The sequence below is a fragment of the Agrobacterium sp. rho-13.3 genome, from assembly GCF_033957765.2.
Lineage (GTDB): Bacteria > Pseudomonadota > Alphaproteobacteria > Rhizobiales > Rhizobiaceae > Agrobacterium.
On sequence record NZ_CP192774.1, the window covers coordinates 1,870,425 to 2,328,910 of the forward strand.

433 protein-coding genes, 3 tRNA genes, 1 other RNA gene, 3 pseudogenes and 1 riboswitch (2 of these 441 cut by a window edge) are annotated in these 458,486 nt (G+C 56.1%); of the genes and pseudogenes, 208 read left to right on the plus strand and 232 right to left on the minus strand.

Features of this window, described 5'->3' with window-relative positions:
• Both RMR16_RS09325 and RMR16_RS09330 read right to left on the minus strand, forming a co-directional pair.
• On the minus strand, positions 1 to 182 hold the 5' end (the start) of the coding sequence (locus RMR16_RS09325) for a helix-turn-helix domain-containing protein (RefSeq protein ID WP_320198498.1). 778 nt of this gene lie to the left of the window's left edge; the window shows 182 of its 960 coding nt (coding positions 1-182); its start codon is at positions 180 to 182; the stop codon falls past the left edge of the window.
• Positions 183 to 248: 66 nt separating this feature from the next.
• Positions 249 to 2,363: a putative bifunctional diguanylate cyclase/phosphodiesterase gene (locus tag RMR16_RS09330; RefSeq protein WP_320198497.1), complete on the minus strand. Its 2,115-nt coding sequence runs from the start codon at positions 2,361 to 2,363 to the stop codon at positions 249 to 251.
• Positions 2,364 to 2,668: 305 nt separating this feature from the next.
• Between RMR16_RS09330 and RMR16_RS09335 the strand changes: the two genes are divergently transcribed.
• The 8 genes from RMR16_RS09335 (at position 2,669) to RMR16_RS09370 (ending at position 10,629) form a co-directional block, all read left to right on the plus strand.
• Complete coding sequence (locus tag RMR16_RS09335; RefSeq protein WP_320198496.1) at positions 2,669 to 3,280, plus strand: 50S ribosomal protein L25/general stress protein Ctc; 612 nt, start codon at positions 2,669 to 2,671, stop codon at positions 3,278 to 3,280.
• A gap of 323 nt (positions 3,281 to 3,603) precedes the next feature.
• On the plus strand, positions 3,604 to 5,994 hold the full coding sequence (locus tag RMR16_RS09340) for an EAL domain-containing protein (RefSeq protein WP_320198495.1): 2,391 nt from the start codon (positions 3,604 to 3,606) through the stop codon (positions 5,992 to 5,994).
• A gap of 44 nt (positions 5,995 to 6,038) precedes the next feature.
• Positions 6,039 to 6,734: a substrate-binding periplasmic protein gene (locus RMR16_RS09345; RefSeq protein WP_320198494.1), complete on the plus strand. Its 696-nt coding sequence runs from the start codon at positions 6,039 to 6,041 to the stop codon at positions 6,732 to 6,734.
• 96 nt (positions 6,735 to 6,830) lie between these two features.
• Positions 6,831 to 7,538, plus strand: coding sequence for an aminoacyl-tRNA hydrolase (gene pth, locus RMR16_RS09350; RefSeq protein ID WP_320198493.1), 708 nt, complete (start codon positions 6,831 to 6,833; stop codon positions 7,536 to 7,538).
• Positions 7,539 to 7,657: 119 nt separating this feature from the next.
• Positions 7,658 to 8,284 carry an exopolysaccharide biosynthesis protein gene (locus RMR16_RS09355; RefSeq protein WP_320198492.1) on the plus strand — a complete coding sequence of 209 codons (627 nt, stop codon included), beginning with the start codon at positions 7,658 to 7,660 and terminating at the stop codon, positions 8,282 to 8,284.
• A 114-nt stretch (positions 8,285 to 8,398) separates the two neighbouring features.
• Complete coding sequence (gene ychF, locus RMR16_RS09360) at positions 8,399 to 9,502, plus strand: redox-regulated ATPase YchF (RefSeq protein WP_320198491.1); 1,104 nt, start codon at positions 8,399 to 8,401, stop codon at positions 9,500 to 9,502.
• 204 nt (positions 9,503 to 9,706) lie between these two features.
• Positions 9,707 to 10,165 carry a MaoC family dehydratase gene (locus RMR16_RS09365; protein ID WP_320198490.1) on the plus strand — a complete coding sequence of 153 codons (459 nt, stop codon included), beginning with the start codon at positions 9,707 to 9,709 and terminating at the stop codon, positions 10,163 to 10,165.
• The gene (locus RMR16_RS09370; RefSeq protein ID WP_320198489.1) at positions 10,162 to 10,629 is read left to right on the plus strand and encodes a MaoC family dehydratase; all 468 of its coding nucleotides are present in this window, start codon (positions 10,162 to 10,164) and stop codon (positions 10,627 to 10,629) included. Before RMR16_RS09365 ends, RMR16_RS09370 begins: the two co-directional genes overlap by 4 nt.
• Positions 10,630 to 10,654: 25 nt before the next feature.
• Here RMR16_RS09370 and RMR16_RS09375 read toward each other — a convergent pair whose 3' ends face one another.
• The 4 genes from RMR16_RS09375 to petA all read right to left on the minus strand — a co-directional run bounded on the left by RMR16_RS09375 (position 10,655) and on the right by petA (position 14,083).
• Entirely contained in the window at positions 10,655 to 11,197 is a 543-nt protein-coding gene (locus RMR16_RS09375) for an adenine phosphoribosyltransferase (protein WP_320198488.1), read from the minus strand.
• Between the two features lie 171 nt (positions 11,198 to 11,368).
• The gene (locus RMR16_RS09380) at positions 11,369 to 12,259 is read right to left on the minus strand and encodes a cytochrome c1 (RefSeq protein WP_320198487.1); all 891 of its coding nucleotides are present in this window, start codon (positions 12,257 to 12,259) and stop codon (positions 11,369 to 11,371) included.
• Positions 12,260 to 12,279: 20 nt separating this feature from the next.
• Positions 12,280 to 13,566, minus strand: a complete 1,287-nt coding sequence (locus RMR16_RS09385) for a cytochrome b (protein WP_320198486.1) — start codon at positions 13,564 to 13,566, stop codon at positions 12,280 to 12,282.
• A gap of 13 nt (positions 13,567 to 13,579) precedes the next feature.
• Positions 13,580 to 14,083 carry a ubiquinol-cytochrome c reductase iron-sulfur subunit gene (gene petA / locus RMR16_RS09390; protein WP_432354638.1) on the minus strand — a complete coding sequence of 168 codons (504 nt, stop codon included), beginning with the start codon at positions 14,081 to 14,083 and terminating at the stop codon, positions 13,580 to 13,582.
• Positions 14,084 to 14,466: 383 nt separating this feature from the next.
• On the opposite strand from petA, the gene RMR16_RS09395 reads away from it, so the two are divergent.
• Positions 14,467 to 15,402: an endonuclease/exonuclease/phosphatase family protein gene (locus tag RMR16_RS09395; RefSeq protein ID WP_320198484.1), complete on the plus strand. Its 936-nt coding sequence runs from the start codon at positions 14,467 to 14,469 to the stop codon at positions 15,400 to 15,402.
• Between the two features lie 3 nt (positions 15,403 to 15,405).
• Here the strand turns inward: RMR16_RS09395 and RMR16_RS09400 are convergent, their stop codons facing one another.
• Together RMR16_RS09400 and RMR16_RS09405 are read right to left on the minus strand one after the other, a co-directional pair.
• The gene (locus RMR16_RS09400) at positions 15,406 to 17,265 is read right to left on the minus strand and encodes an ABC transporter ATP-binding protein (protein ID WP_320198483.1); all 1,860 of its coding nucleotides are present in this window, start codon (positions 17,263 to 17,265) and stop codon (positions 15,406 to 15,408) included.
• An 87-nt stretch (positions 17,266 to 17,352) separates the two neighbouring features.
• Positions 17,353 to 19,209 carry an ABC transporter ATP-binding protein gene (locus RMR16_RS09405; protein ID WP_320198482.1) on the minus strand — a complete coding sequence of 619 codons (1,857 nt, stop codon included), beginning with the start codon at positions 19,207 to 19,209 and terminating at the stop codon, positions 17,353 to 17,355.
• 415 nt (positions 19,210 to 19,624) lie between these two features.
• On the opposite strand from RMR16_RS09405, the gene RMR16_RS09410 reads away from it, so the two are divergent.
• The gene (locus RMR16_RS09410; RefSeq protein WP_320198481.1) at positions 19,625 to 20,086 is read left to right on the plus strand and encodes a tRNA (cytidine(34)-2'-O)-methyltransferase; all 462 of its coding nucleotides are present in this window, start codon (positions 19,625 to 19,627) and stop codon (positions 20,084 to 20,086) included.
• Between the two features lie 272 nt (positions 20,087 to 20,358).
• Complete coding sequence (locus RMR16_RS09415; protein ID WP_320198480.1) at positions 20,359 to 22,011, plus strand: Na/Pi cotransporter family protein; 1,653 nt, start codon at positions 20,359 to 20,361, stop codon at positions 22,009 to 22,011.
• Between the two features lie 3 nt (positions 22,012 to 22,014).
• Here the strand turns inward: RMR16_RS09415 and RMR16_RS09420 are convergent, their stop codons facing one another.
• Positions 22,015 to 22,290 (minus strand): hypothetical protein, encoded by a 276-nt coding sequence (locus RMR16_RS09420; RefSeq protein ID WP_320198479.1) that lies wholly within the window; start codon positions 22,288 to 22,290, stop codon positions 22,015 to 22,017.
• A gap of 121 nt (positions 22,291 to 22,411) precedes the next feature.
• Between RMR16_RS09420 and hemF the strand changes: the two genes are divergently transcribed.
• From hemF to RMR16_RS09435, 3 genes are all read left to right on the plus strand, one after another.
• Entirely contained in the window at positions 22,412 to 23,323 is a 912-nt protein-coding gene (gene hemF, locus RMR16_RS09425; protein WP_320198478.1) for an oxygen-dependent coproporphyrinogen oxidase, read from the plus strand.
• Between the two features lie 121 nt (positions 23,324 to 23,444).
• Positions 23,445 to 23,702, plus strand: coding sequence for a hypothetical protein (locus RMR16_RS09430; protein ID WP_320198477.1), 258 nt, complete (start codon positions 23,445 to 23,447; stop codon positions 23,700 to 23,702).
• A gap of 102 nt (positions 23,703 to 23,804) precedes the next feature.
• Positions 23,805 to 23,993: a DUF1059 domain-containing protein gene (locus RMR16_RS09435; protein WP_320198476.1), complete on the plus strand. Its 189-nt coding sequence runs from the start codon at positions 23,805 to 23,807 to the stop codon at positions 23,991 to 23,993.
• Here the strand turns inward: RMR16_RS09435 and RMR16_RS09440 are convergent.
• The 3 genes from RMR16_RS09440 to RMR16_RS09450 form a co-directional block, all read right to left on the minus strand.
• Entirely contained in the window at positions 23,984 to 25,243 is a 1,260-nt protein-coding gene (locus tag RMR16_RS09440) for a CCA tRNA nucleotidyltransferase (RefSeq protein WP_320198475.1), read from the minus strand. The genes RMR16_RS09435 and RMR16_RS09440 overlap by 10 nt on opposite strands.
• Entirely contained in the window at positions 25,240 to 25,875 is a 636-nt protein-coding gene (locus RMR16_RS09445; RefSeq protein WP_320198552.1) for an NUDIX hydrolase, read from the minus strand. The genes RMR16_RS09440 and RMR16_RS09445 overlap by 4 nt, the downstream gene beginning before the upstream one ends.
• A gap of 168 nt (positions 25,876 to 26,043) precedes the next feature.
• Positions 26,044 to 26,667, minus strand: a complete 624-nt coding sequence (locus tag RMR16_RS09450) for a DUF1285 domain-containing protein (RefSeq protein WP_320198474.1) — start codon at positions 26,665 to 26,667, stop codon at positions 26,044 to 26,046.
• Between the two features lie 169 nt (positions 26,668 to 26,836).
• Between RMR16_RS09450 and RMR16_RS09455 the strand changes: the two genes are divergently transcribed.
• Genes RMR16_RS09455 through RMR16_RS09480 form a run of 6 tightly spaced genes read left to right on the plus strand, consistent with a single transcriptional unit; the run spans position 26,837 to position 35,008 of the window.
• A complete protein-coding gene (locus RMR16_RS09455; protein WP_320198473.1) occupies positions 26,837 to 27,847 on the plus strand; it encodes an AAA family ATPase in 1,011 nt (336 codons plus the stop codon).
• 40 nt (positions 27,848 to 27,887) lie between these two features.
• Positions 27,888 to 28,805: a DUF58 domain-containing protein gene (locus RMR16_RS09460; protein WP_320198472.1), complete on the plus strand. Its 918-nt coding sequence runs from the start codon at positions 27,888 to 27,890 to the stop codon at positions 28,803 to 28,805.
• On the plus strand, positions 28,802 to 31,618 hold the full coding sequence (locus RMR16_RS09465; protein WP_320198471.1) for a DUF4159 domain-containing protein: 2,817 nt from the start codon (positions 28,802 to 28,804) through the stop codon (positions 31,616 to 31,618). Before RMR16_RS09460 ends, RMR16_RS09465 begins: the two co-directional genes overlap by 4 nt.
• Before the next feature lie 3 nt (positions 31,619 to 31,621).
• Positions 31,622 to 33,703: a hypothetical protein gene (locus RMR16_RS09470; RefSeq protein WP_320198470.1), complete on the plus strand. Its 2,082-nt coding sequence runs from the start codon at positions 31,622 to 31,624 to the stop codon at positions 33,701 to 33,703.
• The gene (locus tag RMR16_RS09475; protein WP_320198469.1) at positions 33,703 to 34,125 is read left to right on the plus strand and encodes a GNAT family N-acetyltransferase; all 423 of its coding nucleotides are present in this window, start codon (positions 33,703 to 33,705) and stop codon (positions 34,123 to 34,125) included. The genes RMR16_RS09470 and RMR16_RS09475 overlap by 1 nt, the downstream gene beginning before the upstream one ends.
• Before the next feature lie 25 nt (positions 34,126 to 34,150).
• Positions 34,151 to 35,008, plus strand: a complete 858-nt coding sequence (locus tag RMR16_RS09480) for an MBL fold metallo-hydrolase (protein WP_320198468.1) — start codon at positions 34,151 to 34,153, stop codon at positions 35,006 to 35,008.
• Positions 35,009 to 35,011: 3 nt separating this feature from the next.
• Here RMR16_RS09480 and RMR16_RS09485 read toward each other — a convergent pair whose 3' ends face one another.
• Positions 35,012 to 36,001, minus strand: coding sequence for a LysR family transcriptional regulator (locus tag RMR16_RS09485; RefSeq protein WP_320198467.1), 990 nt, complete (start codon positions 35,999 to 36,001; stop codon positions 35,012 to 35,014).
• A gap of 93 nt (positions 36,002 to 36,094) precedes the next feature.
• Between RMR16_RS09485 and RMR16_RS09490 the strand changes: the two genes are divergently transcribed.
• Complete coding sequence (locus RMR16_RS09490; RefSeq protein ID WP_320198466.1) at positions 36,095 to 37,054, plus strand: MBL fold metallo-hydrolase; 960 nt, start codon at positions 36,095 to 36,097, stop codon at positions 37,052 to 37,054.
• 26 nt (positions 37,055 to 37,080) lie between these two features.
• On the opposite strand, the gene RMR16_RS09495 is transcribed toward RMR16_RS09490, so the two are convergent.
• Entirely contained in the window at positions 37,081 to 37,644 is a 564-nt protein-coding gene (locus RMR16_RS09495; protein WP_320198465.1) for a GNAT family N-acetyltransferase, read from the minus strand.
• Positions 37,645 to 37,937: 293 nt separating this feature from the next.
• Between RMR16_RS09495 and RMR16_RS09500 the strand changes: the two genes are divergently transcribed.
• Positions 37,938 to 38,930, plus strand: a complete 993-nt coding sequence (locus RMR16_RS09500; protein ID WP_320198464.1) for a glutathione S-transferase family protein — start codon at positions 37,938 to 37,940, stop codon at positions 38,928 to 38,930.
• A gap of 3 nt (positions 38,931 to 38,933) precedes the next feature.
• Here RMR16_RS09500 and RMR16_RS09505 read toward each other — a convergent pair whose 3' ends face one another.
• Positions 38,934 to 39,362 (minus strand): NUDIX domain-containing protein, encoded by a 429-nt coding sequence (locus RMR16_RS09505; RefSeq protein WP_320198551.1) that lies wholly within the window; start codon positions 39,360 to 39,362, stop codon positions 38,934 to 38,936.
• Between the two features lie 197 nt (positions 39,363 to 39,559).
• Between RMR16_RS09505 and RMR16_RS09510 the strand changes: the two genes are divergently transcribed.
• Positions 39,560 to 40,525, plus strand: coding sequence for a metallophosphoesterase family protein (locus RMR16_RS09510; RefSeq protein WP_320198463.1), 966 nt, complete (start codon positions 39,560 to 39,562; stop codon positions 40,523 to 40,525).
• Between the two features lie 22 nt (positions 40,526 to 40,547).
• On the opposite strand, the gene RMR16_RS09515 is transcribed toward RMR16_RS09510, so the two are convergent.
• From RMR16_RS09515 to RMR16_RS09530, 4 genes are all read right to left on the minus strand, one after another.
• Positions 40,548 to 40,919 carry a cupin domain-containing protein gene (locus RMR16_RS09515; RefSeq protein WP_320198462.1) on the minus strand — a complete coding sequence of 124 codons (372 nt, stop codon included), beginning with the start codon at positions 40,917 to 40,919 and terminating at the stop codon, positions 40,548 to 40,550.
• Between the two features lie 74 nt (positions 40,920 to 40,993).
• Positions 40,994 to 41,833, minus strand: a complete 840-nt coding sequence (locus tag RMR16_RS09520) for a helix-turn-helix domain-containing protein (RefSeq protein ID WP_320198461.1) — start codon at positions 41,831 to 41,833, stop codon at positions 40,994 to 40,996.
• A gap of 112 nt (positions 41,834 to 41,945) precedes the next feature.
• Entirely contained in the window at positions 41,946 to 43,658 is a 1,713-nt protein-coding gene (leuA, locus tag RMR16_RS09525) for a 2-isopropylmalate synthase (protein ID WP_320198460.1), read from the minus strand.
• Positions 43,659 to 43,959: 301 nt separating this feature from the next.
• A complete protein-coding gene (locus tag RMR16_RS09530) occupies positions 43,960 to 45,144 on the minus strand; it encodes a benzoate/H(+) symporter BenE family transporter (RefSeq protein ID WP_320198459.1) in 1,185 nt (394 codons plus the stop codon).
• Positions 45,145 to 45,342: 198 nt separating this feature from the next.
• Between RMR16_RS09530 and RMR16_RS09535 the strand changes: the two genes are divergently transcribed.
• Positions 45,343 to 46,017: an MnmC family methyltransferase gene (locus tag RMR16_RS09535; RefSeq protein ID WP_320198458.1), complete on the plus strand. Its 675-nt coding sequence runs from the start codon at positions 45,343 to 45,345 to the stop codon at positions 46,015 to 46,017.
• Between the two features lie 73 nt (positions 46,018 to 46,090).
• On the opposite strand, the gene RMR16_RS09540 is transcribed toward RMR16_RS09535, so the two are convergent.
• Entirely contained in the window at positions 46,091 to 46,672 is a 582-nt protein-coding gene (locus tag RMR16_RS09540; protein ID WP_320198457.1) for an ATP-dependent Clp protease proteolytic subunit, read from the minus strand.
• 217 nt (positions 46,673 to 46,889) lie between these two features.
• Here RMR16_RS09540 and RMR16_RS09545 point away from each other — a divergent pair, with 217 nt between their 5' ends.
• Both RMR16_RS09545 and RMR16_RS09550 read left to right on the plus strand, forming a co-directional pair.
• Positions 46,890 to 47,480, plus strand: coding sequence for a HupE/UreJ family protein (locus tag RMR16_RS09545; protein WP_320198456.1), 591 nt, complete (start codon positions 46,890 to 46,892; stop codon positions 47,478 to 47,480).
• A gap of 109 nt (positions 47,481 to 47,589) precedes the next feature.
• On the plus strand, positions 47,590 to 48,333 hold the full coding sequence (locus RMR16_RS09550) for a DUF2076 domain-containing protein (RefSeq protein ID WP_320198455.1): 744 nt from the start codon (positions 47,590 to 47,592) through the stop codon (positions 48,331 to 48,333).
• 75 nt (positions 48,334 to 48,408) lie between these two features.
• On the opposite strand, the gene queF is transcribed toward RMR16_RS09550, so the two are convergent.
• From queF to RMR16_RS09580, 6 genes are all read right to left on the minus strand, one after another.
• Positions 48,409 to 48,873, minus strand: coding sequence for a preQ(1) synthase (queF, locus tag RMR16_RS09555; protein WP_320198454.1), 465 nt, complete (start codon positions 48,871 to 48,873; stop codon positions 48,409 to 48,411).
• Between the two features lie 3 nt (positions 48,874 to 48,876).
• On the minus strand, positions 48,877 to 49,794 hold the full coding sequence (locus tag RMR16_RS09560; protein WP_320198453.1) for a cation diffusion facilitator family transporter: 918 nt from the start codon (positions 49,792 to 49,794) through the stop codon (positions 48,877 to 48,879).
• A gap of 146 nt (positions 49,795 to 49,940) precedes the next feature.
• On the minus strand, positions 49,941 to 50,330 hold the full coding sequence (locus tag RMR16_RS09565; RefSeq protein WP_320198452.1) for a glyoxalase superfamily protein: 390 nt from the start codon (positions 50,328 to 50,330) through the stop codon (positions 49,941 to 49,943).
• Positions 50,331 to 50,337: 7 nt separating this feature from the next.
• Positions 50,338 to 50,973 (minus strand): LysE family translocator, encoded by a 636-nt coding sequence (locus RMR16_RS09570; protein WP_320198451.1) that lies wholly within the window; start codon positions 50,971 to 50,973, stop codon positions 50,338 to 50,340.
• A 79-nt stretch (positions 50,974 to 51,052) separates the two neighbouring features.
• Positions 51,053 to 51,754: a TIGR02117 family protein gene (locus RMR16_RS09575; protein ID WP_320198450.1), complete on the minus strand. Its 702-nt coding sequence runs from the start codon at positions 51,752 to 51,754 to the stop codon at positions 51,053 to 51,055.
• Positions 51,755 to 51,824: 70 nt separating this feature from the next.
• Positions 51,825 to 54,014, minus strand: a complete 2,190-nt coding sequence (locus tag RMR16_RS09580) for an anthranilate synthase (RefSeq protein ID WP_320198449.1) — start codon at positions 54,012 to 54,014, stop codon at positions 51,825 to 51,827.
• Between the two features lie 284 nt (positions 54,015 to 54,298).
• On the opposite strand from RMR16_RS09580, the gene RMR16_RS09585 reads away from it, so the two are divergent.
• Positions 54,299 to 55,132, plus strand: a complete 834-nt coding sequence (locus RMR16_RS09585) for an extensin-like domain-containing protein (protein ID WP_320198448.1) — start codon at positions 54,299 to 54,301, stop codon at positions 55,130 to 55,132.
• A 55-nt stretch (positions 55,133 to 55,187) separates the two neighbouring features.
• On the opposite strand, the gene RMR16_RS09590 is transcribed toward RMR16_RS09585, so the two are convergent.
• Positions 55,188 to 57,443, minus strand: a complete 2,256-nt coding sequence (locus RMR16_RS09590; protein ID WP_320198447.1) for a TonB-dependent hemoglobin/transferrin/lactoferrin family receptor — start codon at positions 57,441 to 57,443, stop codon at positions 55,188 to 55,190.
• A 345-nt stretch (positions 57,444 to 57,788) separates the two neighbouring features.
• On the opposite strand from RMR16_RS09590, the gene RMR16_RS09595 reads away from it, so the two are divergent.
• Positions 57,789 to 58,310: a TIGR00645 family protein gene (locus tag RMR16_RS09595; RefSeq protein ID WP_320198446.1), complete on the plus strand. Its 522-nt coding sequence runs from the start codon at positions 57,789 to 57,791 to the stop codon at positions 58,308 to 58,310.
• 295 nt (positions 58,311 to 58,605) lie between these two features.
• Positions 58,606 to 59,322, plus strand: coding sequence for a helix-turn-helix transcriptional regulator (locus RMR16_RS09600; RefSeq protein WP_320198445.1), 717 nt, complete (start codon positions 58,606 to 58,608; stop codon positions 59,320 to 59,322).
• 30 nt (positions 59,323 to 59,352) lie between these two features.
• On the opposite strand, the gene RMR16_RS09605 is transcribed toward RMR16_RS09600, so the two are convergent.
• The 4 genes from RMR16_RS09605 to RMR16_RS09620 all read right to left on the minus strand — a co-directional run bounded on the left by RMR16_RS09605 (position 59,353) and on the right by RMR16_RS09620 (position 62,869).
• The gene (locus tag RMR16_RS09605) at positions 59,353 to 60,507 is read right to left on the minus strand and encodes a DUF2333 family protein (RefSeq protein WP_320198444.1); all 1,155 of its coding nucleotides are present in this window, start codon (positions 60,505 to 60,507) and stop codon (positions 59,353 to 59,355) included.
• 121 nt (positions 60,508 to 60,628) lie between these two features.
• The gene (locus RMR16_RS09610) at positions 60,629 to 61,621 is read right to left on the minus strand and encodes a hypothetical protein (RefSeq protein WP_320198443.1); all 993 of its coding nucleotides are present in this window, start codon (positions 61,619 to 61,621) and stop codon (positions 60,629 to 60,631) included.
• A 93-nt stretch (positions 61,622 to 61,714) separates the two neighbouring features.
• Positions 61,715 to 62,164 (minus strand): pseudoazurin, encoded by a 450-nt coding sequence (locus RMR16_RS09615; RefSeq protein WP_320198442.1) that lies wholly within the window; start codon positions 62,162 to 62,164, stop codon positions 61,715 to 61,717.
• Between the two features lie 123 nt (positions 62,165 to 62,287).
• A complete protein-coding gene (locus tag RMR16_RS09620) occupies positions 62,288 to 62,869 on the minus strand; it encodes a thymidine kinase (protein WP_320198441.1) in 582 nt (193 codons plus the stop codon).
• A 222-nt stretch (positions 62,870 to 63,091) separates the two neighbouring features.
• Here RMR16_RS09620 and RMR16_RS09625 point away from each other — a divergent pair, with 222 nt between their 5' ends.
• The 4 genes from RMR16_RS09625 (at position 63,092) to RMR16_RS09640 (ending at position 66,858) form a co-directional block, all read left to right on the plus strand.
• Complete coding sequence (locus RMR16_RS09625; protein WP_413785957.1) at positions 63,092 to 64,051, plus strand: choline ABC transporter substrate-binding protein; 960 nt, start codon at positions 63,092 to 63,094, stop codon at positions 64,049 to 64,051.
• Positions 64,052 to 64,143: 92 nt separating this feature from the next.
• A complete protein-coding gene (choW, locus tag RMR16_RS09630) occupies positions 64,144 to 64,995 on the plus strand; it encodes a choline ABC transporter permease subunit (RefSeq protein WP_320198440.1) in 852 nt (283 codons plus the stop codon).
• Positions 64,992 to 66,038 carry a choline ABC transporter ATP-binding protein gene (gene choV / locus RMR16_RS09635; RefSeq protein ID WP_320198439.1) on the plus strand — a complete coding sequence of 349 codons (1,047 nt, stop codon included), beginning with the start codon at positions 64,992 to 64,994 and terminating at the stop codon, positions 66,036 to 66,038. Before choW ends, choV begins: the two co-directional genes overlap by 4 nt.
• A gap of 499 nt (positions 66,039 to 66,537) precedes the next feature.
• Positions 66,538 to 66,858 carry an ArsR/SmtB family transcription factor gene (locus tag RMR16_RS09640; RefSeq protein WP_320198438.1) on the plus strand — a complete coding sequence of 107 codons (321 nt, stop codon included), beginning with the start codon at positions 66,538 to 66,540 and terminating at the stop codon, positions 66,856 to 66,858.
• 145 nt (positions 66,859 to 67,003) lie between these two features.
• Here the strand turns inward: RMR16_RS09640 and RMR16_RS09645 are convergent, their stop codons facing one another.
• Positions 67,004 to 68,173 (minus strand): DUF3095 domain-containing protein, encoded by a 1,170-nt coding sequence (locus RMR16_RS09645; protein ID WP_320198437.1) that lies wholly within the window; start codon positions 68,171 to 68,173, stop codon positions 67,004 to 67,006.
• A 285-nt stretch (positions 68,174 to 68,458) separates the two neighbouring features.
• Between RMR16_RS09645 and RMR16_RS09650 the strand changes: the two genes are divergently transcribed.
• The 3 genes from RMR16_RS09650 (at position 68,459) to RMR16_RS09660 (ending at position 72,450) form a co-directional block, all read left to right on the plus strand.
• On the plus strand, positions 68,459 to 69,565 hold the full coding sequence (locus RMR16_RS09650; RefSeq protein ID WP_320198436.1) for a branched-chain amino acid ABC transporter substrate-binding protein: 1,107 nt from the start codon (positions 68,459 to 68,461) through the stop codon (positions 69,563 to 69,565).
• A 125-nt stretch (positions 69,566 to 69,690) separates the two neighbouring features.
• Positions 69,691 to 71,400 carry an adenine deaminase gene (ade, locus tag RMR16_RS09655; protein ID WP_320198435.1) on the plus strand — a complete coding sequence of 570 codons (1,710 nt, stop codon included), beginning with the start codon at positions 69,691 to 69,693 and terminating at the stop codon, positions 71,398 to 71,400.
• Positions 71,401 to 71,541: 141 nt separating this feature from the next.
• A complete protein-coding gene (locus tag RMR16_RS09660; protein ID WP_432353493.1) occupies positions 71,542 to 72,450 on the plus strand; it encodes an HD-GYP domain-containing protein in 909 nt (302 codons plus the stop codon).
• Positions 72,451 to 72,460: 10 nt separating this feature from the next.
• Here RMR16_RS09660 and RMR16_RS09665 read toward each other — a convergent pair whose 3' ends face one another.
• On the minus strand, positions 72,461 to 74,128 hold the full coding sequence (locus RMR16_RS09665; protein WP_320198433.1) for an alpha-glucosidase: 1,668 nt from the start codon (positions 74,126 to 74,128) through the stop codon (positions 72,461 to 72,463).
• 165 nt (positions 74,129 to 74,293) lie between these two features.
• On the opposite strand from RMR16_RS09665, the gene RMR16_RS09670 reads away from it, so the two are divergent.
• Together RMR16_RS09670 and RMR16_RS09675 are read left to right on the plus strand one after the other, a co-directional pair.
• Positions 74,294 to 75,211: a sugar kinase gene (locus RMR16_RS09670; protein ID WP_320198432.1), complete on the plus strand. Its 918-nt coding sequence runs from the start codon at positions 74,294 to 74,296 to the stop codon at positions 75,209 to 75,211.
• A gap of 88 nt (positions 75,212 to 75,299) precedes the next feature.
• Positions 75,300 to 76,349: a bifunctional monoglucosyl/glucuronosyl diacylglycerol synthase gene (locus RMR16_RS09675; protein WP_320198431.1), complete on the plus strand. Its 1,050-nt coding sequence runs from the start codon at positions 75,300 to 75,302 to the stop codon at positions 76,347 to 76,349.
• A 179-nt stretch (positions 76,350 to 76,528) separates the two neighbouring features.
• Here RMR16_RS09675 and RMR16_RS09680 read toward each other — a convergent pair whose 3' ends face one another.
• From RMR16_RS09680 to RMR16_RS09695, 4 genes are all read right to left on the minus strand, one after another.
• A complete protein-coding gene (locus RMR16_RS09680) occupies positions 76,529 to 77,137 on the minus strand; it encodes a DUF2026 family protein (RefSeq protein ID WP_320198430.1) in 609 nt (202 codons plus the stop codon).
• A 207-nt stretch (positions 77,138 to 77,344) separates the two neighbouring features.
• Positions 77,345 to 78,772: a ribosome biogenesis GTPase Der gene (der, locus tag RMR16_RS09685; protein WP_320198429.1), complete on the minus strand. Its 1,428-nt coding sequence runs from the start codon at positions 78,770 to 78,772 to the stop codon at positions 77,345 to 77,347.
• Between the two features lie 32 nt (positions 78,773 to 78,804).
• Positions 78,805 to 79,476 (minus strand): tetratricopeptide repeat protein, encoded by a 672-nt coding sequence (locus RMR16_RS09690; RefSeq protein ID WP_320198428.1) that lies wholly within the window; start codon positions 79,474 to 79,476, stop codon positions 78,805 to 78,807.
• 151 nt (positions 79,477 to 79,627) lie between these two features.
• Complete coding sequence (locus tag RMR16_RS09695) at positions 79,628 to 80,212, minus strand: NnrU family protein (protein ID WP_320198427.1); 585 nt, start codon at positions 80,210 to 80,212, stop codon at positions 79,628 to 79,630.
• Between the two features lie 136 nt (positions 80,213 to 80,348).
• Between RMR16_RS09695 and RMR16_RS09700 the strand changes: the two genes are divergently transcribed.
• Positions 80,349 to 81,332 (plus strand): polysaccharide deacetylase family protein, encoded by a 984-nt coding sequence (locus tag RMR16_RS09700; RefSeq protein WP_320198426.1) that lies wholly within the window; start codon positions 80,349 to 80,351, stop codon positions 81,330 to 81,332.
• A gap of 166 nt (positions 81,333 to 81,498) precedes the next feature.
• On the opposite strand, the gene sbmA is transcribed toward RMR16_RS09700, so the two are convergent.
• From sbmA to glpK, 5 genes are all read right to left on the minus strand, one after another.
• On the minus strand, positions 81,499 to 82,779 hold the full coding sequence (gene sbmA, locus RMR16_RS09705; protein WP_320198425.1) for a peptide antibiotic transporter SbmA: 1,281 nt from the start codon (positions 82,777 to 82,779) through the stop codon (positions 81,499 to 81,501).
• Between the two features lie 165 nt (positions 82,780 to 82,944).
• Complete coding sequence (gene map, locus RMR16_RS09710) at positions 82,945 to 83,697, minus strand: type I methionyl aminopeptidase (protein ID WP_320198424.1); 753 nt, start codon at positions 83,695 to 83,697, stop codon at positions 82,945 to 82,947.
• A 19-nt stretch (positions 83,698 to 83,716) separates the two neighbouring features.
• Positions 83,717 to 84,778 carry an LLM class flavin-dependent oxidoreductase gene (locus tag RMR16_RS09715; protein WP_320198423.1) on the minus strand — a complete coding sequence of 354 codons (1,062 nt, stop codon included), beginning with the start codon at positions 84,776 to 84,778 and terminating at the stop codon, positions 83,717 to 83,719.
• A 176-nt stretch (positions 84,779 to 84,954) separates the two neighbouring features.
• Positions 84,955 to 85,422 carry an SRPBCC family protein gene (locus tag RMR16_RS09720; RefSeq protein ID WP_320198422.1) on the minus strand — a complete coding sequence of 156 codons (468 nt, stop codon included), beginning with the start codon at positions 85,420 to 85,422 and terminating at the stop codon, positions 84,955 to 84,957.
• Between the two features lie 70 nt (positions 85,423 to 85,492).
• On the minus strand, positions 85,493 to 86,986 hold the full coding sequence (gene glpK / locus RMR16_RS09725) for a glycerol kinase GlpK (RefSeq protein ID WP_320198421.1): 1,494 nt from the start codon (positions 86,984 to 86,986) through the stop codon (positions 85,493 to 85,495).
• A gap of 215 nt (positions 86,987 to 87,201) precedes the next feature.
• Between glpK and RMR16_RS09730 the strand changes: the two genes are divergently transcribed.
• The 5 genes from RMR16_RS09730 to RMR16_RS09750 all read left to right on the plus strand — a co-directional run bounded on the left by RMR16_RS09730 (position 87,202) and on the right by RMR16_RS09750 (position 93,862).
• Complete coding sequence (locus tag RMR16_RS09730; protein WP_320198420.1) at positions 87,202 to 87,978, plus strand: 3-hydroxybutyrate dehydrogenase; 777 nt, start codon at positions 87,202 to 87,204, stop codon at positions 87,976 to 87,978.
• A gap of 72 nt (positions 87,979 to 88,050) precedes the next feature.
• Entirely contained in the window at positions 88,051 to 89,532 is a 1,482-nt protein-coding gene (xdhA, locus tag RMR16_RS09735) for a xanthine dehydrogenase small subunit (RefSeq protein WP_320198419.1), read from the plus strand.
• A 3-nt stretch (positions 89,533 to 89,535) separates the two neighbouring features.
• Entirely contained in the window at positions 89,536 to 91,875 is a 2,340-nt protein-coding gene (gene xdhB / locus RMR16_RS09740) for a xanthine dehydrogenase molybdopterin binding subunit (protein WP_320198418.1), read from the plus strand.
• 10 nt (positions 91,876 to 91,885) lie between these two features.
• On the plus strand, positions 91,886 to 92,743 hold the full coding sequence (xdhC, locus tag RMR16_RS09745) for a xanthine dehydrogenase accessory protein XdhC (RefSeq protein WP_320198417.1): 858 nt from the start codon (positions 91,886 to 91,888) through the stop codon (positions 92,741 to 92,743).
• Between the two features lie 219 nt (positions 92,744 to 92,962).
• A complete protein-coding gene (locus tag RMR16_RS09750; RefSeq protein WP_320198416.1) occupies positions 92,963 to 93,862 on the plus strand; it encodes a LysR substrate-binding domain-containing protein in 900 nt (299 codons plus the stop codon).
• Here the strand turns inward: RMR16_RS09750 and RMR16_RS09755 are convergent.
• Complete coding sequence (locus RMR16_RS09755) at positions 93,859 to 94,191, minus strand: hypothetical protein (protein WP_320198415.1); 333 nt, start codon at positions 94,189 to 94,191, stop codon at positions 93,859 to 93,861. The genes RMR16_RS09750 and RMR16_RS09755 overlap by 4 nt on opposite strands.
• Positions 94,192 to 94,673: 482 nt before the next feature.
• On the opposite strand from RMR16_RS09755, the gene puuD reads away from it, so the two are divergent.
• The 5 genes from puuD to RMR16_RS09780 all read left to right on the plus strand — a co-directional run bounded on the left by puuD (position 94,674) and on the right by RMR16_RS09780 (position 101,610).
• Positions 94,674 to 95,921, plus strand: coding sequence for a urate hydroxylase PuuD (gene puuD / locus RMR16_RS09760; RefSeq protein ID WP_320198414.1), 1,248 nt, complete (start codon positions 94,674 to 94,676; stop codon positions 95,919 to 95,921).
• Positions 95,918 to 97,225 (plus strand): guanine deaminase, encoded by a 1,308-nt coding sequence (gene guaD, locus RMR16_RS09765; RefSeq protein WP_320198413.1) that lies wholly within the window; start codon positions 95,918 to 95,920, stop codon positions 97,223 to 97,225. Before puuD ends, guaD begins: the two co-directional genes overlap by 4 nt.
• Before the next feature lie 232 nt (positions 97,226 to 97,457).
• Complete coding sequence (locus RMR16_RS09770; protein ID WP_320198549.1) at positions 97,458 to 99,413, plus strand: methyl-accepting chemotaxis protein; 1,956 nt, start codon at positions 97,458 to 97,460, stop codon at positions 99,411 to 99,413.
• Between the two features lie 231 nt (positions 99,414 to 99,644).
• Positions 99,645 to 100,397, plus strand: coding sequence for a sulfite exporter TauE/SafE family protein (locus tag RMR16_RS09775; protein WP_320198412.1), 753 nt, complete (start codon positions 99,645 to 99,647; stop codon positions 100,395 to 100,397).
• Positions 100,398 to 100,473: 76 nt separating this feature from the next.
• A complete protein-coding gene (locus tag RMR16_RS09780; RefSeq protein WP_320198411.1) occupies positions 100,474 to 101,610 on the plus strand; it encodes an alpha-hydroxy acid oxidase in 1,137 nt (378 codons plus the stop codon).
• 16 nt (positions 101,611 to 101,626) lie between these two features.
• Here RMR16_RS09780 and RMR16_RS09785 read toward each other — a convergent pair whose 3' ends face one another.
• Together RMR16_RS09785 and RMR16_RS09790 are read right to left on the minus strand one after the other, a co-directional pair.
• On the minus strand, positions 101,627 to 101,971 hold the full coding sequence (locus RMR16_RS09785) for a DMT family transporter (RefSeq protein ID WP_320198410.1): 345 nt from the start codon (positions 101,969 to 101,971) through the stop codon (positions 101,627 to 101,629).
• Positions 101,968 to 102,540: a TetR/AcrR family transcriptional regulator gene (locus RMR16_RS09790; protein WP_320198409.1), complete on the minus strand. Its 573-nt coding sequence runs from the start codon at positions 102,538 to 102,540 to the stop codon at positions 101,968 to 101,970. The genes RMR16_RS09785 and RMR16_RS09790 overlap by 4 nt, the downstream gene beginning before the upstream one ends.
• A gap of 198 nt (positions 102,541 to 102,738) precedes the next feature.
• On the opposite strand from RMR16_RS09790, the gene RMR16_RS09795 reads away from it, so the two are divergent.
• Complete coding sequence (locus tag RMR16_RS09795; RefSeq protein WP_320198548.1) at positions 102,739 to 103,980, plus strand: D-alanyl-D-alanine carboxypeptidase; 1,242 nt, start codon at positions 102,739 to 102,741, stop codon at positions 103,978 to 103,980.
• Here RMR16_RS09795 and RMR16_RS09800 read toward each other — a convergent pair.
• From RMR16_RS09800 to RMR16_RS09840, 9 genes are all read right to left on the minus strand, one after another.
• Positions 103,961 to 104,713, minus strand: coding sequence for a metallophosphoesterase family protein (locus RMR16_RS09800; protein ID WP_320198408.1), 753 nt, complete (start codon positions 104,711 to 104,713; stop codon positions 103,961 to 103,963). The genes RMR16_RS09795 and RMR16_RS09800 overlap by 20 nt on opposite strands.
• Positions 104,714 to 104,718: 5 nt before the next feature.
• On the minus strand, positions 104,719 to 105,075 hold the full coding sequence (gene uraH / locus RMR16_RS09805; RefSeq protein ID WP_320198407.1) for a hydroxyisourate hydrolase: 357 nt from the start codon (positions 105,073 to 105,075) through the stop codon (positions 104,719 to 104,721).
• Positions 105,072 to 105,572 (minus strand): ureidoglycolate lyase, encoded by a 501-nt coding sequence (locus RMR16_RS09810; RefSeq protein ID WP_320198406.1) that lies wholly within the window; start codon positions 105,570 to 105,572, stop codon positions 105,072 to 105,074. Before RMR16_RS09810 ends, uraH begins: the two co-directional genes overlap by 4 nt.
• Positions 105,573 to 105,575: 3 nt before the next feature.
• A complete protein-coding gene (locus tag RMR16_RS09815) occupies positions 105,576 to 105,938 on the minus strand; it encodes a HepT-like ribonuclease domain-containing protein (RefSeq protein WP_320198405.1) in 363 nt (120 codons plus the stop codon).
• Positions 105,935 to 106,228: a nucleotidyltransferase family protein gene (locus RMR16_RS09820; RefSeq protein ID WP_320198547.1), complete on the minus strand. Its 294-nt coding sequence runs from the start codon at positions 106,226 to 106,228 to the stop codon at positions 105,935 to 105,937. Before RMR16_RS09820 ends, RMR16_RS09815 begins: the two co-directional genes overlap by 4 nt.
• A gap of 65 nt (positions 106,229 to 106,293) precedes the next feature.
• On the minus strand, positions 106,294 to 106,791 hold the full coding sequence (gene uraD, locus RMR16_RS09825; protein ID WP_320198404.1) for a 2-oxo-4-hydroxy-4-carboxy-5-ureidoimidazoline decarboxylase: 498 nt from the start codon (positions 106,789 to 106,791) through the stop codon (positions 106,294 to 106,296).
• Complete coding sequence (gene puuE, locus RMR16_RS09830; RefSeq protein WP_320198403.1) at positions 106,791 to 107,714, minus strand: allantoinase PuuE; 924 nt, start codon at positions 107,712 to 107,714, stop codon at positions 106,791 to 106,793. Before puuE ends, uraD begins: the two co-directional genes overlap by 1 nt.
• A gap of 67 nt (positions 107,715 to 107,781) precedes the next feature.
• Positions 107,782 to 108,489, minus strand: a complete 708-nt coding sequence (locus tag RMR16_RS09835) for a DUF1045 domain-containing protein (RefSeq protein ID WP_320198402.1) — start codon at positions 108,487 to 108,489, stop codon at positions 107,782 to 107,784.
• A gap of 105 nt (positions 108,490 to 108,594) precedes the next feature.
• Entirely contained in the window at positions 108,595 to 109,788 is a 1,194-nt protein-coding gene (locus tag RMR16_RS09840) for an NAD(P)/FAD-dependent oxidoreductase (protein WP_320198401.1), read from the minus strand.
• Here RMR16_RS09840 and mnmD point away from each other — a divergent pair.
• Positions 109,787 to 110,515: a tRNA (5-methylaminomethyl-2-thiouridine)(34)-methyltransferase MnmD gene (gene mnmD, locus RMR16_RS09845; protein WP_320198400.1), complete on the plus strand. Its 729-nt coding sequence runs from the start codon at positions 109,787 to 109,789 to the stop codon at positions 110,513 to 110,515. The genes RMR16_RS09840 and mnmD overlap by 2 nt on opposite strands.
• A gap of 54 nt (positions 110,516 to 110,569) precedes the next feature.
• On the opposite strand, the gene RMR16_RS09850 is transcribed toward mnmD, so the two are convergent.
• Positions 110,570 to 112,120: a DEAD/DEAH box helicase gene (locus tag RMR16_RS09850; protein WP_320198399.1), complete on the minus strand. Its 1,551-nt coding sequence runs from the start codon at positions 112,118 to 112,120 to the stop codon at positions 110,570 to 110,572.
• 494 nt (positions 112,121 to 112,614) lie between these two features.
• Between RMR16_RS09850 and RMR16_RS09855 the strand changes: the two genes are divergently transcribed.
• Positions 112,615 to 116,304: a PAS domain-containing hybrid sensor histidine kinase/response regulator gene (locus tag RMR16_RS09855; protein ID WP_320198398.1), complete on the plus strand. Its 3,690-nt coding sequence runs from the start codon at positions 112,615 to 112,617 to the stop codon at positions 116,302 to 116,304.
• A 58-nt stretch (positions 116,305 to 116,362) separates the two neighbouring features.
• Here the strand turns inward: RMR16_RS09855 and RMR16_RS09860 are convergent, their stop codons facing one another.
• From RMR16_RS09860 to RMR16_RS09870, 3 genes are all read right to left on the minus strand, one after another.
• Positions 116,363 to 116,752 carry a DoxX family protein gene (locus RMR16_RS09860; RefSeq protein WP_320198397.1) on the minus strand — a complete coding sequence of 130 codons (390 nt, stop codon included), beginning with the start codon at positions 116,750 to 116,752 and terminating at the stop codon, positions 116,363 to 116,365.
• Between the two features lie 296 nt (positions 116,753 to 117,048).
• On the minus strand, positions 117,049 to 117,846 hold the full coding sequence (locus RMR16_RS09865; protein ID WP_320198396.1) for a class II glutamine amidotransferase: 798 nt from the start codon (positions 117,844 to 117,846) through the stop codon (positions 117,049 to 117,051).
• Between the two features lie 69 nt (positions 117,847 to 117,915).
• Complete coding sequence (locus RMR16_RS09870) at positions 117,916 to 118,536, minus strand: L,D-transpeptidase (protein ID WP_320198395.1); 621 nt, start codon at positions 118,534 to 118,536, stop codon at positions 117,916 to 117,918.
• Between the two features lie 376 nt (positions 118,537 to 118,912).
• Between RMR16_RS09870 and RMR16_RS09875 the strand changes: the two genes are divergently transcribed.
• The 5 genes from RMR16_RS09875 to RMR16_RS09895 all read left to right on the plus strand — a co-directional run bounded on the left by RMR16_RS09875 (position 118,913) and on the right by RMR16_RS09895 (position 127,435).
• The gene (locus tag RMR16_RS09875; RefSeq protein WP_320198394.1) at positions 118,913 to 120,322 is read left to right on the plus strand and encodes a circularly permuted type 2 ATP-grasp protein; all 1,410 of its coding nucleotides are present in this window, start codon (positions 118,913 to 118,915) and stop codon (positions 120,320 to 120,322) included.
• A gap of 3 nt (positions 120,323 to 120,325) precedes the next feature.
• Positions 120,326 to 121,267, plus strand: coding sequence for an alpha-E domain-containing protein (locus tag RMR16_RS09880; protein WP_320198393.1), 942 nt, complete (start codon positions 120,326 to 120,328; stop codon positions 121,265 to 121,267).
• 24 nt (positions 121,268 to 121,291) lie between these two features.
• Entirely contained in the window at positions 121,292 to 122,113 is an 822-nt protein-coding gene (locus RMR16_RS09885) for a transglutaminase family protein (protein WP_320198392.1), read from the plus strand.
• Between the two features lie 848 nt (positions 122,114 to 122,961).
• Positions 122,962 to 126,801 (plus strand): beta strand repeat-containing protein, encoded by a 3,840-nt coding sequence (locus RMR16_RS09890; RefSeq protein WP_320198391.1) that lies wholly within the window; start codon positions 122,962 to 122,964, stop codon positions 126,799 to 126,801.
• Positions 126,802 to 127,027: 226 nt separating this feature from the next.
• Positions 127,028 to 127,435: a VOC family protein gene (locus RMR16_RS09895; RefSeq protein ID WP_320198390.1), complete on the plus strand. Its 408-nt coding sequence runs from the start codon at positions 127,028 to 127,030 to the stop codon at positions 127,433 to 127,435.
• A 73-nt stretch (positions 127,436 to 127,508) separates the two neighbouring features.
• Here RMR16_RS09895 and araD1 read toward each other — a convergent pair whose 3' ends face one another.
• The 4 genes from araD1 to chvE all read right to left on the minus strand — a co-directional run bounded on the left by araD1 (position 127,509) and on the right by chvE (position 132,476).
• Positions 127,509 to 128,504 carry an AraD1 family protein gene (gene araD1 / locus RMR16_RS09900; protein ID WP_320198389.1) on the minus strand — a complete coding sequence of 332 codons (996 nt, stop codon included), beginning with the start codon at positions 128,502 to 128,504 and terminating at the stop codon, positions 127,509 to 127,511.
• Positions 128,505 to 128,594: 90 nt separating this feature from the next.
• Positions 128,595 to 129,791, minus strand: coding sequence for a multiple monosaccharide ABC transporter permease (gene mmsB, locus RMR16_RS09905; RefSeq protein ID WP_320198388.1), 1,197 nt, complete (start codon positions 129,789 to 129,791; stop codon positions 128,595 to 128,597).
• Positions 129,788 to 131,326 carry a sugar ABC transporter ATP-binding protein GguA gene (gguA, locus tag RMR16_RS09910; RefSeq protein WP_320198387.1) on the minus strand — a complete coding sequence of 513 codons (1,539 nt, stop codon included), beginning with the start codon at positions 131,324 to 131,326 and terminating at the stop codon, positions 129,788 to 129,790. The genes mmsB and gguA overlap by 4 nt, the downstream gene beginning before the upstream one ends.
• 85 nt (positions 131,327 to 131,411) lie before the next feature.
• Positions 131,412 to 132,476: a sugar ABC transporter substrate-binding protein ChvE gene (chvE, locus tag RMR16_RS09915; protein ID WP_320198386.1), complete on the minus strand. Its 1,065-nt coding sequence runs from the start codon at positions 132,474 to 132,476 to the stop codon at positions 131,412 to 131,414.
• A gap of 266 nt (positions 132,477 to 132,742) precedes the next feature.
• Here chvE and RMR16_RS09920 point away from each other — a divergent pair, with 266 nt between their 5' ends.
• On the plus strand, positions 132,743 to 133,735 hold the full coding sequence (locus RMR16_RS09920; RefSeq protein WP_320198385.1) for a LysR family transcriptional regulator: 993 nt from the start codon (positions 132,743 to 132,745) through the stop codon (positions 133,733 to 133,735).
• A gap of 81 nt (positions 133,736 to 133,816) precedes the next feature.
• Positions 133,817 to 134,266 carry a hypothetical protein gene (locus RMR16_RS09925; protein ID WP_320198384.1) on the plus strand — a complete coding sequence of 150 codons (450 nt, stop codon included), beginning with the start codon at positions 133,817 to 133,819 and terminating at the stop codon, positions 134,264 to 134,266.
• Here RMR16_RS09925 and RMR16_RS09930 read toward each other — a convergent pair whose 3' ends face one another.
• Positions 134,267 to 134,497 carry a hypothetical protein gene (locus tag RMR16_RS09930; protein WP_320198383.1) on the minus strand — a complete coding sequence of 77 codons (231 nt, stop codon included), beginning with the start codon at positions 134,495 to 134,497 and terminating at the stop codon, positions 134,267 to 134,269. It abuts the gene before it with no gap.
• 27 nt (positions 134,498 to 134,524) lie between these two features.
• Entirely contained in the window at positions 134,525 to 135,745 is a 1,221-nt protein-coding gene (locus RMR16_RS09935; RefSeq protein WP_320198382.1) for an ROK family transcriptional regulator, read from the minus strand.
• Positions 135,746 to 135,974: 229 nt separating this feature from the next.
• On the opposite strand from RMR16_RS09935, the gene xylF reads away from it, so the two are divergent.
• The 3 genes from xylF (at position 135,975) to RMR16_RS09950 (ending at position 139,268) form a co-directional block, all read left to right on the plus strand.
• A complete protein-coding gene (xylF, locus tag RMR16_RS09940) occupies positions 135,975 to 137,015 on the plus strand; it encodes a D-xylose ABC transporter substrate-binding protein (protein WP_320198381.1) in 1,041 nt (346 codons plus the stop codon).
• A 136-nt stretch (positions 137,016 to 137,151) separates the two neighbouring features.
• Entirely contained in the window at positions 137,152 to 138,465 is a 1,314-nt protein-coding gene (locus tag RMR16_RS09945; RefSeq protein WP_320198380.1) for a sugar ABC transporter permease, read from the plus strand.
• Positions 138,466 to 138,485: 20 nt separating this feature from the next.
• Positions 138,486 to 139,268, plus strand: a complete 783-nt coding sequence (locus RMR16_RS09950; RefSeq protein WP_320198379.1) for an ATP-binding cassette domain-containing protein — start codon at positions 138,486 to 138,488, stop codon at positions 139,266 to 139,268.
• A gap of 209 nt (positions 139,269 to 139,477) precedes the next feature.
• Here RMR16_RS09950 and RMR16_RS09955 read toward each other — a convergent pair whose 3' ends face one another.
• The gene (locus RMR16_RS09955) at positions 139,478 to 139,987 is read right to left on the minus strand and encodes a MarR family winged helix-turn-helix transcriptional regulator (protein WP_320198378.1); all 510 of its coding nucleotides are present in this window, start codon (positions 139,985 to 139,987) and stop codon (positions 139,478 to 139,480) included.
• A 460-nt stretch (positions 139,988 to 140,447) separates the two neighbouring features.
• Here RMR16_RS09955 and RMR16_RS09960 point away from each other — a divergent pair.
• A tRNA-Arg gene (locus RMR16_RS09960) sits at positions 140,448 to 140,524 on the plus strand.
• Between the two features lie 110 nt (positions 140,525 to 140,634).
• Here RMR16_RS09960 and RMR16_RS09965 read toward each other — a convergent pair.
• Positions 140,635 to 141,342: an anti-sigma factor gene (locus tag RMR16_RS09965; protein ID WP_320198377.1), complete on the minus strand. Its 708-nt coding sequence runs from the start codon at positions 141,340 to 141,342 to the stop codon at positions 140,635 to 140,637.
• Positions 141,339 to 141,920, minus strand: coding sequence for a sigma-70 family RNA polymerase sigma factor (locus RMR16_RS09970; RefSeq protein WP_413785956.1), 582 nt, complete (start codon positions 141,918 to 141,920; stop codon positions 141,339 to 141,341). Before RMR16_RS09970 ends, RMR16_RS09965 begins: the two co-directional genes overlap by 4 nt.
• Positions 141,921 to 142,086: 166 nt before the next feature.
• Here RMR16_RS09970 and RMR16_RS09975 point away from each other — a divergent pair, with 166 nt between their 5' ends.
• The gene (locus RMR16_RS09975) at positions 142,087 to 142,875 is read left to right on the plus strand and encodes a DUF4394 domain-containing protein (protein WP_320198376.1); all 789 of its coding nucleotides are present in this window, start codon (positions 142,087 to 142,089) and stop codon (positions 142,873 to 142,875) included.
• Positions 142,876 to 142,925: 50 nt separating this feature from the next.
• Here the strand turns inward: RMR16_RS09975 and RMR16_RS09980 are convergent, their stop codons facing one another.
• The 3 genes from RMR16_RS09980 to RMR16_RS09990 form a co-directional block, all read right to left on the minus strand.
• Positions 142,926 to 143,930: an alpha/beta fold hydrolase gene (locus RMR16_RS09980; RefSeq protein WP_320198375.1), complete on the minus strand. Its 1,005-nt coding sequence runs from the start codon at positions 143,928 to 143,930 to the stop codon at positions 142,926 to 142,928.
• 126 nt (positions 143,931 to 144,056) lie between these two features.
• Positions 144,057 to 144,473: a DUF2177 family protein gene (locus tag RMR16_RS09985; protein WP_320198374.1), complete on the minus strand. Its 417-nt coding sequence runs from the start codon at positions 144,471 to 144,473 to the stop codon at positions 144,057 to 144,059.
• 34 nt (positions 144,474 to 144,507) lie between these two features.
• On the minus strand, positions 144,508 to 144,879 hold the full coding sequence (locus RMR16_RS09990) for a DUF2147 domain-containing protein (RefSeq protein WP_320198373.1): 372 nt from the start codon (positions 144,877 to 144,879) through the stop codon (positions 144,508 to 144,510).
• Between the two features lie 194 nt (positions 144,880 to 145,073).
• Here RMR16_RS09990 and RMR16_RS09995 point away from each other — a divergent pair, with 194 nt between their 5' ends.
• Genes RMR16_RS09995 through RMR16_RS10005 form a run of 3 tightly spaced genes read left to right on the plus strand, consistent with a single transcriptional unit; the run spans position 145,074 to position 147,451 of the window.
• Complete coding sequence (locus tag RMR16_RS09995) at positions 145,074 to 145,862, plus strand: DUF1295 domain-containing protein (protein ID WP_320198372.1); 789 nt, start codon at positions 145,074 to 145,076, stop codon at positions 145,860 to 145,862.
• A gap of 1 nt (position 145,863) precedes the next feature.
• Positions 145,864 to 146,895 (plus strand): SAM-dependent methyltransferase, encoded by a 1,032-nt coding sequence (locus RMR16_RS10000; protein ID WP_320198371.1) that lies wholly within the window; start codon positions 145,864 to 145,866, stop codon positions 146,893 to 146,895.
• A 1-nt stretch (position 146,896) separates the two neighbouring features.
• A complete protein-coding gene (locus RMR16_RS10005; RefSeq protein WP_320198370.1) occupies positions 146,897 to 147,451 on the plus strand; it encodes a hypothetical protein in 555 nt (184 codons plus the stop codon).
• Here the strand turns inward: RMR16_RS10005 and RMR16_RS10010 are convergent.
• Complete coding sequence (locus RMR16_RS10010; RefSeq protein WP_320198369.1) at positions 147,421 to 147,633, minus strand: hypothetical protein; 213 nt, start codon at positions 147,631 to 147,633, stop codon at positions 147,421 to 147,423. The genes RMR16_RS10005 and RMR16_RS10010 overlap by 31 nt on opposite strands.
• A gap of 213 nt (positions 147,634 to 147,846) precedes the next feature.
• Here RMR16_RS10010 and RMR16_RS10015 point away from each other — a divergent pair, with 213 nt between their 5' ends.
• The 3 genes from RMR16_RS10015 to RMR16_RS10025 all read left to right on the plus strand — a co-directional run bounded on the left by RMR16_RS10015 (position 147,847) and on the right by RMR16_RS10025 (position 150,133).
• Complete coding sequence (locus RMR16_RS10015; RefSeq protein ID WP_320198368.1) at positions 147,847 to 149,262, plus strand: phosphomannomutase; 1,416 nt, start codon at positions 147,847 to 147,849, stop codon at positions 149,260 to 149,262.
• A 104-nt stretch (positions 149,263 to 149,366) separates the two neighbouring features.
• Complete coding sequence (locus RMR16_RS10020; protein WP_320198367.1) at positions 149,367 to 149,768, plus strand: group II truncated hemoglobin; 402 nt, start codon at positions 149,367 to 149,369, stop codon at positions 149,766 to 149,768.
• Positions 149,765 to 150,133 (plus strand): DUF423 domain-containing protein, encoded by a 369-nt coding sequence (locus tag RMR16_RS10025; RefSeq protein WP_320198366.1) that lies wholly within the window; start codon positions 149,765 to 149,767, stop codon positions 150,131 to 150,133. The genes RMR16_RS10020 and RMR16_RS10025 overlap by 4 nt, the downstream gene beginning before the upstream one ends.
• A gap of 4 nt (positions 150,134 to 150,137) precedes the next feature.
• Here the strand turns inward: RMR16_RS10025 and RMR16_RS10030 are convergent, their stop codons facing one another.
• Both RMR16_RS10030 and RMR16_RS10035 read right to left on the minus strand, forming a co-directional pair.
• The gene (locus RMR16_RS10030; protein WP_320198365.1) at positions 150,138 to 150,548 is read right to left on the minus strand and encodes a DUF2325 domain-containing protein; all 411 of its coding nucleotides are present in this window, start codon (positions 150,546 to 150,548) and stop codon (positions 150,138 to 150,140) included.
• Between the two features lie 99 nt (positions 150,549 to 150,647).
• Entirely contained in the window at positions 150,648 to 151,304 is a 657-nt protein-coding gene (locus tag RMR16_RS10035) for a TetR family transcriptional regulator C-terminal domain-containing protein (RefSeq protein WP_320198364.1), read from the minus strand.
• A 259-nt stretch (positions 151,305 to 151,563) separates the two neighbouring features.
• Here RMR16_RS10035 and RMR16_RS10040 point away from each other — a divergent pair, with 259 nt between their 5' ends.
• The 11 genes from RMR16_RS10040 to RMR16_RS10090 all read left to right on the plus strand — a co-directional run bounded on the left by RMR16_RS10040 (position 151,564) and on the right by RMR16_RS10090 (position 164,537).
• Positions 151,564 to 152,835, plus strand: a complete 1,272-nt coding sequence (locus tag RMR16_RS10040) for a Zn-dependent hydrolase (RefSeq protein WP_320198363.1) — start codon at positions 151,564 to 151,566, stop codon at positions 152,833 to 152,835.
• Positions 152,832 to 154,286: a dihydropyrimidinase gene (gene hydA / locus RMR16_RS10045; RefSeq protein WP_320198362.1), complete on the plus strand. Its 1,455-nt coding sequence runs from the start codon at positions 152,832 to 152,834 to the stop codon at positions 154,284 to 154,286. Before RMR16_RS10040 ends, hydA begins: the two co-directional genes overlap by 4 nt.
• Before the next feature lie 2 nt (positions 154,287 to 154,288).
• The gene (locus RMR16_RS10050) at positions 154,289 to 154,651 is read left to right on the plus strand and encodes a hypothetical protein (protein ID WP_320198361.1); all 363 of its coding nucleotides are present in this window, start codon (positions 154,289 to 154,291) and stop codon (positions 154,649 to 154,651) included.
• A complete protein-coding gene (locus RMR16_RS10055; RefSeq protein ID WP_320198360.1) occupies positions 154,648 to 155,442 on the plus strand; it encodes an ABC transporter ATP-binding protein in 795 nt (264 codons plus the stop codon). Before RMR16_RS10050 ends, RMR16_RS10055 begins: the two co-directional genes overlap by 4 nt.
• Positions 155,443 to 155,635: 193 nt before the next feature.
• Positions 155,636 to 156,016: an endonuclease domain-containing protein gene (locus RMR16_RS10060; protein ID WP_320198359.1), complete on the plus strand. Its 381-nt coding sequence runs from the start codon at positions 155,636 to 155,638 to the stop codon at positions 156,014 to 156,016.
• Positions 156,013 to 156,888, plus strand: a complete 876-nt coding sequence (locus RMR16_RS10065; protein ID WP_320198358.1) for an ABC transporter permease — start codon at positions 156,013 to 156,015, stop codon at positions 156,886 to 156,888. The genes RMR16_RS10060 and RMR16_RS10065 overlap by 4 nt, the downstream gene beginning before the upstream one ends.
• Positions 156,885 to 157,757, plus strand: a complete 873-nt coding sequence (locus tag RMR16_RS10070) for an ABC transporter permease (protein ID WP_320198357.1) — start codon at positions 156,885 to 156,887, stop codon at positions 157,755 to 157,757. Before RMR16_RS10065 ends, RMR16_RS10070 begins: the two co-directional genes overlap by 4 nt.
• A gap of 22 nt (positions 157,758 to 157,779) precedes the next feature.
• Positions 157,780 to 158,772 carry an ABC transporter substrate-binding protein gene (locus RMR16_RS10075; protein WP_320198356.1) on the plus strand — a complete coding sequence of 331 codons (993 nt, stop codon included), beginning with the start codon at positions 157,780 to 157,782 and terminating at the stop codon, positions 158,770 to 158,772.
• A gap of 399 nt (positions 158,773 to 159,171) precedes the next feature.
• On the plus strand, positions 159,172 to 160,299 hold the full coding sequence (locus RMR16_RS10080; protein WP_413785961.1) for an efflux RND transporter periplasmic adaptor subunit: 1,128 nt from the start codon (positions 159,172 to 159,174) through the stop codon (positions 160,297 to 160,299).
• 13 nt (positions 160,300 to 160,312) lie between these two features.
• Entirely contained in the window at positions 160,313 to 163,639 is a 3,327-nt protein-coding gene (locus RMR16_RS10085; RefSeq protein WP_320198354.1) for an efflux RND transporter permease subunit, read from the plus strand.
• 226 nt (positions 163,640 to 163,865) lie between these two features.
• Positions 163,866 to 164,537 (plus strand): Crp/Fnr family transcriptional regulator, encoded by a 672-nt coding sequence (locus tag RMR16_RS10090; RefSeq protein WP_320198545.1) that lies wholly within the window; start codon positions 163,866 to 163,868, stop codon positions 164,535 to 164,537.
• 8 nt (positions 164,538 to 164,545) lie between these two features.
• Here the strand turns inward: RMR16_RS10090 and ureG are convergent, their stop codons facing one another.
• From ureG to RMR16_RS10190, 20 genes are all read right to left on the minus strand, one after another.
• On the minus strand, positions 164,546 to 165,157 hold the full coding sequence (gene ureG / locus RMR16_RS10095) for an urease accessory protein UreG (protein WP_320198353.1): 612 nt from the start codon (positions 165,155 to 165,157) through the stop codon (positions 164,546 to 164,548).
• Positions 165,158 to 165,245: 88 nt separating this feature from the next.
• Positions 165,246 to 165,917 (minus strand): urease accessory protein UreF, encoded by a 672-nt coding sequence (locus tag RMR16_RS10100; protein ID WP_320198352.1) that lies wholly within the window; start codon positions 165,915 to 165,917, stop codon positions 165,246 to 165,248.
• A 3-nt stretch (positions 165,918 to 165,920) separates the two neighbouring features.
• Complete coding sequence (gene ureE, locus RMR16_RS10105) at positions 165,921 to 166,400, minus strand: urease accessory protein UreE (protein ID WP_320198351.1); 480 nt, start codon at positions 166,398 to 166,400, stop codon at positions 165,921 to 165,923.
• A gap of 121 nt (positions 166,401 to 166,521) precedes the next feature.
• Complete coding sequence (locus RMR16_RS10110) at positions 166,522 to 167,313, minus strand: GGDEF domain-containing protein (protein ID WP_320198350.1); 792 nt, start codon at positions 167,311 to 167,313, stop codon at positions 166,522 to 166,524.
• A 424-nt stretch (positions 167,314 to 167,737) separates the two neighbouring features.
• The gene (locus RMR16_RS10115; protein WP_320198349.1) at positions 167,738 to 168,274 is read right to left on the minus strand and encodes a peroxiredoxin; all 537 of its coding nucleotides are present in this window, start codon (positions 168,272 to 168,274) and stop codon (positions 167,738 to 167,740) included.
• A 150-nt stretch (positions 168,275 to 168,424) separates the two neighbouring features.
• Entirely contained in the window at positions 168,425 to 170,134 is a 1,710-nt protein-coding gene (gene ureC, locus RMR16_RS10120) for an urease subunit alpha (protein ID WP_320198348.1), read from the minus strand.
• A 5-nt stretch (positions 170,135 to 170,139) separates the two neighbouring features.
• Positions 170,140 to 170,784: a Urease operon accessory protein gene (locus RMR16_RS10125; RefSeq protein ID WP_320198347.1), complete on the minus strand. Its 645-nt coding sequence runs from the start codon at positions 170,782 to 170,784 to the stop codon at positions 170,140 to 170,142.
• Positions 170,785 to 170,789: 5 nt separating this feature from the next.
• Entirely contained in the window at positions 170,790 to 171,227 is a 438-nt protein-coding gene (locus RMR16_RS10130) for a lysozyme inhibitor LprI family protein (protein ID WP_432353527.1), read from the minus strand.
• Positions 171,224 to 171,580: a GFA family protein gene (locus RMR16_RS10135; RefSeq protein ID WP_320198345.1), complete on the minus strand. Its 357-nt coding sequence runs from the start codon at positions 171,578 to 171,580 to the stop codon at positions 171,224 to 171,226. The genes RMR16_RS10130 and RMR16_RS10135 overlap by 4 nt, the downstream gene beginning before the upstream one ends.
• A 2-nt stretch (positions 171,581 to 171,582) precedes the next feature.
• Positions 171,583 to 171,888: an urease subunit beta gene (locus RMR16_RS10140; RefSeq protein WP_320198344.1), complete on the minus strand. Its 306-nt coding sequence runs from the start codon at positions 171,886 to 171,888 to the stop codon at positions 171,583 to 171,585.
• 17 nt (positions 171,889 to 171,905) lie between these two features.
• The gene (locus RMR16_RS10145) at positions 171,906 to 172,163 is read right to left on the minus strand and encodes a DUF1272 domain-containing protein (protein ID WP_320198343.1); all 258 of its coding nucleotides are present in this window, start codon (positions 172,161 to 172,163) and stop codon (positions 171,906 to 171,908) included.
• Positions 172,164 to 172,276: 113 nt separating this feature from the next.
• Positions 172,277 to 172,579, minus strand: coding sequence for an urease subunit gamma (locus tag RMR16_RS10150; protein WP_320198342.1), 303 nt, complete (start codon positions 172,577 to 172,579; stop codon positions 172,277 to 172,279).
• A gap of 19 nt (positions 172,580 to 172,598) precedes the next feature.
• Positions 172,599 to 173,426, minus strand: a complete 828-nt coding sequence (locus tag RMR16_RS10155; RefSeq protein WP_320198341.1) for an urease accessory protein UreD — start codon at positions 173,424 to 173,426, stop codon at positions 172,599 to 172,601.
• On the minus strand, positions 173,357 to 174,574 hold the full coding sequence (locus RMR16_RS10160) for an alpha/beta hydrolase family esterase (protein ID WP_413785955.1): 1,218 nt from the start codon (positions 174,572 to 174,574) through the stop codon (positions 173,357 to 173,359). The genes RMR16_RS10155 and RMR16_RS10160 overlap by 70 nt, the downstream gene beginning before the upstream one ends.
• Before the next feature lie 244 nt (positions 174,575 to 174,818).
• On the minus strand, positions 174,819 to 175,514 hold the full coding sequence (gene urtE, locus RMR16_RS10165) for an urea ABC transporter ATP-binding subunit UrtE (RefSeq protein WP_320198340.1): 696 nt from the start codon (positions 175,512 to 175,514) through the stop codon (positions 174,819 to 174,821).
• A 1-nt stretch (position 175,515) separates the two neighbouring features.
• Entirely contained in the window at positions 175,516 to 176,277 is a 762-nt protein-coding gene (gene urtD / locus RMR16_RS10170; protein ID WP_320198339.1) for an urea ABC transporter ATP-binding protein UrtD, read from the minus strand.
• Positions 176,278 to 176,284: 7 nt separating this feature from the next.
• Positions 176,285 to 177,463 carry an urea ABC transporter permease subunit UrtC gene (gene urtC, locus RMR16_RS10175; RefSeq protein ID WP_320198338.1) on the minus strand — a complete coding sequence of 393 codons (1,179 nt, stop codon included), beginning with the start codon at positions 177,461 to 177,463 and terminating at the stop codon, positions 176,285 to 176,287.
• Positions 177,460 to 179,064: an urea ABC transporter permease subunit UrtB gene (gene urtB, locus RMR16_RS10180; RefSeq protein ID WP_320198337.1), complete on the minus strand. Its 1,605-nt coding sequence runs from the start codon at positions 179,062 to 179,064 to the stop codon at positions 177,460 to 177,462. The genes urtC and urtB overlap by 4 nt, the downstream gene beginning before the upstream one ends.
• 233 nt (positions 179,065 to 179,297) lie before the next feature.
• Complete coding sequence (gene urtA / locus RMR16_RS10185) at positions 179,298 to 180,584, minus strand: urea ABC transporter substrate-binding protein (RefSeq protein ID WP_320198336.1); 1,287 nt, start codon at positions 180,582 to 180,584, stop codon at positions 179,298 to 179,300.
• 183 nt (positions 180,585 to 180,767) lie between these two features.
• Entirely contained in the window at positions 180,768 to 180,959 is a 192-nt protein-coding gene (locus RMR16_RS10190; protein WP_320198335.1) for a DUF2735 domain-containing protein, read from the minus strand.
• A 486-nt stretch (positions 180,960 to 181,445) separates the two neighbouring features.
• Here RMR16_RS10190 and RMR16_RS10195 point away from each other — a divergent pair, with 486 nt between their 5' ends.
• From RMR16_RS10195 to RMR16_RS10205, 3 genes are all read left to right on the plus strand, one after another.
• A complete protein-coding gene (locus RMR16_RS10195; RefSeq protein WP_320198334.1) occupies positions 181,446 to 182,480 on the plus strand; it encodes a glutamine synthetase beta-grasp domain-containing protein in 1,035 nt (344 codons plus the stop codon).
• 96 nt (positions 182,481 to 182,576) lie between these two features.
• Complete coding sequence (locus RMR16_RS10200; RefSeq protein WP_320198333.1) at positions 182,577 to 185,975, plus strand: hybrid sensor histidine kinase/response regulator; 3,399 nt, start codon at positions 182,577 to 182,579, stop codon at positions 185,973 to 185,975.
• The gene (locus RMR16_RS10205) at positions 185,972 to 186,898 is read left to right on the plus strand and encodes a response regulator (RefSeq protein WP_320198332.1); all 927 of its coding nucleotides are present in this window, start codon (positions 185,972 to 185,974) and stop codon (positions 186,896 to 186,898) included. The genes RMR16_RS10200 and RMR16_RS10205 overlap by 4 nt, the downstream gene beginning before the upstream one ends.
• A gap of 51 nt (positions 186,899 to 186,949) precedes the next feature.
• Here the strand turns inward: RMR16_RS10205 and RMR16_RS10210 are convergent, their stop codons facing one another.
• From RMR16_RS10210 to RMR16_RS10240, 7 genes are all read right to left on the minus strand, one after another.
• Positions 186,950 to 187,186, minus strand: a complete 237-nt coding sequence (locus RMR16_RS10210; RefSeq protein ID WP_320198331.1) for a hypothetical protein — start codon at positions 187,184 to 187,186, stop codon at positions 186,950 to 186,952.
• 410 nt (positions 187,187 to 187,596) lie between these two features.
• Positions 187,597 to 188,715 carry a branched-chain amino acid ABC transporter substrate-binding protein gene (locus RMR16_RS10215; protein ID WP_320198330.1) on the minus strand — a complete coding sequence of 373 codons (1,119 nt, stop codon included), beginning with the start codon at positions 188,713 to 188,715 and terminating at the stop codon, positions 187,597 to 187,599.
• 114 nt (positions 188,716 to 188,829) lie between these two features.
• The gene (locus tag RMR16_RS10220) at positions 188,830 to 189,183 is read right to left on the minus strand and encodes a DUF6867 family protein (protein ID WP_320198329.1); all 354 of its coding nucleotides are present in this window, start codon (positions 189,181 to 189,183) and stop codon (positions 188,830 to 188,832) included.
• A 162-nt stretch (positions 189,184 to 189,345) separates the two neighbouring features.
• Complete coding sequence (locus tag RMR16_RS10225) at positions 189,346 to 190,074, minus strand: ABC transporter ATP-binding protein (protein ID WP_320198328.1); 729 nt, start codon at positions 190,072 to 190,074, stop codon at positions 189,346 to 189,348.
• A complete protein-coding gene (locus RMR16_RS10230; protein WP_320198327.1) occupies positions 190,074 to 190,952 on the minus strand; it encodes an ABC transporter ATP-binding protein in 879 nt (292 codons plus the stop codon). The genes RMR16_RS10225 and RMR16_RS10230 overlap by 1 nt, the downstream gene beginning before the upstream one ends.
• Positions 190,952 to 192,349, minus strand: a complete 1,398-nt coding sequence (gene livM / locus RMR16_RS10235) for a high-affinity branched-chain amino acid ABC transporter permease LivM (RefSeq protein ID WP_320198326.1) — start codon at positions 192,347 to 192,349, stop codon at positions 190,952 to 190,954. Before livM ends, RMR16_RS10230 begins: the two co-directional genes overlap by 1 nt.
• 4 nt (positions 192,350 to 192,353) lie before the next feature.
• Positions 192,354 to 193,256 (minus strand): branched-chain amino acid ABC transporter permease, encoded by a 903-nt coding sequence (locus RMR16_RS10240; protein WP_320198325.1) that lies wholly within the window; start codon positions 193,254 to 193,256, stop codon positions 192,354 to 192,356.
• A 361-nt stretch (positions 193,257 to 193,617) separates the two neighbouring features.
• Here RMR16_RS10240 and cysQ point away from each other — a divergent pair, with 361 nt between their 5' ends.
• Both cysQ and RMR16_RS10250 read left to right on the plus strand, forming a co-directional pair.
• Positions 193,618 to 194,391: a 3'(2'),5'-bisphosphate nucleotidase CysQ gene (gene cysQ / locus RMR16_RS10245; protein ID WP_320198324.1), complete on the plus strand. Its 774-nt coding sequence runs from the start codon at positions 193,618 to 193,620 to the stop codon at positions 194,389 to 194,391.
• Positions 194,392 to 194,507: 116 nt separating this feature from the next.
• Positions 194,508 to 195,548: a DUF2793 domain-containing protein gene (locus RMR16_RS10250; RefSeq protein WP_320198323.1), complete on the plus strand. Its 1,041-nt coding sequence runs from the start codon at positions 194,508 to 194,510 to the stop codon at positions 195,546 to 195,548.
• A gap of 113 nt (positions 195,549 to 195,661) precedes the next feature.
• On the opposite strand, the gene RMR16_RS10255 is transcribed toward RMR16_RS10250, so the two are convergent.
• The gene (locus tag RMR16_RS10255) at positions 195,662 to 196,405 is read right to left on the minus strand and encodes a helix-turn-helix transcriptional regulator (RefSeq protein ID WP_320198322.1); all 744 of its coding nucleotides are present in this window, start codon (positions 196,403 to 196,405) and stop codon (positions 195,662 to 195,664) included.
• Between the two features lie 327 nt (positions 196,406 to 196,732).
• Between RMR16_RS10255 and RMR16_RS10260 the strand changes: the two genes are divergently transcribed.
• Together RMR16_RS10260 and RMR16_RS10265 are read left to right on the plus strand one after the other, a co-directional pair.
• On the plus strand, positions 196,733 to 197,008 hold the full coding sequence (locus tag RMR16_RS10260) for a DUF1153 domain-containing protein (RefSeq protein WP_027675777.1): 276 nt from the start codon (positions 196,733 to 196,735) through the stop codon (positions 197,006 to 197,008).
• A 202-nt stretch (positions 197,009 to 197,210) separates the two neighbouring features.
• Positions 197,211 to 197,492, plus strand: a complete 282-nt coding sequence (locus RMR16_RS10265) for a GNAT family N-acetyltransferase (protein ID WP_320198321.1) — start codon at positions 197,211 to 197,213, stop codon at positions 197,490 to 197,492.
• Here RMR16_RS10265 and RMR16_RS10270 read toward each other — a convergent pair whose 3' ends face one another.
• Together RMR16_RS10270 and RMR16_RS10275 are read right to left on the minus strand one after the other, a co-directional pair.
• A complete protein-coding gene (locus RMR16_RS10270) occupies positions 197,493 to 197,930 on the minus strand; it encodes a GFA family protein (protein WP_320198320.1) in 438 nt (145 codons plus the stop codon).
• A 204-nt stretch (positions 197,931 to 198,134) separates the two neighbouring features.
• On the minus strand, positions 198,135 to 198,485 hold the full coding sequence (locus RMR16_RS10275) for a flagellar export protein FliJ (protein WP_320198543.1): 351 nt from the start codon (positions 198,483 to 198,485) through the stop codon (positions 198,135 to 198,137).
• Positions 198,486 to 198,930: 445 nt separating this feature from the next.
• Here RMR16_RS10275 and ctrA point away from each other — a divergent pair, with 445 nt between their 5' ends.
• Positions 198,931 to 199,635: a response regulator transcription factor CtrA gene (ctrA, locus tag RMR16_RS10280; protein WP_320198319.1), complete on the plus strand. Its 705-nt coding sequence runs from the start codon at positions 198,931 to 198,933 to the stop codon at positions 199,633 to 199,635.
• A gap of 112 nt (positions 199,636 to 199,747) precedes the next feature.
• Entirely contained in the window at positions 199,748 to 200,257 is a 510-nt protein-coding gene (locus RMR16_RS10285; RefSeq protein ID WP_320198318.1) for a GNAT family N-acetyltransferase, read from the plus strand.
• 70 nt (positions 200,258 to 200,327) lie between these two features.
• On the opposite strand, the gene chpT is transcribed toward RMR16_RS10285, so the two are convergent.
• Entirely contained in the window at positions 200,328 to 200,978 is a 651-nt protein-coding gene (gene chpT / locus RMR16_RS10290; RefSeq protein WP_320198317.1) for a histidine phosphotransferase ChpT, read from the minus strand.
• Between the two features lie 259 nt (positions 200,979 to 201,237).
• On the opposite strand from chpT, the gene RMR16_RS10295 reads away from it, so the two are divergent.
• The 3 genes from RMR16_RS10295 to RMR16_RS10305 all read left to right on the plus strand — a co-directional run bounded on the left by RMR16_RS10295 (position 201,238) and on the right by RMR16_RS10305 (position 203,554).
• The gene (locus tag RMR16_RS10295) at positions 201,238 to 201,834 is read left to right on the plus strand and encodes a DUF1134 domain-containing protein (protein ID WP_320198316.1); all 597 of its coding nucleotides are present in this window, start codon (positions 201,238 to 201,240) and stop codon (positions 201,832 to 201,834) included.
• Positions 201,835 to 202,001: 167 nt separating this feature from the next.
• Positions 202,002 to 203,108: a hypothetical protein gene (locus RMR16_RS10300; protein WP_320198315.1), complete on the plus strand. Its 1,107-nt coding sequence runs from the start codon at positions 202,002 to 202,004 to the stop codon at positions 203,106 to 203,108.
• 206 nt (positions 203,109 to 203,314) lie between these two features.
• Positions 203,315 to 203,554 (plus strand): hypothetical protein, encoded by a 240-nt coding sequence (locus RMR16_RS10305; RefSeq protein WP_320198314.1) that lies wholly within the window; start codon positions 203,315 to 203,317, stop codon positions 203,552 to 203,554.
• 40 nt (positions 203,555 to 203,594) lie between these two features.
• Here the strand turns inward: RMR16_RS10305 and RMR16_RS10310 are convergent, their stop codons facing one another.
• Positions 203,595 to 204,482: a DMT family transporter gene (locus RMR16_RS10310; protein ID WP_320198313.1), complete on the minus strand. Its 888-nt coding sequence runs from the start codon at positions 204,480 to 204,482 to the stop codon at positions 203,595 to 203,597.
• A gap of 220 nt (positions 204,483 to 204,702) precedes the next feature.
• Between RMR16_RS10310 and RMR16_RS10315 the strand changes: the two genes are divergently transcribed.
• Positions 204,703 to 206,001 carry an adenylosuccinate synthase gene (locus RMR16_RS10315; RefSeq protein WP_320198312.1) on the plus strand — a complete coding sequence of 433 codons (1,299 nt, stop codon included), beginning with the start codon at positions 204,703 to 204,705 and terminating at the stop codon, positions 205,999 to 206,001.
• A gap of 70 nt (positions 206,002 to 206,071) precedes the next feature.
• Positions 206,072 to 208,336: a hypothetical protein gene (locus RMR16_RS10320; protein ID WP_320198311.1), complete on the plus strand. Its 2,265-nt coding sequence runs from the start codon at positions 206,072 to 206,074 to the stop codon at positions 208,334 to 208,336.
• 72 nt (positions 208,337 to 208,408) lie between these two features.
• Here RMR16_RS10320 and rpoH read toward each other — a convergent pair whose 3' ends face one another.
• The 3 genes from rpoH to RMR16_RS10335 form a co-directional block, all read right to left on the minus strand.
• Positions 208,409 to 209,308, minus strand: a complete 900-nt coding sequence (gene rpoH, locus RMR16_RS10325) for an RNA polymerase sigma factor RpoH (RefSeq protein WP_320198310.1) — start codon at positions 209,306 to 209,308, stop codon at positions 208,409 to 208,411.
• 187 nt (positions 209,309 to 209,495) lie between these two features.
• Positions 209,496 to 210,281 (minus strand): class I SAM-dependent methyltransferase, encoded by a 786-nt coding sequence (locus RMR16_RS10330; protein WP_320198309.1) that lies wholly within the window; start codon positions 210,279 to 210,281, stop codon positions 209,496 to 209,498.
• Between the two features lie 290 nt (positions 210,282 to 210,571).
• Positions 210,572 to 211,594: an RluA family pseudouridine synthase gene (locus tag RMR16_RS10335; protein ID WP_320198308.1), complete on the minus strand. Its 1,023-nt coding sequence runs from the start codon at positions 211,592 to 211,594 to the stop codon at positions 210,572 to 210,574.
• Positions 211,595 to 211,633: 39 nt separating this feature from the next.
• Here RMR16_RS10335 and RMR16_RS10340 point away from each other — a divergent pair, with 39 nt between their 5' ends.
• The 3 genes from RMR16_RS10340 (at position 211,634) to RMR16_RS10350 (ending at position 213,565) form a co-directional block, all read left to right on the plus strand.
• Positions 211,634 to 212,023 carry a hypothetical protein gene (locus tag RMR16_RS10340; RefSeq protein WP_320198307.1) on the plus strand — a complete coding sequence of 130 codons (390 nt, stop codon included), beginning with the start codon at positions 211,634 to 211,636 and terminating at the stop codon, positions 212,021 to 212,023.
• Positions 212,013 to 212,867, plus strand: coding sequence for a TrmH family RNA methyltransferase (locus RMR16_RS10345; RefSeq protein ID WP_320198306.1), 855 nt, complete (start codon positions 212,013 to 212,015; stop codon positions 212,865 to 212,867). The genes RMR16_RS10340 and RMR16_RS10345 overlap by 11 nt, the downstream gene beginning before the upstream one ends.
• Before the next feature lie 113 nt (positions 212,868 to 212,980).
• Positions 212,981 to 213,565, plus strand: coding sequence for a transglycosylase SLT domain-containing protein (locus RMR16_RS10350; RefSeq protein ID WP_320198305.1), 585 nt, complete (start codon positions 212,981 to 212,983; stop codon positions 213,563 to 213,565).
• 51 nt (positions 213,566 to 213,616) lie between these two features.
• Here the strand turns inward: RMR16_RS10350 and RMR16_RS10355 are convergent, their stop codons facing one another.
• The 5 genes from RMR16_RS10355 to RMR16_RS10375 all read right to left on the minus strand — a co-directional run bounded on the left by RMR16_RS10355 (position 213,617) and on the right by RMR16_RS10375 (position 217,652).
• Positions 213,617 to 214,228 (minus strand): alpha/beta hydrolase, encoded by a 612-nt coding sequence (locus RMR16_RS10355; protein ID WP_320198304.1) that lies wholly within the window; start codon positions 214,226 to 214,228, stop codon positions 213,617 to 213,619.
• Positions 214,229 to 214,281: 53 nt separating this feature from the next.
• On the minus strand, positions 214,282 to 215,223 hold the full coding sequence (locus RMR16_RS10360; protein WP_320198303.1) for a VOC family protein: 942 nt from the start codon (positions 215,221 to 215,223) through the stop codon (positions 214,282 to 214,284).
• Between the two features lie 156 nt (positions 215,224 to 215,379).
• Positions 215,380 to 216,447: a DUF2218 domain-containing protein gene (locus tag RMR16_RS10365; RefSeq protein ID WP_320198302.1), complete on the minus strand. Its 1,068-nt coding sequence runs from the start codon at positions 216,445 to 216,447 to the stop codon at positions 215,380 to 215,382.
• Between the two features lie 88 nt (positions 216,448 to 216,535).
• Positions 216,536 to 217,228, minus strand: coding sequence for a uracil-DNA glycosylase (ung, locus tag RMR16_RS10370; RefSeq protein ID WP_320198301.1), 693 nt, complete (start codon positions 217,226 to 217,228; stop codon positions 216,536 to 216,538).
• A gap of 28 nt (positions 217,229 to 217,256) precedes the next feature.
• Entirely contained in the window at positions 217,257 to 217,652 is a 396-nt protein-coding gene (locus tag RMR16_RS10375; RefSeq protein WP_320198300.1) for a VOC family protein, read from the minus strand.
• Positions 217,653 to 217,839: 187 nt separating this feature from the next.
• On the opposite strand from RMR16_RS10375, the gene RMR16_RS10380 reads away from it, so the two are divergent.
• Entirely contained in the window at positions 217,840 to 218,202 is a 363-nt protein-coding gene (locus RMR16_RS10380; RefSeq protein WP_320198299.1) for a YbaN family protein, read from the plus strand.
• 13 nt (positions 218,203 to 218,215) lie between these two features.
• Here RMR16_RS10380 and RMR16_RS10385 read toward each other — a convergent pair whose 3' ends face one another.
• From RMR16_RS10385 to RMR16_RS10395, 3 genes are read right to left on the minus strand one after another with little or no spacing between them, the layout of a single operon-like run.
• A complete protein-coding gene (locus RMR16_RS10385; RefSeq protein ID WP_320198298.1) occupies positions 218,216 to 218,998 on the minus strand; it encodes a heme ABC transporter ATP-binding protein in 783 nt (260 codons plus the stop codon).
• Complete coding sequence (locus RMR16_RS10390) at positions 218,995 to 220,101, minus strand: FecCD family ABC transporter permease (RefSeq protein WP_320198297.1); 1,107 nt, start codon at positions 220,099 to 220,101, stop codon at positions 218,995 to 218,997. The genes RMR16_RS10385 and RMR16_RS10390 overlap by 4 nt, the downstream gene beginning before the upstream one ends.
• Positions 220,098 to 220,985, minus strand: coding sequence for a heme/hemin ABC transporter substrate-binding protein (locus RMR16_RS10395; RefSeq protein WP_320198296.1), 888 nt, complete (start codon positions 220,983 to 220,985; stop codon positions 220,098 to 220,100). Before RMR16_RS10395 ends, RMR16_RS10390 begins: the two co-directional genes overlap by 4 nt.
• A gap of 187 nt (positions 220,986 to 221,172) precedes the next feature.
• Between RMR16_RS10395 and RMR16_RS10400 the strand changes: the two genes are divergently transcribed.
• From RMR16_RS10400 to RMR16_RS10415, 4 genes are all read left to right on the plus strand, one after another.
• A complete protein-coding gene (locus RMR16_RS10400) occupies positions 221,173 to 221,520 on the plus strand; it encodes an antibiotic biosynthesis monooxygenase family protein (protein ID WP_320198295.1) in 348 nt (115 codons plus the stop codon).
• A complete protein-coding gene (hutX, locus tag RMR16_RS10405) occupies positions 221,520 to 222,041 on the plus strand; it encodes a heme utilization cystosolic carrier protein HutX (RefSeq protein WP_320198294.1) in 522 nt (173 codons plus the stop codon). The genes RMR16_RS10400 and hutX overlap by 1 nt, the downstream gene beginning before the upstream one ends.
• A 214-nt stretch (positions 222,042 to 222,255) precedes the next feature.
• The gene (purU, locus tag RMR16_RS10410) at positions 222,256 to 223,140 is read left to right on the plus strand and encodes a formyltetrahydrofolate deformylase (RefSeq protein ID WP_320198293.1); all 885 of its coding nucleotides are present in this window, start codon (positions 222,256 to 222,258) and stop codon (positions 223,138 to 223,140) included.
• A 112-nt stretch (positions 223,141 to 223,252) separates the two neighbouring features.
• Positions 223,253 to 223,606: a hypothetical protein gene (locus RMR16_RS10415; RefSeq protein WP_320198292.1), complete on the plus strand. Its 354-nt coding sequence runs from the start codon at positions 223,253 to 223,255 to the stop codon at positions 223,604 to 223,606.
• A gap of 40 nt (positions 223,607 to 223,646) precedes the next feature.
• Here RMR16_RS10415 and RMR16_RS10420 read toward each other — a convergent pair whose 3' ends face one another.
• Positions 223,647 to 225,023: a sensor histidine kinase gene (locus RMR16_RS10420; RefSeq protein ID WP_320198291.1), complete on the minus strand. Its 1,377-nt coding sequence runs from the start codon at positions 225,021 to 225,023 to the stop codon at positions 223,647 to 223,649.
• The gene (locus RMR16_RS10425) at positions 225,020 to 225,700 is read right to left on the minus strand and encodes a response regulator transcription factor (protein WP_320198542.1); all 681 of its coding nucleotides are present in this window, start codon (positions 225,698 to 225,700) and stop codon (positions 225,020 to 225,022) included. Before RMR16_RS10425 ends, RMR16_RS10420 begins: the two co-directional genes overlap by 4 nt.
• 51 nt (positions 225,701 to 225,751) lie before the next feature.
• On the opposite strand from RMR16_RS10425, the gene RMR16_RS10430 reads away from it, so the two are divergent.
• The 16 genes from RMR16_RS10430 (at position 225,752) to RMR16_RS10505 (ending at position 243,131) form a co-directional block, all read left to right on the plus strand.
• Entirely contained in the window at positions 225,752 to 226,849 is a 1,098-nt protein-coding gene (locus RMR16_RS10430; protein ID WP_320198290.1) for an ABC transporter substrate-binding protein, read from the plus strand.
• A 247-nt stretch (positions 226,850 to 227,096) separates the two neighbouring features.
• Complete coding sequence (locus RMR16_RS10435; protein WP_320198289.1) at positions 227,097 to 228,041, plus strand: Bug family tripartite tricarboxylate transporter substrate binding protein; 945 nt, start codon at positions 227,097 to 227,099, stop codon at positions 228,039 to 228,041.
• Positions 228,038 to 228,532, plus strand: coding sequence for a tripartite tricarboxylate transporter TctB family protein (locus RMR16_RS10440; RefSeq protein ID WP_320198288.1), 495 nt, complete (start codon positions 228,038 to 228,040; stop codon positions 228,530 to 228,532). Before RMR16_RS10435 ends, RMR16_RS10440 begins: the two co-directional genes overlap by 4 nt.
• A gap of 94 nt (positions 228,533 to 228,626) precedes the next feature.
• Positions 228,627 to 230,144: a tripartite tricarboxylate transporter permease gene (locus RMR16_RS10445; RefSeq protein ID WP_320198287.1), complete on the plus strand. Its 1,518-nt coding sequence runs from the start codon at positions 228,627 to 228,629 to the stop codon at positions 230,142 to 230,144.
• Between the two features lie 127 nt (positions 230,145 to 230,271).
• Positions 230,272 to 230,535: a hypothetical protein gene (locus RMR16_RS10450; RefSeq protein WP_320198286.1), complete on the plus strand. Its 264-nt coding sequence runs from the start codon at positions 230,272 to 230,274 to the stop codon at positions 230,533 to 230,535.
• A 115-nt stretch (positions 230,536 to 230,650) separates the two neighbouring features.
• Positions 230,651 to 231,139, plus strand: coding sequence for a DNA starvation/stationary phase protection protein Dps (dps, locus tag RMR16_RS10455; RefSeq protein ID WP_320198285.1), 489 nt, complete (start codon positions 230,651 to 230,653; stop codon positions 231,137 to 231,139).
• A 567-nt stretch (positions 231,140 to 231,706) separates the two neighbouring features.
• On the plus strand, positions 231,707 to 232,561 hold the full coding sequence (locus RMR16_RS10460) for an alpha/beta fold hydrolase (RefSeq protein ID WP_320198284.1): 855 nt from the start codon (positions 231,707 to 231,709) through the stop codon (positions 232,559 to 232,561).
• A 340-nt stretch (positions 232,562 to 232,901) separates the two neighbouring features.
• On the plus strand, positions 232,902 to 233,912 hold the full coding sequence (locus tag RMR16_RS10465) for a hypothetical protein (RefSeq protein ID WP_320198283.1): 1,011 nt from the start codon (positions 232,902 to 232,904) through the stop codon (positions 233,910 to 233,912).
• Between the two features lie 285 nt (positions 233,913 to 234,197).
• Positions 234,198 to 234,584, plus strand: a complete 387-nt coding sequence (locus RMR16_RS10470) for a type II toxin-antitoxin system RelE/ParE family toxin (RefSeq protein WP_320198282.1) — start codon at positions 234,198 to 234,200, stop codon at positions 234,582 to 234,584.
• A complete protein-coding gene (locus RMR16_RS10475; protein WP_320198281.1) occupies positions 234,565 to 234,915 on the plus strand; it encodes a helix-turn-helix domain-containing protein in 351 nt (116 codons plus the stop codon). Before RMR16_RS10470 ends, RMR16_RS10475 begins: the two co-directional genes overlap by 20 nt.
• A gap of 493 nt (positions 234,916 to 235,408) precedes the next feature.
• The gene (locus tag RMR16_RS10480; protein WP_320198280.1) at positions 235,409 to 236,473 is read left to right on the plus strand and encodes a hypothetical protein; all 1,065 of its coding nucleotides are present in this window, start codon (positions 235,409 to 235,411) and stop codon (positions 236,471 to 236,473) included.
• A gap of 43 nt (positions 236,474 to 236,516) precedes the next feature.
• A complete protein-coding gene (locus tag RMR16_RS10485) occupies positions 236,517 to 237,470 on the plus strand; it encodes a tyrosine-type recombinase/integrase (RefSeq protein ID WP_320198279.1) in 954 nt (317 codons plus the stop codon).
• A 228-nt stretch (positions 237,471 to 237,698) separates the two neighbouring features.
• On the plus strand, positions 237,699 to 240,245 hold the full coding sequence (locus tag RMR16_RS10490; protein ID WP_320198278.1) for an ATP-binding protein: 2,547 nt from the start codon (positions 237,699 to 237,701) through the stop codon (positions 240,243 to 240,245).
• Between the two features lie 13 nt (positions 240,246 to 240,258).
• Positions 240,259 to 240,918, plus strand: a complete 660-nt coding sequence (locus RMR16_RS10495) for a hypothetical protein (protein ID WP_320198277.1) — start codon at positions 240,259 to 240,261, stop codon at positions 240,916 to 240,918.
• 1 nt (position 240,919) lies between these two features.
• Positions 240,920 to 241,519, plus strand: coding sequence for an HNH endonuclease (locus RMR16_RS10500; protein WP_320198276.1), 600 nt, complete (start codon positions 240,920 to 240,922; stop codon positions 241,517 to 241,519).
• Positions 241,512 to 243,131, plus strand: a complete 1,620-nt coding sequence (locus RMR16_RS10505; protein ID WP_320198275.1) for an Eco57I restriction-modification methylase domain-containing protein — start codon at positions 241,512 to 241,514, stop codon at positions 243,129 to 243,131. The genes RMR16_RS10500 and RMR16_RS10505 overlap by 8 nt, the downstream gene beginning before the upstream one ends.
• A gap of 20 nt (positions 243,132 to 243,151) precedes the next feature.
• Here RMR16_RS10505 and RMR16_RS10510 read toward each other — a convergent pair whose 3' ends face one another.
• Positions 243,152 to 243,496 carry a helix-turn-helix domain-containing protein gene (locus RMR16_RS10510; RefSeq protein ID WP_320198274.1) on the minus strand — a complete coding sequence of 115 codons (345 nt, stop codon included), beginning with the start codon at positions 243,494 to 243,496 and terminating at the stop codon, positions 243,152 to 243,154.
• Positions 243,497 to 243,632: 136 nt separating this feature from the next.
• Between RMR16_RS10510 and RMR16_RS10515 the strand changes: the two genes are divergently transcribed.
• Complete coding sequence (locus RMR16_RS10515; protein WP_320198273.1) at positions 243,633 to 244,409, plus strand: hypothetical protein; 777 nt, start codon at positions 243,633 to 243,635, stop codon at positions 244,407 to 244,409.
• 8 nt (positions 244,410 to 244,417) lie between these two features.
• On the opposite strand, the gene RMR16_RS10520 is transcribed toward RMR16_RS10515, so the two are convergent.
• Positions 244,418 to 244,741 carry an Arc family DNA-binding protein gene (locus tag RMR16_RS10520; RefSeq protein ID WP_320198272.1) on the minus strand — a complete coding sequence of 108 codons (324 nt, stop codon included), beginning with the start codon at positions 244,739 to 244,741 and terminating at the stop codon, positions 244,418 to 244,420.
• A gap of 64 nt (positions 244,742 to 244,805) precedes the next feature.
• Here RMR16_RS10520 and RMR16_RS10525 point away from each other — a divergent pair, with 64 nt between their 5' ends.
• Positions 244,806 to 244,949: an Arc family DNA-binding protein gene (locus RMR16_RS10525; RefSeq protein WP_413785954.1), complete on the plus strand. Its 144-nt coding sequence runs from the start codon at positions 244,806 to 244,808 to the stop codon at positions 244,947 to 244,949.
• Positions 244,949 to 246,604: a recombinase family protein gene (locus RMR16_RS10530; protein WP_320198541.1), complete on the plus strand. Its 1,656-nt coding sequence runs from the start codon at positions 244,949 to 244,951 to the stop codon at positions 246,602 to 246,604. Before RMR16_RS10525 ends, RMR16_RS10530 begins: the two co-directional genes overlap by 1 nt.
• Here RMR16_RS10530 and RMR16_RS10535 read toward each other — a convergent pair.
• The 7 genes from RMR16_RS10535 to RMR16_RS10565 all read right to left on the minus strand — a co-directional run bounded on the left by RMR16_RS10535 (position 246,561) and on the right by RMR16_RS10565 (position 254,830).
• Positions 246,561 to 246,637 (minus strand) — tRNA-Met (locus RMR16_RS10535). The genes RMR16_RS10530 and RMR16_RS10535 overlap by 44 nt on opposite strands.
• A 134-nt stretch (positions 246,638 to 246,771) precedes the next feature.
• Positions 246,772 to 247,968 carry a tRNA 2-thiouridine(34) synthase MnmA gene (mnmA, locus tag RMR16_RS10540; protein ID WP_320198271.1) on the minus strand — a complete coding sequence of 399 codons (1,197 nt, stop codon included), beginning with the start codon at positions 247,966 to 247,968 and terminating at the stop codon, positions 246,772 to 246,774.
• A 142-nt stretch (positions 247,969 to 248,110) separates the two neighbouring features.
• The gene (locus tag RMR16_RS10545) at positions 248,111 to 249,298 is read right to left on the minus strand and encodes an OpgC family protein (protein ID WP_320198270.1); all 1,188 of its coding nucleotides are present in this window, start codon (positions 249,296 to 249,298) and stop codon (positions 248,111 to 248,113) included.
• Positions 249,299 to 249,668: 370 nt separating this feature from the next.
• Positions 249,669 to 250,754, minus strand: a complete 1,086-nt coding sequence (locus RMR16_RS10550; protein WP_320198269.1) for a Tim44 domain-containing protein — start codon at positions 250,752 to 250,754, stop codon at positions 249,669 to 249,671.
• A 206-nt stretch (positions 250,755 to 250,960) separates the two neighbouring features.
• Positions 250,961 to 252,556 carry a phosphoglycerate dehydrogenase gene (gene serA, locus RMR16_RS10555; RefSeq protein WP_320198268.1) on the minus strand — a complete coding sequence of 532 codons (1,596 nt, stop codon included), beginning with the start codon at positions 252,554 to 252,556 and terminating at the stop codon, positions 250,961 to 250,963.
• Positions 252,557 to 252,638: 82 nt separating this feature from the next.
• Positions 252,639 to 253,817 (minus strand): phosphoserine transaminase, encoded by a 1,179-nt coding sequence (locus tag RMR16_RS10560; RefSeq protein WP_320198267.1) that lies wholly within the window; start codon positions 253,815 to 253,817, stop codon positions 252,639 to 252,641.
• 206 nt (positions 253,818 to 254,023) lie between these two features.
• On the minus strand, positions 254,024 to 254,830 hold the full coding sequence (locus RMR16_RS10565) for an outer membrane protein (protein ID WP_320198266.1): 807 nt from the start codon (positions 254,828 to 254,830) through the stop codon (positions 254,024 to 254,026).
• Between the two features lie 554 nt (positions 254,831 to 255,384).
• Here RMR16_RS10565 and RMR16_RS10570 point away from each other — a divergent pair.
• Positions 255,385 to 257,337 (plus strand): putative bifunctional diguanylate cyclase/phosphodiesterase, encoded by a 1,953-nt coding sequence (locus tag RMR16_RS10570; protein WP_320198265.1) that lies wholly within the window; start codon positions 255,385 to 255,387, stop codon positions 257,335 to 257,337.
• A gap of 37 nt (positions 257,338 to 257,374) precedes the next feature.
• On the opposite strand, the gene glmM is transcribed toward RMR16_RS10570, so the two are convergent.
• From glmM to ruvC, 20 genes are all read right to left on the minus strand, one after another.
• Complete coding sequence (gene glmM / locus RMR16_RS10575) at positions 257,375 to 258,727, minus strand: phosphoglucosamine mutase (protein WP_320198264.1); 1,353 nt, start codon at positions 258,725 to 258,727, stop codon at positions 257,375 to 257,377.
• 213 nt (positions 258,728 to 258,940) lie between these two features.
• Positions 258,941 to 260,884 carry an ATP-dependent zinc metalloprotease FtsH gene (gene ftsH, locus RMR16_RS10580; protein WP_320198263.1) on the minus strand — a complete coding sequence of 648 codons (1,944 nt, stop codon included), beginning with the start codon at positions 260,882 to 260,884 and terminating at the stop codon, positions 258,941 to 258,943.
• A gap of 154 nt (positions 260,885 to 261,038) precedes the next feature.
• On the minus strand, positions 261,039 to 262,340 hold the full coding sequence (gene tilS, locus RMR16_RS10585) for a tRNA lysidine(34) synthetase TilS (RefSeq protein ID WP_320198262.1): 1,302 nt from the start codon (positions 262,338 to 262,340) through the stop codon (positions 261,039 to 261,041).
• Between the two features lie 26 nt (positions 262,341 to 262,366).
• On the minus strand, positions 262,367 to 263,386 hold the full coding sequence (gene ybgF, locus RMR16_RS10590) for a tol-pal system protein YbgF (protein WP_320198261.1): 1,020 nt from the start codon (positions 263,384 to 263,386) through the stop codon (positions 262,367 to 262,369).
• Positions 263,387 to 263,611: 225 nt separating this feature from the next.
• Positions 263,612 to 264,145: a peptidoglycan-associated lipoprotein Pal gene (gene pal, locus RMR16_RS10595; RefSeq protein ID WP_320198260.1), complete on the minus strand. Its 534-nt coding sequence runs from the start codon at positions 264,143 to 264,145 to the stop codon at positions 263,612 to 263,614.
• Positions 264,146 to 264,358: 213 nt separating this feature from the next.
• The gene (gene tolB, locus RMR16_RS10600; RefSeq protein ID WP_320198259.1) at positions 264,359 to 265,672 is read right to left on the minus strand and encodes a Tol-Pal system beta propeller repeat protein TolB; all 1,314 of its coding nucleotides are present in this window, start codon (positions 265,670 to 265,672) and stop codon (positions 264,359 to 264,361) included.
• Between the two features lie 78 nt (positions 265,673 to 265,750).
• The gene (locus RMR16_RS10605) at positions 265,751 to 266,935 is read right to left on the minus strand and encodes a hypothetical protein (RefSeq protein ID WP_320198258.1); all 1,185 of its coding nucleotides are present in this window, start codon (positions 266,933 to 266,935) and stop codon (positions 265,751 to 265,753) included.
• Between the two features lie 9 nt (positions 266,936 to 266,944).
• Positions 266,945 to 267,400 carry a protein TolR gene (tolR, locus tag RMR16_RS10610; protein ID WP_320198257.1) on the minus strand — a complete coding sequence of 152 codons (456 nt, stop codon included), beginning with the start codon at positions 267,398 to 267,400 and terminating at the stop codon, positions 266,945 to 266,947.
• A 30-nt stretch (positions 267,401 to 267,430) separates the two neighbouring features.
• Entirely contained in the window at positions 267,431 to 268,150 is a 720-nt protein-coding gene (gene tolQ, locus RMR16_RS10615; RefSeq protein ID WP_320198256.1) for a protein TolQ, read from the minus strand.
• A gap of 428 nt (positions 268,151 to 268,578) precedes the next feature.
• Entirely contained in the window at positions 268,579 to 269,019 is a 441-nt protein-coding gene (gene ybgC, locus RMR16_RS10620; RefSeq protein WP_320198255.1) for a tol-pal system-associated acyl-CoA thioesterase, read from the minus strand.
• A complete protein-coding gene (locus tag RMR16_RS10625) occupies positions 269,012 to 269,548 on the minus strand; it encodes an NUDIX hydrolase (RefSeq protein WP_320198254.1) in 537 nt (178 codons plus the stop codon). The genes ybgC and RMR16_RS10625 overlap by 8 nt, the downstream gene beginning before the upstream one ends.
• Positions 269,545 to 270,057, minus strand: coding sequence for an NUDIX hydrolase (locus RMR16_RS10630; protein WP_320198253.1), 513 nt, complete (start codon positions 270,055 to 270,057; stop codon positions 269,545 to 269,547). The genes RMR16_RS10625 and RMR16_RS10630 overlap by 4 nt, the downstream gene beginning before the upstream one ends.
• Positions 270,054 to 270,629, minus strand: a complete 576-nt coding sequence (locus RMR16_RS10635; RefSeq protein ID WP_320198252.1) for a DinB family protein — start codon at positions 270,627 to 270,629, stop codon at positions 270,054 to 270,056. Before RMR16_RS10635 ends, RMR16_RS10630 begins: the two co-directional genes overlap by 4 nt.
• 17 nt (positions 270,630 to 270,646) lie before the next feature.
• Positions 270,647 to 270,829: a DUF2945 domain-containing protein gene (locus RMR16_RS10640; protein WP_432354647.1), complete on the minus strand. Its 183-nt coding sequence runs from the start codon at positions 270,827 to 270,829 to the stop codon at positions 270,647 to 270,649.
• A complete protein-coding gene (locus RMR16_RS10645; protein WP_413785953.1) occupies positions 270,813 to 271,706 on the minus strand; it encodes a metallophosphoesterase in 894 nt (297 codons plus the stop codon). The genes RMR16_RS10640 and RMR16_RS10645 overlap by 17 nt, the downstream gene beginning before the upstream one ends.
• A gap of 2 nt (positions 271,707 to 271,708) precedes the next feature.
• Entirely contained in the window at positions 271,709 to 272,749 is a 1,041-nt protein-coding gene (gene ruvB, locus RMR16_RS10650; protein WP_320198251.1) for a Holliday junction branch migration DNA helicase RuvB, read from the minus strand.
• Entirely contained in the window at positions 272,746 to 273,144 is a 399-nt protein-coding gene (locus tag RMR16_RS10655; RefSeq protein WP_320198250.1) for a PIN domain-containing protein, read from the minus strand. Before RMR16_RS10655 ends, ruvB begins: the two co-directional genes overlap by 4 nt.
• Positions 273,141 to 273,401 carry an AbrB/MazE/SpoVT family DNA-binding domain-containing protein gene (locus tag RMR16_RS10660; RefSeq protein ID WP_320198249.1) on the minus strand — a complete coding sequence of 87 codons (261 nt, stop codon included), beginning with the start codon at positions 273,399 to 273,401 and terminating at the stop codon, positions 273,141 to 273,143. The genes RMR16_RS10655 and RMR16_RS10660 overlap by 4 nt, the downstream gene beginning before the upstream one ends.
• 54 nt (positions 273,402 to 273,455) lie before the next feature.
• Entirely contained in the window at positions 273,456 to 274,073 is a 618-nt protein-coding gene (gene ruvA, locus RMR16_RS10665) for a Holliday junction branch migration protein RuvA (RefSeq protein ID WP_320198538.1), read from the minus strand.
• Positions 274,074 to 274,097: 24 nt separating this feature from the next.
• The gene (gene ruvC / locus RMR16_RS10670; protein WP_320198248.1) at positions 274,098 to 274,610 is read right to left on the minus strand and encodes a crossover junction endodeoxyribonuclease RuvC; all 513 of its coding nucleotides are present in this window, start codon (positions 274,608 to 274,610) and stop codon (positions 274,098 to 274,100) included.
• A gap of 242 nt (positions 274,611 to 274,852) precedes the next feature.
• On the opposite strand from ruvC, the gene RMR16_RS10675 reads away from it, so the two are divergent.
• Positions 274,853 to 275,854 (plus strand): LLM class flavin-dependent oxidoreductase, encoded by a 1,002-nt coding sequence (locus RMR16_RS10675; protein WP_320198247.1) that lies wholly within the window; start codon positions 274,853 to 274,855, stop codon positions 275,852 to 275,854.
• A 71-nt stretch (positions 275,855 to 275,925) separates the two neighbouring features.
• Here RMR16_RS10675 and RMR16_RS10680 read toward each other — a convergent pair whose 3' ends face one another.
• Positions 275,926 to 276,672: a YebC/PmpR family DNA-binding transcriptional regulator gene (locus tag RMR16_RS10680; protein WP_320198246.1), complete on the minus strand. Its 747-nt coding sequence runs from the start codon at positions 276,670 to 276,672 to the stop codon at positions 275,926 to 275,928.
• 172 nt (positions 276,673 to 276,844) lie between these two features.
• Between RMR16_RS10680 and RMR16_RS10685 the strand changes: the two genes are divergently transcribed.
• The gene (locus tag RMR16_RS10685) at positions 276,845 to 277,348 is read left to right on the plus strand and encodes a pyridoxamine 5'-phosphate oxidase family protein (RefSeq protein ID WP_320198245.1); all 504 of its coding nucleotides are present in this window, start codon (positions 276,845 to 276,847) and stop codon (positions 277,346 to 277,348) included.
• A gap of 26 nt (positions 277,349 to 277,374) precedes the next feature.
• On the opposite strand, the gene RMR16_RS10690 is transcribed toward RMR16_RS10685, so the two are convergent.
• The 7 genes from RMR16_RS10690 to RMR16_RS10720 all read right to left on the minus strand — a co-directional run bounded on the left by RMR16_RS10690 (position 277,375) and on the right by RMR16_RS10720 (position 282,233).
• Positions 277,375 to 278,217, minus strand: a complete 843-nt coding sequence (locus RMR16_RS10690) for an MBL fold metallo-hydrolase (protein ID WP_320198244.1) — start codon at positions 278,215 to 278,217, stop codon at positions 277,375 to 277,377.
• A 241-nt stretch (positions 278,218 to 278,458) separates the two neighbouring features.
• On the minus strand, positions 278,459 to 279,283 hold the full coding sequence (locus RMR16_RS10695) for a TIGR00282 family metallophosphoesterase (RefSeq protein ID WP_320198243.1): 825 nt from the start codon (positions 279,281 to 279,283) through the stop codon (positions 278,459 to 278,461).
• A complete protein-coding gene (locus tag RMR16_RS10700) occupies positions 279,280 to 279,873 on the minus strand; it encodes a 5-formyltetrahydrofolate cyclo-ligase (protein ID WP_320198242.1) in 594 nt (197 codons plus the stop codon). Before RMR16_RS10700 ends, RMR16_RS10695 begins: the two co-directional genes overlap by 4 nt.
• Positions 279,873 to 281,135: a hemolysin family protein gene (locus RMR16_RS10705; RefSeq protein WP_320198537.1), complete on the minus strand. Its 1,263-nt coding sequence runs from the start codon at positions 281,133 to 281,135 to the stop codon at positions 279,873 to 279,875. The genes RMR16_RS10700 and RMR16_RS10705 overlap by 1 nt, the downstream gene beginning before the upstream one ends.
• A gap of 210 nt (positions 281,136 to 281,345) precedes the next feature.
• A non-coding RNA gene (ssrS, locus tag RMR16_RS10710) (6S RNA) lies at positions 281,346 to 281,504 on the minus strand.
• A gap of 66 nt (positions 281,505 to 281,570) precedes the next feature.
• Positions 281,571 to 281,948 carry a cell division protein ZapA gene (locus RMR16_RS10715; RefSeq protein ID WP_320198241.1) on the minus strand — a complete coding sequence of 126 codons (378 nt, stop codon included), beginning with the start codon at positions 281,946 to 281,948 and terminating at the stop codon, positions 281,571 to 281,573.
• A 12-nt stretch (positions 281,949 to 281,960) separates the two neighbouring features.
• The gene (locus RMR16_RS10720; protein ID WP_320198240.1) at positions 281,961 to 282,233 is read right to left on the minus strand and encodes a DUF4164 domain-containing protein; all 273 of its coding nucleotides are present in this window, start codon (positions 282,231 to 282,233) and stop codon (positions 281,961 to 281,963) included.
• Positions 282,234 to 282,391: 158 nt separating this feature from the next.
• Here RMR16_RS10720 and RMR16_RS10725 point away from each other — a divergent pair, with 158 nt between their 5' ends.
• Genes RMR16_RS10725 through gap form a run of 3 tightly spaced genes read left to right on the plus strand, consistent with a single transcriptional unit; the run spans position 282,392 to position 285,609 of the window.
• Complete coding sequence (locus RMR16_RS10725) at positions 282,392 to 282,562, plus strand: hypothetical protein (protein ID WP_320198239.1); 171 nt, start codon at positions 282,392 to 282,394, stop codon at positions 282,560 to 282,562.
• The gene (gene tkt, locus RMR16_RS10730) at positions 282,559 to 284,541 is read left to right on the plus strand and encodes a transketolase (RefSeq protein WP_320198238.1); all 1,983 of its coding nucleotides are present in this window, start codon (positions 282,559 to 282,561) and stop codon (positions 284,539 to 284,541) included. The genes RMR16_RS10725 and tkt overlap by 4 nt, the downstream gene beginning before the upstream one ends.
• A 57-nt stretch (positions 284,542 to 284,598) precedes the next feature.
• Positions 284,599 to 285,609, plus strand: a complete 1,011-nt coding sequence (gap, locus tag RMR16_RS10735) for a type I glyceraldehyde-3-phosphate dehydrogenase (RefSeq protein WP_320198237.1) — start codon at positions 284,599 to 284,601, stop codon at positions 285,607 to 285,609.
• 117 nt (positions 285,610 to 285,726) lie between these two features.
• Here the strand turns inward: gap and RMR16_RS10740 are convergent, their stop codons facing one another.
• Complete coding sequence (locus RMR16_RS10740; RefSeq protein WP_320198236.1) at positions 285,727 to 286,059, minus strand: HigA family addiction module antitoxin; 333 nt, start codon at positions 286,057 to 286,059, stop codon at positions 285,727 to 285,729.
• Between the two features lie 9 nt (positions 286,060 to 286,068).
• A complete protein-coding gene (locus RMR16_RS10745) occupies positions 286,069 to 286,320 on the minus strand; it encodes a type II toxin-antitoxin system RelE/ParE family toxin (protein ID WP_432353574.1) in 252 nt (83 codons plus the stop codon).
• Positions 286,321 to 286,646: 326 nt separating this feature from the next.
• On the opposite strand from RMR16_RS10745, the gene RMR16_RS10750 reads away from it, so the two are divergent.
• The 5 genes from RMR16_RS10750 (at position 286,647) to RMR16_RS10770 (ending at position 293,513) form a co-directional block, all read left to right on the plus strand.
• The gene (locus tag RMR16_RS10750; protein ID WP_320198536.1) at positions 286,647 to 288,512 is read left to right on the plus strand and encodes a potassium/proton antiporter; all 1,866 of its coding nucleotides are present in this window, start codon (positions 286,647 to 286,649) and stop codon (positions 288,510 to 288,512) included.
• A 78-nt stretch (positions 288,513 to 288,590) separates the two neighbouring features.
• The gene (locus tag RMR16_RS10755; protein ID WP_320198234.1) at positions 288,591 to 289,793 is read left to right on the plus strand and encodes a phosphoglycerate kinase; all 1,203 of its coding nucleotides are present in this window, start codon (positions 288,591 to 288,593) and stop codon (positions 289,791 to 289,793) included.
• Positions 289,794 to 289,987: 194 nt separating this feature from the next.
• A complete protein-coding gene (locus RMR16_RS10760) occupies positions 289,988 to 291,013 on the plus strand; it encodes a class I fructose-bisphosphate aldolase (protein ID WP_320198233.1) in 1,026 nt (341 codons plus the stop codon).
• Positions 291,014 to 291,138: 125 nt separating this feature from the next.
• Positions 291,139 to 291,732 carry a helix-turn-helix domain-containing protein gene (locus RMR16_RS10765; RefSeq protein ID WP_320198232.1) on the plus strand — a complete coding sequence of 198 codons (594 nt, stop codon included), beginning with the start codon at positions 291,139 to 291,141 and terminating at the stop codon, positions 291,730 to 291,732.
• 134 nt (positions 291,733 to 291,866) lie between these two features.
• Positions 291,867 to 293,513, plus strand: a complete 1,647-nt coding sequence (locus tag RMR16_RS10770) for an FAD-binding dehydrogenase (protein WP_320198231.1) — start codon at positions 291,867 to 291,869, stop codon at positions 293,511 to 293,513.
• A gap of 180 nt (positions 293,514 to 293,693) precedes the next feature.
• Here RMR16_RS10770 and RMR16_RS10775 read toward each other — a convergent pair whose 3' ends face one another.
• On the minus strand, positions 293,694 to 295,502 hold the full coding sequence (locus RMR16_RS10775) for an ABC transporter transmembrane domain-containing protein (protein ID WP_320198230.1): 1,809 nt from the start codon (positions 295,500 to 295,502) through the stop codon (positions 293,694 to 293,696).
• A gap of 246 nt (positions 295,503 to 295,748) precedes the next feature.
• Here RMR16_RS10775 and rpmE point away from each other — a divergent pair, with 246 nt between their 5' ends.
• Positions 295,749 to 295,970, plus strand: coding sequence for a 50S ribosomal protein L31 (gene rpmE / locus RMR16_RS10780; RefSeq protein ID WP_320198229.1), 222 nt, complete (start codon positions 295,749 to 295,751; stop codon positions 295,968 to 295,970).
• 284 nt (positions 295,971 to 296,254) lie between these two features.
• Here rpmE and RMR16_RS10785 read toward each other — a convergent pair whose 3' ends face one another.
• From RMR16_RS10785 to RMR16_RS10795, 3 genes are all read right to left on the minus strand, one after another.
• Positions 296,255 to 296,770, minus strand: a complete 516-nt coding sequence (locus RMR16_RS10785; protein ID WP_320198228.1) for a DUF1465 family protein — start codon at positions 296,768 to 296,770, stop codon at positions 296,255 to 296,257.
• A 356-nt stretch (positions 296,771 to 297,126) separates the two neighbouring features.
• Entirely contained in the window at positions 297,127 to 297,321 is a 195-nt protein-coding gene (locus RMR16_RS10790; protein WP_320198227.1) for a DUF1192 domain-containing protein, read from the minus strand.
• Positions 297,318 to 298,595, minus strand: coding sequence for an MFS transporter (locus tag RMR16_RS10795; RefSeq protein ID WP_320198226.1), 1,278 nt, complete (start codon positions 298,593 to 298,595; stop codon positions 297,318 to 297,320). The genes RMR16_RS10790 and RMR16_RS10795 overlap by 4 nt, the downstream gene beginning before the upstream one ends.
• 133 nt (positions 298,596 to 298,728) lie before the next feature.
• Between RMR16_RS10795 and RMR16_RS10800 the strand changes: the two genes are divergently transcribed.
• Positions 298,729 to 298,884 carry a hypothetical protein gene (locus RMR16_RS10800; RefSeq protein ID WP_320198225.1) on the plus strand — a complete coding sequence of 52 codons (156 nt, stop codon included), beginning with the start codon at positions 298,729 to 298,731 and terminating at the stop codon, positions 298,882 to 298,884.
• Positions 298,885 to 298,906: 22 nt separating this feature from the next.
• Here the strand turns inward: RMR16_RS10800 and RMR16_RS10805 are convergent, their stop codons facing one another.
• From RMR16_RS10805 to RMR16_RS10825, 5 genes are all read right to left on the minus strand, one after another.
• The gene (locus tag RMR16_RS10805) at positions 298,907 to 299,938 is read right to left on the minus strand and encodes a peptidoglycan -binding protein (protein WP_320198224.1); all 1,032 of its coding nucleotides are present in this window, start codon (positions 299,936 to 299,938) and stop codon (positions 298,907 to 298,909) included.
• A 2-nt stretch (positions 299,939 to 299,940) separates the two neighbouring features.
• The gene (locus tag RMR16_RS10810; RefSeq protein ID WP_320198223.1) at positions 299,941 to 300,963 is read right to left on the minus strand and encodes a flagellar motor protein MotA; all 1,023 of its coding nucleotides are present in this window, start codon (positions 300,961 to 300,963) and stop codon (positions 299,941 to 299,943) included.
• A gap of 345 nt (positions 300,964 to 301,308) precedes the next feature.
• Positions 301,309 to 302,109, minus strand: a complete 801-nt coding sequence (locus RMR16_RS10815; protein WP_320198222.1) for an inositol monophosphatase family protein — start codon at positions 302,107 to 302,109, stop codon at positions 301,309 to 301,311.
• Positions 302,110 to 302,250: 141 nt separating this feature from the next.
• Positions 302,251 to 303,444: a tetratricopeptide repeat protein gene (locus RMR16_RS10820; protein WP_320198221.1), complete on the minus strand. Its 1,194-nt coding sequence runs from the start codon at positions 303,442 to 303,444 to the stop codon at positions 302,251 to 302,253.
• Positions 303,445 to 303,452: 8 nt separating this feature from the next.
• Positions 303,453 to 304,106, minus strand: a complete 654-nt coding sequence (locus RMR16_RS10825; RefSeq protein ID WP_320198220.1) for a thiamine phosphate synthase — start codon at positions 304,104 to 304,106, stop codon at positions 303,453 to 303,455.
• Between the two features lie 106 nt (positions 304,107 to 304,212).
• Between RMR16_RS10825 and RMR16_RS10830 the strand changes: the two genes are divergently transcribed.
• A complete protein-coding gene (locus RMR16_RS10830; RefSeq protein WP_320198219.1) occupies positions 304,213 to 304,974 on the plus strand; it encodes a sulfite exporter TauE/SafE family protein in 762 nt (253 codons plus the stop codon).
• Positions 304,975 to 305,083: 109 nt separating this feature from the next.
• On the opposite strand, the gene RMR16_RS10835 is transcribed toward RMR16_RS10830, so the two are convergent.
• The gene (locus tag RMR16_RS10835) at positions 305,084 to 305,260 is read right to left on the minus strand and encodes a YdcH family protein (RefSeq protein WP_320198218.1); all 177 of its coding nucleotides are present in this window, start codon (positions 305,258 to 305,260) and stop codon (positions 305,084 to 305,086) included.
• Between the two features lie 235 nt (positions 305,261 to 305,495).
• Between RMR16_RS10835 and RMR16_RS10840 the strand changes: the two genes are divergently transcribed.
• The 6 genes from RMR16_RS10840 to metE all read left to right on the plus strand — a co-directional run bounded on the left by RMR16_RS10840 (position 305,496) and on the right by metE (position 311,136).
• Positions 305,496 to 305,699, plus strand: coding sequence for a YdcH family protein (locus RMR16_RS10840; protein ID WP_067650819.1), 204 nt, complete (start codon positions 305,496 to 305,498; stop codon positions 305,697 to 305,699).
• Positions 305,700 to 305,745: 46 nt separating this feature from the next.
• Entirely contained in the window at positions 305,746 to 306,213 is a 468-nt protein-coding gene (gene purE / locus RMR16_RS10845) for a 5-(carboxyamino)imidazole ribonucleotide mutase (RefSeq protein ID WP_413785960.1), read from the plus strand.
• Entirely contained in the window at positions 306,210 to 307,319 is a 1,110-nt protein-coding gene (locus RMR16_RS10850) for a 5-(carboxyamino)imidazole ribonucleotide synthase (protein WP_320198216.1), read from the plus strand. The genes purE and RMR16_RS10850 overlap by 4 nt, the downstream gene beginning before the upstream one ends.
• Positions 307,320 to 307,446: 127 nt before the next feature.
• Positions 307,447 to 307,572 (plus strand): type B 50S ribosomal protein L36, encoded by a 126-nt coding sequence (ykgO, locus tag RMR16_RS10855; RefSeq protein ID WP_007607121.1) that lies wholly within the window; start codon positions 307,447 to 307,449, stop codon positions 307,570 to 307,572.
• Between the two features lie 98 nt (positions 307,573 to 307,670).
• On the plus strand, positions 307,671 to 308,288 hold the full coding sequence (locus RMR16_RS10860; RefSeq protein ID WP_320198215.1) for a hypothetical protein: 618 nt from the start codon (positions 307,671 to 307,673) through the stop codon (positions 308,286 to 308,288).
• 210 nt (positions 308,289 to 308,498) lie between these two features.
• A riboswitch (cobalamin riboswitch) is annotated at positions 308,499 to 308,707 on the plus strand.
• Positions 308,708 to 308,808: 101 nt separating this feature from the next.
• Positions 308,809 to 311,136, plus strand: a complete 2,328-nt coding sequence (metE, locus tag RMR16_RS10865) for a 5-methyltetrahydropteroyltriglutamate--homocysteine S-methyltransferase (RefSeq protein ID WP_320198214.1) — start codon at positions 308,809 to 308,811, stop codon at positions 311,134 to 311,136.
• 66 nt (positions 311,137 to 311,202) lie between these two features.
• Here metE and RMR16_RS10870 read toward each other — a convergent pair whose 3' ends face one another.
• From RMR16_RS10870 to RMR16_RS10880, 3 genes are all read right to left on the minus strand, one after another.
• Complete coding sequence (locus tag RMR16_RS10870) at positions 311,203 to 311,457, minus strand: DUF2312 domain-containing protein (protein WP_042617583.1); 255 nt, start codon at positions 311,455 to 311,457, stop codon at positions 311,203 to 311,205.
• A gap of 160 nt (positions 311,458 to 311,617) precedes the next feature.
• Complete coding sequence (locus tag RMR16_RS10875; protein ID WP_320198213.1) at positions 311,618 to 311,923, minus strand: DUF1244 domain-containing protein; 306 nt, start codon at positions 311,921 to 311,923, stop codon at positions 311,618 to 311,620.
• A 12-nt stretch (positions 311,924 to 311,935) separates the two neighbouring features.
• Entirely contained in the window at positions 311,936 to 312,724 is a 789-nt protein-coding gene (locus tag RMR16_RS10880; RefSeq protein ID WP_320198212.1) for an N-formylglutamate amidohydrolase, read from the minus strand.
• Positions 312,725 to 312,918: 194 nt separating this feature from the next.
• Between RMR16_RS10880 and RMR16_RS10885 the strand changes: the two genes are divergently transcribed.
• Both RMR16_RS10885 and pyk read left to right on the plus strand, forming a co-directional pair.
• Positions 312,919 to 313,401, plus strand: a complete 483-nt coding sequence (locus RMR16_RS10885; RefSeq protein ID WP_413785952.1) for a DUF1036 domain-containing protein — start codon at positions 312,919 to 312,921, stop codon at positions 313,399 to 313,401.
• Positions 313,401 to 314,840 (plus strand): pyruvate kinase, encoded by a 1,440-nt coding sequence (pyk, locus tag RMR16_RS10890; RefSeq protein ID WP_320198211.1) that lies wholly within the window; start codon positions 313,401 to 313,403, stop codon positions 314,838 to 314,840. The genes RMR16_RS10885 and pyk overlap by 1 nt, the downstream gene beginning before the upstream one ends.
• Positions 314,841 to 314,949: 109 nt before the next feature.
• Here the strand turns inward: pyk and RMR16_RS10895 are convergent, their stop codons facing one another.
• The 4 genes and pseudogenes from RMR16_RS10895 to RMR16_RS10910 all read right to left on the minus strand — a co-directional run.
• Positions 314,950 to 317,160, minus strand: a complete 2,211-nt coding sequence (locus RMR16_RS10895) for an ice nucleation-like protein (protein ID WP_320198210.1) — start codon at positions 317,158 to 317,160, stop codon at positions 314,950 to 314,952.
• A gap of 489 nt (positions 317,161 to 317,649) precedes the next feature.
• Positions 317,650 to 319,524 (minus strand): DUF882 domain-containing protein, encoded by a 1,875-nt coding sequence (locus RMR16_RS10900; protein ID WP_320198209.1) that lies wholly within the window; start codon positions 319,522 to 319,524, stop codon positions 317,650 to 317,652.
• Between the two features lie 270 nt (positions 319,525 to 319,794).
• Positions 319,795 to 319,995, minus strand: a pseudogene (locus tag RMR16_RS10905) (helix-turn-helix domain-containing protein); the annotation flags it as partial.
• A gap of 176 nt (positions 319,996 to 320,171) precedes the next feature.
• Positions 320,172 to 321,360: pseudogene (locus tag RMR16_RS10910) on the minus strand (sigma-54-dependent transcriptional regulator); the annotation flags it as partial.
• A gap of 169 nt (positions 321,361 to 321,529) precedes the next feature.
• Between RMR16_RS10910 and RMR16_RS10915 the strand changes: the two are divergent.
• Positions 321,530 to 323,371 carry a M3 family oligoendopeptidase gene (locus RMR16_RS10915; protein ID WP_320198207.1) on the plus strand — a complete coding sequence of 614 codons (1,842 nt, stop codon included), beginning with the start codon at positions 321,530 to 321,532 and terminating at the stop codon, positions 323,369 to 323,371.
• Positions 323,372 to 323,452: 81 nt separating this feature from the next.
• A complete protein-coding gene (locus RMR16_RS10920) occupies positions 323,453 to 324,088 on the plus strand; it encodes an aminotransferase class IV family protein (protein ID WP_320198206.1) in 636 nt (211 codons plus the stop codon).
• Positions 324,089 to 324,325: 237 nt separating this feature from the next.
• Here RMR16_RS10920 and RMR16_RS10925 read toward each other — a convergent pair whose 3' ends face one another.
• Positions 324,326 to 325,234, minus strand: coding sequence for a sensor domain-containing diguanylate cyclase (locus tag RMR16_RS10925; protein ID WP_320198205.1), 909 nt, complete (start codon positions 325,232 to 325,234; stop codon positions 324,326 to 324,328).
• Positions 325,235 to 325,478: 244 nt separating this feature from the next.
• Between RMR16_RS10925 and RMR16_RS10930 the strand changes: the two genes are divergently transcribed.
• From RMR16_RS10930 to RMR16_RS10955, 6 genes and pseudogenes are all read left to right on the plus strand, one after another.
• Positions 325,479 to 326,927, plus strand: a complete 1,449-nt coding sequence (locus RMR16_RS10930) for a homospermidine synthase (protein WP_320198204.1) — start codon at positions 325,479 to 325,481, stop codon at positions 326,925 to 326,927.
• A 153-nt stretch (positions 326,928 to 327,080) separates the two neighbouring features.
• Positions 327,081 to 327,452 (plus strand): outer membrane lipoprotein Omp10, encoded by a 372-nt coding sequence (omp10, locus tag RMR16_RS10935; protein ID WP_320198203.1) that lies wholly within the window; start codon positions 327,081 to 327,083, stop codon positions 327,450 to 327,452.
• A gap of 210 nt (positions 327,453 to 327,662) precedes the next feature.
• Positions 327,663 to 329,585 carry a 5'-nucleotidase C-terminal domain-containing protein gene (locus RMR16_RS10940; protein ID WP_320198202.1) on the plus strand — a complete coding sequence of 641 codons (1,923 nt, stop codon included), beginning with the start codon at positions 327,663 to 327,665 and terminating at the stop codon, positions 329,583 to 329,585.
• Between the two features lie 437 nt (positions 329,586 to 330,022).
• Positions 330,023 to 331,057 carry a ferrochelatase gene (hemH, locus tag RMR16_RS10945; RefSeq protein WP_320198201.1) on the plus strand — a complete coding sequence of 345 codons (1,035 nt, stop codon included), beginning with the start codon at positions 330,023 to 330,025 and terminating at the stop codon, positions 331,055 to 331,057.
• A gap of 33 nt (positions 331,058 to 331,090) precedes the next feature.
• Positions 331,091 to 332,155 carry an SPFH domain-containing protein gene (locus RMR16_RS10950; protein WP_320198200.1) on the plus strand — a complete coding sequence of 355 codons (1,065 nt, stop codon included), beginning with the start codon at positions 331,091 to 331,093 and terminating at the stop codon, positions 332,153 to 332,155.
• A 1-nt stretch (position 332,156) separates the two neighbouring features.
• A pseudogene (locus RMR16_RS10955) lies at positions 332,157 to 332,621 on the plus strand (NfeD family protein).
• A gap of 18 nt (positions 332,622 to 332,639) precedes the next feature.
• Here the strand turns inward: RMR16_RS10955 and RMR16_RS10960 are convergent.
• Both RMR16_RS10960 and RMR16_RS10965 read right to left on the minus strand, forming a co-directional pair.
• On the minus strand, positions 332,640 to 333,635 hold the full coding sequence (locus tag RMR16_RS10960) for a KpsF/GutQ family sugar-phosphate isomerase (protein ID WP_320198199.1): 996 nt from the start codon (positions 333,633 to 333,635) through the stop codon (positions 332,640 to 332,642).
• A 78-nt stretch (positions 333,636 to 333,713) separates the two neighbouring features.
• Positions 333,714 to 334,178: a DUF3617 family protein gene (locus tag RMR16_RS10965; RefSeq protein WP_320198198.1), complete on the minus strand. Its 465-nt coding sequence runs from the start codon at positions 334,176 to 334,178 to the stop codon at positions 333,714 to 333,716.
• Positions 334,179 to 334,444: 266 nt separating this feature from the next.
• Here RMR16_RS10965 and RMR16_RS10970 point away from each other — a divergent pair, with 266 nt between their 5' ends.
• Positions 334,445 to 335,962 carry an outer membrane beta-barrel protein gene (locus tag RMR16_RS10970; RefSeq protein ID WP_320198197.1) on the plus strand — a complete coding sequence of 506 codons (1,518 nt, stop codon included), beginning with the start codon at positions 334,445 to 334,447 and terminating at the stop codon, positions 335,960 to 335,962.
• Between the two features lie 400 nt (positions 335,963 to 336,362).
• Here RMR16_RS10970 and galU read toward each other — a convergent pair whose 3' ends face one another.
• The gene (galU, locus tag RMR16_RS10975) at positions 336,363 to 337,250 is read right to left on the minus strand and encodes a UTP--glucose-1-phosphate uridylyltransferase GalU (RefSeq protein WP_320198196.1); all 888 of its coding nucleotides are present in this window, start codon (positions 337,248 to 337,250) and stop codon (positions 336,363 to 336,365) included.
• Between the two features lie 241 nt (positions 337,251 to 337,491).
• On the opposite strand from galU, the gene RMR16_RS10980 reads away from it, so the two are divergent.
• The 5 genes from RMR16_RS10980 (at position 337,492) to RMR16_RS11000 (ending at position 341,012) form a co-directional block, all read left to right on the plus strand.
• Positions 337,492 to 338,673 carry a lytic murein transglycosylase gene (locus RMR16_RS10980; protein ID WP_320198534.1) on the plus strand — a complete coding sequence of 394 codons (1,182 nt, stop codon included), beginning with the start codon at positions 337,492 to 337,494 and terminating at the stop codon, positions 338,671 to 338,673.
• 71 nt (positions 338,674 to 338,744) lie between these two features.
• Complete coding sequence (locus RMR16_RS10985; protein ID WP_413785959.1) at positions 338,745 to 339,977, plus strand: DUF459 domain-containing protein; 1,233 nt, start codon at positions 338,745 to 338,747, stop codon at positions 339,975 to 339,977.
• Positions 339,978 to 340,047: 70 nt separating this feature from the next.
• Complete coding sequence (locus RMR16_RS10990) at positions 340,048 to 340,332, plus strand: toxin-antitoxin system TumE family protein (RefSeq protein ID WP_320198194.1); 285 nt, start codon at positions 340,048 to 340,050, stop codon at positions 340,330 to 340,332.
• Positions 340,329 to 340,709, plus strand: a complete 381-nt coding sequence (locus RMR16_RS10995) for a transcriptional regulator (protein WP_320198193.1) — start codon at positions 340,329 to 340,331, stop codon at positions 340,707 to 340,709. The genes RMR16_RS10990 and RMR16_RS10995 overlap by 4 nt, the downstream gene beginning before the upstream one ends.
• 126 nt (positions 340,710 to 340,835) lie before the next feature.
• On the plus strand, positions 340,836 to 341,012 hold the full coding sequence (locus RMR16_RS11000; RefSeq protein WP_320198192.1) for a hypothetical protein: 177 nt from the start codon (positions 340,836 to 340,838) through the stop codon (positions 341,010 to 341,012).
• Positions 341,013 to 341,092: 80 nt separating this feature from the next.
• Here RMR16_RS11000 and RMR16_RS11005 read toward each other — a convergent pair whose 3' ends face one another.
• From RMR16_RS11005 to gltB, 3 genes are read right to left on the minus strand one after another with little or no spacing between them, the layout of a single operon-like run.
• Positions 341,093 to 342,550, minus strand: a complete 1,458-nt coding sequence (locus RMR16_RS11005; protein WP_320198191.1) for a glutamate synthase subunit beta — start codon at positions 342,548 to 342,550, stop codon at positions 341,093 to 341,095.
• Between the two features lie 14 nt (positions 342,551 to 342,564).
• Positions 342,565 to 342,723 carry a hypothetical protein gene (locus tag RMR16_RS11010; protein ID WP_320198190.1) on the minus strand — a complete coding sequence of 53 codons (159 nt, stop codon included), beginning with the start codon at positions 342,721 to 342,723 and terminating at the stop codon, positions 342,565 to 342,567.
• An 8-nt stretch (positions 342,724 to 342,731) separates the two neighbouring features.
• Positions 342,732 to 347,474: a glutamate synthase large subunit gene (gene gltB / locus RMR16_RS11015; protein ID WP_320198189.1), complete on the minus strand. Its 4,743-nt coding sequence runs from the start codon at positions 347,472 to 347,474 to the stop codon at positions 342,732 to 342,734.
• A gap of 368 nt (positions 347,475 to 347,842) precedes the next feature.
• Here gltB and RMR16_RS11020 point away from each other — a divergent pair, with 368 nt between their 5' ends.
• Entirely contained in the window at positions 347,843 to 348,898 is a 1,056-nt protein-coding gene (locus RMR16_RS11020) for a threonine aldolase family protein (RefSeq protein WP_320198188.1), read from the plus strand.
• Here the strand turns inward: RMR16_RS11020 and RMR16_RS11025 are convergent.
• Positions 348,895 to 349,755, minus strand: a complete 861-nt coding sequence (locus tag RMR16_RS11025) for a LysR substrate-binding domain-containing protein (protein ID WP_320198187.1) — start codon at positions 349,753 to 349,755, stop codon at positions 348,895 to 348,897. The two genes, RMR16_RS11020 and RMR16_RS11025, sit on opposite strands and share 4 nt — an antisense overlap.
• A gap of 106 nt (positions 349,756 to 349,861) precedes the next feature.
• Between RMR16_RS11025 and RMR16_RS11030 the strand changes: the two genes are divergently transcribed.
• Positions 349,862 to 350,887 (plus strand): bile acid:sodium symporter family protein, encoded by a 1,026-nt coding sequence (locus RMR16_RS11030; protein ID WP_320198186.1) that lies wholly within the window; start codon positions 349,862 to 349,864, stop codon positions 350,885 to 350,887.
• A gap of 30 nt (positions 350,888 to 350,917) precedes the next feature.
• Here RMR16_RS11030 and RMR16_RS11035 read toward each other — a convergent pair whose 3' ends face one another.
• The 3 genes from RMR16_RS11035 to RMR16_RS11045 all read right to left on the minus strand — a co-directional run bounded on the left by RMR16_RS11035 (position 350,918) and on the right by RMR16_RS11045 (position 352,720).
• Positions 350,918 to 351,400: an Hsp20 family protein gene (locus RMR16_RS11035; protein WP_320198185.1), complete on the minus strand. Its 483-nt coding sequence runs from the start codon at positions 351,398 to 351,400 to the stop codon at positions 350,918 to 350,920.
• A gap of 160 nt (positions 351,401 to 351,560) precedes the next feature.
• The gene (locus tag RMR16_RS11040; RefSeq protein ID WP_320198184.1) at positions 351,561 to 352,142 is read right to left on the minus strand and encodes a YceI family protein; all 582 of its coding nucleotides are present in this window, start codon (positions 352,140 to 352,142) and stop codon (positions 351,561 to 351,563) included.
• Positions 352,139 to 352,720 (minus strand): cytochrome b, encoded by a 582-nt coding sequence (locus RMR16_RS11045; protein WP_320198183.1) that lies wholly within the window; start codon positions 352,718 to 352,720, stop codon positions 352,139 to 352,141. Before RMR16_RS11045 ends, RMR16_RS11040 begins: the two co-directional genes overlap by 4 nt.
• A gap of 368 nt (positions 352,721 to 353,088) precedes the next feature.
• Between RMR16_RS11045 and RMR16_RS11050 the strand changes: the two genes are divergently transcribed.
• On the plus strand, positions 353,089 to 354,030 hold the full coding sequence (locus tag RMR16_RS11050) for an alpha/beta hydrolase (RefSeq protein WP_320198182.1): 942 nt from the start codon (positions 353,089 to 353,091) through the stop codon (positions 354,028 to 354,030).
• On the opposite strand, the gene hisN is transcribed toward RMR16_RS11050, so the two are convergent.
• Positions 354,027 to 354,803 carry a histidinol-phosphatase gene (gene hisN / locus RMR16_RS11055; protein ID WP_320198181.1) on the minus strand — a complete coding sequence of 259 codons (777 nt, stop codon included), beginning with the start codon at positions 354,801 to 354,803 and terminating at the stop codon, positions 354,027 to 354,029. The two genes, RMR16_RS11050 and hisN, sit on opposite strands and share 4 nt — an antisense overlap.
• A gap of 396 nt (positions 354,804 to 355,199) precedes the next feature.
• A complete protein-coding gene (locus RMR16_RS11060) occupies positions 355,200 to 356,084 on the minus strand; it encodes an N-formylglutamate amidohydrolase (protein WP_320198180.1) in 885 nt (294 codons plus the stop codon).
• Between the two features lie 181 nt (positions 356,085 to 356,265).
• Between RMR16_RS11060 and cpdR the strand changes: the two genes are divergently transcribed.
• From cpdR to RMR16_RS11075, 3 genes are all read left to right on the plus strand, one after another.
• Positions 356,266 to 356,628, plus strand: coding sequence for a cell cycle two-component system response regulator CpdR (gene cpdR, locus RMR16_RS11065; protein WP_027675545.1), 363 nt, complete (start codon positions 356,266 to 356,268; stop codon positions 356,626 to 356,628).
• Between the two features lie 81 nt (positions 356,629 to 356,709).
• Positions 356,710 to 356,784: transfer RNA gene (locus RMR16_RS11070), tRNA-Val, on the plus strand.
• A gap of 227 nt (positions 356,785 to 357,011) precedes the next feature.
• A complete protein-coding gene (locus RMR16_RS11075; RefSeq protein WP_320198179.1) occupies positions 357,012 to 357,680 on the plus strand; it encodes an outer membrane protein in 669 nt (222 codons plus the stop codon).
• A 90-nt stretch (positions 357,681 to 357,770) separates the two neighbouring features.
• On the opposite strand, the gene RMR16_RS11080 is transcribed toward RMR16_RS11075, so the two are convergent.
• On the minus strand, positions 357,771 to 358,154 hold the full coding sequence (locus RMR16_RS11080) for an acyl-CoA thioesterase (protein WP_320198178.1): 384 nt from the start codon (positions 358,152 to 358,154) through the stop codon (positions 357,771 to 357,773).
• A gap of 199 nt (positions 358,155 to 358,353) precedes the next feature.
• Between RMR16_RS11080 and RMR16_RS11085 the strand changes: the two genes are divergently transcribed.
• Entirely contained in the window at positions 358,354 to 358,539 is a 186-nt protein-coding gene (locus tag RMR16_RS11085) for a hypothetical protein (protein WP_320198177.1), read from the plus strand.
• A gap of 3 nt (positions 358,540 to 358,542) precedes the next feature.
• On the opposite strand, the gene RMR16_RS11090 is transcribed toward RMR16_RS11085, so the two are convergent.
• A complete protein-coding gene (locus RMR16_RS11090) occupies positions 358,543 to 360,303 on the minus strand; it encodes an ABC transporter ATP-binding protein/permease (RefSeq protein WP_320198176.1) in 1,761 nt (586 codons plus the stop codon).
• 255 nt (positions 360,304 to 360,558) lie between these two features.
• Between RMR16_RS11090 and RMR16_RS11095 the strand changes: the two genes are divergently transcribed.
• The 12 genes from RMR16_RS11095 to RMR16_RS11150 all read left to right on the plus strand — a co-directional run bounded on the left by RMR16_RS11095 (position 360,559) and on the right by RMR16_RS11150 (position 382,173).
• Positions 360,559 to 363,888, plus strand: a complete 3,330-nt coding sequence (locus RMR16_RS11095; RefSeq protein WP_320198175.1) for a DUF2126 domain-containing protein — start codon at positions 360,559 to 360,561, stop codon at positions 363,886 to 363,888.
• Between the two features lies 1 nt (position 363,889).
• Positions 363,890 to 366,298, plus strand: a complete 2,409-nt coding sequence (locus RMR16_RS11100) for a circularly permuted type 2 ATP-grasp protein (protein ID WP_413785951.1) — start codon at positions 363,890 to 363,892, stop codon at positions 366,296 to 366,298.
• A 3-nt stretch (positions 366,299 to 366,301) separates the two neighbouring features.
• The gene (locus RMR16_RS11105; RefSeq protein ID WP_320198174.1) at positions 366,302 to 367,183 is read left to right on the plus strand and encodes a transglutaminase family protein; all 882 of its coding nucleotides are present in this window, start codon (positions 366,302 to 366,304) and stop codon (positions 367,181 to 367,183) included.
• Between the two features lie 243 nt (positions 367,184 to 367,426).
• Positions 367,427 to 368,602, plus strand: a complete 1,176-nt coding sequence (locus RMR16_RS11110; RefSeq protein ID WP_432353597.1) for a vWA domain-containing protein — start codon at positions 367,427 to 367,429, stop codon at positions 368,600 to 368,602.
• 222 nt (positions 368,603 to 368,824) lie between these two features.
• A complete protein-coding gene (locus RMR16_RS11115; protein ID WP_320198172.1) occupies positions 368,825 to 371,287 on the plus strand; it encodes a glycogen/starch/alpha-glucan phosphorylase in 2,463 nt (820 codons plus the stop codon).
• Complete coding sequence (gene glgB / locus RMR16_RS11120; protein ID WP_320198171.1) at positions 371,287 to 373,494, plus strand: 1,4-alpha-glucan branching protein GlgB; 2,208 nt, start codon at positions 371,287 to 371,289, stop codon at positions 373,492 to 373,494. Before RMR16_RS11115 ends, glgB begins: the two co-directional genes overlap by 1 nt.
• A gap of 45 nt (positions 373,495 to 373,539) precedes the next feature.
• Complete coding sequence (glgC, locus tag RMR16_RS11125) at positions 373,540 to 374,802, plus strand: glucose-1-phosphate adenylyltransferase (RefSeq protein ID WP_320198170.1); 1,263 nt, start codon at positions 373,540 to 373,542, stop codon at positions 374,800 to 374,802.
• A 5-nt stretch (positions 374,803 to 374,807) separates the two neighbouring features.
• Positions 374,808 to 376,250, plus strand: a complete 1,443-nt coding sequence (gene glgA / locus RMR16_RS11130; protein ID WP_320198169.1) for a glycogen synthase GlgA — start codon at positions 374,808 to 374,810, stop codon at positions 376,248 to 376,250.
• On the plus strand, positions 376,251 to 377,882 hold the full coding sequence (locus RMR16_RS11135) for an alpha-D-glucose phosphate-specific phosphoglucomutase (protein ID WP_320198168.1): 1,632 nt from the start codon (positions 376,251 to 376,253) through the stop codon (positions 377,880 to 377,882). It abuts the gene before it with no gap.
• A gap of 217 nt (positions 377,883 to 378,099) precedes the next feature.
• Positions 378,100 to 380,046, plus strand: a complete 1,947-nt coding sequence (gene glgX / locus RMR16_RS11140; RefSeq protein WP_320198167.1) for a glycogen debranching protein GlgX — start codon at positions 378,100 to 378,102, stop codon at positions 380,044 to 380,046.
• A gap of 93 nt (positions 380,047 to 380,139) precedes the next feature.
• Positions 380,140 to 380,628, plus strand: coding sequence for a MaoC family dehydratase (locus RMR16_RS11145; protein WP_320198166.1), 489 nt, complete (start codon positions 380,140 to 380,142; stop codon positions 380,626 to 380,628).
• A 174-nt stretch (positions 380,629 to 380,802) separates the two neighbouring features.
• A complete protein-coding gene (locus tag RMR16_RS11150; RefSeq protein ID WP_320198165.1) occupies positions 380,803 to 382,173 on the plus strand; it encodes an APC family permease in 1,371 nt (456 codons plus the stop codon).
• A gap of 79 nt (positions 382,174 to 382,252) precedes the next feature.
• Here the strand turns inward: RMR16_RS11150 and RMR16_RS11155 are convergent, their stop codons facing one another.
• Genes RMR16_RS11155 through RMR16_RS11175 form a run of 5 tightly spaced genes read right to left on the minus strand, consistent with a single transcriptional unit; the run spans position 382,253 to position 387,739 of the window.
• Positions 382,253 to 382,807: a sarcosine oxidase subunit gamma gene (locus RMR16_RS11155; protein ID WP_320198164.1), complete on the minus strand. Its 555-nt coding sequence runs from the start codon at positions 382,805 to 382,807 to the stop codon at positions 382,253 to 382,255.
• A complete protein-coding gene (locus RMR16_RS11160; RefSeq protein WP_320198163.1) occupies positions 382,800 to 385,760 on the minus strand; it encodes a sarcosine oxidase subunit alpha in 2,961 nt (986 codons plus the stop codon). The genes RMR16_RS11155 and RMR16_RS11160 overlap by 8 nt, the downstream gene beginning before the upstream one ends.
• Positions 385,757 to 386,071 carry a sarcosine oxidase subunit delta gene (locus RMR16_RS11165; RefSeq protein ID WP_320198162.1) on the minus strand — a complete coding sequence of 105 codons (315 nt, stop codon included), beginning with the start codon at positions 386,069 to 386,071 and terminating at the stop codon, positions 385,757 to 385,759. Before RMR16_RS11165 ends, RMR16_RS11160 begins: the two co-directional genes overlap by 4 nt.
• Positions 386,072 to 386,081: 10 nt before the next feature.
• A complete protein-coding gene (locus tag RMR16_RS11170; RefSeq protein ID WP_320198161.1) occupies positions 386,082 to 386,486 on the minus strand; it encodes a hypothetical protein in 405 nt (134 codons plus the stop codon).
• Positions 386,486 to 387,739 (minus strand): sarcosine oxidase subunit beta family protein, encoded by a 1,254-nt coding sequence (locus RMR16_RS11175; RefSeq protein WP_320198160.1) that lies wholly within the window; start codon positions 387,737 to 387,739, stop codon positions 386,486 to 386,488. The genes RMR16_RS11170 and RMR16_RS11175 overlap by 1 nt, the downstream gene beginning before the upstream one ends.
• Before the next feature lie 306 nt (positions 387,740 to 388,045).
• Between RMR16_RS11175 and rpsU the strand changes: the two genes are divergently transcribed.
• Both rpsU and RMR16_RS11185 read left to right on the plus strand, forming a co-directional pair.
• A complete protein-coding gene (rpsU, locus tag RMR16_RS11180; protein WP_320198159.1) occupies positions 388,046 to 388,279 on the plus strand; it encodes a 30S ribosomal protein S21 in 234 nt (77 codons plus the stop codon).
• Positions 388,280 to 388,464: 185 nt separating this feature from the next.
• Complete coding sequence (locus RMR16_RS11185) at positions 388,465 to 389,289, plus strand: tetratricopeptide repeat protein (protein ID WP_320198158.1); 825 nt, start codon at positions 388,465 to 388,467, stop codon at positions 389,287 to 389,289.
• Between the two features lie 132 nt (positions 389,290 to 389,421).
• Here RMR16_RS11185 and RMR16_RS11190 read toward each other — a convergent pair whose 3' ends face one another.
• Complete coding sequence (locus tag RMR16_RS11190) at positions 389,422 to 389,751, minus strand: hypothetical protein (RefSeq protein ID WP_320198157.1); 330 nt, start codon at positions 389,749 to 389,751, stop codon at positions 389,422 to 389,424.
• Positions 389,752 to 390,024: 273 nt separating this feature from the next.
• Positions 390,025 to 390,249 carry an aa3-type cytochrome c oxidase subunit IV gene (locus RMR16_RS11195; RefSeq protein WP_320198156.1) on the minus strand — a complete coding sequence of 75 codons (225 nt, stop codon included), beginning with the start codon at positions 390,247 to 390,249 and terminating at the stop codon, positions 390,025 to 390,027.
• A gap of 419 nt (positions 390,250 to 390,668) precedes the next feature.
• Here RMR16_RS11195 and RMR16_RS11200 point away from each other — a divergent pair, with 419 nt between their 5' ends.
• Both RMR16_RS11200 and RMR16_RS11205 read left to right on the plus strand, forming a co-directional pair.
• Positions 390,669 to 391,208, plus strand: a complete 540-nt coding sequence (locus tag RMR16_RS11200; protein ID WP_320198155.1) for a TRAP transporter small permease subunit — start codon at positions 390,669 to 390,671, stop codon at positions 391,206 to 391,208.
• Between the two features lie 27 nt (positions 391,209 to 391,235).
• Positions 391,236 to 392,738, plus strand: a complete 1,503-nt coding sequence (locus RMR16_RS11205; protein ID WP_320198154.1) for a TRAP transporter large permease — start codon at positions 391,236 to 391,238, stop codon at positions 392,736 to 392,738.
• A gap of 387 nt (positions 392,739 to 393,125) precedes the next feature.
• Here RMR16_RS11205 and RMR16_RS11210 read toward each other — a convergent pair whose 3' ends face one another.
• Positions 393,126 to 394,232, minus strand: coding sequence for a TRAP transporter substrate-binding protein (locus RMR16_RS11210; protein ID WP_320198153.1), 1,107 nt, complete (start codon positions 394,230 to 394,232; stop codon positions 393,126 to 393,128).
• 298 nt (positions 394,233 to 394,530) lie between these two features.
• Here RMR16_RS11210 and RMR16_RS11215 point away from each other — a divergent pair, with 298 nt between their 5' ends.
• Entirely contained in the window at positions 394,531 to 395,286 is a 756-nt protein-coding gene (locus tag RMR16_RS11215) for a gamma-glutamyl-gamma-aminobutyrate hydrolase family protein (RefSeq protein ID WP_320198152.1), read from the plus strand.
• 226 nt (positions 395,287 to 395,512) lie between these two features.
• Here the strand turns inward: RMR16_RS11215 and RMR16_RS11220 are convergent, their stop codons facing one another.
• From RMR16_RS11220 to RMR16_RS11230, 3 genes are all read right to left on the minus strand, one after another.
• On the minus strand, positions 395,513 to 396,475 hold the full coding sequence (locus RMR16_RS11220) for a 2-hydroxyacid dehydrogenase (RefSeq protein WP_320198151.1): 963 nt from the start codon (positions 396,473 to 396,475) through the stop codon (positions 395,513 to 395,515).
• Between the two features lie 92 nt (positions 396,476 to 396,567).
• Positions 396,568 to 397,590: a LacI family DNA-binding transcriptional regulator gene (locus tag RMR16_RS11225; protein WP_320198150.1), complete on the minus strand. Its 1,023-nt coding sequence runs from the start codon at positions 397,588 to 397,590 to the stop codon at positions 396,568 to 396,570.
• 119 nt (positions 397,591 to 397,709) lie between these two features.
• Positions 397,710 to 398,219: a MarR family winged helix-turn-helix transcriptional regulator gene (locus RMR16_RS11230; RefSeq protein WP_320198149.1), complete on the minus strand. Its 510-nt coding sequence runs from the start codon at positions 398,217 to 398,219 to the stop codon at positions 397,710 to 397,712.
• A gap of 181 nt (positions 398,220 to 398,400) precedes the next feature.
• Between RMR16_RS11230 and RMR16_RS11235 the strand changes: the two genes are divergently transcribed.
• The 3 genes from RMR16_RS11235 (at position 398,401) to RMR16_RS11245 (ending at position 401,599) form a co-directional block, all read left to right on the plus strand.
• On the plus strand, positions 398,401 to 399,219 hold the full coding sequence (locus RMR16_RS11235; protein WP_320198148.1) for a creatininase family protein: 819 nt from the start codon (positions 398,401 to 398,403) through the stop codon (positions 399,217 to 399,219).
• 78 nt (positions 399,220 to 399,297) lie between these two features.
• Positions 399,298 to 400,434 (plus strand): CobW family GTP-binding protein, encoded by a 1,137-nt coding sequence (locus tag RMR16_RS11240; RefSeq protein ID WP_320198147.1) that lies wholly within the window; start codon positions 399,298 to 399,300, stop codon positions 400,432 to 400,434.
• Between the two features lie 172 nt (positions 400,435 to 400,606).
• Positions 400,607 to 401,599: a WD40 repeat domain-containing protein gene (locus tag RMR16_RS11245; RefSeq protein ID WP_320198532.1), complete on the plus strand. Its 993-nt coding sequence runs from the start codon at positions 400,607 to 400,609 to the stop codon at positions 401,597 to 401,599.
• A gap of 76 nt (positions 401,600 to 401,675) precedes the next feature.
• Here RMR16_RS11245 and RMR16_RS11250 read toward each other — a convergent pair whose 3' ends face one another.
• Positions 401,676 to 401,969, minus strand: a complete 294-nt coding sequence (locus tag RMR16_RS11250) for a hypothetical protein (protein ID WP_320198146.1) — start codon at positions 401,967 to 401,969, stop codon at positions 401,676 to 401,678.
• A gap of 262 nt (positions 401,970 to 402,231) precedes the next feature.
• On the opposite strand from RMR16_RS11250, the gene RMR16_RS11255 reads away from it, so the two are divergent.
• Positions 402,232 to 403,395 carry a hypothetical protein gene (locus RMR16_RS11255; RefSeq protein ID WP_320198145.1) on the plus strand — a complete coding sequence of 388 codons (1,164 nt, stop codon included), beginning with the start codon at positions 402,232 to 402,234 and terminating at the stop codon, positions 403,393 to 403,395.
• Positions 403,396 to 403,503: 108 nt separating this feature from the next.
• On the opposite strand, the gene RMR16_RS11260 is transcribed toward RMR16_RS11255, so the two are convergent.
• Entirely contained in the window at positions 403,504 to 404,073 is a 570-nt protein-coding gene (locus RMR16_RS11260; protein WP_320198144.1) for a GNAT family N-acetyltransferase, read from the minus strand.
• A gap of 217 nt (positions 404,074 to 404,290) precedes the next feature.
• A complete protein-coding gene (gene odc2, locus RMR16_RS11265) occupies positions 404,291 to 405,424 on the minus strand; it encodes an ornithine/lysine decarboxylase (protein WP_320198143.1) in 1,134 nt (377 codons plus the stop codon).
• Between the two features lie 541 nt (positions 405,425 to 405,965).
• Between odc2 and RMR16_RS11270 the strand changes: the two genes are divergently transcribed.
• The 3 genes from RMR16_RS11270 (at position 405,966) to RMR16_RS11280 (ending at position 408,786) form a co-directional block, all read left to right on the plus strand.
• Positions 405,966 to 406,859, plus strand: coding sequence for a LysR family transcriptional regulator (locus RMR16_RS11270; protein WP_320198142.1), 894 nt, complete (start codon positions 405,966 to 405,968; stop codon positions 406,857 to 406,859).
• A 95-nt stretch (positions 406,860 to 406,954) separates the two neighbouring features.
• Entirely contained in the window at positions 406,955 to 407,602 is a 648-nt protein-coding gene (locus RMR16_RS11275) for a DUF1007 family protein (protein WP_320198141.1), read from the plus strand.
• Between the two features lie 131 nt (positions 407,603 to 407,733).
• Positions 407,734 to 408,786, plus strand: coding sequence for a nickel/cobalt transporter (locus tag RMR16_RS11280; protein WP_320198140.1), 1,053 nt, complete (start codon positions 407,734 to 407,736; stop codon positions 408,784 to 408,786).
• Between the two features lie 6 nt (positions 408,787 to 408,792).
• Here RMR16_RS11280 and RMR16_RS11285 read toward each other — a convergent pair whose 3' ends face one another.
• The 4 genes from RMR16_RS11285 to RMR16_RS11300 form a co-directional block, all read right to left on the minus strand.
• On the minus strand, positions 408,793 to 408,999 hold the full coding sequence (locus tag RMR16_RS11285; protein ID WP_320198139.1) for a hypothetical protein: 207 nt from the start codon (positions 408,997 to 408,999) through the stop codon (positions 408,793 to 408,795).
• Positions 408,996 to 409,679: a GNAT family N-acetyltransferase gene (locus tag RMR16_RS11290; RefSeq protein WP_320198138.1), complete on the minus strand. Its 684-nt coding sequence runs from the start codon at positions 409,677 to 409,679 to the stop codon at positions 408,996 to 408,998. Before RMR16_RS11290 ends, RMR16_RS11285 begins: the two co-directional genes overlap by 4 nt.
• Positions 409,680 to 409,958: 279 nt before the next feature.
• A complete protein-coding gene (locus tag RMR16_RS11295) occupies positions 409,959 to 410,660 on the minus strand; it encodes a tellurite resistance TerB family protein (RefSeq protein ID WP_320198137.1) in 702 nt (233 codons plus the stop codon).
• A gap of 97 nt (positions 410,661 to 410,757) precedes the next feature.
• Entirely contained in the window at positions 410,758 to 411,396 is a 639-nt protein-coding gene (locus RMR16_RS11300; protein WP_320198136.1) for a 2-dehydro-3-deoxy-phosphogluconate aldolase, read from the minus strand.
• A gap of 256 nt (positions 411,397 to 411,652) precedes the next feature.
• On the opposite strand from RMR16_RS11300, the gene RMR16_RS11305 reads away from it, so the two are divergent.
• The 3 genes from RMR16_RS11305 to RMR16_RS11315 all read left to right on the plus strand — a co-directional run bounded on the left by RMR16_RS11305 (position 411,653) and on the right by RMR16_RS11315 (position 414,091).
• The gene (locus RMR16_RS11305; protein WP_320198135.1) at positions 411,653 to 412,141 is read left to right on the plus strand and encodes a CYTH domain-containing protein; all 489 of its coding nucleotides are present in this window, start codon (positions 411,653 to 411,655) and stop codon (positions 412,139 to 412,141) included.
• A complete protein-coding gene (locus RMR16_RS11310; RefSeq protein ID WP_320198134.1) occupies positions 412,125 to 413,033 on the plus strand; it encodes a CHAD domain-containing protein in 909 nt (302 codons plus the stop codon). Before RMR16_RS11305 ends, RMR16_RS11310 begins: the two co-directional genes overlap by 17 nt.
• A 101-nt stretch (positions 413,034 to 413,134) precedes the next feature.
• The gene (locus tag RMR16_RS11315; RefSeq protein ID WP_320198133.1) at positions 413,135 to 414,091 is read left to right on the plus strand and encodes a rhodanese-related sulfurtransferase; all 957 of its coding nucleotides are present in this window, start codon (positions 413,135 to 413,137) and stop codon (positions 414,089 to 414,091) included.
• 674 nt (positions 414,092 to 414,765) lie between these two features.
• Here RMR16_RS11315 and RMR16_RS11320 read toward each other — a convergent pair.
• The 10 genes from RMR16_RS11320 to RMR16_RS11365 form a co-directional block, all read right to left on the minus strand.
• Positions 414,766 to 416,958, minus strand: a complete 2,193-nt coding sequence (locus RMR16_RS11320) for a bifunctional diguanylate cyclase/phosphodiesterase (RefSeq protein ID WP_320198132.1) — start codon at positions 416,956 to 416,958, stop codon at positions 414,766 to 414,768.
• 199 nt (positions 416,959 to 417,157) lie between these two features.
• Positions 417,158 to 417,934, minus strand: coding sequence for a MetQ/NlpA family ABC transporter substrate-binding protein (locus tag RMR16_RS11325; RefSeq protein ID WP_320198131.1), 777 nt, complete (start codon positions 417,932 to 417,934; stop codon positions 417,158 to 417,160).
• Positions 417,935 to 417,969: 35 nt separating this feature from the next.
• Positions 417,970 to 418,638: a methionine ABC transporter permease gene (locus tag RMR16_RS11330; protein WP_320198130.1), complete on the minus strand. Its 669-nt coding sequence runs from the start codon at positions 418,636 to 418,638 to the stop codon at positions 417,970 to 417,972.
• Positions 418,628 to 419,668: a methionine ABC transporter ATP-binding protein gene (locus tag RMR16_RS11335; protein WP_320198531.1), complete on the minus strand. Its 1,041-nt coding sequence runs from the start codon at positions 419,666 to 419,668 to the stop codon at positions 418,628 to 418,630. Before RMR16_RS11335 ends, RMR16_RS11330 begins: the two co-directional genes overlap by 11 nt.
• Positions 419,669 to 419,993: 325 nt before the next feature.
• Positions 419,994 to 420,626 carry an NAD(P)H-dependent oxidoreductase gene (locus RMR16_RS11340; RefSeq protein ID WP_320198129.1) on the minus strand — a complete coding sequence of 211 codons (633 nt, stop codon included), beginning with the start codon at positions 420,624 to 420,626 and terminating at the stop codon, positions 419,994 to 419,996.
• A gap of 676 nt (positions 420,627 to 421,302) precedes the next feature.
• The gene (xylA, locus tag RMR16_RS11345; RefSeq protein ID WP_320198128.1) at positions 421,303 to 422,613 is read right to left on the minus strand and encodes a xylose isomerase; all 1,311 of its coding nucleotides are present in this window, start codon (positions 422,611 to 422,613) and stop codon (positions 421,303 to 421,305) included.
• Between the two features lie 184 nt (positions 422,614 to 422,797).
• Complete coding sequence (gene xylB / locus RMR16_RS11350) at positions 422,798 to 424,246, minus strand: xylulokinase (protein ID WP_320198127.1); 1,449 nt, start codon at positions 424,244 to 424,246, stop codon at positions 422,798 to 422,800.
• 127 nt (positions 424,247 to 424,373) lie between these two features.
• Positions 424,374 to 425,393, minus strand: a complete 1,020-nt coding sequence (locus tag RMR16_RS11355) for a LacI family DNA-binding transcriptional regulator (RefSeq protein WP_320198126.1) — start codon at positions 425,391 to 425,393, stop codon at positions 424,374 to 424,376.
• An 807-nt stretch (positions 425,394 to 426,200) separates the two neighbouring features.
• A complete protein-coding gene (locus RMR16_RS11360) occupies positions 426,201 to 427,784 on the minus strand; it encodes a DHA2 family efflux MFS transporter permease subunit (RefSeq protein ID WP_320198125.1) in 1,584 nt (527 codons plus the stop codon).
• A gap of 72 nt (positions 427,785 to 427,856) precedes the next feature.
• Positions 427,857 to 429,056, minus strand: a complete 1,200-nt coding sequence (locus tag RMR16_RS11365) for an HlyD family secretion protein (RefSeq protein ID WP_320198124.1) — start codon at positions 429,054 to 429,056, stop codon at positions 427,857 to 427,859.
• 154 nt (positions 429,057 to 429,210) lie between these two features.
• On the opposite strand from RMR16_RS11365, the gene RMR16_RS11370 reads away from it, so the two are divergent.
• The 5 genes from RMR16_RS11370 (at position 429,211) to lysS (ending at position 434,717) form a co-directional block, all read left to right on the plus strand.
• Positions 429,211 to 429,882 (plus strand): TetR/AcrR family transcriptional regulator, encoded by a 672-nt coding sequence (locus RMR16_RS11370; RefSeq protein WP_320198123.1) that lies wholly within the window; start codon positions 429,211 to 429,213, stop codon positions 429,880 to 429,882.
• A gap of 150 nt (positions 429,883 to 430,032) precedes the next feature.
• Complete coding sequence (locus RMR16_RS11375) at positions 430,033 to 430,782, plus strand: TerC family protein (RefSeq protein ID WP_320198122.1); 750 nt, start codon at positions 430,033 to 430,035, stop codon at positions 430,780 to 430,782.
• A 116-nt stretch (positions 430,783 to 430,898) separates the two neighbouring features.
• Positions 430,899 to 431,312, plus strand: a complete 414-nt coding sequence (locus RMR16_RS11380) for a hypothetical protein (RefSeq protein WP_320198121.1) — start codon at positions 430,899 to 430,901, stop codon at positions 431,310 to 431,312.
• A gap of 228 nt (positions 431,313 to 431,540) precedes the next feature.
• Positions 431,541 to 432,998 (plus strand): glutamate--tRNA ligase, encoded by a 1,458-nt coding sequence (gene gltX, locus RMR16_RS11385; RefSeq protein WP_320198120.1) that lies wholly within the window; start codon positions 431,541 to 431,543, stop codon positions 432,996 to 432,998.
• A gap of 219 nt (positions 432,999 to 433,217) precedes the next feature.
• Positions 433,218 to 434,717 (plus strand): lysine--tRNA ligase, encoded by a 1,500-nt coding sequence (lysS, locus tag RMR16_RS11390; RefSeq protein WP_320198119.1) that lies wholly within the window; start codon positions 433,218 to 433,220, stop codon positions 434,715 to 434,717.
• A gap of 248 nt (positions 434,718 to 434,965) precedes the next feature.
• Here the strand turns inward: lysS and RMR16_RS11395 are convergent, their stop codons facing one another.
• Positions 434,966 to 435,907 (minus strand): hypothetical protein, encoded by a 942-nt coding sequence (locus RMR16_RS11395; protein ID WP_320198118.1) that lies wholly within the window; start codon positions 435,905 to 435,907, stop codon positions 434,966 to 434,968.
• A 332-nt stretch (positions 435,908 to 436,239) separates the two neighbouring features.
• On the opposite strand from RMR16_RS11395, the gene RMR16_RS11400 reads away from it, so the two are divergent.
• The 7 genes from RMR16_RS11400 to RMR16_RS11430 all read left to right on the plus strand — a co-directional run bounded on the left by RMR16_RS11400 (position 436,240) and on the right by RMR16_RS11430 (position 441,885).
• Entirely contained in the window at positions 436,240 to 437,130 is an 891-nt protein-coding gene (locus RMR16_RS11400) for a metal ABC transporter substrate-binding protein (RefSeq protein ID WP_320198117.1), read from the plus strand.
• Positions 437,130 to 438,014 carry a manganese/iron ABC transporter ATP-binding protein gene (locus RMR16_RS11405; RefSeq protein ID WP_432353625.1) on the plus strand — a complete coding sequence of 295 codons (885 nt, stop codon included), beginning with the start codon at positions 437,130 to 437,132 and terminating at the stop codon, positions 438,012 to 438,014. The genes RMR16_RS11400 and RMR16_RS11405 overlap by 1 nt, the downstream gene beginning before the upstream one ends.
• Positions 438,011 to 438,871 carry a metal ABC transporter permease gene (locus RMR16_RS11410; protein WP_320198116.1) on the plus strand — a complete coding sequence of 287 codons (861 nt, stop codon included), beginning with the start codon at positions 438,011 to 438,013 and terminating at the stop codon, positions 438,869 to 438,871. Before RMR16_RS11405 ends, RMR16_RS11410 begins: the two co-directional genes overlap by 4 nt.
• Entirely contained in the window at positions 438,868 to 439,719 is an 852-nt protein-coding gene (locus tag RMR16_RS11415) for a metal ABC transporter permease (RefSeq protein WP_320198115.1), read from the plus strand. The genes RMR16_RS11410 and RMR16_RS11415 overlap by 4 nt, the downstream gene beginning before the upstream one ends.
• Positions 439,720 to 439,847: 128 nt before the next feature.
• Positions 439,848 to 440,021, plus strand: a complete 174-nt coding sequence (locus tag RMR16_RS11420) for a DUF1328 domain-containing protein (RefSeq protein WP_045228307.1) — start codon at positions 439,848 to 439,850, stop codon at positions 440,019 to 440,021.
• A 118-nt stretch (positions 440,022 to 440,139) separates the two neighbouring features.
• Positions 440,140 to 440,538, plus strand: a complete 399-nt coding sequence (locus RMR16_RS11425; RefSeq protein WP_320198114.1) for a MarR family winged helix-turn-helix transcriptional regulator — start codon at positions 440,140 to 440,142, stop codon at positions 440,536 to 440,538.
• A gap of 51 nt (positions 440,539 to 440,589) precedes the next feature.
• Entirely contained in the window at positions 440,590 to 441,885 is a 1,296-nt protein-coding gene (locus RMR16_RS11430) for an MFS transporter (protein ID WP_320198113.1), read from the plus strand.
• Between the two features lie 7 nt (positions 441,886 to 441,892).
• Here the strand turns inward: RMR16_RS11430 and RMR16_RS11435 are convergent, their stop codons facing one another.
• Entirely contained in the window at positions 441,893 to 442,624 is a 732-nt protein-coding gene (locus RMR16_RS11435) for an SDR family oxidoreductase (protein ID WP_320198112.1), read from the minus strand.
• 113 nt (positions 442,625 to 442,737) lie between these two features.
• Between RMR16_RS11435 and RMR16_RS11440 the strand changes: the two genes are divergently transcribed.
• Positions 442,738 to 443,505, plus strand: a complete 768-nt coding sequence (locus tag RMR16_RS11440) for an IclR family transcriptional regulator (protein ID WP_320198111.1) — start codon at positions 442,738 to 442,740, stop codon at positions 443,503 to 443,505.
• A gap of 102 nt (positions 443,506 to 443,607) precedes the next feature.
• Here RMR16_RS11440 and tal read toward each other — a convergent pair whose 3' ends face one another.
• Positions 443,608 to 444,564, minus strand: a complete 957-nt coding sequence (gene tal / locus RMR16_RS11445; protein ID WP_320198110.1) for a transaldolase — start codon at positions 444,562 to 444,564, stop codon at positions 443,608 to 443,610.
• 193 nt (positions 444,565 to 444,757) lie between these two features.
• On the opposite strand from tal, the gene RMR16_RS11450 reads away from it, so the two are divergent.
• Positions 444,758 to 445,759: a sugar-binding transcriptional regulator gene (locus RMR16_RS11450; protein ID WP_320198109.1), complete on the plus strand. Its 1,002-nt coding sequence runs from the start codon at positions 444,758 to 444,760 to the stop codon at positions 445,757 to 445,759.
• On the opposite strand, the gene RMR16_RS11455 is transcribed toward RMR16_RS11450, so the two are convergent.
• From RMR16_RS11455 to RMR16_RS11470, 4 genes are all read right to left on the minus strand, one after another.
• On the minus strand, positions 445,751 to 446,041 hold the full coding sequence (locus RMR16_RS11455; RefSeq protein ID WP_320198108.1) for a type II toxin-antitoxin system RelE/ParE family toxin: 291 nt from the start codon (positions 446,039 to 446,041) through the stop codon (positions 445,751 to 445,753). The two genes, RMR16_RS11450 and RMR16_RS11455, sit on opposite strands and share 9 nt — an antisense overlap.
• A 6-nt stretch (positions 446,042 to 446,047) precedes the next feature.
• On the minus strand, positions 446,048 to 446,284 hold the full coding sequence (locus RMR16_RS11460) for a CopG family ribbon-helix-helix protein (RefSeq protein ID WP_320198107.1): 237 nt from the start codon (positions 446,282 to 446,284) through the stop codon (positions 446,048 to 446,050).
• A 61-nt stretch (positions 446,285 to 446,345) separates the two neighbouring features.
• The gene (locus tag RMR16_RS11465) at positions 446,346 to 447,218 is read right to left on the minus strand and encodes a bifunctional helix-turn-helix domain-containing protein/methylated-DNA--[protein]-cysteine S-methyltransferase (protein ID WP_320198106.1); all 873 of its coding nucleotides are present in this window, start codon (positions 447,216 to 447,218) and stop codon (positions 446,346 to 446,348) included.
• A 70-nt stretch (positions 447,219 to 447,288) separates the two neighbouring features.
• A complete protein-coding gene (locus RMR16_RS11470) occupies positions 447,289 to 447,771 on the minus strand; it encodes a DUF2244 domain-containing protein (RefSeq protein ID WP_320198105.1) in 483 nt (160 codons plus the stop codon).
• A gap of 30 nt (positions 447,772 to 447,801) precedes the next feature.
• Between RMR16_RS11470 and nth the strand changes: the two genes are divergently transcribed.
• Positions 447,802 to 448,572, plus strand: coding sequence for an endonuclease III (gene nth, locus RMR16_RS11475; protein WP_320198104.1), 771 nt, complete (start codon positions 447,802 to 447,804; stop codon positions 448,570 to 448,572).
• On the opposite strand, the gene RMR16_RS11480 is transcribed toward nth, so the two are convergent.
• Positions 448,546 to 449,271 carry a sulfate transporter family protein gene (locus tag RMR16_RS11480; protein ID WP_320198103.1) on the minus strand — a complete coding sequence of 242 codons (726 nt, stop codon included), beginning with the start codon at positions 449,269 to 449,271 and terminating at the stop codon, positions 448,546 to 448,548. The two genes, nth and RMR16_RS11480, sit on opposite strands and share 27 nt — an antisense overlap.
• A 321-nt stretch (positions 449,272 to 449,592) precedes the next feature.
• Between RMR16_RS11480 and RMR16_RS11485 the strand changes: the two genes are divergently transcribed.
• A complete protein-coding gene (locus tag RMR16_RS11485) occupies positions 449,593 to 450,414 on the plus strand; it encodes a MurR/RpiR family transcriptional regulator (protein WP_320198102.1) in 822 nt (273 codons plus the stop codon).
• 95 nt (positions 450,415 to 450,509) lie between these two features.
• Here the strand turns inward: RMR16_RS11485 and RMR16_RS11490 are convergent, their stop codons facing one another.
• The 7 genes from RMR16_RS11490 to RMR16_RS11520 all read right to left on the minus strand — a co-directional run.
• Complete coding sequence (locus RMR16_RS11490; RefSeq protein WP_320198101.1) at positions 450,510 to 452,084, minus strand: FGGY-family carbohydrate kinase; 1,575 nt, start codon at positions 452,082 to 452,084, stop codon at positions 450,510 to 450,512.
• Between the two features lie 144 nt (positions 452,085 to 452,228).
• Positions 452,229 to 452,933 carry an HAD family hydrolase gene (locus tag RMR16_RS11495; RefSeq protein ID WP_320198100.1) on the minus strand — a complete coding sequence of 235 codons (705 nt, stop codon included), beginning with the start codon at positions 452,931 to 452,933 and terminating at the stop codon, positions 452,229 to 452,231.
• 15 nt (positions 452,934 to 452,948) lie between these two features.
• Positions 452,949 to 454,430 (minus strand): mannitol dehydrogenase family protein, encoded by a 1,482-nt coding sequence (locus tag RMR16_RS11500; protein ID WP_320198099.1) that lies wholly within the window; start codon positions 454,428 to 454,430, stop codon positions 452,949 to 452,951.
• Complete coding sequence (locus RMR16_RS11505) at positions 454,427 to 455,425, minus strand: ABC transporter ATP-binding protein (RefSeq protein ID WP_320198098.1); 999 nt, start codon at positions 455,423 to 455,425, stop codon at positions 454,427 to 454,429. The genes RMR16_RS11500 and RMR16_RS11505 overlap by 4 nt, the downstream gene beginning before the upstream one ends.
• Positions 455,426 to 455,435: 10 nt before the next feature.
• Positions 455,436 to 456,260: a carbohydrate ABC transporter permease gene (locus tag RMR16_RS11510; protein WP_320198097.1), complete on the minus strand. Its 825-nt coding sequence runs from the start codon at positions 456,258 to 456,260 to the stop codon at positions 455,436 to 455,438.
• Positions 456,261 to 456,274: 14 nt separating this feature from the next.
• Positions 456,275 to 457,144 carry a carbohydrate ABC transporter permease gene (locus RMR16_RS11515; protein WP_320198096.1) on the minus strand — a complete coding sequence of 290 codons (870 nt, stop codon included), beginning with the start codon at positions 457,142 to 457,144 and terminating at the stop codon, positions 456,275 to 456,277.
• Positions 457,145 to 457,401: 257 nt separating this feature from the next.
• Positions 457,402 to 458,486, minus strand: the 3' portion of a protein-coding gene (locus RMR16_RS11520) for an ABC transporter substrate-binding protein (RefSeq protein WP_320198095.1). The gene runs 229 nt beyond the window's last position; only the last 1,085 of its 1,314 coding nucleotides appear in the window; the start codon falls outside the window, past its right edge — the gene reads right to left on this strand; the stop codon is at positions 457,402 to 457,404.

Consider the following 458,486-nt stretch of genomic DNA (forward strand, 5'->3'; position numbering starts at 1 on the left):
ATCTCCCGCGCCCTGCGAAACTCCGCATCGCCCAGAAAAATCGGCTTGCTGCTCTTTTCCGGCGCAAGGTGATGCATCGTCATGCATCGGCGCCACGATGCGATGATCGGCGAACTTGCAGCGGCAGAAGGCTGGCTGGCGCTCTGATAGACGTGATCCGCATGAGCTGTGTCTATAGACATATGCTCCTCCCAATTTTTCGGGATGGTGCGCCGGAAGCGTCAATCTTTCAATGAAAAAAAGCGTTATTACGCAGCAACCGCTTTTGGAGCGACGACGCTGGCCGATAACAGTTCTTCAAGTCGGGTCGTGTCGAGCGCGGGAATCTCGCCGTTCTCGGACACGAAGTTCACGATGGCATCGATGGTTGCCGCGGGTCCTGGACGTCCATAATAGTAGCCCTGAACATGCTGGCAGCCTTCACGACGCAAAAACTCCACATGCGCCTGCGTTTCCACACCCTCAGCCAGAACAGGAATGTTCAGACTGCTGGCGAGAATAAGCGTGGACCGGACGATGGCCTGAGACTGAAGGTTGGAGGCAAGACCTTCCACAAAACCGCGGTCGATCTTGATCTTGTCGAACGGAAAGCTTTGCAATGTGGACAGCGAGGAGTAGCCCGTACCGTAATCATCCATGGCAATACGGACGCCCAGCGCCTTGAGCCTGCGGATCGTGACCAATGCGTGGCGATGGTCGGCAATGATGCCGCTTTCGGTCATTTCAAGCTCCAGCCGCTTTGGCTCCAGCCCGCTTTCCAGAAGAATTCGCTCGACCTTGTGGACAAAGTCGGAATCGGAGAGTTGCAGCGGCGCCACGTTGACGGCGATGCTGAACGGGTTTTTCCAGCGAACCGCCTGCAAGCAGGCTTCGCGCAGGACCCACTCGCCCATTTCGATGATGAACCCGGTCTGCTCAGCAATGGGAATGAATTCGGCAGGCGAAATCATGCCGCGCTCAGGGTGGTTCCATCGCAACAACACTTCAAAACCGACGATTTCGGCGGTTGCCGTGTCGTTCTGTTGCTGGAAATAAAGCTCAAAGGCACCACTGGAAAGGCCGGACCGCATACTGACCGCAAGCGCGCTGCGCACGCGGGAGGCCTCATCCATGGATTTATCGTAGAAACATACCGTGCCGCTGACTTCACTCTTGGCGCGGTACATGGCCACATCCGCCTGGGAAATCAGCGTGTCGATATTCTTCATACCGGAGTGGCCAACCGAAATGCCGATGCTGGCGCCGACGGACAGAATGGTTTCTTTCCAGTCGATTGGCTTGACCACCTCGGCCCGCAGGCGATTGGCAAATTCAAGACCGTCGGCTTTTGCGTAATAACGATGCAGCACGGCCACGAACTCGTCGCCGCCCACACGTGCCACAAATTCGCCCGGCTGAAGAACAGAACTCATGCGATCCGCCAGCGTACGCAAAACGGCATCACCCGCCGCGTGGCCATGGACATCATTGATTTCTTTAAAGCGGTCGAGGTCGAAAGACAAAAGTGCAATGCGCGCCGAGCTATCGGCGCTGCGCTTCAACAGGTGGTGCAGATGCTCCTGAAAGGCTGCACGGTTGGGAATACCCGTCAGCGCATCGTGCAGCGACAGATGGCGATACCGCGCAACCGCCTGCAAGCTGGATTCCGAATCGATGACATAGGTTGAAAGTCCGAAGGCCAGAAGAACGAAGGTTATGATGACGGCGCTGCTGCCCATGAGGGTGGGCGAAAGAAGCGATGGCGGAATCACCAATGCCGGATCGAACGACAGCGAAAACGCGGCCATGGCGGTGTAGTGGGTGGAAGCAATGGCGAGCACCAGAAATGTCGTACCGCTATATTTGCAGAACCAGTTTACGGGCCGCACGATGCGGTTGGTCGCAATAACGCCGAACACGGCGCCGAGCACCATTGATGAAACTACAAAGACCGGATCCCAGACCAGAGTGCCCTGAACGACATAGGCTGCCATGCCGGTATAATGCATGCAGGCGATGCCCAGGCCGACGACCAATCCACCGGCTTCAGCAAGAGCGCTCTGTCCGCCATAGGTGGAAATCGCAAAACCAGCCATTGTCGCAGCCACGGAGATGATGAAGGAAAGGCCCGTCAGTCCGGGTAAAAAGCCAACAGAACCAGCAGCCTCGTAACCAAGCATGGCCACGAAATGGGTTGTCCAGATGGTGGTGCCGCCGATCATCCCGGCCAGAAACAGCCAGTTAACCCGCTGAATCCTGACCGATTGACGTGCTCTGGCAAAGAGACGCATGGTGAGGAAACTACCCAGCACGCAAATGGTCACTGCGGTCAGCGTGTAGCGAATGTCGTGGTCTACGGCCAGGCAAGTCAGAATCTGATACATTCACATCACGCATCTGTTGAATTGTTACAGAGCATAATGGTCATCTCGTTTGCATACCGTTTAACGACATAGATAAGAAAAAATTAAAAACGACGCCCTAGGTTCAATTATTTTCGGTATAAAACCGCAGATGAGACGGCAGACAGGCGCCGCTCTTGCCTTTATTCCCTTCTTGTACTATAGCGCCCGCATCCGTGCAGACACCCTTGGAGGCAACGCGGACGAGATGGCTTTCAAAGGCTTTCTCCAGTTCGATCCGGCATGCCGGAACGGGCTCTCCAGACAAACTTTAAAAGGATTATGCCATGAGCAAAGAATCTTATGAGCTCAAGGCCGAAACGCGCGAACGAGTTGGTAAGGGGTCCTCTCGTGAACTTCGCCGTAACGGTTTGATTCCTGCTGTCATCTATGGTGACAAGCAAGCCCCGGTTTCTATCGCAATTTCGACCAATGAAGTCACCAAGCGCGTTCAGGCCGGTGGTTTCATGACAACGATCGCAACGATCGATGTCGACGGCAAGAAGTACCAGGTTCTGCCGAAGGACTACCAGCGCGACCCGGTCCGCGACTTCATGGTACACGTAGACTTCCTGCGCGTCTCTGCAAAGTCGTTGGTTACGGTTGAAATTCCGGTCCACTTCATCAACGAAGACAAGTCCGGCATCAAGAAGGGTGGCGTTCTCAACATCGTTCGCCACACTGTCGAAGCCCAGGTTCCTGCAAACGACATTCCCGAGTTCATCACCGTTGATCTCGACGGCGTTAACGTGGGCGACAGCATCCACATTTCGAATGTAAAGCTGCCGAAGAACGTTGCTCCAGTCATCGCAGACCGCGACTTCACCATCGCAACGATCGTTCCACCGACTGTACCAGTCGCGGAAGACGCTGCTGAAGAAGAAGCTGCTTCTGAATAATATATGCGGCGCTGAGGCGCTGTGTCTATTTTGATAAAAATGCCCCGTGTCTTATGACACGGGGCATTTTCTTTTACGCCTTCGCTTACGGTCACAAGGGTTGGAAAACCGCTTGCTGTCCTACGTCTTCAGTAACGATTAATCATTCCCGGCAACGATAAGTCAAAACTTTAGGTTTAGGGATTGCTGATTAGCACGTTAGGGACCACGCATCGGCCCCACTAAAATTATGGATACCGTGGTGATTTAGAGCGGGACTTTTTATCGCGCAGGCAGGGAAACTGCGCGACGAAGGTTAGGGCAAAGGGCGGCAGTAAGAGCATATGACCCATTCTGTAGAAAGTCGCTTTATCGCGATCGTTTCAGGTGCGCTGCTGGCTTTGGTCGCACCACTTTTCACAATTTTGCTGATGCTCTCCCACCACGAATCGATTGCAACCCAAAAAGACCGTCTCGAAATATTGCTCGTCGCCAACTCGCAGGCACTGGGTCGCCCGCTGTGGGATCTCGATGATGACAGCATCAACCAGATCACCGGCACGCTGGTCGCAGACCCTGCGATCTACATGGTCAAGGTCCGTGATACGTTTGGTCAGCTGGACGTTACACAGACGACTGGCTCTGACGTTTCCGACGACACATCATCGATCACCCGCGACATCATATACAAGAACCTCGATGGCGAGACGAAGGTTGGAACCATCACAGTATTTTTTCAGAATCTCGGATTGTTCACGTCGCTCAGTCGCATCGAGCTTGCATTCATTTCGATTTTCACGCTGGCAATCCTCACCATTTTCGGCGCGGCCATCATCGGCAACCGCCTGATGATTATGAAGCCGTTGCTGCGGCTGACAGCCGCCATCGAGGCGACGCGCCGCCTTGGTTCACGCCACCATGTCGACTGGCGCTCCAGCGACGAAATGGGCCGTTTGGCGAAAAGCTTCAATGAAATGCAGATCCAGCTGGAGCGCGAAGAACAGGAAATCAAAAAGGCGCATCAGCGCACCACGGAGATTTACAACAGAACACCGGCCATGCTGTTCTCGCTCGACCCCGCAGACCGCGTCGCCGCCGTCAGCGATTATTGGGTGGAGGCAACAGGCTACCAGCGCAACCAGGTTCTTGGTCACAGCTTTGCCGATCTGATCTTTTCCGAAGACCGCGTCCGCTTCGTCTTGCGCAAACACAATGAAGCCACGACAAACGGCATGGCCGGAAGCGCCGAATTGACGATCCGGTTCCAGTGTAGCGACGGACGCCTGATGGACGTGCTGATATCCGAAAAAGCATTGAGCGTCGAAGATGGCCACCACCGCTCCGAGGGTTTGAGCGTGATGACCGATGTGACCGAATTGCGCCGGTCCGAACAGCGCAATCGCGTACAGGCTATTTCCGACCACCTGACAGGCCTGTTCAACCGTCAGGGTTTCGAATCCATTCTGGACGAGAAAATCCTTGAAGCGGATGAGAACGGCACTGAACTCGCCTGCCTGTTCATCGACCTCGACCGCTTCAAGATCATCAACGACAATCTGGGCCATGCAGCAGGGGATGCCGTTCTCAAAGAATTCGTTGAACGGCTGAAATCGATGCTCACGCCTCTGGACAGTGCCTCGCGTCTGGGCGGCGATGAGTTCGCCATTCTGCTGGCTGGACCCATGACGGAGAGCCGCGCAACACGCGTTTGCGATGAAATCTGCGCTATCTTCGATACGCCTTTCGATGCCCTCGGGAACAGTGTTCGTCTCAGCGCCAGCATTGGTCTGGCGCTCTACCCCACCCACGCCAAGACGGCGTCCGAGCTTTTGCAGAACTCCGATATGGCTATGTACAGCAGAAAGCGTGCTGGCAAAAACGGCGCGCAGATGTTCGATCCTGCCATCATGAACAAGGCACGGGAACGGGCAGAAATCGAACAGGATATCGAGCAGGCCCTGGACGAAAACTGGCTGGAGGCCCATTTCCAGCCGATCCAGAAGCTTGCGACTGGCGAAACGGTGGGTTTCGAAGCCCTGATGCGCCTCAACCATCCCCGCAAGGGCATTCTTTCGCCAGCGGCCATCATCAACGTTGCGGAAGAGAACGGCACAATCGGACGCATCGGCAACGTTATTCTGGAGCACTCGATCCGCAATCTCGCAAAAGTCTCGCAATTGCCGGGGCTGGAGAGCGCTTATGTGGCTGTCAATTTCTCCGCCATGCAGTTCGAACCCGGCCTGCCCACGCGGATTGCCGGTCTGCTTTATCGTCACAACATCGTGCCGGGCCGTCTGGTCGTGGAAATCACCGAAGCGGTGCTGATGCATGACGATCCGCAAATTCGCGCCGTTTTGAATGCGATCCGCCAATTGGGTTGCCGTATCGCGCTGGATGATTTTGGCACGGGCTATTCATCGCTGAGCTATCTCAATCGCTTCCCGGTCGATATCGTCAAAATCGACCAGTCCTTTACCCACTCCATCCGCGACGACGTGACAGAAATCAGTCATAGAAGCCGTATGCTTGTGGAAGGCATCAGCGCCATCTCCCACAAGATGAACTGCGTGGTGATTGCCGAGGGCATTGAAACCGCAGAACAGGAAGCCATGCTGAAAGAAATGGGCGTCGATTGCGGACAGGGTTACCTGTTTGCCAGACCACAGGCAGTCAGCACGCTCATGGCCGCTTTCCAGCAGCAGAACAACCAGATCACAGCGAAAGTCGGGACATAATCTTATCAGGGGAATAAAGCTCTATGTGGCGCACTGTTTTATTCATGGTGACATTATTCACAGCACCACCCGTGTGCGCCGAGACCCTTTACATCTCGACCGAGGACTATCCGCCCTATAATCTTCGCGGTGCCGATGGAAAGCCAACCGGCGTTTATCTCGACCAGTTGAAAATCATCTTTGAGCGTACTGGCATCAACTACGAAACCACCATCTTGCCCTGGGCAAGAGCGTTGGCGCTTGCAGAGACCAAGCCGATGCATTGCGTTGTTGCTGCGGCCCGGACCCATCAACGCGAAAAGCTGTTCAAATGGGTGTCGCCCATCCACACGGACAGAAACGTCCTCGTTGCTCTCAAAGACGCGCAGCTGACCGTCGATAATCTGGAAGATGCCAAGCAGTACACCGTTGGAACGCAGAGAAACGATTACACCGAGACGCTTTTGGAAACCCTGAAATTTTCCCGCATTGACCTTAGTGCCGATTTTGACAAGACACTGGCAAAGCTCGTGGCCGGTCGCATCGATATGATGCCAATGTCGGAAAGCGCGCTCAACAATCTGCCGAAAGGTCAGTTTTCCGAGGTCATCGTGCTGGCCCATCAAAGCCTTGGAATGGCCTGCAACAAAAGCGTACCCGACGACCTCATCAAAAAAATGCAAGATGTACTTGATGACATCATTGCTGACGGCACCCAGCGCAGCATCTACGAAAAACACGGCCTCATCGTGCGCCCATAGCCGCTACGCGGCCTTTCAACCGACAAAAAAAGTTGACACCCGCCTGTTTTTTCGGTGGTGAAGGGAAACTTTGAACCGAACCGAGTGGAATGATCGATGATTATCATTGCAGGCCTTGGCAATCCCGGCACGCAATATGCCAATAACCGGCACAATATCGGCTTTATGGCTGTCGATGCGCTGCAACGTCTGCCCTCTTTCTCGCCGTGGTCAAAGAAGTTCAAATCCGAGATTTCCGAAGGTGAGATCGCGGGAGAAAAAGTGCTGCTGATAAAGCCGTTGACCTTCATGAACCTTTCTGGTGAATCGGTCGGCGAAGCCATGCGTTTCTACAAGCTGGCACCCGCCGACATCATTGCCATTCACGATGAGCTGGATCTCGTCGCAGGCCGCGCGCGTATCAAGATCGGCGGCGGACATGGTGGCCACAATGGCCTCAAATCCATCGACGCCCATTGTGGCAAAGACTATCGCCGCCTGCGTCTTGGCATCGGCCATCCGGGAGACAAGGACCGCGTGCACGGCCATGTGCTGGGCGATTTCGCCAAGTCCGACAAGGTGTGGCTGGAACCTCTGATCGATGCGATTGCGGACAATGCCGCCATGCTGGTGAAGGGCGAGGATTCCCAACTCATGAACAAGCTGGCGCTGGCCGTGGGTGTGAAGTCGGAAGAAAAAAAGGCCGCCAAACCCGCCGCCCAGTCCCACATCCATCAGGCACGCAATTCCGCGCAGCCGCAGAAACTGCCGGAAACCGGACCAATGGCAGACATGCTCAAGAGAATGTTTGGCAAGAAAGACTGAGATTGCATTCACGCCCACGGCGATAGCTTGAAACTTTGCGTGGCATACCCATTTCACGCTTATGAAAAAGCCAGACGCTCTTCGCCAATCCATGTCTTCGCAGTCGGACAGTCCTGCGCATGACTGACACTGCGCAGCATCAAACCATGGCGTCGCTTCTGAAACAGCTGCCGGATGGCTTGCCCGAAAAGATCACGCTGGAAGGCTTGTTGGAGAAGCTGGGCGATCAGGCGATTGCCTTCGTGCTTCTGGTTTTCGCAATCCCCGCCATCATTCCAACCCCCGGCATTCCGGCGGGCATGATCTTCGGCACAGCACTTGCCATTCTGTCGCTCCAGATTATTTTCGGATCGCGAAAGCTCGTCCTCCCCGGCTTTCTGGGTCGCCTTTCCGTATCTCGATCCATCATTGAACTGACGGCGGAAAAGGCAGCACCCCGTCTGGCAAAGCTGGAGGCCTTGTTGCGACCCCGTGGGCATGTTCTGGCCGAACATGTCAGCCCTGCCGCCATCGGTGTCGTGATTTTTCTCATGGCCGTTCTCATCGCCCTGCCCATTCCGTTCGGCAATATGCTGCCCGGCCTCTCGGTGCTGGCGATAGCACTTGGGCTTGCGCAGCGGGATGATGTTGCCGTGCTGATAGGTCTTCTCCTCGCCATTCTGTCCGTCGCGTTCAGCGGTGCGGTCCTTTACGGTGGCTGGTCATTGATATCAGCCTGGTTTGGCGGCAATGAAATCGCTCTCTAACCCGTCTGATTGCGGGAATCCTCATGGTTTCCCGCAACAAGACTTGACCTTGCCCTGCCCTTTCCGCAAAAGGCTCGGTTAACAGAGTTATTAAGATAGAGACAGGTTCAAGCCATGGGCTTTAAATGCGGTATCGTCGGTCTGCCCAATGTCGGCAAATCCACCCTCTTCAACGCGCTGACGAAAACGGCGGCGGCACAGGCGGCGAACTATCCGTTCTGCACCATTGAGCCGAACACCGGCGAAGTGGCCGTGCCGGATGCGCGTATGCAGACACTGGCCGGCATCGCGGGTTCCAAGGAAATCATCCCCACCCGCATTTCCTTCGTGGACATTGCCGGTCTGGTGCGTGGCGCTTCCAAGGGTGAAGGTCTGGGCAACAAGTTCCTCGCCAACATCCGCGAAGTCGATGCCGTGGTGCATGTTCTGCGCTGCTTCGAGGACGACGATATCACCCACGTCGAAGGCCGTATCAACCCGGTTGGCGATGCCGAGACGATTGAAACCGAGCTGATGCTCGCCGATCTGGAAAGCCTTGAGCGCCGCGTCGAGCAGACACGCAAGCGCGCTTCTTCCAAGGACAAGGATTCACTGGCGCAACTGCCCGTCATGGAGGCGGTCATCAAGCTGCTGAACGAGGGCAAGCCTGCACGCCTGCTGCTGAAGACGCTGGCTGCCGACGAAATCGAAGTCCTGAAGAGCCTGAACCTTCTGACCTCCCACCCGGTTCTGTACGTCTGCAACGTCGCTGAATCGGACGCCGTGGACGGCAACGAGCATACCAAGGCCGTGGCCGACATGGCAAAGGAACAGGGCGCAGAATGCGTCATCATTTCCGCCGCCATCGAATCCGAAGTCGCACAGCTTCCCGAAGAGGAATCCAAGGAATTCCTTTCCGCCCTTGGTCTGCAAGAAGCCGGTCTCGACCGCCTGATCCGCGCCGGTTACCACCTGCTGGACCTCATCACCTACTTCACCGTTGGCCCCAAGGAAACACGCGCATGGACCATCGTGCGCGGCACCAAGGCTCCCGGCGCTGCGGGCGTCATCCACACGGATTTCGAACGCGGCTTCATCCGCGCCTTCACCATTGCCTATGACGACTACGTCAACTTCAAGGGCGAAGTCGGCGCCAAGGAAGCTGGCAAGGGACGCGACGAAGGCAAGGAATATGTCGTCAACGACGGCGACGTGATCCACTTCCGCTTCAACACCTAAGGCATTTCTCGCAAAAGTGTGTCGCGGTTTTGCGATAAAGACATGCTTTAAAACACACAGTTCCGAAAAGGCCCGCGCTCAACTCGCAGGCCTTTTCATTTTCAGATCACGAATTTTCGTCGTCTCATCAATAATTTTACCTTTACGTAAAAGGCAGACTTGCGTTACCTTCGCCTCGCGTCCAAGCGGAAGAGGAGTTCGCCAGTGACATATGCTTTTGAGGATTTTACGCCCGGACGAAGCTTTCCGCTCGGCCCGAAAACGGTTACGGCGGCAGAAATCATCGAGTTCGCAATGGAATTCGATCCACAGCCCATGCATCTGTCTGAAGAGGCTGGAAAAGCCAGCATCCTCGGTGGCCTTGCCGCATCTGGCTGGCACACCTGCGGCATGTTGATGCGGATGACGGTGGACAGCTACATCAACAATTCCCCCTCGCAAGCGGGCCTTGGTGTTGATTTCGTGGAATGGAAAAAACCCGTTCTGGCAGGCGATACACTCAGCGGAACCTCAACCGTGCTCGAACAGCGGGTCTCCAAATCGCGGCCCGGTCTGGGTGTCATCAAGCTGCGGCATGAGTTGCAGAACCAGCATGGCGAAACCGTCTGCGTGGCCGAATTGAACGCCATGCTGGCGACCGCGACGGAAAAGGTGGCGTCATGAAATTCATCGAACTTTATCCGGCTGGGTTAAAACTGGAACTCGGCACAGTGCATTTCTCGGCAGAATCCATCATTCGCTACGCAGAGAAATTCGATCCCCAACCTTTTCACCTGGACGCGGAGGCGGCGAAAAACTCGGTTTTCGAAGGGCTTTGCGCATCCGGCTGGCAAACCAGCGCATCATGGATGAAATGTTTTCTGAGCTACTGGAGCAAGGAAATAGGACGCCTAAAATCAGAGGGTATAGAGCCACCCAAACTCGGCCCCTCGCCCGGCTTCCGCGACCTCAAATGGCTTCGTCCGGTCTATGCCGGAGACGATGTTACCTATTACGCCACCATGATTGCAGCAAGGCCGCTCGCGTCCCGCCCCGGCTTGCGCATGAACACAACGTTGAATGAAGGTGTCAACCAGCACGGTAAACCGGTCGTCACCTTCGAAAGCAATGTATTGGAATTCGAGTAGCGCTAAACAGGGTGCGCAACACGCCTTAGTGCCCGGAGAACTCCACGAGCGTCCGCACATCCACACCGAGGTCTTCCAGTTTCTTGCGCCCGCCCAAATCCGGCAGATCGATGACGAAGCAGGCAGATACGATTTCGGCGCCCATCTGGCGGAGCAGTTTTACGGCACCTTCCGCGGTGCCACCGGTTGCGATCAGGTCATCGACCAGAATAACTTTCTCGCCGGGCTGTACCGCATCCACATGCATCTCCATCTCGTCGACGCCATATTCGAGGCTGTAGGCAACGCGCACGGTGGTGTGCGGCAGTTTGCCCTTTTTGCGGATCGGCACGAAACCGGCAGAAAGCTGATGCGCCACGGCGCCGCCAAGGATGAAGCCGCGGGCTTCTATGCCCGCAATCTTGTCGATTTTCATGCCCGCATAGGGCTGCACCAACTCGTCAATCGCACGGCGGAAAGCACGCGGATTGCCAAGCAGGGTGGTGATATCACGAAAGATGATTCCCGGCTTCGGATAATCGGGAATGGAGCGAATGGCGGCAGTAAGCTCCGAAGCGATAACGGTCATGGTATTTCCGATATGTTTGGTAGGGATGAAATGTCAGGAGACCTTATCAATTTGGTTGCGGCAGACCAACCCAAAAAGTCGCCGTATCGATGATGTCTTATCTGCCAAGAATCAAAAAGCCCTCGCGGATAAACCGAGAGGGCTGATGTTGGTACGCAACAATTGAACCAATCAGTGTTCTTTTCGAGCGTATACGGATTTCTTCGTTAGATAGATCAGTGCTGTGAAGATCAACAGAAACACGATAACCATGAAGCCAGTGCGCTTGCGCTCCTCCAGATGTGGCTCTGCGGCCCACATGAGAAATGCGGAAACGTCCTGCGAATACTGATCCAGCGTCTGCGGTGTGCCGTCATCATAGGTGATCTGATCGGCGCTGATAGGCGGCGCCATTTTCAAGGCGGTCGCGCTGCCGAAATACGGATTGAAGTGCGTTCCTTCCGCAACCTCGACACCGGCTGGCGCGTCCTGATAACCGGTCAGAAGGGCGTGGATATAATCCGGCCCACCTTCCTGATATCCACCAATGATCGGGATCATATCGATGATGAACTGCGGAAATCCACGTTCGATGCCGCGTGCCTTCGCCAGAAGCGACATGTCCGGAGGTGCAGCACCGCCGTTTGATGCCGCCGCGGCTTCCTTGTTTGGATAAGGCGACGGGAAGTGATCGGATGGAACAGCCTTGCGCGAATACATCTCGCCATCGGCATTCGGGCCATCCTGCACTTCGTATTCAGCAGCAAAGGCCTTCACCTGGGCATCCGAATACCCCAGACCTTCCAGCGTACGGAAGGAGACCAGGCTCATGGCATGACAGGCGGAACAGACTTCCTTGTAGATTTTCAGACCACGCTGAAGCTGGCCCTTATCGTATTTTCCGAAAGGACCGGCAAACGACCACTTCTCTTCCTGTGGTTTTAAAACCGGAAAGTGGCCGCCAGCAATGGCGTGCTCGGTCTTGGCAGCCAGATCGTCATGGCCCTCGCCCGCGGCAAAAGCTGCGGACCCGAAAGCACTCAGCGTAGCGATGAGCGCGATGCTCGTTACAAGCTTTCTCATTGTCATCGTCCTTCTCGCGCTCATATCTTGACCGCAGCCGCAGGTGCGGCAGCCGTCTTGGCATTCTGCTTTTCCAGAACAGCCTCGGTGATGGAGTTCGGAATACGCCTTGGCGTTTCGAACAGGCCGAGAAGCGGCATGATGATGAGGAAGAAGCCGAAGTAATACACGGTTCCAAGCTGCGACAGCGCGACGTAAAGGCCTTCCGCCGGGCGGGAACCGAGCCAGCCGAGCATGATGGAGTTTACGACGAAGACGCCGAAGAACATCTTGTACCATGGGCGATAGACAGCCGAGCGAACCTTGGACGTGTCCAGCCAAGGCAGGAAGAACAGCACGACGATCGCGCCAAACATCACCAGAACGCCACCGAGCTTGGAATCGATCGGGCCGACATTGAAGGTGATGGCGCGCAGCATGGCGTAGAATGGCAGGAAGTACCACTCAGGCACGATATGCGCCGGTGTCTTCAGCGGGTCCGCCATGATGTAGTTGTCGGGGTGACCAAGGAAGTTCGGCATGTAGAAGACGAAATATGCATAGAACAGCAGGAAGACGGAAACGCCCAGCGCATCCTTCAACGTGGCATACGGCGTGAACGGAACGGTGTCCGTCTTGCTTTTCACTTCAACGCCGGTCGGGTTGGTCTGACCTGTGACGTGCAGCGCCCAGACGTGCAGGATAACGACACCGACAATCATGAACGGCAGCAGGTAGTGCAGCGCAAAGAAGCGGTTCAGGGTCGGCTGGTCGACGGCAAAACCGCCGAGCAGGAACTGCTGAATCCACTCGCCAACGCCGGGGAAAGCCGTGAAGAAGCCGGTGATAACCGTCGCGCCCCAGAAGGACATCTGGCCCCAGGGCAGAACGTAACCCATGAAGCCCGTTGCCATCATCAGAAGGAAGATGACACAGCCGAGAATCCAGAGGATTTCGCGAGGAGCCTTGTAGGAACCGTAGTAGAGGCCGCGAGCAATGTGCAGGTAAACCGCGATGAAGAAGAACGAGGCACCGTTGGCGTGCATGTAACGCAACAGCCAGCCATGGTTCACGTCACGCATGATCTTTTCAACGGAGTTGAAAGCGACCGTGGTTTCGGAAGCGTAATGCATGGCCAGCACAACGCCGGTCAAAATCTGCACGATCAGCATCACCGAAAGCATTGCGCCGAAGGTGTAGGCGTAGTTCAGATTGCGCGGAACCGGGTAGGCTATGAAGCTATCATAGATCATCCGCGGCAGCGGAAGGCGCGAATCGACCCATCTTTCGATACCGGTCGAGGGCTGGTAACTGGAATGACCACTCATTTCAAATGTCCCCTTATCCGATTTTGATCACGGTATCGGATGTGAATGCGAAGGTCGGAATATGCAGGTTTTCCGGCGCCGGACCTTTGCGAATGCGGCCCGCCGTATCGTAGTGCGAGCCATGGCAGGGACAGAACCACCCGCCGAAATCGCCGGCTTGACCCAGCGGAACACAACCAAGATGCGTGCAGGAACCGATCATGACGATCCAGTTTTCCTTGCCAGCGCCTGCGGAACGGTCAACGTCTGTGGCCTGCGCTTCGGGCGCAAGGTTGGCGTTGCGCGCAACCTGATCTTTCAGCTCTGCCAGTTTGACGGCATTTGCTTCATCGATCTCTTTCTGGGTGCGGTTACGAATGAAGATTGGCTTACCACGCCATTTCACCGTCAACGACATGCCCGGCTCAACACTCGCCACATTCACCTCGATAGAGGCCAGCGCCAGAGTGGATGCATCTGGACGCATCTGATCAATGAATGGCCAGGCAACGGCAGCAGCGCCGACAGCGCCCGCCATACCGGTTACAAGATAAAGAAAATCGCGACGGGTGGGTTCACCCGATGCGTCATGGTCATTTACGTGCTCGCTCACCGCTACACCATCCTCTGCGCTGATTTTGTTGAAAGTCGCATGAGTCCTCCAGCTATGTTTTGATCCAAGACAAACTCCGTCCCCAAAGTCTCGGTCATTGCGCGACGATTAAATTCGCACCTACTCTGCTTGATCGCAAAATATGCCAGACCTTGGCAAGAGGAAAGCACACAAAGCTGCCGTAATTCTGCCTTCTAAGCCAATTTTTCGGTCCCTTTTCCCGCTCTGCTGTCCATCCTGCAACATTGTGCGGGAAGATCACGCATGATAATCAGAATCAGGGAGAGCCATAAGGCAGGATTTCGGTATTGAAAGCACGGCTTACCTGCATTGCGTCGTTTGCGCTCGCCCTTGCGCTTTTCGTTATAAGTATCCGATATACCGTTGATTTCTGGCTGTTGGCTTTCGTCAACAGTTTCCAGCTACATATCGCCGTACTGGCCGCGGTCACCGCATTTCTGTGCCTCATCGTCCTGCGCTCGCGCATCTTCATCCTGCTTTTGGTGTGGTCGCTCGCACTCAGTGGGCACGCACTTTATATGCACAGGGAATTCGTGACGGACGCCATCGCCGCGCCACAAGCGACGCCATTTCGCCTCCTGTCCTTCAATGTGCTGATGCAAAATCGCGCGAATGCCGAATCAATCACTGACGCAATTTTGGCGTCGAATGCCGATGCGGTTTACGTCATGGAGGCCGCGGCACTGACCACCGCCCTGCCCCGTCTTCAGCAAACCTACCCCTACTGGATTGGCTGCGGGCAAGGCACGCAATCCTGCGACCTGCTGATGATGGCAAAACGCCCGCTCGAGGACGCCCGAATCGGCAGTCTGAGCTATGTCAGCCGCGACAGGTTCGCCATGGCAGCGGTCGATGTGGACGGCGTGAAACTCACGCTTGCCGCAGCGCATCTGACCAAACCCTATTTTGACGAATACCACCGCAACGAGTTGTATCGAATCAGGTCTGCGCTGTCCTCCGTGACAGGCTCTCTGATTCTTGGCGGTGATTTCAACTCCGCCAGCATTGCGCCGGATATGCGGGATTTTCTGAATGATACGGATTTGAAAAAGGGACCGTGGGAACCTGCGACATGGCCGATACAGGCTGGTCAGTTCGGCATTGCCATCGATCATATCTTCGCAAGGAAGCCTGCGACCTTGATGGCGTTGGAGCGCCTGCCGCAAGATCTTGGTTCAAACCATTACGGGCTAGTCGCGGATTTCATGATTGCGGCACCGTAGGCTTCAAGCCTCGGCGGCAAGAAAACCACCGGATTGCCGTTCCCAGAGTTCTGAATAAAGCCCGCCGCTGGCAACAAGCTGCGCATGGGTGCCTTGTTCAACAATGCGCCCGGCATCCATGATAATCAGCCGGTCGAGGGCTGCAATGGTGGAGAGCCGATGGGCGATGGCAAGCACGGTTTTGCCATGCATCAACTCATCGAGATTGCTCTGGATCGCCGCTTCGACTTCCGAATCCAGCGCAGACGTCGCCTCATCCAGAACGAGAATAGGCGCATCTTTCAGCATCACGCGGGCAATGGCAATGCGCTGGCGCTGGCCACCGGACAGCTTCACGCCGCGCTCACCCACATGCGCGTCCAGCCCCTTGCGCCCGCGCTGGTCTTCCAGCTTCGAGATAAAATCATCCGCCTTGGCACGGCGTATGGCTTCCAACAGTTGATCCTCATCGGCATCCATGCGCCCGAACATGATGTTATCGCGAATGGAGCGGTGCAGCAGCGACGTATCCTGCGTGACCATGCCAATATGGGCGCGCAGGGTCTCTTGACTGACCTTGGCGATATCCTGCCCGTCGATCAGAATGCGGCCTTTCTCGACATCATAGAAACGCAGCAGCAGATTGACGAATGTGGATTTGCCCGCACCCGATCTGCCGACAATGCCAACCTTTTCACCCGGCTTTATGTCGATGCTCAGATGATCGATGACCCCTTTGCCGCGCCCATAATGAAAGCTGACATTCTCGAAACGAATACCGGGCTTGACGACAGATAGAGCCGTCGCACCGGGCACATCCACGAGGTTGATCGGCTGCGATATCAAGTCCGCAGCGTTCTGAACCGTGCCGAAATTGCGCATGATGCCGTTGAACTGCGTCATCAGCCGTCCAAGCAGAAAATTCAGCCGCAACACCAGCGCCAGCGTGAAGGCGACCGCGCCCGAACTGATCTTGCCGGAAAGCCAAAGATCGATGCAGAGCGCCGCCATCGAGGTGATCATGATGCCAGACAGCAAAGCCATGGATGCGCGCACGCCGGTGATGAAGCGCGTGAAGGTCAGCGTCGTGTTCTGAAACGTATCAAAGCCTTGGCGCATATAGCGGTCATTGGCGTCATCACGCCCGAAAAGCCGCAACGTCTGAATATTGCTGTAGGCATCGACCATGCGGCCTGACAGCATGGAGGCGGCTTCGGCGGTTTCCCTGGAATGAAAACGAATGCGTGGCACGAAATAACGCGCCAGCATGGAAAAGATGCCCACCCACAGCAAGACGACGACCGCCAGGCGCCAGTCCAGACCGCCGATCAAAAACAGCATCGAAACAGAATAGATGCCGACGAACCAGACGCTTTCCATTAGCGATGTGACGAGATCACCCGCAGCCTGCCCGCCCGACCAGACCTTGGTGACGATTCGTCCGGAAAAATCATTCTGAAAAAAGGTCAGCGATTGCCGTGCAACATGCATATAGGATTGCCAGCGCACGAGGTTATAAAACCCCGGCGTAATGATCTGCTGATCCACCAGCGCCGTCAGCATGGCAACGATGAACCGCACCACGGCGATCAGAAACAACATGCCGATCAGTTCATAGCCGTGACCAGCAATCAACCCTGCCCAGCCCTCACCGGGTTTGACCGTGGCCAGAATATCCACCAACCGCCCCACGAACCAGAACAGCGCGGCCTCGATTGCTGCCGTCATGCCGCCCAGAATGAGCATGGCAAAGAAGGGCGCTTTGGCTTGCCGGAGATAGAACCAGATAAAAGCAAAGGTATCTTGCGGCGGCCTCAGATCGTCCTTGCGGGCGAAGGGCTGTATCCAGGTCTCGAAATAGCGAAAAATACGAGTGATTGCCATGATTTCGGTATAAGCGGATTCCGACCGACGGCAAAGCCGGGGATAGATTATATTTTGGTAATGAGCGCCAAGAAAAAGGGCGGGAGACTACTCCCCCGCCGCTTTCATTTCAGGTTCTTCATCGGCGATGAAACCGCCGGATTGCCTCAGCCAGAGGTCGGCATAAATCCCGCCCTGCTCCGCCAGTTCGGCATGGGTACCCGCCTCCACGATCTGCCCCTTATCGAGAATGATCAGCCGATCCATCTCGGTCAGGGTTGAAAGACGGTGCGCAATCGCAATCACGGTTTTGCCTTCCATCAACGCAAACAGGTTTTCCTGAATGGCCGCTTCCACTTCGGAATCCAGTGCCGACGTTGCCTCATCCAGAATAAGGATCGGCGCGTTTTTCAGGAACACGCGGGCAATGGCGATACGCTGCCGCTGACCACCGGACAGCTTCACGCCGCGTTCCCCCACCTGCGCATCCAGACCCTGACGGCCATGCAGATCCACCAGCGTATCGATGAACTCCCAGGCATTGGCCCGTTTCGCCGCCGCGACGATTTCCTCGTCTGTGGCACCCGGATGACCGTAAGCAATATTGTCGCGAATGGAGCGATGCAGCAACGACGTATCCTGCGTCACGACACCGATCAGCGACCGCAAGCTGTCCTGAGACACCTTGGCGATATCCTGCCCATCGATGGTGATCTTGCCTGCTTCCAGATCATAAAAGCGCAACAGCAGGTTCATCAGCGTGGTTTTGCCCGCACCTGAACGCCCAACAAGACCGACCTTTTCACCCGGCTTGATATGGAGTGACAGACCATCGATCACACCCTTGCTCTTGCCGTAATGGAAGCGAATATCCTCAAAACGGATTTCACCCTTGGGGGCAATGAGCGCAGGCGCGTTCGCCACATCGAGAATATCATGCGGCTTGGTCATCATGTTCATGCCATCATACACCGTGCCGATATTCTCAAACAGCGAGGTGACTTCCCACATGATCCACTGCGACATGCCGTTGACGCGCATGGAAAGACCGATGGCAACGGCGACGGCACCCACCGTCACCGATCCCGTCAGCCAGAAATAAAGACCGAGTGTGGCTGTGGAGAACATCACCACAGCGTTGTTGATATCGATAGCGATATTGAACGCGGTGATCTTGCGCATCTGACCGTGCACGGTGTCAAGGAACATGCCCATGCCCTCACGCGCATAGACTTCCTCCCGGCCCGCGTGGGAAAACAGCTTGATCGTGGCGATGTTGGTGTAACTATCCACGATGCGGCCCGTCATCAAAGAGCGCGCATCCGCCTGCAAACTGGCGTATTTCCCCAGCTTCGGCACGAAATAGGTCAAAATCCCGATATAGATGCTGAGCCACGCGACAAGCGGAATAACCAGCCGCCAATCTGCCGCCGCCACCAGAAACAGCATCGAACCCACGAAGGTGATCGCGTAAACGAAAACATCGATGATCTTCAGCGCCACTTCACGAATGGAAAGTGCCGTTTGCATCACCTTTGCAGACACGCGGCCCGCAAACTCATTGGCAAAAAAGTTCATGGAATGGCGCAGCAGAAACCGGTGCATCTGCCAGCGGGCAATCATGCCAAAGTTTCCAGCCAGCGTCTGGTGCATGGTCAGCGTGTGGATGGAACCCATCAACGGCAGCGCCACAAGAATGATGACTGCCATGACGAGAAGATGCAAACCTTCGTCCTGAAGGAAGGTCTCCTTGTTGGCCGTCGACAGCCAGTCCACGATATTGCCAAGGAATTGATAAAGCATCACTTCCGCAATCGCGATACCCATGGACATCAGGCCAAGCAGCAGCAGCCACGGCGCTGCCGGGCGCGTGTAATGCCACATGAAAGGCAGCAGCTTTGTCGGCGGCACAATGGGTGTCGACGTGGGAAATGGATCAAGACGTTTTTCAAACCAGCCGAACATTGGCTAAGCTCCGGACATTATACCCCGTAAGAACGGCGCAGCGGGAAGAAAGCTCCCACGGCCACAACGGGAAAACACATGGAATATGGCCGTAACAGCCACATGACGATTCTTGCGTGAAGGAAAATGCGGCAGAACCGCGAGACACACCTAAGCCTGTAGAGGCGCTACAATGGCCGGGAGGCGATATCGAACTAGAATATTCATTTGAACCTCCGTGTTTGGTGTTGAAGATGGGCTCTTTTAGCTTAAAAAATATGCATTGGCCAGCTTGAAACCACCACGAATATTAGAAACTGCCTCACTACACGCGCCTGTGACTGCCGTGGCGCCAACACCCGGTCATCACCTTGCTTGTTTCACGCTCACAGCCCGTGATAAGCCCCCAGAACATTGCCCAGCGAAAGACGACACCATGCCCGATATCAGGATCGCCCTTTATCAACCGGATATTGCTGGCAACACCGGCACCATCCTGCGGCTGGCCGCCTGCCTCGGGCTTGGCGTGGACATCATCGAACCGGCAGGCTTCGACATTTCAGACCGCAACCTGAAGCGCGCAGGCATGGACTATCTCACCACCGCATCGCTGACCCGGTACGTCAATTGGGACCGTTTCGAAGAATGGCGCGCGTCCACAGGCCGCAGACTGCTTCTGGCGTCCACCAAAGCGGCCCTGCCCTACACCGCCGTTGACTACCGCCCGGATGACATTCTGCTTTTCGGTCGGGAAAGTGCGGGCGTGCCAGACCATGTGCACGACAAAGCCGATCAGCGGTTGATCATTCCGATGATGGAAGGCCAGCGCTCTATCAACGTCGCCATGTCGGCTGCGATGATGACGGGAGAGGCTTTGCGGCAGACGGCTTGGCGGTAATTCTCTATTTTTAGCGATGTCGTTTCCTCACACACCGTCACCCCGGATCAGGACCGGCATGACGGCGAAGGAGTGAAAGACCTCATCGCCTTTCCACACCAAAATGTCGCAAACAATCCTGTACGCACGAGTTTTGCCGGCGTATATTGATTAGCCAACTAAAGATTCTTGGTCCCGAAAACTTTCCGCGCAGCATGTCGTCCGAAAGCGAAAACGGTTTCGGACAAGGATATGCGTTGAAGATATAGACTGACGGAAGGAGGGCGACCCGAATGCAATCCACCATCATCATCGTCAATCTGCTGGGCGCGGTCGCGCTGCTGCTTTTTGGCTTGGCGCAGGTCAAGGACGGCGTGACGCGGGCTTTTGGCGTGAAATTGCGCACTGTGCTGGCCACAGGCACAAAAAGCGGCCCCCGTTCTTTTCTGTCCGGCTTTCTCGCCACCATCGCCCTGCAAAGTTCGACGGCAACGGCCTTGACCGTCGCCTCCTTCGCAGAGCGTGATCTCATCCGCCCGCGCATGGCGCAGATCGTTCTCCTCGGCGCCAATATCGGCACCGCCGTCACCGCATGGATTTTCGCGACCGGCGTGGCATGGCTGTCTCCCCTGCTCATCCTCACCGGACTGATTATTCGCAAGGGCAGCTCCAACGCCCGCCAGGGCGGCGGTTCGGCGATCGTTGGTATCGGCCTCATGCTGCTATCGCTGCATCTTTTGAGCAATGCGACGGAGCCAATGCGTGACTCGCCCGCTCTCGGCGCGTTCATCGGACTGCTGGATGGTGCGTGGCCGGTGGCACTTCTTCTATCGGCAGGACTGGCGTTCGTCTCGTCCTCCAGCCTTGCGGTGGTGGTGCTGATCCTGTCGCTGGCCTCTGCCGACATTCTATCCACCGGGCTGATTATCGTGCTTATTCTGGGCGCCAATCTCGGCGGAGCGATTCCGCCTGTCGTCGCGACCCTCTCGGGACCGGCCTCGGCTCGGCGCATTACCTTGGGCAACCTGATCGTGCGCGCCGCTGGCTGCGCCATTGCCTTGCCGCTGACATCTTACGGCGCGATGGCGCTTCAGAAACTGCCGCTTGCCGACGCCATGCTGCCGGTCGACGCACACCTCATTTTCAATCTTTGCCTTGCCGCTCTCGCATGGCCGTTCTCAGGCTTCATCTCGGACATGATGGCAAAGCTGGTGCCAGATGATCCCCGAACCGATGAAGGCCCGCATTTCCTCGACCTTGATGCGCTGGATACGCCGGTCGTAGCGCTTGCCAATGCAACCCGTGAAGTGCTGGTGGTTGGTGACACCATCGAGCGCATGTTGATCCGCGCCGAAAACGCCTTCAAGCACAATGACCTCGCCCCGCTGGTTGAAATCGTCACCCTGGAAAAAAGGGTGGATACGCTCCAGCAAGAGGTGAAAATCTACCTCTCGCAACTCGGTCGCAAAGGGCTGGATCAGGCTGACGCCCGCCGGTCGATCACCATCATCGACTACGCCATCAACCTTGAGCATATCGGCGATATCATCGAAAAAGGCATCTCCGAACAGATCCGCAAAAAAATTCTCAACGGCTTCAAATTTTCGGACGAAGGCTATGACGAACTTAAAACGCTGTTCGACATGACCATCGAAAATCTGCGCGCCGCCCAGAGCATTTTCGTCACCGGCGATTTTGACCTCGCCCGCCGTTTGATGGAAATCAAGATCGATATCAGACGGCTGGAAAAACAATCCTCCGGTCGGCACCTGGAGCGCCTGCGCGATGGGCTGACGCAAAGCCTGCAAACCAGTTCCTTGCATCTGGATATGCTGCGCGATCTCAAGCGCATCAACGCCCACATCGTATCGGTCGCGCATCCTATTCTGGATGAAGGCGGCGTATTGGGCGAAAGCCGCCTGCGGGCGGCAGATAGCAGAGTTTAACGATCAATCCGCAGATGGCAGCCGACGCATGGTGAACTCAATGCGGTCGTTTTCCAGCGGTCGCCAGCTTTCCACTTCGGTCCAGTAGGCCGCTTTCGGATATTCCTCGAACCATTCCTTGGCTTTGGCGCGCGCCTCATCGCGCGTCAGGCAAAACGTCTGCCGCACGAACATGCCGTTTTTATCGTTCTTGCGCCCACCCGCGACACGGTCCTGTCGATGAGCGTCGATCCTGCGCTTCAGGCCATCCAGTGGCGGTGGTCCGGCAAATTTCGTCATGACATTCACCTCTCCATCAAAAGATAGTGCGCTGCACCGCACTTGGCGAGTCGAATTTGTGCTGAACGCCCGCGCCTGTTAAATCCAAAGAAAAGAACGATTCGACGCGAGGATATCCACAATGGAACGACCGACTTTGCCGCAGGGCCTGCCGGACGACATCGAGGAGAAGAAGGCGCTGGCCAAGGGCTGGTTCGAGAGCCTGCGCGACACCATCGTCGCTTCATTCGAAGCCATTGAAGATGAGCTGCAAGGCCCACTCTCCGACCAGGAGCCAGGCCGCTTCGTGCAGAAGGAATGGCTGCGCGACGAAGGTGCCGGCGGCGGCGGCAAGATGTCGATGATGGAAGGCCGCGTCTTCGAGAAAGTCGGCGTCCACACCTCCACCGTCTATGGCGAGTTTTCGCAGGAATTCCGCAACCAGATACCCGGCGCGGAAGAAGACCCGCGTTTCTGGGCGTCGGGCATTTCGTTGATCGCCCATCCGGTCAACCCCAACGTTCCTGCCGTGCACTTGAACACGCGTATGGTCGTCACCTCCAGCCACTGGTTTGGTGGCGGCGCGGATTTGACGCCGGTGCTCAACCGCCGCCGCACGCAGGACGACACCGACACGCAAATCTTCCACCGCGTCTTTGAAATCACCTGCAACCGCCATGCCGTCGCGGACTATCCGCGCTACAAACAGTGGTGCGACGAGTATTTCTTCCTCAAGCACCGCAACGAACCACGCGGCACCGGCGGTATTTTCTTCGATTGGCTTCACCCGGACGAAGAAAAGGGCGATTGGGATGCCAACTTCGCGTTCGTGCAGGATGTGGGGCGCGCATTTAACCTCGTTTATCCGAAGATCGTGCGTGGCAATTTCAACCAGCCATGGACGGAAGAAGATCGCGATGAGCAGCTGATTCGTCGTGGCCGCTACGTGGAATTCAACCTGCTGCACGACCGTGGCACGATTTTCGGCCTCAAGACCGGCGGCAACGTGGAGTCGATTCTCTCGTCACTTCCACCTGTGGTTCGGTGGCCCTAAAAACTCACGAAAAGTTTGATTTTTGTTAGCAGATTCGAGCCGATTTTAGAAAATTGGGTCTTATGGAAACATTAAGGCGGTGATAGTCTCTGGGTTGTTGATGACTGGAGGAGCTATCGTCATGATTACTTCAAACAGCATGCCTATTTCTGCGGAAGGCCAAGGCCAGACGCGAACTATTCCAACACCTGAATTGATAGACCGTTTGGCAACAGAACTGCGTGCCACGGGAGACCGTGAGCTACCACATTCATTTTATGTGGAGCAGGTCAAACGCAAACTTGCGAATGAAACAGCCGCCAATGATGACAGGGTGGATTTGAACCGCACGCCGGCCGCAACGTCATCCGTGTTCAATTGCTGGGCACGTCCCGAATAGGGAACATATAGACGCCCTATCCGTTTGAATCGTCAACAAGGCAAAGTCTTTCCCAGAAAGGCTTGCCTTGTTTTCGTTCAAGTTCGAGGTAGGGAGGCAATGATGAGACTATTTGAATGTGGAACTCTCGTTCCCGGCTGTGATTGGCACACCCGCGCCGACGAAGACGCGGAAGTCGTACGCCGCACCGTTGAGCACATGCGTCAACGACACGGCGAGACCGTTATCCGCGAGAACATGATTGAGAACATCAAAACCCGTATTCGCGATGAGAATAAGGTTCAGGCCTGATTTTTAACGATATCCTGAAGCCGGGCGGTCAGCGCTGCCCGGTCCAGTGAGAAGTTGACGTCGATCCACTTCTCTTCAAGCACACCCAGTATTTCCCCAACCTTTGGACCCGGCGCAATGCCGCTGGCAATCACATCTGCGCCGCTGATTGGAAACTCTGGTCGTTGAAACTTTTCCGCCCGCGACAGCAGAGTGGAATACCGCGCAATCTTTTGCATCGCCTCTCCGGCAGACACATCAGCACGTGCCGCTGCCAGAGCCAGCTTCAACCGCATTTTTATGCCGTCAACGCCCTGCCGATACAGCAGCCGGTCAAACGCCGCATCCGCCATGGCTAGATCGATCACAGGCGCGGATGCCCACTGCTTCAAACGCTTGGCTTCGGAATTCGACATGCGAAGCCGTGAGGCCATCGCAATCACCCTCTCAAGGTCGGTGGGAACGATGGCGGCCAATCGCATTATCGGGTCCGGCGTCCAGCCCAGTGCCTGTTCCGCAGCCACCAGGCCGTGAATGGAATCGATGCCCCATTTTTCCGTTTCCGGCAGAACTTGCGCCAACACACCAGACTGCCGCATCCACAAAAGTGCGCGGGACGGGTCTTCTGCGGCCAGCAGTTTTTTCAACTCGCTCCAGACACGCTCAGCCGACAGCGTCGAAATCTTGTCCTTGGCGCGGGCGCTGGCCCGCAGGCCATCAGCATCCGGTCTTCCCGAACCATAATGTGCGAAGAAGCGGAAGAAGCGCAGCACACGCAGATAATCCTCGGCAATGCGCCTATCTGCATCACCGATGAACCTCACCATGCGCGCTTCGATATCCGGCATCCCGCCGATCAGGTCGATCACCGCGCCAGACGCATCCGCATAGAGCGCGTTGATCGTCAGGTCGCGCCGCTCGGCGTCTTCCTGCCAGTCGGTGCCGAATGCCACCTGCGCGTGGCGACCATCGGTTTCCACATCGCGGCGCAGCGTCGTGACTTCATAGCCTTCGCCATCCACCACCAGCGTCACCGTGCCGTGGTCGATGCCGGTTGGAACAGCCTTGATGCCAGCCTCTTTCGCCCGCTCCACCACATCTTGCGGCGGCAGCGTGGTGGCGATGTCGATGTCGCCCACCGGCATACCCATCAGCGCATTGCGCACGGCCCCGCCCACAACGCGGGCCTCACCACCATCGGCATTCAGAAGCGCAAAAATCCTTTTAAGGCCGGGTTTGGAAAACCAGTCTTGCCCGGAAATGCTGCTCATGAATAAAACCTCTCGTAAATGCTGCGCACGATGCCCGCCGTAATGCCCCAAATATACCGTTCGCCATAGGGCATTTCGTAGAAAAACCGCTCCCTCCCCTGAAAGATGCGGCTGGCGCGGGTGTGGTTTGCCGGGTTCATCAGAAACGACAGCGGCACTTCGAAAACCTCGTCCACTTCCGTGGGGTTCAGCGTCAGATCGAACCCCGGCTTCACCACGGCAAGCACCGGCTTGATGCGAAAGCCTGTGCCGGAAATATAGTCCGGCAAACGCCCCACCGTTTCAATGAAAGAGCGCGACAGCCCGATCTCCTCTTCCGTTTCGCGCAGAGCAGCGTGTTCCGGCGAGCGATCTTCCGCGTCGATCCCGCCGCCGGGAAAAGAAATCTGGCCGGAATGTTTGCGGAGCGTGGAGGTTCGCTGCGTGAAAATCACCCGCGCATCGTGCCCGTAATCCACGACCGGCACCAGCACGGCAGCGTCCTTCAGCCGAATGCCATCACCCGTCAAACGCACACCGGGGTTCAGAACATGGTCACCATTGTCGCGGTCTTCCCGTTCGGCCACACCTTCGCCATCCTCAAGCACACGACGACGAAAATCGGCGGCGGAAAACGCTAAAAGATCATGCATGGCAGACAACACCGCCAAAACTGTCCTCATTCCTGTGCTTGTCACAGGAATCTAGCCAGCCCAGTCGTGGGCTGAAAGAGTTTTCCCGCCGCGCAGACGCGCAGCAACTGGATTCCTGTGACAAGCACAGGAATGAGGGGCGTTGGGCGTTCAATAAAAAGGCTGGTTTCATTTCGATAATTCACTCAATTCATCGGCTCGCATAACCGGAAATATTTCACCACCAGAGCGGACGGCAAACATCTGCTGTCCCTCGATCTCAACCACCTCGCCCAGTTCCACCAGATCATACATCACCGCCCGCGACACCAGTGCCTCCAGCCATCCGCGCACCAGAAGATAAGGTTTTAGTTCGCTGTTCTCGCCGCTGATTTCGAAACGCAACGGATGCTCCGCACCCACCTCCACCACGTCACCCACATTGGTGCGGAAGGTTAAAAGCGGCGCACCGTCTTTTTCGCCCACATTCATCTCCACCGCCACAAAGGGCGCATCCACCACGCGAATGCCTACTTTTTCCACAGGAGTTACGAGATAGGTCTTGCCGTCCTCGTCCTTGCGCAAAACGGTGGAAAACAGCCGCACCAGCGGCGCCCGGCCAATCGGCGTACCCATGTAAAACCATGTGCCATCAGCGCGAATTTCCATATCCAGATCGCCACAAAACGGCGGATTCCAGCGTTCCACGGGTGCTGGACCACGCGTTTTTTCGCCAACCTGCTCGGCAGCGTGGGCAATCATCGCGGCCAGTCCTGCCGCATCCTTCGCGGAATTTATCGTATCAGCCGCCATATTCGAGCCCTGCTTTGCCATTTATGCAATGAATGGAACATAAGTAACGAGATAGTCATTCGAAGGATGCTTGTCAGCGGGCAGGATGGCAATAAGCTATATGCAGCGCGAAATCCGTCCTGTATGCGAGTCGTTACAACAGCTGCGGCAGAGTTTTGAGGAGAGCGATATGGGCATTATGAACACCAGCGAAACCCTCGACGAAAAGGCGATCATCGCCGCTGCCGAAAAGGCGCTGTCGGATATCGCCGCCATCCGGGCAGAAGTCTCCAAAGTCATCTTCGGTCAGGAGAAGGTGGTGCAGAACACGCTTCTCGCCGTCCTGTCTGGCGGCCACGCGTTGCTTGTTGGCGTTCCCGGCCTCGCGAAGACAAAGCTCGTCACGACACTCGGCACCGTTCTGGGGCTGGATGCCAACCGTATTCAGTTCACGCCGGACCTTATGCCATCGGATATTCTCGGCTCGGAAGTCATGGATCAGGATGAGAGCGGTCGCCGCTCTTTCCGTTTCATCAAGGGACCGATCTTCGGCCAGCTTCTGATGGCTGACGAAATCAACCGCGCCAGCCCGCGCACGCAATCCGCCCTGCTGCAAGCCATGCAGGAATACCACATTACCGTTGCCGGTCAGCGTTTTGACCTGCCCAAGCCATTCCACGTTCTGGCCACCCAGAACCCGCTGGAGCAGGAAGGCACCTATCCCCTGCCGGAAGCCCAGCTTGACCGCTTTCTGTTGCAGGTGGATGTCGATTATCCCGACCTTGCCGCCGAACGTCAGATTCTCCTGGACACGACAGGCACAGCATCCGGTGAAGCCCGCCGCATGATCGACGCGGAACGGCTGATCGAAATCCAGACCCTCATTCGCCAGATGCCAGTCAGTGACAAGGTGGTGGATGCAATCCTTGCCCTGGTGCGCTCTGCCCGCCCCGGCCATGGCAACAAATTGACCGATAAAAACGTTGCATGGGGACCGGGACCGCGTGCTGGCCAATCGCTGATGCTCACCGCCCGCGCCCGCGCTCTGTACGAAGGCCGTCTCGCACCGTCGCTGGACGATATCTACGCGCTGGCGGAGCCGGTTCTGGAACACCGCATGGCGCTGACATTTGCGGCGCGTGCGGAAGGCATGTCGGTTCGCGACGTCATCGCCAGTCTCGTGGAACAGGCAAAAGCTTAAAGCCTTCAGGCTTGAACTGACTGCTTGAAAAGGAGTGCATGTGGCATCCATCGGCCAGATCGTAGAGCAGACGCCCGGCAGTGACGTGCTTGCCCGTGCGCGCCAACGTGCCGCTCTGGTGCCGGATTGCATGGTGGAGGCCAAACGCATTGCCAACACCGTGACAGCAGGCTGGCACGGCCGCCGCAAACGCGGCATTGGCGAAAACTTCTGGCAGTTCCGGCCCTATGCAGACGGCGAAAGCCTGTCGCGCATCGACTGGCGCCGCTCCGCCCGCGATGACCATACCTATGTGCGGGACCGGGAATGGGAAGCCGCCCACACCATCTGGCTCTGGGCAGACCTCTCGCCATCGATGATGTTCAAATCCACGCTCGGCACGGTCTCGAAAGAAAGCCGTGCGCTGGTGCTGATGCTGGCATTGGCGGAAGTTCTGGCGCGTTCCGGTGAGCGCATCGGCTGCCCCGGCATTATGGAACCCGTCTCTGCCCGCAATGCAGCGGAGCGTCTCGCAACCGCCATTCTGCACGCGCCACCCACAACGGGCCTGCCGGATACCAGCATGATCCGCGGTTCCAGCGATATCGTGCTGATCGGTGATTTTCTCGATGACGCGACAACCGTTATGGAGCGCCTGTCTCCGCTGGCGCGCCGTGGCCTGCGCGGTCATGTGGTTGAGATTGCCGACCCTGCCGAAGAAGTCTTTCCCTACAGCGGTCGCACCGAATTTTCCGACCCCGAAACCGGCGAAAAACTGACCTCCGGTCGCGCTGAAACCATTCGCGATGATTACACCCGCGCCTATTTCGCACGGCGGGACGCCCTGTCTTCATCGCTTCGCCGCCTCGGCTGGAATTTCGTCTTCAATCGCACGGACCATCTGGCGTCCGAAGCACTCGTGGCCATGCACATGTATCTCTCCGGCGCGCCGGTTGGCGCAAACGGGGGCCGCACATGAGCGCATTGCCTTTCGTTTTTACCAGCCCGTTCATTCTGTTTGGCCTTCTTGCGCTCCCGGCCATCTGGTGGCTGCTGCGCCTGACGCCACCGCGCCCGAAAACGGAAATCTTTCCGCCACTGCGCATTCTCGCAACCGTGCTGAAGCGCGAAGAAACCCCGTCAAAAAGTCCGTGGTGGCTGACGCTTCTGCGCATGGCACTTGCCGCCGCGGTGATCTTTGCGCTGGCAGATCCCGTCATCAATCCGCGCAATGCCACGCTGGCGGGTAGCGGCCCCTTGGTGCTGATCGTGGACAATGGCTGGGCCGCAGCACCGGATTGGGAGCGCCGCGTTCGCACCGCGCAAGCCTTGATTGGTGACGCGGAGCGGGCGGAACGCCCCGTCGCCATCGCTTTCACCGCAGACCGTGACCACGATGCCGAACCCGGCACGACGGCAGCAGCGCTGGAAAAACTGGCCGCTGCCAAACCGCAGCCTTTGGTGCCAGACCGTATTCGCACAGCAGAATCGGTGATCGAAGCGTTGAATGGCACCGCGCCCGGCACCTTGGCCTATATCACAGATGGTGTTGCGACGCCGAATGACCGCGCCGCCCTCAGCAATCTCGCCACCATGCAATCGGCAGAGTTTCGTGTGGTGGAAGGTGATGGACAGGCGATATCCGCAATCACAGGCGCTGAAAACGGCGCCGAGACCATGAGCGTCTCCCTCTCGCGTCTGGATACCAGCGGCCCTGCCAACCTGACGATCAATGCGCAGGACAGCCAGGGGCGCATTCTTGCAACCGATACCGCCACCTTCGCGCCGGGCGCCGCAGAAACCAAGGCGGTTTTGAGCGCGCCATTCGAACTGCGCAATGATTTCGCCCGCCTTTCCGTCGAGCGTATTGCAACGGCTGGCTCCGTACATCTGCTGGATGACGGTTTCCGCCGCCGTCGTGTGGCGCTGCTGGCGGGTGAAACCGGCAATGATTTCCAGCCCTTGTTGCAGCCGCTGTTTTACATCAGCCGCGCCATCCAGCCCTATGTCGATCTGGTGCCACAGCGGCAGGCCGATCTGTCCGTCGCAATCCCCGAACTGCTGCAATCCAACCCATCCGTCATCGTCATGGCTGATATCGGTCGTCTGCCGCAGGAAACTTACGCGCCCATTCAGCGCTGGCTGTCACAAGGCGGCACCTTGATCCGTTTTGCCGGACCGCGCCTTGCCGCCGCGCCTACAGATGATCCCCTGGTCCCGGTAACATTGCGTCAAGGTGAACGGGCGCTGGGCGGCTCTCTCTCATGGGCAGAACCACAGCCGCTGGCAGATTTTCCCAATTTCGGCCCCTTTGCAGGAATGCCGAAGGCTGATGGTGTTCACATCAAACGTCAGGTTCTGGCCGAACCGACACCCGACCTTGCCGAGCGCACATGGGCAAGTCTTGCCGATGGAACGCCTCTGGTCACCACCCGCAATGTCGATGCAGGCCGCATCGTGTTGTTCCACGTCAGCGCCGAAGCCAGCTGGTCCGACCTGCCGATCTCAGGCCATTTTGTGGAAATGTTGCGCCGCATCGTCCAATTGTCACAGGTCGGTGGCTCATCCGCCTCCGCCAATGCGCCTACCGCAGCGCTACCGCCTTACCGACTTTTGACAGCCAATGGAGCGCTTTCGCCAGAAATCGGCACCGCCCGTCCTCTGGACGTCAAACCCGGCCAGTCCCCTCGCGCCAGCTTTGATAACCCTCCCGGCCTTTATGGCACGGAAGCCGGTTTCGTGGCGCTCAACCTGCTGCCGCCGGACGCTGTCCTTCGCCCGCTGGATACATCGCTCGCTGGCACGGCCACCACGCGGGAAGGACTTGTTGGAGAAGCGGCAAAATCCCTGCGCCCTGCCCTGTTCATTGCGGCCCTGTTGATGTTGTTTGCCGATAGTCTCATCGTTCTGTTCATGCACGGCGTGTTTTCACGTCTGCCTCGTACACGCACATCCGCCGCTGCCGCGATCCTGCTCACCTTTGCTGCAGGACTGACGCTCTTCTCACCGGATATCGCCCGTGCGGATGACCCGAAACCCGGCGATGAAGCGATTTTCGAGCGGCTGGATACCACCCACCTCGCTTATGTCCGCACCGGCGAAGACGATGTGGACCGGATCTCGCAGCAGGGATTACAGGGGCTGTCCGAGTTCCTCACATGGCGCACGACGCTGGAACCCGGTGAGCCTGTTGGCCTTGATATCTCCAAGGATGAGCTGGCGTTTTATCCCATCATCTACTGGCCGATCTCTTCCACAGCGCCGATGCCTTCGACGGCTGCCATTTCCCGTATCGATGCCTATATGCGGGCGGGTGGCACGGTGTTGTTCGACACACGCGACCAGTTTTCCTCCTTGGAAATTGGCGGAAACACCAGTCCCAACAGCCAGCGCCTTCAGGAAATCCTCGCTAATGTGGATATTCCACCGCTGGAACCGGTGCCGAAGGACCATGTCGTCACACGGTCATTTTACCTGCTGAACAATTTTCCTGGTCGTTACACCGGAAGTCCGCTGTGGGTGGAATCCCGGCAGGATGCCGCCAAAACCACATCGGGCATTTCTTCCTCTGCCGATGGCGTGTCGCCTATCATCATCACCGGCAATGATTTTGCTGGCGCTTGGGCCATCGATGCCAACGGCGCCCCCGTGCTGCCCACCGTGCCGCCGGATGAGGTGCAGCGCGAACACGCCTTCCGCACCGGCGTGAACATCATGATGTATATGCTGACCGGCAACTACAAGGCAGATCAGGTGCATGTGCCCGACATCCTCCAGCGGTTGGGGCAATAAGCCATGACATTGACCTTCGCTCCGTTTCTTCCATGGATCGTCATCGGCGTTATGGCTTTCGCAGCCTTCGTGCTGGCCATCATCGGCCTGTGGCGCGGCGTGCGCGGCGCTTGGCTGCGCGGGCTTGCACTTGCCGCCCTGCTGCTGGCCATCGCCAATCCGCTTTTGACGAATGAAGAGCGCGATCCGCTTTCCACCATCGTGCCCGTCATCGTGGACCGTTCGCAAAGTCAGGACGTGCAGCAACGCCCGGAACAAACCGATCAGGCACTGGCGACCTTGAAGGAACGTCTCGCCCGCTTTCCACGCATCGAACCGCGCATCGTGGAAGTCGAAAACGACGCGAATAGCGATTCTCCGGCCACCAATCTGTTCTCCACCCTGTCCGCAGCCGTATCGGATGTCTCCCCCTCCCGCGTCGGCGGTGCGATTTTCCTCAGCGACGGCCAAGTTCACGATATTCCCAATGTCACGCCGAATATCGAACAGACGCTCGGCTTCAAGGCACCGATCCATGGCCTGATTACCGGTCGCGCCGAGGAGTTCGACCGCCGCATCGAAGTGCTGCGCGCACCGCGCTTCGGCATCGTCAACGAGCAGCAGGAATTGACACTGCGCGTCTTCGATGACGGTCGCCCGCAAGGGGGCAGAGCCGATGTGACCGTGAAGATGAACGGGGAAGAGATCGCCACGCTTCAGGCCACGCCCGGCCAACCGCTTCCCTTCAGCTTCAAAGTACCGCGCGGCGGAAACAACGTCATGGAATTTTCCGTGGCTGAACTTCCCGGCGAAGTGACAACCACCAACAATCGTGCCGTTCACGTCATCGAAGGCATCCGTCAGAACCTGCGCGTGCTGCTGGTGTCCGGGGAACCCCATGCGGGTGAGCGCGCGTGGCGCAACCTGTTGAAATCCGATACGTCGGTAGACCTGGTGCATTTCACCATTTTGCGCCCGCCGGAAAAGCAGGATGGCACGCCCATCAATGAGTTATCGCTGATTGCTTTCCCGACGCGTGAACTCTTCGTGGAAAAGATCGAGGATTTCGATCTCATCATCTTTGACCGCTACCAGCACCGCGGCGTGTTGCCGATTCTCTATTACGATTACATCGCCCAATATGTGCAAAAGGGTGGCGCGCTGTTGATTGCTGCTGGGCCTGAACATGCCGGGCAGGATTCCATCGCCATGACGCCGCTGGCCTCCGTGCTGCCTGCGCAGCCGACGGGCGAAGTCCACCAATCGGCGTTTTTCCCACGTCTGTCCGAAGCGGGCAAAAAGCACCCGGTCACGCGTGGTCTGGAAGGTTCTGGCGAAGAGCCGCCACAATGGGGCCGATGGTTCCGCACCGTTGGTGTCGATCAACCGCAGGGCCAGACGGTGATGCTGGGTGACGGGCAAGACCCGCTTCTGGTGCTGAACCGTCAGGGCGAAGGCCGGGTCGCCATGCTGCTGTCTGACCAAGGCTGGCTCTGGGCGCGTGGTTATGAAGGCGGCGGCCCGCATGTCGCGCTTTACCGTCGCATTGCCCACTGGCTGATGAAGGAACCGGAGCTCGAGGAAGAAGCGCTGACCGCACGCGCCAATGGTCGCACGCTGGAGATCACCCGCCAGACCATCGGTGACAACCCCGGTGACGCGACGGTTAAATTCCCGACCGGTAAAGCCGAAACCATGGCGTTCACACAAACCGAGCCCGGTCTTTACAAGATCGAACGCCGCATGGATGAAACCGGCCTTTATGAAATCACCAATGGTGACTTCTCCACCCTCGTCCATGTCGGCGCCGTCGATGCGCCGGAATTCAAGGCCATGATCTCGACCACGGATCCGCTGAAACCACTCGTCGATGCCACCAAGGGCAGTATTCACCGGGTCGTCAATGATGATGGCCGCGTCGTTCTGCCGGATATTCTGCCGGTGCGCGGCGATGTGCGCGTGGCCGATAACGACCGAATGCTCATTCGCCTGACGGATGAAACTGTGCTGAAGGGCGTCAACACCCTGCCGCTCTTTGCCGGTTTCGCAGGGCTTGCCGCATTGCTCATGGCCTTCTCGGCGCTCTGGTGGCGTGAGGGTCGTTGATGGAACCGAAAATTGTCGTCAGCGACGCTTCCGATAAGGACAGCGAAGCCGCCATCCTTGAGCAGCTAAAGGCCTATAATGTTACGCGCTTTGGCAAAAGCAACTGGCAGGAGCTGATCATCTCCATTCGCGATGACCAGAACGCGGTTATCGGCGGTTTGGTGGGCCACACGGCGCGAGGCTGGCTTTATACCTCGCTCCTCTTCATTCCCGAAACCATGAGAGGCAAAGGCCTTGGCCCTAAACTGCTAGCTCTGGCGGAAGACGAAGCGCGCAAAAGAGGCTGCAAAGGTGCCTATATCGACACGATGAGTACCGATGCTTTGAGTGTCTATCAAAAGTGCGGTTATACGGTTTTCGGCCAGATCGAAGACTTTGCCGATACGGAACCGTTCACTTACCTCAAGAAAATATTCATATAATCAATACTGTACGGAAGAGCACGCCATGACGGATGACCGTTCTTTGACACCCTTCACATTTTCCGTGGGCAAAGCCCGCATCACTGTCTTCTGCGACGGTACTCTCGTGGCGCCTGTTGGCAGTCTTTATCGCCTCGGCTCGGACCAGCCGACACCGGAAAAGTTTCCGGATGCGCCGGGCGAACTGTCCGTAAACGCGTTTCTGGTGGAGACAGACGGACGAAAAATCATGATCGATACCGGCTCAGGTGCGTTTTTCGGACCAGATCACGGTAAACTTCCAATAGCTTTTGAAGAGTTGGGCGTGTCAACCGATGGCATCGACGACATTATCCTGACCCACATTCATGCCGATCACTCCGGCGGGCTGGTTGCTGATGGCAAACCGGTTTTCAAAAACGCGAAACTTCATATCGGCAAAACGGAAGCCGCATTCTGGCTGGCGGACGGTGCTGCCGACGCTCCTCATGCAACAGAGAAAGTGAAAGGCCAGATCGGTCGTGCACATGCGGCAATCGACCCTTACGAGACGGAAAACCGCGTGACGCTGTTTGAGGACAACGGGGATATTCTTCCCGGTTTCAGCGCCAGCCTGCGTGCCGGCCATACACCCGGACACCTCACGATCCGGTTTGAAAACAATGGCGAGACCATCGCCTTTGTTGGCGATATCGTGCATGGCGATAGCGTCCAGTTCGCAAATCCCGCCATCACCATCGATTTCGATTATGACCAGCCACGCGCAGCAACCGCCCGCGCTGCGGCGTTCACGCAGGCTGCCGATGAGGGTTATCTCATCGCAGCCACGCATCTGCCGTTTCCCGGCGTTGGCCATATCCGCCGCGACGGTGATCACTACCGGTTCGAGGCCTATCGAAAATAAGAGTTATAAAGTTCTGAGGCGTGGCCAGGAATTTTGACCGTCAGGCGGCGGCATCGAGCAGCCACCCTCGTTCGTCCTCAACATCGCCTCACGAATTTGCTGCCGCAACCATGCGCAGCCCAGATCGCTATCGGTCTGCAGGGGCCAGACCATCGCCACCGGCGGAAACGAAAGTTTCAGCGGAACGGGGCTAACCTCAAGTCCGAGCAGCGGCCCGTAACGCAGCGCGATCCGTGAGGACACGGTGGCGATAACCGGCGATTGGCGCGCCGTCGCCAGCACCGACATAAAATCAGGTGCCGCAGCCACCACCTCCAGATCGGCGCCAATGTGATCGAGCGCATCTTTCACGCAACCATGCAGGCTGTCGGTTTGCGAAATCACCGCATGTTGCCCGGACATATAAGCATCCAGCCCCATAGGGTTGGGAAGCTTGAGCAAGTGCGGATTGAAACAGCAGAGCACGCTGGATTGATAAAGCGGTTCGCAGTGATGCCGAGAGTCCGGCAAATAACTGCATCCGACAGACAGGTCGATAATACCCGCATCCAGCATCGCATCCACCTCTTGCACGTCACCGCCGCGTGCCAGAAGACGTATCCCCGGCGCGATATCCCGCAGGCGCGCCGTCAAATCCGGCAGCAACAGAAGCTCCACCTCGCTGGAAAGCCCCAGCCGGAATGTCCGTCGCTCCGTGGCCGGATCGAACACATCCGCCATCAAAACAGCCGCCTGCGCCTGCCGCAACGTTTGCCTGATCGGACCGGCCAGATTGAGCGCCCGCGCCGTGGGCTTCATCACCTGCCCCACACGAATGAAAAGGTCATCCTGAAACAGAGTGCGCAGCGTGGAGATATTGTGGCTCATGGCGGGCTGCTGGATTTTCAGCCGCTGCGCGGCCCGCGTGACGCTCATCTCCTCCATCATCGCATCAAAGGCGACAAGCAGATTGAGGTCGAAAGAACGAAGATTGAAATGATCGATGACGTTCATGATTGGTATCGATTTGATTGCTGACCGAGACAGTCTTAGCTGATGAACAGGAACTTGCAAGAGGTTCCGCCCCATCATCAAGGAGCATCCCACATGCCATCACGCCGTTCCCTCCTCAAAGGCGCCGTTTCCGGCCTCATCGCCGCGCCCTTCATCGCACCCTCGCTGGCTTTTGCCAAAGCGCCCTTCGCCACCGTTCAGGCGCCCGGTTTTTATCGGTTGAAAATTGGTTCTGTCGAAGTCACCGCCCTGTCTGATGGCACCGTGCCCCTTCCGCTGTCCAAGCTTTACACCCACACCACGCCGCAACACGCCCAAGAGGTTCTGCACGAGGCATTCCTGCCAGACATGGTGCCAACCTCCGTCAACGCCTTCCTGATCAATACGGGAGAGCGGCTTGTGTTGATCGACGCCGGTTCAGGCAGCTATCTCGGTCCGACGCTCGGCAAACTCGTGGCCAATATTGAGGCCTCGGGTTACAAAGCGGGCGATATCGATGACGTTGTCCTCACCCACATCCACACCGATCATTCCGGTGGGCTGACGAACAATGGCACGCTTGTCTTTGCGAACGCCACGTTGCGGGTCAACGAACGCGAGGCAAAGTTCTGGCTGAGCGCGGACAATGCCAAGGCCGCAACCGGCATCGTCAAACAGCAATTCGCTGAGGCAGATCAATGCGTGACGCCTTACGTCAAAGCCGGAAAGTTTGAAACCTTCGCAGACAATGCAGCCCCCGTTGCCGGTCTGGGCTCGATACTTTACGCCGGTCATACGCCCGGCCACAGCGCGATTACGCTCGAAAGCGAAGGCCAGAAAATCGTGTTCTGGGGCGATATCACCCATGGCGATCTTCTTCAGTTCGATGAGCCTGATGTCGCAATCGAATTCGACATAGACCAGAAGCGCGCGATTGCTGCGCGCGCCGACGCATTCAAACAGTCCGTGGAAGGCAAATATCTGGTCGCGGGCGCGCATATTGCGTTTCCAGGCATAGGCCATGTGCGCAAAGACAGCACGAATTATGACTGGTTGCCCGTCAACTACTCATAAAGCTATAAGCAAAATGCGAAGCGTTATCAGGCAATAGCCCGAAGAGGCTCAACAACCAGTTCTTCTTCGACAGCAGCCACGGGCGTTTCGCATTTACGCCAGCCGATTTTACCCGTCATCCGCGCGTGAACATCACCCGTGAGCGGCACGACCAGAACACGGTTCAAATCGACAGGCCCCGGAAAATCGAGCGCGCCATAGGCCACTTTCTCGAAGCCCAGCGGCATGTAATAGGGCGGATCACCGATGAGAATGACGGCTTCCGAGCCCTTCCGCTTGGCGGCAGCAATGGCAATCCGCACCAGTTCACGCCCGATGCCCATGTTTTTGTGCGAAGGCCGAACAGCCAGCGGGCCGAGCATATGCCCCTTCACGCCACCGGCCAGAACCGGCGTCATGCGAACCGATGCAATCGTCTCGCCATCGTCAGCGCAGATGTAGGAAATGGACCGGTCATGCGGCCCCTGCTCGCGGATGCGGGCAGCCGCTCTGGTGTGCCGGCCTGGGCCAAAAGCTTCTTCGTTGATGAGTTCGATGACGGCGTTATGAGACGCGTCTTCAGTGAGGTAGACCAGGTCGTGCTTGGACATGAAAAGACCGAAACGTTAGATACAGACAGGACGATATGCGAGCGCGACGCCGAAAGGGCGTTGGATGCGTCAGCGTCGTCGGAGCGTCCGTGTTACGGTCATAGGTCAGAATTCCCTCAGAATTGTGATAAACGCGGATATCAGGAAAATTAAAGTCCGTAAAGAACAAATCTACCCTCCGCATCATTCCGTCATCACAGCAGCAAACGAAACGCACTGTTCACTTTCCGAAGGGTTCGCTTCCGCCGGTCCATGAATTAAAGTGCAATACAGCAACGAGAAGGAGAAAGCGCATGGGCATGTTGGTTGAAGGTGTTTGGCAAGACGTGTGGTACGACACCAAAGAAACCAAAGGTCACTTCAAGCGCAGCGCTTCGCAGTTCCGCAACTGGATCACGCCAGATGGCGCACCCGGCCCTTCCGGCAAGGGTGGTTTTAAAGCGGAGAAAGACCGTTATCATCTTTATGTGTCGCTGGCCTGTCCATGGGCGCATCGTACGCTGATTTTCCGCAAGTTGAAAAAGCTGGAAGACCTCATTTCCGTTTCCGTGGTCGATCCGCTGATGTTGGCAAACGGTTGGGAGTTCAAAGCTGAAGACGAGCGCACACCGGGCGCCACCGAAGATCACCTCTTCGGCTCATCCACTCTCTGGCAGGTCTATACCAAGGCAGACCCGCAATATTCAGGCCGCGTGACGGTGCCGGTGCTGTGGGACAAGCAGCAGAACACGATCGTGTCCAATGAATCGGCAGAAATCATCCGTATGTTCAACAGCGCCTTCGATGCCTTGACCGGATCGCAGACCGATTATTATCCAGAAGCCTTGCGCACTGAGATCGATCAGCTCAACGATCTGATTTACGACACCGTCAACAACGGCGTCTACAAGGCCGGTTTTGCCACCACGCAAGAGGCCTATCAGGACAGTGCCGCCAAGGTTTTCGAAACGCTGGATATTTTGGAAGAGCGGCTTAACGACCAAAGGTTTTTGCTCGGCCCGCAGCAGACGGAAGCCGATTGGCGGCTGTTTACCACGCTGGTGCGGTTCGACCCGGTCTATGTCGGCCATTTCAAATGCAACATCCGCCGCATTCATGACTACCCCAACCTGACTGGCTATCTACGCGATCTCTACCAGACATCAGGCATCCCGGAGACGGTCGATATCCGCCACATCAAAGAACATTATTACCGCAGCCACAAGACGATCAACCCCACCGGCATCGTACCTGTTGGGCCCGAGCTTGAGCTGGACACGGCGCATGATCGGGCACGATTGGGTTAAACGTTACCATTCGTCATTCGGCAGCCTGTCACCCGCCAGTTCCGCAAGGCGGCGGCGGGTGGCAGGCGTTGTGCCTTCCGGCAAGGCATCCAGCGGGAAAAATCCACTCTCGCTGATTTCATGGTCCGGCACCTTCACCTCTGTTTGCCTGACCGTCAGCCGGTAGAACAGGACATGGTCGCGGTCGCTGGTGCGATTGTTGAAATAGACATGGAAAAGCTGCGGCACAGAGGTGGCGACAAGATTACCCTCCTCGCGAATTTCCTTGTGCAGCGCCTGCAATCCGGTCTCGCCGCGTTCCACACCGCCGCCCGGCATGTGCCAACCGGGAACATAGGAATGCCGCACCAGAAACACCCGGCCATCCGCATCGAAACAGGCAGCCCGCACGCCAAGCGTCATGCCGCGCCGGATAAAGAAAAACACATGCATGAGGCGTGTGACCAGCCGCCGAAGCAACCGCCGCAACCCGCCTTCTTTCGCAAATCTGTCACTCAACGTTCCACGCTCCATCCATTTCCAACGGATTATCCGAAGGTCGACCGACACTTTTCAGTGAGATGCTTATCCCCTTGAAAAAACGGGACTTTGATTGGACGCCCGCAAAACCATGCGCTATGTCTGGACGCATGTTCAAACTCGCCCATATTTCCGATATCCACCTCGGCCCGCTTCCCAAGCTCACATTCCGCGAACTTGCTTCCAAGCGCATTACCGGCTTTGTGAACTGGCGCCTCAATCGCCGCAAGCATCTTTTCACCGATACGCTGGAAAGGCTGGTGGACGATCTGGACAGCAAGACGCCGGATCATGTCGCTATTACCGGTGATCTCGTCAATCTGGCGACCGGCATCGAAATTCGCGCTGCCGCCGACTGGCTGGAGGAAATTGGTAAACCGTCCAACACCTCTGTCGTACCGGGCAACCACGATGCTTATGTTCCGGGCGCACACGACAAGGCCATGGCCGCATGGTATCCCTATGTGCGCGGGGATGGCGACCCGGAAACCTGGGATAAAGACCGCAAGATTTTCCCTTATATGCAGGTTCGTGGGCCCGTCGCGCTCATAGGATGTTCCACATCCATCGCCACGCCGCCCCTTTCCGCGACAGGATATTTCGGGCGCAGACAAGCGCGCGCCACGGCGGAACTGTTGAAAAAAGCCGGTGAACAAGGGCTGTTTCGCGTGGTGATGATCCATCACCCGCCGATCCGCGGTGCCGCTGCCACCCACAAACGCATGATCGGCATCCGCCGTTTTGCCGCCGCCATCGGCACCGGCGGCGCAGAACTGGTTCTGCACGGTCACACCCACCTCAACACGGTCTACTGGCTCAACACCCATCGCGGTCGCGACCATGTGCCCGTCGTCGGCATCGCCTCCGCCTCCCAAGGCCCCGGCGGCGAAAAGCCACGCGCCGCTTATAATCTCTTCCACATCAATGGCGGCCCAGGCACATGGGACGTCACCTGCGAACGTTTCAGCCTGAATGAAAAAGGCACTGGCATAGAACTGGAAGACGTCCGCGTTTTTTACGCCAACGGACGTCCTTTGGGCTTTCGCAATCCTTCAGAGCAAGGCGACGACGATTAAAGTCTTCCTCGCCAAACGGTGATTAAATCCAGACGTCGTTCTGCGCCGTGCGATCTCCCCCCGTATGCCCGGTGTTGAGAACGCCACGCGGCTCGATCAAAAGCAGATGCACTTCGTGTTCCGCATAGGGCTTGTGTTCCACACCCTTGGGAACAACAAACATTTCACCGGGACCAATCGACACCGCGCCATCATGAAAATCAATCCGCAACTGGCCGCTTAAAACGATGAAAGTCTCATCCGTTTCCGGATGGTCATGCCAGATGAAATCACCCTCTATGCGCACGATCTTGAACTGGTAATCATTCATTTCCGCGACAACGCGTGGCTGCCAGAACTCCGTTATTTTCGAGAGTTTATCCGAGAAGTTGATTGCCTGATATTGAGGGGCCATATATTGATTGCTCCATTGTTGAATGACAGCAATGTAGGCAGTTCAATGTTGGTGATATTGAACGATCGTGCAGATTAACCCCGTCCCAGCGTCATCTTGCGCCACTGCGCGGGTGTCATGCCGAAACTGTTTCGGAAATGTCGGGTCAAGTGCGCCTGATCGGCAAAGCCTGCGTCCAAAGCCACCTGAACAAGTGGGCGTCCATCGATGATTTGCGCTTTGGCGCGGTCCAGACGGCGCAGGGTCAGATAACGATATGGGCTAGTGCCGAATACGGCCCTGAAATCACGCGATAACTTCCAGCGATCCCGCCCGGTCAGCGCTTCCAACTGCTCAAGCGAAACGACCTGCCCTTCGGAGTGCCGAAGATAATCGCGAGCCTTGTCAGCGGCCTGATAATCAGGCAACGAAATCTTGCGTCTGCCAGTGGGCGGTGCTGCGGCTTGCAGGGCTTTAGCGATATCGAATACCGCATCGTCATACTGCAAGGTTTCCATAGGTTCGCTGATATGACCGACGATACGGTCAATTGCCGCCAACAAACGCGGATCGCGTGAAACGCCTTGGGGAATAAAGGGCAGCGCATGCCCATATCCTAATGCTTGTTGAACAAGCAGCGGGTCCAGATAGATCATCTGGTAGTGGAACCCGTCTTCGGTCCCGGCTTGCCCATCATGCAACTCGTCGGGGTGGAGAACGATGACTGTGCCTGGAACACCGGCGCTGGCCTGCCCACGATATTGAAACCGCTGAACACCTGAGAGGGTTCTGCCAATTGCGTAAGTGTCATGCCGGTGTGGCTGGTATGCTGGACCGGAGAAAAACGCCTCTATCCGTTCACAGCCCTCCATGCCGGAAGCAAGGTTGATCCACCCAGACGCAACGCGGGTCGATAAATCCTCAACGATTCCCATTCCGGACTGCAAAGGGAAAAGCTCCTGATATTGATGTCAGACGATCTTTTATCACGCTGATAGTCGGCCAGATGGAACGCCTTCCATCTGGCCGACACTTCAAGTCGGCATATTACTTGCCCGCCCGCTCTTCCAACACGCGGTTGGCGGCTGAAACGATTGCTTCCAGCGAAGCACCAACGATGTTGGTGTTGATGCCTGCGCCGAACAGCTTGCCGCCCGGGTGCTCCATTTCAACATAGGCGATGGCCGAAGCGTTGGAGCCGTGTTGCAAGGAGTGCTCGGAGTAATCATTCACCGACAGGTCGATGCCGAGATAGGTCGACAGGGCGTTGATGAATCCATCAATCGGACCGGTGCCTTTGCCTTCGATGCGCTTCACCTCACCATTATCGGTAATTTCAGCAGCAACCACGCGCACGCCCTTGAAGTCGCCCGCCGGATAGGTGTGGTGGTCCACAAACTTCAGACGCGAATTCGGCTGCGTCACATAACGCTCGATAAAGCGGTCGTGGATGCGCTTGGCGGGCAGTTCCACGCCTTCCTCATCGGTAATGCGCTGAATGTCCTCGCGGAATTCCACTTGCAGATTGCGTGGCAGGTTGATGCCGTAATCCTGCTGAAGAATGTAAGCGATGCCGCCCTTGCCGGACTGCGAATTGATGCGGATGATCGCCTCATAAGAACGGCCCACATCCTTCGGATCGATCGGCAGATACGGCACTTCCCAGACGGGGTGATTGGCGACCTTGATGGCCTTCATGCCCTTGTTGATCGCATCCTGATGCGAACCGGAAAATGCGGTGTAGACCAGTTCACCAACGTATGGATGACGCTCAGGGATCGTCATTTCGTTGGAATATTCATAGACGGATTTGATGCGCTCGATATCGCGGCAATCCAGTTCCGGGTCCACGCCCTGCGTGTACATGTTCAGCGCCAGCGTCACGACGTCCACATTGCCGGTGCGCTCGCCATTGCCGAACAACGTGCCTTCGACGCGATCGGCGCCCGCCATCAAGGCCAGTTCGGTGGCGGCGATGCCGGTTCCACGGTCGTTGTGCGGATGCAGCGAGATGATGACATTTTCGCGGTTATCGATATTGCGGCACATCCATTCGATCTGGTCGGCATAGATGTTCGGCGTTGCCATTTCCACGGTGGATGGCAGGTTCAGGATCAGCTTGTTCTCCGCCGTCGGTTTCACAACCTCAACGACCGCGTTGCAGATCTCCAAGGCCACGTCCAGCTCTGTGCCGGTGAAGCTTTCTGGTGAATATTCAAAGCGGAAACCACCGCCGGCCTTGGCGGCCATATCGGTAATCATCTTGGCGGCATCGACAGCGATCTGCTTGATACCAGGCACATCCTTGCCGAACACCACGCGGCGCTGCAACTCGCTGGTGGAGTTATAGAAGTGGATGATGGGGTTCTTCGCACCTTCCAGCGATTCGAAAGTACGGGTAATCAGTTCCGGGCGGCACTGCACCAGCACCTGCAATGACACATCTTCCGGCACGCCACCCTGCTCCACGCACCAGCGGGCAAAGTCAAAATCCGTCTGCGAGGCGGACGGAAAGCCGATTTCGATTTCCTTGAAACCCATTTCCAGCAAGAGCTTGAACATGCGCGCTTTGCGATCATGTCCCATCGGGTTGACCAGCGACTGGTTGCCATCGCGCAAATCCACGGAACACCAGATCGGTGCCTTATCGATGGTCTTGGAGGGCCAGGTGCGATCCTTGATGTCGATCACCGGGTAAGGGCGATATTTGACGGATGCGTCTGACATGCCTTTGGAAATATTCGAGTTCTTGGCGTCCATGATCTTACTCCTTCCGCCATCTGCGGGCTTAAAAGCCACCGTCAGATGCGCGCCCTTTCGGGCCTAAATCCAGTAAAAATTGAGATTTCGAGTTGAGGAGCGTTCGCACCAGCGGGCTTTCGGCCGCCGGGCGCTCCTCACTGGACCCGGCAACCGCGTGTAAGGTCGAGGCTAAGAAGCGAGAGTGCGCCGCACGGCGAGGCGTTCGCAGAAATCTGCGCGCTCATGCCTGAAATGGTTGCGATGCAATCGGTCATGCCAAATCTTATATGCGGCGAAATATTCTGTTGCAAGTGCCTCTTTACTTTTTCAGTCGTTTCACAAAACCCGTCAAAGCCATCATCAACCCACCGCCGATCAGCCCCCAGAACGCGCCGGAGATGCCGCCGAAGGACAGGCCGGATGCGGTGATGAGGAAGGTGATGGCTGCGGCTTCCCGCGTGTCCGGTTCTTTGAACGCGGCAACGGCAGAGCCGGAGAAGGCACCGACGAGTGCAAGACCGGCAACAGCCTGAATGAGAATCGGTGGGGCGAGCGCCACGAAGGCGGTGACCACGCCTGCCAGCAGGCCGAAAATCACGTAGCCAACGCCGCTGACGATCACCGCCCAATAACGCCGCTTCGGATCAGGGTGAGCATCTTCTCCCGCGCACATGGCCGCGGTAATTGCCGCAAGGTTTACAGCATGGCCGCCAAATGGGGCGGCAAGCAAAGAAAACAATCCGGTCGTGGCAAACAATTGCCCCGGCTGCGGGTCATAATTGTTGACCTTCAGCACAGCAATGCCGGGGATATTCTGCGAGGCCATGGTGACGATGAACAGCGGCAGCGCAATCGAGATCAGCGCTTGCAGGTTAAACACCGGCATCACGAATTCCATCGGCGGCGCGAGAGATTGCAGAACGCTATCAAGCGCCCCTGCCGGAATATCGACGCCGAAGATCATCACCAACACGAAGGCGGCTAGGGCCGCAGGCACCGCGAATAACCGTTTGAAGGCACCGACGACGATCCACGCCAGAATGATTGGCAGACCGAGCGCCGGGTTGAAGCCTATGGCCTTGATGGGCGCAAAACACAAGCCGATAATGACGCCGGAGAGCATGGCATTGGCCAGCGGCGTGGGGATGGAAGCAACGGCACGCCCAAGCGGCTTGAACAATCCGGCAACGATAATGAGAAGCGCGCAGATGATGAAAGCGCCAACGGCTGCCGGAAAACCACCTTCTATCACGCCAGTTGCGGCCAAAAGCGCTCCGCCGGGTGTTGACCATGCCGTGCTGATCGGCAACCGGGTTGTGACAGACAGCACGATGGCGCAAAGCCCCAGGCACACCGACAGCGCCATCAACCCTGATGCCGCTTCAAAATCCGTCGCACCGACACCTTTCAGCCCCTGCAAAACAACGGCGAAGGAACTGGCAAAACCGACAAAGGCCGTCAGAAAACCCATAAACAGACTTTGAACGGAGAATTCTTTTAGCATGGCGCGCTCTGGCATTGGGACATATGACAGCTATCCAAGATCAAAAAACACCCCTGCTGGCAAGATGGCTTTGCCGCGTTCGGGTACTCGGGCACAGCTTGTGCGTGGATCCTTCTGAGATCGCGCAATATCTGCCCTCACTAGCCGGTTCCTCCTACTCATGTTAGACGACCGCCACACAACACAGTGAGAAGACCGATGCTGCCTTGGATAGAACTCGACCGCGCACACGTTCCCGGCGATGGTGGTGAATTGCGCCTCAAGCAGCGCGGCCAGGAATTTTCCATCATGCTGGGCGCAAACGAGTTGATGAACAGCCGTCTGAGTGGGTCGGAAGAAGCACTTGCGACGCTTTCGTGTGAGCGTATCTCTGGTCGCGCAAGCCAAGCCATGCTGATTGGTGGGCTTGGCATGGGTTTTACCCTGCGCGCCGCCCTTGGTGTTTTGCCGCCAGACGCCCGCGTGACCGTGGCCGAACTGGTGCCCGCCGTTGTGGATTGGGCGCGTGGCCCGATGGCCGAACTGCACAAGGGCACGCTGGAGGATACCCGTGTTGATATTCATGTCGGTGATGTCGGCGAATTGATCCGGTCGAAAAAAGCGGCCTATGACGCCATTTTGCTGGACGTGGACAATGGCCCCGATGGTTTATCGCGTCCATCCAACGACAGTCTTTATGATGCCGCTGGCCTTATCGCCGCCAAGACAGCCTTGCGACCCGGTGGCGTGCTGGCCGTGTGGTCATCCGCGCCGGATACAGCCTTTACGCGCCGTTTGCGCCAGGCCGGTTTCGCCACGGATGAAGTGAATGTACGCGCCAACGGCAAACGCGGCGGGGCGCGCCATACGTTGTGGTTGGCGAAAAAAGCGTAACGCGCAAACACCCATAGAAAAACCCGCATCGGCAAGGCCAATGCGGGTTTTGAAAACTTCAGAGATCAATCGCTTAGATTTCAGCCTGAGATGTCACGATGCGCGATGCAAGACCGTAAGCAACAGCTTCTTCTGCACCCAGCCAGTAATCACGATCGATGTCCTTGGCGATCTTTTCTTCCGTCTGGCCAGTGGCCACCGAGAAGATCTTGATCAGGCGCTTGTTCATCTTGATGATTTCGCGGGCCTGAATTTCAATATCTGACGCCATGCCGCGTGTGCCACCGGATGGTTGGTGAAGCAGGAAGCGGGTGTTGGGCAGGCAAATACGACGCTCTTTCGGCACTGAAACGTAGATCAGCGCACCAGCGGACGCGACCCAGCCCGTACCGATGATCCAGACCTTCGGCTTGATGAACTTGATCAAGTCGTGAATGCTATCGCCGGATTCGACGTGACCGCCGGGCGAATTGACATAAACGCGAATGTCTTCATCGCCGGCTGCGGCAAGCGCCACAAGCTGCGTGCACACCTTTTGCGCCAGTTCCTGCGTAATTCCACCATAGATGAAGATCGAACGCGACTTGAAAAGATTCGCTTCCGTTTCCTTACCGATCGGCAGTTCTTTGCTCTTGTCGTCTTCTTCTTCGTTCATCCACGGATCTCCAACGTAATTCATTACCTACCGGACATAGTGTGATTTGTTTCGTAAAACAATGAGTGAAAAAGGCAAGGCACGGAACTGCTTAATAAACAAACCACCGTTAAATGACGGATGGACAGCGGGTTCTTGGCTACGATATCGTTAATGATCAAGGTCTAAGCGGCATCCCAAGGCCGCACCCTTGCTGACTCGTATTGAAGAGGGAACGATGTTCAAACGACTTTCACTTGCCGCAGCCACGCTTGCCGCCACTGCCCTGCCCGCCTTTGCCCACCTGAACCCGGAGGAGCACGGCTCCTTCATGGCTGGCTTCTCGCACCCGCTGTTCGGCGCAGATCACATTCTGGTCATGATCGCCGTCGGCATCTGGGCCGCACAAATCGCAAGTTCTACGGGCAACCGAAACGCAATGCTTATCGTGCCCACCGCTTTCGTTGGAACCATGGCCATCGGCTTTCTGCTGGCGCTTGGTGGCATTGAACTGCCGTTCGTTGAACCGGCTATCCTCGCGTCCGTCATCGCACTCGGCCTGCTGGTTGCGATGGCAACGCGGGTTCCGGTGGCGGCGGCGGCGGCAATCGTCGGCGTGTTTGCGCTGTTTCATGGCCATGCCCACGGTGGTGAACTTGGCAGCGCGGGCGCGCTTCAATTCGGCGTTGGTTTCGTGATTGCAACGGCGCTGTTGCATGTCGCTGGCATCGCGCTTGGTCTTGGCGTTGCAAAACTCGGCACCCTTGCGGCGCGCATCGTTGGCGGGATTACGGCACTGGCTGGCCTTTCGCTGGTCTTTGGCGGCTGAACAAGAAGCACCTAACCTTACAAAAATGTTAGGCAAGGACAGCTTTTAAAAGCCGAATTTAAGCACTAACTCCTTGGTGTGCGTTTCTCGACACGCCAAGGAGGCAACCATGTCACCAGAAGAAACCCAATTGCTGACATCCCTGTTCGACAGGGTAAAAACCGCATCATCCACGCCACGCGATCCAGAGGCGGAAAATCTCATCGCACAGGCCGTGCGAGATCAGCCCGCATCACCCTATTATCTCGCGCAAGCGGTTATCGTGCAGGAAAAGGGGCTTGAAGCCGCTGCTGCCCATATCCGCCAGCTTGAAGACCGCATCCACCAGTTGGAAGCGGGAAACACAGAGGCTCGCAACACCCAGCAAGGCGGCTTCCTGAGTTCGATTTTCGGCACGAACCAGTCTCAGGCCGCAGCGCCGGCCCCTGCCCCCACTTATCGAAACGACACCGCAGGCCAGACGCCGGGACCATGGGGTCGTGCGCCTGATGCCCCCCAGGCCAGCATCCAATGGAGCCAGCAACCTGCCGCTATTGGCCGTTCGCCGAGCGGTGGCGGGTTTCTGCAAGGCGCCTTGGGTGCCGCTGCCGGTGTGGCGGGCGGCATGTTGCTTGCCAACTCGCTGAGCGGCATTTTTTCCAATCACGTCGCGTCGTCAGGTTGGGGGTCGCCACTGGGCGGCTCAAGTGCCGGGAATGCGCCGGTGGAGGAAACAGTCGTCAACAACTATTACGGCGACAACGCACCGCAATCGGACAGCGCCAACAACAATGATGACGTTCAACAGGCTGGCTATGATGACAGCGACGACGATACGGATTTCGATTCAGGCGATGGTGATTCCGTCGCCTGAATCCGGCACATAGAGCATTTCCGCATTATCCGGACGTAAAACCGCTTCGCACTTTTACTGGAAATGCTCTAAAAATCAGCCGCGACCGCGATAGGTCGCCACGCCTTGTTCCGGCAACCAGACACCCTCTGGTGCCGGTCCGGTCTGCCAGAACACATCGATGGGAATGCCGCCGCGCGGATACCAGTATGCGCCGATGCGAAGCCATTTCGGCTGAAGCAGCTCGACCAGACGCTTGGCGATGTAAACCGAGCAATCCTCGTGGAAAGCGCCGTGATTGCGAAAGGATTGCAGAAACAGCTTCAGCGATTTGGATTCCACCAGCGACTCGCCCGGAATGTAATCGATGACGATATGGGCAAAATCCGGCTGGCCGGTCATCGGGCAGAGCGAGGTGAATTCAGGCGCGGTAAAGCGCACCACATAATCCGTACCCGCATTGCCGTTCGGCACCTTTTCCAGAACAGCCTTTTCCGGGCTATCGGGTGTGTCCACTTTCGTGCCCAGTTGTGACAAACCGGAAACATCCGTGACTGACATGGCTCAAACTCCTACTTCTTGAAACTCAACTCTGACGCCATGCGCCTCTTCGCTCTCAGGCTCCACATGAATGGCCAGCGTGGCGCCCGGTATGGCTTCCCTTATGGCATCTTCAAGGCGGTCGCAAATCTCATGTGCGGCACCAACGGACATGGCGGAAGGCACAACCACATGAAAATCGATGAACGCAGCAGCTCCCGCCCTACGGGTCTTCAGATCATGCACGCCGATAATTCCCGCGGAATTTTCTGCAATGGCCTTTTTGATCGCCTCATCTTCTTGCGGCTCCACAGCCTGGTCCATCAGGCCACCAAGCGAATGCAGAATGACTTTGGAACCCTGAAACAGAATGTTGATGGCGACCACGATGGCCAGCAGCGGATCGAGGATCGCGTAACCGGTCACAATTGCCAGAACGAGGCCAACCAGAACGCCGCCTGATGTCACCACATCCGACATGATGTGCTGACCATCTGCCAGCAAAGCCGGCGACGTGTATTTTTTGCCGACGCGAATAAGAACGGTTGCCCAGACGCAGTTGAGAACCGCGGCAAAAGCGTTGATGGCAAGGCCGAGTGCCGGTGCATCCGGCAATCGGGGCGCAAGCAGCCCTGTCCACGCTTCCTTGACGATGAGAAGTGCTGCGACGACAATCAGCACGCCCTCTACAACGGCAGACAGATATTCCGCCTTGTGGTGACCGAACTGGTGATCATCATCGGCAGGCTTCTGCGCATAACGAATGACGAAATAAGCGATGAAGGCAGCGACCACGTTGACGGTGGATTCCAGACCATCTGACAACAGCGCAACAGAACCCGTGACCCACCACGCCGAAAGCTTCAGGCACAGCACGGCAATGGAAAAAGGGATGCCCCAGAAAGCCAGCTTCCTGACAAGAGCGTTACCCTGACTGTTCATGACCTGACCTCGTGCTGATGCGAATTAATTGCAGAAATGGACCCCAAAACGCACGAACCGCGCGCACGGAGGGTCCATGCACGCGGTTCGTATGTTCGTTTTCTATGATTTAAACTGATGCCGGGGTCAAGGGGCTGTGAAAGAACTTAAACGTCTTCGCCCTGCTCACAGAACCGGACGCGGTTGCCGAACGGATCGGTCACTTGCATCTGCAATCCCCAGGGCAGTGTTTCCACGCCCGGTTTCATGAACATATAATCCTTGGCCGCCAATTCTCGCTGGTAAGCCTCGACGCCGGTGATATTCACGAAGACATTCGATCCCGGTGTCGCGTCTCCGTGATGTCCGCTGAGATGAAGAACCAGTCCGGCTCTGGACACCTGCATGTAGAGCGGAAAATTATCGCCAAACCGATGTTCCCAATCCACCGAAAGCCCGAGAAAATCGACATAGAATTCGCGCGCCTTGGCCTCATCGAAAATACGGATGATCGGGCAAACACGCGTGAAACGAATGGAGTCGATGGTATTTTCCATTTTGCTTTCACACCCTGCTCAACAGCAACTTGATGCCTGCAAAACCGAAAAACAGTGCCAGAACGGTTTCGATGTACCGTTTGGCTCCCTGATAGATGCGGATGGCCGGGGCTGTGGAAAACAGCAGGGCATAACCACAGAAAATAATGATGCCCAACGCGCCGCAGCCACCGATAATCGCCGCAAGTGTCGATGGCCCGGCACCGGGCTTGAGCCCAAGAGACATCACGGCGATCCAGCCAAGAATTGCCTTGGGGTTGGTGAGATGCAGCAACAACCCGCGCCGGTAGAGCTTCCAATATTCGGGACGTCCGCCCGCATTTTCTTGCATATCCACTTGCGCGGCAGGTTTTGCAAAAGCAGAGCGAGCGGATTTATAGGCCAGATAAAGAAGGTAAAGACCGCCAGCAATTTTGATGAAAAACAGCGCCTGCGCATATGTTGCAAGAACCGCCGCAACGCCCGTCGCCGCAAGCGTGGCCCAAGACAAAGACCCCGTGACGACACCAAAAGCCAGCACGATGGCGGGTGCGCGGCCCTGGCTCATGGCAACACCCATGATCGTCATATTGCTCGGTCCGGGGCTGGCGACCGCAATGATATAGGCAGCATAGACCAGCAAAAGCTGATTGAAATCGATCATTGATCTGGCTTTCTCGCGAACGCAATGTTCTTCGTAATCAAGCAATTGAACGCAACGGATGAAGTTCTGTCAACACCGATTATGGCGTCGGTTGCGTTGCCGCATCTGCGATGGCCGCCGCACCATTATGAAGCCGAAGCGATGCGACGAGAAGCTGCGGCATGGGCGTCCACCATCCGGTTTTCAAACCCGCGTTCCGCAAGGCCGCTGCCGTCCATGTGTTGCAACCGGCTACCGCGTTGAAATATCCGACGGCTTCGAAAAAAGCATCGTCAGTGCCGTAAGATTTTCCCAAAAGCGGTATCTGGTTGCCTTGCGCAGTGGCAAAACTGCCGAGGATGAAATCCAGGAGTTTTCCATATCCCGCATCAGAAAGATTGAGTGTGGTAACACTGGCATTCGACAGCGGAATATCACCCGCAAGTGCGACATGCATGACCGATCTGTCCAGTGTTATACCCTTGAACAAGGGCAGCGGCTTTAGGTCTGCCCATGTCGGCGTTTGTGTATAAAACTCCCGCCCACCCCAGCCAAATACAAGGTAACGCACGCCGGGATAGTCGATTTCGAGATTTCCATCCCGCAGGAAGCCGAAGCGCGCAAGCAACTCCTCATCCACCGGCAAGGCAATGTCGGTGTGGATGGGGTTGCTGAGGACCAAGACGGAACGAGATGCCGAAGCGGTATCGACGCCGCCTAGTGACCTTGGAAGGAGCGTGCCGATAGCAACACTCGCAAAAATCAAAAGAATAACGATGCATAGCCATTTCAGGATTTTCACGGCCACGCATCTCCGAAACACTGAGAAGAAAAAGGCGGCGTTGGATCAGCGCCGCCGATCATTAAACCGCTCAAGCGGCCTTGGTTTTCGCTCTGCGCACCAGATGCGTCACCACGTTTTCGATCATTCGCATCCCGGCATCGCCGCCCAGCGTCATGATGGATTCCGGGTGGAACTGCACGGCGGCCACAGGCTCCTTGGTGTGTTCGATGCCCATGATCGTGCCGTCTTCGCTCTCTGCCGTGATCATGAAATCACGCGGCAGCGTTGCCGGATCGGCGAAGATGGAGTGGTAACGACCCACTGTCACTTCCTTGCCAAGACCGGAGAAGACCAGACCGGGTTCCAGCACGCGAATGCGCGATGGTTTGCCGTGCATCGGCACCGCCAGTTGACGAAGCTCGCCGCCATAGGCTTCGGCCAAGGCTTGCAAGCCAAGGCAGACGCCGAAGATCGGCAAGTCGCGTGAGCGCGCCGCCTTGATCGTCGCCTTGCAATCGAAATCGCTTGGGTTTCCGGGGCCGGGCGACAGCACCACGAGATCCGGCTGGAAGCGATCAAACACTTCCGCAGCCACTGGCGAACGCACGGTGGACACCGTGGCACCCGTCTGGCGGAAATAGTTGGCGAGCGTGTGCACAAAGCTGTCTTCGTGGTCCACCAGCAGGATTTTGACGCCTGTTCCCACCTTTGCGGTATCACGCTTGGTGGACGTGGAATTCTGACCCTTTGCATCGCGAATGGCTGAAATCATGGCAGATGCCTTCAGTTCGGTTTCGGCTTCTTCTTCCTGCGGGTTGGAATCATTCAGCAAGGTCGCCCCTGCCCGCACTTCGGCAATGCCATCCTTGATGCGGATGGTGCGCAGCGTCAGCCCGGTGTTCATATCACCATTAAAGCCGACCATGCCGATGGCGCCGCCGTACCATGCACGCGGGCTTTTTTCATGACCTTCGATGAAGCGCATGGCCCACAGTTTCGGTGCGCCCGTAACCGTCACGGCCCATGCGTGGCTGAGGAAGCCATCAAAGGCATCCATATCATCCCGCAAGCGACCTTCGATGTGATCCACCGTGTGGATGAGGCGCGAATACATCTCGATCTGGCGACGACCGATGACCTTGACCGAGCCCGGTTCGCACACACGGCTCTTGTCGTTGCGGTCCACATCCGAGCACATGGTGAGTTCGGACTCGTCTTTCTTCGAATTGAGCAGCTTGAGAATCTGTTCGCTATCGGCAATCGGATCATCACCGCGCTTGATCGTCCCGGAAATCGGGCAGGTTTCGATACGGCGACCGGAAACGCGCACGAACATTTCCGGCGATGCGCCCACCAGATATTCCTGATGGCCGAGGTTGATGAAGAATGAATAGGGCGATGGATTGATAGCCTTCAAACGGCGCGAAATGGCCGATGGGTTGCTATCGCAACGTTCCATAAATTTCTGTCCGGGCACGACTTCAAACAAATCGCCGCGACGGAAGCTTTCCTTGGCTTTCGTCACCAGTTCCGAATATTCGCCGGGATGGTGATCGCCACGCGGCGGAATGGTGTCGGTGGTCTTGAACGGCTCGGACGCGATATCTTCCGCCTTGCCATGCGTGGTGACGCCGGCCTTTTCGAAATCATAGCGGTCGATCCATGCCTTTGCGGAATAGTGATCCACCACCAGAATTTCATCCGGCAGGTAGAGAACCATGTCGCGCTGGTCTTCCGGGCGCTGCAACGACAGCTTGATAGCATCGAACTGGAACGCCAGATCGTAACCGAACGCGCCGAACAGACCGATGGCGGCATCCGCGCTGGAATAAAACAGATCGACAACAGCGCGCAGAGCCGTAAAAACCGTCGGGATTTTCGAGCGCTCTTCCTCGGTGAACACGCGGTCCGGCTCGTTGACAACAAGATCAAGGCGACGGGCGGTGGATGTGCCAAGCGTCAAATCCGGTGTGGCTTTCAGCTTTTCCGTGATGAAATCGAGCAGCACTTCGCCGCGCTCATTATACGCTTCGATCCACATGGTGCGGCCAAAACAGGAAATGCCGAGCGGTGGATCGATAATGGCGGTATCCCAACGGGTGTAACGACCGGGATATTCATAATTCGAGGAAAAGACGGCACCCCGGCGGGAGTCCAGCCGCTCGACATAGCTATCGATGGCACTTGCATAATCGGCAGCGCGACGCTGGCGCGTGACCTTTACGCCGCCTTTCGTTTCGTAAACCTCTGAGCCATCATCCTGAATAATCGTTACCATTTCGCGTAGTTCCCGTTTTTTAGACCCGATGATGACAGGCGGCATAATAACAAAAAAGCCGCCTGAAATTTCGGGCGGCTTGGACTTGTCTTGTGAACATGACTGGTCAAGGCCGCGTAAAGCTGCCCCACCACCAGATTACAATGTTCTTTGACTGTGTGTTCATGGGCCAAATTGTTAGCGTCAAGCGCGTGGGATGGCAAGTGGATTTGATAGGGCATTTGAACCGGAATGGCGGTTGAGACGTTTGTGGGTCTGACCAACAACACGGAGCGACGGACCGAATGCATCATCGCATATTGATACTGGCATCAAGTCTGCTGCTGATCGCCGCATCCGAACCACCGCAAGATGTGCCCGTTCCACTGCCCAAACCGGACCAGCACGAGGATACGAAGCCGGAGAAAAAACCGGAAGAAAAACCAGCACCAGCACCAGCAGAAGCCACCGTTCCGAAGCCAGAAGAAAAGCCCATCACCCCACCGGCTGCCGATGAGAACAAAAAAGACGTTGAGAAAAAAGCCGAGGAACCGGCACCGGAGCCGGTGAAAGAAGAAAACCCGGAAGAACTGAAGGCATGTCTCTCAGACCTTAAACAGTTGGGTGCCGAGTTCAGGGAAATCTCGCCGATAAAAGGTGAGGAAAATGGTTGTGGCATCGCCTCTCCCATAGAGATTTCGACGATCATTCCCGGCATCAAACTGGAGCCAAAAGGCACGGTGCGGTGCGAGACGGCGCTGGCGCTGGCGCGCTGGACCAAAGACATCATCGTTCCGACCGCAAAAATCGCGATGCCGGACAGAAACGTAACCGCACTCAACAATGCCTCGACCTATATCTGCCGCAACCGCAACAGCGCCGAAACCGGCAAGATTTCCGAACACGCCAAAGGCAGCGCCGTCGATATCGCCACACTCGCTTTCGACAAGGGCGAACCTTTGGTGATGAAACCGCGCGACGAAGACGGCACCGTGGAAGGCGCCTTCCAACGCACCATCACCACCGCCGCCTGCCTTTTCTTCCGCACCGTCCTCTCCCCCGGCAGCGACGCCACCCACCAGGACCACCTGCATCTGGACGTGCTGGAGCGGAAGGGTGGGTATTTGTATTGCCGGTGAAATAGGAAAAGGCGGAGCTTTGCGGCTCCGCCTTTTTTTACATTACAGGTTTGGATCAGAATCTCTGGGTTAGAGAAATTTTGAAGCTCCGGCCGGGTTCGGAGTAGAAAGCGACGGGCTGACTTCCTCCATTGCGGGCGGATGAATAGTCGAAATAAGTCTTGTCGAATACGTTATAAATACCAGCGTTGATCTTAAGACCTTTGACCTGTTCAGGCTCCCACCAAGCAGTCAGATCGAAGACACCGTAACCGGGTGTTTTGAGATAATTTATAGTTGTCGTCGGACCCGCAGTGGTCGTTGTGGTTTGACCGCGTGATTCTTTGACGCCTATCCAGTCAACACCGAAACCCCAAGTTTCAGTATCATACGCCAAACCGACGACTGCCTTTAGGGGAGCAACTGACTTTAGGAAGGCACCGGTATCTGTGTCTTTACCATTGGCATAAGCAACGCCTGTCCGAACACTAATCCCATTATCGAAACGCTTATGCGCGGAAACTTCGGCACCATAGATGCGTGCGTGGTCTAGGTTGATGTTCTGTGTAATACCACCCTGCGGATACGATGCAAGGACATAGCCTGCTGCTGCTGCTTCTGTTGCGGTCAGGCTCTTAGTATCAATGAAGTTCTTGTAGCGGTTATAAAACAGATTTACGCGACCGCCGAAATCGTCATCACCGATGTTAGCACCGACTTCAAAACCGTTGCTGATTTCCGATTCCAGATCTGGGTTCCCCAACCGCAGATAGGTACCCGGTCCGCCGAAAGAGGCGTAAAGCTCACCACTGGTGGGAGCGCGGAAGCCCATCGCCCACTGGCCATAAAACTCTAGCTTGTCGTTCACCTCATAAGCAGCGCGCAGCTTCGGAGAAATCGCTGTGTCGCTGAAGCCCGCAGGCAGCGAAGGGTTGCTGGCATTGCGATCGAATTCAGCCGTCATTTTGGGCGTGTGCTCAACCCAATCGAACCGTACACCTGGATTCAGAGAGAAGCCGGTGGAGCCGAAATCAATAAGGTCATCTACGTAGAAGCCGATGCGGTTCGTGTCGACCTTCGGAGTATCGGCTTGATTGGTGTGAAGGTTTGCACAAGCCGCCGGGGTCGGTGTTGTGGCCGAGCAATTATCTGTTCCTTGCGAATATTGCTCTGCAAATCCGGTGTATAGATCATAACCGAACACCAGACGGTGATTGAGATCACCGGTCACGAAATTCTTTTCAGCCGTGCCAATCAGACCGAGCCCGTTCTGTTCATAGTCGTTTAGGCGAGTAATCGGTCCAATAACGGAGTTGAAGCGATAAGCGTCGTATCCATTGAGTTTGACTTGCTTTTGCCAGTAAAGCGACGCGCTGGCAGCATCGATCAATCCGTCTTTTTCAAGTGCTTCATATTTATAATCGATAGAAAGACGATCGCGCTCGGTTCCGTCATCACCAGTATAGTTACCAGGTCTATAGTTACCCGCTGCGGATAACAGTGTACGCGGATCGATATCCTTGTCCTGCAGGAAGCGCTCGGCGGTGAGACCGATCGTATGACCGCCCTCTAATTCCTGACGCAGCTTAAACAGCAGATTATACTGATCATAATCTAAAGGATTGGGTTTAGTACGGGTCGCACCGTAGCTGTCAACCGCACCCTTGCTGTCCCGTTCGTGACCTTTGCGGTAAGAGCCTTGAAACAGGATTGAGGTGTTATCAATCTTGGAAGCTATGGCTGCGGAAGGGCTGAAACTTCTGTCCGAACTGTCGTAATTGAACTTGGTGATACCACCCCAGTTCCGCCCTTCACCGATCAGATCCTCAGGTTCAAGCGTGCGTATTGCCAGAACACCACCGAGAGCGCCCGGTCCGGCTCGGCTCGAATCAGCTCCGCGCACGACATCCACTGCTGAAAGCGATGAAAAATCAAATGTGTCCAGACCACCTGTAGCGCCACGCGTCGCATCGGAAAGGAATGTAAGCGGAATACCGTCAACGGTTGTCAGAACGCGTGAATCTTCAAGTCCGCGAATATTGACTGAGCCGGTCGACCGATTGAAGGAAACGCCGGGTTCCTGGGTCCGCCCGAGATCCATAATACTGGTAATTTGCTTCTTTTCGATCTGCGCCGCAGTCGTTTCAGTTGCAAACGGAGTATCCGCAACACTGCCGGGAACAACGCGCTTCCCCTTCACGGTAATCCGCTCCAGCACCGTCGTGCCACTACTTTGGCTCGCCGCGTCCTGCGCGTAAGTCGCGGAATTTGCGGCAAGAAGGGCCATTGCCGTGCAGACAAGCAAAGCAGATTTGGAACGCCCAATCGTCATCATTACCCCCTGAATTCGAGCGCACGAATACGCGCAGAAGCGAAGGTTGCCGCTGCGATGTGCCTCGATAAATACCCTGAATTTTACGGCCCCGCCGTTGAGGCAGAACTATGAAACATGAGTATATGTGTCAACAAATAAAATATGATTTTACCATTCATATTTAGTGGTTCGCATGGCCGTTGCAGAAATGTGACATTCTTGAGGCAGAGTTGATATCGCGAATCAGAACATCGGTTTCTTCTGCGGGGAAAGACGTGCGCGCCCACTTGAAGCAAAATCAGACAGCGCTTAGATCAACGTGCAACACCACGCCAACACACGTTAACTGACCCGGAAAAAACCATGAAATCCCTCGAACTGCTCGTTGAACGGATCATCCTTTCCAGCCGCTGGATACTCGTGGTGTTTTATCTGGGACTTGTCGCAGCACTTGCCGTCTATGCGTTATCGTTCGGGTTCAAGTTCCTGAAGATTGCCAAAAACGTGTTCGTTTATACGGATGCCGAAATGATTCTTGCCATGCTGGCGTTGATCGACGCTGCACTGGTTGCAAGCCTGATCGTCATGGTCATGATCTCCGGTTACGAAAACTTCGTCAGCCGTTTCGATGAAGCGGACAATAGCGTTTCGTTTCTGGGTAAGCTCGATGCGGGCAGCCTGAAAATCAAGGTTGCGTCTTCCATCGTCGCCATTTCGTCCATTCACCTGCTGCAAATTTTCTTGAATGCCAACCAGTATACCGACAACAAGCTGATGTGGCTGACACTCATCCATCTGGCTTTCGTCGTCTCGGCCGTGATGCTTGGCTTTCTTGAAAAACTGATGGCAAAGCCGAAAACCGCGCAGGATGCTTCTGATATTTAGCATTTCCGACTAGGTCGCCAATATGGGCTTCGTTATCGGCGCGACTCTCCAACTCCGCTAAAGCTCGACACCTCTCCTAGCGTAAGTCTTTATGCCGACAGCACTATTTAACTTGACGAAAATCAATCTCGCAAGAAAATTCCCGGCGCGATGAGTAATTGTAAGCATTTGAAATAGAAAGCGAAAAATTAACTTTATGAAACGGGCACCAATTTTGAAATTATCGATGGAATTTCAAGAGAATTCGTATATTTGTTACCGTTAACATGTCTGTGTCCCGCGAACGAAGACGCTAATGATTACACTCGAACGGCAATCGCTATTGAGCAGGGAGATTTCGGCAGCGGAGAGCCGTCCAAGCTGGCTGCACGCTCTTCAGGTCGTGGCAAAAGAGTTCGGTTACGCTCACGCTACATTGATGCGTGTGCCCCATCCCGGTGATAACCTTCTCGTATCCGTGATTGTGGAAAGCACAGTTTCCATCCGTTTCATACGCGAATTCGACCAGAGGCTTCTTCTGCCACATTGCCCTGTTCTGACCAGAATAGCGGGTACGATGATGCCGCAATGCTGGTCGCTGGATTATGACAATAGTGCCAATCCGTATCCTGAAGCAATGGATACGCTCATGCGAGAATTCGGCATCATCAACGGCGTGGTCGTACCGATCAATTCTCTAAGCGGCGACCGTCACCTGTTGAGGTTCGATGGCGACTGCCCCACACCCGGCCAGGCATTGCTGAATGAAATCGGCATGATCGCCCTGCACGCCTTTGATGTGTATGACCGTATGCGCCGGGCCGAGATGATTGCCCCACGGACATTGACCAAGCGCGAGCTTGAAGTTATCCGCTGGACATCGCAGGGCAAAACGTCGGCAGAGATCGGTCAAATACTTTCTCTCTCCGACCACACCATCAATGCTTACATGAACAACGCAATCCACAAACTGGACTGCGTCAACCGCACGCAGCTGGTTGCCAAATCAATCCGTCTCAAGCTGATAAACTGACGCTTCAACGAAGCGTCAGTCGAGCATTGCTTATCGATCCAGCACGGACCGTAGCTCAACAAGGTTCGAGCGAACTCTCAGCACATAAAAGCCCATTGTTGCCAGATGCGATGGCATGATCCATCCGCTTTCGTCCCCATTGGAAATAATGCTCGGCTGGATGCGCAATGCGGCGCGGGTCTGCATCAACGTGTCATTCCAGATGCTTGTCAGGTTACGCTCACGAATAACCTGCGAGAAGTCCGCGCCGGCAGCGGCCAGAATGCCGTAATAACCATAAAGCTGGCCATAAGCGAACCAGAAACGGTCATCGGCACGGGTGTCGAACCAACCCCCATTGTAGTTTTCCGAACGCTCGCGAAGAATGGCAGATGTACCGCCAATATCGTTGGCAATGCGGTCTATGAACTGGATGAGGTTATCGGCACGGCCATCAAACACAGAATTGCACTGTGAAAGGCTGGTGTTGAACTTGCGAAGGCTTTCAGCGGCGGCACGATAATAGCTTGGGCTTGGTGTCTTCGGCCCAAATGGGTTCAAACCAAAATACCAGGAATATTCATCGAACTGCAAATTGCCGCGAGCACTCTGCAAATCATTATCGATGCCCGATGTGCCACGAACACGACCGAGCGAATCAACAAGCTCAACCGATGTACGGCGAACGGCCTGATTCACGCCGCGCTGAAACGAAGCCTTGTTGTCGAGGAACGGTGTGCTGTCCCAGTCCATTCCAAACAGCCCCAACCGATAGAGCAGCATGGAAGAAATCCAGGCATTCTGATCGACATTATAATCGATCAGGCCGGCCGCAACATCGACAATGGCCGAACTCTGGCACGTTTTCGCCGCAGCCACGGCAGGTGTCGCACCCGTAGTAGACACGGCAGGTGTAGGCGCAGGCAATTCCTGTCCGGCACTGGTTGTGCGTTCCGATAATTTGTAATTGGTGACGTAGTCCGGGTTAAAATTGGTCCAGACCTGCGTTTGCCAGACGAAATAACCATAAAGCCCGACAAGAAGCACAAGTGCTGCACCGATGGGTGCTTTGATGAGAATGTTGCGATCTCTGTACCACCCGTTGGCGGCGCGGAAAGGCCAGAACAGCCACGCGATCACGACAGAGACACCTCTTCCAAGCGCTGCAAAGGTGCGCCTGAAAAACGCGATAACCGGATCGAGCATGGTTCACTCTCCTCATTGAGATAGATCATCCCGACCACGAACGTGGATCGGCTGTCACTCACATATGGTGCCATGGCGCGCGATACAACGGAGGGCGCTTGTTTTTCCCGCAGGGGTTTATTCAAACACCGGATTCAGACGCGGCGTCGCCCCGTCTCGCAAGCGCCTCATCGGCACGTTTCTTTCGCCGCTCTATGTCCTGCATGGTCACGCCACCTTGGGCGTGAAGTGTCACAAGCTCATGAAACGCGCTGAGCGGACCAGAGACGGCATCGTCGATAAAAGGCTCAAGCGTGCCGGATGCAGCGGAATAAAGCTGAATGCACCGTTCCGCCTCGGCAATCAGCTTATTGAGCAACAGCGTATATGTCGCATTCCACTCATTCAAAAGATCGATGACATCACCCAGCAGCACCGCCTGCCGGTCGAGAACGCCGTGCTGCCGAGCCGATCGTTCACGTTCGGCCAAAACGGCATCGCGCTGCACCTTGAGTGCGGATTCGTCGGCTTTCCATTGGGCGAGACGGGCTTCATCGCTCGGGTTTGCGATCTTTCGCTGCAAGTTCACCAGCAGAGCGGCAACTTCCTTGTCGCGCTGGCGCGCCTCGTCCATCAATGACACAACGCTGCGGCGCCTATCCATACTGGCAACGAGCTTCGGTTCAGAGGCCTGGCGCGCCTCGACGCCCATGCTTTTCTGGCTCAAAAGCAGTGCGTGAACAACATTGGCTTCCAGAAGAATGGTTTTCAATGTTTCGGCAATTGCCCGTTTTCTGGCGCGCACCGCATTGCGCAACGTGGCCTTGTTGCCGGAGAACGAGGCGATCAGCCTTTGATAACGCGTGGTGTCTTCAACCGTCTCGAAACGGGCGTAAGCCGTGTCCGTTCCTGTTCCGAACCCTTGGGTCAGCGAAACGAGGATAGCTTCAAAAGATTGTCCCGACGCACGCATTTCGGCAAGGCGGGCACTTGCAGCATCAAAGACATGTGCATCGGCACCATCGGGGATATGGTCGAGTGACTCAACCAGCCAAAACGCAGTCTCACGCGTCTCGCCTGCAAGCGCTCTCGCCTTGTCGATTTCGCTGTCAAAGGACGGCAACCTGACTATCACGCATCGTCTCCCGAATCGCTTGGGCATTAAAAGGCCACCCATATAAATATGAGCGACCTTTTCTCAATGCGAGAGATGAAAAGCCGCCGCGTATTAAAGATTGAGCCTGGTCATTTCCGCATCCAGTCGCTCACGCGCCTTTTTCGGCAATTTACCAGTCTTCACCGTGTCGATGTTGGCTGGCGTATCACCCACGACCACCAGCGCCACCATGCCCATGCCGAGATGCGGGGTACATTTGAAGACGTAAGCGCCTTCTTTTTCCACCGTGATTTTCAGTACCTCGTTCATTTTGCCTTTGTACTCTTGCGTGCCATCCGGGATCAGCCCTTTGACGGCAGCGGCATCATGGCCCTTATCAACTGGCACGAAGGTTATCACGTCGCCCACATTGGCTTTTACGGCAGCAGGTTCAAACACCATGGCCTGCCCGTCCGCGCCTTTGTTGAGCATCTTGATTTCAATATCTGCCGCAAGCGCCGGAAAAGCGAAAAAGCCGGCGATGGCTGCGCTGGTCAGCAGGCAAAGAACATTAGTCTTCATAGGGATGGCTCCTGAGCGAGACCACAGCGTGCGGTCTTTCCGCATCCGGTTCTACGCTGTGCTGCAGCCATTTTCCTTGACCAAAATCAACCGGGCCAATCTGTCGCAGGCTGGCTTGGGCGGTTATTCGCCCTTGACGGCTTCGACCCAATGGCGACGGCAGAAGGATACATATTTCTCATTGCCACCCACATCGATCTGCGCCCCCTCCTTCACGACGTTTCCGTCGGAATCGAAACGCGCCACCATCGACGCCTTACGTCCGCAGTGGCAGATCGTGCGGATTTCACGCAATTCATCGGCAATGGCCAGAAGCTCCCTGGATGCGGGAAAGAGCTTTCCTTGAAAGTCCGTGCGCAAGCCATAGGCCATGACCGGGATTCCCAGTTTGTCGGCAATGCCGGCAAGTTGCCAGACGTGATGTTCAGACATAAAATTCGCCTCATCGATAAACACGCAGGCGACAGACTCTTCGGCGTTCAGCCGCTGCACTTCGGCAAAAATATCCGTCGCATCATCGAAAATCAGCGCGTCCGAGGAAAGCCCAATGCGGGATGCGACCTTGCCGACGCCAGCGCGATTATCAAAAGCCGCCGTAAAAATCAGTGTTCGCATACCGCGCTCATGATAATTATAGGATGCCTGCAAAAGCATGGTGGATTTGCCAGCATTCATTGCCGCATAATTGAAATAGAGCTTGGCCATCATGCCCTCCGATGTGTCTTGCAGGCTCTTTTGCAGGCCAGATGGCACCAAGGAAAGGGCATGGCGGCAAAACACACAGCTTTCAACGCTCTGTGCTATATTCGCCCAAACTTCCACGCCGTGTCGCAAACTGTTGTGCAACGCACGCAAACGCGCATGAGTTGATTGTGCGTCAGAGATATTGATAATGACAAAGGAACTTAAAAAAACAGGGAGTAAGCAATGCTTGCAAAAAATCACCGCTGTCTGGTCCTTGCCGCAGCAGTTTCTGCAATGGCACTCTTTACCAACACAGCCTCTGCGGCAGAACCTAAAAGCTGCGGCACGGTTCGCTTCTCGGATGTAGGCTGGACCGACATCACAGCCACCACCGCGACAGCCTCCGTCATCCTCAAAAGCCTCGGTTATGAGACGGACGTGAAAATCCTCTCCGTTCCGGTGACCTACACCTCCCTGAAAAACAAGGATATCGACGTTTTCCTCGGCAACTGGATGCCGACCATGGAAGGCGATATCAAAGCTTATCGCGACGACAAATCCGTTGAGACCGTGCGGGAAAACCTGACCGGCGCGAAATACACATTGGCGACCAACGCCAAGGGCGCAGAACTCGGCATCAAGGATTTCAAGGACATCGCAGCCCATAGCGATGCATTGAGCGGCAAGATTTACGGCATCGAACCGGGCAATGACGGCAACCGCCTCATCCTCGGCATGGTGGAAAAAGACACGTTCGGCCTCAAAAGCTTCAATGTGGTGGAATCGTCTGAACAAGGCATGTTGGCGCAGGTTGCCCGCGCCGACAAATCCAAGGAACCCATCGTTTTCCTCGGCTGGGAACCCCACCCGATGAACTCCAACTTCAAGCTGACCTATCTCACGGGCGGCGATGATGTTTTCGGCCCCAACCTCGGCGGCGCGACGATCTACACCAATGCCCGTGCCGGTTATGTACAGGAATGCCCGAACGTCGGCACTTTCCTGAAAAACCTGACGTTCTCGCTTCCTATGGAAAACGAGATCATGGGTAAAATCCTGAATGACGGCAAAGAAGGTGAAGTGGCCGCAACGGAATGGCTGAAAGCCAATCCGTCTGTCATCGAGCCGTGGCTTGCCGGTGTAAAAACCAAGGATGGTAGCGCAGATGCGTTGCCCGCTGCCAAGAAAGCCCTCGGCCTTTAAGCCGTTGAATTTAGTGTATTGAACCCGTCTTGCGACCCAAAACGCGGTCGCAAGACGATCATGACTCCGTTCACGAAAGGTCGACACTTACCGTGGAATGGCTTAGCGCTTCTCAAAACCGTTTGCCGATCGGTCGATATGCCAAAGAGGCGATCGACTGGTTAACCGGAAATCTTTCTTTTTTCTTTGATTGGTTGTCGTTCATTTTAGAAAGCGTTATCAACGCTTTACTGTACCTGTTGCAAGCACCGCATCCGCTCATCATCGTGGCGATTTTAACAGCGCTTGCGGCCTGGATGCGCCGATCCATCGGTATGCCTTTGTTTACCGCACTGGGTTTGCTGCTCATCATCAATCTGGGATACTGGAAAGCGACGACGGAAACACTGGCGCTGGTCATTGCGGCAAGCTCCGTTTGCATGATCCTCGGCATCCCGCTCGGCATTTTCGCGGCGCGCCGCAAATGGGTCTATGCCTTCATGCGTCCCGCACTGGACCTGATGCAGACCATACCCACATTTGTGTATCTCATTCCAGCGCTGGTGCTGTTTGGGCTCGGCATGGTGCCGGGGTTGATTGCCACTGTGATCTTCGCCCTGCCCGCGCCAATCCGCCTGACACGGCTCGGCATCATCTCCACCCCGCCTGCCCTGGTCGAAGCCGCCGTCGCTTTCGGCGCCACGCCATCCCAAGTGTTGCGGAAGGTGGAATTGCCATTCGCCACACCGCAGATCATGGCCGGGTTGACGCAGACCATCATGCTGTCTCTTTCCATGGTGGTTATTTCCGCACTCGTGGGTGCCAACGGCCTTGGTGTTCCTGTGGTGCGCGCGCTCAACACCGTCAACATCGCCATGGGTTTCGAGGCCGGCCTTTGCATCGTCATCGTGGCGATCATCCTCGACCGCCTTTTCCGCCTGCCGGGTTCGGAGGATGACGCATGAGTGACGCAATCATATTCGAAAACGTCGATATCGTTTTTGGCGATAATGCCGCGCAAGCTCTCCCGCTCATCGACGCGGGCAAAACCCGCATGGAGATCAATGCGCAGACCGGCCTTGTTCTGGGCGTGGCCCATGCCTCGCTGTCCGTAAAGGAAGGTGAAATCCTCGTTCTGATGGGGCTTTCGGGGTCGGGCAAATCTACGCTGCTGCGAGCAGTCAACCGCCTCGCGCCCGTTGTGCGTGGAAACGTCAGCGTCAGAACGGACGCTGGTTACGTCGATCCTTACAAGGCATCCGCCAAAGTCCTGCGCGATCTTCGCACGCACACGGTGTCCATGGTCTTTCAGCAATTCGGATTGCTGCCGTGGCGCAACGTGTCGGACAATGTGGGCTTTGGTCTGGAACTGGCAGGGATGCCGGAAGCTGAGCGCAAGAAGCGCGTGGCGGAACAGCTGGAACTCGTCAATCTTTCAGACTGGGCAAGCCGCAAGGTGGGCGAACTGTCCGGGGGGATGCAGCAGCGCGTCGGCCTTGCCAGAGCCTTTGCGACCGGAGCACCCATCCTGCTGATGGACGAGCCGTTCTCGGCACTCGACCCCCTGATCCGCAGTCGCCTTCAGGATGAGTTGCTGGAATTCCAGAGCCGTCTGAAAAAGACGATCCTGTTCGTCAGCCACGATCTGGACGAGGCATTCCGCATCGGCAACCGTATTGCGATGATGGAGGGCGGGCACATCATTCAATGCGGCACCCCGCAGGAGATTGTCAGAAACCCGTCCAATCAATATGTCGCGGATTTCGTGCAGAACATGAACCCGATTTCGATGTTGACGGCGGCGGACGTGATGCGACCGGGTGTGACGGCGGAAAATGCGGGCCTACCGGTTTCGGGAACCGCACGGCCAACCTCGCCGCTGGTGGATATTCTGGACGCGCTGGCAAAGCAGCCGGGTGCTATCGGCATTGTCGATAATGGGTCTGTTGTCGGAACGGTGTCAGCCGACGATATTGTTCGCGGGCTGACGCGCCACCGGCGTCGATGACGAGACTTGCCTTGCGGCTCTGCATTTCAGCACCGCAAGGCACCGGCACACGCGTCGCCCTATGTAAAATTTATATTCGAACACAATTTGACATGCCAAAAAAGTTGTAAACACCACTCTCCTGACGACAAATTGCCCGCGTCTTTCCACTTTTGCCTGTAGGCAAGTGCAAGATTTAGGAGAGAGGGCAAAAATCTCAAAAATCATTCACCACAATAACTACTTTAGAATATAGGAATAAAATACTTCAAGATTCCGAAAATTAACAAAAAAATACCAAGATATACACAATAAGTCACTTAAAAACGAACTTTATACTATTCTTGCGCAATGACTGCCGATTCGCGAGAATTTTATGGATCACTAATAAAGAGTAGTCTGTACCTTAGATTTAGGTATATACAATGATCTTACCGTATTGATACACTTGGCGCATACAACATTAAGTTTTGCGAGATGAGACGGCTCGGGGCGGGCTTCACTCAGGAGAAATGAGAATATGAACACTGGATCGCTTTCCGAACACTCCACCACTGCCGCAGGCCTGTTGTCTGCTATGGCAAACCCGAAAAGGCTGATGATTCTTTGCAGCCTTGTTGAGGGCGAAGTACCGGTTGGCGTGCTTGCAACACAGGTAGGGTTGAGCCAGTCCGCTCTCTCCCAGCACCTTTCCAAGTTGCGCGCACAACGACTGGTCAAGACACGTCGCGATGCACAGACGATCTACTATTCCAGCACATCGGAATCGGTCAAAAAGATCCTTTCCACGCTGGAAGCCATTTACTGTGCACCCGCAAGCAGCGAGAAAAACGCTGCTTAAATGATAGCGCGAACATCGTGCGCGGACGTCTTCATTAAAGGCTTCTCTGCCGTGTTTCTGGCGCTTGTGCAAAATCCTCGGGGATTTTCGCGGGGCAAAAAAAGTCACACAGCCGGGATTCCGGTTGTGTGTTTAAACTTACACATTACGCCGACAGCTGTATCTGCGCTTTAAGATTGGTCGCCGCCTTGGCGTAACCACCATCACCGCCATCCACGAAATGCATGTGGTCTTTTGAAAGCGGCGATGGAACGATGCAGGTCATCAGCGCCGTATCCTGTTCGTGCAAACCATAATAACAAATACCCTCGCGGGCAGCGCCTTCCAGTCTGGACTTGATTTTCGCCAGCCGCTCAGGGTCCACGTCCACCGTCATTTTCAGCCCATCGTCGAACTTGCGGAAATCCGTGTTGCTGGCGACCGAACGCTTGTACTGAATGGGATCGAACCGACCGATCGGCCTCCGCAGCCAGTACAATACGGCGATCAGAAACGTCTGAAACAGAACCCACGACCCCTTGCGTATTTGTGCGAACCTGTCGCGATAGGCCGACAGGGCGCTGGCTTCCAGAACCAATCCCTCACGAATAAAGCCCAGCGGCGGTCCTTCGGTTGGAATAGGATGTCCGCCACGTCCATCCTCATTGGCAAGTGCGACGATGTCGGCCACGATTTCTCGAAATGCCACCGCGTCGCCGGCTGGGCCGGGAAGCGCGATGATGGAGACCACTGTTCCATGCGTGGCGGCAATAGGGTTCCAGCGGCAGGATAGACCGGTGAGATCAGGCCGCGAACCGGCGGCGGCGGCTTCTACGAGATAGCCACCCGCCTTCATCTGCTCATCGGCCCAATGGTTGCCCCCGCCGGAAAACATGGCATAGGACACATCTTCACTGGCCTGGAAACGCGCCACGCGCACATCAAGGCCATTTTCGCGGATGGCAGACAACGGAACGATTGCCGCCCGCAGCGTGAGCCCGATGTCGTCAGCCACCCAGCTCTGCACCTTGGACAAGGCCTCCCGTGCCGCCTCGACCTGCGACGGGGGTACTGCAACGGCTGCGCCATCACCCCCGAATATGAAGGGAAGATCGTGCCGTTGCAGCGCGTTCAAAATACCGGAAATGACACCCGCACCCGCCATGTTCACGGCTTTGTATCGTCCCGCATCGATAGCCCCAGTGCTATCGATAATATCCGCAAGCGCCAGCGCCCAACCCACCGGCAAGGCACGATAAAGCAAGGGGTCTGCAACATCCTCAAAATGCAGGAAGACCGGCAGGTTTTTCAGAAACTCTTCGTCAGGCGATGTCATCGTGGCACTATCCTCCTGAGCAGGGCGAAAAGCCAGATGTCCCTTGCAGTTTACGGGATATGAAAGCTCTCCGCATGACCTTCACAGATGATTTACGTCAGCGATACGGCTTTGGATCAAACGAGGCTTGCGGAATCGTGTATGACAAGTATGAACCCAATGTGAGTGCCGGAATTCAAACATGAAACGACACTCCTTCGCCTGGTGGAACGGTGTTTTGCGCTCTTGCAAGCGCCCCGGCCCCGACAGACGCCGGGCACACGAACAACCCAAGGAGAAACCAGAATGAAAATCAAGATTTTATCCGGCCTGACGCTCGCAGCATCGGTTGCTTTTGCACCGATCGCTCATGCAGAGATCGTTATTGGCCTTATTGCCCCGCTGACAGGTCCTGTTGCCGCTTATGGTGATCAGGTCAAGAACGGCGCGCAGACCGCGGTTGATGTCATCAACAAAAATGGCGGTATTCTTGGCGAGCAGGTCGTTCTCAAGCTGGCAGATGATGGTGGCGAACCAAAGCAAGGCGTTTCTGCCGCAAACCAGCTGGTGGCCGAAGGCATTCGCTTCGTTGTCGGCCCTGTCACATCAGGCGTTGCCATTCCAGCATCCGACGTGTTTGCCGAAAACGGCATCCTGATGGTGACACCAACGGCGACGGCACCGGGCCTGACCAACCGCGACCTGTGGAACGTGCTGCGTACCTGCGGCCGTGATGACCAGCAGGCCGAAGTTGCAGCCAAGCTTGTGCTGGCGCAGCTCAAGGACCGCCGCATCGCCATCATTCACGACAAGGGCGCTTACGGCAAAGGCCTTGCTGATTCGTTCAAGAAGACCCTGAACGAAGGCGGCGTGACCGAGGTGTTTTACGACGCCCTGACGGCTGGCGACAAGGATCTCAGCGCGCTGACGACCCGCCTGAAATCCGAAGGCGTGGACGTCGTTTATTTCGGCGGTTACCACCCGGAAGCCGGTTTGCTCGTTCGCCAGTTGAATGACATTGGCGCGAAGGCAACGGTTATCGGCGGTGATGGCTTGTCCAACACCGAGTTCGCCACCATTGGCGGCAATGCAGCCACCGGCACCATCTTCACCAACGCAGCCGACGCCACCAAGAGCGCCGACTCCAAAGCCGCAGCCGACGCGCTGACCGCTGCCAAAATTCCGGCAGAAGCGTTTACGCTGAACGCCTATGCCGCCGTTGAAGTTCTGAAGGCCGGCATCGAAAAGGCTGGCAGCGCAGAAGATGCAGAAGCCGTCGTCACGGCGCTGAAGTCGGGTGAGCCAGTGGCAACAGCCATCGGCAAGCTGACCTACGGCGAAAGCGGCGACCTGACCTCGCAAGCATTCTCGCTCTACAAGTGGGAAAACGGCAAGATCGTTTCCGCCGAGTAATCACGACAGATACGCATGAAAAGACCGGGCGCGACCATCGCGCCCGGTTTTCTTTTACACGCTGGACAAGCCCTTGGGCCATCTGGCTTAATCTGCCCAGTTGCAGAATCGGAATGAGGGACATCGTGGCGTCAGAACTCGAACGCAAGATCGATCAGGGAACGGGCCGCGAGAAGGCCGATATCGTGCTGAAAGGCGGGCGGTTCTTCGATCTGGTCACGGGTGAACTGGTCGGCTCCGATATCGCAATCTGTGGCGATACCATCATCGGAACCTGCGAGAGCTACGAGGGCGTCGAAGTCATCGACATCACCGGCAAGATCGTCGTGCCGGGTTTTATCGATACGCATCTGCACATCGAATCCTCGCTGGTCACACCGCATGAATTCGACCGCTGCGTGCTTCCCTATGGCGTGACGACCGCGATCTGCGATCCGCATGAAATTGCCAACGTGCTAGGCTCGGAAGGCATTCAGTTCTTTCTGGATTCAGCGCTGGAAACCATCATGGATATCCGCGTCCAGCTATCATCCTGCGTTCCCGCCACGCATCTTGAAACATCCGGCGCTGATCTGCCGATTGAAAAACTGCTGCCGTTTCGCCATCATCCCAAGGTTATCGGCCTTGCCGAATTCATGAATTTTCCGGGCGTCATCCACAAAGACCCCATCTGCATGGCAAAGCTGGAAGCGTTTCAAGGCCAGCACATAGATGGCCACGCGCCTCTGCTCTCCGGCACCAACCTCAACGGCTACCTGTCCGCTGGCATTCGCACCGAGCATGAATGCACGACTGCGAAGGAAGCGCTGGAAAAAATCCGCAAGGGGATGCACATTCTGGTGCGTGAAGGTTCGGTCTCCAAAGACCTCCACGCGCTGATGCCTATCATCACCGAACGGCTATCGCCCTATCTGGCGCTCTGCACCGATGACCGCAATCCGCTGGATATCGCCGAGCAGGGCCATCTGGATTACATGATCCGCACCGCAATCGCGAGCGGTGTGGAGCCGCTGGCCATCTACCGCGCCGCGTCGATTTCGGCAGCCAAAGCATTCGGCCTGCGGGACCGTGGCCTTGTCGCCCCCGGCTGGCGGGCTGATCTTGTGGTCATCGACACGCTTCAGAACTGCAAGGCCAGCATGGTGTTTTCCGCCGGCCGCAAGGTGACAGCAGACCTGTTTGCCACGCGCAAACCCATTGCGCCCGTGGGCCTCGACAGCGTCAAGGCGCGGCCCGTTCTCGCGTCGCATTTCGGCGTGCCCGTGACCGAAGGCGAAACGCCAGTGATCGGCGTGATGCCCGGCAAGATTATCACCGAGCATCGCCGCTACACCCTGCCGACAGATGGCAACCAGACCAGCGTTGATCTGGACAATGACATCATCAAAGTCGCGGTCATCGAACGCCACGGCAAAAACGGCAACCACGCCAATGGCTTCGTGCAGGGCTTTGGCCTGAAGAAAGGCGCGATCGCCTCCACCGTTGGACATGACAGCCACAACATCTGCGTCGTCGGCGTCAGTGAAGATGACATGGCGCAGGCCGCAAACCGGCTTGGCGATATCAAGGGCGGGTTCGTCGTTGTCGAAGACGGCAAGGTAACGGGGGAAATCGCCCTGCCCGTTGCGGGTTTGATGAGCCTTGAACCCTATGAGGTGGTGCGCGACACGTTGCATGAACTGCGCAAGGCGGCCTACGCACTCGGCACCACGCTGGAAGAACCCTTCCTGCAAGTTGCATTCCTGCCTCTCCCAGTCATTCCACACCTAAAGATTTCAGATATGGGCATGGTGGATGTCGATTTATTTGCTCTTATCAGTCCAACGCGGCAGTAACGCGCGAACTCAATAATATAAAAATGTACTCATATTAAATTAAGACAGTTACGTTACAAAACTAGTTCTGGGGAGTGGGCAGCAGTACCGGAGCAATCTGTGGTCGTAACTAGGATCAACACATCGCAATTAAAGATAGGCATGTTTGTCGAAGCTATTGAGGGCGCTTGGCAAGATAGCTCTACGTTGGGACGGCGTTTTGTTGTAAAATCCGGCCAACAGATAGATGTTCTCCAGAACAGCAACATCAGCGGTGTTTTCATCAACACTGCATTGGGCCATAATATTACCGGATCAGCCAGCCCATCCGGCGCCAAAAACATATCGACAGCGACCAAAGAGGATAAACTCGAAACCGCCGGGAAAATCCGCGGCCAAGCGGCCGTCGCCAAAGGCTTGATCCAGGATGTGTGCGAGGGACGCACCATAACCGTGGAAGCCTTTACGCCTCTGGTGGACGATGTCGCCCGTGCGATGGAAGACAATCCCTCGCTTTACATCGGCATGTCACGTCTGCGCTCTCGGGACAGCGCAACCTTCGTGCACTCGCTGGCGGTCGCTGCCCTGATGCTTCATTTCGGCAGATCGATCCAAATGGACGACGAGACCATCCAGCATCTCTGCATGGCGGGCATCTTGCATGATATCGGCAAGCTTTCCATTCCCAAGGAAATCCTGCAAAAACAGGGGCCACTGACCGTGGCGGAACGCAGCCTGATTGAACAACACCCGGACAGAGGCCATCAATTGTTATTGGCCCATACGGGCATGCCCAAGCTGGTGCTCGACATCTGCCGCTCCCACCACGAAAGGCTGGACGGCAAGGGATATCCTGACCGCATGAGCGCCGAAAATATCGGCACCGAAGTGCGCATGAGCACCATTTGCGACGTCTTCGACGCGTTGACCTCAGCGCGCCCCTATAAAAAGGGCTGGTCATCGCAACAGGCTCTGAGCTGGATGCTGTGCCGGGAAGAGCAGTTCGACAAAACACTGCTCTGGCAATTCGTCCTCAGTCTGGACCCCGAGATGACGAAGGGTATTCTGTAGTGCGCTGATTTTACGTCAGCACACCGCAGAACACATCAAGTGCCTCCAGCTTGATGGTACCCGCATCGAATAACGGCCCGAAACTCGGCATCGCCAAAACTTCGGTGACGTTTAAATCTTTCGGGATAAGGAGTTCCACTGGCTCCCGCGTCAGGTTAAACACGAACAACAGCGTTTGGTCGCCCTTGTTGCGGGTGAAGGCCAGCAAATCCTGCTGCGTATCCAGAAACACCAAGTCGCCATCACGCAGCGCGGCATGGTTTGTGCGGAACGCCAGCGTCGCCTTGTAGTGGTTCAAGACAGAGTCTGGCTTACGCTCCTGCGCATCTGCGGCCAGCATGGCATGGGCGTAAGGCACCGGCAGCCAAGGCTTTTCAGCAGTTGTGAAACCAGCACTCGGGCCGCCGGTTTCCCACACCATCGGTGTGCGGCATCCGTCGCGACCCTTGAAGGCGGGCCAGAAACGAATTCCGTAAGGATCGCGCAAGTCCTCAAAAGCCAGCTCTGCCTCCGTCAGCGCCAGCTCCTCGCCTTGATAAAGGCAGATCGATCCGCGCAACGTTGCCAGCACGCAAATGGCAAGCTTCGCAACGCGGGTTTGCTCTTCACTGTTTTCCGAAAAACGGCTGAGATGCCGGACAACATCATGGTTGGAAAACGCCCAACATACCCAGCCATCCGTGACAGCTTTTTGAAACCCGCCGACAGCGCCACGAATGTGGCTGGCGGAAAACTCCCCGCCCAGAAGGTCGAAGGTGTAGCACATGTTCAGCTTGTCATCGTCTGCGGTGTAGGCCGCAACCGTCTTTAACGACCGCGCACCGTCTCCCACTTCTCCCACCGTCATGCGGCCTTCATATTCATCCAGCAAAGCGCGGAAGCGCTTGAGAAACGCGACATTTTCAATCTGCGTCTTGTCGTGAATATGGCTCTGCATACCGTATGGGTTGACATCCGGGGCATCCAAACCGGCGTCATCGCTATCTGGCGCATGGGGCGGGTTATCGCGCAACAGCTTGTCGTGGAAATAATAGTTTACCGTATCGAGGCGGAAACCATCCACCCCGCGCTCCAGCCAGAAACGCACCGTTTCCAGCAAGGCATCCTGAACCTCTGGATTATGGAAATTGAGGTCGGGCTGGGATGCCAGAAAATTATGCATGTAATATTGCTTGCGAACGCCATCCCATTCCCACGCAGGACCACCGAACACCGAAAGCCAATTGGTGGGTGCCGTGCCATCCGGTTTTGGATTGGCCCAGACATACCAATCCGCCTTAGAATTGTTGCGGCTCGCCCGGCTGTCCTTGAACCACGGGTGCTGATCTGACGTGTGCGAAATCACCTGATCAATGATGACCTTCAAACCGAGCCGATGCGCCTCGGCAATCAGCTCATCGAAATCGGCAAGCGCGCCGAACAGCGGATCGACATTGCAGTAATCCGAAACATCATAGCCCATATCCGCCATGGGCGAGGTGAAGAAAGGCGAGAGCCAGATGGCATCGACGTTGAGCGACGCGATATAGGACAGGCGTTTCGTTACCCCCGCCAGATCGCCATAACCATCCCCGGTCGTATCCTGAAACGAGCGCGGATAGACCTGATAGATCACCGCGCCCCTCCACCAGTCTGCATGTTTTGCGGAATGTGTGGCGGAGGTGTTGGGGTGCGGCATGGGCAATCTCCAGTGAATCTCATCGAACCATATAAAGCCAAGGTCAATTCGTAAACGGCAATCGCGTTCCATTTCATCGACACGACACTCATATGATGACTTGCACTTGCCAGCCCGCGCCAAGCATCGTAATGGCGGAACGTCATTTTACGGGAGGCGATTGCAGTGGGCGGACGGTTTCTTTCTATCGGCGAATCCATGGTGGAACTCTCGCAGGCGGGCGATGGCCTGTTGCGCAAGGGTTTTGCAGGCGACACGCTCAACACCGCCTGGTATGCCCGCGCCTGTTTGCCGGCCGATTGGTCCGTGGACTATTTCACGGCGCTGGGTGACGATCCACTGTCGCAGGACATGCTGTCCTTCATCGAGGCCGCTGGCATTGAAACGAATAATATCTCCCGTATCAAAGGTGGCACGCCGGGGCTTTATCTCATCAACCTGAAAGACGGCGAGCGCACCTTCAGCTATTGGCGCAGCACATCCGCCGCCCGCCAGCTTGCCGCCGATGCGGATCATCTGCGTGGCACGATAGAGGGCGCCGACGTCATCTATTTCTCCGGCATCACGCTGGCCATTCTCGCCACACCGCTGGCCGTCGATACGTTTCTTGCGGAACTGCGCCGTGCCAAGGCGGCAGGCAAGCAGGTGGTGTTCGACCCCAATATTCGCCCGCGCCTGTGGGCAGACAAAAAAATCATGCTGAACACCATCAGCGATGGTGCACGCGCCGCAACGCTGGTCATGCCGAGCTTCGATGACGAGGCGGACAATTTCGGTGATGCGAACATCGAAGCGACGATTGCGCGTTATCGTGCTCTTGGTGTTGCCAATGTGGTCGTCAAGGATGGCGCCAAGGGTGTGACGCTGGATTTCGAGGGCGCGCGCAGCCACGCACCTGCGGTTCAAGCGGTCCACGTCGTGGATACGACCAGCGCGGGAGACAGCTTTAACGGCGCGTTTCTCTCCAGGCTCGTCACAGGCAGCACGCCTCAAGAGGCGGCAATCTTCGCCGCCGAGGCAGCAGCTATCGTCATCGGCCACCACGGTGCGCTCATCAACCCCGACTTGCTGCCGAAGACCTGACATGATGCTGTAACACGCCTGTCGCATACACGCGGTAGCCCGGCAAACACCGGGATTCGCAAGCGCGTGAATGGGGATCGGCAGGGCGATGACCAGAATAACGATTGTCACAGATGCATGGCATCCGCAGGTCAACGGCGTTGTGCGCTCCATTGAAAACACCAATGTGGAACTGGAGCGCATGGGCGTGGAGGTTTGCATGGTCACACCGCAAAACTTCCACTCCGTGCCCTGCCCCACCTACCCGGAAATCCGCCTGTCCGTGGCTGGCTATCGCCGTGTGTCGAAAGACATTGAAAAAAGCCAGCCATCATATGTTCACATCGCCACCGAAGGCCCGCTGGGCTTCATGGCGCGGCGCTGGTGCATCAAACATGGGATGCGCTTTTCCACCAGCTACCACACCCGCTTTCCGGAATATGTTGCGGCCCGCTTTCCCATACCCGAAAGCTGGCTCTATGCTTTCGTGCGCTGGTTTCACAACGGCGGCAGCGCCTGCATGGTGGCCACGCCAAGCCTTGAGACGGAACTGGACGCGCGTGGGGTGAAAAACCTGAAACGCTGGAGCCGCGGCATCGACGCCGCTTTGTTTCACCCGCGTGAAAAGCTGGAACGCCCTTTCGATCTCCCCCGCCCGATCTTCATGACAGTTGGCCGTGTTTCGGTGGAAAAGAACCTGCGGGAATTTCTCGACCTCGATCTGCCCGGATCGAAAGTGGTGGTTGGCGATGGCCCTGCCCGCGCCGAGCTTGAGGAAAAATACCCCGACGTGTTTTTCACCGGCGTAAAGACCGGCGAGGATTTGGCGGATGCCTATGCGCAAGCCGACGTCTTCGTTTTCCCCTCCAAAACCGACACCTTCGGCAACACGATTTTGGAAGCGCTGGCCAGCGGTGTGCCCGTGGCAGCATTTCCGGTGACTGGCCCTATCGATATTCTGGGTGGACACTCCAAAGCAGGATCGCTCAATGCTGATCTTCGCACGGCCTGCATGGATGCGCTGACCTGCTCACCGGACGCAGCACTTGCGCTTTCGCGCACCTATTCTTGGGAAAAAGCATCCCGGCAGTTCCTGGAAAACGTTACTTCAGCGGCAAGCAGCGGAGTACCAGAGTTCTGCGCGGCATCTGCGACCTGAGAAATACCGCACAGAAGCGACATTTTTCCGAATGAAACGGTGGACGAAACGGCTTTGTACTGTCAAAAGACGCTCGGGACGCGACTGCCGTTACTTTAGAGCGGGGTCGGGCTGCTGATTGACGTCAGGCGGCTGCCGCGAGGTTACGCTGGCCGTCCTTATTGTCCGCCTTCACAACATCACCACGCGCCGGTCAGAGCATTGCCGGACAGCGGTATCGTTTTGGTCTTGTCGTTTTTATCGCTGACGGAAATAGCAGACTGCATCTGCTTCGGCGATTTACGGAACCACGTCGCAGCGATTGTCGCCAGATCCCCAATCATCGCCTGCTTGCGCCAATCGGCAAAACGCCGGGCGGTTGCTTCTGGTTCGGACTTGTAGAAAAAGTCGCCGGACTGAGCGAGTTCGTTGAGCGACGAGGCCATGGATGACATCGGGCGCTGGAACATTTTAGACGGCACCGAAAGCTCACGCGCAGCCTGCGAAAATGCTGGGGCCATGAAGTCGATTGCCCAACCCTCCGCCTCCACCCAGCAATGGAAATTTTCGCCAGCACCGGTCACGTAACCGTCTTCGCGGTGGTCCGCGAATAAAATGAGATCACCGCCGAGATTATAAGCCGCCAGACCGCCTTTTGGCGTGGCCTTGACCTTGTAATGGTGTTCGAGAATGAACGCGCCGAATGTGCTGAAATACATGCAGGCCGAGGCAGGATCGGCATTTTCGTTGATCAGCAGGCTATTGATGACGCGGTAAATGCGGTGATAGTCACTTTGCTTGATCAACATGTTGTTTTACCTGCTAACTTACCAAATAGGCACGAAGTCGTTGAGTTCGTTCCACACACTCCGTCATCCCGGACCTGATCCGGGATCCAGTGCGATCAAGTCCTTGATCGCAGAAGACTCTTTCGCGCCGCAGACGCGACGCTGCTGGATTCCGGCTCAAGGCCGGAATGACGGGAAGCAGTAGACACTTTCACCAAGCGGCCAAAATTACCGCTTCTTCTTCGCCTTGCTTTCAAACGGATTGTCCGAACCACGATAATGCACGCGGATTGGCACGCCCGGCATATCGAAATCCTTGCGCAGATTGTTGACCAGATAGCGCGTATAGGATTCCGGGATGGCTTCGGGGCGCGTGCAGGAAATCATAAACGCTGGCGGGCGGGCCTTCACCTGCGTCATGTATTTCAGGCGCAGACGACGACCAGATACGGCTGGTGGCGGGTGCTGCGTCACCTGCGCATCCAGCCACTTGTTGAGCTTGGCGGTGGACACGCGGCGGTTCCAGATCTTGTCGGTATCGATGATGTTTTGCATCAAGCGATCAAGACCGTAACCCGTGTGGCCAGACATCGGCACGGCGCGAATGCCGCGCGCCTGCGGCAGCAGCCGCTCTGTCTTTTCACGCAAGTCCGCGAGGAATGCCTGCGGGTCTTCCACCAAATCCCATTTGTTGAAGGCCAGCACGGCGGCGCGGCCTTCGCGAATGACCAGATCGACGAGCTGCAAATCCTGCTTTTCGAAGGGAATGGTCGAATCGAACACGATAACGACGGTTTCGGCAAAACGGATAGAACGCAGCGAATCGGCAACCGACAGCTTTTCCAGCTTCTCGATCACGCGTGCCTTGCGGCGCATACCCGCCGTATCGAACATCTTGATGGTACGACCGCGCCAATCCCACTCAACAGAAATACTGTCGCGCGTGATGCCCGCTTCCGGGCCTGTCAGCAGGCGGTCTTCACCGAGAAAACGGTTGATGAGCGTGGATTTGCCCGCATTCGGGCGACCGATGATCGCCACGCGAAGCGGCTTTGTTTCATCGTAAACCGGCTCTTCGTCTTCCTCGTCGTCACCCTCTTCGCTGCGACGCAGAACGATATTGGTTTCCGCCTCGTCAACGTCTTCGGGAAACGCAACATCTTCACCGATGGCGGCAACGATGGCGTCGCGCAGATCGATCATGCCCTGACCGTGTTCTGCGGAAATCGGGCATGGCTCACCCAGGCCCAGCGTATAGGCGTCGTAGAAACCGCCTTCGGAACCGCGGGCTTCGGATTTGTTGGCCACCAGCACCACAGGCTTGCCGCGACGACGCAGCATTTCGGCCAGCGTTTTGTCGGCAGGTGTCAGCCCAAACTTGGCATCCACAACGAACAGGGTCAGATCAGCCTCTTCGATGGCCTCTTCCGTCTGCGCCCACATGCGGCCTTGCAGCGTTTCCGGCCCGGATTGCTCCAGACCGGCGGTATCGATGATGGTAAAGCGCAGGTCCACCAGCTTCGCGTCGCCGGGGCGGCGGTCACGGGTCACGCCCGGCGTGTCATCCACAAGCGCCAGCTTCTTGCCAACCAGACGATTGAACAGCGTGGACTTGCCGACATTGGGACGCCCTACGATGGCGACGGTGAAACTCATGGGAAAACCCTAACCTGAACTATGGCGCGAAATTACGCTGCCTTGCCGGAAGCGGCAATATTGTCGAGCATGATCTGTGCGCGGCTGGTGACATTGCGCGGTGCCTGCACATCAGCGGTGATCTGCTCAAACCACTGCTTTGCCTTTACGAAATCGCCTGCCTTGTAAGCAGCAAGGCCGAGCGCCTCACGCGCGGAGTTGCGCATGGCCTGCCCTTCGCCCGTCAACACTTCAGCCTGCGCGGAAACCTGCTCATAGGTGCCGGTATCCACCAGCAGCCATGCGGCGCGAACCTTTGCCGTATCGCGGAACACCTGCGGCGCGCTGTTGTCGTTGCCAATGGCGGTGAAGGCAGCGATTGCAGCCGCTGCATCACCCTTCTGCACCAGAAGTGTGGCGGAGCGGAACTTGGCCAGAACCGGATAAGAACCGTGACCGGCCGTTTCCAGATCAGCCAGCGCCTTCAGCGCTTCATCATTCTTGCCTTCAGACGCAAGCTTCAAGGCAATCGCGAACTGGTCGCCCGAGTTGGAAGCACGGCTGTTGTTCCAGTATTCATAAATACCGGCGCCCGCAGCACCAACAACGATCAACACGGCAGCGCTGATGACAACAATGCCATAGCGTCCCCAGAAATTGCTCAGTTGCTCCGAGCGAATCTGCTCGTTTACTTCGCGGATGAAGGTATCATTCTCGTTCGCCATCGAATTCTCCGTTACCCGCACCGGAACGTTGCCATTCACCGGTCTGCAGACATGCCAAAGCGCTTTGCCGAGGTCAGCGCAAGGCCAACCACGTTCATTGGTCGGCCTTCTAGCCTATTTTCCCTTATATGTAAGGGGAAAAGTCACTTTCTTACATTGCGAGTGGTTGAACGCCGATCAACCATTCGTGCAGCTTCCAGATGATAGCCGCCCAAAGCACCAGGCCCAACACCACGGCGATGATATCGTACCGCGCGGAAACGAACGGACGGGTGACAACTTCACCCGCTCTTTCGCGACGCTTGGCGGAAATCCGCATCGCCACGCCCCATGCCAGAAACGAGCCAAAAAGAATGACCGAAGAGGTCTCACCATTTGCCAGAAGATGCGCAAGCGCCCAGATTTTGACGGCCAGGATCATCGGATGTTTGGTTTTTGTGGCAATATAACCAGCAGGAAGACTGCTGGCCACCAGACAGATCATGGAGATGAGCATCAAGGTCAGCGCGATATGGCTCATCCAGATGGGTGGATTATAGAGCATACCCGTGACCTGCCGCGCCTGCCCGAAAGAATAAACGACAAGCACGATGCCAATCACGGAAACAAGCGAATACACACCTTTAAATGGTCCTTCGCCGATGCGAGAAATCATATTGGCACGCCACGCTGGCGCAACAAGCCGTAGCGAATGCGTGACCAGCAGAAACAGAAGACAGAGAAAAAGCAGCAGCATGGAATGCTCCCTAAAGAGGATGCGGGAAGTGACGTGCTTCTGAATTATGGCTAAAAGCCCAAAATTACCAGACAAATCAAAGCTTCGCCTTATTGCCGCTCCAAAAGGCACAGCCTGATAAAAAATGTGGTCAATAATGTATCGTTCCTTTGCCGTTCTCAGCCTGTCGCTTGCCCTCTCCCCGCCTGCTTTCGCGCAGACTGTGGAGAAGCCAAAACAGCTGGTTATGGTGTCCTTCGATGGCGCGGGCGACAACACGCTGTGGGACCGCAGCCGTGCGACAGCCAAGGAAGTCGGTGCACATTTCACCTATTTCCTCGCCTGCACGCTGGTCATGGATCGCAAGACCAGCGCGAAAAGCTATCAGGCACCGGGTCAGAGGGTCGGCCGCTCCAATGTCGGCTTCGGCCAGTCTATCGAAGAGGTCGAAACACGCCTTCGCAATATCTGGCAGGCAAAGCAGGAAGGCCACGAAATTGCCAGCCATACCTGCGGCCATTTCGATGGCGGCAACTGGACGGCCGAGCAATGGGACGAAGAGTTCACGACATTCACCAGCACCATGGAAAATGCCTGGCAAATGATCGGCAAGAAGGGTGAAGAGCCGCAAGGCTGGCGCGATTTCGTTGACGGCATCAATGGCTTTCGGGCGCCCTATCTCTCACAAAGCGACGCGCTGACCGTGGCGCAGAAAAAGCATGGCTTCATCTATGATGCGACCGGCATCACCAAAGGCCCCGACTGGCCCGTGAAGAAAAACGGCGTCGAGCATTTCGGCCTGCCCCTCGTTCCCGAAGGCCCAAGCAACCGGCCCATCATCGCCATGGACTATAATCTCTTCGTGCGACACTCCATGGCAATAGAAAACAGGGAAAAATCAGCCGAGTTCGAAGACCGCGCCTATCAAGCCTTCCGCACCGCCTTTGATAAGCAATATGATGGCGAGCGCATTCCCCTTCAGCTTGGCTTTCATTTCGTGAAAATGAACGGCGGAGCCTACTGGAACGCCTTTGAGCGGCTGTTGCGTGAGGTTTGCCAGAAGCAGGACGTGGCGTGTGTGAGTTACGCGGAAGCTATGCCGATCATCGAGGCGCGACGGAAACAGAAGCCCGAGGGGTAAAGGAAAACTCATCCACCCGTCGCTCGCGCCTGTCCCGAGCATCAAAAAACGCTCAATTGTGGCAACGCGTAGATCCTCGGCACAAGGCCGAGGATGACCGAGGAGAGGCTCTGCGACCTCTTTTCGGTGGTGTCAGAGGTGGGTGTGAAACCCACCACCCTCACATTCAAGTCGGCTTATTCGCAGCCAATTCGCCGCCTTCCGCTTCTCTTTGCAGATAACGCTGATCGATTTCCGGCAACGGCTTGTCATCGATGGCGGCTTCGAAGGCAACGAGGCGTTTATGAATTGAGAGCAACTCAATAATCGTCGTCCAGTAGTTTGCGAGATACTGGAAAGAATTACTGACCTCGCCGAAAGCTGTCGATATTTGCTGCCAGATACCCATGGTAATCCGACCCGCTACGAAAGTGGGAATCAGGATGAAGTTCAAGAAAATTGCATCTAGATTTCCATAAGAATAACGCGCCACATTGAAGTAAAGGTAGTGCCAATACATACGGAAATAATTTTTACGCACGTTTCCAAACAGCTCACGAACCGTAACAGGGTCTGCACGATCAGCGTGATCCTCACCGTAAACCAGCTCCTTACGATAAGCCGCTTCAACACGCTGATTGCGAAACTGCAAACCTGGCAACTTGATACCAGCAAATGCGAGCAATGCCGTCCCGAATAGAGACCAACCGATAGCAAGCCAGAAAAGCGCGTGTGGTACTGCTCCAATTATAGGGAGGTCGCCCACATGTTCGGACATACGGAAAAGGATTGGAAGAAACACCACAAGCGTCATAACCGAATTGATCAGCGTCACGCCCAAACCCTCAAGGATATTGGCGAAGCGCATGGTATCTTCTTGGATACGCTGAGAAGCACCTTCAATATGACGTAACTTGTCCCACTTGGACATATAGTAATCATTCATCGCGGCACGCCAGCGGAATACATAGTGGTTTGTAAAAAATGCTGTAACCACGTTTATGACCACGGCGACTGCGCTGATTTGCAGGAACTGGAACTGATAGGCATAAAACTCAGCGGCTGTCGTCTCGCCCTGTTTCGACAATGCCTTCTGTAGCAAATCGAAAAATGGACCACGCCAGTTATTCAACGCAACAGAAACCTGCACTGCAAAGTACGCGATGAAGATAATGAATGCAGACCCCCAGATGGACCACGCCGTCCAAGGATGGTCTTTTGCATATACCTGCCAAGCCAAGCCAAAAATCGCCACGAATATTGTGAAATACAAATAGAACCAAAGGTTATCGGGCGAGAAGAAGTAGGCGAGCCCGAGAGGAGCGGTTTCACCTGGCCCTAAAGGCGGCATACCTAAAGCTGCCCCTATCTCAGGACCGACACTGTACCAAACGAGGATACATACAATGGTCCAAAGCGCGGCAGACGTGAAAAACAGTTTGGGTTTGGGAAAGAAGGAATGAAACACGTTTCGAACTCTCGCGAGTTGGGAGGTCAGCCATTATTGGCGAAGCAGTTTGGTGGGAAACTAGGCTAGAAATTTGTGCACAGCAATGCGGCAAACACTAACTTACCAAGATGTAAGATAGCATAGCGATGTTTGTCACAGCATATTGCGCAGGAACCTGCGTAATCAATCGACCAGCGTCAGGATCAGTGGCCCGTTTTTCGTCGCCACCACAGTATGTTCAAATTGCACGGTCGGCGCGCTTGGGTCGCTGAACAGCGTCCAAGCATCATCATCGCCGTCTTCTGCCCAATAAGCACCCATGGAGAGGAAAGGCTCAACCGTGAACACCATGCCCTCGGTCATGATGCGGGTTTCGTCCTTGTCCGGCCATGTGGCAAGTTCGGTTGGCTCCTCATGCAAAGAGCGCCCGATACCGTGGCTGGCGAGATTGGTGATGAGCGTGTAGCGGTTTTTCTTGGCAAAAGCGCCGATGGCATTGCCGATATCGGCCAGTGGGCGACCGGCCTTGATCTGCTGCAGGCCGGTCCACATGGCGCGCTTGCCATCGCGGCACAGGCGCTCGATTTCTTTCTTCACCGGCGGAACGGCGAAGGACGAACCCGTATCGCCGAAAAAGCCATTCTTCACCGCCGACACATCGATATTGACGAGATCACCCGCCTTGATGATGCGTGGTCCCGGAATGCCGTGGGCCACTTCCTCATTGACACTGATGCAGGTCGCGCCTGGAAATTCATAGCAGAATTCCGGCGCGGACTGCGCTCCATTGTCTTCCAGAATTTTGCGACCAATGGCATCCATTTCCGCAGTGGTAATGCCTGGCTCTAGTACATCGGCCATGCTTTGCATTGCCATTGCGCAAATGCGACCGATGTCCTTCAGCTTGGCGAGTTCTTCTTCGGTGGAGATAACCATTGTCGTTCCATAGTGTTTTTCAGGCGGTGGCTTTCACCCTATCGGCACTGCCAGTCAATTCTTTTCTGACAATCGGCGCGACTTTGGTGCCGTAAAGCTCGATGCCACGCATGATTTGATCATGAGGCATAGGGCCAATTGCCATCTGCAACAGGAAGCGGTCATTCTGGAAAACGCCGTGTGCTTTAATGATCTTTTCCGCCACGAGTTCCGGCTCTCCAAGGAAAAGATTGCCCTCTGGCCCACGCGCAGCATCGAACTGCGCACGGCTGGTCGGACCCCAGCCGCGTTCGCGACCGATGCGGTTCATGACCTCCGCCTGCGGACCGTAAAACTGGTCGGCAGCTTTGTCTGTCGTATCGGCAATAAAGCCGTGAACGTTGATGCTGGTTTTCTGTTTGGTCGCATCCTGACCAGCCCGACGGGCAGCTTCACGGTAAAGATCAAACAGCGGCGCAAAACGACGATATTCGCCACCAATGATCGCCAAAGCAACCGGCAGACCCATGGCACCCGCCCGTGCAACCGATTGCGGCGTGCCGCCAACGGCAATCCACACCGGCAAACGCTCCTGCAATGGACGTGGATAAACACCTCGCGCATTGATGGGCGGGTGGGTGTTGCCAGACCATGTCACGATTTCATTTTTCCGAAGCGCAAGCAGCAGGTCCAGTTTTTCCGTAAACAGCTCGTCGTAGTCTTCCAGATTATAACCAAACAGCGGGTAGGATTCGATGAAGGAACCGCGACCGGCCATGATTTCAGCGCGCCCGTTGGACAGAAGATCAACCGTTGCGAATTGTTGAAACACGCGAATGGGATCATCCGAACTGAGCACGGAGACAGCGCTGGTCAGGCGGATGTTTTTCGTTTTCACGGCGGCAGCAGCCAGCACGGTGGAGGGCGACGAAATCGCATAATCCGAGCGGTGGTGCTCGCCCAGACCGAAAACATCGAGCCCGACCTGATCGGCAAGTTCGATTTCCTCGAGCAGATCCTTCAGCCTGCGCGCACCTTCCGGCCCGGCACCGCCCGATGCTTTGGGATCAACGTCCGCGAATGTATAAAGACCGAGTTCCATACCAATATCCTCAATAATGTTGATTGAGAGATAGGCATGCGCGCCGGTTGAGGCAAACCGAAAATCTTGAACGGATCGTTCGATAAAATCGATGGAGTGCGAAACCGTCGTTCCTCATTTCTGTGATGAGCACAGGAATGAGCGTGGTGGGGATTTACGGGGCAAAAGCTAACAATCTAAAGCCGCTGCAACAACGCCTCCATCTGCTCTGCCGCCGCATTCCACCCTTCTTCAAATCCCATTTCCTCATGGGTTTGTTTGTCCTCGGCAGTCCAGTGCAGGGCGCGTGCCGTGTATTTGGTCGCGCCGTTTCCCGCATCTTCGAAGGTGATGTATCCGGTCATGAAAGGTCGTTCACCCGGCACCCAGCCTTCCTGAAAGGCATCGGTAAAAACGAGGCGCTGATTGGGGACGACATCGAGAAACACGCCAAGATTTTCATAAATCTCTCCGGTTGGCGCGTGCATGGTGGTATTAAACGCTCCACCCGGCCTCAAGTCTATGAAGGCTTGCGATGTGAGGTAGGGAAGTGGTGCCCACCACTGAATAAGTAACTCCGGGTCGGCCCAGACCCGAAATACCTTCTCCGGCGGAGCATTGATGATGCGACTGAGTGATAATTCATGCTCGGCGATCTTGGGCATCCGTTATCCCTCCAACCCTTGAACAACGGACACCATATCGCATTTTAGAAATTACTATAACTCTATTTCGTCAAGCCTCGGACAGCGTGCGACGAACCGCACTTTTCCATCCTTTGATCTTGCGTTCGCGCGTTTCGCCATCCATCTGCGGCTCAAAACGACGGTCGCGGGACCATGCCTCAGAGAATGCCTTCATGTCCGGCCACACGCCCGCCTTGCTGCCTGCAAGCCAAGCAGCACCCAGCGCTGTGGTTTCCAGAATAACGGGGCGGTCAACCGGTGCGTCGATGAGGTCTGACAGACGCTGCATCGTCCAGTCGGACGCAACCATGCCACCATCGACCCGCAGAACCGTATCGCCATTGGCGTTTTTCCAGTCCTTGTGCATGGCGTCCAGCAAGTCGCCGGTCTGGTAACAAACGGCTTCCAGTGCGGCGCGTGCAAACTCTGCCGGTCCTGTCCCGCGTGTCAGGCCAAACATTGCGCCTCGCGCCTGCGCATCCCACCACGGCGCACCCAGCCCCACGAAGGCTGGCACCATGTAAACTTCCTGCGTGGGATCGGCCTTATCTGCCAGCGAGCCCGTTTCGGACGCCGAACCGATGATCTTCAGCCCATCTCGCAACCATTGCACCGCAGCGCCCGCAACGAAGATGGAGCCTTCCAGCGCATAGGTCGTCTTGCCATCCAGACGATAGGCAATCGTCGTCAGCAGCCGGTTCTTGGAGCGGACGATGTCTTCACCCGTGTTGAGAAGCGCAAAACAACCGGTGCCGTAGGTGGATTTCAACATGCCCGGCGCAAAGCAGGCATTGCCGATGACGGCGGCGTGCTGATCCCCAGCGACGCCGAGGATCGGGATAGCGGCACCGAACAATTCCGCATCTGCAACGCCGAATTCAGCGGCGCAATCCAGAACCTGCGGCAACACCGACTGTGGCACATCGAGGATTTCGAGGAGCTGCTTATCCCAGACATTCTTTTCGATGTTGAACATCAACGTGCGCGATGCGTTGGTGGCATCGGTCACGAAGGACTTGCCGCCGGTCAGCCGCCAGATCAGGAAAGTGTCCACCGTGCCAAAGCACAGCTCTCCCTTTTCGGCCCGCTTGCGCGCACCTTTGACGTTGGACAGCAGCCATGAAAGTTTCGTGCCGGAAAAATAAGGATCAAGCAACAAGCCGGTTTTCTTGGTAAAGCTCTTTTCGTGACCGGCCTTTTTCAGCTTTTCGCAAAGCTTGGCGGTGCGCCGGTCTTGCCATACGATGGCATTGTGAAGCGGTTTGCCGGTTTCCCTCTCCCACAGCAGCGTTGTTTCGCGCTGGTTGGTGATGCCGATTGCGGCAATATCGGAGGCTTTAAGCTTGGCTTTTTCCAGCGCCTGCTTGATGGACCAGACAACGCTTTCCCAGATTTCTTCGGGGTCATGCTCCACCCAGCCGGAATCGGGAAAAATTTGCCGGAACTCTTTTTGTCCCGTTCCTACCACCTGCATGGAACCATCGAAAACAATGGCGCGCGTGGATGTCGTGCCTTGGTCGATGGCGAGAATATAGCCGCCCATTCATGCCTCCCGGAAATCAGTTTGGCGCAAAACAATATGTGCCGCACCTAAAGTCAAGCCACCGTAGCGTACATCCTGACGCATCGGCCCGAAATCGGAATCGATTTTCGGAAGGCGCGATGCGTCCCGCCTTATGTCAAATACGATTGCCAGTTCCCCCGGTTTGAGCATAACCTGATGTAAAGCGTTGCAACGTTGGGTAAAAAGGGGAACGCATGCATCGGACAGTGATCATAACGGGATCGACCAGCGGCATTGGTTTGGGCATCGCCCGGGCGTTTGCCAATGATGGATGCAATGTCATGCTGAATGGCTTCGGAGACGCCAGCGACATCGAAAACACGCGCCTGCTGATGGAGGCCGAAAGCGGCACCCGCGTCCTTTACCACCCTGCCGACATGACCAAGCCGGATGAGATTGCCGATCTGGTCAAGACCACCCACGAAAAGCTTGGCGCCATCGATGTGCTGGTCAACAATGCCGGCGTTCAGCATGTTGCAGCCGTGGAGGATTTCCCGCCGGAAAAATGGGACCAGATCATCGCCATCAATCTGACCAGCTCATTCCATACGATGCGGGCTGTCATTCCTTTGATGAAAGCCGTGGGCAAAGGCCGCATTATCAACATCGCCTCTGCTCATGGGCTGGTCGCCTCACCTTTCAAATCTGCCTATGTCGCCGCAAAACATGGTATCATCGGCCTGACGAAATCGGCAGCGCTGGAACTGGCCGAAACCGGCATCACCGTCAACGCCATCTGCCCCGGTTATGTACTGACCTCTCTGGTGGAAAAACAGATACCAGACACGGCCAAATCCCGCGGCATCAGCGAAGACGAGGTGAAGAACGATGTTCTGTTGCGGCTGCAAGCCACCAAGGAATTCGTGAAGGTGGAGGACGTAGCCGCAACCGCACTGTTTCTGGCCAGCGATTCGGCCAAGCAGATTACCGGTACGCATATCTCCATCGATGGCGGATGGACCGCGCAATAGAGTATTTCCAGGAAAAGTGGACACCGGTTTTCCGTCCGGAAATGCGATAAACAGAGAATACGAAGGCAAGGCATGAAAGACGCAATAAGCTTCATCCTCAATAACGAGACAGTTGCGCTGAACGATTTTGGCCCAACGGACACCCTGCTCGATTATCTGAGGCTGCAAAAACGACTGACCGGCACCAAAGAAGGCTGCGCCGAAGGCGACTGCGGCGCATGCACGGTGCTGGTCGGGCGTCTTGTCGACGGCTCCCTGCGGTATGAAACGGTCAACGCCTGCATCCGCTTTATGGGATCGTTGCACGGCACGCACATCGTCACCATCGAACATCTGGCGGGCAAGGCAGGCGCGTTGCACCCCGTGCAGCAGGCCATGGTGGATTATCACGGTTCCCAATGCGGTTTCTGCACGCCGGGCTTCGTTATGTCGCTGTATGGTCTGTGGTTGAGCAGCAGCAAACCATCGCGTGCCGATATCGAAAAAGCCTTGCAGGGCAATCTCTGTCGCTGCACGGGCTATGAACCCATCATCAAGGCCGCTGAAAGCGTCACTGCCGCCAAGCCGAGCGCCCTGTTCGACCCGATCGAACGGGACCGTTCCAGCATCATGTCGCGGCTTTGGGCCATTTCGCTGAATGAAACGATTACCGTTAGCAAGGATGCCAATGGGGAGACCTGTCGCAGCATCATTCCATCAAGCCTCTCTGATTTCGCAGCCGCCTATGCTGCCGAGCCGAAGGCCACCATCGTTGCCGGTTCCACCGACGTTGGCCTGTGGGTGACAAAGCAGATGCGGGCGCTGAACCCGGTGATCTTCATCAATCACTTGAGCGAGTTGCAATCCATCTCCGTTGGAGATGGTGGGATTACCATGGGTGCCGGGGTGACGTACGCGCAGGCCTTCGAGGTTGTCGCGACGAATATTCCGGCCTTCGCCCGCCTGATTGACCGCATTGGCGGCCAGCAGGTGCGCAATATGGGAACCATCGGCGGAAACATTGCCAACGGCTCACCGATCGGCGATACGCCGCCTGCGCTGATTGCGCTGGGCGCCACACTGACGCTCCGCTCCGCCTCCGACAGCCGCACGATATTGCTTGAAAAATACTTCGTTGACTACGGCAAGCAGGACCGTTTTTCCGGCGAATTCGTGGAAAAGATTTTCGTGCCTATTCCGGCAGCGGACACGCATTTCGCGGTCTACAAAATCTCCAAACGCCGCGATGAGGATATTTCTGCGCTGTGTGCGGCGTATCATCTGAAGCTGGATGAAGCAGGCCATGTCGAGGACATCCGCATCGCCTTCGGCGGCATGGCGGCAACGCCGAAGAGGGCAACAAAACTGGAGGAGGCATTGACCGGCCAGCCTTGGAACAAGGACACGATTGATGTCGTTCGCGATACACTCAATGAGGATTTCCAGCCGCTGTCCGATTGGCGCGCCACCGCAGAGTATCGGCAATTGACGGCGAAGAACCTGCTGACCCGTTTCCTGCTGGAAACATCCGGCGAAGCACAGGAATTGCAACGCTTCGCACTGGCGGAGGCCTAAGCCATGGACACCAACACATATAAACCCATCAAAACCGAAGTCGATGGCAAGATGCACGGCTCTCTGCGGCATGATTCAGCACATAAGCATGTGACCGGAAGTGCCGAATATATCGATGATATTCCCGAGCCAGCAGGACTGATCCACGGCGCGCTGGGCATGTCGGATCGTGCCCACGCCGAAATCATATCCATGGATTTGTCCGAGGTGGAAGCCACAGCAGGCGTGTTGTGGGTGATGGTGGCCAAGGACATTCCCGGCGAAAACGACGTGTCCTCCGGCGGACGTCACGACGAGCCACTGCTGGCGGAAAAGCTGGTGGAGTTTCACGGCCAGCCGATCTTCGCCGTGTTTGCAGAGACTCGCGACATTGCCCGAAAAGCGGCGCGTAAAGCCAAGATCACCTACAAGGATCTGCCGCACTGGAGCGACATTGATAGCGCGCTGGAAAACGGTGAACCGCTGGTCACGCCCGGAATGGTGCTGCAACGCGGGGATGCGGAACTGGAAATGGACGTTGCGCCGCGCCGCCTGACCGGCACGATGCGGATCGGTGGACAGGAACATTTTTATCTGGAAGGCCATATCGCCATGGCTGTTCCGGGCGAAGATGACGAAGTCACGGTGTGGAGTTCCACCCAGCACCCCAGCGAAATCCAGCACATCGTCAGCCACATTCTGCAAGTGCCATCCAATGCCGTCACCGTGCAGGTGCGGCGCATGGGCGGCGGCTTTGGCGGCAAGGAAACGCAGGGCAACCAGTTCGCCGCGCTCTGCGCCATTGCCGCCAAAAAACTGAACCGTGCCGTCAAATTCCGCCCGGACCGCGATGAAGACATGACCGCGACGGGCAAGCGACACGACTTCCGCGTCGATTACGAACTGGGCTTTGATGAAGAAGGCCGCATTCACGCCGTGGACGCCACCTACGCGGCACGCTGCGGGTTTTCATCAGACCTTTCCGGCCCGGTGACAGACCGCGCGCTGTTTCATGCGGATTCAAGCTACTTCTATCCGCATGTCAAACTTGCCTCGAAGCCGCTGAAAACTCACACGGTTTCCAACACCGCATTTCGTGGCTTCGGTGGCCCGCAGGGCATGTTGGGTGCGGAACGTTTCATCGAGGAAATCGCCTACGCCGTGGGCAAAGACCCGCTGGAAATTCGCAAACTGAATTTCTATGGCCAGACAGGCTCGGGCCGCACCACAACGCCCTATCATCAGGAAGTCGAAGACAACATCATCGCCCGTATCGTCGAGCAACTGGAAACCTCCAGCGACTATCAGGCACGCCGCCAAGCGATCATCGAATTCAACAGGACAAGGCCGATCATCCGCAAGGGCATCGCTCTGACGCCGGTGAAATTCGGCATTTCCTTCACGCTCACCGCATTCAATCAGGCTGGAGCGCTGGTTCACGTCTACAATGACGGCTCGATCCACCTGAACCATGGCGGCACGGAAATGGGCCAAGGCCTTTACACCAAGGTCGCGCAGGTCATTGCCGATGCGTTTCAGGTGGATATCGACCGCGTGAAAATCACCGCCACGACCACGGGCAAGGTGCCGAATACATCCGCGACCGCTGCCTCCTCCGGCACCGATCTCAACGGCATGGCGGCCTATGATGCGGCACGGCAGATCAAGGAACGGCTCATCACCTTTGCCGCTGAGAAATGGAACGTCACGGAAGATGAGGTCGTTTTCCTTCCCAACCGCATTCGTGTCGGCGTGGAAGAAATCCCCTTCAACGATTTCATCAAACAGGCGTATTTCGCCCGCGTGCAGCTCTCCGCCGCAGGCTTTTACAAAACCCCGAAAATCCATTGGGATCGGGCGGCGGGACGAGGCACGCCGTTTTATTATTTTGCCTATGGCGCGGCATGTTCGGAAGTCAGCATCGATACGCTGACCGGCGAATATATGATGGAGCGGACCGATATTCTCCACGATGTCGGCAAATCGCTGAACCCGGCCATCGATATCGGTCAGGTGGAAGGCGCGTTCGTGCAGGGCATGGGCTGGCTGACCACCGAAGAATTGTGGTGGGACACCAAGGGTCGCCTGCGCACCCACGCCCCCTCCACCTACAAGATTCCGCTAGCCTCCGACCGCCCGAAAATCTTCGACGTGAAGCTGGCGGAATGGGCAGAAAACGCCGAACCCACCATCGGTCGCTCCAAAGCTGTGGGCGAACCACCGTTCATGCTGGCAATCTCCGTTCTGGAAGCCCTGTCCATGGCGGTTGCCAGCGTGGCCGACTACAAAGTCTGCCCCCGCCTCGACGCACCCGCCACACCGGAACGCGTGTTGATGGCGGTGGAACGGTTGAGGAAAGTGTGAGGGCCATGGCATGACCACCGGCCCGCTCACCGATTTCCTTTCCGGCTCCATCCCAACCATTCTCATCGAAATCGAGGCCGTCAAAGGCTCCGCGCCGCGTGAGGCTGGGACTTTCATGCTGGTGTCAAAAGATGCGATCTGGCAGACCATCGGCGGTGGTCAGTTTGAATATATGGCCATTGACCATGCCCGCGCCATGCTGGACGGCAAAACCCTATCCGATACGATGGACATTCCCCTCGGCCCTGAAATTGGCCAATGCTGCGGTGGGCGCACATTGCTGAAATTCACCAATGTGACTGAAGCGATTGCGCAAAAACTGACGGCACGGCTGGCGGACGAGAAGCAATCACAACCCGCCGTCTTCATTTTCGGCGCGGGCCATGTGGGCAAGGCATTGGCACAGGCACTGTCATTGCTTCCCCTGTCCATTTCGGTGGTCGAAACACGCCGCGAGGAGTTGGTAGGATTACCGGAAGGCGTATCCGCGCACCTCACCGCCATGCCGGAAGCAATGGTGAGAGACATACCGCAACAGGGTGCGGCCATCATCGTCACCCACGATCACGCGCTGGATTTCCTCATCGCCAAAGAAGCGCTGGCGCGTGATGATTTGGCCTACATCGGCATGATCGGCTCCAAAACCAAACGCGCCACCTTCGCGCACTGGCTGGAGCGCGAAGGCGAACCGGCCTCCCGGCTGGAGCGGCTGGTTCTGCCCATCGGCGGACATGTCGTGAAGGATAAGCGCCCCGCCGTCATAGCGACCTTGGTTGCAGCCGAATTGCTTCACGCAATTCATCGCTCAACTGCATCTTCCCCGGACCAATGCCGTTACGACCATCCAGCAGGCCAAGATCGCGTTTGATGTGATCGGATATATCTTCCTCCACACGATTTTTCTCGATTGAATGATCCGGTAATTCCGGCAGGCGTAACCACGCAAAAAGGCGCGGCCACGCGCGCAAAGCGGTTGCACGCATTGTATTATCTCCAAAGTTCAGTTGATGCTTGAGGAGAAAAATGCTCTTGTTTATCAACAAAAACCAATGAAAACTTATGCGCTATAGATAAAGAGAACTTATCCATGAAAATGTCGCGCAACTTTCCACTGAATGCCCTGCGTGTCTTTGAAAGTGCGGCACGCCACCTCAATTTCACCAAGGCTGGCGATGAACTGGGCATGACGCAGACGGCGGTAAGTTATCAGATCAAGCTGCTGGAGGATTTTGTCGGCGCGCCGGTGTTTGTGCGCAAACCCAGGCAAGTGGCATTAACGGAAACCGGAGAGAGGTTGGCACCGCGCGTGGCAGACGCATTCGGGGCGTTGCGTAGCGCAGTCAGCGACGCCAAGCAGGCGACCGGGGGGACGCTGTTCATTCACACCACGCCAACCTTTGCCGCACGGTGGCTCTCCCGTCATATGGTGGCATTTCAGGTCGAAAATCCCGGCTTGGCGGTTCGTCTGGAAACCTCGCAGGATTTTGTGGACGTCAACCATTCAGATATCGATCTGGTCATCCGGTCGGGCCACGGAAAATGGCCCGGCCTTACCGCGCATTTGTTAATGCGCGGCGGGTTCACACCCATGCTCAGCCCCACGCTCGCGGCCAGTATTGGCGGCGTGAATGAACCGGAAGATCTTCTCAAACTGCGTATTATCGATGCTGGCGACCCGTGGTGGACACAATGGTTCAAGGCCGCTGGCGTGCTTGACCCCCCATTGGAGGACAGGCCCATAAGCCGTTTCGGCGCCCAGACATTCGAAGCGGCAGCGGCGATTGCCGGTCAGGGCGTGGCGATCCTCACGCCGGAATTTTATGCCGACGAGGTGGCATTAGGACGCCTTATCCAGCCTTTCGACATCAAAAGTTACGATGCGGCAAACTACTGGCTTGCATACCCGGACGGTCGCGCCAATACGCCGAAGGTCAAACTGTTTCGCGACTGGATATTCAAGCTGATGCCCAATGTGGAGCACGATTAAAAACCCATATCCGGTGCATAAAAACAGCGCGGCGTATCCTCATTCGGATAAAGGCAAAGGTGATATTCCCCGTCATCCGAGTGGCGGACCTGCGCCTGGGACCAGTTGAAAACATGCTTGCGAGTCACGAGCCGATGGTCGCCCGGGCCGAGCGAGACGACATAGCCATCCGGCGTAATTTTTACGGTCCGCATGGGTATCATCTGGCAATCTCCCGTTTGGTCGTCACCATTGCAGCAATAGCGCTCATATTTGAAGCCGCTATGCGCTTCATGCGCGGTGGCGCTGGGCGCACAGATCATCACCATCATTAGCAGAATAAGGCGCATCGGCATTTCTCCGTTGATGACAACGGCGGCTGCCCCTGAAAGCACTGCGTCAGCTTACAAAAAATCGCATTCCAAGACTTATGACGACGCAATTTACGTCAACACTGCCGTTTCCACCCGGAGGCACATCGCAGCGCTGGCGCTTCTGGTGGAACCGCCATGCGAACACGTCAAAAGGTTGCCTAACGCTGGGCTGGACGCCAAACATGCAAAATCCAAAAGATAAGCACCAACGCACGATAACCTAAAGGGCCGATAACACCTCGCTTTCGAAGCGCTTCTCTTGAAACCCGGGCCGAGTTTAGCCGAGTCGCACAAAGCCAGCTAATAACGAAATTTCATTAGACGTCTTCTCAACGGATTATTTGGCGGCACATACGGATAAGATGCTTATTCGCAACAATATCTGCTGCTTTCGCATATGCCCCCTTTTCTGCCCGGTAAATTTTTCGCATTGTGCAATGCAAAGACAGGGGAACATAATGTACGAATATGCCATTGCGTGGGAATGGATGGCTTTTGCCGTCCGCTGGTTGCACGTCATCACAGCCATTGCCTGGATTGGCTCATCCTTCTATTTCATCGCGCTTGATCTGGGTCTGGTAAAACGCGCCCATCTGCCACCCGGCGCTTATGGCGAGGAATGGCAGGTTCACGGCGGCGGCTTTTATCATATCCAGAAATATCTGGTCGCCCCTGCGCAGATGCCGGAACACCTGACATGGTTCAAATGGGAAAGCTACGCCACGTGGCTCTCCGGTTTCGCCATGCTCTGCATCGTTTATTACGGCGGCGCTGATCTGTTTCTCATCGATCATTCCGTGCTTGAACTCACGCAGTTTCAGGCCATCTGTCTTTCGCTGGCGTCGCTGGCTTTTGGCTGGCTGCTTTATGATTTCCTTTGCAAATCCCCGCTCGGCAACAACACCTGGGGACTGATGGTCGTGCTCTACATCGCGTTGGTGGCGATGGCGTGGGGCTACACGCAGGTCTTCACCGGACGCGCCGCCTTTCTGCATCTTGGCGCGTTTACGGCCACCATCATGTCGGCGAACGTCTTCATGATCATTATCCCCAATCAGAAGATCGTCGTTGCGGATTTGATCGCCGGCCGCACACCGGACCCGAAATATGGTCGCATCGCCAAGCAGCGCTCGCTGCACAACAACTACCTGACGCTGCCCGTCATCTTCTTCATGCTGTCGAACCACTATCCGCTGGCTTTTGCGACGCAGTTCAACTGGATCATCGCCGCACTGGTGTTCCTGATGGGCGTCACCACCCGCCACTGGTTCAACACCACCCACGCCCGCAAGGGCAAGCCGACATGGACATGGCTGGTCACTGCGCTGATTTTTATCCTCATCATGTGGCTTTCAACAGTGCCCAAAGTGCTGACGGGCGAGCAGGAAGAAAAGGCGGCAACGCTGTCCCCCACTCAACAGCTTTTTGCGTCCGATGTGCATTTCGCTTCGGCGCGAGACGTGGTGCAGGGTCGCTGTTCCATGTGCCATGCAGCAGAGCCGGTCTGGGAGGGTGTGCCTTTCACGCCCAAATCCGTGAAACTGGAAACGGATGCGCAAATTGCGGCCCATGCGCGGGAAATCTATTTACAGGCAGGCCGCAGCCATGCCATGCCGCCCGGCAACATCACGGCGATCACGCCGCAAGAACGCAAGGTGCTGACCGCGTGGTATGAAAGCGCCGTCTCCCAGGGAAAAAATCAATGAGCATGCTTCTGTTGCGCGGACGTCTTTTGAGCTTCAACCGCGCACCGCTTTCGATCGATGATACGAACAGCTATCTTTATATCGAAGACGGCGGGCTGCTGATCGACAACGGCAAGATCATCGCCATTGGCGATTATGCCGATATCCGCACACAGGCACCCGAAGAGGTCGAGGAAAAGGATCACCGCCCTCACCTCATCGTGCCGGGCCTGATCGACATGCACCTGCATTTCCCACAGATGCAGGTGATTGGCTCTTACGCCGCCAACCTTCTGGAATGGCTGAACACTTACACCTTCCCGGAAGAATGCCGCTTCGTGGAAACAGCCCATGCGCAGCGTATCGCCACACATTTTTACGACGAACTGATCCGCCACGGCACCACAACGGCGGTTGCCTACTGTTCCGTTCACAAAACCTCCGCAGATGCCTTTTTCGCGGAAGCCATGAAGCGCAACATGCTGATGGTGGGCGGCAAGGTGATGATGGACCGCAACGCTCCGCAAGGGTTGCTGGACACGCCGGAAACCTCTTACGACGAAACGCGTCAGGTGATTGCCGACTGGCATGGCAAGGGCCGCAACCATGTGGCCATTACGCCGCGCTTCGCCATAACCTCCACACCAAGACAGATGGAAGCCGCGCAGACGCTGGCGCAGGAATTTCCAGACCTTTTCATTCAGACCCATTTGTCGGAAAATCTGGACGAGATCAAATACACCTGCGAGCTTTACCCGGAAGCCATCGACTACACCGACATTTATGTTCGTTATGGCCTGATGGGCAAAAAGACGCTGCTTGGCCACGCCATCCATCTGTCGGATCGCGAAGCCGATGTCCTCTCCGAAACAGGTGCGGTTGCCGTCCACTGCCCGACCTCGAACCTGTTCATCGGCTCCGGCCTCTTCCCCATGAAAAAGCTGCAACGCCGCGAAAAGCCGGTGCGTATTGCCGTGGCCACGGATATCGGCGGCGGTTCCAGCTATTCCATGCTGCGCACCATGGATGAGGCCTACAAAATCCAGCAGCTCTTGGGCGAGCGATTGAACCCGTTGGAAAGCTGGTATTTGATGACACGCGGAAACGCGGAAGCGCTTTCAATGGTCGACCGTATCGGAACGCTGGATGTGGGCACGGACGCGGATATAACTGTGTTGAACGCTTCCGCCACCCCTGCCATGGCGCTGAAAATGGAAGTCGTGCGCAGTTTAACCGAAGAGCTTTTCCTTATGCTCACAATGGGCGATGACCGCACCGTGACAGAAACATATATTGCAGGTATAGCAGCAAAGAATATATTATAAATATTGCATATTATCGTTAGAAATAACAGTGTTAAAATTAATTGTATTTAAACTATACTCTTCTATTGATTGCAACGACAGAACATCGCCCCCGGTCGCCATGACGGCACACTACTCTGTCATGATGAAATCCATTTGCCGAACTTCCTGCCTCTGAAGTAGCTTTGCTCTACCGCAATACGGGTAGCGCCTTTGGATTCACGCGTTCGCAGTAACAAGATCGCGAGGAATGATGTCATTTCTTAAGAATGCAAGCATACGCACAAAAATTTTATCCCTTATTATCCCCCTTTGTATCGTCGGAGTCGGTGCCACTGTTTTCATGTCGGCCCGTTACAAGGCGGCAGATGAAGCCTATTACGATTTCATTTCAACGGACAACGCAGCGGCTGTCGACATGTCGCGTGTCAGCCGCAATCTCGTCGCCGTCGCATATGGCGCCTATCAGGCCGTGGCCTATCCAGGGCAGGATCCGAGATTCAAAGCGGCTACGGATTTCTATCAGGATAGCAAGACGACACTGATTACCGGCCTTACGCGCATCAAAACACAGATGCCGTCTCTTGCTCCAAAAATTGATGACATCATTGTAAAAGCCAACGGAGTCATTGCACTCACCGACAAGGCGGTGGAGTTGGGCAGGCTCGATCAGGATGAACAGGCAAGAGAGACGATTTTCAAAGCTGACGCTCTCATTCTGCCTCTCACGAGCGAAACGTCGACGCTCCTCACCCAGATGGTCGACGCCGTCACGACCAAGAGCAACGCCATCAACAAGGAGACGAGCTCAACGATCTTCACGTCGCTCATCGTTGTCAGCCTGACATTCTCCTTCGGTATATTGGCGGCATTTTTCGTATCCGCAAAAGGCATTACGACACCCATCGCGAACCTTCGCAAACGCATGATCTCACTCGCTCGGGGGGAGACAGAGGCACCCGTCGAAGGACAGGAGCGCAACGATGAAGTCGGCCAAATGGCGAAAGCTGTTTCCGTATTCCGCGACAGCGCTCTTGAACGTATCCGTCTCCAGAAGGACGCAGAAGCAAACCGCAGCATATCCGAGAAGGAACGCATCGAGCGCGAAGACCAGAAGACCAGAGATGCAGAAGACACGAAATTCGCTGTCGATCAGCTCGCACATGGTCTGCACCGTCTCGCCGATGGCGATGTCGCATACCGCATCGAAACGCCGTTCGTTGCCCATCTTGATACGTTGCGCAATAACTTCAACGGCTCGGTCAGCAATCTGAATGACGCGCTTCGTGCCGTCGGACAGAACGCACGCGGGATCGATGCGGGTGCCAATGAGATCAGATCGGCTGCGGACGACCTCTCCAAGCGTACTGAGCAGCAGGCTGCTTCCGTTGAGGAAACGGCTGCCGCACTGGAACAGATCACAACAACTGTGAAAGACTCTAGCAACCGCGCCGAAGAAGTCGGCCATCTGGTTGCCAAGGCCCGTGATGGTGCCGAAAAGTCCGGTGAAGTCGTACGTCAGGCTGTGACCGCCATGAACGAAATCGAGCGTTCGTCGGGCGAGATCACCAACATCATCAGCGCTATCGATGAGATCGCTTTCCAGACAAACCTTCTGGCACTGAATGCCGGTGTGGAAGCGGCGCGTGCCGGTGAAGCAGGCAAAGGCTTTGCGGTTGTTGCGCAGGAAGTTCGCGAATTGGCTCAGCGTTCCGCGAAAGCAGCCAAGGAAATCAAGGCGCTGATCACGACCTCTGGCGAACAAGTTCGCTCTGGCGTCAATCTGGTTGGTGAAACCGGTCGCGCGCTCGAGGTGATCGTCACCGAAGTCCAGGAAATCAACCGCCACATCAATGCGATCGTGGAATCGTCCCGCGAACAGTCGGTTGGCCTTCAGGAAATCAACACCGCCGTCAACACGATGGATCAGGGCACGCAACAGAATGCAGCTATGGTGGAAGAATCGACAGCGGCCAGCCACAGCCTTGCCAAAGAAGCAGCATCTCTCAACCAGCTGCTGTCACGCTTCAATCTTGGACAGGGCGAAAGCGAAAGCCGCACCAGATCGTCGCCAGCTCCCGTCAGATCGGCCTCCAACGCCTCTAAACCAGCACCATCTCCCGCCCGCGCGCTCGGTCGCAAGATCGCCAGCGCCTTCGGCGGTGGTTCCACAGCAGCCGTTGCTCAGGATAGTTGGGAAGAGTTCTGATAACTCTTACGAACGTCAATATTGACTTTGACCGCGGGCGGCTCATCGCCCGCGGTCTTTTTTTTGATGTGAGATATCTGTGAGCTTGCTTGTATGTCATTGCGTGAATGCTTTGATCTTTTACAATCGACCGCATCAGAAAACTGTCCCTCTGGGCGCAAAAATATCCTACAAAGGTCGGGCCTTTCTATTCGTCCAGCCCGCAGCACCAGAGCTCTCGAACATTCATAAATGACTGATTTTTCTTTTTCCTTCCTGTTGGCGATCACAGCCACATTCATTCTGGCAGGCATAGTCAAAGGCGTGACCGGCATGGGGTTGCCGACCGTCGCCATGGGCGTACTCGGCCTGTTCATGCCACCTGTCGCTGCCGCCGGTCTGCTGATACTGCCATCCCTGGTCACCAATATCTGGCAGCTATTCGCTGGCCCAAACATCATGGAAACTCTAAAACGGCTTTGGCCGATGATGCTTGCGATCGTCATCGGCACATTGATCGGCATAGGCCTGATGACAAGCGGGGCTGGCGTCTGGGCAACGTCGGCGCTCGGCGCTGCTCTTGCCCTTTACGCTGCCTACAGCCTGCTCGCGCCGCCATTTTCCGTTCCTCAACGGATGGAAAAGCTCTTATCCCCGATCATAGGTTTCATAACCGGACTTCTGACGGGGGGGACTGGCGTTTTCGTGGTGCCGGCGGTGCCCTATCTCCAGTCGCTCGGTTTTGACCGGGATAATATGGTTCAGGCGCTAGGGCTTTCCTTCACGGTGTCAACGGTTGCGTTGGCGCTGGGGCTTGCTTCCCAATCCGCCTTCCAGACCCAGGAACTGGCACTTTCGGCCCTCGCCATCATCCCCGCCCTTCTGGGCATGTGGGCAGGCCAAAGCATCCGTCGTATCGTAAGTCCCGCGACATTCCGGCGCTGGTTTCTCCTCGCTTTGTTGCTGCTTGGCTGCGAGCTTTTCCTGCGCCCTTTCTGGAGCTGATATCTGACATTTTTCATGTCGTAAAAAGCGATTTCATGCTATCCGAACACAACATTCAAATTTGAAGGCTTTATCCATGGGCAAGGCATTGACCATTTCGGACTTGAAAAATCAGGCACAACGTCGCGTGCCGAAGATGTTCTTCGATTACGCCGACAGCGGTGCCTGGACGGAAAGCACCTACCGCGCCAATGAGGATGATTTTCAGAAGATAAAGCTGCGCCAGCGTGTGCTGGTGGATATGACCGACCGTTCGCTGGCAACGACAATGATTGGCGAAAACGTATCGATGCCTGTCGCGCTTTCCCCCACTGGCCTCACCGGCATGCAGCACGCAGATGGTGAAATGCTGGCCGCAAAGGCGGCGGAAGAATTCGGTGTTCCCTTCACACTATCCACCATGAGCATCTGCTCTATCGAAGACGTAGCCTCCGTTACCGCGCGGCCATTCTGGTTTCAGCTTTACGTGATGAAGGACCGCGACTTCGTCAACAATCTGATCGACCGGGCCAAGGCGGCAAAATGCTCCGCACTGGTGCTGACGCTCGACCTGCAAATTCTCGGTCAGCGCCACAAGGATTTGCGCAACGGACTTTCAGCGCCGCCGAAATTCACGCCAAAACACATCTGGCAAATGGCAACACGCCCGCAATGGTGCCTTGACATGTTGCGGACCAAGCGTCGCAGCTTCGGCAACATTGTTGGTCACGCCAAGAACGTGTCCGACCTCTCTTCCCTGTCATCCTGGACGGCAGAACAGTTCGATCCGCGCCTGTCGTGGAAGGACGTGGAGTGGATCAAGGAACGTTGGGGTGGCAAGCTGATCCTCAAGGGCATTCTGGACGAGGAAGACGCCCGCGCCGCAGCCGATACAGGCGCGGATGCCATTATCGTCTCCAACCACGGTGGCCGCCAGCTGGACGGCGCGCTATCTTCCATCGCCATGTTGCCGAAGATCGTCGATGCCGTTGGCGACCGCATAGAAATCCACATAGACGGCGGCATTCGCTCCGGCCAAGATGTGCTGAAGGCTGTCGCACTCGGCGCGAAAGGCACCTATATCGGTCGCCCGTTCCTTTACGGTCTTGGCGCAGACGGCAAACAGGGTGTCACCACCGCGCTGGAAATCATCCGCAAGGAAATGGACGTCACCATGGCGCTCTGCGGCAAGCGGCTGTTGACCGATGTGGACCGCAGCATTCTGGTGAATTGAGAGGGCAAAAGCCCTCTCAATGCCCTACCGTCTTTGAAAACACATTCACGACGATGACGCCCGTGATAATCAGGCCAAGCCCAATCATTGCCGCGGGATCAAGCGTCTGGCGAAAGACGAAATAGCCGACAGCCGAAATCAGCACAATGCCGAGGCCGCTCCATATGGCATAGGCGACGCCAACAGGGATTGTTCGCAGGGTGAACGACAGCAGGAAGAACGCTGCGCCGTAAAACGCGGCCATGAGCAGGGTTGGCACAAGCCGGGTAAACTGCTGTGATTGCTGCAAAAAAGACGTCGCGATAACTTCGCAGACGATGGCTGCGACAAGCGCGCCGTAAGTCAGAAGAGCCGGGTTCATTTCGAGTTTTCCTTTTGTGTCGCGCTGATGAGGCGCTTGTGCAGAGTCAGTCTTTCACCGCCCGCACGGCCGTTATCGCTCATCAAATCCGCAAGCCAGATGCCATCTGTGGCAAGCCTGACAAGCTCAAGACCGATATCGCCATCTGTCTTTATGTGACGCTCCAGACGCCCGCCGATCCAGCTTTCCCACATCTGCCGCAACGACGGCTCGCTGATCAGCGCAACCGACATTGCCGACCATTCCGCATAAGACGTTCGCCCTCGATCTGCGAAAAACGCATTCACATAGGCCCGCGTAAAGCATCCGTAGCTCTCACAATCCTGTGAGATCAGCGCGTCGATTTCCGTGTCCATCTTCTCCAACAGGTCGCCAAGCACCGCTTCCAACAGGGCCTGCTTTGAGGCAAAATGGTGAAACAACCCACCCTTGGTGACGCCAGCAGCAGACGCCACGGCCTGAACGGAAACAGCCGAAAACCCCTGCTCTGCCGCAAGTCTGGCGGCACAGTCCAGCAGGTTTCGCCGCACGACATCCGGCTGTTTTTTTCGTTCGTTCAAAACACTCATGTCATAAACATACCGGACGGTTGGTTTCTTGTCAAGAAAATCACCTGCCACCAATGGGGGTGGATTTTCATACTTAATTAAGGATGAAAACAGCCTTTAAAGTTTGAACGGTTTTGTTGCCCAAAAGTGGCATTAGGTTCAGCGACGGCGAATGGACGGACAAGGGGTGGATTTATGTTGGGAACGATCAAACGGAGAATGGACGGAGCGTGGATTTTTGCTCTGGCCTTCCTCTGCACGGTCATCTCGTTGCTGGCGTCTCCGGCGCAGGCGGGTTACGCGCATTTCATTATGGACGCGAATACGGGGAAAGTGCTGGCATCGCAAAACGCCGACGTCAAAAACTACCCTGCATCGCTCACAAAAATGATGACGCTGTATCTGGTTTTCGAGGCGCTACATCATGGCCGCCTGACATGGGACCAGCGCATCAAAATGTCCAAGCACGGCTCATCAGCCGCTCCCTCAAAGCTGTGGGTCAGAGCAGGCACCACCTTCACCGTGCGCGAAGCGGTCTATGGCATGATCGTCAAATCCGCCAATGATCTGGCCGAAGGTATGGGCGACCATCTGGGTGGCTCGGAGGCAAAATTTGCGCAGATGATGACGCGCAAAGCGCGCCAGCTTGGCATGTCGAGCACGACATTCCGCAATGCCTCCGGCCTGCCCAACAAAGCGCAGGTTACGACAGCACGGGACATGGCAAAGCTCGGCCTTGCGCTTCAGCGGGATTTTCCCAAAGAATACAAGATGTTCAACACCAGCTCTTTCAAATTTCGTGGAAACACGATCCGGGGCCACAACCGGCTTTTGACCAGCTATCAAGGCGTGGACGGAATCAAGACCGGTTACACCAACGCTTCCGGCTTCAATCTCGTCAGCGCCGTCAACCACAATGGCCGCAGCGTCGTCGGCGTCGTACTGGGCGGCAAGACATCACGCAGTCGCGATAACCAAATGGCAGCCCTTCTGGACAAGGCCGTGCCAAAAGCATCCAGAACCCACAGCAGCGAGCAGCTGATTGCCAGCGCAAGCACCAGCAGAACATTCGATCTGCCACCGGCAAGCGTGCCACTGCCGATGTTTGCAGAGCGGCGCGATCCTGTCGCCATGCAGATCGCCGCAGCCAACACTGTGATGGCGGACGCGATCCAGACCTCTGTTGCGCCGCCGACAGCATCCAAACGCAGCGCATGGGAAGTTCAGATTGCGGCAGCGGACAGCAAGGCGGCCGCCCTTTCGCTTTTGCGCAATGCCCGGCCTTCTATCCTGTCAAATTATGCGGGAATAGCACCCTACACCGAAGCGGTGCGCAGCGGCTCTGCCACACTGCACCGCGCACGGTTTACGGGCTTTGACAGTCAGGAAGCGGCACTTTCAGCCTGCAAAGACTTGAAAGCGCACTCTTATTCTTGCGTGGTCATGTCGAGCGAAGGCTAAGCCAGCCACCAACGATGACATTGGCCAGTCGCGGCATACCGTTCACACGGGCAAGTTCTGCCATGGCCAGATTATCGTAGCGCACCTGGCGGAAATACACCTGCCAGCCCCGCCCGGTTTCTTCCAGAACGGCATAGCTGGCGAACGGATGTCCGGCCTCCACCTGATGGTAAAATGGCTCATTATCCGTCCATCCGGGGCAACCGACACTGCCGGGATTAACAATCAAGCGACCGTCCGAAAGCTGCACCGTCCGGGCGATATGCGTGTGACCGCACAGCATCAATGTCTGCTCGATGCCTTCGGCAAGCACCTCGATTTCATCAAGCGGGCGCAGATGAAGGACGCCTTCGGGCGAAAGTCTTTCCAGCCAGTACTCCAGATCGTCTTTCGGTGAACCGTGGCAGCAATAGGCCACATCCTTGAAAACCATATCGAACGGCAAGGTCTGTAACCAGTCGAGGTGAGCTGCGGAAAGTTGCGCGTGTGCAGGTTTTTCCCAATCGCCCATCGCCTCGAAAGGACGATCGATAAGAGCGCGATCATGGTTTCCGCGCACCGATGGAATCCTGTTTTTCAGCAGTATATCACCAGTGATACCAGCCTCTAAAGGACCGCTGAAACAATCCCCGAGGTTTACGACATCCTCAATGCCAAGCTTTTCAATATCCGCAAGCACCGCGTCCAGCGCAGCACAATTTCCATGAACATCGGCAATGGCGGCAAAGATCATCAGCGTCAGCTTCCGCGATAGGTGGAGTAACTATAGGGCGAAAGCAGCAACGGGACATGATAATGCCCGCTTTCGTCCGCTATGCCGAAACGAATGGGGATGATGTCGAGGAAGGCAGGTTCCGGCAGAGCAAGGTCTTTAGATCGTAGATAGTCGCCCGCATGAAACACAAGCTCATATTGACCGGCACGAAATTCCTCACCAATCAGCAGCGGCCCGCCGTCGACGCGACCATCGCTGTTGGTTTCCACCGTCTTCAGCTTTTCACGGCTTTCGCCGTCGAGCCGATAAAGCTCGATCTTCAGACCTTGCGCGGGCGTGCCATGGGCAGCGTCGAGAACATGGGTGGTCAGGCCCGTCATGGCTTTGGCTCCGCGATGAAAAAGGGGGTATCGAAAAAGAACTCTTCCAGATTGTTGCCCGGCCCATCCCGATCCACAACCAGAAAATCGCACGTCGCACCAATCGCCATCAATGGATGGTGCCAGACGTTGCGGCGATAGTTTACGCCTTGGTGGCTTTGCGCCAGAAACACCTGTGGCGTTCCCGGCTTACCCCCATCGTCGTCTGAAACGACAACCAGAAAAGGCCGATTGGACAGCGGCGAAAAACTCTGACTTCCCAGCGGATGCCGTTCCATCATATCCACGACATAAGGAAACTGGCGCGGCTGGCCGCGAAAAATATTCAGAACGATGCGGGCGCCCTCACCTGTTACCTCCGGCTCGGTCAAAGCGTGATAACGCTCAGTATTACCGCCATTGATGAGCCGCATGGTCGCCGGGTCAGCTTCAATCACCTCACCAAACGCCGCGAATGCTTTTTGTGTAAGGGGCAGGATTTCAAGAAATTCAGTCAAAATTCATTCACCTTGGGCATGCCAGTTTTGTATGGCGTCGAGGCCGGACAACAGTTCCGGGATCGTTGCTTGCGTCGTTTCCCAGATGATTTCGAGATCAAGTCCGAAATATCCGTGCGCCATACGATTACGCAATCCCCGAATGGCGTGCCAGGGGAAAGCCGGATGTTCCACAATGAAGTCGGGGTAAGAATCCATCAACCGAACCGTCGCTTCACCGATCACAATAAGACACATACCAATTGCATGCTGAGTCCGTATGTCGGATAGAAACTCTTCCTTTTGCATCCCGGCGACAAAACCAATGGCTGCATTGCCTGCCCGTCGCATATCAGACAGATAGTCTAAACGACGATCCATAGTCATATGGGTTTCGCTTCTGAGAGGACTCTGATTTTTACGCGTTCAGGAAAATCGCCAGGTGTGAGAAGATGAATTTTCGTGCCGAGCATCATTTGGTCGAGTGTGTCCTGCAATCCCCCAAGACTAAGTAGTGTCGAGCCGGGCAAAGCATCCACCAGAATATCAAGATCGCTGTCCGGTCTGTCCTCTCCCCGTGCGACCGAACCGAAGACGCGCGGATTGGCCGCGTTAAAGCGTTTGGTCGCTTCGCGGATGGCTTCCCGGTTCTTTTCCAGCACTTCTGAGGGTCTCATGAGACCTATCTCCTGATCCTCAATATAGAGTGCGGACAAGTGCATGAAAAGGCAAGCCAAACGCCTCAGTTTTCCGGCAAAAGGGCAGACAATCGCAGCCATGCAATTTTCTCCACCTGCGTGGTGGCGGTCGTGAATTCCTCTTCCGCGTCGTTGCCGATGCGCGTTTCGAAAGCGTGGAGAATATCTTGCCGGTACAGCCCCTTGACGGCGATGATGAAAGGAAATCCGTTCTTCTTGACATAAGCGGCATTCAGCTCTGTAAAGCGCGCATGTTCCTGCGGCGAAAGACGATCAAGCCCTGCGCCGGCCTGCTCGTTGCGGCTATCGTCAGTGAGCTCCCCAGCGATGGCAAGTTTTCCCGCCAGATCCGGGTGGGCACGTAAAACGCCCAGTCTTTCCTCATGGGAGGCCGCACGAAACTCGGCAGAAAGAGCAGCATGAACACCTGTTGCGGTCAACGGCTCGCTGATTTCACCTGCATCGTAAGCCCGTTCGGCGATAAAAGGCGAATGTTCGAAAACACCGCCAAAGCGGCTGATAAATTCTGCACGCTCAACCATCACACCACCTCCGGCTTATGATGCTCATGCCAATGGCGGGCGATCTCGACGCGCTGTGGTATCCACACTTTCTCGTGGCCCAGCACATATTCAACAAAACGACGAAGTGCAGCCGCCCGGCCCGGACGCCCGACGAGCCGGCAATGCAGGCCGATGCTCATCATCTTGGCGGCGCCTTCGACACCCTCCTGATAGAGCACATCAAAGGCATCTTTCAGATAGGCAAAAAACTGGTCGCCGGAATTAAAGCCCTGCGGGGTGGCGAAGCGCATATCGTTGGTATCAAGCGTGTAGGGGATGATCAGAAACGGGTCGTCCTTCAGACCTTTCACCCAATAGGGCAGATCATCCGCGTAGGAATCGGAGGAATAAAGAAACCCGCCCTCCTCCATCACCAGACGCAAGGTGTTATCGGATGGCTTGCCCTGATACATGCCGTAAGGACGTTCCCCCGTCAGTTCCGTATGCAGGCGCACGGCTTCCAGCACATGCTTGCGCTCTTCTTCTTCGGAAAAATCCTTATATTCCAGCCATCGATAACCGTGGCTGGCGATTTCCCAGCCCGCCTCTTTCATCGCGGCAACGGCTTCCGGGTTGCGCGCCATGGCAGAGGTCACACCGTAAACCGTGGTGGTCACGCCGAGGTTGGTGAACATGCGCCACAGCCGCCAGAAACCGGCGCGGGAACCATATTCGTAAATCGATTCCATATTGAGATTGCGCTGCCCCGGCCAAGGCTGCGCGCCTACGATTTCCGAGAGCAGCGACTCGGATGCCTTGTCGCTATCCAGAATGCTGCTTTCCCCGCCCTCTTCGTAATTGATAACGAACTGCACGGCGATTCTCGCGTCACCGGGCCATTTCGGATCAGGGGTATTACGACCATAACCAATGAGATTACGGGGATAGTCAGCAGAGATCATCAAATCACCTTCACGCAAATTTCGTGAACGGTAACATTGCGAAGCCGAAAGTCGAGAGCATTTTCGCTTATGCTATTTTGCGCGCTGAAACACGCCCCATGGGATGCAGTGAATGGACGCGAAACGGCGCACCCGCTTCATCTTCTACAAAAAGTGCGAGATTGGAAAATTCAAGCTGCCGCTTCAGCAAAGGCTCGAACACGCCCCGTACGGCACGCTCCACCCGAAGGCAATCGCCGGGGGTTACGCCGCCCGTCAGCGTCATCTGAAAACGGAATTCATCCATCACATAAGGATGTCCCCAGCGATGCAGATTGGTGAGCTGGGTGGCCGATAGACGATCCGGGTCGGCGCGCTCGATATCCGCATCCGAAAGCGGTGCGCGGTAACGGTCGAATTCCTGCACCACGCTTGCAGCGAGAAAATTCAGTGTTTCCGATGGCCATGACGGCACCAGACCATAGAGATTGCCGAGCTTTGCGATTTCCAGTGGTGGCAAAGTGAATGGCTGGTGTGTGCCTGCAAAATGCATCAGCCCGCGCAGCAATGTTGCTTCGCACACGTCTTCCGCCAGCCTGAACGGGGCCTTGATGAGACCATGAAAGCCATAACGGCGCGGCAGGGCGGTGTGATAGGAAATTTCCTGCATGCCGAGGCTCGCCACCGCAGGCGGCTCCACGCTCTGGCCGGAATAAACATCGCGCCCGAGCCATGCCGCCGCCGCGTGCGTCATCGGGTCGTTGGGAGAAGGCGTAAAATGAATGGCATACCGCATGCTTTGTCACCCCGCCGTGCAGAACGGATTTCGTCAACTATACTGCATGGGACAAGCTGTTAGGTGATTTGCATGACAGATTAACGACGCGTAAATACAGTCGAATCAAATATTTCGATTGAATACGTGAATGTGATCTTCAGTCGTGAAACTGGTCGGCACATCCAAGGCCCGGCCCTGTACAGCATTCAACGCTGCATCCGCCAGACGATGCGCCAGTCCAAAGCTCACTTTGAACCCCCCGGTCAGTGCGACGATACGGGAATGCTCGGGATGGACGCCCACCATGGGCTCGCGCCCGATCGCCTTGGGCCGCAACCCGGCCCAGCGCTCAAGAACAGCGGCTTTTGAGAGAGACGGCACGATTTGGATCGCTTTCGCAATCAGCGCCTCCAGTTTTTCATCCGTGGAAAATGCATCGTCAAACTCCTCTTCACTCGTGCTGCCAATGGCAACCGTGCCGTCTTCATGCGGCACGATGTAAAGGCCGTTCAGAAAAACGACTGGCATTGAAGGATCAACATTGGCTTGCAGCAGCGCCGCCTGCCCTTTGACCGGCTGGCCCAATCGCGGTTGCGGAGGCAGGTGGAAGGTGTCCGACAACAGAGGGAATGATTGATGCCCTGCCGCGACGATGGCGTGGTCGAAAAGAACGCTCTGTCCATTTGCCAACGTCGCCGTTCCGCCGGCATCTAGGTTGGTGACACCGCATTCCTCGACAACGCGCACATGCTTCGCCGTCCGTAGATAGGCCGCCAGCATGGCGACGAAGGATCGCGGGGCCACCCTTCCGGCAAACGTGTCTTGGACAAAACCCGCCTCACCCGCAGCAGGATTGATCCACCCACCTACCGGCAGGGCATCCAACAGATGCCAGTGAAATTGCTGCCCGGCATGGCTCCAGTTGGTGAGCGCATCATTTTGATGCCGTTCCGCAATAGGCCGCAGATGCGGCTTGGGCAAAGGGATGATGCGCCCGCAGCGTCTGTAGCCTGCCGAAAGACCCGTTTCCGCTTCCAAAACTCTGATTTCGGCCTCAAGGCTCAACAGGGCATCGAATTGAAACTGCTTTTTATCCGACCAGCGATCCGGCATATGTGGCATGAGTGCGCCAAGCAGCCCTCCACTCGCACCGCTTCCGAATTTGCCCGCATCCACCAGTAAAGTGTCGATGCCCAGACGTTCGGCTTTGACTGCCGCCCACAGGCCCATAATCCCACCTCCGATGATCAGCAACGAGGCGGTGGATGGCAAAGGAGATTGACCTGTTTCTCCGGGAAGACTATCGGCTTTAAGCATGACACATCCCGATAACACTCAGCCGGAAAGAGCCGGCTCAAATATGCTGGATTGGCGAGAGGGCGATATGCCCTATTCGCTGGCCTTTGGCGACCATTTTTATTGCCAGACGGACGGACGGCAGGAATGCAGCCATATCTCGCTGGCGGGCAACGGCTTGCCTGAACGCTGGCAAACGGCGGAGGGAACATTCCGCATTGGCGAACTTGGTTTCGGAACGGCGCTGAACCTGTGTGAAACATGGCGGCAATGGAAACTGTCTCGCCCCGCCCATGCGCAACTGCATTTCGTGTCCTTCGAGCTTTATCCGATGACGGCGCATGAGCTTAATCGTGCCCTTTCCCGCTGGCCGGAACTGGATGCGGAGCGCAAGGTTCTGGTCGCGCACTGGCCCGCCCAGCCGGAAGGATCGGTCGAGATCACTCTGGATGAACAAACGAAGCTGACCGTTGTGTGCAGCGATGCAAAGCTGGGGATTTTACAGAGCACCGACGCTTTCGATGCCTGGTATCTCGATGGTTTTTCGCCAGCCCGTAACCCGGATATGTGGTCGCTGGAAATTATGTCGGCCCTGTTTGAAAAAACTGCACCCGGCGGCACATTCGCGACCTTTGCGGCGGCTGGTTTCGTGCGGCGCAATCTTGGTGCGGCTGGTTTTAAAGTCGAGAGGCGACCCGGTTTTGCCGGAAAACGCGAAATGCTGTGCGGTACAAAACCTGAAGCCTGAAACGAAAAACGCCCGGATAAAATCCGGGCGGTTTGTTTTTAGAATGAACGTCTATCAGCCGCGCTTGCGACCACGACCGGCGTTGCCAGCAGGACGGCCCTGACCGGCAGGTGCAAAGGAACCAGTCTTGCGCGCTGGACGACCCTGACCACCGCGATGATTGCGGTTGCCAGCGGGCTTGCCTGCAGCGCCTTCGGCGTTCGTGTTCGCACGCTTGAAATCGGATGTACCGTCCAGATCGTTGTCACGCTCGACGGGTGCATACTCACCTGCGCGTTGACCACGGAATTCGCCATTGCGACGTCCACCATCACGCGGCGCACCGCCTTCGCGGTGTCCACGCTGAGGACGATCACCATGGGCACGTTCGCCGCGCTCGCCACCCTGACGGCGGGGGCCGTTGGCATTTGCGTTACCGCGATTGCCAGCGCCACGGTTGTTGTTGTTGCCGCGAGATGGGCTTGCCAGACCTGCCGGACGTTCGCCGGAAAGGACAGGAATTTCGATCTTCATCAGCTTTTCGATGTCATGCAGCAGACGGGTTTCATCCGGTGCGCAGAATGCAATGGCAATACCATCAAGACCCGCACGCGCCGTACGACCGATACGGTGAACATAGGCATCAGCCACTTCAGGCAGGTCATAGTTGAAGACATGCGTTACAGCCGGAATATCGATACCGCGTGCGGCCACGTCGGTCGCAACCAGAACCTTGAATTCGCCGTCCTTGAAGCCCTTCAACGCGCGTTCGCGCTGACCCTGGCTCTTGTTGCCGTGGATCGACGCAACCTTGAAGCCAATGTGCTCCAGATACTTGGACAGCTTTTCAGCGCCATGCTTAGTGCGCAGGAACACGATAGAGCGGCTATCCGGGTTTTCGTTGAGCGTCTTCTTGAGAAGCTCAGTCTTGTCGTTTTTGCCAACGACGAAGTGAACATACTGTTCAACCTTGTCGGCAGCCTTGCCGGGAGGCGTAACCTGAACGGTGACCGGGTTGGTCAGGTAGCTGCCTGCGAGATCGGCAATTGCCTTTGGCATGGTTGCCGAGAACAACAGCGTCTGACGGCCAGGAGGCACCATTCTGGAAATCTTGCGCAGATCGTGAATGAAGCCAAGGTCCAGCATCTGGTCGGCTTCATCAAGCACAAGGAACGTGACCTTGGACAGCGAGATCGCGTTGCGGGAAATGAGGTCGAGCAGACGGCCAGGCGTGGCAACGAGAATATCGGTGCCTTTTTCCAGCTGAAGCTGCTGTTTGTTGATGGACGCGCCACCAACGACCTGATTGATCTTGAGCGGGGTCTTGCGAACGAACGAACGCAGGCTGTCACCGATCTGGTTGACCAGTTCGCGGGTTGGCGCGAGGATCAGCGTGCGGCAGGTGCGGTTTGCAGGACGGTCCTGAATTTTCAGCAGCATTTCAATGATAGGCAGGCCGAAAGCGGCCGTCTTGCCTGTGCCGGTCTGTGCCAGACCGATCATATCGCGACCTTCGAGAAGAAGCGGGATCGCCTTTTCCTGAATAGGGGTCGGCGTGGTGTAACCGAGCTGGGTAACGCCAGCCACGAGTTTTTCAGAGAGGCCGAGTTCGTTAAAACTGGTCAATAGTATAGCCTTTCGGGGCGCCAAAACGCTTAAGCCCGGATCAGCCCTTGCTGTCCGGTTGTCTTGGCGTCAAGAACCCCGCGTGAATTGGGAACTTGTGGGTTGGAATGACTTTCTGCGCTTCAGTGCGGCGCGTACGCCGTCTCCTGTATCAATGCGCTTTTTTCCTTCATGCGTCGTATGGTTTTGGTTGACGCTGCAGCTCACGCGGCTGCCGAGGGTGAAAGCTTGGAGTGGCATGTCGTATTTTTAGCGAGGAAAGTCAAGCGAATGTTTTAAAATGCAGGGTTTCCGCAATCACAACAACTCGCGAAAACCGAGTAGACGCCATAGCAAAACCTGAATGGCCTATTAAAAATTATAGTTAAAATATCCTAATAAACTTGTCCAACACATAGCCATCCTAACGGTTCTACAATAGTTTCCGCGTAATAGCATTTTTGCGCATACGCATTGATTCCCTTGATGCATGGCCGATTGCGACGGAGACTGTTTTGAATAAAGGCGGCGGATTGCTTGAAAAAGCATGTGAAGGCGTTTTGACGCTGGATATGCCCGCCTGTGTCAAGGACAGCCAGTTGCGTTATGTTTGCGTCAACGCGGCCTATGCGCAATTTGCCGGACGCATCGCTGAAGACTTTCACAACAAAACGTCACATGAAATTTTCGGCAGCGCTGAAGATGTGGCACGGGAAGACAAGGAACGCCGCTGTCTGGTGTTTGCAACGGAAGAGCTGGCCATCTGCAAAGGGCACGGCTCCAACGCACAACACACCATAAAATGCGAGCGATTTGAGACCGAAGACGGCGCCCTGTTCCTGTTCGAAATGTTTGAGACGATACCGTCACTCGACATCGCGACTGCGGCAACATCTCCTCATCGAAACGACCCGTTGATCGCCAATAGCGTGCTTGATTTTCTGGATGTGGCAATCGGTATCTATGGTCCCGATAATGGTCTGATTTACTCAAACGCTCGCCTGGAAGAGTTATACAGTGAACTCAACCTCGACTGGCGGCCCGGCCTTGCGCTGAGGACGATCATCTCTGCCTTCTATGACCATCGTATCAAGGCAAGGGACGGCGACGCCGAGTTCGTTGCGCCGGATAGGCAGACATGGATCGAAGAGAAACTTTCAGCCGGCGACAAACCCTATTCTGAATTCACCGAGGAAATGTTTGATGGTCGCTGGGTGCGGTTCGTCAACAAACGCCTTGAAGACGGTATGCTGATCACTCTGCGCATCGAAGTCACGGATGCGAAGACGAATGAGATCATGCTGCAAAAGCATATGCATGAGAACTGGCTGTTTCGGGAAGCGCTTGAGCGTTTGCCCGTGGCTGTTTTCATGCTGGACGGACAACAGCGCCTTGCCTATGCAAACGCGGCATATGAGACACTTTTGGGGCGCCGTCGGGAAGAATGTTATGGCCTGACCGACGAAGAGATGTTCGTAGAAGGACGGGACCGTTTCCGGCAAGAGAATACCCATATTCTCGAGACGGGAGAGGAACTGCACAAAACGGAAAAGGTGGTGCTGAATGACGGCACGATCCTTCCGGCCATCACTCGAATTGGTCGCATCACCACCCCCACTGACGAGCAATATCTGGTCGGCTCCTTAACGGACACGACGCTGTTGATGCAGCGAAAGCAGGAATTGCTCGAGGCCAGAAACGAGGCCGAGAGACTGCATTCGGAAGTTCAATCCATTCTGCAATCCCTGCCGGTCGGCGTCATGCTGCTGGGGCCGGACCTGACCATAGAATATGCCAACAGCTGTTTTTATGACCTCTGGGAAGTGACCGAACAAATCGACCTCGTCGGGCAACCTTATCGCCGCTATATGGAATTAGGCTACGAAAGCGGAAAGTATAATTTCGGCGACGTCAGCTTTGAAGATGCTTATCGCGACCGTGCGGAGCGCCTGCGCCTGATCGACGGATACACCTCGCGAGAGTTGGAAAGCAAATCCGGGAAGTTCACCATACTTTCCAAGCGTCGCATTGCAGGAAATAAGATCCTCATCACGTTCTCAGACAGCACGGCCGTTCACAGCCGTGATCGGGAAATCAGCCAAGCCCGGCAGGAATTGCAGCGTGTCGGTGAATATATGCGGGATGCGACACGCGTTATGGCTCAAGGGCTGGCGCTTGTCGAAAACGGCCAGATCATTATGTCGAATGATGCTTTGCCACGCATGTTCGATGTGCCTGCGGAGCTGCTGGCTGCCGGTGAAAGCTGGATGCCGTTCTTTTCTCACTGTGCTGCACGCGGAGATTTTGGCAGTGAGGCGCAAGCCGAAGAAACACGCGCGCAATGGCAGGACAATGTCATGGCAGCCAAGCCTTTCTCATGGCTCATTCACGTTGCCAACCAGCGCTGGCTCAATCTGGAAGCAACCATCGGTGCCGGCAGCTATTGGCTTGTTATTGTCACCGATGTCACGGATATGAAGCAGCGTGAGGCAGAGCTTGAAACCCTGTTGGCGCGGGCCGAAGCGGCAGACCGGGCAAAGTCCGAATTTCTCGCCAATATGAGCCACGAGATCAGAACACCGATGAACGGCGTTCTCGGCATGGCGGAATTGCTGGCGAAATCCAAACTGGATACGCGGCAGAGGACATTTACCGACGTCATCATGAAGTCCGGCAACGCATTGCTGACAATCATCAACGATATTCTCGATTTTTCCAAAATCGATGCCGGGCAGATGGTGCTGCGCTGCGCCCCTTTCGATGCCGCAGAAGCCGTGGAGGATGTTGCTTCGCTCTTGTCTTCGCAGGCACTGGCAAAGAATATCGAACTCATCGTTCGCATCGATCCCTCACTCAAAACCATGGTCAGCGGCGATGCTGGCCGCTTCCGCCAGATTGCCACGAACCTCATCGGCAACGCGATCAAGTTCACGGAGACGGGTCACGTTCTGATCCAGCTTTCCGCCGAAGCGACTGACGGAAGCGAGCTCATCCTGGTTTTGCGGGTTGAAGACACCGGCATCGGAATAGCAAAACACCAACTGGACCGCATATTCGAAAAGTTCAGTCAGGCAGACACCTCCTCCACACGCAGACATGAAGGCACGGGTCTCGGCCTTGCGATAACGGTCGGCCTTGCCGGTCTGTTTGGCGGAAAAGTGGATGTGGACAGCAAGGTTGGTGAAGGCTCCACTTTTACCGTGACACTGCCGTTCCGTGTTGTTGCAAAGCATTGCGAACACATCACCGGCCCAATCGATACGAAAAAAGTCAGCGTTCTCATCATCGATGACAATACCGTCAACCGACAGATACTGACCGAACAATTGACCAGTTGGGGCATAGACAGCTACGCCGCAGAAAGCGGCCCGATGGGCTTGGCTATTCTCGAGGAAGCCACGTCTCTTGGCTTCGACATCGACGCGGTCATTCTCGATTATCATATGCCCCATATGGATGGCATGCAGGTGGCACGCAGATTGCGCAGCGACCCACGTCTGGATGACGTGGCGATCGTTTTCCTGACATCGATGGATGCGGTCAACGACGACCGACAGTTGCCGGAATTGAACTTCGATGCGCACCTGATGAAGCCGGTGCGGGCGCGGCTTCTCCGCAAAACGCTGACCGATGTGGTGCGCACATCCCGGTCAAAACGAGCCTTGCGCAACAGCGATGATCACCACACAACGTCGCAGATGCACCAGTTTCCAGAGATACTGCGCAGTTTTGGCGGGGCCAGCACATCGGCTCATGAAAACAGCACGCAAAGCAAAAGACCCCGGCTGCCGTTTCTCGACGTCTTGATTGCCGAAGACAATGACGTCAACCAGATCGTTTTTACTCAGATTCTCCAGCAAACCGGCCTAAGCTTCCGTATCGTCAACGACGGTAAAAAAGCCGTTGAAGCGTGGGAAAGCGAAAATCCAGCCGTTATTTTGATGGATGTGTCCATGCCTGTCATGAACGGACATCAGGCAACAAAACTTATCCGCGCAGCAGAAGAACGCTCTGGCGATATCCGCCGTGTCCCCATCATCGGCGTGACCGCACATGCTCAGGATAGCGACCGCGATCTCTGTTTTGCCGTGGGCATGGATGATTATCTGTCCAAGCCGATCAGCCCTGAGCTGCTTCAAGCCAAGATCGATAAGTGGCTGTATAAAAAAGCGGAAATTGCGGACGAAATACAATCTTTAAACTAAAACGCCGCGTGGACAAAGTCAGACGCGGCGCTCGAAATTTATCCGGATTGTCAGCCTATTAGCCGCGACGTTGATCCGCAGACAACGCGCCGGGGCCAGCCACGACGAGATAGAGGAATACGAAAGAGAACAGGATGGCTGCATCGCCACCGTTCAGAACCGGAAAGAAGCTCTTCGGTGCGTGGGCCATGAAATAAGCGACAGCCATCTGTCCCGACAGGATAAAAGCGACCGGGCGGGTAAACAGGCCAACCAGAATGAGAAGTCCGCCGACGACTTCAAGAAGAGCGGCGATCAGCAGCATTGTTGGAAGTGCACCTTCCATGGTCGATGCAGGAAAGCCAAACAACTTCTGTGTGCCGTGCTCTATAAACAACAGCGCCGTGATGATGCGCAAAGCAGCCAAACCATAAGGCTGGTATCGCGATAGTTTGTCAAAAAGTGCCATGAATCATTAGTCCCCGTTAAAGCTCACTCATCGCAATAGATGCAACAATCCCGGAGAAAAATACACCAGTTAAACACTGGAGTTCACGTTTTCGGCACCCAAAAACAATGCTCTAAAATACGAATTCGGATTTTCTACAGCAGGTTGAAACAGGCTGTATTAAAAGCATATTTTCACAATTCTGCAATTTATACGATTTTGGTCTGTCTACCTTCAAAATGAACAACCGTTCTTCAATCGTATACAAAGGCTGGGCGAAGCAGCCAGCAGAACGACAGACATGAGACTGAGAACCGTCAGGCCATCATCAGCGCAGCAGGCTGTTCGACCGGATTGAATGGCTGGAAGGTAATATCCGTGCCGATGATGGTCGCCACCGTGTTCGCCGGTATCGTTTCCCATTTTTCCGCGCCTGTGCCAAAAGGCTCCGAAGCCACGGCAATGCCCTGCCCCATATTGCGCCAATAAAGTGTTGGTGGACGCGCATCGCTGGACCACCGGAAAGCGTGCAGCTTTTCACCATCCGCGTGGATGGCGCTAAACCGGACTGGCTGATCCAAGCCGGAGCGTACCACCACATCGACGCAGATCTGCAATGTCTTTTTCAACGCGCCGACCGGATCGCGCTCCAATCCAAACCCGGCAGCGATCAGGAATATCGCCTCGCTGTCGCCATTGCCTGCGCGTGAGCAATAAACCTCATCGGGAATATGTGCCTCAATCGCCCGCTTGACCTTTTCATAACCGCCAATCTGGCCGTTATGCATGAAGAGATGTCGCCCGAAGCCAAATGGATGGCAGTTCGCCATGGAAACCCCGCCCGTGGTGGCAGAGCGCACATGCGCCAAAAACATGCTGGACCGGAGCTGATGGCAGAGCGAGGTCAGGTTGCGATCCGACCATGCGGGCAGAATGCCGCGATAAATGCCCGGTTCGCCGCGTTCGCCATACCAGCCAATGCCACACCCATCGCCATTCACAACCGTTTTCGCCTCCCGCGCCGCCATAGACTGGCTGATGAGCGAGCTTTCCGGCTCGATCAAAAGACTATCGAGCCAAACAGGGGAGCCGGAATAGGCGAGAAAACGACACATGCGGTCACCGTCGAGAATCGGGTTGCGATCCGGTTCAAAAAGCCCCGGATCTAGGCATTAGTAAGGTTGTTACGCCTGCAAAACCACGACGCGCGCGCCGACCGGAACCCGTTCGTAAAGGTCAACGATGTCGTGGTTCAGCATACGAACGCAACCGCTGGACATGGCATGACCGATGGACTGCGGCTGATTTGTGCCGTGCAGACGGAACATCGTGTCATTGCCTTCGCGGTAGAGATACATGGCCCGCGCACCCAGCGGATTGTTGGGACCACCCGGCATACCGCCTGCATATTTGCGGTTGCGTTCCGGCTCGCGGCGAATCATGTTTGCGGTTGGCGTCCAGCTTGGCCATTCGGCTTTGCGGCCAACGTAAGCGTTGCCCTTCAACGCAAGGCCCTGCCGTCCGACACCGACGCCGTAACGCATCGCACGCCCATTGCCCATCACGTAATAGAGGCGGCGCGCCGGTGTATCCACAACCACGGTTCCGGCTGGATGCGTGGTTTCATAGGCGACTTCCTGACGGCGAAGCTCTGGATTGATCTTGTCCAGAGACATGGCCTTCAGCGGGAATTTCTCATCCGGTATCGCTGCGTAGTTTTGGCGCTGCTGAACGAAATTGGTGCTGGCGCACCCGGCAAGAAGAAGCGGAAGTCCGAACAGGACTCCACGGCGCGAAATGGACATATTACCCCCGGTCGATGATCTTTCGATTAACAAGGAGTATAATTTTATGGTTAACAAACCTCTAATTGCAGCGGATCTGCAATTAACGAAAGTATCGCGTTAAAATATCTTTTTACGTTTCGATATCGCGCCGCAAGAATGGCGCGAATTTAAGCAAACGCATGTTGCGCATTCATAAAGATTGGCCCGCCAAACGCTCTCAGCCATGAAACCTTTCTCCCTTTGCCGCATTTTCATGCGGCAAGGACTGAAACTGCTTATTTTATGCGTGTTTAGCTGAAAACGGGACGTTTAAAAAATCTGGGCCGTGACTGCGCATGGTTCTTGCATTGCTATCTTTGTTGTATTCAAATGGGCAAAAATGGGGAACCTAAAGTTGGCATTTGACGAAATGATAAATGCGGACTCAACTCCGCGAAGCCCATACGATAAGTACAATGAGTGGTACAGCCGGCAGGATAGATCACACCTGATCCAGAAGTCACGGGACGCTGAAAACATCTTCCGCAAAACCGGTATCACCTTTGCGGTTTACGGCCATGCAGACAGCGCCGAAAAGCTGATCCCCTTCGATATCATCCCGCGCATCATTTCGGGTCGTGAATGGCGCAAACTGGCGCAGGGTATCGAACAGCGGGTGCTCGCACTCAACGCCTTTCTGGACGATATCTATCACAAACAGGAAATCATCCGCGCCGGGCGCATTCCCCGTGAATTGATTGAGCGTAACGAAGCGTTTCTGCCCGAAATGATCGGCTTCAAGCCACCGGGCGGCGTTTACACGCACATTGTCGGCACGGATATCGTCCGCACCGGCGAAGACCAGTTCTATGTTCTGGAAGACAATGCCCGCACGCCGTCCGGTGTCAGCTACATGCTGGAAAACCGCGAAACGATGATGCAGATGTTCCCGGAACTGTTCCATGAGAACAAGGTTCAGCGGGTCGAGGATTATCCGTATCAACTGCGCCAGTCCCTGTCTTCACTGGCGCCACGCGGTTGCACCGGCAAGCCACGCGTCGCAGTCTTGACGCCCGGCATCCACAACTCCGCCTATTACGAACACTCATTCCTTGCCGACATGATGGGCGTGGAACTGGTGGAAGGGTCTGACCTGCGCGTCATGGACGGCAAGGTGAAGATGCGCACAACACGCGGTTATGAGGCCATCGACGTCCTTTACCGACGCGTCGATGACGACTTCCTTGACCCCCTCACCTTCCGCCCGGATTCAGCGCTCGGCATTCCGGGCATCATGGATGTCTACCGCGCAGGCAACATCACCATCGCCAATGCGCCGGGCACCGGCATTTCCGATGACAAGGCGATCTATTCCTACATGCCTGAGATCGTCGAGTTCTATACGGGCCGCAAGCCTCTGCTCGAAAACGTGCCGACATGGCGCTGTTCGGAGCCGGACAGCCTGAAATACGTGCTGGATAATCTGGCTGATCTGGTCGTGAAAGAAGTTCACGGATCGGGAGGATACGGCATGTTGGTTGGCCCGACGGCGTCCAAAAAAGAACGTGCGCTGTTTGCAGACAAATTGCGCGCCCGCCCTTCGAATTACATTGCACAGCCTACGCTTTCACTTTCCACAGTGCCTATCATGGTGAAAAACGGCATCGCGCCACGCCACGTCGATCTTCGTCCCTATGTTCTGGTTTCAGACAAGGTGAAGATCATTCCCGGCGGGCTGACACGCGTTGCGCTCAAGCAGGGATCACTCGTGGTGAATTCCAGCCAGGGCGGCGGCACCAAGGATACGTGGGTATTGGAGGACTAAGCCATGCTGGGAAGAACGGCGAACGGACTCTACTGGATGTTCCGCTATATTGAACGAGCCGAAAACATTGCCAGACTGGTGGATGCAGGCATGCGCGTTTCACTCACACGCAGTGGCAGCGCCGACGAGGACTGGGACGGCGTGCTGCAAAGTGCTGGTGCACGTGAGGAGTTTCTCCAAACCCACGGGAAAGTCACCTCGGTCGATGCTATCGACTACATGCTGCGCGACAAAGCCAATCCGTCCAGCGTCATGTCCTGCATCGAATTCGGCCGCAACAACGCCCGCATGGTGCGCACGGCGCTGACGCGCGAGACGTGGGAAGCGACCAACGAGTTCTGGATCGAGCTGAAGAGCCTTCTGGCCCGCAAGGTCAAGGCAGCGGAACTGCCGCAGGTTATCGACGTCATCAAACATCGGGCGGGCCTCGTGCGTGGCGCGTTCCACGGCTCCATGTTGCGCAACGATCTCTATAATTTCTCGCGCATCGGCACCTTCATTGAGCGCGCAGACAATACGGCACGCATTCTGGATGTGAAATATTACGTGCTGCTGCCCGCCGCGGCACAGGTCGGCTCCTCTCTGGACAATGCCCAATGGGAATCGATCCTGCGTTCGGTTTCCGCACACCGGTCTTACGGCTGGGTCTATGATGCGGAGTATAAACCTGCGAATATTGCAGATTTTCTGATCCTGAATGGAAGAATGCCACGTTCTCTTGCCTATTGTTATGAAAAGATCGTCAGTAACCTTGGTTATCTGGGCGACGACTATGACGAAAGACACAAGGCGCATGAAACGGCGGAAGCTATTCAGGCGACGTTGCAGAAAACAACGATAAACCGTGTGATGGATCAGGGCTTGCACGAGTTTCTTGAGCTTTTCGTCAACAAAAACGCGCAACTGGGACAGGAAATCACGGACGGCTACCGCTTTTATCAGTAAGCGGACGTGAGACGGGGAATTGGCATGCATCTCAAGATCAACCACACCACAGAATATCTCTATGATGAGCCAGTGCCCTACTCACTGCAACGGCTGCGGCTAACGCCTGCCGATGGCCCAACGCAGACGGTGGGCGAATGGGAAGTCACCGTTGATGGTGCAACCGTCGAAGTGCGTTATGACGACCACTTCGGCAACCGTGTTGAACTGGTGGAAACCGAAGGGCCGCGCCGCGCCGTAAAAGTCGTGGCACGCGGCGAAGTTGAAACAAAAGACATGGCGGGCGTGTTCGGTCCGCATGTCGGCAATGCCCCGCTTTGGCTTTTCCTGCGCGAAACACCCCTGACGAAACCCGGCAAACTTATTCGGGAACTCGTGCGGCAATCCACAGGCGATAGCCCGCTGGAGCGGCTGCACGAGCTGATGGCGCTCATTCATCTGGAAGTCGAGTACGAAACAGGATCGACAGGCACGGAAACCACGGCGGAACAGGCGCTGGAAGCTGGAAAAGGCGTGTGTCAGGACCACACCCACATCTTCATTTCCGCCGCGCGCCAAATGGGCATGCCCGCGCGTTACATCTCCGGCTATCTTATGATGGAAGACGTGGCAGAACAGATTGCGACCCATGCATGGGCCGAAGCCCACATTCCCGGCCTCGGCTGGGTGGGTTTTGATGCCGCCAACAAGCTCTGCCCCGACGACCGCTACGTGCGCATCGCCAGCGGCCTCAGCTACCGCGACTGCGCACCCGTTTCCGGTATGCGTGTCGGTCTGTCCGGCGAAAGCCTTTCCGTTTCGGTAACAGTGCAGGAAACGCAAAGCCAGAGCCAGTCTCAGAGCTAAAACAACAAAAAAAATATTAGGACTATCTACATTGATCGCACTCCACGGCTTCCGCGCTGTGAGTGCGTTTTTTGTTATATTTCCGGCCCGTTGGTTTTACTATATTCATCACAGCTAAATTTAGCTTTCGACCAATTATATGCGGTTTTTCTTATGAATCCTTCGGATTTGAACATGGGAAGACGGTGACAATACCGCTGAACGCCTAAGCTATTCGAAATTATAAATAATTTTAGACCCATCAACTGACACAAAAAGCGCATATACCAAAAAAAGTCATCTCACGGCAAGGAAGTCTGATTTTGTATTTGAGGATCAACTAAAAGAATTTGATCCTATTTATAGACGGAAAAAATAGTTTGATTTTCCTCCAAAATGAGACAGGTTTATCGTCTGGTTAATATTTATTAATCGATTTAGACTCCGGGTAGACTTCGAAGAGACATAAACCGGCTAACCGGGTTAACAAAATTTTCACACTTCCCAGATGATAGTGATAACGGTCATGTGAGGTGTTCGTGAAGCGCCAATTTCTGGTGCTATGCGCTTGCCTAAAAGCATCGCGTCGAAAACGAAGCTCTCATGTCATATGGCGTAGGGATCAGAAACCGATGAGGGTTCTGTACGCATGATGCCCCTCCAATGCGCCGGCTCGTTCGAGCCATGTTCTGCGTAATGCCATTGTCCAGACGGACTCTTTACCGATCGATATCGCACTATCGACCGATTGAGACACTGTGTCGGTCCACACGTCAGCATCCGAAACCATCGGATGTAGCCTTCGGCTGCGTGTACAGATTTGACAGGTGGATGGCGCTTTGGTCAGCTATCAACGGGGGCACTTGTCCATGACTTCGATCATTTCGTCACTTTCTATTAAACAGATCTCTGCTCTTTCGACGACTTCCATCTCAACACTGAATTCCGACGACGTCGCAGCCCTGAGCACGAAACAGGTTGCCGCACTGTCATCCGCACAGATTGGCGCATTCAGCACGGATGCGATTTCTTCCTTCAGCAGCACCTCGGTTGGCGCCATTTCGGCCAAGGCCATCGTTGGCTTGACGGTTGCTCAACTGGGCGCCATTGGAACAGAGCAAGTCTCTGGCCTTTCGACTGGTCAGATCGTTTCGCTGTACACAAGCCAGCTTGAAGCCTTCAGCTCTGACAACATCGCAGCTTTGAGCAGCACACAGGTTGCAGCACTGACGTCGGGCCAGGCCGCCACGCTGTCCGCCGACGAACTCAACAGCTTCTCGACCGACGAAATCGCTGTTTTGAGCGCAAAGGCACTCTCCGGCCTGACCACGACAGCACTCGCTGGCCTCAGCACAGACAAAATCGCTGTTCTTTCCTCCACACAGGTCGCAGCGCTCAGCACAGCTCAGGTCGGTTCGCTGACTTCGGATCAGGTTGGCGCACTGTCCACCGGCCAGCTCGCAGCCTTGACGACAAAGCAGATCGCCTCTGTTTCCACGACAGCCATTGCAGGTTTGCAGTCCACGCAGGTTGCCGCTCTCAACTCCAAACAGCTTGCCGCACTCACAACGGCACAGCTTGACGCGTTCAGCTCCGACAACATCGCAGCGCTCACCAGCACGCAGGTTGGCTCACTCAGCTCTGCACAGGTTGCAACGCTGTCCGCTGACGAACTGAACAGCTTCTCCACCGACGAAATTGCTGCGCTGAGCACTGCCGCTCTCGCAGGCATCACCACAACGGCGCTTGCCGGTCTGAGCACCGAAAATCTTGCAGCCTTGACCACCGCACAGGTTTCCAAGCTCGGCACAGGTCAGATCGCATCGCTGACATCCGATCAGGTTGGTGCCCTCACCAACGGTCAAATCGCCGGACTGTCCGCAACGCAGGTCAAGTCCCTGACGGTCGCATCTCTGGCAGGCTTGCAGACCACGCAGGCTGCGGTACTGGGCTCTACGCAGCTCGCCGCACTCACAACCGCACAGCTTGATGCTTTCAGCTCCGACAACATCGCAGCTTTGACAAGCACACAGGTTGGCGCATTGAGCTCCGCTCAGGTCGCCACGCTGTCCGCTGACGAGCTGAACAGCTTCACCACGGATGAAATTGCTGCACTCAGCGCAAAGTCCCTCGCAGGCCTCAGCACGACAGCACTGGCTGGTCTCAGCACAGGCAATATTGCCGCTCTCACCTCCACACAGGTCGCCACGCTGACCACAGGCCAGGTGGCATCCATCACGTCGGACCAGGTTGGTGCCCTCACCACGGGTCAGATCGCTGCCCTGACAGCAAAGCAGATCGCTGCCGTCACCACCGACGCTCTCGCAGGATTGCAGTCCACGCAGGTTGCCGCCCTGAACTCCAAGCAGCTCGTCGCACTCACAACCGCACAGCTCGGTGCTTTCAGCTCCGACAACATCGCAGCTCTCACCAGCACGCAGGTCGGCTCATTGAGCGCTGCCCAGGTTGGCACGCTGTCCGCTGACGAACTGAACAGCTTCTCCACGGATGAGATCGCTGCACTCAGCACGGCAGCTCTCGCTGGCATCACAACAACGGCACTTGCCGGTCTCAGCACAGACAATCTCGTCGCGCTGACGACGGCGCAGGTTTCCAAACTCGGCACAGGCCAGATCGCATCTCTGACTTCGGATCAGGTTGGCGCTCTGACCACTGGCCAGGTCGGTGGGCTGTCCGCGCTGCAAGTCAAGGCGCTATCCGTCGCCTCTATCGCAGGATTGCAGACCGCTCAGGTCGGTGCGCTCTCCACAACACAGCTTGCCGCGTTCACAACCACACAGCTTGATGCTTTCAGCTCTGACAACATTGCTGCACTCAGCAATACGCAGGTTGCTGCACTCAGCTCTGCACAGGTTGGTACGCTCTCCGCTGACGAGCTGAACAGCTTCACAACCGGTGAAATCGCATCTCTTTCGGCCAAGGGTCTTGCTGGCTTGACGACAACTGCTCTTGCTGGTCTCAGCACAGGCAATCTCGCTGCCTTGACCACAACGCAGGTTGCGACGTTGACCACTACGCAGGTCGGCTCGCTGACGTCTGATCAGGTTGGCGCTCTCACCACAGACCAGGTCGCAGCGTTGACCGCCAAGCAGATTGCTGCTTTGACGACCGACATGCTGGCTGGCCTACAGAGCACGCAGGTTGCCGCACTCAGCAACAAGCAGCTTACCGCCCTCAGCACAGCGCAGCTTGCTGCTTTCAGCTCCGATAACATCACAGCCCTGACAAGCACTCAGGTCGGTGCATTGAGCGCCGCCCAGGTTGGCACGCTTTCCGCTGATGAACTGAACAGCTTCACAACGGACGAGATTGCTGCACTCAGCACCGCAGCTATCGCAGGCATCGTAACCGCAGAACTTGCAGGCCTCAGCACAACCAACCTTGCAGCGTTGACCACAGCACAGGTTTCCAAACTGGGCACAGGCCAGATCGCATCCCTGACGTCGGATCAGGTCGGCGCGCTGTCTGTCGGTCAGATTGGTGGACTGTCTGCACTTCAGGTCAAGGCACTATCGGTAGCCTCTATTGCAGGATTGCAGACCGCTCAGGTCGGAGCCCTCAGCTCCACGCAGCTCGCAGCGTTCTCAACAACGCAGCTTGATGCCTTCAGCTCTGACAACATTGCTGCACTCAGCAGCACACAGGTTGCAGCACTGAGCTCTACACAGGTCTCGACCCTTTCCGCTGATGAGCTGAACAGCTTCTCGACGGACGAGATTGCAGCCTTGGCAACCAAATCTCTCGCTGGCATCACAACGACTGCGCTTGCTGGTCTCAGCACAGGCAATCTCGCCGCTCTGAGCACCACGCAGGTCACAACATTGACCACTGCCCAGGTTGGATCGCTGACATCGGATCAGGTTGGCGCTCTCACCACAGACCAGATTGCAGCTTTGAGCGCCAAGCAGATAGCCGCTTTGGCAACAAACACGCTGGCTGGCCTCCAGAGCACGCAGGTCGCAGCCCTCAGCAACAAACAGCTTACGGCCCTCACCACAGATCAGCTTGCTGCCTTCAGCTCAGATAACATCGCAGCTCTGTCAAGCACTCAGGTCGGTGCATTGAACTCTGCACAGGTTGCTACTCTTTCTGCTGATGAACTGAACAGCTTCACCACGGACGAGATTGCAGCGCTCAGCACTGCGGCCCTCACAGGCCTCAGCACAACAGCACTGGCCGGTCTCAGCACCACCAACGTCGCTGCGCTGTCGTCCACACAGGTTTCGAAGCTGGGCACCGCTCAGGTCGGATCCCTCACGTCTGATCAGGTTGGCGCTCTCACGTCAGGTCAGATTGTTGGCCTCAGCGCCCTGCAGGTCAAGGCAATCAACGTAGCCTCTCTGGTAGGATTGCAAAGCACGCAGGTTTCGGCATTCAGCTCCACGCAAATTGGCGCCCTTACCACAGACCAGCTTGCTGCCTTTAATGCCGACAACATCGCAGCACTGACCACAGCACAGGTTGGCGCTCTCAGTTCCGCACAGGTCGCAACACTTGACGCAACCGAACTGAACAGCTTCGATGCAAACGAGATTGCAGCTCTCAATACAAAGGCACTGGCTGGCATCTCGACAACTGTGATCAGCGGACTGGACGATGCCACGCTTGACGGCCTGACTTCCACTCAGATCCAAACTATGAACAGCGACCAGGTTGAAGCGATCATTGCAGCATATGCATCCACCTGATCAGGGGTAACCTGTCAGCCAGTATGAGACTTGAAACGGCGCGGCACATGTCGCGCCGTTTTATTTTTGTAGCTTGTGACGGTGTCCTATACGGTTATCACTCGTAGAGTGAGATGGGATCACCTAGGGTGATCGTACCTTTACCCAAAGATGCAACAGCACCTCTTGCCCTTGCGAATATCGTGACCCACATCCGAAAGGGTATGCGAGGAAAGCGAACCAATCCATGCAACCACCATCCGGCATTATGGAAACCGTTATTTACGCCAGCGATCTCAACGCAGCGGAGCAGTTTTATCGCGATGTTTTTGGGCTTGAGGTCGTTCGGCAGTTGCCGGGACAGTTCGTTTTCTTTCGGTGCGGACAGCAGATGCTTCTGATTTTCGACCCTGAAACATCCCGTGTTGCAGATGCTGGCAATCCTATTCCGCGCCACGGCGCAAATGGCGCCGGGCATTTCTGCTTTCGGGCCAAAGACAAGGCCGACGTGGATGCGTGGCGAGATCGCTTCGTCTCGCTGGGCATTGAGATCGAACATTATCATCGTTGGAACAATGACAGCTATTCCGTCTATATTCGCGATCCTGCAGGCAACTCGGTCGAGGTTGGCGAAAGCAAGCTCTGGGGATATTGATTGACGGCTCAATCAAGAAAAAAGCCCCGAACCTTAAGGTTCAGGGCTTGTCGGTCGTGTGTAAAATTCAAACTTAAAGCTGGTGAACCGAGATCGTTTCTTCAGCTTCCACTTTCAGCGGGTTTTTCAAGGGCAGACCAAAACCGGCGGCTTCGATTTCGAACACGTCACCTGCTTGTGGCTTGATACCGTCTGCGAAGGACAATGTGGCTGTGCCGAACATATGCACATGCACTTCACCCGGAGCGCGGAACAGGCCGTACTTGAAGTGGTGATATTCGAGATTGGCGAAGGTGTGGGACATATTGTCCTCACCCGAAAGGAACGGCTTTTCGAAAATCACCTTGCCATCGCGCAGGATGCGCGAGGTGCCGCGAATATCGGACGGTGGTGCGCCGACCCGGATTTCCGGGCCAAAGCTTGCTGGGCGCAGCTTGGAGTGAGCAAGATACAGGTAGTTGATCCGTTCGGTGACGTGATCGGAAAACTCGTTCGACACGGCAAAACCAACGCGGAAGGGTTGGCCCTTGTCGGAAATGACGTAGATGCCCGCCATTTCAGGCTCTTCGCCACCATCCAGCGCAAAGGATGGAGACAGCAGAGCAGCACCTGGCGCGGTCGCCACATGGCCGTTGCCCTTGTAGAACCATTCAGGCTGCACGCCCTTTTCGCCGTCCTTCGGCTTGCCGTTTTCCAGACCCATCTTGAACATCTTCATCGAGTCCGTGAGGGTCTCTTCAGATGTTTCGGTGGTCTTCTTGTGCATGCTGTCGCGTGTTGCAGCAGAACCAAGATGGGTCAGACCAGTGCCGGTGAGGTGCAGATGCGCCGGATCCGGATGTGTGATTGGCGCCAGGAAACGACCGTCGGCATAGGCCTTGTCGAGATCGACAACCTCACCGTAACCGTAGGCCGAGATGACGTCGGCAAGAGACTTGCTGCTATTGGCAGCTTCCAGCGCCAGCGCATAAACGGACACAGCATTGTTGACGGCGCGCGCTTCGCCACCGTCTTCACGAACGGCGACGATGATCTTTCCGCTCGTATCCTTGATCTGAGAAATCAGCACGGTAGTTCCTTTCAAAGACGTTATGACGCCTGCATCTCATGAAAATGGCCGGAAACCGGCCATTTTCATCGTTTTGGTGTGATGAGCCAATCAGCCCTTGTTTTTGTTGTAAACATCGAAGAACACAGCGGCCAGCAGCACGAGGCCCTTGACCATCTGCTGGAAATCGATGCCGAGACCGACGATCGACATGCCGTTGTTCATGACGCCCATGATGAACGCGCCGATAACCGCGCCGGTGATTTTACCAACGCCGCCGGAGGCCGAAGCACCGCCGATGAAGCAGGCCGCGATCACGTCCAACTCAAAGCCAACGCCGGCCTTGGGTGTTGCCGAGTTGAGGCGCGTGGCGATGATCATGCCGGCAAGACCGGCAAGAACACCCATGTTCACAAAGGTCAGGAAGCTGAGGCGCTCGGTGTTGATACCGGAAAGCTTCGTCGCCTTTTCGTTACCGCCCATCGCATAGATGCGACGACCGATTGTCGTGCGGCGGGTCACAAAGCTGTAGACCGCAATCAGCACCAGCATCACGATCAGAACGTTTGGCAGGCCACGATAGGTGGAGAGCTGATAGCCGAGGAACAGGATAGCGCCAGCGATCAACAGGTTCTGCAAGATGAAGAAACCGTAGGGCTCTACATCGATACCATGGCTCTCATTGACCTTACGGCGACGCAGGGCAAGGACGAACAACACAGCCGTAATCGCAACCGTCAGAGCCATCGACGTGGTGTTGAAACCTTCGATACCACCAATATCAGGCAGGAAGCCTGTGCTGATGACCTGGAAGTCAACCGGGAACGGGCCGATGTTCTTGCCACCCAGAACGAACAGTGTCAGGCCGCGAAACACGAGCATACCAGCCAGCGTCACGATGAAGGATGGAATGCGGTGATAGGCGATCCAATAGCCTTGCGCAGCACCGATGACACCACCGACCGCCAAACAGATGATCGCTGCCAAAAGCGGGTTCATGCCCCATTGCACGGTCAAAATAGCCGCAATCGCGCCGACAAAGGCAACGATCGAGCCGACCGAGAGGTCAATATGACCGGCAACGATAACCAGCAACATGCCCAGAGACATGATGACGATGAACGAGTTCTGAAGGATGAGGTTTGTCAGGTTAACCGGGCGGAACAGAATACCGCCTGTGTAAAACTGGAAGAAAACCATGATAGCGACGAGCGCAATCAACATGCCGTATTCCCGGATATTGGACCGGATATACGAACTGATGGAAACGACGTTGCTTTCTTCGGTAGATGTGTTTGCCGAACTCATGAGTTCTTCTCCCCTGAGCGCATAATAGCGCGCATGATGCTTTCCTGGCTCGCCTCTCCCTTCGGCAATTCGGCGACAATCCGTCCTTCGTTCATAACGTAGATGCGGTCGCAATTGCCAAGCAGTTCGGGCATTTCCGATGATATCATCAGAACGCCTTTTCCTTCGGCGGCGAGCTGGTTGATGATGGTGTAGATTTCATATTTCGCGCCGACATCGATGCCGCGGGTCGGCTCGTCCAGAATAAGCACGTCAGGATTGGAGAACAACCATTTCGACAGCACGACCTTTTGCTGGTTGCCGCCCGAAAGATTGACCGTTTCCTGAAAAATACCCGAGGACCGAATGCGAAGCCGTTTGCGGAAATCGTTCGCGACGTTCATTTCCTTGATGTCGTCGATGACGCTGGCAGACGACACGCCGGCCAGATTGGCAAGCGTGGTGTTGTGCAGAATGTTGTCATTCAACACGAGACCCAGATGCTTGCGGTCTTCGGTCACATAGGCAAGTCCGGCATCGATGGCCTTGCGAACGGTGCTGACATCCACGGGTTTACCGTGAAGCAGAACATCACCGCTGATCTTTTGGCCATAGGATTTGCCGAAGACGCTCATCGCAAATTCGGTACGGCCCGCACCCATCAGGCCCGCAATACCCACAACTTCGCCCTTGCGGACATTGATGTTGATATCGTGCAGCACCTGCCTGTCGCGGTGTTGCTGGTGATAGGCGTTCCAATTCTTCACTTCAAGAATGGTCTCGCCAATCGGCACATCGCGTGGCGGGTAGCGATCTTCAAGGTCGCGGCCCACCATGTTGCGAATGATGACGTCTTCGCTGATCTCTTCCGTGTGACAGTCGAGCGTCTTGACCGTCATGCCATCGCGCAGAACAGTGATCTGGTCCGCAACCTTGCGCACTTCGTTCAGCTTGTGCGTGATGATGATGGACGTCAGACCCTGCTTGCGGAATTCGATCAGCAAATTGAGCAAGGCTTCCGAATCGCTTTCGTTCAGCGACGCCGTCGGCTCATCGAGAATGAGAAGCTTCACGCTCTTGGACAGCGCCTTGGCGATTTCCACCAGCTGCTGCTTGCCCACGCCGATATCGGTAATCAACGTTTCAGGAGATTCTTTCAGGCCAACTTTTTTCAACAACTCGCGCGTACGATTGAACGTATGCTGCCAGCTGATGACGCCGTTGGTGGCAATTTCGTTTCCGAGAAAAATGTTTTCGGCAATCGACAGAAGCGGCACCAGAGCCAGCTCCTGGTGAATGATGATGATGCCAATTTCTTCGCTGTCATTGATAGCGCGGAAATTGCGCAGCGCACCTTCATAGTGAATTTCGCCGTCATAGGTGCCAGCGGGATAAACGCCTGAAAGGACCTTCATAAGGGTCGACTTTCCAGCGCCGTTTTCGCCGACGAGTGCGTGTATTTCACCTTGGCGAACCTTGAGGTTCACGTTCTCAAGCGCTTTTACGCCCGGGAACGTCTTGGTGATATTCCGCATTTCGAGGATGGTATTGTCCATATCATAATCCAGCGCCGTGCAATCCGGCGTTCTTTTTTAAGAAGCGGGGACGGGCAGTATGCCCGTCCCCGCCACGATCATAATTTTACTTCAGCTGGTCTTCTTTGTAGTAACCGCCGTCAACGAGAACCTGCTTGTAGTTCTCTTTTGTGACAGCAACTGGCTTCAAGAGGTAGGAAGGAACAACCTTGACGCCATTTTCATAGGTCTTGGTGTCGTTCACTTCAGGCTCTTTGCCCTGCATGGCAGCATTGACCATACCAACAGTAACCTTCGCGAGTTCGCGAGTGTCCTTGAAGATTGTGGAATACTGTTCGCCAGCAATGATCGACTTCACGGAAGGAACTTCAGCGTCCTGACCGGAAACGATCGGCAGTGGCTGGTCCTTCGTGCCATAACCTACGCCCTTGAGCGAGGAAATGATGCCGATGGAGAGACCGTCGTAAGGCGAAAGAACTGCGTCAACCTTTGCGTCTGTGTAGAAAGCAGACAGAAGGTTGTCCATGCGGGCCTGCGCTGTTGCTGGATCCCAACGCAGCGTACCGACCTTGTCCATGCCTGTCTGGCCGGACTTTACGACGAGCTTGCCGCTGTCGATGTAAGGCTTGAGAACAGAGATGGCGCCGTCATAGAAGAAGAACGCGTTGTTGTCGTCTGGCGAACCGCCAAACAGTTCGATGTTGAATGGTCCCTTGCCGTCTTTCAGGCCGAGCTTGTCAACAATCGAAGTTGCCTGCAACACGCCAACCTGGAAGTTGTCGAACGTTGCGTAGTAGCTGACGTCGCCGCTGTTGCGGATAAGGCGGTCATAAGCGATGACCTTGATGCCCTGCGCGCCAGCCTGCTTGAGAACGTCCGACAGCGTCGTGCCGTCGATGGACGCGATTACCAGAACCTTAACGCCCTTGGTAACCATGTTCTCAATCTGCGACAGCTGATTCGGAATATCGTCGTCAGCATATTGCAGGTCGGTGCCGTAGCCGGCTTCCTTGAGCTGCTTGACGATGTTGTTACCGTCATCGATCCAGCGAGCAGAGGACTTCGTTGGCATGGCGATGCCGACAGTGCCTTTGTCCTGCGCCCAAACTGGAGCTGCAAACGCTGCAGCGCCGATGGCACACGCCGCAACCATCGAAATAATGGATTTCATGAACTCTCTCCCTTGGAACCCTTTTCAGGCGTTGTTTCTCTACAATCCGCCGTCAAATCACGCCCGAGCGTTAGAAGCTTAGCTTACTCGAACGGAATGCATAAATACAATCCGCTCTTTCCCCACTCCTCCTCGGTACCGGCGCAAATTGTTCTGAATCCATATAACTGTCAAATAGATTATATCACTTTTCCTATACCAATTTTGATATATTAAATCGATATAATCGCCTTAACCATTTTCAGCAGGCCAGAACGGGAAGCGTCATGGAACGAAATGGAACGAACACCTTCGAATTTTTGTCCCTGACCGAAGACAACCCATTGTTGCGCGCCGGGTTAAAAATGGCCCATTTGCGTATGCTTGTGACCATAGAAGAACACGGCCAGGTAAGCGCTGCGGCTGCCGTGCTCAATATGACCCAGCCTGCCGCCTCGCGTATGTTGTCTGAAATGGAAGCGATTGTTAAGAGCCCATTGTGCCAGCGCGCCTCCCGTGGGGTGGTGTTAACCGAGTTTGGCGAAGCCCTTGCAAAACGTGCAAAAAAGATTCTCCTGGAGCTGCGCGAGGCCAGCCGTGAGCTGGCACAGATGAAATCCGGCGGCGGTGGTTCGGTTTTCATCGGTTCTGTCACCGCACCGGCCATTAGTCTTGTGGTTCCTGCATTGCGCCGGGCGATGGACACTTACCCCGGCATCGAGGTCAATATTCAGGTCGAAACCAGCAATGTGCTGGCACGAGAGCTGCTGGCCGCCCGGCATGATTTCATCATCGGTCGCATTCCCGATGATATCGACCCCGCTTTGTTCGACGCGCACGAAATCGGCATCGAGCGTGCCTGTCTTCTGGTTCGCAAGGACCACCCGCTGTTGCAGACCGCGCCCGCAAAGCTTGAGGAGCTTTCCGATTACGACTGGGTATTCCAGCCGCCCGGCGCGCTGTTGAGACGCACGATGGAAGACGTATTTCTGTCTCAGGGCGTGGCCTTGCCGCGCAACATCATCAACACGCCATCAATCGTGCTGACCCTTGCCATCGTGACGCAAACCAACGCGATTGCGCCGATTGCCTATGAAATGGCGGAGTTCGTCTCCGGGCAACATTCGCCCATGGGCGACATTCGCATTCTTCCGACCGAATTTGAGCTGAACGTCAAACCCTACAGCCTGATCGTCACCAAAGACCGCGCCCTGCCGCCCAGCGCGCAACTGCTATATGACCTTGTCATGGAAGAGAGCCGAAATTTGACATGGAGCTGAGTCTGTTTCGCAAATCGGCGCCGCAAGCCAGAGACCACGTTGATATGTTTGTCTCGGAAGTTCAGTAACGGGGAAAGTCAAATGCTGTTCGGACAATCCGTCTTTCAGTCCGTGGTGGAACGCCTTGAGCGTGAGGCGGAAGACGCTCCTCCTGTCGAACCTCAAGAAACCAGCTTCAGGGCCGCAGGTTTCACATCCAGTCTTGTGTTTGAAACTGCCACACAGGACGGGACCACGACGAACCTGCCGCTTGATTCCTATCTGGACTTTCTGGAAGCGCCAGCGGCAGCACCCTTGCCAGAACCGGAGCGTATGCCGCCCTATCTCGAGCGGACATCACTGTCGGATGTGTCGGACGAACTGTGCATCAGCGAAAAAGACACGGTCGATACGCTGAGCGAGAAAAGGCGCAACTTCGCCAGACTGAACCACCCGGATACCGTCAGCCCGCAGTTCAGGGTCAATGCCAACCTGCGCATGACTGCTGCCAATCTGCTGATCGATCAGGCGATACGATTTATCGGAAAGTGATCAGACATCATCCGGGGGAGCAGCGGCCGGTTCCTCAACCTTTTCAGGCACAGGCTTAAACGTAAAAAGCAGCACATAGGCAGAGTAGACCGCAACGCCGCCAACCAGTGTTGCCCAAAAAATCTCGTGATTGACGAGTTCAAGGATCGCCCAGCCCGCGCTGAACCCGACAATCAGCAGCCTCACCCAAAGAGGGCGGTAGATGGGGTGGCTTGTATCGATGTTCAGCATATTGTCTCCCTGCGCCTCGCCTTGAACTTATACAGCCGGCGATGCTGCCATACCAGATCTGACGATATCTCCATCCAGACGCGACAATGCAAGCCCCATATGCCCATCGAAAACCAAAGTCTGCTCATCTGGCTCGATTGTGATCTCCGGCAAGCCCGAAATGCGGATGGCATTCGTCTGGATCATGCCTTCCTGAATGCCCGCACTGAGAAGATCAAAGAACCGTGTTCCCGGCCCCGTCACGAACACCGGCATATGGTCATGCAGGCTGAAAAGTCGTGAAAGCCCATTGCCGAGCGCTAGCCCGGCCTGTCTGAAAGCGAACGCGGCCATGCGATTGCCTGCGCGTGCCATGGCCGCAATCTTGTCGACTTCGGAAATCGGCACGAACTTGGCCGGTATGGTGTTGGTCGGAACTTCGAACGCCGTGCGCAAGATGCCGTAAAATCCGCTATAGGCTTCAATGCAGCCCTTTGCACCGCAACGGCACAGGGCGCCATCCGGCACATGCAGCATATGCCCGAAATTGGGTGCGGTCACATCCACGCGCCCCTCGCTGCTCTCGCGGGCAATGCCCAAACCGATGCTGTGACCAAGCGATAAAGCCGCCAGCGCTTTGACTTGGCCGTCATCACGCCTGCTGCGCGACCACAGGGCTTCGGCGGCAAGCAGCGTCTCATTGTATAGACTGACCTGCGCCCTGAAGTCTTCAGACAGAGTATCCCGAAAATTAATCTGCCCATCGCCCAGCACTGGCGACCACACCAGCGTGGCAGCTGCCGGATCAACCAGCCCCTTGCTGCTGATGGAAATGTGCAGGATGGCACTTTGGGCAATTTTCGAACGGCTGGCAAGACGACGTAGCGCGTCGCGAATCGCCCGCCCGAAATCGGCCCCATCACCCAAAGCCCTGCCCTCGGTAAACCGGTCCATCAGCTTGCCCGTAAAATCCACCAGCGAATATTGAACCGCATCCGAAGAGATGACGACAACGGCGACATAACCGAACCGCCGGTTGGGCTGAAACAGCACACGCGGACGCCCCCTGCCCGATGCCGCCTGTTGCTCGGTTCTCTCGATCAGGCTGACGCGCTCCAGTTCGGCGGTAATGGCAGACACAGTTGCCGAGGCCAGCCCGGTCAATGCCGACATATCCGTGTGAGACAGATTGCCATGTCGGCGCAAAGCGCCCAGCACTCGAAGGCTATTTTGCTGTCGGACCAGCTCTGTACTCGCGATGGCCGACATGAATTCCCTGTTCCTTCGCCTGTTTTCACCGCCATAAACCTTGCGGGATCAAGTCGCAACCAACGTTGCAAAAACCAGTCCGCAACCGCTGTTGACAGCCCTCGGATTCTCTGACATTTAATTTCTCGACTGTCGAGAAAAAATGTTTTGGGCATAGCTCGGCAGATTTTCTGGCGTTCGCGGATGCATGGAGGTGCACCGCGTTTTGCCGTCACCCGGGAGGACTTTCATGAATTCATTTGCCAAGCTTTTGGCGGGTACAGCCGTACTCGTTTCGCTGCACACCGCAGCCATTGCCGCTGATCTCGTCGTCGGCGTATCATGGTCCAACTTTCAGGAAGAGCGCTGGAAGACTGACGAGGCCGCCATCAAGGACGCGCTGAAGGCAGCGGGCGCGAAGTACATTTCCGCCGATGCGCAGACATCTGCCGCAAAGCAGCTGACGGATATCGAAAGCCTGATTTCACAGGGCGCCAACGCGCTGATCGTTCTGGCACAGGATTCGAGCGCCATTGGCCCAGCCATTGAAAAAGCCGCGGCTGAAGGCATTCCGGTGGTGGGTTATGACCGCCTGATCGAAAATCCAAGCACCTACTACATCACTTTCGACAACAAGGAAGTGGGCCGCTTGCAGGCCAAGGAAGTGTTCAAGATCAAGCCAACCGGCAACTACGTCTTCATCAAGGGCGGCTCGACGGACCCGAATGCGGACTTCGTTTTCTCCGGTCAGCAGGAAGTCCTGAAAGACGCCATCGCATCCGGCAAGATCAAGAATGTCGGCGAAGCCTATACGGATGGCTGGAAGCCTGAAATTGCCCAGAAAAACATGGAGCAGTTCCTGACCGCCAACAACAACAAGGTCGATGCTGTTGTGTCTTCTAATGATGGCATGGCAGGCGGCGTGGTCGCGGCACTTGAAGCACAGGGCCTTGCTGGCTCCGTTCCGGTGTCCGGTCAGGATGGTGACAAGGCAGCGCTCAACCGCGTGGCTCTTGGCACACAAACGGTATCCGTCTGGAAAGACAGCCGCAAGCTGGGCAAGAAGGCTGGTGAAGTGGCCGTAGCGCTTGCCAAGGGAACGAAGGTTGACGCGCTGGAAGGCACGATCAAGTTCAAGGGCGGCACAAAGGGCGTCGAAATGAGCTCTTACTTCCTAGAGCCGCAGGCCATCACCAAGGACAATCTCAACGTTGTTCTGGATGCAAAATGGATCACCAAGAGCGAGCTTTGCCAAGGCGTGAAGGCCGGAACGGTCGCTGCTTGCAAATAAGCCGGTAGCAGATCGCGTGAAAGACAAAGCATCATCGGCGTCTTCCATGCGATCTCACCCAAAAACGCCGCAAGGTTCGCCTTGCGGCGTAAGCGGCATGTGCAAGGCATGACATATTTTAAGGAGTATACGGAATATGGCGGAACAAACCGTTGTCGCACAGTCGCCTGGCGCCCGGACAGAAAAGGGAAACCCCTTGCGGCGCTTTTTAAACGCGACGGAAATCGACACCCGGCTTCTGGGCATGGTCATTGCGCTGTTTTCGATCTGGGTCGGCTTTGAAATTCTGTCCGGTGGCCTGTTCCTCACGTCCCGCAACCTGTGGAACCTGTCCGTTCAGGCTGCATCCGTTTCCGTCATGGCAACCGGCATGGTTCTGGTCATCGTCACCCGCAATATCGACTTGTCGGTGGGATCGATCCTCGGCTTCGTCGGTATGATCATGGCCGTCACCCAAACCCGCTTTTTGCCGGGCTGGCTGGGATACGATCATCCACTTTCGTGGGTCGTTGCCTTGAGCGTCGGCATTGCGCTGGGCGCGGCCATCGGCGCATTTCAAGGTCTCATCATCGCCTTCATGAGCGTGCCGTCCTTCATCGTCACTCTCGGCGGCCTGCTGGTCTGGCGCGGTGCCGCGTGGATGGTCACGAGCGGCGCAACGGTGGCCCCCATGGACACGCGCTTTCGCCTGATGGGCGGTGGTGCGGACGGCTCGATCGGCGCGACGGCCAGTTGGGTGGTGGGCATCGTCGCCTGCGTGCTGATCATCCTGTCGATCATCAATTCCAGAAGACAGCGCAAACGTTTCGGCTTTCCGCTCAAACCCATCTGGGCCGAATATTTCATGGCGCTGGTCGGCTGCGGCATCGTGCTTGGCGCGGTGAAGGTGCTGAACAGCTACTACATGCCCATCAATCTGGCCCGCAAATACGCAGAGGCTAACGGTATCGCCTGGCCCGATGCAGGGCTGGAGATTTCACTCGGCATCGCCATTCCCGTGCTGATCGCACTCGGTATCGCCATCGTCATGAACTTCATCACCAACCGCACCCGCTTTGGCCGCTATGTCTTCGCCATCGGTGGCAACCCGGAGGCCGCCGTTCTCGCGGGTATCAAAACCCGCTGGGTCACGGTCCGGATATTCGCATTGATGGGTGCGCTCTGCGCCATTGCGGCGGCCATCTCGACCGCACGCCTCAATGCTGCGACCAATGCACAAGGCACGCTGGATGAGCTTTATACGATTGCGGCGGCCGTTATTGGCGGCACATCGCTTGCCGGCGGTGCGGGTACCATCGCTGGCGCGATCCTTGGAGCCATCGTCATGCAATCGCTCAATTCCGGCATGGTGCTGCTGGGCATGGACACACCGTTACAGAGCATCGTCATCGGCGTCGTGCTCGTCATGGCCGTCTGGCTCGACACAGTATACCGCGCCAGATCGAAATAATAATAAGAGGAGTTTCCGATATGACGGACCAATCCACTCCGCTTGTGGAAATGCGCAATATTTCCATCTCCTTCGGCGGCATCCACGCGGTGGAAAACGCCTCTGTCGATCTGCATCGCGGTGAAGTCGTGGCGTTGCTGGGCCACAATGGCGCAGGCAAATCGACTCTGATCAAAATTCTCTCCGGCGCCTACCGGCGCGATGACGGCGAAATTCTCATCAATGGCGAGGCGGTAGACATCCGCAATCCTCGCGATGCCAAAAAGCACGGTATCGAAACCATCTACCAGACGCTTGCGGTCGCAGACAACGTGGATGCTGCCGCCAACCTTTTCCTCGGTCGCGAGCTGCGCACGCCATGGGGAACACTGGATGATGTCGCCATGGAGGCGTCCGCTCGCGAGGTCATGGGTCGTCTCAACCCGAATTTCAAACGCTTCAAGGAACCGGTGAAAGCGCTGTCCGGCGGTCAGCGTCAATCGGTGGCCATTGCCCGTGCCATTCTGTTCGATGCCCGCATCCTCATCATGGACGAGCCGACAGCGGCCCTCGGACCACAAGAAACCGCGCAGGTGGGCGATCTCGTCAAGGAACTGAAAAAAGAAGGTATCGGCATCTTTCTCATCAGCCACGATATCCACGACGTTTTCGACCTCGCGGACCGCGTCTTTGTCATGAAAAACGGCAAGGTCGTCGGCCATGCCAGAACGCAGGACGTGACCAAGGACGAAGTGCTGGGCATGATCATTCTCGGCAAAGTCCCTTCCGGTGCAACAGCCGGTCCAGGTGCGATGAAGGTTTAAAATGATCTCGACATAAAGGAAGGTGCGGCAGGACCGCATCTTTCTCTTAACGCCAGCGATTTGGGCGTCTGTCTGAGCACGCATCCGAAAATCTCGCTCAACGTTCACGGACAATATACTTGGTCTCAAAACCATAAAGCGCCCTGCACGTCCGGGACGATGCATGGCGCTCTAAAATGGTCCGTCGGCAACTGCTATCGCTTCAAGGTTCAGTCCTTGATACGACGCAGAAGACCAATCAGCTGATCGCGGGCTTTCTCCCCACCGAGGCGATCAACCAGTTTGTCTTCGTGATCTTTCCATATCTGGGATATTTCTTCCAATACGGAACGACCTTCTTCTGTCATTTCCAGATAATGCACGCGCCGATCAGAATCGGATCGGCGTCTCTGCAAAAGCCTCTTGTCTTCAAGGCCATCAATAATGGCAACGAAGTTGGCACGTTGAATGCCAAGCGCTTCCGCCACATCGCTTTGTTTAAGTCCTGTATTATTGGCGACAACGATCAGTACCGAAAAATCAGCCGGTCGAAGTCCGAATGCCAACAGGCTTTCGTTAAAATCGCTCACAACCGAAAGCTGCGCGCGCCGAAGCCGGTAAACAACGGCTTCAGATAGGATTGAGTAGTCGATATCAAGCTTGGAAACCAATGGCGTTTCATCGGTCTCCTGGTATTTGGTTTTACCCCTTCGATACTCAAATGCGAGACTTACAGTCATTCTAGTCTCCTTGATTCGTCCCCACGAACTATAGTTAATTACCCAATTATGTTTATTAGAACAAGATTTAATAATAACTAAAGCAATGATATAAAGTTTTGCACCTCCGATAATTCGCGCCCATGACAAGTTAGCGCAAACATACCATGTATTTTTAGGGGATTACGATTACCCAAATGTACACCGCCATAAAGACGCTGCTTTGCAGCAGCCTTTGGGGCCAATTATGTTCTTTGTGACAAAATGGTCATCGACCATGCGACAACCGAAAAATGGTGCAAATTTTGCCAATATCTTTCCAAAGTTACACTTTTTGAGAGAGAAAAATCAGCTAGTTAGATACAACGAGGTTGGACTTATTATCCTTGCGCACCGGCACGATGATTTTACGCATTGATGCACAAGGCAAGCTGGGTTAAGAACCAACCATCAGCAGATGCGATTCATCGCATGCACGGATGCACCCGTAGCTCAGCTGGATAGAGTGTTGGATTCCGATTCCAAAGGTCACAGGTTCGAATCCTGTCGGGTGCGCCATCAAAATCAACAGGTTATGAGGTATTCCCTAGCCATTGCAATCGGCGCAGGAAGCAAATGGGGAAAACCCATAGGATGCATGTCAATGTCCTGCCCTCCCACGAACCCTATCACCTCGGCGCCTTAGCGAAACCCTTTACCAATATTGGTCCGGTTGGCCGTCCTGTTGGTGAGCCGCCTGTCTGTTCCAGCGTGATTTCGTAGAGCTGCTCGTCCTTTGGTTTTGGAAGCGACGGTGTTGCGAGCTTTGCCGAACGGCGTTGGTCCAAGAGGCCGAGCGAGATTGGGCCCATGTCTCGGTTTGGAAGGGTCCAGACCTGCATGGTCTTGCCCTCGGGGACAGCAAAATCGGCGAGCAGGCGGATACTGGCTTGCTCGTTGCTGAAATCTTCCACGATGGCCTGTGGTTCGCCTGCGCCATTCAGCAGGATCGCAATGACGACTGGGTCGACTTGCCGCATGAGCGACCATCCAAGACCGGCGGTGAGCAGAAGCGATGCGGCGAGAGAGGTTATGGCGGTTCGTTTCCAGACAAACAGGCGGTTGTCGTTGGATGGCGTTATGGCGTCTGAACGTGGCTCCGTCTGCTCAACGGCGCTCAAGCCCGCCTCAATTTGCTGCCAGAGTGATGCGTTTGGCCGAACCTCCTCCACAGAGGTGTCGAGCGGCAGGAACCGTTCACGGCTCGCGGCAACCGCGTTGCGCACCTCTGCGTGTTGCTCGATATCTGCTTCCATGCGTCTGATATCTTCCTCATCCAGAAGACCAAGCACATATTCATCCGCAAAGCGGGCCATATCGTCTTTCGCAATCGTCATGCCATGCACTCCCGCAGCGAAGAAAGGCCGCGCCGTATCCATGATTTCGTTGTTCCCAGCGGAATTTTCAGCCGTCCGGCAATTTCGCCATGCGTATAACCGCCAACATAGGCCATGAGAATGCCGCGGCGTTTGGTTTCGTCCAGTGTGGAAAGGCAGTCCCGAAGCCTGCTGTTCTGGTCCAGCCGGTGCCAGGAGGACATGATCTGCTCGACATGCTGCGCTTCCTGCAACGAATCCAAGTGGTCCTCGGATACCAGATCTTCACGCTTTCCATCCCGCAGCATGTTGAGTGCACGGTTACGCACGATGGCATAAATCCATCCGCGCGCAGAACCACGCTCCGGCGCATATTGATGGGCGTTTTTCCAGATACGAATAAACGCTTCCTGCACCACTTCTTCTGCCAGATCACGCCGCCGCACGATGCGTTCCGCCACGGCAATGAGCCGACCGGCCTCCCTGTCGAATATCAGCCTCAAGCCATTTCGATCACCTTTGGCGCAAGCGTTGAGCGCTACGCCAAAATCATCTGCTTGTGCCTGCTTCAAATCCAAAGAGCTTCTCCCGGTCTGCATCTGCGTTCTCTAAAATCATACACATGAAAGACGCTCGTGGATGCAAATCAAAATAAATTTTAGCCGCCTGCATCCAAACACCCCTCCCCATGTGTCTAACCTTTGAGAGCGATGCACAGCGCGATGCTGGACGCCTCTTTGAAACGAGTTAAAACGGGAGAAAGATATGACCATCATTCGCACAGCAACGATTGCTTCTGCCCTGCTTGCAGCAACCGCGACCTTTGCCTCGGCGGCCCCCGTCCTGGGCCTGACCGGAGACAAGACGCTCGTTATCTTCGACACCGAAAAACCAGCCGTCACGAAAACACTGGAAGTCACAGGCGTTGATAAGCTCGTCGGCATCGATTTCCGTCCCGGCAACAAAACCGTCGTCGGCGTGACACCTGAAAATGCCATCGTTTCCATCAACCTCGAGACAGGTGCCGCAACCGAAGTGGCGAAAATGGACAAGCCGCTGACCATGACGCAGGCGCCTGTTATCGTAGACTTCAACCCCATGGCTGACCGTCTGCGTTACATGACCGGCACCACCAACCACCGCGTACACCCGGATACGGGCGCTGTGACAGTAGATGGCACACTGGCCTATGAAGACGCCGACATGCACAAGGGTGAGACCCCTAATGTCGTCGCCGCCGCCTATACCAACTCCTACGGCAAGCCTGAAAAAACAGCGATGTACACCATCGACGCCACCATCGGCGCCTTGGTGCAGCAGACCAAGCCAAATGACGGCACACTAAAGTCGATTGGCAAACTTGGGATAGATGGCAAGCCCGCGACCTATGCCTTCGACATTCAGACAACGGCAGACGGCAAGAACACCGCCTGGTTGGCGGCAGACAAGGCGCTTTACACGGTTGATCTGGAAACCGGCAAGGCGACCAAAAAGGCAGATGTAACCGGCGTCGATAAGCCGATCCGCGCCATTGCAGTTCTGCCTGAAGCGTAAGTTATTGAGATATTGACTGGCCGGTCTCGCACCGGCCAGTTCGCTGTTCCTTATTTGCCGTCATTTGCAATTTTTGCTTCCAGCGTCTTCGCGATGGCTTTGAGATTGCGCTTTTTACCAGCGATTTTTTCCATCGCCGCAATTGCCAGATCGCTCGCCACATAATCGGACTTATGGCCAAGATTGTGCACCACAATCAGTTCTGCGCCCGAAATATCCCGCGCCAGATGGCGAGAGTGGATATCCGTTGAAACCACCTTATCCACATCACCCGCGATGATGACCGTCTGCGCTTTTATCTGCCGAAATCCGGCGGATGCGGTTTTGGCCCAAGCGTTCAGCCCACCCACTTCCTGCGCATTGTGGCGAAAGGCGACAGGGCGCAAGGCTTGATAGGCCTTCGTTTTGGAAATGTAATCGGAAGGCCGTGGATTGGGTGCGAACACTGATTTTACCGCCGCATCGATGGCGATGACGCCCGCGGCTGGTGCAATGAGCGTGCTGAACAGAACGCCGGCGACGGGAACGCTCGCTGCGTTATAATACCATGACACACCGCCCGGCCATGGATAAAGCGCGGGCGAGAGAAAGACCAAACCTTCCACCATATCCTTGTGCCGCACGGCAAAGGCGGCGGTGATGGCTCCCCCGAACGAATGGCCCACAATGATTGCCTTGCGGATGCCGCGCTTCTTCATCAGCACGGCTATCGCATCGGCCTGCGCATCCGGCAGAATGTTGTCTTTGGGGCCGACATCGGAACGACCGTGGCCCGGCCTGTCAACAAACAGCAGCGTCGCCTTGCCCTCCAGCTTGTCGCGGAAGGCATACATGGGATCATAAAGGCTGGTGCTGGCACCATGAATGAAAACGATGGGCGGAAGATTTGCGCCTTTTTTTGCGGGAAGAAGCACACTGTTCAGCTTAAAGCCGCCAACATCGATTCTTGTTTCGCCGGTGGTAGAAGCGCTTTCTATTTTTTCAGCAGCCAATGCGCTTCCTCCCAGCATCATCGCAAAGAGAACACCAAATACGCCAGCGAGATGAGATGCCATGATAATCCTGAACTGCGGTGGAAATTCTAACGCCTCTACGGAAAAGGCTAGAAGCCAGATTTACGAAAGACGTAAAAAACTTGAACCCGACCACCTGGAGACGCAATACGCGGATGGCCGGATCCATTAACGGGCGATGCGCCCATTCAGTTTTTCAGTAACCCAGTGGCCCGCACAGGCCGACACGGCGGATAGCGTCGAGCCCCAAATCAGATCGGCGATGGTCAGCGTCGTGGACCAGTTCGCCAGCGTGGCCTGATTGGTCAGGTCATAGGTGGCGTAGGCCGTAAATCCGAAAAACCCACCGTAAAGAAGCGACGTGCCATACTTCGCCGTGACCAGACCGGGTCTTACCGCAAAGAAGGTCAATCCCGCCGCGTAAATCAGATAGAACAACACCGCTGGCACTGGCCGGAACTCCGTCGCCAGCATGTTTCCAAGGACCGGTTTATAAAGCACATCCGCCATGGTGCTCAGCCATACGAAATCAATCGCGACGAACACAATCAGCGTCGAGATATAGGCGACAGCGCGTTTTTTCATTCCCAGCCCCAATGTCCAGTTTTAAGTCTTAATGTCAGTTGATGCGGGTCCAGCTCACGCCCTTGCACAGAATGCCCGCAAGCACACAGCCCTTGGTCGTCATCGTGTCACCCTTGACCGAGACGGTGAGCTTGTAATTCAGATCGCGTTGCGGATCGAAAGCGGTGCCGGCATATTCGCCATCGGACGTGGATTTGATGCTCATCACCAGCTTATCGCCGGTTTTTTCCTTCGGAGTACCGGGCTTGATCCAGGTGTTGACTGCGCAGGTATCGGAACCACATGGCGCAATCGTTACCTTGGCATTGCCATCACCACGCGCCCATTGGCCCTTGATGTCATCTGCTGCTGCCACGCCGGCCGATACGAGCAGAGCGCACATCGCGTATTTGAACACCGTTTTCATAGTCTTCTCCTCCAACAAACTGCATGTGCAGCACGGTTGTTGAAGACTAGAACGATCAAAAAGTTTCATTGGATCACAAATAAACGCATGGACGAAAAGGAGGGGCAGTTTTTTTGCCCGCACATGAAACCAATGGGTGCCGTGAGCCGTAGTCTCTCTTAAGCAAACCTGTGTTCGCACGAGAGAGCATCATAATGAATTATACGTTGCTGATCTTTATTGCTCTGGGCCTGTGCCTCGCCATGACTGCGGCTTGGGCAATTCAGAGAAAAACCGGCGCAAGTGGCTGGATCGACGCGATCTGGTCTCTGTCCGTTGGAGTGGCAGCCCTTATCGCGATCATATTTTCTGAAGGCACATTCGAGCGGCGCGTTGCAGCCTTTGTCATCGTGGCCATCTGGTCGCTGAGACTTGCCAGCCACATTGGGGCGCGAACCAAAGGTGGTGGGGAAGACCCGCGTTACGCCAAGCTGGTGGAGGAATGGGGCACGAAAGCCAGTCGCCGCCTGTTCCAGTTTCTTCAAATTCAAGCCTTCGCAGCCTTCATTCTCGTTCTCGCCGTTTACGTCGCAGCGTCCAACGCTGCGGACTTCCCCACCGCTCTGGATATCGCCGGAATTTTGATCGCCGCAATCGCGCTGGGTGGTGAGGCGATATCGGACCGCCAGCTTGCTCATTTTCGCAAGAAGCCGGAGGCGAAAACCGAAGTCTGCGAAGAGGGCTTGTGGCGCTATTCCCGGCATCCGAACTACTTTTTCGAATGGCTGTTCTGGTGTGCATGGCCGCTTCTGGCATTGACGGGTTCATCGCCGTGGAGTTGGGCCGCGTTTCTGGCACCCGCGCTGATGTATTGGCTGCTGGTCCACGCGTCCGGCATTCCGCCGCTTGAAGAACATATGCTGCGTTCACGCGGCGAGAAATTTCGCGCTCTTCAGCGGCGCGTCAACGCATTTTTCCCCGGACCACGAAAAGAGGAGGCATAATATGAATATGCTGGCGTTTGCCATCAACACCGCCGAGAAAGCACCGCTTTCCGACAGCCTGACATTGACCGGCATAGATTTTCTGTGTGCTCGCACGAAACGCAGACTGGAAAAAGTGTCGCACGAAGAAGAGCTTGCCTTCGCCAAAGACATGACAAGCTTTCCGGTCGCCACCCACACGGACGAGGCCAATCGCCAGCATTATGAAGTGCCAGCCGAATTTTTCGCACTGGTCCTCGGCCCGCAGCGGAAATACTCGTCCTGCTATTATCCCAGCGCCACAACCAGCATTGACGATGCCGAAACGGCAGCCTTGGCGGAAACAGTCAAGCACGCGAACATCACCGACGGCATGGACATTCTGGAGCTCGGCTGCGGTTGGGGTTCTCTTTCCCTTTATCTCGCCCGCCAGTTTCCGGGGTCGAAAATCACCTCGGTTTCCAATTCCGCATCCCAGCGCGCCTACATTTTGAGTGAGGCGGAACGCCAGGGCATCCACAATCTCACCGTCATCACGGCTGATATGAACGACTTTGCCCCGACAGGCACTTACGACCGCATCGTTTCGGTGGAAATGTTTGAGCACATGTCCAACTGGCGGACGCTGTTTGAGCGGACACGCAGCTGGCTTAAAGATGATGGCAAGCTGTTCATTCACGTTTTCACGCACAAGAACCGCTCCTATCGTTTCAACCAGAACGACCCGGCGGACTGGATCGCTCACCACTTCTTCACCGGTGGCATCATGCCATCCAAAGACTTGGCCCACCGCTTTGAGGATATCTATAGCGTCGAGGCCGAGTGGCACTGGTCGGGAGATCATTACCGACGCACGGCGATGGATTGGCTGGCCAATTTCGACAAGCAGCCAGAGCAAATCACGCCTATTCTCCAGCAAGTCTACGGCAAGGATGCCAATCTTTGGCGTCGTCGCTGGCGATTGTTTTTCCTCGCCACTGCGGGATTGTTCGGTCACGAAAAAGGTGGCGTCTGGGGCGTCGGCCACTATCTGCTATCGCCCGTGAGAGCATAAGATGGCTGTGGAGGGTAGGACGCATGATCCACTGACGGCAGCGACGATCACCGTTGCTTGGGTGATCATTCTCAACAAGCCGTTTTATCCTCTGACCATCTGGTGGCTGGTTGGCAATGGCGTGGAGGCAGCGCTGATCAGCGTTGCCTCAGCATTTTTCTTCCTCGCCATTCCATTCCTTGCGCGCAGGTCATCGCTTGCTGCCCGCATCGCCCTGCCCCTGATCGGAACCATCGACACCATTTTTGAGACGAAGCTTTTCGGCACCGGATCTGGCACCGAGCTGTTTTTCGCAGCCTGCATCATGCTCGTCGCGCTATCGTTCCGCACAAGCGAAAAACTCTGGCAGATCGGCATGACCGGCGTGGTGTTCGCTGCGTTCTTGCTGACACGTTATGCCGTAGGCGATGCGCTGCACATCTGGACGGAACCCGATCTGGCGAAACTGTTCAACCTCAACGCCTTCGCCGTCGCCTGCCTCACGGCCTTCATCGCATTGCGCTACGCGGGTATCAGCAGGGCCAATCACTCATCGTCTGGCACAAGCCCGTCATAAACTTCCAGCAGGGCAGCGGAAATCGCAGCGCCGAGATTGTTGGCGGCTTCGCGGATAACACTTTCGTCGCCATCACGGGACGCAACGGCCAGTGCCGATCCCTCTTCGGCGATGATGGCCTTGGCGCGCTCAATCGCCCAAAGACCGAAATCACCGCGATTGTCGATCGATACAGTTTCCATTTTTGCTTACCTTTTACCAAACGCGCAGATTGCCACGATGCGCTGATATATTGCGTCGTCAGCCGAACTGTCAAAACTTGAGAGTTGATATCGTATCGGCTACCTAACCAATGGATGCACAATTGTGGGATCAATGCCGCCTGCCCAAGCGTTATGAGTGGGATCGTTTCGATCAAAAGTCATAAAACGACCTAGAATAAGGAAGCCTTTCATATGAGCCTGAAGTTTGGAACAAGCGGTCTTCGTGGACTTTCTGAGGATTTGAAGGGCAAGGCATCTGCCATCTACGCCACCGCCTTCGCGAGACATCTTCTCGCTTCCGGACAGGCAAAAACAGGCGATCCTATTCTCATCGGTCGTGATTTTCGCGATTCCAGCCCGGCCATCGCTGAGACCTGCATTGGCGCACTGCACGCAGCTGGCCTAAAGCCCCTGGATTGCGGCGCACTGCCCACGCCGGCACTGGCGCTTTATGGCCTATCGTTAAAAGCAGCAGCGCTGATGATTACCGGCTCCCACATTCCCGCAGACCGCAACGGCATCAAATTCTACCGACCGGATGGCGAGATCGACAAGCAGGATGAGTTGGCGATTGGCGAACTCGCGAAGCAGGTTGAAGCGGAAGGCATAACCGCCCAAGCCTCTCAAGCCGAGAACCACGCTGAGGAAGCCAATGCATTTTTCTCACAACGCAACGAGGCTTTGCTTTCAGATCAGGCGCTGTTGGGCCTGAAGATCGGCGTTTACCAGCACAGCACGGTGGCGCGGGATTTGTTCGTGGACGTTCTTAAACACTACGGTGCAGACGTCATGCCACTTGGCCGCTCGGAAACTTTCATTCCCGTGGATACGGAAGCCGTCTCCGCCGACACGCTGGAAAAACTGAAAATATGGTCCGCCGAACACACGCTCGACGCGATCATTTCCGCAGACGGCGATGGCGACCGCCCACTGCTGGCGGATGAGGACGGCGTTCCTCTGCGCGGCGATCTGCTCGGCCTGATCACGGCCAACTTCCTGAAAGCAGCGGTGGTGGTCACGCCTGTGACCTCGAATTCGGGCATTGAAGACAGCGGAAGTTTTGAAGTCGTCCGCACCAAAGTCGGTTCGCCCTTTGTCATCGCCGGTATGAATGACGCACTTTCGAACGGCAAAAGCGGCGTCATCGGCTTTGAGGCGAATGGCGGCTTTCTCACTGCATCGCCATTCACGCTGAATGGCAAAACTGTTTCCGCGCTCCCCACCCGCGATTGTTTCCTGCCGCTTCTGGCTGCGCTAAAACTCGCTGCGGAACAGAAGAAGCCGCTGTCAGAAATCGCCGCAGCCTACAAACTGCCCGTTGCCGCCGCCGACCGATTGCAGGATTTCGCGCAGGAAAAAAGTGCTGCATTGATGAAGCATCTGCGATCTTCGCGCGCCAACCTTGAACGCTTTCTTGCGCCAGTCGGCTCCGTCAAAGACGCCAGCGATATCGACGGACTTCGCGTGACGCTGACCGACGGAAGCACCATCCATTTCCGCCCGTCCGGCAACGCACCGGAAATGCGCTGTTATGTGGAAGCCGCCAACGAAGATGAGGCGGATATTCTGCTCAACAAGGGGCTCGACCTCATTCGCAACTTCGGCTGAGTTTTTTACTAACGGTGTGGCGAAGCGAATTGCCGCACCCACCGTTTGCGGTTGCGCTTTCACATTCAAAGCGGCAATAGACGTACAAACGGAGATCAGAAAACGTGGCGGAAGACACCATCACGCTTTATGAGGCCATCGGCGGTGATGACACCGTTCGCGCCCTCACCAAACGCTTTTATAAGCTGATGGACACTTTGCCGGAAGCGGCGCACTGCCGCGCCGTGCATCCGCCCGACCTTTCCGGCAGCGAGAGCAAGTTTTACGATTATCTGACCGGCTATCTCGGCGGTCCGCCGATCTATGTGGAAAAATACGGCCATCCCATGCTGCGCAGGCGGCATTTCGGGGCGGCGATCGGCCCCATTGAGCGTGACGAATGGCTGTTGTGTTTCCGCCGGGCCATGAATGAAACCATCGACAATCCCAAGCTTCGCGACATCATCTGGGCGCCGGTTGAACGGCTGGCTTTTCATATGCAAAATCAGGAAGAGAAACCGTCATGAGCACCAACTGGCTTCGCCCGACCAGCCTTTTTCTCTCCGGCGTACTTGGTGCCAGCGGCGTTGCGCTTGCGGCAGCAGCCACCCACACGGGGGCGACCCAATTGCTCGGCAATGCATCGGCCATGTGCCTTGCCCACGCGCCCATTCTGCTCGGGCTTTATATTGGCTGGGAGCGCATCAGAACCGCAACGCCCGCAGCAATCCTGCTGGGATTGGGAACGGTCATTTTTGCGGGTGATCTTGTTTCAAAACATTTTACTGGCAACAGCCTTCTCCCTATGGTCGCACCGGCGGGTGGCCTTGGCATGATCTTCGGTTGGCTGGTGCTGGCAAGTGCCGCTTTTTTCAAAACGGCACGCCAATAGACAATCAGTTGGCAGCGGCGCGATCATTCATCGTCTGAAGCGCCCGCTCAAGGCTGGATTTGCTGCCATTGCGCAGCGGAATGAAGGTCTTGCCAAACTTTTTGCAACCGGACTTCACACGCAAGCACGCGTCGTGGCTGATACAGTCGATGGGGCAGAACACGCAATCCACCGATGGAAGCAGCGTGTCGATGCGGGAAACCGCCTCACGCAGACCGCCATCGTGGTGAATAAGCTCAGCATCGAAATTGCTGGCAATCTGGCGAAGATGGGCAACCTGACAGTCACGACCGCCAACATACAAAAAGCTCTTCGGCCCAACTGGCGCTGGCTTCGAGACGGATTGCGCTGCCTGCTGCGGTTGATTATCCCGCTTGCCGTTTCGCTCCGCCTTCTTCTTTTCTTTCCGCGCCATGCCTCACCTTATCGTTGAAAAACACCACCTGTACGATCAGGTTGGCTACACGATAGTAAAGATGAGTTTTAGAGTAAAGTATAAAGTTGATGATAAACGTCATGTTTTTTGAGATGGCGTGGAAATTATGCCCAAACCACCCATAAAAAGCTGTTCGAGGAAGCGGGCGGCATCTTCAAAACGCCCTTCACCGGCCTTGTTTCCCAGAACTGCGCGCACCTGCACGTCAAAATCCGCATAGTGCTGAGTCGTCGCCCAGATTGAGAAAATCAGATGGTAGGGATCGCAGGCCGCTATTCGGCCCGCCTTGGTCCAGGCGCGAATAACCTCTGCCTTCTCATCCACGAGTTGTTTCAACGGCCCCTTCAACTCATCTTCGACATGAGGCGCACCCTGCAAAATCTCATTGGCGAACAAACGGCTTTCCCGCGGAAAATCTCGCGCCATTTCCAGCTTGCGACGCAGATAGGAACGAATTTCCGTTTCAGGATTGCCCGCTGCATCGAAAGCCCGCAGCGGGTCCAGCCACGTATCCAGCACGCGCTCGATCAGGGCGCGGTGCATCGCATCCTTGGTGCGGAAATAATACAGCACATTCGGCTTCGACATGCCCGCCACCTCGGCGATCTGGTCGATCGTGGTGCCGCGAAAGCCGTTCACCGAAAAAACATCAAGTGCCGCTTCCAAAATGGCCTCTTCTTTTTCTTCCTGTATCCGGGTTCGCTTCTGTGTTTTCGCCGCTCTGGGTATGGGCATGAAGGGTCTCTGTCTGTTTTCGATGCAATTGATGCGTGGTTTTGGGCAAAAAATAATCGATGATGAATGCTCAATCAGAAAATACCGCTTTACACGGTAAAAATCCTCGCTTTCTTTTAAGCGTCAAAGTCGAAATTCGCAATGTTTACCAGTCGGTCAAATTATCCACGACCCGTTCCTGAAAGCAATTCGTCGTTTTTCAGTAGAACGGCACGGCCCTTGCATAATCCTTGTTAAAACAGGTGAGGAAAAGACTGGCATGCCGGAAACACCCGAAAAAAAACAAATACCCGCGAAAAATCTGACCATCCACAGCGACCGTCTGTGGGACAGCCTGATGGACATGGCGAAAGTCGGCCCCGGTCTCGCCGGCGGCAACAACCGCCAGACCCTGACGGATGAAGACGCGCAAGGCCGCGAACTGTTCAAGACCTGGTGCGAGGCGGCCGGCATGACGGTCTCGGTAGACACCATGGGCACCATGTTCGCCACCCGCCCGGGCACAGACCCCGACGCGCTGCCCGTCTACATCGGCAGCCACCTCGACACGCAGCCCACCGGTGGCAAGTTCGATGGCGTCTTGGGCGTGCTGGCGGGACTGGAAGTGGTGCGCAGCCTCAACGATCTCGACATCCAAACCAAACACCCTATCGTCGTCACCAACTGGGCCAATGAAGAAGGCGCACGCTTTGCTCCTGCCATGCTGGCCTCCGGCGTTTTCGCAGGCATACACGATCTCGACTATGCCTATAGCCGCACTGACACCGCCGGAAAAACCTATGGCGAAGAGTTGAAACGCATCGGCTGGCTGGGCGAAGAAGAGGTTGGCGCGCGCAAGATGCACGCCTATTTCGAATATCATATAGAACAGGGACCAATCCTCGAAGCGCAGGACAAGCAGATTGGCGTCGTCACCCATTGCCAAGGGCTGTGGTGGCTGGAAATCACCTTGACCGGCAAGGAAGCCCACACTGGCTCCACCCCAATGGCGATGCGCGTCAATGCCGGGCTGGCAGCGGCCCGCATTCTGGAAAAGGTGCAGGAAGTGGCGATGGCTCACCAACCCGGCGCCGTGGCCGGGGTTGGCCAGATGATCTTTTCACCCAACTCCCGCAATGTCCTGCCCGGCAAGGTGGTTTTCACCATCGATCTACGAACACCCTCACAGGAAAAACTGGACGCCATGCGTGCCATTTTCGAGCGCGAAGTGCCGAAAATAGCGGAAGAACTCGGCGTCGGTTGCGAAATAGAAGCGATTGGCCATTTCGACCCCGTCACCTTCGATCCGGTTCTGGTGGGTCGCGTGCGCGATGCGGCGGAAAAGCTGGGTTACAGCCACATGGACATCATTTCCGGTGCTGGCCACGACGCTTGCTGGACCTCGAAAGTCGCTCCCTCCACCATGATTTTCTGCCCCTGCGTGGGCGGTCTTTCCCACAATGAAGCCGAAGAGATTTCGCCCGAATGGGCCGCCGCTGGCTGCAATGTTTTGCTGCACGCCGTGCTGGAAACTGCGGAGATCGTGCAATGACCACTATCATCAGAAATGGCACCATCGTCACCGCTGACCTGACCTACAAAGCCGATGTGAAAATCGAAGGCGGCGTCATCGTCGAGATCGGACCTGACCTTTCCGGCGGCACCGTTCTGGATGCAACCGGCTGCTACGTCATGCCCGGCGGCATCGATCCGCATGTGCATCTGGAGATGCCCTTCATGGGCACCTATTCGGCGGATGATTTCGAAAGCGGCACGCGGGCGGCTTTGAGCGGCGGCACGACCATGGTGGTGGATTTCTGCCTGCCAGAGCCCGGCCAATCCTTGGTCGACGCGCTCAACCGCTGGGACAACAAGGCCACACGCGCCACTTGCGACTATTCTTTCCACATGGCCGTCACATGGTGGGGAGAGCAGGTTTTCAACGACATGAAGACCGTCGTTCAGGAAAAGGGCATCAACAGTTTCAAGCACTTCATGGCCTATAAGGGCGCCTTGATGGTGAATGACGACGAGATGTTTGCCTCCTTCTCCCGCTGCGCCGAGCTTGGCGCGCTGCCCATGGTCCATGCGGAAAACGGCGATATCGTTGCGCAGATGCAGGCGAAATTGCTGGGAGAGGGCAATAACGGACCGGAGGCCCACGCCTATTCCCGTCCAGCCTCCGTCGAAGGTGAAGCCACCAACCGCGCCATCATCATCGCAGATACGGCAGGCGCGCCGCTTTATGTCGTCCACACATCCTGCGAACAGGCCCATGAGGCCATCCGCCGGGCGCGGCAAAACGGTATGCGGGTTTATGGCGAACCGCTGATTCAGCATCTGATCCTCGACAAGAGTGAATATGCCAACCCGAATTGGGACCACGCTGCCCGCCGCGTCATGTCGCCACCGTTTCGCAACAAGCTGCATCAGGACAGCCTCTGGGCCGGATTGGCAGCAGGTTCACTGCAATGCGTGGCGACAGACCATTGCGCCTTCACCACCGAACAGAAACGTTATGGCCTGGGCGACTTTACCAAAATTCCCAACGGCACCGGCGGGCTTGAAGACCGCCTGCCGCTGCTCTGGACCCATGGCGTCGCAACAGGTCGCCTCACCCTCAACGAATTCGTCGCCGTCACCTCGACCAACATCGCCAAGATATTGAACCTCTACCCCAAAAAGGGTGCCATCCTCGTCGGCAGCGATGCCGATATCGTCGTTTGGGATCCGGCCCTTGAAAAGACTATCACGGCAAAGAACCAGCAATCCGCTATCGATTACAACGTCTTCGAAGGTCAGAAGGTGAAGGGCCTGCCGCGCTTCACGCTGTCTCGCGGTGTCGTGGCAATCGAGGAGGGCACGGTAAAAACGCGGGAAGGCCATGGCCAATTCGTCGCTCGCGAGCCCTACCCTGCCGTCAGCAAAGCGCTGTCCACATGGAAAGAACTCGTCGCGCCCCGCAAGGTGGAGCGCAGCGGCATCCCAGCAAGCGGAGTGTGACGATGAGAATTCTTTTGATGACCGCCTTGGTGTCTGTCCTGCTCACCTCAACCGCCAGCAGTGCGACGTTTCTGGACGGCGCTTATGGCGAGAAAGAGGGCTGCACCTATTCGCAAACCGGCGAATCGAGCGGCGCCGACGAATTTTTTCTACTGAATGATGAGGGCGTTACCACCGCCACCGCCTTCTGCGCATTTTCCGGCAAACCGACAAAAACCGCTTCCGGCTTCAAAATCACAGCCCAATGCGAAAGCGAAGGAGAAAAGGGGCAAAAAGAAACGGTCGACCTCAAAAAAAGCCCCGAGGGTTACACGATCAACTTCAAGGATGGCACAAGCTGGGGACCGCTTCCGAAATGCAAATGACAGCAACCCCTTCCTACTCCGTCGTTTCCGCCAAAAATCTTGGCCTCACCTTTGAAACGGGCGATGGTCCGGTTCATGCTCTTTCCAATGTTGATCTGGACGTTAAAAAAGGCGACTTCGTTTCCTTCATCGGCCCTTCCGGCTGTGGCAAAACGACCTTCCTGCGCGTCATTGCCGATCTGGAAAAACACACCTCCGGCGAAATCCTCGTCAACGGCACGACGCCTGAGAACGCCCGCAAGGACCGGTCCTACGGTTATGTCTTTCAGGCCGCCGCCCTTTATCCATGGCGCACGATTGAAAAGAACATTGCCCTTCCGCTGGAAGTGATGGGTTACACGAAAGCGGAGCAACAAAGCCGCATCGAACGGATGCTCGATCTCGTCAACCTCAACGGTTTCGGCAAGAAATATCCCTGGCAGCTCTCCGGCGGTATGCAACAACGCGCCTCCATCGCTCGCGCGTTGGCGTTCGATGCTGACTTGTTGTTGATGGACGAGCCCTTCGGCGCACTGGATGAAATCGTTCGCGACCACCTGAACGAGCAGCTCTTGAAGCTCTGGGACACAACAGGCAAAACCATCTGCTTCGTCACCCACTCCATCCCCGAAGCGGTCTACCTCTCCACCAAAATCGTCGTCATGTCTCCGCGTCCGGGTCGGGTGACGGATGTGATCGAGTCTACGTTGCCGAGGGAACGCCCACTCGGTATTCGCGAAACGCCGGAGTTTCTGGAGATTGCGCACCGTGTGCGTGAAGGGTTGAAGGCGGGGCATAGCTATGAGGGGTGAACCTTCGATGTTGGCGTCAAGAACCCCTCCCCAACCCCTCCCCACAAGGGGGAGGGGCTTAACCCAGCCGCACCTTTGCCGATCCATTAGGGCTCTGTGGGTTCCGCAAGGTTTCTCCCCCCTTGTGGGGGAGATGGCCGGCAGGCCAGAGGGGGAAAGCCGCAATACTCTATTCGTGAATGGGAAGCGACGTATGGCGCACTCAAACATCGAACTCAAAACGCGCCGGCGCGCTAAAATCCTTCGCCGGGAAATGACCAAGGCAGAACGAATAATGTGGGATATCCTTCGGGATTTTCGTCCGAGAGGCGCACGGTTTCGCCGCGAAACACCGATTGGTCCCTATATCGCCGATTTCGCATGGCTCTCAGCCCGCGTGGTTGTTGAGGTCGATGGCGACAGCCATGAAACTGCACAAGGGCGGCGGCATGACACAAGCAGAGATGCGTTTCTTGCTTCCCAAGGTTTTACGGTTCTGCGTTTCGATAACAGACAGATTATCGACAATCCGGATTACATAGCTGTTTCACTGGAGGAGCGCCTTGCGTCTCATCTTGATCGAGGCCAGCTATGAACACCCTCCATCACCGTATCCTCCCTGTCCTCACCATACTCCTCGCCATCCTTGTCATCTGGCACATCGCGGTCGTCTACCTCAACATGCCTTTCGCGCGAGATCAGGCCGCACGCGCTGGTCAGACGGCAAGTTTTTCCGAGCTTCTGCCTCAGACCTTCGCGCAGGAACGCCCGGTCCTGCCCGCTCCGCATCAAATCATCGCGGAACTATGGGATACGACCGTCAACAAGGCGATCACCTCCAAGCGCAGCCTGATTTACCACGCGGGCATCACGCTTTCCGCAACGCTACTGGGCTTTGCCATTGGCACCGTGCTCGGCATTCTGCTTGCGGTTTCCATCGTCCATAACCGCGCCATGGATCGCTCCGTCATGCCGTGGATCATTGCAAGCCAGACGATCCCGATCATCGCCGTTGCGCCGATGATCATCGTGGTGCTGAATTCCATCGGCATATCAGGCCTGTTGCCGAAGGCGCTGATTTCCACCTATCTCAGCTTTTTCCCGATTGTCGTGGGCATGGTGAAGGGGCTTCGCAGCGCAGAAGCGCTTCAGCTTGATCTGATGCACACGTATCATGCCTCATCCTCGCAAATTTTCTGGAAACTGCGGTGGCCTTCTGCCCTGCCCTATCTGTTTACTTCGCTGAAAATCGCTATCGCAATCTCGCTTGTCGGTGCGATCGTTGGTGAACTGCCGACCGGTGCGGTTGCGGGGCTTGGTGCGCGGCTGCTTTCCGGCTCCTATTACGGTCAGACGGTGCAGATATGGGCAGCACTTCTCATGGCCGCTGCCCTCGCCGCCATCCTCGTGGCAATCGTCGGCATCGCTCACACAGCAGTGCTGAAAAGAATGGGAGAGCGGCCATGAGCAATCCCGTCTGGCTGATCGGCGCAATCATCTTCTGGCTTGCCGCCTGGGCGTTGAATGAGTGGCTGGTGCGCCAGCGTTTTCACACATTCACTGCAAAACGCGCCAGCAACATCGCGGTGCCCCTTATTTTCGGGGCCGCCATCATCGTGCTGTGGGAAGGCGTGGTTCGAGGCTTTTCGATCCCGTCGATCCTGCTGCCAGCACCAAGCGCTATTTTCCTGCGGCTGATCAGCTCTCTCCCCATCCTCTGGGCGGATTTTCGGCAAACCTTCCTCAAGTCGGTGCTGACGGGATATGTGCTTGGCTGCGGTCTGGGCTTCGGCGTTGCCATCCTCATCGACCGCTCGCCCTTCCTCCAACGCGGCTTGTTGCCGATAGGCAATTTCGTCTCGGCGCTGCCGGTCGTCGGCATCGCGCCCATCATGGTCATGTGGTTCGGTTTCGACTGGCAATCGAAGGTCGCCGTCGTCGTCATCATGACGTTCTTCCCCATGCTGGTGAACACGGTGCAAGGGCTTGCCGCTTCCAGCCATATGGAACGCGACCTGATGCACACTTATGCAGCCGGCTGGTGGCCAACGCTGGTGAAGCTTCGGCTTCCCGCGGCATGGCCATTTATTTTCAATGCCTTGAAGATCAATTCCACGCTGGCGCTGATCGGTGCCATCGTGGCCGAATTCTTCGGCACGCCCATCGTGGGCATGGGATTTCGCATCTCCGCAGAAATGGGTCGGAGCAATGTGGATATGGTCTGGGCCGAGATTGCCATCGCGGCAATTGCAGGCTCCGGCTTTTATGGATTGGTGGCGCTGGCAGAGCGGGCCGTCACCTTCTGGCATCCGTCCGTCCGCAGTGGACGAACGTAAACAAAGAAAAAAGGGAACAGCGATGAAAAACAAACTTGCATCCATGCTTCTTGGCTGCGCTGCGCTGATGACGGGGTTCAGCGCGCACGCCGCCGAAAAAGTAACCCTTCAGCTGAAATGGGTCACGCAGGCCCAATTCGCCGGTTATTACGTTGCCAAGGACAAGGGTTTCTACGAAGCAGAAGGCCTCGACGTGGACATCAAGCCCGGCGGCCCGGATATTGCGCCCGCGCAGGTTCTGGCAGGCGGCGGCGCGGATGTCGTCGTGGACTGGTTGCCCTCTGCTCTGGCCACCCGCGAAAAAGGCGTGCCCCTCGTCAACATCGCCCAGCCCTTCAAGAAATCCGGCATGATGCTGACATGCCTGAAGGAAACCGGCATCACCAAGCCTGTCGATTTCAAGGGGAAGACTTTGGGCGTCTGGTTCTTCGGCAATGAATATCCCTTCCTGTCATGGATGGCACATCTGAAAATCCCGACGACTGGAGGGGCTGACGGCGTGACCGTGCTGAAACAGGGCTTTAACGTTGATCCACTGTTGCAGAAACAGGCCGCCTGCATTTCCACCATGACCTACAATGAATATTTGCAGGTTCTGGAAGCGGGCATCAAAGCCAGCGACCTCGTGACCTTCAAATATGAGGACGAAGGCGTGGCGACGCTGGAAGACGGCCTCTATGTACTGGAAGGCAAACTGAAAGACCCCAAGTTCAAGGAGAGCATGGTGAAATTCGTGCGCGCCTCCATGAAGGGCTGGAAGTGGGCGGAAGAAAATCCCAACGATGCTGCTGATATCGTTTTGGAAAACGATGCTTCGGGCGCACAGACCGAAGCCCACCAGAAGGGCATGATGACGGAAGTGGCCAAGCTGACGGCCGGCTCCACCGGCGCGCTTGACAAGGCAGATTACGAGCGTACCGTCAAAACACTTCTCGGCGGCGGATCAGATCCCGTCATTACCAAGGAACCATCAGGCGCGTTCACGACAGAAATTACCGACGCCGCATTGAAATAGCAGTGTCCAAGCTGAGGCGCGCAGGCTATGCGCGCCTTTTCCCACGAAAAGTCCTAGAAATTTTGCATTTCCTGATATTCAAAAATGTATATCCGCCCAACCGGTTAGACGGATTGAATTGCGCAAGATGAAGATTTACATTCCGCCACGACAAACTTGGATATTTGCCTTGCGATAGACCATGCCCGGAATTTAGCGGCAGGTTTGGTGAAGAGGACGCAGACATCTGCGAGGTGGGAGAAAGTATTGTCATACTTATTTTTTACAGTCATCGTCGCATGATCTTCAAAAGCACATAATGTGCGCAGTGGGAGTGCGAGCCGAACTTTGAACGGACAAGCACATATGCAGCGCAAGACAAACCCGATCCGGCTGGCAGCGATCACGGTTTCAGCTTTCATGATACCGGCGGCGCTGAGCGCTCAAAGCGATGCAAATCGTCAGAACCTGCCCTCCATCGTCGTCAGCAAAGCGGCCACGCGTGATCTGGTGGACCGTGTGGTGGCGACAGGCACCATCAAGCCGGTGGATGAGATTTATGTGCAGCCGCTGGTGGATGGCTTGCCGGTCGACAAGTTGAATGTCGACATTGGCGATAAGGTCGAAGCGGGTGCGGTTCTCGCGGAGCTTTCCAAAGACAGCCTGCTTTTGCAAAAAAGCCAGTTTCAAGCCAACAGGGCCAAAGCCGAAGCCTCCGTCGCGCAAAGCAAGGCACAGGTGATTGAAGCGCAGGCCAATTACGATGATGCCGTTCGCCAGCGTGATCGCGCAGGCCGGCTGGGTAAATCCGGCTCCGGTTCCATTTCTCAAGTTGAACAAACCGCCGCCGCCGCCGATGTGGCGCAGGCGCGGCTTCAGGCCGCCAAACAGGCCGTGACCGTTGGCGAAGCGGACACCAAAGTGGTGGATGCGCAGATTGAAGATGTCGATCTCAAGCTGTCCCGCACCGGCGTCAAAACGCCCGTTGCAGGCATTATTTCTGCCAAAAACACCCGCGTGGGCGCCATTGCCAGCGGCTCTGGCAACCCGCTGTTTACAGTGATCAAGGATAACGCCATCGAACTCGTGGCCGATCTTTCCGAGACCGACATTCAGAAAGTAAAGGCTGGCCAGAAGGCAATCGTCACCGTCGCCGGTGGGCGTGATAAAATCCAAGGCAGCGTCCGTCTCGTATCACCCACGGTTGATGCGACCACCCGCCTCGGCTCCGTCCACATCGTTTTGCCAACGGATAGTCCCGCACGCGCCGGCATGTATGGCAGCGCGGAAGTGATTATCGCGTCGGCCAACGCCTTGGCACTGCCCTTGTCTGCCGTCACCTCTGGCCGCGAAGGGTCAACCACGCGCAAGGTGGAAGGCGATGTCGTCAAACAGATCACCGTGGAAACCGGCATTCAGGACAATGGTTTCGTAGAAATCAAAAGCGGCCTTTCCGCTGGTGACACGGTCGTTGAAAAAGCGGGCGCATTCGTTCGCGATGGTGATAAGATCAACCCGGTCACGGCTGACGCCGCAGCCTCGAACTGACTGAGGGAAAACAATGAATTTCTCTGCATGGTCTATTCGCAATCCGATTGCGCCCCTGCTGGCCTTCGCGTTGCTGCTCTTTCTCGGCATAAAGGCGTTTTACGATCTGCCGATCACCCGCTTTCCCAACATTGACGTGCCGGTGGTGGCCATCACCGTGACCCAAAGTGGCGCGTCGCCCTCCGAACTGGAAGCGCAGGTCACCAAGGAAGTGGAAGACGCGGTCGCGTCCATCAGCGGCATCGATGAAATCCAGTCCACGGTCACGGATGGTCAATCTCTGACAACCGTGCTGTTTCGTATCGAAAAACCGACGGAAGAAGCCGTTCAGGATACCAAGGACGCGATCGACAAGATCCGCAGCGCATTGCCTGCGGATATCGAAGAGCCTGTCGTGACCAAGATCGACGTGGAAGGTCAGGCAATCCAGACCTTCTCCGTCTCCTCACCCAACATGACGCTGGAAGAGCTGTCCTGGTTCGTGGACGACACGATCAAACGCGCGCTCCAGGGCCAGCGAGGCATCGGCAAAATAGACCGTTACGGTGGTGCGGACCGTGAAGTGCGCGTTGCACTCAGTCCTGCCAAGCTTGACGCCTACGGCATTACAGCGGCAGACGTGAACACGCAGCTGCGTGGCACCAATATCGACCTCGGTTCCGGTCGCGGACAGGTGGCGGGCAATGAACAGACGATCCGCACATTGGGCGACGCCCGCGATGTAGCACAGCTTTCCAACACCACCATTGCGCTTTCAAGCGGTCGTTTCGTCAAGCTTTCTGAACTGGGTTCGATTACCGACACCTATGAAGAGCCGAAATCCTTCTCGCGTTTCAACGGCAATCCCGGCGTCACATTCGCTGTCTTCCGGGCCAAAGGCGCCAGTGAGGTTTCAGTAGCGGAAACCGTTGCGCAAAATCTGGAAAAAGTTCGCACGGCCCATCCTGAAGTCTCGATTCAGATGGTGGATGACGCCGTTTATTTCACCTATGGCAACTATGAAGCCGCTCTTCACACACTGGTGGAAGGCTCAATTCTAGCCGTCATCGTGGTGCTTCTGTTCCTGCGAAACTGGCGGGCAACGTTGATCGCCGCTGTGGCCTTGCCGCTTTCGGCCATCCCGACGTTCTGGGTCATGGATGTTCTGGGCTTTTCGCTCAACCTCGTCAGTTTCCTCGCCCTCACGCTGGCAACGGGTATTCTCGTCGACGATGCCATCGTGGAGGTGGAAAACATCTCACGACATATCAAGATGGGGAAATCGCCCTATCGCGCTTCGTTGGAAGCTGCGGATGAAATCGGCCTTGCGGTGATTGCCACAAGTTTCACCATCATTGCAGTGTTCGTGCCTGTGTCATTCATGCCGGGTGTTCCGGGCCAGTACTTCATCCAGTTCGGTCTGACCGTCGCGTTCTCGGTCTTCTTCTCTTTGATGGTCGCACGTCTCATCACGCCGTTGATGGCGGCTTATCTGATGCGCTCGACTGACGCGGTTGACGACCATCACGATAATGACGGCCTGTTGATGAAGAGCTATACGCGGATGGTGACCGCCACCACCCGCAAATGGTGGGCGCGTTACCTCACACTGTTGGGTGCCATCGGCTTTCTCGTCGGCTCGATTATTCTTCTCAGTGGCGTACCGGGCAGCTTCCTGCCGCCGGATGACGCCTCGCGCGTCGTTCTCTCTATCGAACTTCCGCCAAACGCGACGCTGGAAGAAACCGACTCAACGACTTCGAAAATCTATCAGGCGGTGCGTGGCATCAACGGCGTGGAAAGCGTCTTCATCCTCGGCGGCGCTTCGCCCAAGGGCGATCTGGAACTGCGCCGCGCCACGGTGCGGGTCATTCTTCAGCATATCGACCATTCGCTGCTGAAAGTCCTCGTCAACAAGGGGCTTGGCTCTATTCCGCTGATTGGCCCACATCTTCCGAAAATGGAAGACAATGGTAGAACACGCCCGCAATGGGATGTTGAGCGAGATATTTTCGCCAGCATTCACAACATTCCGGATGTCCGTGTCATCAAGCTTAATGACCGTGCCGAACGCGAATTGAGCTTCAATTTCCTGTCTTCGAATGAAGCGGATTTGAACAAGGCGGTCGGCATTCTGGAATCGCGGCTTCGTGCCTCGCCCATTCTCGTCAATGTCAGCTCTGAAGGCGCGCTTCCTCGCCCCGAACTGCAAATCCGGCCACGCAAGGATGAAATCGCGCGTCTGGGCATCACGCCACAACAAATCTCGCAAACGGTCCGCGTCGCGACCATCGGTGATATCGATGCGCAATTGACAAAGATTTCGCTGGACGACCGGCAGATCCCGATCCGCGTGCAGGCATCGCTGGATGTGCGTCGTGATCTGGCGGCCATCCGCGCGCTGAAAATCAAGACCGCAACGGGTGCCACCGTTCCGCTCTACAGCGTTGCCGATATCGACTATTCGGAAGGTCCAAGCTCTATCAAGCGCAACGACCGTAACCGTGTGGTCTCCATCGGCTCAGACGTTCCGTTTGGCACCGCGCTCGATACATCGTCGGCTGAGTTCAAACGGATTGTCGCGGAAACGCAACTTCCGGCCACGGTTCGGCTGGCGGAAAGCGGTGACGCAAAGGTGCAGGGTGAAATGCAGCAGGGCTTCGTCAACGCCATGTTGCTCGGCCTGTTGCTGGTGCTGGTGGTCCTCATCCTGCTGTTCAAGGATGTCATCCAACCGTTCACCATTCTGTTCTCGTTGCCCCTGGCAATCGGCGGCGTGGCCGTTGCGCTCATTCTCACTGGCAACGCGCTCTCCATGCCCGTGCTCATCGGCATTCTGATGTTGATGGGTATTGTAACGAAGAACGCCATTCTGCTGGTGGATTTCGCCATTGAAATGCGCCGCCATGGCATGGAACGTGTTCATGCCATGGTGGAAGCTGGTCGCAAACGTGCGCAGCCCATCATCATGACCTCGATTGCCATGTCTGCCGGTATGCTTCCCTCCGCGCTTGGCGTGGGCGAAGGCGGCTCGTTCCGCGCACCCATGGCGATTGCTGTTATTGGCGGCATCATCGTTTCAACGGTTCTGTCTCTGATTGTCGTGCCAGCCTTCTTCCTGATCATGGACGATGTATCGCGACTTCTCGCCCATCTCTTCAGCCGCTTCATCGGCAAGAAGGAAGAGGAGCATCCCGTTCTCTCGAATGAAGAACTGTCCAACCTTGCGCGTGAAAACAAGCAAGCTCTTGAAGCACTCGAAGAGCGTCTTTCCAATAGCGGGAAGCCTTCCAACGCCAACCGGCGCGACGGTGAAACATCCAGCAATGTTCTACGCCTTCCGCCGCTCGCTGCGGAGTAATCCAAAACCACATGTCATCAAAACGCCGGGCACCTGCCCGGCGTTTTGCTTTTGACGGCCATTCTGAAAAGAAAGCTAAAAAATCTCGGCCAATTGATCGAAATCAATTTTCTCAACCGCCCAACTGTTATTCTCCCCGTCGAGAACAACGTCCTCAGACAGAACCGATCGCTTAGCCCGTGAGATTGATGGACGTTTTGGGGAGCATGCGGACGTGAACAAGACGATGAAGCTGAGTAGCCGGGAAAAAAGCATTCTCATGCGTGTGCCTCTGATCGGCGCAGGCGATGAGACGGCGACTGCAAGATTTATGGAAGCGTTGACAGCCGTTACCGTCCCTCCCCGACAGATTCTGTTTCGCGATGGTGAGATTGCAGAGCACCTGTTCTGTGTTCTGAACGGTTATGTTCGCCTTTACCGGTTGAGCAAGGACGGTCGCGAAGCAGATGTCAGAATTTGCGGCCCGGGCGATACGTTCAACGAGTGCCTGATCTTTGGTGCCGACCGCTATCATTACAACGCGCAGGCCGTGGAAAACTGCACGCTGGCTCGTTTTGAGCTGAGCCGGATCAGAGCCTTGATCGACGAAGAGCCAAATGTAGCGAAGGCCGTCGTTCAATGCCTTTCCAACAGCCTTGTGAGGACAATGGACTGCGTGGCAAACGACCGCCTTCAGACCGCAACACAACGGGTCGCGAATTACCTGATCAAACAGGGACCAGGCAGCGCAACGTCCTATTCGCTGCGGCTGCCGTTTCAGAAAAGCGTTCTGGCAGGCAAGCTTGGCCTTGCGCCAGAAGCTCTCTCACGCGCCTTTTCCAGTCTTCGGGAATCCGGCGTTATCGTTCGCGGACGTATCATTCAAGTGAACGACATCGGCGCTCTGAAACAGATTTGAACCCGGAATTACAATCCGCCGTGTTGCTTGAGAAAGCCAACGATGCTGTCCACACCTTCGCCGCGCTTCATGTCCGTGAAGACGAAAGGCATATCTTTGCGCATCCGGGTCGCATCGCTGTCCATCACACCCAGATCAGCATCGACATAAGGCGCAAGATCTTTCTTGTTGATGACCAGCAGATCAGACCGCGTGATACCGGGACCGCCCTTGCGCGGAATCTCTTCGCCTTGGCAAACGGAGATCACATAGATGGTGATATCGGCCAGATCCGGTGAAAAGGTCGCCGCCAGATTGTCCCCACCGGATTCGATGAAGACGATATCCAGATCGGGAAACCGTTCGTTTAAACCCGCGATGGCCTGAAGGTTGATGGTCGCATCTTCACGAATGGCGGTGTGCGGACATCCGCCGGTTTCAACGCCCACGATGCGCTCGGATGGCAGCGCCTGCATTCGCACCAGCGCTTCCGCATCTTCCTTGGTGTAGATATCATTGGTGACGACCGCGACCGAATAATCAGCGCTCATGGCCTTGCACAGTTTCTCCGTCAGCGCTGTTTTTCCAGAGCCAACAGGCCCGCCGATACCGACCCTAAGCGGACCATTTCCCGATTTCATAGCGCGTCCCTTTCGGATGTCATGTCGTATCAACAATAGCGATGTTTACGCCCCGCATTCAACCGCAGAATGGGCGTCGATCATTCTGTTATGACCGGAATAGACGCGTTCCCTGCACCTCATGGCGCATGGAAGCGGTATCGGCCAAAATGGTTGCAGACCCCAGATCATCCAGCGTGGATGAGCTGGCGCGATTGGCGATCTCGGCGATCTCGGTTTCCAGATGGGCCAGAATGGCCACACCATCCTTTTGTCCGGCAATGCCAAGACGAATACCGGCGGACACGAACTGGGAAACGCCGGAGTGCAGATGGGCGGCCAGCGCATCCTCAAGGTCAACGCCGTGCGCGGCGGCGATGGCACCAACCGAAACCGGATAAGTTGCACCTTTCGGCAAGCGCTCGAACACGTCATGCGGCCACGCGGACGCTGCTTCGACAAAAGCATCTCCCAGCAGAACCGTTTCGCGATGACGCTCCGCTGAACCGGCCAGAGCCTGCGCCAACTCGCCAAGCTCTGCCAAAGCTCTTGCGTCCTCATAGCTTCGCCACGCCTCAGCCAGCAACACAGCGTCATTCCAAAGCGTTCCGCGCTGTAAAACTATGCTGATCCAGAGGTGAAGATCGGCTGCGCTGGAAATACGCCGATCATTGACAGCACTCTCCAGCCCGCCCGAATATGAGAACGCTCCTATGGGAAACGCTGGAGACATCCAGGCCAGCAATCTCAACAACGCATCGACGTTGCGTTTTGTGGTCATGGTCTAGTCGTGACTGTGGTTGTGATGGTCATGTCCGTGCGAATGGCCACCATGCGCGTGATAAGCGCCGCGCGCTGGCTGGAATGGCTCTTCAACCTCCCGCACCGTTGCACCCAGACCTTCCAGCATGGAGCGGATAACATGATCACGAAGGATCAGGATCCGACCTTCTGCAATTTGCGCCGAAAGGTGGCGATTGCCGAGATGCCATGCCAGTTCGATCAGATGGATGGGGCTTTTTGCGCCCACTTCGAACAGCTTTTCATTTGCAGCGCGGATTTCCACCAGATCGCCGTTTTCAATCACCAGCAGATCGCCATGGGCAAACAGCACCGGCTCTTTCAGGTCCAGCATCACCATATCGTCATTCTGCAAATGCAGCAACTTGCGGCGCAGATGCCTCTGATCGTGGGCGAGGGTTACGTAGCCGGTCGGCTCATCCGCAGGTGTGCCAGCGGGAAGATAAGATTGAACGCGCAGCATGATCTTTCCAACATCAATAAGAACCAGAAACGATTCCTGAAGGATGTTTTGTTGGAATGCAAGCGGCAGATGGAGGATGAGGTGGTCTTGCCGAAATGAATATGTGAATTAAAACAGGAACCTAAGACGCCACCATTAGCGTCGTCTTCAAGCCCTCGACCGCGTGGGAAATCGGCAAGTCCTCTTCCTGGCAAACGCGGTTCCGTCCCGATGCCTTGGCGAGATAAAGCGCCTTATCAGCGGCGGCAAACGTATCGTATTTGGACCGCGACGGCCCAATGTCGGCAACACCGACAGAAACGGTTGTCTGTAGCTGCTTGCCCTCGAAATTCACCGTCAGACATGAGACGCGAATACGCGCTAGTTCTATGAGGATCACACGGTCTTTGCGGCAACCACCCCGCACGATGACCGCAAATTCTTCTCCACCCAACCGCGCAACACAGTGGAATTCGCCAAAAACATCCGCAATGGCGGTCGCAGCCCGCTTGATGACGAGATCGCCTGCCGCGTGACCGTGACCATCATTGATTGCCTTGAACCGATCAAGATCGAAAATGGCCAGCGAGGCATTGTCCTCGATTTCATCGAAAGACTGATTGAACGCCCGACGGTTCGCCAGCCCGGACAATGTATCTGTCTTGCTGAGACGCTCAAACTCAGCCTGACTTTCGTGCAGCTTGCTGATGGCATTGCCAAGAATGGTGCAAAGTATTCCTGTGACGAGACCGCCAACAATCCACGCCATCATTACGCTGTAACCCAAAGCCTCCAGCAGCGGCAGCGGCAGCACACGCAGAAATGCGCCAAGCGCAATCACGGCCGAACTGACCAGCAGCGATAAAATGATGGAAACGAACACCATCTTTGTCGCGAAAGTACGAAGGTTTTGTCCACCCGAAGGGTTTTTCAAACTCATTTCCAACGAAATAAATTTTCTCAAACGTTCAGTCATCACACCTCACCCTTGCATGACTTAATCGATATCGATCAGAGATTGGCTGGAAGTAAACCAATTCTCTAAACATTTAACTACCTTGAGTATATTTGTGGATTAATACGCTCATGGATATTTCGTCAACGGAAAGCTGACGTAACGACAGGCAACACTCAGGACGCCCTGATTCATATAGGGATACTGATGGTGTCCCGTTGTGTCTATGGCGTGAGATTTCTCTTATAAGAAAAAAGAAATTCAACTCTCGGGTAAATGTCCGATGCATAAATTATGTTAAGCTGATTAACGTTTTAAAATCACGCATAGATTGGATAAGTCATTACCAAACAATAAAAAAGCCCGGAATCACCTCCGGGCTCTGATTGAAGTATCTGTAAAATCAGGCCGCTTTGCGGGCTTTCAGATTTTCAAGAATATTCTGCGGCGAGGACACGCCGTAAGGATCGCTCTCGCAATTATCGGAATAGCCATCCTCTTCGAACCACTGCTCAACCACGCCGTCGTTGACGATGGCGGCGTAACGCCAGGAGCGCATGCCGAAGCCGAGATTGTCCTTGGAAACCAACATTCCCATCTTGCGGGTGAACTCGCCTGAACCATCCGGGATGACCTTGACGTTTTCAAGGTTCTGACCCTTTGCCCATGCGTTCATCACGAACGCATCGTTGACCGACAGGCAATAGATGTCATCGATGCCAAGCGCCCGGAATTCCGGTGTCAGCTTTTCAAAATCAGGAAGCTGGAAGGTCGAGCATGTTGGCGTGAACGCGCCGGGCAGCGAGAAGATAACGACTCTCTTGCCCTTGAAGTAGTCATCGGAGGTTACGTCCTGCCAACGGAAGGGATTTGGGCCACCAACGGCCTCATCGCGCACGCGCGTGCGAAAGGTAACAGCAGGCACTTTTTTACCGAGCATGATTTTCTCCTGTGCGAGTATATGGCGTGAAAAGCTTGGGAACAGTCCACGCCCAAAAAACTGCTTTTCCGATATCGCAAAACGGTTTGCAGCGCAGCAAAAACTTGAGCGCGCAAACCTGTCATGCACAGGAGGAGATGCTCAGTTAGATCAGAACAGGAAGTAACGTTGCGCCATCGGCAGAACTGTCGCCGGTTCGCAGGTCAAAAGCTGTCCATCCGCGCGCACTTCATAGGTTTCAGGATCAACCTCAATATGCGGTGTTAGCGAATTGTGGATCATCGATGCCTTGGAGATACCACCGCGCACGTTGCGGACAGCGAGCAGCTTTTTAGCAACGCCAAGGCGCTGGGCCAACCCGCCATCCAGCGAAGCCTGCGATACGAAAGTCACCGAAGAATTGGTCCGCAGCTTGCCATGCGCGGCAAACATCGGGCGATAATGCATCGGCTGCGGTGTGGGAATGGATGCGTTCGGATCACCCATCGGTGCGGCGGCAATAGAGCCGCCCAGCAGCACCATTTCCGGTTTCACGCCAAAAAACGCAGGGTTCCACAGCACCAGATCAGCCCGTTTACCGACTTCGACGGAGCCGATCTCATGCGATACGCCGTGGGCGATGGCCGGATTGATGGTGTATTTCGCGATGTAACGACGCACACGGAAGTTGTCATTATCACCCGTTTCTTCTTTCAACGGCCCGCGCTGGCGCTTCATCTTATCCGCTGTCTGCCATGTGCGGATCGCGACCTCGCCAACACGGCCCATAGCCTGACTGTCGGACGAGATGATCGAAAATGCACCGAGATCGTGCAGAATATCTTCCGCCGCGATCGTTTCCTTGCGAATGCGGCTTTCAGCGAATGCGATATCTTCCGGGATGGACGGCGACAGGTGATGGCAGACCATCAGCATGTCCAGATGTTCCGCCAGCGTATTGATGGTGTAAGGGCGCGTCGGATTGGTGGACGACGGGATGACATTGGGGTTGCCGCAAATCTTGATGATATCAGGCGCGTGACCACCGCCCGCCCCTTCCGTGTGGAAGGCATGGATCGTGCGCCCATTGATGGCGGCCACCGTGTCTTCCACGAAACCACTTTCATTCAGCGTATCGGTGTGGATCATCACCTGAACGTCGAAGGCATCCGCAACGGTCAGGCAATTGTCGATGGCGGCGGGCGTCGTGCCCCAGTCTTCGTGCAGCTTCAGCGAGGAGGCACCGGCAAGGATCATCTCCTCCAGCGGCGCAGGCCGTGAGGCATTGCCCTTGCCAGCCAGCGCCAAGTTCATCGGAAAACCATCGAAGCTTTCGATCATCCGCTCGATATGCCACGCGCCGGTGCAGGTGGTGGCCAGCGTGCCATGTGCGGGGCCAGAACCGCCGCCCAACATGCAAGTAACGCCGCTCATCAAGGCTTCTTCGATCTGCTGCGGGCATATGAAGTGAATATGCGCATCCATACCGCCAGCGGTCAGGATTTTACCCTCACCGGCAATCGCTTCTGTTGAAGGGCCGACATTGATGGTGACGCCCGGCTGCGTATCTGGATTTCCCGCCTTGCCGATGGCGTGAATACGTCCGTCTTTCAAACCAACATCGGCTTTGTAAATGCCGCTATGATCGATAATCACAACGTTGGTGATGACAGTATCGACCGCGCCCTCAGCGCGTGTTGCCTGGCTTTGCCCCATGCCGTCCCGAATGACCTTGCCTCCGCCAAATTTCACCTCTTCGCCATAGGTGGTGAAATCCTTTTCGATCTCGATGAAGAGTTCCGTATCGGCAAGACGCACCTTATCGCCCACCGTGGGGCCGAACATGCTGGCATAGGCTGCGCGGGAAATCTTGTAAGGCATGGAAATCAAGCTCCTTGGGAGGCGGAGGGAAGCGATATATGTGAAAGATTGGTCAAACGGCCAGCCGCTTCGAAAGCGCTGACCACTTGTTTTTCGGCGTGAAACGGATGGCCGTGCCAGCCTTCATGGCTGAAACCGGCGATGACAACGGTATCGTCCTCAGCACCCTTCAGGGAAAGAACATACGCAATCGCCAGAAGGCCGCTGCTGGGGCACACATAGGGATCTACGGTGATGATCTTCAAAACGCGATCCAGTTCATCGTGCACTTCACGCGGAATAACGAGGTGATCCTTGCCGGATGACTCGGCAATTGCCGCGAAACCATCGCTGTAATCCGCGCAAAAATCATCCAGCTCCGGCCAGTCTTGCACAAGCGATGGCTGCATCTCTGCAAATTTAACGGGGTGCCGCACGGACCAGATGGCGGCTGCCTGGCTGACGCCAGGGGTCGCGCGCCAAGCGGCATCCTCCGTCATGACCTTACCGGGGCGGCCCGTGTTGCAAACGGCGACAATGTCTGTTTTCTCGCCACCAAAGCCGATGGATCGGCAATCATTAAAGCGGATGACGAGATCGGAGCAGTCGATGATATCTGCCGCACCCTCCAGTATCTCCCCGTTTCCAACAATCGCGATCCGCCGCCCCATGGCTGTCAGAACCCTTCCGAAAGCTGACGAAGTTCGTCCGCTCGCTTGCGGCTCATATCCGCCAGACAGGAAGAGACAAGCATCGGCTCCATGCTGCCGCCCCGCGCCTGAAAGCCGGAGGCTTCGCAATTGGCATCGCGATAGGACACCCAGGCACGCTGCGCAGCAACCAAAGCGGCAACGGCACCCCTGCTCGTATCGTCAGCCGCCTTGTCCCAGTCACCCAAAGCCTTACGGGCCTTCTGGTATTCGGTGTTGAGTTCTGCGTCCGCCTCTTCGTAATCAAGGTCGGCGCAGGTATTCATGTCTGCCTGGGTCGCCTGTTCGGCGCAGTCGGGCGCATCCTGTGCACGCGCAGTGTCGGCCGGAATTCCAAACAGCAAGGCTGCGCCAAGAAGCGCCAGACCCAACGAAAAACGTCGTATTCCATCGCCGCAGATCAAACGGATGCGCCATCATGGGCATGCGATTTCAGCGCACGCGGCTCCACGCCGTCAAGACAATTGGCATTGACAGCCACCACGGGCTTGCCATCCGGCCCATTGGCATAAGCAAAACTTTCAATGCCGCACTCACCGCAGAAAAGATGATGAATCTGCTTTTTATTGAAGAGATATTCCTTGAGGTGGTCCTGTCCGGACAGCAGTGTGAACTGCTCTTTCGGCACGAATGCCAGCACTGAGCCCAACCGCTTGCAGCGCGAGCAATTGCACGTCACCGTTCTGTCCAGATCGATATCAGCTTCAAAACTCACGGCACCACATTGGCAGCTTCCATGATAATGTTCAGCACTCATTGTCAAAGCCTCCCCATGACGAGTTTGCGAAAACCATAGACCTCACGCTTGCCGGAAAACGGCACCAGCGTCACTTCACGTCTCTGGCCCGGCTCGAAACGAACTGCGGTTCCGGCGGGAATATCCAGACGCATACCGTGCGCCTTCTCCCGCTCAAAAACCAGCCCGGCATTGGTTTCTGCGAAGTGATAATGACTGCCGACCTGCACCGGCCTGTCACCGGAATTGGCAACTTCGATGGTGACCGTCGGCCGACCGGCGTTGAGTTCAATCGTGCCTTCTGCCGCGATGATTTCACCTGGGATCATGATCGTTTCCTTTGTCGTCACGCGGCTTTGACGTGCGCGCAGCCTTCGGCTTTCAAAACCCGTTTTGTCGATGCTGGATTGTTTACGAGTTTTGCGGCGGGGCGGATTGGTCGACGCACCAATTCTCCGCCACAATTGGGGCATTTTCCGCCCAGCACGTTGGTGGCGCAGTCAGTGCAATAGGTGCATTCGAACGAGCACATGACCGCATCCAGGCTTTCCGGTGGCAAGTCCTTGTCACAACATTCGCAATTGGGTCGAAGTTCGAGCGCCATGGCTTACTCCTTAAAGCATTTCCAGCAAAAGTGCGAAGCGGTTTTGCGTCCGGATAATGCGTTAAAACAAATGGCTAGAGCGTTTTCGCGTTTCGGAGAAAGGCGGAAATACTCTAGCGAATGGGTTGGTGAACGGTCACCAGTTTGGTGCCATCAGGAAACGTCGCTTCCACCTGCACATCGTGGATCATTTCGGCAATGCCTTCCATGACCTGATCGCGGGTGATGACGTGCGCTCCGGCTTCCATCAGGTCGGAAACCGCGCGACCGTCGCGCGCACCTTCAACCACGAAATCCGAAATCAGCGCGATGGCTTCCGGGTAATTCAGCTTGACGCCACGCTCCAAACGACGGCGTGCGACCATGGCCGCCATGGAAATCAGAAGCTTGTCTTTTTCTCTGGGGGTGAGGTTCATTGTCGTCCCATTTCATACATCAGAGATTCCAGACTTTCGGCACTGCCGCGCCATTTCGCAAGAGCGAAATGATCGGAAACAGCATTTTTCTCAATGTGAAACCATCTGGTGCGGAAAGACGCACCACAAGCTTGCCCTGCCACTCGCTCGCACCGCCGAAATCACCAAGAATCTCACGGACTTTGGGCAGCAAAGCCTCAGACAACGGGCCTATGTACAGCAAAGTCGCAAAAGCCACCTGCCCCGCAAGAACCGGCGCGTGGCGAGTCAGCTCGGCAACATTGCCGTCAAGACGCAGTTCTTCGGCATGAACCAGCTTGCCGCCGTGGCGGATGCGCCAGCGATCTCGAAACAACCCCTCCTCCATCATCTCCCCCATGGCCTGCCGCCCCAGAAGAACGGCTTCGACGGCCACGAACTCCGCGGAAGCATCGATATCCGCTTCCAGCCTACGGGTCAGTGATGAACGATCGAAAAGAATAGTTTCCTGCGGAAGCCAATGCAGCTTGGCACCGGCACCGGCAGAAACGCGGGCGGTCACCGCCGCCGTGCCGGATGATGCCTTGTAGACTTTTTCGCAGGCCTGCGTGGTGACGACTAAAGATGTGCCAGCCGCGGCCACCGCCTGCCACTCCAATTCATCACCGCCGGTCAAACCACCGGAGGAGTTGATGAGAATGGCTTCCATTTCATTGGAAAACGTGTCCGGCAGTCTGATTTTGGCGCAGCCTTCCTGAAACAATTCGTCCAGACGGCTGCGTCCATTCAGCGCTTTGGTTACAATGCGTCCTCGTCCACGGGCGCGCTGCGGACGGGGTTGATGGATGCTTTGCTGGTCTGGCTGCACGTCGTCTCCGAAGCTTTCGCGGATGCGGAAACCGCTTTCATAGAGCAATCTGTCTTCGCTGTTGCGTCAACAACCATCTGCCCTTCCGTATTCTGGAAGAAGTCCCACATTCTTTCAGCCGCATCAACCCGCCGCACCGTGTCGGCTGTGGGCATCTTGCGCTCCACGGCTGGCTGCGCCGTTGTGGAGGCATCGCTTGTCGGTTTGCGAATGACGGCGGCAGCAGAAGCAATGACCTCGGCCTTCATCGTCGCACGCGGCCATGCGTGATCCCACGCCTCAATCACGTAGGAATGGATGCGCGCACCGCTTTTGCAGACATCATAGGAATTGAAGGTGAAGCTATCGGTCGCCTTGCTTTTGACCGCGCCCTTGCAGCCATCCATTTCGGCCCAGCGCTTCAGCGCCGTTTCCCCGCCATACTGCCAATACGCCTTGCCACCGCCCTGATAGGGATTGGCAGGGTCTTTCAAACCCGCAAAAGCAATGATCGACATAGGCTTTGCAGGCGCGCAGCTTGTAGCGTCTGGCCCCCACTTGCCCGCGTTTTCAACGGGGAGGCCAGCGCGCAGCGATGCAACGAAACCGGCAGCGGCAAAATCGCTGCTGCCACTACAAATATATTGCGAGAGCATACGCCCGCCGCCCGAATAACCGGAGCCGTAAAACTTCTCTTCATCGACGCAGAATTTGGATTTCACCATGCTGACGGCATCGCGAATGAAACCGGGTTCATCCAGCCCGCCCTTGCGGGTCGTTACACCAGGCACGTTCCAAGCATGGGTGCCGGGAAGTTCACCGTCGAGACTGCCCTGAAGCGCAACAACGACGACACCTTGGCGCTCACCAAGCTTGTCCCAGCCGCTGCGGTCCATCTGTCCGTTGGGATTGCTGTTGCTGCCGTGGAAATCAAAAACCACTGGCAACTTCTTTTTTCCATCATAAGAAGACGGAACAAAATAAACGCCCGCGCGTTCAGACCCCTCAGACATCAGCGAAAACGCATGTCTGCCCGGTTGCATCGACTGACCGCAGGTTGACGCCAAAGCTGCGGCGCTCATGCTTGTGAGAATAGCAAAGCCCGCGACAAAAACGCGAGCGGGGCGAACGAACCGGAGCACCCGGCTTGCAGCAACAGTGAAATTCATCAGCACGCCTTTATTGGCACAGTCTTCCGGCACTATGACGGAAAATTCGTGGAATGTAAGGGATCGACGGATGCGAGCTTGCGGATGATTGGACCACTGTGTCTCGCATGCAGCATTTTCGATGCAACTAACACACCCTCTTAGTCAATGAAATGCTAAAGTGCTGCATGGATGCTATGCAGCAGCGCATAGGCATTCACAATATTATAGCGCCTTTATCCGACCGTGAACGAAAAGCGCCACCTCACACCGTCAAATGCCGCCTGGCTTCCGGCGTATCCAGCGTTTCAGCTGCACCTTGATGGACGATCTCTCCTCGATCCATGATGTAAACATAGTCGGCAAGCTCCCGGCAGAAATCCAGATATTGCTCGACCAGCAGGATCGCCATGCCGGTGGAATCCCGCAGATATTTGATCGCCCGGCCAATATCCTTGATGATCGATGGCTGAATGCCTTCAGTCGGCTCATCCAGAACGAGGATTTTCGGGCGTGTGACCAGTGCGCGACCGATTGCCAATTGCTGTTGCTGACCGCCCGACAAATCTCCGCCACGTCGTGACAGCATCGATTGCAGCACCGGAAACAGGCTGAAAATATCATCAGGAATAAAACGTTCCTTGCGCGATACCGGCGCAAAGCCGGATTGCAGGTTTTCCTGAACCGTCAGCAACGGAAAAATCTCCCGCCCCTGCGGCACATACCCCACGCCGCGCTTGGCCCGCTGGTAAGGTGCCAGGCCGTTGAGGCTCTCACCGCCAAAACTGATCGTCCCGCCGCTGATGGCATGTTGGCCTGTAACGGCGCGCAGCAGCGAGCTTTTGCCCACGCCATTGCGGCCCAGCACGCAGGTAATTTTGCCCATCTCCGCATTCAGCGAAATGCCACGCAACGCTTGTGCCGCGCCATAATGGAGATTGATGTTTTCAACGCTTAGCATGTTACCGCCCCAGATAATTCTCGATCACCTTTGGATCGCTTGAAACAAAGTCGATCGACCCTTCGGCCAGTACTGAACCTTCGGCAAGGCACGTGACCTTGACGCCGAGTTCGCGGATGAAGCCCATGTCGTGCTCCACCACCACGACGGATCGCGTCTTGGCGATTTCTTTCAACAGCACCGCCGTCTCTGCCGTTTCAGCATCCGTCATGCCGGCCACCGGCTCGTCCACCAGAAGAAGCTTCGGCTCCTGCGCCAGCAACATACCGATTTCCAGCCATTGTTTTTGGCCGTGCGACAGATTTGCGGCCAGATCATTGCGGCGATGGGAAAGGCGCACGGTGGCGAGGATTTCCTCTATCCGCGCCTTGTCCTCTTCCGTCAGCCGATAAAACAGGGTGGCGAACACGCCGCGTTTGCGGTTCAGCGCAAGCTCCAGATTGTCCCAGACAGTGTGGCTTTCAAACACGGTCGGCTTCTGGAATTTACGGCCAATGCCCAGCTGGGCGATATCCGCCTCGTCCTTTTTCGTCAGATCGATTGTTTCTTCGAACAGCACCTTGCCGCTGTCTGGCCGGGTCTTGCCGGTGATGATGTCCATCATCGTTGTCTTGCCAGCACCATTCGGGCCGATGATGGCGCGAAGCTCACCCGGTTCGACCACGAAGGACAGCGAGTTCAGCGCCTTGAAACCGTCGAAGGAGACGGAAACACCGTCGAGATAGAGCAGGCTTTTGGTTCTGTTTTCGGCAATCGTGTTCATGTGAGCCTCACTCCGCAGCCTGTTGTGCCGCGGCTACGGCATGGTCATTGCCCGCGCTTTTGGCATTTTCCTTGGCAGCCACCAGCTGCTTTTCACGCCGTCCAGCGAAATAATGCTGGATGCTGCCGACAATGCCTTTCGGGAAGAAAAGCGTCACCGCAATGAACAACCCGCCCAGCGCAAACAGCCAGAATTCGGGGAATGCTCCGGTAAAATAACTCTTTCCGCCATTGACCAGCACCGCGCCGATAATCGGCCCGATCAGCGTTCCGCGACCACCCACCGCCGTCCAAACAACCACTTCAATGGAGTTGGCGGGCGAAAATTCGCCGGGGTTGATGATGCCGACCTGTGGCACGAACAGTGCACCCGCAACGCCTGCCATCATGGCTGAGACGACGAAGGTGAAGAGCTTGATGTTCTCCACCCGGAAGCCAAGGAAACGCACCCGGCTTTCCGCATCGCGAACGCCGACCAGCACCTTGCCGAATTTCGAATTGACGATGCCGGATGCGATCACCAGCGAGAGCGCCAGCATAATCGCCGTCATCGCAAACAGCACGGCGCGGGTGCCATCCGACTGGACCGAAAATCCCAGGATGTCCTTGAAGTCTGTCAGGCCATTATTACCGCCAAAGCCCATATCGTTGCGGAAGAAGGCGAGCAGCAAAGCGTATGTCATCGCCTGCGTGATAATGGACAGGTAGACGCCATTGACGCGGCTGCGGAACGCGAACCAGCCGAATACGAAGGCCAGCACGCCCGGCACGACCAGCACCATTACCATGGCGAACCAGAACATATCGAACCCCTGCCAGAACCACGGCAGTTCTTTCCAGTTCAAAAATACCATGAAATCCGGCAGCACAGGGTGGCCGTAAACGCCGCGCGTACCGATCTGCCGCATCAGATACATGCCCATGGCGTAACCGCCGAGCGCGAAGAAGGCGGCGTGGCCCAGCGAAAGAATGCCGCAGTACCCCCACACAAGATCAAGTGCCAAAGCCAGAATGGCATAGGACAGATATTTGCCAAGCATCGACATGATGTAGGTCGGAATGCGGAATGCGCTGTCTGCGGGCAACAGCAGGTTGGAGGCCGGAACCAGCAGCGCAATAGCCAGAATAATACCAATCGCGATGGTAATGCGGCGGTCGAGCGCTCGGATAAGAAAGCCGGTAATCATGCTTCGATCGCCCTTCCCTTGAGTGCGAAGAGACCGCGTGGCCGCTTCTGGATGAACAGGATGATGAGGACGAGGACGAGGATTTTGCCGAGAACGGCACCGACGGTCGGCTCAAGAAACTTGTTGAGCACGCCCAGCGACAGCGCGCCGACCAGCGTTCCCCAAAGATTACCCACGCCGCCGAACACCACGACCATGAAGCTATCGATGATATAAGATTGGCCGAGATTGGGAGACACGTTATCGATCTGCGAAAGCGCGACACCGGCCAACCCTGCCACGCCGGAACCCAGCGCGAAAGTGAAGGCATCCACCCACGGCGTGCGAATGCCCATGGAAGACGCCATACGGCGGTTCTGGGTCACGGCACGCATTTGCAGTCCGAAGGCGGAGCGCTTCAACAGCAGAAGCAGCGCGAAGAATACCGATAGCGAGAAGCAGACGATCCACACACGGTTCCAGGTGAAGCTGAGATAACCAACATTGAACGAACCGGACATCCAACTCGGGTTGCCCACCTCCCGGTTGGTCGGGCCGAAAATGGAGCGAACGCTTTGTTGCAGAATGAGCGAGATGCCCCATGTCGCCAGCAGGGTTTCCAACGGACGCCCATAGAGATAGCGGATAACACCGCGTTCCATCACAAGACCCACCGCCCCCGTCACAATGAACGCAACCGGCAGCGCAATGGCCAGCGACCAGTCAAACAGGCCGGGGTAATTGTTGCGGATCACCTCCTGCACCATAAAGGTGGAGTAAGCTCCGATCATCACCATCTCGCCGTGCGCCATGTTGATGATGCCCATCACCCCGAAGGTGATGGCAAGGCCAATAGCGGCCAGCAGCAGCACGGAACCGAGGGACAGCCCGTACCAGATATTCTGCACGCCATCCCAAATGGCAAGCGAACCTTCAATATGCGAAATTGCGGCGTCGACATCGGGTTTCAGGCTGGAATCCGTAACGGAGGCCGCGGCCATCAGAATGCTGATCGCACCCCGTCCACCAAGGTTTTTGATGGTCTCGATCGCGGCGCGTTTCTCATCAAGCGACCGATCAGAGGCCAGCAACGAAACGGCCTTCGCCTCTTCCATGCGGGTGCGAACCTGCGTATCGGTTTCCTTGGCAAGCGCCGTTTCCAGCAATTGCAGATTTTCCGCGCTCGGCGCTTTCAGCACGGCATCGGCAGCGGACATACGAACGGATTTTTCCGGGCTGAGCAGCGTCAACCCGCCAAGGGCTGCGCGAATAACACGACGAAGATTGTTGTTGACCTTGATCTTGGTCACTGTGGCCTTGGGCGCTTCACCGGCGCTCTCACCAGTCAGCGGATCGATCAGCATGAAATTGGCACCAGCCGGCTTGGTCATGAATACCAGATTGTCGGACTTGCGAACGTAAAGATCGCCTTCCGCAAATGCCTCCAGCGCCGGGACCACACGCGGGTCTCCCGTCGCTGCAATCTGCCCGGTCAAAGCTTCAGCCAGCTTGAAATCGGCTGTGCCGAGTGCATCGATCAGCGCTTTCGGATCGCTTTGCGCCATCGACGGTGTCGCGAGGCTGAGCAAGAGGCCGAGCATGGCCAAAACACGAAGAAACATATCCCAAGTCCCCCTTGGAAGCCCGCAGCGAAGATATGCAAAGCGGGCAAATTCAATGTTGAAGCAGTTTCGGCTCCCTCAACGTCATCCTCGGGCTTGACCCGAGGATCTGCGCACATCAGCCCCTACTCAACGTCCACGAGATCGCTCGCCTGGTAGATCCTCGGGTCAAGCCCGAGGATGACGTTGAGTTGGAGGTGAGCCATCGGCCCACCCCCAGCCCCTCGCGCCTATCAGCTACCCTTGCCGCCGCACTTGCCAGTGGCCACGTTGAAGTTGCCGCATTCCATTGGCTTGCGCCAATCGGAGATCAGGTCTTTCGAGTCTGGCAGATAATCCGACCACTCATCGCCCACGACCTGCGGGGTCTGCTGTACGATCTGGAACTGGCCGTCTGCCTGAATTTCCCCGATCAGCACCGGTTTGGTGATGTGGTGGTTCGGCATGACGGTGGCGTAACCGCCGGTCAGGTTTGGAACTGAAACACCGATGATGCTGTCGAGAACCTTGTCAGTTTCCGTCGTGCCGGCAGCCTCAACTGCCTTCACCCATGCGTTAAAACCGATGTAAGCGGCTTCCATAGGGTCGTTGGTCACGCGCTTGTCGTTCTTGGTAAAGGCGTGCCATTCCTTGATGAATTCGGCATTGACCGGTGCATCGACGGACTGGAAGTAGTTCCAGGCGGCAAGGTGACCGACCAGTGGGCCGGTGTCGAGACCGGCAAGCTCTTCTTCACCCACGGAGAATGCGACGACTGGAATGTCTTCCGCCTTCACGCCCTGGTTTGCCAGTTCCTTATAGAACGGCACGTTGGCATCACCATTGATGGTGGACACAACAGCGGTCTTTTTGCCAGCTGAGCCGAATTTCTTGATATCGGAAACAATGGTCTGCCAGTCGGAATGACCAAATGGCGTGTAGTTGACCATGATGTCTTCAGGCTTCACGCCTTTGGATTCCAGATAGGCCTTGAGGATTTTGTTGGTTGTCTGCGGATAGACGTAGTCCGTGCCCGCCAGAACCCAACGCTCGACGCCTTCCGTGTTGGCGAGATAATCAACAGCCGGAATGGCCTGCTGGTTAGGGGCGGCACCAGTGTAGAAAATGTTGCGGGAGGATTCTTCACCCTCATACTGTACCGGATAGAAGAGGATGGAATTCAGCTCTTCAAACACCGGCAGAACGGATTTGCGCGACGAAGACGTCCAGCAGCCGAACACGGCAGCGACCTTATCCTGCGAAATCAGCTGACGGGCTTTTTCAGCAAACAGCGGCCAATCGGAGGCCGGATCGACAACAACGGCTTCGAGCTTCTTGCCCAGAACGCCGCCCTTTTTGTTCTGCTCATCGATGAGCATCAACATGGCATCTTTCAGCGTCGTTTCGGAAATCGCCATGGTGCCTGAAAGCGAATGCAGAACGCCGACCTTGATGGTGTCAGCGGCCAAAGCACCGTGGAATGCGGTGGAGGACAAAATAGCGCCGAGTAACGCGCCAGTGAGCGTCTTTCTCAATGTCATCGGAAGAACCCCTCTCCTTGTTTTAGCCTCGATGGGCTCAGCGGTTATTTTACCGCTGCTGGAAGGGGACTATCGGCCTCACATTCATGAAACCGTATACGTCAATTGACGTAGGTGGGGTGGCGAAACGCGCACCAACGACATGTCTCACAACGCGTGTCGTGAGACCGCATCTTCAGTCATTCAGTTGTGAGGTTTATCGTTGTCGGAATTTTCCGAAATCGCTTCCTGATGATACCAGCTATCGAAGTCCACATGCGTGGGCTGGGACTTGACCGCTTGCACGGCATCCTTGCGAAAGCCCTTGAAGCCAGAACGGCCACCAACGGGAAACTGATAAATCGTTGCACTTTCGATATGCGGGTCGCTTCTCATGACATTACACTTTCAGTTTGAGCACCTCAGCATTTTGCTTGATTTGAATATAACTCAAACAAAGCGGAATTTCACCCCTTCTGATTAAAAAAATATCACAAAGCATAAAAAATAGGCAGACTCGCAAACGACAAGTTCAAAGAACAGTCTTTATGCAGTCTTCGAGCAAAAAATGAGGGTTTCTGTCGAAAAATTGCGCTTCGGGATGAAAACGGCATCTTTTTTGTTCAAAAAACATCGACGCCCCTACAAAAGCATCAGAAATCTCACGATTTTTCGTGAATCGGCCTCATCACGTTTAGAGGAGTTTTTCGACCTTCCGGAAGAGTGCGCTTGAAAAAATCGAGTGAGTCGTCGCGCGAGGCATCAAACTGGCACGGCGCGTGCTTTCATATTGGCAGCCCTTGAAAGCGGAAGCGGTTCTCTCTCGCCATTATCGAATGAGAATGATCAAGGCTTCGCATCTTAACCTATGAGAGGTTCGTAATGACTAAGTTCAAACTCGAGTACATCTGGCTGGACGGATACAAGCCGGTCGCAAACCTGCGTGGCAAAACCCAGATCAAGGAATTCGACGAATTCCCGACACTCGAGCAGCTTCCGCTCTGGGGCTTTGACGGCTCCTCCACCCAGCAGGCCGAAGGCCACAGCTCGGATTGCGTTCTGAAGCCAGTTGCCATCTATCCAGACCCAGCCCGCACCAACGGCGCACTGGTTATGTGCGAAGTCATGATGCCGGATGGCGTTACGCCACACGCGTCCAACAGCCGCGCAACCATTCTCGACGACGAAGACGCATGGTTCGGCTTTGAGCAGGAATACTTCTTCTACGAAGAAGGCCGTCCGCTCGGCTTCCCAGAGCAGGGCTACCCAGCTCCGCAGGGTCCATATTACACAGGCGTCGGCTACAAGAACGTCGGCTCCATCGCGCGTGAAATCGTTGAAGAGCACCTCGACCTCTGCCTCGAAGCCGGCATCAACCACGAAGGCATCAACGCCGAAGTGGCAAAGGGCCAGTGGGAATTCCAGGTGTTCGGCAAGGGCTCCAAGCGCGCCGCCGACCAGATCTGGATTGCACGCTACCTCTTGATCCGTCTGTGCGAAAAGTACGGCATCGACGTCGAATTCCATTGCAAGCCACTCGGCGATACCGACTGGAACGGCTCTGGCATGCACTGCAACTTCTCCACCAAGTTCATGCGTGAAGTTGGCGGCAAGGAGTATTTCGAAGCCCTTATGGCTGCTTTCGAAAAGAACTGGAAAGAGCACATCGACGTTTACGGCCCAGACAACCATCTGCGCCTGACCGGCAAGCACGAAACAGCACCATGGAACAAGTTCTCCTACGGCATCGCTGACCGTGGCGCGTCGATCCGCGTTCCACACTCTTTCGCAAACAACGGTTACAAGGGCTACCTTGAAGATCGTCGTCCAAACAGCCAGGGTTGCCCTTACCAGATCGCGTCTGTCGTTCTTAAGACCATCGCGGAAGTGCCACTCGCCAAGTCGGCTGCTGCCTAATATTTAAAATGGCGTCGCTCGATTTGGGCGACGCCATTTTTCTATCTATCGGCTTCACAGGAAGTCGATGCCCGTTTCGGAGGCTATGACGTCCGCATGGCCGCACGGCAACGCATCATCCCCGTCAGGCGAGAGTACAACCGCTGGGTTGCCAACCAGACGCTGGAAGATTATGCGCTGCGTTTCACCGCCAAAAGCGCACGGCAATTCTCGTCAAGCCGAATTTCGCATACGGCCATTGGCGCTATTTCCTTTCTGGCGCTGGAAGCCATCGGCGGCGCGATCACGCTGTCTTACGGCACCACGAATGCCATTTTCGCCATCCTCATTGCATCCGCCGTCATGCTTGCGGTCGGCATACCCATCAGCCGTTATGCCATTCGTTATGGCGTCGATATCGACCTGCTGACACGCGGGGCGAGTTTTGGTTATATCGGCTCCACCATCACGTCGCTGATCTACGCTTCCTTCACCTTCATGCTGTTTGCGATTGAGGCATCCATCATGTCCGGCGCGCTGGAACTGGCGCTCGGCATTCCGCTGTGGATTGGCTACATCATCTCTGCCGTCATGGTCATTCCGCTCGTCACCCACGGTGTGCGCCTCATCAGCCGTTTTCAGATCATCACGCAGCCCTTCTGGATCGTGCTGAACATCCTGCCGTTTATCTTCATCGCGTTTCTGGATTGGGAAAAATTCGATCTCTGGCGCGCATTTGCTGGCATTCACCACGCCTCGGGACCGTCCGGCACCACAGCAGATTTCAACCTGATAGAATTCGGCGCGGCATCCGCGGTCATTCTGGCGTTGATGTCGCAGATTGGCGAACAGGTAGACTTTCTTCGCTTTTTGCCAGCCGACGGCAAACTCAAACTGCGCCATCGGCTTGCCGTTTTTCTCGCCGGTGCGGGCTGGGTCGTCGTTGGCGTCCCGAAACTGCTGGCAGGCTCGTTCCTCGTCGTGCTGACCTTCAGCTCGGGCGTTCCGCTGGACCGCGCCGCCGATCCCTCGCAAATGTATCTCACCGCCTTCGGCTATATGATCCCGAATGAAAACGCAGCGCTTCTGCTGATGGTCGCCTTCGTGGTCGTGTCGCAGTTGAAGATCAATGTCATGAACGCCTATGCGGGATCTCTTGCATGGTCGAATTTCTTCTCCCGCCTCACCCACAGCCATCCCGGCCGTGTTGTCTGGCTGGTCTTTAATGTGTTGATCGCCCTGCTGTTGATGGAATTGGGCATCTACCGCCTGCTGGAAGAAACGCTTGGCATCTTTTCCATCATCGCCATGGCGTGGCTCTGCACCATTTCCGCTGATCTCTTCATCAACAAGCCGCTGGGCCTTGCACCACCCGGCATCGAGTTCAAGCGAGCTCATCTTTATGATATCAACCCTGTCGGCGTCGGCTCCATGGCGCTTTCGGCCACCATTGCGCTCACGGCCCATTTCGGCCTGTTCGGCAGCGTCGCCGCGTCGCTCGCGCCCTATCTCACACTGATGGTGGCTTTTATCACCTCACCGCTGATTGCCTGGGGAACGAAGGGGAAATTCTATCTGGCCCGCAAGCCGCGTCAGAAATGGAAAGAAGCGAGTGGCATCACATGCTCCATCTGCGAACATCCTTTCGAACCGGAAGACATGGCATGGTGCCCGGCCTATGCCGCGCCGATCTGTTCGCTCTGCTGCTCCCTGGACAGCCGCTGCCATGACATGTGCAAACCTAAGGCGAAGCTGAACTATCAGGTCGCTACCGTCGCCCGCTCCTTTTTGCCGGATGATCTTGTCGCGAAACTGGCCACGCGTCTTGGCCGCTACACCATGTCTGCGGCGCTTGCCATCGCCGTTTTGGGAGCAACACTGGCGCTGATCGCCCATCAGGTTGGCACAGCCTCGCCCGCAACGGTGGATGTGGTCAACCGCACCGTGTTGGCGGTGTTCTTCGTTTTCGCCGTCATTGCCGGCATTGTTTGCTGGTTTCTGGTGCTCGCGCACGACAGTCGCGTCGTGGCGGAGGAAGAATCATCGCGCCAAAACACCCTGCTGTTGAAGGAAATCGCAGCGCACAAAAAAACCGATGCTGCATTGCAGGACGCCAAGGAAACGGCAGAAGCCGCCAACCGGGCCAAAAGCCGCTATGTGGTCGGCCTCAGCCACGAATTGCGCACGCCTCTGAACGCCGTTCTGGGTTATGCGCAAATTCTGGAGCGCGATGAGACCATCCCCGCCCCGCGCCAATCCGCCATCAAGGTCATCCGCCGCTCGGCTGACCACCTCTCCGGCCTCATCGACGGGTTGTTGGATATCTCCAAGATCGAAGCGGGCCGTTTGCAGGTCTATTCCAACGAAATCAATATTCAGGATTTTCTGGACCAGATCATCGATCTGTTTCGCCCGCAGGCACAGGCCAAGGGGCTGGAATTAAAGCATGAGCGCACCCGCGCCCTGCCGCACTATGTCCGCACCGACGAAAAGCGGTTGCGCCAAATCCTCGTCAATCTGTTATCCAACGCCATCAAGTTTACCGATGCAGGCGAGGTGCATTTCAACGTCGCCTATCGCAGCCAGGTCGCCACTTTCACCATTTCCGATACGGGGCGCGGCATTGCCGAAAAAGACCTGAGCCGCATCTATGAACCCTTCCAGCGTGGTGAGGCCGACAGCATTCGTCCCATGCCGGGCCTCGGCCTTGGCCTGACCATCACCCAGCTTTTGACCAACACGCTCGGTGGCGAAATCTCCGTCATCAGCGAAAAGGATAAAGGCTCTACCTTCAAGGTGCGGTTGATGCTGTCGGCCGTCGACCGGCCCAACACGGCGCCAGCACCGGAAAAGACCATCACCTCCTATTCCGGCCCACGCCGCACCATTGTCGTTGTGGACGACAATGAGGATCATCGCGAGCTGATGCGCCAGGTCTTGGGGCCGCTCGACTTCGTGGTGCTGACCGCCCAGAGCGGCCCGGAATGCCTGACCCTCATCGAAGGCGTTAAACCCGACCTTTTCCTCATCGATATTTCCATGCCGGGCATGAATGGCTGGCAGCTTGTCTTAAAGTTGCGCGAGGCGGGCCAGACGGCCCCGCTCATCATGCTATCCGCCAATATCGGCGATGGTTCGATGGCCGGCGCGGGCGAAGACAATCATAATGACGCCATCGCCAAACCGGTCGATATCCGCCAGCTGTGCGACAAGCTCGCCGTCCATCTGGGACTGACGTGGATTTACGACACGGATGTTCCACCGCAGGAACCGACTGCCCCCACAGAAATCAAAACACCGGGGGCTTCTCACATTCAAGATTTGCAGCGGCTTGGCGAAATCGGTTACATACGCGGCATCGAAACAAAGCTAGCCGATCTCTCCCGCAATGCGGATAACCTGGCCTTCACCGCAGAGCTTGCCACCTACGTACAGGCCTTCGATATGGCCGGTTACGCTGCTTTTCTCAGCGGCTTTGAAGACCACAACACCACCCAAAAGGAGCGTCAGCCATGAGCGTGCAGACAACGACGCTACCGAGAGATATCGTTCTTCTGGTGGACGACAGCCCCGAAGCGCTCGGTTTTCTGACCGACGCGCTGGAGCAATCCGGCTTTTCGGTGCTGATTGCCACATCAGGACAGTCTGCTCTCAACATCGCGGAACGCATTACCCCGGATATCATTCTGCTCGACGCCGTCATGCCCGCCATGGACGGTTTCGAGACGTGTTCGCGTCTGAAATCCAACGCAGCCGTCACACAGGTGCCGGTTATTTTCATGACGGGGCTGACCGAAACCGAACATGTGGTGCGTGCGCTCGAATCGGGCGGCGTGGATTATCTCACCAAGCCGATCAATATCGATGAACTGCGCGCCCGCATCCGTGTCCATCTTTCCAACGCCCGTTCCGCCCAGAGCGCCCGCGTGGCGCTGGATGCCGCGGGACGTCATTTGCTGGCCGTGCGTGCCAATGGCGCAATCCACTGGTCGACGCCACAGGCAACACGGCTGGTCAATGCCGCGACGGGACGCGATGATGGACTGGACATCGTTTCCCGCCATATAGCTGATTGGCTGATCAACCGCGGCAGCGATGGCCTACGCGATATGCCCCTGACCATTCACCAGACCGACCGCGCCATGCTGCAACTGACCTTCCTCGGTGCGATAGGCCCGGATGAACATCTTTTCCGGTTGACCGCCGCCAATGATAAATCCGCCGATGAGATGTTACGTCAGCATTTTACTCTGACGATCCGGGAGTCCGAAGTGCTGTTGTGGATCGCCAAGGGCAAATCCAACCGTGATATCGGCGATATTCTCGGCCTCTCCGCCCGCACGGTCAACAAACATCTGGAACAGATCTACGTCAAACTCGGCGTCGAAAACCGGGCGTCCGCTGCGGTCAAAGCTGCACACATCTTGCACGATTCATAAAAAAACGGGCGCAGATGCTGCGCCCGTTGCAAGAGACATAATCACACGGCGTCAGCGGCAAACCCGCGTTTCCTTTACGACGACGCGACCGTGATGATGGGTCCGGACTTTCTTGACAAAGCACTCTTGGGCAACGCGGTGATGGCGACGGGCACCATAGTCTCGCTGCATTGGCTCACGGACAACTTTTTGCGTGGTGGTGACGGTCATCGTTTCGGCATAGGAAGGCGCCGAAAAAACAAACATGGACGAAACTGCTAACAAAGACGAGATGAGAAGTGTTTTCATGGCTGGACCTCATTGCTTGTGCAGAGAAACGCCACGATTGCATCTGCGGTTCCGCCCACGAACATTAATACTGCGTAATGTTCCGGCTGCGCATCTCCTCTGCTGGCAGACACGGCGACGCACGATTGTGTGCAACCATCAATAGTCGTCGTTGGCCCATTGGCGGGAGCTTTCCCGGCCTGAACACATCTCATGTGCGATGATGATCAGGCCGCTTTTCAGTTCCCCGATCTCATGGCTGGCAAACCCAGTCGACCTCATCGTCAACACCACTCATAATTGCAATCCTGATGCGCCAGCATGTGGCGAGCTCTAGGCTTTCAGTATGCCGGAGAGGTTCAATGCGAGCGTGCAATCAACAAAAAAGCCCGGCATCGCTGCCGGGCTTTCTGGTTTCATGCCGTTAAGACTTAGCTGCCCTGCTGGAAGTAGCTGTACTTGCCGTCTGGGCCCTTTTTCCACTCGTACATGACGTAGCCGGGAGCCTTCGGGTCGCCCTTTTCGTCGAAGGAGAGTTCGCCGAGAACGGTCTGGAACTTGCCCTTCTTCAACGCAGCAGCAACTTTTTCTGCCTCGATCGAGCCAGCTTCCTTTGCACCAGCTGCAATTGTCTGCAACGCTGCGTAGGAGTAAAGCGTGTAAGCTTCAGGGTTGAAGCCAGCAGCCTTGAACTTCGCAACCAGATCCTTGTTGGCAGGGTTGATGGTTGGATCAGGACCGAATGTGTTCAGCGTGCCTTCAACGGCGTCGCCAGCGATAGATGCCAGTTCGTTCGAAACGATGCCGTCACCGGAAACGAGCTTGGCCTTCAGGCCCTGGTCAGCAGCCTGACGGATGATAAGACCGGCTTCTGTGTGGAGACCACCCCAATAGATGATCGATACGCCAGCTTCTTTCATCTTCGCGATCAGAGCGGAGAAGTCCTTGTCGCCAACGTTGATGCCTTCATAGATGACTTCTTTTGCGCCAGAGGCGTTCAGGGTCTTCTTGGTTTCATCGGCAAGGCCCTGACCATAAGGGGTCTTGTCGTGAACGATAGCAATCTTGGCGTCCTTGAACTTTTCGGCAAGGTACTTGCCCGCAACGCTGCCCTGCTGGTCGTCACGTCCGCAAGTGCGGAAGGTGTTCCAGAGGCCGCGCTCGGTGAAGACCGGGTTGGTCGCAGCCGGTGTGATTTCGAGAATGCCGTTTTCTGCGTACACTTCAGAGGCCGGGATAGAAACGCCGGAGTTGAAGTGACCGATAACGAACTTCACGCCGTCAGCGACGAACTTGTTGGCAACCGAAATGCCCTGCTTGGGGTCAGACACGTCGTCGCCGAGCACGATCTTGATTTTCTCGCCGTTGATGCCGCCCGCAGCATTGATGTCTGCCGCAGCCTGTTCAGCGCCCTTCTGGAGCTGTGCACCGAAAGCCGCGTTCGGGCCGGTCAGCGGGCCACCAACACCAACAAGAATGTCAGCCCAAGCCGAACCGCTGAAGGCGACCATTGCGGTCAGCGCAACTGCGGAAAGAAGAGACTTCTTCATTATATTACTCCCAGTTCCATGGTTGGGTAATTATCTTTGCCTGCCCAGCACCCACCTTAACTGTTCAGGCTGTTCCACTCCGGCGGGTAATCTGAATTCAGAAAAACGCCGCTGTCAATCTTTCTTCTTATAAGAAAAGGCTGAAGTTCTGTCGTACAGCCAATAGTAGTTGTCGACCATCTGGCTGGTGCGTCGCACGCGGAAAGAAACCGTTGCAAAAGCGAGCAACAGAACGATGTCTGTGATGTAGTAAAAACCATTCAGCATCGGTCCCGCAAAGAGCGCGTAATGCAGAAAACGCATCACGACACCCAACAGCAGCGTGTAAATCACCACTGTCGGATATTCACCCCAACCCTCGGCCACGGACTTGCCGGTCCGCCAAGCCGTCCAGAACCCTAGAATGACAACAAGTGCCCGCAAAACATAACGAACGCCGCTGTCACTTTCGAAAAAAAGTCCCTGCATCTTTTTCCCCATCAGTGCCCTTGGGCATTCAGCGCCGCAGGACCTGCCTTCGTATTGCGCCCGCCGTTTACCGGCAGACTTTATTGTTATTGTTATCCACCAACCCCGCAGTGGCCTGTGGGGCTGGTGATCTGCGCCCACCACAGGCAGGCGCGAGAATTCTTAGTGACGTCCACCCTCGAGATAGGCGGCACGCACTTCCGGATTTGCCAGAAGCTCTTTGCCGGAACCGCTCATCGTCACCTTGCCATTGACCATGACATAGGCACGGTTGGACAGTTTCAACGCGGCAAAGGCGTTCTGCTCCACGAGAAAGACGGTCAGACCTTCTTCCTCGTTCAGTTTCTTGATCGCCTCGAAGATGCCCTTGACGATGAGAGGTGCCAGACCAAGCGATGGCTCATCCAGCAATAGCAGCTTTGGACGAGACATGAGCGCGCGACCAATGGACAGCATCTGCTGCTCGCCACCAGACAGTGTGCCGCCACGCTGGCTCTGACGCTCCTTCAAGCGCGGGAACATCACGAAAATCTTTTCGACATCCTCTTTGAAATATTTGAGGTTGTCGAGATTTGCGCCCATCTGAAGATTTTCCAGAACGGTCATGCGTGGAAAAATGCGACGGCCTTCCGGTGACTGGGCAATACGCTTGCGGGCAATCAGATGCGTCGGGACGCGGGTGATGTCTTCGCCATCAAAAATGATCGATCCGGTGCGCGCTTGCGGGCTGCCGCAGATGGTCATCATCAACGTTGATTTTCCGGCACCATTGGCACCGATAAGACTGACGATTTCACCCTTGTGAACTTCAACATCGACACCAGCCAGTGCGCGAATGTTGCCGTAATAGGTTTCGACGCCCTGGACTTTGAGAAGCGGTTCAACCGACATCAGATCGCTCCCCCATCGAGTTGTACTGCAATCACTTCTTCCACTTCATCATCCTCGACACCCAGATAGGCGGCGATGACCTTGGGGTCGTTTCTCACATGGTCCGGCGTGCCATCGGAAATCTTCTGGCCGTATTCCAGAACCACGACGTGGTCGGAAATTTCCATCACGACGGACATGTCATGCTCGATCAAAAGCAGCGACGTGCCTTCGTTGCGGATGCCGCGCAACAGGTTGTTGAGCGCCAGCGACTCCTTAGGGTTCAGACCCGCAGCCGGCTCATCGAGGCAAAGAAGTTCAGGCTCCGTGCACATGGCACGCGCAATTTCCAGACGACGCTGCGCGCCATAAGGAAGATCGCCAGCCGGATCGTCGGCGCGGTCGATGATATCGGCCTTCTCCAGCCAATATTTGGCCTTCTCGATGGAAGCCGCCGCCGCATTGGTATAGGTCGGCAGACCCAACAGGCCGAGGAAGGTATAACCGGAAGCCTTCATCAACGCGTTGTGCTGGGCAACAAGCAGATTTTCCAAAACAGTCAGACCCGAGAACAGGCGGATGTTCTGGAAGGTACGCGCAACCTTGGCTTTCTTTGTGATTTCGAAATCCGGCAAGCGCTCGAGAAGATGCTCCTGTCCGGTTTTGCGCCGCATGGTAATCATGCCCATCGTCGGCTTGTAAAAGCCGGTGATGCAGTTGAAGACAGTGGTTTTACCTGCTCCGTTCGGGCCGATCAACGCGGTGATTTCACCACGCTTGGCTTCGAAGGAGAAGTCATTGATGGCCATCAGTCCGCCGAACTTCATGGAAAGATGTTCGACTTTGAGGATTGTGTCGCCGTTGCTATTCGTTGTCATTGGAATGTTTCCGGAAGCCATCAGCCGTGACCCTCCTTGGTGAAGCTGCCCGATACGGACTTGCGCTCTTTCAGGAATGCCGTGGGTTCACGCGAGCCGACAAAGCCGCGTGGTTTGAACAGCATGACGATAATCATCGCCAAACCGAACAGCAGCATACGGTATAGTTCCGGTGTGAAATCATTGCCGAAGACGTGCTTCAGGAATTCCATTTCACGCAGCAGTTCCGTGCCACCCACCATGACGACGGCAGCAATCGCGATCCCCGTCAGCGAGCCCATGCCGCCGAGAACGACGATGGCGAGAATGACAGCCGATTCGAGGAACACGAAGCTTTCCGGTGAAACAAAGCCCTGACGTGCCGCAAAGAACGAGCCCGCAAAACCACCGAACATCGCGCCTGTGGCAAACGCCGTCAGCTTGGTTTTTACCGTGTCGATGCCGAGAGAGCGGCAGGCGATTTCGTCTTCACGCAACGCTTCCCACGCGCGACCGATTGGCATCCGGCGCAGCTTGATCGTCACATAGGCCGTCAACATGCAAAGGAACAGGATGACGTAGAACAAAAATATCTTGTAGTAGGACGACGACATCGGCAGCCCGAAGGACTTGGCAAAGTTGTTCGGTGCACCCACGTCGAAGGACCAGATGCCGAAGATCGATGCTTTTGCGATGCCTGAAATACCGAAGGTGCCCTTCGTTACTTCCGTCCAGTTTAACAACACAAGCCGGATGATTTCGCCGAATGCCAGCGTCACGATGGCAAGATAGTCACCGCGCAGACGCAGCACTGGAAAGCCGAGGATGATGCCCCAGAAAGCGGCCAGAATGCCAGCCATGGGCAGCAAAACCCAGAAGGACAGGCCGAAATAGCTGGAGAGCAAAGCGTAGGAATAAGCGCCGACAGCGTAGAAGGCAACGTAACCCAGATCGAGCAGGCCGGCGAGGCCAACCACGATATTCAAGCCCCAAGCCAGCATCACATAGATGAGGATCTGGATGCCGAAGTTATCGACAAGTTTCAGCGATCCCTGGAAGCCAAAAAGGCCAACGGCGATTGCCGGATAAATCAGCAGAAAGACTAGCGCTATCTTGAGGAAATGTTTATGGAAGAAACCTTTGTCTTCCGAGATTTCCAGAATGCCGGTCTTGGCCTTTGCCAGCCTGCGGCGGTTCAGATGCGGCTGGATGAATCCGACCACAAGGAAACGGCCAATCGCGGCGATACCGACGAAGATGGCCAGCAAACCCCAGCGCGTGCCCCATATCAACTGGTTGTTGATATCCTGATAGGTCACGATGCCGATATAAAGAATGAACATTCCAAACGAGACGACGCCCGCAAAGATGCCTTCTTTCACAGCCTGAGCCATCAGGCTCGGGCTGGAAGTTCCGTTTTCGGAAGCGATATTTGCCATGATCTTATACCTTCTCGACTTCCGGACGGCCCAGAATACCGGTCGGCTTGAAAATCAGCACGAAGGCAAGAATTCCAAAAGCCGCAACGTCCTTGTAGGCGATGGAGAAATAAGCCGACCACAGGCTTTCGATGAGGCCAATCAGCAGACCGCCGAGCACAGCACCGGGAAGCGAGCCAATGCCGCCGAGAACCGCCGCCGTAAACGCCTTGACGCCTGGAATGAAGCCGTCATTGAAGGACGCAACGCCATAGTACATCAGATACATCGTACCAGCGACAGCGGCGAGTGCGGCACCCATGACGAAGGTGATGGAAATCGTCCGGTCAACATCCACGCCCAGAAGTGCCGCCATTTTGCGGTCCTGTTCCGTTGCGCGCTGCGCGCGGCCAAGCGGGGTCTTGTTGACGATATACCAGAAGGCGAACAGCAGAACCGAGGTGATGGCCACGATAAGAAGCTGCTTCAGCGAAATGGTAATGGCGCCAAAATGGTAGTTTTCCGTCACCATGGACGGGATCGGCTTGTTGCGCGGACCCTGCGTGACCTGAATGAAGTTGGACAGGGCGATGGACATGCCGATGGCCGTGATCAATGGCGCAAGACGAAAGGAGCCGCGCAAAGGCCGGTAAGCCACGCGCTCGATTGCCCAGTTCCACAGTCCCGTCATCAACATGGCAACAACCATCATCACCAGAAGCAGAACAGCAACGGGAATACCGGCGAAGAACGATGTGAGGATCAGGAAAACAATCAGGGCTGCGAAGCCGCCGAGCATGAAAATATCGCCGTGCGCGAAGTTGATCATACCGATAATGCCATAAACCATCGTATAGCCAATTGCGATAAGGCCATAGATAGATCCAAGAGTCAGCCCGTTTATGAGCTGCTGGATAAAGTACTCCATATTTTTCCCCCGGACCTGCTCTCAAACGAAGCAAGTCTCGTTTATGTTGATTCCGGGGCTGCTTTTTATGTCCCCCTTGACCAAAACCCTTATCTCGTTCGGTAGAAATGTGAAGTCAAAAAGGTAGGATTGCGTTCAATATTTGGATTTTACCCACCGTTTGCCACTTGAAAGCTCAGAACGACCATAATTTTAGCAGAAATTGCCGTAAAAAACGGCTTATCGTGAGCTGAAATGCGATCTCTCTGCCATGCGATGCTCATTGCTTGGTCACAGTCAAGCATACGTTGTAAATCGTGATACAAGCGCCTATGTCGTTTGCGCTGGGGAATTGCATCTGGCTGCCGGCAAAGGGACTTCGATGCTCGATATATTGATAGCGGCCGCGTTAAAAGCTGGCAGGGAAATCATGTCGGTCCATGCCGCAGGGCCGCATGTCACCTACAAGAATGATTGCTCCCCTGTCACGGAGGCCGATCAGAGAGCCGAAGACGTCATATTGGCGGCGCTTGACGAATTCTTCCCGCATATTCCGGTGATTGCCGAGGAGGCTGCCGCCAACGGCGTTGTGCCGAAGACGGGCGAAGAGTTTTTTCTGGTCGATCCGCTGGATGGCACGAAGGAATTTATTTCAGGCAAACAGGACTTCACCGTCAACATCGCTCTGGTGCGCAAGGGCATGCCGGTTTTGGGTGTGGTTTATGCACCCGCCCTCAAGGTTCTGTGGAGCGGGCATGACGATATTGCCTGCAAGGTTCAGATTTCCGATGAGTTCGAACAGAGCGATGTCCGCAAGGTTCGTTGCCGCGCGAAGCCGACAATTCCGATTGCCGTCATCAGCCGGTCCCACTGCACGCCGAAGACCGAAGCTTTTGTGGCGGAAAACGGCTTGATCGACAGCATATCCATCGGCTCGTCCCTCAAATTCTGCATGCTGGCGGAAGGCGCCGCAGACGTCTACCCCCGCTTCAGCCGGACCATGATGTGGGATACGGCAGCGGGCGATGCCGTGTTGCGCGCTGCCGGTGGCATTACGCTGGATATGGCTGGAATGCCGTTGCGCTATGAGTTTGACGAAAGCGATGAAGACGGATTAGCCAACCCGGATTTTATTGCCTGGGGCGCAGCCCCATGAAAGACGTGCGCGCGGCCCCTTAAACAGTTGCGCACATGACAAAAAAAATAATTTCGCAACTTTCTCCACGGGCACCAAAACGGCCTCACAATCTCCAACGCAACGGAGATTGAACAATGGCTGAACAGACATCGAGACTTGAATTACCCTATATCCTGTCCTCGCAGGCACAAAAACATGTGACGCATAACGAAGCCCTGCAAAGGCTGGACGCCATCACGCAACTCACAATCAAAGGAGAGCTCACGCAGCCTCCGCAGACGGTGAGTGAAGGTGACTGCTTTCTGATTGCGCCTGCTGCAACAGGGGATTGGGCAAACAAGACGGGGAAAATTGCGTTTCGGCAAGACGATGCATGGATATATCTGGCCCCGCGTGAAGGCTGGCAAGCATGGTTTACTGAAAACAATCGCCTGAAAGTGCTGCGGAGCGGAAGCTGGCAAGAGCTTTCCCTGCCCGAAAACGCGGCGTTCCAGCGGCTTGGTATCAACGCCACCGCGGATGCAACAAACCGGCTCGCCGTATCGTCTTCCGCCAGCCTGTTCACCAATGGAGACTCCGGCGGTGGCCATCAGATCAAGGTCAACAAGGCAACGCCTGCCGATACCGCATCGCTGCTGTTCCAGTCGGGTTGGAGTGGTCGCGCAGAAATGGGGTTGGCCGGAAATGATGCCTTTTCAATAAAGACCACGGCAGACGGCGCCACCTGGTACACGGCACTGTCGATTTCAGGCGCGGGCATCGTCTCAATGCCGGCTCGCCCCTTGGTGCGCGCTGGTCGCGCAGCGGGCAACGTTTCCCATGCTGCGGGCTCGCTCTCCGGTTTTACGGACCTGACAATCCAGCAAGGTGGTTTTGCGCTGGGCGATATCGTCAACAGCACGCTGCGGGAATTGCGGGTTCCGGCAACGGGGGTCTACCTCATCGTGCTTTCGCTTGCCGTCATATCGTCCTCTGGACACACGGTGACGATCAGGATCAATGGTGCAGCAAGCACCTTCGCGCTCAACGGCACCACATCGGCGGCCAATAGCGTGCAATCGGCAAGCTTCATGGCGACGTTGAATGAAAACGACCGCATTTCATTTGCCCACGCGGGAACGTGCCAGCTTGCATATGGGCCGGGAAAAACCGAGATTTCGTTGATCATGCTGTAAGAACAGCCGGTCGTTAGAGCATTTCCAGCACAAGTGTGAAGCGGTTTTGCGTCCGGAAATGTTGAAACAAAGAGATAGAGCGTTTTCGCGTTTCGAAGAAAAGCGGAAACGCTCTAGAGCAAACGATAACGATAGGCGCGCGCCACCGCCTGCATACGGTTGGATGCTTCCAGCTTCCGCATGGCGCTTTTCAGATAGCTGATCACCGTATGGCTCGAAAGCGTAAGAATGGTGGCGATGTCATCACTGCTTTTTCCAGCCGCCGACCATCTCAGGCATTCTATTTCGCGTGCGGTGAGTTTTTCGCGAAGTGCTTCAGGCTTGGCAATTTTTGTGACAATGCCGTCAAAGGCCCGCATGCTGGAAAAATAAATGCTGGAGAGTTCGCTTTCACTTAGCTTTCCCCGCTTTCCGGAAAAAGCAAGAATATATATATTTCCATCCGGTTCATGAAGCGTGAAAGCAAGCGTGTTGCCGAACTGTGCTTCGACAAGACTGCGCTCAAGCGGCTCCAGTGGTTTGTGCCGTGTGTCCACCCAGCCTGAGATGCCATCCATAACAACCGGCATGATCGTTTTTTTCAGTTGCTCCACCACTCCGCAATGCCGAAAAAAATCAGAACGATTGAACGCCTCCACCAAAGTGGCAGACCAGTTCGACGATACAACGCTATCGCTGAACCCCGCCATTTCACCATTTGGAAAATTGGCCAGCAGATAATGGGTGAAACCGTTTTCGCAGCCTATGGGCCCCAGCGCATAAGCAAACGCGCGCCGACGGGCTTCACGCGCATCCGGCGCGTCATTTTCTTGTCCCTGCGTGGAACGACGGAGCAGGCGTTGGCGGGAAATTGTCATGGTCGCCTCGGATCTCAACAATTTAACGGTAAGGACGAACGAGCGAGGAACGCATCGCCCCTTATACAAGGATACGATGCGGAAAAAATCGATTACCCGTATCTAGACACTAATATGAATGAAATCAAATATAACTTTAGTGGCAATGGTCGTTACAAAAATAATAAAACGCATTTTTATTTTGGCGCGAGAATCGAGCAAAGCTCGAACAAATCAGGCGAAACCATTCAAATTCTTAACAAATTGTCACGAGTGGCTTAGCTAATTTTTAAAGGTACGGCCCTAAAGTGCATCAGCATATGGTCTTGAGTTTGTGTAGAGTGTCCAATGACCGAAATGATACGCCCACGAGTTAAATATGTCATCGGTCCCGATGGCAGCCCTCTTACGATTGCCGATTTGCCCCCTGCGGACACGCGCCGTTGGGTCATTCGTCGAAAAGCAGAGGTTGTCGCCGCGGTTCGAGGAGGACTATTAAGCCTCGAGGAAGCCTGTGAACGATATACTCTGACAGTTGAGGAATTCCTCTCCTGGCAGTCTTCCATCAGTGATCACGGCCTTGCTGGCCTGCGCACCACGCGCATTCAGCAGTACCGTCACTAAATTTGCCTCTGCCCCATGAACGGGCAGCGGCGGTAACATCCGGCGTCACTCTTCCCTAACAGACCGGGGAATGCGTGGCGCTGATTTGTTTTTGATATAATCCAAAACGTGTCGATCCTGTGGCCACAGCGTTCACAACTCGACGCATTTTATTTTTTTGCAGAGGCTTTAAACTCCATTGCAGACAACTGGAGTGACCGGCATGAAAATATCCAATTCCGAGACGGCATCAAAGGGTCAATATACGGCAACGGTGGATGGCCACACTGCCGAGATGACCTTTTCCCGCACCTCTCCAAAACTCATCATCATCGACCATACCGGCGTTCCGGATGCGTTGCGCGGCAAGGGTGTTGGTCAGGCATTGGCCGCTCACGCCATTGAGGAAGCACGCCAAGGCGGCTGGAAAATCATTCCGCTTTGCCCGTTTTTCAAGGCGCAGACGTTGCGGCACCCGGAATGGTCTGACGTCATTTCCGGTTGATCAAAACCAGATATCGCCGACTGTGCGCCCATCCATCGCCAAATCTTCAAAACTGTGAAGACCATCAAACCGCAGCACCGGAATATCCGCCACATCGGACGGTTCTGCGAGACGAAGGTTAACGGCGATCCGTACCCTCCCGTCTTTTCCCGCTTCGGCGGCGCGCCACGATACGAGATTGCCGCACACCGCGCAAAAATTAAACGACAGCACCTTCGATCCCCGTTGATATGAGACAAGATTACCCTGCGGATCATCCACCGAAATACCGTGGCCGTCGTAATCATACGCCCAAAGAACACCGTAGCGACGACAAGCCGAGCAGTTGCAGATCGTAGCGTCCAGTATTTCACCGCGAAACTCCCAGTTCACGGCGCCGCACAGGCACGAACCGCGCGTCATTTTTGGCGCACGGAATGGCGCTTCGGTGTTGCTCATGGTTTTCGGCCCTCCCCTCAATCTCAGCGAATTCAGATCAACGAAAAACTGCGGACAATCGATGACTTATAGCGCATAAAAAAACCGCTCGAAAATCGAGCGGCGTTTTTAAAAAGCATAATATCGCGTCATTGAAAGTAGCCCCCTGATCTGCTGGCCACCGTCAATGAAAACGAGTTCCACCTATGTCTCAGGCGTTGTTCCTCACGCTCGGGCGCGAATCGCAACGTCGCGATTTTCCAGAGCAGCTGCTCTTTCATATTCGGCCTGAACTTCTTCCAAACCTGCTTCGGCTGCTTCCTGCTGCATTTTCAATTCGCGAATGGAAACCTGAAGATTATCCGCGCGCTGGCGAGCAGCCTTCGCGAATGTTGGATAGGCGAAATGCGTTGGATCGGTAATTCCCGATTTGCTCTCCTCCAGAGAAATCTGATGCACCAACTCTTTGGCCATCCGTTCGAATTCGGACATCATCGTTTGCAATTGCTGCAACTGACGACGTTTTTCGTTGACCTGAAATTCCTTCAGGCGAACTAGGCTGTCACGCGACTTCATACGCAATACTCCGTGGATAGCGAGACCCCGGTCAAACTGGAACCGACCCTTCCACTCCGGCATGTGCCGGAATGTTTCTAAAAAGTTACCCGACGTTAATAAAAAATAGGCGTCGTTAACCTTTCGTTTACGGGCATCGTTAATGATAAGGCAGATCATTTAAAGGTCGGTAAATGCCAAGCCCTAAAAAACACGGGCACGACGATGAGAGAGTCGATTGAGTCACTTAGCGGGATTTGTTCACGTTATGATTCAAGTTTGGTGATGCGGATTCATGTTGAATAACAGCAGACTGGAACCATTATTTAATAAATTCTCTACACCTTGCCAAAGGTAATTAGAATTTGTTAACCATTTGGTGGCAGCCTGCAAATCAGGCAACGACTGGATCCGTATCGCGCAAAAGGCAATCATTTACCTTCCGCAGGCGGCAAAGGGGACAATTATGCGGGTTCTACTCATCGAAGACGACAGCGCAACAGCTCAGAGCATTGAGTTGATGTTGAAGTCGGAAAGTTTCAACGTCTACACGACCGATCTCGGAGAGGAAGGCGTAGACCTTGGAAAGCTATACGACTACGACATCATTCTGCTTGATCTTAACCTCCCCGATATGTCGGGTTACGAGGTTCTGAGAACGCTGCGTCTGTCCAAGGTCAAAACACCAATCCTGATTCTCTCGGGCATGGCTGGCATTGAAGACAAGGTTCGCGGTCTGGGCTTCGGCGCAGATGACTATATGACAAAGCCGTTCCACAAGGACGAACTTGTTGCCCGCATTCACGCCATCGTGCGCCGTTCCAAGGGCCATGCGCAGTCGGTCATCTCCACGGGCGAACTCATCGTCAATCTGGATGCCAAGACAGTTGAAGTCGGCGGTCAGCGCGTTCACCTGACGGGCAAGGAATACCAGATGCTGGAGCTGCTTTCGCTCCGCAAGGGTACGACGCTCACCAAGGAAATGTTCCTCAACCACCTTTACGGCGGTATGGATGAGCCAGAACTGAAAATCATCGACGTCTTTATCTGCAAGCTGCGCAAGAAGCTCGCAAATGCCGCTGGCGGCGCAAACTACATCGAAACTGTCTGGGGCCGTGGATACGTTCTGCGCGAGCCAGATGCCGTGACGGAATATCTCGAAACAGCCTGATAGTCCTCCCAAGCATACCCGCATGCAAAAAACCGCCCTCATCCGGCGGTTTTTTTGTTTCTATTTGGGACATGAAGCTGGCGAAAACGCAGGATTTTAAGGAGAGTCTTCCATGCATTTCAGACACGCGCTGATAAGGGATGCTTCAAGCCTCGCCGCGATCTCCATGGAAGTCTGGATCGGCACATATCTGCGCAACGGCGTGAACAAATTCTTCGCCGATTACGCTCTATCCGAATTCACCACAGCCAAGTTTGAAGCGATCATCGCCAACGATCGTGAAAACATCATCGTGTCTGAAAACGACGACGGCATCGATGGTTTTGTTCGTATCGCATTCGATAGCCCCGCTCCGATCCCCGGCTGCTCGGCAACGGAAATCAAAACGCTCTATCTCCAGCCAAGACATCACGGCAGAGGAATAGGCAAAGGTCTTTTGAATGAGGGCGTTAACAGATGCGCGGACCGCAAGGCCGACGCTGTTTGGTTAACGGTTAACGCCCAAAACGCCTCGGCAATAAGATTTTATGCAGCACAGAAATTCGAGACCATCGGGCGAACCCATTTTCGGATAGGCGATCAGACCTATCCCAATGAGGTGATGCTACGACGCATTTCTTGACAGCTTAATGAACGCAAGACGGGCCACCAAGCGGCGGCCCGAATATCGTCAATCCATCAAAAGCAGCGAATCAGGCAGCTTCTGCCATAACGGCCGTAAACACGATGCGGTCTTCGTGGACCTTGTATTCAAGCTCCATGCCCGCTTCCTGCGCCAAAAGCAGCGTGTAGTAGGGCTGCACTGAATGGGCGTCGATGTCTTCCTCTTCCGTTCCAGCGGAAAGCGCCGCGAACTTGGCCGGCACGCGCATCATGCGGCCTTTGACGGTGATTTCGAATTTCGCGTCGGTTTCCGGGTTTTCCAGAACGACATCCACATTGCCGCCACGCGGAATGGCACTGTAGGCAACGAGGAACAGATTGAGCAGCAGCTTTACCCGGTTCTTCGGCACGATAGCGCGAGGACCATTCCAGCTGACTTCCGCTTTTTTCTCAGCGGCAGCAAAATCCTTCGCAGCTTTCTCGCCCTCACCCGTGTCGATGGATGCTCCAGCAGAACCGGATGCACCGAAGGCCAGGCGAGCAAATTTCAGACGCACCGAAGCGTTGACGGCAGATGTGCGGATGAGATCCAGCGCATCTTCATCCGAACCACCCTCATCCAGAAGCTCCAGTCCGTTATTGATGGCACCGACGGGCGAAATCACATCATGGCACACGCGACTGCACAGAAGCGCCGCCAGATCGGGGCCGGACAGCGTGAGATTAAGTTTGCTCGTCATAAAATTCTCCTGCGCAAGGGCTGCGCGGACGGTGTGGAAGTTATTAAGCCATAATGACACCATATTTGGTAAACCGATTGTTAATATGATGGTTTCAAAATGCCAAATGTCTAAGAGTCCGTTTGGAAACTCGGCGACGGAGATTCGGCGGATGATTTTTGTGGCGGACAAGCGCAAGAATCATCCGCCGAATCGATCCGTCCAATGTTTTCAAAAGGACTCTGTAACAGGACCAAACGAACGAAACAGACGGACGGAATTGACGATGCGACTTACCGAACTCCGCACCATCGCACGCCTCGGACTGGTAAAGATTTTCGTGGTATTCGCGAGCCTTTGCGTGTCTACAGCGCAGGCCTCTGCTCAAAGCAGCGATCAATATTCACTTCAGGAAATCGTTGATGCCGGTCACGGCTTCTTTGGTGAAACGACAGGCGGCCTTGCCAAAGTCGTAGAGCGCGCCTTCCAACAATACGGCCTCCCGAACGGTTATATTCTTGGGCAGGAAGGTTCAGGCGCATTCGTGGCTGGCCTGACCTATGGCGAAGGCCAGCTTTACACCAAGAATGCGGGTCAGCACCCGGTTTTCTGGCAAGGCCCATCGCTTGGCCTTGATTACGGTGGCCAGGGCACACGCGCCATGATGCTGGTCTACAATCTTCCAGCTGTAAACGCGCTCTATCGTCGTTACGGCGGTGTCAGCGGCTCCGCCTTCATCGTTGCAGGCGTTGGCATGACGGTTCTGAAAAACAGCGACGTGACCATTGCCCCGATCAGAACGGGCATCGGCGCACGCCTCGGCATCAATGTCGGATATTTGAAGCTGACGCCGCAGCCAACATGGAATCCTTTCTGATTCGCAAGACCCGGGCATTTCGCGTAAAATAGCATTTGCCTGTTCCATTTGCGGATAAGGCCTGGCGCAAGATTGTCGTGCGACACCGTGCGCCTGTATTGAACAAGCCGCAATTTGCTGGGCCAACGGAGGTCGAGCATTGCGTTTTCTGAGTGGAGACACGCCGCGTGATCGAGTACGCCCTTCTTTTTGGCCTGGGTTTCCTCTCTGCCATCCTGTTTGTTTCGCTTTTGGCACCGGCAATCCATCGCCGAATCGTCACCTACACCGAAAAGCGGCTGCGGGCGACGATGCCCATCAGCCCGCAGGAAGTGCGCGCCCAGAAAGACATGGCGCGTGCGCTCTATGCTGCGGAAAACGCCCGCACCCGCCAGGAACTGGATGCAGAGCGTGAAAAGGCTCTGTCGCTAAAATTTAGAAACGACAATGCCATCAGCGATGCCAGCAAGCTGATGACCGAAACGCGCGAACTGAAATCTCAGCTTGAAGATATGACAATCGTTACGAACGAACTGCGCGCCAAGTCACGCCGCCACGAAGACGCCGCAAGCAGGTTGAAGGCCGCGCTGAACGATGCCGAAGAAACGGCAATCTCCCGCACGCAGGAAATTTCCAACCTGACGAAGCGCGTCAGCGCTATGTCCCATGAGTTGGACGATCTGAAAATCACGCTTTCCGCGCGCGATATCGAAGTCGAACAGGCCAAGCACAAGACCGCTTCATGGCGCAAGGAACGTGAAACTATCACCAAAGAACTTGAAGAAGCGGCCTCAAAAAATCGGCAGGCTGCCAGCCACATGAATCTCGAAAGCAGAAAAATCGCCCGGCTGGAAGAGCAGCTGGCCAAAGAAGCGGCCCGCAATGCGGACAATGAAATGCTGCTGGAGCGCCGCACGCAGGAAGCTGCTCGCCTCAAGGAGCGGCTAGCAGCCAGCACAGTCGATGGCGCTGGTGGAGCCGCCAGCGTAGCCGCACCGCTCATTCAGATTGGCGCAACGGCAGACACGCCAGATAAAATCGCGCGTGAGATTGAAGATATTCGCAATCAGGGAACGGCTTTGACCGAGCGTTTGCTGAATGGCAAAGGCAACGGCAATGACGAGGCCATCCGTAAAGAAATCGCCCAGATCGCTGCCCGCATGATCGCATTGACCGCGGCGCAGGAAGGCGAAGGCTCCTCCATCCCGGCGATGATTGCCAATGCAGCGGCCGATGGCGGGCGAAAAAACCTTGCAAGCCGGGCCAGCGACGTGATCGCGCAGCAGAAAAACTAGCCTGAAGCTGACACCGGCAAGAAAAATGGCGAAAGATCGCATTAAAAATAAAGACCGATAAAATTGTAGCTATCGGCTTAAATCCCCTGAAAACACTGCCCTGTAATGTCGTCACTACAGGCGGCAGAAAGAAGCTCTGACGCACATTCTGACAACACGGACAAGACCGGCGGGCAAGCCGGCTGACACCGAAACGGGGTATGAACATGTTGAAGAAGCTTTTTGCCGCCGCCATCTGCGGCGCAGTCATCGCATCCATTTCCACCCACGCAGACGCAGCTGGCCCCGGTGGTTTTGCGCGCAGCTTTGCGGCCATGGAACACAACGCCGTTGCATCCGTAGCGCCCCTGAGCAGCGCGGACACAATCGACGTGTCGCGACAGGACGCACTGTCGGCACTGGATCACTATTTCAGCGGTTTCGACCAGACGCGGGCTGAGAAATAACACGCCCTTTCACATTCATGACTGACTTGCCGCCAGTTCCTCAAAGGACTGGCGGTTTTTTTCGTTCCGCAACGGCGATGCCGCCAAGCGTCAGAAGCAGAGCCATGATCTGGTAGGGATGCAATGTCTCGCCAAGGATCAGCACTGACAGAAAAGTGCCAAACACCGGGATAAGATTGATAAACAGACCAGCGCGATTGGGGCCAATGCGCTCCACACCCAGAATGAAAAATATTTGCGCCAACAGCGACGCAAACAGCGCCGTGTAAACGGTAATCACCCAACCCTTTGCATCCGGCCAGATCGCTGTTTCCTGCGAAACTTCCCACACCATCAACGGCACGGATGATATCAGCGCCGCAATCGCCGGGATGGCCATCAAGGTGCGCCAGTTGACCGCCGGTTTCCAGCGCAGAATAACGGTGTAAATGGCATAGGAGAGCACGGCGAGCAGCATGATGGCATCGCCCAGATTCATTTGAAGGTTCAAAAGCGAAAGCAGATCACCATGGGATGCCAACAGCCCAACACCGGCTATCGTCAGGAAAAAGCCGATAATCTGCCCCGAAAAAATGCGCGTGCGGAACAGAGCGAAGTTCAGCGCAAAAATAACCATCGGAATGCCGGCCTGAATAACAGCGACATTGATGGCCGACGTATATTTTAAGGCTGTATAAAGCGCCGCATTGAAGCAGGTGTAACCGACCGCCCCAAGAGCAAAAAAGTATGGCAACCGCGTCTTGACCACTGGCCAGTCCCGCAGCAACTGCGGCAGGGAGATGGCAACGATGATGGCCACCGCAAGCGACCACCTTAAAAATGTCAGCACCATGGGGCTGACATGACCGACCGCCAGTTTTCCCGCCACGGCGTTACCGCCCCAGCAGAGCGTAGCGATAATCAGAACGAGATAGGCTTTGGATGACAAGGGAATTCTCGACTTTCAGATGAAGAACCGCTGCTGTTCTGCACCGGCGATTCGCCTTCTGCAAGCGCGGATCGTGCCACGCAAACGGGTACAAACCTAAATTATCCCTTAAAAAGCAAAGTTCCAGCGCATAAACAGGGTCGCTTTCCGCAAAACAACGCAGTATACATTCGCGGGTTTGAGTAAGGGCGTTTTTGCGCCATGAGCAGGAAAGCAAGAAATGACGAATGTCGTGGTGGTCGGCTCTCAATGGGGCGATGAAGGCAAGGGTAAGATTGTTGACTGGCTCTCTGAGCGCGCAGATGTCGTGGTACGATATCAAGGTGGCCATAATGCCGGTCATACGCTGGTCATTGATGGCGTAAGCTATAAGCTGTCGCTTCTGCCTTCCGGCGTTGTGCGCCCCGGCAAGCTTGCCGTTATCGGCAACGGCGTCGTTGTCGACCCCCATGCGCTGATTGCTGAAATCGGACGTCTGGCCGCGCAGGGTGTAACGGTGAACGCCGAAAACCTTCGCATTGCCGACAACGCAACGCTCATTCTTTCCCTGCACCGCGAACTGGACGGCATGCGCGAAGACGCCGCCTCCGACAGCGGTACGAAGATCGGCACCACCCGTCGCGGCATTGGCCCGGCCTATGAAGACAAGGTTGGCCGCCGCGCCATCCGCGTTATGGATCTGGAAGACAGGGAGGCTTTGTCCGCCAAGGTCGACCGCATCCTCACGCACCACAATGCGCTTCGTCGCGGCTTTGGCGCAGCGGAAGTGTCGCACGAAACCATCATGGAAGAACTAACATCGGTTGCCGACCAGATTCTTCCGTTCAGCGAAACCGTTTGGCTGCTGCTCGACAAGAAGCGTCGCGCTGGCGCACGCATTCTGTTTGAAGGCGCACAAGGCTCGCTGCTCGATATCGACCACGGCACATATCCTTATGTGACGTCTTCCAATACGGTTGCAGGACAGGCCTCTGCCGGTTCCGGCATGGGCCCGGGTTCGCTGGGTTACATCCTCGGCATCACCAAGGCGTACACCACCCGCGTCGGCGAAGGCCCCTTCCCGACGGAACTGCACGATGAAGTCGGCCAGTTTCTGGGTGAAAAAGGCCATGAATTCGGCACCGTTACCGGCCGTAAGCGCCGGTGCGGCTGGTTTGACGCGGCACTGGTTCGCCAGTCCGTTGCAACCAACGGCATCACCGGCATTGCGCTGACCAAGCTCGACGTTCTTGACGGCCTCGAAGAGCTGAAGATTTGCGTGGGTTACAAGCTGGATGGACAGGAAATCGACCACCTTCCAGCAAGCCAGGGTGCGCAGGCTCGCGTGGAGCCGATCTATGTCACGCTCGAAGGTTGGAAAGAATCCACCGTCGGTGCCCGCAAATGGGCGGATTTGCCTGCTCAGGCTATCAAATATGTCCGTCAGGTCGAGGAACTGATCGGCGCGCCTGTCGCGCTTCTGTCCACCAGCCCTGAGCGGGATGACACCATACTTGTGACTGATCCATTTGAGGATTAATGTCCTCAGCGATCTAGATTCATAAACCATATCGGGCCAGTACGTCGCTGGCCTCGACGAGAAAGTGCTTATGGCGGATTTTGTAGCAGTCATTCGCAAGGCCGTGGATGGCTTGGCGAACAATACTCCCGAAAACCGGGCAAAGGTGTACGACAAGGCGCGTAGCGCAGTCGTGCGCCAGCTCGAGAATATGAAACCGCGCCCGCCGGAAGAACTTTTAAATCGGCAAATTCTCAAGCTGGACACCGCGATTGCGGAGGTGGAAGGCGAATATTCCGAAGCCCTTCCGGCCATCGAGGAAGATCACGACTATGCCGCTCCGGTTGCGGCGACCGTGGTTGCACCCGTGGCTGCCGATATATCCTCGCCCTATTACGAGGAAACCGTTGCGGAAGAACAGCGTCTGCATCAGGACGAACCTGTTGCTGCCGAGCCTTATGACGAAGAGCGTGCAGAGCCGGAACAGCAGCCTGCACACGCGGAATATCGCGAAGAGCCAGAAGCTGAGCCTTATGTCGAGCCTGAACCCGTGGTGGAAACCGCGGCACCAGAGCCGGTAGCAACACACTACGAGCCCGAAGCGCCCCGCGAAGAAGCATCAACGTACTTCGCAGCCCCTGCGCAAGAGCCTCATTACGCGGCAGAGCATTACGAGCCTGCCGTAGAGCCAGAGCCTGTTGCCGAAGAGGACCACGCCCACAGCAGCTGGGTTGGTCAGGACACGCCTGCCGAAGACCACTGGCCACCGCACACGGAAGAACCGGCTCATCAGCCAGCTGAAGAACCGAAAGCGGACGTGGCGGCTCGGGCTGACGACAGCGATGTTTTCCATGAGAACACTCCGCTTCCTTACGCAGCAAGCTATTCGTCACAGTCCCCCTATTATCAGGATGGAAATGCCGAGCCTCGGCAGGATGAGCAACACGCTGCTGACGTCCACTTTGGCACCTCGCCCACATTCTCTGATGAAGAGCATCGCGACCTTGAGTCTAAGGCGGAAACGCAGAAGCAGTCCCCGGCCGTTGTCGAGGATTTCTCCACGTATTTCCAAGATACCGCGCTTGATCTTCCCGCCAAGACCACTCCCGGACTTCCGCGTGCCGACAACGACCCTTTTGCCGTACAACCCGGCCAGAAGGACGACAAGGAACGCACCCCTTGGGATGATCTGGAAGAGCTGATTGGTTATGATGGCACGTCTGGCACCACCACGGACAATGCCAACAGAAGCAATTTCGATTCCGGGCTTGCGGCAGACGGTATTCCTGCCGCTGCCTATAGAACAAAGAAAAAACCACGCCGCAATTATGCGGCCATGGTGCTCGTTCTTGGCGGTATCGTTCTTTTGGCTGGCGGCGCATACGCGCTCTGGGTCAATCGCGATACGCTGAACGATGTTGTCGGCGGACTTGTACAGTCTGCGCAGACCGGCAACACGACGACACCAGCGACAGAAACCGCATCCACACCAGCAGCCACACAGACCACGACACCAGCACAGCCAAGCGCCAATGGGCAGCAGCCCACAACGCAGGCGCCACCGGCAAAGGTGGATGACGGCTCTGTGACGGGCACGAAGTTCACGCAGCGCCTTCTGGCGAATGGCACGGAACGGGATGAAGGTGCAGGCCCCGGTGCCAATGGTCAGCCGGTAACGGCTGAAGGCCAGTCTGTTTATCAACAGAATGAAGCTGCACCGGCAGCACAGGCAAACCCCACCACGGGCGCGACGACAGCTGGACAGACGGCACCGGCACAAGCGCCTGCCGCGGCTGCTTCCGGCCACCGTATGTTCCTCTATGAAGAGGTTCTCGGGCAAACGGTGCCAACGGCAATTGAAGGAAATGTTTCCTGGTCGCTTCAAAACGAACAGGACACGAACGGTAAGCCTTCCGCCACCGTTCAGGGTCAGATCACCATTCCCGGACGTGGCTTGAGCGCCTTGATCACCTTCAAGCGCAACACGGACCCGTCTTTGCCCGCCAGCCATCTGGTCGAGATCGTCTTTTCGGTGGGTGCAGGCTTCGAAGGCGGCGCAATCGATAGCGTTCAACGCATTGCGATGAAAAGCACCGAGCAGGATCGCGGCAACGCGCTGATCGCAGTTCCAGCAAAGATCACAGACGATTTCCACATGATCGCGCTGAATGATTTCCCGGATGCTTTGAAGACCAACCTCGAGCTGATGCGCACCCGTGACTGGATCGACATTCCGGTATCGTACCGCAACGGTCGCCGTGCTCTGCTGACGTTGCAGAAGGGTGCAGACGGCAAGGCGGCATTTGAGACGGCCCTGCGCGAATGGAGTGCCGCCACTCCAACGACCGGCCAGTAATCAGCCATCAGAATACAAAAAAGGCCCCGGATGAAAACATCCGGGGCCTTTTTCTATAAGATATCTGAAAACTTATGCGTCGACGACGCGCAAAGCTTTCGCAGCTTCTAGCGCTTCCTTTTGAACGGCTTCCTGAACCTTTTCAAACGCGCGCACTTCAATCTGGCGCACGCGCTCACGGCTGATATCGAACTCCGTGGAGAGATCTTCCAGCGTGATGGGGTCTTCGGACAGGCGACGTGCTTCAAAGATGCGACGTTCGCGCTCGTTCAGTACAGCCATGGCTTTCGCCAGCATACGACGGCGTGTATCCAGTTCATCCTGCTCGATCAGCACCGCTTCCTGGCTTTCACTGCCATCAACCAGCCAATCCTGCCATTGACCCGCTTCACCTTCCGCAGCCTTGATAGGCGCGTTGAGCGAAGCATCGCCATGCAGGCGGCGGTTCATGGAAATCACTTCTTCTTCAGACACCTGAAGTTTCGTTGCAATCGCCGTGACATGTTCCGGCTTCAAATCGCCATCATCGATCGCCTGGATTTTGCCTTTCAGGCGGCGCAAGTTGAAGAACAGGCGCTTCTGGTTGGCGGTCGTGCCCATTTTGACGAGCGACCACGAGCGCAGGATATATTCCTGGATCGACGCCTTGATCCACCACATCGCATAGGTCGCTAGGCGGAAGCCGCGTTCGGGATCAAATTTCTTGACCGCCTGCATCAGACCCACATTGCCCTCGGACACAACTTCACCAATCGGCAAGCCATAGCCGCGATAACCCATGGCGATCTTCGCCACGAGACGCAAATGGCTCGTCACCAGCTTATGCGCAGCATCGCGGTCGCCATGTTCGGCATAACGTTTGCCAAGCATGTACTCTTCCTGCGGTTCCAGCATGGGAAACTTGCGAATCTCATCGAGATATCTGTTCAGACCGGCTTCACCGGCAGTAATCGAAGGCATATTGCGGGCCATAAAGCACCCCCTTATCTTTGTTTTAGGCCAGTCCCCTTTTTCAAGGCAAACCGAAGTAGCGGGTCGAATATCGACCCCGCACGAACCCCACGTCACAAATATGTACGCCACCCACGTCTTTCAAGCAGACACAGCGTTCACACAAGCGTTATAAAATTACTTATTCGTAAGCCGAACAGAAAACAGATTAGCGGTAGATTCGTTCCGAAAAATTCGTCAGCCCGGAACGCACCATCAGTTCATACATCATGCGGCGGCGCATGGGGTTGTGCAGGCGTGTGACCCTTGCGCCAAGGAACTCGGTTTCGACATGGTCGAATGCCGCAAGCTCAGGCGCGTGATTGACGATATTCTCGTATATATCATGATATTCGCGGCGACAGACATAGGTTTTGTATTTCGTCATGCAGAACGCACTGAAGCGATCGCCCTTTGCCCGAAGAAAATCCGCCACACCCACTGTTACCTCGGGCCATTGCGGGTTGAACGTATCGTCAAAAACGATAATCCCGTGATCGGCCAGAACATCCATCGCCAGTTTGCTATCCGACAAAACATGATGCAGCATGTGGCCGCCATCGATGCTGAAGAAACGCACCCTGCCAATTTTTTCCAGCACCCTGTCAGCATCGAGTTGAGTGCTGTCGCCTTTGATGACCAGTTCCTCATCCACCGTCATGTTCAGGCGTTTGCCATTGTCCAGAAAGTTTTCGTACTGCCGGGACGCGCCGCCATCAGCAGCCTCAAGGTCGAACAGATCGACGGCCAGAACCTTTCCCTCATCACCCACCACTTTGCGCAGCAAAAAATATGAGCGGCCGTAAAACACACCGATTTCGGCGACGCCGCCACTGAGCGATCTTTTTTGTTGTGCCTGTAGCAGAACGGTAAAAACCAGCGCATCGGGCGGGTCAATATAGCCTTCGATTTTTTGCAGATCGTGAAATATAAATTTTCGATCGCTGACATTCATCGCGCTTTATCTCGAATATTTCCCGATCGCGGAAAGGCCGAATGAATAATTTCAACCCAAGAGGGTTTATTTGAAAGCCTTGGTGACGCGCATTTCCTACGCTTTATTGTCACTCAAAAACTATGCTTAAATAGAGCGGAATTGAGACGTTGAAAATATCATCGATATTTCGAATTCATGCATAAACTAATGTAATATTTATTTCTGTCGCTTACGACATATATTGAGACGACCGGCCACATTCCGGGAGAGAAATTCCCCCGGCCTGACTGTGTCGCGATTTGGGCAGTTTAGCCGCGAAGTGCGTTTGCCAACTCTTCGATGTCCTCTGGCATATCTGTTTCGAACTCCATGACCTCGCCAGTACGCGGATGTTCAAACGCCAGTAGATAGGCGTGCAGCGCCTGACGGGGGAACCGGTTGACGACCTCTTTTGCCGCGTCCGGCAGAAGATTGGCCTTGGTGCGGAAGGCAGCACCATATTCAGGATCACCAATCAACGGATGGCCGATATGGGCCATATGCACGCGGATCTGGTGCGTGCGCCCGGTTTCCAGACGGCATTCCACCAGCGAAGCAAGAGAGGTCGCATCCGCTTTTTCGTGGAAACGCTCGATCACTTCGTAATGCGTGATCGCCTCGCGTGCGTCATCCGTATCTTCACGCTTGACGGCGCGCTTGGTTCGGTCGGCGCCTCTGCCAAGTGCGGCATCGATCGTGCCGCGCAATGTCTTGGGGCGACCCCAGACGATGGCCTTATAGGCCCGTTCCAGTGGTCCCGTTCTGCCATGGTCGGCAAACTGCGCGGCCAGATGCCGGTGCGCGTTATCGTTCTTGGCCACCACCATCACGCCGCTGGTTTCCTTATCCAGACGATGCACGATGCCAGGGCGCTTTACACCGCCAATGCCGGACAGACTATCGCCGCAATGGTGGATCAGCGCGTTCACCAGCGTGCCTGTCCAGTTACCAGCACCGGGATGCACGACAAGACCAGCGGGCTTGATCAGCACGATCAGGTCATCGTCCTCATATTCCACCTCAAGCGGAATATCCTCGCCTTGCGGCACGGGGTCTTCCGGCTCAGGCATGATGATTTCAATGCGGTCTGCCGGGTGAACCTTCTTTTTCGGCTCCGTCACGACCTTGCCGTTCAGCGAAACGGCACCCTGTTCGATCAGCGCCTTGATGCGGCTGCGAGACAGATCGCCACCAACTTCAGCAGTCAGCCATGAATCGAGGCGACCTTCAGCGTCTTCCCCTGCAATCAGGACTTTCCTTGCGTCTTCGCCTTGTTTAAAGGGATCGTTCATTCTTATTTTCCGATCAATCAGCAATATCCAAGGAACCCGATGACGCAGATCGAGCAAGACGAACAGGACGACAAGCCGTTAGACCCGGCCATGGAAAAAGTTCGTCGCAAGATGATCCGTTTGCAGATCGTGTCTGGCTCCGTGATGTTTATCAGCCTTATGGCTGTCTTCGGTGCCGTTGTCTACAAGGCGGTTGGCCCTTCCAAAACGGCATCTGTCGCGACAACGAACACCAGCACCGCCGTTCCTGCGGACGCTCCCGTTGCCGCCACCGCCAGCTTGCCACAGGGCTTCACCATCGAGAACGTCTCCTTCGCCAATGGCGATATGCTGTTCTACGGGCGTTTGGCCAATGGCACACGCAAGGCACTGGTGTTCAATGTGCAGGCGGGCCGGTTCGTGGCAGACATCACCATTGATGCCCGTTGACTTTCCAAGCCTGCCGAATGGCGGCGGGTTCATCACGATAACAGAGGCGGACGATCCACGCATCGCTGCCTTTCAGGATATTCGCGAACGTGACCTGACGGGCCGGCAAGGCCGCTTCATCGTGGAAGGCACCGTTGTGCTGCGCATGTTGGCAGCGGCACACACGGCTGGCCGCGATTTCGAAGCGGAAAGCATTCTGGTTCTCAAGAACCGGCTGGCAGGCATAGCCGATATTCTGAGCGAGTTTCCGGCAGACGTTCCCATTTATGTGGCGGAAGCAGGCGTGCTGGATGCCATCGTCGGTTTCCACCTGCATCGCGGCATTCTGGCCTTGGGCAAGCGCAAGGCGGACAAGGACATGGCGGAAACGATCCGCCAGCTGCCGTCATCGTCTCTCGTGCTGGCTGGCTGTGGCATTTCCAACCACGATAATCTTGGTTCCATGTTTCGCAACGCTGCGGCGTTTCATGCTGATGCGGTGTTTATGGACACCACCTGCTGCGATCCGCTGTACCGAAAGTCGCTGCGCGTCTCGGTAGGTTCGGTGCTGTCCGTGCCATACCACCGCGGCGGCAATGCTGTAGACATGCTGGAAACACTGGCCACGGAAGGTTTCGACATCTGGAGCCTCTCCCCTGCAGGCACCACGGAAATTCGCCAGATACCACCCTCCAACCGAATGGCGCTGGTCATCGGCACGGAAGGCGAAGGTCTGCCGCCAGAGGTGCTTTCCCGTTTCCACACCGCCCGCATTGCCCAATCACCGCAGTTGGATAGCCTCAATGCAGGCACGGCGTCCGGGTTGGCGCTTTACCAGATGGCTGCAAACATGGGGCGGCTGTAAACACTCCGCCAGATCCTAACGCGCGGTTAATGGACGGCATTTGCATTAACCTTGTCTCAAAACCCACCGTTAACATTTACAATTTAGTAATGGGCGGAACGAGAGGTTTCGCGATGCGTGGCGTATTTGTCGTCGTTCTTCTTTTGACTGCTCTGGCAGGGTGCGCGACGGCTCCGTCGCAAATCACCAATGCCTGCGCGATTTTCGAACAGCGGAACGGCATATTCAACAACTGGAAAAAAGACGCGCAAGCCGCCCAACGGGAGTTCGGCGTGCCTGTGCCGGTCATGATGGCCACCATCTATACCGAATCCAGTTTCCAACCCTATGCCCGCCCGCCGCGCACCAAGCTATTTGGCTTCATTCCATGGACGCGCAGGTCGACGGCCTATGGTTATGCGCAGGCACTCGATGGCACATGGACAGTCTATCAGCGGGAAACGGGCCGCTGGAACGCCAGCCGCACCGATTTCACCGACGCCATCCATTTCGTCGGCTGGTATCACGCCAAAAGCAACCGCCAGAACAACATCGCGCTCAACGATCCGTATAATCTCTATCTTGCCTATTATTCCGGCCATACCGGTTACGCCAACGGCGTCTGGCGCAACAACAGTGCAATTCAAAAGGCCGCCCGCCGCTCTGCCAACATGGCCATTCGATATGAGAAGCAGTTGCAGGATTGCGGGTACAGATAACAAAACCGGAGCAAACTATGTGCTCCGGTTTTCGTAGGCTTCACATCAGCCCTACATATAAGGCGTCAAAAACGCCCTCGCCGCTTCAATTTCATTGGAGCGGATTTCGTGCCCGCCGGAATGCCATTCCACGGCCACCTCACCACCTTGCGCCTTGAAGTAATCGACCACACCATTCGTCAGCGGCACCGGGCAGATCGGATCGTGTTCACCTGCCGTAATCAGCACACGCCGTGATGTGGGCGCTGGCGCTGCTTTCGGCTCGAACGGAATCAGCGGATGCATCAGCACCGCCGCATCGAACAGGTCCGGGAACTCGATCAGCACATTGGCGAGAATATTCGCGCCGTTCGAAAAGCCAAGACCGATCACCAGACCGGCTTCGTGGTAATCCCGATTGGCCTTCACGAACTCCGCCATGTGCCGGGTGGCGCGCTCCAGATCGTCCAGATCATAGACACCCTCTGCCGTGCGACGGAAAAAGCGGGCGGCACCGAATTCCGAAACATCGCCGCGCGGCGAAATGACCGTCGCGTTTGGCAACAGGCGTGCACCGAAATCGAAGAATTGGTTTTCATCCCCACCCGTGCCATGGAAAACGAAAAAGATCGGCTGGCCCGGCGCACCGGCGCGGACCTTGTGCAAATAGCTGTCTTTAGTCATGAAAATGCCTCCGGAAGTGCGCTTGCGGCAATCAAATCCGCAAGCCTCTTCATTTACTTTGCTTCGTCTTCCAGCGGTTCCAGATGCTGCTCCAGAATGCCGCGCATGTGGGCATGTTGTGCGGGAAGCTTCAGCGCTTCACCCAGATGTGCCGTGTCTTCATCGCGGTCAAAACCCGGTTCATTGGTGGCGATTTCGAACAGCACACCGCCGGGTGTGCGGAAGTAGATCGCCCAAAAATAATCGCGGTCGATCACCGGCGTAACCTGATAACCGGTATCCAGTAGCGCCTTGCGAACGTCCAATTGCGTCTCGCGATTTTCTACCGCAAAAGCGATATGGTGGACGGAACCCGCCCCAAGCCGCGCACCGGAGATATTTGGCATGGTTTCGATGTCGATGAAATCGGCACCATTACCGCCGGGAATGCCGAGGCGCAGAACACCGTCCTGCCTGTCAACTTCCTGATATCCCATGAACTTCAGAAGTTCAGCACTCGCACCTTCGTCCCGAAGCCGCAGCGAAGCGCCTTGGAAACCGCGGATCGCCTGATCCTCGCCAACGCCATTGGCAGTCCATTGCGCACGCGTGTCGTCCTTGACTTCAACCAGCGCAAAACCATCACCATCAGGACCGGCAAAATGCAGGCGCTTGTTGCCGAATGCTTCATCGGCTTTCAAACCATCCACACTGGCCTTGGCAAGTCGGTCCTGCCAGTAACCCAGCGAACCCTCAGGAACGGAAAACAGCGTGGTACCAACCTCGCCCGTACCCTGACGACCCCGCGCGATGTGCGGAAACGGGAAATAGGTCATCACAGAACCGGGCGTGCCGACTTCATCGCCATAATAGAGATGGTAGACATCAGGCGCGTCGAAATTCACGGTCTTCTTGACCCGGCGCAGGCCGAGCGTATCGGTGAAAAAATGATTGTTGCCGCGCGCACTCGCCGCCATCGATGTGACGTGGTGCAAACCTTTGATCTGGTTCAGCATTTTAGACCCCTAAGCTTCACGGGCTCTGAAAGAAGAGCCCTTCGTGTTTCATGGGCTCAAAATGGGGTAGATCACGCCGTTCGTATAGACAGGACGTTCAGCACGGATTGTTCTCAAATAGTAAACGATCGAAATGACTGTTCAGTCTATCGCTCATTAGTGGTCGTCGTTCGCACCCTTTACCCAATAACCGGCAGTGTGAATGCAAGTCTTCGGAATCTGGAACTCATCGCCCAGCATTTTCTTGACCAACCGCGACTCGCCTTTTTCGCAGCCAACGAACACATGCAGGCCATCGGCACCGGCCCAGGCGTGGTTGCGCATGGCATGCTCCAAAAGGCCCGCCGTTCCGGCATGTTTGCCGTGGCGGTATAGCCAGTTCCAGGTCACACCGGCTTTGCAGGACATCTCCTGCCGCTCCGCTTCATTGTCGATTTCGGCGTAAACGGTCAGCGCCTTACCCGCAGGCATTTCCGCTGCCATCCGCAGCATCACCGGCAATGCAGTCTCGTCTCCTGCGAAAACATATGTTTCGACATCCGGCAACTCGCCACCGGGGCCGACAATGCCCACAATATCACCCGGTGCAGCCGTAGCGCCAAAATGCGCGCCGGGCATATCGTTGCCCTCATGCATGACAAAATCGATATCGATCTCCCCACGCTGAATGTCGCCAGAGCGGATCGTATAAACGCGCCGCGTCAGCTCATTCTCACCTTCCGGCCAGACGATTGCGCCGGTTTTCGAAAGATGCGGCCAGACGGGTGTGCGAGCCTGATCGGGGATGATCAGAATACGCACATGAAAACCACCGGTCATCAACCGTTCGATTCCCTTATCGATGGCAATGACCAGTCGGCGCATTTTTGGCGTCAGATTGTAGCCTCGCACCACACGTCCAGTGAAGAGATTGGGCAGTTCCCGCAATTCCGCGCCATGCCCTTCCCAGCGAAAATCAAGCGTCTTTTCGCCGGAAAACTCCAGGATATGTTCTGCAACCATGGATTTGACCGACAGCAGCACGTTTTCGGAGATGCAACTGACCCGCGCCGCAAAACGCCCACCCTCGGCGCTCAACGTCCCATTTCCGTAATCCGCCTCGAAATGCAGCGCCTCGCCATCCCGCGTGATCGTCATATACTCGGCAAAATGCTCATGAAAAGCATCAACGACAGCACGTGGATTGGGAAGTGCGACAGATGTTTGCGCAGACAGAAGCGTCACCGGTATAAATCCTTCAGTTTACAGTCCGGTTATCTCTTAAATCAGCCAGTTTAAAAGTGCAAAGGCGTTTTGCCACTTTTTCTTGAGGTCAAACCTGCTCAGGCAACTGCCAGTCGATGGCCTCACGGCCATGTGAAACGAGAAACTCGTTGGCTTTCGAAAAATGGTGGTTGCCGAAAAAGCCGTTATGGGCGGACAGCGGCGATGGATGCGGTGATTTCAGGACCAGATGTTTGGTCTGATCGACGAACGCTGCCTTCTTCTGCGCATAAGATCCCCAGAGCAGGAAAACCACGCCCTCGCATTCATCATTCACCGTGCGAATAACGGCGTCGGTGAACTTTTCCCAGCCCTGTCCTTGGTGGGAGGCGGCGCGAGCCTCTTCGACGGTCAGAACGCTGTTCAGCAGCAACACGCCCTGCTTTGCCCAGCTTTCCAGAAAGCCGTGTTTGACGGGCGCAATATCCAGATCGCTCTTCAATTCCTTGTAGATATTGACCAAGGATGGCGGAATACGCACGCCCGGCTGCACGGAAAAGCACAGGCCATGCGCCTGCCCGGCACCGTGATAAGGGTCTTGTCCCAAAATCACGACCTTCACCTCATCCAGCGGCGTAAGGTCCAGAGCGCGAAAATATTCACTGCCTTTGGGGAATATCTGCTTGCCAGCATTTTTCTCGGCAAGCAGAAAATCTTTCAGATTCGACATGTAGGGGCTGGCGAATTCGGCGGAAAGCGCATGTTTCCAGCTGTCTTCCAGTTTCACGCCTGCCTCTGCCATGGAAAACCTCGTTGGTTAAGCGCCTGTTTTATCTGAAGCGATTGCCGCGCTGAAGCACTTCGATCTTGTACCCATCCGGGTCGCAGATGAAGAAATATTTCGCGAACGGCGCGCCCTTGTATTCGGCATTGACGATCTTTCCAACCGAAAGACCAAGCTCAGTCAGACGCGCATGTTCGGCATCGACATCTGCAACGCTGACAGCAATGTGGCCATACCCATCGCCTAGCGCATAAGGCACTTCGCGGCCTTTGTTGATGGTCAGTTCCAGCTCGAAGTCATCTTCGGCATTGTTCAGATAAACCAGCGTGAATGTCTCGAACTCGAAACGTTCTGCGACTTCAAGCCCGAAAGCCTGTTTGTAAAAGCCCACCGAACGCTTTTCGTCCAGCACCCGGACCATGGAGTGTATAAGTTTGGCCATGGTGTTTCCTTCTTACCTCGTGGTGGCCCGCTTATAGTGCGGGCATCGGTGCAGGCTGATAAAGGCAGAACGTGCGGGTTTCAACCCTTGAGACGTTTTCAAGCCTTACTCCAAACAATCCCGTCGCGCCATTTGGCGCGACAGCTTTTCCACTATCGTGAGTATCGAACTCATGATACCGGCAGCTATGCGTGTGTTATATCTCTGTCTTGGCTGGCTTATGGTGGCCACCGGCATCGTCGGTGCGTTTCTGCCCGTCTTGCCGACGACACCGTTTCTCCTCATTGCATTGTGGTGTTTTTCCAAGTCATCGCCAAAGCTGGAAGCGTGGCTTCTATCCCACCCAAGATTTGGCTCTTCCCTGCGCAACTGGCGGGAAAAAGGCGCAATTCCACGCAAGGCAAAAATCGCTGCTGTGTCTTTAATGACAATGAGTTACGCGATGTTCTGGTTCGCCACGGCGCCATCGGCACTGAGGGCCGCACTTGTTGCAGCCGTGATGCTCGGCGCTGCCATTTTCGTTACCACGCGGCCAGAACCGGACGCCTGATACGTTCAATCTGTCAGCGATGGCGCGATTGCGGCAGCACGTAAGGAATGTGGTGCGCCGGAACACGCCCGACAGTTCCGCCAATGCCATAAACCCGCGCAATCGTCTCGTCACTGATTGTTTCCAGTGATGGCCCACAGGCGGTAATCTGCCCGCCATGCATGACGATAAGTTGATCGGCAAATTCTGCTGCAAGGTTCAAATCATGCAGAACCGCCAGCACCGTGCCGCCCCCAGCAGCAAAATCACGCGCCGTTTCCAGCACGGAAATCTGGTGGCCGAGATCAAGGCTCGATGTGGGTTCATCCAGCAAAAGCGCCCTCGCCTCACCGTTTTCAACGGGATGCGGCACCTGCGCCAAGGCGCGCGCAAACTGCACACGCTGCTGCTCTCCGCCGGAAAGCATATTGTAAGCTCTGCCTTCGAAACCGCTCAAACCAACCTTTGCCAGCGCCCGCTTCGCTTGCTCTTCAGGCGCGCGTGACCCTTGAGCAACCGCGCCCATCCGCACGATTTCCAGCGCGGTGAACGGAAAGGCCAACACCGTGCTTTGCGGCAACACGGCGCGCAGGCGCGCCAGTTGCACGGGCTTGAACAGGTTTACATCCACGTCATTGTAGGCAGCGTGCCCCGCATCGGCCCGCATTTCACCGGACAACACCTTCATCAAAGTGGACTTGCCCGCGCCATTCGGCCCGATAATCACGCTGAACGTGCCAGGCGTGAGATGGATGCTCACGTCATCCAGCAATTTGCGCCCTGAGCGAACGACGGTAAGGCCATGTGTGGAAATCATGATGCGTTCCTCAAACCCAATCCGTTGCCCTTACCGAGCAGTAGGAAAAGAAACACCGGCGCTCCGATCAATGCCGTGACCACACCAATCGGCAACTCCGCCGGTGCGGCAACGGTGCGCGCAAAACTATCTGCCAGCAGCAGAAGTCCAGCTCCGCCGATGGCGGATGCGGGCAAAAGGAAGCGATGCGACGAGCCAATGACCAGCCGCAGCAGATGCGGCACGACGATGCCGACAAATCCAATGGACCCAGCCGCCGCAACACTCGCACCACAGGCCGCAGCAACAGCCAGAATAACGATGTGCTTCAGACGCTGAACCGGGATGCCCATGTGAAACGCGGCGGCATCCCCGAGGATCAGTGCATCCAGCCCTTTCGCGACGAACGGAATGCTGGCCAGAATGATGAGAAAAAACGGCAGCGTCGTCCAGATTTTAACCGGCGTTGCACCACCCAATGAGCCAAGGCTCCAGAACGTAATGTCCCGCAGGGCACGGTCATCGGCCATGAAAATCATCAGCCCCATCAAGGCAGCGCTCAGAGCAGCAACGGCGATACCCGCCAGCACCAGCACGGTCGTTGATGTCGTGCCATTGCGGGTGGCAATCATGTAAAGCAGCAGCGTGTTGATCAGGCCACCAATAAAGGCCATCAGCGGCAGAAAATGAATGCCGAAAAATGCGGAAAGCGGTGCTAGAGCAGTGCCGCCAAGCGCCAGTGCCGCCACCGCAAACAGGGCTGCCCCGGAGGTGACGCCCACAAGGCCGGGATCTGCCAAGGGGTTACGAAACAGGCCTTGCATCATCGCACCTGAGATGGCCAGCCCGGCCCCGATCATCAACCCCAGCGCCGTGCGCGGCAGGCGCACCGCTTCCAGAATAACGCGGTCGCGCGCCTCCATCGTCTCGGAATGGCCGGTGAAATAAAGCCATAGCTCGTGAAGCCCGACGCCGGTTGGGCCACTCGCCAGCGAGACAAGACAGGCAAAAAGCAGGAATACACATAGCACGACAAGGGTGATGATACCCTTGCGCGAGCGGTCGCCCGGAACATGGCCTTCGGTCGTGGGGCTTGCGACCGGGGCCACAGCCACAACACTCATGGCTTGATAACGTCTGGATAGAGTTTTGCGGCCAGCTCACGACCGGCAGCAGGCGTGCGCGGACCAAAACCAATCAGATAAAGTCCGTCCATGCTGATGAGCGATTTGGACGCCGCAGCCGGTGTGGACTGGAAGGCCGGAAGCTTGAAAAGCTCATCCGGATTTTCTGCGTGGTTGCCGCGCTGCATCGTCAACACCACGTCAGGGGCGGCCGCAATCACGGCTTCATCGGTCAGCGGCTTGTAGCCGGTGATGTCTGCGGCAGCGTTGATGCCCCCTGCCAGCTCGATAATCGCTGCGGCTTCCGTATCTTTACCGGCCGCCATGATGCGCCCACCTGCGGTGGATAGAACGAATAGAACCCGTTTCTTTTTATCACCAACGGCGGCAACGTCCTTGGCAAGCGCATCCAGACCGGAGTTCACCTGCGCCGCCAGCACCTGCGCCTTATCTTGAAGGCCGACGGCTGTGCCAACATCCTCAATTTTCTTGGCAATGGCGCTTCCTTCCGGTGGCGTATCGACCGTCACCATCGGCACTTCGCTGGCTTTCAAAATGCCAATCACGTCAGCAGGGCCGGAACCATCCTCAGACAGAATGAGGTCGGGTTTCTGCGACAGGATGCCTTCGGAAGACAGTGCCCGCATATAACCGACATCGGGTTTCGAAACGGCTTCAACCGGAAAGGTGCTCGTGGAATCACGGGCAACGATGCGGTCTCCGGCACCCAGTGCGTAGAGAATTTCCGTCACCGTGCCGCCAAGGGCCACGATGCGCTTTGCCTCTGGATTACCCTTATCGGAAGCATTTGCCGTGACTGGGGACAACACCAGCGCGACTGGCAGAACGGCACCGAAGGCGAGTGAGCGAAGCGAAAGAAGCATTTTATCATCCTGAGCAATGCAGGGCACCACGACCCGTAGCGCCATATAAGTTGAGTTATTTGCACATCTTTATAGACCACACAATCGATAAGGTGAGTATTTTCGTTATCTTTTTGCCTTGCCCTCTTTTCAACGGCAGTTCGGCTCCATATCCTGAGTGCCTCAGACACTTTAAGGAAGACGATCGATGTTTATTGCCATGAACCGGTTCCGCGTTGTGCCGGGCTTTGAAGACGCCTTTGAAACCATCTGGAAAGAGCGCAAGCGCCACCTCAGCGAAATGCCCGGCTATCTGGAGTTCCACATGCTGAAAGGCGGCACGTCGGAAGACCATACGCTTTATGCATCGCACACCGTCTGGGCGACCAAGGACGATTTCACTGCATGGACAAAGTCCGAGCAGTTCCGCGCCGCACACGCCAATGCCGGCAACAATCGCGGCAAGGTGGAATATCTGTCGGGTCCACATTTCGAAGGTTTCGATGTCATCATTCATGAAGACAGAAACGGCGAAGACCATCCGGTTGCAGCGTGATGAGTGCTGTTGCTGAAAAAACCGATGAGCGTCTTGAGCGCGCCAAGGCTGCTCTGGCTGAAAAGCCGGATGGCGTGGTGGAAGCCATTGCCGCCAAGGCAGAGGTAACGCCTGCGGAAATTCTGGCTTTGCTTCCGCTCGGAGCCGCCGTTGCCGCGCCTGCGGAAAAGTTTAACGATATCTGGAACGAACTGCGCTCCTGGGGCGAAGTTCTGATGATCGTCCAGACACCGGATATCGTTTTCGAGGTTCCCGGGCACCTGCCGGAAGGCACCGAAGGCCATGGCTGGTTCAATATTCATGGCGATAGCCCGATTGGCGGGCACATCAAAAAAGACAATTGTGCGTCGATCACCTTCGTGGATCGTGAGTTCCACGGACGCCGTTCGCTGTCCGTCTGGTTCATGAACGCGAGCGGCAACGCCATGTTCAAGCTGTTCGTGCGCCGTGATGACAACAAGCACTTACTGGCCGATCAGCTTGTGAAGTTCGAGACGCTGCGCAACAGCTTCCTCGCTTAACTCCATCTCCTCAAAGCCGCTGCAACCCGAGTGGCGGCTTTGAGTATCTCTTCATTTGAACAGCCAATGTCGCTTCCGGCATGTCGCATTTGTCTCACCATACCTTATGACTTCAAGGCATTGGTACAAAACCGAAAATCGCATGCGACGAGACGCTTTGCGGCAGCTCCTGGCTGCGCTATAGGCCATTGCGAGAAATGAAGAGGGCCAACCTATGACGACTTATGTATTGACCGTAGCCTGCAAATCCCAACGCGGTGTTGTCGCTGCCATATCGGGGTATCTGGCGGGCAAGGGTTGCAACATTGTCGACAGTTCCCAATTCGATGACCTCGAAACCGGAAAATTCTTCATGCGCGTTTCCTTCATTTCCGAAGAAGGCGAAAGCATGGAGGCTTTAAGCCAAGGTTTTGGTCCGGTATCCAAGCCTTTCGGCATGGAGTGGAACATTTATAGCGATGGCGAACGCACCAAAACCCTACTCATGGTCTCGCGCTTCGGCCACTGCCTGAACGACTTGCTGTACCGCTGGAAGATCGGCGCGCTTCCCATCGATATCGTCGGTGTCGTCTCCAACCATTTCGAATACCAGAAGGTCGTCGTCAACCACGACATTCCCTTCCACCACATCAAGGTGACGAAGGACAACAAACCCAAAGCCGAAGCCCAACTCATCGATCTCATCGAAACAAGCGGTACGGAACTGGTGGTGCTGGCCCGTTACATGCAGGTTCTAACCGATGAAATGTGCCGCAAAATGTCCGGTCGCATCATCAACATTCACCACTCCTTCCTGCCCAGCTTCAAGGGTGCCAACCCTTACAAGCAGGCCTATGAGCGCGGCGTAAAGCTGATCGGTGCCACAGCCCATTACGTCACCGCCGATCTGGATGAAGGCCCGATCATCGAGCAGGACACGGTTCGTGTCACCCACGCGCAGTCGGCTGAGGACTATGTTTCGCTTGGCCGCGATGTGGAAAGCCAGGTGCTGGCCCGCGCCATCCACGCCCATATTCACCACCGCACCTTCATCAACGGCAATCGCACCGTCGTCTTCCCGCCAAGCCCCGGCAGCTATGCATCCGAGCGGATGGGGTGAGAAGACACGCTCTGAATTAACGGAAAAACCTCGAACTTTATTTTTGGCGGTAAGCAACCGACTGCCTTTGGCGGCAGTTTAATTCGCGTCGTCAACGCCAGAGGTTATCCTTATGAGAAAACTGATTATTGCCGGAGCAGCACTTCTGCTCGCGGCTGGGACCGCGTTTGCCCAGCAGCCACCGCCGCCCCCCCCATTTGCCCCAGCTGACGCCGGACAGAATGCTGATGCGCCGCCACCTCCGCCACCGCCACCCGGCCCCGGTGGTCCCCGAGATGCAGGTCCGAGAGAAGGAGGCCCAAGAGATGGCGGCCCGCATGGTAAAATGCGTCCACCGCCACCAAAAGGTGCCCATTTCCGCATTGAGCAAGGCGAAACGAAAATCGATATCAAATGTGCCGATGACGAGCCGATGAAGGCCTGCGCGGACATTATGATGCAGTTGATCGACAAGATTAACGAGTGACATTTGCGGCAATGAACGGAAGCGGCGCCCACGCGCCGCTTCACGAAAATCGAACGGTTGCCTTCAACCCACGCCCACCCGCGCCGTCTTCCAGTGAAAGCTGAGCGTCAAACAACGCTGCAATCTCTTCCACGATAGCCAAGCCAAGACCTGCACCGGGTGCGGCGTTGCCGTCACCTCTGGCAAAACGCTGACGCACCATCGCACGTTTTTCGGGCGCAATTCCGGGGCCGTTGTCTTCGACTTCAAGGCAGGCGACACCTTCAATTCGCCGCACCCGCACCGTCACTTCCGAACCACGCCCGGCATACGCGATAGCGTTGCTGATGAGGTTTCCGAGCAGTTCGCCGAGCAGCAGAGGTTCGGCTAGTACCTTCGCAGCCTCTACGTCTTCAAAGCCGAGATCGATACCGGCATCTGCGGCAATCGGCACGTAGTCCGCCGTCACAGATTGCGCCAGCGCCACGAGATCGACGTCGACAAGGCTCTGTTTTTCTTCAGACCCGGCTGCATCGATATTGGCCATTCGCAAAAGCTGCGCCAGAATATGCTCTGCGTGCGCCACCGAAGCATCCCCTTTGTGGGCAGCGGCTTGCGCTTCCTGCAAGGTGGATGCCCGTGCCGAAAGGGCGAGCTGGGTGCGGATGATGGCCAGCGGCGTTCTCAGCTGATGGCTGGCATTGCCGGTAAAGTGCCGTAGCGCATCTAGCGCAGATTGCAGCCGCACCATGAAAGAATTGACGGTTTCGACGAGGTTTTCAACTTCGACAGGAACGGATTGCCGGATGGGGTGCAGATCATTGGGGCTGCGCTGATCAATCGCCTCACTGAGCCTGTAAAGCGGACGCAGCGAAATCGTCACCGCAATCCAGACGATGATGGCAGCTCCGGCAATCATCAACAGCAGGCGCAACGCGGACCGCAGAATAATCGCCTGCGCCAACCGACTGCGCGCAATCGTGGTTTCCGCCACGGTCACGGAAAACGGCACGGAATTGATGCCCGTCGAGGCAAAACGCTGGATCGCGGCGACGCGGATGGGTTCACCCCGAAACACGGCGTCCACGTAAATCGGCGTATCACTGCGTAGTTTGTCAACGGAGGGCAGGTTTTGATAACCGGTCAGAAACTGCCCGTTCGGCCCATCGACCCGATAAAAAACCCTGTCCTGCGCCGCAGATGTCAGCATTTCCAGCGCGACATAGGGAATATCCACTTCCAGAGAACCGTCTTCGGACACAACGACCCGCTCGGCAATCGCCAAGGCGGAACCGGAAAGCACACGGTCCGAAACGATATTGGCGGTGTTGACAGCTTCTCTGTAGGTATCGGCCAGCGCAACGCAGCCGATGATGGCGGTGGAAATCAGCAGCCAGCCCAGAAGACGTCGCCTCAGAGAATAGGCGACTTGCTTCATTCAGCCATCTCCGGCAGCTTTTCGAGGTAATAACCAATGCCCCGCGCCGTCTTGACGGTCAGCCCGTGCGGGGCCAGCCGTTTGCGCAGGCGGCTGACATATTGCTCGATGGCGTTGCCGGAAAGCTCGTCGTCAAAACCCGTCAGAGATTGCACGATGGCTTCTTTCGCCACCACTTTTCCAGCCCGCATGAACAGCACCTCCAGCAGCGCCACCTCTCTTGCGGGAATGTCCAGCGGGTGACCTTCCGCCGAGAACGTCCGGGATGTCAGATCGAACGATACCTTGCCGAAGCTGATGGACGACGATCGCAAACCGGCATTACGGCGCAAAAGCACTCTCACTCGGGCCTCAAATTCGGTGATGTCGAAGGGCTTGATCATGTAATCGTCGGCACCCAGATCCAGTCCCTTCACCCGCTCTTCCGGCGTGCCACGCGCGGTGAGAATCAAAACCGCCGCCTTGTCCTGCCGGGCGCGCATGGAGCGCAGCACATCGATGCCGTCCATTTCAGGCAGGTTGAGATCAAGAATGACCAGATCGAAGTTTTCTGCGGCAATGGCGGCATTGGCGGAAGCCCCGTCAGATACCACGTCCACGGCATAACCGGTTCCGCGCAGAAGTGCCGAAAGCCCCTCCGACAGAACCTGATTGTCCTCCACCAGCAGAATTCGCAAGCCAACGCCCTCCATTTTCATGAAATTTATCGGAGCGCTTCCGTCTTGTGAATGGCAAGTGGCTGCGGCATGATCGTTTTCATGCGTATTCTTCTCTACCTCTGTCTTTTCTTTTCCGCCGCAAGCCAGTTGCAGGCGCAGCAGATGTTTTTTCCGGCCCCTTCCGGCAAGGCGGATGCGGAAACACTGGTTGTTTATTCGTCGCTGGATGAACCCCTTGCGACCCCGATGATCGAAGGTTTCCAGAAAGCACACCCGGATGTGGCCGTTTCCTATGAGGATATGCTGACGGGGGAGATTTACGATCGCATCGTGCGCGAAACCGATGCGGGCGAAAAAACCGCCGACTTCGCTTTTTCATCCGCCATGGATTTGCAGGTCAAACTCAGCAATGATGGTTATGCGCAGCGCTCCGATCTGCCGATGAGTGCCCGCTGGCCCGCTTGGGCCAACTGGCGCAACACCGCTTATGCACTGACGTTCGAACCCGCCGTCTTCGTTTATCACAAACCCAGTTTCGTGAACAAAAAGCCGCCAGCCACCCGCGCCGAATTCGTGGATTTTCTGGAGCACCACGCCAAAGAAGTGCATGGCCGGATCGCCACTTACGATATCGAACGCTCAGGCGTCGGCTTCCTGTTCATGTCGCGAGATCAGGAACAATTTGGCGATATCTGGAACGTTATCAAAAGCATGGGCACGGCGGGCGTCAAGGTCTATTCGACCAGTTCGGCCATTCTGGAACGCATCTCGGATGGTCGCTTTATTCTCGGCTACAACATTCTCGGCTCCTACGCCGCCGATTGGGCGTCTCGCCATCCAGACGTCGGCATCGTGCTGCCCAAAGACTACACCGTGGTCATGTCCCGCATCGGGCTTGTGCCGCACGCCGCCAGAAACGCGGAACTGGGCCGTCGTTATCTGGAATTCTTCATGTCGAAGGAAGGTCAGACAATCATGGCGCGGCAGTTGCAGATACCCGCCGTCAGCCCGGAGGTTGCCGGTGACAACACGGCAAACACGATGCAGGCCATTCACGGTGCACAGTTGCGTCCCGTTCCCGTCAGTCCGGGATTGATGGTTTATCTCGATCAGGTCAAGCGCGCCCGCATCATAGAGCGCTGGAACGAGGCTTTACGAGCGCAGTAGACGAAATTCAAAAATTAATAGACAGTAAATACGCTATCCAATTGCGCTGCGTCAGTTAAATGACAGCTTTCTGTGGTGCTGTGCAATTCTTCTTCATCCGTGGAGGCGGGAAGTGGAGAAGCGGGAGGAAGTCTCATTGGACAAATCGTTCTCAGGCCGCGTTTGCGTTGCCCTTTGGCCGTCCATGCTCCCCTCCTGTGGCAATAATCACAACAATGCCGAAACGGCATCTCATGGAGGGTTCACTTTGAAGCATTTCCTTATCGCTTCGCTTCTCGCAGGCGCAATGGCGCTTCCCGCAGCGGCTGCCGATTACACCATCATCGCCCCTGCAAACCCCGGCGGCGGCTGGGACCAGACTGCACGCTCGTTGCAGTCCGTGTTGCAGGAAGAAGGCATTTCCAAGAGCGTTCAGGTTCAGAACGTTCCCGGCGCTGGCGGCACCATCGGCCTCGCACAGTTCGCAAGCCAGCAGAGCGGCAATCCAAATGCACTGATCGTCGGCGGCTACGTCATGGTTGGCGCTATTCTCACCAACAAATCCCCCGTTACGCTGAAGGAAGTTACGCCCATCGCGCGTCTGACCGGCGAATACGAAGCCATCGTTGTTCCTGCATCGTCGCCAATCCAGAATATTGCTCAACTCATTGAGCAGTTGAAGAAAGATCCGGGCAGCGTGTCCTGGGGTGGCGGTTCGGCTGGCGGCACGGACCACATTACAGCGGGTCTGATTGCCAAGGCAGCAGGCGTTGATCCAACCAAGATCAACTACATTGCCTATTCCGGCGGCGGTGAGGCTCTGGCCTCCATCCTCGGCGCGCAGGTGACTGCGGGCATTTCCAGCTACGGCGAATTCGAAAGCCAGGTAAAGGCAGGAACGGTTCGCATTCTGGCCATTTCCAGCGAAAAGAAGCTGGAAGGAGTCGACGCACCGACCCTGAAAGAAAGCGGCCTCGACGTCGTTGTCCAGAACTGGCGCATGATTGCGGCGGCTCCGGGCCTGACACCTGAACAGGAAAAGGGTGTCAACGCCGACGTGGAAAAACTGGTGAAGTCTGCCAAGTGGCAGGAAACACTGAAGACCAAGGGCTGGATGGATACCTATCTTGCCGGTGACGCGTTCAAGGCACAGCTTGAAAAAGACACCGCCTCGACAGAAACCATTCTCAAAGACATCGGACTGGTAAAATGAGCCAGGGTTCATCCCCTTCACAACCGACACATCGCCGCCCTGATTGGGCGGCGATGCTGATCGCCGTTGCGCTGGTTGCCATCGCAGCCGTCATCTTCTGGGATTCTGCGCGCCTTGCCAGCGTCACCGGTTATTCGCCGGTCGGCCCTGCCACCGTGCCTTACGCCGTCGGCTTCTGTCTTGTCGGTCTGGCCATATGGACCGCGTTCGAAGCATGGCGCAACGAGTTTCCCGCCCGTGACAAGCAGGAATTCGGCCCGGTTTTCTGGGTCATTGCCGGTCTGGCCGCACAGATGCTGCTGTTGAAAATCGCCGGATTTTCCATCGCTACAGGCCTGCTCTTTGCCTTCACGGCACGCGCCTTCGGCAAACGCAAGCTCTGGTATTCGATACCTGTGGGCATCGCTTTCAGCTTCGTCATATGGATGATTTTTGCGCGCCTGCTGCAACTGTCGCTGCCTGCCGGACCTTTGGAACGGCTGTTTTTCTGACCGCCGATCCAATCGATAAACAACAAAGACATGTGGCCGCGCGCCTGCACACACGCAGCAGCAACGGCTTCACCCGACAGGGGAAAATCTGTCCATGAGCACTTTTGAATTTCTGTTGCAAGGTCTGGCGGTTGCTGCGCAACCCATGAACCTTGTCTACGCGCTGATCGGCGTTACGCTCGGCACTGCCGTCGGCGTTCTGCCCGGCATCGGCCCCGCACTGACGGTTGCGCTGCTTTTGCCCGTAACCTACCGGCTTGATCCTGCCGGATCGCTTATCATGTTTGCCGGTATTTATTACGGCGGCATGTATGGCGGCTCGACCACATCGATCCTGCTGAACACGCCCGGCGAAAGCGCATCCATCGTCACCGCACTGGAGGGCAACAAGATGGCCCGAGCGGGGCGCGGGGGACCAGCCCTTGCGACGGCGGCCATCGGTTCGTTCGTCGCCGGTCTTATCGCCACCATCGCACTGGCGTTCGTCGCACCTTACATCGTGAAACTGGCGCTGGTGTTCGGCCCGCGTGAATATTTCGCGCTGATGGTTTTGGCCTTCGTCACGGTGTCATCGGCCTTCGGTGATTCTGCTTTGCGCGGCCTTACCTCGCTGTTCATCGGTTTTACACTCGCCATCGTCGGCATCGACCAGTTGACCGGCCAAACGCGTATGAGCTTCGGCGTGCCAGACCTGCTGGACGGCGTGGAAGTCACCACGCTGGCCGTTGCCATGTTCGCCATCGGCGAAACCCTGTTCATCGTTGCCCAAGGCCAAGGCGGCCCGGATCAGGTCCAAGCTGTGAAAGGCTCGGTCTGGATGAGCGCGCAGGATTGGGCACGCTCCTGGAAAGCATGGCTTCGCGGCACGTTGATCGGCTTCCCCATCGGGGCAATGCCAGCCGGCGGTGCGGAAATCGGCACCTTCCTGTCGTATGCGACCGAAAGAAGACTGTCCAAGCACCCTGAAGAGTTCGGCCACGGCGCTATCGAAGGCGTTGCCGGCCCTGAAGCTGCCAACAACGCCTCTGCTGCCGGTACACTCGTTCCGCTGCTGACGCTCGGCCTGCCGACGACAGCAACCGCCGCCATCATGCTGGCCGGTTTCCAGCAATTTGGCCTTCAGCCCGGTCCGCTGCTGTTTGCAACCAATCCGCAGCTCGTCTGGGGTCTGATCGCCAGCCTGTTCATCGCCAACGTCATGTTGCTGGTTCTGAACCTGCCGCTGATCGGCCTCTGGATCAAGCTGCTGACCATCCCGAAACCTTGGCTCTATGCGGGCATTCTGCTGTTCGCAACACTCGGCACCATCGGCGCCAACCCATCGGTGTTCGAACTCGGCATGTTGCTGGCCTTCGGCATCCTCGGCTACATCATGCGGATTTTCGGCTACCCGATTGCGCCAGCCGTGGTTGGCCTGATCCTCGGCCCCCTGGCGGAACAACAGCTTCGTCGTGCGCTGGCCATCGGCCAGGGCGACCCTGCTGTGCTGTTCACGTCACCGATTGCGGTTGGTCTGTTCCTCGTGGCCGCGGCTGCCTTCATCATCCCGCTCATCATGCGCGTTCGCGGTCGTGGGCAGGTGTTGACACAGCTTGCTGCCAACGAAGACTAAAAAACTTATCCTCCCAAGGAAAACTGCCCCGCATCTGAAAGGATGCGGGGCTTTTTTATGCCCGGAACAGAAAGAGCTGGCGTAAGTTATCTCAACTACCATCAAGCGATCTTTTCAGGAGAACACCATGCGCAAATTTGCCCTGCTATTCGTCGTGGCACTCGCCTCCTGCACAATGGCGTCACCGGATGTCGAGCCCGTTCCCGGCAGCATCATCTATGGCGGCCAACCGCGCACGAAGCTCACCAAGTCCCCCATCGGCAGCACGTTCAGTCATGATTTCAGAATGGATGACGGACGGCGTGCAATAGAAACATACCGCATAGAGGCGGATCGGTCGCTGAAACTGCTCGACCGTCGAATCGTCAGCGACGTACCGCCAGACAATTGAGACTATCATTATTGGTGTGGGGAAACCGGTTCTCATGGAACGACTCACGCTCCCACTCGTTGCTTTCCAGAATGTTTCAAAAGGCGAATGAGTTGTCGCCGAGCAGGAGAGAAAAATGAGAACGCACAAGACCAGAAACGATTTGCCTTCCAATACAAAAGCAACGGTCATCGGACTTCTGAACGAGTCTCTCGCGTCCGTAATCGATCTGGCACTGATCACGAAACAGGCCCATTGGAATTTGAAGGGTCCGCAATTCATCGCCATTCACGAGCTGCTGGACGGCTTTCGCGACTTGCTCGACAAACATGGCGACACGATTGCGGAACGTGCCGTACAGCTCGGCGGAACGGCGCTTGGCACTGTTCAGACGGTCACGTCTACGTCCAAGCTCAAGGCCTATCCAACCGATATCTACAAGATCCACGATCACCTTGCAGAACTGATCGAACGGTACGGCGATACCGCCAACCTCGTGCGCAAATCCATCGATGAAGCGGATGATGCAGGCGATCCCAACACAGCCGATATCTTCACCGCAGCTTCGCGCGATCTGGATAAGTCACTATGGTTTCTGGAAGCGCATGTTCAGGAAAAAAGCTGAAAACAAAAAGCGCCCGGTTCGCCGGGCGCTTGGTTCGCTCTCCTTCGACAATCAGTGGCGCTTTAGAACTGCCATACCGATATCACGAAGCATTTCATGATCGAGAATACCGCGCTGTGCGCTTCTTATCAGCACCGCAGCGCATTCATTCGCGACCCTGCTGCTACGATCTTCGAGGCATTCAAAACAAACGCCATCAAATATTGTCTGAAGGTCTGTAACTTGCCTGGGCGACAGCTGAGTGCCCACACGTTGAAAAGCCGCATACGACAAGGCTTATCCTCCTAAGACATGCCAAGTATCGATACCAGATATTCATGAACATTAACTTTTTACACCCGATCCCAATATATGTCGAATCAGATTTTAACCAATTTTCAATAGATTATTTCTTGCAACCCCAATTTTTCGACGATCATTACTGCTGGACACGCCAAAAGTATTAATGCGCATATATCAAATATTTCTTCGCAATATAATTTTATATTTTCGCATAATCACGGTTATAGACCGGAACTATATTGAGATTATCTTCGTTTAAAAAATAATGAAAACGAGGATATTCTTATGACCTATGTAAAAACACGCGATGGCGTCGATATCTACGTTAAAGACTGGGGCAGCGGCCGTCCCGTCATTCTGATGCACGGCTGGCCTTTATCCGCAGACAGCTGGGATGCACAGTCTCTGGCCCTCGCCGATGCAGGATACCGGGTCATCGCTTATGATAGACGTGGCTTTGGCCGCTCTGGTCAACCTTGGAACGGCTATAACTACGATACCCTTTCAGATGACCTGGCGGACGTGATGGAAGCCACCGGTGCGACGGAAAACGTGACCTTGGTGGGCTTCTCCATGGGTGGTGGCGAGGTGGCGCGTTACATGAGCCGCCATGGCGGCAAGGGTGTCGTTTCGGCTGCTCTCATCGCTTCTGTTGTTCCTTACATGCTCCAGACAAGCGACAATCCGGATGGCACGCCGCAAAAAGTATTCGACGGTATTGCAGACGGCATAAAGGAAGACCGCGCCCGTTTTTTCCACCACACATTCTTTCCGCAATTCTTCGACCAAGGCCTGCTGACACAGAGCGTCAGTGATGAGGTCATCACCGCCGCGACGGCGACCGCATTACAAGCAGGCCTGAAACCCACCCTCGCCTGCGCAGAAGCTTTCGCCACGACAGACTTCCGCCCAGACCTTCCGCACTTCAAAGTCCCAACTTTGATCATTCACGGCACGTCGGACAAAACGGTCCCTATCGACGCTTCTGCGCGCGCGGCAAATAAAGCAATCCCCGGCTCGACGCTGTTGGAATATGACGGTTCGCCACACGGCCTAACCGAGACAGACGGCGAGCGGCTGACATCAGATCTGCTGAGCTTCTTGAGCACCACATCGGCCAAAGCGGCAAGCTGGGCTTAGCGCGATAATTGATTGCCCACTCAAAACAGAATGCCCGAGAGTCATTTGATTTTCGGGCATATCACTTTGGACGGCAAAAATAGGCTTTGCCGAACGCCGATATTTTCAATTTTCTTGAGAGAAATTTGGTAGCGGGAGAGCGTAGCAGACGATACGGCCCCACTTGGACCTACAGTGCAATAGCCGTAGGGCAAATTCAGAGCTAAGCTTCTGATATCATAACTTCAAACAACGAACATCAAAGTTATAAAGCAGAAGGCTACGGTTTGCCTACCGTAGCCTTCGTATATCATTGCTCTGAGCGGAGCTGCAATAACCACTGAACAGGAGCGGCGACTGCATGTTATATGATAACATTTCGGATTCCTTGGTCAAGACACCCAGTCTTTACGAATATCTCAACGCATTTTCTCAAGGTACAGGACAGGAGATATCTCTAGAAAACTTCCTCAAAGTGCCCATGGAGCTGGTGCTTTCGCTCAGTGCCACGGTCGATGCAGTCCCGATCACAAGTAACTGCCCCGCCCTATATCTCGCAACTAAGAAAAACATATCAGCCGCGGAGGTCGATCATGACTGTGCTACGCTATCCGCGACCGATCTTCGGCACCGCTATCCTAAAGAATATAATTGCTGGCGAAATATGAAGCAGCGTCTTGTAGCCAAGGGCGTTGCCGTCCATCCCGAGTTCAAAGAGTTCCCCTCATTCTTGCGCAAGCTTGGTCCTCAACCGGCCCTTAAAGCGACCATTGATCGCATCAATAACTGTGATCCCGAATATCATCCTGGAAACGTCCGATGGGCCGACAAGCGGACTCAAAACTCTAACAAGTGCGATAGCCTCCTGTTCTTCGATCCGGTTAGCAAAAAGTCCTACACAACTTCCCAGCTCGCCGCGATCCACGGTCGTCCTGCCGACACGATTAGAAAGTGGAGAAGCGCAAGGGGATGGAGTGATGCGGAAATCGTTCAGGGGTTCCGAGATACAACCATTCCTCTGGGACGCTACAAGTCGTCCGTTCATCCTGTGTCCCGCGAGCTGACTTGCAAGGAGCGAGAGTTTAAAGCGGAAGCTGAAAGCTATCGGCTGCACCGCGAGCTTGATGGCTCAGAGGCACTGCCCGCTGACTATGCTGTCATTGTAGATTTGTGCGATGGTGTATGTGCACCGCCGACGCCCGAGCAGTACGAACGCAAGTTTCGTTCCGTTTGGCCAAGGCATCGCCCCCACGTCAACTACGATAACGCGTCAGAAGCCCAGCAAAAACTGATCAATAAAATCGACCCTGACTACGTCAGAGCTTGGAAAGCTAGGGTAACATCCCTGGGCGTGATGAAACAAAGTCTGTAGCTTCACCGGTGGAACGTGAACCTAGGTAAATGGGCAGATCACAAAATTCAACCATCATTAGGTTTCCCTCTGGGTAACGTAGTCAGCTGGTACGACTTTAAAATTAGACAGCAAACTTGATATGCTTATTTTGGCATAAGCCCATTGACTGTTGATGCCAGATATAGCATATTAACTCAAGGCTCACGAAAAGGGCCTTATCGGCGCTCTTCCCGATGAAGAGCATTAAAAAGGACATTGAAATGATCCAGGTGCACAAAACCTCAACAGAAGGAACAAAAAACAGTGAAAGAAGTAGTATTTTTGGGCTCAACGCTCGCTGATCTTCGTAATTTTCCAGAAGACGTGAAACAAGAAGTTGGTTTTTCAATTTATACAGCACAAGGCGGCGGAAGAGCCATCAATGTTACTCCATTGATTTCTTATCGTGGAGCCAGTGTGCTGGAAGTCATTTCGAATGATGACGGCGATACATTTCGAGCCGTTTATACGACAAGATTCGGAGATACGATTTATGTACTCCATGCTTTCAAGAAAAAGTCGGTTCGCGGCAGAGCTACACCCAAAAAAGAGACTGATCTGATCGAGAGCCGCTTGAAATTGGCGGAGCAACATTACCTCAGTGAAACAAAAAGAAAGACGGTGGCACAAAATGTTCGACAACAAACTTGACGATGTAAATATCGTTAGAAGTTCTGGCGACATTTTTGCTGACCTTGGCGTCGAATTGGACGCTAAGGATCGGCTGAAAATTGATATCGCTCGTAGAATTTCGGCTGCGATTGAGCACAGAAAACTAACTCAGAAGCAGGTGGCTGCCATACTCAAAACGGACCAAGCCAAGGTTTCGAATATCACCCGCGGCAAGCTCAAGGACTTCACTGTCGACAGACTTGTGAACTATTTGATTGAGCTTGGGATTGATATTGATGTGCGTCTGAGTGAAACCCACGAACGTCGTGGTAAACTTAGTGTCCGTACACCCGTAGCAGCTTGTGGTTAAGCTGCTACGATCTCTGCGTGACTCCACTGGTCGAGAAGTATGCGCAGTGAAACCGATAGCACAGCCTTGCCTTTCTGACGTGAGAGCCGAATGTTATCGTCGTACCGACAGAAGGATGTCGGGCCCGCCATCCACAATATGATCAACAAGCTGCGCTCGCCTCAATTCCGTTAACGCCGCACGGCTTTGCTTCGGACTGGTGGTTGGCGACATGCTGCCGTTGACATCGAAGATCGCAAGTATTCCAGTTTGCTAGTGTATACGTGGGACATTCGGGTATGCCTACAAGTCAGTTGAATGTTCGCCTTGAGTACAGTTTGATAGAATTGTCGAGAAATGGATTAATATTATTATTTTTCTGATAGTTGCATCGTTAGACCCGGCTGCAAAAACTTGGGTATACCGTTTAACTTCCTTGCTTAGACAGTTGGCTTAGCTACTGTATAAGGCGGGTATCTCGAATAACCGACCTCCCATTAATCAGGAGGTACAAATGGAAAATCTACCGCCGATCGACGCGTGGGTTGCGTCGTCCATGCTGCAAAAAGCAATTCGCCGAGACGAAGCCAATCTTGCTAGTTCAGCTGCCGCCGCCCTATATAGAATGCGTGGAAATGCAATCTGGCGACGACTGATTGCAATTTGCTTTGAAGATATCGGCGTCGCCAATCCCGAGCTGTGTGTAACAGTTACGGAACTTGGGAGCACTCCTACATCAAGAAGGGTGCGCGGCGATGATGCGGAAGTAATAGATTTGCTCGTCCGATTGATGGCCACATCTCCTAAGTGCCGCGAAGCCGATTACCTTATATGTGGAGCGATCCAAGCGCCCTTTGCAGAAAACCAGAGAGCGCTCGTGGCAAAGAAGACTGTCGACGAGCGTATCGAGCTCGCCACAGACGCTTCAGCATCGATGATAACACGTTCGATAGCCGCCTGGATGGTAGGCGAAACCAACGGTGGTGGCCAGAAAGTTCTCTCTGACGGCAATTTATTGGGGCTGATGCACCGATTTGTCGCCCAGGGGGTGTCTCCGCCGTTCGCGGACGCCACAATCCTTGCCGCGAAACGAACAGCAGAGCCGATTACAATTATGGGACCGTTGCTTAGTCTCGCGATGAGACAGTTAGGAGAAGGTTCAGTTATTATACAAAACACATTGCCACCAGCAGTGGATTGCGGAGGGATCCCTAGCTGGGTTTTCGATAAGCATACGGCCACTGGCAAGTCTGCTTTTCGTATTCTCCTTCAGGAAAACCGAAAAATCCGCGACTGCATCGCTGCATTTGTACCTGAGTTTAGGGCTCTCGACCTAGTCGCAATGAGCGCATTTTATGCAGATGCAACCCCCATTAGGAGACAATTAGTCTGGAGCCAGTCGAGTCCCCTTTATTCCGTCGGATTAAAAACCGACATGACCAAAATCGGGTGCCCAGATGACGGGGTGGAAACCATCGTGTCAGTGGTCATTGCGCACCTCGATCATCTCAACAACATACGGCAGCGGCTCAGGAGCAGCCGGAGCCATGGCAATCGCAATGCGGAGGTAGCTCTATGAACCGCATAACTCTCGATAACTCTCATTATCAAGGGCAACTAAAATGCAATTAATTGCAAATAATTCTGATTTGCAATTAATTGCACAGAACCAACTTCAGTCTGCACTGCTGGATGATGTCCGAAGATATGCAGCGCTAAGTATGTCTCCAAATACAAGACGGGCATACAGCGCGGATCTCCGCAGGTTCACGCGGTGGGGTGGGGGAATACCAGCCCTGCCGGAAACGGTAGCAGCTTATCTTGCTGCCCACGCATCCACCCACAAATCCGCTACTCTTCAACGGTGGATTGCCTCAATTTCTCGCGCCCACCTCGCTGCTGGACACTTGGATCCGACGAAAGCCGAACCGACGATCTCAACGCTCAGGGGTATACGCCGAAGCAAATATGCCGCCCCGAAGGAAGCGAGGCCATTATTACGCGATGATTTGTTTGCCATCCTTGACGCAATGAAGGGTAGTGTCCGTGATGTGCGAGACAGGGCATTGCTCCTCATCGGCTTTGCAGGTGGCTTCCGACGGAGCGAGTTAGTCGCCTTGGATATTGTTGACATTCAAATTGTGAAGCATGGTTTATTGATTGCTATACACAAAAGTAAAACAGATCAGATGGGCCTTGGTCGACAGATTGCGGTTCCTTTTGGGCGGAGCCGACATTGTCCGGTAGATGCTTTTGAAAAGTGGGTAAACGTGATGGACAGCGACCCAGGACCTTTGTTTAGGCCGATAAACCGCTACGGTCTCATCGGAAAATCCCGCCTCTCTGGTGGAGCTGTCTCCGAGATTGTAAAGGAACGTGTCGCTGCTATCGGCATGGACCCAATCGGCTTTTCCGGCCACAGCTTAAGGTCTGGGTTTGTGACAAGCGCCGCCGAAGCCGGTGTATCAAGTTGGAAGATACGTCAGCAGACCGGCCACGCTAGCGATACAATGCTTGCTCGTTACATCCGTTCAGCCAAGCTGTTCGAAGGAAATGCCTCCTCGGCAATAATTTAAAGTCGTCTCACTGGATAGAAAATTTTGAGTTCAGCTAGTAGTCATACCCGCAGGTGGATAAGGTACTGTTGCTATTTTTAGTTTCTCCGAGGTCACGATTAGGATCGTAATACCAAAGAATGATGCGGGTAATGATCAAAAGGCCTTTTGTAAGGGATGTTCCGATGTTCAATATTGTGAACGGATTCAGTGATTTAATCTATCATCACCTGACAGCGTTGTAACCCAATGAAAAAAACCTCTCGAATTCCATTCACAGTTTCCGCGCGCGCTGCTCGTCTGATAGGGCGTGAGAATGTCGCGACTTCACAGGGAGCGATCACCGAACTGGTAAAAAACGCATACGATGCCGATGCTAAAACCTGTGTGATCCTTTTTATCCCATCTAATGGTGTAGTTCTCGAAGAGCTCAGCCAAAAGCAATACGAAGCTTTGAGTTCTGTAGCTGCGGAGGCGACGCAACACTACGAATGGAATGGTGCAGCGTTCGAATTGAAGAAAGGGTTGGACCCTGCCGCCAGCAAGACTTTGGCCGCTGCTTTTAGGATAATCCCCGACCTTTGGATTATTGATAACGGGCATGGAATGTCAGCCCAGACAATCGAAGAACAATGGATGGTCATTGGTACTGACACAAAGGAACTGACTAGCCTGTCTGAAGGCGGTCGAGTTATGACTGGAGCCAAAGGCATAGGTCGTTTTGCTTTGGACCGCCTAGGTCAGGAATGCGAACTTTTCTCTTCTGAATTTGGTTCAGAGCAAACAGCGCATTGGATCGTTGATTGGGGCGATTTCGAAGGCAGCGGAAAAACGATTAGTGATGTTGAGGCGGTTCTTGAGGTAGAGGCAACTCGGTTGCATGCAGTCTACGACGCTCGCAGAATAGTTGATCTGCTGCCTTCGAACTTACCGAATTATGATGGCAACCCAGGTGCAGCGGTGAGCTATGACAGAGGTACTGCGATATGTATTTCTTGGCTGCACGATATTTGGGATTTACGCGACACGCAAAAGCTCCGCGATACATTGGAAGCTCTACTACCGCCTCGCGACCAAAGTGATTTCAGTATTTTCGTGCACGATTTCCGTTCGCCTGAGGTAAGCGGCTTCATCGATAACCTCCCCCCGGATCAGTTTGACTACAGGCTCAAAGCCACTGTGGAGATTGACGGAAAAGTTTCTATTAGAATAGATCGCCAGGAAATTGACGTCGATAAAATTAGCAACACCGTTTTCGAATTGCCTGCGATGCAACAGCCGGGTTACCGTAAAAAAGACTTCGAAAATGGCAGCCATTCCTACGTCACAACACTCAATGCTCTTTTGAAAAAGAGGGATAGTGATGATGCTTATCGCGCGATAGGTCCGCTGGACTTCACGTTGTATTTCTTCAAATTGGCGAACCCGACCAGAGATACGCTGACTAAGTTCCCTCAAAAGAGCTTCGATGTCGCTAAGCGCAGGCGTTGGCTATCAACATCCGGCGGAGTTCGCCTCTATCGTGACGGGTTTCGAGTTCGACCTTATGGCGAACCCAACACTCAAGGTTCTGATTGGCTTTTGCTAGGTCAACGTGTAGCGGGAAATCCAGCCGCAGCGAGTAGAATCGGCTGGCGCGTGCCGCCCCAACAACTCGCCGGAACTATCCATATTTCTAAGGAAGGTAATCCTTTACTTGCGGACCAATCTAACCGCGAAGGTATTATGAATGAACGTGCTTTCTCTCATCTTCGTGGAATAATACTCGCTCTAATAGGCGAATTTGAGCGCGACCGGGCCTACATATACAACCAGTTTGATAAAGCCTTTGACCTCGACAATCCGGAAGAAACCGACGTAGAAGAAGGCCGCAAACTGGCCCAGCTCCTACTTAGGGAGCAGGCAGTTTCTGATCCTCAACCGCTGCTGTTTAGCGGTGATCAGGTAATTAAAGAGAATGGGATAAAAGTCGCCAAGGCTCTTGAATTTGAGCAGAAGCAGAATCTTGCTCTTCGCGAAGACATGCAGGTCCTTCGAGGCATGGCAACCCTCGGTACTGTTCTGGTCTCATTCACTCATGAACTTAAACAGATTAAAGCGAATATGGGTGCTCGGCGACAGCGGATGGAGGCATCACTGAAACGTGTGGTGGATGAGGCGCGTCTTGCCGCGGTACCGGATCCGGTGAACCCGTACAATATTATTGCAAGGTGGTCACGAGAGGACGAAAAAGTTAGTCGTTGGGTCGACTTCGCACTTTCTGCTGCATCTCCAGCTAAACGTCGCCGTCGAGTTATCCCAGTAACAGATTATCTGAATGGCCTCTCCGAGTATTGGCACGAGTTTCTTTCATCAAAAGCCAGCACGCTTCACGTGGATTGCCGTACGTCTACTGCGATCCTTGCCCACGAAATCGATCTCGATAGTATTTTTTACAATCTGATAATCAACTCAGTTGAAGCTTTCATCAGGCCGTTCTCACAAACTCCAAGAGAAATATTCATTACTGTGACCTCAGACGACGATAATGTAATCATTGGTTACCGTGATAGCGGCCCTGGACTTTCGCCCGCCCTGAACGTCCGAGATGACATATTCACTTTTGGTATTTCGTCCAAAGCAGTGGATGACACAGGGGCTCCAATAGGCACCGGCATCGGAATGTGGCTGTTGCACGGTATCATCCATGATTACAGTGGTGGCGTGCATCTAGAGAGCGAAGTGGGACAACCAGGGTTTGCGCTAACTATGACGTTGCCACAACACCGGTCTGGATCAATTGGTGGTAATGTTTAAGGAGGGCTTACAGTTGGATCTGCCAGTTATCGCCTACGTAGATGAGAGCTCTGACGAAAGAGACAATTTTTTTCAAGATGCTTACGATAGTGAGCTCTTCTCGGAAATTCACCTTCTTCACCCAGATGATGATATTACAGTGCTAATAGAAAAGCTTATCGATCTGAAGATAGACGCGCTGGTATCGGATTTTAATCTCGCAGATGCCGGTCAGAATATGTACACCGGGGCACAAGTAGTTGAAGCTTTTCTTGAAGTTCGGGATGATTTTCCATGCTTTATTCGAACATCTTGGGACGAGGCTGCACTCAAATCGTCTAACGACGTAAACCGGGTCTACTCAAAGAACATCAAACAGGAAGACCTGGTCGGTCGTAATTTGTTTCAACGGATTGCACTGCAAGTCGAGCATCACCGATCTAGAATAGAGTCTTGGCAGAGCGAATTTGACGCTCTAATGGACATCGCACCCCCACAACGAAACGCTGCCCAGATTGAACGTATAATCGAGCTCGACAATATGTTGGAAAAGCAAGCAGAAAAAGGCGGCTCTCTCCCATCATTAACTAAACGCGCAATGCTCAACCGCGAAGGTCTGTTTGCTCAAGAAGAAGAACTCATCCGTAGAGCTGAAAAGCTAATAGCAGCGTTTAAAATCAATGCGGGAGAATAGTTTGGTATCTGTTCATGTTAAAAAGCCTGTCCGAAGCGCGGTTGCCGCGAAAGCAAAATACAAGGATTACCGGGATGACCTTAGGAAGGACTTCAACGGAAATTGCGGGTACTGTGATGACAGTGATGAAAGACTGGATAAATCATTATTCCACATCGATCATTTCGCTCCAAAAAGCAAATTTTCTGCCTTAGAGACAACGTACTCCAATCTGGTATATGCCTGCCGTTTCTGTAACATCAGGAAGTCAGGTCATTGGATTGGGGACGTCGCCACAGTTCACCACGATGGTGAAAAAGGTTTTGTCGATCCCTGTGACGCGGTTTACGACGAGCATCTCTCACGTGGTCCGGATGGTAGAATTTCGGGCGTAACTATTTTAGGAAAATATATCGCTAGACGGCTAAATTTGGGACTACTCCGTCACGAAATGCTATGGCGTGCTAGGAGGACACGAGCTATCAAAGCGCAAATCACACAAATTATCGCGGATCATAAGGCATCTGGCAGTCCTGCAAATCCGGACGTAGATTTGCTAGTTCAATATTTCGAGTTAACAGAATTGATAGAAAGCTACGAGCTTAGCGCAATAAATGCATGACGATATCACCGGGGTACGCTTTACTGGTGCTGTGTACACTCCGCAAATTGTTGCAGCAGCACTTGTTTCACATCTGGAACCCTTATTGGGAGTGGAACCCCTTGACATTCTGGAGCCAAGCGTTGGCGACGGATCTTTTTTACGCGCCATACACAACGTTCGAAAAGAAGATAGGCTTACCTTAGTCGATATCGACGCGGGGGTGATTGATCGACTTCGTCAGGAAACTTCTCTGGACGCTGACAGCAGAGTGACATTTCGGACAGGTGATTTTTTAGTTTACGCGTCAGAGTTAATGCGGTCAGGCCAGCAGTATTTTGATCTTATAATCGGTAACCCACCCTTCATTCGCGCCCACAACTTTTCATCAAATCTAAAAAGCGCTGTAGCGGACCTCGCAGAAGTTACAGGTTACGACAAGTCGGAGCTAAAAAATAGCTGGGCTGCATTTCTGGCCGCGTCTTCCAAGTTAGTTTCTAAGACGGGAATTTTAGCTTTTGTTCTGCCATACGAGCTCATTACTGTCGCGTATGGGCAAAAGGCACTCAGTCGTTTGGTGGAGCGCTTTAAGAGGGTTGATATATATGTATCAAGAGCTAAGGCGTTCCCCGAAATTGATCAAGATGCGTTGATAGTTATCGCCCAAAAGGTGCCGAAAGAGCCGCATGGCCTTTACATAAACAGAGTTTCGTCCCTACACGAACTAGAGCGGCAAGCCGTACCAAGCCTAGATATCGATGTTGGTAGCGACCGATCATTAGCGCTTAATTCTTTTTTGTTGACCGCAGATAGTTTAGGTCTGTTGCGGAAACTTAGAGCCAAGTGCCAGCGGCTGGAGGTTTACGCTGGCAGCGCGCCCGGTATCGTCTCTGCTGCAAACAGCTTTTTCATTCTCACCCAGTCTGAAGTCGAACGGCGCGGGTTTGACAAGGTCGTTGTGCCGATACTCAAAAAGGGAAGTTTTGCAAGCAGTCAACCTGTGTTTGCTAAGGCTGATTTTGATATGCTACGTGAGCGTGAGCCTGCTTTTTTACTATCCCTCAAGGGTCAAAAAGATCAACTTCCCGTCAACATTCAAAAATACATTGCTGAGGGAGAAGAGGCTCTCCTGCACCTCCGATACAAGTGCCGCAACAGGGCTAACTGGTATGAGGTGCCGATGGTCAAGCCTGAACTCGGATTTGTATTCAAACGAGCACATAGCTACCCTCGTCTTTGCGTAAACGAAGCCGGAGTTTTTCTGACTGACACAGCATACGGTTTGCGGATCAAAGAGGGCTACACCATTCGTGGCCTTACCTTTTCATTTTATAACAGTATGACCATGCTCTTTGCTGAAATCGACGGGCGTTTTTACGGGGGCGGCGTACTCGAACTTTCCCCAACGGAATTTAGGGGGCTTCCAATCGCGTATCACGAACCTACTGATGAGGAATACGCTGCATTTCTTTCGGTGCATGGCGAAGCTAGAGGACGGGTGGAACCCATTCTTGATTTTGGCGACACTTGGCTCGCAAGTAAACTGCGCTTAAGCATCCACGAAATACGCAGTTTAAGACGCAGTTGGATCGACGTGCGGAACCATCGTCTGAGACACAGCGGGCGCAACTGATATTGGTTGAGCGAGGCAGACTACTCCGTTTGACGTGAGCGTGGTTTTAACGCCGCATCGATAATGGCAGAAATCCAGATTAAATCATGCTCAGACAAAACTGCTAGCCTGCTAACAACGGCATTTAGCTGAGGGTTAAAACGATTATCAGTGGCATCAAGTCGGAACAGGCTCGCCGCGTCGGTTGAAAATACTTGCGATAGCTTTTCAATAGTTGCGAAGCTTGCGCCTATAGCGCCACTTTCAAGTTTCGCAATCATATCTAGGGACAGGTCAGTCTTATCCGCCAGCTGCTGCTGGGTCAGGTTAAGCCGATGTCGATGCGCCTTAACGCACAATCCAAATGTTGAACGAAGTCCGACCATCACGCCTCCAATGGAGGTGTGTAAATCGAGCTTCGCTAAAACCGTTATGGATTTAAAATAACATTTTGCAATTAATTGCACTCACAGGGCAATATGCTAGGATTAGAGTTGCCTACTCCAGCGAAAGAAGCCTGTGATGGATCGTAAAAATGATTCTTGCTCTGAAAATATAACGGCCATACGGGACGAAACAGTTAGCCTTACGCAACGATTAGCGCGACAACTTGCAGCGCAATCCCTGGATAGCAGCTCGACACAGCAAACAAGAAAGAAAGGAAAGGCGGCTATTGGCAGCAAGATGCGGGCTAGTTACGCGTGGGTTTCGGTTGTCGGAATAGCTACTATGCTTTCACTTTTCCAGTTGTCAAAGGGTGCTCTCGATACGACTCGAAGCGAGACCTCCAGAAAATTTGAAACCCATGAGCAGGCTAATTTTCAAACTAGCACCCTGCCCGATCCGATACGTTCAGAGTCGGGTTTCGAGTACATCACTGAGCAAGACACCTTCACAGGTGCGCAAGTGAATTTCGCTCGCGTGGAGAACTCTGACGGCCAAGCCTTATACATCGGCAAGCCTGACAAATTGCGAAAAGATTTTACAGGAAACACCGCGTTCGTTTTGTCAGCTGGCCGCTACATATGTTCCGCCCGACACGACTGGCACCTCGTGGATTTCATTTCTGCTAGGAACGGCGCAGTAGAATATCAATCTCAGTTTCGATGGGAAGTGACTAACAACAACAGAGCATTAACTATTCCGCCGGGACCGATTTCCGACAGTTTGCTAACTGAAATCACCAAAGCTCAACAGATTAGAATGAGATATCAGGATAGCTGTGGAACGGTTGAAACATTCATTTTCACAACTCAAGGCCTGACTGAAGCGCTTTCGCAGCTGGCAATTCCTTCATAAAATCAAGTTCATTTATGTCTCTCTAGCTCATCTAATCTCACTAAGACTTCAGCCAACGCCTTGCCAAATTCTACTCGATGAAACTCCTCCATGCGGATTTGTGCACGAAGGTTCTCAATTTCACTTTCAACAAAGCTGCGTTTCATGGCACGTCGAACCTGGCCTTGATCAGCCCACACGACGTCGGGATACGATGCTTCAAGCCGAGATATTATTTCAGCGTTAAGCGAACGATTTGCTTCGTTAGCACTAGCTTCGATCTGATCTTTGAGCGCTTGAGGCAAGCGAATTTTCATCTGCGTATCATCAGCCATCTGGATGATATGGACCATAGCGGTCTTGACTGCAATACTTCAGACAAATAAACCATAGCGGTCCAAACCATAAGGAGGCGTTATGCGGGAATTATCAGCATTCAACATCAGGATGCCGCTTGAATTAAAAACTTGGCTTATCGCAAGATCTCTAGAAAGCGGAAGAAGTCTTAACAGCGAAATCATGCAGCTCATACAGGCCGCCAGAAAAGCGGAGAAAAATTGATGCTGAAACAACAAACGAGCAGCGGACTTACGGCTGCTGTTTACGCACGGTTTTCAACCGACTTGCAAAACGAGCGCTCCACACAGGACCAGATCGACCTGTGCACTTCATATGCACGACGAGAGGGCCTGCACATTGTATCTACCTTTCAAGACCAAGCACGCTCGGGATCATCGATGCACGGACGTGATGGCCTTCATCAGTTGTTAGACGCGGCACATAGAGGCCTTTTCCAGGTAATAATTGTAGAGGCGTTGGATCGTCTAAGCCGAGACATTGAAGATCTAGCTGGGATCTACAAACGCTTGTCATTTGCGGGCATAAAACTCTTAGCCGTTCATGAAGGTGAAGCAAACACGGTCCTCATTGGCCTTCGTGGACTTGTAGGCCAGATGTATCGTGAAGATAACGTGCATAAAGTTCGAAGGGGTATGACCGGCTTGATTAAACAGGGCTTGACAGCTGGCGGACGTGCTTACGGCTATCGCTCTGATCCGGCAAATACTGGCAAGCCCACCATAGTGGAACAAGAAGCGATCATCGTTCGCCGCATCTTTACTGAATATCAATCGGGAAATTCACCGAAGGCTATCTGCCGACGTTTGAATGCTGAGCGCATCACAGCGCCACGTGGAAAGAAGTGGGCACCTTCCGCATTGATCGGCTCTGAGGAACGTGGCTCTGGGATGTTCCGTAATCAGATTTACGTTGGTCGTATCATTTGGAATAAGGTGCGCATGGTCAAAGACCCTGACACAGGTAAGCGCGTGTCGAGGCCTAATCCGGAAAGTGAATGGCATATCGCGGAAGCGCCTGAACTTAGGATTGTGCCTGCTGAACTCTTTGAAAGCGCACATAGGCAGTTGAAGTCCCGCTCTCACACAAATCGGAAAGACAACATGGCTGTCCACAGAAGGCCTAAGCGTCTGTTGTCCGGACTACTAGTATGCGGAGCCTGCCGCTCTGGAATGGCAGTAGCAGGCGTGGACAAGTCGGGGAAAACGCGTCTTCGTTGTTCCGCTCACACGAACAGCGGTTCTTGCCCAGCGCCAAAATCTTTCTATCTTGAAGAAGTGGAAGAGATGGTCATTTCAAGCCTCACGAGAGAGTTAGCCTCTCCTGAAAAGATATTCACCTACGCTAAGACGTATATGGAAAAGCGCCACGCGGACGCCGCCTACGAGAACCGCCAGCGTAATCAGATTGAAAGCAGATTGCTTGCAATCGAGAAGGACAATGCTCTTTTGCTAGACTGGATGTTACAAGGCGTTGGAGACCATGATTCGCTAGCTGCGAAGATGAAGTCACAAGGCCAGGAGAAGGACAGCCTCAAAGTGGAGTTGCGTGCTCTGCCTGCTAGCACGAATGTCACTGTCCATCCCGCCGCCATCAAAGCTTTTGCACAGCGCTTGCAGAATAACCGACCTAAACTGGAAATGGCTCTTCACCTACTTGACGACTTGGGGGAGCTGCCTGGACTTATCCGTGGCGTTATCAAAAGCATCACCCTCGACAAGACAGAAAAAGGAGCCATCAAGATGGATGTCACGAACTGGCTAGCACCTTTTTTGACCGGAGAAAGTGCTCCCCAGATAATAGGGGCTGGATCGTTGGTAGCGGGAGAGGGACTTGAACCCCCGACACGCGGATTATGATTCCGCTGCTCTAACCACCTGAGCTACCCCGCCACAGAGAAACGCAACAGTTTTATAACCGCCCGTTCCATCAGGATGAGCGGCTTATAAGGTGCCGCTCCCCAAAGTGTCAAGCGCAAGATGCGCAAAAACATGTGTTTCTACCATGCGGCAAAAACCGAGTGGTTTCAGGCGGCAACCTGATTTTGCAGAAGCGCCTTGAGAGACGCTTCCGCATCTGCCGAACGCTCTGACCTGTTGATGAAACCACCACCATAAACGCGTGCATCTGCGCCCGGTGCGGAATACAGCACGCAGGCTTGGCCGGGTGCCACACCCGCCTCGCCCACCATCAGATCGACATAGACGCCCTGCTCATCCACATGCAGCACGGCCTCCGCTGGTGGACGTGTGGAGCGAACCTTGGCGAAACAAGCAAAGCCGCCACTGGCATCACTTGCGAGATCGCCGTCGCCCAGCCAGTTCATGTCACGCAGATAAACGCGGTGCGTTTCCAGCGCCTCACGCGGGCCGACGATGACGCGACGACCACGGGCGTCCAGATGCACCACGTAAAGCGGTTCACCCGTCGCCACGCCAATGCCGCGACGCTGACCGATGGTGTAATGTACGATGCCATCGTGACGTCCGAGCACGCGCCCATCCAGATGCACGATATCGCCCACCAGCGCCGCGTTCGGCTTCAGCTTGTTGATGATATCGGTATATTTGCCCTGCGGCACAAAACAGATGTCCTGACTGTCCGCCTTTTTGGCGACAACGAGGCCCATCTCTTCGGCCAATTCGCGCGTTTCCGCTTTGGAAAGGCCACCCAGCGGAAAGCGCAAATAATCAATCTGCTCCTGCGTGGTAGCAAACAGGAACCAACTCTGGTCGCGGTCACTGTCAATCGGGCGATACAATGCGCGCCGGTTTGGATGACCGGGAACGGGGTTCAGCCGTGAGCGGATATAATGACCCGTCGCCAGCGCATCTGCGCCCAATTCCTGCGCCGTTGCCAGAAGATCGGCGAACTTGACTGTCTGGTTACAGGCAACACAAGGAACCGGCGTTTCACCCATCGCGTAGGCTTCGGCAAACGGGTTGATCACCGTTTCGCGGAAACGGGCTTCGTAATCCAGAACATAGTGCGGAATACCGAGCGTTTCACACACCCGGCGCGCATCGTCTATGTCCTGCCCCGCGCAACAGGAACCGGCGCGGTGCACGGCAGCGCCGTGGTCGTAAAGCTGAAGTGTTATGCCGAGGACATCATAGCCCTCGCGTTTGAGAATTCCGGCCACCACAGAAGAATCCACGCCGCCAGACATGGCGACGACAATCCGGGTATCTTCCGGTCTCTTGTCAAAATCGAGCGTGTTCACGTTTTTTCCAATCAGTCATACCGGGGTTCAAGGCCCCGCCGCCTGTCGTCCTATCCGGCTGCATATAGAAAAAATTGCCTCTATACGCAAGTACAGGGCGGAATGGCCGCCCTGTATTGAATGGAGAGATTAAAAACCTGCCTTATGCGCCCGCAGTTTTCTGTCCGTCGCCAATCCATTTGTCCCGCTCACGCCACAGCGCGGGCAGAGAAAGGAGTGCGATACCGGCAAAGGCAATCAGGGTTTTCTCCACCTGCGTCAGTTCCACCGTGCGGCCATCCAGATAATAGATGCCGTAGACGATTGCGACGTGCCAGACATAGACCTGCAAGGAGTGGCGACCGAGCAATTGCAGGAACTTCAGCGACAGCACCCAGATGACGCCAGCCGCAATTTTCTGAACCAGCGGATTATGATGCTTCGGACCTGCAATCAGCAACCACGTCAAACCAACGCCGACCGCAAGGAAGTTGATCAGGTAAACTGGACCGAAATCAGCACGGATTTCCATTGTCGAGAACTTGCCGAGCATGAATTCCGGCATCAGGTTCCACGCGGTTGCGATGCGCAGCGGCACGAAGAAGATGCAGACGATCAATGCGGCCTTGGCAATCCAGCTCCGCTGTGGCGAAAAGATTTTCGTCCACGCGATTTTATTCTGGGCTGTCATCGCACCCATAACCAACGCCGAATAGAACACAAGCTGCCAGCCAAACAGGTTGAAGCTGACACGGATGCCCTGTTCGTCCACACCCTTTACCAGTTCATTGACCGGTGCCGTGAAAAGCTGCTGCAAGCCAAGCTGACCCGCCATCCAGACCAGAAGCGAGCCGGCCATGACATAGGCCCACTTGCCATCAAGGCAGAGCTTTACCAGCAGCGGTGCAAAGATCATGTAGACGATGTACTGCGGGAGAATATCCATGAATGTCGGCTGGAACAGGAATGTCGCAATGGCGGCCAGACGCAGCGGATCATCAAAGGATGTCATGCCCAGCCAGTTGTACCAGATGTAAGGCGCATGAGGGATGACCATGCGGGCGAACAGCACAACGATGACCAGACCCATCGCGTATTTGTAAAGTTCAAGCGCCCTCGCCCAGATGAGATCACGGCCATTCTCATAACCGTATTTCATCATCTTGCGCGCATAGACCATGCCGATCAGCAGGCCGGACAGGAACACGAAGCCCTGCGCGTCTTCCACAAAGGCAAACTGCCTATGGTTGATTTCCATCAGCCAGAAACCACCCGCGAAAACGAGATGGTTGATCAGCATGAAGACGAGAAAATACCCGCGCATACCGTCGATCAGGTCAAAGCGTTTCATTTGAATTGCTCTCCATTTTCTCAGCGACCCCGTGGGACAAGGTTGCCTGATCCGAACTCCGGGATGGATCTGGGAGCCATCCGAACTTGGATCGTGAACGCTGTTTCAAGGCTGCGGTTCCGCCCTGAAGAACGTTTTCGCGCTCGCGTCAGTTTCACATTGATGTGTACTGCCCTTGGGTAAAGTGCAGCGACTGAACGCCGTATGAATAAAAAATGGCAAGACCAAGGGCGAATCGTGGCGAGTTATTACAACGGCTTAGACGGCAAGTCACCCCAAAACCTTGCTGGACAGGGCCTGTGAAAACAATATGGCCGGCGCAGAGATGTCTCTGCACCGGCCATATTAAACGTAAACTTTTTTCAACCGATCAGGCTGCGGCCTGAATTGCTGAAACCTGCCATTCAGAACCGTTGTTGCGAACGAATGTCCACAGCTCGGTTGTTTCTTCAGGCTTGTGTTCATCGCCCTGAACGATCTTGCCCGTATTGCGATCCCGCATGATGTCGATTGCGGAGTAACGCATGGCAACGGTCGCGTAATCCTTGCCCTCTTCGTGCCAGGCTTCAGCAACATCACCCTGCAACAGCGTCACATCGCGAACGTCGTTCTTCACGCCGCTGGTGGCATTGTCGCTCAGCTCTTCGGCCAGATAGGACATGGCTTCCGGCGTGGTCAGCTTGCGCAGTGTGCCGTAATCTTCAGCAGCATAAGCGGCCTGAACGCCTTCCAGAGTTTTCTGGAATGTTTCGAGGTCAACCTGCGTTACACCGATTTCATCGCCTTCCGACATCGCATTCTCATGCGGCACTGGCTTGGGCGCAACCGGGGCAGCAGTTGCAGCAGCAGCGGCGCTGGCGCCAGCAAAGGAACCAGCCTTGGCACCGATCTGCGGGATTTTAAAACCACCCTGCGAGCCCTGATTGTTCTGCGGTGCAGAATAATCATTGCGCGCCGAATTGTTACCGGCAGCACCACCAAAGGCGGGCTGACCCTGACGACGCGAAGCGAAGAAACGCATGGCGAGCACGATCAAACCACCAATCAGCAAGCCCTGAAGCAACATGCCGAAGAAACCGGCCATGCCGCCAAAGCCGCCGCCCATGAGCATGCCAAACAGGCCACCCATCAGCAAACCACCCATAAGGCCGCCCATCATGCCACCGAACATACCGCGGCTCTGCTGCGGTGCTTGCGCAGCATTAGGACGTGCTGGCTGGGCGGCGCCCGGCTGCGCTGTCGGATTGGTATTCGGCGTCATGCTGCGATTGATAGGCGCGGCTTGGCCGGGCGCTGTGCTTGTCGCAGGCGGTGCGGAAAATGTTCTTGTTCCACGGCTGCCCAGACCGCCGCCAGCGCGTCGCGCCTCGGCCATATCTACCGCCACGAACGAAACAGCAATTCCCAGTGCGGCAACCGCAAACAAACCTCTAAAGCGCCGAATGGCAGCAAACATCGTCTTCTCCTGTTGCACCGCCCTCCCATTGAGCGGCTTATTGAAAGCCATATAGCAACTATGGATCATCATTTTTAGTGACTTGGCATAAAATTTTTCGTGATATGCAACCCTTAGTATATTTCGGGTGGAAAACATAAAAAAACCGGCGCGGGATTTCTCCTGCGCCGGGTATTATCATCCTCAAAAGACAGATCGTTTTATGGTCAGTCGACGTTGAATGTCAGCGGCTTGACCTGACGGATGGCTGGGTTGGCGCGCAGCTTGTCCAGCACCTCTTCAGACACAGGACCATCGACATAAAGAAGCGCGATGGCATCGCCGCTTTCCTTTTCGCGACCCAGCTGGAAGTTGGCGATGTTGACGCCAGCCTCACCCAGTGTCGTACCCATGAAGCCGATCATGCCGGGAACGTCGGTGTTGGTGATGTAGATCATGTGCTGACCGACATCGGCGTCCAGATTGATGTTTTTGATCTGGATGAAGCGCGCCTTGCCATCGGAAAACACCGTTCCGGCAACCGAACGAACCTGATTTTCAGTCTTGACGGTCAGCTTGATGAAGCCGTCGTAAACGCCGGTCTTGTCACGCTTGACTTCGGAAAGGATGATGCCCTTTTCCTTGATCATAATAGGCGCGGAGACCATGTTGACGTCAGAAACCTGCGCACGAATGAGACCGGCCAGAAGAGCTGATGTCAGCGCCTTGGTGTTCATGTTGGCGGTTGCGCCATCATAAAGAATTTCGATTTCCTTGGTGGCGCTTTCCTGCACCTGACCAACAAAGGCACCCAGAACGTCTGCCAGCTTGATGAACGGCTTCAGGCGTGGCGCTTCATCTGCCGTGATCGACGGCATGTTGATGGCGTTGGAAACGGCGCCCTTGACGAGATAATCAGACATCTGCTCTGCAACCTGAAGCGCAACATTTTCCTGTGCTTCTGTTGTGGATGCACCAAGGTGCGGCGTGCAGACAACGTTCGGCAGGCCGAACAGCGGGCTTTCCGTTGCAGGTTCAACTTCAAACACGTCGAAACCGGCACCGGCGACATGGCCGGACTTGATGGCGGCAGCAAGTGCTGCCTCATCCACCAGACCACCACGGGCGCAGTTGATGATGCGAACACCGGGCTTGGTTTTGGCAAGGTTTTCAGCGCCCAGAATACCGCGTGTCTTGTCGGTCATCGGAACGTGCAGCGTGATGAAATCGGACTGCGCCAGAAGCTCGTCCAGTTCAACCTTCGTCACGCCCATTTCCTGCGCACGTTCTGGCGACAGGAAGGGGTCGTAAGCCAGAACATGCATCTTGAGGCCGAGGGCACGCGAGCAGACGATGCCGCCAATGTTGCCAGCACCGATGACGCCAAGCGTCTTGCCGGTGATTTCGACACCCATGAACTTGGACTTTTCCCACTTTCCAGCCTGCGTGGAAGCGTCGGCAGCTGGAAGCTGGCGGGCAACGGCAAACATCAGCGCAATCGCATGTTCTGCGGTGGTGATGGAATTGCCGAACGGCGTGTTCATGACGATGATGCCGCGGCGCGATGCAGCCGGAATATCAACGTTATCGACGCCGATACCGGCGCGACCGATGACCTTGAGGTTGGTCGCAGCTTCGATCAGCTTTTCCGTTGCCTTGGTGGCAGAACGAATGGCCAGACCATCATAATTGCCGATGATTTCGGCGAGCTTGTCTTTGTCCTTGCCGAGCTTCGGCTGGAAATCGACTTCAACGCCGCGATCACGGAAAATCTGGACGGCGGTTTCCGACAGTTCGTCAGATACGAGGACGCGAGGTGCCATCGTGTGGGCTCCTTGAAAAAGGTTTATTCATGAGAATGAGGCATGAGCGGCCCTGCACTGGCAGGGCCGGTAATCCAAAAAATCAGGCAGCAGCCTTGGCAAGCGATGCCTTCTGCGTCGCAAATGCCCAAGCCAACCATGGCATAACAGCCTGAAGATCAGCCGTTTCGATGGTGGCACCAGCCCAGATGCGAAGGCCGGAAGGCGCATCGCGGTAAGCACCGATATCCAGCGCAACATTTTCTTTTTCGAGCAGAGCAACAACGCCCTTGGCGAAATCAGCCTGTGCAGCAGCGTCCAGCACAGAGACGTCCTTGTCGACGATCTTCAGGCAAACGGACGTGTTGGAGCGGGTTTCGTCAACCACGGCCAGATTGGCAATCCAGTCATTTGCCGCAGTGAAGTCGAAAATGACCTTGGCATTGGCATCGGCGCGGGCGATCAGAGCCTGCAAACCACCGAGGTTCTTCGCCCACAGCAGCGCATCGATATAGTCTTCGACGCAGAGCATGGAAGGCGTGTTGATCGTTTCACCCGTAAAGATGCCTTCGATCAGCTTGCCGCCAGATGTCATGCGGAAAATCTTCGGCAGCGGCCATGCTGGTGCGTAAGACAGCAGACGCTCGACAGCGCGAGGAGAGAGAATGATAACGCCATGGCCACCCTCACCGCCAAGAACCTTCTGCCAGGAGAAGGTGACAACGTCGAGTTTGGAAAAGTCCATGTCCTGCGCAAATGCGGCAGATGTCGCATCGCAGATTGTCAGACCCTTGCGGTCCGCCGGAATGAAATCAGCATTCGGAACGCGAACGCCGGATGTGGTGCCGTTCCATGTAAAGACCACGTCACGGTCGAAATCGATCGTGGAAAGATCAGGCAGAAGACCGTAATCGGCTTCGATCTTGCGAACGTCCTTAAGCTTGAGCTGCTTGACCACATCGGTCACCCAGCCAGCGCCGAAGCTTTCCCACGCGACCATGTCGACGCCGCGTTCACCCAACAGCGACCACAGAGCCATTTCAACGGCACCGGTGTCGGATGCGGGAACGATACCAATGCGGTAATCGGCCGGAACATTCAGAACTTCGCGGGTGAGATCAATGGCCTGCTTGAGCTTGGCTTTGCCAACCTTGGCGCGATGCGAACGACCAAGCGGCGCATCAGCGAGAGCTTCTAGCGACCAACCGGGACGCTTCGAGCAAGGACCAGAAGAAAAATGCGTATTGCCCGGACGCAAATCCGGCTTCACGATATCAGTCATTTGACTACCCTTTCAGATAGGCGCTCCACGTTAGGGTGGAGTGTCCTGACAGCGTTGCTATTCCTCTCACCTCCCGGCGTCAAGCGGAATATGTCGCACGCAATAAGAATCTTGGTCCATATGCGCCATTGCTTTTAAAGCGACCAAAACAAAACCGCCCGCATCCAAAGGATACGAGCGGTTTAATGAATGCTGGGGCCTGAAGCTTATTTGTAAACGGCAGGCTGAAGCGGAATGTCGGCTGGCGGAATATACTGAGCCGTATCGCAACCGTTGAAGACATAACGGCCACCCACACGAACCTCATGCGAGGTCAAGCCCTTGTCACGGCCCGAACTGACAGCACCACTACCGCCAAACATTTCACCACTGCCGATTTGCCGGAAACGATAACCAACGTCAGCCTTGAGATTGCAGGTCACATCAATGGATGCACCAGCCATTAACGCATAGGCGAAGCGCCAGTTGCCCTTCCCTTCAAACTCGCAGCAACCACTGTCAAGTTTAACGGTATCCCACTTAACATGCGCTCCACCGATACCCGCACCCAGATAAGGGGTAATGCGACCGTATGTCCCAAGATCGACATAGGCGTTGGCCAGCAGGCTGTAGGCACGCAGTGATGAGCGGAAGTTATCAATACCGCCGCCTGTCGCATCAGCTTGGCCGCGGTAATCGGATTTCGCCATGTAATCGAACGTCAAGTCCGTGCGCAGGTAATTGTTGATCTGATAACCAACACCCGCACCGTAGAGGAAACTGTCATCGGACGATGTTCTGGAGGAGTGGATGAGAGTGTTTGTTCCGCCTGACGCGCGGCTGAACTCAAAGCTCCGGGACTTGTTGAACGAATAGCCTACATCACCGCGAAGATACCAGCCGCTTGCTTCCTGAACGGCCACTTCCGGTGGCGTGTCGATGAAAGCTGGTGGTGCAGCCTGATAGAGATCGGCTGCGAAAGCGGTTTGGCATGCCATCAAAGCGGCAACAACACCGATCAGGCTCTTTTTCATACTGCGGCTCCATAAACGGCAGGCGCACAAGATGTGGCACATACCCGTGAAATTCTTCATTTACGAAGCCTGAAGGAAAATGGTTAAATCAGAATTAAAATCTGAAATACTTGGGCCGCCTTCAATAAGATATATGGTTAATACTTTTTAAATGCCGGGTTTGAATTGTCGCCGCCCGGCAAAATATGCCTCCATTAGCACCCGCGCTTTCAAGTAAAAAGGCAAATACGAAACCCGAAAATGCCGATCAGTGAAATAATATTTTGTTAGCTAATATTATTTTCCTTATCGCAACAATGGTCTTTTAATATCAATATCACCGCGACATTCGGAAAAAAACGATAAGTAAATGCACTGCACTGCCGCAAAGATTATTTACCGCACGTCTGAATGTGGTGGCTCAGCAAACTGGCGTTTGCTTATTTCAGCATTGGCATAAATAGCGATCGAGCATGATGCGTTGGTCATAAGGGACATTTTCTCCCGCCCCTAACCATAGCGATTGCTACCGTAAAACTTATCCAGAAACTCTTCCAGGGTTCCTATTCTTGGGCATGACAGTGAAACACATCCTCGAATTTCTCCGGATTCCAGATCAAAATCCCGAGCTGTTAAAAGCACAATACCGGGCTTTTTCCAGACAGATGCCGATGATGTACTTCATTTTGATGTCGAGCACCTGGGCGCTTGCAGCAACGCATATGTCTGTCGCACCCGCATGGCTGACAATTTTCGTCCCTTCTGCCTTGACGATTGTGAGCGTGAGCCGCATGGCGTTTTGGTGGCGATCGCGCCACTGGACCCCATCATGGGAGCTGGCACTTTCCGCGCTGAAAAGAACAAGCGGCCTGTCCGTCGGCATTGCTATTGGTTTTACGCTCTGGGCGCTCCTGCTTTATCCTTACGGCGATGCCTATCAGCGGTCGCACATTGCCTTTTACATGGCCATCACGGTCATATCCTGCGCCTTCTGTCTAATGTATTTGCGTTCGGTGGCCTTTATGGTCGCCGCCATCGTCAATGGCACATTCATCGTTTTTTTCGCTGCAACGGGCGAAGCAACGTTTATCGCGATTGCTGCAAATATCCTGCTGGTTTCCTTCGGGATGCTGGCAGTATTGTCGGTGAACTACGGCAATTTCGAACGCATGATTGTTGCCCAGCAGAAAACCGAAGCATTGAGCAATGAAAATCTGCGGCTGGCCAACATAGACAGCCTGACCGGCCTGCCGAACAGGCGAGCGTTTTTCAAACATCTGACAGAACAATCCGACGCCGCGCGCAGCAGTGATAAACGCCTTGCCGTCGGCGTGATAGATCTCGATGGCTTCAAGCCGGTGAACGATCTCTACGGGCACTCATCCGGCGATCGCCTGTTGATGGACGTCAGCGAACGGCTGTCTGTTTTTTTCAATTCTGACGACATGTTTCTTGCCAGACTGGGCGGCGATGAATTCGCTTTCGTCATGTCTGACATCCCGCACAACCGGAATATCGTCGCGGAAGGTGACCGCATGTGTAGCCAGTTGCGGTTACCCTTCAACCTGCCGGATGCAACGATCATGATTTCCGGCTCCATTGGCATCGCGGTTTTTCCAGATGTTGCGTCCTGTCCGGAAGAACTGTTTGATCGCGCCGATTACGCGCTCTATCAGGGCAAACGCCAGAAGCGCGGCAACAGCACGCTGTTTACAGCCCGCCATATCGCTGAAATCCACCGCGATGCATGGATTGAACAGACCTTGAAACAGGCGGACCTTATCGCTGAACTGAAGGTGGTTTTCCAACCCATCGTCGATATCTCACGGCAAAAAACCACCGGTTTTGAAGCGCTGGCGCGTTGGAACAGCCCTCACCTCGGCAATGTATCCCCGGCGAAATTTATTCCGATTGCAGAGCGCGCAGGCATTATCAACAATTTGACGAGGCCGCTGCTGAAGAAAGCTCTGGCTGCGGCCAGTCAGTGGCCAGACGAGATGAGGCTGTCCTTCAATCTTTCGGCTCAGGATTTGAACAGCCCGGATGCTGTCGTCGCCATCATCGCCATCATTGAAGCCAGCGGCTTCGATGCGGCGCGGCTCGATCTTGAAATCACCGAAACGGCCTTCATCCATGATACGCGGCAGGCACGGCAATCCGTCGAGATGCTGCGAAGGACCGGTTGCGGCATTTCGTTGGATGATTTCGGCACGGGCTATTCCAGCCTGACATCGTTGCATTCGCTACCACTGACAAAGATCAAGATCGACCGCAGCTTCGTGCGCAACATACAGGACAATCCTGCAAGCTATAAGATCGTCAGATCCGTGCTGACACTCAGCCGGGAAATGGGATTGGACGCGATTGTCGAGGGCGTGGAAACCGCCGAGGAGATGGCGGTCATCAGCACGCTCGGCGGCAATCTGGTGCAGGGGTATCTCTGGTCTCCTCCTATAGAGGAAACAGCCATTCCCGATTTCCTCGCATCGGAAACATCTGCCCAAAGGCTAGCTTATCGCACGGCATAGTCATCCCACGAATTGTGGGCGTTTTCGCTGCTTATCGTCAAGCAGCCGTTTTAGCACTCGAAATCACACCGACAAGGTCGTTGACGATACGCTCGACCTGCGCGCTATCGTCGCCCTCCGCCATGACGCGGATAAGCGGTTCTGTGCCGGACGGGCGAATAACCAGACGACCCTTATTGGCCAATGCGCTTTCCGCATCGGCAATCGCCTGTTTCACGACAGGATTTTCCAAAGGCTTGCCACCGGAAATGCGGACATTTTTCAACAGTTGCGGCACAGGTTCAAACTTGCGGCAAACTTCGCTGACCGTGCGGCCAGAGCGTTTGACGCGGGCCAAAACCTGAAGTGCGGCCACAAGCCCATCACCCGTGGTGCCGTAATCGGACAACACGATATGGCCGGATTGCTCTCCACCCACGTTAAAATCATGGTTGCGCATATGCTCAACAACGTAACGGTCGCCGACCTTGGTGCGAGCAAGCGTCAGCCCCTTGCCGTCCAGAAAACGCTCAAGCCCTAGGTTTGACATGACGGTTGCGACAATGCCACCGCCGCGCAAAATATTGTCTTCCGCCCAGCTATCGGCAATCGTTGCCATCAACTGGTCACCATCCACGATCTGCCCACGCTCATCCACGATGATAACACGGTCCGCATCGCCATCCAGCGCAATGCCAATATCGGCGCGCACTTCATGCACCTTTTTCTGAAGTGTACCGGGATAGGTGGACCCGCATTCAAAATTGATGTTGGTGCCATTAGGCTCATTGCCGATGGTGACGATATCCGCACCAAGTTCCCACAGCGCTGCTGGCGCCACCTTATAGGCTGCACCGTTGGCGCAATCGATGGCAATCCGCAGACCGTCCAGCGTTACATCACGCGGCAAGGTGCGCTTTACAAATTCGATGTAGCGATAAATATCGCCGTCAACACGCTTGGCACGGCCAATCTCGCTTGGCTTGGCAAGCTGCGCGTAGATATCCTTGTCGAGCAAATCCTCGATCTCAAGCTCCAGCTCGTCGGAAAGCTTGTAGCCATCCGGGCCAAACAGCTTGATGCCATTGTCCTGAAACGGATTGTGCGAGGCGGAAATCATCACGCCGATATCAGCGCGCAACGAGCGCGTCAGCATGGCAACGGCAGGCGTGGGGATTGGTCCCAATAGAAACACATCAAGACCTGCAGCCGTAAAACCTGCCACCAGCGCATTTTCCAGCATGTAACCGGAAAGGCGGGTATCCTTGCCAATGACGACGCGGTGGCGGTGATTGCCACGCCGAAAAATCGTACCGACGGCAATACCAACACGCATCGCCAAATCCGGCGTCATCGGAAAGACGTTGGATTGGCCGCGAATACCATCGGTTCCGAAATAGCGACGTGTCATGTGAACTCCAGAATTTGCCCCGAGCTGACGAGAGCGTAAAAAAATACGCATCAGCTATTTTTCGCTAGATGCCATAAACAGCGGTAAACAGCACGTAAATTACCGCGAAGACCCAATATATCTTGTTACCAACCCGACATTATACGGCGGGCCAGATGTAAAAAAGCCGCCCGTAAAACGGACGGCTTTAAATTTTGCAATCAGATCAAAGGATCAGCGCGGCTGCGGCTCCAGACCGCCTTCGGCCTCGCCATCGCCCTTGGCTTCGTTCGAGCCATCCTTCTTCGAACCGGTCTTTGGCACAGCAGAACCGCGGCCCGGCGAATCATCACCCAGATCACGCGCAGGCTTTTCACCGCGAATCAGCGCCTTGATCTCTTCGCCCGTCAGCGTTTCATATTCCAGAAGACCTTCCGCAATGGCAACAAAGCCATCATGGTGATCCGTGAGAATACGGCGGGCTTCCGTGTAGGCGTCATCGATCAGGCGACGAACTTCGGTATCGATCGTTTTCGCGGTCGCTTCCGACACGTTCTTGGACTGCGAAACCGAATGACCAAGGAACACTTCCTGCTGGTTCTCACCGTATGCGACCTGACCGAGCGCATCAGAAAAGCCCCACTGCGTAACCATGGCGCGAGCAAGCTTGGTGGCCTGTTCAATGTCCGAAGACGCGCCCGACGTGATGTTTTCCTTGCCGAACGTCAGCTCTTCGGCGACACGGCCACCCATCATGATAATCAGACGCGACACCATCCACTTGTAGCTCATGGAATAGCGGTCGCCTTCCGGCAACTGCATGACCATGCCCAGCGCACGACCACGCGGAATGATCGTCGCCTTGTGCAACGGATCAGCCAGCGGAACCTTGAGCGCCGTAATGGCGTGACCGGCCTCATGATAGGCCGTCAGTTTCTTTTCGGCTTCGGTCATGGCGGACGAGCGGCGCTCGGCACCCATCATGATCTTGTCCTTGGCATCTTCAAATTCAGCCATCGTGACAACGCGCTTGTTGCGGCGTGCAGCCATCAACGCAGCTTCGTTGACGAGGTTCATCAGGTCGGCACCGGAAAAACCGGGCGTACCACGTGCCAGAACCTTGAGATCGACATTCGGTGCCAGCGGCACGTTGCGAACGTGAACTTTCAGAATGCGCTCACGACCAACGATATCCGGGTTGGGCACAACAACCTGACGGTCGAAACGGCCCGGACGCAGAAGTGCTGGGTCAAGAACGTCTGGGCGGTTGGTGGCGGCAATCAGGATAATACCCTCATTCGCCTCAAAGCCGTCCATCTCAACCAGCAACTGGTTCAGCGTCTGCTCGCGCTCATCGTTACCGCCGCCAAGACCGGCACCACGGTGGCGGCCAACGGCGTCGATTTCGTCGATGAAGATGATGCAAGGCGCGTTTTTCTTGGCCTGCTCGAACATGTCACGCACGCGGCTTGCGCCAACGCCGACGAACATTTCCACAAAGTCCGAACCGGAAATCGTGAAGAACGGCACGTTGGCTTCGCCCGCAACGGAGCGCGCCAGCAAGGTTTTACCCGTACCAGGAGGGCCGACAAGCAGCACACCACGAGGAATTTTGCCGCCCAGACGCTGGAACTTCTGCGGGTCGCGCAGGAATTCAACGATTTCTTCCAGATCCTGTTTGGCTTCATCCACGCCTGCAACATCGTCAAACGTCACACGTCCATGTGCTTCGGTCAGAAGCTTGGCTTTGGATTTGCCAAAGCCCATGGCGCCGCGCGAACCACCCTGCATCTGCCGCATGAAAAACAGCCAGACGCCGAGAATGAGGAACATTGGCAGCAACGTGCCAAGATAGCTCAGGAAGCCGGACGAACCATCGCTTTCAGGACGCGCCACGATCGTGACGTTCTTGGCCTGAAGACGGCCCATCAGCGCGTCGTCAATCACAGGAGAATAGGTCTGAAACGCAGTGCCATTTTCGGTGTAGGTTCCAAGAACCCGGTTGCCGGTGACAGTGACATCACGCACACGCCCGCTGTCCACATCGCGAAGGAATTGCGAATACGGAATCTCTCTCGAGCTCGATTGTGACGGCGACGATTGGAACATGCTGAACAACGCGATCAGCAACAGAGCAATCACTGCCCACAAGGCGAAATTTCTAAAATTTGGGTTCATCGAACTCCCCGAACTGCAACGGGCAAATGCGCGCCCGCCATTATGTTGACCCTAACATAAGGAGGACAGTTGCCGTTGCCAAGGCAGCGAGGGGAATGAGATGTGATTTGAGGTAAAAACTCTGAGAAAAATCGACGTAAAGAAGCGCTAACGTTTAAACCGGAGGCTGCGGGTAGGCTGAACGACCCAAAAGATGCGCTATGGCGTTTGCCAACCCAATATCCAAACGCGGCAGAAAAAGATCATATGGCGCCAGCATGGGACGGATTGTCACACCGCCGCTGTCATCTTGAAACACCGGCATGGTTTGCCAGGCACGCGTCGCAACGCCGGAAGGAACAGACGATGGAAAGTTCACCAGCATGTTCGGCACTGATGCGACACCAGAACCGCCGACAACCACATCGACCGCAGACGTATTGGTGACTTCAAACCGCTCATCCCAGACCCCAGTTGCGCCAGCCGAAATATGCAGCGACGGAACATCTCTGTTTTCCCGCACCAGATAAAGTCCCTCCTTGCGACGGTCGAACACAACGCGGCTGGCCGTCACCCTGCCCGGCTGACCTTTGCCAACAAACGCCATAACCCGATCCATGCTGTCCGCAGACACTGCAAACCGCCGCCCACCGATCACCGAAGCCAGCGCGGAAAGTGCATATCGCAAAATCGCAGGCTCCTCGCGCAATCCTTCAGCACGGATTTTGATCAGGCTCTGATGATGAGATTCGGTGTGTCTTTCAATCAGTTGGGCCGCCAGTGCAGAAAGTTCAGACCGCTTGCGCGCGTGATCAATCACCTCGACAGGCACTTCAGCAGGAAGGTTGCGCATTCGCACCCGCTCATATTTGGCATCGTCGTTGCTGGGATCATCGTACCAAGTCTGACCATGATCGGCCAAAAAATCTCGAATATCTTGCCGCGTGGAGTTGAGGAAGGGCCGCACGATCCAGTGGCGACCGTGATAAAGAACCGCATCCGCCATGCCAGCCAGACCCAGATTATCCTCCCGCACACTGCGGGCACTACGCATCGCAATCGTTTCCTGCTGATCGCCCTGCGTATGGCCGACCACGATCAGGTCCGTACGCATTTCACCGGCAACCGCGCCAATCAATGAATATCGCGCAAGCCGCGCCGCCGCCGAAATTCCGGTTTTGGGCTTTGGTTCATCCCACCGGCGAACATGGTGCACGATGCCGAATTGCGCGCAAAGCGCTGCCACACCGCGCGCTTCCTCTGCCGCTTCGGGGCGAAGCGCGTGGTCGATGGTCACAGCTTGGAGAGAAATATCGTCTCTGCCCGCATCGCCTATGGCCAGATGCAAAGCCAGTAACAAACCGGTGGAATCGCTGCCGCCTGAAATTGCAACGAGAATACGGGTGGGCTTTTGAATTTTTTTTATAAACAGCCGCGCTGCCTCAAGGGGCGCAAGCGGCTTTAACAAAGATGACATCGCCGCGGGACCGGGCGCGGGCTGGATTAACAGCTCAGACGTTTTTGCTCGCTGGTGACTTTGCCAAGAACGGTTTTGGACGCGCTAGGATAACGCTTTGGCACTTCGCGAAGTGTCGCGCAGGCGGTTTCCTTGTTGTCGAGGGCTGCCAGCGACATGCCAAGCTTCAAGAGCATCTCAGGTGCTTTGGGTGACTTGCTGTATGCCTGATGTGCGTTGAGGAACGTCTTTGCGGAATCGGTAAACTTGCCTTGCGAATATTGTGCTTCGCCAAGCCAGAAATTTGCATCCGCCGCTTTTCCGCCCTTCGGGTAGTCCTGAATATATTTGTCGAACCCCTGCTCCGCAGCTTTATAATCACCAGACAGGACGTGGCTGTAAGCAGCCTGATAGATATCGTTTTCGCTGGTCAGTGCTGCGGTGTTGACAGGATCGGGCGTAGAAGAGCGACCAGTTTCCACACCGGGCAGCTTGCCGGCAGAGTTGTTCGCATTCTGGTTCAAAGAACCGCCAATCGGCAGGCCGCGCGAATCAAGCTCGATGGAGCCGAGGGTGGTTTCGGCGGGCGCCGCATTGGAGCGCGGTGCCGTGGAGGTATGACCACCACCCATTGACGTTCCACTCCTTGAAGCGCCGTCGGGAGACGGCGTTTCAATGATGGTTGCAATGTCATCCGAAGGAGCCGCTGACGGAATGTCGGCCTCAGCCTTCTTTTTCGGCGCGGCTGGCGCGGACGCCTTTCCACTTTCAAGCTCCTGGAAACGGAACTCGTTGTCTTCCTGCGCTTTGCGGATAGTTTCCTGCATTTGCAGAAGCTGGAAACTCATTTCCTCAATACGACCATTCAATTGGCGAATCTGTTCTTCCAGCTGCTGCGCACGAACCGCATCGTTGCCCTGCATCTGCACATTCACCACCGGTGCCCGTTGCGAATTAACCGTACCGAAGGCCCCACCCGCACCAAACAGCGGCCCCGAAACGGCTGCGCCGCTCGAAGCCGTGAAGGTTGCTAGCCCCAGCAATCCCGCCACGACAAGTTTCTTCATCTTGCGTCCTGTCTCGTTGATTTGCGCCACAACGACGCAAAACCGGATTTTTTCCATATCGTTCAAAAAAGCAACTTAACTTCGGCCAAACTATGAAAAAAACAAAGGCGGCCCGAAGACCGCCTTTATATTTTCAATCAAAATGCCAGGTATCCACGCGGAAATCGGTTTCGATTTCGCAAAACTGGATAGATTAGAGCAACACACGCCGCTCTAACGCGGCAATTACATGCCTGCGCCACCCAATACGGTCACAGCACGACGGTTCTGCGACCAGCAGGAAATGTCATCGCACACCGCGACTGGACGTTCCTTACCGTAGGAAATCGTCTTCAGACGGTTTGCAGGAACGCCCTGCGAAGCCAAGAATTCCTTGGTAGCGGCTGCACGGCGTGCACCCAGCGCAAGGTTGTATTCGCGTGTGCCGCGTTCGTCGGCATGGCCTTCAACAGTGATGGCGTAGTTTGGATAACGAGACAGCCACTGTGCCTGACGCTGCAATGTCTGCTGGGCATCAGCACGGATGGATGTGCTATCGGTGTCGAAGAAGATGCGGTCGCCGACATTGACGGTGAAGTCCTGTGCAGAGCCAGGCGTTGCAGAACCTGCGCCACCGAGGCCAAGTTCGCCAGCGCTGTTCGGCATGTTCTTCTTGTTGGCGCAACCGGCCAAAGCCAGCGCGAGTGTCAGAGCGAGAACAGCCGGGTTACGAGCGAGTTTCTGCATTGGGCTGAGTGCCGAGGTTTGTGTACGGCTCATCGCCGGTCTCTCCTTAGAATTTCAGTAACGTTGCCAGACAATAACCGATTGCAGTTAATTGCCCCCAAACGATTATGGTTAACAGAAAGGAAATGTCCCGCTTTTTTTGCTCCCTCACAATATATTGCAGCAAGAAAACAGGGCAATTCCCGATGTACATGCGTAGAAAATATGACGGCAACCTTTTCATCGGATGCCGCCATCATGGCTAAATCAATCCAGGAGCGGCGACCAGGCCGGGTCGGACGCAAATGTCGGCGTCTTGACCAGCTGCTCGTTGTAACCCGTCAGATCGATGGAATAGAGCTGCGGACCACCCGAACCGGCATTCTGACGGAAGAACATCAAAACGCGACCGTTCGGTGCCCATGTCGGGCCTTCATTGTGGAAACCACTGGTCAGAATACGCTCACCAGAGCCATCTGGCTTCATCACACCGATGGAGAACTTGCCACCTGACTGCTTGGTAAAGGCAATCAGATCGCCGCGTGGAGACCATACCGGCGTAGAATAGGAGCCGTCACCGAAGGAAATGCGGGTCTGGCCAGAGCCATTGGCGCCCATCACGTAGATTTGCTGCCGACCGCCACGGTCACTTTCAAACGCAATGCGCTGACCATCCGGCGCATAGGACGGCGCCGTGTCGATGGCGCCGGTATTCGTCAACCGTGTCGTGGTGCGAGACCGCAGATCCATCGTGTAGATGTTGGCATTACCATCTTGCTGAAGGCTCATGATGACCTTCTGGCCATCTGGAGAGAAGCGTGGAGAGAACGTCATGCCGGGGAAATTGCCGACAACTTCGCGCTGTCCGGTTTCCAGCTGCAACAGGTAAACGCGCGGCTGTTGACCTTCAAACGACATGTACGTGACTTCCTGACGGCTTGGCGAGAAGCGCGGCGTCAGAACCAGGTCTTTCGTGTTGGTCAGGTTGCGAACGTTGAAACCATCCTGGTCCATGATGGACAATGCACGCTTGCGGTCGGTCTTCGGACCGCTTTCGGACACGAAAACAACGCGGGTGTCGAAGTAACCCTTCTCGCCCGTCACACGCTCATAGATCGCATCGGCGATGATATGGGCCACACGGCGCCAGTTTTCCGGCTGGGTAAAGAATTGCTGGCCCGCCATCTGCTGGCCCGCAAACGTATCCCACAAACGGAATTCCGCCCGCAGACGGCCATCCGCTTCTTTCGTCACACGGCCCGTCACCAGCGCCTGCGCGTTGATGACCTTCCAGTCTTCGAAACGTGGCTGCTGATCCGGGTTGCTGATCTTTTCGATGAACGCGTTTTTGTTGACCGGCGCAAAAAGACCGGAACGCTGAAGATCGGCAGCAATGACCTGCGAAACCTGCGCACCGATGCCATCAGCCGACATGAAATCGGTGATCGCAATGGGGAGCGGCTGGACGTTACCCTTGTTGATGTTGATCTGAACTTCAGCGTTCGCCGGTGTTACAGCAACGATCGAGAACAGCATGCCTGACGCAACCATTATTGCGCGAATGAGAGAGCACTTGATCATTTAGACAAGCCTTTCAGCTTCATACAAATTGTAAATCGATTTGGGTCTGCGTGTATGCATCGGTCCCAAACAGTCGGTTCAAAGAGCAAAGTCGGATGGGTCGAAGTTCAAGACCAGCGTATTCCATCCTTTTTCGCCGTCGTATTTTCCCGGAGGCAGATTTTGCAGTGGAGCGGACCTCAAAAGAGCACGGCGCGTGCTGCTTTCCACAGCCCGGCGCGTTCCATCCGGCCCGCCTGTAGCGGTAATCTCAGGCGTTCCGACAATATTGCCAGATTGGTCGAGTGAAACGCGGATAACCACCCGCACCTCGGAAACGCCCGTCAAGCCGGACACCATCGACCAGTTGCCCTGAATCTGGCCGCGAACATTGTCAATTTCGCTGGCGCTCAATCCGGTACCAATCGTTTTCTTCCCGCCAAGCGACGCCGTTTCCGTGGAGCGCTTCGCGCCGCCACCCGAAGGTGCCTGCTTGTTTAGCAAAGCGGAAATCTCGTCCGCATTAAATTCGCTGGCCTGAGACGCGGCAGACTTTGCGGTTTCCTGCTTGCGCTCTCCGGGCTTCTTATCGGACGGCTTCTCGTTCGATTTCGCCTGATCCGGTTTCTTTTCAGCCGGTTTTTCCGCGGGCTTCTGCTCGGCAGGTTTCTGTTCGGCCTGCGTTGGCGGCTCTGGCTTTACCTCAGGCGGCTGCGGACGGGAATTCGGTCGTGGCACATTCTGCGGCACGGGAATTTCGGCTGGTTCCTGGCTCTGCGGCGGAGGCTCTTGCGCCTGTTGCTCGACGGGCGGTTGTGCAGGCTTCGGCGGTGGCGTTACGTCCGGCTTCGGTGTGGGAAGAGAGGCCATTTCCTGTGGCTTCGGCGCAGAGGTTTCTTCCTTGACGATGTCTTTGACGTCGTTTGGCTTGGTATCGACAACCGGAGCAGGCTTTTCCTGTTTAGGCGGCGCAGCCGCACTCACATTGTTGTTGGGCTTTTCGGTCGGCGTTGGGGGGGCTTCAATATCATTGGTGTTGTTGCCGGCATGCTGCGCATTCGGCACCACATCCGGGCGATTGGTCGGAACGGGCGCGGACTTTTCAGCTTTAGGCGCATTCTTATCGCCCTGCTGAATTTGTGTCATCTCTTCCACGGACAGCAGCTCAACGGGCAGCGCCTCGGCTTGAGACACCTCTAACTGTGCCGGCGAGCCCAGAGAAACCAGGGCAAATGCCAGAAGCGAAGCGTGCACAATCGCAGATGTGGTAATGCTGCCCTTCATCGCTTTACGTCAATTGTCCTGTTTCTGTTGTGTGACGAGGCCGATATTCTTGAAGCCTGCGGACTGAATACGCGCCATCACATCTGCAACAACGCCGTAAGCAGCAACGGAATCTGCGCGCACGAAAATGCGTTCATTGTAGCCGGTGGTGGAAATGGCCTGAAGTTTGTCAGCCACTTCCGTGGCCTCGATCTGCGTTTCCTGCAAATGGATCTGTCCATTCGCATTGACGGAAATCGTGATCGGCTGTGTTTCTGAATTCAGCGCAGAGGCTGCCGTCTGCGGCAAATCCACAGGCACGCCGACCGTCATCATCGGTGCCGCCACCATGAAGATGATGAGCAGCACGAGCATGACGTCCACCAGTGGCGTCACGTTGATTTCACTGATCGCACCACCTCTGCGGCGCCCGCGACCCCGACGTCCACCGGAACCACCACCACCGCCGCCTGCTGACATACCCATAGTCTTTACTCCACTCGCTCAGTCGCGCTCTTACTGCGCTGCCTGACGGGTTTGCAGCTTCTCATCGATCTGGCGTGACAGAATTGCGGAGAATTCATCCGCAAAACCTTCCATCCGCGCATTGAGCTTGCCCGCATCGGCTGTAAACTTGTTGTAGGCGATAACCGCTGGAATAGCTGCGACCAGACCGATTGCCGTCGCCAGAAGCGCTTCGGCAATACCCGGTGCAACCACCGCAAGGTTGGTTGATTTGGAACCGGCAATCGCCTGGAACGATGTCATGATACCGATAACCGTACCGAACAGACCGATGAACGGGCCAGCCGAACCGATCGTCGCCAAAGAGCCGAGGCGGGCGTCAAAGGTCTCGCCTTCACGCGCCATGGTCACGTCCATCGCACGGTCGATACGCATCTGAAGACCGATGGGCGAACGTGCGCCGCGCTCGAAAGACTTCTTCCATTCGCGCATGGCCGCCACGAAAATTGCCGCAAGACCGGTGTTCTGGCGCTCTGCCAGCGTCCGGTATAGCTCTTCCAGCGACTGGCCCGACCAGAAAACCTGTTCGAACTGGTCGAACTGGCGTCTCGCCTTGCCGAAGCTCACATATTTGTCGATGACGATGGCCCACGTCCAAACCGAGGCGGCGATAAGGCCGATCATAACCAGCTTGACGATGAGGCCAGCCTGCATGAACAGAGCCCAAAGACTTACGTCGTGCGTTGCCGCTGCCAAACCTGCCTGTTCCATAAATATCCAATCCCCGAATCCAAACGCCCGGTGCATGACCGGGCGATTTAAACGCGCATCAACGTTTGAAGCCTGCGGCCACTGCCGAGAAACCCCTTGAGTCATGCCCCGATAATGCCATTACGCCTTCCTTGCCGGTAAATTTGGTAAAAGGAAGGCGTGCGGCGCACAAATACCGGATGGTTAAGTAAGACTACATTATGGTTAAGGGAGTGTTACTAAACTGGCACTTTAAAGTGGACCTGCATATTTCAGGGTTTTCTTAGAGTCTGCTTGGAAACTCGGCGGCAGAGAGCGGGTGGGTGATTTTTGTGTCTGACAAGGAGAAGATCGAAGGCGCTATCTTGTGATATCGGCAAGATTTTAGACGCAGGCAGGCACAAAAATCACCCACCGGATCGACCCGTCCGACGTTTTCAAGCAGACTCTCAGTTCATAAACTTTTCGGCAATCGTTTCCGGCAGCCTTCGCGGTCTACCCTTGGCATTGATCGCGGCAATAATCACTTTTGCAGCAACCAAAAGTGTTTCGCCTCGCCGGATTTCCTGATTGAGCACCATCTTCGCCCCACCCGCTTTTTCAGTCAGCGTGGTGATCGTCAAAACATCATCCATCCGCGCCGGCGTTTTGAAGTCGATTTCCATGCGGTGAACCACAAAAACCAACCCCTCCTCATCCGCCGTCAAAAGCGCGCTCTGTTCACAGCCAAGGCACCGCAGATAATCCGTGCGGCCACGCTCCAGAAAATGCAGATAACGGGCGTGATAAACCAGACCGGAAAAATCCGTGTCCTCATAATAAACCCGCTGCGTCAGCCGGTGCCCGTGTTCGATGAGTTCGCCAGACAACGATACGGTAAGGTCAGTCATGCCCTGTTCCCAAATTGTGTTTCTGCGCGACACCTTCCCGAACAATACAATGCTCATACCGCTCCGGCAGTCGATCAATGTTCTGCGCAATAAAGGTGGGCCGCAAATCGTTCTCACGCAAAGCAGAAGGTGTCGCCGGCAACCAGCGAAATTCCACCTCTACGCCATCGACAACCCGGTGAACGATCTCGCTCTCATGGAACGGAAAGTCAGCTTCCAGATGCAGCAGATAATAAAAGGCCAATTCATGCGCATCATATTCGCCGTAACGGAAGAAGTTTTCAGCCGTCCATAAAAGGCGATCAATCCGCGCCTCCACATGCAGCTCTTCCCCAATCTCCCGCAGAATAGTCTCTTCCGAGCTTTCACCAATTTCCGCCCGCCCACCGGGAAGCGCCCAATAGCGGTCGGCAACACTCCGGTTCACCAAGAGATATCCGTTGTGAAAGATCAGCCCAGCCACACGAAAACTGAAAAACTGCGGCTTGTGGTCAAGCCGGATCATGTGGCGTTCAGCGGAATGGCTCATTTGTCGTCCAGATTGCCGTCATTCCAGACCACATGCTTCGTGGACGCCGGAAGGTTTTCGATTTCACCGGCGATGAAATAGGGCGGAATGTCCAGCGTCGTCAACGCCTCCTTGGTCGCCTTCACCCAGCGAAATTCCAGCGCATTGTCGCCGTCCTGAACGCGATGAACGATTTCTTGTTCATGGAAAGGAAATGTCTGCGGCAGGTCCATCAGGTAATAAAAACCAAGCTCGTGCCAGTCTTTGCCCTCATAATGAAAGAAATTTTCCACCACCCAGACGAGCCGTCCGACCTGAACCTCAGCGTTAAGTTCCTCCACCATTTCCCGCGCCAACGTCTCTTCCGATCGCTCACCCATTTCGGCACGCCCACCCGGAAACGTCCAGAATTTTTCATGCGCCGCACGGTGCACCAGCACATGCCCATCGCGAAACGCAATGCCGGCCACCCGCATCTGAAAAAGGCGCTTCGGCTTGAATTTTATGCGGATACGTTTGTCTTCACTCATGCGGTCGGCCCTGGAAACATCAAATCATCTTCCGTCCAACCTAGCGCGTCCATTTCCAATTTGCGAACCCCGGCATCATCACCCACAATAAATTCATCCAGTTGCGGCGGCTTGATCGCTGTTCCAGACAGCATCGCATGCACCTGCCCACGATGATGCGTCTGGTGCTGGAACAGATGTGTCAGAATATCGTCGGAGCGATCCTGTTGTATACGTTCTCCGCGATGAACCTGCACTGCGGCGCAAAGATCATCCGCTTTCAGTCCATCAACAAAAACGATCAGGTCGCTATCCAGTTTCGCCTGTGCATCCTGCAAGTCGACAGCGGTGGCGTAAGGCTCTTCCCACTCAAAGGCCGCATGTCCCAAAGTGCCGCCCTTCAGCGCGTCGAAATAAAACACATCGACCAGATGAATATGGTTCAAGGTTGCGCGAATGCTGGGAAAGAAGCTGGTCCGTGGAGCAACAAACTCCTCCTGGGAAAGCTTAAGACATTCACTGTGCAGCCGAAAATTGGCAAGGCGATTGTTTCGCGCCAGTTTCCTGAACACACGACAGAGATCATAACTCATAGCGCGCCCAATTCACGTCACCCCAATTCTTGCAACTCCGAATGGCTTTTCAAAACCCGCCCACCATCCTCCTGCTCAATCAGATAGGCGGGTTCATCTTTGCTGGCCTTGCGCTTGATGACGGAGCCTTCAATCTTGCGCTCCTTGCAAAGAACGGAAATGACGGGGCAACGAGATTGTTCCTCAAGCCTCTCCCAGATCGATCACCACAATCTCGGGCGGCGACATGAAACGGATTGGCGCGCCAGAGCAACCGAGGCCGCCGGAAACGATGAGATTTCGATTATCCTCCACCACATGCCCGTAAGCAAAACGCTCGCCAAAACGCGAGGGAACGACCGGACGCCAGCCAAACAGGTTGACCTGACCACCGTGGGTATGTCCGGAAAGCGTCAGCGAAACACGCTCCGGCACCGATATGAAAATATCCGGCTCATGTGCCAGCAGAATAATGGGCGCATCGTCGGTAATCTGCGCCAATGTTGCCGGAAGGTCATCCAGCCCGGTGCGTCTTCGTCCCTGAAGGTAAGCCCATTGATCTTCAAGACCGGCAATCCAGAATGGATGTTCGGGCGAACCAGACCGCACCGCGTCGTTGGAATGAACATGGATGCCCACTGCCCGCAACGCACGGTGTGCGACGGTTTCCTTCAGCCGCAGTCTCTGGGCCTCCGGGTCCTGCCACCAGTCATGATTGCCGCATATCGCGTGGACGCCGTAGGGCGCTTTTAATCCCGCCAGTGCCTGCGCCCACTCTTCGGGTTGCACCGTGCCAGTCACAAACTTCATGCCCGACATATAATCGCCGAGCAGCAACGTGATGTCGCCGCCCAGCGTGTTGGCGTAATCGCAAATCTTCGCTATTCGCTCTGCCGACATCCAAGGCTCACACGCGTGAATATCTGCCAGCGCCACGATGCGCAAACGCTGCCCGGATGGCCAATTGGGTGGGTTGATCCGGTAACGCGTCGTCGAAAGCCTCGCCAGTGGTTCAATACCACCGGCATACGCGCCGAGAGAAAAAAGCCCCGCCGCCATGGTCGCAGCCGTCTTGAGCAATGTCCGACGACTGATCAAAGCTATTCGTCCTCCAACGTCATACGAAACTGCGCCGCTTCCAAATCTTTCGGCGGCTGCAAGCCGAGATGCTTCCACGCGGTCGGTGTTAAAATACGGCCGCGCGGTGTACGCTGAATGAAGCCCTGCTGGATCATATAAGGCTCAATAATGTCCTCGATCGCATCACGCGGTTCGGAAAGCCCCGCCGCAATCGTTTCGATCCCCACCGGTCCGCCACCGAAATTCACCGCGATCATGGTCAGATAGCGCATGTCCAGCTGATCAAGCCCCATATTGTCCACGAGCAACCGCGTCAGCGCCTCATCGGCAATTTCACGCGTTACCGCTTCCACCCTTGCCACTTCGGCAAAGTCACGCACACGGCGCAACAGTCGGCCAGCAATGCGGGGCGTGCCACGCGCACGGCGGGCGATTTCACGCGCGCCTTCATCGGTCATCGGCAAACCCATCAACCGCGCACCACGCCGCACGATCAGCTCCAGCTCATCCACCGTGTAGAATGACAGTCGAACCGGAATGCCGAAACGATCCCGCAACGGATTGGTCAAAAGCCCGAGACGGGTCGTGGCCGCAACCAGCGTAAACTTCGAGAGATCGATCTTGACCGACCGCGCCGCCGGACCTTCGCCGATGATTAGGTCCAGTTGAAAATCCTCCATCGCCGGATAGAGAATTTCTTCCACTGCCGGGCTGAGACGATGGATTTCGTCGATAAACAGAACATCACGCTCTTCAAGATTGGTCAGCAGCGCCGCCAAATCCCCCGCTTTGGCGATGACCGGACCGGACGTGGAGCGAAAATTGACACCCAATTCCTTGGCCATAATCTGCGCCAGCGTGGTCTTGCCAAGGCCGGGCGGACCCACAAACAGAACGTGGTCCAGCGCCTCGCCACGGTTTTTCGCCGCCTCGATAAAAATCTTCAGATTGGCCCGTGCTTCCGACTGACCGGTAAAATCATCCAGCGTTTGCGGGCGCAGCGTGGTGTCGATATCCTCGCCGCGTTTCTCGGACGAAATCAGCCTTGCCGCCTCGCTCATGTTAAAAGTTCCATTCCCGGCACTGTGCTGGCCGCAACATTGTCGAACGTCATCGTCTTATCGCATCCGCGCTCACGGTTTTTCAGGGAAATAAAAATATCCGTAAACTCCTCGGAGTTCCGCTCCATCTCATCCAGCACCAACTCAATGACGTTCTCGTCTTCAAGCACGATATTGTCAGAATCAAGCAGACCCGAAAGGACGCGCTTCAACTCATCCCTCGTCATCTTGGCGTGCCGACGCGCCGTCCAGATAAATTCCATCAAAACAGTCGCGTTGATAAAACCGGGATTATCTTGCGATAGCCCTCCAAAGAGTTTCAGCGCCTTCCGAGATTGCTCCACATCGTCCTGAAGAACCAGACGCAGAAGAATGTTAGTATCGATGCCGATCATTTGGTCTTGATCACATGATCAACAACCGCATTCGCAATCACCGCATCCATGTCGCCTATCTCAAGCATTTCGGCACCGGGTCTATGCAGAATTCCGGCCAGCTCCGCCGCTTTTCGATTTTTGGCCCGGAGGGTGACCTCACCATTGCGCACAACATAGCGAATACGGTCTCCTGATTTCAAACTCAGAAGCTCCCTCACTTCGGCAGGCACCGTGGTCTGGCCTTTTGATGTCATCGTTCCATAAAAGACATTCATTCGATCGCTCCTTACATTTTCACAATAGTAAGGAATGTGAAAAATAGCAAGGATTCACCGCGAAAGCTCCTTCAAACCAAGCCGGATCAACTTGGCGCTATCGGCACCCTCACCGCCATTTTTCAATGCTGCGGCAACGGCGTTTGCGGCTTGGTCGCGGGAATAACCGAGATTGGTCAGCGCAGACACGGCATCGGCAACGGGTGCAGGCGCTACCCCTTCGCTCAGTTCCTGTTTGAATCCAATGGCGCCCGATGCTTCACCCGCAAATGCAGGAGCCTTGTTGCGAAGCTCCGTCACGATACGGATCGCCACTTTGGGGCCGACACCCGGCGCACGCGACACAACAACCTTGTCCTGGAGCGCGATAGCATTGGCCAGTTCGGATGGCGTCAAAGTCGAAAGCACCGCCAGTGCGACCTTGGAGCCCACACCTTGCACGCTTTGCAGCAGGTTGAACCACTCCCGCTCCAACGCAGTGGTGAAACCGAAAAGCTTCAACTGGTCTTCGCGCACATAGGTTTCGATGAAAAGCACGACGGCTTCCCCCGCAGACCCGAGCCGCGACAAGGTGCGCGCCGAACAATGCGCGACGTAACACACGCCATGCACATCGACGAGCACATGGTCGTCGCCGATTTCATCGATTGTGCCTTTGAGTTTCCCGATCATCATGACGCTTTCAATATAAAAAAATTAGCTGGCGGCCAGAACGCGCCGCATCCGGTCGCTGACGCGATTGTGAGCGTGGCAAATGGCAATTGCCAGAGCATCCGCCGCGTCATTGCCCTTGAATTCGGCCTTGGGCATCAGGATTTTCAGCATCATGTGGATTTGCTTCTTGTCGCCATGACCCACGCCGATCACGGATTTTTTGACGGCATTCGGTGCATATTCCGACACCGGCAAGCCCGCCCGCGCCGGAACCAGCATCGCAATGCCACGCGCCTGCCCCAGCTTCAACGTCGCCACAGCGTCCTTGTTCACGAAGGTCTGTTCTACCGCCGCTTCATCGGGCTGATGCGAATGCACGATTTCCGCCAAGCCATCATGCAACTGGCAAAGGCGCGAGGCCAGATCCATATCGCCATCGGACGTGACTGTTCCAGACGCCACAAAACGCAGGCTGTTGCCCAGCGTTTCTATGATGCCCCAGCCCATTCGCCTCAGCCCCGGATCAATCCCGATAATTCGAATCGCGTTCTGCATGCTTCACCCTATCCTTGAGTGACAAAACCTGCCAGCGATAAGTGAACAAAACGACAACATCCCTCAATGGAAAGGCGTTGGCTGCCAAAGGTTAAGACCTTTTCATCGGAGTTCCGATGTTTTCTCGCCCGCCGAAGAACAAGTTTTTCTGACACCACGATCAATTCGACGCGACTGCACTGGCAAATTCCGCAGTGCAACTTACATCGGGATAAACACGATAAAGCGCTGAGGAGCGTCCTATGATTCCCTTTTCCATTCTCGACCTCTCTCCCATCGGTGAGGGCGAAAACGCGAGCAAGGCGCTTGAAAACTCTCGCCGCATGGCCATCAAGGCCGAAGAACACGGCTATGAGCGCATCTGGCTTGCAGAACATCACGGCATGCCGGGCATTGCCAGCGCCGCGACATCGCTCGTTATTGCCCATGTCGGTGCTGCCACATCACGCATTCGAGTCGGTTCCGGCGGTATCATGCTGCCAAACCACTCACCGCTGGTCATTGCCGAACAGTTTGGCACCCTGGCCGCCCTGCTGCCGGGCCGTGTCGATCTGGGCCTTGGTCGCGCACCGGGAACGGACATGCGCACCGCCCGCGCGCTTCGCCGCAATCTGGATGCCGGTGCCGAAAACTTCCCGCACGATATCGTTGAATTACAGCGCTATCTCGGCGAACCGGAACCGGATCAGGCCATTCTGGCCGTGCCGGGCATGAATTCTCATGTGCCGATTTTCCTGCTTGGCTCCAGCGTGTACAGCGCCCATTTGGCCGCTGCCTTTGGCCTGCCCTATTCCTTCGCTTCACACTTTGCGCCGGATATGTTGATGGATGCCATCGCCATCTACCGCGAACGCTTCCAGCCGTCGGCAACACTGCAAAAGCCATACGTGATGGTCGGCGTGATGGGCGTAGGTGCCGATACGGATGAGGAAGCGGAATATCTCTTCACGTCCGCGCAGCAGCAATTCGTCAATCTGCGCAAAAATGTCCGCACCCAGTTTCCAAAGCCCGTGGAAAGCATGGACGGTCACTGGAGTGATATGGAGCGCATTACTGTCGATCACACGCTGCGATATGCAACCGTCGGCTCGCACGCCACAATCGAGCGGAAACTGGCTGACTTTCTTTCCGACACTGGCGCAGATGAACTGATTATCTCCATGCCCATCCACAGCATTGAAAAACGCCTGCGCTCCGTCGAGGTTTTCTCAGAGGTGCGTGGTGGATTGAAAATAGCGGCCTGAAAGCAAAGGCCCCGGAGCATCGCTGCCGGGGCCAATACACGAACTGTAAGCGAATATTCTTGCCTTAAAAATCAGGCAGAAAGCTTCGCCAGAACTTCCTCAGAAACTTCGAAGTTCGAATAGACGTTCTGCACGTCATCATCGTCTTCAAGGTTGTCGATAAGCTTCATCAGCGATTGTGCTTTTTCTTCATCGACCGGCACGGTGTTCTGCGCCTTCCAGATGGACTTGACGCTATCAGCTTCGCCCAGCACGCCTTCCAGCGCTTTGGACACCTCGTTCATCGCTTCAAAACCGCAGATGATCGTGTGGCCATCTTCGCTGGATTCAACGTCGTCGGCACCGGCTTCGATGGCCGCCTCCATCACCGTGTCAGCATCGCCCACGCCCACCTTGTAGGTAATTTCACCGACGCGGTCGAAGGAGAAGGACACTGATCCGGTTTCGCCCAATGCGCCGCCAGCCTTGGTGAAGATGGAGCGGACGTTGGAGGCTGTGCGGTTGCGGTTGTCAGTCAGCGCTTCAACGATAACCGCCGTGCCACCGGGGCCGTAGCCTTCGTAACGTACGTAATCGTAGTTTTCAGCATCAGCACCCGACGCCTTCTTGATGGCGCGGTCGATGTTGTCCTTCGGCATCGATTGCGCCTTGGCGTTTTGCACCGCCAGACGCAACGCCGCATTCATGGTCACATCCGGCAAGCCAGACTTGGCAGCGACGGTGATTTCACGCGCAAGCTTGGAAAACATCTTCGAACGGATCGAATCCTGTTTTCCCTTACGATGCATGATGTTTTTGAACTGTGAATGGCCAGCCATGGCACCCCTGATCGGATCGTTTGTTTGGATTGTGGGCCTTATAATTGCGATAGCCCGGCTGTTCAAGCCCGTAACATCGCTTCTAAAGCGCGTTGCGATCTTTCGAAGGAACGGAAATGTCCTCCCGTCGTTTTGATTATGAAACAACGAGAAACTGTAAGGAGACGATTTCATGGTCAGTCTGAGTGAAGCACGCGAAGCCCCTGCCCGTCAGCTTTGGGACGAGATTAATTCCTTGCACGCTGGCATGCTTGGTCTTGAGGGTCTCCATAGCCACATGCAGCCAATGGCGCCGCACGCCGACCCCAAAACAAATACAATCTGGTTTTATACCAAGAAGGATTCACATCTTGTGCAATCTTTGAAATCCGGTGCACGCGCGCATTTCTGCGTCGTGGGCAAGGATCACGACTATCACGCTTCCCTGTCGGGCAAGCTGGAGGTGCGCGATGACAAAGCCAAGATCGAAGAATACTGGAATTCCGTCACCGCTGCCTGGTACGAACACGGCAAGAATGATCCGCAGCTGACAATGCTCGCCTTGCATGTGGATGACGCAGACATCTGGGCCTCCACAGACAGCACCCTGAAATTCGGCTGGGAAATCGCCAAGGCCAATTTGACGGATGATAAGACGCCAGATGTCGGCGTCAGACAGCACCTGGCATTCGCCTAAGCTACTCTTCCCCGTCAAACGCCAATTCACATGCCTTTCGGCACGAGGATTTGTGGTTGGCGGGGAAGGTTTTTCATGGACACTCTGATGATGGTATCGCTAGCGTAGGCAATCTTGAACTGCGCACCGAATGTCGAGAGGAATTGCTCCAAGGCGCTCGGCTGATGCATCGGCAAAATCAGCGCAGAGCGCAGCCGTTTGACGATCCGGCTCATACTGTCCGACCCCATCGTCAACCCACCATCCACCGGCACCATCAATACATCCAGACGCCCGATTTGCGCATATTGCGTTTCGGTCAACTCATAATGCAAATGCCCCAGATGGCCGATGCACAGACCAGCCACTTCAAAAATGAAAATCGAGTTGCCGTCTTTTTGAAGCAATCCGCCACCGCCCCATCGGTCGCGGATATCAGACGTGACATTGCGAATATAAACATCGCCGACTTGCAGCTTGTGTTCGGCTTTTTCACCCGGCACATCGCTCCAGCCATGCAGCGCATAGTGGATCGCCGGATCAGGATGCAGTGTGTAATGTGTGGAATGGGCGTTGTTCATCGTCACCACAGTGGGTGTGACCGGGGGACGGTACACACCATTATAATCCGTCGCGATAATGACGCCGCCGGGCGACTCGATCGTGTAAGTCGAGTGGCCGATATATTGTATCTTCACCTCTTCCTTCGCCGTCGTTTGTGCCAATTGCACATCGGAGGTTTTGAAACTGGCGAAGGTTACACCCGGAATATTTTGAGCGATGGCCTGGCATTGGCTGACGGGAGGGCGGCTGGGTTGTTGCTGGGCTTGGGCGGCGTTAAGGCCCAGCAAAAGTCCGAACAGTGTGAGCATGACCATGCGAAGCATCAACACCACTCCCAACAATGAGGTAAGTGCGGGCAGGATGCTGGAAGGTTTGCGGATCGTCCAGACGCAAGCGCAGGGCTGCGCTCACATTATCGTCATCAATATCCATCCACTTCCGTCACCCCGGACTAGATCCGGGGGCCAGTCTCCTTGCGTCTGCATGGAGACAAGACGCTTTCGCGCCGCAGACGCGACGCTGCCGGATTCCGGCTCAAGGCCGGAATGACGGACGATGGGCAGTTGATCACGCCCAGAACGCCGGAATCGTCTCAGCAAGCCTCGGCCCAAGCCGCAACGGCGCAATCCTCTCCGCAAGCCCGGTGCTATCCGATATCTCGACACCAACGCCGCAGATGGTCGCGGGTCCATTGGCGGCCTCGAAACGGCCCTTTGGCATTTTGGAAATGAACCGGTTGATCGGCTCTTCTTTTTCCATACCCAGCGAAGAATCATAATCCCCGCACATGCCCGCATCCGACATATAGGCGGTGCCGCCGTTCAGGATTTGCGCGTCCGCTGTTGGCACATGCGTATGGGTGCCCACAACAAAGCTGGCGCGGCCATCGACGAAATGCCCGAAGCATTGCTTTTCGCTGGTGGCTTCCGCGTGGAAATCGAAGATGATGGCATCGGCCTGCTCACCCAGCGGGCAGGCACCCAGAATGCTCTCTGCCGAGCTGAACGGGTCGTCCAATTCCGGATGCATGAACACACGGCCCATAATGTTCGCCACCAGCACACGCGCACCGTTGCGGGCATAAAACAGGCCGGAGCCTTTGCCTGGTGTTCCCTTGGGATAATTGGCTGGCCGTAGAAACTGGTCATGCCGCTCACAGAAGGATACTGCCTCTTTCTGGTCCCAGACGTGGTTGCCGGTCGTCACGACATCGGCACCGGCATTGATCGTTTCGAGATAAATCTCCTCGGTAATGCCAAAGCCGCCAGCCGCGTTCTCACCGTTGACAACAACGAAATCCAGCTTGAGATCAGAAATCAGTCCCGGAAGACGCTCCCACACCGCCGTGCGGCCCGTCTTGCCAACCATATCTCCCAGAAAAAGTAGTCTCATTCCGCCGTCCTGCACCTGAAAAAACGTATGCCGCTCTCGGTCAGAACAGCGTCCAGCGCCACGTCATGCGCTTCCGCGGGCACTGATGGCACTTCCTGGCAGTCGAATGCAATGCCGATAAGGGTCGGATTCAGCCCTTTTGCATGCAATCTGGCAATTGCACGGTCATAATGCCCCGCGCCGTAGCCGATCCGATGGCCATTTGCGTCGAATGCAGACAGCGGCACCAGCAATATTTGCGGGTCCAGCACGGCGGCATTCTCATCCGGCCCGGTGGTGCCGAAGCCGGTTTTCACCAATTCTGCACCTTTTGCGAATTCACGAAACACGATGGTTTCGCGATCCAGAATAACCGGCAGACAGATGCGTGCGCGCTTTTTGCGCAGACCATCCATCAAAGGCCGCAAATCTGCCTCGGAGCGGATGGGCAGGAAACCTGAAACAATCGTTCCCGCAGCAGGGGTCAGCGCATCCGCGCCCTTGGTGGAAATCTCAAGACTTTTGGATTGCCGCTCTTCAACAGAAAGAGCGTCCCGCGAGGCGAGACGCTCAATCCTAATCTGTGCTTTGCTCAGATGATCAGAAACCATCAGGCCGCCCGGCTGACCAGAACCTTGTCAATCCGGTGCCCGTCCAGGTCGATCACTTCAAAGCGCCAGCCATTGCGGGTTACGTGTTCGCCAAGTTCCGGCAAACGGCGGAACTCGTCCAGCACCAGACCGGCGACCGTTTCGAATTCGGCATCGCCAGAAATCTGGAAGCCCATACGGTCGGCAAACTCGTCGGCTGGCATCCAGCCCGCCACTAGGAAGCTGCCATCTTCGCGCTCCACCATGGCCGGTTCTTCGCCATCATCTTCCTGAAATGCGCCGGTAATGGCTTCCAGAACGTCGCCAGAGCTGATGATGCCTTCGAAATGGCCGTACTCGTCGTAAACCAGAACCATGTGAACGGTCGAACGGCGCAGCGACTGAATAACATCCACGGCGCTGGTCAGATCCGAAACCACCGGAACCTCACGCAGCAATTCCCGGACATTCAGTTCCTTGCCAGATGCAAGCGCATCGAATGCATCCTTGGCAAAAAGAACGCCGAGAATCTCATCCGAACCGCCATTACGCACTGGCAAGCGAGAACGCTGGGTTGCGCGCAACTGCTCACGGATTTCTTCTGCCGTATCCTCGATATCCACCACTTCCACATCGCGGCGTGGCGTCATCAGACCACGGGCGTTGCGGTCGGCCAGTCGCATAACGCTGGTCAACATGGCGGATTCTTCGCTCTCGATCACACCGGCGCTATGGGCCTCTGCCAGAACCGTGCGAATTTCATCGTCGGTCACAGAGTTGTTCGACTGGCCGCTATGACCCAGCAGCGCAAGAATGAGCTTGCCGGAGCGATCCAGCAACCACACCAAAGGCGCGCCCACTCTGGACAGCATAATCATGGTCGGCGAAACCCGCACGGCAACCTTTTCAGGATCACGCAGGGCGATCTGCTTGGGCACCAGTTCGCCAACGATCAGCGAGAGATAGGTAATGGCAACGACCACGAGGCCAACACCAATGGCATCGGCCGCACGGTCCGGCACGCCCTGTTCCAAAAGCCATCCGGTAAAACGCGCACCAAGCGTCGCACCAGAGAATGCGCCCGACAAAACGCCAACAAGCGTAATACCGATCTGCACTGTGGACAGAAAACGTCCGGGATTTTCGGAAAGAGTGAGGGCCATTTTGGCCCCTCTGCTGCCTTGAGCGGCGAGCACTTTGAGCCTCGCCGGTCTCGAGGAAACGACGGCAAGCTCGGACATGGCAAGCACACCGTTCAAGACGGTGAGCAGAACCACGATCATAATTTCAGTAAACAAGTTTAGCTCTTCTGGGCTGTTGAACGGCATGTCGCGGTTGCAACCGCAATCGCCATGGTTGAAGCGGGAACGGACATACCAACGAGAATAATAGGGAATTGTTCCGCCAATGCAATGACCAGCATCCCAAATAATCAAGCCATACAGCCAGTTTCATAACGAGCTGAGATAAAAACCTGCACGCAGAATGTGAAGGTGCGATCCGCGGCAACCGATGGAGTTTTACGATCCTGGGTGCCTACAAACGTAGGTGGGCGCCGTGTGTCCAGCCCCACGGGACTGGCCAGGGACAGCTCCCTTTGGATCGAGTATGGCCCCAGGGATTGTGGTTCCTGTCGAGAGGCGCAGAACGCACCTTCTATATAGGATGGTTCTATGAATTGCGGAAGGGGTAACAGGCGGGAATATTGTGTTTGAGAGTTAATTCACGACAGGCTTTGGTCGTGCCACCAGCTTTTCCGTAATGCCATTCAGTTGCGCGGAAAGCGTGGAGATCGCATTCACCAGCAATTCGTCACTTTTTGCTTTGCTTTGCGCGGCACCATCGCTGGTTTTTTGCAGCGTTGCAATTTGGGCTTCGAGTGTCTCGATTTTGCGCGACAACTCCGACATTTCATCGGTAATCATGATGCCGGCCATAACAGTCACGCGCAGATCACCGATTTCGCCGAACTGGCTTTTCAAATGGCCGACATAGCGGTCAAACTGGCTGGCAAGATCGGTCAGGTGATCTTCCTGCCCCGCTTCGCACGCCATGCGATACGCCTTGCCATCGATCATCACCGTCACTTGAGCCATGATTTAATGTCCTTATCGGTCCAGCACGGCGCGGATAGTTTCCATCGCCGTCACCAGACGGCGCGAAACTTCGCGGTTGACTTCTTCGAGGCGATTGGCACGAAATTGCGATTGGTCAAGCTCCTGCGCCAGCCGTGCACGGTCTACATGCACACGCTTCACTTCGCTTTCCACTTCGCCATTTTCGCGCTGGCGCTCAATGCGCATATCAATAGCGTTTTCGAGGCTATTGATGGCGGAGCCTAGCTCCGACAGCGCGACGTGTATGGTTTTTTCCGCCGTCATCGTTTCTTCCAAACCGCAGGGAGCCAAGCCGAATCGTTATTGCTTGGTGTCAATCAGGGCCACTACACGATATGACTCGATTAACCCTCACGTCAATCAAACCAATACATTCAAGCACTTTGCGCTGTGGATGAATGCAGCACCGGAACGGCGTGAAGATGGCTGCTGCGGAAATATGGCCGGAACATGAAATGATTTTTGTTGCCGATCGAACCGCAATCCGCCCCGGTTTTATTGACTCATGCGCCCTACCTGCTATGGATCAACCCGCTTTTTGGATAGTCATAATGGCTATCTCCTATCACCCGGAACAGACGGAAAAGCCATGATTTCTCGCGACAAACACGACCGGATGGCCAATGCAATCCGCTTTCTTGCCATGGACGCTGTGGAGAAGGCCAATTCTGGCCACCCCGGCCTGCCATTGGGCGCAGCGGATGTCGCCACGGTTCTCTTCACACGCTACCTGAAGTTTGATCCGAAGGCCTGGCAGTGGCCAGACCGCGACCGATTCGTGCTGTCCGCAGGTCACGGCTCCATGCTGCTTTATTCGCTCCTGTATCTAACAGGCTACGAGGACATGACGATTGACGAGATCAAGCGTTTCCGTCAGCTCGGTTCCAAGACAGCGGGCCACCCGGAATATCACCACGCCACCGGCATTGAAACAACAACCGGCCCGCTCGGTCAGGGCATTGCCAATGCTGTCGGCATGGCCATTGCCGAACGTAAGCTGGAAGAAGAATTCGGCTCCGACCTTCAGAGCCACTTTACCTATGCACTGTGCGGTGATGGTTGCCTGATGGAAGGCATCAGCCACGAAGCGATTGCGCTTGCTGGCCACCTGAAGCTCAACAAGCTCGTTCTGTTCTGGGATGACAACAACATCACCATCGATGGCGAACTTGGCCTGTCGGACTCGACCGACCAGATTGCCCGCTTCAAGGCCGTCAACTGGAACACCATTAAGATCGATGGTCACGACCCGGAGGCAATTTCTGCCGCCATCGAAGCCGCACACGCATCCGACCGCCCAACCTTCATCGCCTGCAAAACCATCATTGGTTTCGGCGCACCAAACAAGCAGGGCACGCACAAGGTTCACGGCAATCCGCTGGGTGCCGAAGAAATCGCCGCAGCCCGCAAGTCGCTGAACTGGGAAGCAGACGCTTTCGTCATTCCAGAAGACGTGCTCGACGCATGGCGTCTGGCCGGTCTGCGCTCCACCAAGACCCGTCAGGATTGGGAAGCCCGCCTCGAAGCCACCGAAGCCGACAAGAAAGCCGAATTCAAGCGCCGCTTTGCTGGCGATCTAACCGGCAACTTCGACAGCTCCATCGACACGTTCAAGAAGAAGATTGCCGCCAACAACCCAACGGTTGCCACGCGCAAGGCTTCTGAGGACACACTTGAGGTCGTCAACGGCATTCTCTTGGAAACCATTGGTGGTTCTGCCGACCTGACACCATCCAACAACACCAAGACCAGCCAGATGAAGTCGATCACACCGACAGACTTCTCGGGCCGTTACCTGCACTACGGCATTCGCGAACACGGCATGGCTGCCGCCATGAACGGCATCGCGCTGCACGGCGGTCTTATTCCTTACGCCGGTGGCTTCATGATCTTCTCGGATTATTGCCGCCCGTCCATCCGTCTGGCTGCTCTGATGGGCATCCGCGTCGTCCACGTTCTGACGCATGACAGCATCGGCGTTGGCGAAGACGGCCCGACCCACCAGCCGGTCGAACAGATTGCAGCACTGCGCGCCATTCCAAACCTTCTGGTTTTCCGCCCTGCGGATGAAACGGAAACGGCAGAATCCTGGCAGATCGCGTTGCACGAAAAGCACCGCCCGTCGGCGCTGGCCCTTACCCGCCAGAACCTGACACCGGCCCGCAAGGAATATGAAGAAAAGAACCTTGTCGCTTACGGCGCCTACGAGCTTGTCTCGGCCAGCGATGCCAAGGTGTCCATCTTCGCCTCCGGCTCGGAAGTTGAAATCGCCTTGAAGGCTGCGGCAGACCTGAAGGTCAAGGGCATTTCCACCCGCGTCGTTTCCGTTCCCTGCTTCGAACTCTTCAAGGAACAGCCAGAAACGTATCGCAAGGCCATCATCGGCAATTCGCCGGTCAAGATTGGTGTTGAAGCCGCCATTCGTCAGGGCTGGGATTATTTCATCGGCAATGACGGCGCATTTGTCGGCATGCACTCCTTCGGTGCTTCTGCCCCTGCGAAGGATCTGTACGCCCAGTTCGGCATCACCGCAGACGCTGTGGTCGCTGCCGCCGAAGCGAAGTTGGGTTAAGGGCTTCCAGCCCTTTCCTTTCCATACAAAATCGAAAATATTGATCGGGAGTAGTACATGACTGTAAAAGTTGCCATCAACGGTTTTGGCCGCATCGGCCGCAACGTCCTTCGCGCCATCGTGGAGTCCGGCCGCACCGACATCGAAGTCGTTGCCATCAACGACCTTGGACCTGTTGAAACCAACGCTCACCTGCTGCGCTACGACAGCATCCACGGCAGGTTCCCTGCGGAGGTAAAGGTCGAGGGCGACACGATCACCGTGGGTGGCGGCAAGCCAATCAAGGTCACGGCAGTTCGCGATCCGGCACAGTTGCCACACAAGGAACTCGGCGTTGATATCGCGCTGGAATGCACAGGCATTTTTGTCGCTCGTGACAAGGCTGCTGCCCACCTCACCGCAGGTGCCAAGCGCGTTATCATCTCGGCTCCGGCTGAAGGCGCAGACCTGACGGTCGTGTTCGGCGTCAACCATGACCAGCTGACGAAGGATCACCTCGTCATCTCCAACGCATCCTGCACCACCAACTGCCTCGTGCCCGTTGTGAAGGTTCTGGACGACGTGCTTGGTATCGACCACGGCTTCATGACCACCATCCACTCCTACACCGGCGACCAGCCAACGCTGGACACCATGCACAAGGATCTGTACCGCGCCCGCGCCGCAGCCCTGTCCATGATCCCAACGTCCACTGGCGCTGCAAAGGCTGTTGGCCTTGTGTTGCCGCACCTGAAGGGCAAGCTGGACGGCACATCCATCCGCGTTCCAACGCCAAACGTCTCGGTCGTTGACTTCAAGTTTGTGGCCAAGAAGTCCACAACAGTGGAAGAAATCAACGAAGCCATCAAGGCTGCCTCCAACGGCCAGCTCAAGGGCATCCTCGGCTACACGGACGAGCCGCTGGTATCGCGTGACTTCAACCACGACAGCCACTCGTCGATCTTCGCGACAGACCAGACCAAGGTTCTGGAAGGCAACTTCGTTCGCATCCTGACCTGGTACGACAACGAGTGGGGCTTCTCCAACCGCATGTCCGACACAGCCGTGGCCTTCGCAAAGACCATCTGATTTGCTGATTGCAAATAAACAACCCGGCGGGAGCAATCCCGCCGGGTTTTGTTTTTTAAGTCTGCGACCATGGGCGCAAGACCACGATAAAAGAATTGTATTCCTATTATTGTCGGGTCAGTTAAGCGCCGTTTTCTGATCGAGTAGCTTCCCCTTGAAGGGAGCGACGTGAATCTCTCCTTCACGCTTGCGAGCCTCAGCAATATCAAAACTGTTCTGCATTCTCATGAGCGTGTCCATCGAAACACCGAATGCTTTTTCGATCCGCAACGCCATTTCCGACGAAAGATGGGAACGTTCATTCAGCAGGGCCGACAAAGCCGCTCGGGTAATACCGAGAACTTGCGCCGCGTTCGTGACAGACAGCCCAAGCGGCGCGATAATCTCACTTTTAATGAAACCGCCGGGATGAGCGGGGTTTTTCAGACGGATGCCTTGCATCGTACTCATAGCCACCTCCTAGTGGTAATCTTCATAGTCCAGATCGACGATTTCGATTTCGGCTTGATCGATCCGGAGCGTGATCCGCCAGTTTTTGGTTACGAACAGACTCCAGGTGCCTTTACGATCGCCTGTGAGCTGATGAGCCTTCCAACTGGGAACCGTTCGCAACTCATCTTCCCGTTCCATATCCTGAAGGAAAGAAACGATGCGAAGGAGTTTCGGCACCACGGTCGCCTGCAAGCCCGTCGCGTCATCATCTTCGATCAAACGGCGCAAACCTTTATGGACCACATCTCGGATTCTCATGGACTATCACTAACAAACGACCTGAAAAGCGTCAAGCTACACTATACACCAAGTTCTTCACATTGCCGCTTACGTCCCTGTATGGATCACAAGGATAATTTTTCCCTCATCCCGCCTTGCTCTGGTCCATTTTGATACGGAAAAATCAATCCTAGGGATTCGGTCGTGTGCCATGCGTATCGTGCCCTGCCGTATCATTCGATACACCCCGCCTTGCCCTGCCCCGCGCATCACTCGTTGCGTCGAGCCGTCCAAAACGTGGCGCATTGACTGCTGATGTGCAGCGCATGATCTGCGAGCGACCTTTTATAAAAGGACGTTGCGTGGATTCGTTTTATTTATTGCTGCTCGTCGCAACCGTCCTCGTTCTTGTCGCGGCCTTTTCCAGCCTCATTGCTTTTCGCTTCGGCGCGCCGCTGCTGCTGCTGTTTTTGATGATTGGTCTCGCCGCCGGCACGGATGGGCTGGGCATTCACTTCAGCAACAATCCGCTGGCCTATATGCTGGGTTCGCTGGTGCTGGCCGTCATCCTGTTTGATTCCGGTTTCGGCACCTCCATCCAGTCACTCAGGCTGTCCGCCGGTCCCTCTATTTCTTTAGCCACAGTCGGCGTTGTGCTGACCTCGGTTTTCTTCGCCGGTGCGGCAGCGCTTCTGCTTGGCCTTTCATGGCTGGAAGGACTGTTGCTCGGCTCCATCGTCGCCTCCACAGATGCGGCAGCCGTCTTCTTCCTGCTGCGCATTGGCGGCATTCACATTCGCGATCAGGTGCGCTCGACGCTGGAGGTCGAGTCCGGCACAAACGATCCGATGGCAATTTTCCTGACTATTGCTTTGGTGGAAGTGGTCTCGAAAGGCCAAGGGCTTGCCGGTTTCGACAGCAGCTTCCTACTTCTCTTCCTCAAGGAAATGGGGCTTGGCATTATTTTCGGTGTGCTCGGCGGGGTGATGATCGTCAATGTGGTCAACCGTTTTGCCGTAGACAGGGGCTTGGTGCCGATCCTCGTTCTGGCGCTGGCACTGCTGGTCTTTTCCTTCACCGGCGCGTTGCACGGCAGCGGATTTCTCGCGGTTTATGTCGCGGGCATCGTCGCGGGCAACCGCAAGATTATTGCCAAAGGTGCGATCCGTCGTTTCCATGAAGGCATGACATGGCTGGCGCAGATCATCATGTTCCTGATGCTTGGCCTTCTCGCCACACCGTCGCAATTCCCGGCCATCATTGTGCCTGCCGTGTTGCTGGCCCTGTTCCTCATCTTCATCGCAAGACCGCTGGCCGTGTGGTTGAGCCTGATGCCCTTCAACTATACCCAGCAGGAAACAACCTTTGTCGCATGGGTCGGCCTGCGCGGGGCTGTGTCCATTCTTCTTGCCATTCTGCCAGCGCTCGGCGGGTTGGAAGGGGCCGAAACCTATTTCAATGCCGCCTTCATCATCGTGCTGGTATCGCTTCTTTTGCAAGGCTGGACCATCAAACCCGTCGCCACCCGCCTCGGCCTCATCGTGCCGCCACGCATGGGCGATGTAGACAAGCTGGAAGTGGATTTGCCCGGCACCGCCAACCACGAACTGATTTCCTACCGCGTCGCCAGGGGCAGTGCCATTCTGCAAGGCGAACGCATTCCCCGCTGGGCCATGCCATCGCTGGTGGTGCGGGACGGCAAATCCATTCGTTACCAATATGCAGGTCGGTTGCGGGAAAACGATCTGGTGTATCTCTTCGTCATACCCAGCTACTCGCGCCTGCTGGACCGGCTGTTTGCCAGTGCCAAACCCGTGACGGAAGACGATGCGGACCTGTTCGGCACCTTCGCCATCTCTCCACAGCGCCCCGCCAAAGAATTCGATGCTTCTTACGGCCCCGGCCTGATTTCCATACAGGAACAATCACTCACGATTGCCGAACTCATCGCAGCCCGCCTTGGTGGCAAGGCAGAATATGCCGACCGCGTGCGACTCGGTTCGCTCGTCCTGATCGTGCGTGATCTGGATGAAAACCACGCAATTTCCAGTGTCGGCATTTCGCTGGAGCCGGTTGAACCCGCCACCGCACTGCCCGTCTTCATCAGTCTCAAAGACATCATCCAGCGGACCCGCACGCATTTTGCGCAAAAGCGGCAGCCACGTAAAACCTCAGCGGAAAATGATCTCTAACCGGCTTGCACCCACGTCCAAGCATAGTATGGTCGCCCGCGAAGCCATTCCTTTTTAAACGAAAATCAGGATCGACATATGCCCGCCTTCAAGACCCTTGATCACCTCACCGACATTTCCGGAAAGCGCGTTCTGGTTCGCGTCGATCTCAACGTGCCGGTTGCTGACGGCAAGGTCACGGACAAGACCCGTATCGAGCGCGTAGCGCCGACGATCCTCGAACTGTCGGCAAAAGGTGCAAAAGTCATTCTGCTCGCCCATTTTGGTCGCCCCAAGGGTGAGCCAGTGGCTGACATGTCGCTGTCCCTCATCACCTCGGCAGTGTCAGACGTTCTCGGCCATGAAGTTCATTTCGCCTCGGATGCCATCGGGGCACCTGCCGCAGATGCCGTCGCAAAGCTGAACAATGGTGACATTCTTCTTCTGGAAAACACCCGTTTCCACAAGGGCGAAGAAAATAACGATGCCGACTTCGTGGCAGAGCTGGCGAAGAACGGTGATATCTACATCAACGACGCCTTCTCCGCCGCCCACCGAGCCCACGCCTCCACGGAAGGTCTTGCCCGCCACCTGCCCGCTTACGCTGGCCGCACCATGCAGGCAGAGCTTGAAGCACTGGAAAAAGGCCTCGGAGCACCCGTCCGCCCTGTCGTTGCCATCGTCGGCGGCGCCAAGGTGTCCAGCAAGATCGACCTCTTGATGAACCTCGTGAAAAAGGTTGATGCGCTGGTGATCGGCGGTGGCATGGCCAACACCTTCCTCGCCGCCCGCGGCACCCATGTCGGCAAATCACTCTGCGAACATGACCTTGCCGAAACCGCAAAGCAGATCATGATCGAAGCCGCCACCGCTGGCTGCGCGATCGTTCTGCCGGAAGACGGCGTCATCGCCCGCGAATTCAAGGCCAACGCAGACAACGAGATCGTCGATATCAACGCCATCCCGGACGATGCAATGGTTCTCGATGTCGGTCCAAAATCGGTCGAGGCCATCAAGGGCTGGATTTCCCGCGCCGAAACACTGGTTTGGAACGGCCCGCTCGGCGCCTTCGAAATCGCGCCGTTCGACACGGCAACGGTTGCCGCCGCGCAATATGCGGCAGAACGCACAAAGTCAGGCAATCTCGTCTCCGTCGCTGGCGGCGGTGATACCGTTGCCGCGCTGAACCACGCAGGCGTCGCAGATGACTTCACCTACATCTCGACCGCTGGCGGCGCGTTCCTGGAATGGATGGAAGGTAAAGTCCTCCCCGGCGTCGCCGTTTTGACCGAACAAAAATAAGCGATCACGTTTTTTATAGAAATCTCAGAGAAAGCCGGGCAATATCATCATGTGTCCGGCTTTTAAATTTTTTAAAGATTTATAAAACTTTCAAACGATTGAAACGAATTCAATCGTTTCAATGATTTAGCCCGCCATTTTCCTGCCTAAGAACATCTGTTATCCCGGATAAATTGTGCCAAGGGAGATTGAAAATGACAGAGCGTCTTGAAGATATTGCAGTGACAATGGTTGCCAACGGCAAGGGTCTGCTGGCTGCGGACGAATCTACCGGCACCATCAAAAAGCGGTTTGACAGCATCAATCTGGAATCGACGGAGACCAGCCGCCGCGATTATCGCGAAATGCTGTTCCGCACAGACGATGCCATGACCAAGTGCATTTCCGGTGTCATTCTTTACGAGGAAACGCTGTTTCAGAAAGCCGCAGATGGCACGGCCTTCGTAGACATCATCAAAGCTGCGGGCAGCATTCCCGGCATCAAGGTCGATACCGGCGCAAAGCCTCAAGCATATTTTCCGGGTGAAACCGTCACCGAAGGTCTTGATGGCCTCGCAGACCGCCTCAAGACGTATTATGACGCCGGTGCCCGTTTCGCCAAGTGGCGCGGCGTCATCAACATCGGTGATGGCCTGCCCACATGGGGCTCCATCAAGGCGGATTCGCAGGCACTCGCCCGTTATGCCGCCCTTTGCCAGCAAGCGGGCATCGTGCCGATTGTCGAGCCCGAGGTGCTGATGGACGGCCAACCCGGTACCCACAGCATCGACCGCTGCGCTGAGGTGACCGAATGGGTTCTGCGCACCGTCTTTACCGATCTTTACGATGCTCGCGTCAACCTGGAAGGCATGATCCTGAAGCCGAACATGGTCATTGATGGCAAAAACGCCCGCAAAGCCTCCGTTGCCGAAGTGGCCGAAAAGACGATCAAAGTCTTGAAGGCCACCGTGCCCTCAGCCGTTCCGGGCGTGGCTTTCCTCTCTGGTGGCCAGTCCGCAGAAGAAGCAACCGCACATCTCTCCGCCATGAACAGCGGTTACGACCTGCCATGGTCCCTCACCTTCTCTTACGGTCGCGCGCTTCAGGATGCAGCGCTAAAAACATGGGGCGGCAAACCGGAAAACATCGCGGCTGGCCAACGCGCCTTCCGCCACCGCGCCGAAATGAACAGACTGGCTGCACTTGGCACATGGAAACAGGACTCAGAAAAAGCCGCCTGAGCTTTCATGCCCTAGCCACGATCCAGACACCGCCCGCAACCCTGTTGCGGGCGGTGTCTTTTTTTAAATGCCCTCCCCTTCAAAATCCGTCCGCGCCGACGCAAGATCATTTCCGCACGCTTTTCATGCCCGACATGCACCCGACACCGACCCGCCACTGGCCCGACAGTCGGCTTCGTGTCGTGGTGGCCGGGGGAAGTAGCGGGCAAATGTTCGGTATCGAACTTGGAGAGACGGCAATGCGAATACAGAAACTCAGACTTCAACGCGGCTGGTCGCAGGAGCAACTGGCGACGATCAGCGGGTTAAGCACCCGCACGATCCAGCGGATTGAGCGCGGACAGGCGCCAAGTCTTGAGACCCTGCAAACGTTGGCCGCCATCTTCGAGATCGATGTGTCGCAGCTCACCGAACAGGAGGATAAAGAGATGCCCATCACCGCAACCAACATCACCGAGGCCGAAGAAGCCGTTGCCTTTGCCCGCGTGCGCCGCATCAGGGCGTTTTATCTTCACGTCGTCAAATACGTCGCCATCATCGCGCTTCTCATCGTCATCAACATTGTCACCAGTCCGCATTATTTCTGGGCAATCTGGCCCGCTCTCGGCTGGGGCATCGGCCTCATCGGCCACGGGTTGAGCACTTTCGAAATGGTGCCCTTCCTCAATGCAGATTGGGAAAAACGGCAGGTCGAGCATTACCTCAAGCGGAAACTTTAGTTCAAAGGTTTCGGAGAGCGGGCTAGTCGGCCTTTGCTCTCCGCCCATTTCTTACAAACACTCACCTGCCGCTCAGCCATTGCAACGCATTGACCTTCGCGTAAAAGTAAACCTCAGTCTTTCGGGAGGGATTGATGAAGCAATTCGATGTGATTGTTGTCGGTGCGGGGCTTGCAGGGCTGGTGGCAGCAACGGAGGCAGCAGAGCGCGGCCTTAAAGTTTGCATTGTCGACCAAGAGGGTCGCCAAAACCTCGGGGGACAGGCGTTCTGGTCGCTGGGCGGGTTATTTTTCGTGGACAGTCCCGAGCAGCGCTTCATGCGGGTGCGCGACAGCCTTGATCTCGCCCGGCAGGACTGGTTCGGCTCCGCCGCATTCGACCGACCGGAAGATCATTGGCCGGGCATGTGGGCGGAGGCCTATCTCAATTTTGCCGCGGGTGAAAAGCGGGCTTGGCTGCATGGGCTTGGTATGCGGTGGTTTCCTGTCGTCGGCTGGGCAGAACGGGGCGGATCGCACGCCCATGGTCATGGCAACTCCGTGCCGCGCTTTCATGTGACCTGGGGAACCGGCCCCGGCGTGCTAGCGCCCTTCGTCAAAAAAGCCAAAGCCCTGGAAGACAGCGGCCAGATCATTTTCAAATTCCGGCATCAGGTGGACGCACTGGACAGTGCGAACGGCACTGTCATCGGCGTTTCCGGCACGGTGCTGGGTGATGATCCGGTTCAGCGCGGCGAAAAGAGCAGCCGTGATGTGATCGGAGATTTCCGTTTCGAGGCCTCGGCTGTGATCGTCACCTCCGGCGGCATTGGTGGCAATCACGATCTGGTGCGCCAGAACTGGCCGGTGGATCGTCTCGGTCAACCACCCGCAGACATGGTCTGCGGTGTTCCCGCCCATGTGGATGGGCGCATGATTGGCATTACCGAGGCGGCGGGTGGCACGGTCATCAACCGCGACCGCATGTGGCACTATACCGAAGGCGTGAAAAACCACGATCCGATCTGGCCCAACCACGGCATCCGCATCCTGCCCGGCCCATCCTCCTTCTGGTGCGATGCGAATGGCAATCGCCTCGCCGCACCGGCCATGCCGGGTTTCGATACACTCGGCACGCTGAAAATACTGCGGGAGCGGGGTAGCGATTACAGCTGGTTCATTCTCACCAAGGCGATCATCAAAAAGGAGTTCGCGCTGTCCGGTTCAGAGCAGAACCCGGACCTGACGGGCAAGAATATTCCGTTGCTGTTGAAACGTCTCGGCAAGGAGCCGCCCGGTCCGGTCAAGGCCTTCATGGAGCGCGGCGAGGATTTTGCCGTGCGCGATACGCTGGAAGAACTGGTGCAGGCGATGAACACCATCAGCGGTGAAGGTCGACTAGACCCCGCGCATATCCGCAAGCAGATCGAGGCAAGAGACCGCGAAATCGATAATCGCTTTAGTAAAGATGCGCAGATCACAGCCATTCGTGGAGCACGCAATTATCTTGGCGATAAATTGATGCGCACCGCCAAACCGCATCGGCTGCTGGACCCCGCAGCCGGTCCGCTGATTGCCGTGCGCCTGCACATCCTCACCCGCAAGACGCTGGGTGGGCTGCACACGGACCTCAACAGCCGCGTGCTGGATGGCGCGGGGCACCCGGTGCCCGGTCTTTATGCGGCGGGCGAAGTTGCGGGTTTCGGCGGCGGCGGAATGCACGGCTATAATGCGCTGGAAGGCACATTCCTTGGTGGATGCCTGTTTTCCGGTCGTGTGGCGGGCCGCAACGTGGGCGGTTGAAGTGTGATGCGTTTAGATTTTGTGTAGAGCTGGTTCTGTTGACTCCGTCACCCCGGACCTGATCCGGGGTCCAGCGCGATCAAGTCATTGATCGCAGAAGACTCTTCTGCGCCGCAGACGTGGCGCTGCTGGATACCGGCTCAAGGCCGGTATGACGGAACGGCTGGTTTTCTCCAGACGCTAAACCGTCTTCACCAGTGGCAAGACGTCTTCACGACCTGTCTCAAACTGAAGCCGGGCGAGTTTTGCGTAAAGCCCGCCCTGACGGATGAGGCTTTGATGGGTGCCTTCTTCGATGATGCGTCCTTCGTCCATCACCAGAATGCGGTCTGCCTTCAGCACAGTGGCAAGCCTGTGGGCGATGACGATGGTGGTGCGTTTGGCGATCAGTTGGTCCAGCGCCTTCTGCACCAGTGTTTCGCTCTCGGCATCCAGTGCCGAGGTTGCCTCGTCCAGCAGCAGAATGGGCGCATTTCGAAGGATAGCACGGGCAATCGCGATACGCTGGCGCTGGCCGCCGGAGAGGGTCACACCGCGTTCGCCGGCAATCGTGTCGTAACCGTCCGAAAGCTTGGTGATAAAGCCATCGGCCTGCGCGGCAACGGCAGCAGCACGCACCTCTTCGCGGGTCGCATCCGGTTTGCCGAAGGCGATGTTGTCATGGATCGACGTCGCGAAGATCGCCACATCCTGCGGCACGATGGCCAGTCGTGAGCGAAGCTCTTCCAGCGTCACGGAGCGGATATCGGTTCCATCAACGGTGATACGGCCTGCCTGCGGATCGTAGAAACGCATGAGCAGCGAGAAGACCGTGCTTTTGCCCGCACCCGATGGGCCGACGATGGCAACTGTTTCACCAGCAGAAACCGTGAAAGACAGGTCGCCGATGATCGGCTTGTCTGCACCCTGCGGATAATGGAACGCAACATTCTCGAAGCTGGCTTCGCCACGCGCAGGTACCGGCAAAGTGGCGGGATGCGCAGGATTTTCAACCGGAGATTTTTCGTGCAGCAGCTCTGCCAGACGCTCCGCCGCGCCACCCGCCTGCGAAAGCTCGCCCCAGACTTCGGACAGCTGACCAAGTGCGCTGGCAGCAATCACCGAATAGAGAACGAACTGGCTGAGTGTTCCGGCTGAAATCGTGCCGACCAGCACGCCGTGCGCGCCATACCACAGGATAGCAACAACGCTACCGAAGACGAAGCTGATGGCCACAGCGGTGAGGATGGCGCGGGCACTGATGGCAGCGCGCGCCCCTTGATAGGCTTTTTCGACAGCAGCATTGTAACGGCTGTTGGCCAACGGCTCTGTATTAAAAGACTGGATGGTGCGGCTTGCGGAAATCGTTTCCGCCGCAAAGGCGGCAGAGGCTGCCAGCGTATCCTGCGTGGTTCTGGAGCGGGACCGCACCGAACGTCCGAAAGCAATGAGCGGGAAAACGATGAACGGTATGGCCAGCAGCGCAAGACCTGCAAGGCTTGGGCTGGTGTAGACCATCATCACTACGCCACCGAGACAGAGCAGGATGTTGCGCAGAGCCACAGAAGCAGAAGAGCCGAAAGCGGACCTGATCTGCACGGTATCGGCAGTGAGCCGTGATGTCAGTTCGCCCGAATGATTTGCATCGAAGAAAGCTTGGGACAAAGACGTCAGATGCGCAAAAACATCGCGACGCAAATCAGCCACCACACGCTCGCCTATCGTCATGACGAAATAATAGCGCATGGCGCTGGCGAGTGCGAGAACCACGGCGATGGCCAGCAGCATGGCAAAATAATTGTTGATCATTGCGCCGTCTGCGCCCGTAAAACCGTGATCGATAATGCGGCGAACGGCCAGTGGCAAAGCCAGCGTGGTTGCGGAAGACAGGATAAGCGCAAACAACGCAGCAGTGACCAGACCGCGATATCGCTTGAGATAGGGAAACAGGCTCGCCAGCGGTTTTGGAGTTCTGCGCGTTGCCGATTTCTGTTCCTGGATATCCGCCACGTCTCTGCTCCTGCATGTGCCTGCGTTGGAATGGCTTTCACCAGCCTGCGGCGAAGTTCAAATCTGTCTTGTCAACTATGGCGCCAAGCATCTTGAGGCACTTGTTATCTCGGCGACCTTCATGTATAGGCTCCGCATCGAATTGGGAAGCCATGACCGTTAAGGTCTAAAGCTTCATTATTGAATTGGCTCAGTTGACGCAATTGCGGCAAATGGTCCGCATGTCACCAAAGCAGGAAGATTGTCATGAAGGCTGATATCCATCCCGACTATCACGTGATCAAAGTGGTCATGACCGATGGCACAGAATACCAAACACGTTCCACATGGGGTTCCGAGGGTCAGGTCATGAACCTTGAAATCGACCCAACGTCTCACCCGGCATGGACCGGCGGAAACCAGCAGATGCTGGACCGTGGCGGCCGTGTTTCCAAGTTCAACAAGCGTTTTGGCGGCCTCGGCCTCTAATACTTTTGAATTTACTGAATGCAAAAACCCTGGAGCGATCCAGGGTTTTTTGTTGTTTGGATGCGAGTGTGTTGCCGCCTTCCGTCATCCCGGACCTGATCCGGGATCCAGTGCGATCAAGTCCTTGATCGCAAAAGGCTCCTTCGCGCCATAGACGCGATGCTGCTGGATTCCGGCTCAAGGCCGCAATGACAGGGGACAAGAGTTTGCTAAATGAAAAGCCGTATTCGCAATAAAAAAAGCAGGCCGAAGCCTGCTTTTCAAAATCATGATGCCGCTGAAACTCAGTTACCCGAGAATGCCGTGCGCAGCAGGTTAAGCTGGGCCTGAACGCTGTTCTCATTGTCTGGAACCTTGGTGGCTTCAGCCGGGCGATAAATTTCGCGATCGAGAAGAGCGACGCGGTTCTGGAGGCGCAGCGAGCGCTCAACCAGATCGCGGAAAGACTCAGGCAGGTCATTCCAGCCTGGAGCGTTTCGGTCGACGTTGAAGTTGTCGAGACGTACCTTGTTCTTTTCGTTGATGACCTGATCGCGGCTCATCTCGCCATTGTTGACGGCGCGCTGGAGCAGCAGCCAAGAGGCCATCTGCATGAGGCGTGTGGTGAGGCGCATGGATTCTGCTGCGTAAAGCACAGATGCCATGCGGGGCAAAACCTTGGAGGCGGCGCGACCGGAACCGTCGAGATAAGTTGCCGTCTCTTCCACCAAAGTCATACCCTCAGAATAGAGAGTCTTAAATTGGTTCGATGCTGCGGCGTGGCCAGCAAAGCTTATGGTATTCAAAACTTGTTCTGACATTTTTTCACATCCTGCTGACGCATCATACTAACTGGCAACGGAAAAGCGGCTTAATAGTTCCGGCCTCTTTGTATTTTCAGGATGATATCAATAGCGCAATTGCGCAAGCTGATTATTAAAGAAAGGTTAATACCCACAGGTTTGGCAGGTTTGTTACCAGACAAAAAAAGAGCCGCAAAAGCGGCTCTCAAGGTAAAACAGGGAGAAAAATCAGACCAATTCGCCGATTGGAGAAACTGCCTGAGGCCCAGAAGAACTGGACATGTATAGTAATCACTCAGAAAGGTTAATTTACCATTAATGGTAAACGAGACGCTGACCCACGCCGTAACCTTAACGAGACGTTTCTTCGATACTCAAGAGCGGAAAAGACTTTCCGCCGCTTTTCTGCCAATCGACTTCTTCTCGCGCTCAACCTCCAGCCGCTGTATCTCCACCTGCAAAATATTGATGTGCGCGGTCAATTCATCGACAGACATAAGGCTGAGATCGCTGCCGACAATGTGAGTCGCCATGCTCTTTTTCGGTAGATCATCGTCGAAAAGGCTCATATTCCCGCTCCTTTTTCCAAATCCGCTTCGTCTTCCGGATATTGGGGCGCTCTTGGATCAAGCGATACACTTTCAGGCGTCACCAGCGGTGCCGTCGTCATGGTGGAGAAGTTGTCTTTCTCCTCCGTGGAAAGCGTGGCGCGCTGTCTCGACCGGAATATAGCATAGGCGGTGATGAGAAGATGCGATACCGCTGTCACCACAAAGAGTGCGTAGGGGCCGAAATATGTCATGATCGGACCACCAAGAGTGGGGCCGATGATGGTGCCGATGCCGTAAAGCAAGAGAAGTCCGCCTGACACTTTGACGAAATCTTCCGACGAAGCGTAGTCATTCGCATGTGCCACAGCGATGGGGTAGAGCGCATTGGCGGCTGCGCCATAAACGGCGATCATGCCAATTAGGAAATAGACGTGGCTGGGCTGGATGAGCGTGACAGCCAGACCAGCAAGCGCAGCCAGTCCAGAAAGTCCCGCCAGCACAAAACGGCGATCTATGCGGTCCGATAGCTTTCCGGCGGGAAACTGCGCCAGCGCGCCGACAAAAATCGTGACGCTGACCATGATGGCAATCGTTGTCGGATCAAGCCCTGCCCGCGCGCCAAAAACAGCGCCCAAGGTTCCATAAGCGCCATTGGCGATGCCAATCAGCAATATCCCGACGAAAGACACGGGTGAATTGCGATAAAGCCCTCGCAAATCCAGCTTCACCTTTTTCAGCGGCTTGGGACTTTCGGCCTTGGACAACATGGCCGGCATGATGGCGACACAATAAACGATGGCGCAGACCATAAAGAGCGTGGTGTTGCTGACATTGCCCAAGGGAACAACCATCTGGCCAGCAACGACGCCAAACAGTGTGATGGCGATGTAAAGCGAAAAGATCGCACCACGGCTTTCATTGGTGGCGCGCTCGTTCAGCCAGCTTTCGATAATCATCGATGTTCCGGCGGTGCAGAAGCCCGTCAGGGCGCGCAGTGCAACCCAGGACACATCATCGATGAAAAGACCGGTGAGAAGCACAGTCAGGCAAATGAGCGCCACAAAACTGCCGAAAGCACGAATATGGCCCGCTCGCCGCACAATTGCCGGTGCAACAAAACAACCAATCACAAAGCCCGCAGCCCATGATGTACCCAGGAAACCCAGCACTTCGTTGGAGTAACCCTCTGCCGAACCACGCACGGGAAGCAGAAGACCTTGCAAGCCATTGCCCAGAAACAGAAACAAGGTGCTGGATAAAAGAGCGAATACGGGTAGAAGGTTTCTGCTCATAAAGCCACTCTCTTGCTGGGGCGATGGATTGTGTAAAACTGGTGGGGCTGTGCGCGAATAGTTTGCTGCCTTTGGTGAACACTAAAAATGTCCAGCCTGTGACATATCTTTAATAAAGCCAAAAGGTTTCGCGATGACGAAGGCAATCGGCCTTTTTTTACTTCTGGCGATGACCATTCAGATCATCCGCCCGCTGGGATGGCCGGGACTGCGAAAGCGTGGCGATTGCTGGAAAATCGCGGCTGCGGCCTTTGTGTTGTGGACACTCGTGTTGCTGTTGCGACCATGAGCTGCAAAGGCCTCTCAGGCCGCTATCGCTCCGTCAACTTCAACTCAATCCGGCGGTTTTGGGAGCGCGCTTCCGGAGTCTCACCGTCAGCCAATGGCTGATACTCGCCAAAACCTGCGGCAACCAAGCGATTGGCGGGAACACCCTGAGAGATAAGGTACTTGACGACTGACGTGGCGCGGGCAGACGAGAGTTCCCAGTTGTCGCGGAAACGGCCAGTGCCGGACAGCTGGACATTGTCGGTGTGACCATCCACACGCAGCACCCAGTTGATTTCGGCTGGAATTTCCTTGGCCAGATCGATCAGCGCGGTGGCAAGCTTGGCCATTTCAGCTTGTCCCGCCGGGTTCAGGTCGTTTCCGCCAGAGGGAAACAGAACCTCGGACTGGAACACGAAACGGTCTCCGACGATGCGGATATTTTCACGGTCAGACAGGATTTCCCGCAGGCGACCGAAGAAATCGGAGCGGTAACGGTTGAGTTCCTGCACGCGCTGCGCCAGCGCCACGTTAAGGCGTCGGCCGAGGTCGGCGATTTTGACCTGCGAAGACGAATCCTTGGCTTCCGAAGCCTGCAAGGCGGATTCCACAGAGGCGATCTGAGCGCGCAGCGCAGCAATCTGCTGGTTGAGAAGATCGATCTGCGCGGACGCCCGCGTGCCAGCCTGACGCGCATCTTCCAGTTCACCGGACAATTGCCCGGCCCGAACGGCGGCGGCTGAATTGTTGCCTGCGCCTGAGTCCAGCAAGGATTGCAGGCGGGAACGTTCGTTTTCGGATACGGCCAAGGTTGATTGAAGGTTGGCGAGCGTGTCTTCGATATCCTGCTTGCTGCCTTTTTCCAGCGCCAGCAATTCAGTCAGTTCCGAAATCTGCGTGTTCAGCCGTGTCAGAACTTCATCCTTGCCGGAAATTTCCCGCGAGAGGATGAATTGCGCCAGCACGAAAACCGTGAGCAGGAACATGATGGCCATGAGCAGCGTCGAGAGAGCATCGACGAAGCCGGGCCAATAATCCACGCCCCGGTCGCGGCGGCGGTTGCGCGCTAGCGCCATGGCTATTCGCTCCCGTTATCGTGGCGGGTGGAACGGGTGCCCGATTTCTGTTCGGCGTCGATGCGCGCAGAGAGCCGATCCAGTGTGCGGCGCAGCGCTCTGGCCTCCTCCTGCTGAGCTTCGATCCAGTCGCGCAGCATCTGCTGTTCGCCGCGCATGTTCTTGACCAGACCTTGAATGCCTTCCGCAAGGCTGGTCATGGCGGCCAGCGACCGTTCCGTGCTGACCGCACCATAACCGGCACTGGTTTTTGCCTCGCCCGTCACGTCCGTGCCAGTATCGGTCACGGACGATAGCCAGTTCTCAAGCTCCGTATAAAAACGGTTCTGGGCGCGACCGGCCTGAAGATCGAGAAAACCGAGGATGAGCGAGCCGGACAGGCCGAGGAGCGAGGACGAAAACGCCGTGCCCATGCCCGCCAGAGGCGCTGTGAGGCCTGACTTCAACGAGGACAGAATATCGTTGGTATCGCCAGCCTTTGGGTCCAGCCCCTGAATGACGTCGCTGATGGCACCAATCGTGCCAATCAAGCCCCAGAAGGTGCCGAGCAGGCCGAGGAAAACCAGAAGGCCGATCAGATAACGCGAGGTATCGCGTGATTCGTCCAGCCGCGTGGCGATGGAATCGAGGATGGAGCGCTGCGTGACGGTGGAGAGGCGCACTTCGCCACGCTTGCCGATGACGGAGTGCATGGGTGCGAGAAGCTTGGGCGTGCGGCCAGCCTTGTCGACATTGCCAGCAGCCTGAAAACCGTTGAACCAGCGCACTTCGGGTCGAAGGCTGAATATTTGCGAAAAGACCAGAATAATACCGATGACCAGAACACCAAGGATGAATCCGTTCAATCCGGGATTGGTCATAAAGGCCGACTGGGCCTGCCGGAAGAGAATGGCCGCGAGGAAGCCAACGATGATCAGGAAGATGATCATCGTCCACAAAAACGGCGTGGGGCTCGACAGCCTATGATGATATTGTTTCGTCACCGGTTTCTCGACGCCGACATCGAGCAATTCCGTATCCGCCATAACGTTCATTCCCTTTGGTACAGCCGCAACGTTCGCGCGAAAATCCCGATGGATTTCGGCAAGCGCGATCACAGGTCACACGGGAAGCTAGTTGAAAATTAAGACGAATTGAAGTGAAAAGCAGGTCACAGGGCAAGGGTTTTTATGTGTGGCCGGGAGAGCTGCGTTTTAAGGCGCTTTCGAGGGTCATGAGAGGCTCTGTGCTCCCCTCCCCACGTCATGCTCGGGCTTGTCCCGGGCATCTGCGACGTTGCGGTTGTTGCAACGGTGGTGGATCCTCGGGACAAGCCCGAGGATGACGTCAGAGCATCTGGCGACCCATTTCAGGAGCCATAGAGGCGAAGCTCAACGGCCCGGAATGGGACGGTTGACCACTTCGAGCAGTGCCTTCTGGATATATTCATTTCCGGCAACGACGCTGCCCTGATTGAGAATATCCTGTTGACCACCCATTTCGCTGACGAAACCACCGGCTTCGCGAATGAGGATAAGGCCAGCGGCAATATCCCACGGTGCAAGATCGGCTTCCCAGAAACCGTCGATGCGGCCTGCCGCAACATAGGCAAGGTCCAGAGACGCCGCGCCAAAGCGGCGGATGCCGGCGACTTCTCCCATGGTGTGGCGCAACTCGACAAGAAACTTGCCGTGGTTGCCACGACCCAGATGCGGCGCGCCGCAACTGACGACGCAATCGGACAGTACCTTGCGAGCGGCGACGCGAATACGGCGGTCGTTGAGGAACGCGCCGAAACCGCGTTCTGCGGTGTAAAGCTCATCCGTCGCAGGGTTGAAAATCACACCGGCGACGATTTCGCCGTTACGTTCCAGGGCGATGGAAACGGCAAACTGCGGAATGCCGTGCAGGAAGTTGGTGGTGCCATCCAGCGGATCGACGATCCAGCGGTGCGCGCCATCCGAACCCTTTTCCTCGCCACCTTCTTCACCAAGAAAGTCGTAGGTCGGGCGGGCCTTCATCAGCTCGTCGCGAACAATCTTTTCCGCCTTGATGTCTGCCTGCGAGACGAAATCGCTCGGTCCCTTCACGGAAACCTGAAGGTTCTGCACTTCGCCGAAGTCACGCGACAAAGATTTTCCCGCCTTGAGAGCGGCCTGAACCATGACATTGAGGAGGGCTGAGCGGGCCATGAAAATGTTCCTGAAAGGTGGCTGAACCTGCGGAAAAAAATTCCAGCGGGCATACAGATATGGTTTCTGATTGAAAGTTTGCGGTTCAAGACCACAAAACGCGCCGGAATTCAAGGCAAAAAGCCTTAGGCTCCCTGCGCGCTATGCAGGACGAAACCGATTGGCTGCCTCAATGGCTTTCTTCTGCTGTTCGTCTTCGATGCCGAGATAGAAATCTTCAAGGCCGGGGTCTTTCAATCCGGCACGGCGAGAGAGCACGTACCATTTGGCCGCTTCCACCGGGTCTGGCTTTGTGCCAAGCGCCTGAATGTAAAGATGGGCGACCTTGTTCTGGGCCACGACATTGCCCCGCTGTGCCGCGCCGTAAAGCCAGCGGAAGCCCTCTTCCAGATTGCGCTCACCGCCGATGCCGTTGACGAGCCAGATGCCGAGATCGACCTGCGCCGTATCGAAGCCTGCCTTGGCCGCGCGGGTCAGCCATTCGCGTGCTTTGGCTTTCTTTTCAGGCGGCGTATCCTTGAGGTTCCAGTAGATTTGCGAGACGGCATATTGCGCATCTGCGATGCCCTTGCCCGCTGATTTTTCATAAAAGGGCAAAGCAGCATGCAGGCCGTTCGGGCCGGGCGTCTGGGACACAAGGATTTGCGCCCAGTTGAACTCGGCCTCCGCATTGCCCGCTTCCGCCGCACGGCGCATATAATCATCCGCCAGCGCCTTGTCGTGCTTAGCGAGTTTGCCTTCCATCACGATCAGCGCGTATTTGAACATGGCAACGGGATCGCCGCCCTTGGCGGCCTGTTCATACCAGAAGGCAGCCGTCTTGTTATCGCGGGCAATGCCGAAGCCACGGGACATCATTTCCGCCACAAGCGTCTGGGCTGCGGCATCGCCGGTCTGTGCACGGGTCAAAGCCTTGTCCAGCGCCTGCACATATTCGCCGCGCTGGTAATGTCCAAAAGCATCGTCCACCTTGCCGGTGAATTTCTTTTCCGGCGGCAGCGGCGGCAATTCGGCGCCCATGCGCTGATAGACATTGACGCCGCCGGAAGGCTGCAAGTCTTTCTGCTCTTCTGAAACCACACGCCCCTTGCGGATCAGTTCGGCACCCGGATCGGACGGGCGAGACAGCACCTCCGGCCCGCCGGTATTGACGGGACCGAAATCGGTGTCCTCTTCTGGCATCGCTTCGTTGGCCGGACTTGGGGCATCGAGACCCGGCAGAAGTTGCGATGGGTTCGCGGCCTTATCCTGCGACTGCGCGTGATGCGGCATCACCGCAAAAAGCAGAGCAAAAGCCGAAACGGACACACGAAGCAGAAAAGAGCGAGCGATCATCGCTTGTATCAACCGCCAAACCGTGGCGCTTTTTCGTCAAGCAATGCGTTTGCTTCCGCCACCGCCTGTGCAGGGCCTCCCGCATAGCCAAACACGGCCTGACGCAGCGCCACGAATTCCACGCCGGTTTCAGAAACAGCCAAGGCAGAGGCGATATCGGAGCCGCCCATAACGATGGCGGGGATTTCGATCATCGATGCCCACCATTCGCCAAGCGCGAGATTCTTGGAATGGGCTTCCGGTTTGATGTCACCTTCCAGCTTGCCGAAGAACATATAGTCCGGGTTGCTCTCGCCCTGCTCCAGCGCCTTATGGCGGTCATCGGCATTGCCGCCACCTACGATCAGCTTGGGTGCGAAGTTTTCCACAGCCTCGGCCAGCGCTTGCGCATTGCCGACAACATGCAGGCCATCTGCCTTGGAGCGGCTTGCAGCGCGGCTATCGCCAGCCACCAGCGCTGCGGCACCGGCTTCCTGCACGATGGGCACCAGAACCTCGGTCAACTTCTGGAAGGTCGCATCATCCAGTCCATATTGCGGAATGATGACGGAGGCGACATCGCCGCCCCGCAATGCATCTTCCAATGTCTTGGCCTGATTTGCAGCATCATCGTTTGCAGGAACGATCAGAACGAGGCGGCAGCGATCTTGGGGTGCACTCATCAGTTTATCCATTTTCCGCAGACAGGACGCTTCGCCCGCAATCTGCACTCGTTTTCATGTCCTCTTTCCGATAAACCGGACAGGCGAAAGGATCAACCGTCCATCCATGCTGCTCGATTTTCATTTCTTTCTCGTCGCCATCCCCGCAGTCATCCTCGTTGGCCTTTCAAAAGGCGGGCTGGGCGGCGCTTTGGCGCTGATGGGCGTGCCTCTGATGGCGCTGGCCGTGCCACCCGTGCAGGCCGCGGCAATCTTTCTGCCCATCCTCATCGTTATGGATTTGGTCGCGCTGTGGGCATGGCGTCACCATAACCACCGCGAGACGTTGCTGATCCTTCTACCGGGTGCGATGATCGGCATCGGCGTTGGCTGGGCCACGTCTGCGATGATTTCTCCTGACACGATGCGGCTGGTTCTGGCGGCTGTCACCATCATTTTCGTGCTGCAATACTTCTACGAGCGTTTTGTGCTAGGGCCTAAGGTGGCCGTTGCCGCCAAACCGCAAAACCGCGCAAAAGCAACGATCTGGGGCTCTTTTTCCGGTTATGCCAGCTTCGTGGCCCATGCCGGTGGCCCGCCTTTCCAGATTTACGCCATGCCGCTAAAGCTCGACCCGAAAAGCTACACCGGCCTCAGCGTGCGTTTCTTCGCCATCGTCAATGCGGTCAAGCTGGTGTCGTATTTTGCGCTGGAAGCTCTGGATACCACCAATCTGCTGGCAGCGTTTTCGCTGCTGCCGGTGGCCATCGTCTCCACCATGCTGGGCGCGCGGGTGGTGAAATATCTCAAGCCAGCCACTTTTTATCCGCTGATGTATTCGATGGTATTTCTCGCCGCCCTGAAATTGCTGTGGGATGCGCTTCGTTAAAACCGCGAAGTATCCAAATAAAAAGCTCTGATCGCGAGTGCGACCAGAGCCATAATTTTCAAGCCGTCCCGTAAACGCTAATGGCGCCGGGAAGCAGACATTTTGTCAATTAATGCCTTGTCGAGATTTTCAATCTCTGCATTTCATCCTTCAGGCGCAGTTTTTTGCGTTTCAAATCCACAATCTGCTGATCATCTGAGGAGGGGGAAGCAAGAACAGTTTCGAGCTCCTCCTCAAGAGCACCGTGTTTCTTTTCGAGCGATGCAATATGAGCCTGAATGGTCATGCGGCACGTCCTTCCTTGTTGAACCTACCTCCAGCGCTCCATCGCTGGAGTTTCAGGTTTACGACGGCAATGTGACATGGAACGGCGCGCTTGTCGAAGGCAGAATCAAGGCAATATCTGGGCAAAATGGTCATAAGGGAAACTTCCCGTTACCGCTATTTGGTGGTACAGGCACCAGGACAAACAGTAAAATTGCCGGATGGCGGTCCGGTTGTATCAAAATGGGGATAAAAGCATGCCCGATCAGGACCACGCGGACGTTAGGCTGGCACTGGCGCGATTGCGACAGGAGCATGAGGACTACGATGCCGCGATCAACGCGATGATCCAGACCAATTGCGAAGCCTTGCGCATTCAGCGCATGAAGAAGAAAAAGCTGGTCATCAAGGACAAGATGACCCAGATCGAAGACCAGATTATCCCCGACATCATTGCCTGATACGGAGAGACCGTTGAGCACAGAGACACCGCCCGTCGCCATCATCATGGGAAGCCAGTCCGACTGGGAAACCATGAAAAACGCCGCCGATACGCTGGATGCGCTGGATATAGAATATGAAGCGCGCATCATTTCCGCCCACCGCACACCGGAGCGGATGTTCAGCTTCGCGACCGGCGCGCGTGAGGAAGGCTTCAAAGTCATCATCGCCGGTGCCGGGGGTGCGGCCCACCTTCCGGGCATGACGGCGGCTTTAACACCGCTTCCGGTGTTCGGCGTTCCGGTTCAATCGAAAACCATGTCGGGACAGGATAGCCTTTATTCCATCGTGCAGATGCCAGCAGGCATTCCGGTTGGCACATTGGCGATAGGCAAGGCAGGCGCCATCAACGCCGCCCTTCTGGCGGCGGCCGTTCTTGCGCTTTACGACGAAGATCTGGCCGACCGGCTGGATGAATATCGCGCCCGCCAGACGGCAGCGATTGCCGAATACCCCATGGACACCCCGCAATGACATCGGGAAAGATTGGGAAATCTGGAACCATCGGCATAATAGGCGGTGGGCAGCTTGCCCGCATGTTGGCCATGGCAGCTGCGCGCCTCAACTTCCGCACCATCGTGCTGGAGCCACAGGCTGACTGTCCGGCAGCGCAGGTCTGCAACCGCCAGATCGTTGCCGCTTATGACGACGAAAAGGCGCTGGCCGAACTGGCAAGCGTCTGCGATGTCGTAACCTATGAATTTGAAAACGTGCCTGTGGTGGCCGCGCAAACACTGGCCGCCTCCGTTCCAGTCTACCCTCCCCCGCAGGCGCTGAGTGCCTCGCAGGATCGGTTGACGGAAAAGCGTTTCCTGAACGATTGCGGCATTCCAACTGCCGGGTTCCGACAGGTGGACGATCAGGCAGGGCTGGAAGCTGCGCTTGCCGAATTTGGCGGCAAGGGCGTGCTGAAAACACGCCGCATGGGGTATGACGGCAAGGGACAGCGGGTTTTCAAAGGTGGCGAAGACCTGACCGGCGCATTTGCAGCACTGGGCAATGTCGCGCTGATTCTGGAAAGCTTCGTGCCGTTCGAGCGTGAAATCTCGATCATTGCGGCGCGTTTTCAGGATGGCACTGTCACCTGCTACGACCCGGCAGAAAACGTGCATCTGGGCGGCATTCTGCATACATCCACCATTCCGGCGCAACTCTCCGACGCGGCGAAAACGGTGGCAGTGGAATCGGCAGAAAAACTTCTCGCCGCACTCAACTACGTGGGCGTCGTCGGCATCGAGTTCTTCGTGCTGCCGGACGGATCGCTGGTGGCCAACGAGATGGCACCGCGTGTGCACAATACCGGCCACTGGACGGAAGCCGCCTGCGTGATCTCACAGTTTGAGCAGCATATTCGTGCTGTCGCAGGGCTTGCCCATGGCAGCACGCAGCGCCATTCGGATTGTGTGATGACAAATTTGATCGGTGACGACATCAACGACGTGCCACAATGGCTGGCAAAAAAAGACTGCCTCGTGCATCTTTATGGCAAGACGGAAGCGCGTGCGGGCCGCAAGATGGGCCATGTTACGCAACTGATAAATGCCGGAAAGCCGGGTGTTTCCAGCCAAATTGATGGATAGCGTGTTGACAGGCAAAGACTGACAGGGTATTTGCCAGCCAACCGAAAAAAGCGCGCCCCTGTTGCGCGTTTTTGATTGTTTAGATACGCGTGGCAAGAAGCGTCACGCCAAACTGCGGACCAGAAAAATGAAGATCAAGAATTCGCTTAAAGCGCTTAAGGCTCGTCACCGCGATAACCGTCTGGTTCGCCGCAAGGGCCGCGTATACATCATCAACAAGATGAACCCACGCTTCAAGGCTCGTCAGGGCTGATCCGCGTGCGGGTCGTTCGTCTGTCAAAGACGGATCACATTGTTGATAGACTACAAAATTTGATTTCATAATTGGCGCAGGCGGATTATCCTAACCGCATGCGCCAATTCTGTTTTCACGCTCTTCTTATTGCATCGCTCGGCTCCGCTGCTTTCAGCACGCTGTCCGCCGCTCTCCTTGTCCCTGCACAGGCAGCCGATTCGGCAAGCCAGACAGCAGCACCGCAAGGCCTATCCGAAGATTCGGTCAGCAGCCTTTTTTCCAGTCTGAGAAAAGAGCGTGATTCCCAAAAAGCCCGCGTTCTGGCCAACGAGATTGTCGGCGAGTGGAACGATTCCGGCAGCGCCACCATCAACCTTCTGATGAAATGGTCTGAAGAAGCATCCGGAGAAAAGCGGAAAGCCGCCGCTTACGATTTCCTTGATCAAGCCATTCTGCTGAAACCGAACTACGCCCAAGCCTGGTATCGCCGCGCTTTGGTGCATTACGCCGATGGCGACACCCGCAAGGCCATGGCAGACCTGAACACGACCTTGGAAAAAGAACCACGCTTTTTTCCGGCACTGGCCAGCCTCGCCAACATCCTCGAAAGCGGCGAGCGCAATGAGTTGGCGCTGAAGGTTTGGGAGCAGTATCTGGCGCTCTACCCAGCAGACAAGGAAGCCCAGAAGGAAGCGGACGATATTTCCGAAAAGCTTGCCGGCACGCGGAGTTAGAACCACTGCGCGCTTCCGTCATCCCGGACTTGATCCGGATCCAGTGCGATCAAGTCCTTGATCGCAAAAGACTCTTTCGCGCCGCAGACGCGCGCCTGCTGGATTCCGGCTCAAGGCCGGAATGACGGAGGGTTCTTGTTGAACGTCCCAATCAATCACACAAAGACATAAACATATCTTTATGTAACTTGACGCCCACTCACCTTTGCGCCATTGTCCGGCCATCGTGGTTCTGTGGACACTACCATCCAGAGCTAAGAGGGAATGCGGTGAAGGTGTGTTTCACACCCATGCCGTAGCTGCCCCCGCAACTGTAAGCGGCGAGCTTTCATCCACAATGTCACTGGGCGACAACCCGGGAAGACGGATGACGGTGTTGACCCGTGAGCCAGGAGACCTGCCACGATAGATAACGTCCACGGGCGGGGTGTCCCGGTGTGCCGCTTTCTGCGAACGGCATACGTGTGCCGTTTCAAAAGCGTACGCCCATGCCTTGCCCACAACCTTCGGGGTAAGGAACATGACACTCACGACCGCAAATCTCGGCTTTCCGAGAATCGGAAAACACCGCGAACTGAAATTCGCGCTGGAAGCCTACTGGACTGGAAAATCGGACCAGGCCGCACTGCTGGATGTGGCACGCCAACTGCGCGCCAAGAACTGGCAGCTACAGGCACGAAAGGGTCTGGACATCATTCCCTCCAATGATTTCAGCCTCTACGACCACGTTCTCGACACCGCCACGATGGTGGGTGCAATCCCCGCTGGCTATCACTGGCACGGCGGTAAGGTGGACTTGGACACCTATTTCGCTATGGCACGTGGTGCCACCGGCCAAGCGCACAGTGCCTGCGGGCATAACCATGGTGGCGAAGGCGTTGCGGCGCTGGAAATGACCAAATGGTTTGACACGAATTACCATTATCTCGTGCCGGAACTTCATGCGGCACAACAGTTTGTTCTCACTGAAAACAGACCACTTGCCGCGTTTCTGGAAGCAAGGGAACTCGGCATTCACACCCGTCCGGTGTTGCTGGGGCCGATCACCTTCCTCAAACTCTCCAAGACCACGGATGGCAGCGATGCCTTTGATCTGCTAGGCCGCTTGCTGCCGGTTTATGCCAGGATTTTGCAGGAGCTTTCCGACGCTAGCTGCGATTGGGTGCAGATCGACGAGCCCTGCCTTGCGCTTGATCTTTCCGACGGTGAGCGCGAGTTGGTGAAGTCCAGCTACGCAACGCTGTTTCAGGCGGCCCCTGAACTGAACGTGATGCTGGCCACCTATTTCGGTCCGTTGGGTGAAAACCTCAAAACAGCACTCGGCCTACCCGTCAGCGGTCTGCACATCGACGTGACACGCGGCAAGGAAGAGTGGAAGACGATTGCGGAGATTATTCCAGCACGGTTGACGCTGTCTCTGGGCATCATCGATGGACGCAATGTTTGGCGTGCCGATCTGGCAGACCTTGCCCGGGCGATCAGCGATATCAATGCTGAGCGCCCGGAGCTGCACATCCAGATCGCACCATCCTGCTCGCTTTTGCATGTGCCGATTGATGCGGAACTGGAAACCGATCTGGACGATGAGCTTCGCTCTTGGCTGTCTTTCGCTACGCAAAAGCTGGAAGAAATCTCCACGCTGCGTGACCTCGTTGATGGCAAAGTAGGCGCCATTGATCGCTTGCTGGAGAATACACGGCACCACTCGCCCCGCGTGAATGATCCCGCTGTGGCTAAGCGTCTCGGAGAACTGGTGGGCGTAACCCATAACCGCAAATCCGGCTTTGCAGAACGACAGGCCGTTCAGGAACAGCGTTTCCAACTGCCGCTGTTTCCGACAACGACCATCGGTTCCTTTCCGCAAACGCCGGAAGTGCGCAAGGCACGCTCTGCCCATGGCAAGGGTGCTTTGAGTGACAACCAATATCGCACGTTTCTGGAAAAAGAGACGGCTAACGCCATTCGCTGGCAGGAGGATATCGGACTTGATGTGCTGGTTCACGGCGAGTTCGAGCGCAATGACATGGTGCAATATTTCGGCGAACAGCTTTCCGGCTTCGCCTTCACCAAACACGCATGGGTGCAGAGCTATGGCTCGCGTTATGTGCGCCCGCCGATCATTTACGGCGATGTTTCGCGCCCGCAGTCGATGACAGTTAGCTGGTGGCAATTCGCGCAGGCGCAGACCGATAAGCCGATGAAGGGCATGTTGACCGGGCCGGTCACGATCCTCAACTGGTCGTTCGTGCGCGATGACCTGCCGCGTGAAACCGTGTGCCGCCAAATCGCGCTTGCCATTCGCGACGAAGTGATCGATCTCGAAAAGGCCGGTGCGGGCATGATCCAGATCGATGAGGCCGCCCTTCGGGAAGGACTGCCGCTGCGCAAGGCCGACTGGCAATATTACCTCGACTGGGCAGTCGAATCCTTCCGCATTTGCGCAAGCGATGTGGCCGACGAGACCCAGATTCACACCCATATGTGCTATTCCGAGTTCAACGACATCATGGATGCCATCACCGCCATGGATGCGGACGTGATTTCCATCGAAACATCCCGTTCGAAAATGGAATTGCTGGATGTGTTCAAGGACCAGGCCTACCCGAATGAAATCGGCCCCGGCGTTTACGACATCCACTCTCCGCGCGTGCCGGATATTTCCGAAATGCAAAACCTACTCCATCTCGCCCGCCAGCGTCTGAATGGTCGGCAATTGTGGGTGAACCCGGATTGCGGCCTGAAAACCCGCAAATGGGATGAGGTGAAACCGGCTCTGATGAACATGGTCGAGGCTGCGAAGGCGCAGCGAAACGGCGATTTGACGACGAAGGAACGCAAAACGGCGTAGCACCACAAAAAGAAACGCCGGGAGACATCCCGGCGTTGCATCGTCCAAAATCAATGAGGCTCAACCTCACTCCATGCCGAGTGCGGCCATGTAGGTCTGCAAGATCGTTTCTTCTTCGATACGCTCGTTGGCATCTTTCTTGCGAAGGCGGATGATGGTGCGGATGGCCTTGGTGTCGTAACCACGCCCCTTGGCTTCACCCATCACGTCCTTGATATCGCCCGAAATCGCGGCCTTTTCTTCTTCCAGACGCTCGATGCGCTCGATGAACTGGCGCAGTTCGGCGGCGGCTACGGTTTCGGTTGTCGCTGTTTCGTCCATCCTATCAATCCTTCACGGGTGGCGGTTCTTCTGGAAGAACCCTGTTCATTCAAAATCGGGTGAGGGTTTTGCCTCTTGCCGCAGGCTATGCGGCATAAATTTCAGGTTGGTGAACTGCCCGTCCCAAGGCCGCACGTCAAGCCGTTTCCGGTAATCAGGCCTATTCCTTCGGCCTGTTTTGCTCGAATGCGGCTTTCTGGGCATCGTTGGCATCGCCTTGATGCAGCCGTTTCCAGTCATCATAGGGCATGCCGTAGACGATCTCACGGGCGGCGTCCTTGCTGATGTCTTGGCCAGCCTCTTTCGCCGCATCCGTATACCAGTTGGACAGGCAGTTGCGGCAGAACCCGGCAAGGTTCATCAAATCGATATTCTGCACATCGCTTCGCTCGCGCAAATGCTGCAAAAGCCTGCGGAAAGCAGCGGCTTCGAATTCGGTTTGCTGTCTCTCGTCAAGGTCGCTCATCTTGCTCTCCAGTCAATATGGTCCCGCTCGCGAGGCGAACTGCTGATATTCGTGCAGGGTGGGATCATCGTTCATTGCGGCGAAAATGGGAGCGAGGCGTTGGCTCCACGCCGTAATCCCCGCCTCATCACCAATCAAATCCTGCCGCACTTCCAAAAGCGCGTGGGCAATGCCGTGTCTCATACAATGGTGATACATTGTGTCGCCCTTCAAGGCGCCATCATAAGGCTCATTGTCCCCCACCAGAATATCGCCCCCTGCCCGCAAATGCTCCAGCAAAGGCAAAACTGCACGGTGGTCCGTGTCCCACAACACGGCCGCGTGCCATGGGCGGGCAACATCTTTCCAGAACGGCGTATAGGAATGCAGGGAAAGCACCAGCGGCGCCTTGCCCGCTTGGCTGGCAACCTTGCCCAGCACCGAAGCCACGGCATTGTGATAGGGCCGGTGGTAGGTGTTGAGGCGCAAATCCCACTCATCCTGCGTCATGGGATGATTGCCGGGAATGATCGCGCCATCGGAAATCTTCATGATGAGTGTCGGATCGTCCTCACCGCGATTGGGGTCGATCAGCAGGCGCGAAAATCGGCCCATCACCGCAGGGACACCCAGACGCGCTGCCAGTTGCCGCGTCAAACCCTCAATACCGATATCGAAAGCGATATGACGTTGAAAAGCGGCTTGCGGCAGACCCAGATTGCCGTAGTGTGCGGGCAGAAGGTTCATGGCGTGATCTGCGATCAAAACCATGCCTTTGTCATAATCGCCTTCTATGATTTCGTATGGCTGGAAGTCTGACATATGTGATTTCTAGAGTCTGTAAGGGGGAGACGCTTGATGCCATGGCTTGACGCCACGCGCAAGTTAAGACGGCGAAACGGCGCTCCTCGGCACCGCACACGAGACCCCACAGAAATATAATCGATTGAAGTCTCGTTGACTTTCTTGGGCGTCCGCGCCAAGAAGTGTTTTCATTTTATAACCATGGAATCCGGATGGAAGCCGTGACACACACATTCTCCGCTCTCCTTGAAAAACATCGGCGCGTGATTCGCTTTTTCGCCGCAGCCGTCCTTTTCAGCACTCCCGTATTCGTCGCCGCGCCAGCGTGGGCGGATTTCCGTGTTTGCAACAGCACCCAGAACCTTGTGGGCGTCGCCATCGGCTATCGCGCGCAGGCTGGCTGGATCAGCGAAGGCTGGTGGCAAGTGCCCGCTTCCACATGTGCCACACTCATCGAGGGTGAGCTGGCATCACGCTATTATTACCTCTACGCCGAAGATGCCGCCCGTGGCGGCAGATGGACCGGCGACGTCAACATGTGCGTCGCGGAAAACGAGTTCAAAATCGACGGCGTGGATGATTGTTTTGCCCGTAGTTTCCAGCGAATGGGTTTCAAGGAATACGATACGGGCAGACAGGGAAGCTGGATGGTCCAGCTTTCTGACACGCCAGGCACACAGGAAAGTCAGAACTGATGAAGCGTAACCGCAAAGTCAAAATCCTTGCAACTCTCGGCCCAGCCTCATCCGATGAAGCGATGATCGAGAAGCTCCATCAGGCAGGCGCAGATCTCTTCCGCATCAATATGAGCCACGCCAGCCATGATGTGATGCGCACCCTGATCCAGCGCATCCGCTCCGTTGAAAGCCGCAATGGCCGTCCCATCGGCATTCTGGCCGACCTTCAGGGTCCAAAGCTGCGCGTCGGCAAATTTGCAGACACCAAGGTCGATCTGGTTGCAGGCCAAACCTTCACGCTGGATAACAACCAGGAACCGGGTGACAAGAACCGCGTCTTCCTGCCGCATCCTGAAATTCTTGAAGCCGTCAAGCCGGGCGACCGCCTGCTGATCGACGATGGCAAGCTGCACCTGCGCGCTGAAAAGTGCGATGGCACGAGCATCGTCACCACCGTTGTGTCCGGCACCAAGATTTCCGACCGCAAGGGCATCAGCCTTCCCGATACGCTTTTGGGCGTTGGCGTTTTGACCGACAAGGACCGCGTGGACCTTGATGCGGTTCTGGCAACCGACGAAGTAGACTGGGTAGCGCTATCATTCGTCCAGCGCCCGGAAGATCTGGTCGAAGTCCGCAAGATCGCCGGCAACCGCGTTGGTCTGATGTCCAAGATCGAAAAGCCACAGGCCGTTGAGCGCATCGAAGAAATCATCGCACTGTCCGACGCTCTCATGGTTGCCCGTGGCGACCTCGGCGTGGAAATGCCGCTGGAAGCCGTTCCCGGCATTCAGAAACAGCTGACACGCGCCTGCCGCCGGGCAGGAAAGCCGGTGGTCGTTGCCACGCAGATGCTGGAATCGATGATCTCAGCCGCTGTCCCAACCCGCGCCGAAGTATCAGACGTCGCAACTGCCGTGTTTGAAGGCGCAGACGCCATCATGCTGTCTGCTGAATCCGCATCGGGCGATTATCCAGTTGAAGCCGTCACCACCATGGCGTCCATTGCCAGCACGGTGGAGCAGGATCCTTACTACTCCAACATCATCTACGCGCAGCGTCCACAGCCGGAAGCAACCGGCGCAGACGCCATTTCGCTGGCTGCACGCCAGATCGCCGAAACACTCGGCCTGTCTGCGATCGTTACCTACACCTCATCGGGCACGACCGGCCTTCGCGCCGCGCGCGAGCGCCCACAGGTGCCGATCATTGCACTGTCGCCCATCATCCAGACCGCCCGTCGCCTTTCCGTTGTATGGGGTCTGCATTGCGTCGTCACCGGCGATGCAAGCGATCAGGACGACATGGTCAACCGCGCATGTCGCATTGTTGTGGATGAAGGTTTCGGCAAACCCGGCGACCGCATCATCATCTCCGCAGGCGTCCCATTGGGCACACCCGGTGCAACCAACATGGTGCGCATCGCCTATATCGGTTCGGACGGCCAAAGCGGCGTTTAACGAAACGGCATGGTGGCGGACGTTCGTTCCGCCGCCACCGTCTCATCTTCGAGAAACAAAAAAGGCGTAGCATTTGCTGCGCCTTTTTTGTTGGTCATGCTGGTGACGATTATCCGTTGGCCTGATACGCGGCGATAACGATATCCACTTGCGCGGCATTCATCGCCTGCATCTGCGTTGTTGTGAACGCGAGAATATTGTCCGTGGACAGATTGCTCAGCGCCGTTGTCGTCAGACCGGCAATCGATGACTTCTTGATCGACGCAATCTCGGACTCGGTAAAGCTGTTGAGTTCCGCCGCAGACAGTGTTGCAACCTGCTTCACATTCAGGACAGCAATCTGTTGCGCGTCCAAAGCTTCGATGCTGTCTGAACTCAGCGCATCAAATTGCGCAGTTGTCAAAGCGGCGATCTGTTTAGTCGTCAGTGCTTCAAGCTTTGACGCATCGAGATTGGCAATAACATCCGTCGACAAACCAACGATCTGTTTTGGCGTCAGTCCAGAGAACTGCTCCGGCGTCAGCGCCGATAATTGCTCAGACGTCAACGCCTTCATCTGATCTGACGAAAGGGCAGCGATTTGCGCCGTGGTCAAAGCCACGATATTTTCTGTCGACAGACCAGCAAGTGTGGCCGTGCCCAAACCTGCAATGGCGGCCTTCTTCAGTGATGCAATTTCAGATGTCGTGAAGCTGTTCAGTTCGTCGGCAGAAAGCGTTGCCGCCTGTTTGGATGTGAGACCTGCCACCTGCACCTCGTCCAAAGCCTCGATGCTGGCGGAATTCAGCGCATCGAATTGCGCTGTCGTCAATGAGGCAATCTGTTTGGTGCTCAGGGCGGCAAGCTTCGTGCTGTCGAGGTTGGCAATGACATCGGTGGAAAGGCCGCTAATCTGTTTGGAGGTCAAGCCGGAAAACTGATCCGGCGTCAGCGCCGACAATTGCGCTGTGGTCAAAGCTTTCATCTGGTCCGACGACAAGGCAGCGACCTGCGCTGATGTCAGTGCTGCAATCCGGTCTGTCGAAAGACCAGCAAGTGAGGCGGTCGTCAATCCGGAAATGGCAGCCTTCTTGATCGATGCGATCTCCGAGGTGGTGAAGCTGTTGAGTTCGGCAGAAGACAGTGTCGCGACCTGCTTGGCAGTCAAGCCAGCGACCTGTTCATCATCCAAAGCCGCGATGCTGGCAGAGTTCAGCGCATCGAATTGCGCCGTCGTCAGCGCGGCAATCTGCTTTGTCGTCAGCGCCGAAAGCTTGGTGCTGTTCAGCGTGGAGAGCGCTTCGGTCGAAAGGCCGACAATCTGCTTGGCGGTGAATGCGGAAAACTGCTCTGTCGTCAGAGCCGACAGTTGAGCGGACGTCAGCGCCTTCACCTGATCTGACGAAAAGGCCGCGACCTGCGTTGTGGTCAAGGCCGCAATCCGGTCCGTCGAAAGACCGGCCAGCGCCGCCGTCCCCAATCCCGAAATCGATACTTTCTTGATCAGCGCGATTTCTGCGGTGGTGAAACTATTGAGTTCATCCGCAGACAAGGTGGCGACCTGCTGGGGGGTAAGGCCAGCAATTTGCTCATTGCCCAACGCCTGAATATTGGCTGAACTTAGCGCATCGAACTGTGCGGTCGTCAGTGATGAAATCTGGCGTGTGCTGAGAGCTGCAAGTTTGCTACTGGTCAGATTTGCAATCACATCCGTCGACAGACCGACAATCTGCTTGGATGTCAGAGCAGAAAATTGCTCCGGTGTGAGCGCAGAAAGCTGAGCAGAGGTGAGCGCCTTCATCTGGTCGGACGACAAGGCTCCGACCTGCGCCGTGGTCAACACGGCAATCCGGTCCGTCGAGAGACCAGCCAAAGCTGCGGTGCCCAATCCGGTCAGCGACGATTTTTTGATCGACGCAATCTCTGCCGTGGTGAAACTGTTGAGTTCATCCGCAGACAGTGTCGACACATGTTTTGCCGTCAGTGCGGAAATCTGCGTGCTATCCAGCGCCTGAATCTGCGTGCTGGAAAATCCGTCGAGTTGGCTCGTATAAAGTGCCGTCACCTGCGCGGTCGTCAAACCTGACACCTGCGCAGTGCCGAGGACAGCCAGTTGGCTCAACGTCAGACCCGTGACCGATTTGGGCGCGATGGAGCTGACAATCTGCGATGTGAGCGAGGAGACGACCGCCGTGCCCAGCACACCGATCTGGCTAGACGTAAACGCCTTGATCTGGCTGGAGCTTAGCTCGTTCAGGTCATCCGTGGTCAGCGATGCAACCGCCGAGGTGGAAAGCAGTGCGATCTGCTTGGTAGAAAAAGAAGCAATTATAGAAGTCATGAGCGCACGCCACCGTCTTACTGGCCAAGGCGCTGTTCACATGACGGCGTCACGCATTGACGTCAGACTTCAAGCCCGGATGACCAGCGCTTAAAATACCCGTCAGAACGTTCCGACCCGCCAAAAAATAGGGCTATAGCCGGACAACCGTTACATAAACAACGAATTTACAAGGAACATGGCTCGCAAGAACCGGCGCATTGAATGGCATCATGCATCCAGAGTTTCATTCAAACTCTGTCTTTGCGCCCCGAAACAAATGATGTTTCGTCCCGCTGCGGTCTTCACCCGAAACTCTTCGGACAGCAGCGAATATACTCGGTACACACGCAAAAGTAACAGCCTCGATATTGCGCGTCAAGCCACGGATATCATCCGTTGGACTGTCTCGCAAAAAAGACCTTCTCCTGCCTTTACAAACGAAAACCGCGGCATCGTCTTTATGAGCGATCCTGCGGTTTAAAACGCAAATGATGGTATTGATCCGGCCTAGTGCATTTTGATGGGTGTGCTGAAACGGCTGGAGTCGATTGCAGCGGCACCGGGGCGGAAGCTGGCGGTGGCGGCCGAGGCGGACATATCGTGGCTGAGCATCCGGTTGTTGATGACGCGCGGCGCCTTGACCGCACGGCCCGTAATGCCCTTGTCCTGGCTCAGCGCCCAATCAGAGATCGCTTCCTGCGTCAGACGTCCACCGCTGACCATGGCTTTTTCAGCAATGGCGGCTTCCTTTTTGCTCGGACGTGCGCCCTTGGTTGGCAAACCTGCACCCAGACCGCCATTGGCGCTTGGCTTCACGTCGAACGCGTCACCGAAGCCTTCCTCGCTCTTGACATAGGAACTCGTGTTGAGCTTGGCGGTTTGAACGGGCTTATCGGCAACCTTGTGATCGACGAGCGAAGGGAACTGCGCAGCCGTCGGCATGGCGGTTGCCGCATAGGCCGAGCGTGCAGACTGGCCACTCTGTTCCAGCGCTGCCACAACCATCGGCGAAAGCTCCGCCTGCTGTTGCTCAGCCTGGTCGTCCTGTCCTTCCAGATCGGAATTGGCAGAGGCAAGCAAGGCTTCTGCGACAGCCGGACGGTTGGCGGGCACAGGAATATGGGCGGCCAGAGCGTCGGCAGGCATGTTTTCAGATGCGAGAGACGCCATCTGCGACCCCTGCGCATCACCCTTCATGCCACGCGGTCCAAGCAGCGTTGGAACGGGAATGGAATATTGCGCCAGATCGGCAAACTTCTGTTCCGCAGGTGCTGCGGTTGGGGTTGGTGTCGTTGCAGCCTGAAGCGCATCCTGCGCCGCATTGCGCGCTGGAGAATAAAGCGCGGTGGCAAGGCCGTTCTGGCCATCCTGATTGCGGAATGCCGGACGTGCTGTCGGCAATGGCGCGGTTACGCCGGGAAGCGGCTGAGCAGAGGCCACGGCGACCGCCACGGGTGCTTCTTCCGGTTCCTGCGCCACAGGGGCAGGAGCGGAAGGCCGTGCTGCGGGTTCTGGCGACGCAATGCCTTCGGCATCTTCGTCCTCATCCCCACCACCGAAGAGCGTGGCCAGCAAAGTCTTGCGTTTGCCACCAGACGACGCCGAAGCCGGACCGGCACCGGCAGTGCTGGCAACCTGAACGGAGGACGAACTCACACGCTTCTTGTAATCGTTCATGGCCTGATCATAACCAGGCAAAGGCTTACCATCCGAAGGCAGGTGAATGGTGTTGCCATTCGGGAAAATCCGAACGAGTTCCTGACGGCTCATGCGTGGCCAGGCGCGGACACCGCCGACATCCATATGCACGAAAGGCGAACCGGAGGTCGGATAAAAACCAACGCCGCCGATCTGCATCTGCATACCTATTTCACGCAAACGAGCGAGCTTGACGCCGGGAATGTAAAAATCCATCGCCTTGCCGAGCGTGTGCTGGCTCTTTTCGGCGACACCCTTGGTGCGCGAGCGCAACATGCCGTTGGTTTCTGGCGAACGGAACGCGGACACAACGTTGATGTAGTCCGTCGCGCCAGAGCGGCGATAGACTTCCCAAACGAGGTCGAAAAGACGCGGATCCATTTTTGTGGGCTGGTTGCGACGCCAATCGCGCAGGAAACGGTTCATTTCCTGAAGACCCTTGGCGTCATACTTGCCGTTTCTCTTGAACGTGATGACGGCTTTTTCTTTTGTATGGATATAATAGAGCTTCAAACTGCGTGTTTCGGCGGCAGCTTCCGTCGCCGAAATTCCGAGTACGGGCACTGCGGCCAGCAAAAGGCATGCACAGGTGACAACGCGTGCCGACAGCTTCGTGCATATATCTTTAATCAGGCTGCGCGCTATCTTGCCCGAGAGCGCGATATTCCGATGCAGATAAGGCAATTTGATCCCCGCCTGGCAGACAATTTGTCAGATTGTCCCACATGAACCTCAATTACGGTCAGACGATGGCAATTTTGCCACACATCCACAACCTTCCTCTATATAGTGAATGCCTCACTAACAAGAAGTTTATAGACCGTAAGTGAATATCCTTGCCCGGAAGTTAACAAGTCCCAATTTCGCCAATCTACGCCTTATCCGCCGTAAAGAGAGCGTCACACGTCCAAAACGGATCGCTTGACGCTCTTATGACTTGAAAGCGCCATGCGCTTAGGCCGCGTCACGGAGTGGATCATCGGGATTAATGCCATAATCCTTCAACTTGCGGTAAAGGGTGGAGCGCCCGATGCCGAGTTTGCGGGCAACCTGGCTCATCTGCCCGCGATAGAACCGCAAGGCAAACCGGATCAGCTCTTCTTCGATATCGGCGATCTTGCGCACATTGCCGCTGTCATCCGTGCTGGCAATCAGGCTACCGCCGGGGAACGTAGAGGCCGATGATCGCTCATCGTCCGTCGCCATCGCTTCCATGACAGACATAATCTCTGCCGCACTGCTTCTGCTTTCGGGTGACGGTGGTGGCGCAACCAGCAGAGAACGCTCGGTTGGACGATGCATAATGTCTTGCTCGTCCACGTCGCCGGCAAACTCCGGCACCTGAAGCGCGATCTGCGGAAAGTCCGTTTCGGTCAACTCATCGCCCTGCGCCAGCACGACTGCGCGGAAGACGGCATTTTCCAGTTGGCGGATATTGCCCGGCCAGTCATAAGCGGTCAACAAGGCCAAGGCCCCGGCGCTGACACCCAGACCATGCGGCAGTTTTTGCTCGACCGAAAAACGCTCAGCAAAAACGCGCGCCAGGTAGGGCACATCTTCCTTGCGGCGGCGAAGGGCAGGAATGGTGATGGGGAACACGTTGAGGCGATAATACAGGTCTTCGCGGAAACGGCCTTCCTTCACCTCTTCGATCAGGTCCTTGTTGGTCGCCGAAATCAGCCGCACATTGACCTTCTGAACTCTGGACGAGCCGACGGTTTCGATCTCGCCCTGCTGAACGGCGCGCAGAAGCTTGACCTGCACCTCCAGCGGAAGATCACCGATCTCATCCAGAAACAATGTGCCACCATCGGCTTCCATAAATTTGCCGATGTGCTTTTCAGTAGCACCGGTAAAGGCACCCTTTTCATGGCCGAAGAGAATGCTTTCCACCAGATTATGCGGAATTGCACCGCAATTGACGGTGATGAAAGGCTTGGCCGCACGGTCGCCGCCAGACTGGATGGCGCGGGCAATCATTTCCTTGCCAACGCCGGATTCACCTTCCAGCACCACAGGAATGTTGGATTGTGCCGCACGCTGCGCCAGTTCGATGACGCGCAGCATCGCAGGGCTGGCCGATACGATATCGTTGAAGTTCACCGCATGATGACGCGAGCGGCGACCGGTGCGGGCTTTCGCCTCGCGCTGGTCCAGTTTCAATGCGTTGGAAATGGCTGCACCAATGCGTTCCGGCGAAACGGGCTTGACCACAAAATCGAAAGCACCAGCGCGCATGGCCTGCACCACCACATCGATGCCGCCCTGTCCGGTCTGTACGATGACGGGCACATCGGTGCCCAGTTCACCAACGGCTTTCAGGAATGACAGTCCATCCATTTCCGGCATCATGAGATCGAGCACGATGACGCTGATATCGCCCGTGTGCTGTTTCAACAGTTCCAGCCCCACCCTGCCATTTTCAGCAAGGATCGGGTGGTGTCCAAACCGTTCCACCGCGTTTTTGAGCAGGCGACGCTGAACGGGATCGTCATCGATAACGAGAACTTGCGCTGTCATTTTTGGCTCCGGTTTCCGGTTTATGAACCTGCTTCATGCAGACCCTTTGAACGGAATGTGCCATACGAGCCTTGAACATCCAGTTTTGAGAATTGCTTGCATTTTATGCATTGCCACAGGAAACACAGCCCCCATATGCTTCGATGCAGAGATAATGAGGACAGCCGGAATGACAGTGAAACCTTCGATCCCCACGCCCGCCTTTTCCACCGCAGAAGCAACCAGCGCCGCATTGGGCGACCTGCCGACATGGAAGCTCTCCGATCTTTATCCGTCTGCGGAGGGAGCCGAATATAAAGGCGCACTGGAAGAGGCGGCAAAAGCCGCCACGGCCTTTGAGGACAAATGGAAGGGCAAGCTGGAGGACGCCGCAAAGCTTTCCGGCAATGAGGGCATCGGTGCTGCGCTGAAAGAATATGAAGCGCTGGATGATCTGATTGGCCGCATCGGCTCTTTTGCGGGACTGACCTATTTTTCCGACACGTCCAACCCGGCCAATGGCAAGCTTTATGGCGATGCCCAATCGAAGCTGACCGATATTTCCGCGCATCTGCTGTTCTTTGCGCTGGAACTGAACCGCATCGATGATGCTGCGATAGATGCCGCCATCGCCAATGATCCGCTGACCGGTCATTACCGGCCATGGCTGATAGACTTGCGCAAGGACAAGCCGCATCAGCTGGATGACAGACTGGAACAGCTTTTCCTTGAAAAATCGATGACCAGCGCTGCCGCATTCAATCGCCTGTTCGATGAAACCATGACTGATCTGCGGTTCGACATCGATGGTGAAAGCGTCGCACTGGAAGTCACGCTCAACATGTTGCAGGAACCGGACCCGGAAACCCGCAAAAAGGCAGCGCAGGCTCTGAGCGCGACCTTCAAGGACAATCTGCGCGTTTTCACGCTGATTACCAACACGCTGGCCAAGGACAAGGACATCTCCGACCGCTGGCGCAAGTTCGAAGACATTGCCGACAGCCGCCACTTGGCAAACCGCGTGGAGCGCGAAGTTGTGGACGCGCTGGCCGCAGCCGTCAAACAGGCTTACCCACGCCTGTCGCATCGCTATTACGCGATGAAGGCGAAGTGGCTGGGCATGGAACAAATGAACTATTGGGACCGCAACGCCCCCCTGCCGGATAGCTCCAACGCGCTTATTTCATGGGAAGAGGCCAAGGACACGGTTCTGTCTGCCTATGGCGATTTTGCGCCTGAAATGGCCGATATCGCCCGCCGCTTCTTCGATGAGCAATGGATCGATGCCCCTGCTCGAACAGGCAAGGCACCGGGCGCTTTCGCCCACCCGACCGTACCTTCCGCTCATCCTTATGTGCTGGTCAACTATCTCGGAAAGCCGCGTGACGTGATGACCTTGGCCCACGAATTGGGCCATGGCGTGCATCAGGTGCTGGCAAGCGAACAGGGCGCGTTGATGTGCGCAACGCCGCTAACGCTGGCGGAAACGGCCTCCGTCTTTGGCGAAATGCTGACCTTCCGCAAGCTGCTGGATGGCACCGAGGACGCCCGAGAGCGCAAGGCAATGCTGGCCCGCAAGGTGGAGGACATGATCAACACGGTCGTGCGCCAGATTGCCTTTTACGATTTCGAGCGCAAGGTTCACACCGCCCGCAAGGACGGCGAACTCACTGCCGAGCAGATCGGTGAGCTGTGGCTTTCGGTTCAGGAGGAGAGCCTTGGACCGGCGATCAAGATTTCGGAAGGCTATGAAACATGGTGGACCTACATCCCCCACTTCATCCATTCTCCGTTTTACGTCTATGCCTATGCCTTCGGTGATTGCCTCGTAAACTCGCTTTATGCGGTCTATCAGAACGCAGAAACAGGTTTCCAGGACAAATATTTCGAGCTTCTGAAAGCCGGCGGCACTAAGCATCACTCCGAGCTTTTGAAGCCGTTCGGCCTTGATGCGACCGACCCAGCCTTCTGGAGCAAGGGCCTTTCGATGATCGAAGGACTGATCGACGAATTGGAAGCGCTCGATAAATAATCGCAAAACCGGCGCGGCTCCCATTTCGGGCAAGCTTCGCCGGTTTATGCTGGCTTACGTAACGGAATACGGACAGAGAGCATGAAACGCAAACCCGCCGACCTGACGTTGAGGGAAACGCTGCGCTGGGAACCCGTGGCCGGTTTCCAGAGGCTGGAGCAACATTTGCGCCGACTGGTGCGCTCTGCCGATGCGCTGGGATTTCGTGCACCCGTGGATACGGTCAAAGCGCTGACTGAAACCGTCAGCGGTGACGCGCCGATGACCGTACGCGTTGTGATGAATTACAAGGGCGAGCTGGATATTGCCGCCGAACCCTTCGTTGCGCTGCCTGCTGGAGTGGTCTGGCGGTTGAAGATCGCAGAAAAGACGCGGCTCGATTCCAGCGACACCTTCTACCGTCACAAATCGTCGCGCCGCGAACCCTATGATGCGGCGCGTGCGGAATTTTCTGCCAAAGAGGCAGACGAGGTTTTGCTGCTGAACGAGCGCGGCGAGATTTGCGAAGGCGCCACCACAAGCCTCTTCGTGGAAAGCCCCGATGGGCAACTGCTGACGCCGCCTCTGGACAGCGGCATTCTGCCGGGTGTGCTACGGGCAGACCTTATTCGCGAACGCAAGGCGCGTGGGCAGGCGTTGAGGCCGCAGGATTTACAAGGCCGCAAGCTGTTTGTCGGGAATTCTTTGCATGGGCTGGTGGCGGCGGAGTTGGTGTGAAGACCGTTCTCTGTGGATCGCGGTGAGCGTTGGTGGGTTTGGTTTACCCCCCTCTGCCCTGCCGGGCATCTCCCCCACAGGTAGGGAGATCGGCAAGTGGCGCGCGCTCGTCCATCTTGAACGCTGCGGATGAAATGAAGCCTTTGCGTCTCGCCGATCTCCCTCCTTGTGGGGGAGATGCCCGGCAGGGCAGAGGGGGGGTAAACCACAACCACCAACGCTCTTTAAATGCTCAAATCACTCCAAAACCCATTCCACCCGCGCCCGCCCTCTCTCCTTGGCGAGATAAAGCGCGCGATCTGCCCGCTGATAAAGATCGCTGCTGCTCTCTCCGGGCTGGTAGAGGGAAAGCCCAGCCGAACAGCTGTAGGAAAAATCCGTCGCACCCGGAAACGGGCAGGACGACGTCACCTTTTCCAGAAGCCGCTCAACGATGCCGATACATTCCGACAATATGGTGCGCGGCATGATCAGCATGAACTCCTCACCCCCAACCCGCCCGAAACAATCGGAACGGCGGATTGTGGAATGGGCAATCTTGACGAAGTCTCGCAGCACCGTGTCCCCGCCCTGATGGCCGAAGCGGTCATTGATACTTTTGAAGAAATCGATGTCCATGACGCAAAGTCCGAACGAGCTTTCGATGCCTTTCTGCACATTGTCGATCTGAACGCCGAGCTTGGTGAAGACGAAACGGCGGTTGGCGGTGCCAGTCAACTCGTCCGTTTGGGCTGCGCGCATGGCGATATCGCGGTCTTGACGCAGACTGCGCTGGTTTTGCCTCAGTGCCGTGATATCGCTACCAACGCACAACATCCAGCCATCCGTCTGCACCGTTTCGGTCATCCAGATCCAGCGACCATCATGCATATCCAGTTCCAGCCCGCGAAAAGGAAGCTTGCCCCGGCGTGATTGCGCCGACAGCAGCCACGCATCGAAATCGCTGGTGGTGATGATGAGACCGTTTTTATTGTGATAATTCGAGGAGATGATTTCAACCCAAGTGGGGAAAGCATCATCGGCCAGATTAAAGGCCTGGCGAAAGGCACGATTGGCGTGACGAAGCCGGTCATCCATATCGTAAAGCGCAATGAATACAGGCGTCATGTCCTGCAACGCGGCAACACGTTCTATAAGACTATCCAAATTGGCAGTCTCCTGACGCACAATCATCGACCTCCCGTTTTGGTTGAACCAAGCACTCACCTTCCCTTATTATACAACGCAAATTGGAAATGCGTAGTCCGAAGGTATGTGGATGATTTTATGACAAACCAATCTTTTGCGGTTTACCTTTTGCGCAGTCTTCATACGCCCGTCATCCGGCTACCCTTTATTGTTACAGGCTAATCATCTAGCTTAAGCCTTGTCTTCAAATAGGAAATTCAGAATGACGGAATTGGAACACCCGATTTACGGCGAAATTACCGGTCCTATCATCATGATCGGTTTCGGCTCCATCGGGCGCGGCACGCTTCCGTTGATCGAAAGGCATTTTAAGTTCGACGTATCCCGTCTGATCGTCATCGATCCCCGCGAGGATATTGCGGACTATCTGGCAAGCAGAAACATCCGGCACATCCGCACGCACCTCACTAAAGACAACTATAAGGAGGTGTTGAAACCGCTGGTGAAGGGCGTTGAGGGCCAAGGCTTCTGCGTCAACCTTTCGGTCGATGCCTCCTCCGTCGACCTGATGCGGCTTTGCCGCAAGCACGGCATTCTTTACATCGACACGGTCGTTGAGCCATGGCCTGGCTTCTACTTCGATACCGATGCGGACAATTCTGCGCGCACCAATTATGCGCTGCGCGCCACCATGCTGAAGGAAAAGGCCAAACGCCCCGGCGGCACGACGGCGGTGTCCACCTGTGGCGCAAACCCCGGCATGGTCTCGTGGTTCGTCAAACAGGCGCTGGTCAATCTGGCTCAAGACACCGGCCTCGAGTTCGAAGAACCCGCCTCGAACGACCGTGCAGGCTGGGCAAAGCTGATGCAGACGCTGGGCGTCAAAGGCGTGCATATCGCAGAACGCGATACCCAGCGCGCCAAGGAACCCAAACCCTTCAACACATTCTGGAACACATGGTCCGTGGAAGGCTTCATTGCCGAAGGTCTGCAACCGGCAGAACTGGGCTGGGGCAGCCATGAAAAATGGATGCCCAAGAACGCCAAAAAGCACAAACAGGGCAACAAAGCCGCTATCTTCCTTGATCAGCCGGGCGCAAGCACCCGCGTGCGGACATGGTGCCCTTCGCTCGGCGCGCAATATGGCCTGCTGGTGACGCACAACGAGGCAATTTCGATTTCGGATTATTTCACCGTGCATGACAAGCACGGTCATGTCGATTTCCGCCCCACCTGCCATTACGCATACCATCCGTGCAACGACGCGGTGCTGTCGCTTTATGAGATGTTCGGCAATGGCGGCATTGCGCAACCCGTTCAGCATGTTCTGACGGAGGCTGAGTTGACCGATGGATCGGATGAACTCGGCGTGCTGCTCTACGGCCATGAGAAAAACGCCTATTGGTATGGCTCGCGCTTGACATTGGAAGAAGCGCGACGCCTTGCGCCTGACCAGAATGCCACGGGCCTTCAGGTCAGCTCTGCTGTGCTGGCGGGCATGGTCTGGGCGTTGGAGAACCCTGAGGCTGGTATCGTTGAGGCCGACGAAGTCGATTACCACCGTTGCCTGAACATTCAGCGGCGCTATCTTGGCCCGGTGGAAGGTCACTATACGGACTGGACGCCGCTGGATGGCAGGCCGGGTTTTTTCCCGGAGGATATCGACAGGGACGACCCATGGCAGTTCCGCAATATTCTCGTGCGCGGATAGGCTTCACCAAGGCTGGTGCCGGTTTGCCACGCGAAGACTTTTGTTGGCTGTGTGGGGAACCGGTGCATAGCGAGCGTCGTTCGCTTGCAATAAATTAAACTTCCCGCCATGGTCTTTTTAGAAGATCGACAAGAATCGCAGGAGACGAAAGAGATGAATTTCAAGACAGGCGCTGCCTTGGCTCTGGCCGCAATTGCTGCCTCTTCATGTGTTCCTGCATCGCAATCTCCACGCCCTATGCCCGTTGCTGTGTCGCAAGGGCCTGCGGTAGACGGTCGCTGGATTGATAAAAACGGCATCGTCTCGACATTCCAGACCGGCGCATTCTCGACCCGCTCCACGGACACAAACACCCTGCTGGCATCCGGCACCTATGTCACGATCTCGCCGACGCTTTACGAGATCAACATGACATCGCTAGTGCGCAACACGCAGTCCCGCGTCAATTGCGCCCTCATCTCCCCATCGCAGCTCAACTGCACGACGGATACCAACAGCCAGTTCACACTGACACGTCACGGCTAATCGCGGTCGAACGTCTTTCCCACATTTGTTTCAACGCGCGCGTGCAGCGCGCGTTTTTTATTTGCGCAACCCTGTCATATTTCTACTTGCAGCAGATGCCGCGAGATGAAAACATCGGCATTCGAAAGACTGTCATACTTTCACATTAGCTATGATGACAGGGAACGGCTCCCAGCTTTTCCGCTCATTTAAAACAGGAGAGACCGAACGATGAACAGGATTTTGAGATTTGGACTGATGACGGCATCAGCCATTTCGCTTTCCGCTGGTGCGGCTTTGGCTGATTACCAACTCAACATTCTCCACATCAACGATCTGCATTCGCGCCTTGAAGCGATCAACAAATTCGATTCCACCTGCTCTGCTGCGGAAGCGGACAAGAAAGAATGCTTCGGCGGCATCGCGCGCGTGAAAAGCGCCATCGACGCACGCCGCGCCGAGCTTGGTGCCAATGCAAACCTTCTCGTTCTGGACGCTGGCGACCAGTTCCAGGGCTCCCTGTTTTACACACAATATAAAAGCGGCCCCGTTGCCGAATTCATGAACGGTATCGGCTTCGATGCCATGGCCATCGGCAACCATGAGTTCGATGATGGCCCGGCAGAATTGCTCAAGCTCATCAATGCGGTAAAATTCCCGATCATCTCCGGCAACACCAAGGCCGCTGACGGCTCTGAGGTGAAAGACAAGTTCAAGGGCTACATCATCAAGGATCTCGGCGGCCAGAAGGTGGCTGTTGTTTCCGTGCTGGCCAAGGACACCAACGAAACCTCTTCTCCCGGTGACAAGATTACGTTTGAAGACGAGATCGAATATCTGAAGGGTGCCGTCAAGGAAATCCAGGATCAGGGCGTCAACAAGATCGTCGTCCTCTCGCATGTCGGATACGTCAAGGATCAGGAAATCGCCAGATCGGTTGATGGTGTCGACGTGATTGTCGGCGGCCACAGCCACACGCTGTTGTCCAGCACGGACCCGAAGGCCGCTGGCCCCTACCCGACGCTGGTGAAGAACCCGTCCGGCGTCGATGTTCCAGTCGTCACGGCCTACGCTTATTCCAAATATCTTGGCGACCTGACTGTTACCTTCGATGACAATGGCGTGGTCAAATCCACCAACGGCGCACCAAAGCTGCTGGACGCATCCGTTACGCCAGATGAAGGTTTCACCAAGCGCGTTGCCGAACTTGCGGCTCCTTTGGAAGAAATGAAGAAGAAGGAAATCGGCACAAGTGAAACATCTATCGATGGTTCGCGTGAAGTTTGCCGTGCCAAGGAATGCACCATGGGCAACCTGGTGTCCGACGCGCTTCTGGACCGCGTGAAGGATCAGGGCATCACCATCGCCATCCAGAATGGCGGCGGTTTGCGCGCTTCCATCGATGCCGGTCCGGTGACGATGGGCGAAGTGCTGACGGTTCTGCCATTCCAGAATTCCATCGCCACGTTCCAGATCAAGGGTGCCGATCTTCTTGCGGCCCTTGAAAACGGCACAAGCCAGATCGAAGACGGTGCTGGTCGCTTCGTGCAGGCGGCTGGCCTGAAATACACCTTCGACCGCTCCAAGCCAGCGGGCAGCCGCGTCGTTTCGGTCGAGACCAAGGAAGGCGACAACTTCGTCAAGCTCGACCCTGAAAAGACCTATGGCGTCGTGACCAACAACTACACCCGCACTGGCGGCGATGGCTTCAAAACCTTCGCAACCAAGGCCATCAACGCCTACGACTTCGGACCAAGCCTTGAAGACGCGGTTGCCGCCTATATCGGCGCAAACAGCCCTTACAAGCCTTACCTCGATGGCCGTATCACCGATGCCACGCCTGCGGACTATGTAGCGCCACCAAAGGAAGCCGCAAAGCCAGCAACACCAGCGCCAGCGGCTGCACCAGCCACAACGGCGCAGGCTCCGGCAGCACCGGCGCCTGCCACACCTGCTCCTGCGACACCCGCACCGGCAGCCACCACACCGGCTGCGGCTGCGAAATACGTCGTCGCACGTGGTGACTCGCTGTGGAAAATCGCTGCTGAAAAATACGGCAATGGTCTGTTGTGGAAGAAGATCGCCGAAGCCAATGCGCTGAAGCGCCCGAACCATATCGAGATCGGTGAAGAACTGAACGTTCCAGCCAACTGATCGACACGTTGATGTTGGAGAAGCCGGTTCGCATGTGCGGACCGGCTTTTTTTCTTACTTTCGTCCTTAAGGCGCAAAGGCTTACCAACGTAAAGGATAATGCGCGTGGCTACCCCCCTCTGCCCTGCCGGGCATCTCCCCCACAGGTTGGGAGATCGGCAATTGGAAAGCCCTCGCATATCTCTAACGCTGCAAATTGCGTGATGAATGTGCATCTATCCAATCTCCCAACCTGTGGGGGAGATGCCCGGCAGGGCAGAGGGGGGTGAGCCACGCTCACTGCGGCCTATGACGACCAAAAAACCGTAAAGCGTTGAAATGCCGCGCCTCGTTTGTCAAATATCAATACCGATATGGAGATCAATGCATTACAAGTTGATCCACGACGCATGTGCGAACGTATTCCTCCACACCTCATGAGCATTCAGGACGATTTTATGGTCGCAGATATTTCCACACTCCCGGCAGATCATCCGAAAGTTTCCTTCGGCAAGGTCGGCGTTCTTCTCGTCAATCTCGGCACGCCCGACGGCACGGATTACAAATCCATGCGCCGTTATCTGGCAGAGTTCCTCAGTGACAAGCGCGTCATCGAATGGTCGCGGCTGTTCTGGTATCCCCTTCTCTACGGCATCATTCTGAACAAGCGCCCGCAGAAGGTCGGCAAGGCTTACCAGTCGATCTGGAATAACGATCTGAACGAAAGCTATCTGCGCACCTATACGCGCAATCAGGGCGTTAACTTAGGAGAAGCGCTGAAGGATTTGCCGAATGTGGTGGTGGACTGGGGCATGCGTTATGGCAAGCCCAGCATTGCAGAGCGTATGGACGCACTGAAAGCACAGGGTTGCGAGAAAATTCTGCTGTTTCCGCTTTATCCGCAATATGCGGCAGCGACCACGGCTACCGTCAACGACAAGGCTTTCGAATATCTGATGAAGCAGCGGTGGCAGCCGGCTCTCCGCACCGTGCCGCCCTACCATGATGACGAAACCTATATCGATGCGCTGGCGAATTCCGTGAAAAGCCATCTGGCGACGCTGGATTGGGAACCGGAAAAAATCGTCGCGTCCTTCCATGGCATTCCGCAATCCTACTTCAAAAAGGGAGATCCCTACCATTGCCAGTGCATGAAGACGGGCCGTTTGCTGCGCGAAAAGCTGGGTCTGGACAAAGATCGCTTCCTTGTCACCTTCCAGTCCCGTTTCGGACCGGAAGAATGGCTGCAACCCTACACCGACAAGACAGTTGAACGTCTGGCATCCGAGGGCGTCAAACGCATCGCCGTGATGAACCCCGGCTTTGTGTCCGACTGTCTGGAAACGTTGGAAGAAATTGCCGGCGAAGCGGGCGAAATCTTCCATCACCATGGCGGCGAGAAGTTTACGCATATTCCTTGCCTGAACGACAGCGCAGAGGGTATGCGGGTTCTCGAAAAAGTTGTACGCAGAGAGTTGCAAGGCTGGGTGTGATCCACACCCACAAGACGTGCAGGAGGATTGGGCATGGTTGATCTTGGTGGTTTCGATATCGTCGTCATAGTTGCGGTCATACTCGTCATTCTGACGCTGTTTGCCGGTATCAAAACCGTGCCGCAAGGGTTTCGTTACACGGTGGAACGCTTCGGACGCTACACCCGCACCCTTGAACCCGGCCTCAACATCATCGTGCCGTTCATCGAGCGTATCGGTACGCGCATGAACGTCATGGAACAGGTGCTGGATATTTCGCGCCAAGAAGTCATTACCCGTGATAATGCCAGCGTCACCGCTGATGCCGTGGCCTTCTATCAGGTGCTGAATGCCGCGCAGGCCGCCTATCAGATTTCCAACCTGGAAAACGCCATCCAGAACCTGACCATGACCAACATTCGCTCCGTCATGGGGTCGATGGATCTCGATGAGCTTCTCTCCAACCGCGATGCCATCAATGAACGGCTTTTGCGTGTTGTCGATGAGGCCGTTGGCCCATGGGGCATCAAGGTCACGCGCATCGAAATCAAGGACATCGCACCGCCAAAGGATCTTGTGGACAGCATGGGGCGCCAGATGAAGGCGGAACGTGAAAAACGCGCACAGGTTCTGGAAGCCGAGGGCTCCCGTGCCGCGCAAATCCTGCGGGCCGAAGGTGCCAAGCAATCCGCTATTCTGGAAGCCGAAGGCCAGCGCGAAGCCGCGTTCCGCGATGCCGAAGCCCGTGAACGTCTGGCCGAAGCCGAAGCCAATGCCACGCGCATGGTGTCTGAGGCGATTGCCGCAGGCGATATCAACGCCATCAACTACTTCATCGCCCAGAAATACACCGAAGCCATGTCCGATATCGGCACCGCCAAAAACTCGAAAATCGTGCTGATGCCGATGGAAGCCACCGCTCTGATCGGCTCGCTGGGCGGTATCGGTGCTATTGCCAGGGAAGTCTTCGGCAAAAACAATGATGCGCCAGTAGCAGCGCCAGAGACCCCACGCACCACGGCCAACCGACCGACCGTGCCACCCACCAGCCGCCCGACGGGACAGACGATCAACGTGACAATTCCCGGAAATCCGTTCGGTTCGTCCTCGGAGAAGTGAGATGATCCACAAGCTTGTCAGCGATCTGGGACCATGGAGCTGGTGGATTTTCGGCGTCGTCCTTCTGGCTGCTGAACTGGTGGCACCGGGCGTTTTCCTCATCTGGATCGGCGCTGCGGCTTTGGTTCTGGGCGCAGTTTCGTTGGCTCTGTGAGACACTGCCTTGTGGAGCTGGCAGCTGCAATTGCTGTTGTTTGCGGTGTTGTCGGTCGTCTTTGCGTTGCTTGGCCGCAGATATTACAGCAAAGACCGCGCCCCGACAGACGAGCCTTTTCTCAACCAACGCGAGGCCAGCCTAATTGGCCGCACAGCCACGCTTCAGGAACCGATAAAAGAAGGCAGAGGCCGCATAAAGCTAGATGATACATGGTGGCCAGTACAGGGGGCAGATACGCCCGCCGGTGCGCGCGTGCGTATCGTTTCCGCCCACGGACGCGCTCTGACGGTCGAACAAATTACGGATTAGGCGCGCGAGAACGCTGGCTTACGCCACGCCAATGCGCAGCAGGTCATGGAAATGCACCAGCCCAATGGGTCGGTGATACTCATCCACCACAATCAACGCGCCGATATGGTGCTTTTCCAGTGTCGCCAGTGCGGCGGTTGCCAGCACATTTTTCGTCACCGTTTTCGGGCTCTTCGTCATGATGTCATCGACGTGGAGTTCCGCAAGGTTGAGCGCCAGATTGCGGGCCATATCGCCCTCGGTGATGATGCCGCAAAGGCGACCATCTTCATCCAGAACAGCCACGCAACCGAAATGTTTGCGGGCAAGAACGCCAATCGCTTCCACCAAAGACGTGCCTTTGGGCACCAGTGGCAGGCGCTCGCCCGTGTGCATGATATCGCCCACGAGCGCGAGGCTGGCACCGAGTTTTCCGCCCGGATGAAACACGCGAAAATCACCGGCGGTAAAGCTTCTAGCTTCCAGAAGGGCTACGGCCAAGGCATCGCCCAGGGCAAGCTGCATCATGGTGGATGTCGTGGGTGCCAACCCATGCGGGCAAGCTTCCTGCTCATTGGGAAGCAAAAGGACGATGTCGGAGGACTTGGCGAGTGAGCCGTTTTCCGCACTGGTCAGCGCAATCAACGGAATGGAAAAACGCCGCGTGTAGTTGATGATGCTGCGAAGCTCGACGCTTTCGCCACCTTTGGAGATAGCAAGCACCACATCATTGCCGCCAATCATGCCCAGATCGCCATGGTTGGCTTCTGCCGCATGAACGAAGAAGGCGGGCGTTCCGGTGGATGCAAACGTGGCCGCCAGCTTGGAGCCGATATGGCCGCTTTTACCCACGCCGGTGATGATCAACCGGCCATCCGACTTGCCAATGGCATCGATGGCCCTGCAAAAAGCGTCACCGAGCTCGCCCAAAAGCGCTTGTTCCAGCGCTGCCAGACCGTTTTTCTCAATGGAAACGGTCCGCAAGGCGGACTCGATGGCGTTGTTTTCAACCAGTGTGACAGCTCTCGTAATCATGCGCGTTGAGATACTATTTTCCGCAAACCATGTCTATTGGCCAAGCGCTGACACTTGGCCATAAATGTTTTGACCTTCTCAACGCGCCATCTTTTTCTGTCCGGGCTCCAGACCGGCAGGGCATTGGCCAGCATAGGTGGCTTGGATATTGAAGGATTGCCGTTCGGCCTTACCGTCCGCGCCCGCAAATTCGGTGGTGGACTGAAAGCGATATTCGCTTTGAAAATCGCCTGAAAAATCGACAAGAAGTTTGACCTTTCCCGTGGAGGCCGTCTCGCATTCGGCAAGCAATGTCTGACCTTCAGCCGTCTTGGTAATGGACGTGAGTTTGCACTCCTTGCCGAAATCGCTCCAGACATCGCTGTTGACGAAGTCATCCTTGCTGTCATCGATGCAGGCCGACCAATTTGCAAAAACATTGTCCTGCGATTTTACCACCCACAATCCTGCCTTGCGGGCTGGCAGGTCGGACGCCAAAGCCACGCCGAAGGGCAGCAGCACCAAAATGGCAAGGGGAGCGGTCAATCGCGAAATTATGGTCACTGTCGTTTTTTCCTCTACGGTCATGAGAACGTGCAACGCCGTCTATAACCAGCGCGGGCATCGATTGCGCCCCCCAACCCGATGTTTTTCACAAAATGTTAACCATAAAATAACCCGCAACGGGCAGAATCGCGCATGGGAAGAATAGCAAAATAACCTGTTTTTTCTTTGTAAAACAGACGCTTGAATTAAGCGTTCAGTGTATGCAAAACAACGAAAAAACTGCGTTCAGGCAAAGATTTGAACAGACCCGGATAAGAGGAAGCATGGTTTTCCAGCGCACCGCAAAACGTCTGCCGACGTGGGGACAAGCCGCGGCGATGCTGCTGGTTTGCACCGTGCTGTGCCCGGCCACCAACAGCCTTGCCCAGTCCACCACGCAGCAGCAGCCAGCATCCGGCAGCGCCAGAACGCTGACGAGCGCTGATCCTTTTCTGGGGCAGAATGACCTTTCCGTCATCGACCCGGCGAGTGCCAGCCGACAAGATACAGCGCGCACCACACCCGCGACCGACGCAATCACCACCGGCACAATCCGCCCCGGCTCTAATCCGGGCGATCCGATTTCAGAGCCTGCGGATGAGGCAACGGCACTTTATGACGAACCGCAAAATCCCTATGAGCCGACCGTGGATGGTGGCGAGAACGCTGCCTCTGCCAACGCCAACGAGGCGCCCGGCATCCGCATTGGCACACTCACCCTGCGCCCCTCCATCAGCCAGACGCTAAACCATGAAAACAAGACGTTTCCGAATGCTTCGACCAGTCGCAATTACCTGACGACCGGCATTCGCGGCACACTGACCAGTGACTGGTCGCGCCATGCGCTGACCGTAACCGGCGAAGGCGCATATCAGCGCAATCTCGGCGGCAGCAGCGCGGGCGAGGAACCGACCGCCAACATTGGCGCTGACCTGCGACTTGATCTTGGCGATGCAACGCAAGCAAATCTGACCGCCGGATATGCATTCAGCCGCGAAGACACAAATGATCCCAACGCCGTTTCCGGTGCATCCGTGCAGGGCGGTGAACATGTATTTACCGGCGGCGCATCGATAGAGCGCAATGTCGGCATATTGAAAGCACTGGCCGCACTGGACCTGTCACGCACAGTCTACACGGACGCGAAAGGCATCAACGGGCAGTCCATCAGCCTTGCCGACCGTGATCGTTATGGTGCTGGCCTTCGTGGCCGCATCGGTTACGAGCTTTCCCCTGCTCTTATTCCTTTTCTGGAAGCAACCGCTGGGCTGACCAATTACGACCAGACGCGGGATAACACCGGCTACGAGCGCTCCTCCCAATCCTACGGCGCAAAAGTTGGCGCGCAGGTTGATCTCGGCGAAAAGCTGAAGGGCGAAGCGGCGATTGGTTATCTGCGCAAGGAGTATGACGATAACCGCCTATCTGCCATCAACGCCCTGGCACTGGACGGCAAACTCAATTGGTCACCACAGCGCGGCACCGATCTCAGCCTTGGCCTACGCACCACCATTGAGGACTTTGCGGGCGGACCGCAAGGCGGCTGGATTTCCCGCCAGTTGACGGCTGGCCTGACACAGCAATTGCGCAGCGATCTGGTGGCACGTTTGACCGCCGGATTGGAGCGGCGCTCCTATCTGACATCCACCATCGAAGACCAGACGGAATATGTCGCAGGGGTCGGCCTGACCTGGAGCATCAACCGCTATCTCGATCTGACCACCGATATCAGTTATGAAACGACGCCAGCCACTGACAACAGCGCATGGCGAATTGGCGCGGGCTTGACGCTGAAGCGTTAGTGGAGATCGCCGAAGTATCCTCCCCTCATGCTGAGGCGCTTTGCCAGAAGGGCAAAGCCTCGAAGCATCCAAACTCAGCTCACCACCTGCCGCCCGCATCCCCGCCCTTCGAGGCTCCTGCGGAGCAGCTCTCCTTCGACAAGCTCAGGATGATGGGTGAGGATGCTACCGTTGCGGATTGGTGCCGGGCTATCGCGTTAAAATAAAAATCCCGGCACGAGGCCGGGATGTAAACTCACTAGAATGCTTCGCGGAGTGCGGCCCACTTCTCCGTCATCCCGGACTTGATCCGGGATCCAGCCTCACGCGTCTGCGTGAGGATAAAGTCTATCGCGCCGCAGACGCGGCGCTGCTGGATGCCGGATCAAGTCCGGCATGACGGAATATCTGAGCAGCAACCTTACTTCAGCTTGCTGACCATCGCCTTCAACGGTCCTTCAATCGACGGGCGAATATCGCCGCGTTCAAGAGCGAAAGCGAGGTTGGCGAGAATGAAGCCGTCCTTTGCGCCGCAATCGAAAGTTTCGCCGTTGAAGTGATAACCGGCAAATTCCTGTGACTTGGCAAGCGTCAACATGCCGTCTGTCAGCTGGATTTCGTTACCGGCACCACGCTCCTGATTTTCAAGAATGTCGAAAATCTGTGGCTGGAGAATGTAGCGGCCATTGATATAGAAATTCGATGGTGCCGTTCCCTTGGCAGGTTTTTCGATCATTTGCGTGATCTTGAAGCCTTCGCCGACCGTTTCGCCAACACCGACGATACCGTATTTATGGGTCTGGTCCGGTTCACATTCCTGAACGGCAATCACGTTACCGCCAGTCTGGTCGTACAGATCGACCATGCCCTTGAGGCAGCTTTTCTGGGAATGCATGATCATGTCAGGCAAAAGCACCGCGAAAGGCTCATCACCGACGATATCACGCGCGCACCACACCGCGTGGCCAAGACCGAGCGGCACCTGCTGGCGGGTGAAGCTTGCCGTGCCTGCCTTTGGCAGAATGTTCGACAGAAGCGTCAGTTCGGCATTCTTGTTGCGCTCGCGCAGCATCTGTTCGAGTTCGAACTGAATGTCGAAATAATCCTCGATCACACCCTTGCCACGCCCTGTCACAAACACGAAATGCTCGATGCCCGCTTCAGCGGCTTCATCCACCACATATTGGATGACCGGCTTGTCCACCACGGTCAGCATTTCCTTCGGAACCGCTTTGGTCGCAGGCAGGAAACGCGTTCCAAGACCGGCAACCGGGAAAACCGCTTTCCGAATTTTTTTCTGTTCTACCACACATCCCTCCTCAGAGACTCAACTGGGTTCAAAACTCACGCACGACTTTGTTATCTCAAAAGTGGCAAACTTTTGTAAATGGTGACGTTACCTTTCGTTAATGGTAAAGAATTTGTTGACTTTGAGTTGGTATTACATCGTTGAGCACGATGCGTATCTCGCAATCGAAATGAAATTCGAGAGAAACGAAAGACTGACGATGAAAAAGCTGATCCTTTCCAACGTCCGCAAGTTTGGCTGCATGGCATTTGCGGGCATCGCAATCACCCTTGCGCCAGCCACCGCCAATGCGGATGCAGGTTTTAGACAGTGGATCAACCAGTTCTATGCCACCGCCGCACAGGAAGGCATTACGAAATCCACCTACCAGAAGGCATTTGCGGGCGTTAACGAGCCTGACCCGGATGCCTTGCGCAAGGCAACCTTCCAGCCGGAATTCACCACCAAAATCTGGGATTACGTCGACAGCCGCGTCAACCCTTACACGGTGCGGATTGGCCGCGAGATGAAGGCGAAGCACGCCACGACCCTCAACTGGATCGAGCGTAACTTCAAGGTGGACAAGCACATCATCCTCGCCATCTGGTCGATGGAGTCCAATTACGGTGCCGTTCTGGAAAAGCCGGAGCGCCTGCACAATATTCCACAGGCCTTGGCAACCCTTGCCTATTCCGACCCCAAGCGCGGCAAATTTGCCCGCACGCAGTTGATTGCGGCGCTGAAAATTCTTCAGAATGGCGACGTGACACCGAAGCAACTGACCGGCTCCTGGGCCGGTGCCATGGGCCACACGCAGTTCATTCCCACCAGCTACCTGCTGTATGCGGTGGATGCGGACGGCAATGGCAAACGCGATATCTGGCACTCCATTCCCGATGCGCTGGCAACAGCCGCCAATCTTCTGGCCAAAAATGGTTGGGAGCCAGGCAAGACATGGGGATATGAAGCAGCCGTTCCAGCCGGTGGCGCACGCTATGAAGGCCAGACCAAAAGTCTCGCGGAATGGCAGAAACTCGGTTTCGCCCGTCCCAACGGCAAAAACTTTGGGCGTGGATCGGACCGCGCCATGTTGAAAATGCAGGGCGGCGGAAACGGCCCCGGCTTCCTGATGACGAAAAATTTCTTCACCATCAAAAAATACAATTCGTCCGACAGCTATGCTCTGGCCGTGGGTCTTCTGGCCGACGAGATTGCCGGTTATGGCGGCATGCAGCAACGCTGGCCGCGCCCGGACAACACACTGGACGTCAAGGAAAAGTTCGAGTTGCAAAACCGCATGAAGGAACTCGGCTATTATGATGGCGAGGTCGATGGCAATTTCGGCTCCGGTTCCAAGGCCGCAATCAGTGCAATTCAAAAGCGCATGGGCATGGAAAACGATGGCGAACCATCGCGTATGTTGCTGCGCGCATTGCGCAATTGACAGCGCCTGCGGGCGGGAACAATATTAGAAAAAAATAAAGAACCGTCCGGGAGGTTCATGCCGTGGTGAACATAAGCACAGGCAACATCTGGAGCAGAACGCGGCGCAGCAGCGCCGTGTTTCTATTGCTCGTCATCTGCTTGCCCTTCGTTGCTGAAAACGCCAGTGCGCAGGAACAACGTGACCGCCGCACGCTGCTGGAAATGCTGTTTGGCGGTCCAAACATTCAAAACGACCGGCTTTATGCGCCAGACCGCCCGCCACAGCAAAGAATGCGACGCCCGCCGCAGCAACAGCAGCGTGATAACCGCGCGGTCATTCGCCCTCAGACTCCGCGCAAGACACCGTCCGTCGTACAGATGCGCACGGAAAAGCCTGCACCCGTTGCCAAGCTGGAAAATGCACGCCGTGTTCTGGTCATCGGTGATTTTCTGGCAGGCGGGATGGGTGAAGCGCTGGTTTCCACCTTCGAAAGCTCACCCGCCATCACCGTGGACGTGCGCTCCAACGGCTCATCCGGCCTTGTGCGGACGGATTATTACGACTGGTTTTCCACGCTACCGCAATTCATCAAGGAAACCAGCCCGGCAACCATCGTCATCATGATGGGCTCCAACGACCGTCAGCAGATGGTGATTGGCGATACCAAGGAAAAATACGGCACTGACCTGTGGCTCAAGGAATATGAGCGGCGCATCGATGCGTTGATTACTCTTGCCAAACGCCAGCAGGTGCCGGTTCTGTGGGTCGGTCTGCCCGCCTTTCAGTCTCCGTCGCTGACCGCCGATTTCGTCAACTTCAACCGCCTGTATCGCAGCCATATCGAAAAGCTTGGCGGCGAGTTCGTGGATGTGTGGGATGGATTTGTGGATGAAGGCGGCAAGTTCGTCACCACCGGTTATGATGTCAACGGTCAGCAGACGCGCTTGCGCGAGGCAGACGGCATCGGCATGACGGCTGCCGGTAAACAAAAGCTCGCCTTCTACGTCGAAAAATTCCTGCGCCGCCATCTGGATGGTGCCGGTCCCGACCTCATGAAACTCGACGGCAGCAACCTTCCCGCCCTCACCTCGCTACCAGCGCTCGGCATCGACGCGCAACAGGTGCGCACCCAGCCCATCAGCCTCACAGACCCAGACCTGGACGGCGGCGATGTACTTTTGGGCGACAAACCGGTCGCCAAACTGTCCGTCACCGAAACCCCTCGGGAAAAGCTGACCAAACGCGGGCTGATGGATGACGCACCGCTTGGCCGAGTCGATGATTATCGTATGCCGGTGCCAGCCGAGACGGCGGCGAAGTAAACAAAGCGTCATTATTTCACCTCGATAGTGCCGTTGACAAAAAGCACTTCACGTTGGCATTATTGCCAACATGAAGGCTGAAAAATTGCTGCATGAAAAGCGTGTTTTGCGCGATGGCGCGATTGTCGAAATGGTCATCTGGAAACTACCCACACCCGTGTGGGGAAGTGATCACGCCTACAAGTATCGTTTGTTTTTCGGCAGAGATGGCCGGCGGATCGTTTGCTTCGACAACGAACGCGGAAAAGGCGATCATTGCCATCTGGATGGGGAGGAGAAACCCTATCCATTCACCAGCGTCGAGCAACTGAGGAATGATTTCCTTGCAGAAGTCACGAGGAGGCTGAAGTCATGACGAAAGCACTCATTCAAATCCGTCAGGATGAAGACGATCTCGCCGCCATCAGCAGCATGGGAGATCGCTTTGTAAAAGCGTGGGAAACAGGGGATAAACAACACCCGGTTTCTATTCTGACGTTCACATCGCCCGCCCAACTTTTCAGCGTCATTACACCCAAGCGGTGGAAACTTATTGAGCAGCTCCAAAAAATCGGCCCGATCACCATTCGCGGCCTGTCCCGGGCGCTGGAGCGCGACGTGAAACGGGTCCACGACGATATTTCGTCACTTATGGAATGGGGAATTATTGAGAAAAACGACGATGGCATGATCTTTGTGCCATTTGATGAGATTGAAGCGGACTTTGTTCTGAGGGCTTCGCAAGCGGCCTAACGCGGCGCTCTGATGCAAATCCCGCATCACGAAATGTTAACGCCGGAACGATCCGTCTACGTTGCTGTTAAGCAATGGCTAAGCAAACACGCTTTGCATCAATGATGGATATGAGGAGTAAACATCATGGCACACCAAGGTGGAACACACGACCAGCACGGCAAAGCTGGCCAGAAGCCCGGCAAAAGCGGCGATGACAAAATGAAGAGCGCTTCTGCCGCAGACACCAAAAGTGGCAAGAAAACTGGTTCTGACGATAAAAATATGAAGGGTGGTCAATCAGACCATAAGAACAAGCACTGACCGCTTTTCACGATTCATAATAATCCCCGTAGTCTTACGGGGATTATTTTTTTGGATTGGGCAATGAGAGTGTGCCTCGCTTAACGCGGTAGAAGCGAGCTTCCCATCAATTCTTCATCGATGGCGCGGGCGGCCTGACGGCCTTCGCGGATGGCCCAGACGACCAGCGACTGACCGCGCCGAACGTCACCTGCCACCCACAACTTGTCCACCGACGACTTGTAATCGCGATCATTGGCAACAACGTTGGTGGAGCCGCGACGGTCGGTGTTGAGCGTCAACTTGCCTTCGAGGTCTTTCAGCACGCTATCGGTGAATGGACCGGAGAAGCCAATCGCGATGAAGGCAAGGTCTGCCTTGATGATGAATTCCGTGCCGGCAATCGGCTTGCGGCGGTCATCCACCTGGCAGCACTTCACGCCAGTCAAAACGCCGTCTTCATCGCCAACAAACTCAAGTGTCGCCACCTGAAATTCGCGGGCAGCACCTTCGGCCTGAGAGGATGATGTGCGCATCTTCGTTGCCCAATAAGGCCAGACGGCGAGCTTGTCTTCCTTTTCCGGCGGCATGGGGCGAATGTCGAGCTGCGTCACCTTGACCGCACCCTGACGGAACGCCGTGCCGACGCAGTCCGATGCCGTATCGCCACCGCCGACGACCACGACATGCTTGCCACCGGCAAGGATGGGATCGGAGGGCCAGCCGACGCTGTCGATGTTTTCACGACCGACACGGCGGTTCTGCTGCACGAGGTATGGCATGGCATCGTGCACGCCATGGAATTCCGTGCCGCCGATGCCGGCAGGACGTGGGGTTTCCGAGCCGCCGCAATAGAGCACGGCGTCATAATCTGCGGTCAGCTTCTCAACGGTCACGTCCACACCGACGTTGACGCCATAATGGAAGGTGACGCCTTCGCCCTTGATCTGCTCCACGCGACGATCGATGAAGTTCTTCTCCATCTTGAAGTCGGGAATACCATAACGCAGCAAACCGCCCGCCTTGGATTCGCGCTCATAGACATGCACGTCATGACCGGCACGGCCAAGCTGCTGGGCAGCGGCCAGACCGGATGGGCCGGAACCGATGATGGCGACCTTTTTGCCGGTATGAACAGTCGCAGGCTTCGGTACGATAAAGCCAAGCTCGTAAGCCTTGTCGGCAATCGCCTGTTCAACCGTCTTGATCGCAACCGGCGCATCTTCAAGGTTCAGCGTGCAGGCTTCCTCGCACGGTGCGGGACAGACACGGCCGGTGAACTCCGGAAAGTTGTTGGTGGAGTGGAGGTTGCGGATCGCCTCTTCCCAATTGTTGTTATAAACCAGATCGTTCCAGTCGGGGATCTGATTGTGAACCGGGCAGCCGGTCGGTCCGTGGCAATAGGGAATGCCGCAGTCCATGCAACGCGCCGCCTGCTTTTGCACTTCGGGATCCGACATGGGAATGGTGAATTCCCGGAAATGGCGAATACGATCCGACGCCGGCTGATACTTGCCAACCTGACGGTCTATTTCCAGAAAACCTGTAACCTTACCCATGTTATATCCTCACATCAAAGCAGGGCACCCGTCGGGGCCCAGTACCAATAAGCGCCGCCCACGGCTGCTCCCAGTACGATGAACTCAAGTCTGATCTCGCCGCTCGTCCAATAAGTCGCCGTGGGAATGGCGACCGCTGTGATCAGCGAGATCAGTCGGTGTAGTGTTCTCATGCGGCGGATTACTCCGCCGCCACGCCCAGCTTCATGCGCTCCATGTCCTCAAGCGCGCGGCGGTATTCGACCGGCATGACCTTGCGGAATTTGGGGCGGAACTCGCTCCAGCGGTCAAGGATGTCCTTGGCACGGTTGGAGTTTGTGTAATGGAAGTGGTTGGAGATCATCTGGTAGAGACGCTCTTCGTCGTGACGTGTCATGTCCTCGGAAACGTCCACACGTCCCTTGTGCATAAGATCGCCGCCGTGATGGTGCAGCTTTTCCAGCATGTCGTCTTCTTCCGGCACCGGCTCCAGTTCAACCATGGCCATGTTGCAGCGCTTGGCGAAATCCCCCTGCTCATCCAACACATAAGCCACGCCGCCAGACATGCCGGCCGCGAAGTTGCGGCCCGTTTCACCCAGAACCACGACAATGCCGCCAGTCATATATTCGCAACCGTGGTCACCCACGCCTTCGACAACGGCAATCGCGCCCGAGTTACGCACGGCGAAACGCTCGCCCGCCACGCCGCGGAAATAGCACTCTCCGGTAATGGCACCGTAAAGAACGGTGTTGCCGACGATGATGGAGTTTTCCGCAACGATACGGGTGTTTTCTGGCGGACGCACGATGATGCGGCCACCGGACAGACCCTTGCCGACATAATCGTTGCCGTCACCCACCAGATCAAAGGTGATGCCGCGTGCGAGGAACGCACCGAAGGACTGACCCGCCGTGCCGCGCAGCAGCACATGGATGGTGTCGTCCTTCAGGCCCTTATGACCCCAGCGCTTGGCAAGCGCGCCCGACAGCATCGCACCGGCAGAACGATCGACGTTCTTGATCGGCACTTCGAACACCACAGGTTCGCGGTTTTCCAGCGATGGCAGCGACTTTTCGATCAGCTTGCGGTCGAGAATGTCGTCAATCGGGTGCTTTTGACGCTCCGTCCAATAGGTCGCAGCCTTCGGCGCATCGACCTTGTGGAAGATGCGGCTGAAATCGAGACCCTTGGCCTTCCAGTGCGCAAGCATTTCATCCTTTTCCAGCAGTTCGGAAGCACCGATGATCTCGTCCAACTTAGCAACGCCAAGTGAGGCAAGAATTTCGCGCACTTCTTCGGCCACGAAGAAGAAATAGTTGATGACGTGTTCCGGTGCACCCTTGAAGCGCTTGCGCAGGACAGGATCCTGCGTGGCAACGCCCACAGGGCAGGTGTTCAAGTGGCACTTGCGCATCATGATGCAGCCAGCGGCAATGAGAGGCGCGGTTGCGAAACCGAACTCGTCTGCCCCCAGAAGTGCGCCAATGATGACATCCCGGCCCGTCTTCAAACCGCCATCCACCTGCAAGGCGATGCGCGAACGAAGGCCGTTCAGCACCAGCGTCTGCTGGGTTTCGGCAAGGCCGATTTCCCAAGGGGAACCGGCGTGCTTGAGCGAGGTGAGCGGAGACGCACCCGTGCCACCGTCAAAACCAGACACAGTGATATGGTCCGCACGCGCCTTGGCAACACCGGCGGCAACCGTGCCGACACCCACTTCCGACACCAGTTTCACGGAAACATCGGCTTCCGGGTTGACGTTCTTCAGGTCGTAGATCAGTTGCGCCAGATCTTCGATGGAATAGATATCATGGTGCGGCGGTGGCGAAATGAGGCCGACGCCCGGTGTGGAGTGGCGGGTCTTGGCAACTGTCGCATCCACCTTGTGACCGGGCAACTGACCGCCTTCGCCGGGCTTGGCACCCTGCGCGACCTTGATCTGCAACATATCTGCATTGACGAGATATTCTGTCGTCACACCGAACCGGCCAGAGGCAATCTGCTTGATAGCGGAGCGCTCAGGGTTCGGCTTGCCGTTGAGCAAAGGCAGGTAACGGTCGGATTCCTCGCCGCCCTCACCCGTGTTGGATTTACCGCCAATGCGGTTCATCGCAATCGCCAGCGTGGTGTGCGCTTCACGGCTGATGGAGCCGAAGGACATGGCACCGGTGGAGAAGCGCTTGACGATATCGACGGCAGGTTCGACCTCATCGATGGAAATAGGCTTGCGGCCCAGCGCTTCTGCTGACTTGACCTTGAACAGACCACGAATGGTGTTCATGCGCAGGCTGGTGTCGTTCACCATTTCTGCAAATTCGCGGTAACGCTCCTGGCTGTTGCCGCGCACGGCGTGCTGCAAGGTGGCCACTGCGTCCGGGCTCCAAGCATGGCTTTCGCCACGGATGCGGTAGGCGTATTCGCCACCGATATCCAGCGTGGTCGCAAGGATCGGATCCTTGCCAAAAGCGTCGGTGTGGCGGGCAACGGTTTCCTCAGCAATTTCCGTCAGGCCAACACCTTCAATCATGCTGGCAGTGCCGAAGAAATATTGCTCGATGAACTGCGAAGACAGGCCGATGGCGTCGAAAATCTGCGCGCCGCAATAGGACTGGTAGGTGGAAATGCCCATCTTGGACATAACCTTGAGAATGCCCTTACCCACGGCCTTGATGTAACGGTAAACGACTTCGTCGTCCGACACTTCCTTCGGAAACGCATTGTGCTTGTGCATATCCAGCAGCGTATCGAAGGCCAGATAAGGGTTGATCGCTTCCGCGCCATAACCGGCCAGCAAGCAGAAATGGTGGACCTCACGCGGCTCGCCGGTTTCGACAACCAGACCAACCGATGTGCGCAGACCCTTGCGGATCAGGTGGTGGTGAACGGCAGCGGTTGCCAGCAATGCCGGGATCGCGATGCGATCCGGTCCAAGCTGACGGTCAGACAGAACGATGATGTTGTAACCGCCACGAACGGCAGATTCCGCACGCTCGCACAGACGGTCCAGCATGTCAGGCATGCCTTCGGCGCCGCGCTCCACATCATAGGTGAAGTCCAGCGTCTTGGTGTCGAAACGGTCTTCCGTGTGGCCAATAGAGCGGATCTTCTCCAGATCGCCATTGGTCAGGATCGGCTGGCGCACTTCCAGACGCTTGGCACGCGCCGCACCTTCATGGTCGAGAATGTTCGGGCGCGGGCCGATGAAGGAAACAAGGCTCATCACCAGCTCTTCACGGATCGGGTCGATTGGCGGGTTGGTGACCTGCGCGAAGTTCTGCTTGAAATAGGTGTAAAGCAGCTTGGACTTGGACGACATGGCCGAAATCGGCGTATCCGTGCCCATGGAGCCGATGGCTTCCTGACCAGTGGTGGCCATAGGAGACATCAACAGCTTCGTGTCTTCGCTGGTGTAACCAAACGCCTGCTGGCGGTCGAGCAGCGACACGTCACGACGCAGGGCGCGAGGCTCTACGGGCTTCAAGTCTTCCAGAATAAGCTGCGTGCGGTCCAGCCACGTGCGGTATGGATGCTTGGCGGCAAGCTCATGCTTCACGTCCTCATCGGAAATGATCTCGCCCTTTTCCATGTCGATCAGCAGCATCTTGCCGGGCTGCAAACGCCACTTCTTGATGATGCGCTCTTCCGGCACCGGCAATGTGCCGGCTTCAGATGCCATGATGATGCGGTCGTCATCGGTCACGAGATAACGGGCGGGGCGCAGACCATTGCGGTCCAGCGTCGCGCCAATCTGCTTGCCATCGGTAAAGGCAACGGCGGCAGGGCCATCCCATGGCTCCATCAGGGCAGCGTGGTATTCGTAAAACGCCTTGCGTTCCGGCGACATGGACTGGTTGCCAGCCCAGGCTTCGGGGATCAGCATCATTACGGCGTGGGCCAGCGAGTAACCGCCGCGCACGAGGAATTCCAACGCGTTGTCGAAGCAGGCGGTGTCGGACTGGCCTTCGTAGGAAATCGGCCAGAGCTTGGAAATGTCGTCGCCAAACAGTGGCGAAGCAACAGAAGCCTGACGCGCCGCCATCCAGTTGACGTTGCCGCGCAGCGTATTGATTTCGCCGTTATGGGCAACCATGCGGTATGGGTGCGCCAGCTTCCAGGATGGGAAGGTGTTGGTCGAGAAACGCTGGTGCACCAGTGCAACCGCGCTTTCGAAACGTGGATCGGACAAGTCCTTATAATAGGCACCGACCTGATAGGCCAGGAACATGCCCTTATACACGATGGTCGAAGACGACAGCGAAACAGGATAGAAATCCTGCGATTCCTTGCCGCCACCCGCATTGTAAATGGTGTTGGAAATGACCTTGCGGATCAAGAACAGCTGACGCTCAAAATCGGCGTTATTGGCGGCATCGCGGCCAGCACCGATGAAAACCTGCACATGGTGCGGCTCGGTGGCGGCAATCTCAGGCGCTTCCGACAACGAAGAGTTATCGACAGGCACATCACGGAAGCCGAGGAACTGCTGCCCATGCTCACCGATAACGTCGATGGTGACCTTCTTGTAATGCTCGATCTGGGCGGCGTCACGCGACATGAAGATGTGGCCGACAGCATATTCGCCAGCCTTTGGCAGCGTCACGCCCTGAAGCGCCATTTCCTCACGGAAGAAGCGGTCTGGAATCTGCACGAGAATGCCAGCGCCATCGCCCATCAAAGGATCAGCGCCAACAGCGCCGCGATGGGTGAGGTTTTCGAGAATGAAAAGACCATCCTTGACGATCTGGTGCGACTTCTGACCCTTCATATGCGCTACAAAGCCAACGCCGCAGGCATCATGCTCGTTGCGCGGATCATAAAGACCCTGCTTTTCAGGCAGACCACCGATAGACGCGCGCAGGGCCGCAGCCTTTGGCTGGGCGTCCGTCGGACAGTCGTTGGTCAAGGTAGCAGTGGCGTTTTCGCCTTCCAGCTTGATGGTCATTTTTCGTCCCTCCTGCAAACAGGTTGCATGGCTTCACGCAGAGAGGCGGATGCTGACCCCTCCCCGTTTCCGAGATAGAGGCTTTGCATCCGCTTGTCAATTTAGGACAGTAATACTGTCTCAATTCCTGTTGAATTTTGGCAGAAACCATCTCTTTGTGCAAGACCGCATCATGAAAATATAAATAGGCTTTGTGACGGGAAATGTCGGGCAAGTGAATCCTGACGTAATTTTCTTCTACGAAGGGCGCGAAATAATTGCTTTCATTACCGGATTTGCCATTCGCGCGATAAGACCATAAAACGACAGTCGTTTGGCCGACCGGCCTGTTAAAAGATGTTCCATCATCCAATCGAAAGCGTTGAAACATGTTTTTTGCTTCTGATAACTGGGCCGGTGCCCACCCTGCCATCAACGAACGGCTGATGAAGGAATCCACCCGTTTTGCCGCCGCTTACGGCACGAGCGAGTTGGACAAGGCAATCGAGAAGCGTTTCAACGAAATCTTTGAGCGCGAAGTTGCCGTGTTTTTCGTCGGCACCGGAACCGCCGCCAACTCTCTGGCCATGGCCAGCGTTGCCCGCCCCGGCGGCATCGCCTTTTGCCATTCCGAAGCCCACGTCATTGAAGACGAGTGCGGCGCGCCGGTATATTTCTCCAACGCATCGCGCCTGATGCCGGTGGCCGGACCAAACGGCAAAATGCTGCCGAAAAACCTTGAAGCAGCGATTGGTCGCTTCCCGCCCGGCTCCATCCATCAGGGCCAGCCGATGCTCGTGACGGTCACACAGGCCACGGAACAGGGCACGATTTACGAACTCGATGAAATCGAGACAATCGCAAAGATTGCCAAAAATGCTGGCGTTCCCTTGCATATGGACGGCGCGCGGTTTGCCAACGCACTAACCGCACTCGACACAACACCCGCGGAAATGACGTGGAAACGCGGCGTCGATATTCTCTCTTTCGGCGCAACGAAGAACGGTTGCTGGTGCGCGGAAGCCATCGTTTATATGGACCCGAAAATGGCAGAAGACCTGCCCTTCATCCGCAAGCGTTCCGCCCAGCTTTTCTCCAAAACCCGGTTCATGGCCGCACAATTCGACGCCTATTTTGCCGACGATCTCTGGCTGGAACTTGCAGCCCACGCCAACGCCATGGCAACCCGCCTGCGCGAAGGCCTCTCCGCCTCCAACAGCGCTAGACTGGCATGGCCGACACAATCCAACGAATTGTTCGTGGTGCTGGACAAGGACAAGGCCAAAACCGCGCGTGAAAACGGCGCAAGCTTCTACGACTGGGTCGTCCCCCACGACATGCCGGAGCCGGTTGGCGAACACCAGCAACTCATCCGCCTCGTCACCAGCTTTGCAACATTGGAAAGCGACGTGGATGACTTCTTGCGGATTTGCGGAGCTGCCTAAGCAAAACTGCCCGGCACCATTCCCTTCGCCGTCACCAATGTCGACAGCGCCTTGACCAGTTCGGCGTCCGCTCCCTTGCGTGGCTGGAGGACAAATTCCACGTCTTCCAGCACCGGCAGCGCGCCTTTTGGTATTTCCCGCAGACCGGATGGCGCCATGCTGCGTGGTTGAACCAGAACGCCCATGCCAGCACGCGCCGCTGCCGTCAAACCGCTAAGGCTGCCGCAGGTGCAGACGATGCGCCACGCAACGCCGGCCCGGTCCAGCGCTTCTTGCGCAGCCTTGCGGGTGATGCTGGGTGGTGGAAATGCGATTAGCGGCAAGGCGTGTTCGCGCCCCAGCACCGCATCCGGGTCTTTTGCCAGCCAGATCAACGGTTCTCGATAGAGAAAATGTCCAAGCTGGTCTCCAAGCCGCCGTTTGGCCAGCACCACGTCCAACTCGCCATTGTCCTGCATCTGGTACAGCACGCCGCTCAGCGACACTGTCAGCTCCAGATCGACCAGCGGATAGAGCCGGGTAAACTCCTCCAATATCACCGTCAGACGGCTCGCGACAAAATCCTCGGAGACACCGAGCCGCAGCCGCCCGCGCAATTTGCTTTCCCCAAAGAGAGCCGCCACCTTGTTGTTGATATCCAGCATATTGCGGGCATATCCCAGCAACGCCTCGCCTTCCGGCGTCAGGCGAACGCGGTGGGTGTCACGCGCGATCAGCCTTTGACCGAGTGACGCCTCCAACCTTTGAATATGCTGGCTCAGCGTGGATTGACCGATGCCCAACCGTTCTGCGGCATGGGTGAAACTCATCGTCTGCTCCAGCGTTACGAAGCTGGCGAGGTGCTGTAGATTGAGCATGGTTATCCTGCATTGCGATAACTGTTAGTTTTTGCATCTGCTTTCATGATGAGCGATAAGATGTCTGAATTCAACGCATAAACCGGAAACGAAAAGAAGAGCCATTATGAGCCGCTTTCTGCCAGACCGCTTTACCATGATGCTGGTCGCAACCGTCATCCTTGCATCCCTGCTGCCTATCAGCGGCGAACCCGCCTATTATTTCGGTATCGCGACCAAGTTTGCGATTGCCCTTCTGTTCTTCCTGCACGGCGCAAGGCTGGCGCGAGACGTGGTGATTGCGGGCATTCTGCACTGGCGTCTGCATCTGGCCATTCTGCTGGTCACGTTCGGCCTGTTTCCGTTGATCGGCGTTGGCCTGGGATACATTCCTGAAAGCATTCTCCCCGCCCCGCTTTACATGGGTGTGCTGTTCCTCTGCGTTCTGCCGTCCACCGTGCAATCTTCCATCGCCTTTACGTCCATGGCGGGCGGCAATGTTCCGGCGGCAATCTGCGCCGCATCGGCATCCAACATTTTCGGCATGGTTTTGACGCCTCTGCTGGTCGGTCTGCTGTTTACCGTTGGCGGTCACGGCGGCGGTTTCTCGCTGGATGCTTTCGGCCAAATTTTCCTGCAATTGCTGCTGCCCTTCATTCTGGGCCAGGCTTTGCAGCCATGGATCGGCGACTGGATACGTGCCCGCAAGACGCTCCTTGCGCCCGTTGATCGCGGCTCCATCCTGATGGTCGTTTATCTGGCTTTCAGCCAGGCGGTGATTGAGGGCATCTGGCAGGAATTCACCGTACGCGATATCGGTGTGGTGGTTGGCATCAACATCGTACTGCTTGCGCTGATCCTGTGCATCACCATGTTCGGCAGCCGTTTGCTAGGCTTCAAGAAGGAAGATGAAATCACCATCACCTTCTGCGGCTCGAAGAAAAGCCTTGCCAGTGGTGTGCCCATGGCTGGTGCGATCTTCGCAGGCCAGAGCATTGGCGCCATCGTCCTGCCGATCATGCTGTTTCACCAGATCCAGCTTATGGCCTGCGCCGTGATTGCACAGCGTTATGCCAACAAAGCCAAGGCTGTCGAACATGCCAAGTCGGCTGAACTGTTGGCGGCACATGAAACAAAAACGGCCCTTCAATAAGGGCCGTTTCGCTTACCTATCCAAGCCAGTTTAGTTTACTTGAGCTGGCGTCACCTGCGCGTCGATCTGCTTTGGCTCATCCGAAATGTCTGAAACAATCGCAATACGGCGTGGTTTCATGGCTTCGGGAATGTTGCGAAGAAGATCGATGTGCAGCAGGCCGTTTTTCAAGGACGCGTTCTGCACCTCGACGTGATCGGCAAGCTGGAAGCGACGCTCGAAGGCGCGCTTGGCAATGCCGCGATAGAGGAATTCGCCTTCGCCATCCTTGGTTTCGTCGGCCTTTTCTGCCTTCACGGTCAAAACATTGGCGCGGGATTCGATGCTGAGTTCGGTCTCATCGAAACCGGCCACCGCCATGGTAATACGGTAGGCGTTTTCACCGGTACGCTCTATGTTGTAGGGCGGATAGGCTTGCGACTGCTCGGGCTGGCCGAGGCCATCGAGCATGGAAAAAAGGCGGTCGAAACCAACCGTGGACCGATAAAGCGGGGAAAAATCTACGTGACGCATGGTGTCCTCCTATGAGCGACTGTTTGCGGTTATGGCCCCCACCCCGAACTGGCGATGAGTGACCGGATACGGTCCCGTTCTGGCGACCGTGACAAACAGATGGGAAGACTTTTGCGGGACTTCAAGAGGGACACGATGCAAGCGCCTTACGCCTTGCTTTCTATTTCCGCTCGCCTTCCACGGACATGTCGAAGTGCACGACATTAGAGTAAATCGGCGTTCCGACATCCATGCTGTAGCGTGAGCGGAAGACATCGCCGGTTACGTTGAACGCAATCGATTTTCCGCTCCAGCGGGTCAGCTTCACATCGAAATTTTCCGTGCGCGTTTGACCCTTGGCGCTCAACTGGCCTGTCATGGTGGCCGTATCCGGCCCCGTTTGTTTGATCGAGCTGGAGCGGAAGTTGATGACATCGAAATTGACCGTGTCGAACACCGCAGTCGATTTTAAAAACGTATCGATCCGTTTTTCGCCTGACTCCACACTCTCTGGCCAGAGCGTAAACACAACGGTTGAATGTTGCAGATCGCCGCCTTCCAGCGTGAATGTGCCCGAAAACTTCCCGAACACGCCCTTGATGCCACCGCCGCCCACCTGACCAACGGAAAAGGCAATGCGAGACGATGGCGCAACGCCATATTTGCCCGCAACGTCACTCAACTTCGGCGCTTGCGCCGCCTGCCCTGAGCTTGCAGCCAAGATGGCAGAGACGAATAATCCAGACAGGTGGCGCAGTCTCATGGGCGTTTCTCCAGTGGCGGTGAATGACGTCGCCCAAGCATCCGCAACAAAACCTCATCGCGCCTTATGACATGATGATAAATGGCCGCCAGCGCATGAACGGCAACAAGACCAAGCACCGTATAGGCAAGCGTTGCGTGCACCGTAGACCACAAAATTTCCGCCTCTTCCGATTGCGCAAGCGGCAGATGCGGTACGACAACCACGTTGAACATGAAGGTGGGAATGCCAAGCGGCGAAACGGACGCTATCGCCCAGCCCGCCAGCGGCACCAGCACACCGAGCAGGAGCAGCAGCCGATGCACCGCCAATGACGCCCAGCGCTCCCATATTCCGAGCGTTGGCACCGGCGCGACTTTCGGCCAGAGGCCCCACTGCAAAAACCGCAAGACCGCAAGGCCAAGAACCAACATGCCGAAGGATTTATGCCACTGGAACAGTGAAAACTGGAGAGCCGGATCGGTATCAGGCCGTGTCATAACGTATCCAAGCGCCAGCAGACCGAGGATCAGCACGGCGATCAGCCAATGCAACAGGATCGCGAAAAAGCCGTAAGCATTCACAGAACCACGCACCATCGAAGTCCTCCGGGCGTTGCAAGACCCACTCTTGCGAGACGTCTCACAACAGTGGAACGCCGCGCTACCGCGATGTCTACCACATCTCGCGCAAAGCCGCTTGAAAATCGCACGGACACCAAGACCCTGGAAACTGAACACCATCTGAACGATGAGTTCGGAAATCGTTCAGTTTCAGCACGTTAGATATCAAGACATCGGAGGCAATCTCCGGCGGCAGAAGTATATCGTCCCTTCTTCTTCTGTCAGATTAGCCGGAACCGCGACTGCTAAGACCGACGGTTCCGGCAATTTTTCCTTTGACGTGCTTGAGCACTCAACCTATCCCGTTATGAAACACGTCTTCAGTGCCGCGCCGGAAAATACTCATGACCGAAGCCATTTTGCATGCGACCAAAGGCAACCCTGTGCCTGAAAACCATATTGCAGGCTATTTCACCGGCCACAGAAAAAAGAAGCTGCGTTACGCGATCTTTCGCTCCAACCAGTCCATCGCACGCGGCACCATCGTTCTGCTGCATGGCCGCAATGAATGTATCGAGAAATATTTCGAGACGATCAACGACCTCACCGCCAAGGGCTTCTGGGTTGCCACCTTCGACACACGCGGACAGGGTGGCTCCGAACGGTTGCTGAAAAAGCTGGACGCCGGTTACGTGCGTCACTTCTCGGATTATCAGAAGGATATTTCGCTGTTTCTGGAGCAGGTCGTGTTGCCGGATGCGCGCCTGCCCTTCTTTCTGCTGGCCCATTCCACCGGCGGGCTTGCCGCCCTTTCCATGGCGCCAGCACTCTCCAACCGCATTGAGCGCATGGCGCTTTCCTCGCCCTTCATCAGCCTGCGCGGCCAATCCATACCAACACCGGTGATCCGCATCATCGCAACCTGCCTGACCTTGATCGGCCTCGGCGGCGTACAGCTTGGCAAGGACCAGCGCGAACGCCAGTTCGACGGCAATCCACTGACGTCGGATCCTGCCCGTTTTGCCCGCAATCTGTCGCTGATCACCGAGCGCCCGGAGCTTTTCATCGGCGCACCCACGGCGCGCTGGTTGTTTGAAGTGCTGAACACCATGCCCTGGGTCATCCGGCAGGAGCATCTCACAAAAATCACCGTGCCGACGCTGCTGCTGGCCCCGGTGCTGGACGTCATCTCACCCTATGCGGCGCAGGAAGAGCTATCGCGCAATTTTCGTGCGGCACAACTCATCCCCGTCACAGGCGCACGGCACGAGCTTCTTTTGGAGCGTGACGTCTATCGCAGCCAGGCGCTGGCTGCGATAGACGCGTTCTTTGCACCTGAAGCTTAAAGTCCAGAGAGAAGCGCCAGCGCCTGCTCATGCAGCGCCTTGCTGCCAGCCGCAACGATGCGGCCTGCGGCTTCCGGCCTGCCGCCATCCCAATTGGTAATCACGCCGCCAGCCTGCTCGATGATGGGAATGAGCGCGCCGACATCATAGGGCTTCAGGCTGGTTTCGATGACCAGATCGACATGCCCAGAAGCCAGCAACGCATAGGCATAACAATCGGTGCCATAGCGGAACAGCCGAACCTTGTCCTGCACGGCGTTGTAGAGGGCCGCCTCTTGCGGCGTGAAAATGTGCGGAGACGTCGTGAACAAAATCGCGTCGGACAGCGCTTCACACGCCCGCGTCTTGATCTGCCTGTCGCCGCCCGGCCCGTAATACCAGGCCTTCTCACCATCGGCGAAATACCGCTCGCCCGTAAACGGCTGATCCATAACGCCCATCACAGAACGACCGTTGGACTGGAAGCCAATCAACGTGCCCCACACTGGAACACCGGAAATGAATGCGCGTGTGCCGTCAATCGGGTCGATAACCCAAACATGCTCGCGATCAAGCCCGACATCACCGTGTTCTTCGCCCAAAATACCGTGATCGGGAAATTCGCTGGTAATCAGCGCACGAATGGCAGTCTCGGCGGCCTGATCGCCTTCCGTCACCGGATCATAACCCCCGTCCAGCTTGTTGGCGACAGCAATGCCGGTGCGAAACCGTGGCAGGGTTTCCGCCTTCGCGGCATCGGCAAGACGAAAAAAGAAATCGCGATCTGGCAGCATGAACCCTCACCTTTTGAATCCCGCAACTCACATAGCGCATCGGACCGAAAAGTGTAACGCGGTTTTCGGAGATTCCGATGCTTAAACAAAAAATGGCGTGCTTGGGGCCGTTGCGTCCAATTGCTCCCTCAACTTCTCGAGAAAAGCCGCCAGAAAAGGCAAATCCCTTTAAAAAAGATCGAATAAAGTGCAAAGCCTGACCAAACTGAACAAATTGTAGGCAATTACAAAAATGATTGACAAATAAGCAGATTCGCAATAGCTTCATGTCACAGTCTTTGACTGTAAATACCCTCCTTGGGTGTTTCCTCCCTAGACTTGACCGCGCCAAGGCGCGGTTTTTTTTGCCGTCGATTCACATCGAAGGCTTGGGAACACAGTCAACGATAAGCATGATTATTCGGCGGCAAACGCCATCTCGACGGCGTATTCGGACACGAAATTCGACAATTGACGCATAAAGCCGTCCAGCGCAGCTTGGACAGCGTAAAATTCCGAGGTTTTCAGCAGCGTCTTTTCATCCACATACAGCGCCCGGTTCACTTCGATCTGCAAGGCATGCAACGAACGGATGGGCCGACCATAATGTTCGGTGATGAAACCGCCCGCATAAGGCTTGTTGCACACGGCAACAAAACCCAATTCTTCCAGAAAATGCAGTGCCGCGCGCGAAATTTCCGCCGATGCGCTGGTGCCGTAACGATCACCGATGATGATATCCGGCCTGACATTGGAACCCGCCAGACGAATATTGCCCGGCATGGAATGACAATCGATCAGCACCGCCATGCCGAAATTGGCATAGGTGCGCGAGATCAGCTTCCGCAAACAGGCGTGATACGGCTTGTAAATGCCTTCGATGCGCGAAAGCCCCTCGTCCACGGGCAGTCGATGCGCATAGATATCCATGTTTTCTGCTACGATGCGCGGCACGGTGCCAAGGCCGCCCGCCACGCGCATGGAGCCGATATTCGCATAAGGCGGCAGCGCCCCTTCGAACATGCGCGGATCAAGCTCGTAAGGCTCGCGGTTCACATCCAGATAGGCGCGCGGAAAATTGGCCTTGAGCAGCGGCGCACCCATGTCGATGGCACTTGCAAACAGCTCATCCACATAATGATCTTCCGAACGGCGGATCTCGTAACTGTCCAGCCGGGATGATTCGAGGAAGGAAATCGGGTAGCAGCGCCCGCTGTGCGGCGAATTATAAACAAACGGAATGCTGTGAACGTCTGGTTCGCACACTTCGAAAAGTTCGTACTCACCCGTGACCCAGTCCATTCCGCCCCGTTTACCATGTCATAATTCTGCCAGAAGCATCATGTTGCCAGTTAAGGCAGAGCAAGTCCATACTGGACATCAGTCAGCCAAGTCGTGATTCTATCGTTCACATGATATTTACTCAAAAAGCGGTATGATCGGGATAGGGTATCCCAACAATTCAGCAGTTACGGTCACTTAAATGGTACAGAAAATTCTTCTTGCAGAAGATGACAACGATATGCGCCGCTTTCTCGTGAAAGCGCTGGAGAAAGCCGGTTACAAGGTTTCCTCGTTCGACAACGGCGCGAGCGCCTATGACCGGCTTCGCGAAGAGCCTTTCTCGCTGCTCCTGACCGACATCGTCATGCCGGAAATGGACGGCATCGAGCTGGCACGCCGCGCCACCGAACTCGATCCTGACCTCAAGGTCATGTTCATCACCGGTTTTGCAGCCGTTGCGCTGAACGCTGATTCGAAGGCACCGAAGGACGCGAAGGTTCTTTCCAAGCCTTTCCACCTGCGTGATCTGGTCGATGAAGTGAACAAACTCCTTGTGGCATAAGGCTTCTGAAAAAGCTTTCACGAAACCGCAAAAAAGCAGTTGACGCTTCATCCGGTTTCGTGATTTATGCGCCTCAACGGAGGGCGTATAGCTCAGCGGGAGAGCACTACGTTGACATCGTAGGGGTCACAGGTTCAATCCCTGTTACGCCCACCATCCGAATTAAGTATCAAGGTCTTGCAAGAAATTGCGAGGCCTTTTTCTTTGCGATCTACGTTGCGACGACGTTTGGCTCATTCACCAATCAACGAGCAAGCTTCTCTCTGGACACGGCTCAAAAGCTGACAGCCATCCTACGCAATCTCGGACTTGTTGCTACAACGCTACAGCATTTTTTCCCCGGTGGGATAGATAGGAAGTCCATCGTATTCGGGACGCCTGAGATGAAAAAAATCATCATTGCTGCTGCTTTCATTTTTACCGCTTCAACTGCAAGTGCGGCGGACGCGGTTTATGAGGCTCCACAGGCGCCGGTGGCTGGAGATGTTACGACTTTCTCATGGACCGGCTTTACCGCCGGTGTACAGGGCGGATACGCCTGGGATAAGCAAGACCTTACCGGCATTGCCCCGGCAGGCGCACTGGATGCCAACTTCGACGGCGGCATTCTGGGTGGATTTGCAGGCTATAATTACCAGTTGGGCAACAACTGGGTTGTCGGCGTAGAAGGCGATTTTGACGGCAATTGGGGTGATGGCAGCCTTACCATTCTGGCCCCCGATAAGTATGAATACGGCATGGACTGGCAGGGCTCCGTTCGGGCGCGCGCGGGTTACGCATTCGACCGTGCGCTCGTTTATGGAACCGCTGGCTGGGCTATCGGGCGCGGCTATCTCGTCGTTCCCGGCTTCGACAAGCAAAAAGAGAGCTTCAACGGTTACACCGTTGGCGCTGGTGTCGATTATGCATTTACCGACTTGATTTTCGGTCGCGTCGAATATCGCTATACCAATTTCGGTGACAAGAATTACGACTTCGGTTCACTCGGACCGCTTCTTAATGGCGATATCGATCAGCATGCTGTTCGTGTCGGCCTCGGCGTCAAGTTTTAAACGCGATTATACAGCGCTCGGGGTGCCTTGGTTAGCTATCCCCGAGGCACCTCGGCATTGCCCTCCTGTTGGAAGAGCAGGAAACTGGTCTCAGACCTTCACCGGCTTCGGATTACCCTCGTCATCCACCGCAACCATGATGAACACTGCTTCCGTCACCTTGTCACGCGACTGCTGGGAGTGGCGGCGGGTCCAGGCTTCGATTTTGAGGGTGATGGATGTGCGTCCGACTTTTTCGATGCGGGTGTAGACGCACAGCGTATCGCCGATCTTGACCGGCTTCTTGAACACGATTTCATTGACGGCCACGGTTACGGTGCGTCCGCCCGCCACATCATTGGCACGCACGAAGGCGGCCAAGTCCATTTGTGACATGACCCATCCGCCAAAGATATCACCTGCGGGGTTGGCATCCGCAGGCATGGCCAGCGTGCGCAGTGTCAGTTCCATATCGTCCGGTGGATGCAATTCCATTGTAGAAACCTTTTCTCGTAACTCCCACCTTCCGATTACGAAAAGCAGACGCGACGGCCAATAGCCGTTTCGTCCTATCTGCATTGTCTGTGGTGCAAGGAATGCAGCCTGCACGGTAAGGTTAAATTAACCATACCGTGACACCCTGACATTGAATTATTTCATCTTCATATACTGGTAAACGCAGGCGAGGTCGGCGATGGCATATGACTGGAGTGGGAATAACATCAAGCAACAGCGCTATGACCGGGTGGTCCTTGCAGCGCTTCTGGCACTGGCCCTGTTCGTCACGATAACGCCGCTGGCGCTGTTCATGAGCACGGCACAACCGGGCCTGATCAAAACAACGGCGGTCAACGTAAAAGCGCCAAATCTGAAAATGTAGGTTCTACGCCTTCACCAAATCCAGATGCAGAACCCGTGGTGACAGCACCTGCAAGATGGTTTCTGAGCGACCGATATAGATGATGGCGGTGTCGTGCATCTCTGCCAGAACAGCGGCGAGCCGGTCTACCGTCTCCTTCTCCAGCCCTTCGAGAAGATCGTCGATAAACAGCCAACGCGGTTTTAACAAAATGGCATTGGCAACGCGAACGCAGGCCTGCTCGTCGGAATCGAATTTCTTGTCCCAGCGAATATTATCGTCCATGCGCGGAATGATGTGGCCGAGGCCGCACAATTCCATGGCGTCCAGAAAATCCTGTTCCTTGAATTTCTGCGGGCTGCGCGGATAGCAGAGAATTTCGCGCAGAGGCGCTGCCGGCAGATAACCGTGCTGAGCGATAAACAGCGTTTCCTCTCGCGCAGGCATGGCAATGCTGCCGCGCCCCCATGGCCAAAGCCCGGCAAGGGCCGCAAAAAACAGGCGCCGGTTCACGCCCTGATCGCCATTCACCATCAGCCGGTCCCCGACATTGATCTCCACGGGGGCTTCCCGCAGACGGAAAATGCGCGACATGTCCTGACCGCCAACTTCCGGGCAGATTTCAACCGACGTCAATCGGATCGGGCCGGAGCCGGATTTCTCGATGTCGATGGCGTTTCCGTGCCGCTCCACGCTGTCCATCTGGATCAGCGCGTTGCGAAACACCGAGACGCGCTGCAAGGTGGCTTTCCAGGCCGCGATGGGGCCGAAATTATCGATATACCAGCGCAAGGCTACGTTCACCTGGTTGAATGCACCAACGGCCATCATCAACCCGCCGAAGCTGAGATGTCCGGAAAAATAGACCGGTGCGGCGATCAGAATAGGTGCGACGATGGCAAGCCAGCCATAGCCGGACGACACCCATGTCAGATGCGTGAGCGCCATGGCGAGGCCGCGAATAACACCCAGCACCGCGTTGATATCCTCACCGATGCGGTGGCGTTCGTTCTTCTCGCCGCGCGCCAGCGTGATCGCGGTGAGATTTTCACTGGCCCGCATGAGCGAAAAGCGAAGCTCCGCTTCCTTGGAGTAACGCTCCGCATTCAGCGGCACCAGCCGATATCCCACGAGATTGCTGAGCAGCGAGGCAGAGCCCGCATAAATCAGCGCCGCCCAGACCATATAGCCCGGTATCGTCACCATGTTGCCGTTGATCTCAATGGCGAAACCCGCAGACAGACCCCAGAGAACACCGATAAAACTGATGAGCAAAATCGTGGCGTTGACGAGACCGATGGCCAAGGCCGTGCTGCTTTCAGCCAGATTGCGCACATCATCATGCAGGCGTTGATCCGGGTTGACGGCAATATTGCCGAAACCGGCAAGCCTTGCGGCGCGACCGGGCTTGAACCACTCGTCCACCATGTCCTTTGCCAGCCCTTCGCGCATGTTCAGCGCCGTCATCTGGTTCAGCCACGTCTGGAAAACGTTGAGAAGCAAAAGCGAACCGGCAATGACCGCAAAGACCTGCAACTGGTACAAAAACGAATTCAGATCACGCCGTTCCAGCGCATTGTAGAACGGCGCATTCCATTCATTCAGTTTGACCTGGCCGTAAGCCGTGACGAGAATGATGGTCAGCAAGGCACACATCAGAAGGATGAGCTTGCCACGGACACGGGATGTCCAAAACGCACTGCCCATCATGCCCAGCTGCGATCTGAAATTCAAATCGAAAGACGGGTAATTGATCGTCTCGGTGGACAGATTACCTTGCGTCATCAGTACCTTGCCATTTCTTGATAATCCGAAGTCCGGGTCTTGGGCAGATTTGGTGATTTGCGCCTGCGATCACAGCAATAGCATTCCGCCGGTACTTGTCCACAGGCGGCGTCAAACCCGGAAAAACACCATTTGCTCGAATGCGGAAAGCATTTGAAATGTTCCTTGCTTTATTCGCGTGCATTGCACAAAATCCAAGCAATTAAAGAGGGGCGGAAATATCCGCGCAAACCGGAAAACCGGGCAAGGGCACGCATGTCAATCAAAGCAAGCATCTATCATCTGACGCATTATAAATACGACAGACCGATCCGCCTTGGACCGCAGATCATCAGACTGAAGCCTGCGCCACACTCTCGCACCCATGTCATCAGCCATTCGTTGAAGGTTTCGCCCGCAAACCACTTCGTCAATTTGCAGCAAGACCCCTACGGCAATTTTCTGGCGCGTTATGTTTTTCCAGACCCCGTCACCGAGTTCAGGATAGAGGTCGATCTCGTCGCGGATATGACGGTTTATAATCCGTTCGATTTCTTCGTCGAGGAAAGCGCAACCTATTGGCCTTTCGAGTATCCAGAAACGCTGAAAGACGACCTTTCGATCTATAGAACGCCTGAGCAAACCGGGCCGCTGCTGACCGCACTTCTGCAAACCATCGACAAGACACAAGGCCAGCCGACCGTGGATATGGTGGTGGGCCTCAATGCCCGTCTGCAAAGCGAAATCGGCTATGTCATTCGCATGGAAACCGGTGTGCAAACACCGGAGGAAACGCTGGCATCCGCCAAGGGCTCTTGCCGTGACACCAGCTGGTTGCTGATACAAATTCTGCGCCATCTGGGTTTTGCCGCCCGCTTCGTTTCCGGTTATTTGATCCAGCTGGCACCGGACCTGAAAGCCTTGGACGGCCCTTCCGGTACGGAGGTGGATTTCACCGACCTGCACGCATGGGCAGAGGTTTATCTGCCCGGCGCCGGCTGGGTCGGGCTTGATCCGACGTCTGGGCTTTTGACCGGCGAGAGCCATGTTCCGCTGTCTGCGACACCGCATTACAGCAATGCCGCGCCTATTTCCGGCGGATATTATGGTGAGGCCAACACGGAATTTGCCTTCGATATGAAGGTCACGCGCGTGGCCGAGCACCCGCGCATCACCAAGCCTTTTTCCGACGAAAGCTGGGATCGCCTGAATGCGCTCGGCGAACAGGTGGACAAGGTTCTGGCGGAACAGGACGTGCGCCTGACCATGGGCGGTGAACCGACCTTCGTGTCGATCGATGACTTCGAAGCGGGGGAATGGAACACCGATGCCGTTGGTCCGACCAAGCGCGAGAAGGCCGATGTGCTGATCCGTAAACTGCGGGAGCGCTTCGCTCCCAATGGTTTCCTGCATTATGGTCAGGGCAAATGGTATCCCGGCGAAAGCCTGCCACGCTGGACGTTCTCGCTCTACTGGCGCAAGGACGGGCAATCGGTCTGGCACAATCCTGATCTGGTCGCACGCGAAGGCATCGACACCGGCGTCACTTCGGAAGATGCCGAAAAACTGCTGACCAACATCGCTTCCAATCTGGAGATTGCACCGGAACTGGTGCTGCCCGCTTTCGAAGACCCGGCGGAATGGCTGATCAAGGAAGGCAATCTGCCGGAGAATGTCGATCCATCGAATTCCAAGCTGAAAGACCCGGAAGAGCGCAACCGCATCGCCCGCGTTTTCGAGCGCGGCCTGACAACGCCCACCGGCTATATTCTGCCCGTGCAGGCTTGGAATGCGAAGGCAACCTCCGAAAAGCGCTGGATGAGCGAAAAATGGAAGACCCGGCGCGGCCGCATCTTCCTCGTGCCGGGCGATAGCCCAGTCGGTTATCGCATCCCGCTCGGCACCCTGCCTCATCTCCCGCCCTCGAAATTCCCCTATATCCACCCGGCGGACCCTTCGGTGCCCCGTGGCGCACTGCCCGATGCCGTTGCGCCCACGGCAAGAGCGCTGCCGGAAGCGTCGTTTCAGGCCAGCGAAAGCGCCACGCAGGAACGCATCGAGCAGTCGATCAGCGATATCCACGGTGAAGTCCGCACCGCCCTGTCGGTCGAGGCGCGGGATGGACGCCTCTGCGTCTTCATGCCGCCCGTGGAACGCATCGAGGACTATCTCGACCTCATCGCCGCCGCTGAAAAAGCCGCGACCGATCTCGGTCTGCCTATTCACATCGAAGGCTATACCCCGCCGCATGACGAGCGCATGAATGTCATTCGCGTGGCACCGGACCCGGGGGTCATCGAAGTCAACATTCACCCCGCCGCAAGCTGGAAAGACTGCGTCGACATCACCACCTCGGTGTATGAAGACGCCCGCCAGACGCGGCTGGGTGCCGATAAATTCATGATCGATGGTCGCCACACCGGCACCGGCGGTGGCAACCATGTGGTGGTGGGCGGGGCAAACCCCAATGACAGCCCGTTCCTGCGCCGTCCCGATCTGCTGAAAAGCCTCGTCCTGCACTGGCAGCGCCACCCGTCCCTGTCCTACATGTTTTCCGGCCTGTTCATCGGCCCGACAAGTCAGGCACCGCGCATAGATGAAGCGCGTCATGACAGCATGTACGAGCTGGAAATCGCCATGGCGCAGGTGCCGATGCCGGGTGAAGGCAGCGCACCGCTGCCTTGGCTGGTGGACCGCCTGTTCCGCAACCTGTTAACGGACGTGACCGGCAACACTCACCGCTCTGAAATCTGCATCGACAAGCTGTTCTCCCCGGATGGCCCGACCGGGCGCCTTGGCTTGGTGGAGTTCCGTGGCTTTGAAATGCCGCCAAATGCGCGCATGTCGCTGGCGCAGCAATTGCTGGTCCGCGCCATTATCGCCCGGTTCTGGAAAAACCCGGTGGGCGGCAAATTCGTGCGCTGGGGCACGGCGCTGGCCGACCGCTTCATGCTGCCGCACTACATCTGGGCCGATTTCCTCGATGTGCTGGCAGACCTGAAAGAAAACGGCTTCGACGTGAAACCGGAATGGTTTGCTGCCCAACTGGAGTTCCGTTTCCCCTTCTTCGGACAGGTGGAATATGAAGGCTCGAAGCTGGAGCTTCGTCAGGCGCTGGAACCATGGCATGTGATGGGTGAACAGGGTGCGATTGGCGGCACCGTACGATATGTGGATTCCTCGGTCGAGCGTTTGCAGGTGCGGCTGGAAACCTCCAATCCATCCCGTTATACCGTGGCCTGCAACGGGCGCGCCGTGCCGCTGAAACAGACGGACGAGTCCGGCGTTTCGGTTGCCGGCGTTCGTTTCAAGGCGTGGCAACCGTCACAGGGACTGCACCCTGCATTGCCGGTGAACACACCGCTAACCTTCGACATATATGATACATGGTCGAACCGATCGATCGGCGGCTGCATCTATCATGTTGCTCATCCGGGCGGTCGCACCTATGAGACTTTCCCCGTCAATGGAAACGAAGCGGAAGCCCGGCGGCTGGCGCGATTCGAGCCATGGGGACATACGGCCGGTCACTACACCTTGTGGCCGGAAACAGCATCGCCGGAATTTCCGCTGACGCTGGATTTGAGACGCCCGCAGGGAGTGTGAATTGGCTAAGGCACCGGCAATGGAACGGACGCACGAGAAAACCGGCATGGGCTCCATGCTGGGTTATCGCTCCATGCCCGGAATTGCCGATGAAATGCTGGACATCAACGGTCGCATTCGCCCGGTCTGGCAGCCTTTCGTCAAGGCGCTGGAGCGCATGGGCGAACGGGAATTGCACGAGCGTTTCTCCCGCACCGACCGTTATCTGCGCGATGCTGGCGTTTTTTACCGGGATTACAGTGCGCAGGGGAACACTGAGCGCAACTGGCCGATTTCCCACATTCCTGTCCTGATCGACGAGAAGGAATGGGAAGCGGTTTCAAAAGGTCTGATCCAGCGGGCAAACCTGCTGGAAATGATCGTTTCGGATTTTTACGGTGAAAACCGGCTGGTGCAGGAAGGTTATGTTCCACCTTCCCTGCTCGCTTCCAACCCGGAATATCTGCGTCCGCTGGCGGGCGTAAAACCCGCAGATGGCCATTACCTGCATTTCTGTTCCTTCGAAATTGGCCGTGGACCAGATGGCAACTGGTGGGTGCTGGCAGACCGCACGCAGGCTCCTTCGGGTGCCGGGTTTGCGCTGGAAAACCGCGTGGCAACCACCCGCGCTTTTTCAGATATCTATGCCGAAGCCCATGTCCACCGCCTCGCCTCCTTCTTCGGCGCGTTTCGCGATACATTGCAATCGCACCGCCAGCACCCGGATGATCGCATCGCTGTTCTGACACCCGGACCGGCCAGCGAAACCTATTTCGAACACGCCTATATCGCCCGTTACCTCGGCTTCATGCTGCTGCAAGGCGAAGACCTGACTGTCGTAAACAACCGCGTCATGGTGCGCACGGTCGCGGGCCTCAAGCCTATCGGCGTGTTGTGGCGGCGTCTGGATGCGTCCTACGCCGACCCGCTGGAGCTGGATCAGAACTCCCATATCGGCACGCCCGGCATGGTCCAGGCGCTGCGCTCCGGTTCGCTCAGCATCGTCAACGCACTGGGGTCCGGCATTCTGGAAACCCGCGCGCTGTTGGCCTTCATGCCCGCCATCTGCCGTCATCTGCTGGGCGAAGATTTGGCCATGCCGTCCATCGCCACATGGTGGTGCGGCCAGCCGTCCGAGCGGGAGCATGTGGCGCGCAACATCGAGCGCATGGTCATCGGCCCCGCCTATTCGCGCCTGCCGTTCTTTGATGATAACGGCCAGTCCGTGCTCGGTTCGTCGCTGCGCGAAACAGCCAAGGATTCCATCGGCGACTGGCTTGCCAGCGATGGCAACAAGCTGGTGGGCCAAGAGGTCGTGACGCTGTCCACCACGCCTGCCTATGTAGACGGCAAGCTGGTGCCGCGCCCCATGAGCCTGCGCGTCTTTGCGGCCCGTACCCAAGATGGCTGGCAGGTCATGCCCGGCGGCTTTGCCCGCATCGGCCGCAGCAACGACACGGCGGCCATTGCCATGCAGGCGGGCGGCAGTGCTGCCGATGTGTGGATCGTCAGCAGCAAGCCGGTGGAACGCACCACGCTTTTGCCTGCGGAAGAAAACTTCATCCGCAACATGCCGGGCAGTCTGCCCAGCCGCGCAGCGGACAATCTGTTCTGGCTGGGCCGCTATATCGAACGGGCCGAAGGCGCATTGCGCATCCTGCGCGCATGGCACGCCCGTTACGCCGAATCCGCCGATCCGAAACAGCCGCTTCTGGCGCATGTGACGAAGTATCTCGAAACCGTCGATATCGACGTCGAAGAAGCCGTTCCATCCAGCCTGATTGCCAACCTGAACAGCGCCATCTATTCCGCCAGCAACATCCGCGACCGCTTTTCGCCGGATGGCTGGCTGGCATTGAATGATCTCGCCAAAACCGCCCGCCGTTTCCAGAGCAAGGTTGCCGCAGGTGACGATGCCACCCACGCCATGACAATTCTGCTGCGCAAGCTGGCGGGCTTTGCCGGTCTGGTGCATGAAAACATGTACCGCTTCACCGGCTGGCGTTTCCTGGCCGTGGGCCGTTATCTGGAACGCGGGCTGCATCTCACCCGCCTTCTCGGCCATATGAGCGGCCCGGACGCGCCGGATGGTTCTTATGACATGCTGCTGGAAATCGGCGATAGCGTCATGACCCACCGCCGCCGCTACAATGTGAACACCGCAGGGCTTACTGTCATGGACCTTCTGGGTCTTGATCCGCTCAACCCGCGTTCCATTCTGTTCCAGCTCAATGAAATCCGCACCGAGGTGGAGCAACTGCCCAATGCCTTCGTCAACGGCCAGATGTCACCCTTTTACCGCGAGGCGATGCGCGTTCATTCCGGCCTTGCCGTGATGACACCGGAAAACCTCTCCCCCGCCGTCTTCCGGCAGTTGGAACAGGATCTGGAACATCTTTCGGACGTTCTTGCTCAGACATACCTCGGATAACACATGCTCTACGACCTTTCGCTGCACATGGGTTATCTCTATGACACGCTGGCATCTGGCGCACGCCACATCATCCGCATCATGCCGCTGTCCATACCCGGCAGACAGAGACTGATTGCCGGGACGCTTGACGTGTCCCCCTCACCGGAACAGCGGACAGCGTTTAACGATTTCTTCCAGCAAAGTGCGACGTCTGTGTTTCTGCGCGCGCCGCATGACAAGCTGGATATCCGTATGCAGGCCCGCGTCTCGGTGGAAGGCCCGTCGATCACGGCAGATTTCTCGCCGCAGCTGTCGAAACTGCCAGCGGAACTGGCCAGCGTCTGGTCGCTGGACGCACAATCACCGCACCATTTCGCGGGCGCCAGCCCGCGCATCGGCGAAAATGCCGCGATTGCGTCTTACGCCCGTGAGACGATCAAACCGGGCATGACGATCCGCGAAATCGCCCTTGCGCTCTGCAAACGCATCTACACAGATTTCAAGTATGACAGCGAAGCCACCACGGTGGACACCACACCGGCGGAGGCCTTCAAGCTGAAGCGCGGCGTCTGTCAGGATTTCTCGCATATCATGATTTCGGCACTGCGCAGCCTCGGCATTCCGGCAGGGTATGTCAGTGGCTTTCTGCGCACCATTCCGCCCGCCGGCAAGGAAAGGCTGGAAGGTGCAGACGCCATGCACGCATGGGTGCGCGTGTGGTGCGGCGAGGCCACCGGCTATATCGAACTCGACCCCACCAATGACATTATTGCGGGCAGCGACCACATCGTTGTCGGTTATGGACGCGACTATGCCGACATAGCCCCGGTCATCGGTGTTTTGAAGAGCTACGGTGACCAGCAGATTACCCAGGCCGTCGATGTCATCCCCGTCAAAACCTGAACCGTGCCAAAGACGGTCATATTGCGTATCACGATGACGCATGGGCCAGTTTGACCGGTGAATTCTGTCCCATTTTGAGCACTCCTTAAATTTGCTCACGTAACGTTAGGGAAATCTACATTACCCAACGATAGACCTCGGCATCAGGATCCAATTGTATAGGTGGACATGATGTTCAACGGTGCTGAACATAACACGACAATCCGCTCTTTCCTCGCCGACCGCAGGGGAAACTTCGCGTTGATGACAGCGATAACTTTGCCATTGCTGATGGGTTTTGCAGGCGCCGGTCTGGAACTCACAAAGGCCATGCAGGTCAAACATGATCTGCAAAATATTGCGGATTCCGGGACTTTGGCAGCAGCGACGTCGTTTCGCATATCCGAGGGCAAAAAAAGCGACGCCGAACTGATCACCGAAACCAGAAACTTCCTCAGCAATGCAGAATTCATGCAGGCGATGACCGAGGATGAGAAAAAAGATATTCTGGCAAATATCGGCACGGTCGCAACGCGCAGTGACACCTCCAAGGGCAAGTCCTTCCAGATTGCGACAACCGTGTCCTACAATATGCCCCTCAACCCCTTGCTTGGACTGGTAGGGGCAAAGTCGATCACGCTCTCCGCAACCAGTACGTCTGAAAGCAGCTTCAACAAGGGCGCTGCGATGTCGATGTATCTGGTGCTGGACCGATCCGGTTCCATGTCCTTCAAGACCGATACCATCGACAAGAGCAAAACATCCTGCCCGAACTACACCGCCAGCAACTGGGGCCAGACGCAGGCCAAGGTGACGTCAAGCCCTTGTTACGTCAACAAAAGCACGTCGCTGAAAACGGCCGTGAGCTATCTGGTGGATACGCTCAACAAATCCGATCCCACCTACAAAGCAAGCGGGCTGCCGGAATCCGACATGGTTCGCACCGGCGCCGTAGCCTATAATGATGCCAGCTTTTCTGCGCAGACGTTGGACTGGGGCACAAAGAAGGCAAACACCTATGTCCAGGCCATTCCGCAATTTCCGGAAGGCGGCACCAATGCGAATGCTGCGCTCAACGTCGCCTATGACGCGCTAAAGCAGAGCAATACCACCGAAAGCAAAGCGCAAGCCGAAAAGAAGAACAGCTCTTTTCAACGTTATATCGTGCTGATGACGGATGGCGAAATGACCGGGGCCAGCGCAGCTTGGAACGCCACCATCGACGCGCAGGTGCGTGCAACCTGCACCAAGGCCAAGGCCGACGACATCAGAATTTTCACCATTGCTTTCATGGCGCCGGACAAGGGCAAATCACTGCTTCAGGCCTGCGCGACAAGCGCTGAGAACTACTACGCGCCGGAAAATATGGAGCAGATCGTGGCGGCTTTTGGCGACATTGCCAAAAAAGCGTCCAGCGAGATGAGCCGTGTAACGAACTGACACCAGGCCAAATGCATCAGCAAGCCGCGAGAGCCGCAAGGTTCTTGCGGTTTTTTGCGTTTTGGGCCGGAGCAGATGGCGGATTCAAACGGTTAAATCATTCTCGTCTACCGAAAATCCTCTGTTGCAAGAGCCTGTGAACGATGCATAAATCGCATTCGACACAACATGACGGATCGACAGACTCAGGCTCCCTCCTCCCATCAAGGTGCTGACCGACCAATGATCAACAAACTCGCCACCAACGATCTTCCCCGTCCCGCCCCGCGCAGTTCAGACCCGGAAGTCCTTGCCAATGAAATCATCGAAAGACTGACCTACCGCATCGGCAAGGACGTGAAGGTTGCCAAACCGCACGACTGGCTGACAGCCACTATTCTGGTCGTCAGAGACCGCATCATCGACAAGTGGATGGAGTCTACCCGCAAGGCCTACCAGCACGATTCCAAGCGCGTTTATTATCTGTCGCTGGAGTTTCTGATCGGTCGCCTGATGCGCGATGCCATCTCCAACCTCGGCTTGCTCAGCGAGATCAAGGATGCGTTGACATCGCTGGGTGTCGAGCTGGACGTCATCTCCGCGCTGGAACCGGATGCGGCGCTGGGCAATGGTGGTCTTGGCCGTCTTGCCGCCTGCTTCATGGAATCCATGGCAACGGTCGATATTCCGGCCTACGGTTACGGCATTCGTTACGTGCACGGCCTGTTCCGCCAGCAGATGGCCGATGGCTGGCAGGTGGAATTGCCAGAGACATGGCTGGCCCATGGCAATCCGTGGGAATTCGAGCGTCGCGAAAGCTCCTATGAGATCGGTTATGGCGGCTCGGTGGAAACCATCGGCGGTTATGAAGAACCCCAGCGTTTCGTCTGGAAACCCGCCGAGCGCGTCATCGCCATGGCGGTGGATACCCCGGTTGTCGGCTGGCGCGGCACCCGCGTCAACACGCTGCGCCTGTGGTCTGCCCAGCCGATCGACCCGATCCTGCTCGACGCGTTCAACGCGGGCGATCACATCGGTGCACTGCGTGAAAGCAACAAGGCAGAAGCGCTGACCCGCGTGCTTTACCCTGCCGACGCCAATCCGGCAGGTCAGGAACTGCGGCTGCGGCAGGAGTTTTTCTTCTCGTCGGCCTCGCTTCAGGACATTCTGCGCCGCCATTTGCAGCAATATCCTGACTTCACGAGCCTGCCTGAGAAGGTCGCCATCCAGCTAAACGACACCCATCCGGCCATTTCCATCGCCGAGATGATGCGTCTTCTGTGCGATGTGCACGGTCTGGAATTCGATGAGGCCTGGGCCATCACCCGCGGCACGTTCTCCTACACCAACCACACACTTCTGCCCGAAGCGCTGGAAAGCTGGCCGGTGCCGTTGCTGGAGCGCGTGTTGCCGCGCCACATGCAGATCATCTATGCGATCAACGCCAACACGCTTCTTTTCGCCCGCAAGGAAAAGAAGATGGCGGATCAACAGATCCGCTCCGTTTCGCTGATCGAAGAAGGTGGCGAACGCCGCGTGCGTATGGGCAACCTCGCCTTCATCGGCTCGCACTCCATCAACGGCGTGTCGGCGCTTCATACCGAGTTGATGAAGGAAACGGTGTTTTCCGAGCTTCACACGCTCTATCCGGACCGCATCAACAACAAGACCAACGGCATTACGCCGCGCCGCTGGCTGATGCAGTGCAACCCCGGCCTCACCGGCCTCATTCGTGAAGCCATCGGCGATGACTTCCTGGATGATGCGGAAAAGCTGATCGCGCTGGACCGTTTTGCGGAAGACGCCGGTTTCCGCGAAAAATTCGCCGAAATCAAAAGGCTGAACAAGGTGCGTCTGGCCCAAACCGTCGCGCAGCGCATGGGCATCCGTGTCGATCCATCGGCCATGTTCGACATTCAGATCAAACGCATTCACGAATACAAGCGACAGCTCCTCAACCTCATCGAGACGGTCGCCCTTTACGACCAAATCCGTTCCCACCCGGAACTGGACTGGGTGCCGCGCGTTAAGTTCTTTGCTGGCAAGGCAGCGCCGAGTTATCACAACGCCAAGCTTATCATTAAGCTTGCCAATGATATCGCGCGCGTCATCAACAACGACCCGGCGGTGCGCGGACTTCTGAAGGTGGTGTTCATTCCCAACTACAACGTGTCCCTTGCGGAAATCATGGTTCCGGCAGCCGACCTGTCTGAACAGATTTCAACGGCGGGCATGGAAGCATCCGGCACCGGCAACATGAAATTCGGCCTGAACGGCGCGCTGACGATAGGCACGCTGGATGGTGCAAACGTCGAAATGCTTGAGCATCTGGGCAAGGAAAACATCGTCATTTTCGGCAAAACAGCCGCCGAAGTGTCGCAGGCCCGTGCTGAAGGTCACAATCCCCGCGCCATCATCGAAAGCTCGGTTGAGCTTTCACAGGCGCTGTCGTCCATTGCATCAGGCGTCTTCTCGCCGGATGACAGGTCGCGTTTCTCGGCCCTGATGGACGGCATCTACAACAATGACTGGTTCATGGTTGCTGCGGACTTCGATGCCTACGCGCAAGCCCAGCGTGACGTCGATGCCATCTGGAGCGAACCAACGAGCTGGTACGAAAAAACCGTGCGCAATACGGCACGCATGGGCTGGTTCTCGTCCGACCGGACGATCCGGCAATATGCAACCGAAATCTGGAGAGCCTAATGAAAAAACCGCTCAATTCTGCCGAAGAGAAAAAGACTGGCGCAACAGCAAAGGCTGAAATCGAGGCAATAAAGAGCGGTTTGCATTCCAACCCCTTCGCCGTACTCGGCGTGCATCAGACACCGGACGGTTTTGTCGCCCGGTGTTTCATTCCCGGCGCGGAAGCTGTCACAGTCATCAAGCTTGATGGCACGATTGCCGGTGAACTGACCTGCACCGACGAGGATGGTTTTTTCGAAGGCCCGGTCCAGCTTTCCAAACGCCAGCCGATCCGCTACCGCGCCGTGCGCGACGATGCGGAATGGGCCGTCACAGATCCGTACAGCTTCGGTCCGGTTCTCGGCCCCATGGATGATTATTACGTCCGCGAGGGTTCGCACCTGCGCCTGTTCGACAAGATGGGCGCGCACCCGTTGAAGCTGGAAGGCGTGGACGGTTTTCATTTCGCCGTATGGGCACCCAATGCCCGGCGTGTTTCGGTGGTGGGTGATTTCAACAATTGGGATGGCCGCCGCCACGTCATGCGCTTCCGCAAGGACACCGGCATCTGGGAAATCTTCGCACCGGATGTAAACGCCGGACGCGCCTATAAATTCGAGATTATCGGCCCGCATGGCGAGTTGTTGCCGCTCAAAGCCGATCCTTATGCCCGCCGTGCCGAGCTGCGGCCAAAAAATGCGTCCATCACCACGCCTGAACTTGTCCAGCAATGGAGCGACCAGACGCACCGGGAACACTGGGCCAGCATCGACCAGCGCCGCCAGCCGATCAGCATATACGAAGTGCACGCATCCTCGTGGCAGCATGGCGAAAACGGCGCGCTGCTGACATGGGACGAATTGGCAGCAAGGCTTATTCCTTACTGTGCCGATATGGGCTTTACCCATATCGAGTTCATGCCGATCACCGAACACCCCTATGATCCATCATGGGGCTATCAAACCACGGGCCTTTACGCACCAACCGCGCGTTTCGGAGAGCCGGAAGGGTTTGCCCGTTTCGTCAATGGCGCACACAAGATCGGCATCGGCGTCATTCTGGACTGGGTACCTGCCCACTTCCCGACGGACGCGCATGGCCTTCGTGAGTTCGATGGCACGGCCCTTTACGAACACGCCGATCCGCGTCAGGGTTTCCACCCGGACTGGAACACCGCGATCTACAATTTCGGGCGTGTCGAAGTCATGTCCTACCTCATCAACAATGCACTGTATTGGGCCGAGAAATTCCACCTCGACGGCCTGCGCGTCGATGCCGTCGCGTCCATGCTGTACCTCGATTATTCCCGCAAGGAGGGCGAATGGGTCGCCAACGAATATGGCGGGCGCGAAAATCTTGAATCGGTGCGTTTCCTTCAGCAGATGAACACGCTGATCTATGGCAACCACCCCGGCGTGATGACGATTGCCGAGGAATCCACCTCATGGCCCAAGGTCTCCCAGCCGGTGCACGAGGGCGGTCTGGGCTTTGGTTTCAAGTGGAACATGGGCTTCATGCATGACACGCTGAGCTATTTTTCGCGGGAGCCGGTGCATCGCAAATTCCACCATCAGGAACTGAGCTTCGGCCTGCTTTATGCCTTCAGCGAAAACTTCGTGCTGCCGATTTCTCACGATGAAGTGGTTCACGGCAAGGGCTCGATGATTGCCAAAATGCCGGGTGACGACTGGCAGAAATTTGCCAATCTGCGCGCCTATTACGCCTTCATGTGGGGATATCCGGGCAAGAAGCTGCTGTTCATGGGGCAGGAATTTGCGCAGTGGAGCGAGTGGAGTGAAAAAAGCCCGCTCGACTGGAACCTGCTGCAATACAACATGCATGAGGGAATGCGCCGCCTCGTGCGCGATCTCAACTTCACCTATCGGTCAAAAGCTGCACTGCACGCCCGTGATTGTGAGCCGGAAGGCTTCCAGTGGCTGAGCGCGGACGACCATGAAAACTCCGTCTTCGCATGGTTGCGTCTCGCACCGGGCGAAAAGCCGGTTGCCGTCATCTCCAATCTGACGCCGGTGTATCGGGAGAACTTTTACGTGCCACTGCCCACGGCAGGTCGCTGGCGCGAAGTGCTGAATACGGACGCCGAGATTTATGGGGGCAGCGGCAAGGGCAATGGCGGGCGGGTGCAAGCCGTGGATGCGGGTGGCACCATCGGCGCAACGCTGACGCTTCCGCCGCTGGCCGTCATAATGCTGGAACTCGAAAACTAAAGCATAGAACAAGATACCATACGGGAATTTCATGGGAGGATACCAATGAGTGAAAAAAGAATTCAGCCTCTGGCGCGTGATGCAATGGCCTATGTCCTCGCGGGCGGGCGCGGCAGCCGCCTGAAAGAGCTGACAGATCGGCGCGCAAAACCAGCCGTTTATTTTGGCGGCAAAGCACGTATCATCGATTTTGCTCTGTCGAATGCTCTCAATTCCGGCATTCGCCGCATTGGTGTTGCCACCCAATACAAGGCGCACTCGCTCATCCGCCACCTTCAGCGTGGCTGGGACTTTTTCCGCCCGGAACGCAACGAAAGCTTCGACATTCTGCCCGCTTCCCAGCGTGTGTCGGAGACACAGTGGTATGAAGGCACCGCCGACGCCGTTTATCAGAACATCGACATCATCGAGTCCCACGGCCCCGAATATATGGTCATCCTGGCAGGCGACCATATCTACAAGATGGACTATGAATACATGCTACAACAGCATGTGGATTCGGGTGCAGACGTCACCATCGGCTGCCTTGAAGTGCCGCGCATGGAAGCCGTCGGGTTCGGCGTCATGCACGTCGATGACAAAGATCGCATCATCGATTTCATCGAAAAACCCGCCAATCCGCCTGGCATTCCTGGCAATGAGGACTTTGCGCTCGCCTCCATGGGCATTTACGTGTTCCACACGAAATTCCTGATGGATTGCCTGCGCCGCGATGCCAGCGACCCCAATTCCAGCCGCGATTTCGGCAAGGATATCATTCCTCATATCGTCAAAAACGGCAAAGCCGTCGCGCATCGCTTCGCCGATAGCTGCGTGCGTTCCGATTTCGAACACGGCCCCTACTGGCGCGACGTGGGTACGATCGATGCCTATTGGCAGGCCAATATCGACCTGACAGACATTGTTCCCGATCTCGATATCTATGACAAATCCTGGCCGATCTGGACCTATGCGGAAATTCTGCCCCCTGCCAAATTTGTGCATGACGATGAAAATCGTCGTGGCTCGGCAACGTCGTCGGTCGTGGCGGGTGACTGCATCATCTCCGGTGCGTCGCTCAATCGCAGCCTGTTGTTCACAGGTGTTCGCGCCAATTCCTATTCCCGCCTTGAGAATGCCGTAGTGCTGCCGAGTGTGAAAATCGGTCGCCACGCCCAGCTTAGCAATGTGGTGATCGACCACGGTGTTGTCATTCCAGAGGGGCTGATTGTTGGCGAAGACCATGAACTGGATGCAAAGCGCTTCCGCCGCACTGACAGCGGTATTTGCCTGATAACCCAATCGATGATCGACAAGCTGGACCTGTAGTGCTCATGAATGTTCTTTCGGTTGCATCCGAAGTCTATCCACTCATCAAAACCGGGGGGCTCGCCGATGTTGCCGGCGCGCTTCCCATCGCGCTCAAAGCTTATGGCGTCAACACCCGCACACTTATTCCCGGCTACCCGGCAGTCAAAGCCGCCGTCCAGGATGCGGTGAAAATCGGCGAATTCTCCGATCTGCTGGGCGAACATGCCGATATTCTCGAAGCGCACCACGAAGGTCTCGACCTTTTGATCCTCGATGCGCCCGCTTTTTTCGACCGCCCGGCCGGTCCCTATCTGGATTCGACCGGCAAGGATTTTGCCGATAACTGGAAGCGTTTTGCAGCCCTGTCCCTTGCCGCCGCAGAGATCGCCGCTGGCAAATTACCGGGCTGGCAGCCAGACCTTTTGCACGCGCATGATTGGCAAGCCGCGATGGCCCCGGTCTACATGCGTTATGCGGAAACGCCGGAAATTCCGAGCATTCTGACCGTCCATAATATCGCTTTTCAGGGCCAGTTCGGCGCGAATATTTTCAGCGAGTTGCGCCTGCCTGCCCACGCTTTCGCTACCGAAAGCATTGAATATTATAACGATATCAGTTTCCTGAAAGGCGGCGTGCAAACGGCGACCGCCATCAGCACCGTCAGCCCGTCCTACGCCGAGGAAATCTTGACGCCGGAATTCGGCATGGGGCTGGATGGTGTCATGCGCGACCGCGCCCATGTGATGCACGGCATCGTCAATGGCATCGATGCGGATGTGTGGAACCCCGCCACCGACCATCTCATCCATGACAATTATTCCGCCGCCAACCTCAAGGCGCGTGCGCTCAGCAAAGCGGCTGTCGCCAGCCATTTCCGTATAGAGCATGATAGTGGCCCGCTGTTTTGCATCATCTCCCGCCTCACATGGCAAAAGGGCATCGACCTTGTGGCCGAGGTGGTGGACGATATCGTTGCCGCAGGCGCAAGGCTGGTCGTGCTGGGCGCTGGTGAAATTGCGCTGGAAGGCGCGCTTCTCGCCGCCGCATCCCGCCATCCGGGCCGCGTTGGCGTCGCCATCGGCTATAACGAACCGCTGTCGCATCTCATGCAGGCGGGCAGCGATGCCATTATCATTCCGTCCCGCTTCGAGCCATGCGGCCTGACCCAGCTTTACGCCCTTCGTTATGGCTGTATCCCCGTTGTTGCGCGCAATGGCGGGCTGAACGATACGGTCATCGATGCCAACCATGCGGCAATTGCTGCCAAGGTGGCCACCGGCGTGCAGTTTTCTTCCATCACCGCAGACGGTTTGCGGCAAGCCATTCGCCGTACCGTGCGCTATTATGACGAACCGAAACTGTGGACGCAGATGCAGAAGCAGGGCATGAAATCGGACGTTTCCTGGGAAAAAAGCGCAGGCCTTTATGCCGCGCTCTACGCCCAACTTATTTCGAAAGGCCAATAAATGACCATCAATACTGTCCAGACAAAACCGTTTCAGGACCAGAAGCCGGGCACTTCAGGCCTGCGCAAGAAGGTGCCGGTTTTCGCACAGGAAAACTACGCCGAAAACTTCATCCAGTCGATTTTCGATAGTCTGGAAGGGTTTGCCGGACAGGCTTTGGTGGTGGGCGGCGATGGCCGTTATTACAACCGCGAAGTCATTCAAAAGGTCATCAAAATGGCAGCAGCCGCTGGCTTCGGCAAGGTTCTGGTCGGTCAGGGCGGCATTCTTTCCACACCCGCCGCCTCCAACATCATCCGCAAATACAAGGCGTTCGGCGGCATCGTTCTGTCGGCCAGCCACAACCCCGGTGGCCCGAACGAAGACTTCGGCATCAAATACAACATCGGCAATGGCGGCCCCGCACCGGAGAAAATCACCGACGCTATTTTCGACCGCACCAAGTCGATTGAAACCTATCGCATCGCCGATGTTGCCGATATCGATCTCGATACCATCGGCACTTTCGATGTGGCTGGCATGGCGGTGGATGTTATCGACCCGGTTGCCGATTACGCTACGCTGATGGAAGAACTGTTCGATTTCGCCGCCATCCGCAACCTGATCGCGGGCGGCTTCAAGGTCGTGGTCGATAGCATGAGCGCCGTCACCGGCCCCTATGCCGTCGAAATCATCGAAAAACGCCTTGGCGCGCCAGCCGGGTCGGTGCGCAATTCCGTTCCCCTGCCGGATTTCGGCGGCCACCACCCGGACCCGAATCTTGTCCATGCCAAGGACATGTATGACGATGTGATGAGCGCGGCTGGCCCGGATTTCGGTGCCGCGTCCGATGGCGACGGCGACCGCAACATGGTGGTCGGCAAGGGTATGTTCGTCACCCCCTCCGACAGCCTTGCCATCATCGCCGCCAATGCAACGCTCGCGCCGGGTTATGCGGCTGGCATTTCCGGCATCGCCCGCTCCATGCCAACCAGTGCCGCCGCTGACCGCGTGGCCGAAAAGCTCGGAATCGGCATGTATGAGACGCCCACCGGCTGGAAGTTCTTCGGCAATCTTCTGGACGCAGGCAAAGTCACCGTCTGCGGCGAAGAGAGCTTTGGCACCGGCTCCAACCACGTCCGTGAAAAAGACGGCCTCTGGGCCGTGCTCTTCTGGCTGAACATCGTCGCGAGCCGCAAGGAAAGCGTCAAGGACATCGTCACGAAACATTGGGCCGAATATGGCCGCAACTATTATTCACGCCACGATTACGAAGAGGTCGACAGCGACGCCGCCAACACGCTGGTCAGCATCCTGCGCGAAAAGCTCGCCACCCTTCCCGGCACCAGCTACGGCGCGTTGAAGGTCAAGGCTGCGGACGACTTCGCCTATCTCGATCCGGTCGATCAATCCGTCAGCAAAAATCAGGGCATCCGCATCCTCTTCGAAGGCGGCTCCCGTATCGTCATCCGCCTCTCCGGCACCGGCACGGCGGGCGCAACGTTGCGGCTTTATGTCGAGCGTTATGAGCCAGATGCGGCACGTCACACCATCGATACGCAGGAAGCACTGGCGGATCTGATTGCCGTTGCGGACACGATTGCGGGGATCAAGAAGCACACGGGGCGTGATGCGCCGACGGTTATTACGTAACTTCAGGGTCGCGGGTGGGGTTTACCCCCCTCTGCCCTGCCGGGCATCTCCCCCTCAAGGGGGGAGATCGGCCAAGCGCTCTGGCAGCGCTTCATATACAGCATTCAAGATGGCCGAGAGGTTACCACGATTCGATCTCCCCCCTTGAGGGGGAGATGTCCGGCAGGACAGAGGGGGGTAAGCCCCACCCAAAAACCTCAAACCAAGAGCAAACCCCATGCACCCCACCGTTTTCCACCAAGGCCCCACCCTCACGGAAAACGGAACGGAATTTTCCGTCTATTCGCACCATGCCTCGCAGATCGACCTCTGCCTTTTCGACGCCACCGGCAAAACCGAAACCGCCCGCCTGCCCATGCAGCGCAGCGACGATGACGTCCACCGCGTCACCACAAATGCGCCGATCGGCACGCGATACGCCTTTCGCGCCCACGGTGTTTACGCACCTGAGCGCGGCCTGTGGTTCGACCCGTCAAAACTGCTGCTGGACCCCTACGCCACGGAAATCGACCGGGCCTTCCAGCACAATCCTGCGCAGTTCACTTTCGGCGCCGACACCGCAGACATGATGCCCAAAAGTATCGTCTCACATTACGAGCCGGTGAAGCGCCAGCCACCTCTCTTTACATCAGGCGGGCTGATCTACGAGGTTGCCGTCAAGCCGTTCACCATCCTTCATCCAGATGTGCCCGAAGCGATCAGGGGAACGGTTGCCGCCCTCGCCCACCCTGCCATATTAGCCCACCTCAAAAAAATCGGTGTCGATGCGATAGAACTGATGCCGATTACCGCATGGATCGATGAGCGCCACCTGCCGCCGCTTGGCCTCACCAATGGCTGGGGTTACAACCCCGTCGGCTTTATGGCGCTTGACCCGCGCCTGTGCCCCGGCGGTGTGAAGGAGCTGCGAGACACGGTAGCGACCCTCCACGACAATGGCATCGGCGTCATCCTCGACCTCGTGTTCAACCACACCGGCGAAAGCGACCGCTTCGGCTCCACACTGTCGCTGCGCGGGCTGGATAACCTTACCTATTTCCGCCATTTGGCCGACGATTCCGGCACGCTGGTCAACGATACCGGCACCGGCAACACGGTTGCCTGTGACCACCCACAGGTGCGCCAACTGGTGCTGGATACGTTGCGCCATTTCGTCGCTCACGCGGGCATAGACGGTTTCCGCTTCGATCTCGCGCCCGTTCTGGGCCGCACCGCACAAGGTTTCGATAGTGCCAGCGAAACACTGACCGCAATGCAAACCGACCCGCTGCTGCATGACCGCGTCCTCATCGCCGAACCTTGGGATATCGGTCCCGGCGGTTATCAGCTCGGCAATTTCCCGGACAACTTCCTCGAATGGAACGACCGCGCCCGCGATGATCTGCGTCGTTATTGGCGCGGCGATGCCTCCACCACCGGCGCGCTGGCCGATGCGCTGGCCGGCTCATCGCCGATCTTCTCGCGTCACAACCGAACAGCGACCCGCAGCGTCAATTTCCTCGCCGCCCATGATGGCTTCACCCTGTTCGATACGGTGTCCCACGAATACAAACACAATGAAGCCAACGGCGAGCAAAACCGCGATGGCCACAACGAAAACCATTCGTGGAACAACGGCTTTGAGGGTTTGACGGACAATGCAGCCATTGACGCCACGCGGATCGCCGATGTCAAAACCCTGCTCTCCACACTCTTCGTCACACGCGGCGTTATCATGCTGACGGCGGGGGACGAAGGCGGGCGTAGCCAGCAGGGCAACAACAATGCCTATTGTCAAGACAATGGCATCACCTGGGTGGACTGGTCAGCCCTGTCACCGGAGCTGATCGATCACACCGCCTTTCTCTCAACGCTGCGCAAACGCTTCAATGTCTTCGCTGAGATGAACTTCTTCTCGTCTGACGCTGTTCAATGGCTTTCACCCACCGGAAATCCTATGACGACAGGTGAATGGGAAAACCCGGAAGGCACGCCATTTGCCATGGTGGTGAAGACACGCGACAGCCAAACCGATGACGTCGTGACGCTTGCAATTCTGTTTAACCGTAGCCGCGATGTCGTGCCGTTCACCCTGCCCGGAGAAGGATGGCAGGCCATCGGCACGGACTTCGGCAACCCCGCCTACCTGCCTTCCCGCTCGGTGGTGTTCTATTTAAAGAGCTAATATTGCACCGCAAAAATGTCATTGTTCTTTAAGCGCACAGTTGTAAGCTTCAAAGCCTGACCGCGTTCAAACACCCATTCGTCGCGAGGAACCATGCCCAAAGAAATCTCTCTTGCCGAGGTGAAAAACTTGGTCGGCTCCGAGATCGGAGTATCGGACTGGATCACCGTCGACCAAACGATGATCGACGCCTTCGCCAAGTCCACGCTGGATGATCAGTTCATTCACACCGACCCGGAACGCGCCAAAGCCGAAAGCCCCTTCGGCGGCACCATCGCGCATGGTTTCCTGACGCTTTCGCTGCTGTCTGCCATGAACTACAGCGCCCTGCCCAAAATCCGCGAGCAGACCTTGGGCATCAATTACGGCTTCGACAAACTCCACTTCGTCTCACCCGTCAAAAGCGGCGCCCGCATTCGCGGCCACTTCACCCTCGCCGAAGCCCGCTTCCGCGGTGCCGCGATGCTGATGAACACCTATGACGTGACGGTGGAAATCGAAGACGAAAAAAAACCGGCCCTCACCGCCCGCTGGATCACCATCAGCCAGTTCGACCCGGAAGACAGGCCGGAGGATGATTAGGGGCAATACTGTTATCGCCTGATCCAGCGTAACAATCATCCCCGCTGGAAATCCCTGGTCCTCTGTCACACGAATTTGCGCCAGTACGCATTGCGCACAATGTTTTCGCTCTCACATCGGAACTTGTCCCTTTAATCCGCGTTGCATATCACACGCATTGAGGGGGAAAATTCAATGGCAACACCCGTGACTCAACCCGATAATTCAGCAGAGCCGCAGACCGAACTCAAACGCGTCATCGGCCCTGGACTTCTGCTTTTGTTCATCGTTGGTGATATTCTCGGCACCGGCATTTATGCCCTCACCGGGCAAGTTGCTGCGGAGGTCGGCGGCGTTGTCTGGCTGCCATTCCTCATCGCCTTCGGTGTCGCACTTCTCACCGCCTGCAGTTATCTGGAACTGGTGACGAAATATCCGAAGGCCGCGGGTGCTGCGCTGTATACGCACAAGGCGTTCGGTGTGCATTTCATCACCTTCCTCGTCGCCTTCACGGTCATGTCGTCCGGCGTCACATCCGCGTCCACCGCATCACGCTCATTCGCGGCCAACTTTACGACCGTTACCGGCTTCGATTTCGGAGCCTTTGGCGTGACCGGCGTTGCCATCGCCTTCATTGCCGCCATCGCCCTGATCAATTTCCGGGGTGTCGGCGAAAGCGTGAAGATGAATGTCGTGCTGACGGTGGTGGAACTCACCGGCCTGCTGATCATCATCGGCATCGGTTTCTGGGCCATCGGCAACGGACAGGGCGATGTATCGCGCGTCTGGACCTTCGAGCCAGCCGGAGACCACGGCGTTATCTGGTCTGTCGTCGCTGCGACGACACTCGCCTTTTTTGCCATGGTCGGCTTTGAGGATTCGGTCAACATGGCCGAAGAGTGCAAACAGCCTTCCCGCATCTTCCCGAAGGTGCTGCTGGGCGGTCTCGCCATCACGGGAGTCATCTATGTTCTCGTCGCCATTTCCGCCATCACGCTGGTTCCGGCCGCAGAACTCGGTGAAGGCGAAACGCCTTTGCTGAAGGTGGTTGCGGCAGGCGCGCCCAATTTCCCGATCGGCGTTTTCGGCATCATCACCATGTTCGCCGTTGCCAATTCCGCGCTGATCAACATGATGATGGCAAGCCGCCTGATTTACGGCATGAGCCGTGAAGGCGTGCTTCCCCCGGCGCTCGGAAAGGTCCATAAGGGCCGCCAGACACCCTATATCGCCATCATCTTTACATCGCTGATCGCCATCGGCCTCATCGCCTTTGCCGGTGGTGTGCCAGCCCTCGGCGGCACCACGGCGCTGCTGTTGCTGGGTGTCTTTACCATCGTCAATGTCGCGGTTCTGGTGCTGCGCAAGGACAAGGTTGCCCACAAGCATTTCCGCACCCCCACCATCCTGCCCATCATCGGCGCGGTCAGCTGCTTTTTCCTCGTCGGCCCGTGGACGGGGCGCGATCTGGTGCAATACTCCATCGCAGGCGTGCTGCTATTCATCGGTGTGTTGTTGTGGCTTGCCACGGTCGGCTTCATGCGGATGCAGGAGAAGGCGGCGTAAGAGGCGTCACGCTCTCCCACCCCGTCGCCCGCACATCCCACTCCGTCATTCCAGCCCTGAGCCAGAATGACGGAAAAAATTATTGCCCCGCGTCCCGCGCGCCCTCTTCCAACAGCCCAAACACATAATCCGCAAAAGACCGCCAGCATTCCACCCGAAATGTATCCTCGGCAATCCGCACCAGTACCACTTCCGCTTTGCCGAAAATGGTGCGGGAGCAGGCACCGACCGGAAACGCGGCAAGGGACAGATCCTGCGGGCATCCGGCGTTGATGGTGGCTTCCGCGCCCGTGCCGGAAACGGTGATGGCCACGTTGCGGTGCGAGACATCGGTTGCCGAATGGATGGCGGATACGGAGGCGCAGGCGTCGAGCAGGTTGCTTTCGCCTTGGTCGATTACCAGCCACTCGTCTGGCCCGAGCCAGAGTGCGGAGCGCAGGCCTGATGTCGCCGAGCTTTTCGGGCTTTGCGGCAGCTTGATATCCAGCGCCTGCGACAGTTCTTCCACCGCATCGGCCTTGGCGCGCAGCGAGATGCGGAAGGCGGGGGCGGCGATTTTAATGGAGACGGTGGCGGAACCGCCGCGTGTGCCATCCAGAACCAGCGTGCGGTTTGCCTGTGCAAGATCAGCCATTGATGCGGCCTCCTTCCTTGTCGAAGAACACCATGTCCGTCACCTCGACCGCAATCGTCTTGTCGGCCAGCGGAATGTAAAGCGTTTCGCCCAACCGGGCGCGACCACCGGCCACCAGGCCGAAGGCGATGGAGCGACCGAGATTTTCCGACCAATAGGCCGAGGTCACATGGCCGAGCATGGTCATGGGCTTGGGCTGGTTCGGATCGACAACGATCTGCCCGCCCTCTTCCGGCACGTCATGCGGATTTTTCGGCAAAAGCCCGACAAGTTGCTTGCGACCTTCACGCACCAGATCGGGGCGCTGCAAACCGCGAATGCCAACAAAGTCGGTCTTCTTTTTGGAAACCGCCCAGCCAAGACCGGCATCGTCCGGTGTTACCGTGCCATCGGTGTCTTGACCGACAATGATATAGCCCTTTTCGGCACGCAGAATATGCATGGTCTCGGTGCCATAAAGGCAACCGCCCACCGCCTCGGCGCGCTCGGCAATCGCCTTCCACACGGCAGGGCCGAAGTCGGCAGGCACGTTGATTTCAAACCCGAGTTCGCCCGTAAACGACACCCGGAACAACCGCGTCGGCACACCGCAAATCTTGCCCTCGGCCACAGCCATATGCGGGAAGGCTTCCGGCGAAATATCGATGCCTTCGACCAGAGGCGCGATAATCTCCCGCGCTTTCGGCCCCTGCACGGCAATCACCGCCCATTGTTCGGTGGCGGATGTCAGCCAGACGTTCAGATGCGGGAACTCGGTCTGGAGGTAATCTTCCATGTGTTGCAGCACGCGCGGCGCACCGCCGGTCGTCGTCGTGACGTGAAAACGGTCTTCCGCCAAACGCCCCACCACGCCGTCATCGTAAACGAAGCCATCTTCGCGGGTCATGATGCCATAACGGCAACGGCCCGGCTTCAGCGTGTCCCACGCATTGGTATAGAGCAGGTTCAGGAACTTAGCCGCATCCGGCCCCACAACCTCGATCTTGCCGAGCGTGGAGGCATCGAAGACGCCCACAGTTTCGCGCACCGTCTTGCACTCGCGGTTCACGGCCTGGTGCATGTCTTCGCCGGCACGCGGGTAGAACCATGCACGTTTCCAGTTGCCGACATCTTCGAACGAGGCACCGGCAGCTTCTTCCAGCGCGTGCATCGGCGTCTTGCGGGCGGGGTCGAACAGCGCCCCGCGTGAATGCGCAACCAGCGTGCCGAACGTAACCGGCGTGTAGGGTGCGCGGAACGTCGTCAGGCCCACTTTCGGCAAGTCACGGTTCAACGCCTCAGCCGCGATGGCAAGGCCGTGCATGTTGGAAAGCTTGCCCTGGTCAGACGCCATGCCGTTGGTGGTGAAGCGCTTGATATGCTCGATGGAATGCATGCCTTCGCGCACCGCAAGGCGAATATCCTTGGCGCAAACATCATGCTGGAAATCGATGAAGGCCTTGACGCTATCGGCCTCGCCAGCGCCGTCCGCAGCGCCAATCATGCCGCCGGTCCACGTCAGCGCATTGTTGCCGGAAAAGTCCACCGTCCCGCCACCAGCGGCAGCAGCCTCGGCAATCAGGTCTGCCAGATCATCCGTGCCGTTGCAGGCACCAATGGACACGCACTCCTGCACATGCACATCCGGCAGAAAACGCTGGTGTTCCGTGTCATATTTCAGCTTGCCGCGAGATTGCGAGAACAGATGCACAGACGGCGTCCAGCCGGCAGAAACGATCAGCGCATCCACCTTGATCTTGCGTTTTCCAGACCCGCCATTGCGCCCAACGGTGATGGAAGACACGCGCAGACGTCCGGCCGTGTCGTAAACACTATGGCCCGCCAGCACCTCAATGCCCAAAGCCCGCGCCTCATCCAGAAGCTTCACATCCGGGTTCTGGCGGCAATCCACGATGGCAGCGATCGAAACCCCTGCCCGCTTCAGGTCGAAGGCTGTCTCGTAAGCGGAATCATGGGCGGTGTAGACCGCCACATTGTGGCCCACCGTCACGCCGTACTGGTTGAGATAAGTCCTTGCCGCAGAGGCCAGCATAATGCCGGGGCGGTCATTGTTGGCAAACACCATGTGCCGCTCGATAGCACCGGTCGCCAGCACCACCTTCTTCGCCCGAACCTGCCACAGTCTCTCACGCGGTTCATGCAGCGCAGGTGTGGCCAAATGGTCGGTCACGCGCTCCGCAAGGCCAATGAAATTATGGTTGTAATAACCAAACACCGTCGTTCGCGTCAGAACCTGCACATTCGGCAGCGCTTTCAGTTCAGCCAGCGTCTTTTGCGCCCACGCATAACCGCTCACGCCATCGATTGTCGCGCCCGTATCGAACCGTAAAGCGCCACCAACCTCGGCGTTTTCATCGGCAACAATCACCTTCGCGCCGGTTTTCGCCGCAGCAAGCGCTGCCGTCAGACCGGCAACACCGCCACCCGCCACCAGCAGATCGCAATGGGCATAACGGCTGGCATAATGGTCCGTGTCGCCCTGCTTCGGCGCGCTACCAAGACCTGCTGCACGGCGAATGATCGGCTCATACAGCTTGTCCCACGCGGCCTTCGGCCACATGAAAGTCTTGTAGTAGAAGCCCGCGACAAACATCGGCGAGAAGAAATCGTTGATTGCGCCAACGTCGAAAGACAGCGACGGAAAGCGGTTCTGCGAGGAGACGATGGCCCCATCGAACACTTCCTGCACGGTCGCCCGCACATTGGGCTGACGGCGAGAGGCATCCCGCGAGACATCGATCAGCGCATTCGGCTCTTCCGGTCCGGCAGACAGAAATCCACGCGGGCGGTGATATTTAAACGAGCGCCCGATCAGATGCACACCATCGGCCAGCAGCGCGGAGGCAACCGTATCGCCCTGAAGCGCGGTGTGTATCTTGCCATCAAACGTAAAACGCGCCGTGCGAGCAGGCGTCAGGCGGCCAGCGCCTTTGATACGATAAGCGCCGCTCATCGGGCTGCTCCTTCGCTGGATGCTAAAACAGTGCCCTCATCCGGCTTCGGCTCTCCGGCCTTGTAGGTCAGATGAATCTTGTCGGTCACGGAATGACGGGCCGCATTGAAGAACCGGCCACAGCCATGAATGTGCCGCCAGCGCTCGAAAACCAGCCCCTTGTCATTGTCCCGCATGAAGAAAAACTCCGCGAATTCCTCGTCGGAAATGGCGGCAATGTTTTCGGGGCGCACAATATGCGCCTCCCCCGCCCAGCGGAATTCCAGCTCGGAACGCTCTTCTTCACAATACGGACAATGGATCAGCAGCATGGCTTTTTACCTAAAGAGAGCTTTCCGGAATCACCGTTCCGGCGGGTTGGTCACACAGGCGTTTTCCCATGGTGATATAGGACGACAGCCTGTTCATCAGTTCTTCGAAATTGGCAAAGGGCGCAAACCCACTGCCGCGCCCGATATTTACAACCGCCATCGCCATCGGGTTGGTGTCGATGTTGATCGGATATTCATTGTCGCCCTGCGCGTTCTCCGGCACGAAATAAACGAGTTTCTGCCCGAGACTCGGCGCGCACATCAACAGACCTTTATGTGCCGTAAACGGCCAATTGTCCTCACCCTGCGCTTTGGCAATCGTTTGCACGCGAAAATCACCGGCTTCCGGCACAAGCGTGTTTGCCTGCGCCGGAGACGCTGCAAATGTTGCGGCAAGAAGCGCGATCGGCATCATCAATGCGCCACCGCCGCCGCCGCCGCCTCATCGATCAGCCGTCCGCTGCGGAACCGCTCCAGATTAAGCCCCTCGGCCAGCTTGTGCGGCTCGCCACGGGCAATCAGATGCGCAAACAGATGCGCAGAACCCGGCGTGGCCTTGAAACCACCCGTACCCCAACCGCAATTCACGAACAGGTTCGGCACCGGCGTCGTGCTTTGAATGGCAGAGCGATCCGGCGTGTTGTCGGTAATGCCGCCCCATTGACGCATCATTTTCACACGGCGAAAAATCGGGAACAGCTCGCAGATCGCATCCAGCGTGTGGGTAATGATCTGCAAACCGCCGGTCTGGGAATAGGAATTATACTGGTCCGTGCCTGCCCCAATCACCAGCTCGCCCTTGTCCGATTGCGAGATATAAGCATGCACCGTGTTGGACATGACCACGCAAGGGAAAATCGGCTTCAACGGCTCGGACACCAGCGCCTGCAACGGGTTGGAGGCCAAAGGCACACGCACATCGGCCATCTTCATAATAACAGAAGAGTGCCCCGCCGCCGAAACGCCGATTTTCTTGGCGCCGATAAAGCCGCGATTGGTTTCCACACCCGTCACCGCGCCATCCGGTCCGCGCCTGATGGCCGTCACTTCACAGTTCTGGATCACATGCACGCCGCGATCCGATGCTGCACGCGCATAACCCCAGTTCACCGCATCATGTCGCGCCGTGCCGCCACGCCGCTGAAGCGCTGCACCATTGATCGCGTAACGCGCATTGGCGGAAATATCGAGCGGCGGACAGTAAGCCTTTGCCTGCTCCGGCGTCAGCCATTCATTGTCGATGCCATACAGCCGGTTGGCATTGATATGGCGCTTGAAGCTCTGCTGGTCGTGCACATTGTGCGACAGCATCATCACCCCACGCGCCGAATACATCACATTATAATTGAGATCCTGGCTCAAGCCTTCCCACAGCTTCAGGGAATGCTCGTAAATATCCATGCTCTCTTCATAGAGATAGTTGGAGCGGATGATGGTGGTGTTGCGCCCACTATTGCCGCCGCCGATCCAGCCTTTTTCCAGAACCGCGACATTGGTAATGCCGTGTTCCTTGGCCAGATAATAAGCCGCACCCAGACCATGGCCGCCGCCGCCAATGATGATGACATCATAGTCCTTGCGCGGTTCGGGAGATGCCCACTGCGCATCCCATCCCTTATGCCCGCGCAAAGCCTCACGAGCCACGGCGAAAACCGAATATTTGCGCATTGGCAAACCACTCCCTAGAAAACCGGCTGGACTATTCCGGTAGAACCATACACATGGCAAATCAATACAGACAGCATTGTTCCTTTTGCGACGCGGCGACGTGAATGTTTTGACATGGGCCATAAGAATGGTTTGTACGGCGCTTTTTGCAGCCTGTTCACAGTTAACGGCTGGACTTCGTGAAAATGATCTGATATTGCACCACACCAATCGCGTCGGCCAAATGGCCTACCGAACGATTTTTTGTTTGCTTGCGAATGCCTTTATTCACATGGCAAAATAACCAACCAAAGGAACGGGATTCACGTGCAGGTACTAGTCCGCGACAACAACGTTGATCAGGCGCTTCGCGCTCTCAAGAAGAAGATGCAGCGCGAAGGCATTTTCCGCGAAATGAAGATGCGTGATTACTACGAGAAGCCTTCCCAGAAGCGCGCTCGCGAAAAGGCTGAAGCTGTTCGCCGCGTTCGCAAGCTGGCACGCAAGCGCATGCAGCGCGAAGGCCTTATCGCAGGTCCACGCCCGGCTCCTAGCCGTTAATAGGCCGTCTTTTAGACGTTTTTGAATGCTTGTTGGGCGGGGGCGATTTTTTCGCCGCCGCTTTTTGAGTTTGTGACCGTGGAATTGGCTTCGGTAGAGGGAACCCATATCGCATGAATGCTGTTGATACCCGTCACTCCAGAAATTCGTCTGTGCTTTCAAGCGGCGTATCCCAGAGAAAAAAAATGCGGTTCCAATCTTCCCTCATCGTTTTCGGCATCATGGCAGCACTGTCCGGTTGCGCCACCACCACACAGACGAATGACGTTTTCCAGCTTGATCGTGCTCAGGGATCGCAGGAAAACATTGCCTCGCTAACCTCCGTCATCAATGCCAATCCACAAGACCCCGAAGGGTACAACGTGCGTGGCTCGGCATATGGTCGTGCTGGCGATTCCAAGCGTGCGATCGCAGATTTCGAGCGCGCCTTGCAGCTCAATCCGCGCTTCTATCAGGCCTATGCCAACCGCGCCCTCGTTTATCGCAACTCGGGTCAACAGAGCCAAGCCTTGCAGGATTATAATTCCGCGCTCCAGATCAATCCGAGCTATGATGTCGCCCTCATCGGTCGCGGCAATCTTTATCGCCAGACAGGCCGCGTCAACGAAGCCTTCAATGACTTTTCCGCCGCAATCAGCCTCGATACGACAGATGGCCGTGCATGGCACAATCGCGGCCTGATCTATCAGCTGCGCAACCAGCACGCTCAGGCCATCGAAGACTTCTCGAAGGCCATCTCGCTTTCCTCGAATTCGCCTGAACCCTACAATGGCCGTGGTATTTCCTACGTCGCGCTGAACGACGACGAAAACGCCTTCGCAGACTTCAACCACGCCATTGCGCTGGATGGCGATCTGGCCGAATCCTGGGCAAACCAGGCACTCGTTTACGAGCGCCGAGGCGAAAAAGACAAGGCCGCCAAATCCTACGGTCACGCCGCCCGCCTGGACCCGAAGTACAAGCCCGCCATAGACGGCCTGGCCCGCACCCGCGGCGCCCGCCCTTCGTAAGCGGCATCGGTCATATTCAGAACGAAAAAAGCCGGAAACGACGTTTCCGGCTTTTTTGATTCTCCGCGACAGGAATGCCGCGTGCAATCAGACAACGACGATTAAGGAGAGAAAGTGCTTCGCATTTTAGTGCTATTGGCCGCAGGTGTAAGTGTAAGCGGCTGCGGACTGACAAAGGTGCCTGAATTCATTCACGAGAAAGACGTGAGCAGGGTCAATGCCGTTGGTTCGAGCTTGGATACTGCCAGAGCCATGGCCACGCGCAATGGGTTTAAGTGCGACGACTATATAGATCGGAACCGCACTGTTGTGACGAAAGACAATGTCCAACGAAAAACCAACATCCTTCAGTGCCACAAGACGTCCCTTGATTTGGTCTGCCCGCAGCGCCGATATATCGTCTTTAATGCCGACGTTGAAAGCGGCAAAATTTACAGCATAGGCAAGCGTATAACCCAACATTCCTGCTTCTAGAGGACAATGTCGCGGAGCAGCAGGGACGCTCCGAGCATACGCCTGAGATGTGTGGCCCACCCTGCTTCAACAGCGCGCGGGCATCCCTTCCTTCACGACGTAGTCGATCTGCGGATCGTTGATAGCGGATGGATTGCCAAGCCGGGCAAGGCTCAAGCCAATGCCGCAAACCAATTCGGTTTAAATGGAGAGGCGCTCACAACACAAAAGCAGTCGAGAGAGACGCCTCTCTCGACCTGAAACCAACAAGATCAGAAGTGATTAACGCAACAGCACGAAACCGGCGACCGTCAGGATGACGAAGACGAGGAAGCCGCCGAAAAGGCCGCCTGTCGTGAAGAAACCGACAGCCATGGCAATCATGAGAACAGTGAGTAGCATCGTGCCGTATTTTGCGGCAGCCAGAAAGCCGTCATAGGTCTTTTCGTGCTCGGAATAATTCATCGCAGCACCGACTTCGACTGGACCCGTATGATGTTCGCTCATGCCATTTCCCCTTTAATATTCTACAACCCTGCCAGTCACTCCACGCACAACGCGACGGTGTCCCTCACGCAGCAGGCCCTGTAGAAAGCTCCGTGGCAAGACCTACCATAAGTTCCGTGAAAAATGCAATGGAAGCGGCTGCCTCCGTCAGAAACATATGCCGGTGGCGTGGTAGCACTCAAATCGCGTTGAACCTGTGCAGGCGGGCAACATAACCGCTCACAATTCTTCTGAAACACCTGTTTGCACCGCAGACTGCGCTATCGCGGTTGCATTTCGTAAATCCACCTCCTACACGAAATAGTGTGGGAGGAGTCCAAAGCTTGCCGGTTGAGGCGAGGCGCATATGTGCGCTTCGGGCGAAGCGATACGGACGACCCTCTCCGCAAACCCGCAAAGGGATCAAAGAGGGGATGAGAATGAAGGCTCTTCTAAGTGTGAGCGCCCTTATTGACTGGTTCAGTGAGGCCATGGGCAAGGTTGCAGGCTATCTCGTGCTGCTCTGCTGCCTTGTCAGCGCAGGCAACGCCATCGTGCGTTATGTTTTCAACTACAGCTCGAATGGCTGGCTGGAAATCCAGTGGTATATGTTCGCCTTCATCGTTCTGGTCGGCGCATCCTATACGCTGCGCATGAACGAGCATGTGCGGGTGGATATCATTTACGGTGCCATTTCAGCCCGCACCCGTATCTGGGTTGATATTATCGGGCTTCTCTTTTTCCTTCTTCCCGCATGTTTTTATCTCGCCTGGTTGAGCTGGCCGATGTTTGCCCTTTCCTGGGCTCAAAACGAGATTTCCTCCAACGCCGGCGGGCTGATCCGCTGGCCGGTGAAACTCATTATTTTCGCGGGCTTCGCATTGCTGGTCCTTCAGGGAATATCCGAAGTGGTGAAGCGCATCGCCGCGCTGAACGGGCTCTACCAGCTCGACACCAAATACGAAAAACCGCTCCAGTAACGTCAGCGTTGATCGAAGGATATTTCCATGTTCGCATACGGAATTTTGCCGCCGCTGATGTTCGTGGGCATGATCATTTTCATGCTCTACGGTTTTCCAGTGGCCTTCTCGCTTGCCACCGTCGGGCTGTTGTTCGGCGTCATCGGCATTTTCACGGAGCATTTTTCACCCGCCTTCATGCAAGCCCTGCCGCTTCGCATTTTCGGCATCATCTCCAATGATTTGTTGCTGGCCATTCCCTTCTTCACCTTCATGGGCGCCATTCTAGAGCGATGTGGACTGGCCGAAGATTTGCTGGAAGGCACCGGCAAACTGTTCGGCGCCGTCCCCGGCGGCCTTGCCTATGCCGTCATTCTCGTCGGTGCCATTCTGGGTGCGATCACCGGCACGGTTGCGGCTTCCGTCATCACCATGGGCGTCATTTCCCTGCCCATCATGCTGAAATATGGCTATAATCCGCGCCTTGCCACCGGCGTCATCGCCGCCTCCGGCACCATAACCCAGGTCATTCCGCCATCGCTGGTGCTGATCGTTCTGGCCGACCAGCTCGGCAAGTCTGTTGGCGACATGTATCTGGGTGCCATCGGACCTTCGATCCTGCAAGTCACGATTTTCCTGCTGTTCATCTTCGTGATGTCGAAACTGCGCCCCAAGGATTTGCCTGCCCTTCCGCCGGAAGCGCGCGGCGAACTCAATCGGGCGTTGGTCTTCAGAGTGCTGGCAGGCATGGTGCCGTCCATCGTGCTGATCTTCCTTGTGCTTGGCACCATTTTCATGGGTCTTGCCACGCCCACGGAGGCGGGCGCGCTTGGCGTCGTCGGTGCCATGGCGCTGGCCGCCGCCCACCGCCGCCTCAGCTGGGATCTGATCAAGCAGGGCATGCATTCCACCATGCACATCACATCGATGGTGGTGTTCATTCTGGTGGGTGCCACCTGCTTCAGCCTCGTCTTTCAGGGCATGGATGGTTCGCTGTGGATCGAACACATGCTGTCCGGCATTCCCGGCGGGCCAATCGGCTTCCTGATCTTCGTCAACATCTTCATTTTCTTTCTGGCCTTCTTCCTCGATTTCTTCGAGATCGCCTTCATTGTCGTGCCGATGCTGGCCCCGGTTGCCCAGGCGCTTGGCATCGACCTCATCTGGTTCGGCGTGCTGATCTGCATCAACATGCAAACCAGCTTCATGCATCCGCCGTTCGGTTTTGCGCTCTTCTATCTGCGGTCCATTGCACCCAGATCGGTCAAGACCTCGGACATCTACATGGGCGCGATACCCTGGCTCGGAATGCAGTTGATCCTCGTCGCCATCGTCATCTTCTGGCCAGAATCCGTCACCTACTGGCTGGACAAGGCCCCGCAGGTCGATCTCAACACCATCAAGATCGAAGTCCCTGCTTTTGGCAATCAGGGCGGCAACACCATGCCGAATTTCGGCCTGCCGCCGATGGATGGCGCACCAGCCCAGCCGGGTGGAAATGGACTGCCGGGAATGCCGAACCTGAACGAGCCGCCGAAGATCGGCCCGTGAGGGAAACACTTTTTACGTGTATAATAACGTATTAGATTGGTGAAGTGGAAGGCAGGGTTAGCCCCCTACCTTCCGTTTATTTAGTGCTTGAAATTGAGTCGGACAGTCATTGACCAGCCTGTCCGGCTTTTTCTTACAATAAACGTAATGCTAAACGGCTTTCGCATAGCATCACCTCCACAGTTGAACACCAAGGCCTTTGCCAAGGTCTGCGGGGGCCGTCTACGCCGATACTCCGGCTGGTCACCGAGTGTGCTGCTTTAGCATTCAGCTCCTGCGATCATAGAATTGAAATCCCATTTGTCGAGATAGCACAATTATTGAGAGCAAAACAAAACCCGGACCTTTCGATCCGGGTTCGCTTTCTGCACAGGAGTGTGATGACGGCTATAGCTTGCCGTTGCGTTGCTGGATCATCATGAACGTATCGAAGGTGTACTCCGCAAGCTGCATCCACAAATACCCTTCGCGCTTGAAAGCAACCTGATCGTCATAGACCTTCTTGAAGTCCGGGTTGACGGCTGAGATTTCCGCATAGACTTCAAGCGCCGCTTTATAGCAGGCATCGAGAATATCCTGACTGAAAGGCCGCAATGTTGCTCCTTCGGCGACGATCTGCTTGATCGCCGTCGGGTTCTTGGCGTCGTATTTCGCCATCATATTGGTGTTGGCAAAGGCGCAGGCATCCTGCAACACGGCCTGATATTGCTTCGGCAGGGTGTTCCATTTGTCCAGATTGACGAAGGAATGGATCACCGGACCGCCTTCCCAGAAGGCCGGATAATAGTAATATTTGGCGACCTTCTGGAAGCCGAGCTTGTGGTCGTCATAAGGACCAACCCACTCCGCCGCGTCGATGGTGCCTTTTTCCAGCGCCGGGTAGATATCACCACCGGCAATCTGCTGCGGAACAACCCCAAGCTTCTCCACCACCTTACCGGCCAGCCCGGCAATGCGCATCTTCACGCCCTTGAAGTCATCGACCGTGTTGATTTCCTTGCGGAACCAGCCACCCATCTGCACGCCGGTGTTGCCGGAAATCATGCCGTACAGATTATGCTTGGCGTAAAACTCGTTCAGCAGCTTGTTGCCGTTGCCCTCATAGAACCATGAATTCGTCAGGCGGGCATTCAGACCGAACGGAATGGCTGTTCCAATCGCAAATGTCGGGTCTTTACCGACATAATAATAGGAGCAGGTATGGCACATTTCCACTGTGCCGGAAGACACGGCATCGGCCGCTTGCAGACCCGGCACGATTTCACCGGCCGCGAAAATCTGGATATTGAAATTGCCGTCCGTGGCCGCTGACACATGGTTGGCGATGTCCTGCGCACCACCAAAAATCGTGTCCAGCGACTTTGGAAACGACGAGGTCAGACGCCAGGTGATTTTGCTGGTTTGTTGCGCAATGGCGGGTGCGGCCAGAACAGTTGCCGCAGCAGCCCACGCGCCCGTAACAGCACCTTTTTTGATAAACGAACGACGATCCATAAATATCCTCCCAGATACGAATCTCACCCTCAGCCGGACTCCCCTCCGCTATCAGGCATTGCAGAAGAAAAGCACGCGGATTTGCGGCTGACAAGCATCTCAACCAACAATAAACCCTCTGAAACAGCGCGTTTTCGCAACTTTTTTGGCGCATCCGCGTCACGAATAATATGCAACTGAAATATCGCCCATCACGCCTTATACTTTAGACCAAAGACATTGGCGGAAGGACACATGCGGCGCTTGACTATCCCCCCTCGTCGGCGTCACAAGAAACGAAGTCGACTTCGGAGCCATCATGTCCAAACCCATCATCGCCATTCCCGCCGATATAAGAGAGCTTGCGGGCGCGCAGTGGCATGCAACACCCACCCAATACCTTTCGGCCGCATTGAGGGTGGCGGATGTCATGTCCTTCATCATTCCGGCCTTCGAAGACGGCAATGATACCGATGCCATTCTGGATCGTGTGGACGGGCTTTTGGTCTCCGGCTCCGCCACCAATGTACACCCTTCCCTTTATGGGCTGGAGGCAAAGGAAAGCGATGGCCCGTTCGATCCCGCTCGTGACGCCACCAGCCTGCCCCTCATTCGCCGCGCCATAGAACGCGGCATTCCGATGCTCGCCATCTGCCGTGGCATTCAGGAGCTGAACGTGGCGCTGGGCGGAACCCTCGCCAGCGAAATTCAGGAGCAGCCCGGTATTTGGGACCATCGCAAGCCCGATGATGCGGACCGCGATGTCGCCTACTCCATCCGCCAGCCGGTCTTTGTGCGTGAAGGCTCCTGCATCGCCCAACACCTTGGCGTGACGGGTGAAGTGCAGATCAACTCACTGCACCGCCAGGCCATCGCTGAGACAGCTCCAAGACTTCAGGTGGAAGCAACGGCAGAAGACGGCACCATCGAAGCGGTTTCGGTAATCGACGCCAAAGGTTTCGCCGTCGGCGTGCAATGGCACCCGGAATATTGGGCCGAAACGGATGCTCCGTCGCGTGCCTTGTTCGAGGCGTTTGGCAAGGCTGTGCGGGAGTATAGGGCGAGCAAGGCTTAGACGGTTTTTTTGGAGAACAAGCACCGCTAGCACCGTCATGCCGGACCCGATCCGGCATCCAGCGCCGCGTGTCCACGCGGAAAAGACTCTTCCTACCACGATCCTAGCATATCAAAAGTTTTCTCGCCTTGCAGACGCAAGGCGGCTGGACCCCGCATCAGGTGCGGGGTGACGGAGGCATTGACACTGCCTCCGTCAAAAAGAGGTCTGGCCGAAAAAAAGCAGATCACCCCTTAACAGGCGTTTCCGGCACCGGCGTCAGCGCCTTGCGCTCCTTCAGCCAACCCAGCACATTGTCCGCCACCAGATCGGCCATGGCATTGCGGGTCGGAACGGAAGCGGAGGCGACGTGCGGCAGCAGCGTCACGTTCGGTAGCGACAGAAACGCATCTGGCACCTTCGGCTCGGCGTAAAACACGTCCAGACCGGCTGCGCCCAGAACACCATCCTGAAGCGCTTTCAACAGCGCGTCTTCATCGACGCTGGAACCGCGCCCGACATTGATGAACACGCCGTTCGAACCAAGGGCTGCAAAAATCTCGGCGTTGAGAACCTTGTGTGTCTCCGCCGTGCCCGGCACGATGCAGATCAGCACGTCCACGGCCTGCGCCATCTCCTTCAACGAAGCGTAATAGGTGTAGGGCAGTTCGGAGCGTTTGCTGCGGGTGTGATAACCGATCTCCACCTTAAACGGCTCCAGCCGCTTGGCGATTTCCTGACCGATGCGACCCATGCCGAACAGGCCAACCTTGCGGCCCCGCAGCGAAAACGGCGAGAGCGCAAATGGACCATTCGCCGCCCACTTGCCTTCACGCAGATAGCTTTCAGCCTGATACAGACGGCGCACGGTGTTGATGAGCAAAGCGATTGTGGTATCAGCCACTTCGTCGTTCAAAACGTCTGGCGTGTTGGTCACGACAATGCCGCGCGACGCCGCGTGTTTCGTATCCACCCCGTCATACCCCACACCGAAATTCGCAATGATTTCCAGGTTGGGCAGGGCATCGATCCAGCGTGCATTCACGCCACCGGACACGGCAATGGCCTTGATGCGGGCGGCAACATCGGCAGATAGCGCAGGCTCTGCACCTGACGGTGCGGTGATAATCTCCACCTGTCCTTCAAAGCGCTCCAAAACACGCGGATGGATTTTGCCCGGAACGAGAACGGTGGCTTTGCTATCTGACATGCTGGGTAGTCCTCCTGATATAAATCAGGGGCAAGCTAACCCATAGATTCACACAGCGAAACCCATTTTTAGTAAGTTATGGCACCCTAGACTTACTTGCGCGGAACACACGGGCTGGTGGATTGACGAATACGCATTTCCGGCTTGATGAGGTGAATACCATCGGGCTCATGGCTGCCTGCCAGCCTGTCCAGCAATGCACGCGCCGCCAGCCGTCCGACTTCCGCCTGACCGTTGGAAACGGTGGTCAGCGCCGGTGTGGCAATGGCCGCTTCTTCCAGATCGTCATAGCCCGTGACCGAAATGTCCTTGCCCGGCACGAAACCGGCGCGGGAAATACCGTTCATCAGACCGATCGCCACAAGATCGTTCCAGCAAACGGCAGCCGTCGGTTTTTGTGGCAGGGACAGGAAGTTCACCGCCGCCTCGAACCCGCCCTGCTTGGAACGTGCACCGGGAATACGCAAATCAGGATCAACCTCGATGCCCGCCTTGCGCAGTGCATTGACATAGCCCTGATATCGGTCGCGTCCGGTTGATGTCTGGTCCGTGCCGCCCACCATGGCGATGGTACGGTGGCCAAGGCTGATGAGGTGGTTGGTGGCCAGCGAAATGCCATAACTGTCATCGCCGCGATAGGTCGGCATATCCACGCCATCCATCGAGCGCGCCACCAGAATGGCGGGCATGTCGTTTTCTTCCGCCAGCTTCAGGTCTTCCAGCGGCGTGCCGATGGCAGGCGACAGGATGATGCCGTCACTGCCGAGCTGCAACAGCGTTTCGATAAATGTGCGCTGCTTTTCAACGGAATCATAATGGTTGGACAGAATGAAGGTCTGGCGGCTGCGGTCCAGCTCGCTTTCGATGGCCTTGAGAATTTCCCCGTAAAACGGATTCATCACATCATGAAATACGACCCCCACAATGCCGGAGCGTGAGGTGCGCAGGCTGGCAGCACGGCGGTTATAAATATAACCCAGCGCACGCGCCTGTTCCTTGATTTTCTCGCGCGTGTCGGCCGCAACCAGCGGGCTGTCGCGCAGCGCAAGCGATATGGTGGCAGTCGAAAGCCCAAGGCTTTCGGCAATCGTCGACAGTTTTATCTTTTGCGCCACGGTCCCCTCCCAGTCACGCAACCGCACTCTGCGGCGTTTAAATTGTGACTAAACAATTTAAACAAATCGCGCAATCAATTTAAGAGTTTCAACTCAAGCAAGGACCGAAATACAAAAATTTAATCGATTAATTCAACAGGCTGCAAATTCGCATCGATGGCGCGCAGCAGTTTCACCACGGTTTTTACGTCCTTGGCCGACAGGCCATCGACAGCACGCGCACCGCAATCGGCAATCGATGCGTTGATATGCTCGACGCTTTTCAAACCCGCATCGGTCAGTTTGACCATGGTGAGGCGTCCGTCCCCTTCGCCCGCACTGCGTTCGACAAAGCCCTGCGCCTCCATGCGGCCAATGGTGCGCGTCATGGTCGGCGCTTTGACACCCAGCTTCTGGGCAATTTGCCCCGGCGTCATGCTGCCTTCCTGCGCCAAGGCGAGGATCACCCCGTCTTGCCCGGCGTAAAGACCCGAAGTTGCAAGGTTGTGGCTCAAAACCGTGCGCATGGACCGCGCCGCCTGCGTGATGGATTGCGCAAGCTCATCCGGGCTGAAGGAAATATCTTTCTTCTTGCCCGACTTGTCTTTTTTCGCCGCCTTGTTCTTTTTGGCCAGCTTATCCTTGCTCATCAGCAAATGCCTTTTCTGAAGTCGAGGACGAATAGAGCATTTCCGCCTTTCTCTGAAACGCAAAAATGCTCTAGCTCTTTGTTTTAACGCATTATCCGGACGCGAAACCGCTTCGCACTTTTGCTGGAAATGCTCTATATGGTCTTGGTAACATTTAACGAATACGGGCGCAGATCGCCAGATGCCAAACACATACACGCATATTCATGACAAAAACGTAACAGGCTCATTGCAGACCGAGCGCATTGCCGTGCTACCCTTGGGCGCACACGAGCAGCACGGGCCACATTTGCCGTTCGAAACCGATACGCTGATCGTCGAAGGCATCGTGCAACGGTTGAAGCAATCGCTCAGCGCCGATAGCCCGATCACCTTCCTGCCCGCCGAACCGGTCGGATATTCCATCGAACATATGAATGTCCCCGGCTCCAAAACGCTCAGCTTCGATGAGGCCGTCCACCGCTGGCTATCGATTGCGCAGGAACAGAACCGCAAAGGCATTCGCAAATTCGTGATGCTGAATGCCCATGGCGGCAATTCGCCACTGATGACGATTGTAGCCACCGAAGCGCGGGTGCGTTTCAACATGCTGGCTGTTGCAACCAGCTGGACCCGGTTCGGAGTGCCGCAGGGCGTTATCACACCTACCGACAAAGCCATCGATATCCATGGCGGGGATATTGAAACCTCGGTTATGCTGGCTCTTTACCCCGACCGCGTGGACATGGCGAAAGCCGAAAACTTCCCCTCGCGGCAGAGTGAATTCGCGCACCGTTTCAAACATTTGCGCGCCTATGGTCCCCATGCGTTCGGCTGGATCATGTCGGATCTCAACCCCCAAGGCGTCGCGGGTAACGCCGCTTCCGCCACGGCGCAAAAAGGCGAGACGCTGATAGCCCATGCCGTATCGGGCCTTTTGGAGCTCTTGGACGATGTCCGGGCCTTTGACATGAATTTGCTTGAAAGCTCGGTTCAAAAAACTTCGACAGATTCTCTTTGAACTCATTCCGCCACACGCCTATATGAACGGCAACGCTTTCAAAGGCCGCGTCCCGGCCATTTTCATTCGAGGTTTCCGATGACCGAAGCAGCAACAACCCTAAAGCCCATTCCCGTCACCGTGTTGACGGGATATCTCGGCGCTGGAAAAACCACACTCCTCAATCGCATCCTGTCCGAAAACCACGGCAAGAAATATGCGGTCATCGTCAACGAGTTTGGCGAAATCGGCATCGATAATGATCTGATCGTGGAATCCGACGAGGAAATCTACGAGATGAACAATGGCTGCGTGTGCTGCACCGTGCGCGGAGACTTGATCCGTGTCGTGGAAGGCCTGATGCGCCGTCCCGGCCGTTTCGATGGTATCATCGTCGAAACTACCGGCCTTGCTGATCCGGTTCCCGTCGCACAAACCTTCTTCATGGATGATGATGTGCGCGCCAAGACCGAACTCGACGCCGTGATCGCGCTGGTCGACGCAAAACATCTGCCGCTTCGCCTGAAGGACAGCCGCGAAGCCGAAGACCAGATCGCCTTTGCCGATGTCGTAGTCATCAACAAGACCGATCTCGTCAGCCCGGAAGAACTCGCCGTGATCGAAGACGTGGTTCGCGCCATCAACCCTTCCGCCCGCATCCACAAGACCAGCCGCTCCGGCGTCGATCTCGCCCATGTGCTCAATCAGGGTGCGTTCAATCTGGAGCGCGCGCTGGAAAACGATCCGCATTTCCTCGAACAGAGCCATGACGACCATGTGTGTGGACCGGATTGCGGCCATGATCACCACCATCATGACCACGATCATCATCATGGACACGACCATGGGCATGAGCATCATGACCATGACCACCACGAGCACGATCATAATCACGGGCATGGCCATCATCACGCGCCTGCCTCGCCCATCCATGATGTCACGGTTCAGTCCGTGTCGTTGCGCGGCGGCGAGATGAACCCGGACCGTTTCTTCCCGTGGATTCAGAAGGTCACGCAGACCGACGGCCCCAACATTCTGCGCCTCAAGGGCATCATCGCCTTCAAGGACGATGCGGAGCGTTACGTGGTGCAGGGCGTTCACATGATCATCGAAGGTGATCACCAGCGCGCATGGAAAGACGGCGAAAAACACGAGTCCCGCCTCGTGTTCATCGGTCGCAATCTGGATCGTGAAAAGCTGGAAAACAGCTTTAATGCGTGCGCTGCGACGGCGTGATCGTTGCCACACCATCCGTCATCCTCGGGCTTGGCCCGAGGATCTAATCGCGTCACCAAAAATTGAACGTTGCAGATGGTCGGGACAAGCCCGAGCATGACGACTGATAGGAATGCCCAATACCGCATACCTGCTTGCGACATACAAACCCATACAGAAAGACCGATACCCTATGCCCACCGTTGCTCCTCTTGACCTCGAAGGCCACGTCGTTGCGACGCATTTTCTGGGCGATATCCCGATGTTTGCCACCGCCGCCGGCACCATTCACCGGCTGGATGGCGGCGAAAAAGTCACCGAAGCGCATCAGGGTCTGCTGACCTGCATTCGCGATCCGCACAGCGCAACGCTTCTGACCGGCGGTGAAGATGGCAAGGTGCTGCGCATCGGCCATGACGGCGCGATAACCGAGCTTGCCCATGTGCCGCGCAAATGGATCAGCGTCGTTGCCGGCGGCCCGCAGGGTGCCGTTGCCTATGGCGTCGGAAAATCCAGCTTCGTGCGCCTGAACGATGGAACGGTGAAGGAATTCACCGAAGAGCGCACGGTGGAAGCCATCGCCTTTGCGCCAAAGGGTCTGCGCATTGCCGCCGCCCGGTATAACGGCGTGTCGCTGCACTGGGTGGCAACCGCAGGCGATCCGATCGATCTCGATTGGAAGGGTGCCCATACCGGCGTCACCTTCTCCGCAGATGGCAAATTCCTCGTCACCACCATGCAGGAAAACGCCCTGCACGGCTGGAAAATGGAAGCGACCAAAGGTGGAATGGAAACACGCCACATGCGCATGACCGGCTATCCGGCCAAGGTCAAATCCATCTCCTGGTCGTCCAAGGGCAAATGGCTGGCATCCTCCGGTGCGCCCGCCGCCATCGTATGGCCCTTTGCCAGCAAGGATGGCCCGATGGGCAAGGCACCGCTGGAACTAGGCACCCGCGCCAATATCATGGTCACGCATGTTGCATTCCACCCTGCCGAAGAGGTTCTCGCCATCGGTTTCGCCGACGGAATGATCCTCGGCGTACGCGTGGCCGACCAGAAAGAAGCCCTGCTTCGTCGCCCTGGAAAGGGCGCCATCACATCCATGTCCTGGAGCAGCACCGGCAAACTTCTGGCTTTCGCCTCTGAAGCGGGCGATTGCGGGATTATCGACATCACAGCCTGAATATTCTGTTTCAGAACATGAAAAAGGGGAGCTATGAAGCTCCCCTTCCGCAAGAGATGCGCGGAATTCAATTGCCTTAGTGGCGACGCTTCTTCTTGTTGTAGCCACGGTCGTTATCGTTGCCGATACCGTCCACCGATGTTTTGTTGCCATTCAGAATGCCACTCAAAATACCGGTCTTGTTGCCGTTCAGAATGCTGTTGTTGGACAGGAGACCGTTGAGGCCGAGATCGACATTTGGCGATACGACGACAAGCCCGCCCTTGTTGCTGTTGCCGGATAGAAGACCACCCAGCAGACCGCCCGCATGAGCAGGAGCGAAGGAAGCAATGGTAAGAGCGACAGTAGCACACGCGATTTTTGTAAGCATTTCTCTCTCCTTTAAGCTGTAGATCACCGCCGTCTGGCGTGTCTCAACAGTACAATTAGGATTATCTAATGCAAGCAGATGCTAATACTATAATGAACTGTTAATATTAATGTTTTCAATTTTCATAAAATACAAAACAAACGCCCAGAATGCCTTGAAGCCCGCCATCATGGCAAAACCTGTGGTGGTATCGTCAGCATTCATACAATATTGTTAACCACCTATCTATAAGATATCGCTCAATTAGGTATTGGGGATACGCATGGAAGTCCGCAGTCTCGTTGCGTTGCTTATCTGTGTCGCTTGTGCGCCTTCCGCACGGGCAGAACCGCGCATCACCTATGATACCGAGACGAAATACGACACGAATTACTTCGGCGATACCAACACCCTTCCCGCTTTCAGCCTGCGCACCAGCCTTGGTTTGGAAGGAGAGGTCGAGCGTGAGGGAACGAAGTTCGGATATTCCTTCAACCACCAGGAGGTGCGCGTTCCGCGTTACGGGTTTGCCAATGAGCACAATAGCTCGGTCAGTTTTTCCCTCTCCAAAAAGGTGTCCGACCGGTTGGAATGGAATGCGCAGATGCGCGGCACGCGAAGCGATGCCGGTGACATTTTTCTCAAATTACCGGATGAGGTGATCGGGTATCGCCGCCTTGATCACAAAATCGACCTCTCCACCTCGGCCACACTTGCGGCTTTCGGCGGCAAAAACACCCTGTCCGCCAGCTACGTCAGCCTGATGAAAGGCAAGGCGCATTTCCGGCCCGGTTATTTTCTGCCCGCCCGGCTGGAGGCCAATGAAGCCCTTTTAGGCCTCAAGGCCAACCACATCCGCGCGCTGGCAGGCGGTGAAGTCGGCCTCACGCTGGCCTACAACACCAGCCTGATACCCGATGGGCAGCAACTGAAATACGAACGCTTCCCCGCCACCAATCTTCGCGGCTCATTGGCATACGCCCGCAAATTTGGTGACAGCCTGACAATTCTCATGGAAGCGGGCGTCACGACCATCATGGGCGATGAGATCAGCAATCGCGTCAAGCGCACGCACCCTTATCTGCGCACCGAAGCCGAATGGGAACTCAATGACCGCCTCGCCTTCGGCGCCGGTTTTTCGCAGGACTACGCGCTGTATGATCTGGACGATCCGATCGCCGAGTTTCAGCGCCGCTGGAAACTGGTGATGAAAACCAAGCTCACGGACAAGCTGGATTTCGACGTGACGCTCGAGCGCTCGCGCAAAAACTGGATCTATTACGACTATCACAGCAGCGAAAAACGGCTGTCCGCATCCCTGACGCTCGACGCTGGCAAAGACCGGAAACTGGAACTGGAGTTCTCCCGCCTGCTCCACACCGAATATGACGAAACCGCCGCCTACCGCGGCAGCAGCATTTCCACCCGGTTCAGCGGCGCATTTTGATCTGTGATAACCCTGCGGAGCCGTCCTTTGGGCGGTCTTCGGGCCACATATTCTCAAAAAACAAAAATGGCCCCCGAAGGAGCCATTTTCAACGCCGTGAGCGATCTATCAGACAGAAAACCTGCGCCCGTTGGCAACCAGCATTCCGGCAGCGCCGTTCAGCCAGCCGTCTTTCAATTCCAGCGCCAGAAACCGCGACCGCTCAAACGGGCCGGGCATCACCAGATGCTGTGTCTGGGCAGTGAAGAAACCGAAACGCTCATAATAAGCCGCATCACCCACCAGTAAAATCGCGCCATGGTCGCGCTTTGAGGCCTCGGTGATGGCAGCACGCATCAAGGCAGAGCCGATGCCCTTGCCTTCATGGGCGGCGTCCACGGCCAGCGGACCGAGAAGAAGGGCCGCAACCGGCTGACCTTCCCGCGTGACACCCGCCTGAACGTTCCACAGGCGCACCGTGCCGATGACATGGCCATCTTCATCGCGGGCAACCAGTGCCAAGCCTTCGGCTGGAACACGACCGGCGCGCAGCTTTTCGGACGACTTGCGGCGGCGGCCAGCGCCCATGGCGGTGTCGAGCAGGCTCTCACGGGCAACGATGTCGCCTGGGTTCTCTGCGTCGATATGAAATGTCTGCGGTGTGAAAAATGCACGAACCGAATTGAGAACAGCGGCCATCCCGGCCTCCCGTCACCAAGCCGCCCACAAAGCGGCACCTTACATAAAAGCATGTCGCGCAAAAGTGCGTAGCGGTTTTGCGACAACAACATGCGAGAAAAAAGAGTTGATACGTCCCAGCCCGCCCTCAGTCCGAAAGAGATTCGGCAAGCGTTTAGCAAAAGCAGGAACGGGAAACCCGGAGAATGCCGCCTGCACCAAACAGGCGGCAGCTCACTCAGATAACGTAGGACTTCAGCGGCTCGAAACCGTTGAACGCCACCGCCGAATAGGTTGTGGTGTAGGCGCCGGTGCCTTCGATCAGAACTTCGTCACCAATGCTCAGCGAGACCGGCAGCGGGTACATGTTCTTTTCATAGAGCACGTCGGCGCTATCGCAGGTCGGACCAGCCAGAACGCAAAGCTCCATGTCGTCCTGATCGCGCTCGGTGCGGATCGGGTAACGAATGGCCTCGTCCATGGTTTCGGCCAAACCGCCGAACTTGCCGATGTCGAGGAACACCCAGCGGTGGTTGTCATTGTCGGACTTGCGCGAAACAAGCACGACTTCCGCCTTGATCACACCGGCATTGCCCACCATGCCGCGGCCCGGCTCGATGATGGTCTGTGGAATCTGGTTGCCGAAGTGCTTGCGAAGAGCAGCATCGATGGCCTGACCATATTCTTCGGCAGCCGGAACATCACGCAGGTACTTCGTTGGGAAGCCACCGCCCATGTTGACCATTTGCAGGTGGATGCCCTGCTTGGACAGCGATGCGAACACGCGCTTGGCATCGGCAAGGGCAGCGTCCCATGCGTTGAGGTTCATCATCTGCGAACCCACGTGGAAGGAGACACCATAGGACTCCAGACCAAGCTGATGGGCGTAAACGAGAACATCGACAGCCATCTGAGGCACGCAGCCGAACTTGCGCGAAAGCGGCCATTCGGCACCTTCACCATCGGTCAGAACGCGGCAGAATACACGGGCGCCGGGGGCTGCACGGGCAACCTTTTCAACTTCCTCATGGCTGTCCACGGCGAAGAGGTCGATGCCGAGTGCATGTGCACGCGCAACATCGCGTTCCTTCTTGATGGTGTTGCCATAAGAGATGCGGTTGGAAGTCGCACCGGCATCGAGCGCCATCTGGATTTCAGCCACGGAGGCGCAATCGAAGTTGGAGCCAAGCGATGCAAGCAGCTTGAGGATTTCTGGAGCCGGGTTTGCCTTGACCGCATAGTAGATTGCGCTGTTTGGCAATGCATGGCGGAAGGCATGGAAATTGTCGCGCACGACGTCGAGGTCAACCACGAGGCAAGGGCCTTCGGGACGACGGGTCTTGATGAAGTCGATAATGCGTGCAGTCGTCATCGTTGTATTCCCTCAAATGAACCGACCCCGGAAAAAATCCGGAGGACAAAGGGCGCTCAAGATACGCAAGACGAATCAGCCGGTGGAGGCGCAGATTCATTCGCATACGCTCAAGGCGCAAATGTGAACAACGCCCTGCCAGAGCATTATTCGGCTTTGTCTGCCATGGGATTGGAGGGAAACTTCCCAACCGCACTTACGGCAATGATGGTGTGCCTCTTCAGTACCCCGGCTGATGGAAAGCCGGCAGAGAACCAGAAAGGCCCGCACCGTCGTTGCTTCGTATGTCCTCGCATTTTCCGGTTGGCCGGAATAGCGACTGGAGGGGTTAATTCCAGGTACCTTACCGAGATCCTCACCAAATCGAGGGTCGGCGGACACACATGGGCACGTGCGACTTTGGGCAAGACGGGAGATAAGAATATTCGCGGTCATAATCAAGGGAATTTTTCATCATATCGATGTTTTTTTCATCACGCTATTTTATTCTTGAACGATCTGGCTCAACCGTTCAATTATGTCGAACAAACAGGAGAGTTTGATGGACACCCTCACCCGTATTCGCGCTTTTATTGATGTTGTCGAAGCGGAAGGCTTTTCCGCCGCCGCCCGCAAAACCGGGCGGTCCAAGGCGCTTTTGTCCAAATATGTCCGTGAGTTGGAAGATGATCTCGGCGCGCTGCTGCTCAACAGAACAACGCGGCAATTTTCGCTGACCGAAGCGGGTCATACCTATTATCGGACCGCCGCCGATATCCTCACGGAGATCGACAATCTGGCCGATCTGGTGCGGGAAAATAATGCCGACCTGAAAGGTAAACTCCGTCTTTCCGTGCCGCGCACCTTCATCGATGCGGAAATCGGCCAGAGCCTGATCGATTTTGCCAAGGAAAACCCGGAGCTTTCGCTGGAAATCGTTGCCGAAGACCGCTTCGTGGACCTGATCGAAGAAAACTTCGATATGGCGATCCGCATCACCAAGCTGGAAGATTCCGGCATGATTGCCAAGAAGCTGGCCGATTTTAGGGTCTATGCGGTGGCCACGCCGGATTTCGTGGATCGCCACGGCCCGCTGAATTCGCCGCAGGATTTGGGCAAGGTGCCCTGCATCGTGGATACCAACTCCCGCTTCCACAACCACATCCGTTATTTCGAACCCGGCGGCGGCACCAACTCGGTGGCGATTACCGGGCCGCTTGAAGTCAACAGTCCACAGGCCACCCTGCGTGCCGCCCGGTCCGGTCTCGGGGTTGCCATCGTGCCCGACTTCATCGCAAAACCGCATATTCTGTCCGGCGAACTCGTGACCCTGTTCGACGACTATATTTCGCGGGATCGCGGCATTTATGCCGTCTATCCGCACCGGCGTTATCTGCCCGCAAAGGTGCGCAGCTTCGTGGACTATCTGACAAACTGGTTCAAGAAGAACGTTTGAACCGTCACGGCCTCTTTATCGCACCAGCCGAAATTCGGTCCCAATTGACGTTAAAATCATTCAGCAGATTCGAGAGTCGAGACAGACAGACATCCATGAAAAACGCACTTTTGCCACTGGCCGTAAGCCTGTCCGCCTGTCTTGCGCCGATGACAGCCTTCGCGCACCCGCATATTTTTGCCGAAGCGCGGATGGAAATCATCGAGGGGGCCGATGGTAATTTGGAGGAAGTCCGCAACATCTGGCGTTTCGACGAGATGTTTTCCGCAAGCGTCGTGCTGGATTACGACAAGAACAGCGACGCAAAGCTCGACAAGGAAGAGTTGGCCGAAATCGGCAACACCGTCCATGAATCGCTCGCGGAATTTTCCTATTACACCTTCATCACCCAAAACGGAAAACCGGTTGATCTGGGCAAGCCGGATGCCATCCATGTCGATTATAAGGACAATCAAATCCTGATGTTCTTTTCCATGAAGCCGCAAAAACCACTCCCCATAAAGGGTTTGCTGAGCTTCGGCGCGTGGGATCCGACCATGTACACGGCGATCGATTTTGCCAAGGACACCGACCTCGTGGTGAAAGGCTCCCATCTGGCCGCCTGCAAACACAAGGTCATCCGTCCCAATCCCGACGAAATCATCTCCCAGAACCAGAACAACCTCACAGATGCCTTTTTCAACGATCCGACAGGAACGGACATGACAAAGCTGTTTGCCACCCGGCTGGAACTGACATGCTGATATCCTCTTCCCTGGTTCCTATGCTTGTCACGGGAATCCAGCCAGCCCAGTCCCGGGCTGAAAGAGTCTTTTCGCCGCGCAGACGCGCATCGACTGGATTCCGGTCACCAGGACAGGAATGAGGAAAAAAGATGCTAACAAACAGAAATAGCGCCCGACTTTGCGTTGTGACTAGCGCCCTGCTCCTTCTCACATTTTCCATTGTCCACGCCCAATCCCCCCTCGGCATCGGGTCGGCTGAACCGTCCATTTCCATCGGCGGGCCGCTGGCGCCGCTGTTCCAATGGATCAATGTTCACCAGCAATCCTTTTACCGTGCTCTGACCGGCGCGCTGAAAGCCATGCGCGAAGACCCGTGGGCGCTGACCTCCCTGGTCGGCCTGTCTTTCGCTTATGGTGTTTTCCACGCCGCAGGGCCGGGGCACGGCAAGGCGGTTATTTCGTCCTATATGATTGCCAATGAAACGCAGCTCAGGCGCGGCATTCTCATCTCGTTCATCTCGGCGCTGATACAGGGTGCTGTCGCCATCGCGCTGGTGGGCGCGGCCTATCTGGTGCTACGCGGCACCTCCATCACCATGACCAAGGCCACACAGGCGATGGAAATCACCAGCTTCGCCATGGTCGCCCTGTTCGGCGCGTGGTTGCTGTTTCGCAAGCTGCGCAGTCTTATGGTGAGGGTGGAACCCGCACCCGTGCTTGCTGTCGACAATGCCGCTCCCATCAAAACCGGAATGGGAACCGGACTTCGTTTCCAAGGCCAGCCGGTGTTTATCGATCATAGCCACAGCGGCGCGGGCGATGTCTGCACCACCTGCGGAAACGCCCACGCACCCGATCCTTCGCTGCTGCAATCGAAAGATTTCAGCCTGCCCGAAGCATGGTCCGCCATCATAGCCGTCGGCCTGCGGCCCTGCTCCGGCGCCATCATTGTCATGAGCTTTTCGCTGCTGAACGGCCTTTATCTCGGCGGCATCATGTCCGTTCTCGCCATGTCCATCGGCACGGCCATCACCGTATCCGTGCTGGCGTGCCTTGCAGTCAAGGCGAAGGATTTGGCGGTGCGGTATGCCGGTTCAGGCAGCACGCGGGCGATGCGCATTTCCACCGGCATCGAAATCGCCGGTGCGCTTGTCGTACTGCTGATGGGTCTTGGCCTGCTTGGCGCTTCGCTTCAGGCCTGAGTTCGTTCAGTGCTTGCGCTGATACCGGGCGCGCAGCCAGAACACCAGAAAGAAGGCCAGAACGGCCAGCGTATCGAACACTGCTGCGACCCAGACCGAATAATGCTCGGCCAGCCACAAGGTGATGGTCGGCATGATGAAAAACAGCAGACCGAACCCCAGCAGAATGGCGATGGCCGCGAACATGGCAGACTTATTGCTGTTGGCTGTCATGCGGAAAGTCCTGCGCGAATGTCTTCGAGTTTGCGTTTCTGAAGACCATCCGGGCCGAAATTCTCCGGCGCAAGCCAGGCTTCAAACGCCTCTCGGATCACCGGCCACTCGCCATCGATCATCGAAAACCATGCGGTATCGCGGTTGACGCCCTTGGAAATCATATGTTGGCGAAACACGCCTTCGAAGGTGAAGCCATAACGTTTCGCCGTGGCCTTGGATGGCTCGTTTTCATTGTGGCACTTCCACTCGTAACGGCGATGGTCCAGATCGTCGAACACATGTTTGGCCATCAGATAATGCGCTTCGGTTGCCAGCGGCGAACGCTGCATCTTGGCGCCATGCGCCACGGAGCCGACTTCAACCACGCCGTTTTTCGGATCGGGCCGCATATAACTCGCCATGCCCACAACATCACCCGTGGCATTTTCAAGGAACACGAGCGTCACCCAGCCCAGAGCTTTCTGCGCGCCTTCAATCCAGTCGCCAAACGCATCCGCATTGGGAAAGGCATCCTGCGGAAAATATTTCAGCAGATCATTGGTGCCCGACCCGCCCAGTGCGACCCAGAGATTTTCAAGATGCGCAGCCCGATCAAACGGCACCGCCGTCACAAAACGTCCTTCAAGCGTCACCGGCGCAGGCGCTGGGCATCCTTTAAACTGGCTGAGATCGCGCATTCTTTTCCTCATAAAATGACGGAAAAGACTTACGGTAGGTGGTGGGTAAAGACAACAGCGGATGTGGGAGGTTGGTGGGTGTGGCTCACCCCCCTCTGCCCTGCCGGGCATCTCCCCCACAAGGAGGGAGATTGGCTGGACGCAAGTTCCTCGCGCCTTCTTCAACGTTCAAGATGGGCGGGAGCTATCCACTTGCCGATCTCCCCACCTGTGGGGGAGATGCCCGGCAGGGCAGAGGGGGGTAGCCACACCCGCCAAAGCCCAATTCATGGAATGTCGTCAAACCTTCGCCGCAGACACCGTCGCCTCGATATGATCCACCAGCGCATCAGGCAAAGCCAGGCGCCCCGCCAGAAGGTCAAGATACCCACGCTCGGCGCGGCTGTCCGGCTCGATGGTCAAGCGTGACGCCGTATAAAGCTCCACCTTCTGCTCTTCGGTCTGGGCGGCAGCCACCAGCGCATCGATATCCAGCGGATCGGCCAGTTCTTTTTCGATGAATGCTTCCGCTTCATGGTCGAGGCCGGAGACCTGCACCTTTTCCATGATGCGCGCCCGCTCTTCCGCGTCGATATGGCCATCGGCCTTGGCGGCGGCAATCATGGCCTGCACCAAAGTCAGCGCAAAACTGTTGGAAAGTGTGGCCGATTGCGGGTGGAATGGGGAATCGACCGGCGGCGGCAACAGCACCTGTTGTGGCTGCGGCTGCGGAGCAGCTTCCGGTGCCTTGCCGGACTGGTAATTCTTGTAGGCCAGATAACCAAGACCGGCGATGGCGGCGATACCGCCGACGGCTGCGGCATTGCCGGCAAGCTTGCGTCCGGTTTTTGTGCCGAAGATGGCAGCAGCGATAGCGCCTGCCTTCAGGGGATTGTTCTTCGCTATGTCGGTGGCCTGGCCAGCCCGGTCACGCACGCTTCCCGAAAGGCCGGGAACCTGAGAGCCCAAAAACTGGTCTAGAAGCTTCTTCGCGTCGAACATTAAAATCTCCTGTTTCACTCGATATGAAACAGGAGATAGGGAGCCTTGCGGCAAAAACAAATGGTTGTGATGGTCACGCCATCGTGACCACCAGGACTTAGCCGCGCAGCGCTGCCGCTTCCGCTGCCAGCTTGGTGATGCCATCCCAATCACCGGCGACGATGAGTTCCTTTGGCGCAACCCATGAACCACCCACGCAAACGACGTTTGGCAGCGACAGGTAATTTTTGGCATTCTTCAGCGAAACACTGCCGGTTGGGCAGAACACCACGTCGGCAAGTGGAGACGACAATGCCTTGAGGTAGGGTGCGCCACCGGCCTGCTCGGCAGGGAAAAATTTCAGAACCTTGTAGCCCTTGTCACGCAGCACCATCACTTCGCTGGCTGTTGCAGCGCCGGGCAGAAGCGGTACTTTGGAATCTTTCGCCGCTTGCAGAACGCTCTTGTTCACGCCGGGGCTGACGATAAAGGTAGAACCAGCCTTGGCCGCCGCTTCAAAATCTTTTTCGTTGAGGATCGTGCCGGCACCCACATGAGCGCCTTCAACTTCGGCAGCCACAGCGCGGATAGCGTCCAGTGCGGCAGGTGTGCGCATGGTGATTTCGATGGCGTACAACCCACCAGCAACCAGCGCGCGCGCCAGAGGAACGGCAGAGGCAACATCGTCCACGATAAGAACAGGCACCACCGGCTGAAGTTTCAGGATGGAAAGCAGCTTTTGGGAATCCTGGGCCATGGCAATATCTCCTCTATTGAAACGATTGAATTTGGTTTTCAATTACCGCGCAAAGCCATGGCTGTCCAGCGCATCAGGCCGAAAATCGGCTCCGATTGCCGGAAAGCGCAATTCGTAGTTTCAATGAGTTAGAGCGCATTTAGCGCATCCGAATGGACACGCTGCGCTCCGCATAAAAACAAAATATTTCGGTTTCATTGCTTTTTCATGACAGTTGCATGCGCTAGGGTTGCCCGTAAATCGGGCAGGGTGTTGAATGGCAAAAGAAATTGAACGCAAATTTCTGGTTCGCAGCGATAGCTGGCGCGGCGAAATCACATCGCAGACACCTTTCCGCCAAGGCTATATCGTCTCGCTGGAAGACCGTTCCGTTCGCGTCCGCATCAAGGGAGACGATGCCGCGACCTTGACGATCAAGATCGGCGCAAGCAGCCTCATGCGCGATGAATATGAATATGACATCGCGGTGGCAGATGCGCAGGAGCTTCTGAGCACATCGCTGGGCATCGTCATCGAAAAAACCCGCTTTACCGTGGACCATGAAGGGTTCGTCTGGGAAATCGACGTGTTCGAAGGTCTCTATAGCGGTCTCATCGTTGCGGAGGTGGAGTTGAACTCTGAGACCGATCAACCCGCTTTGCCCGCATGGCTTGGCCCGGAAGTCACGGGCGACCGCCGCTATTCGAACCAATATCTGGCCACAGACGATCTTAGCGCAGAGTTGTGCCATGTCCTTCAAGGTTAACCCCGCCAAACCTTTTGTCGAAGAGCTTAAGAAAGTCGGCGTGGCGTTGATCGATGAGGCCGTGGCTGCACTGTCGCAGCAGCCGGATGGCCCGCACGCGGCGGTGCACGAGGCCCGCAAGAAGTTCAAACGGCTGCGCGCCCTGTACCGCTTCACGCACAACAAAGCGCCAGACTTCCGCGCCGCCGAAAACACCCGGTTTCGCGATATCGCCCGTTCCCTTTCCGCCGCGCGTGATGCGGCGGCACTGGTGGAAAACATCAGCTACCTCGAAACCTTCAGCCGCACAGACACGGAACGCCACGCCCTTGCCTCCGTGCATGAAACGTTGGCGAAGCGCCGTGACGCGATGACCAGCGACGATGGCGACCTGCCCGCCCGTATTCGTTCAGCCATTGCGGAATGTGAAAACGGCAAACAGGCCTTGCAGCACCTGTCCCTGCCACACAGTGACAAGACGGCGTTGAGCCTCATCACACACACATGGCGCAAGCAGCGGCAAAAGGCGCTGGATGCGCTCAGCGCCTGCCACACTGATGCCCATGACGAGAATTTCCATGATCTGCGCAAAAGCGGACAGGTTTACTGGATACATCTCGCCCTGTTGCGGCGGCTCTGGCCATCCGCCATGCGCGCCAAGAAAGTCGATGCCAAACGGCTGGTCGATCTGCTGGGCCATGAACATGACCTGTCCGTGCTTGCCGCTTTCGCCGACCGCGAACCGGATGTTTTCACAGGCGGCGACACGCTGGCTCTGTTGCTGGATGCGATCCTTCATCGCCAGCAGGCATTGCGTCAGGAGTGTCTTGAACTCGCCGACCATGTCTTTGCGGAATCGGCCAAAACCGAGAGCAAGATCATTGGTCTTTTGTGGAAAGACGCTGCGGGCTAGGCTGTGTGGCATGTTTTGACAAAATTCAAAACGTCACGATCGTCCCGTTATTCAGCGAAATATGATTGCGCAAAAGCCGATCTGGCTGTATTTCAGCCGCCATGACCGACACCTCTACCCTACCCCGCCCGGACTCCGCGCCGGATGCAACTGGCGACTTTCTCGTGGCAGCGCTCTATCATTTCGCCCGCTTCCCGCGGTTTGAAAGCGTGCGCGATCCGCTGTTCAAGCTGTGTCAGGAAAACGGCGTCAAAGGCACGCTGCTGCTGGCCGCCGAAGGCATCAATGGCACCATTGCCGGAACCGATGCGGGCATCGGCACCATCCTGGGTTATCTGCGCGCCCAGCCGGAATTTTCCGGCCTTGAGCACAAGGAAAGCCGCGCGTCCAAAATGCCTTTCGTGCGCATGAAGGTGAAGCTGAAGCAGGAAATCGTCACGATGGGCGTGCCGGATATCGATCCGAACCAGATCGTCGGCACCTATGTGGACCCGAAAGACTGGAACGAGCTGATCTCGGACCCGGACACGATCCTCATCGACACCCGCAACGAGTACGAAACCGCCATCGGTCTGTTCAAAGGCGCGGTCGATCCGCAAACCAAGACGTTCCGCGAGTTTCCAGATTGGGTGAAAAACAATCCCGGCCTCCACAACAAACCCAAGATCGCCATGTATTGCACCGGCGGCATTCGCTGCGAAAAGGCCACGGCCTTCATGAAGGATCAGGGCTTTGACGAGGTTTACCACCTCAAGGGCGGTATTCTGAAATATCTCGAAGAGGTGCCGGAAGAAAACAGCCTGTGGGAAGGCGCCTGCTTCGTCTTCGACGAACGTGTGTCCGTCGTTCACGGCCTGGCCGAAGGCGACCACAAACTCTGCCACGCCTGCCGCAATCCGATCACAGAGGACGTGCGCCGTTCACCGCAGTTCGAAGAAGGCGTGTCCTGCCCCAGCTGCTACGATGGCCGCACGGAGGAAGACCGCGAACGCTTCCGCAACCGCCAGAAACAGATCGACCTCGCTAAGAAGCGTGGTGACAAGCATATCGGGCGGTAGGGGGGCGTTTGCCCTCGCCTTTTTCCAAAAGGCTCTAGCAAGCCACACCCTCCGCCTGCAAAGCCCGCATCCCTCGTCCTTCGAGGGTCGCTCCGCTCCCGCCTCATGATGAGGGATGCTACCGTCTACGTCGCGGCATCTGATCTTCAAAATCACCGTCATATCGCCTCAGGTTCGGCAGGGCAGAGGCGGTAAACGACACCCTCCGCCTGCTGCCGTTGTCCTCCTCGCCGCATGCTCCGCCCTCATGCTGAGGCGCTTTGACCGCAGGGCAAAGCCTCGAAGCATCCGTTGGTTTGGCGCACCGCGTTCCGCATCCCTCGCCCTTCGAGGGTCGCTGCGGGGCACCTCTCCTTCGACAAGCTCAGGATGATGGATGAGGGACGCTACCGTCTGCGTCGCTGCATCTGATCTCCACAATCACCGTCATATCGGCTCAAGTTGGGCAGGGCAGAGGCGGTAAGCCCACCCTCTGCCTGCTGCCGTTGTCCTCCTCGCCGCTTGCTCCACCCTCATGCTGAGGCGCTTTGACCGCAGGGCAAAGCCTCGAAGCATCCGTTGGTCGGCGCACCGCGTTCCGCATCCCTCGCCCTTCGAGGCCCCTGCGGGACACCTCTCCTTCGACAAGCTCAGGATGATGGATGAGGGACGCTACCGTCTGCGACCCTTGACCTTCAAGAAACCTTCCGCTGCTTCACCGGCGTTTCCTGCGCGTGCAGCAACTCAGACACCTGCTCTGGCTGCAAAGGCTTGGCGAACAGATATCCCTGCAATTCATCACAGCCGCAAAGCTGCAAAATCGCTGCCTGATCTTCGGTTTCGATGCCCTCCGCCGTGACAGGAATGCCAAGGGCGCGGGCCAACGCCACCGTGGCGGTCAGCATTTCCAGCGAACGGCCACCCGTATCCAGCGCGGCCACCAGTGACTTGTCGATTTTCATGCGGTCGAAGCCGAAGCGGCGCAGATAACCGATACTTGCAAACCCGGAGCCGAAATCGTCCAGCGCGATGCTGACGCCGATCTGTTTCAGTTTTTCGATTGCCGTTGCCGCCCGTTCCGGGTGGTGAATGAAATACCCTTCGGTCATTTCCAGCATCACCCGGGCGGGCGCAATACCGTTGCTCTCCAGAATGGACAGCACATGCCCGGCAAAAGCGGGATTTCTAAATTGCACCGGCGAAATATTCACCGCCAGTTTCAGCCCCGGCCAATCCACCGCCGCCTCACAGGCTTTGCCCAGAACCGACAAACCAAGCTGATCGATCAGGCCACTGGTTTCCGCAGCAGCAATGAAGATATCCGGCGACACTGGACCGAAACCCGCGCGGTTCCAGCGCGCCAGGGCTTCCACGCCGATGATCTTGCGGCTGAGCGTGTTGACCACCGGCTGAAAGACGACCTTGATCTCGTCATGTTCAATCGCATATTTCAGGTCGGCTTCAAGCTGATTTTTTTCTTCGCGGCGCGTGTCCATATGCGGTTCATAGGACATGTAACGTCCGCGCCCGTTTTCCTTGGCTTCATACATCGCCATATCGGCCCGACGAAGAAGCTCTTCGCCATCGAGATCGCCGCCTCTGGAGACGGATGTGCCGATGCTGCACCCGATGGCGGCCACACGATCACCGATCATGAAGGGTTCGGAAAACAGGTCCAGCAGGGCGTCGCACAGCTTGCGGCCTTCGATGCGGGCGTTCTCGCCTTGTAGCGCAATCGCAAACTCATCGCCCCCCAGCCGCGCCAACAGCGCCTTTTCCGGCACCAGCACGCCAAGCGCCGCCGCCACACCCTTGATCAACAGATCGCCGACGCCATGACCGAAGGAATCGTTGACCTCCTTGAAACCATCCAGATCAAGATAGATCAGGTTGACATAGGAATTGTCCTGCCGGGATTTCCCCAAAAGCCGTTTTAAACCGAGAAACAGGCCGGGACGATTGTAAAGCCCACTCAGCCGGTCCCGCAGCAACTCCCTGCGCGCGCAGGCCTCGTCATCCTTCAGCTTCTTCAAAGCGGCAATGCCGATGGCCAGCAGGGCCACGAAAGACAATCCGGTAATGGCAATGGCGGTCAGCACCACGGGGCGAACTTCGCGCATACTGATATCGCCCGGCTTCTGGGAACGCCATGTCAGCTTGCCAAGAACCTCACCCTGCGGGTTGAAAATATTGACGAAATAAGGCGCCCGCGTTTGCACCGGCTGAAGCGAAAGGCCGTTGATGACATAGGTTGATGCAAGCTTGTCAACCTTATCCCGCGTCAAATGCCGTGCAAAAACCAGATAGCGTGGCCCCACGTCGGATTGTTCGAGCAGGCCGGATTTGTTGCGCACCAGCGCGACGCCGACGGCAGCGATTCCACCCTGCGTTCTGATGAAACCGGTGGCCTCCGGTGTCTCACCCGCTCTGGCGGAACGAACCGCCTGGATGAGATCCGGCATACCGTCACCGAAAAATGCCCCGATCGTCCAGGTCGCCGGGACACCATTGTGATAGGACATCAGAATGTGCTCGTCCTTATCGATCAGCACGGCGGTGTCGAACAACTCGCTGTTGACGGTCATGTCACCGTAATTGCTGACCAGCCATTCCATGCCACCCGGCGCATAGGCATAACGCGCCGCGTCATCCCATGCCGCATAATCGTTCAGGGTCGCCGCCAATTGGTCGCGGAACGTGGTCAGCGCGCCGGAGGTCGTCTCCAGAGAGCGCTTCTCGTCCAGCACATTGGTGTTTTGTGACACGTTGTTAAGGGCAGAAAGAATAAGGGCTGTGACGATGAAGACCACACATGCGAATGCGAAAAGCACGCCAGCAACTGCCGCTCTTCGACCGACCAACAGTTTCCCTACATCTTTAGGCAGCATTTATCAGCATCTTGTTCCCTCGTAGGCCTGCATCCTCCGGGCCAAGTGTTCAGAAGCTGTTAAAAAAGCAGGAAAACGCCCCTCAAATCGCACGGGTATCGCGCAATAGCTGCATCGTTTCGGATTAAAGCTAACCAGTCGTAAAAAAACCTCCCCCATTCGCATGGGAGAGGCCAAAGAAAACAACCAAAAGAATGGCTTACCAGGCAGGCACAACCGCGCCCTTGAATTTTTCAAGCACGAAAGCCTTCACTTCCGGGCTGTGGTAGGATTCCAGCAACGTCTTCACCCAAGGTGCATCCTTGTCGGCGCCGCGAACGGCGATGACGTTGATGTAAGGCGCCTTTTCGCCTTCACGGGCAATCGGATCCTTGGAAGGGTCAAGACCGGCTTCCAGCGCATAGTTGGTGTTGATGACAGACGCGTCGACATCATCCAAAGAACGCGGCAGCTGGGCAGCGTCGAGTTCTGCAAAGTTGATGTTCTTCTTGTTTTCCTTCACGTCAGCCGGGCCGATCTTCAGGCCCTTGCTTTCGTCCACCTTGATCAAGCCCTTGTCGGCGAGGATCAACAAAGCGCGACCGCCATTGGTCGGGTCGTTTGGAATGGCGATGGTTGCGCCGTCCTTCAACTCGTCGAGGCTCTTCACCTTCTTGGAATAGATGCCCATCGGGAAGTTGACGGACTGGCCGACGCTGACGAGATCGAACTTGCGATCCTTGACCTGATTGTCGAGGTAAGGCTGGTGCTGGAAGGAGTTGGCCTGCAACTCGCCGTCGTTCAGCGCCTGATTGGGAACGACATAGTCAGAAAATTCCAGAACTTCGATGTCCAGACCCTTCTTGGCGGCGATTTCCTTCACCTTTTCGATGATCTGCGCGTGTGGGCCGGGCGTTACGCCGATCTTGATGGTTTCGGCCAGTGCACTGCCTGCAAACAGGACGGCAAGCGAGGCTGCGATAATCAGTTTTTTCATGATGGGCTCCTTTGTTTTGTTGTTTTTGGTCTGGTTTAATTTTTGCGATTACGCTTGTCGAAGCGGCGCGCCAGCGTATCGCCAGCGCTCTGCACGATCTGCACAAGCACGATGAGAACGACGACCACCACGGCCATGACGTCAGGCATGAAGCGCTGATAACCGTAGCGAATGCCAAGATCACCCAGGCCACCGCCGCCAACAGCACCCACCATGGCCGAATAACCGATGAGGCTGACGAGTGTAAGTGTCAGCGCCAGCGTGATGCCGGGTCTGGCTTCGGCGAGCAAAACCTTGGTCACGATTTGAACAGGCGTTGCGCCCATGGCACGCGCCGCTTCGATCAGGCCCGTATCCACTTCGCGAATGGCCGCTTCCACCAGACGCGCCACGAAGGGCACGGTTGCCACCGTCAACGGTACGATGGCGGCAGAGGTGCCGATGGAGGTGCCGGTGATCAAACGCGTAAACGGAATGATGGCTACGACCAGAATGATGAACGGCGTGGAGCGGGCGGCATTGACGATCAGCCCGATGATACGGTTGGTCATCGGCGCTTCGAACAACTCACCCTTGCCACTGGTGGCGAGGAAAATGCCGATCGGCAGACCCAGCAGCGAGCCGATAAGGCCAGACACCGCCACCATATGCAGCGTCTGGAGAAGGGCTTTGTTCAGAACGGTCAAAAGCATATCAAGCGACATAACCGAGCACCTCCGTGGCAAGACCGGTTTGCGCATAAAAACGATTGGCGCGCTCCAGAACCTCAGCCGTCGCCGGATAGGACACCACCAGCGAACCAAACGGCGCACCGGAAATTTCCTCGATGGTTCCAGCCAGAATGTTCACATCCGGGCCGATCTCATTGATCAGCCGTGCGGTCAGCGGCTGGAAAGCCGTTGCACCGAAAAACACGAGACGCACCAGCACACGGTCCCCGGCTGATGCCTCTGCCTTCAGGCCGGACGTCACCCAATGCGGCAACTTCACGCCAACGGCGGAAGATAGCAGGCTGCGGGTCGTTTCGTGTTTGGCACCGGTGAAGATATCGAATGTGCTGCCTTCTTCGACAATCAAACCCTTGTCGATCACCGCAACCTGCGACGCAATGGTCTTCACCACCTCCATCTCATGGGTGATGAGAAGCACGGTCAGGCCAAGCTCGGCATTGATCTTCTTCAGCAGTTCCAGAATGGACTGCGTGGTTTCCGGGTCCAGCGCAGAGGTCGCCTCGTCAGACAGCAGCAGCTTCGGTTCGGTTGCCAGCGCACGCGCAATGCCGACACGCTGTTTCTGCCCACCGGACAGCTCTGCCGGATAACGGCCAGACTTATCGCCCAGCCCAACCAGATCGAGCAGTGGCCCGACCTTGCTTTTGATCTCGGCTTTCGACACACCAGCGATTTCCAGCGGCAAGGCCACATTGTCATAGGCGGTGCGCGACGACAGAAGATTGAAGTGCTGGAAGATCATGCCAACGGAACGGCGAAGCGTGCGCAGGCCCGCCTCATCCAGCGCGCCCACATCGACACCATCGACGATAACCTTGCCGGAGCTCGGTTTTTCCAGGCCGTTGACGAGGCGGATCAGCGTGGATTTGCCGGCACCGGAGCGGCCGATAATGCCGGAAATCGACCCTTTCGGCACGACATAGTCAACACCGCCCAGCGCTGTGAACGATGTATCACCGCCGGGGTCGCCAAAGGTTTTGGTCACGGCATCGAACACGACCATCGGGTCGCTGGCCGTTTCACCCGGCGGTGCGGCACTCGGTGGCGCAGCATTGGCCGCAAAATTTTGAAGTGTCATAAAAAGCTCTTCGGATCGAATTTATCGAGGTCTAAACCCGGCGGCAAAAAGGCCGCTTCTGCTCATGCTGCCAATCGGCACATTCGACAACGGAAGACGTTCCGGAGCATTACGTTAGCTTTCCTTGGTCGAAGCCGGGTTCGGCCTCTCTGTATCGCAAACATGCCCGCCTGCGATACAGTTTTATAGGTATGTTTTTTCAATTATCGGCGAACCGAAGAAAAAACGACCTCTGAGCCGGTGAGAGCGATCACTTTACCGTGGTAACGAACTGGTCGAGCGGGCGGCGGACCTTCTTGAGATTGACCAGCCAGTCGCCGTCTTCCTGACGATAGCCCAGCGGCAGGATCGTGACGGAGCGCAGACCCTTTTCGCGAAGACCGAGGATTTCATCCAGCTTTGCCGGATCGAAACCTTCCATCGGCGTGGAATCCACACCTTCGAACGCAGCCTGTGCAACCGCAATACCAAAGCCGATATAGGCCTGACGGGCAGCGTGTTCGAAGTTCACGTCGGCATCACGGCCCGGATAGGTCGCGAGAAGCTGCTGGCGGTACTTTTCCCAGCCTTCATTCTTGAAGCCGCGTTCGTCATTGGTCAGATCGAACATGTGGTTGATGCGCTCAACCGTATAATTGTCCCACGCCGCAAACACCAGAAGGTGCGAGCCTTCCGTGACCTGCGCCTGGTTCCAGGCGATTTCCTGAATCTTTGCGCGGGTTTCCGGGTTGGTGACGACGATGATTTCAAAAGGCTGCAAGCCGCTGGATGTCGGGGCAAGACGCGCCGCTTCGACAATGCGCGCGACCTTGTCTTCGGAAACGGTTTTCGAAGGGTCCATTTTCTTGGTGGCATAACGCCAGTTCAGTTTTTCAATCAGCATGGCAATCTCCTTGGGACTGGCCCCGTTTTGGTCTGCACGCATGTGCCGAGCCGGGCTTCCATAAAACCCCACACACATAAGCCATGCTGCGACGCACACAAGAAGGCACAGGGAAGTAACCATGCAGAATTCTCCCCGGTTCGCCTTTTCAAAAAGCGAACCGGGGGACTATCGAAACATCCGGCAAATGCGATGGCATCGACTTGGATGATAATGGTCTTGCATTTGCCGGACCGGATGGAAAACACTTTCACGATACCTATCTGAACGCCCGGTCTCTTGCCTGGCCAGGTGCAAGAGGTGGCGTCCACGAAACGGCCCTCTTTCGGAGAGGCCGCTTGTCGATACCGGCTTTCAAACCACGAGAGCGCCGCGCGTTGCACCCTTTTGCTTCGAAGCACCCCCATTATGCGGCAGGATGAAAGGGCGTGGAGAAAATTTTTTATAAGTGATTGATTTTGTTGGAAACTGTTTTTTTGTGGCTGGGGAGATTGGGATATTTTGCAAAAGAATGCCTCCCAATCTCCGTCATGCCGGACTTGATCCGGCATCCAGCGGCCTCGCGTCTGCGAGGCAAAAGAGTCTCTCAACCCAAGGACTTGGGTTGACTGGATCCCGGATCAAGTCCGGGATGACGGAATATGCAGGTCAGGCTCAGCCATACGCCAGCCGCCGCTTAAACGTAGCGATTGACCACGTTTTCGAGATATTCCTGACGACCGGACTTCGGCTCGGGATTGATGTTTTCCCGCTCCACCAGTGCCGCGATCTCGTCCAGCTTCACGTCGCCACGCAGCAGCTTCTGCGCATCCGCCGTGTTCCACTTGGCGTAACGGTCTGCCAGTGGCTGTGACAATGCCTTGTCTTCGATCATCTTCGCCGCAGCTTTCAGGCCGCGTGCGCAGCAATCCATGCCGCCGATGTGGCCGATCAACAGGTCGGCAGGGTCGAGAGACTGACGGCGCAATTTGGAATCGAAGTTGGTGCCACCATTCTTGAAACCGCCGCCGTCCAGAACGTGGTAATAGGCCAGCGCCATTTCCGGCACATTGTTCGGGAACTGGTCGGTATCCCAACCGGACTGGTAATCGTTGCGGTTCATATCGATGGAGCCGAAAATGCCGAAAGCATTTGCCATGGCCAGCTCATGCTCAAAGGAGTGACCGGCAAGAATGGCGTGGCCCTGCTCGATATTGACCTTCACTTCCTTGTCCAGACCATGCTTTTGCAGGAAGGCATAAACGGTCGCGACGTCGTAATCATACTGATGTTTGGTCGGCTCCTGCGGCTTTGGCTCGATCAGGATCGTGCCTTCAAAACCGATCTTGTATTTGTATTCCACAACCAAGTTGAGGAAGCGGCCAAGCTGGTCCAGCTCGCGCTTGACATCGGTGTTCAGCAGCGTCTCATACCCTTCGCGACCGCCCCACAGAACATAGTTCGCGCCATCAAGCTTCTTGGTGGCGTCAAGGCAGGTTTTGACGGTCGCTGCCGAATAAGCAAACACATCCGGATCCGGGTTGGTCGCGGCACCAGACATGAAGCGGCGATTGGAGAACAGGTTCGCCGTGCCCCACAGGAGCTTGACGCCGGTATCGGCCTGCTTCTGGCCGAAATAATCGACGATCTCGTTGAGGTTTCTGGTGTTTTCGGCAAAGGTCTTGCCTTCCGGGCGCACATCCGCATCGTGGAAGCAGTAGAACGGTGAACCGAGCAGCGAGAAGAATTCGAACGCCACATCGGCCTTCAGCTTGGCGGCCTGCATCGTGTCTTCAAACCATGGACGCTCGAATGTCTGGCCACCGAAGGGATCACCGCCGGGCCATGTGAAGGTGTGCCAATAGGCCACCGCAAAGCGCAAATGCTCTTCCATGCGCTTGCCACCGACGATTTCGTCCGGGTTGTAATGCCTGAAGGCCAGCGGGTTGGTGCTGTCTGGACCTTCATATTTGATCTTGGCGATATCGCCGAAAAAGCCTGTGCTCATGTGTGGTTCTCCTGTTGTATTTGGACCGTGTAACTATGGCAAAGACCCCCTCTGCCTGCCGGCATCTCCCCCACAAGGGGGGAGAAATTCGAGGCACGACCTTCGCCTTCATCACGAAGTTCGCGCGTGGCAGGTAAGCCCCTCCCCCTTGTGGGGAGGGGTTGGGGAGGGGTCTTGCGTCAATTCAAATGTTGCGTATTGCCGGATAAACCGCCCGATAACGCCCATAAGCCTCCTCATAAGCCGCAGCCAGTGCAGCAACCGGCTCTATCGTTTCCTCCGTTTTCGGCTGTGAACACACCGCAACCGGGTCCGCGCCCGTCGCGGCAATCAGCCCAAGACGCGCCGCGCCAAAGGCCGCGCCGAAATCGCCTTCCGCCGGAATATCCACCGGCACGCCAAGCGCTGTGGCAATCGACGCCAGCCAGTAACGGGAGCGCGAACCGCCACCAATCGCCGTCACCCGCGAAATAGACGTGCCTGCCGATTTCAGGGCTTCGAGATTATCGCGGATGGCAAAGGTCACGCCCTCGACCACAGCCTGTGTCAGCGCCTTGCGGTCGCTTTCATGGGAAAGCCCGATGAATGAGCCGCGAATGGCGGCATCATTGTGCGGTGTGCGTTCGCCGGAAAGATAAGGCGCGAAGGTTACGCCGGTTGGGGCTTTCAACGCATCGCCCAATTCGGCGGTCAGATCAGCAGCGGATTTCCCGGCAATGCCGGAATACCAGTTCAGCGCGTCCGTGGCGGAGAGAATGACGCCCATCTGGTGCCATGTGTTCGGCAAGGCGTGGCAGAATGCGTGAACCGCACTTTCCGGCTTCGGAAGATAAGACGCGTTGGCTGCAAACAGCACGCCAGATGTGCCGAGCGACACGAAGGCATGGCCTTCCGCAACCGTGCCCATGCCGCAGGCAGAGGCGGCATTGTCCCCCGCGCCACCGGCAACGACGACCTTGCCGGACATGCCCCATGCGGATGCCAGCGCGCCACGCAGCGTTCCGGCCTCATCTGTGCCTTCCACCAGCGATGGCATGTGCTTTTCATCCAGCCCGGTCGCCTCCAGCAATTCGGGGGACCATGTGCGCGCACCGGTATCCAGCCAGCTTGTGCCCGCCGAATCCGACATTTCCGAAATATATTCACCCGTCAGCCACAGCCGCAGATAATCCTTCGGCAACAGCACCTTGACGACTTTCGAGAAAATCTCCGGCTCGTTATTGGCCACCCAGACCAGCTTTGGTGCAGTAAAACCGGGAAATACGATGTTGCCGGTGATCTTGCGAAAACGGGGATCGGCGTCCAGTTTGGCGGCTTCGGCATAAGAGCGTGTGTCGTTCCACAAAATGCAGGGGCGCAGCACATCGCCGCTCGCATCCACCAAAGTCGCACCATGCATCTGGCCGGAAAGGCCGATGCCCTTGACCGCCGCAAGCGCCTTGGGAAACTTGGCTTTCAGCCCGGCAACGGCTGTTTCCGTCGCCTTGATCCAGTGGGCCGGATCCTGTTCCGACCAGCCGTGATGAGGGCGGGACACCTCCAGCGAACCATTGGCCGAACCGATGATCTTCTGGTCACCATCAATCAGCAGCGCTTTGACGCCGGATGTGCCTAAATCAAGACCGAGATACATGCTGTCCTCCATTCGCCAGAGCATCGGACCGAAAAGTGTGAAGCGGTTTTCGGGTAATCCGATGCTTAAATAAAAAGTTAGAGCGGCGGGACCAATTCCTTTTGTCCTCCCGCCGCTCTGATGAGTCTCAAGGCAGATTATCCCTGAGGAATATGTCGATGCGGATACGCTCCTGCGCTTCGATGACGGCAAGCCCATCTGCCCGCGCTTTCAGCACGCGAATGGCACTGCGCACCTCATGCCCGGCATCCTGGTTCAACACGGCATCCAGCACACCTTCACGCAGGGCATTGGTGGTGTTTTCGTTCAACTCATGGGCAATGACGCAAGGCGATAAGGGCGATGCTTTCAGCGCCTTGATCAGACCGCGATTGCCAGCGCCGAGGCTGTAGATGCCCAGAAGATCGGGATGGTTCTTGAAGCATTCTGTCGCCAGATGCTCGACCGTTTCCGGGTCATCGCGCCCTTCGAGCACCGGCAGAATGCGCAGATCGGGAAACTCGTTCTCCATCACATCGCGGAAGCCGTGGAGGCGCTCACGGTGGTCCCGCACCAACATGGAACCAGCCAGCACGGCGATATCGCCGCCGGCTTTGGGCAAAAACCGGCCCATCAGGCTGGCGGCCGTTCTTCCCGCCGCCACGTTATCCACACCGGCAAAATGGTCGCGCCGTGAACCGGTCAGATCAGACACCAGCGTCACGGCAGCAATACCGCTATCGCCCAGCCGATCCGTTGCCTCGACCACGTCCTCGGAATCAATCGCCACGAAAGCAACCCCGGATGGTTTTTCCTGCCGCGCCACCTCGAGCGCCTGGGCGAGCGCCGCCGCATCGAAAGGTGGCACTTCGATAATGCGGATGGAGGTCCGCTCGAGGTATGAGCGCGATGCCGCAGCCCGCACCTCGGCACGAAGACCGGCCATAAAGGAATTGTCATTGTTGGGAAGGATGAAAACCAGCGCGTAACTTCTGCCCTTGGCCAGATTGGCGGCGGCTATATCGCGCACATAGCCCAAGGCAGAAATCGCCGCCTCGACCTTGGCCCGCGTCACCGCATGAACCCCCGGACGCAGGTTTATCACCCGGTCGACGGTGGCAAGGCTGACGCCCGCTTTAGCGGCAATATCGTGAACTGTCGGCTTCATGTTGTCTCCCGCGCACTTCAATAGAGGAAGATTTGAGGTACGTAAATCAGAAAATGACGTACGTACCTCAAAATTTGGTTTGTGGGTATGGGGGCGCATAGCACTCCTCATCTTGAGGCGGGCGCACAGCGACCCTCGAAGGACGAGGACTGCGGGTAACGGCGGAGTGTGCAGCCGGATGCTTCGAGGGTCGCTTCGCTCCCGCCTCAGCATGAGGGCGGAGCATGTGGCGAGGAGTGAGACAGTAAAGATGGAGGGTGTGGCTCACCCCCTCTTTCCTGCCGCACTGATCCGATATGACGGAAGTTGCGGAGATCAGGTGCGGCATTGCAGACGGCAGCGTCCCTCATCCATCATCCTGAGTTTGTCGAAGGAGAGGTGCCCCGCAGGGGCCTCGAAGGGCGAGGGATGCGGAACGCGGTGCGCCAACCAACGGATGTTTCGAGGGCGCCGCGCGCCGCCTCAGCATGAGGGTGGAGGGTGTGGCGGGACGTGCAACGTTGAACGATGGAGGCTGTGGCTTACACCCCTCTGCCCTGCCGGGCATCTCCCCCACAGGTGGGGAGATTGGCTAGAGGCGGCCTTTCAAACATCTTGAACGCTGCGAATGAAGCGAAGAGCGTGCATCCTGCTAATCTCCCCACCTGTGGGGGAGATGCCCGGCAGGGCAGAGGGGTGTAAGCCACACCCGCCAACGCCAACAATTCGATGCTCGACAATAGATGATTTGGCAAACCTCCACCCCAAAATACGAAAGGAGCCGCCATTTCTGGCGACCCCTCAGCGCTGCGGTGGAACTTTTAAATCTTAGTGTGCGGCATCTGGTGGCGGCACTGTTTTGGGTTTTTTGATCAGCACTGTCAGGAAGATCAGTCCGGTAAACAAAAACGTCAATCCAAAGAACACATCGGCAAAACCCAGTAGCCATGCCTGTTGCGACACGGTGCCGACCAATTTCTTGATCGCGACGGATGCACCGTCGAGACCATAGGAATCGTAGTTCGCACCCACGCTGTTCAGCCATTCCAGCGCTGCGGGATTACCGTAGTTCACATGCTCGGCAATCCGCACATAGTGATCGTCGGTGCGCTGGCTGAGCACGGTGTTGATGACGGCAAGGCCGACCGCGCCGCCGAGGTTACGGGTGAGGTTGAACAGGCCGGATGCATTCTTGATGCGGGCGGGTGGCAGGGTGCCGAGTGCGATATTGTTGATCGGCACCATGCACATCATCAGTCCGAAACCACGCAGGATTTGCGGGATCAGCAGCTCATTGAAATCCCAGTCGGTCGTCACATAGGTCATGATCCATGTCCCCGCCGCAAAGGAGGTGAAGCCGATGGTCATCATCACGCGCAGGTCCAGCTTGGTGGAGAGCTTTCCCGCAATCGGCGCAGTGAAGAACATGGCCAGACCGGACACGAACATCGTTTCGCCGATCATCAGCGCATCGTAACCACGGATGCGACCGAGATAGAGCGGGTACATATAGGTCAGCCCGTAAAGCCCGATGCCCATGACGAAGGAAAACAGCGAGCCGATGGAGAAGTTTCGATCCGCGAAGGCTTTGAGATCGACAACCGGGAAATCCACCTTGAAGGCACGCCAGAAGAACACGACACCGCCGATGATCATGGCCATGGCGCCCAGCACGATGTGGTTGTCGTTGAACCAGTCCTTGTTGTTGCCCTCTTCCAGAACATATTCCATCGAGCCGAGGAAGACGGCCATGGAGAGAAGGCCCCACCAGTCGAACCTCTTCCAGAGCGAGCTTTCAGGCTTGTCGAAATCGATGAATTTCCACGTCACGATGGTGACGATGATGCCGGGAATGATGTTGACGAGGAACAGCCAGTGCCAGGAAAAAGCATTGGACAGATAACCACCCACCGTTGGCCCGATGGTGGGTGCCAGCGTTGCAACGAGGCCGATGATTGGCGACACGATGCTGCGCTTGGACGGCGGAAAGATGGTGAAGGCGGCGGCAAAGACGGATGGGATCATGCCGCCGCCTATGAAGCCCTGAATGGCACGGTAAACGATCATCTGGTCGATGTTCGTCGCCGTGGCACACAGGGCACTGGAAATGGTGAAACCGGCGGCGCAGGTGGCAAACAGCACCCGCGTCGAAAGAATACGCGCCAAGGTTCCCGAAAGCGGGATCATGATGACTTCGGCAATCAGGTAAGATGTCTGAACCCAGGCGATCTCATCCGACCCGGCACCCAGACCGGCCTGAATTTCCGCAAGGGATGCGGACACGATCTGAATGTCGAGGATCGACATGAACATGCCAAACACCATCGCGAAGAACGCGATGAGGCGTCTTTTGTCCATGGGAGGATCGACTGCGGCCACTCCGCCGCCCGCCATACTGGCTGTTGCCGCCATGATCTTGATCCTTAGAGCAATTCCAGCAACCGTGTGACGCGGTTTGATCTCTGGAATTGCGTGAAAACAATGTTACTTCGACTGATTCTGAGCCGTCTGTGTATTTTCGGGCGACGTGCGGGTATCCACATCGACAACCACACTCAAACCGGCACGCAACTTATGCTTGGCAAGGTCTTCCTTGGAGAAGACGACGCGAACCGGCACACGCTGGATGACCTTGGTAAAGTTGCCCGTGGCATTTTCCGGCGGCAGCATCGAGAAGATCGAGCCGGATGCAGGCGAAATGGACTGCACGGTGGCTTCGATATCGTGATCGCTGAACGCATCCACATGCACGCGCACCTTGGAACCCGGCTCGATTTTCGCGAGCTGCGTTTCCTTGAAGTTGGCGTCGATATAGAGGTCATCCATCGGCACCAGCGAAGCAAGGCGCTTGCCGACCGAAACCAGATCACCCGTCTGGACCGAAAGATTGCCGATGACGCCATCATAAGGGGCGCGCAGCACGGTGAAGGACAAGTCACGGTTGGCCTTGTCGCGGGCAATCTCCAGCGTCTTGACCGAGCCTTCGGCTTCCTTGCGCTGCGCCTTCAGCAATTCGATATTGGCCTGAGCCGAAACGACGCCTGCCTCACCGGCCACAACGTTGGCCTTGGCCTGTTCCATGGCGATCTGCGCATTATCAGACGATGCCGCGGTGCCGACGTCCTTGGCCTGAAGTTCGCTGGCGCGCTTCAGGTTGATTTCCGCACCACGGAGCGCTGCATCCAGCGCACCCTTCTGGGCCTGCGCCTGCTGAAGCGAAGCAACCGCACCGGCAATCTGCGCATCGATACGTGCAAGCGAAAGCTGCTGCGTTTCAAGCTGGGCTTCCGCCTGCTCCACCGCATTGCGATAGTCGCCATCATCCAGAGTGACAAGTGGATCACCGACCTTCACCTCCTGGTTGGCGATCACGTCGACCTTGGCGACATAACCGGACACCTTGGGCGAGATGACGGCGATGTCACCTTTAATATAGGCGTCATCCGTGGAGATGAGAAAACGACCGTCGGTCCACCATTGATAGCCATACCAGCCACCAGCTGCGAGAACGCCAATGACGATGACCGGCAGAACGAAAGATTTGCGCTTTTTCTTCTCCGGAGCCGCAGGCTGCACGGGGGCAGAACTCTGCTCAGCCGCAGCTGGCTTGTTCTCTTCCACACGCGCCTCGATCTCTTCGGACGAATTGACTGCTCGGACTGCACCGCTCTTCTGGGCCGACATCGCTCACACCATTCATTGTAATATAGTCAAGAAATTCGAACTGAACCGTTCGGTTCGATTGACATAATCGGTTTCTTACCACATATCAAGTCATATCGAACCAATTGGTTCGATATATTGAATCGAATCTGAAAATAAATTACGGATCGAGATCGTGAGCACAGAGACAAAAATCGAGGACATCTGCCCGGCCCTTTTACCGGGACGCTTTGCTGCGGGCGAAGACCCCGCCAAGCGGGACCAGATCCTTGAGGGCGCCTGGCGTGTGTTCAAGCGCAAGGGTTTCGATGCCGCCAGCATGAACGACATTACCAAGGAAGCTGCTGTTTCCAAAGGAACAATCTACGTTTATTTCCAGAGCAAGGATGATCTTTTCGCAGCCTTGATCGACCGGCACCGCGCGGCATTCGCCCTGTCCATGCGCGATATTCTGGCAGGCACGGAAGAAGTGCGTGACGGCCTCTGGCAGTTCGGTGATGCGTTTATTCACAAAGTGACATGTACTGACATGATACCTGCCATGCGCTCAGCGCTTGGCGTGCTCGACAGAATGCCCAAACTCTCCAAACGCTTTTTCGTGGCCGCACCAAACAATGTTCGCGTGGTGCTACGGGACTTTCTTCAACATCACGTCGATCAGGGAACGCTGGTCATTCCGGATGTGGACCTTGCCGCCCGCCAGTTCATCGAGCTTGCCACCGGCACTTTCTTCAAAATGCGTTTGTTCGGCGAATTGCAGGGCGAAGCCCCGCCGGACGAAGTAAAACACGTCCTTTCCAGCGCCATTCACGTTTTCATGGCCGCTTACGGAACCAAAGTCGCCTAAATCCATTCAGGTCCGAATTTTGCATCGAAACGTCAGGCGCAAAGAAAGTGCGAATGATGGCTGTCACACGCTTGTTTCCAGTGCAATCAATTATAAAACGTCTATCACTTGAAATTCTTCAATTTCTTGATCTGAAAGGAAAACAGGCCCGTGGATTCCATAATCCCTCTCTTGTCCGACCCGGCTGCATGGGTAGCGCTCGTCACCCTGATCGTCATGGAGGTCGTGCTTGGCATCGACAACCTGATTTTCATCTCGATTCTGACAAACAAACTGCCTGAAAATCAGCGGGAAAAAGCCCGCAAGATCGGTATCGGTTTGGCACTCGTCATGCGTCTTGGCCTGCTGGGCACCGTTGCATGGATCGTGCAGCTCACAGAGCCGGTGTTTGAAGTCTTCGGTCAGGGCTTTTCGTGGAAAGACCTTATCCTCATCGGCGGTGGCCTGTTCCTCGTCTGGAAGGCAACCAAGGAAATCCACCACAATGTGGACCCGGAAGATCACAAGGAAGACATGGTTGGCGGCGGCGCTGCCATCAACAGCTTCTCGGCAGCCATTGCCCAGATTCTGGTCCTCGACCTCGTCTTCTCGGTGGACAGCATCATCACCGCCGTTGGCATGACACCGCACGTTCCGATCATGGTCGTTGCCGTCGTGGTTGCCGTCACCGTCATGCTGCTGGCCGCCAATCCGCTGGCAAACTTCATCGAAAAGAACCCGACCATCGTGATGCTGGCGCTGGCGTTCCTGTTGATGATCGGTACGACGCTGATTGCCGAAGGCATGGGCTTCCACGTTCCGAAGGGCTACATCTATGCCGCCATGGCTTTCTCCGCGCTGGTGGAAGTGCTGAACATGGTGTCGCGCAACGCGCGCAAGAAGAAAAAAACCCTGCATTAAGCTTAAGGCAGCGCATGAACGATAAAGACGAGGCCCGCCGCAACGCGGGCCTCTTTTTTTGACAGCATGGCAAATATGCGTGAAATTCGATGGCATTAATGGCAGGGATTACGCCCATGGATTTCGTCATAAAAGCAGAGATGTCCTATCCCTTTGCCGAAACACTGGCCTTCACCGCGCAAAAGACGATGTATGATGGCAAGCAGATCGCAGCGGGTGACATGGTTTTTCTGTTTGCCAGCGAAAATGAAGGCGGACGGGGGTTGGTGGGGCGCGGTGTTGTGACCGCTGCTGTTCTTCTGCCGCGAAAGCCCGAACTGGTGCGGCAGACACCGCGTGTCGACCTGACCATCAGACGAACTGCCTCTGCCGTGAGGTCGCTGGGACGAACGGAACTTCGGCAGTTCACAACATGGAATGACGGTCAGCCCGGCACCGAGTTGAATTTCAAGCTCTACCGACAGGCGACCAACAAAATCGTCGGCATTTCAGATGAGGCCGCCCGATACCTCGCCAGTTTTTTCGATTGAACCGCGTGTGGCGCGACGTGTGGCTGCCTCATGCCGCTCCTGGCCCGCTAAACTTCCTAATTTTCTTGACGCATGGATCGTTATATGGCCTAAGCCATGCCTAATGGGAACGTGTGAAAGCAGCACTTCTGCGCCTGTTTACAACCGTTCCCGCCGCATCCAACGTCAATTTTTGTGATATTTGTCCCATCAGACCTGTATCACCATCCGTTACGACGAGTGAATTTCATGACCACTTCCGGCGTCCGCGTCCGTATTGCACCTTCCCCCACTGGCGAGCCCCATGTCGGCACCGCCTATATCGCTCTCTTCAACTATCTGTTTGCCAAAAAACACGGCGGCGAGTTCATTCTGCGCATCGAAGATACCGATGCGACGCGCTCGACACGCGAATATGAAGAGAAAGTGCTGGAAGCCCTGAAATGGACCGGCCTGACATGGTCTGAGGGTCCAGACATCGGCGGACCTTACGGCCCGTACCGCCAGTCCGACCGCAAGGACATGTACCAGCCTTACGCCGAAGAGCTGTTGGCCAAGGGCCACGCCTTCCGCTGTTTCTGCACCGCTGAACGGCTGACGGACATGCGCGAAGGACAGCGCGCCGCTGGCAAACCACCGAAATATGATGGTCTCTGCCTGCATTTGAAGGCCGAAGAGGTCACGACCCGCGTGGCCGCCGGTGAAGCCTCCGTCGTGCGGATGAAAATCCCGACCGAAGGCTCCTGCGATTTCAACGATGGCGTTTACGGCGATGTGAGCATTCCGTGGGACAGCGTCGACATGCAGGTTCTGATGAAGGCCGACGGTATGCCGACCTATCACATGGCCAACGTCATTGACGACCATCTGATGAAGATCACCCACGTCGCACGTGGCGAAGAGTGGTTGGCATCCGTGCCGAAACACATTCTGCTGTATCGTTATTTCGAGTGGGACCAGCCGGTATTTATGCACCTGTCGCTGATGCGCAATGCCGACAAATCCAAGCTGTCCAAGCGCAAGAACCCGACGTCGATCTCCTATTATTCGGCACTCGGCTACCTGCCGGAAGCGCTGATGAACTTCCTCGGCCTGTTCTTCATCCAGATTGGTGAAGGCGAAGAGCTTTTGACCATGGAAGAGCTGACACAAAAGTTCGACCCGGAAGCCTTGTCGAAAGCGGGCGCGATCTTCGACATTCAGAAGCTGGATTGGCTGAACGGTCGCTGGCTGCGCGAAAAGCTGACACCGGAAGAGTTCATTTCCCGCACCCTGGAATGGGCGATGGAAAATGCCCGTTTGACGGAAGGCCTGAAGCTTTCGCAGAGCCGCATCTCCAAGCTGGGCGATCTGCCGAACCTTGCAGGCTTCCTGCTGTCCAGCGATGTTGGCCTGACGCCTGCGTCTTTTGCAGGCCTGAAAAGCAAGCCGGAAGAAATCCACGAAATCCTGACCACGGTTGCCGCCGATCTGGAAAAGATGCCCGACTGGAACATCGAAGCCATCGAAGCGGAATTGCGCGACGTTGCGGAACGCACCGGCAAAAAGCTGCGCGTCGTGACACCGCCGCTGTTCGTTGCGGTGTCCGGCTCGTCCCGTTCGCTGCCGCTGTTTGACAGCATGGCCCTTCTGGGTCGCTCGGTTGTGCGCCAGCGCTTGAAGGTGGCAATTGCGGTTGCGGCGTCGATGGTTGGCAGTGGCGCTTAATTAAAGCGAAGCGGTTTCGATGTTCGCCGGCGCTCACCACGGACGTCATCCTCGGGCTTGACCCGAGGATCTGCGCCGGGTGCCATGAACACGAGATAAGCCGCTAGCGCGGTAGATCCTCGGGACAAACCCGAGGATGACTGATGTGGAAAGGTGCGGGCGCATATCAAACGTGTCCGCAGCAGAGAACAAAACAACCTGCCCGAAAAAGGCCCGACGATGACCGACAAGACAACTGAAACAACCGCCCTCTCCTCCGACGTTACGGAAGTGCGCCGCCAGAAACTGGCGCTGCTGCGCGACAAGATCGGTGATGTGTATCCGGCGCATTTCCACCGCACGCTGACCAATGCGGAACTGGCGGAAAAATATGCCGAGATCGAGCCCGACGTTGAAACCGGCGACACCGTAACGGTTGCGGGCCGTGTGTATTCCAACCGCAACTCCGGCATGTTCATGGATATCCATGATGCATCCGGCAAGGTGCAGATTTTTTCCCATAAGGATACGACACCGGAAGAAGCCCGCGATCTGCTGCCGCTGATCGATATCGGCGACATCATCGGTGTGACTGGAAAAGTGCGCCGCACCAAGCGCGGCGAGCTGACGATCAACGCCGAAGACATCACCATGCTGACCAAGTCTCTGCTGCCGATGCCAGAGAAGTGGAGCGGCATTACGGACATCGAAATCCGCTATCGCAAGCGCCATCTGGATATTCTGTCCAACGAAGAATCCAAGCTACGTTTCCAGCAGCGCTCCAAGATCATTTCCGGCATTCGCCGCTTCATGGAAGCGGAAGCCTTCCTCGAAGTCGAAACACCGATGCTGCAAACCATTTATGGTGGTGCGACGGCTGATCCGTTCAAGACATTCCACAACACGCTGAAACAGGACATGTATCTGCGCATCGCGCCGGAACTGTTCTTGAAGCGCACGCTGGTGTCGGGTCTGTCCGACAAGGTGTTCGAAATCAACCGCAACTTCCGCAATGAAGGCGTTTCCACCCGGCACAATCCAGAATTCACCATGATGGAATGCTACTGGGCCTATGCCGACTATGAAGACATTATGGGTCTGGTGGAGCGCCTGTTCGAAACGCTGGCCATCGCCATTCACGGCACGACCGAGCTGGACTTCCAGGGCACGCCGATTTCCTTCAAGGGTCCGTTCAAGCGGGTGCCGATGCCGGATGCGGTCAAGGAAGCGACGGGCATCGATTTCCTCGCGATTAAAACCGACGAAGAAGCCCGCGCTGCCGCCAAGGCCGCAGGTTTCGAAGTGGAAAAAGACTGGACATGGGGCGAATGCCTTGCCTTCATCTTTGAAGAAAAGGTCGAGGGAACGCTGATCCAGCCGAGCCACGTCACACATTTCCCGAAGGACATCTCGCCCTTCGCCAAGGAAGTGCCGGGCGAACCGCGTCTGGTGGAACGTTTCGAAAGCTACTGCAACGCCTGGGAAGTCGGCAATGCGTTTTCCGAACTCAACGACCCGGAAGAACAGCGCCGCCGCATGGTGGAGCAGCTGGAACAGGCCCATGCCCGTGGCGAAAAAGACAAGCAGCTTGACGATGAATTCCTCGACGCCATCGACCAGGGAATGCCGCCCGCCGGTGGCCTCGGCATCGGCGTCGATCGCCTCATCATGCTGTTGACCAACGCACCGTCGATCCGCGACGTTATTCTGTTCCCGGCAAGACGCCAGAAGGCGGATTGATCGCGGTATCTCGGCCTCTCGTCACCCCGGACCTGATCCGGGGTCCGGAGACCTGACGTCCGTAAGGTCAAAAAAGCTCTTTCAGCCCAAGGACTTGGGCTGACTGGATACCGGCTCAAGGCCGGTATGACGGAGCACGTGACTCGCAAGCTTACGTTAACGTCGGGGCTTGACTGTTTTGCCCACACCAAAAACCGGGGACACCATCGTCGCCGGTTTTTTTGTGCCTCATATTGGCTCAGGTGAAATCAGTGGCCAGATTTGGGCTCTTCGGCACCATGCGCCGCAGGCTCTTCCGCAACGGGCTTGTCGCTCGGTTCCGCCGCCACGGCCGTGGTGGACCCTTTTCCGAAAATCAGCGCCTTTATATAAGCGAAACTGAATATGCTAACGCTGTCATGCTCCGGCGTTGACGTGAGAAGTTGCGGGTCTTCCGTGACCGCAGACGCATCTGGCGAAGACGGTTCGCTGCCATGCGTGCCTTCCTGAGCGGCTTCCGGTGTTTCCTTGCCGTGTTCGTCGGCCGGTGCATCATGCGAAGGGGCTGCCTCGCCATGACCACCGCTTGGTTTGTCATGGCCTTTCGCGGGTGCGCCATGTCCAGCCGGTGCCGTTTCCGAGACCGGTTCGACACAATCGGTAAAATCCGTCAGGGCTGCGGAAATGGCCTGCGAGTCTTCCAGCGGAAGATCGATCCTCAAACCATAAAAAAGACCATCGCTGTTAGGCGCGCCATCATAATAAAAGGCGGAAAACGTCTGCGCGTCCGCACCATCCGGCAGTTTTTTCACATCGGGAATAAAAACAGCCTGTGCCGCAATGGCTCTGCCGCGCATGTTGGAGCGCAGGTCCGGTCCGTTTTGATCCAGCACCGACACCTGAACGAGATCGGGTTTCTGCTTGTCATACACCGCCTTTGCCACACGCAACGCGGTTTTGACACGCTCGGGACCATCACCGTCCTTGATGCGGATGAATTTGCGGATCCATAACGATCCGTTTTTCTTGATGTTGACGGTCTGGACCGTATTGCACTCAAGGCCGTTGATGGAAACGTGTGGCGTGCCAAAAAGACGTTCTTTTCCGACAAAAACAGCAGCAATACCCGATGCTCCTCCTAGAAGGAGGAACACGCCACCGATCAATACGAACTTGCGAGAAAACCGTATTCTTTTGAACACTGTCTTCACGTCGAACGTTCCGACATCAATAACCCCGTCTAAAACCCGTCATGCCCACATCGCCAAAAACAGCCGAGCCGCCAACCGAAACGGTTCGGCGGCAGCGAAAACTGCTTTCGTGCAGGGATCAACTCTGACCGTTTCTCCTTGAAGAAGATTTAACTTGTTAGAAAAACCACACCTTCAAGTGAACCATTTTTGGACTCAGGGAAAAAATCCGGCACACTCGCCATCCTCCTTATTGAGAATGATTTGCAATAGCATTGACAAAAGTGACTTTGCGCCTCAGATTGCTCCGAATTGATATTGCGAATTAATCGCATTAGGAGTTCTATAGGGCCATGAGATTATCGACGCTTCGTTCCATCCTCTGCGCTGCAACGCTTTTCCTGCCGTTTTCGGTTGGGGCCAGTGAAAAACCGAAGGTCGTCACCACCTTCACCATCATTGCCGACATGGCGCGCAATGTTGCCGGCGATGCCGCCGAGGTGGACAGCATTACCAAGCCGGGCGCTGAAATTCACAATTACCAGCCGACACCACGTGACATTCTCAAAGCCCGCAACGCCAATCTGGTTTTATGGAACGGCCTTAATCTCGAACTGTGGTTCCAGAAGTTTCTGGCCAATCTGGCCGCTGTGCCGAATGTGACGGTGAGCGAAGGCATCACGCCCATGTCGATCAATGGCGGTGCCTATCAGGGCAAGCCCAATCCACATGCGTGGATGTCGCCCGACAATGCGCTGATCTATGTCGAAAACATTCGCAAAGGCCTGACGCAGATCGACCCGGACCATGCGGACGTCTATGCCGCCAATGCCAAGGCCTATTCCGACAAGATCAAGAAAGAGATCCAGCCGATGCGCGATGCGATCGCCGCGCTGCCGGAAGAAAAGCGCTGGCTGGTGACGAGCGAAGGCGCGTTTTCTTATCTGGCGCGTGATTTCGGCCTGAAAGAACTATTTCTGTGGCCGGTCAATGCCGATAGCCAAGGCACGCCACAGCAGGTGCGTGGTGTGATCGATGCCATGCGTGAGCATAAGATCAATGTCATTTTCAGCGAAAGCACCGTGTCTCCCGACCCGGCAAAACAGGTGGCCAAGGAAACCGGCGCGGCTTATGGCGGCGTTCTTTATGTCGATTCGCTCAGCGAAGCAGACGGCCCGGTTCCCACCTACCTCGATCTGCTTCGCGTCACCACCGACACAATTGTGAAAGGCCTTGCCAAATGATGATGGGGAAGAGAAAGGGCGCAGAGGCAGGATTGACGGTCGATGATGTGACCGTAACCTACCGGAACGGCCACACGGCCCTGCGCAGCGCCAGCTTTTCCATTCCGCGCGGCACCATTACGGCCCTTGTCGGCGTCAATGGCGCAGGCAAATCCACCATCTTCAAGGCCATCATGGGCTTTATACCTTTGGCGGCAGGCAGTGTGTCGATCTTCGATCTACCCGCCCGCGACGCGCTGAAAAAGAACCTCGTCGCCTATGTGCCGCAGGCGGAAGAGGTGGACTGGAGTTTTCCGGTTCTGGTCGAAGACGTGGTGATGATGGGCCGGTACGGCCATATGAATTTCCTGCGCATTCCCACAAAACACGATCACCAGATGGTTGAAGACGCGCTGAAGCGCGTCAACATGATCGATTACCGAAAACGTCAGATCGGTGAGCTTTCCGGCGGGCAGAAAAAGCGGGTGTTTCTGGCCCGCGCACTGGCGCAGGAAGGTCAGGTCATTCTGCTGGATGAGCCTTTCACCGGCGTGGACGTGACAACCGAAGAACAGATCGTTACGCTTTTGAAAGCGCTGCGCGATGAAGGTCGGATCATGCTGGTCTCCACCCACAATCTCGGCAGCGTGCCGGAGTTTTGCGACCGCGCCGTGTTTGTCAAGGGCACCGTCATCGCAGCCGGTAAAACCGAAGACACCTTCACCGAAGAAAACCTGCAAAAAGCCTTTGGCGGCAGTCTTCGACACTTCATTCTGGGTGGTGCAGACCTTCACGATGATGCCGACACGCGCCGCCTGAAGGTCATTACCGATGACGAGCGGCCTTTCGTGATCTACGGCAACAACGGTCACATCGAGAAAAAAACCGAAAGAGAAGAGCAATGATCGATACTCTTCTTGAACCTTTTACCTATTCCTACATGCTGAACGCCATCTGGGTCAGCGCGCTGGTGGGTGGTGTCTGCGGGTTTCTGTCATCTTATCTGATGCTGAAAGGCTGGTCGCTGATTGGCGATGCGCTGTCCCACGCCATCGTTCCCGGTGTTGCCGGTGCCTATATGCTGGGCCTGCCCTTTTCACTCGGTGCATTTCTTTCCGGCGGACTGGCGGCAGGCGCCATGTTGTTTCTCAATCAGAAAACCCGGCTGAAGGAAGACGCGATCATCGGCTTGATCTTCACATCGTTTTTCGGTCTTGGCCTGTTCATGGTGTCGCTGTCGCCCACCTCCATCAACATTCAGACCATCGTACTCGGCAATATTCTGGCGATCACCACGGAAGATACTATCCAGCTCGCGCTTATCGGCGGCATCAGTCTGCTGGTGCTGGCAGTGAAATGGCGGGATTTCATGGTGGTGTTTTTCGATGAAAACCATGCCCGCACCGTAGGCCTGAACCCGGATGTGCTGAAAATCATCTTCTTCACCCTGCTTGCCGCCTCCACCGTTGCGGCCTTGCAGACGGTTGGCGCGTTTCTGGTGGTCGCCATGGTGGTGACGCCGGGGGCAACCGCCTATTTGCTGACCGACCGTTTTGAGCGGCTGATCGGCATGAGCTTCGGCATTGGTGCCGGAACCAGTTTCGTCGGTGCTTATCTCAGCTATTTCCTGGATGGCGCAACCGGCGGCATCATCGTGGTCTTGCAGACGCTGATCTTCCTGACCGCCTTCGTGTTTGCCCCCAAACACGGTTATCTCGCCTCTCGTGCCAAGGCCAAGGCAGCATTGGAGACCGCACCATGAGCGAATATCTGCAACTGGCTGTGCTGCCGTTTCAACTTCCCTTCATGCAATATGCCTTCATCATTACGCTGATGATTGCCGTGCCGATGGCGATGCTTTCCTGCATTTTGGTGCTGAAAGGCTGGTCGCTGATGGGGGATGCGGTGTCGCACGCCGTTCTGCCGGGCGTAGTCGTCGCCTACATCGCCGGTATTCCCTTTTCCATCGGGGCGTTTATTGCCGGCATGATCTGCGCGCTCGGCACGGGTTTTCTCAAGGAAAACAGCCGTATCAAGGAAGATACGGTGCTGGGCATCGTGTTCTCCGGCATGTTTGGCCTCGGCCTTGTGCTCTACGTCAAGGTGCAGAGCGATGTGCATCTGGATCATATTCTGTTTGGCGATATGCTGGGTGTGTCCATTGCGGATATCGTTGAGACCGGGCTGATCGCGCTGGCCGCAACGCTGTTTCTTCTTATTCTGCGCAAGGATCTGCTGGTCCATGCGTTTGATGCGCAGCACGCCAAGGCGATCGGCCTGCCGGTGCGCCTGTTACACTACGGGCTGCTGGCCGTTCTGTCTCTGACCGTGGTGGGCGCGTTGCAGGCCATCGGCATCATTTTGTCGGTTGCCATGCTGGTTGCGCCGGGCGCGATTGCCTTCCTCATCACCCGCCGTTTTGCGGATATGATGATGACAGCCGTGCTGGTTGCCGTCACATCGTCGCTCACCGGCATCTGGCTGAGTTTCCTCATCGATAGCGCACCGGCACCGACCATCGTTCTGGTCATGACCGGCATTTTCGTCATCGCGTTCATCCGCACAACGGTGCAGGCGAAGTCCACCAACCGGGCGGAAAGTGCAATCTGAGCAGGCAACCGGATTCTGAAAAGATTATTTCAGAATGCACGGAACTTACCTCCCCACTTCCGCGTCAATATACGCAGGTCGATGGCGTGGGCGCTCGACCGCATTAATTGACGGAAAAGGGAACGGCCATGCTGAAGTGGGCTCTTATATTCTTTGTTATCTCACTGATTGCCGGTGTTTTCGGCTTTACTGGAATCTCGGCGGCGACAGCGGGCATCGCCCGTATTCTGTTCTTCATCGCCGTGGTTGTGTTCCTGATCTTCCTGGTGCTCGCACTCATGGCGGGTCAAGCAATTCTGTAATGTGACAATGTGGCCGGGATTTTCCCGGCCACATTTCTGTTTGCTCTCCTCCATTCCATGGAAAGAATTACTGAAGCCGCTCTTGTTCGATGCCGATTGCGGGTATATACACGCATTCATGACCTCATCGAGCTGCTATTGCATCATGTTGCGCAAAGCGACCCGTCGCGTTTCTTCGATCTACGATGAAGCGCTGGAGCCTGTCGGCATCAACATCGGCCAATTCAGCCTGTTGAGAAACGTCGCCCGCCGCGCACCGATTTCCTTGACCGAGCTTGGCGCGGTGATGGAGCTTGATCGATCCACCATCGGTCGCAACACCAAAATCCTTGAGCGCATGACGTTGCTGGAAACCGTGGCGGGCAAGGACAGCCGCGAAGCGCTGCTTGTGCTGACGGACACAGGCAAGGACACGCTCGACCAGGCAATTCCGCTTTGGGAAGGCGCCCAGCATGCCATATCCACCAAACTCGGCAGCACCGCAGAGCAGTTTCACGACCTGCTGAACACACTCTGATTTTTTCAACATAATGCGGGTATATACACGCATAAAGCACAGGCACTTCCCATGATCTCGACATCGCTTGCCTCGGCCTTGAAGACACGCAATCTGCATTATGGCTGGGTTGTCGCCATCACCACCTTTTTGACCATGCTGGCAACGGCAGGCGCGATGGGATCGGCGGGCGTCATGATCGGCCCGTTGCGCGAGGAATTCGGCTGGAGCACCGCAGATATTTCCTTCGCCATGGCCGTTCGGCTTGTTCTGTTTGGCCTTCTGGGGCCTTTTGCCGCCGCATTCATGAACCATTTCGGCATTCGCAAGGTGGTCGCAACCGCACTGTCGATGATTGCCATGGGCATTATCGGTTCGTTTTTCATGACGCAGCTGTGGGAGCTCGTGCTGTTCTGGGGCGTGGTAGTGGGCGCAGGCACAGGCATGACGGCGCTGGTTTTGGGTGCGACCGTCGCCACCCGCTGGTTTTCCAAACGCCGTGGTCTGGTGGTTGGGTTGATGACGGCCAGCAATGCCACCGGCCAGCTGGTGTTTCTGCCGCTGCTGGCAGCCATGACCGAAGCCTATGGCTGGCGTATTGCGCTCACCTTCGTTCTCGCCATCATCAGCATGGCCATGCTTCTGGTGGCGTTTCTGATGCGCGACTACCCTTCGGACCTTGGTTTGCCAGCCTATGGTGACACCGCAATCTCGGCACCCGTGGCAAGAACAACGAAACTGCGCTCGCTGTTGATCTCACCGCTGGTGGCACTGCGCGATGCATCCCGCAGCGCGACATTCTGGGTTCTGTTTTTGACCTTTTTCATCTGCGGACTGAGCACCAACGGGCTGATACAGACCCACTGGATTTCCATCTGTGGTGATTTCGGCGTGGCAGCGGTGGGGGCCGCAGGAATGCTGGCGCTGATCGGCGTGTTCGATTTCATCGGCACCGTGTTGGCCGGATGGCTGTCTGACCGCTATGACAATCGCTGGCTGCTGTTCTGGTTTTACGGCCTGCGCGGCCTGTCGCTCATCTACCTGTCGCTTTCGGGCTTCGGCGTTTATGAACTATCGATCTTCGCGATTTTCTATGGACTGGACTGGGTGGCGACCGTGCCGCCAACCGTCAAACTTGCCGCCGAAAGTTTCGGGCGCGAAAAGGCCAACGTCACCTTCGGCTGGATATTCGCGGGCCATCAGCTGGGTGCCGCGACAGCCGCCTGGGGCGCGGGTTATCTGCGCACCGACTATGAAAGCTACATGCCAGCGCTTCAGATTGCTGGCGCCATGTGCATGTTGGCCGCCATCAGCGTCATGATGCTCAAGCGCCCCGGTGCACCGAAGCTTTCACCGCAGCCCGCCTGACATCCGATCAGGCGGTCCAGCCGCCATCGATGACGTGAATTTGGCCGGTGGTGAAACCCGCCTCGTCCGATGCCAGATAGGTTACAAGCGCCGCAATTTCCTGCGGCGTGGCAATGCGGCCCATCGGCTGGCGGGCGATGAAATCCGCCAGCGCCTGCTCATAATTGCCGGTGGCACGCAGGCGATCATGCAGCGACGGACTATCGACCGTGCCGGGGCAGATGGCGTTGCAGCGAATGCCCTTGGTCACGAAATCAGACGCGACGGATTTGGTGAGGCCGATGACGGCTGCTTTGGAGGCGGTATAAGCAAAACGGTTGGGCACGCCCTTTACGCTGGAGGCGACCGACGACATGTTGACGATGGCACCCTTGCCCTTTTCCAGCATGGCTGGAAGAAAGGCACGGCAGGTGCGGTACATGGCCTTGGCATTCAGATCGAAGGAAAAATCCCAGTCTTTTTCTTCGCAGTCCAGAATGGTGCCGGAATGCACGAAGCCGGCGCAGTTGAACAGCACATCGGCAGCGCCAACCTCTGCGGCCAGCGCCTTGACCGCATCCCCATCCAGCACGTTCAAAACCCGCGTCTGCGCATTTTTTAACGTGGCAAGGGCGCTTTCATTGATATCTGTTGCAATGACACGCGCGCCCAGTTCAATGAACCGTTCCGCCGTTGCCCGGCCAATGCCCTGCCCGGCTGCGGTGATGACGACTGTTTGGCCGGTGAAATCCTGCGCCATATATGTTCCTCCCACAGAACGTGCCTGCTAATATGCATCGACAATTCATATGTAAACAGTGTATTCATATGACGTCAAGTGAACTTGGCAGCACCACGTTAAGAAGAGACCAGATGACCGAAGACGAGAGTGAAAAATACCGCGCCCCCGCCTTGGATAAGGGGCTGGACATTCTGGAGCTTCTGGCGGCCACGGATGGCGGGCTGACGCAGGTGGAGATTGCCAAGGCCATCGGCAAAAGCCCCAACGAATTTTACCGTATGTTGGACCGGCTCGTGCGGCGCGGGTATGTTCAGCGACAGGACGGCGACCGTTTTTGTCTGACCCTGAAACTCTTCGGGCTTGCGCATTTTCACACGCCGGTGCGGCGTCTGGTGTCCTTTGCCGCCCCCGTGATGCGAGAGTTTTCGCAAAAGGCGGGTCAAGCCTGCCATCTGGCAGTGTATGATCGCGGTTTCGTGGTGGTCATCGCCCAGCAGGATTCCACCACCTATTGGGCGCTATCGATCCGCGTCGGTGCGCAGATGAGCCTGTTCAACACCGGCTCCGGCCATGTGCTGCTGGCGTTTCAAAATGATGCGCAACGTGACCTGATGATTGCCGAACAGTTGCGTGGCGGAGACGAGACATCCGTGCCGGACGGGCTTCTGGAGCGTCTTCAACAGATCAAAACCAACGGCTATGAGGTGATGAACAGCCTGCAAACCGCAGGCGTGCGCAACATTTCCGCTCCGGTTCTGACGCTGGATGGCACGGCCTTGGCCGTTGTGACCTGCCCCTATATCACGCCGCTGAACGTGGCATCGCCGACTGCCGATGACTGTGTTGACCTCATTCGTGAGACAGCTCGCCAAATTTCGGAAATTGCCGCCGGTCAGTAGAGAGCAATAAAAAACGCGACCGGCAGGGGACCGATCGCGTTTTCTTGACTGGAGATATTACACTCAAATAACGAGCCGGAACCGATAAGGTTCCAACCCTGATTAGGCGGCCAGTTCCTTGCGGACGATCTGGCGCAGAGATTCGAGATCCTTGGCGAACTGACGAATGCCTTCGGAAAGCTTCTCCGTTGCCATGGCGTCTTCGTTGAGGTGCCAGCGGAAGGCTTTCTCATCCAGAGACTGCAAAGGCTCGGCCTTCGCATCATCTGGCGAAAGCTTGCGCTCCAGCTTTCCTGTGTCCTTGTCGAGTTCTTCCAACAAAGCGGGGCTGATCGTCAGGCGGTCGCAACCGGCAAGGGCTTCGATCTCGCCGGCATTGCGGAAAGACGCGCCCATGACGACGGTGGAGATGCCGTTGGCCTTGTAATAATTGTAAATCTGGCGAACCGAAACAACGCCCGGATCGGTCTCTGCCGTGTAGTTCTCACCGGTGGACTTCTTGTACCAGTCCAGAATACGACCAACGAACGGGGAAATCAGGAAGGCTTTTGCTTCCGCGCAAGCAATGGCCTGAGCCTGCGAGAAGAGAAGCGTCAGATTGCAATCGATGCCTTCTGCCTGAAGCACTTCCGCAGCCTTGATGCCTTCCCAGGTGGACGCCAGCTTGATGAGAATGCGATCACGCTCGATACCACGGTCCTTATAGGACGCGATGATCTGGTGCGCCTTGGCGATGGAGGCTTTCGTATCGAAAGAAAGATCGGCGTCCACTTCTGTTGAAACGCGGCCGGGAACCAGATCCACGAGCGCTGCACCCACCGAAATGGCCAGGCGGTCTGCCACCGCACCAACCACGGCGTCAGAATTGCCGCCCTGCTTTTTACCCCAGGCGACGGCTTCCTTCACCGTATCTGCAAACACCGGCGTGCCCAGCGCCTTGAGAACGATGGACGGGTTGGTGGTGCAATCCACCGGCTTCAGCCGTGCAACGGCCTCGATATCGCCGGTATCGGCAACAACGGTTGTGATTGCGCGAAGTTGGTCAAGTTTGGACGTCATGCCGGTTGATCCTTGTGATCTTTGAAAACTGCTTCAACTGGGTTTCGTTCCCGCGCGACATCGCTGTCGAAAGCCGGAAACCGGTGTTTTCCCTATTCTGAGTATCGCTCAGCGCAAAGATCAAAGTCAAGACATTTGCGCATTGCAATTGACATATGTTTCACGGGTGCGATACTCGACCGGTGACGAAAGCATGGCGATAACAGTGGCAAAACTACGAAGAGAAACCCACACGGCCTATTCGGAAGCTGCATCGCTGCGGCTGCGGGCGGCATGGCTCTATTATAATCAAGGCATGACGCAGAAGGATGTGGCGGAAAAACTCGGTATCAGCCGTTCCACCGTCATCCGCCTTCTGGATGAGGCGATGAAGCGTTCCGAGGTCCAGATCTGGATCAATGAAGGCATCGAAGACTTCGTGGAACTGTCGGGCCAACTGGAGGCAGCGTACGGGCTGGATGAGGCCATCATCATTCCCTCTGCATCGGGAAAAGCCGAAGACATCGCCAAGGCGGTTGGCTTGGCGCTTGGGCAGTTTCTGTCGGAAGCCGTGCCGGACAACGCCACAATAGGTGTCGGCTGGGGCCGCACCATGACGGCATCGCTGTCCAGCTTCCGCCCGCCGCGCCGGGAAAACTGCAAGGTCGTCTCGCTTCTCGGCGGCATCGTCGCCGTGCACCAGACCAACCCGCTGGACTATACGTGGCGGCTGGCTAGTGCGCTGGGTGCGGAATGTTACATGTTCCTCGCGCCGCTGCTGGTGGATTCGGTCGAAACGCGCCAGTCGCTGATCGAAAAATGCGGATTGAACACGCTATTCGAACTGGCCGAGACCCTTGATCTCGCCATCGTCAGCTGCGGCGACATCGGCCCGCACTCCACGTCACTTTCGGAAGGTTTCATCTCCAAACAGACATTGGAAGAACTCGTCGCTGCGGGCTGCGTCTGCGACACCATGTTCAATTTCATCGACGCAGAAGGCCGTTCCGTCGATCACCCCATCAACCAGCGCGCCATGGCCATCGGCCTCGACACGCTGAAAAAGGCCAAACACATCGTTTTAGCCTCCGGCGGCGCCCACCGTGCCACCGCCATCCGCGCCACCATCCGCCGCATTGGCTGCAACACGCTGATTACGGATGAAGCGGCAGCGAGGGCGTTGCTGGAATTGGTTGAAAAGCAGGACTCAGTCTAAGATTACTGGCCATTCACGCGCGCCGTGCTGCACGAACAGAACTTCAATATCGTCATCGCGAACCCTATAAGCGACGATATAAGGCGTTCCGGGTATCACCAGCTCTCTTGTGCCCTCAATGTCTCCCGCTCGACCAATGAAGGGATTGGACGACAAAAGACTGCCGGTTTTTGTATGGATATACCGTACAATTCGGGCGGCTGCGACAGGATTTCGTTCCGCGATATAGTCGCCAATGGTCGCAAGTTCGCGAAGATACCGCCTCGTCCAAACGACATTCACGAATAGTCACGCCTGATTGTAACGGTTCAGAACCGCAGCGATTTCTTCTTCACTTGCGAAATTGCCTTGATCGGCGTCATCCAAACCAGCCTTCACACCCGCAGCCCATTGCTCTTGCCATGCAAGCGACCGGCCATAAGCCAATGCGTCTTCGACAATGCGGCTGCGCGTTAAATTCGTGCGTTGTGCAATCAAGTCCACGCGGCGGCTCAAATCGTCAGGCAGATCAATCGTGCTTTTCATCGTCGCTCGCAGTGACAACAACCAAGGGAAACTCATAGATATCACAGTGCCACTGCCAAGATCAAACCTTCCCCGTTTCCCAGCCCAGCATTGCCCGCTTTCGCGTCAGCCCCCAGTGATAACCCGTCAGCGCGCCGCTTTTGCCCAGTGCCCGGTGGCAGGGGACAACGAAGGAGATGGGGTTTGCGCCGATGGCGGCACCGACGGCGCGCGATGCTGTGGGTTGGCCGATATCGTTTGCGACGTGGGAATAGGTCACGGCTTTGCCCAGCGGTATTTTCAGGAGGCTTTGCCAGACGCGGACTTGAAAATCGGTGCCGAGCAGGACGACCCGCAGGGGCTGTTCGCTTTTCCATTTATCGGCATCGAAAATGCGGGTGGCATAATGGGCGGTAGCGGCGCTGTCTTCGATGTAGTCGGCATTTGGCCAGCGGCGCGACATGTCCTCGAAACAGGCTTTTTCTTCACCCGCATCCGCAAATGCGCAGCCTGCCAATCCGCGATCTGTGATCATGATGAGCGCCAGACCGAAGGGGGACGGATGGAAACCGTAACGGATTTGCAGGCCGCCGCCCTTGGCTTTCCATTCCCCCGGCGACATGGCTTCATGCGTGACGAAAAGATCATGCAGCCGGCTTGGGCCAGACATGCCGACCTCGATAGCGGCTTCCAGAAGCGGCAGGCTTTCCTCGCGCAACAGGCGCTTGGCGTGATCCAATGTCACGGCTTGCAGAAAGGCTTTTGGCGAAAGACCAGCCCAGCGGGTGAATGTTTTCTGCAACTGCGTGGGCGACTGGCCGAGCTGCGCGGCAATGGTTTCAAGCGAGGGCTGATCGCGGTAGTCCACCGTCAGAATTTCGATGACGCGCCGCACCGTTTCATAGTCCGAACCGACCGGCGTGATATCTTCATTCAACATGATGTTGGCGTTCATGGCGTTTCTCCTTGGAAACGACAAAACCACGCGGCGGCGGCTATCTCCACCCGTTTCTTGCGAAAAACACCTATATCTTGCGCCGTACGGTCGCCAAGGCACCGCGAAACGCCTTGGCAAAACTTTCACGATCATCCGGGTTGAGGAACGAGCCGATATCCGTCACCCGCCCCTCACCCGCCACATGCATGGAAACAATGCCGATATCATGTTGGCGTTTGACCCGGAAGCGCGCCCAGAACGGATTGAAATGGTACTCCACCATGCGGCCTGCGGGTGAAAACTTGCGGATGGACAGGCTGGTGCGCGACACGACCACCTCTTCCCGCGCTTTCGCAGCCCGGTAATTGGCCCGAAATGCGATATAGAGCAGAAGGAAATCCAGTCCTAAAAACAGACCGATCGGCCATGCACCCGTGACCATAAAGAAGATACCATAGAGAAGGCAGACCGCCCCGGTGAGGCACAAAAGAACGTGAAAACCCTTGCGCCCGAGAGAACGATAAGGAACAAGTTCCGCTGCAAATACCGGCTGCTCGTTAACCCCGTCCACGTTGCCGTCCTCAATAGCCAAAGTTAGAACATGACGATTGCCAAAAAACGATCCAGCACCCAAACGGTAAAAAAGTCAAACACAACGGCGCGCCGCAAGCCGGTGCGCGTCAAGACGCTCTATTCGCATGACGAGCTTGTGGAAATATTCCGGCGCTTTTCCATTCAAAGGCCAGAGCCGAAGGGCGAGCTGGAACACTCCAACCCCTTCACGCTGGTCGTGGCGGTGGCGCTGTCTGCGCAGGCAACGGATGTGGGCGTCAACCGGGCCACACGCGGCCTGTTTGCGGTGGCCGACACGCCGGAAAAGATGTTGGCGCTGGGCGAAGAACGCCTGATCGACCACATCAAAACCATCGGCCTTTATCGCAACAAGGCGAAAAACGTCATCGCACTATCGCAGATGCTGATCGATGATTTTGGCGGTGAGGTGCCGCGCACCCGTGAAGAGCTGATCCTGCTTCCCGGTGTAGGGCGCAAGACCGCCAATGTCGTGATGTCCATGGCGTTTGGCGTGGCGACCATGGCGGTGGATACGCATGTGTTTCGCATTGCCAACCGGCTCTGTCTTGCGCCGGGGAAAACCCCGGACGAAGTAGAAGACCGGTTGGTGCGGATCATTCCAGACGAATATCTGTTCCATGCCCACCACTGGCTGATCCTGCATGGCCGTTATTGTTGCAAGGCCCGCAAGCCGGAATGCGAACGCTGCGTGATTGCCGACATCTGTAAATCCCCGGAAAAGACGTGGGATATTCCCGCGCCCCTGGTGGAGTTACCGGCTCAACTGACCGGAGAATGATGGATCACGTTTGCTGACCGATTTGTGCAGATGCACCATCAGCGATGCGGCGAAAAGTGGCGTCAGCAGGTTGAGGAACGGGATTGCAAGAAATGCCGCAATCACCAGTCCCGCCATGAAGACGGTTGAGCCGTGCTTGGCGCGGAACGCCCGCGCATCCGCAGGCGTGCGAAAGCGCATGGCCGCGAACTCGAAAAATTCTCGCCCCAGCAGATAACCGTTGACCAGAAAAAATGCGATGAGATTGACGCCCGGAATGAAGAGCAGCAACAGCGCGATCATATTGCCGAGAATAACAACACCGAAGAATTTGACGGATGAGACCAGGGCTTCGCCGAGAGGCATGGCGTGGCCGGGCGGATCGCTCGGATAATCCTTTTTCTCGATCACTTCAGCCACATCATCGAGAAACAGACTTGCGATGACAGCGGTGACGGGCGAGATCAACAAGGCCAGCGCAAGCGCCAATCCTATCCCCGCCAGAATGGCCAGAACGAAACTCATCCAGCCCGCCCATTCCGGCATGCCGGGAACGAGCGAATCAAGCCACGGCAGCGCCAGCCAGATGAACAGGCTGCGAATGGCAAACCACAGGCCGACGAGCACCAGAAGGGTTAGTCCGAGAGATTTCCAGAACACCGAGCGTGTTTCAGCCGCAAAGAGATTCGTAAAAGCCTGCCGCGCCGCATCTAAAATCATGAATTTCCTCCATTTCGGCGCATTTACGATGAATCCATTGATCACTGGCGCTTGATTGAGCAGATAGTGACCGCTGTTTGCCTTGGCAAGAATTGCCTCTCCCAGCAGTAAAAAGAAAAAATTTCAACCCCCCATTTTGGGCTTGAAGAAAAGCAACCACTAAACTATAAAAAAGAACAGGCAAAAAGTCGTATATTCTTGTAGAGTGGGGATCAACGGGATGGCGATAGGCCTGATGGAAAACTAGTCGTTACGATAAGAACAGCGGAAATACCCGCTTGAACACCATCGTCCGCTAAAGACAAGAAAAACGAGGCGTCGTTGGAAAAGCTGCTGATTGATCTTACCCGTTCGATGAAAACCGGCACCCCGTCGGAAAGACGGATTGCCAAATATCTTATCGAACATCTTGCCGAACTTCCGTTCGAGACCGCTGCGACACTGGCGGAAAAACTGAGCCTCAGCCCCATGACGGTAGGCCGGTTTTTGCGGTCGCTCGGTTACCGGCAATTGAGCGATATTCGCGAGCATCTGCGTGAAGAAACACATATCACGGAGACCACACCTGCCGCACCGCAGGAAGCGCCGCAAACGCCACTGTCATCCTTGATGTTGCAGCAGATACAAGCCGTGCAGGCGGTGTATGATCTGGCTGGCCAATCGGTCTGGAAAACGGCACTGAACAACATTGCCGACAGCAAAAATGTGTATGTCGCCTCCTCCGCAGAAGGCTTCGGCATCTGCCGTTACTTTTATACCAAGCTGCTGGAATCGCGCGAACACGTGCATTACCTACAACGCGATGGCGCGACCTACATTGCGCTGATGGATGAGCCGATTGAAGGCACACTTCTGATCCTGATGGATTGCGGTGGCAACCTTGCCGCGTTGCAACGTCTGGCAAAAATGGCGATGAAAGCCGGTTACAAAACCATGCTGATCACCACACGGTTTTACGAATGGGGTCCGGACAGTGCAGACATCTGCCTGACCATACCGCTTGGCCAGAACGGTGGACACAGCATGTTGCAGCTGGTGGCGATTACCGAATTCATGCTGCATTCCCTCTCCCAGAAGAGCGAAAGCAGCCGCAGAGATCGATACCGTCGCATCGGTGAAATGCAACGCGCCTTAAACGCGTAGAGAATTTCCAGCGGTTTTGCGTTCGGATAATGCGCTAAAACAAATGGATAGAGCGTCTTCGCGTTTCGGAGAAAGGTGAAAACGCTCGAGAGATTTTAGATCCGGTCCAGCTCTTCGCGATGACGATACATCGCGAGAAAACGGCGATAGTCGCGGTCATAGCGCCCGGCTAAGGCCGGGTTGGACGGCTTCTCCTCGCCGCCGGGATACATGACCGCACCGGCGGCGACGAGACCCTTATGCACGCCGCCGGCGGATGCCGCCGTCATGGCCGTGCCCAGCAGAACGGCATCGGCCGTTGAGGGAACGACGATACGTTTTCCCGTCACATCCGCATAAAGCTCCATGAGCAGCGGATTGTGCACATGTCCACCGGTGACATGCAGCGTTTCCACCGCATAACCAAACCCCGCCATCGCATCCAGCACATGCCGCGCACCCAGCGCGATGGACACTGCCGTGCGCCAATACAGACGGCAGAGGCTGTCGAAAGACGTGTCCAACGTCAGCCCGCTGATCACGCCACGCGCGTGCGGATCGGCCAAGGGCGAGCGATTGCCATGAAAATCCGGCAGAACATGCAGGTGATCGGCGAAATCCTCCCCTTCGATGCCGCGCAGTTCCAGAACACGGTCAACGATGCGGGCATGGAGTGCGGAGGTTGGCTCCCCGCCTGCTGCGTGCATCTGAACGATGTGATCCAACAGAGCGCCTGTGGCCGATTGTCCACCCTCCACAAGCCAGTGGCCGGGCAGAACCGCCTGCCAGTATGGCCCCCAGAGACTGCGGCCCGGCATGAGCGTCGGTGTCAGCGTCACGAGGCAACTGGAGGTGCCGGCAATCAGCGCAACATTGCTGCCGACATCCGATTGCAGGCTGCCGCCCAGCGCTCCAAGCGCGCCGGCATAGGCATCGATCATGCCCGCCGCGACCTCACAGCCCGTATCCAGACCCAGCTCCTCTGCCGCCTGCGGGGAAAGCTTGCCGACACTTTCACCCGGTGCGACGGTGTGTGCAGGAAGAGCGCCCCGTTGCAGGAGATCATCGATGCCCGCGAGCTTGAGATAATCCTCGCTCCAGCCATTGTCTTTGTGGCTCAAAAAATTCCACTTGGCCGTCAACGTGCAATTGGAGCGCTTTGAGCTGCCGCTTGCCTTCCATGTCAAAAAATCGGCCAGATCGAAGAAATATCCAGCCTTTGCCCAGCTGTGCGGCAGATGTTTTTTCAGCCACATCAGCTTTGGAATCTGCATTTCCGGCGAGACGGTCTGGCCGGAAAAATTCAGCACCGGATGCCCGGATGCGGTCAGAAAATCGGCCTCCTGTATGGCGCGATGATCCAGCCAGACAATCGTATCGAAACGGTCCTCTGCCGTGCTGGAGACCGTAACCTGTTGCCCCGCCGGCCCGCGCACCACCAGCGAACAGGTGGCGTCAAACCCTATGGCGGCGATGTGTGCGGCAGGAATGGCGGCATCCCGCATCGCTTGGCGCACGGAGAGGCAAACGGAACTCCAGATATCGGCGGAATCATGCTCGGCATGATTTTCCTTCGGCCTGCGCATGAGAATGGGGTGTGTGGCGCGTGCCATCAGCGTGCCGCTTCCATCGAAAACGCCAGCACGCGCGCTGCCAGTGCCGACATCGACAGCGACGAGATGTTGACGCATCCCCCTCATTCCTGTCCTTGTGACAGGAATCCAGTCGACGCGCGGCGGCGCGGCGGAGAAATTCCTTTCAGCCCAAGGACTTGGTATGGCTGGAGTCCTGTGACAAGCACAGGAATGAGGGAAGAGTAGGTGTCGATGCGCACGTCAATCAGCCTTCATTCCGGAACTGCCGCGTATCTTGTGGTTCTCCACAAGTTGGACCAAATCCGGCATCGCGTCAAACACCAGATCGGGTTCAAGGCTGGCAATATGGTCCCGGAAAGCAGGAAAACGGGCGTGTGAGCCGCCGGTGAAGGCAAAGACGCGCATCCCTGCGGCTTTGGCTGCGGCAATTCCGGCGGGGCTGTCTTCGATGACGATGCAATCCTTCGGCGCCGCCTGCATCTGCTGTGCGGCGTGCAGGAAAAGATCGGGCGCGGGTTTGCCGTTTTTCACCATCGTAGCGCTGAAAATATGCGGCTCGAATTTCTCCAGCAGACCGGTGAGGCCCAGCGAATAACGAATACGCTCCGGCTGGCTGGAGGACGCCACGCAACGGGGCACCTCCAGACGATCAAGCGTCTCGCCCATGCCATCAATCGCTTTCAGTTCATCACGAAAACGCTCGAACAGAACGCTGCGCATATGGTCGAGGAAATCGATATCGGTCTCGATACCGTACTCCTCCCACAGTGTTGCCGTCATGCTGGTGATGCTGCGGCCAAGAAAGCGCTGATAGGCTTCCTCTTCGCTGATTTGAACGCCCTGATGAGCAACCATGTCGATGAGGACAGCAATCGACACAGGCTCACTGTCAACCAGAACGCCATCGCAATCAAAGATCAGCAGAGGGGCGTTTCCGGTTTGCATGGCGTGTCTCTTCCGTCAACTGATGAGCTTGTCGTCCAGATAAAGCTGTAGCGTCCTTGCCGTACCTTGGCTCCACAATGTCTTCAAGGCATGGGCGAAGCGATCCTGAAAAAGTTTCGATGTGGCAACCTCACCGAAAATATCATCAAGCGCAAGAAACGCCGCCGGATCGTCCTTCGCTGTGATCGCCGCCGCCTGCAAACGGTCCGCGCTCGTATCGTTAAAGGTGATCTGTTTGCCGCTGTCGGTGGTGCCGTAAAAATACCGGCACCAGAGCGCCGACACCAGCGAAAGACCGATAATGTCCTCACCCTGCGCCAAACGGTCTGCGGTGGAGGGCAAAACGAATTTCGGCTGGCGGTTGGAGCCATCCTGCGCCAAGCGCGGAATGGTATCGCCAATCTTCGGGTTCAGGAAACGCCGTTCGATCAGGTCGAAATAATCATTGAGATTGGTATTTGGTACCGGCGGAATAACTGGAATGATCTCTTCCTTCTCCAGCTTGGCAAGGAAGGCACGGATCAGCGGATGCTCCATCGCCTCATGCACGAAATGAATGTCGAGAAGAGCCGCCGGATAGGCAATGGCCGCATGGCCGCCGTTGAGAATACGGATTTTCATGTGTTCGTAAGGGGCGACTTCGGGCACGAACTGCACGCCGACCGTTTCCAGCGCCGGACGACCCGCCGGGAAATTGTCTTCCATTACCCATTGTTTGAATTCTTCGCAGAACACCGGCCAATTGTCCTCGATGCCGAAGTCATCGCGGACGATGGTGCGTTCACGCTCTCCCGTGGCGGGGGTGATGCGGTCGACCATGGAATTGGGGAAGGAGACGGTGTCGCTGATCCAGTTGGCAAAGGCCGGATCGGACAGCGCCGCAAGGCCGACAACCGCGTTTTTCGTGACCTTGCCATTGTGAGGAATGTTATCGCAGGACATGACGGTGAACGGCTGAAGCCCTTTGTCCCTGCGCGCTCTCAACCCGGCCACGATCAGGCCGAACACCGTCTTCGGTGCGGTTGGGTTTCTGCCATCATCAGTGATGGCCGGATGCTGCGGGTTGAACGACCCCGACGCATCGATGAAATAACCACCCTCGGTGATGGTCAGGGATACGATGCGGATTTTCGGATCGGCCAGCGTCTCGATGATGGAATGCGTGTCACCGATTTTCAGAATATCGATCATCGGGCCAGTTACGCGGGCGGCGGTGCGGTTGTTGTCCTGCTCCACCACGGTCGTCAGGAAATCCTGCGCGGCCAGCTTTTCCCGCATCACCGCATCGGAGGGTAAAACACCGGCACCGATGATGGCCCAGTCATGATCCGCACCCGTATTGAACAGGTCATCCAGATAGATCGCCTGATGCGCGCGGTGGAAATTGCCAACGCCGAAATGCACGATACCGGCAGAAAGATCGGCACGCGAATAGGACGGAACCACAGCCGTTGCTCTGGCCTGTTCAAGCGTCGCGAGCGAGAGTTTGCAGGTCATATGGCCAGGCCCTTGCTGTCGAACTTATGAATTTTGGTGTCATCCGGGGTGATGAACACCGTGTCGCCATGCTGGCAGGCAAATTCGCCACCGGCACGGGCTGTTATCATGCCGATATTCTCGACATTGATGTGCAGGAAGGTGTCGGAGCCGAGATGTTCGGCAACCGTGACCGTTCCCCGCCACAGGCCATTTTCCTTGGACAGCAGCAGATGTTCCGGGCGAACGCCGACCGTATCGCCGCCCTTGTCCTGCGCATAGGCACCCTTGACGAAATTCATGCGCGGCGAGCCGATGAAGCCCGCGACGAAGAGATTGGCGGGATTGCGGTAAAGCTCCATGGGCGAGCCGACCTGCTCGATATTGCCGCGATTGAGTACGACGATCTTGTCGGCCATGGTCATGGCTTCCACCTGATCATGCGTGACATAGACCATGGTGGTTTTCAGCGTGTTATGCAGCTCGGAAATTTCCAGCCGCATCGTGCCGCGAAGCGAGGCGTCGAGGTTCGACAAGGGCTCATCGAACAAAAACGCAGACGGCTCACGCACGATGGCGCGGCCGATGGCAACACGCTGGCGCTGACCACCGGAGAGCTGCGAGGGGCGGCGGTCCAGATAGTCGGTCAGGTTCAGAACGCTTGCGGCATCATTGACCTTCTTGTCGATGACGGCCTTATCGAGCTTGGCCATCTTCAGCGGAAAGCCGATATTGTTGCGCACGCTCATATGCGGATACAGCGCGTAGGACTGGAACACCATGGCAAGGCCGCGTTCTGCGGGTGCCTTTTCGGTGGCGTCCTTGCCATTGATGATGATCTGGCCGCCACTGACATCCTCAAGACCGGCAATCAACCGCAAGAGCGTGGACTTGCCGCAGCCGGAGGGGCCGACGAAAACCACGAACTCACCATCTTCGATATCCAGATCGATGGACGGAATGACCTTGGCTTCACCGAAGACCTTGGACACGTTTTTAAGGGAAATGCTGCCCATGTTCTTATCCTTATTTCACCGCGCCAAAGGTCAGGCCGCGAACGAGTTGTTTCTGACTGAACCAGCCAAGCACGAGGATCGGCGCAATCGCCATCATCGACGCGGCAGAAAGCTTCGCCCAGAACAGACCTTGCGGACTGGAGAAGGAGGCGATGAAAGCCGTCAGCGGCGCTGCATTGGTGGTGGTCAAACGGATGGTCCAGAAGGATTCGTTCCACGCCAGAATGATGTTGAGAAGCAGCGTGGAGGCGATACCGGGGATGGCCATCGGCGTCAGCACATAGATGATTTCATTCCATAAAGAGGCGCCGTCCATACGTGCCGCTTCCAGAATTTCGCCGGGAATTTCCCTGAAATATGTGTAGAGCATCCACACCACGATCGGCAGGTTGATGAGGGTGAGCATGAGCGTGAGGCCAATGCGGCTATCCAGAAGTCCGGCATTGCGGAACAAAAGATAGATCGGCACCAGCACCGCCACCGCAGGCATCATCTTGGTGGACAGCATCCACATCAAAATGTCCTTGGTGCGCTTGGTGGGCGAAAACGCCATGGCCCACGCCGCCGGAATGGCGATGATCAAAGCCAGAACGGTGGACCCGACGGAGAGCACCACGGAGTTCATGAACGGCTTGAAATAATCGCGCTGCGTGTTGACCACGATGTAGTTTTCCAGCGTTCCCGAGGGCCAAAGGCTGAACCCTGCAATGGCTTCCGGCTCGGTTTTGAGCGAGGTCAGGAAAGCATAGAGGATCGGGAAGAACAGGAGGAGAGCGACGATCCACGCGGCAATGGTGAAGCCGATTCTGGAGCGTGTCGAGACTTTGCGGGCCATGATCCTTACTCCATTCAATCGAGGTTTTTGCCGACGGCGCGCATCAGGAAGATGGCGACGATATTGGCAAGTATGACGGCGATGATGCCACCGGCCGATGCGCCACCCACATCATATCCAAGCAAGGCGGTGCGATAGATGAGGAAGGCAAGGTTGGTGGAAGCGTAACCCGGTCCGCCATTGGTGGTGACCAGAATTTCCGCATAAACACCGAGCAGGAAGATCGTCTGGATAAGAATGACGACCGTGATGGCACGCGCCATATGCGGTAACGTCAGATAGATGAAGCGGTTGATGAAGTTCGCGCCGTCCATTTCCGAGGCTTCCTTCTGTTCGCCGTCCAAGGACTGGAGTGCGGTGAGAAGAATGAGCGTTGCGAATGGCAGCCATTGCCACGACACGATGATGACGATGGACAGAAGCGGAAACTGCGAAAACCAATCCACCGGTTGCAGCCCGAAGAACCTGTTCAGGTCCGCAAGCACCCCATAGCCGGGATGCATGATCATGTTCTTCCAGACAAGGGCCGCAACCGGCGGCATGACGAAGAAAGGTGAAATGACGAGAATGCGAACGATGCCCTGCCCGAAAATCGGCTGATCCAGCAAAAGCGCAATGCCAATGCCGCCAATAACCGTGATGAGCAGCACACCACCAACGATGACCAGCGTGTTCCAGATGGACTGGAAGAAGGCCGGGTCGGTGTAGAAATACTGATAATTGAACAGACCGGCAAAGCTGACATTGCCCGGATTGAGCAGATTGTAGTTCTGGAATGAGAACCACAGCGTCATGGCCAAGGGTACGATCATCCATACCAGAAGTAGAATGACCGAAGGCGCCATCATAACCCGCGCCAGATTTTTGGTGTTTTGCGTCGCCATCGGATGGCTTCCTCCCCGTTTTTTAAGGGCCGGGTGCCTTGGAAAGCCCCTCCCCAACCCCTCCCCACAAGGGGGAGGGGCTTAACCCCGCCTCCCAGTTGGAGATTTTATCGAACCTTGGCCGCAGGCTTTCTCCCACCTTGTGGGGGAGATGGCCGGCAGGCCAGAGGGGGTTCTTTCTTTTTTTGGCAGGCTGTTCTTCTCGGACAAGTACCCGCCGCCCGACCCTCAAGGCCGGACGGCGATCTTCGGGAGGATTACTTGATGTATCCGGCGCGGGTCATTTCGCGCGTTGCCGTTGTCTGTGCACCCACAAGCGCATCATCAACGGTGGACTGACCGGCAACAACTGCCGAGAACAGCTGACCGACCGTGGTGCCGAGCGCCTGGAACTCAGGGATCGCGACGAACTGACCACCCGTATAAGGCACGGGCTTGACGGTTGGCTTGGTGATGTCGGCTGCGTTCATGGCTGCAAGCGTTGGCGCTGCGAAGGCTGCGGCCTTTTCGTAATCCGCATTCTTGTAGAGCGACGTGCGTGTGCCTGGAGGAACGTTGGCCCAGCCATCCTTGGAGGCGACAAGCTGGGTGTATTCCTTGCTGGTTGCCCAGGAGATGAATTTTTCAGCCGCATCAGCTTTTTTCGAGCTTTTTGGAATGGCGAGGTTCCAGGACCACAACCAGTTGCCATGGTTCTTCAACTCGCCCTGTGTCGGGAAGATTGCATAACCAACCTTGTCGGCGACAGTGGAATCCTTCGGGTTGGACACGAAGGAGGCCGCCACCGTGGCGTCGATCCACATGCCGCATTTGCCCTGCTGGAACAGCGTCAGGTTTTCGTTGAAACCGTTGGAGGAGGCACCGGACGGACCGGCATCCTTCATCAGATCAACATAAAACTTGAGCGCATTTTTCCACTCGGGCTGATCGAACTGCGGCTTCCATTTTTCATCGAACCAGCGACCACCGAAGGAGTTGGTGAGGGCGGTGATGAAGGCCATGTTCTCGCCCCAGCCCGCCTTGCCACGCAAGCAGATGCCGTTGATATCGGTCTTGCGGTCGGTGATTTTGCGGGCCGCATCGCCGATGAATTCCCATGTCGGGCTTTCCGGCATTTTCAGGCCTGCTTTATCAAACAGGTCTTTGCGATACATGATCATGGCGGATTCGCCGTAGAACGGTGCCGCGTAAAGCTTCGAATCCAGGGTCAAACCGCCACGGATCGATGGCAGCATGTCGTTGACGTCGTAACTGTCACCCAGCTTGTCGAGCGGCAGAAGCCAGCCCTGCTTGGCCCAGATTGGAACTTCATAGTTGCCGATGGTCATGATGTCATACTGGC

What these genes read in the sequence shown, in the direction of transcription:
- RMR16_RS10345 (WP_320198306.1), top strand. Translation starts at nt 212,013, where the DNA reads ATGCCCGTTGACTTTCCAAGCCTGCCGAATGGCGGCGGGTTCATCACG.
- xylF (WP_320198381.1), top strand. Translation starts at nt 135,975, where the DNA reads ATGAATTCATTTGCCAAGCTTTTGGCGGGTACAGCCGTACTCGTTTCG.
- RMR16_RS11090 (WP_320198176.1), bottom strand. Translation starts at nt 360,303, where the DNA reads ATGACGCAAGGTAATCTGTCCACCGAGACGATCAATTACCCGTCTTTC.
- RMR16_RS09475 (WP_320198469.1), top strand. Translation starts at nt 33,703, where the DNA reads ATGGAACCGAAAATTGTCGTCAGCGACGCTTCCGATAAGGACAGCGAA.
- RMR16_RS09600 (WP_320198445.1), top strand. Translation starts at nt 58,606, where the DNA reads ATGATTACACTCGAACGGCAATCGCTATTGAGCAGGGAGATTTCGGCA.
- RMR16_RS09585 (WP_320198448.1), top strand. Translation starts at nt 54,299, where the DNA reads ATGCATCATCGCATATTGATACTGGCATCAAGTCTGCTGCTGATCGCC.
- RMR16_RS10330 (WP_320198309.1), bottom strand. Translation starts at nt 210,281, where the DNA reads ATGAATGTCAGCGATCGAAAATTTATATTTCACGATCTGCAAAAAATC.
- RMR16_RS11195 (WP_320198156.1), bottom strand. Translation starts at nt 390,249, where the DNA reads ATGAGCGAACATCATACGGGTCCAGTCGAAGTCGGTGCTGCGATGAAT.
- RMR16_RS10240 (WP_320198325.1), bottom strand. Translation starts at nt 193,256, where the DNA reads ATGGAGTACTTTATCCAGCAGCTCATAAACGGGCTGACTCTTGGATCT.
- leuA (WP_320198460.1), bottom strand. Translation starts at nt 43,658, where the DNA reads ATGGACGCCAAGAACTCGAATATTTCCAAAGGCATGTCAGACGCATCC.
- uraD (WP_320198404.1), bottom strand. Translation starts at nt 106,791, where the DNA reads ATGGTTGAGCGTGCAGAATTTATCAGCCGCTTTGGCGGTGTTTTCGAA.
- RMR16_RS10490 (WP_320198278.1), top strand. Translation starts at nt 237,699, where the DNA reads ATGAAAAAAACCTCTCGAATTCCATTCACAGTTTCCGCGCGCGCTGCT.
- xylB (WP_320198127.1), bottom strand. Translation starts at nt 424,246, where the DNA reads ATGTATCTCGGTCTTGATTTAGGCACATCCGGCGTCAAAGCGCTGCTG.
- RMR16_RS09420 (WP_320198479.1), bottom strand. Translation starts at nt 22,290, where the DNA reads ATGACGAAATTTGCCGGACCACCGCCACTGGATGGCCTGAAGCGCAGG.
- uraH (WP_320198407.1), bottom strand. Translation starts at nt 105,075, where the DNA reads ATGACGGGCCTGACCACCCATGTTCTCGACGCTGCCCATGGCACGCCC.
- RMR16_RS10870 (WP_042617583.1), bottom strand. Translation starts at nt 311,457, where the DNA reads ATGGACGAAACAGCGACAACCGAAACCGTAGCCGCCGCCGAACTGCGC.
- RMR16_RS09935 (WP_320198382.1), bottom strand. Translation starts at nt 135,745, where the DNA reads ATGTCGGCCATCGCGAGTACAGAGCTGGTCCGACAGCAAAATAGCCTT.
- RMR16_RS09540 (WP_320198457.1), bottom strand. Translation starts at nt 46,672, where the DNA reads ATGAACGAAGAAGAAGACGACAAGAGCAAAGAACTGCCGATCGGTAAG.
- RMR16_RS09605 (WP_320198444.1), bottom strand. Translation starts at nt 60,507, where the DNA reads ATGCTCGATCCGGTTATCGCGTTTTTCAGGCGCACCTTTGCAGCGCTT.
- RMR16_RS09860 (WP_320198397.1), bottom strand. Translation starts at nt 116,752, where the DNA reads ATGGCACTTTTTGACAAACTATCGCGATACCAGCCTTATGGTTTGGCT.
- RMR16_RS11335 (WP_320198531.1), bottom strand. Translation starts at nt 419,668, where the DNA reads ATGGTCGTGTTCGATGCCGTGACCAAAACCTTTGGCGACCCCGGCGGT.
- RMR16_RS09505 (WP_320198551.1), bottom strand. Translation starts at nt 39,362, where the DNA reads ATGCATGTGTTTTTCTTTATCCGGCGCGGCATGACGCTTGGCGTGCGG.
- RMR16_RS10025 (WP_320198366.1), top strand. Translation starts at nt 149,765, where the DNA reads ATGAGCACCAACTGGCTTCGCCCGACCAGCCTTTTTCTCTCCGGCGTA.
- urtB (WP_320198337.1), bottom strand. Translation starts at nt 179,064, where the DNA reads ATGTTTCTTCGTGTTTTGGCCATGCTCGGCCTCTTGCTCAGCCTCGCG.
- RMR16_RS10040 (WP_320198363.1), top strand. Translation starts at nt 151,564, where the DNA reads ATGCCGGAAACACCCGAAAAAAAACAAATACCCGCGAAAAATCTGACC.
- RMR16_RS11430 (WP_320198113.1), top strand. Translation starts at nt 440,590, where the DNA reads ATGATCTCGACATCGCTTGCCTCGGCCTTGAAGACACGCAATCTGCAT.
- RMR16_RS10215 (WP_320198330.1), bottom strand. Translation starts at nt 188,715, where the DNA reads ATGAAGAAGTCTCTTCTTTCCGCAGTTGCGCTGACCGCAATGGTCGCC.
- hemF (WP_320198478.1), top strand. Translation starts at nt 22,412, where the DNA reads ATGGAACGACCGACTTTGCCGCAGGGCCTGCCGGACGACATCGAGGAG.
- RMR16_RS10360 (WP_320198303.1), bottom strand. Translation starts at nt 215,223, where the DNA reads ATGCTGAACCAGATCAAAGGTTTGCACCACGTCACATCGATGGCGGCG.
- RMR16_RS10070 (WP_320198357.1), top strand. Translation starts at nt 156,885, where the DNA reads ATGAGCAATCCCGTCTGGCTGATCGGCGCAATCATCTTCTGGCTTGCC.
- RMR16_RS11175 (WP_320198160.1), bottom strand. Translation starts at nt 387,739, where the DNA reads ATGCGCAAATATTCGGTTTTCGCCGTGGCTCGTGAGGCTTTGCGCGGG.
- RMR16_RS09490 (WP_320198466.1), top strand. Translation starts at nt 36,095, where the DNA reads ATGCCATCACGCCGTTCCCTCCTCAAAGGCGCCGTTTCCGGCCTCATC.
- RMR16_RS09750 (WP_320198416.1), top strand. Translation starts at nt 92,963, where the DNA reads ATGAAAATGTCGCGCAACTTTCCACTGAATGCCCTGCGTGTCTTTGAA.
- RMR16_RS09355 (WP_320198492.1), top strand. Translation starts at nt 7,658, where the DNA reads ATGACTGACACTGCGCAGCATCAAACCATGGCGTCGCTTCTGAAACAG.
- RMR16_RS10255 (WP_320198322.1), bottom strand. Translation starts at nt 196,405, where the DNA reads ATGACAATTTCCCGCCAACGCCTGCTCCGTCGTTCCACGCAGGGACAA.
- RMR16_RS09480 (WP_320198468.1), top strand. Translation starts at nt 34,151, where the DNA reads ATGACGGATGACCGTTCTTTGACACCCTTCACATTTTCCGTGGGCAAA.
- tkt (WP_320198238.1), top strand. Translation starts at nt 282,559, where the DNA reads ATGATTTCTCGCGACAAACACGACCGGATGGCCAATGCAATCCGCTTT.
- RMR16_RS10880 (WP_320198212.1), bottom strand. Translation starts at nt 312,724, where the DNA reads ATGTCAGACTTCCAGCCATACGAAATCATAGAAGGCGATTATGACAAA.
- RMR16_RS10795 (WP_320198226.1), bottom strand. Translation starts at nt 298,595, where the DNA reads ATGAGCAGAAACCTTCTACCCGTATTCGCTCTTTTATCCAGCACCTTG.
- ybgF (WP_320198261.1), bottom strand. Translation starts at nt 263,386, where the DNA reads ATGAAGAAACTTGTCGTGGCGGGATTGCTGGGGCTAGCAACCTTCACG.
- RMR16_RS09405 (WP_320198482.1), bottom strand. Translation starts at nt 19,209, where the DNA reads ATGTTCGGCTGGTTTGAAAAACGTCTTGATCCATTTCCCACGTCGACA.
- RMR16_RS11305 (WP_320198135.1), top strand. Translation starts at nt 411,653, where the DNA reads ATGGCAAAAGAAATTGAACGCAAATTTCTGGTTCGCAGCGATAGCTGG.
- guaD (WP_320198413.1), top strand. Translation starts at nt 95,918, where the DNA reads ATGAGCATGCTTCTGTTGCGCGGACGTCTTTTGAGCTTCAACCGCGCA.
- pal (WP_320198260.1), bottom strand. Translation starts at nt 264,145, where the DNA reads ATGAGCCGTACACAAACCTCGGCACTCAGCCCAATGCAGAAACTCGCT.
- RMR16_RS10700 (WP_320198242.1), bottom strand. Translation starts at nt 279,873, where the DNA reads ATGGTTTCTGATCATCTGAGCAAAGCACAGATTAGGATTGAGCGTCTC.
- cpdR (WP_027675545.1), top strand. Translation starts at nt 356,266, where the DNA reads ATGGTACAGAAAATTCTTCTTGCAGAAGATGACAACGATATGCGCCGC.
- RMR16_RS10715 (WP_320198241.1), bottom strand. Translation starts at nt 281,948, where the DNA reads ATGGCTCAAGTGACGGTGATGATCGATGGCAAGGCGTATCGCATGGCG.
- RMR16_RS10930 (WP_320198204.1), top strand. Translation starts at nt 325,479, where the DNA reads ATGACGGAATTGGAACACCCGATTTACGGCGAAATTACCGGTCCTATC.
- RMR16_RS09565 (WP_320198452.1), bottom strand. Translation starts at nt 50,330, where the DNA reads ATGGAAAATACCATCGACTCCATTCGTTTCACGCGTGTTTGCCCGATC.
- urtC (WP_320198338.1), bottom strand. Translation starts at nt 177,463, where the DNA reads ATGATTACCGGCTTTCTTATCCGAGCGCTCGACCGCCGCATTACCATC.
- RMR16_RS10815 (WP_320198222.1), bottom strand. Translation starts at nt 302,109, where the DNA reads ATGGCCCGCTCAGCCCTCCTCAATGTCATGGTTCAGGCCGCTCTCAAG.
- RMR16_RS09620 (WP_320198441.1), bottom strand. Translation starts at nt 62,869, where the DNA reads ATGGCCAAGCTCTATTTCAATTATGCGGCAATGAATGCTGGCAAATCC.
- RMR16_RS10315 (WP_320198312.1), top strand. Translation starts at nt 204,703, where the DNA reads ATGACGAATGTCGTGGTGGTCGGCTCTCAATGGGGCGATGAAGGCAAG.
- RMR16_RS10695 (WP_320198243.1), bottom strand. Translation starts at nt 279,283, where the DNA reads ATGAGACTACTTTTTCTGGGAGATATGGTTGGCAAGACGGGCCGCACG.
- RMR16_RS09780 (WP_320198411.1), top strand. Translation starts at nt 100,474, where the DNA reads ATGGGCAAGGCATTGACCATTTCGGACTTGAAAAATCAGGCACAACGT.
- RMR16_RS10275 (WP_320198543.1), bottom strand. Translation starts at nt 198,485, where the DNA reads ATGAAGTCGCGTGACAGCCTAGTTCGCCTGAAGGAATTTCAGGTCAAC.
- ybgC (WP_320198255.1), bottom strand. Translation starts at nt 269,019, where the DNA reads ATGACTGACCTTACCGTATCGTTGTCTGGCGAACTCATCGAACACGGG.
- pth (WP_320198493.1), top strand. Translation starts at nt 6,831, where the DNA reads ATGATTATCATTGCAGGCCTTGGCAATCCCGGCACGCAATATGCCAAT.
- RMR16_RS10355 (WP_320198304.1), bottom strand. Translation starts at nt 214,228, where the DNA reads ATGACTAAAGACAGCTATTTGCACAAGGTCCGCGCCGGTGCGCCGGGC.
- RMR16_RS09930 (WP_320198383.1), bottom strand. Translation starts at nt 134,497, where the DNA reads ATGCTGAACATCGATACAAGCCACCCCATCTACCGCCCTCTTTGGGTG.
- hisN (WP_320198181.1), bottom strand. Translation starts at nt 354,803, where the DNA reads ATGCTGCCAGATCGCGATTTCTTTTTTCGTCTTGCCGATGCCGCGAAG.
- tal (WP_320198110.1), bottom strand. Translation starts at nt 444,564, where the DNA reads ATGACGTCCAAACTTGACCAACTTCGCGCAATCACAACCGTTGTTGCC.
- glpK (WP_320198421.1), bottom strand. Translation starts at nt 86,986, where the DNA reads ATGGGCGGCTATATTCTCGCCATCGACCAAGGCACGACATCCACGCGC.
- RMR16_RS10810 (WP_320198223.1), bottom strand. Translation starts at nt 300,963, where the DNA reads ATGGCGGATACGGAATTGCTCGATGTCGGCGTCGAGAAACCGGTGACG.
- ureE (WP_320198351.1), bottom strand. Translation starts at nt 166,400, where the DNA reads ATGCTGCGCGTTCAATCTTATCTTCCCGCTGGCACACCTGCGGATGAG.
- RMR16_RS09580 (WP_320198449.1), bottom strand. Translation starts at nt 54,014, where the DNA reads ATGGTAACGATTATTCAGGATGATGGCTCAGAGGTTTACGAAACGAAA.
- RMR16_RS10750 (WP_320198536.1), top strand. Translation starts at nt 286,647, where the DNA reads ATGATCTGCGAGCGACCTTTTATAAAAGGACGTTGCGTGGATTCGTTT.
- RMR16_RS10460 (WP_320198284.1), top strand. Translation starts at nt 231,707, where the DNA reads ATGACCTATGTAAAAACACGCGATGGCGTCGATATCTACGTTAAAGAC.
- ureC (WP_320198348.1), bottom strand. Translation starts at nt 170,134, where the DNA reads ATGCCTTACAAGATTTCCCGCGCAGCCTATGCCAGCATGTTCGGCCCC.
- RMR16_RS10035 (WP_320198364.1), bottom strand. Translation starts at nt 151,304, where the DNA reads ATGCCCATACCCAGAGCGGCGAAAACACAGAAGCGAACCCGGATACAG.
- ykgO (WP_007607121.1), top strand. Translation starts at nt 307,447, where the DNA reads ATGAAGATCAAGAATTCGCTTAAAGCGCTTAAGGCTCGTCACCGCGAT.
- RMR16_RS11450 (WP_320198109.1), top strand. Translation starts at nt 444,758, where the DNA reads ATGGCGATAACAGTGGCAAAACTACGAAGAGAAACCCACACGGCCTAT.
- RMR16_RS09785 (WP_320198410.1), bottom strand. Translation starts at nt 101,971, where the DNA reads ATGAACCCGGCTCTTCTGACTTACGGCGCGCTTGTCGCAGCCATCGTC.
- RMR16_RS11505 (WP_320198098.1), bottom strand. Translation starts at nt 455,425, where the DNA reads ATGGGCAGCATTTCCCTTAAAAACGTGTCCAAGGTCTTCGGTGAAGCC.
- ftsH (WP_320198263.1), bottom strand. Translation starts at nt 260,884, where the DNA reads ATGAACCCAAATTTTAGAAATTTCGCCTTGTGGGCAGTGATTGCTCTG.
- RMR16_RS10825 (WP_320198220.1), bottom strand. Translation starts at nt 304,106, where the DNA reads ATGAGTGCACCCCAAGATCGCTGCCGCCTCGTTCTGATCGTTCCTGCA.
- RMR16_RS10415 (WP_320198292.1), top strand. Translation starts at nt 223,253, where the DNA reads ATGAGAAAACTGATTATTGCCGGAGCAGCACTTCTGCTCGCGGCTGGG.
- RMR16_RS10190 (WP_320198335.1), bottom strand. Translation starts at nt 180,959, where the DNA reads ATGAGAAGCGACCCGCATATCGAAAGTGCAACGATTTATCAGTTTCCC.
- RMR16_RS10635 (WP_320198252.1), bottom strand. Translation starts at nt 270,629, where the DNA reads ATGAGTTATGATCTCTGTCGTGTGTTCAGGAAACTGGCGCGAAACAAT.
- RMR16_RS10480 (WP_320198280.1), top strand. Translation starts at nt 235,409, where the DNA reads ATGGAAAATCTACCGCCGATCGACGCGTGGGTTGCGTCGTCCATGCTG.
- RMR16_RS10950 (WP_320198200.1), top strand. Translation starts at nt 331,091, where the DNA reads ATGGTTGATCTTGGTGGTTTCGATATCGTCGTCATAGTTGCGGTCATA.
- RMR16_RS09660 (WP_432353493.1), top strand. Translation starts at nt 71,542, where the DNA reads ATGTTTGTCGAAGCTATTGAGGGCGCTTGGCAAGATAGCTCTACGTTG.
- urtA (WP_320198336.1), bottom strand. Translation starts at nt 180,584, where the DNA reads ATGACATTGAGAAAGACGCTCACTGGCGCGTTACTCGGCGCTATTTTG.
- RMR16_RS10755 (WP_320198234.1), top strand. Translation starts at nt 288,591, where the DNA reads ATGCCCGCCTTCAAGACCCTTGATCACCTCACCGACATTTCCGGAAAG.
- RMR16_RS11290 (WP_320198138.1), bottom strand. Translation starts at nt 409,679, where the DNA reads ATGCGCGATCTCAGCCAGTTTAAAGGATGCCCAGCGCCTGCGCCGGTG.
- RMR16_RS09400 (WP_320198483.1), bottom strand. Translation starts at nt 17,265, where the DNA reads ATGGCAATCACTCGTATTTTTCGCTATTTCGAGACCTGGATACAGCCC.
- RMR16_RS10350 (WP_320198305.1), top strand. Translation starts at nt 212,981, where the DNA reads ATGCGTGGCGTATTTGTCGTCGTTCTTCTTTTGACTGCTCTGGCAGGG.
- RMR16_RS10285 (WP_320198318.1), top strand. Translation starts at nt 199,748, where the DNA reads ATGCATTTCAGACACGCGCTGATAAGGGATGCTTCAAGCCTCGCCGCG.
- RMR16_RS11380 (WP_320198121.1), top strand. Translation starts at nt 430,899, where the DNA reads ATGGATTTCGTCATAAAAGCAGAGATGTCCTATCCCTTTGCCGAAACA.
- RMR16_RS09995 (WP_320198372.1), top strand. Translation starts at nt 145,074, where the DNA reads ATGAATTATACGTTGCTGATCTTTATTGCTCTGGGCCTGTGCCTCGCC.
- omp10 (WP_320198203.1), top strand. Translation starts at nt 327,081, where the DNA reads ATGAATTTCAAGACAGGCGCTGCCTTGGCTCTGGCCGCAATTGCTGCC.
- RMR16_RS11320 (WP_320198132.1), bottom strand. Translation starts at nt 416,958, where the DNA reads ATGCTGCCTAAAGATGTAGGGAAACTGTTGGTCGGTCGAAGAGCGGCA.
- RMR16_RS09530 (WP_320198459.1), bottom strand. Translation starts at nt 45,144, where the DNA reads ATGCTAAAAGAATTCTCCGTTCAAAGTCTGTTTATGGGTTTTCTGACG.
- RMR16_RS10990 (WP_320198194.1), top strand. Translation starts at nt 340,048, where the DNA reads ATGAAGGCTGAAAAATTGCTGCATGAAAAGCGTGTTTTGCGCGATGGC.
- RMR16_RS10270 (WP_320198320.1), bottom strand. Translation starts at nt 197,930, where the DNA reads ATGAGCAACACCGAAGCGCCATTCCGTGCGCCAAAAATGACGCGCGGT.
- xdhB (WP_320198418.1), top strand. Translation starts at nt 89,536, where the DNA reads ATGGACACCAACACATATAAACCCATCAAAACCGAAGTCGATGGCAAG.
- RMR16_RS10550 (WP_320198269.1), bottom strand. Translation starts at nt 250,754, where the DNA reads ATGTTTGCTGCCATTCGGCGCTTTAGAGGTTTGTTTGCGGTTGCCGCA.
- RMR16_RS11105 (WP_320198174.1), top strand. Translation starts at nt 366,302, where the DNA reads ATGCTCTACGACCTTTCGCTGCACATGGGTTATCTCTATGACACGCTG.
- RMR16_RS11480 (WP_320198103.1), bottom strand. Translation starts at nt 449,271, where the DNA reads ATGATTTTAGATGCGGCGCGGCAGGCTTTTACGAATCTCTTTGCGGCT.
- RMR16_RS09430 (WP_320198477.1), top strand. Translation starts at nt 23,445, where the DNA reads ATGATTACTTCAAACAGCATGCCTATTTCTGCGGAAGGCCAAGGCCAG.
- RMR16_RS11330 (WP_320198130.1), bottom strand. Translation starts at nt 418,638, where the DNA reads ATGTCGCTTGATATGCTTTTGACCGTTCTGAACAAAGCCCTTCTCCAG.
- RMR16_RS10115 (WP_320198349.1), bottom strand. Translation starts at nt 168,274, where the DNA reads ATGCTCGGTAAAAAAGTGCCTGCTGTTACCTTTCGCACGCGCGTGCGC.
- ychF (WP_320198491.1), top strand. Translation starts at nt 8,399, where the DNA reads ATGGGCTTTAAATGCGGTATCGTCGGTCTGCCCAATGTCGGCAAATCC.
- RMR16_RS10805 (WP_320198224.1), bottom strand. Translation starts at nt 299,938, where the DNA reads ATGGCGCTAGCGCGCAACCGCCGCCGCGACCGGGGCGTGGATTATTGG.
- ruvC (WP_320198248.1), bottom strand. Translation starts at nt 274,610, where the DNA reads ATGCAGAACGCGATTCGAATTATCGGGATTGATCCGGGGCTGAGGCGA.
- tilS (WP_320198262.1), bottom strand. Translation starts at nt 262,340, where the DNA reads ATGTCATCTTTGTTAAAGCCGCTTGCGCCCCTTGAGGCAGCGCGGCTG.
- RMR16_RS09695 (WP_320198427.1), bottom strand. Translation starts at nt 80,212, where the DNA reads ATGCTGCTGCTTTTTCTCTGTCTTCTGTTTCTGCTGGTCACGCATTCG.
- RMR16_RS11315 (WP_320198133.1), top strand. Translation starts at nt 413,135, where the DNA reads ATGACCGACACCTCTACCCTACCCCGCCCGGACTCCGCGCCGGATGCA.
- RMR16_RS11460 (WP_320198107.1), bottom strand. Translation starts at nt 446,284, where the DNA reads ATGAAAAGCACGATTGATCTGCCTGACGATTTGAGCCGCCGCGTGGAC.
- RMR16_RS10010 (WP_320198369.1), bottom strand. Translation starts at nt 147,633, where the DNA reads ATGGAAACTGTATCGATCGACAATCGCGGTGATTTCGGTCTTTGGGCG.
- RMR16_RS11010 (WP_320198190.1), bottom strand. Translation starts at nt 342,723, where the DNA reads ATGAGAACACTACACCGACTGATCTCGCTGATCACAGCGGTCGCCATT.
- RMR16_RS09945 (WP_320198380.1), top strand. Translation starts at nt 137,152, where the DNA reads ATGGCGGAACAAACCGTTGTCGCACAGTCGCCTGGCGCCCGGACAGAA.
- RMR16_RS10570 (WP_320198265.1), top strand. Translation starts at nt 255,385, where the DNA reads ATGACAGTGAAACACATCCTCGAATTTCTCCGGATTCCAGATCAAAAT.
- gltX (WP_320198120.1), top strand. Translation starts at nt 431,541, where the DNA reads ATGACCACTTCCGGCGTCCGCGTCCGTATTGCACCTTCCCCCACTGGC.
- RMR16_RS10015 (WP_320198368.1), top strand. Translation starts at nt 147,847, where the DNA reads ATGAGCCTGAAGTTTGGAACAAGCGGTCTTCGTGGACTTTCTGAGGAT.
- RMR16_RS10265 (WP_320198321.1), top strand. Translation starts at nt 197,211, where the DNA reads ATGAAAATATCCAATTCCGAGACGGCATCAAAGGGTCAATATACGGCA.
- RMR16_RS11415 (WP_320198115.1), top strand. Translation starts at nt 438,868, where the DNA reads ATGAGCGAATATCTGCAACTGGCTGTGCTGCCGTTTCAACTTCCCTTC.
- RMR16_RS10135 (WP_320198345.1), bottom strand. Translation starts at nt 171,580, where the DNA reads ATGAGTGCTGAACATTATCATGGAAGCTGCCAATGTGGTGCCGTGAGT.
- RMR16_RS09665 (WP_320198433.1), bottom strand. Translation starts at nt 74,128, where the DNA reads ATGCCGCACCCCAACACCTCCGCCACACATTCCGCAAAACATGCAGAC.
- RMR16_RS10335 (WP_320198308.1), bottom strand. Translation starts at nt 211,594, where the DNA reads ATGAACGATCCCTTTAAACAAGGCGAAGACGCAAGGAAAGTCCTGATT.
- RMR16_RS10515 (WP_320198273.1), top strand. Translation starts at nt 243,633, where the DNA reads ATGGATCGTAAAAATGATTCTTGCTCTGAAAATATAACGGCCATACGG.
- RMR16_RS10050 (WP_320198361.1), top strand. Translation starts at nt 154,289, where the DNA reads ATGAGAATTCTTTTGATGACCGCCTTGGTGTCTGTCCTGCTCACCTCA.
- RMR16_RS09800 (WP_320198408.1), bottom strand. Translation starts at nt 104,713, where the DNA reads ATGATCTTTGCCGCCATTGCCGATGTTCATGGAAATTGTGCTGCGCTG.
- tolQ (WP_320198256.1), bottom strand. Translation starts at nt 268,150, where the DNA reads ATGGAACAGGCAGGTTTGGCAGCGGCAACGCACGACGTAAGTCTTTGG.
- RMR16_RS11115 (WP_320198172.1), top strand. Translation starts at nt 368,825, where the DNA reads ATGATCAACAAACTCGCCACCAACGATCTTCCCCGTCCCGCCCCGCGC.
- ruvB (WP_320198251.1), bottom strand. Translation starts at nt 272,749, where the DNA reads ATGAGCGAGGCGGCAAGGCTGATTTCGTCCGAGAAACGCGGCGAGGAT.
- RMR16_RS10545 (WP_320198270.1), bottom strand. Translation starts at nt 249,298, where the DNA reads ATGAAACGCTTTGACCTGATCGACGGTATGCGCGGGTATTTTCTCGTC.
- RMR16_RS09815 (WP_320198405.1), bottom strand. Translation starts at nt 105,938, where the DNA reads ATGACTATGGATCGTCGTTTAGACTATCTGTCTGATATGCGACGGGCA.
- serA (WP_320198268.1), bottom strand. Translation starts at nt 252,556, where the DNA reads ATGGCACCTCGCGTCCTCGTATCTGACGAACTGTCGGAAACCGCCGTC.
- rpmE (WP_320198229.1), top strand. Translation starts at nt 295,749, where the DNA reads ATGAAGGCTGATATCCATCCCGACTATCACGTGATCAAAGTGGTCATG.
- RMR16_RS11085 (WP_320198177.1), top strand. Translation starts at nt 358,354, where the DNA reads ATGGCATATGACTGGAGTGGGAATAACATCAAGCAACAGCGCTATGAC.
- hemH (WP_320198201.1), top strand. Translation starts at nt 330,023, where the DNA reads ATGGTCGCAGATATTTCCACACTCCCGGCAGATCATCCGAAAGTTTCC.
- RMR16_RS10885 (WP_413785952.1), top strand. Translation starts at nt 312,919, where the DNA reads ATGGAAGCCGTGACACACACATTCTCCGCTCTCCTTGAAAAACATCGG.
- RMR16_RS10140 (WP_320198344.1), bottom strand. Translation starts at nt 171,888, where the DNA reads ATGATCCCAGGTGAAATCATCGCGGCAGAAGGCACGATTGAACTCAAC.
- RMR16_RS09340 (WP_320198495.1), top strand. Translation starts at nt 3,604, where the DNA reads ATGACCCATTCTGTAGAAAGTCGCTTTATCGCGATCGTTTCAGGTGCG.
- xdhC (WP_320198417.1), top strand. Translation starts at nt 91,886, where the DNA reads ATGACCACCGGCCCGCTCACCGATTTCCTTTCCGGCTCCATCCCAACC.
- mmsB (WP_320198388.1), bottom strand. Translation starts at nt 129,791, where the DNA reads ATGAGTTCGGCAAACACATCTACCGAAGAAAGCAACGTCGTTTCCATC.
- RMR16_RS11355 (WP_320198126.1), bottom strand. Translation starts at nt 425,393, where the DNA reads ATGAAGCCGACAGTTCACGATATTGCCGCTAAAGCGGGCGTCAGCCTT.
- RMR16_RS09385 (WP_320198486.1), bottom strand. Translation starts at nt 13,566, where the DNA reads ATGAGTGGTCATTCCAGTTACCAGCCCTCGACCGGTATCGAAAGATGG.
- ruvA (WP_320198538.1), bottom strand. Translation starts at nt 274,073, where the DNA reads ATGATCGGGAAACTCAAAGGCACAATCGATGAAATCGGCGACGACCAT.
- mnmD (WP_320198400.1), top strand. Translation starts at nt 109,787, where the DNA reads ATGACACATCCCGATAACACTCAGCCGGAAAGAGCCGGCTCAAATATG.
- RMR16_RS10465 (WP_320198283.1), top strand. Translation starts at nt 232,902, where the DNA reads ATGTTATATGATAACATTTCGGATTCCTTGGTCAAGACACCCAGTCTT.
- RMR16_RS09650 (WP_320198436.1), top strand. Translation starts at nt 68,459, where the DNA reads ATGAAAATCAAGATTTTATCCGGCCTGACGCTCGCAGCATCGGTTGCT.
- RMR16_RS09450 (WP_320198474.1), bottom strand. Translation starts at nt 26,667, where the DNA reads ATGGCGGCTGATACGATAAATTCCGCGAAGGATGCGGCAGGACTGGCC.
- RMR16_RS10225 (WP_320198328.1), bottom strand. Translation starts at nt 190,074, where the DNA reads ATGTCGGTTGAACCGCTTCTCAAAGTCCAGGGCGTCGAAACCTATTAC.
- RMR16_RS09495 (WP_320198465.1), bottom strand. Translation starts at nt 37,644, where the DNA reads ATGTCCAAGCACGACCTGGTCTACCTCACTGAAGACGCGTCTCATAAC.
- RMR16_RS10065 (WP_320198358.1), top strand. Translation starts at nt 156,013, where the DNA reads ATGAACACCCTCCATCACCGTATCCTCCCTGTCCTCACCATACTCCTC.
- RMR16_RS11185 (WP_320198158.1), top strand. Translation starts at nt 388,465, where the DNA reads ATGCGGTTCCAATCTTCCCTCATCGTTTTCGGCATCATGGCAGCACTG.
- gguA (WP_320198387.1), bottom strand. Translation starts at nt 131,326, where the DNA reads ATGGACAATACCATCCTCGAAATGCGGAATATCACCAAGACGTTCCCG.
- RMR16_RS10390 (WP_320198297.1), bottom strand. Translation starts at nt 220,101, where the DNA reads ATGAGTGTTGTGGCTGTGGCCCCGGTCGCAAGCCCCACGACCGAAGGC.
- livM (WP_320198326.1), bottom strand. Translation starts at nt 192,349, where the DNA reads ATGGCAAATATCGCTTCCGAAAACGGAACTTCCAGCCCGAGCCTGATG.
- RMR16_RS10220 (WP_320198329.1), bottom strand. Translation starts at nt 189,183, where the DNA reads ATGCAGGGACTTTTTTTCGAAAGTGACAGCGGCGTTCGTTATGTTTTG.
- RMR16_RS10400 (WP_320198295.1), top strand. Translation starts at nt 221,173, where the DNA reads ATGTTTATTGCCATGAACCGGTTCCGCGTTGTGCCGGGCTTTGAAGAC.
- RMR16_RS09720 (WP_320198422.1), bottom strand. Translation starts at nt 85,422, where the DNA reads ATGCCCAAGATCGCCGAGCATGAATTATCACTCAGTCGCATCATCAAT.
- RMR16_RS10655 (WP_320198250.1), bottom strand. Translation starts at nt 273,144, where the DNA reads ATGATCGGCATCGATACTAACATTCTTCTGCGTCTGGTTCTTCAGGAC.
- chvE (WP_320198386.1), bottom strand. Translation starts at nt 132,476, where the DNA reads ATGAAATCCATTATTTCGATGGTTGCGGCGTGTGCCATCGGCGCTGCA.
- RMR16_RS10395 (WP_320198296.1), bottom strand. Translation starts at nt 220,985, where the DNA reads ATGCTTCTTTCGCTTCGCTCACTCGCCTTCGGTGCCGTTCTGCCAGTC.
- RMR16_RS10085 (WP_320198354.1), top strand. Translation starts at nt 160,313, where the DNA reads ATGAATTTCTCTGCATGGTCTATTCGCAATCCGATTGCGCCCCTGCTG.
- RMR16_RS10195 (WP_320198334.1), top strand. Translation starts at nt 181,446, where the DNA reads ATGACTAAGTTCAAACTCGAGTACATCTGGCTGGACGGATACAAGCCG.
- RMR16_RS10960 (WP_320198199.1), bottom strand. Translation starts at nt 333,635, where the DNA reads ATGATTACGAGAGCTGTCACACTGGTTGAAAACAACGCCATCGAGTCC.
- RMR16_RS10625 (WP_320198254.1), bottom strand. Translation starts at nt 269,548, where the DNA reads ATGAGCCATTCCGCTGAACGCCACATGATCCGGCTTGACCACAAGCCG.
- RMR16_RS11035 (WP_320198185.1), bottom strand. Translation starts at nt 351,400, where the DNA reads ATGCGTCACGTAGATTTTTCCCCGCTTTATCGGTCCACGGTTGGTTTC.
- RMR16_RS10770 (WP_320198231.1), top strand. Translation starts at nt 291,867, where the DNA reads ATGAAGCAATTCGATGTGATTGTTGTCGGTGCGGGGCTTGCAGGGCTG.
- RMR16_RS11240 (WP_320198147.1), top strand. Translation starts at nt 399,298, where the DNA reads ATGACCGAAGCAGCAACAACCCTAAAGCCCATTCCCGTCACCGTGTTG.
- tolR (WP_320198257.1), bottom strand. Translation starts at nt 267,400, where the DNA reads ATGGGTATGTCAGCAGGCGGCGGTGGTGGTGGTTCCGGTGGACGTCGG.
- RMR16_RS11135 (WP_320198168.1), top strand. Translation starts at nt 376,251, where the DNA reads ATGACCATCAATACTGTCCAGACAAAACCGTTTCAGGACCAGAAGCCG.
- pyk (WP_320198211.1), top strand. Translation starts at nt 313,401, where the DNA reads ATGAAGCGTAACCGCAAAGTCAAAATCCTTGCAACTCTCGGCCCAGCC.
- RMR16_RS10430 (WP_320198290.1), top strand. Translation starts at nt 225,752, where the DNA reads ATGGCAAGTGGCTGCGGCATGATCGTTTTCATGCGTATTCTTCTCTAC.
- choV (WP_320198439.1), top strand. Translation starts at nt 64,992, where the DNA reads ATGAGTGACGCAATCATATTCGAAAACGTCGATATCGTTTTTGGCGAT.
- RMR16_RS10375 (WP_320198300.1), bottom strand. Translation starts at nt 217,652, where the DNA reads ATGGCCAAACTTATACACTCCATGGTCCGGGTGCTGGACGAAAAGCGT.
- RMR16_RS11160 (WP_320198163.1), bottom strand. Translation starts at nt 385,760, where the DNA reads ATGAGCGGCGCTTATCGTATCAAAGGCGCTGGCCGCCTGACGCCTGCT.
- RMR16_RS10230 (WP_320198327.1), bottom strand. Translation starts at nt 190,952, where the DNA reads ATGGCTTCCGGAAACATTCCAATGACAACGAATAGCAACGGCGACACA.
- RMR16_RS09625 (WP_413785957.1), top strand. Translation starts at nt 63,092, where the DNA reads ATGCTTGCAAAAAATCACCGCTGTCTGGTCCTTGCCGCAGCAGTTTCT.
- RMR16_RS09455 (WP_320198473.1), top strand. Translation starts at nt 26,837, where the DNA reads ATGGGCATTATGAACACCAGCGAAACCCTCGACGAAAAGGCGATCATC.
- RMR16_RS11515 (WP_320198096.1), bottom strand. Translation starts at nt 457,144, where the DNA reads ATGGCGACGCAAAACACCAAAAATCTGGCGCGGGTTATGATGGCGCCT.
- RMR16_RS10630 (WP_320198253.1), bottom strand. Translation starts at nt 270,057, where the DNA reads ATGAGTGAAGACAAACGTATCCGCATAAAATTCAAGCCGAAGCGCCTT.
- RMR16_RS11410 (WP_320198116.1), top strand. Translation starts at nt 438,011, where the DNA reads ATGATCGATACTCTTCTTGAACCTTTTACCTATTCCTACATGCTGAAC.
- RMR16_RS09515 (WP_320198462.1), bottom strand. Translation starts at nt 40,919, where the DNA reads ATGGCCCCTCAATATCAGGCAATCAACTTCTCGGATAAACTCTCGAAA.
- purU (WP_320198293.1), top strand. Translation starts at nt 222,256, where the DNA reads ATGACGACTTATGTATTGACCGTAGCCTGCAAATCCCAACGCGGTGTT.
- RMR16_RS11170 (WP_320198161.1), bottom strand. Translation starts at nt 386,486, where the DNA reads ATGATGCCGATCGCGCTTCTTGCCGCAACATTTGCAGCGTCTCCGGCG.
- RMR16_RS10525 (WP_413785954.1), top strand. Translation starts at nt 244,806, where the DNA reads ATGCGGGAATTATCAGCATTCAACATCAGGATGCCGCTTGAATTAAAA.
- RMR16_RS11200 (WP_320198155.1), top strand. Translation starts at nt 390,669, where the DNA reads ATGAAGGCTCTTCTAAGTGTGAGCGCCCTTATTGACTGGTTCAGTGAG.
- RMR16_RS10005 (WP_320198370.1), top strand. Translation starts at nt 146,897, where the DNA reads ATGGCTGTGGAGGGTAGGACGCATGATCCACTGACGGCAGCGACGATC.
- RMR16_RS11230 (WP_320198149.1), bottom strand. Translation starts at nt 398,219, where the DNA reads ATGAGCAAGGATAAGCTGGCCAAAAAGAACAAGGCGGCGAAAAAAGAC.
- RMR16_RS11000 (WP_320198192.1), top strand. Translation starts at nt 340,836, where the DNA reads ATGGCACACCAAGGTGGAACACACGACCAGCACGGCAAAGCTGGCCAG.
- RMR16_RS09890 (WP_320198391.1), top strand. Translation starts at nt 122,962, where the DNA reads ATGACTTCGATCATTTCGTCACTTTCTATTAAACAGATCTCTGCTCTT.
- gap (WP_320198237.1), top strand. Translation starts at nt 284,599, where the DNA reads ATGACTGTAAAAGTTGCCATCAACGGTTTTGGCCGCATCGGCCGCAAC.
- RMR16_RS10090 (WP_320198545.1), top strand. Translation starts at nt 163,866, where the DNA reads ATGAAGCTGAGTAGCCGGGAAAAAAGCATTCTCATGCGTGTGCCTCTG.
- RMR16_RS09880 (WP_320198393.1), top strand. Translation starts at nt 120,326, where the DNA reads ATGCTGGGAAGAACGGCGAACGGACTCTACTGGATGTTCCGCTATATT.
- xylA (WP_320198128.1), bottom strand. Translation starts at nt 422,613, where the DNA reads ATGAGCACAGGCTTTTTCGGCGATATCGCCAAGATCAAATATGAAGGT.
- tolB (WP_320198259.1), bottom strand. Translation starts at nt 265,672, where the DNA reads ATGATCAAGTGCTCTCTCATTCGCGCAATAATGGTTGCGTCAGGCATG.
- RMR16_RS09840 (WP_320198401.1), bottom strand. Translation starts at nt 109,788, where the DNA reads ATGCTTAAAGCCGATAGTCTTCCCGGAGAAACAGGTCAATCTCCTTTG.
- RMR16_RS11155 (WP_320198164.1), bottom strand. Translation starts at nt 382,807, where the DNA reads ATGGCTGATCTTGCACAGGCAAACCGCACGCTGGTTCTGGATGGCACA.
- RMR16_RS10505 (WP_320198275.1), top strand. Translation starts at nt 241,512, where the DNA reads ATGCATGACGATATCACCGGGGTACGCTTTACTGGTGCTGTGTACACT.
- lysS (WP_320198119.1), top strand. Translation starts at nt 433,218, where the DNA reads ATGACCGACAAGACAACTGAAACAACCGCCCTCTCCTCCGACGTTACG.
- RMR16_RS09975 (WP_320198376.1), top strand. Translation starts at nt 142,087, where the DNA reads ATGACCATCATTCGCACAGCAACGATTGCTTCTGCCCTGCTTGCAGCA.
- RMR16_RS10720 (WP_320198240.1), bottom strand. Translation starts at nt 282,233, where the DNA reads ATGACGGCGGAAAAAACCATACACGTCGCGCTGTCGGAGCTAGGCTCC.
- RMR16_RS10820 (WP_320198221.1), bottom strand. Translation starts at nt 303,444, where the DNA reads ATGATCGCTCGCTCTTTTCTGCTTCGTGTGTCCGTTTCGGCTTTTGCT.
- RMR16_RS11080 (WP_320198178.1), bottom strand. Translation starts at nt 358,154, where the DNA reads ATGGAATTGCATCCACCGGACGATATGGAACTGACACTGCGCACGCTG.
- petA (WP_432354638.1), bottom strand. Translation starts at nt 14,083, where the DNA reads ATGGCGGGCGCTGTCGGCGCTGCTGCCGTTGCCTGGCCATTCATTGAT.
- RMR16_RS09755 (WP_320198415.1), bottom strand. Translation starts at nt 94,191, where the DNA reads ATGCGCCTTATTCTGCTAATGATGGTGATGATCTGTGCGCCCAGCGCC.
- RMR16_RS09470 (WP_320198470.1), top strand. Translation starts at nt 31,622, where the DNA reads ATGACATTGACCTTCGCTCCGTTTCTTCCATGGATCGTCATCGGCGTT.
- RMR16_RS09790 (WP_320198409.1), bottom strand. Translation starts at nt 102,540, where the DNA reads ATGAGTGTTTTGAACGAACGAAAAAAACAGCCGGATGTCGTGCGGCGA.
- RMR16_RS09680 (WP_320198430.1), bottom strand. Translation starts at nt 77,137, where the DNA reads ATGTTGATCAAGCAAAGTGACTATCACCGCATTTACCGCGTCATCAAT.
- RMR16_RS10980 (WP_320198534.1), top strand. Translation starts at nt 337,492, where the DNA reads ATGGCATTTGCGGGCATCGCAATCACCCTTGCGCCAGCCACCGCCAAT.
- RMR16_RS10850 (WP_320198216.1), top strand. Translation starts at nt 306,210, where the DNA reads ATGACATCGGGAAAGATTGGGAAATCTGGAACCATCGGCATAATAGGC.
- RMR16_RS09970 (WP_413785956.1), bottom strand. Translation starts at nt 141,920, where the DNA reads ATGCAGACCGGGAGAAGCTCTTTGGATTTGAAGCAGGCACAAGCAGAT.
- RMR16_RS11260 (WP_320198144.1), bottom strand. Translation starts at nt 404,073, where the DNA reads ATGGCCGCTGTTCTCAATTCGGTTCGTGCATTTTTCACACCGCAGACA.
- RMR16_RS11150 (WP_320198165.1), top strand. Translation starts at nt 380,803, where the DNA reads ATGGCAACACCCGTGACTCAACCCGATAATTCAGCAGAGCCGCAGACC.
- RMR16_RS09550 (WP_320198455.1), top strand. Translation starts at nt 47,590, where the DNA reads ATGTCACCAGAAGAAACCCAATTGCTGACATCCCTGTTCGACAGGGTA.
- RMR16_RS11360 (WP_320198125.1), bottom strand. Translation starts at nt 427,784, where the DNA reads ATGGCGGCAACAGCCAGTATGGCGGGCGGCGGAGTGGCCGCAGTCGAT.
- RMR16_RS10605 (WP_320198258.1), bottom strand. Translation starts at nt 266,935, where the DNA reads ATGAAGGGCAGCATTACCACATCTGCGATTGTGCACGCTTCGCTTCTG.
- RMR16_RS11030 (WP_320198186.1), top strand. Translation starts at nt 349,862, where the DNA reads ATGAGCCGCTTTCTGCCAGACCGCTTTACCATGATGCTGGTCGCAACC.
- RMR16_RS10060 (WP_320198359.1), top strand. Translation starts at nt 155,636, where the DNA reads ATGGCGCACTCAAACATCGAACTCAAAACGCGCCGGCGCGCTAAAATC.
- RMR16_RS11325 (WP_320198131.1), bottom strand. Translation starts at nt 417,934, where the DNA reads ATGAAAAAACTGATTATCGCAGCCTCGCTTGCCGTCCTGTTTGCAGGC.
- RMR16_RS11465 (WP_320198106.1), bottom strand. Translation starts at nt 447,218, where the DNA reads ATGAACGCCAACATCATGTTGAATGAAGATATCACGCCGGTCGGTTCG.
- RMR16_RS11060 (WP_320198180.1), bottom strand. Translation starts at nt 356,084, where the DNA reads ATGGACTGGGTCACGGGTGAGTACGAACTTTTCGAAGTGTGCGAACCA.
- glgA (WP_320198169.1), top strand. Translation starts at nt 374,808, where the DNA reads ATGAATGTTCTTTCGGTTGCATCCGAAGTCTATCCACTCATCAAAACC.
- RMR16_RS09920 (WP_320198385.1), top strand. Translation starts at nt 132,743, where the DNA reads ATGGAACGAAATGGAACGAACACCTTCGAATTTTTGTCCCTGACCGAA.
- RMR16_RS11340 (WP_320198129.1), bottom strand. Translation starts at nt 420,626, where the DNA reads ATGCTGATTGAAAAACTGAACTGGCGTTATGCCACCAAGAAAATGGAC.
- RMR16_RS11045 (WP_320198183.1), bottom strand. Translation starts at nt 352,720, where the DNA reads ATGGTGCGTGGTTCTGTGAATGCTTACGGCTTTTTCGCGATCCTGTTG.
- glgX (WP_320198167.1), top strand. Translation starts at nt 378,100, where the DNA reads ATGCACCCCACCGTTTTCCACCAAGGCCCCACCCTCACGGAAAACGGA.
- RMR16_RS09485 (WP_320198467.1), bottom strand. Translation starts at nt 36,001, where the DNA reads ATGAACGTCATCGATCATTTCAATCTTCGTTCTTTCGACCTCAATCTG.
- RMR16_RS10440 (WP_320198288.1), top strand. Translation starts at nt 228,038, where the DNA reads ATGAGCCAGGGTTCATCCCCTTCACAACCGACACATCGCCGCCCTGAT.
- RMR16_RS09500 (WP_320198464.1), top strand. Translation starts at nt 37,938, where the DNA reads ATGGGCATGTTGGTTGAAGGTGTTTGGCAAGACGTGTGGTACGACACC.
- RMR16_RS11440 (WP_320198111.1), top strand. Translation starts at nt 442,738, where the DNA reads ATGACCGAAGACGAGAGTGAAAAATACCGCGCCCCCGCCTTGGATAAG.
- RMR16_RS11020 (WP_320198188.1), top strand. Translation starts at nt 347,843, where the DNA reads ATGTTTTTTGCTTCTGATAACTGGGCCGGTGCCCACCCTGCCATCAAC.
- RMR16_RS11510 (WP_320198097.1), bottom strand. Translation starts at nt 456,260, where the DNA reads ATGGCCCGCAAAGTCTCGACACGCTCCAGAATCGGCTTCACCATTGCC.
- urtE (WP_320198340.1), bottom strand. Translation starts at nt 175,514, where the DNA reads ATGCTAAGCGTTGAAAACATCAATCTCCATTATGGCGCGGCACAAGCG.
- RMR16_RS10860 (WP_320198215.1), top strand. Translation starts at nt 307,671, where the DNA reads ATGCGCCAATTCTGTTTTCACGCTCTTCTTATTGCATCGCTCGGCTCC.
- RMR16_RS10000 (WP_320198371.1), top strand. Translation starts at nt 145,864, where the DNA reads ATGAATATGCTGGCGTTTGCCATCAACACCGCCGAGAAAGCACCGCTT.
- RMR16_RS09895 (WP_320198390.1), top strand. Translation starts at nt 127,028, where the DNA reads ATGCAACCACCATCCGGCATTATGGAAACCGTTATTTACGCCAGCGAT.
- RMR16_RS11005 (WP_320198191.1), bottom strand. Translation starts at nt 342,550, where the DNA reads ATGGGTAAGGTTACAGGTTTTCTGGAAATAGACCGTCAGGTTGGCAAG.
- RMR16_RS09440 (WP_320198475.1), bottom strand. Translation starts at nt 25,243, where the DNA reads ATGAGCAGCATTTCCGGGCAAGACTGGTTTTCCAAACCCGGCCTTAAA.
- RMR16_RS10920 (WP_320198206.1), top strand. Translation starts at nt 323,453, where the DNA reads ATGAAACGCAAACCCGCCGACCTGACGTTGAGGGAAACGCTGCGCTGG.
- RMR16_RS09410 (WP_320198481.1), top strand. Translation starts at nt 19,625, where the DNA reads ATGCCCGATATCAGGATCGCCCTTTATCAACCGGATATTGCTGGCAAC.
- RMR16_RS10790 (WP_320198227.1), bottom strand. Translation starts at nt 297,321, where the DNA reads ATGAGCCTTTTCGACGATGATCTACCGAAAAAGAGCATGGCGACTCAC.
- RMR16_RS09865 (WP_320198396.1), bottom strand. Translation starts at nt 117,846, where the DNA reads ATGTGTCGTTTTCTCGCCTATTCCGGCTCCCCTGTTTGGCTCGATAGT.
- cysQ (WP_320198324.1), top strand. Translation starts at nt 193,618, where the DNA reads ATGCTCGATATATTGATAGCGGCCGCGTTAAAAGCTGGCAGGGAAATC.
- RMR16_RS11215 (WP_320198152.1), top strand. Translation starts at nt 394,531, where the DNA reads ATGTCCAAACCCATCATCGCCATTCCCGCCGATATAAGAGAGCTTGCG.
- gltB (WP_320198189.1), bottom strand. Translation starts at nt 347,474, where the DNA reads ATGACCATCAAGCTGGAAGGCGAAAACGCCACTGCTACCTTGACCAAC.
- RMR16_RS09615 (WP_320198442.1), bottom strand. Translation starts at nt 62,164, where the DNA reads ATGAAGACTAATGTTCTTTGCCTGCTGACCAGCGCAGCCATCGCCGGC.
- RMR16_RS10150 (WP_320198342.1), bottom strand. Translation starts at nt 172,579, where the DNA reads ATGAACCTCACCCCCAGAGAAAAAGACAAGCTTCTGATTTCCATGGCG.
- RMR16_RS10260 (WP_027675777.1), top strand. Translation starts at nt 196,733, where the DNA reads ATGACCGAAATGATACGCCCACGAGTTAAATATGTCATCGGTCCCGAT.
- RMR16_RS11205 (WP_320198154.1), top strand. Translation starts at nt 391,236, where the DNA reads ATGTTCGCATACGGAATTTTGCCGCCGCTGATGTTCGTGGGCATGATC.
- rpoH (WP_320198310.1), bottom strand. Translation starts at nt 209,308, where the DNA reads ATGGCCCGCAATATGCCTTCGATTACTGCCGGTGAAGCCGGTCTGAAC.
- RMR16_RS11310 (WP_320198134.1), top strand. Translation starts at nt 412,125, where the DNA reads ATGTCCTTCAAGGTTAACCCCGCCAAACCTTTTGTCGAAGAGCTTAAG.
- hydA (WP_320198362.1), top strand. Translation starts at nt 152,832, where the DNA reads ATGACCACTATCATCAGAAATGGCACCATCGTCACCGCTGACCTGACC.
- RMR16_RS10340 (WP_320198307.1), top strand. Translation starts at nt 211,634, where the DNA reads ATGACGCAGATCGAGCAAGACGAACAGGACGACAAGCCGTTAGACCCG.
- RMR16_RS09885 (WP_320198392.1), top strand. Translation starts at nt 121,292, where the DNA reads ATGCATCTCAAGATCAACCACACCACAGAATATCTCTATGATGAGCCA.
- RMR16_RS10320 (WP_320198311.1), top strand. Translation starts at nt 206,072, where the DNA reads ATGGCGGATTTTGTAGCAGTCATTCGCAAGGCCGTGGATGGCTTGGCG.
- RMR16_RS11270 (WP_320198142.1), top strand. Translation starts at nt 405,966, where the DNA reads ATGGACACCCTCACCCGTATTCGCGCTTTTATTGATGTTGTCGAAGCG.
- RMR16_RS10200 (WP_320198333.1), top strand. Translation starts at nt 182,577, where the DNA reads ATGGCCGCACGGCAACGCATCATCCCCGTCAGGCGAGAGTACAACCGC.
- nth (WP_320198104.1), top strand. Translation starts at nt 447,802, where the DNA reads ATGACGATTGCCAAAAAACGATCCAGCACCCAAACGGTAAAAAAGTCA.
- RMR16_RS11040 (WP_320198184.1), bottom strand. Translation starts at nt 352,142, where the DNA reads ATGAGACTGCGCCACCTGTCTGGATTATTCGTCTCTGCCATCTTGGCT.
- RMR16_RS10875 (WP_320198213.1), bottom strand. Translation starts at nt 311,923, where the DNA reads ATGAGCGACCTTGACGAGAGACAGCAAACCGAATTCGAAGCCGCTGCT.
- RMR16_RS09520 (WP_320198461.1), bottom strand. Translation starts at nt 41,833, where the DNA reads ATGGGAATCGTTGAGGATTTATCGACCCGCGTTGCGTCTGGGTGGATC.
- RMR16_RS10475 (WP_320198281.1), top strand. Translation starts at nt 234,565, where the DNA reads ATGTTCGACAACAAACTTGACGATGTAAATATCGTTAGAAGTTCTGGC.
- RMR16_RS09690 (WP_320198428.1), bottom strand. Translation starts at nt 79,476, where the DNA reads ATGGCGAACGAGAATGATACCTTCATCCGCGAAGTAAACGAGCAGATT.
- RMR16_RS10560 (WP_320198267.1), bottom strand. Translation starts at nt 253,817, where the DNA reads ATGACTGATATCGTGAAGCCGGATTTGCGTCCGGGCAATACGCATTTT.
- RMR16_RS09330 (WP_320198497.1), bottom strand. Translation starts at nt 2,363, where the DNA reads ATGTATCAGATTCTGACTTGCCTGGCCGTAGACCACGACATTCGCTAC.
- RMR16_RS10145 (WP_320198343.1), bottom strand. Translation starts at nt 172,163, where the DNA reads ATGGCGCTCGAACTTCGACCCAATTGCGAATGTTGTGACAAGGACTTG.
- RMR16_RS09345 (WP_320198494.1), top strand. Translation starts at nt 6,039, where the DNA reads ATGGTGACATTATTCACAGCACCACCCGTGTGCGCCGAGACCCTTTAC.
- RMR16_RS10675 (WP_320198247.1), top strand. Translation starts at nt 274,853, where the DNA reads ATGATTCCCTTTTCCATTCTCGACCTCTCTCCCATCGGTGAGGGCGAA.
- RMR16_RS10895 (WP_320198210.1), bottom strand. Translation starts at nt 317,160, where the DNA reads ATGACTTCTATAATTGCTTCTTTTTCTACCAAGCAGATCGCACTGCTT.
- RMR16_RS11425 (WP_320198114.1), top strand. Translation starts at nt 440,140, where the DNA reads ATGACCTCATCGAGCTGCTATTGCATCATGTTGCGCAAAGCGACCCGT.
- RMR16_RS09675 (WP_320198431.1), top strand. Translation starts at nt 75,300, where the DNA reads ATGACCAGAATAACGATTGTCACAGATGCATGGCATCCGCAGGTCAAC.
- RMR16_RS11435 (WP_320198112.1), bottom strand. Translation starts at nt 442,624, where the DNA reads ATGGCGCAGGATTTCACCGGCCAAACAGTCGTCATCACCGCAGCCGGG.
- RMR16_RS11490 (WP_320198101.1), bottom strand. Translation starts at nt 452,084, where the DNA reads ATGCGTCAACATCTCGTCGCTGTCGATGTCGGCACTGGCAGCGCGCGT.
- metE (WP_320198214.1), top strand. Translation starts at nt 308,809, where the DNA reads ATGACACTCACGACCGCAAATCTCGGCTTTCCGAGAATCGGAAAACAC.
- RMR16_RS10725 (WP_320198239.1), top strand. Translation starts at nt 282,392, where the DNA reads ATGGCTGCTGCGGAAATATGGCCGGAACATGAAATGATTTTTGTTGCC.
- RMR16_RS09435 (WP_320198476.1), top strand. Translation starts at nt 23,805, where the DNA reads ATGAGACTATTTGAATGTGGAACTCTCGTTCCCGGCTGTGATTGGCAC.
- RMR16_RS10660 (WP_320198249.1), bottom strand. Translation starts at nt 273,401, where the DNA reads ATGAATGTCTTTTATGGAACGATGACATCAAAAGGCCAGACCACGGTG.
- RMR16_RS10485 (WP_320198279.1), top strand. Translation starts at nt 236,517, where the DNA reads ATGCAATTAATTGCAAATAATTCTGATTTGCAATTAATTGCACAGAAC.
- RMR16_RS10685 (WP_320198245.1), top strand. Translation starts at nt 276,845, where the DNA reads ATGGTCAGTCTGAGTGAAGCACGCGAAGCCCCTGCCCGTCAGCTTTGG.
- RMR16_RS10915 (WP_320198207.1), top strand. Translation starts at nt 321,530, where the DNA reads ATGACAGTGAAACCTTCGATCCCCACGCCCGCCTTTTCCACCGCAGAA.
- RMR16_RS11220 (WP_320198151.1), bottom strand. Translation starts at nt 396,475, where the DNA reads ATGTCAGATAGCAAAGCCACCGTTCTCGTTCCGGGCAAAATCCATCCG.
- RMR16_RS09380 (WP_320198487.1), bottom strand. Translation starts at nt 12,259, where the DNA reads ATGAGAAAGCTTGTAACGAGCATCGCGCTCATCGCTACGCTGAGTGCT.
- RMR16_RS10160 (WP_413785955.1), bottom strand. Translation starts at nt 174,574, where the DNA reads ATGAATTTCACTGTTGCTGCAAGCCGGGTGCTCCGGTTCGTTCGCCCC.
- odc2 (WP_320198143.1), bottom strand. Translation starts at nt 405,424, where the DNA reads ATGACGACTGCACGCATTATCGACTTCATCAAGACCCGTCGTCCCGAA.
- RMR16_RS09985 (WP_320198374.1), bottom strand. Translation starts at nt 144,473, where the DNA reads ATGAAAAAACGCGCTGTCGCCTATATCTCGACGCTGATTGTGTTCGTC.
- RMR16_RS11050 (WP_320198182.1), top strand. Translation starts at nt 353,089, where the DNA reads ATGACCGAAGCCATTTTGCATGCGACCAAAGGCAACCCTGTGCCTGAA.
- RMR16_RS09465 (WP_320198471.1), top strand. Translation starts at nt 28,802, where the DNA reads ATGAGCGCATTGCCTTTCGTTTTTACCAGCCCGTTCATTCTGTTTGGC.
- RMR16_RS10705 (WP_320198537.1), bottom strand. Translation starts at nt 281,135, where the DNA reads ATGATCGTGGTTCTGCTCACCGTCTTGAACGGTGTGCTTGCCATGTCC.
- RMR16_RS09955 (WP_320198378.1), bottom strand. Translation starts at nt 139,987, where the DNA reads ATGACTGTAAGTCTCGCATTTGAGTATCGAAGGGGTAAAACCAAATAC.
- ung (WP_320198301.1), bottom strand. Translation starts at nt 217,228, where the DNA reads ATGGCAGAGGCAGGCGTGAAACTGGAAGACAGCTGGAAACATGCGCTT.
- RMR16_RS09795 (WP_320198548.1), top strand. Translation starts at nt 102,739, where the DNA reads ATGGACGGAGCGTGGATTTTTGCTCTGGCCTTCCTCTGCACGGTCATC.
- urtD (WP_320198339.1), bottom strand. Translation starts at nt 176,277, where the DNA reads ATGAACACGATTGCCGAAAACAGAACCAAAAGCCTGCTCTATCTCGAC.
- RMR16_RS10800 (WP_320198225.1), top strand. Translation starts at nt 298,729, where the DNA reads ATGACGAAGGCAATCGGCCTTTTTTTACTTCTGGCGATGACCATTCAG.
- RMR16_RS10080 (WP_413785961.1), top strand. Translation starts at nt 159,172, where the DNA reads ATGATACCGGCGGCGCTGAGCGCTCAAAGCGATGCAAATCGTCAGAAC.
- RMR16_RS09645 (WP_320198437.1), bottom strand. Translation starts at nt 68,173, where the DNA reads ATGACATCGCCTGACGAAGAGTTTCTGAAAAACCTGCCGGTCTTCCTG.
- RMR16_RS11300 (WP_320198136.1), bottom strand. Translation starts at nt 411,396, where the DNA reads ATGGCCCAGGATTCCCAAAAGCTGCTTTCCATCCTGAAACTTCAGCCG.
- RMR16_RS09445 (WP_320198552.1), bottom strand. Translation starts at nt 25,875, where the DNA reads ATGCATGATCTTTTAGCGTTTTCCGCCGCCGATTTTCGTCGTCGTGTG.
- RMR16_RS11210 (WP_320198153.1), bottom strand. Translation starts at nt 394,232, where the DNA reads ATGGATCGTCGTTCGTTTATCAAAAAAGGTGCTGTTACGGGCGCGTGG.
- RMR16_RS11025 (WP_320198187.1), bottom strand. Translation starts at nt 349,755, where the DNA reads ATGCTCAATCTACAGCACCTCGCCAGCTTCGTAACGCTGGAGCAGACG.
- RMR16_RS09980 (WP_320198375.1), bottom strand. Translation starts at nt 143,930, where the DNA reads ATGGCATCTCATCTCGCTGGCGTATTTGGTGTTCTCTTTGCGATGATG.
- RMR16_RS11075 (WP_320198179.1), top strand. Translation starts at nt 357,012, where the DNA reads ATGAAAAAAATCATCATTGCTGCTGCTTTCATTTTTACCGCTTCAACT.
- RMR16_RS10125 (WP_320198347.1), bottom strand. Translation starts at nt 170,784, where the DNA reads ATGGGGCGGCGGATCGCGATTGTTGGAAACGGGGAGATACTGGAGGGT.
- queF (WP_320198454.1), bottom strand. Translation starts at nt 48,873, where the DNA reads ATGTCAGTCACGGATGTTTCCGGTTTGTCACAACTGGGCACGAAAGTG.
- RMR16_RS10305 (WP_320198314.1), top strand. Translation starts at nt 203,315, where the DNA reads ATGTTGAAGAAGCTTTTTGCCGCCGCCATCTGCGGCGCAGTCATCGCA.
- RMR16_RS09820 (WP_320198547.1), bottom strand. Translation starts at nt 106,228, where the DNA reads ATGAGACCCTCAGAAGTGCTGGAAAAGAACCGGGAAGCCATCCGCGAA.
- RMR16_RS09925 (WP_320198384.1), top strand. Translation starts at nt 133,817, where the DNA reads ATGCTGTTCGGACAATCCGTCTTTCAGTCCGTGGTGGAACGCCTTGAG.
- RMR16_RS11500 (WP_320198099.1), bottom strand. Translation starts at nt 454,430, where the DNA reads ATGACCTGCAAACTCTCGCTCGCGACGCTTGAACAGGCCAGAGCAACG.
- RMR16_RS11235 (WP_320198148.1), top strand. Translation starts at nt 398,401, where the DNA reads ATGCCAAACACATACACGCATATTCATGACAAAAACGTAACAGGCTCA.
- purE (WP_413785960.1), top strand. Translation starts at nt 305,746, where the DNA reads ATGGGAAGCCAGTCCGACTGGGAAACCATGAAAAACGCCGCCGATACG.
- RMR16_RS10785 (WP_320198228.1), bottom strand. Translation starts at nt 296,770, where the DNA reads ATGTCAGAACAAGTTTTGAATACCATAAGCTTTGCTGGCCACGCCGCA.
- RMR16_RS10250 (WP_320198323.1), top strand. Translation starts at nt 194,508, where the DNA reads ATGGCTGAACAGACATCGAGACTTGAATTACCCTATATCCTGTCCTCG.
- puuE (WP_320198403.1), bottom strand. Translation starts at nt 107,714, where the DNA reads ATGATCTCTGCTGACTATCCCCGTAATCTCATTGGTTATGGTCGTAAT.
- RMR16_RS10510 (WP_320198274.1), bottom strand. Translation starts at nt 243,496, where the DNA reads ATGGTCGGACTTCGTTCAACATTTGGATTGTGCGTTAAGGCGCATCGA.
- RMR16_RS09335 (WP_320198496.1), top strand. Translation starts at nt 2,669, where the DNA reads ATGAGCAAAGAATCTTATGAGCTCAAGGCCGAAACGCGCGAACGAGTT.
- RMR16_RS09535 (WP_320198458.1), top strand. Translation starts at nt 45,343, where the DNA reads ATGCTGCCTTGGATAGAACTCGACCGCGCACACGTTCCCGGCGATGGT.
- RMR16_RS09595 (WP_320198446.1), top strand. Translation starts at nt 57,789, where the DNA reads ATGAAATCCCTCGAACTGCTCGTTGAACGGATCATCCTTTCCAGCCGC.
- RMR16_RS09590 (WP_320198447.1), bottom strand. Translation starts at nt 57,443, where the DNA reads ATGACGATTGGGCGTTCCAAATCTGCTTTGCTTGTCTGCACGGCAATG.
- RMR16_RS11280 (WP_320198140.1), top strand. Translation starts at nt 407,734, where the DNA reads ATGCTAACAAACAGAAATAGCGCCCGACTTTGCGTTGTGACTAGCGCC.
- RMR16_RS11275 (WP_320198141.1), top strand. Translation starts at nt 406,955, where the DNA reads ATGAAAAACGCACTTTTGCCACTGGCCGTAAGCCTGTCCGCCTGTCTT.
- RMR16_RS11420 (WP_045228307.1), top strand. Translation starts at nt 439,848, where the DNA reads ATGCTGAAGTGGGCTCTTATATTCTTTGTTATCTCACTGATTGCCGGT.
- RMR16_RS10100 (WP_320198352.1), bottom strand. Translation starts at nt 165,917, where the DNA reads ATGACCACAAAACGCAACGTCGATGCGTTGTTGAGATTGCTGGCCTGG.
- RMR16_RS10205 (WP_320198332.1), top strand. Translation starts at nt 185,972, where the DNA reads ATGAGCGTGCAGACAACGACGCTACCGAGAGATATCGTTCTTCTGGTG.
- RMR16_RS09375 (WP_320198488.1), bottom strand. Translation starts at nt 11,197, where the DNA reads ATGACCGTTATCGCTTCGGAGCTTACTGCCGCCATTCGCTCCATTCCC.
- RMR16_RS10530 (WP_320198541.1), top strand. Translation starts at nt 244,949, where the DNA reads ATGCTGAAACAACAAACGAGCAGCGGACTTACGGCTGCTGTTTACGCA.
- puuD (WP_320198414.1), top strand. Translation starts at nt 94,674, where the DNA reads ATGTACGAATATGCCATTGCGTGGGAATGGATGGCTTTTGCCGTCCGC.
- RMR16_RS10520 (WP_320198272.1), bottom strand. Translation starts at nt 244,741, where the DNA reads ATGGTCCATATCATCCAGATGGCTGATGATACGCAGATGAAAATTCGC.
- RMR16_RS09715 (WP_320198423.1), bottom strand. Translation starts at nt 84,778, where the DNA reads ATGGAACTCGGTCTTTATACATTCGCGGACGTTGATCCCAAAGCATCG.
- RMR16_RS10420 (WP_320198291.1), bottom strand. Translation starts at nt 225,023, where the DNA reads ATGAAGCAAGTCGCCTATTCTCTGAGGCGACGTCTTCTGGGCTGGCTG.
- hutX (WP_320198294.1), top strand. Translation starts at nt 221,520, where the DNA reads ATGAGTGCTGTTGCTGAAAAAACCGATGAGCGTCTTGAGCGCGCCAAG.
- RMR16_RS09640 (WP_320198438.1), top strand. Translation starts at nt 66,538, where the DNA reads ATGAACACTGGATCGCTTTCCGAACACTCCACCACTGCCGCAGGCCTG.
- RMR16_RS10830 (WP_320198219.1), top strand. Translation starts at nt 304,213, where the DNA reads ATGCTGCTCGATTTTCATTTCTTTCTCGTCGCCATCCCCGCAGTCATC.
- RMR16_RS10030 (WP_320198365.1), bottom strand. Translation starts at nt 150,548, where the DNA reads ATGGCGCGGAAAGAAAAGAAGAAGGCGGAGCGAAACGGCAAGCGGGAT.
- RMR16_RS11165 (WP_320198162.1), bottom strand. Translation starts at nt 386,071, where the DNA reads ATGCTGCTGATCCATTGTCCGTATTGTGAAGAAGAGCGTTCCGAGCTG.
- RMR16_RS11365 (WP_320198124.1), bottom strand. Translation starts at nt 429,056, where the DNA reads ATGTCGGCCCAGAAGAGCGGTGCAGTCCGAGCAGTCAATTCGTCCGAA.
- RMR16_RS11110 (WP_432353597.1), top strand. Translation starts at nt 367,427, where the DNA reads ATGACAGCGATAACTTTGCCATTGCTGATGGGTTTTGCAGGCGCCGGT.
- RMR16_RS09545 (WP_320198456.1), top strand. Translation starts at nt 46,890, where the DNA reads ATGTTCAAACGACTTTCACTTGCCGCAGCCACGCTTGCCGCCACTGCC.
- RMR16_RS09990 (WP_320198373.1), bottom strand. Translation starts at nt 144,879, where the DNA reads ATGAAAACGGTGTTCAAATACGCGATGTGCGCTCTGCTCGTATCGGCC.
- RMR16_RS11095 (WP_320198175.1), top strand. Translation starts at nt 360,559, where the DNA reads ATGTCAATCAAAGCAAGCATCTATCATCTGACGCATTATAAATACGAC.
- RMR16_RS11145 (WP_320198166.1), top strand. Translation starts at nt 380,140, where the DNA reads ATGCCCAAAGAAATCTCTCTTGCCGAGGTGAAAAACTTGGTCGGCTCC.
- RMR16_RS11495 (WP_320198100.1), bottom strand. Translation starts at nt 452,933, where the DNA reads ATGCAAACCGGAAACGCCCCTCTGCTGATCTTTGATTGCGATGGCGTT.
- RMR16_RS09510 (WP_320198463.1), top strand. Translation starts at nt 39,560, where the DNA reads ATGTTCAAACTCGCCCATATTTCCGATATCCACCTCGGCCCGCTTCCC.
- RMR16_RS11255 (WP_320198145.1), top strand. Translation starts at nt 402,232, where the DNA reads ATGGAAGTCCGCAGTCTCGTTGCGTTGCTTATCTGTGTCGCTTGTGCG.
- RMR16_RS10210 (WP_320198331.1), bottom strand. Translation starts at nt 187,186, where the DNA reads ATGAAAACACTTCTCATCTCGTCTTTGTTAGCAGTTTCGTCCATGTTT.
- RMR16_RS11245 (WP_320198532.1), top strand. Translation starts at nt 400,607, where the DNA reads ATGCCCACCGTTGCTCCTCTTGACCTCGAAGGCCACGTCGTTGCGACG.
- RMR16_RS10385 (WP_320198298.1), bottom strand. Translation starts at nt 218,998, where the DNA reads ATGATTTCCACACATGGCCTTACCGTCGTTCGCTCAGGGCGCAAATTG.
- glgB (WP_320198171.1), top strand. Translation starts at nt 371,287, where the DNA reads ATGAAAAAACCGCTCAATTCTGCCGAAGAGAAAAAGACTGGCGCAACA.
- RMR16_RS09700 (WP_320198426.1), top strand. Translation starts at nt 80,349, where the DNA reads ATGTATCGTTCCTTTGCCGTTCTCAGCCTGTCGCTTGCCCTCTCCCCG.
- chpT (WP_320198317.1), bottom strand. Translation starts at nt 200,978, where the DNA reads ATGACGAGCAAACTTAATCTCACGCTGTCCGGCCCCGATCTGGCGGCG.
- RMR16_RS09370 (WP_320198489.1), top strand. Translation starts at nt 10,162, where the DNA reads ATGAAATTCATCGAACTTTATCCGGCTGGGTTAAAACTGGAACTCGGC.
- RMR16_RS09950 (WP_320198379.1), top strand. Translation starts at nt 138,486, where the DNA reads ATGACGGACCAATCCACTCCGCTTGTGGAAATGCGCAATATTTCCATC.
- RMR16_RS09570 (WP_320198451.1), bottom strand. Translation starts at nt 50,973, where the DNA reads ATGATCGATTTCAATCAGCTTTTGCTGGTCTATGCTGCCTATATCATT.
- RMR16_RS10760 (WP_320198233.1), top strand. Translation starts at nt 289,988, where the DNA reads ATGACAGAGCGTCTTGAAGATATTGCAGTGACAATGGTTGCCAACGGC.
- RMR16_RS10740 (WP_320198236.1), bottom strand. Translation starts at nt 286,059, where the DNA reads ATGAGTACGATGCAAGGCATCCGTCTGAAAAACCCCGCTCATCCCGGC.
- RMR16_RS10450 (WP_320198286.1), top strand. Translation starts at nt 230,272, where the DNA reads ATGCGCAAATTTGCCCTGCTATTCGTCGTGGCACTCGCCTCCTGCACA.
- RMR16_RS10565 (WP_320198266.1), bottom strand. Translation starts at nt 254,830, where the DNA reads ATGAAAAAGAGCCTGATCGGTGTTGTTGCCGCTTTGATGGCATGCCAA.
- RMR16_RS11405 (WP_432353625.1), top strand. Translation starts at nt 437,130, where the DNA reads ATGATGGGGAAGAGAAAGGGCGCAGAGGCAGGATTGACGGTCGATGAT.
- RMR16_RS09835 (WP_320198402.1), bottom strand. Translation starts at nt 108,489, where the DNA reads ATGCGGTATGCCATTCATTTTACGCCTTCTCCCAACGACCCGATGACG.
- RMR16_RS10380 (WP_320198299.1), top strand. Translation starts at nt 217,840, where the DNA reads ATGCGTGTGTTATATCTCTGTCTTGGCTGGCTTATGGTGGCCACCGGC.
- RMR16_RS10680 (WP_320198246.1), bottom strand. Translation starts at nt 276,672, where the DNA reads ATGGCTGGCCATTCACAGTTCAAAAACATCATGCATCGTAAGGGAAAA.
- RMR16_RS09870 (WP_320198395.1), bottom strand. Translation starts at nt 118,536, where the DNA reads ATGTCCATTTCGCGCCGTGGAGTCCTGTTCGGACTTCCGCTTCTTCTT.
- dps (WP_320198285.1), top strand. Translation starts at nt 230,651, where the DNA reads ATGAGAACGCACAAGACCAGAAACGATTTGCCTTCCAATACAAAAGCA.
- RMR16_RS11190 (WP_320198157.1), bottom strand. Translation starts at nt 389,751, where the DNA reads ATGTTGGGTTATACGCTTGCCTATGCTGTAAATTTTGCCGCTTTCAAC.
- RMR16_RS10970 (WP_320198197.1), top strand. Translation starts at nt 334,445, where the DNA reads ATGGTTTTCCAGCGCACCGCAAAACGTCTGCCGACGTGGGGACAAGCC.
- RMR16_RS09730 (WP_320198420.1), top strand. Translation starts at nt 87,202, where the DNA reads ATGCATCGGACAGTGATCATAACGGGATCGACCAGCGGCATTGGTTTG.
- RMR16_RS11400 (WP_320198117.1), top strand. Translation starts at nt 436,240, where the DNA reads ATGAGATTATCGACGCTTCGTTCCATCCTCTGCGCTGCAACGCTTTTC.
- RMR16_RS10075 (WP_320198356.1), top strand. Translation starts at nt 157,780, where the DNA reads ATGAAAAACAAACTTGCATCCATGCTTCTTGGCTGCGCTGCGCTGATG.
- RMR16_RS10765 (WP_320198232.1), top strand. Translation starts at nt 291,139, where the DNA reads ATGCCCGACATGCACCCGACACCGACCCGCCACTGGCCCGACAGTCGG.
- RMR16_RS10995 (WP_320198193.1), top strand. Translation starts at nt 340,329, where the DNA reads ATGACGAAAGCACTCATTCAAATCCGTCAGGATGAAGACGATCTCGCC.
- ctrA (WP_320198319.1), top strand. Translation starts at nt 198,931, where the DNA reads ATGCGGGTTCTACTCATCGAAGACGACAGCGCAACAGCTCAGAGCATT.
- RMR16_RS10940 (WP_320198202.1), top strand. Translation starts at nt 327,663, where the DNA reads ATGAACAGGATTTTGAGATTTGGACTGATGACGGCATCAGCCATTTCG.
- RMR16_RS11285 (WP_320198139.1), bottom strand. Translation starts at nt 408,999, where the DNA reads ATGACAGCCAACAGCAATAAGTCTGCCATGTTCGCGGCCATCGCCATT.
- RMR16_RS09560 (WP_320198453.1), bottom strand. Translation starts at nt 49,794, where the DNA reads ATGAACAGTCAGGGTAACGCTCTTGTCAGGAAGCTGGCTTTCTGGGGC.
- xdhA (WP_320198419.1), top strand. Translation starts at nt 88,051, where the DNA reads ATGAAAGACGCAATAAGCTTCATCCTCAATAACGAGACAGTTGCGCTG.
- glgC (WP_320198170.1), top strand. Translation starts at nt 373,540, where the DNA reads ATGAGTGAAAAAAGAATTCAGCCTCTGGCGCGTGATGCAATGGCCTAT.
- map (WP_320198424.1), bottom strand. Translation starts at nt 83,697, where the DNA reads ATGGTTATCTCCACCGAAGAAGAACTCGCCAAGCTGAAGGACATCGGT.
- RMR16_RS09415 (WP_320198480.1), top strand. Translation starts at nt 20,359, where the DNA reads ATGCAATCCACCATCATCATCGTCAATCTGCTGGGCGCGGTCGCGCTG.
- RMR16_RS10840 (WP_067650819.1), top strand. Translation starts at nt 305,496, where the DNA reads ATGCCCGATCAGGACCACGCGGACGTTAGGCTGGCACTGGCGCGATTG.
- RMR16_RS09770 (WP_320198549.1), top strand. Translation starts at nt 97,458, where the DNA reads ATGTCATTTCTTAAGAATGCAAGCATACGCACAAAAATTTTATCCCTT.
- RMR16_RS09965 (WP_320198377.1), bottom strand. Translation starts at nt 141,342, where the DNA reads ATGACGATTGCGAAAGACGATATGGCCCGCTTTGCGGATGAATATGTG.
- RMR16_RS10055 (WP_320198360.1), top strand. Translation starts at nt 154,648, where the DNA reads ATGACAGCAACCCCTTCCTACTCCGTCGTTTCCGCCAAAAATCTTGGC.
- der (WP_320198429.1), bottom strand. Translation starts at nt 78,772, where the DNA reads ATGAGTTTCACCGTCGCCATCGTAGGGCGTCCCAATGTCGGCAAGTCC.
- RMR16_RS11295 (WP_320198137.1), bottom strand. Translation starts at nt 410,660, where the DNA reads ATGTTCGACGCGAAGAAGCTTCTAGACCAGTTTTTGGGCTCTCAGGTT.
- glmM (WP_320198264.1), bottom strand. Translation starts at nt 258,727, where the DNA reads ATGACACGTCGCTATTTCGGAACCGATGGTATTCGCGGCCAATCCAAC.
- RMR16_RS09775 (WP_320198412.1), top strand. Translation starts at nt 99,645, where the DNA reads ATGACTGATTTTTCTTTTTCCTTCCTGTTGGCGATCACAGCCACATTC.
- RMR16_RS10445 (WP_320198287.1), top strand. Translation starts at nt 228,627, where the DNA reads ATGAGCACTTTTGAATTTCTGTTGCAAGGTCTGGCGGTTGCTGCGCAA.
- RMR16_RS10835 (WP_320198218.1), bottom strand. Translation starts at nt 305,260, where the DNA reads ATGACCATTCAGGCTCATATTGCATCGCTCGAAAAGAAACACGGTGCT.
- ureG (WP_320198353.1), bottom strand. Translation starts at nt 165,157, where the DNA reads ATGAAATCGGGAAATGGTCCGCTTAGGGTCGGTATCGGCGGGCCTGTT.
- RMR16_RS11250 (WP_320198146.1), bottom strand. Translation starts at nt 401,969, where the DNA reads ATGCTTACAAAAATCGCGTGTGCTACTGTCGCTCTTACCATTGCTTCC.